Source organism: Arthrobacter ramosus (assembly GCF_039535095.1).
GTDB lineage: Bacteria > Actinomycetota > Actinomycetes > Actinomycetales > Micrococcaceae > Arthrobacter > Arthrobacter ramosus.
This window is the reverse complement of the sequence record NZ_BAAAWN010000001.1, coordinates 455,834-911,219: the sequence shown is the minus strand read 5'-3', so window position 1 is coordinate 911,219 and position 455,386 is coordinate 455,834. Positions and strand designations below refer to the sequence as shown.

The following is a 455,386-nucleotide window of genomic DNA, read 5'->3' as shown; positions in this document are numbered from 1 at the left end:
GGTAGTGGCTGGCCCTCATGCTCTCTACGTACCGGATGATTTCCCCGAAGTGATCTGGGTTTCCGGAGTGAACGCGGGCGTAGATGCTTCGGGCGAGATGGTCATAGAAATATCCACAAGCCGCGTTGAGCACGGCTTGTGGGTGCGGGATCCGAGCCATGTCCAGGAGAATGAGCACCTTGGCAGCTTCCTCGGTGCAAATGACATTCAACGCAGCCGCACCGCTGATTTCCTTGGATTGCTCCAACCTTTCAACAGACTCAGCCAAGGTAACGACGCGCTCTCCAAGGAGCGCCAGGCCTTCGCCTATGACGTTCAACCGGTCAGGGCCATTCATGTTCACGATTGCGCTGAGCCTGCGAGGCCTGACGTCGGACATTTGGGGTCGTTTTGCACACATGGCCACACTCTAATTCGGAAGGGGACGGTTTTGCTCTGGTCAGCAGTGGATCTGGCTCTTGCCCTCAATGCCAGACCAACAGGCTTCTTTCAAGTTCCGATGTGTTGCTCGTGGAAGCGCTGGTTTCGGCGTGCGCAGCGTCGTTCCGCTCCCCCACAACTGGGGACCATCCTCAGGGGTATCCACAGCTACTGCGGCTTTAACTGTCGCTACCCCACCATCGCCGAGATGCGCACTCGGTTAAGCGCCGCGGCCAGCAGATCCACGTCCGCCTCCGGGAACAAGCTCTCCGGCCCCGCGGGGGCAGCGTCACTGTAGGGAGATTCGTACAACGCACCGACGTCCACGACGCCGTTCTCTGTGAGTTGCTGGACGATCATGTCAACGAAATGCAGCTGGTTGGCGTTTAGGGTCTTGTCCCCCACGAACTCGGACAAGGAATCCAAGGCAGCCTGACGGTCCATACCCACCAGGGACCTGACAAACAGCCCCAACCCCTCGGCTTGTGTAGTGGCGGCTTCAAGTTCCTCGGGTGAGCCCGCTCCGCTCTCGATCAGCATGCGCTGAAGTTCAGCGAGGTCCGTCTCGGTCAGGGGCAAGCCTCGGCGTAGGCGATGGATTGCCATGTGATCCAGGAAGCCCTGCAGGTACATCCGAGCCTTCTCGCGGTACCGGGCCAGATCAACCGAACCGGTCACGGTCCCCTTCAGCTCACCTTCCACGATCTCACCGAGAGTGTCTTCGAAGTTCATGTAGACCACCCTGCGACGCTTCTTCTCGATCAGGTGCACCAGCCCCCGCAGCCGCACCCGGATCAGCTCAAGCCACTGCGGCGAGACCTGGCCCCACTCCTCGCCTTCCAGAATCGACTGGATCAGGACCATCTGGGCCGCAATGGCGGGGATGTTCGGCTGATCCTGGAGGGCGGACGCAATCTCGACAATCTTCTTGCGGTAAGGCTCCACGGCCGCCGCAGAGTTCAGCGAAGCCAGCTGCGCCTGGTACATCAGCAGGTCGAAGCGCTTGGCTTCCTCCGTGTCAGTGGCGGCAGCCAGCGTTGCCAAGGGGGCCAGCTTGGTCTGCAGGTTTGTCAGGTCCTGCGTGCCAAGGGCGGTCCACGAGTCGTTTTTGCCAAACTTCTCCACCCATTCCAGTTGCGGTCGCACGAGGAAGTTCGCGCGGGGCAACCCCTCTACCTGGCCGACAAGGCCGGATTGGAGTGCCGGCACGAAGTCGCCGTCGAGCCCGGCAGCGCGGGCTTCGACCAGCAGCTGTGCACGGACGGCGAAGCTGCGGTGCGCCAAGGACTGTCCCAAGGACCCTTCAGACCCCGGCAGCTCGGCGTTGAAGTACTCAACGTTCTGGCAGACGTCGAAGATGAAGAAGTCCTGCTTATCCTCGCCCGGCCCGTACAGCTCCGGCCGAAGCCTTGTCCCGCGGCCGACCATCTGCCAGAACTTTGATTTAGAGCGCACCACCTTGAAGAAGAGCAGGTTGACCACTTCGGGCACGTCAATCCCGGTGTCCAGCATGTCCACAGACACGGCAATGTGTGGACTGTCCTCGGTGCGGGCAAAGGCGTCGATCAGGGTGGAGACGTAGTTGACGCTATGCGTGATGATCTTCGCGAAGGTGCCCCCGTACTGCGGGTAGTTGATGTTGAACCGCTCCGCGATGAATTCCGCGTGCTTCTGGTTCTTGGCGAAAACGATCGTCTTCCCCAACCGGTCTCCCCCGGCGACTTTATGCCCCCGGACCATCAGCGCCTCGAGCGCCTTGTCCACAGTGTTGGCATTGAACAGCCAAGTGTTCACGATGGCCGGGTCCACGGCGTCGGGTATCTCTCCGTCCTCATCCCATTCAGCGGAGTCCCACTCCTCCTTTTCCTCCTCCGAGAGTTCTTCGTAGCGGATGCCTTCGACCGGGAACTTCAGCGGAATGGACACGGTCCGGGGCGGTACGAGGTAGCCGTCGGAGATGGCCTGCGTCAGCTCGTAAGCAAACGTCGGGACGTGGTCCTCGATGTCGAACAGGGAGTAGGTGTTGCGGTCCACATCGGACTGCGGGGTGGCGGTCAGACCCACCAGATACGCATCAAAATACTCAAAGATGGCGCGGTACTTCTGGTACACGGAGCGGTGGGCCTCATCGATGATGATCAGGTCGTAGTGGCCGATCCCGAACCGTTGCTTCAGGACCTTGCCGTCGTCCGTCCGTTCGTTGATCAGGTTCATCATCGTCGGATAGGTAGCGATGTGGATGCGACTGTCCGCCTCCACATCGCGGCCCAGCACCACCGGGGACGATCCGGAGAGATTGGTTTTGAAGGCGCGGGCGGCCTGGTCCACCAGTGCGACGCGGTCGGCCAGGAACAGTACGCGTTTGGTCCAGTTCGCCTGCATCAGCAAGCTGGAGAGCGCGACGACGGTCCGCGTCTTGCCCGAGCCGGTCGCCATAACGAGCAACGCCTTGCGTTCCTTGTCCGTTTCCAGGGCGTCCGTTACGGCCCGGATGGCCGCCTGCTGGTAGCTGCGGCCTGCAATCTCGGTATTGATGGCCGCCGTGGCCAGGGGTTTCCGGGTCGTTCGGCGGTCCACCATCAGCTGGAGCTGGTCCCGGGTGTGGAAGCCCTGGACAGGCCGGGGCGGATAGCCGGAGGCCTCGTCCCAGAGCCAGTGCTCGTAGCCGTTGCTGTAGTAAATAACCGGCCTCTGCCCCTTCTCCGCCTCCAACGCGTCGGCGTAGAGTTTGGCCTGCTGCTGGCCCTCGTAGGGTGACTTGGCTGCCCGCTTGGCTTCGACGACGGCGAGTGGCTTGCCGTCGAATCCCCACAGGACGTAATCCACGAACCCGGTTCCGTCGGTGGGCCCCGCGTGGGTGGGCATGTGGTGGACTTCGAACTCTCGATCCTCGGCGTTGTCCAGTGCCCATCCGGCTTCACCCAAGTACAGATCGATGTAGACCCGGGTTTCGGCTTCAGAGTAGTCGTGACCGTCCGGGAGCTTCTTGTTCACTTCCTTCGCCCGGGCGATCTCCGCACGCAACGCCGCGAGCTGGGACTGCAGCTGCTCGTTGTCCTGCCTCTGGGCGGTCAGCGCCGCATCCTTGGTAGCCAGTTCTTCGGCGAGTTTCGCAGTCTGGTCAGCAGTGCGGGGCTTCATCGAGACGGCCGGAACGCCTGCTCTTGGCTGCGGGCTGAGGAATTCACCATTAAAGGGGGCTGCGGGGTCCGGGCGGTTCGCGGGATCACGGGTGTAGCGAAGCGCCAGCCAGATGCAGACGTGGAAGAGTTCCCGGATGGTCTGCTCAGAATGCTGGACGGTGATGGAGGCGTTGGTGTGGATGGCGCTGTTCGCGACCTTGCGGATGATGTGGAACTTGCTCACGATCGTCTCGCCCGCGAGCCGCTTGAACGTTGGCTCCGACATCAGGCCGTTGAGATCGCTCTTGTAAGGCAAAGTCAGCGAGTCGTCAGCGTCATAAAGCCAGGCCAGCAGCGCTTCGACGGACCGACGCGCGTAGAGCAATGAAGAACGGGGGTCCTTCCGCGCATACAGCTCGGCAAGCCGCGCTTCCTTCGCAATACCCGGCCACTCCGCCTGCAGGACAGCAAAGTTGCTGTTTACATCCCCCAATGCCACTCCTCTGTTGATCCTCTCCCTGGAGCCTAAACGATGTTGCCCTGCACGCGGCCGGGCAACACGTGTCTCAGCCCAAACCCTCGAGCGGCCAAATCGGCACCTAGGAGTCAGTCGTGGCTGCGGCAACCTCGCTCATCAGAGTCCCCCATTAAAAGCGCTGTGCTGGAGAGACGCGAAAAGGGCGTTCAATTCGGCGAGCTGGGCTTTATAGTGAGCCCTGATCTCCGCGACGGCCGCAACACGCCGGGCGAATTCAGCCTGCGCCTCCAACCCGGGCACAAGAATCGGAATGTTGGAAAGGGCCCTTGCATCCAGTTTCTTAGTTCCGTGTGCAGCAGTATCGACGAGCGTCAGGACACGGTTTGCTTGTACTCGCAAACATGTTGCCAAAAAGTCCGCATCGATTGATTCGCTCGGTATCACAGCCTTCATATCCTGATTCACGGTGGATTCGACTCGGATGACGGAGACCGGGAACGTATGTGCCAAAATCATTCCTCGAACGACAAAGACCACCGTGTCTTTGGGGAGTCGTTTCAACGACGACCTAGCCGGTAAGTCGTCGTCTATGTGATCCGCAGAATCAAATAAATCATCCCGCTTAATGTCTTTGGGGCTGAACCAAGGCAGGTTCCCAGCCCAGTTTTCAGGATCAGCTTTAGAGGGGGTTCCCCCACTGTAAAGATGGCCGATCGCTGGCAGAGGCTTACACGGAAGCCCTCGTGGATTGCTGACCGGATCGCCAAACATCTCAAGGAAGATAGCAGACGCCAGGTCGTCGAGACGGGAGAGGCCCTGGCGGCGCACTGTGCGTATCTCGTCGACCCTGTCCAGGATAGCCGCGATGCGCCGTTGCTCGTCAATGGACGGTAGCGGAATTAGAACTTCTTTCAGGCGTCCCAGATATATACCAGCCTGGGTAGAGGTATTAGTAGCTTTCCTGAGTTGATCCTTCACGCAAAGTGAACTAAAAGCCCAATACAAGTATCGGCTATCCGTGCGGCCGGCCTTCGGTCGCAAGAAAGCCACACTTCGTTGAAAAACTGCAGGTACCACGCCCGTCACTACGGCAGCGCGCCCAATCGAACCCACAATGGTTAGAGCGACATCGCCATTTCTCAGGTCGAGTCTCTTGCGAAAAGCGTCAAGTTCAGCCAGGGACGTGAACCTGGTTGATGAAAAGCTAAGGGTTCCACCGTTCACATTTTGAGCACTCAGAACGGGAACGCCGCCATCTGTGCGCTCCGGTGATCCGTGCGTTCCATCCAAAATGAAATCCGTTGCGTCGCTAAGCGCTACAAGCGGCGGCGGTTCAACTGCTTCTTTCAGGATTTCAACCAGTGTTGGCGTGGTCACTTGAGGAGACCCTTTAGCGCTGACAGCCCGCGGGCAATTTCAATCTCAAGAACGTCAAGATCGGCCAGGATGTCGGTCGGGGTCTTGAATTCGACCTCTTCGTGCTCGACTTCTTTGTACCTATTGAGGGAAAGATCGTAACCGTTTTCGGCGATCTCAGCTTTGGGCACGAGAAAGGATCGGTCGGTGCGTGCCCGGTCGCCCTCCGTCGTTGTCCGCAGCTGCCATCGGGACAAAACGTCGTCGAGGTCTGAGACCGCGAGAGGGGTGCGTTTGTCGTCGAGGCTGAACCCGTCCGAGCTCACGTCGTAGAACCAAACGTTATCGGTGCCGCCGGAATTCGTCTTAGTGAAGAACAGGATCGCGGTGGAAACCCCGGCATAGGGCTTAAAGACGCCGGAGGGGAGTTTGACCACGCCGTCGAGCTTGTGATCCTCGACGAGAATTTTCCGAAGTGCCTTGTGAGCCGTGGACGAGCCGAACATCACGCCGTCGGGCACGATCACCGCCGCACGTCCGCCGGGCTTAAGCAGCCTTATGAACAGAGCAAGGAAGAGCAACTCGGTCTTTTTGGTCTTGACCAGGGACAGCAGGTCCTTGGCCACGTTCTCGTAGTCCAAGCTGCCGGCGAATGGCGGGTTGGCGAGGATGACGTCGTATTGTTCCTCCTCCGTCCCGTGCAGGTCGGCCAGGGAGTCCCGGTAGGTGATGTCCGGGTTTTCCACTCCGTGGAGGAGCATGTTCATGGACCCGATGCGGAGCATGGTGCTGTCGAAGTCGTAGCCGTGGAACTGGCTGTGGTGAAAGAACCGGCTCTGTTCGGCGTTGGTGAGCAGGTTTGGGTTGTTCTGCCGGAGGTATTCGCCGGCCTGGACGAGGAACCCGGCGGTGCCGGCGGCGGGGTCGCAGATGGCCTCGACCGGCTGGGGTGCTGTCATTTTCACCATGAGATCGATGATGTGGCGGGGCGTCCGGAACTGTCCGTTCGTTCCAGCCGAGGCGATCTTGCCGAGCATGTATTCGTAAAGGTCACCCTTGGTATCGCGCTCGTCCATAGGGATCTCATCGATGATGTCGACAACTTTTTCCAGCAGACCGGCGTTGGGGATGGTGAATCGGGCGTCCTTCATGTGCTGGGCGTAGGAGGACTCATCTCCGTTGGCCAGCTGGACCAGCCCGGTGCGCAGGAACGGAAAGATGTGCTCGGCGAAGACAATGTACATCTCGTCGCGGGAGAAGTTCTTGAACTTGCTCCAGCGGAAGTCCTGGTACGAGCGCCCCTTTTCGTCCATGCCCGCGGGGAAGACCGGGTTCTCGACCGGTCTTCCTGTGCGGTTGGCCTTGTTCTCCGCCCGCGTCTGGTTCTCATCCAACCGCTTCAGGAAGAGCAGATACGTGATCTGTTCGATCACTTCCAACGGATTGGAGATGCCGCCGGTCCAGAACGCGTTCCAGACCTTATCTACCTGAGATTTGATTTCGCCTGTTATCACTGGTTCATCTTATGGGAGGGTCTGCGAGGGCCTCGACCGCAGTCGGCGCCATCCGGAACCTTCCGGTCAACGAATGGTGCGTCCTGTCGGTTCAGCGCCGTACTCCGTATTCCGAGGACCAGGGCCACCGGCCATCAGACTTCCGGGACGCCCACCCGGCAAAGTCGCCGCTGGAGATTTTCTCCGCGGTCCGCCGGCATGCCTCTTCAATGTAGGCATCCAGATCCGATAACCCGATACGCCAAACCCCGGCCACCGACCTGGATGCAGCGCAGTCCCCGGCCGGCCATGGGCACAATGTTGTTTCCACGTCGCTTCATCCATCGCCAAAGAACTCCCGCTGATGCTGGTCGCTGCTGACCTCGCCGGACGCGGCACCGGGAACGAGCAGCAGGCCTCGACCTCCTCCTGGGAGCTTGGCGGCTCTACCGCCGCTAATTCCTGCGCTGGACGTGGAGAGTCTTCATATTCTCCCCGCGCCTCGGATGACCCGTTGCTTGGGCGTTCGCAGCGTAAAACATCAAGCGGGCATGCCGCTTCTCCGATCACGACATGAGGAGGACTTCCTGTCACCCCTATGGTGCTCGGGATATGTGGTGACTTCCTATTTCACGCCGGGATCGGTGGACAGTCTGCTCCTCGTACTACTATTTGACCCGCCCCCGGCGGTGAGGCTCAGTAGAAGGGGTGCTGGAAGGGTCGGAGAAGAAATCCGTTACATCCACCCCGAGGACGTCAGCGATGTCCCAGATTCGTTCGTAGGCGATGCTCTTCTTTCCCCGCTCGATGCCGATAATCATGACCCGGCTCAGCCCCGCTTCGAGTCCAAATGCCTCCTGGGTGAGTTCTTGCCCTATACGAAGCTCGCGGATCCTCGATCCGACCTGCTCGCGACGCTTTTTCCAACGCGGCGGAGTTTGTGAAATTCGAGTAAGCACACCCAATGCTCCGATTCAACCCCGCAATTCCCACGTCGGGACTCAGCAATGCTGAGACCGGACACATTCCTCGGCCCTCAAAAACAGCAAAGTTGTTCCCGTGCCCGGTCCCATCACCCATCCAGACGAGTTGCCTGTGCTAGTAGCTCATCTCATTCCCCGCCGCTGCCCCGAAAGGGGGCACCACAACCGGGCTCTTCGTCGCAATGTTGTACACCGGAGAGGCGGCCTCCGCGTCAGCCGAGACCTCAGGGCCAACCTGAATGCCAGCCTCCGGCCCAGAAACCGCCGTGTGTGCCGAGCGCTGGTAGGCGGCGGTACCGAAGCGCAGATCCGGTCCGATCGTGTCGGCAACGATCCGGCGGGCCTCTCGCTTTTCGCCGTCTTTCTCGTATGAACGGAATTCAAGCTCGCCGGCAACGGTAACGGGGTCGCCCTTCTTCAACGAGTTTGCTGCGTTCTCTGCGAGCGCACGGAATGCCGAGACGTTGTGGAAGACAGGTTCACCGTCCTGCCAGGTTCCGTCAGCTCCCTGGATTCGCTGGTTGACGGCGACGCGCAGCTTGGCATGGGCCACTCCGGACTCGCCGTAGGTGAGCTCAGGGTTAGCGACGAGGTTGCCGGCGATGCTGATCGGGATTCTTGTGCTCATTGTTCTTGCCCTTTCCGGTGCCAACGGGACTCTCCCGCCGGACAGATAATTGGAGTCAAACTCCAGGACCTGCGATTGTGGGCCCATCGACAGACGGCGCGGGCAGCGCCACGCCCACGTAGGATCGATTGAGCAGTGGATCGGCTTCGATGGCGAGAACCTTCCCACCGAACCCAGGTGGATGAGTGACTTCGAGGATCCCCTTCGATGCGGCTGTGACTCGTCCGAGCACCGACTTCGCAATATCCACGCGGGAGATAGGAAGTTTGCGGGCCCCGTTCTCGGTCTCGATGACGGCGTCTGCCCATCCGGCAAGGTAGGAAGCCGATTGTGGTCCGCGGTCGATCCCATGAGCCCGTAGAACCGTGTAGGCGACAGATTCGGCCTCGACTTCGGCTAGCCCGCGGTGATCTGCACTGCTGCCGTAAAGCTGCCCGACGGCGTCGTCCGGGCCGTGCAGCAGTACGTGCCCGAGCTCGTGGGCGAGTACCGCGGTGCGCTCCTCAGCGCTCAGCCACGCGCCCACTTGGACGCGGTTCTTGGCGAAATCCGTATAACCGCTGGTGAGACCGTACTGGGCCGAGTCGACGTGGACTTCGAAGCCATGCCGGTGAGCGACCTCTGCCAACGATCCGAAGAGCTCTGAGGCGTCGATGCCGGACCCGGTTCCGTCCCGCGGCACCAGCAGCGGAGTCCCTTGGGTTTGCGAGACATCAAAGACTGCCTGTCCTCGCCAACCAGTGATGACCGTTTTCTTTCCGTCGTCGACGGCGCCACGGGGAACCTTCTCTCCGACGCGTATCCGCTGCCGAGTCCCATCGGGCAGTGTGAACTCCTGCATACGTGCAGTGCGCGGCGCAATCACCCAAAGGGCATGCTCCCCTTTCAGAACTGTGCGGCCGTGGCGTTCCCATTCCCTGTATCCCGCCACGAGAGTGGGTTCGTCGGTACCGCGCTGTGCCATCTGCATCATGAGGAGGGCCACGTTCCCGCCGGAGTATCGCCACAGTGTGGCCGAAGCGTCCAGCAGTACCTGCCAGTGGGAAGGGGATTCAACGGCTTGTTCCAGGATCGTGTGGAGGCCATCGGTCAGGACAGTGATGCGTTCCTCAGGTGTCATTCGCGCCTTGCCCAGCTCGCCAAACGCGGGCGCAGCATCCTGCGTCCCGGAAGGCGATACGCCCTCACCTCTTGGAGCCACGACAGCCACCTCCATGCCTCTTGGAATCCGCAAACGCGGATGTCTGTTCATGTCCCGTGGCGCCCGGACGGCATGACTTCAGAACTCGGACCCGAGTTGGTGGTGAGCTGTCTGCCACCCGATGAAATCCGGACCATCAACTGTGAGGACTCTTGGGGCGGGTTCTTTGTGCGTCTGCAGGCCGACGCAGCCGGCCGTCCGGGTGTGGGTTCTGAGGCGTTCGACGGCGTGTGGGAGCCGCTCGTGAAAGGCCAGGGGTCCGAAGCCAGCATCGTCCGTGGCGTACGACGCCTGCTCTGCCCGCTGCAGGGCGTAGAGCTCCGCAACGATCTCGGGGTGCTTCCACCAGCAATCGGGCACCACGGACGTCGTCAGCTGATAGGTCGCAACCAGCCATCTCACCCAGTCTGCGAGCGCAGCCCAGACGCTTTCGGCCTGCTGAGGGCTCATGTCCCGCCATCGATAGGTCGTGCCCTGCGAACCGCTTGGAGCGCGGAAGGCCGAGCGGAACAGCTCGGCTGTCAGTTCGTCGTCGTCCGCTCCCGCTGAGGGAATGTCAAAGTGTTCGACGTCGTCATAGTTCCCCATCGCTGGTTCCTTCGGCTATTTGCTGTCTCAGCTTGTGCCCTTCGGTGAGCGCGCGTTCGGTCTCTGCCTTGGAGCGTCCAAGTTCGGCTGCGTCCTTGCGTTTGTGCCATTCGCGCAGGTCCAAAAGGATTGGTCTGGTGCGTCGGCCTAGCATGAGGGCCGTGCCGGCCGGCAGGCGGCGGATCTCATCGAGTGCGATGACCGGGCTCTCGCGGATCTGCTCTCCGTCCTGACGGCCTTGCGACGACCACGAGCGGGTGTTCAGGGTCAAGCTCCGCTCCCCTAGTAGTCCCGCGAGCGAGCGGAGGTCACGTTCGTCGGAGCCCCCGCCGAAAATCACCTTGATGATGGCCGAATCCCAAATAGTGGCGGCCTCGTCGATGGACCACCCTGTTCGGGCCTGGGAGAGCGACTGCAGCACGACGAGTGTTGAGATGCCGATTCCACCACCGTCCGACAAGGCAATCGGCAAACCCGGCCAGGGGGCAAGGTTGGCGATTTCGTCCAGGATCAAGGACAAGGGCGGATCAAGCCGACCGCCCGGCGAGACGAATGCCATTTCCCGGGCGGCATAGTCGATGTCGTCTATCAGCGCAGACAGATACGGGCCTGCCGCGGCGGCACCTGCTCGTGTGCCGATCAGATAGAGCGTTCCGCGATCACGGATGAAGCTCTTCGGATCAAATTCCTCCGACTCGTCCTGAGGGTCCAGCGCAGCCAACACCTTGGGCGAGGACAATGGAGCCACGGCCGCCGAGACACCAATCCAGGAATTAGACGTGTTCCTCGGATCGTCTTCGAGGATTCCCATCAGGTCGGCCTGCCACCCCAGTGCAGCCCCCGGACGGCTGAGAACCTCCAGTGCCTCACGGGCAAGCACCGGACTCGAGGACCAACGGCGGAAGGCGCGCACGCCCTCTCCGGACAATGCCGCCGCGTGGAGCAGGCACTGCAGGACGATCAGTGAGCGCTTCTGCCACGCTGCGTTTTCACCTTTCATCTCCGTATCGGCGGTGATCACCAGGGCCCGGCGTGTGGCCATGTCCGGGTCCTGGCAGCCCCGGACCGGTGACCAGCGCAGAGTGGATGGTAGCCCGGACATTCCCTGCGGATCGAACACGGTCACAGGCCTGTCACCCGTGGAGCGGGCTTTCATCGTGACAACGAGATTGTCGGCCCGGGTGGACGTCGTCACCACGGCGCCGGGGGCGTCCAGAATGGCATTGATCACCACGTAGAGTCCCTTACCCGAACGAGGTGCCCCCTGGATCACCATCGATTCTTCTGTTGAGACGTGAATCGTGATGCCGCGGGAGCGGCCAAGTGTCCATGAAAGGTCCTGAATACTCGGGTTGATCAGCGCGGGACGGGTGAACTTCCCGCGCCGCCGAACGGCCCTGGCCCCGAAGTCATGCAGAATCTCGGAGCGGCGCGCGATGCCATCCCGGTTCAAGATCTCTTGCCGCAGCCAAGCACCGGATTGCTTCCATCTTCGCCAAGCCCAGATCCCACTCACCGCGAGCGCGGCGACCGCGACCATTACCGGGGCGACCAACCACCAGACATCGCTGGCGCCGACGTCGCAGTCGGGAGTTCGGCGCACGATCCAATCGATCCGGCCAGTGAGGAGTCCGACGGCGGCCGCCGGGTTTGGGGGCGACTGCGGCGCGGTGCCGCACCGCCAAGTGACGACGAGGCGGGCTGCTCCCTGGACCATGAAGGAAAGGCTCACGAAGCCGGAGAGTGTGACGAGTCCGGCGTTGATGAGGGGGCTGGTGTTTCCTGCGCGCGGGTGCGTGAACATCAGATCATCCGGTCGTCGGTGCCGAAGACTTCGAGCTCATCGGTGGTGACCCTGTTGGCAACGATGAAGGAGCGGTTTCCGACTTTCCAGAGCCCTACACCCTTGGGAAGGTTTTCCACGTGTTCGCATTCGGCTTCGGTCAGGCCGAGGGCTTCCTTGGTCAGGCGCATGGCGTCGTGCTTTTGCCGGTAAATGATCCGAGTGTCGGCCTCGGTGAGGAGCCCGAGGGCCTTTTGACGATGTCCGCTGGTGCTATCGCCGATCTCGTTGAGGTCAGCAACCTTGTGCATGATGAGCAGGTTCGCGATCCCGTAGGTGCGGGCCAGTCGCCACTGCTCGCTCATTTTGGCCAGCATGTAGGGATCGGCAAGCATCCGCCAACCCTCGTCGTACACCACCAGCCGCTTACCGCCGTCGGGATTGGTGACTGCTGCCTCAAGCCAGGTCGCCCCACACGCTGCGGCGAGGGACAAAGCCTGCTCAGAAGCGCCGATCAAGGCGGAGGTATCCATCACCATCATGGGTGCATCGGCGTCGAAGGCCACGGTGGAAGGAGCATCAAACATGCCCTCCAAGTCGCCTGACACTGTGCGTCGCAGCGAGTGGCTGACAGCCGATCCGCCGTCCCTGCCCACGAGCCCGATCGTTTCCCTCGACGGATTCAGCAGATGATCCAGCACCATGGGCAGCGTCGGGTTCGAGTTCTGCGCCACAGTCTCCACCAGCGCCATATCCAGCGCCGTATGCTCCACAGGCCGGAGCGGCATCCCCTGCCGCATGAGGGACACCAACGCCACCAGTAGGTAGCGACGGCGTTGACGGACGACGGCTTGCCATTGTGCGTCGGTCAGGGCGCTGGAACGCGGACCCGCGTCGAGTGGGTTCACGCGGGCTGAGCGGCCGGGGCCGACAGAAATGACTTTGCCGCCAACAGCTTTGGCCACGGCAACCCATTCGCCCTTGGGATCAGACGCTACAGCCGCCTTCCGCCCCAGTGTGATCGACCGTGCCACTAACGATTTACCGCACATGGACTTGCCAGTGCCCACGGTGCCGATGACAACGATCGACGGGCCACTGATGACACCCTTGTCATAGAGAATCCACGGATCGTAGGAAAATGCTCCAGACCCGAAGACGTCCGTTCCGATGTACGTCCCCTCATGGCCCAGCCCCGATTCAGTGATGAACGGATAGGCCGCAGCAAACGTCAGCGTGGAAGCGCGGTGGGGTACTGGACGCAGCCGATGCGGGCCACGCAAAGAGTTCGGTTCCCGGCTCCCCCAGTCCCCACTGCGTTCGTTACCGTCCAGCCTGTCGTCGACGCTCTCTCCGAAGCTCCGCAGGGCCGACGACCACGGTCCGCTCTCCCCCGCTATTTCGTGCCTGCGTCGTTCCTTCCTTTGCCGCCGATTCCCACCCGACGGCAGGTATTGAACATTTTGGATGGTCCGCTTCATCGCAGCCCCCTCCCGAACGGAAGAGCACCGGCCACGAAGGCCGCCCATTGCTGCCCGGCCAGCAACCGCAATTCAACGAAGGCCCCTGCAGCCGCCGATTCAAGTTCCTGCCTGTGTCTCGCCAGATCCTCGAGCGTGGCTGCCGTGATCGTGACGTACGCCGCGGGCCGCACATCACCGTGGCCAGCGACGATCTCTTCCTCCCGCTGGGCCACCTCCTCTTCTTCTGCCTTTTGCTCACGCGTGAGGGGCCTGTCGAACCTTGTGTTTATTCGACGCCGGGTTTCATGGGCTTCCTGGGCAGAACGGATATCCCGCAGCGCCTCAGTTGTGGGCACTGCCCGGATCACTTCAGTCACCGTATGGCGGAAATCTCCCACGTAGATCAGCGGATGCAGAAAGCCCGGAAAGACCTTCTGCCGCGGCCACTCAGCGATCCAGAACGTTTGATGAAAACCGGAGTCCGTGCGCACATAAGTCCAGTGCTCCTCGACGGCCATCGGGCCTGAAGACAGTTTCGACTCAGAATCGCTTTCGGAGTCAGGGTGCGCGCCAACTTTCGCCGACGTCCGAGCGGGAACGGCGACGGCGGCCGGGTCGAAGGCGCCGCGTAGAACGTCAAGGATTCCGTCCTCGGGGAGCCAACCCTCGACCTTGACGCTGTGTGTTCCCAGTGCGGTGGTCATGGCCTCCACCTCCAAACGGAGCACACGTTCGACGCCGACCAATCCCCCTCCAGACTCCTTGATCCGGCGCCGGGCCTTGGCCGTGTCCACGACAAGAGTCAGAAGCAGATCGTGGCTCATGGCCGACCCAGCTGCAGAAATCAGATCCTCATACGAACACTCGCCCCAGGTCAGTTCTCCTGTGTCTCCAATCCGATGCGGCACGGCGTGTTCGTAGAAGTCACGCAGCGCCTTGGACGGATACGGAACCGTGTAGTCCTGGACGGCAATCCTCGCGACATTGCTGCGCTGCGCCATACCTGCCTGAACACGGGACCAGGCCTGCACTGCCCAGGCCTTATCTTCGGTGTCCAAGAGCGCAAAAGAGCGCGTGCTGCACCGCAGTACTGCGAGGGCCTCCTTGCCCGGGGCGTCAATGATGAAGGACTCGCCCCGCGAGGTTCGACGCAACTCGAGGTTTCCCAATCCGCCGGGCAATGATAAACGCCCGACCAGGACCGCCCGTTCAGGCCTCACGAAGAAGCGCGTCTGCTTGGCGACCGATCGATAGAAAAACAAGACGGCGTGGCTGGCCCATACCGGGTAAGGAATCCGAGAGTACTGCAGCAAACCAAGCAGCATCAGCGCGAGCCACATCGGTCCCGATGCAAATAGTCCGGCCGGTCCGTTCGCCGCTGAAGCCACACTTGCCACGAGAACGCCGCCCGCTAGCAAGAGCAACTGGTACCACTTCAAGCCCATGAACAAGCCGCGACGCTCGTAGCGAGGAAACTTGACGGCCTCGAGAGTGCGTGAATTTTCAGACACGGGAATCACCGCCTTTCGGGGGCTGGACAATCGTTTGCGAGCGGACCGATGGCGGCACCGGCGGTGCTATCGATGCAGAGGCATTAGGAACAGACGAAGGACGCGACGCCGAAGGCTGCGGTTGATCCTCAATGATGCCCAGAGTTGATCCATGGGCCTGCGTCGCTGGCGACGCACTGGCGCCCCGTGCCAGAGGCGACGCCGGACCGGGAACTGACCCGCCGACGTCGAGCATTAAGGTAGAGCCGCTTCCGACAAAAGGTCGCGACGCCGTCGTGCCAGTCGGCGTTCCCGGAAGTGGCACCTTGTGCGGCAACGTGGTCGTCGGACATTGCGGGCGACTCGAGGGGATCGGGCGAGTTATCGACGAACGGGCAGCCATGCCAGCGAGCGTGAATCGGCCACCCGTTTGTCGGCTGATCTGCCTTGCAGTGAAACTGGAGCTGCGAGAAAGGATGTGACCGCCACCGGCAGTTTGGGCAGCCGCCGCCAGCTCCCCGCCAGCGAAACTTACAAGCCGTAGAGCCATCAGAGGGGCGCCGCACGCCAGCGTCATTCCCACGACGCCGGCAGCCAGTCCAGCGAAAGACTTCGACTCGGCGAAGAGCTTGATGGCGACCGCCAGAACGGTCGCGGCCAGAGGCTTGGCGAGGAGCAGTGCGACGACGATCTCGCACCACCGTCGTGCCCAGGATTTCGTCTTCTCCCACGGCATGAGCATGAGAGCGACCGGAGCGACGGCGGCAAGCACGATGAGCGCGAAAGACCGGAAGATCATCGAGCACATGAGGATGAAGGCCAATATCCAGACAACGATGACGGCCATGGCCGTGACGATCACTGCCCCGGCTGCGCCACTGCTCGACCCTGGAGCCAACGACACAACGTTCCAATCCCGGCCCGATCCGACTGGCGCCCGCTCGAAACCGAAGAGCCGCATGAACACCACGTAGGGATCCGTCCCCATGGAGTCGAGGATGGCTTGCGACGCGAAGTCGCCGATGTGGGTGAGCTGGCGAACCAAGTAAACGGCACCGGCCACCATTGGAACCGCAGCCCCACCACCAACCAGCGCCCTCACCAAACGGCGGGGCTGTTGGCTGATCAGGCCCGATAGAAGCTGAAGGATCATGGCCACGACGAGCGGGGTCATCATGACGACTACCCACCAATTCGTCAGCCCCTGCACTGCAATCCACTGCGAATCATCAACATTCGAGACACTGAAGGCTCCCGTGATGAACGACCAGATCCATGAAGCGATGTTCTGGAGAATATTCGCAAAAAGGGCCGTAACAGCTCCGAGGAAACCATCATTCGCTTGAGAGACGAGGCCACACCCGGGCGGCCACCATCCGTTCAGGTCACACTGAACCGGCATGACGGATCGACCCTAGAATCCGAGCGGGAACGCCGACTGTGACCAAAGAATGTAGCCGTTGATTCCGCCGAGGATCGCAGCCACCGGGCCAGTCCACAGCAAGATCATGCCACCGCCGGAGGCCAGCCGAGACGACTGGCTCAATTTGCCTGCCAGGAGCATTGCCGCCCCAACGATTGCCACGATTGCGATGACAATGAAGGCCCCGACCAGTATGCCGCCGCCGATCTCCTTCAGCGAGGCAAGAAAGGGAAAGTTAGGATTCGGGGTGATCCCGGGATCCACCGCTACCAGCAACATCGAGTTCTCCGTCCGTCGACTTCCAGAGGAATGAGCTGTGTGGGCTCACGACTTCATGGAGGGGAGGTGGTGGAGCGACATGACACGGCAATCAAGCTATCGACGAGTTGGTCGTCTCGTTTCGCCCAATGACGGGTCTACACGAGCCGATGCTGACGTTTGAGCCGAAATAGATCGCGGCATGGCCTAACATTGGCTGGTGACAATCGAAAAGCGCTCAACTCCTCCATGGCTGAACAGGGCGTGGCTGTTTCTGATTCGTCACTGGCGCACCATCGTGGGATGGGACTGCTGAAGGTTTAGTTGACAGCTTGACCTGCCCCAGGGATTGGTTACCCGAAATGGTTTGAGTTTTGGGCTCTCGCTGAGAGGCTTTCAGACATGCCAAGACCCTATCCACCGGAATTCCGCGCACGGGCGGTCGCCCTGGTCCGGGCCGGCAAACCCATCAGCCGCGTGGCCGCCGAACTGGGCATCAGCGAGGGCGGCCTTCATAACTGGGTCCGTCAGGACCGGATCGACCGTGGCGAACGCCCAGGACTGACGACGCCGGAGAGCACCGAGCTGGCCAAAGCGCGGAAGCGGATCCGGCAGCTGGAAACGGAAGTGGAAATCCTCAAGCGTGCAGCGAAGCTGCTCGGTGAGGACCGGCCGGACCCAAAAGGATCCACCCGGTGATCGGCGAGCTTGCCGGTGCCGGGTTCCCCGCGAAGGTCTGTTGCCGGCTGCTGGGCGTGAGCAGTCCCGGCTACTACAAGTACCGGAACCGGCCGATGTCACCGACCCGGATGCGCCGGCAATGGCTGACCGGGCTCATCAGGGAGGTCCACACCGCCAGTCGCGGCACCTACGGGTCCCGCCGGATCCATGCCGAACTGACACGGGGCATGGACGTGCGCGTCAGCGAGCATCTGGTCGCGGAGCTGATGAGCCTGGCCGGAATTGCCGGCCTACCCGGGCCGGCCAAGGTCAAACGCCTGCGGGGCATCGCCACCAGCGATGACCTCGTGCACCGTAAATTCCATCGCCTGTCGCCGAACGAGCTCTGGGTCACGGACATCACCGAGCATACGACAACTTGGATTCCAGCAGTCGTCGCAACACCTAATGGAAGGTGTGGTGATGGCTGGAAAGAAGTACACCGAGGAGCAGAAGGAGGAGTTCTTCCGGTTGCTCGATCGGGGCGGGACGGTTCGCGCGGCAGCACGCGGCGTCAGTGTCCACGAGGACGTCGGATACAACTGGCTGCGGAATACGGGCTTGACGATGCAGCGCGCGACACCGCGGGTGTATCCGGCTGAGTTGAAGGCCGAGTTCCTCCGACTGGTGCGCGAGCGGCAGATCATCTCGACCGTTGCACGCGAACTGGGCATCCATCGGCCGACGGCCTACGCCTGGGCGCGGAAGGCGGGCGTCTCTACGAGCGAGGCTCGCAAGGTCAACCCGCGGCGTGAGGAATTCTTGCGACTGCGTGCTTCAGGGCTCACCCGCGCTGAGGCCAGAGCCCGGGTTGGCGCGGACGCTCGCTCAGCAACGGACTGGGACAAGGGCATCACGATCATCAGCCGTGGCAGGGTCTATCCCGATGGACGTGTGGTGCGTTATCCAGAGCAGAACAATGGGAGGGTGCCTGAACGAAGATCCCGCGCAATCGGCGGCAGCGTCGACCTCAATATCGTGGAGAAGGTCATCGATCCCCGATACCTCAGTCTTCTCGACCGTGAGCGAATCCAGGACCTGCGCCGCACCGGGTTGTCGATGCGGCGGATCGCGACTGAGATGGGCCGATCACCATCGACGATCAGCCGCGAACTGAGCCGCAACACGGTCTCGACGAGGGGCTACCTGCCTCACACCGCGCACCGGCTCTCGGTCAGCAGGCGAGCAAGACCGCGAGAGCCTAAGTTGCTCACTAACGATGACCTTCGCTCCTACGTTCAGTCGAAGCTGACGAAGAAATGGTCGCCGCAGCAGATCAGTCGCCGGCTGACGAAGGACTTCTCGACCAACCCGGAGATGCGCGTGAGTACTGAGACGATCTATCAGGCGATCTATGTCCACGCCCGCGGGGAGCTCAAGCGAGAGCTCGGCAAGCAACTTCGTCGCGGTCGCGTCGCCCGTAAACGACATCGGCAGCCCGATGCTCGCCGCCCCCGCTTCATCGATCCGATGAACGCGATCGGCCAGCGGCCAGATGCCGTCGAATCACGGGAGATACCCGGCCACTGGGAGGGCGACCTCATTATCGGCGCGCTGGGCGGATCCGCGATCGCAACCCTGGTCGAACGGTCCACTCGCTTCGTGATGCTCGGCCACCTCGGGCGGGAACGCACCGCAGAAGCGGTCCGCGACTCCCTCATCACCGCGGTCCAACACCTCCCCGCCTCGTTGCGGGGAACACTGACCTGGGACCAGGGCGCGGAGATGGCTGAGCACCGAGCTTTCAGCAATGCCACCAACTTCGACGTCTACTTCGCCGATCCCGGGTCTCCCTGGCAACGCGGGAGCAACGAGAACACCAACGGACTCCTGCGGCAATACTTCCCCAAAGGCACCGACCTGGCCGGGCACAGCCTAGACGATCTCACTAACGTCGCCCACGAGCTCAATGATCGCCCTAGAAAGTCGCTCGATTGGGACACGCCCGCCGAACGGATGGCTGCTTTACTGGAAACCTCGTAAGCACACGTGTTGCGACGACTGCTGGAATCCAAGCGGTGCGGTGCTCGGTGATGTCCGTGAGCCATTTCCGGTTCGGTGCCGTGGCGCTGAAGTCCCGTTCGATGAGGTCATCGTGGACCGGAGGGCCGGCCTTGAGCCCGGACCGGCGCCGGCGGTGGATCACCGAGAGGATGCCGTTCTCCGAGCACAGCCGCCAGATCCGGCGTTCACTGGCCACGGGACCGGGACCGGCGTTGATCTCATCGGCGATGAACCGGTATCCGAAGGCAGGATCGTCGCGGTGATGATCGATGGCGGCGTTGATCAGATGCGCTTCTTCCCAGTCCCGGGCCGGGACGGGGTTGGCGGCCCACTGGTAGTAGGCCTGTCTGGAGAAATTCAGTACCCGCAGGACACTGCCACGGGAACCCTGATCGGGGCGTCCCTGGCAGCCAGCTCGCGGACCAGCGGGTACATCATTTTTTTGGATTGATGTCCCGGGACAGATAGGCCACGGCACGGCGCATGACTTCGGCTTCCTGCTCCAGGAGCCGGATGCGCTTATTGGCCTCCCGCAGCTTCGCGGCGTCATCGGACACGGCGCCGGACTTCACGCCGTCTTCTCTGTCGGCGATCTTCATCCAGCGGTGCAGGGCAGCGGGCGAGACCCCGAAGTCCTTGGCGATCTGGGTGATGGGCGCTTCGCCCTTGCGGGCGACCGCGACGACATCGCGGCGGAACTCTTCGGGAAAGGCTTTGGGCATGATGAACATCCTTCCACCCGCAAGGATCAAATCCTCACAGGTCAAAGTGTCAATCAAACCTTCAGCAGTCCCGATCCACGTTCTTCGTGGTCGGTCTGGCCACCACAGCGCTGCTTGCTTTTCTTGGGCAAAGCAAGGCGCCGCCAGATCCCGCGCAAAGCGCACTTCTGACGCTCGTGGCAGCGATATTCCAAGGGTTCAGCGTGTTTACGTTCAGCAAAACAGGTCGAGCAGATCCCAGTCTTGCTCGAACTGCGTTCAGGAAGCTGCTGAAACTACGTGATCGAGCCGCAGATATGAGAACTCTCGCGGAGATTGCCTTTGAGAATCAAAGGCCGCCAGCGGAACTCAAGAAAGCAATCGGGCTGCTGAGTGTCCATGCCAGTTACGTGGAAGAAGGACTCATAGAGTCCGCAGAAATATGGGTGGAGTTCCACCCTGCCGCCCAGCAGTTAGCCAGTCAACAAAACGAGGAGACGTTCGTAGATGTCCAGAATTGAAGGCCGGGTCGCGCAGATCATGACCGAACATGAGCTGGTGATCAACCGTGGCAGCGAACACGGGGTGGAGATCGGCATGAGGTTTAAGATTCTTCGGCCGAGAGGGTCAGACATTCGCGACCCTGACACAGGGGAGGTCATCGGCTCTGTGGAGCTTATGAAAACGGTTGTCAAGGTGATCGAGGTTCAAGAAAAGCTCTGTGTGGCTCGAACATTCAGAACGATCGAAACCAAAGGCGGGTCTCTTTACCCGTCGTTGTCTATGGCGAGCATGTTGGCTGCCCCAACTCGAAGAATCGAAACTCTACGGACTGATGAGACAAGAGTTCAGCAAGATCTGGACGCAGCTGACTCATATGTAAAAATTGGCGATCCCGCCGTGCAAGCGTACGACCCAGAAGCACAAGACTGATAGAAACTCGAACGGCTGAACTGATCTTGGCTTCTTGTTAGAGACCGCCACGGAGTCTAGCCGAGAATCAGACGCGCACCGTCGACCAGACCCCCGCGCTCATCCGCCGAAGGCAGCCGCGTCCTGCCGCTGCTACCCCCGAAATCTTAGTGAGTGAGATCAAAATAAGCCGTGCCAGTGTTCCAATCGACAGGATGCAACAACGTCCCAGCAGCCGGGTTCAGCGCGCTGTACATCATCCCGTTGCCCGCGTAGATGCCGACGTGGCCCCAGTTGTTCGACCCCTGCGGATTCTGCACCACCAAATCCCCTGGCTGCGGACTGTCCGTTTTGTGCCCGATGGTCCACTGGTCCACCCGCGGCAGGTTGATCCCCACCTGCCTGTAGATCCATTGAACGTAGCCTGAGCAGTCCCACGCTTTGAACGCGGCGCCACCCCACACGTAGGCCCCACCCAACCCCTCCTGAGCGAAGTTCAGGATGTCCTTCCGGATCTGGCTCAGACTGGTAGGCCTGTCCGGCAGGGCCGAGTTGCTCGGGCGGTTGTCGCAAGAAGCTGGCGCGGTGCCACCTGCGAGCGCGCCAACGATTGCCGTAGCCTCAGGCTCCCACCGCGCGTACAGCTCAGGGAATGCCGATACCTGAACAGCTTGGGCAGCCCGACCCCTATCCATGGATTGCCAAGCGGGGACATCGAGCAGTCCTGGCGGAGTGCCATGGTTGGGACCACTGGGTCCGCCATAGAAAGCTCGCGCATCGTAGCTGGGATCCATCAGCTGCTCGACAGTCCCCCAGCCAGCGGCCGGACGTTGCTGTGCGGTGCCAAGAGAGTCGTGGTCGCTGCCGACTCCGTCATGCCGAAACAGGAGCGAAGAGGGAACGTTTGTGTTCGCCAGGACTCTTAGTCCGGATTCCTGGAGGGCCATCATTATCGCGATGATTTGGCCGTCCCTCGGCACGCCCATTTGTTTTCCGACTGCAATGTAAGTCCGGGCAACTGACACTTGTGCGGGCGTCAGGGTGGCCGGCGCCTCGCTGTGTGGCTGAATCTCGAGACCACTGGTTCCATCCGATGGCGGCTGGCCATCGGCGATCGCGCCGAGCGAGCAAGTGCCAGCAGTGGTCGCCGAGTTGGCGGCAAACACTGCCACACCAGCGCAAAACGCCAAGGCACAGATCAGGGTCAGTGCCATAACCGCGGCCGTCGATGCCCGCAGAATAGCTCGGCGCTTCGCCAACCCGGTCAGAACCGCGGGAACAGGCATCAGTAGACGATCCTGCTCGGCGTCGCGTAGAAGCCAACGACTACGCAATGATCGATCGGGGCTGTAGTGGCCGGCGGACAATTCACCATGACGCTCACGGGAGCTGCATAGGCGTTGCGGTCCGAGTTCGATTGATCCACAACGCTCAGAATGGCTGTGCACACGTGGAGGCCAACCCAGGGCGCCGGGTGGTCGCGCACCTTGGCCAAATCGCCGTCGCACACAAGGGACTGGACCGTCGCCGAACGGCGCGCTTGCTCCCCCGCCAAGGTTGTATATGTTCCCGCGTTGACGCCGGTTGCTTCGAACTCCTGCACAAATACCGTAAGGGGGTTGGACCCGTCCGGCAGAACGTCCCACCAGTCGCGGAGCCGGGAGTAGACCTCAGAATACGACGCCGTTCGCGTGTCCCAGGTGTAAATCGCCGTGGCTGCCGCGGAAGCGAGCCTCCGATAGTCCGTTGTGCGTGGTGCGCCGATCGCGGGTGGAGTTTCCACCGCGGAAGCTGCCGTCGGCGATGCGACTGTCGAGAAGGTCGACGACGCCGCCGGACCAGTGGTTGCCGGGCCCGTCGTCGAAGCCGGAATGGGCTCCGTTCGGGTCCCGCCCATGGGAAGCCCAAGAATGAACATTGCCCCCGTTACGCTCAGAATTGCCAGGACGCCGATCCACCAGGACCGCCGTTTCACTGAGCCCAGCAGGATACGCCTCGGCAACAGCCTCATGTCTGCCTCCTCATCGCTTTCATTGCGAGCAGGACGGCCTCACGACATGACTCAGCAGGCGGGCGCCATTCCATTCCGGAGAATCCTCCACGACGCCTGATACAGCCGCCGAGCGAAACCGATTTGCACAGCCAGATAGCGTTCGGTAAGTCCTAGCTCGGCGGCCAAGGATTGCAGGGCTCGGTTTCTCCCCGGCCCATGAACATCGCGACGAACAATTTCTGCTGCGACTCGGCGCAGCACCGTAGTCGGCAAGCATTCAGCAGCGTGCTGGCAGACGTCATCGATGCTTTGTAACTCAGAAGGCTCAACCTCCAGAGCCCTTTGAACAGTCCGCGCCGTCTGGCGCACCACTGTCACCGCATGCCATCTACGTCGGTCCTGTGACGAGGGCGGTCCGTACCGCCGAGGACTGTTGAGGCTGTCTAAGGCAAGTTCCCAAATCCCCTCATGCACGCTGGCGTGGGTGAGGGCGACAATTGTTCGCGCCCACTCCTGGTCGACAACACTCTCAGCTCCTCTGTCCCAATTTCGTTCGATGCCCAAAACCGCGAGCGCATCCGCAGAAGCCGGACCGTCGTCGTCGGCCGGTTCTATGAGGAGCGGCAGCGTCTGATGGGATAGCTCGTGACGAATATGCGCCGCGCAGACATTGGCAGTCACGCCCTGTACCCACGCCTCAAAGCGAACGCCGGGGAGCAGGCGGTAGTGGCCGCGGGCGACTCCGTCCCATACAGCCACCCGGATGTCTTGCATGACGTCGTCGACGTCGCACGCTCGGCCGATCCGGGACAGGTGGGAAACGACATACCGCCGTACCCCGTCAACTGCCACCATGATCTGGTCAACCGGGACTTGCACAGAGTCGGGAGGCCTGTTCAGAGACAGATCAATAGTGGTTGGTGGTGGTTGTTTCTGTTGGGCTAGATTCGCCCTGGCATCGACACTCATGGTCTTCACCGCTTCGACAAACAGATTCCAGTAACTCTGCCGCGGGCTCCCCCGGGACCTACGGGTAGCAGTCTGCAAGCGACACCACCCACAATCGCAATAAAGCTATACAAACTATTGTCAAGAATAGTTAAAGTATCGTCAAGACTGCGAGACTTACTTTTTTCCACGAGTTCGACCAGAATGGATCCATGCCACGGATTACCCAGCCTCACGACGACGCCTGGTCGGCCGACGTCGAGGCTGCCGTCGCGACATTCGGCAACAGATCCCGGAACGAAATCCTACGGTACCTTTCAGCGCACGGCCCGGCAACCCGCGGCGACATCGTGGACGCGGTGAGCGCCGGCGAACCCAGCGTGGCCAAACACCTGCTGGCCCTCGAGGAGTCTGGGGCGATCGTCGTCGATGTGGAACCAGGCCGGAGGCACGGCCGATCACCGCGCTACTCAGCCAACCCTGAGCGGATCAAGGAACTGCTGGCGGCTCACCTTCAGTATCTGCTGGAGGAGTAGCCGCAGCGCGCTCCCCTTCAGGATGGAGGCCGATGTCCTTGTTGAGGAACTCCGAGATCGCGCGCAGCGTTTCCGGTGACACATCACCCAACGTCCGGGCAGCAAAAGACTTGACCCGGGCGGCACGCAGCGACTTGACGAACTCAAGCTGCGAGTCGATGCGATCCGGCAGCGAGTCGTCACTGCCGACCAAATAAGAGGGATCGACATTGAAGATGTCGCACAGGCCGGTCAGGAGGACCGGGTCGGTCACCAGTCGGCCGGATCCTTCCTTCATGTAGAACCAGCGTGCGCGAGAGAGTTTGATGCCCCTGGCGGCAAGTTCCGCCTGAACTTCCTTGAAAGTCACCGGATTCCCGCGCTCGGCAACAACGACGTCGAGCAACAGATTCAGACGGCGGGCAAGTTGCGCCTGGGGAGACAACGAGTCGCCACGCCGTGCCCCATCTTCCCGCATTACCCGCTCCTCATCGTCAGCTGCCTGCACTGGCCGGCTCCGCTCGAACCGGAATCTTGCTGTGTCCCAGTATTCCGTGGGTGGCATGCCCGGGCAATCAAAAGTGGCTCTTACTGCGGGTCTCTTCCATCAAGACTTCGGACGGCGTACCCTGCTGCTGTAGACCCGTCTACAGCACAACCTTCATCAACACTCTGGCAGTTGGTCTCAATGTCGAACATCCTGATGAATAAAACGCGAAGCCAGATCGTCCGGTTCCTGGTCAGAAACGGACCGACCACGTGCACGGAAATATCCAATGGACTGCGGACTTCGTCGTCCACCATCCGCCGCCATCTCAACTTGCTTCATCGGGTTGGTCTCGTGCAACGATCCTCCGGGGAGTTTGATGTCTCCCCCGAACGAGTCCAGGGTCAAATCAATGACCTGGGTGCGAGCTTCCACAACACCGTCATGCCGCCTAGCTCGTCCGTTCCCATGAACGAGGAACATGGCTGGCCCTTCTGCCAGCGATCAACCCGCGGACGCGACGGAGACACAGATGACAACGACGCCAGAACGCAGCATCACGACAGAAGCTGCCGAAGAACAATGGCTGACCCCGAAGGACATCTGCACCCAGTTGCAGATTCCTGAGCAGACCTTTTACCAGTGGCGCGTGAAGCACCTCGGCCCTCGCGCCTACCGAATCGGCAGACATCTCCGAATCAGCCGTAGCGACTTCAACTCGTGGTTGTCCTCACGCTTGGAAGCCTAGATGTCCCCAAGACCACCGCTCCCACTGGGAACCTGGGGCAAAATCAACCGAAAGAAATTCCCCAATGGCCGCTGGCGGGCCACGACGAGGTACCGTGACACCGACGGAGTCACTCGCACCGCCGAGGCCTGGGGAACTACCGGAGCCGCCGCAGAGCGAAACCTGACCACTTCTTTCCATGACCGGCAAGCCCCTAACACCAGTGAAATCTCCAGAACCACCCGACTATCCGAACTCAGCGCACTGTGGTTCGCCGAAATCGAAAGCAACGGCCGCGCCGGCCGCCGGACCATCGACGGCTACAAAGACACCTACAACCGTGTCATCGCGCCCGCCCTATCCGGGCTGCGACTGAATGAACTCACTACCGGCCGCCTCGACCGATTCTTGAAAAACGTGGCCATTGACCACCCGGCCACCGCACGCCACTCAAAGATCGTTCTCACAGGAATCATCGGACTAGCCGTAAGGCACGACGCCCTCCACAGCAATCCAATCCGCGACGTCGCACCCATCAAACTCGCCACGAAGAACGTCAAAGCACTCACCGTCAAAGACGTTCAAAAGCTCCGCACAATCATCCGCGACTGGCAGAACGACCCCGCCCAAAAGGGACGGCCGCGGACATCAGACCTGCTTGATGTATTGGACATCTTCCTCGCAACCGGTGCCCGCATTGGCGAAGTCCTTGCTATCCGGTGGCAAGACATCGATCTGGACGCAAAGCCGCCAACCATCACAATCTCGGGGACGGTTGTCATGGAAAGGGGTCGAAGTGCCTATCGGCAGGACCATCCCAAGACAAAAGCCGGTTTCAGGACCATGAAGCTTCCCCCGTTCGCCGCGCATACGCTCGAACGCAAGCACGCGACGGAACAGCCCCATCCCGAGGACATGTTGTTCCCCTCATCAACGGGAACAGTGCGCAGCCCACACAACTTTCGCAGGCAGTGGCGAGACGCGCGCGCCGGATCCCCCTATGAATGGGTGACCCCACACGTATTCCGAAAGTCCGTGGCAACCCTCATCGACAAGGAATACAGCTCCAAACATGCCGCTGCGCAACTCGGCCATTCAGGAACGGCCGTTACCGAAAAGCACTACATCGCCAAGGCCACGGAATCCCCAGACCTTACTGTTGCGCTTGAACGGTTTGGCAGCTGGGAACCTCCCGCGGGTCCCACTCCTTAAGATCTGAAGCCGATATCCGCGTCGATTCCCAGTGGATCGGTGGATTTTTGATCCTAATACGTCGGTTGTCGCCCCCATAGCGAGTCTTTCCCTGTTACTCCGTCCTGAATAAGAGCTGTTCCACCTACCAGTGCTGCTCAGCCTCCCGCTCAAGGGCCTGCACACGCCATGCCTCCAAGGAAGCAATCAAACCATGGATCCATTGTCTGGCCTTCTGGGAAACGGCGTGATCAGTGATCCAACCCTCAACCTGCGCGATTTGCCGGCTGATTCGATCCGACTCGTTGCCCGACCACGACCCAGTGACGAACTGTCCGACCAGCGCCGATTTCACTCGATCGTCTTGAGAAAAGCTTTCAAGCAGGAAACGGGCGACTGGCGGCAGGGTGTTGCCCTCCATGGGAGCCACCGACGCCACGATGCGTGCACGCCCAACGCTGGAGCCCACCCAGGCCTCGACTACATGGAGATCGACAGCGCTAGCCAGCCAGATGTCCATGCCAAATGAAAATCGCCAAGATCCACCCTCGATACGGTTCATGACATCCAGCCAAGCCGGTTCGCCCGCGGTCTTCAGGGCTTGGTGCCACAGCTGCGCCTCTTCCGAACCGCTGTAAGGGTTCATTGCACCACCGTCGATGAGGTCCGTGAGGAGGCTGGCCAGGCCTATTGGGTCATCGTTGAGCCACCGCTCGGCAAGTTGTGTCCAGCCCCAGTATTGGTGCCCCACGTCTGGAAACTCCGACCTCTTGGCGACAAGTATGCGATTCAATGGCTCGAACTGTGCGATACGCCTCTCCTTGTTAAGGAGTTGGTGCCATGCGAAATCAACAGCCGCGTTGTAATCCTCCTGCGAATCGATGCGATCGAGCCACAGTGCCAGGTATCGAGCAACGTGGTCATCTGGGGCTTCATGCATCCATGCGAAGAGGAGCCTGGCCGCGGCGCTAACGGAAATCGCGCGAACAAGCTGATCCACTCGTTCAACTGCCCTTTCGGTGCGTGGGCCGCGGACCGAAAGCCGCAGCTTCTCCAAGGGTGGGAGGCCCTGCCCATCGACATACCGGTCGTAGGCGTCGGTATCCCCGTGGTCGGCCAGCCGATGAAGGTAGCCGAAAACGGCCTCCGAGTTCGGGCCTTCGAAGAGGGCTGCCAGCTTCTTCTGGTTGCGCTGAAGGTCCATTCCGAGATCAGATAGAGCAGCGCCAGCGGCGAACGCCGCCTGAACTGTCCCAGAGGACAGGAGCTTCAACAGCACTTCCCCGGGTCCATCGTCAGCCACCGCTCTGGCGGAAACGATGAGATCTCTGGTTACTTCATCGACCGGACTGTCCCACGAATTCGTGTTGGCCGTAATGATCAGCCTTTCCATTGCGTCCTCAGGTGGCAATTTCGATGCGAGCACCTCAACACTCTCGCGACGCACGTCCGTCTCTTCGTCCTCTTCAACCTCTTTCGCCGCTTCGACGCGGGCGAACATCGAACGCAACTGCTCTATCTCGATTCGTACTTGCGAAATTGGGTCTCTGGGTAAGGTGGCCAGCACCTGTCCGAGATGGTCTCGAACTGCGGGCATCTCCAGGGATCCATGGATGGCTTCAATCAGCGCCTTGATTGCGGTTGAGGCGACTTCGCCGTCATCGTCCGTGGCAAGCATTCCGAGTATGTCGATCGCGGCATTGCGATAGCTCCACGCATCGCCCCAGGTCTCGGGGCGGCCACGGCGTTCAACGACCACACCGCCTTGGACCTCGCCTGACACCATGATCGATTCGTGGATGGCCAGCGCACGGGCCGCACCTTTTAGGGCAAGTAGACGCATTCGTGCGTCGTCCGAAGCCGCAACGCTTCGCAAATAGGCGATCCTGGCCTCGGGCGGCGCTGCGGTTCCGGGAAGCATGGTCCCGAAAAGTTCGATCCACGTTCCGTTCGCATTGTTGCTGAACTGCTCCGTCTCGGCAAGAGCGAGACGGAGCAGTGAGTCTGCAGCGGTTTCGAATGTTCGGGAGTGCCAAGCGAGTTTCTCCAAGGTCCATACAAGATCGCGCCGGACGCTCTGATGCTCGCGCAATTCATCTTCGCCACTCGCCTCGATGAGTGAGGAGAGCCGATCAGCGACAGGGCGAGGAGCAAGCACGGCAAAATGAACAAGCAACCTTGAATTGTTGTTCCTGCCCAAGGCGCCGAAGGACGAGAGCACCCCGGTCTCCGACATCATCGCGGCAAGGGCGCTGCTCGCACTGTCGAGCTCGCCGATCTCGGCCGCACGGCGGAACAAGCGTTCCGCCAAGTCCGAGTCAAGCATCGGAAGGAGATTGCTGATGATGCGCTGCCCGTATTGGTCCCATCCCCGCGATGCCAGGTATACGGCGAGTGGATGAGGCGCGACGCTCCGGAATCGCCCTTGACGAGAGAGAAGCCCATGCCGCTGAAGGGAAGTCAACGCAGCGTGAAGCTCGGCGTCCTGGAAACCGAGACCAGACGCGATCGTGGAGAGCTCGACCGCAGCGTCTGCGTCACAGCCAAACCGGCTGAATAGAGCGAGGGCGCAGCACGCTAAAAAAAGCGTGCCGTCCGGGAGCTGCTCAGTCATGAATGCACGAACATCCTCTTCAGTAATGAGCGAACCGGCCGACCCAGCCCCCCTGCTGACCAATGCCTTGGCCGCCTTTAGGGCGTAATCGATGTTCCCTGCGACGACATCAACCACGACGCGCTCTGCCTCAGGCCAGAGCTGTGGCTCGTTCTTCCGAAGAAGCTCCCTCATCGCTTCGTCGTCGAAGCCGCCGAGACATATCATCGGGCTACGGGTCGAATTGCCGCCTGGCTCGCCGATCGTCAGGAGACGGATCGCCGAACCCGCGTGGAGCACTGAAGAATAGACCTCATGCTGCTTGCGGTCACACTCATCAACAACGACGACCGCCGACCGTTCCTGGGCCTGCAAATGACCCAGGACCGCGACGGGAAACTCGTCCGCCGCAGGCGCATATATGACTATCGCTTCGTACGGTTGGCCACGAAGAGCTTCGAGCACGAGCCTGGTCTTGCCCAAACCGCTCTCGCCATCGACGTGCAGATCCAGCTGCTCATTACCAGAAATGACCTGACGAATTGCATCGATCTGTGTCTCCCGCGACGTCGAAGTCACCCAAGATGTGGCGTGAAGCTTTGACCGGCTCCATTCGTCCACGGTGTGTCCGATATGTCCGATGCCTCGCAGCACGGGACTAACCGCCAGGGCAGGGTACTGCTCGGCCCATCGGGCCAGACCGTCTGCAGTGACGACGTCAATAACCTTGTCGGCTCCCGCGATTCCAAGCTCGACGGCGGTTTCAATCAAAGCATTTCGTCGCTTGTCGATCTTGGTCGAGGTGAGACTCGCCCCTAAGACCAGACGGTATTGGCCGCCACCTTGAAGGATCTCGAGTGCCCTCGCGGCTCCGCGTAGCTCAGTCTTACAACGGCCGGGCGCCAAATCGCCAGCTTTGAACTGCCATGCGCTGTCTCCAGCGGGAATCCAAGAAGTCCCGGCGGCATGCCTCAGGCCCGCGTCAACTCCGCCATCGCCTATGTTTTCCAGATACGTAGTCTCTAGCACTGTGCCCCGCATCCCATGGGCAGCGGCCTCGGTCGCGATCAGTCGACTCACGAACTGGCCGAAGTTGGCACCACCAAGCCCGCTGATCTGCTCGGGAGCAACGGAAAACGGGCCGAACTCTGGCACTAGACCCATCCTTCAGCAGGCATGAAAATCGGCACAGTCGCCCTTAATATGAAGCAAATCATTCAAAGCCCCACCTCCGAATTTCGGAATCGCACGGACCCATCTTCACTAACAGTCACAAAGGGTTTCGGCGGCCCGCTGGAAGCCGCCATGCCCTGGCCATTTCAGAGACTGGTCCTTCGTTTGATTAGTCATCTTGTCTGACCAGATTATGACAGGGCTCTAAAGCTCACCGGGTACAGCCACGCCGCATACCCGGCCCACTCCCCTGGGATCGCTCAGACAGACCCAGCGCAAACGGTCTGCCCTTCGTGCGTGCCGCGCGTTTACCCGATTCGTCCACCTCTGCCCTATGCGCGAGGAACACTCCAACAGCCTTTGACCCCCGCGTCGCCAGCGCCGAACACCTCAAGCCCGGGCGACAGCAGCAGCAGCCGGGCCTCTCGGGAAGGTCAGATCGAGTGCGCGAGCCGTCTCAGACACGAGGGACGATCCTCGACGTTCGACATCGTCTGCCATACGTTTTCATCCCAAAGCGTGTGGTTTCCGTGTGGTTGGCCCCATTTTCGGCGCAAGAAAGACCCTCCCACCCTACGTTTCCGCAGGTCAAAGGGCCTTCACTGTGGAGCTAAGGAGACTCGAACTCCTGACCTCTTCGATGCGAACGAAGCGCTCTACCAACTGAGCTATAGCCCCTGGTCAACCGTGCGTTCCCAGTGTCCCTAGGCTACAAACTATCTTCGCGCTTTGCCAACCAAGACTCGAACGTGTCTGTTCCCGTCCGCCGGCTTGGCACCAAATTCAGTCCGTTCCGAAGATATTTGCCCATCGCTCCCGGCAACGGCAGCTCCACGATCCGCCCGGCGTATCCCGTAGCTCCTCGCCAGATCTCAGCGAGTTCACGCGTGGTCCGGATGTCCGGTCCGCCGATGGTTCGTGTACGGTGTCGCTCTGCTGAAGGCTCCCCCACGGCTTCGGTCAGCAACTCGGACGCCACATCCGACGGTGAAATCGTCTGAAAGCGTGTGCCCTTGAAGACCGGGATGAGGCGGACTTTCGCCCCGGCCTGGAAAACCGCCGTCACGAGGCTGTGGAACTGTGTGGCCCGCACAACGACTGTCTCAAGCGCCGAATGCGCGTAGACCCGTTCTTTGTCTGCTTTTGAGACGTAAAACGCCGCGTTGCTCTGGTCGCAGTTGATGATCGAGAGGAGAACCGCCTTGCGGACACCGGAACCGGCGGCCGCGGCGAGCAGGCGCGCGCCGCCGTCGGCGAAATTCTTGCGGGCCTTCCCGAACCGCCCTTCCAAGCAATCGATCACGACGTCGGCCCCCTGCAGGGCCTCTGCCAGCCCGGCGCCTGTGGTGACGTCAGCCTGAAAGTAGCAGGCGCCGTCGTGATGGACTGGTGACGTGCCCGACGGCGGGCGGCGGCTCAGCACCCTCACGTCAAGTCCGGCGTCGAGCGCCAAACGGACGACTTCACGGCCCACCTGTCCCGTGCCCCCTGCGACGCAGACAATAGTCAAGGGAGACTATGCCCGACGGCGCTGCAAAACGTCGTCGAGGTTGCTGAGGGCGCTCTGAGGCTTGCCTTGCTGCGCCTTGACCGACGGGCCGGCGGACGGCGCGCTGGCCGGCTTCAATGTCGGCTTTCCGAGGGGCTTGGGAGCCTCAGGCAAGTCGAGGGGTTCCGGTGCCGGCCGGGGTGCCTTGGCGGCGTCGACGTATGTTGGTTTGGGAACGTCCACCGGCTGCCATTCAGATTCCTTGGATTCCGCCGTAAACCGGACTGTGTTGTCGCCGGCGGCGACAGCAACGTTGAGGGCAGCCTGACGAAGTTCGACGGCGGTCAGGCGCGTCGCTTCACGGGCGTGGGCTTCCGCGTCGAAGATCTTGGTAGCCGGTCGGTCCGAGGCCGGAGGACTTACGCGAGAACTCTCAACTGTGGGACCCATTGCGTTGCGGAAGGCCCTGTTCATCTTCGCCCTGCGGTCCCTGATGGCCAGCCGTCGAAGCAGGAAGACGATCCCGACCACGCCGACGATGGATACCAGTGGCAGCCAACCCGAAACGAGGCCGAGAATGCGCAGCACGCCGGAAACGGCTGCCGTGAGCAGGAGGAGGGCGCCGGCGAGAGCGAGAGCGCAACGCCCGTATCTGACTTTGAAGACCGCTGCATCCGATGCAGCATCACGCCGTTCGCCGGCGTCGGCCGATACCTCGGGCAATGCGGTTGCGGTGCTCTGCATGGTTTCCATTGCTTTCTCCTGCCGAGGGGTGATTGACAGAACCACCCCGGCTTGCAGTTCATGAGCGTCTTCGTCGATAACATCCGCTGGGACGTCACCGGCCACTTGGACGTGGTTGCGACGATTCCGCAGTATGTATGGCGCAACCCAAACAATCCACAGCGCGACAGCAATGACCAATATCACTGAGCTGCTGAGAGGGAAGTCCACAATCAAAACCGTAGAAGCAAATACGCAGAGGCCACCGCATTGCCCACGGTGTGTCGTCGGAGAGTCGGCAAATCAATGGATTTACCGACTCTCATTCACCCAAACGGACTAGTTGGCTCCGCGTCTCAGCCAAGCAGCCAGCAAGCCCCCGGGGACCTCCTCCGAGGTCAACGCAAAGCTTCGATGATCAGCCCATTCTCCGTTGATGTGAAGGAAACGCTCGCGGCGGCCTTCGTCGCGGAATCCCAGCTTCTCAACGACCCGTAGGCTCGGCCCGTTCTCGGGCCTGATGTTGATTTCCATCCGGTGCAGTCCAAGGGCTTCAAAGCAATGGTCGGTGGCCATGGCAACCGCAGTGGGGGCTATTCCGCGACCGGCCCGAGCCTGGTCGACCCAGTAGCCAAGCGTGGCCGTCATCGCCGACCCCCACATAATCGCGGAGACCGTGAGCTGCCCGACGATCCTGGGCTCCGGGAACCCGGGAATACGCTCCGTGATCACAAACGGAAGGGCACTCGCTTGCCGGGCCTGCGCGTTAAGGGAAGCCACCATCTGCCGGTAGTTCGGTAGGCGGCCACCAGGGGCCGGGTTGGAGGCTTCCCAAGGCGCCAGCCAGTCACTGTTACGCGAGCGGACCTCGGTCCATTCCTTCTTGTCCCGGTAATGAATGGGACGCAAGATGAGGTCCCCACTCTCCAGCGTCACCGGCCAAATGGCCGCCCCCCACAAAATGGGCTACTTGCTGAGGCCGGCGGCGAAGCCGGGCAACCACTCACGCAGACCGGGACCGAGGTCTTCGCTGTCACACGCCAGCTGGACGCAGGCTTTGAGGTAGCTGAGCTTGTCCCCGGTATCGTACCGACGGCCGCGGAAGACCACTCCATAGACGCCGCGGCCTTCGCCCTGCTCGGCGGCCAGGACCTGGAGGGCATCCGTCAGTTGGATTTCCCCGCCCCGTCCCGGTTCGGTGTGCTCAAGGACGTCAAATACGGCGGGGTGAAGCACATAGCGGCCAATCACGGCCAGGTTGGATGGAGCCTCATCTGCAGCCGGCTTTTCCACAAGCTGCTTGATCCTGACGTAGCCGTCCTCGCCGATATCCTCGATGTCCGCACAGCCATAGGCACTGATCTGGGAGGGCTCCACCTCAATGAGGGCTACAACGGATCCGCCGGTCTTCTGCTGGACCTCAATCATGTCGCTGAGGAGAGTGTCCCGGGCGTCGATCAGATCGTCCCCGAGAAGAACCGCGAACGGCTCATAGCCGACGTGCTGCTTGGCACGCAGCACTGCATGGCCCAAGCCCTTGGGGTCGCCCTGGCGAACGTAGTGGATGTCGCCCAGGCCGCTCGTGGCCTGTACAGCATCCAATTTGGCGAGGTCTCCCTTGGCCTCAAGGGTCGCTTCAAGCGCGGGGACACGGTCAAAATGGTCTTCCAGTGCGCGCTTGTTTCGTCCCGTGATCATCAGGATGTCGTTGAGGCCGACGCCCACGGCTTCCTCAACCACATATTGGATGGCCGGCTTGTCAACTACCGGCAGCATTTCCTTGGGCATGGCCTTTGTAGCCGGCAGGAATCTGGTACCGAGCCCCGCAACGGGGATCACGGCCTTGCGGACGGCGCAGCTATTGGAAGTCACCGGACTAATCTAACGGAAGGAGCTGGACATTGGGCAACAAGGAACCTGGGGTGGACAGAAGGGAACCCATCGTTCCTTCCCCGGCCTCGAGCCGCATAGCAGCGAGAACTGGAGCAAAGATGACTTTGAAAGACGATATCCGCCGGGACAACCGCAAGCGCCGGCTCGCCTTGACCGGACAACAGCGAGCTGACGCTGGAACGGGGATTGCCCGCCATGGCCTCTCGTGGGCGGATGCAGTTGCACAGGGGAAACCGTCGACTTTCGCGGCCTATGTCGGAGTGGCTGCCGAGCCGCCGACAATGCCCTTGCTTACGGCCCTACATGCCGCCGGGCACAGGATCCTCCTTCCCGTCTGTGAACCCGAACGGCGTCTGAGCTGGGTCTATTGGACACCGGAGACGGCCTTTGTCCGCTCGAAGTACGCCCCGATTGACGAGCCGTTGGGCGAACGATTCGACAGTGACGTCATCAAGGATGCGACGGGAATCTTCCTCCCGGCCACCGCCGTCGATGAAGGCGGAAACCGGATCGGCCAAGGGGGCGGTTACTACGACCGGCTCCTCGACAAGCTCGACGCCGACGGGCAGCGTCCGCCGACTGTCGCCGTTGTCTATGACCACGAAGTCCTGCCCGCGGGGACGATCCCGGCCGAACCGTTCGATAAGGCCGTCGCGGAGGCACTTACCCCATACAGGATCGTCCGACTGGTTCCGGCCGATTGACCGGGGCTTCCGGCTGTCTACTCCGCCACATTCTGTGGTATCGGCCCCGGCTCCGGATGATAGAATTGGCACTCAGGCCCTGGGACTGCTAACGGACGGAACAATCCGCCTTGGCACCACAGGACCTGTAGTTCGTCCCGGAGGAGGATCACCAGTGCCCACATATGCCTATGCCTGCAAAGACTGCGGACATGCCTTTGACATCGTCCAGGCTTTCACGGACAGCTCCCTGTCCGACTGCCCTGAATGCCAAGGGTCGTTGCGCAAGAAGTTCAACAGCGTGGGCGTCGTCTTCAAGGGATCGGGCTTCTACCGCACCGACTCCCGGGACTCCAAGGGAAGCACCGTTTCGGCCGCTGCCGCGGCACCAGCTGCGTCTCCGGCCCCAGCGTCGGTTCCGGCGGCTGCTGCGAGCTGATTCCGGCTTCCAGCTGCCTTCGGTTTTCCACATAGCTCAACGTTTCCACATAGCTCAACAAGGCCCTGCCACGGGGCCTGCGTGCCCGGTTAGCGTGGCACCATGCCAGCAACCCCGAACGTATCCCCGGACCCCATGTCAGCCGGACCCTTATCGCTTCCGCGCGATAGACTCCTCGCGCCGGTTAACAGGGCCCGCACCCGCCGTCTTCAGGCTCTCCCCTTCAGGGCTGGCGGGCACCCTGGCGCTCCCGCGGGACAGTCCAAGCACCGCAGCTTCGGCAGCTGGCTAAACCGCAACCGGCGCCTCGTGGTGGCACTCCTTCTATGCGTGGCCGCCGGGATTGCCGTCCATCAACTGACTCCAGCTTCGGAGCAGCGAGCCACGGTCCTGGCCGCCGCACGGGATCTTCCTGCCGGGTCCACTTTGACGGATTCCGACCTCAAACCAATCGAAGTCCTTCCTGATGGAGTTCCAGCCGGGGCACTCACCTCCAGGGCTGGATATGGCGGGAAGCAGCTTGCTTCGCCCCTGCAGAAGGGGCAGATCCCCACAGACGCCCAACTCCTGGGACCTGGCCTGCTGACTGGCACCGCACCCGCGACGGCGGCCGTTCCACTTCGCATGGCCGATCCCGCTTCAATCCAGCTCATCTCGCCGGGCCAGTTGGTCAACGTTGTGCTCACGGCAGCAGATGGACTTGAAGGGCCCGGCAAGAAATCCGAGCTCCTGGCAGCTGCGGTCCCGGTTTTGTGGACGTCCGCGCAAGGAGGCAAGGCCAGCCAATGGTTGGGCACGAACGAGGCGGACGGCCTTGTGGTTGTCGCTGCCAATCCGCAACAGGCCGAAATCCTCGCCGGCGCTTCGACACGCGGGAAACTCTTCTTTGTACTCGTCAATCCCTCTGACAAGCGGCAGATCCAGACCCCGGCCGGATAGTCACGAGCAAATGGAAGGTTCAGCCCCAGTGCGGGGGCCTTTGCTCCTTCAGCCAGGCGTCGTGGTCGTAGCCAGGCTCATCACCCCAACGGCGTGGATCATCTTCGGAGGCTTTCTTGGGCAGAATGCTTTCTCCTGCCGGCTTCCGCTCCGGTGCGGGCTTCACTTTTGTTTTCTCCTGCTCGTCCAACTCGGTGTCAGAGCCTACCGCATCGGCACCGGTGTCCGCAGGGTTCTTGGATTGAGTGCTTTCGCTTTCCGCCATTGCGCTTCCTTAGGGGATCGCCGGTCCCGAGCCAGGGCCTTGCGTACCGCCAGGCCCTGCCTCGGCGGACTCCGCCTGACTGTTCAGTTCCAATTGTTCAACATCGATGTCCAGGAATCCATCGTGGACGGCACCATACGAGGGTGCTACCGGCTTCTCCAGTCCCAGATAGGACCCGATGCGGTCAGCGCACGACGAGGGATCCGTGAATACTTCGATGGTCCACAAGGACATATAACGCCAGCCAAGGTGTTCCAGGAGCTGGGGCCGGAGCCTGCTGCGCTCCCTGACGCTCATGCGGCGGTATCGTTCCGTGCCATCCGACTCAATGGCCACCGGGGTGGGCATTTCGGAGTCATCACGGCCTATGGTGTGCACGGGATCGGCTGCCGCGGCGATGTCCAAGGCTCCGTCGTAGTGGTGCCACACCCGGGCTCCACGGGCACGGAGTCGCTCGCCCAGATCCGCCACCAACGGATCCTCACCGAGCGCTTGCTCACTGGCCGCAGCCCGGGTGGCCGGCGTCCCGAGATCCGAATTCCCGGACAGTTCACGGTCAAGGAGTTCGTGGAAATCAACGGCGCCGTGAGCCAACCTGTCCAGATCGAGGTCCTCCGGACGGAAGCAGCTCAGGACGTGCAGCGATCTCCGGGAGCGGGTCATTGCCAAGGCAAATTTGTTTCGCCCGCCTTCGACGGACAGGGGCCCGAAACTGTGCAGCGCCCGGCCATGCGGAGTGCGCCCGAAGCCCAGGGAGAAGATGATGTGGTCGCGGACCAGTCCTTGCGCGCGCTCCAAATCCACAACGCGGAAGGACTCCGCACCGGCGTTGAAGAAACCCGACAACAGCGGGTAGTTAGGAAGCTGGAGCCTGATGGCTTCGCCGATCCTCGCGGCATGGCGCAGGCTTGCGGTGACAACGGCGAGCGAGGTCCGAGGCCTAAGACTGGCGTGTTGAAACACCAGGTCAACCACGCGGTTCACTTCGGCGGCGACGGATTCAACACCTTCGTGATCCGCCCCCGGCAGGCCGGTGCCATCCGGGATGTACTCAACTACTACCGAGCGGTCCAGCCCCGTTACGGATTGGCCGTCCGGCAGCCGACGCAGGCCGCCGTTGTAGTAGTTCTTGCTCAGCTGAAGCACGAGATCTTCGTCTACCGCTCGATACACCCAGTTCAACTGCCATGTGGGCAGGACCCGGGCCAAAGCACTGAATGCACTGTCCACTGTGTCTTGGCTCGCGGCACCGGCCATGGGAGGCTCCACGGCAACGCTGAAGGTGCGGGCATTGGCGATCTTGGCGTCGCCGAAGGCAACCACTTGCTGGGCTCGGGCGATGGCCGGCAGCACGGCCTGCAAGGATGTGCTCTCGGCATCGAGAATCACCACCGCATCGAATTTCTGCTCTGCAGGCAAAAGGCTGGTCAGCAGGTACGGACTGATGGACCACACGGGAACCAAGCGGGAGACAAGGGCAGGCGCCTGGGCGCTGAGCGCCGAGAGGGTAACGCGGCCATCCTTGATCAGGTTCCGCAGGAGCTCCGATTGGCGGGGATGTTCAGCGATTCCGGCCCGCCACATTTCGGCGAGTTTCCACCGCAGCCGCGCGGCGCCGCTGGCGATGTGCGCCTGGTCCGCCAGGCGGTACTCCGCTTCGAGCCGGCGAAGGGAGTCGCCGTCGGACATCGCGAGGTAGTCGTCACCGCTGATCATCGCTTCCAGGGCGGACTGCCACCAGGCCAGGTCCAGTTCCGCGGCGACGGATTCGGCAGGCACTTCGCGTTCAGCCAAGTCAGCAAGAAGCTCGGCGAGTCCATGCTCGCGCATATTCTCGACCAGAAGCGTGCGCTCCGGGAGCGTTTCCAGGGTTCCCGTGTCGGCCACGAGGCGCTCAAGACGCGCCATGAGATCTTCGTAACGGGTCGCGTGGAGGTCGCCGCCGCCGGCAGTGTGTTTGAGGCAATCGCCCAGACGGCGGAGATCCCGGTCCAGTTCGCGGTAGCTGGCGCCGAGGTCCGCGAGCCCGGAGGGCACTGCCGGATGGCGCTGTGTGGTCGCGTACTGGGCCCACAATGCCCGCTGTTCCTGAACGAGCGCCAAGGAACTGTGCAGATCCGCAATGTGGACGCCGGGCCGGACATATTCCTTTGCCACGCGACGCAGGCGGGAGCGCTGCATCGAGGGCATCTCGACTCCCCGCTCACGGCGCCAGGTGGACGTAGCGGTAGCGGAAATCAGATCGTGTACCGGCCGGTCAAAAATATCCGGGGTGAATTTGTCCAGGCTTTCCCGTACAGCTATCAAGAGCTCAAGCTGGGCGCCCCATTCGGCGAAGTTCGCCCCAAGCCGGATTTCGGAGTGCTCCGCCACTTGGTTCATCCGTTCCCGCAGCTGGGGAAGTTGTTCGGCGGCACTACTGGCCAGTTGCTGGGCTTCCTCGGTTTCCTTGCGGGTGACCAGGCGCGCCCCGTACCAGGGGCTCGACGTCGATGCGCGGCTGAAGCTGCCAAGCTCGGCAGCGCGTCGGAGTCTTTCAGCCAGCTCAGCCCGGTCTTTGATGTTGTCCAGCACGCTGCGCTTCAAGCGCACCGTCGTCGCGGGGGCAGGCTGGATCGAGGTCAGCTCCGCGAGCGACTGCATAGCCTGATAGGGCGAGCATCCCCAGCGCTGGCGTACATTGTGCAAAGACGCGACATGGTCCATGAGGGCATGGCGATGCTCGGTCAGGGTCTTGTGGAGATTCGCGAGTTGCGGCTCGAGCGACTTTTCGTTGCGGATGATCGCGCTGACCAGCTGGCCTTTGAGCTGCTGGGGCGTGGCACCATTGCCCGGCCTGAACAGCATCGATTCAAGGCCCAGGGCTTCAAAGTGGCTTGCGAGACCGTTGAGGCTCGCCCGCCGGTCACCCACCACAAGCACCGACTTGCCCTCGTTGACGAGGGCACCGATGGCGTTGATGGCCGTTTGGGTCTGGCCGCTGCCTGGCGGGGTGCTCACCACCAGCGAATCGCCCGCCCGCACGGCATCCACGACGTACTGCTGATCCGCGTCCGCATCCAGGAGGAGCGATTCTTCGGCGGGGTCGCGCTCGTCGAGGTTCGGGAACCGGCCGGACTTGATGGGTTCGGGCTCCACGTCGCCGCCGTTGGCCGCCTCAAACAGGGAGGCCACGACGCTGCTGTTCTCGTTGATCCAGGGGTCTTCCAAATTCCCCGAGAGATCCGCCAAGGTCGTTATGAGGAGATTGGGGGTTACCTCGGCACCGTGGATCGGTTGGACCAGCGTCGCCAGACGGTCAAGGACCGGTTGGGGATCAATGCGGGCGGTGTTGTAGGCCATGCGGCTCACGGCGTTGACGTCAAAGACAATTCCATGGACGGTCTTCAAATGCCGGACCAACGCGGGGTTGATGCCCGCCTGCTCGGTGAGTTGCAGCTCGTAGTCATCTTCGCCCGGACGCGCCGTGAGTGAGATGGAAGCCAACATCACGGGCGCGGAGACTCTTTGGGGTTTTCCTCCGACCGCCGACGTCCACACGACCGTGCCGCAGGACAGATACCCGGCATCGATCCCCCGGTCGTTTCCCAGTTCGAAAATCTTGGAGCGAAGGTTCCTGGCGGCACGCGCGGCAACAAGATACTGCTGGCGATCCCGGATCAGGGTGGAAAGCCGGGTGCGACGCCCGGCCAGGAGCTGTGCCAGGCCTGAGGGGTGGCCGTTGCTCAGGTCTATCGACCCTTCCGGCGTCTTGACGAAGCGCAGCATGGTGTCTGCGCCAGTCACGGGCTTGAGCCCCGACAGCCATTTCCGGAGCTCTACGGAGCTCTCTTCGTGGCTTTGACCTACTGACACCGCTGCCTTCTTTTCTGTTGTAGCTCGAGACGACTTGGACCAAATCGGCATACTTTCGAGGGTAGCGGGAATCGACCGGCAGTCCGCACCGCAACACTGGTGCAAAGGCAAATTAGCCCTGATTTCAGGGGAAAGACAAAGTGACCGGCCCCTGGAACAGGGGCCGGTCACTCAGAATGCTATTCCCACTCGATGGTTCCCGGCGGCTTGCTGGTGACATCAAGTACCACGCGGTTGACCCCGTCAACCTCGTTGGTGATCCTGTTGGAGATCCTGGCGAGGAGGTCATACGGGAGCCTCGACCAGTCGGCAGTCATGGCGTCCTCTGAGGAAACGGGACGCAGCACGATCGGGTGTCCGTAGGTGCGGCCGTCGCCCTGCACGCCAACACTGCGGACGTCGGCCAGCAGTACGACAGGCATCTGCCAGACGTCATTGTCGAGTCCGGCCGCCGTCAGTTCGGCCCGCGCGATGGCGTCCGCTTTGCGAAGGAGATCGAGCCGTTCCTTATTCACGTCGCCGACGATGCGGATACCCAGGCCGGGCCCGGGGAACGGCTGGCGTCCGACGATTTCCTGCGGCAAGCCGAGCTGCGCGCCCACGGCACGAACCTCGTCCTTGAACAGGGCGCGGAGCGGTTCAACGAGTTCGAACTGCAGGTCCTCGGGCAGGCCACCCACGTTGTGGTGGCTCTTGATGTTCGCGGCACCTTCGCCGCCGCCGGATTCGACGACGTCCGGGTACAGGGTGCCCTGCACGAGGAACTTGATGCTCTCGCCTTCGGACGCAGCCTCGGCGATGATGGCCCGCTCTGCTTCCTCAAACGCACGAATGAACTCGCGGCCGATGATCTTACGCTTGGTCTCGGGATCGCTGACCCCTGCCAGGGCGGACAGGAATCGCTCCTGCTCGTTGGCGACATAGAGTTTGACGCCGGTTGCGGCAACGAAGTCACGCTCGACCTGTTCGGCTTCGCCTTCGCGCAGCAGGCCGTGGTCCACGAAGACACAGGTCAGTTGATCGCCCACGGCGCGCTGGACGAGGGCTGCGGCAACGGCCGAGTCGACGCCGCCGGAGAGGCCGCAGATGACCTTGGAGTCGCCGATCTGACGGCGGATCCGGTCCACCTGCTCTTCAAGGATGTTGCCGGTGGTCCAGTTCGGCTTCAGGCCGGCTCCGTTGAACAGGAAGTTCTCCAGAACCTGCTGGCCGTGGACTGAGTGCTTTACTTCCGGATGCCACTGCACGCCGTAGAGATGCTTCTCTTCGTTCGCGAAAGCAGCCACAGGTGCGCCTGCGGTGGTCGCCAGGACCTCGAAGCCTTCAGGAGCCTCATGAACGGAGTCTCCGTGGCTCATCCAGGTGTTCTGGGAGTCCGGAAGACCCGCAAGGATGGAGCGCGCCTCGCCAACGGTGGTGGCCTCGGTTGCGCCGTACTCCCGCAAACCGGTCTGCGCGACCTTGCCGCCGAGCGCGTTCGCCATGGCCTGGAAACCGTAACAAATACCGAAGACCGGGACGCCGGCCTCGAAAAGGTCCGCGCCAACCTTCGGGGCACCCTCGGCATAAACGCTTGAAGGTCCGCCGGAGAGGATGATCGCTGCCGGGTTCTTGGCCAGAAGCTGCTCGGTGGTGAACGTGTGCGGAACAATTTCCGAGTACACATTCGCTTCACGGACGCGGCGGGCAATCAGCTGCGCGTACTGGGCACCGTAGTCAACAACCAGCACCGGCTTCTGGGAAGTCTGAGCTTCAGAACTGAAGGGTGCGGTGGGAGTAGTCACCGTAACAGCCTACTTTGCCGGGATGCCCCGGTGCACCTTGAAACCAGTCGTGAAGCCCGGAATCACCCGCGAAAACAGTCCGACGTTAGCGATCTCACAATGCCCGCCGGGCCAGGTCCGTCAGTAGCGCTTGGACGCCTGCGGATTCGCGGCGAGTTCCATCTCTACCTCCGAGTGGAACTTCTTCTCCACAATGAAGGACATGAGGGGGACGACGCCGCCCAAGGCGAGCAGGATGAGCTTCGTGAACGGCCAGCGCATGAGAGACCACAAGCGGAAGTCCGAGATGAGGTACAGCACGTACATCCAGCCATGGACGATCAGGACGCCCACGGAGACGTTGACCCCGCCCAGGACGGCCTTGGACTCAGCGTCGGCGAATCCGAAACCGAACGGCTGACCGGTGATTGCGTTGGTACCGCCGGCAAAGAGATACACGCCGAACACATAGCGCGCAACGAGCTCAGCGCACAGGAGCAGCAGCATGGTGCCGGTGAGGTAGGCCATGACTTTGTAGAACTTCAGGGCCGAGCGGATCTGGGCCGTCGTTCCACCGAAGCGGCGTTTCTTGGCCGCGCTTGTCTTTGCGGCAGACTCTCCGGACTGTTCGGGCTGGATGGCCGGTTTGGGCTCAATCATGGCTTTACCTGTTCTGGCTTGGTAATTGCTGGCAAATCGTCTGACGGGAATTCGTCGTCGGGCTCTTCCTCGTCTTCTTCGAGGGTGCGCCGGTAGTCATCGGCCACCATGCGCCACCAGACGTAGAGGGCGAATCCTGCGAAGACGACCCATTCCACGGAGTAGAAAAGGTTGAGCCAGTTGATCTGTTGGTTGGGGGGCTGGGCCGGGATATTCAAAGGCTTCAGCTGCGCGGGAAGCGCGAGCGTCTTGCCCGCCGATACTTCCGACGTCGCGGCGACGAAGCCGGGATAGCTTGAGACTTCCCACGTGTTGATGAGTTCCGCGACCGAAACCGCAGACGCGCGGCCCGCTCCGGCGTCGACGTTTGGCACCGGCGCCTCGGACGGCAGGAGCCGTCCGGTCAGTTCAATAGTGCCCGACGGCGGCGGCCCGGCTTGGGCGGGATCGGCGACCCAGCCGCGGGCTACGGGGATCCAGGTCTTCGCGGAGGCGCCGACGCCGTGGAGGATGGGGGCCCCGTCGACAGCAAACGCGGTCACTACCCAGTACCCTTTTTGCCCGGCGAGCAACCGGCCCTCCACAAGGACCTGTTTGGCGGGGTCGTAACTACCCTTGGCGCTGACCATTTGATCTGACGCGGAACCCGGGAAGAACGTTCCAGGCTGCAATTCCCCCGTAAGCGGCTTGACTTGCTCCACCGCGGGGTCGTCAACCGGGACGTCGCTCTGGGTGGATCTGCCGAACTGCCACTGGCTGAGCAGCACAAACACCCCGGAGAGCAGGAGCGCGAAGACAAGTCCTGCGATCCATCGGGGCTTCAGAGCGGTTTTCAACACCCCTTAACCGTACTTCGTCAAGCTGTAGAACAGCTAAACGAAAGGACCCGCCCCTAGAGTGAGGCAGCAGGGTCTGCCCCCTATGGGGCGGAATTCAGTGGTCGAAGAACACCAGGCTGGAGTTGATCAGTTCGGCGATCACTTCCGGATCGTGGGCGCGCCGGAGGGATTCCCTGAAGGATTCCTTGGACAGCGAGCGGGCCAAGGTCGCGAGGACTTCCAAGTGGTCCGAGAATGAACTGGCGGGCGTAGCGATGAGCAGGACCAGGGTTGCCGGTCCGTCGCTGGCGCCGAAGTCCAATGAGTGTCCGAACTTCGTGACGCCGACAGCGATCGAGACCCGGGAGACAAACTCGCTGCGGGCATGCGGAAGGCCAATGCCGCCCGGCAGCCCGGTAGCAAGTTGGTGTTCGCGCGAGTTGACATGTTCGAGGAAGCCCTCAAGGTCCGTGATGCGCCCGGCGGCGTAGAGCCTTTCCGCGAGCTGCCCCGCGGCATCTGTTTTGTCGACCGCTTCCATCTCCAGGATGACGGTCTCCGGCGTCGTCAGTTCGGCATCATATCGGTCCAGTGGTTCCGCCAAGTCGTTTTCCCTCCAGTGTGCCCAGCCAACCCGGGCCGCTTAGCGGAGGGGGACGATGTCATCGACACCCATGCGCGCAGCATCGGCCGATTCGTCGTCGGGCTGCTGTTGGCTGAGCCGTTCAGCTTCCACCCGGGCCAGGTAGTGCTTGATTTCGCTTTCCCGCTGCGCGTCGCTCCAGCCAAGAATTTCTCCCATCAGCTTAGCGACAACGGGGACCGCGGAAACACCTCTGTCCCACGACTCGATCGAGATGCGGGTGCGTCGGGTCAGGACATCATGGACATGCCGGGCACCCTCATGAGTCGCGGCATAGACGACCTCTGCTGCCAAATAGTCGTCTGCCCCCGGCAGCGGATCGGCCATGGCCGGGTTGTCCTTGATGATCGCCAGGACTTCCGGGGTCATGGAGCCATAGCGGTTGAGCAAATGTTCCACCCTTGCGACGTGGACCCCGGCCTCATCTGCGGTTCTTGCCCGCCGGTTCCATGCAGCTTTGAACCCCTCAGCGCCCAGGAGCGGGATGGTGTCGGTGCAGCTCGCTGGTACGCGCTCGTCCATGGCCCGGGTCGCTTCGTCCACCGCGTCCTTCGCCATGACCCGGTACGTGGTGAACTTTCCGCCGGCAACCACCACCAGGCCTGGAACGGGGTGCGCCACCACGTGTTCGCGTGAAAGTTTGGCCGTGGAGTCGCTCTCCCCCGCCAGCAGCGGACGCAGGCCCGCGTACACGCCCTCAACATCCTCACGGGTCAGGGGACGCTTCAAGACACGATTGACGTGTTCAAGAACATAGTCGATGTCCTTCGTGGACGCGGCAGGGTGCGCCTTGTCGAGTTTCCAGTCGGTGTCCGTTGTGCCGATGATCCAGTGCCGCCCCCAGGGGATGACGAACAGCACGGATTTTTCGGTCCTCAGGATCAATCCCACCGTGGACTGGAAGCGGTCGCGCGGGACCACAAGGTGTATGCCTTTGGAGGCCCGGACCTTGAGCTGGCCACGATCCGTCACCATGGCCTGGGTCTCGTCCGTCCAGACTCCCGTGGCATTGACCACTTGCTTGGCGCGGACTTCGATGATGCTGCCGTCTTCCTGGTTTTCCACCTTGGCGCCCACCACGCGTTCGCCTTCGCGCACGAACGACACCACGCGCATCCTGTTCACGGCATGCGCACCGTAACGCGCGGCAGTGCGGACGACATTGACCACCAGCCTGGCGTCGTCGACCTGTGCATCGTAATAGCGGATGGAGCCGACGAAGGCATCGCTCTTGAGGCTGGGTGCGGCCCTCAGTGTTCCGCGCCGGAAGAGGTGTTTGTGCATGGGCACGCCGCGGCTGTGGCCGGAGGTGAGGCCAAGAGTGTCGTAGAGGAAGATCCCGGCACCAACGTAGGGCCGCTCCCAAAAACGCCGGGTCAGCGGGTACAGGAACGGAACCGGCCGGACAAGGTGAGGTGCGATCACTTGGATCAGCAATCCGCGTTCCTGGAGAGCTTCCTGGACCAGCGCGAAGTCCAGCATTTCCAAGTAACGCAACCCGCCGTGAATCAGCTTCGAGGACCTTGACGACGTGCCCGAAGCCCAGTCCCGGGCCTCGACAATGCCGACGGACAAACCGCGGGTCACCGCGTCCAAAGCCGCACCGGCCCCGACTACGCCTCCCCCGACAATCAGGATGTCGAGTTCCTTGCCAGGCTCGGTGGTGCCCTTGAGAACTTCGATGGATCTGGCCCGCGCCTGGGGACTCAATGCACCCGTTGGTGCATCATCCCTTTGCGAACCATCTGCAACACTGCTCATTGGACGCCTCCCATCGCACAAAGCCCGTAGTTCCCCACACTACTTCTTGTCCAGCGGCTTGGGCAGGGTTTTCGCGTGAGCTCCAGAGCGGCCCGAGCGGAAGCTACCCGCCAGAGTAAGGCGAGACGACGACGTCGACCCGCTGGAACTCTTTCAGGTCCGAATAGCCGGTGGTCGCCATGGAACGGCGAAGCGCGCCGATCAGGTTGGACGTGCCGTTGGTGTGGTGGCCCGGCCCGAAGAGTACTTCTTCGAGGGGACCGACAGTGCCAACGTTGACCCTGTCGCCGCGGGGCAGCTCTAGGTGGTGGGCTTCCTGGCCCCAGTGCCAGCCCTTGCCCGGGGCTTCTTCCGCACGGGCCAAGGCGCTGCCGAGCATGACGGCGTCGGCGCCCATGGCGATGGCTTTGACGATGTCACCCGAAGAACCCATGCCGCCGTCGGCGATCACGTGCACGTACCGTCCACCGGATTCATCCATGTAGTCGCGGCGCGCAGCAGCGACGTCGGAAATGGCGGAAGCCATGGGCGAATGGATGCCGAGTGCACGGCGCGTGGTGGTCGTTGCGCCACCGCCGAAGCCCACCAGGACGCCGGCCGCCCCGGTACGCATGAGGTGCAATGCCGGGGTGTAGCCGGCGGCCCCGCCGACGATCACGGGGACGTCGAGTTCGTAAATGAACTGCTTGAGGTTCAGCGGCTCATGGTTCTTGGAGACGTGTTCGGCCGAGACTGTGGTGCCACGAATGACAAAAATGTCGACGCCGGCGGCCACCACGGTCTTGTAGTGTTCCTGGGTACGCTGTGGCGTCAGCGAGCCTGCCACGGTCACGCCGGAAGCACGGATTTCCGCGAGCCTGGTGGTGATCAGTTCGGGCTGAATGGGGGCCTTGTAGAGTTCCTGCATGCGTCGGGTGACGGTCGGGCTGGCCGTTTCATCCGCAAGGGCAGAGATCTCGTCCAGCACGGACTGGGGGTCCTCATACCGCGTCCACAAGCCCTCGAGGTCCAAAACGCCCAGGCCGCCCAGCTGGCCAAGGGCGATGGCCGTTTCAGGCGACATCGCGGAATCCATGGGTGCGGCGATCACTGGCATCTCGAACTTATAGGCATCAATCTGCCATGAGACGGAAACGTCCTTGGGGTCGCGCGTCCGGCGGTTGGGGACGATCGCGATGTCATCCAGGGAGTAGGCACGACGCCCACGCTTGCCACGGCCAATCTCAATCTCGTAAGTCACTGCTCTAGGTTATCCCAGTGCGGCGCGATGTACCGGCAGAGTGACGTACAGCATGACAACGGGCGATACCTCGTAAATAGGCGAGCCCGCCACCTCCATCTGGGAGGTGGCGGGCTCACTTGAAACTGCCTGTGACAGGAATTACGCCTAGCGGGAACCGTAGTTCGGGGCCTCGACGGTCATCTGGATATCGTGCGGGTGGGACTCCTTCAGCCCGGCCGCGGTGATGCGCACAAACTTGCCGCGTGCTTTGAGCTCGGCGATGGTCGGTGCACCCGTGTAGAACATGGTCTGGCGCAGGCCGCCGACCAGCTGGTATGCCACTGAGGACAGCGGGCCGCGGTAGGCGACGCGGCCTTCGATGCCTTCCGGGATGAGCTTGTCATCGCCGGAAACGTCCGCCTGGAAATAGCGGTCCTTCGAGTAGGACGTGTTCTTGCCACGGGACTGCATGGCACCCAGGGAACCCATGCCGCGGTAGCTCTTGAACTGCTTGCCGTTCACGAAGATCAGCTCACCCGGCGACTCGTCGCAGCCAGCCAGCAAAGAGCCGAGCATGACCGTGTCGGCACCGGCCACGAGGGCCTTGCCGATATCGCCCGAGTACTGCAGACCGCCGTCGGCGATCAGCGGAACACCGGCAGGGATAGCGGCCTTCGAGGACTCGTAGATGGCCGTGATCTGGGGAACGCCTACACCGGCAACAACGCGCGTGGTGCAAATGGAGCCCGGGCCCACGCCCACCTTGATGCCGTCGGCGCCAGCGTCGATCAGTGCCTGGGCGCCTTCACGAGTGGCAGCCTGGCCACCGATGATGTCAACGTGCGCGGCAACTGGGTCGGACTTCAGGCGCGTGATCAGGTCCAGGACACCCTGCGAGTGGCCGTTGGCGGTGTCCACGAAGAGCGCGTCGACACCGGCGTCGATCAGGGTCATGGCCCGTTCCCAGCCATCGCCGAAGAACCCGATGGCGGCGCCGACGCGGAGACGGCCTTCCTCGTCCTTCGTCGCGAGCGGGTACTGCTCCGCTTTGGTGAAGTCCTTCGTGGTGATAAGGCCTTTGAGGCGTCCCTGCTCGTCAACGAGGGGCAGCTTCTCGATCTTGTTGGTGGCCAGCTTGTGCGAGGCTTCTTCGCGGCTGATGCCGACGTGGCCCGTGATGAGCGGCATCTTGGTCATGACGTCGCTGACCAGCCGCAGCGCGAAGTCGGACTCCGGTACGAAGCGGGTGTCGCGGTTGGTGACAATACCCAGCAGACGGCCGTCCGGGTCGATGACAGGGAGGCCGGAAACCCGGTAACGGGAACACAGTTCGTCCAGTTCCTGAAGGGTGGCTTCCGGGTGGATGGTCAGCGGGTTGGTGATCATCCCGGACTCGGAGCGCTTGACGCGGTCGACGTGGTCGGCCTGGTCTTCGATCGACAAGTTGCGGTGGATCACGCCAAGGCCGCCCTGACGGGCCATGGCGATGGCCATGCGGGACTCGGTGACGGTGTCCATGGCGGCTGACAGCAACGGCGTCTGGACCGAAATCCGCTTGGAGATCCGGGAGGAAGTATCAGCTTCTGACGGAATGACGTTGGTGTGGCCCGGCAGCAGCAGCACGTCGTCGTAGGTCAGGCCGACAAAGCCAAAGGGATCGTGTTCGGGCTGGGTCATGAGTGCGCCTCTTACCTTGGTTCTTGGGGGTTGCTCTGGTAGGGGTTGCAGCTGATGACCAGCCCGTCATTACGGGACTGGCCTGTGCAGAAAGGTTCTGAATAAATAGTAGAACCTCGCCGCCGATCCCCATATTCCGCGAGGGCAATGTGAGCAACAGCACCCGGCACCCGCCTACGAGCAACCCGGCTGCTCAGCTCCGGCGGCCTAGCTCCACCCGGTCGCGGCCATGAACGCCTTCTCAAAGTATGGGGTCAAGGTCTTCATGTATGTGGCGGTCACGTGGTTGTCGTCCTTGTAGACCATCACGTTGCCGATCACTGCCGGACAATTCGCATCGGGGCAGAAATACTTCGAAAGGTCCAGGAATTTCGTGTCGGGCATTCCCGCGGCCACCGCCCCCGTCGGGGAATCTTCGGAGTAGATTTCGGCACGCTGGGAACCGCAGGCAACATATGCTCCCGGGTTCTTCTCCAGGCAGGCCGGAACTGGCTGGGCTGCGCGTGGAGTGTCGCGGAAGGCAACCACTTGGATTCCGGCGTCGTTAAGCGTCTTTACCTCCGTGACCCAAGAGGGATCGAGCCGCTCGGGGACGTTGCTCTGCGCATTGGTTCGCGTACTCGTTGTCACCACAACATCCGGCTTCATCTTCAGGACCTCTGCGAGCGTGGCCTTGTTGAAGTCAACGCAAGCCTGCGTAATGTCCGCCGCAGTGTCCTCGCCAAGCGGGCAATATCCCTTCGTGATGGACGTCAGGCTCCAATTGTTCTTTGCGGCCATCGTAAGCAGCGGCGTGTTCAGCACGTGTGCGTGCGAACTACCTATGACCACCACGCTTTTCGTCCCGTTCTTGATCCCGTTGGTGCATCGGTTGACGAATTCCTGCGGGTCCGCCGTCCCCGTGCAGGGAGTCGGGAAAACCGGCCAGTCACCATCAACTGCGGTCATGCTTGGAACCAAGGGCACCCCCGGATCGGGGGTGTACACGAAGTCCCCGCCGACGGCGGCCGCTCCGGGGTTGCGGGCATCCATGTTTGCGACCAGCGCGCGGTTTGTCTGCTCGATCTGCAGGGGCCAACCCGCCAGCGGCAGAATAGCCACGGTCCCTACCGCAACCAGCGAAATCACGCTTCTGCGCCGGTTGGCCTCGGGCCACTTCCACTCCCGCAACGGCTTCTCGATGAACCTCGTGGTCAGAACAGCCAAAAGGAAGGCACCAATAATAATCACCGTGCCGGACAACCAGCCAGCGTGGGTCTTGCCGGACCAAGCCAAATAGATGACCAACATGGGCCAGTGCCAAAGGTAGAGGGCGTACGAATTGTTCCCCATCCGCACGAGCGGCTTGGAACTGAGGATCCGGTCGATTCCGAATCGACTCTGGGTCTGGCCCGCTGCGAGCACACAGGCGGCGGCCAGGGTGGGCCACAAAGCCAACCACCCGGGGAAGACGCCCTCGACGTCGAGAATGAGCCCGCAGCTAAGCATCGCCAGGACGCCGATCCAGCCAAGGACGATCCTGGCCGACCTGGGTATTTTGAGCGAAGGCAGGAAGAGGGCCAGAAGAGTTCCAAGGGCAAATTCCCAAAGCCTGGCCGCCGTCGAGAAGTACTCCGCCGATTGGTCCGTAGCGGTATAAACGACCGAGTACACCAGGGAAACCAGGAAGATTATTCCGAAGATGTAACGCAGGAGGGGAACGTACGCGAGCCTGAACCTTCTCGCCGCCCAGCCTGCTCCCACAAAGATGATCGGCCAGACAATGAAGACTTGTCCTTGAATGGACAGCGACCAGAATTGCTGTAACGGGCTGGCCAGGCTGTGGTCCGCAGCGTAGTAGTTGACGGCCTGCGACTGCAGCAGGAAGTTCTCAACGTAGAAAAGTGAAGCCCAGCCCTGCTTGATGGTATCGACCCAGCGGGTGGCCGGCATGAAGAGGTAGGTGGCGGCCAGCGTTCCAACAATCACCGTGACGGCTCCGGGCAAGAGCCTCCGGAAGTGATGAAGATAGTGCTTGATCAGTTCTGTTTGCCGCCCGCCGGCATACCGTCTCGTGAACTGCGCCGTCATGAGGAATGCCGAGACCAGGAGGAAGACATCCACCCCGCCGGAGACCCGGCCAAACCAGATGTGGTACGTGACAACCATGAGGACGGCAACAGATCGAAGTCCCTGGATTTCAGGACGGAACGTCGATTTAGGTGCCGAATTCTGCGTCTCGCCGCTAGTTCGCCGAAGCGCAATCGGGCGCGTGGTTGTCAAAGTCTTGCCTCCAGGGTGCTACTCAAACCGTCTACCCTACTGATTCGAAATGTTCGTCGTCAATTGAGACCGCGTTCAACCAACTTCCTACGATCCATTAGGACACAAGCGGCTGGGAGGTTCCGGAACGTTGTCTGGGTCAATCCTCCATGCCGTCTTACCGGCCTCTGGTCGTCATCCCGCACCCCCACATGCAGGAGGCCCGGCCCCCAAAGGGGACCGGGCCTCGCGCATCGAGCAACCAATATTAGTGGCTGTGGCCTGCGTGCTCGTCTTCCTCGGCCGGCTTCTCGACAACCAGGGTCTCGGTGGTGAGAACCAAGGCTGCGATGGACGCGGCATTCTGGAGCGCGGAGCGGGTGACCTTGACGGGGTCGATCACGCCAGCGGCGATCAGGTCCTCGTACACACCGGACTTCGCGTTGAAGCCGTGGTTGTCTTCCAGCTCGGCAACCTTGGCTACGACGACGTAGCCGTCGAAGCCGGCGTTCTGGGCGATCCAGCGAAGGGGCTGGGTCAGGGCGCGGCGGACGATGCCGACGGCGGCAGCCGCGTCGCCTTCCAGTGCCTTGACGGCGGCGTCCTCGTCCAGTGCCTTGAGGGCGTGGATGAGGGCGGATCCACCGCCGGAGACGATGCCTTCTTCAAGGGCAGCACGCGTCGAGGAAACTGCGTCCTCGATACGGTGCTTCTTTTCCTTGAGCTCGACCTCGGTGGCTGCGCCGACCTTGATGACGCCGATGCCGCCTGCCAGCTTTGCGAGCCGTTCCTGCAGTTTTTCCCGGTCCCAGTCGGAGTCGGTGCGGGTCAGCTCGGCACGGATCTGGGCGACGCGTGCTGCGACGTCCTCAGCCGTACCAGCGCCGTCAACGATGGTGGTGTTGTCCTTGGTGACGGTGATCCGGCGGGCACTGCCGAGGACCTCGAGGCCAACCTGGTCCAGGGACAGGCCGAGCTCCGGGGAGACAACCTGTGCGCCGGTCAGTGTGGCAATGTCCTGCAGCATGGCCTTGCGGCGGTCGCCGAAGCCCGGAGCCTTGACGGCAACGACGTTCAGGGTGCCACGGATACGGTTCACGATCAGCGTGGACAGTGCCTCGCCGTCGATGTCCTCAGCAATGATGAAGAGCGGCTTGGCTGCCTGCAGGGCCTTCTCGAGGAGCGGCAGGAATTCCTGCAGCGAGGAGATCTTGCCCTGGTTGATCAGGATGAGCGCGTCTTCCAGAACAGCTTCCTGGCGTTCCGCGTCAGTGACGAAGTACGGGGACAGGTAGCCCTTGTCGAACTGCATGCCCTCGGTGAGGACCAGTTCGGTCTGTGTGGTGGAAGACTCTTCGATGGTGATGACACCATCCTTGCCGACCTTGCCGAAGGCCTCGGCGAGGAGCTCGCCAACCTCATCGCTCTGGGCGGAGATCGCGGCAACGCTGGCAACCTGGGTGCCTTCTACTTCGCGGGCGTTTTCCAGGAGGCGGGCAGCCACGGCCTGGACCGAAACTTCGATGCCGCGCTTGATTTCGCCAGGGGCGGCTCCGGCGGCAACGTTGCGCAGGCCCTCCTTGACGAGTGCCTGTGCCAGCACGGTGGCCGTGGTGGTGCCGTCGCCTGCGACGTCATTGGTCTTGGTGGCGACTTCCTTGGCCAGCTGCGCGCCAAGGTTCTCATACGGGTCGTCGAGTTCGACTTCGCGGGCGATCGTCACGCCGTCGTTGGTGATGGTGGGAGCTCCCCACTTCTTGTCCAGAACGACGTTGCGCCCGCGCGGGCCAAGGGTGACCTTGACGGTGTTGGCGAGCTTGTCAATGCCTGCTTCGAGCGAGCGACGGGCAGCGTCGTTAAACGCAAGCTGCTTTGCCATGGTTGTGTCCTTTCAAGACGGAAAACCCGCACCGCTGATTCGACCGGAAGACGTCCGACTCGATCTGCGATGCGGGATCCAGGGAATTACTTAACGACGATTGCCAGAACGTCGCGGGCGGACAGAACGAGGTATTCGCTGCCGCCGGTCTTGACTTCAGTTCCGCCGTACTTGGAGTAGATGACGACGTCGCCAACGGTTACGTCGACGGGTACGCGGTTGCCGTTGTCATCGAAGCGGCCGGGGCCAACTGCGACAACTTCGCCTTCCTGCGGCTTTTCCTGTGCAGTGTCCGGGATGACCAGGCCGGAAGCCGTGGTCTGCTCTGCTTCGAGCGGGCGGACAACAATGCGATCCTCGAGAGGCTTAATGGAGACCGACACTCGGATCTCTCCTTTACGTGAGGTAGTACATGGACTATCAAACCAGGGGTGCCGTGGCGGGCTTACCGTCGTCGCGGTGCCGGTAAGTGCCTGGCGGCATGATTAGCACCCGCCTAGGGAGAGTGCTAATCAAGACTCTATGTAAGCATTAGCACTCGGTCAAGGCGAGTGCCAGAATTCCGTCACGGGTGAACGTCCAAAGGGCGCTTCCGGCTCACACGCTCATTGCCCGGCGAGGTCGTCGAAGTCAACGTCCTCGCCGTCGTCGTACTCTTCCTTCGGTGCGGTTCCGCGGTTCAGGTAGAGCACGACGCCGCTTGCGAGCGCGACGACGCCGAACACCGCCAGCCCGACGATCGCTCCGATGCGGGCGCCGGTGTAGGTGTCACGGATGTCCCGGGCCTCATCCGTGGCGTCCTGGACGCTATTACCGGTCATCGAGTAGGTGGCCGCGTTGAAAGAGTCTAGGAAGAAAATAATGATCAACAGCGCGATGCAGACAACGGCAATCAAAGCACCCACGATGAGCGCAGGACGGGCATACTTGGAGAGATTTCCGGCGAATTGACGTTTATCCGGGGCAGAGGGAGAACCATTGGCGTCGTCGGGCTGGCGTACTGGGTTGTCTTCCATGGCATCAACCCTATCGGCCCGAGGGGTCCCGGATCCCTCCCGACCCCGTATGACGGGCGAGCACTAGGCTAGTTCCCATGGCTGACACATCCCCGGACCAGATTGCCCCCTTGCTGACAACGGAAGGTTGGGAACTGCTGGCGTCCTTGGGACCGTACCGCGATGGCGAAGCCTTCGCCCTGAATGCGCGCCTGCGCAAAGACGGCCACTCCCCCGCACTCGTTGCCGCCGTCCTCACCCAGTCCAGGCTCCGCACCCGGGCCGAGGCCAAGTTCGGCGAATTCGCCCGGCAGATGCTCTTCACCCAGGCCGGCCTGGAACAGGCCACCCGGCTCAATGTTGCAGCCAGGCATGCCGAACGCTTCGCCAAGGCGGGCACGCAGCACGTCGCGGACCTGGGCTGCGGGCTTGGAGCCGACTCCATGGCCATGGCGTCCATGGACATCAAGGTCACCGCCGTGGAACTCGACGAGACCACCGCCGCCTGCGCCACCATCAACCTCATGTCTTTCCCGCGCGCAACGGTGGTGCACTCCGACGCCACGGCGATGCCCCTCGACGGCGTCGACGGCGTGTGGCTCGATCCGGCGCGCCGCACGACGTCGTCGTCGGGAACCAAAAGGATCTGGGACCCCGAGGCGTTCTCGCCGCCGTTGTCCTTCGTTGAATCGCTGGCCGCTACCGGCAAGTCCGTCGGGGTCAAGATGGGCCCGGGGATGCCACACGAATCGGTTCCGGCCGGCTGCGAGGCACAGTGGGTTTCGGTGGGAGGGGACGTTACGGAAGTAACGCTGTGGTTCAACGACGTCGCCCGCCCCGGCATCCGCCGCGCCGCCCTGGTGCTCGGGCCGCAGGGGGCAGCAGAGATCACCAGCGGCGAAGATTTCGACGGCGGCCCGGTGCCCGACGTCGGGCCCGTGGAGGGATACCTGTACGAACCGGACGGCGCGGTGATCCGTGCGGGCCTGGTGGCCGACATCGCGCTCCGGCTGGGCGGCCACCTTGTAGACCAACACATTGCCTATATTTGCGCTCCGGAACTGGTGGAGACCCCCTTCGCCCGTGCCTACAAAGTCCTGGAAGTCATGCCGCTGAACGTCAAAGCCCTCAAGGCCTGGGTGAATGCCAACGGCGTCGGTGTCCTGGACATCAAGAAGCGCGGCACCTCCGTCACCCCCGAAGAGCTGCGGAAACAATTGCTGCCGGCCGGAAAGAACTCGGCAAAATCCCGCGGCAACAAAACAGCCACCCTGGTCCTCACCAGGATCGGCGAGGAAAAGGTCGCTGTTGTGGTGGAGCCCGTAGCGGCTGCCTGAGCTGGTCTCTGACCCGCGGCGCCCTATTGGGAGCGCGTGAACTCCTCAGCCGCGGCCACTTGTTCCGGTGTCGGCGTGATGCCCGTGTAGAGCACGAACTGTTCGAGTGCCTGGATCGTGGCCACTTCAGCGCCGCTGATCACGGTCTTTCCTGCCGCACGGCCGGCCTTGATGAGCGGCGTCTCTGCAGGGAGGGCGACGACGTCGAACACTACCTGCGCGGCCGCCACCGCCGCTTCGGGGAAGGACAGTGAGCCGGAGTCAGGTCCGCCGGCCATGCCGATCGGGGTCACGTTGACGAGCACGTCCGCCGTCGACTCCCCTACTTCGGCTTGCCAGCCGAAGCCATAGAGCCCCGCGAGGGCTTGCCCGAGCTTTTCATTCCGGGCAACCACGGTGACGCGGGAGAATCCGGCGTCCCGGAACGCAGCCGCGGTGGCCTTGGCCATGCCGCCGGAACCGCGGAGCAACACGGACGACGCCGGGTCGATCGCGTTGCGCTCGATCAACTGGGCGATCGCGGTGTAGTCCGTGTTGTAGGCCGTCAGTACGCCGGCGTCGTTCACGATCGTGTTGACCGAGTCGATAGCGGCGGCCGAAGCGTCCATGCGGTCGACGAGGGCGATGACGTCTTCCTTGTAGGGCATCGAGACGGCGCAGCCGCGGATGCCGAGGCCGCGCACGCCGGCGATCGCGTTCGGGAGGTCGGTGGGAGCGAAGGCCTTGTAGATCCAGTTCAGGCCAAGCGCCTCGTAGAGGAAGTTGTGGAAACGCGTTCCGTTGTTGCTCGGCCGGGCAGAGAGAGAAATACAGAGCGTCATGTCTTTATTGAGGATCGGCATAACGGGGCTTCCTTCGCGTAGCGGGTTCTCTGCCCAGCCTAGACGGGGAGCTAGCCTTGGCGCGCCTTGAAGCGCGGATTCAGCTTGTTGATGACAAAGGTGCGTCCGCGCCGGCGGACAACTTGCGCGCCGGGGATCTTCTTGAGGGCACGCAGCGAATTCCTGACTTTCATGGGGTTCTCCTTCTGGGGTTTTGACTTGTTTGATTGCGGTTTTGTTCCACCGAGGCTGAAGCTCGGCTAAAGGGTGGATTCGAGTTCAAAAGGGTCGTCGAGTCCGGCGAAGCCGAGCCGCATCTCCGCTTCGCTCAGCGCGCATCCGTCCAGGAGTGCCCGGATTTCGGCGGCGTCGAGGTCTTCCCCTCGTCCGGTCACGGCCAGCACGGTGCCCCGGTCGCCGAAGCGGGGATGCCAGTCAAGGGCGGCGTCGACGTCGGGGAATCCCTTTCCGTGCTGCAGGCCTTTGCCGTCGGGGACAGGGCCGGTGCCGGCGTCCGCGAGCCACTCGCCGGTGCTCTCGAGCCAGACGCGCGGCCCGATTCCCTGCACCGCGATCCGGACCTTGGCCGCGGAGGCAATCCACAAGCGGCCCCGCATCCAGTGGCATCCCTCGGCCAACTTGGGTAGCGCCTCCTGGAAGCGTCCTGGATGAAGCGGACGCTCCACCTTGTGGAGCACGGTCCGGAAACTCCCCGACTCCTCCTCGAGCGGAACCCTCACGGAACCACGGCGAACCCTGGCGAGAGCCTCGGCGCCGTCGTAGCAGCCGGGGCGGAAGTCGTCGTCGCTCGCGGAAATGGCGGCGTGCGGCGCAAGCTGCCCGAGTAGTTCCAACCCTTGGGCCCAGGCCTCGCTCGAGTCCGGGCGCAAGCCTGCCAGCTCCGCCCCAAGACCGGCGTGCACCATGACGGTATCCGCGTGGCCCAATTCCCCGATGAAAAATTCTCCGCTGGTGCGCTCATCGTCGGGCATGGCCGTGAAGCCGGATTCATACAGCGTGTGCTTGTCCCAGATGTGGTCTTCCAGTCCGGAGGGATCGATCGCCAACACGGCGTTGTCGATGACGGCGGGCCGTTCCAGGCCGCGCTTGAGTTCCGCCACCGCCATGTCCACGGAGACACCGGGCGGCAGGCCCAGGACGATGTGGTCATGGCCGGAGGACGCGAGGCGTTCCGCCGTCGGGACAACATCGAGGCGGACCGTGCAGCTGAGGCAACCGTGTTCCAAAGTGGTTTGCCCCTGTTCTACCAGTTCGCCATTGCGGAAGATCCTTCGCAGGACGATGGAGCCGTCCAGGAGGTCGTGCAGGACCACGACCGAATCGCGGTGGGTCCGCCCAAGCCTGGTGGTGGCTGCTTCGCGGCATTGGCTGTCCAGTGAGCTGACAACAGAAAGATGCATGCTTCATCTTAGATGCAAATCATTCTCATTAGCAAGCCGATTCGTTTTCCTGTTTTACCTCGCGGTACCCATCATGCGGTACCGTACCGCCCCTGCATTAGACTTGAGCCAACCGCTGACGGCCCCACGGCGGGCATTGCTCAGGGCGTTTTTGGCAAATACCGAGGGGACCCACGTGCAGATTGATTTCGCTTCATCCAGGCAGTCGACCCTGGGGGTGGAATGGGAGCTCGCGCTCGTCAACGCACGCACCGGCGAATTGGTCTCGGTGGCGAATGAGGTCCTGCGGGGCGTGGCATCGCGGCATCCGGACTTGAACGAAGACGACGAGCATCCGCACATCAAGCGGGAATTGCTCCTGAACACCGTGGAACTTGTCACAGGCGTGTGCAACACCGTCAAGGAAGCCAAGGAAGACCTCGCCCGCTCCCTTCAGGCGGTCAGGGAAGTCACCGACCCCATGGGTGTCGAGCTTTTCTGCGCCGGAAGCCATCCTTTCAGCCCGCCGCAGCTTCAGCCCGTCTCGGACAAAGCACGCTATGCCAAGCTGATCGACCGCACCCAATGGTGGGGACGGCAAATGGTCATCTACGGAGTCCACGTCCACGTCGGCCTGGACCGAAGGGACAAGGCGCTCCCCATCCTCGATGGCCTGGTCAACTACTTCCCCCATTTCCAGGCATTGTCCGCTTCGAGCCCGTTCTGGGGCGGCGAAGACACTGGCTATGCGTCACAACGCGCCCTCATGTTCCAGCAACTGCCCACGGCCGGACTGCCTTTCCAGTTCCCCAGCTGGGCCGAATACGAGTCCTATGTCCAGGACATGTTCACTACTGGAGTGATCGACACCCTGTCTGAAATTCGCTGGGACATCCGTCCCGTGCCGAACTTGGGCACCATCGAGATGCGCATTTGCGACGGCCTGGCCACCCTCGAAGAAGTCGGCGCTGTTGCAGCCCTGACCCAGTGCCTGGTGGACGAGTTCTCCACGATCCTGGACAACGGCGGCAGCATTCCGACCATGCCGCCGTGGCATATCCAGGAAAACAAGTGGCGCGCCGCCCGTTACGGCATGGAAGCGATCATCATCCTCGACGCCGAGGGCAACGAGCAGCTCGTCACTGAGCACTTGAAGGAAACGCTGCTGCGCCTGGCGCCTGTCGCCGAGAAGCTGGGTTGCTCGGCGGAACTGGCCGACGTCGAAAAGATCATCGCCCGCGGAGCAGGCTACCAGCGCCAGCGCCGCGTCGCGGCCCAGCACGACGGCGATCTTCACGCGGTCGTCCAGGATCTCGTGCAGCAGATGCGGTCCGTCCCGACCGCATAGCCTCCGGCCGGGTTCCCGCGCCTACACCGAAACCGTGGTCACCGGCAGGGACGAATCCGGAGCGAACGCGACGCCGCTGGGACCGATACCCGCCATGATGAGCTGCGAGCCCAAGGCAGCGACCATGGCACCATTGTCGGTGCACAGCGCCAGCGGCGGCACATGCAGGGTGATACCCGCCGCATCGCAGCGCTGCCCGGTCAGCTCACGGAGCCGGGAGTTGGCTGCAACGCCGCCGCCCAGCAGGAGGTCCGTGATGCCGTTCTCCTTGCAGGCCAGCACAGCCTTGGACGTTATGACGTCCACCACCGCTTCCTGGAATGCAGCGGCGATATCGGCAACGGGAACGTCCTCACCGCGCGCTTCGAACTGTTCAACGCAGCGCGCGACGGCGGTCTTGAGGCCGCTGAAGGACCAATCGTAGCGATGCGGTCCCGGCTCCTCCGCGGTTCCCATGTACTTGGGTTGCGTCAGGCCGCGCGGGAAGCGGATGGCCTTGGCGTTGCCTTGCTTGGCGAGTTTGTCGATGGCCGGTCCGCCCGGGTAGCCAAGGCCCAGAAGCCTCGCAACTTTGTCGTAGGCCTCCCCTGCGGCGTCGTCGATCGTGGAACCGAGCATCTCGACGTCGTCGGTGATGCTGCGGATGCGCAGGATTTCCGTATGCCCGCCGGAAACCAGCAACGCACCGAGATTTTCCGGCAGCCGACCGCCCGGAACGGCTCCCCCGGTGGCGCCGTCAAGGAGCCCGACGCCGACATGCGCCACCAAGTGGTTGATCGCGTAGAGCGGCTTGCCCGTGGCAACAGAGAGGGCTTTGGCCGCACAGACACCCACCATGAGCGCCCCCGCCAAGCCGGGCCCGGAGGTCACGGCAATGGCGTCGATATCGTCCAAAGCCACCCCGGCCTCGTGCAGGGCCTCCTGCAGCGTGGGAACAAAAGCGTCCAGGTGCGCACGCGAAGCGATCTCCGGAATGACGCCGCCAAAACGGACATGCTCATCCATCGAAGAGGACACCGTGTTGGTCAGCAGGGTGGTGCCCCGGACAATCCCGACGCCGGTTTCGTCGCAGGAGGACTCGATCCCCAGCACGAGCGGCCGGATGGTGGCGGGGTGGTTCATGCCGGTGTTCCTTCAGTCAATGTGAGCCTCATGATGAGGGCGTCCGTGCCGTCACGGTAGTAGCGCCGACGGACGTGGATCTGCTCGAAGCCGAAGCGCACGTACAGTGCCTGAGCTCGTGGATTGTCGGCACGGACCTCCAGGAGCACTTCCACCGCGCCGCGCCGTCGGGATTCTTCGATCAGTTCCGTGAGGATGGCGGAGCCAATTCCCTTGCCTTCGAATTCGGGCACGACGGCGATCGTCTGCACGTCCGCGATCGGCTCGATGCACATGAGCCCGGCGTAGGCCACAATCTGGCCGTCGGCTTCGGCCACTACGTAGCGGCGGGTATCAACCTGGGCAAGTTCGTCGAAGAACATCTGCATCGGCCAGGCGTCCACCGGGAAGAGCCGGCGCTCCAAGACCTCGACCGCGGTGACGTCGTCGGCGGTCATGTCGCGCAAGGTCACGCCGTCGAGCTTGAACTGGTACGAGGGGTTCACAGGGCACGCTTTCTAGGGCCCGGCACTTGCGCGTCGGATTCCCGCAAATACAAGGGTGTGGAATCCGGCAGTTCCGCGCCGGCCGTCAGGAGGGCCATGGCGAACTGGCCCAACGAGGCGGCGTCGGGCTGGGTGGTGCTGAATTCCTCGTTCGCGTTGACGACGTCCGCGTAGATGCCGCCGCCGGCACCGAAGACGGGGAGATCGGGCAACTCCGAGGCGAACCCGACGTGCGGACCGTCCACGAGTTGCGGTAGCTGGCCATCATTGAGCGTGTAGCGCGCCCAGTAGACCTCCTTGCGACGGGCATCCGTGGCCACCAGGAACTCGGCCTGCGCCTCCGTTGACTCGGCCACTTCCAAAGCGATCGCGTCCAGGCTCATGAGACCGAAAAGAGGTTTGTTCCAGGCAAATGCCAACGTGCGGGCGGTTGCAATCCCTGAACGAAGGCCCGTAAACGGCCCAGGGCCAACACCGGTGACGATGAGGTCGATGTCCGCGCCGCTTACGCCGGCGTCGGCCAGAAGCTTCTCAATGCCGGGCGCCAGGACCTCGGCATGGCTGCGGGTGTCCTCCGTGGCGAAGGACTCCACCACACCCTCCATGGCATCGTCCGAGATGAGTGCCGCACTCGCCACGGCCGAAGTATCAATGGCCAAGATCAGCATCAGGCGTTCTCCTCCAGTATTTCGGGCACGGCGCTCCAGCGAGGGCCAAAGCCGCGGAAAACGATGGCGCGGGGTTCGTCGTCGTCCTCCGGGTCGAAGTCCAGCACGGCGTCCTGGCCTGCTTCCGGGCGGGTTACTGCCCTCTCCGCGCCGCCCATTGTCCGGTGCATTTCGATGTCCAGGCGACTATCCGAAAGGTGTTCCACGCGTTCGCGCCCCCACTCGACCACTGTCACGGAGTTGTCCATCGTGTTTTCGAGGTCGATGTCGTCGATTTCCGCGGCGGACGCCAGCCGGTAAGCATCAACGTGGACCAGATCGGGGCCGCCCGGGCGCGGTCCGTCCGGCAGGTTGGGGTGGATGCGCACCAGGACAAACGTGGGCGAGATGACGCCGGCACGGACGCCCAGTCCTTCGCCGAGTCCCTGGGTGAAAGTGGTCTTGCCGGCACCGAGTTCGCCTGTCAGGACCAGCAGGTCACCGGGCTCAAGGACCCCGGCGAGCGCCGAGCCCAAAGCGTGCGTCTGCTCCGCCGTCGCGACCTTGACGGTCCGTTCCCACAAGGCCTCGCTCACCGGGGTCTTATCAATCGGGGCCCCGCTCACCGGGCATCCGCCCCCGAGGTTTCGTTGATGTAGATGCGCGGGACGCGCGGACTGATGCGGGTGACAATCTCATAGTTGTTGGTTCCCGCGGCGGCGGCCCAGTCGTCCGCCGTCGGGCCGCCGTCGGCGCCGTCACCAAACATGACGGCTTCGGCGCCCAGCCAGGCGGCTTCGTCGGTCACCGCGTTCCCAAGGTCGATGACCATCTGGTCCATGGCGATCCGGCCCACAACGGGGTAGTTGACTCCGTTGACCCGGACCGGTCCGCCGGTGGCGACCCGCGGCACGCCGTCGGCGTATCCGAGCGGGATCAGGCCCAAGGCGCTCTCACCGGACGTCCGGTAGTTGAGTCCGTAGGACACGCCCTGGCCTTCGGGCACCCGCTTGCAATTGGAAACGAGGGTGCGCACTGTCATGGCGGGGCGGAGACCAAGTTCCGCGGAGTTTTGTCCTTCGAAAGGGGACAGTCCGTAGAGCCCGAGCCCCACGCGGACGAGGTCGAAATGGGCATCCGGACGCGAAAGCGTGGCGGGCGTGTTGGCCAGATGCCGGACCTCGGTGTCCACTCCGGCGTCCTCGGCCACGGCAATTGCTTCCCGGAAAGCTGCCAACTGCTCATCAGTCTCGGGACGGTGCGGTTCATCGGCCACGGCCAAGTGCGAGAAGATGCCCACCACGCGCAGGAGGCCCTCGTCCTGGTACTCCATGGCCTGGCCCACCAATTTGTCCCATTGGGCGATGGTGGAGCCGTTGCGGCCCAGGCCGGTATCAACCTTGAGGTGGATGCGGGCCGGTCGTTCCTGTTCGCGTGCCGCCGCGACGACCGCGTCCAGCTCCCAGCCGGATATCCCGACGTCGACGCCGGCGGCGACTGCCGCCTGGAAGTTGCTTTGGGTGGTGTGCAACCAGGCGAGCATGGGGGCGTCGATTCCAGCAGCGCGCAGCGCCAAAGCCTCCGAAATATGGGCAACGCCAAGCCATCGGGCGCCGGCTTCAAGGGCTGCCCGCGCCACCTGCACCGCACCGTGCCCATAGGCGTCGGCCTTCACGACGGCCATGACGGTTGCGGGCGAGGCGATAGCCACGAATTGGCGTACGTTGTGCCGGATGGCGTCCAAGTCGATGACGGCTGATCGTTCGAGGACCGTTGCCGAACCCGTTTTCGTCGAGGGCTCGAAACTGGCAGCTGCTTCGTAAGTCACCCTCACGATTCTAGTGCCGCGACGGCGTGCGGGTTGACTGGGGTGAGCGGGTCGATTGGAGGTAAGCGCCGCTCAAGCGTCCGAGTTGTGGGCGATCGTGGCTGTTGCACGACGTTGGGCCCCGGGCGGGACATCCGCCACAATGTCCTCGAGGAAAGCGAACCGTTTGAGCCACTGGCTGGACTGCCGCTCCCTCCGGGCGTTCGCTCGCTGCCACCAATCGGCGATGTCTCCCCAACCAGGCGCAGCAAGCGAGCCACCTACTTCCTGCACCGCCAGCGAGGCGCAAAGGTTGGCAAAACGGAGCCGGTCTCCCAAAGGCCATCCGGCCAGGCAACCCACAACAAACGCCGCACCGAAGCAGTCGCCCGCTCCTGTGGGGTCGTACGCCGTCACGGGAAGGGACGGCACCCATTCCTCCTCGCCGGTTTCGGAATCCACGGCCATGGCTCCCTGCGCTCCCAACGTCACTACAGCCACCGGAACCCGGTCGGCGAGCGTGTAGAGCGCAGACCATGGGTTGTCCTTGCCGGTGAAGGCCATTGCTTCCCGTTGGTTCGGCATGAAGGCGTGGAAATTGCTGAGCTGGTCCAGCCGCTTCGACGACCACTCTCCCGTCGGATCCCATCCGGCGTCGCCAAAGAGTTTGACCCCGGCTTTCCTCGCCGCCAGCATCCAGGGTTCTGGCTCCTCGCCGAGATCCGCGACGGCGGCGAGGGCCTTGGGCGGATCGCCAATCAGTTGAGAAGCGCTCATGGGCGAGGGATGTCCGTGAGTGACCATCGAACGATCCTGATCCACGCACAAGGAGACGGTGACCGGGGAATGCCAGCCCTCGAACCGCCTGGACAGGGAGAGATCCACGTGCTCCTGGCTTTCCAGGATCCGCCAGTTGAAGTCCCCGTATCCGTCATCCCCGAAGGCCGCCGCGAGGCTGGTCCGCAGCCCAAGCCGGGCAGCCGCGATAGCCTGGTTGGCCACGCCGCCGGGGCAGGTCCCCATGCCTTGGCTCCACACTTCGGTCCCCGGTTCAGGGCTGCGGTCCAGTCCGGTAAAGATAATGTCCTGGAACACGGTGCCTGTCAGCAGGAGATCGCAGCCTGACTCGGCCCCGTCCTCCCCCGCATCCCCCCGGATAGCGGCGAGGGGGTCGAATCCAGTCCTGGGCGTTGCGTCCATGCACGGCACACTACGCCGCGGCCACGATTGTGCAAAGGACCGCGGGAGTCCCGGGGCCGGCTAGAGCTCCTGGTACATGACGTGCAGCCCCACGTAGCCAAGGGTCGGATGCTGGAAGGCCTCGGGGATAGTCGCCAGGATGCGGAAGCCCATGGACTGCCACAGGCCCACTGCGCGGACGTTGCTTTCGACGACCGCGTTGAACTGCATCGCCTTGAACCCGGCATCCCGGGCGGCAACCAAGGAATAGGCACAAAGTGCTCGGGCGATTCCCTGCCCGCCGTGATCGGCATGGACCATGTAGCCGGCGTTGGCTACGTGGCTTCCGCCGCCGCCCTGGTTGGCGTGCAGTTCACCGGTACCCAGCACGTCGCCGTCGCGCACTGCCACAAAGGTCAGGCCGGGCGCTTCCTTGAACCATTTGATCCGGGCAGCTTCTTCGGAAGTGTCGCGGTCCCACGTGAAGGTCTCCCCTGCCTGGATCACGGGTTCCAGGACGGCCCAGATCCCGGGCCAGTCGCTTGCCCGGGCGGGCCGGATCTCGTAGCTAACGGCCGCCGACATTCCTGCTTCGCTGTTTGAGTGGCTCACCTCCGTTACGGTATCAGCTCGCCGTGCACTGCCTGCCCTGTCGGGCCGGCTGCAATGCCAGGGAGGTCAGGAGTAGTGTTTTCGCTGGGACGCAGGGGATTTATCGCTTTGCGGGCTTGTTGAATTGCGTTGGATATAGGAGGTAGCGGTGTCGTTGATCCGTCGCGTTGCCTTCCTGTCACTCCACACTTCGCCCATGGAGCAGCCGGGTTCGGGCGATGCGGGCGGCATGAATGTCTACGTCCGGGCGCTGGCCATCGCGTTGGCGGATCTCGGCGTGGAGGTAGAGATCTTCACGCGTTCGACGTCCGCCGGGCAGCCCGCCGTCGAGCATCCCGGTCCGGGTGTCTGCGTCCACAACGTCTTGGCAGGCCCGCCCCGGAAACTGCCCAAGGAGGAACTTCCCGAGCTCCTCCACGCCATGGTTGCCGAAGTCGAGAGGATCCGGCAGCGGCAACCGCACGGCCGTTACGACGCCATCCATTCGCACTACTGGGTGTCCGGTGTGGCCGGCCTTGAACTCTCCGCATTGTGGAACGTGCCGCTGATCCACACGATGCACACGATGGCGAAGGTCAAGAACCTGGTGCTCGAATCCGGCGAGCGGCCCGAACCGCGAGTGCGTGAAGACGGCGAACAGAGGATCGTGGATGGAGCCACGCGCCTCGTGGCCAACACTCCCGCCGAAGCCCAGGAGCTTGTATCGCACTACGACGCCGATTTCGACCATATCGACATCGCTCCCCCCGGCGTTGACCTGACCGTGTTCACTCCCGCGTTCCGGGCCCGGTCCCGCGCCGAGCTTGGCGTGCGGCCCGGCAGTTTCCACCTGCTCTTCGCCGGACGCATCCAGCGGCTCAAAGGCCCGCAGGTTTTCATCGAAGCTGTTGGCATCCTCCGCAAGAGGCGGCCAGACATCGACCTCGAACTCACCATCCTGGGCGCCTTGAGCGGCGCCAAGGACTTCAATCTGCAGTCCTTCATTACGGCCGCGGGGCTCGACGACGTCGTAACGCACCGCGCGCCGGTCAAGGCGCCGAAGCTGGCGGGCTGGTTCCGTTCGGCCGACGTCGTCGTGATGCCTTCCTTCAGCGAATCGTTCGGGCTGGTTGCCCTTGAGGCGCAGGCCTGCGGCACCCCGGTGGTGGCTACCAACGTGGGCGGCCTGTCCCGTGCCGTTGCCGACGGGCGGACGGGTATTTTGGTTGACGGCCACGATCCCTCCCGCTGGGCCGACGTCATCGAAGCCTTGTACGACGATCCCCGCACCCGCGAAGACATGGGCCGTGCCGCTGCCGTTCATGCGGAGGCCTTCGGCTGGCACAGGACAGCAGCCATCACGCTCGAGAGCTACCACGCAGCCATCGGTGCGGTCCTCGTCCGCCCAAGCTAAACCCTCGCTCACTTATAAGCCCCCTCCCGGCGACGCCCGCTCACCTATAAGGGCAATTCCCCAAACGCTCGCTCACCTATGAAGTCAATTCCCCAAACCCTCGCTCACCTCGGGGACCCGACTGATAGATTGTCGCGGACAGTGTTCCGCACGGAGTTGAGGACAAGGATGTCTGAAAACAAGATCTTGAGCGACCTTGAAATTGCCCAGAACGCAGCGATACGTCCCATCGAGGAGATCGCGGGGCGTGCCGGGATCAACGTCGATGCATTGGAACTGTACGGCCGGTTCAAGGCGAAAATCGATCCCGCCAAGCTCCGTCTCCCGGATGCCAAACGCGCGGGCAAGATAGTCCTCGTCTCGGCTATGTCTCCGACGCCGGCGGGTGAGGGAAAATCGACAACCACGGTAGGCCTCGCCGATTCCTTGGCGCGGGCCGGTCACCGGGTGATGATCGCGCTGCGCGAACCGTCCCTTGGACCGATCCTGGGCATGAAGGGAGGTGCGACCGGTGGCGGCTACTCCCAAGTTCTCCCCATGGACGAGATCAACCTGCATTTCACCGGCGACTTCCACGCGATCACCTCGGCCAATAACGCCCTCATGGCCCTCGTGGACAACCACATCTTCCAAGGCAACGAGCTCAGCATTGATCCCCGCCGCATGACCTTCAAACGGGTCCTTGATATGAACGACCGCTCGCTGCGCGAGGTCATCATTGGCCTGGGCGGACCCGCTCAAGGAGTGCCGCGACAGGACGGTTTCGACATAACCGTCGCCTCCGAAATCATGGCTGTCTTCTGCCTCGCGACGGACTTGGATGATCTTCGCGAGCGCCTCGGCCGCATCACCTTCGGGTACAGCTATGACCGGCGGCCGGTCACCGTGGCCGATCTCGGTGTCCAGGGTGCGCTGACCATGCTGCTGAAGGACGCCATCAAGCCGAATCTCGTGCAGACCATCGCAGGAACCCCGGCCCTGGTGCATGGCGGCCCGTTCGCCAATATCGCGCACGGCTGCAACTCGCTCATCGCCACACGAACGGCCCAACAGCTCGCGGACATCGTGGTCACCGAAGCGGGATTCGGCGCCGACCTTGGGGCCGAAAAGTACATGGACATCAAGTCGCGCATCGCAGACGTGGCGCCATCCGCCGTCGTCGTCGTCGCGACTATCAGGGCTCTGAAGATGCAGGGCGGCGTCCCGAAGGAGCTTCTCAAGGAGCCGAACGTCGAAGCGCTCGCTGCCGGCGTCGAGAACTTGAAACGGCATGTGCACAATGTCGAGAAGTTTGGCGTCACACCGGTTGTTGCAATCAATAAATTCGCGACGGACACAACAGAAGAGCTCGAATGGCTACTGGCTTGGTGCGCCCAGGAGGGAGTGCAGGCGGCTGTGGCGGATGTCTGGGGCCGCGGTGGAGGGGGCGACGGCGGTGATGAGCTCGCAGCGAAGGTCGCCGCGGCGGTGGCGGCAGCAGCGCCGTCGGACTTCCGCCATTTGTATCCTCTGAGCCTGTCTGTGGAGGACAAGATCCGCACGATCGTACAGGAAGTCTACGGCGCCGACGGAGTGGAGTTTTCCGTCCCCGCGCTCAGGCGCCTGGCGGACATCCGGAAAAATGGCTGGAGCGGAATGCCGGTTTGCATGGCCAAGACACAGTATTCATTCACCGACGACGCCTCCCAGTTGGGTGCCCCCAAGGGGTTCACGGTGCACGTGCGCGAGCTGATTCCCAAGACCGGGGCGGGCTTCATTGTCGCGCTGACCGGTGCCGTCATGACCATGCCCGGTTTGCCCAAGGAGCCCGCCGCGATGCGGATGGACGTCGATGAGCACGGCAATCCGGTCGGCCTCTTCTGACGCTCGCTCACGAATGGGGCACTTTCGAGGGACGCTCGCTCACGAATGGGGCACTTTCGAGGAACGCTCGCTCACGAATGGGGCACTTTCGAGGAACGCTCGCTCACCTCTAGGGCACTTTCGGGAAACGCTCGCTCACCCATGGCCCCCGAGGACGACAAAATCTACAGCCGAATCCCGAGCCTGTGGATAACTTCTGCAGGCACCCGCCCATTTGCGCAACAATGCGGGTATGCGAAACGAGTTTGCCCTTCCCGCTGAACTGCTTTCAGGACCTTTCACGCTCGCCCAGGCCCAAGCCCGAGGTGTCCCGCGCGATCGCCTGCTTCGCGCCGACGTCGAACGCGTCAGCCGAAGCCTCTACCGTCCGATCGGCTGGGACTTCGATCTTGAGTCCGCGGCCCGTGCGCTCTCGGCCGCTACCCCCGGGGCCTGGATCTCCCATGTGACGGCAGCGCGCCTTCGCTGTTCCTGCCTTCCGCCTTGGCTTGCCGATTCAACGGAGCTGCACCTCAGCAAGCCGCGATCGGTGCCTGGAGCGCGCCGCAAAGGGGTGATCGGGCATAGGGTGATCGCGGCCGAGAACGAGGTCGAATCGGTTGATGGAATACGGATCAGCACGCGCCCCCGCACTTGGCTGGACATGGCCCGGCTGCTGCCTTTGAACGACCTCGTCTGTATGGGCGACGAGCTGATTCGCGTACCCCGCCAAGCGCTGGAAGGACGAGACACACCGTTCGCGACCCTTGAAGAACTGCGTGCCCTGGTGGAGCGGCATCCAAATTTACAAGGCGTCGTGCGGGCCCGGCAGGCGCTCGAACTGATGCGCGTGGGCGCGGATTCCGCGCCTGAGTCCCTGCTTCGCTTGGCTATGCTGGACGCTGGAATCCCCGAACCCGAACTTCAACTCAAGTTGCGAAGTGACGATCCGTTCTCGCCGTCGGCCGACTTGGGGTTCCGCCAAAGGCGGGTCGCCATTCAGTACGACGGCGGCCATCACCTCGCGGAGGCCCAGACACTCAGTGATCGACGCCGGAACAAAGCCTTCGAAACAGCGGGATGGACCGTCCTCGTGTTCCGCAAGGACGATTTGGCGGATGGTTTCGAGCTGGCGACCAAGAAGATCAAGAAGGCACTGCGATCGGCGTGGGTCGATCCCGCCGTCGCATCCGGCTTTGCAAGCGCCGTGTAGTGAGCGAGCGTTAAACGACAGACGCCCGCTCACGTATGTAGGTGAGCGAGCGTCAGTCAAGAACCCCACATAGGTGAGCGAGCGTCAGTCAAAAACCCGATATAAGTGAGCGAGCGTCCGGGAGGGCGGGAGGAAGAAGCGGGGTTAGCGCTCGACGTCGCCTCGGATGAAGGCCTCGACCTTGTCGCGGGCGAGGTCGTCGTTGAACTGCTCCGGCGGGGACTTCATGAAGTAGCTGGAAGCGGAGAGCAGCGGGCCGCCGATGCCACGGTCCAGGCCGATCTTGGCGGCGCGGATGGCGTCGATGATCACGCCGGCCGAGTTCGGGGAGTCCCAGACCTCAAGCTTGTACTCGAGCGATACCGGGGCATCGCCGAAGTTGCGGCCTTCGAGGCGGACGAACGCCCACTTGCGGTCATCGAGCCAGGCGACGTAATCGGACGGGCCGATGTGGACGTCGTCGGCGTGCAGGACGGCCTCGACGTTGGAGGTCACGGCCTGGGTCTTGGAGATCTTCTTCGATTCCAGGCGGTCGCGCTCGAGCATGTTCTTGAAGTCCATGTTGCCGCCGACGTTGAGCTGGTACGTGCGGTCCAGCGTGACGCCGCGGTCTTCGAAGAGCTTGGCCATGACGCGGTGCGTGATGGTGGCACCGATCTGGCTCTTGATGTCATCGCCGACGATCGGCACGCCAGCTGCGGTGAACTTGTCGGCCCATTCCTTGGTACCCGCAATGAAGACCGGCAGGGCGTTGACGAAGGCAACACCGGCGTCGATGGCGCACTGCGCGTAGAAGTGCGCGGCGTCCTCGGAACCGACAGGCAGGTAGCAGACCATGACGTCGGCCTTGGATTCGCGCAGTGCGGCGACGATGTCCACTGCCTCTTCCGGGGCCTCGACGATGGTCTCGCGGTAGTACTTGCCCAGGCCGTCCAGGGTGTGGCCGCGCTGCACGGTCACGCCAGTGGAGGGGACATCGGCGATCTTGATGGTGTTGTTCTCGCTGGCGCCGATGGCGTCAGCGAGGTCGAGGCCGACCTTCTTGCTGTCGACGTCGAAGGCAGCGACGAACTGGACGTCGTTGACGTGGTATTTGCCGAACTCAACATGCATCAGACCCGGAATTGTGGCCTGGGGGTCGGCATCGCGATAGTAGTGGACACCTTGGACCAGCGAAGCGGCGCAGTTACCTACGCCGACAATGGCGACACGAATCGGATGTGAAGACACGGAACTCCTTTGAGAACTAACCTCAGGTGCCTAGCGCGTCCGTACCTGAATGTACGACGGCGTCTTAAAGGCACAGCGCCATTCGGCGCTCTTTGCATTGTAGCCAACCCGAACGGAGCCGGCTTTGTTCCCAGCCGGCCCCGTTCGTGTATTAAGTTTCCGAATCTACTTCTGCGCCCACAGGTTGATGTCGGATTCGACGGCGAACTCGTCGATCGCCGTCAGTTCCTCTGACGTGAAGTCGAGGTTGTTGATCGCGGACACGGTGTCCTCGAGCTGGGCCACGCTCGACGCCCCGACAAGCGCGGAGGTCACTGGCGAACCCTTGGGCTGCTCGCGCAGGATCCAGGCGATGGCCATCTGGGCGAGGGTCTGGCCGCGTCCTTCGGCAATGGCGTTCAAACCACGCACCCGGCTCAGCTTTTCCTCGGTCAGCGCTGATTCGGACAGGAACCGTTCCTTGGCGGCGCGTGAATCCGCGGGGATTCCGTTCAGGTACCGGTTGGTGAGCATCCCCTGTGCCAGCGGGGAGAAGGCGATGGATCCTGCGCCAACCTGGTCAAGTGTTTCGTAGAGGTTGGGCGAACCGTTCTCGGTCCAGCGGTTCAGCATGGAATAGCTGGGCTGGTGGATGAGCAGCGGCGTGCCCATCTCCTTGAGAATCCGGGCGGCCTCGAGGGTCTGCTCCGGGGTGTAGGAAGAGATTCCGGCATAGAGCGCCTTGCCGGAACGGACTGCGTGGTCCAGGGCGCCCATGGTTTCTTCCAGCGGGGTTTCGGGATCGGGACGGTGGCTGTAGAAGATGTCCACGTAGTCCAGTCCCATGCGCTGAAGCGACTGGTCAAGGCTGGAGAGCAGGTACTTGCGGGAGCCCCATTCTCCGTAGGGGCCGGGCCACATGTAGTAACCGGCCTTGGTCGAAATGACGAGTTCGTCGCGGTACGGCGTGAAGTCGTCCTTCAGGTGGCGGCCGAAGTTCGCTTCAGCCGATCCGTCCGGCGGACCATAGTTGTTGGCGAGGTCGAAGTGGTTGACTCCCAGATCGAACGCCCGCCGCAGGATGGCGCGCTGCTCTTCGAAACGCTTGTCGTCGCCGAAATTGTGCCATAGTCCCAACGAGATCGCGGGAAGTTTGAGGCCGCTGCGTCCGACGCGACGGTAGGGCATGGTTTCATAGCGGTTTTCCGCAGCCGAATAAGTCATACCTACCATCCTGCCACCGCCTTCGAGCCTCGAAGCGCGATGTCCGTCATGTGGGCGCTGTCACTTAAGGCGCACGATCACTTAAGGCGCACGACGGCGGCGCTCTCCCCCGGGAGTGTCAGCTTTCCGTTCCCGACGGCGGCCGCGGAGTCCGTGGCGAGCAAGACTTCGCCATCCATCGCCTTCGTCAGCGTCCGGTCCCCGAAGTTGCAGGCAACCCTCACGGCGCCCCGGCTAAGAACCAGCCATTTGTCCTCTTCGCTGAAGTCGACGTGCGTGTCAGTGAATCCGCCGCCCGCGAGCTCCGGCGTCGAGCGCCTGAGGTTCGCCAACGCCCGGTAAAGGTCCAGCAATCGGGCGTGATCGCCGTCGTGCGCTTCCTCCCACTTGAGCTTGGAGCGTTCAAACGTCTCCGGGTCTTGGGGGTTGGGCACCAATGCGGGGTCCCAGCCCATCCGTTCGAATTCCTTGAGCCGGCCGTCCGCTGTGGCCTTAGCGAGCCATTCCTCGGGATGCGATGTGAAAAACTGCCAAGGCGTCGACGCGCCGAATTCTTCGCCCATGAAGAGCATCGGGGTGAACGGCGACGTCATGGTGAGTACGGCGGCAAGGGCCAGCCCGCCGTAAGACAGGCTCGAACTCAGTCGGTCGCCGGCGGCGCGGTTGCCGATTTGATCGTGGTTTTGGTTGCAGACCACCAACGCGGCAGGATGAACCAGCCCCGGGCGGATGGGGCGGCCATGATGCCTGCCGCGAAAGCTTGAGTAGCTCCCGTCGTGGAAGAAACCGTGTTCAAGCACCTTTGCCAGTGCGCCCAAGGAATCGAAATCCGCATAGTAGCCTGCTGTTTCCCCGGTGAGGTTCACGTGCACGGCGTGGTGGAAGTCGTCGCTCCACTGCCCTTCCAGGCCGTAGCCATTGGTGTCCCGGCGGTAGATCAGGCGCGGATTGTTCAGGTCCGATTCCGCAATCAAGGTCTTGGGGACGCCTGTTTCGGCTTCGATGCCATCCGCGAGGCTGGCCAGGTCTTCCAGGATATGGACGGCGCGCTCATCGCGGAGGGCGTGCACGGCGTCGAGGCGCAGCCCGTCCACGTGGAAGTCGCCCAACCACATAGCGGCGTTGTCCAGGATGTACTGACGGACGTCATCGGAGCCGGGACCGTCCAGATTCACTGAGTCGCCCCACGTGTTGCCTTCGCCAGACTTCACGTAGGGGCCGAATTTCGACAGGTAGTTCCCGCTAGGCCCCAGATGGTTGTAGACCACATCCTGGATCACACCCAGTCCGGCAGCATGCGCTGCATCCACGAATCGCTGATACGCCTCGGGTCCCCCATAGGCCTCGTGGACGGCGAACCACAGCACGCCGTCGTACCCCCAGTTGTGGGGGCCGTTGAAGGCATTGACCGGCAGAAGCTCCACGAAGTCGATTCCCAGTTCAACGAGGTAGTCCAGTTTTTCCACGGCCGCGTCCAGCGTGCCTTCCGGAGTGAAGGTACCGAGGTGAAGCTCGTAGATGACCGCGCCGCCGAGCCCGCGCCCCGCCCAATCCGCGTCGTTCCACGCATAGGACGAGGCGTCGAAGGTGCGGGAAAGAGCATGGACCCCGTCCGGCTGCCGCTGCGACCTCGGATCGGGAAAGGGCCCCTCCCCGTTCACCAGATAACCGTAGTCAGTCCCGGGCCGCCGGGGTACGTCCGCCGTCCACCAGCCCGCCGCGCCGCCGTCGAGCGACCGCATTTCATGGTGCTGACCCTCCGCGAGCAGAGTGACGGATTCTGCAAACGGGGCCCACACATCGAATCGTTTCCCCGTGCTGGTCTTCTCAGCCATCGCTCCCCCTCAATCGTCTTGTCCGGGCTTCGTTTGCCCGCCGTTGTTGGTGCTCTGGCTAGCTAATGGGTACGAGCAAGGCCACAGGGTATCTCTGCAAAAGCCTTGCGACGTCAACCTCGCCTGGAGGGTAACTGTTGCCTGTGAGCTCATCCTGGACCGCCCTCCCAAGACGAACGAAGGAATCTTGCCACCCGCCGTTTCGCTCAAGCTTCCGCGGGAGCCTCGTGGCCAAAGTGATGGCACCGCCACCGGCGGCAAGGGCGCCGCGGTCGAAGGCGATCAGATGTTCGGCCGCCGGACCCTCGGCATTGATGGGACTGTAGCCACCGAAAAGCTCCGGCCGGTCCCGGCGCAAGCGCAAAGCCCGGGAAGTCAGCAGCAGCTTGGCCAACTCGTCCCGCGCTTCAGTCTGGACACCGGCGTCGAGGGCTGCGAGAGCGGCCCTCCGCCGTTCGAAGTCGACCGCGCGCCGGTTGTCGGGATCAGTGAGTGAACGGTCCCAAAACTCGGTGCCCTGGTAGACGTCCGGTACGCCCGGCATGGTCAGCTGGACAATCTTCGCCGACAGTGAGTTGGACGTCCCGTACGGGTCCACAAGGGCAACGAACTCTTCCAGGGCGGCCGTCACCTCCGGCACGTCGAAGACGGCGTCGACGGCGGAGGCGAGTTTCGCTTCGAAGGCCTCGTTCGGCTGGGTCCAGCTGGTGGAGTTGCCGGCTTCTCGTGCCGCCTTGACGACGTAACCCTGGAGTCGTTCCCGGCTGGCCGGCCAGGCACCCGCGATGGCCTGCCATACGAGGACAGCGAGTGGCCCGTCGGGAATCGGAGCCAGTTCCTGCATACGATCCACGAAAGCTTCCCATTCGGGGACTGCCTCGGAGATAACGGAGATCCTGGCCCGGGTGTCTTCACTGCGCTTGGTGTCGTGCGTGGTCAGAGTGGTCATGGACAGCGGCAGCAGTGCCTGGCGACGTACCATGCGCTCGTGGAATCCAGCCGTGGACAAGGCAAATTCCGTGGGATCTGCTCCTACTTCAGTCAGCGTGCCAAGGCGCGTGTAGCGGAAAAACGCTGTGTCTTCCACGCCCTTGGCCATAACCATGCCGGAGGTCTGCTGGAAGCGGCGGCCCAGTTCACCGCCGGCGTCGAGCAGCAGCGGAAGCAGCGCTTTGAGGACTGAGGCCAGTTCCGGCCTGCTCCGGGCCGCCCGTTCGACGGCCGCTACCAAGGCGTCTTTGCCATACGGGAGGTAGCTCCGGTAGACGTGAAACGAAGCGATGGTTTCAGCCAGAGCGTCGGCCACTTCTTGATTGGCTACCCCTGAACTCGGCAGTTCCGGAGACTCCGGGACGAGCCGCGCGAGCCGCAGGATTTCCGAATGCAGGATGCCGTCCGTAACACGCCGCTTGGTGCCGTGGATCATGGCTTGGTAATCGGCGGGCGAGCCGGTGCCCCGGAGCTTCGCATCCAAGGCGTCAAGCTGCACCTCGGCGTCGGGATCCACGAAAAGGCGGTCGACGTCGGCGAGGGCGTCGTAGCCTGTGGTCCCCTCACAGTCGAAGTTCTCCGGAAGCTCCTCCCCGGGCTCGAGGATCTTCTCGACGAGCAGATAGGAGCCGGCCGTGGTTTCCTTCAGGCGCTCCAGGTAGCCGGCCGGATCCGCGAGCCCGTCCGGGTGATCGATCCTCAGCCCGTCCACAAGCCCGTCACGGAACCATCGGGCGACCTCCGCGTGCGCTTCCTGGAAAACCCAAGGGATTTCGACTCGGATCCCGGCCAGCGTGCTGACCGCGAAGAACCGGCGGTAATTCAGTTCGTCGTCAGCCCGGCGCCAGCCGACCAGCTCGTAGTGCTGGCGCGCATGGACGTCCCCGGCATTGTCGCCCGCGGCGTAGCTTCCTTCGACCAGAGGGAATCGGTGGTCGAAGTAGCGCAATTCGCCGTCGACCACTTCCAGCTTGTCGACGTCGGCATCACTGCCGAGGACCGGGAGCCGGAGCTTTCCGCCGCCGAAGTCCCAGTCGACGTCGAACGCTTCCGCATAGCGGGAGGCCTTGCCCTCTTTGAGGAGGGACCACCACCAGGCATTTTGCGGGGGCGACGCAACGCCCATGTGATTCGGGACAATGTCCACCAGGACCCCGAGGCCGGCCTCCCGTGCTGCCTTGGAGAGCGCGGCGAGCCCTTCGGCGCCTCCCCGCGAAGCATCAACGGTGGAGGGGTCGGTGACGTCGTAACCGTGGTCCGAGCCCTCCTCCGCCGTCAGGATAGGCGACAGGTACACCCAATCCACCCCGAGCTCGCGCAGATAACCCGTGAGGGAAGCCGCGTCCTGGAGCGTGAACGAAGGCCTGATTTGGAGCCGGTAGGTTGAGGCGGGCGTCCTCATGATCCCCCGTTCTTGTGGGCGCGTGACTTTCTGGGCTTCTTCGGCGCAGGGGCGGGTTTGGTTTCGGGGGCAGCCTTCGTCTCCGGGGAATGGTGCTTTTTCAGTTCAGGGGCTGCCTCCGGTACAGCCCGGAGCGTCCGGGTGGAGGGTGCCGGTGTGGCGGGCGCAGTCAAGGAAGCCGTCTCGGTTGTGGTTGTCTGCGACAACGCGGCGAGGGACGCTGCTACGGAATGGTCCGGGTCGGTGTCCGGGACGCTGTGTGCCCTCAACACCACGAGTGATTTGGCCCCGACACCCAGGACTGCTTCAGCCTGCACGGGTTCGGTGTCAGCTCCGCCGCCGGCGGTGTCGATGATGATGTCCCAGGCAGGTGCGTATTCGTCCGAGGGCACCTTGAAACCGACTTCGTCGTCGTGGGCGTTGAAGTAGAGCAGGAAGTTGACGTCCGTGATGCGCCGGCCTTGGTTGTCCCGGCCGCGGATCCCGTCACCGTTGAGGAACACGCCTACCGAGCGGCCGAAACCGCTGTCCCAGTCCGACGGCGTCATGGTGGTTCCGTCGACGTCAAGCCATACGATGTCCGGAAGCCTCTCGCCTTCGCCTCGCAGTACCGGGCGTCCGTCGAAGAAGCGGCTGCGCCGGAAGGTGGGATGCTTGGCGCGCAAGGCACTGACCGCGGCCGTGAACTCGACCAGCGGCTGGTCCACGCTGTCCCAGTTGATCCACGTCAGCTCGGAGTCCTGGCAATAACCGTTGTTGTTGCCCCGCTGCGTCCGCCCGAGCTCGTCACCGTGCAGCAGCATCGGGACACCCTGGGACAAGAGCATGGAGGCGATGAAGTTCCGCTGCTGTCGGGCACGAAGACCCAGCACCTTCGGATCCTCCGTGGGCCCCTCGACACCGCAGTTCCAGGAACGGTTGTGGGATTCGCCGTCGTTGTTGCCCTCGCCGTTCGCCTCATTGTGCTTCTCGTTGTAGGACACCAGATCGGCCAGGGTGAAGCCGTCGTGGGCCGTGACGAAGTTGATGGACGCCACCGGGCGGCGCCCGGAATGCTCGTAAAGGTCCGCCGATCCGGTCAACCGGGAGGCGAACTCGCCCAGGGTGGAGGGCTCGCCGCGCCAGAAATCGCGGACCGTGTCCCGGTACTGGCCGTTCCATTCCGTCCACTGCGGCGGGAAGTTGCCCACCTGGTAGCCGCCCGGGCCGACGTCCCACGGCTCGGCGATCAGCTTGACCTGGGAGACCACCGGATCCTGCTGGATGAGTTCGAAGAAGGTGGACAGCTTGTCCACGTCATAGAACTCGCGGGCCAGGGTGGACGCGAGGTCGAAGCGGAAACCGTCCACGTGCATTTCGGTGACCCAGTAGCGCAGCGAATCCATCAGCAGCTGCAACGAGTGCGGGCTGCGCACGTTCAGCGAGTTGCCGGTACCCGTGTAGTCCATGTAGTGCTTCTCGTCACCATCCATCAGACGGTAATAAGCGGCGTTGTCAATGCCCTTGAAAGACAGCGTCGGGCCAAGGTGGTTGCCTTCGGCCGTGTGGTTGTACACGACGTCGAGAATGACCTCGATGCCTGCCGTGTGCAACGCCCTGACCATGGCCTTGAAGTCCTGGACCTGCTGGCCGGTATCGCCCTTGGAGCTGTAGCTGTTGTGCGGGGCAAAGAACCCGATCGTGTTGTAGCCCCAGTAGTTGTTCAGCCCCTTGTCCTGCAGGATGCCGTCGTTCGTGAACTGGTGCACCGGCATGAGCTCGATGGCCGTGATGCCGAGCTTCTGTAAGTGGGAAATCACGGCCGGGTGGGCCACGCCGGCATACGTGCCGCGCTGTTCCTCAGGAACCTCAGGGTGGAGCTGGGTCAGGCCCTTGACGTGCGCCTCGTAGATCACGGACCGGTGGTACGGGATGCGCAGCTGCTGGTCACCGGCCCAGTCGAAGAACGGGTTGATGACCACGCCCATCATCATGTGGGGCGCGGAGTCCTTGTCATTGCGGGAGTCCGGATCTCCCATGTTGTACGAGAAGAGCGCCGGGTCCCAGTCGATCTGCCGGTGGATGGCCTTCGCGTAAGGGTCAAGGAGGAGCTTGTTGGGATTGAAGCGGTTGCCGGAGGCGGGCTCGTAGGGGCCGTGCACGCGGTAGCCATACTTCTGTCCGGGCTGGACGTGCGGCAGGTAGCAATGCCACACGTAACCGTCCACCTCGTTGAGGGTGTAGGAAATTTCGTCCCCGTCGTCGTCAAAGAGACACAATTCCACCTTTTCGGCCTTCTCGCTGAACAGCGCGAAGTTGGTTCCCGTGCCATCGAAAGTGGCCCCCAACGGGTATGCGGTTCCTGGCCAAACGTCCATGTGTTCTCCTTCACTTGCCGGATAACTTTCTGCCAGCCTAGCGAGACTATGTGACTTTCAAGGAACATCAGGGATCATCCGGCGCGATGTTCCCCGAGAAATCGGAAGACGTCGGGGACCGCCCGGGCGATACCGGAAGCGGTCAATGGCCCGCCCGCGGAGGCTGCGCTGCCTGCCATTCCGTGGATGCTTGCGCCGACGGCGGCCACCGCAGCCCAGCGCTCATCGGGGGCGATTCCCAGCGCGGCGAAGGGCCCGTCGTCGTCCAGCCCGGATTCCGCGTACGCTGCAGCCAGCGCGCCGACTATCCCGCCAAGAACGTCCCCGCTGCCTGCCGTTGACATCCACGGGCATCCGTCCGACTGGCTGAAGACCGCCCCGGAAGGCGAAGCAAGCACCGTTGTGGCACCTTTGAGCAGGACGACCGCACCGGTGTGTTCGGCCGCGAGGCGGGCGAAGTGCACGGTCCGCGATTCCACGTCCTCGCGCGTGACACGCACTTCGCCTCGGCCAAGAAGGGCCGCGAGCTCCCCGGCGTGCGGGGTGAGAATCCAGTTCGGCGGGCAGCGTTCCGGCAGGAGCTCCAGGGCGCCGGCGTCGACGACGGCGGGCTGGCCGGCGCCGGCCGCGGCGGCCAATACGTCACGGGCACGATCGAGTTGCTCGGCTCCGTCCAGGCCAGGACCGAGCAGCCACGCCTGGACCCGGCCGGGCTCGGCCGGCTCCCAGATGGCTTCGGGGGTTCGTACCAGGACCTGCCGCGCGACGACTTCCGGGCCGAGGTACCGCACCATACCCGTGCCCGCCGCGGAGGCGGCCTCGACACAGAGCGCCGCGGCCCCGGTGTAGCGCTCGGAACCTGCCACGACGCCGAGGACTCCCCTGGTGTACTTTTGGGCCCGGCGCCCCGGGTCGGGGACCACGGCAGCCAGGTCAACGGCAGAGAAGCGGCGCATGGCAGGCGCCGGAAGATATTCCTCGATGCCGATAGGTACGAGGATCACGCGGCCGGCACAGCCCTCACCCGGATCGGCCATCAGCCCGGCTTTGACTCCCCCGAATGCCACGGTCAGCCGCGCCGTCAATACGGGCCAGTGGACCTCGCCTGTGTCGGCGTCCACTCCGCTGGGAGTATCGCAGGCCACCACCAAATCGGGCCTCAGCTCCTCCAAGGCGGCAATCAATTCCGCGGCCGAACCGCCGAGACCGCCCCGGGCACCCGTGCCCAGGATGGCGTCAATGACCACATCGTCGCCGGCAATCAGCACGGCTAGTTCTTCGGCATTGTCCTCGTCCAAAACATGGACGCGTCCGCCGGCGGCGCGGAATGCCGCAAGGGCGTCAGGATGGGCGGAACCGGCGGTGAGTACCGCCGTCGTGCGCGTGCCACGCCTCGCGAGCATTGCCGCAGCGTAGAGACCGTCCCCTCCGTTGTTGCCTTTGCCGGCCAGCACAGTAACGCTCGAGCCGTAAAGGCGGCGGCCTTCCGAGCGGAGTTCACGCACGACGGCGTTTGCCAGTCCGTATGCTGCGCGCTGCATGAGAACAGCGCCTTCGCCGGCATCAAGGAGCGGTTGTTCCGCTGCCCTGATCTGTGTTCCGGTGAAGGCGCTGATCATGGTTGCGTGTGCTGCTAGGCTTCTGCGATGACCATGGCAGTGGCGATTCCGCCATCGTGGCTCATGGACACGTGCCAGCGCTTCACGCCTATGGACTCGGCAACTGCCAGTACAGTGCCCTTCACCTTGATGGTGGGGCCGTTCTGGTCCAGGCCGATCCAGCAGTCCTGCCAGTTCATGCCCGCCGGAGCTCCCAAGACCTTGGCCACAGCTTCCTTGGCCGCGAAACGCGCGGCCAAGGACCGCGTGTTGAGTTCGCGTTCCGCGGGAACGAACAAACGGTCACGGAGCCCCGGGGTCCGCTCAAGTTGGCGCCCGAAGCGCTCTATGTCTACGACGTCTACGCCTATGCCAACAATCATGCGGCTATTCTACGGTGACACTCTTGGCGAGGTTGCGCGGCTGGTCCACGTCGTAGCCCTTGGCCTTGGCCAGCTCTGCGGCAAAAATCTGCAGCGGAACCGTAGTGAGAAGCGGCATCAGGAGCGTGGGCGTCTGAGGGACGTAGAAAACGTGCTCGGCGTAAGCCCGCACGGCTTCGTCACCTTCCTCGGCGATCACCAGGGTGCGCGCACCGCGGGCGCGGATTTCCTGGATGTTGCTGACGACCTTCGCGTGGAGGGAATCGCGGCCCCGCGGCGACGGAACCACCACAAAGACGGGCTGCCCTTCCTCGATCAAGGCAATCGGACCGTGCTTGAGCTCACCGGCCGCGAACCCTTCAGCGTGGATGTACGCGATTTCCTTGAGCTTCAACGCGCCCTCGAGTGCCACCGGGTAGCCCACGTGGCGGCCCAGGAAGAGCACCGACTTCTCGTCCTTCATGCTGCGGGCGAGCTCGCGGAGGGGACCCGCGTTGTCGAGGATCTTCTGGATGTGGGCGGGTATCTTGCCAAGGTCCGCCAGGACGTCCTTGATCTGGCCGGAGAAGATGTTTCCGCGCAGCTGGGCGAGGTAGAGACCAAGGAGATAAGCGGCTGTGATCTGGGCCAGGAACGCCTTGGTGGAGGCGACGGCGATCTCCGGACCGGCGTGGGTGTAAAGAACAGCGTCGGATTCGCGCGGGATGGTCGATCCGTTGGTGTTGCAGATGGAGATCGTCTTGGCGCCCTGTTCACGGGCGTAACGGACGGCCATCAGGGTGTCCATGGTCTCGCCGGACTGGCTGATGGACACCACCAGGGTGTTGGCGTCAACGATCGGGTCGCGGTAGCGGAATTCATGCGCGAGCTCCACCTCGGTGGGGATGCGGCACCAGTTCTCGATGGCGTACTTGGCGACCATCCCGGCGTATGCGGCCGTGCCACAAGCCAGGACGATGATCTTGTTGACCTGCTTCAGCAGCTCGGGGTCGATCCGGAGCTCGCTCAAGGTCAGCTTGCCGTTGATGTCCGAACGGCCAAGGAGGGTCTGGGTGACTGCGTCGGGCTGGTCGTGGATTTCCTTCTCCATGAAGGAGCTGAAGCCGCCCTTTTCCGCAGAAGCCGGGTCCCAGTCAACGTGGTATTCCTTGCCCTGGGCGGGGGCGCCGAAGAAGTCTGTAATCTCCACGGTGTCGGCGGTGATGGTGACGATCTGGTCCTGGCCCAGCTCGACGGCGCGGCGCGTGTGATCGATGAAACCGGAAACGTCGGAGCCAAGGAAGTTCTCGCCTTCCCCCAGTCCTACAACAAGGGGGGAGTTGCGACGGGCGGCCACGACGACGTCCGGCCGCTCGGCGTGCACGGCGAGGAGCGTGAACGCGCCTTCGAGCCGCTGGCAAGCAAGCTGCATCGCCTTGGTGAGCTTGCCGTTGGACGAGTCACCGTTGAGCTGGTTGCGGAAAATATCGCCGAGAAGTGCTGCTGCAACCTCGGTGTCCGTCTCCGACTCGAAAGTGACACCCTTGGCGATGAGCTCCTGCTTGAGCTCGGCGAAGTTTTCGATGATTCCGTTGTGGATCATGGCCAGGCGTCCGCCATCGGCCAGATGCGGATGGGCGTTCTGGTCAGTGGGTCCACCGTGGGTAGCCCAGCGGGTGTGGCCGATGCCGGTCAGCGAGTCCGGGAGCGGATTGTCCTCGAGCTCGTTCAGCAGGTTGCTGAGCTTTCCCGACTTCTTCCGGCTGGCGATGGTTCCATGAGCCACCACTGCAACACCGGCTGAATCGTAACCCCGGTATTCCAGACGCCGCAGCCCTTCAAGAACGACGTCAAGAGCCGAGTGCCCGGCATCTGCCCGGCGGGATGAATTGCCAACGTAACCTACGATTCCACACATGCCTACAAGAGTAGCGGGTGCCCCGCAAAATGGACGTAGGATATCCGGCCCCGCAACCAAGCCAATCCCCAGAAAATTGCCGGATCGCGCGCCTTTTCCGCAGAGCATGCTCACACAAAATCTTCCAGCCGTTCATGCGGTATTTCCGGATCAGCCAACAGAGGGGCAGAATCTCTATAGTGACTTTGCAACGCAATGAAGCGAACGGCGACAGCTCCTCTCCGTTCGTGGAGCTGGACAGGCAGACGTGGTCCCGGCTGGGTGCACAGATGGAGCAGCCGCTTAACGAAGAGGACATCATCCGGCTTCGCGGCCTCGGTGATCCCCTGGACATGAAGGAAATCCGCGAGGTCTACCTTCCGCTCTCCCGCCTGTTGCACCTCTATGTCCAGGCATCACAACAGCTTCATGCAGCCACAACCACCTTCCTTGGCGAGCAGACACAGCGCACGCCCTTCGTGATCGGCGTCGCAGGTTCGGTGGCGGTCGGCAAGTCCACTATTGCCCGCGTGCTGCGCGAGATGCTCCGCCGTTGGCCTGGCACTCCGAACGTCGAACTCATCACCACCGACGGGTTCCTGTACCCGCTCGCTGAGTTGAAGCGCCGGCATTTGCTTGAACGCAAGGGCTTTCCGGAATCCTACGACCGCCGGGCCTTGCTTCGATTCGTGAGTGCGATCAAGGGTGGCGCCGAAGAGGTCCGCGCTCCTTGGTATTCGCACGTCACGTACGACATCGTCCCGGACAAGGAAGTGGTGGTCCGACGGCCTGACGTCCTCATCGTGGAGGGGCTCAACGTGTTGGCACCCGCCCGTCCCCGGCAGGACGGCCGGCAAGGCCTGGCCCTCAGCGACTTCTTTGATTTCTCCATTTACGTTGACGCCAAGACGTCGTATATCGAAGACTGGTACGTGGACCGTTTCCGCAAGCTTCGAACCACGGCGTTCGCCCAGCCCGAGTCCTACTTCCACCGCTACGCGACGCTCTCCGACGCCGAGGCGGAAGCCACTGCACGCGGCATTTGGAAGCGCATCAACGAGCCCAACCTTGAGGAAAACGTGCTGCCTACCCGCGGCCGGGCGCAACTTGTCCTCACCAAGGATGCCGACCATTCCATCCGCCGCATGCTGCTCCGAAAGGTCTAGCACGGATGTGCTACAACTGCGGCCCCAGCCGAAGGTCCTTCACGACGCTACTTGCGGCAGGGGTGGGAATGGCAGCCTTGGCGGCATGCAGCCCGGATACCCGGGTCGCCTCGCCCACATCCGCACCGTCAGCCTCAAGTCCCCAAACCGCAACGCCGGCAGAAGCGACCACGACGGCGGTTCCCACCGCAACGGCGAGCGCATCGCCGTCGTCGAGCGCACCGCCGTCGAAGGCTCCGCCGTCGGGGGTTCTGTCCCAGCAGTTTTCCCTGAGCGACCCGGCGAGCCAGTGGGTCATCGTCAACAAGCACCGGCCGCTGACTCCCTTGCAGTTTGTCCCTGCCGACTTGGCACAGCCCCGCGTGCAACTCGCAGTCAGCGGAGAGGCGTCCCTGCTCAACAGCACCACCGCCGGAGCAGCTGAAAAGCTCTTTGCGGCAGCCGCCTCGGCCGGCGTGACCATGACCTTGGCGTCCGGCTACCGTTCTTTTCAGACCCAAACCGCCACGTACAACGGCTACGTGAGCACGCGCGGCCAGGCCTCGGCGGACACGGCCTCCGCCCGTCCCGGCTTCTCGGAACACCAGACCGGCTGGGCGTTCGACATCGGCGACGGTGGCGGGGCGTGCAGTTTCGAGCCGTGCTTCGCTGATCAGCCGGCCGCCGTTTGGGCAAAGGCAAATGCGTACAAGTACGGTTTTGTTGTCAGGTACCCGTGGATGCTCAATGAAATCACCGGCTATTACTACGAGCCGTGGCATTTGCGATTCATCGGGGTTGAGGCTGCAACGGATATGGCCAACCGAGGCATCGGCACCCTCGAGGAGTACTTTGGACTCGAAGCGGCGCCGGGCTACCCCTAGAGGTCGACTACTATCAACAGACACTTGAACAACTGTGGCCCGCCTCCTCATGGAGACGGGCCACAGTTGTTTGGTCTTTGCTGCGTTCGGGCCTAGAGGGCCAGTTCGCGTGGAATAGCGAGGCGGTCTTCGACGACGCCGGCCAGTTCAGTGCATATGCGGGTGGCAGTTTCCATGTCCGCGGCCTCCACCATCACGCGCACCAGCGCTTCGGTGCCCGATGGCCGCAGGAGCACGCGGCCGGTGTCGCCAAGTTCGACTTCGGCGGCAGCCACCGCAGCGGCGACGCCCTCGTCCGTGGCGGCACGTGACTTGTCCACGCCCTTCACGTTGATCATGAGCTGCGGCAGCTTGGTCATGGCACGGGCTAGGTCTTGGAGGGTCCGGCCGGTTCCGGCCACCTGGGCGGCAATCTGCAGACCGGTCAGGACACCGTCGCCAGTGGTGGCGTAATCGGAGAAGATCACGTGGCCCGACTGTTCTCCCCCAAGGCTGAAGCCGCCGTCGCGCATTGCCTCCAGGACGTATCGGTCCCCCACCGCGGTCTCGCGGAGGGTGATTCCGGCGTCGCGCAAAGCGATTTTGAGTCCGAGGTTGCTCATCACGGTGGCTACCAGGACGTCATCCTTCAGCTTTCCGGACTTCTTCAGCGCGAGGGCCAGGATCGCCATGATCTGGTCGCCGTCAACCTCGTTGCCTTCGTGGTCCACGGCCAGGCAGCGGTCGGCGTCGCCGTCGTGGGCTATGCCGAAGTCCGCACCGTGCTTGACGACAGCTTCCTTGAGCGGGCCAAGGTGCGTGGAACCTACTCCGTCGTTGATATTGAGGCCGTCGGGTTCCGCACCGATCACCACAACTTCGGCGCCGGCGCTGGCGAAGACCTGCGGGGAACAGCCGCTGGCCGCACCGTGGGCACAATCCAGCACAACTTTGAGACCTTCGAGGCGGTGCGGCAGGGTGCCGAGCAGGTGGACGATGTAACGGTCCTCGGCGTCCGAGAAGCGCTGGATGCGGCCGACGTCGCCGGCCACAGGGCGTGAAGGTTCCTTGCCGAGTTGGGCCTCGATCGCGTCCTCAACCTCGTCGGGGAGCTTCTGCCCGCCGCGGGCAAAGAACTTGATGCCGTTGTCCGGCGCAGGGTTGTGCGAGGCCGAGATCATGACCCCGAAATCTGCATCGAGATCGGCGATGAGGTAGGCCGCTGCGGGCGTGGGCAGCACACCGGCGTCGTACACGTCGATGCCGGAGCTCGAAAGTCCGGCTTCCACGGCTGCAGCGATAAACTCCCCGCTGGCGCGCGGATCCCGGGCGACCACGGCGCGGGGCCGCGTTCCGTTGGCCGCACGCTCGTGGCCGAGGACCACTGCGGCAGCTTGGGCCAACTGAAGAGCAAGCTCCGCGGTAAGCAATCCATTGGCGAGACCACGCACGCCATCTGTTCCAAATAATCTAGCCATCGCGTCCCAGTCTAGACGACGGTTGTGGGGGTCGAGGGAACGAGCGCCGGAGGGCCCGTTCGTACCCCTTCAGCGGCGCGAGCGCAAGAGTGGAACTACTTGACTTGCGTTTTCCGCTCCACTCTAGTAATGCCCCTTAACAAGTATCTACGATTACCGCATGATACCTAGCTCTGGGGGCTTGGCGCTCGAAATAATTGTCCCCGTTTTCAACGAGTCCGCCATACTCGAAAGAAGCATTTACCGGCTTGCCGACTATCTTTCTCGGGAATTGTTGTACAGCTGGAAAATCACGATTGCCGATAACGCGAGCACGGACGCGACCGGCGCCATTTCGCGAAAACTCGCTGATGAGGTCCCAAATGTCAGTTATCGGCGCCTCGAGACTAAAGGGCGGGGATTCGCGCTCCGCGACGCTTGGACATCATCAGAAGCCAAAGTTCTGGCATATGTCGACGTAGACCTCTCGACCGATTTGGCGGCTTTACCGCCACTGATCGCTCCCCTGCTTTCCGGACACTCGGATGTCAGCATCGGCACCCGGCTTGGCCGCACTTCCAGGGTGGTCAGGGGTCCCAAACGGGAATTCATCTCCCGGAGCTACAACCTGATTCTTAAACGGACCATGCAGGTTCGGTTTTCCGATGCCCAGTGTGGCTTTAAAGCTGTCAGGGCAGAAGTCGCGCATCGGCTGCTTCCTTATGTGGAGGACAACTGCTGGTTCTTCGACACCGAGCTGTTGATCTTGGCGGAGCGGGCAGGACTTCGAATCCACGAGATTCCGGTCGACTGGATCGACGATCCTGACAGCACGGTTGATATCCGCCAAACGGCCGTCGACGATATCAGGGGCCTCGTGCGCGTCGCCGGTTCCATGATGAAGGGAAATATCCCTTTGCAAGCGATATACGCGGAGCTGGGGCGCGGACCTATCGCCGCGCCAACGCGTCCAAGTTTCTTCGGCCAAGTGATACGTTTCGGAATCGTCGGCGCGTTCTCCACTCTCGCTTTTGCCTTGCTATATCTGCTGTTCCAGGGCCCGTTTGGCCCACAGCAGGGAAACTTCCTGGCCCTGTTGCTCACGGCCATCGCGAACACGGCCGCCAACCGCCGCTTCACCTTCAGGATCCACGGTCCCGAGCGGCAGTTCACACAACAGTTTCAAGGCCTTGTGGTTTTCTTGGTCGCTTGGGGGATCACTTCTTCTTCCCTTCTGCTATTACATGCCATTCACCCTGACGCATCGCCCAGTACTGAGCTGTTTGTCCTGACCTGTGCAAACATCTTCGCCACTCTAGTCCGCTTCGTTCTGCTCCGGATCTGGGTCTTCCGGGTTCGTCGCTCGGAGGAACGGCGCAGCGGAATCGTCATTAAACAGCCGAGAGCATCCGCCCTTTGATCCTGTTGTCCCACCCTTGAACAACATCTGGGGAATATTTCAAGGAGGAATCTCTTGACGGTGTCCGAAACTAACGCCTCCCGTACTAGGCGTCAGGCGGCTGGCTTCGCAGTGCGGAGCCCTGCCCCAGTTGCGCGCTGGGAGAAGGTCACCATCGCTGTCCTCTTGCTCTCCACGGCATTTCTTTACCTGTGGAAACTGGATCAAAATGGTTGGGCCAACGCGTTCTACTCAGCTGCAATCCAGTCGGGTGAACATAACTTCACGGCATTCTTCTTTGGTTCCTCGGACTGGGGCAACTCCATCACCGTGGATAAACCCCCGCTCAGCCTGTGGGTCATGGGGCTTTCGGTCCGCATACTCGGCCTCAATTCCTGGGGCCTCCTAGTTCCCCAGGTCATCGTCACGTTGACCAGCACTTTGTTGATCTTCGTCCTAATCCGCAGATACTTCCCGGCCGCCGCGGCCCTTATCGCCGCAGCGGTGTTCGCATACACCCCAATCACGGTTCTGCTAGCTCGCTACAACAACCCGGATCCGCTCATGGTCCTGTTGATGATTGCGGCGCTCTACACCGGGATCCGAGCTGCTGAGACCGGCAGGTTAAAGCCGATGCTCCTCGCGGGCGCATTTTTGGCTCTTGGATTCCTGACGAAACAGCTGCAGGCATTTCTGGTTCTCCCGGCAATCGCGATCGTATTTCTTCTCTTCGCCCAGCTGTCGTGGCGAAAGAAGTTCCTAGGGCTTGCACTGGCCGGATGCTTGATGGCCGTCTGTTCCTTGGCTTGGCCGCTCGCTGTGGACCTCACACCTGCCCAATCCCGCCCTTTTGTCGGAGGCTCAACGGGCAACAGCATGATTGAGCTGACGCTCGGGTACAACGGGATCGACCGCGTAGTCCAGCATGCAGATGACCCGTCCCTGTCCCTCATACCCCAAGAGTTCAGGAGTATGGGCTCAGATGCAGGATTCTTCAGGCTGATCAATCTGAACTACGGACAGGAAATCGGCTGGCTGCTCATGCCTGGTTTGCTCAGTTGTGTGGTCATCACTTGGGCGATTGCGACACGCCGATTCGAAAGGAATGAGGCGATCCTATCGTCGGCAGCAGTCCTCTGGTTCGTAACAACGTACCTCGTGCTGAGTTTCATGAGCCAAGGCTTTCATTCCTACTATTCGTCGTCCCTTGCGCCTCCGCTTGCTCTTTGCGTCGGTATTGGTGCCCGTTTGCTCTTGTCAGGCGCCAAGACAGTGCTAGGGCGAATATGGACTACGGCTGCTTTGGTTGCAAGCTTCATCTTCGCCAACGCAATATGGCGGATTAGCGATGTGTTTCCCGAATGGCTCGGAACCGCCATACTGTCTGCCGGCTTGCTCTTGGCGGCAGCCTCAGCTGTCCGCCCACCTTGGCCTTGGCTTGAGCGTTCAACAGTTGCCGTGACAATCGGAGCGCTGCTGGTCGGACCGGTATTTTGCTCACTCCTGACTGTGGGTTCTCCTCAATCCGGGTCCAATCCCCTCTCGGGTGGAATTTCCCGGAACCCGAACACACTTAGCCGTTTCCTTGACGGAGTCAAGAAACAGGAACCAGCCTGGGCCCACGGAATTGCGATTGGCAATAATCCCGGCCAAGCCATCTTGGAGAAGCTGCAAAACGCCCCACCGAGATGTACGTGGGCCGCCGCCACCTACCCTGCCCAAACGGCCGCACGTTTTCAGCTGGCTTCCAATCGTCCGATCATGCCGTTGGGTGGTTTCGCTGCTGTGGATCCCAGCCCTACCCTGAAACAGTTCCAGAACTGGGTAGCCGCGGGACAAATCTGCTACCTAGTCGAGCAGACTGAACAACTGAAGGTCCCGGGAAACAGTCAGGAACTCACGGCGATTCAGAATTGGGTAGCGGCCACATTCCACTCGGATGCCGCCGACGGCACCACCGTGTACGACCTAGGAAAAACATTGGAAAGTGGCCATTAAACGCGGCAAGGCCCGCCCCGCCAAGCGGCGGAGCGGGCCTTGAAAGCGTTTTAGCGCTTGTGGATCCGAGCGCGTCAAACACGCTGCGGGCCCCGGACTGTGGTCGCGCCAGCGGCCACAGTCCGGGAAAGCGTGTTTAGCGCTTGGAGTACTGCTGAGCCTTGCGTGCCTTCTTGAGACCAGCCTTCTTACGCTCGATGACGCGGGCGTCACGACGCAGGAAACCGGCCTTCTTCAGGGTGGCGCGGTTGTTCTCGGTGTCGATCTCGTTCAGTGAACGGGCGATGCCGAGACGCAGTGCACCGGCCTGGCCGGAAATGCCGCCACCGTGGATGCGGGCGAAGACGTCGTAAGCGCCGTCAAGATCAAGGATCTTGAAGGGCTCGTTGACGTCCTGCTGGTGCAGCTTGTTCGGGAAGTAGTTGGCCAGCTCGCGGCCGTTGATGATCCACTTGCCGGTGCCGGGCACGATGCGAACACGTGCAACAGCTTCTTTACGACGGCCAACTGCGGCGCCGGCAACGGTCAGGGCCGGGCGCTCCTTCTTCGGCGCTTCTGCTTCCGCAGGACCGCTCTCCGAGGTGTAGCTGGTCAGGTTTTCCTCAGCCACAACGGCCTCGGTGGTCAGTTCTTCGTTCTGAGCCACGATTCTCCTTGATTAAAAGTTGGTTGGTGGCCAGGACTACTGGGCGACCTGGGTGATTTCGAAAGTCTTGGGCTGCTGGGCGGCGTGCGGGTGCTCTGCACCGCGGTAGACCTTGAGCTTGCCCAGCTGCTGCGCAGCGAGGGAGTTCTTCGGGAGCATGCCCTTGATGGCCTTCTCCACGGCGCGGACCGGGTTGGATTCCAGCAGCTCCGCGTAGTTGACGGAGGTCAGGCCGCCCGGGTAGCCGGAGTGGCGGTATGCGCGCTTCTGCTCCAGCTTGGCGCCGGTCAGGGCGACCTTTTCAGCGTTGATGATGATGACGAAGTCGCCCATGTCCATGTGGGACGCAAAGGTCGGCTTGTGCTTTCCGCGCAGCAGTGTTGCGGTCTGGCTGGCAAGACGACCAAGGACAACGTCGGTGGCATCGATGACGTGCCACTGGCGGTTGATATCGCCGGGCTTCGGGGTGTACGTACGCACGGTTTTGCCTCGTTCTTGTTCTGGCGTTCATGTTTTAGGCGGCACGCTTGAAGCGTGTGCCTACTAGGTATGCGTTACCGGAGCAGAGGTGAGGGCTCTATGTACCAGTCATCCCGAAGTCCCGATATGCCTGTCGAGTTAACGATCCTGCAACTGGATCCCCAAGCGGGCATGTGTCATCGAGAAAGGACACGCACAACGACTATCAACAATAGCGGCAACGGGCTTCAGGGTCAAAATAGGCTGGCAACCAGCGTGAACAACTGAGACCCATTCCGAGCTCCTAGGAGATGCCATGACAGCAACTGCCGCCCAGCCCTTGCTTGTGGCCGCCTTCGGGCTCCTGGGGCTCCTCACAAGCCCTCTGGCGGAGGCTCTGATCACTCGGTCCCTGCCGCGGCTTGGCGGGCTCCCCTCCCCCGTTATAAGGCTCACGACGGCGGTGGCTACCGCCGTGTTGTTTGCCCTCCTGACGATCCGGTTCGGTTTCTCACCGGGTCTCCCCGCCTACCTGCTCTTAGGGGTAATCGCGGTGCAGCTGTCACGCGTGGACGTGGTGCACCATTTGCTTCCAAACCCGCTGGTCCTGTTGCTGCTTACTGCCGGCCTCGGTCTGTTAACTATGTCAGCTGCGCTCGTTCCGGACTGGTCTGGACTGCTGCGCGCGGCTGCCGGCGCCGTCATTTTGTTCCTCGGGTACCTAATTCTCGGATTAATTTCTCCCGGAGGCCTCGGAATGGGCGACGTGAAGCTCGCGGCACCACTCGGAATGTACTTGGGCTACTTGGGCTGGACCCAGGTGTTCTACGGGGGACTGCTGGGCTTCGTGGTGGGCGGGGTGATGACGATACTGCTGTTGCGTCTGAAGCGCGGAATCAAGCCATCTGAAGTCCCCCACGGGCCGGCCATGTTCGCCGCGGCAATTGGAGTGGTCCTGCTCGTCGCGTGAGCACGGCAAGCTTCCCGGGCTCCCCTCAGTCCCCACGAGTCCCATCCGTGGCAGTAACTAGGTGGTACTTAGGCAGAAAAACCGAGTACCGCGCGCGAGCACTTCGAGTAGTCGATAGCACTCGCACTTGAAAAGACGAGTACCACTACGCATTGTTTGTTAACCCTCCCAAGGGCAATTCTTGTCCTATCGAAATCCGAACGCCAAACGGGATATGTGGCAACTGGAATTCGTAGACAAATTCACTTATCTGGGAAGGTTTTTCCAATGTCAACTCTCATGATCTCCACCCTCGCATTTATCGCCGGCATCAAAGACAAGCTCAACTCCGAAAAGGGTGCAACGGCAACTGAGTATTCACTCTTGGTCGGCCTGATCGCCCTCGTCATCGTCGTCGGCGTCGGGCTGTTCGGTACTAACCTGAACGCCTTCTTCAATGGTCTGGCCGGAAAGGTCGCAGCCTGGTAGCGAGAGCTGCCGGTCTCGATTGGTCTCAACATGTTCAATTTCAAGAAGCAATTTCGCACACTCCAACTCCTTTTCAGCGAACTTCCGGCTGAAAGGGGAGCGACTGCCACAGAATATTCATTGCTAGTCGGGTTGATCGCCCTCGTCATAGTTGTCGGCGTCGGGCTCTTCGGCACCAACCTGAATGCGTGGTTCAACAGCCTCGCTACGACGGTGGGCACCTGGTAATTGGGCAAACGCGTTGTGCCGCGCCGCTGGCGCGGCACAACGCACCGTTTTTGCTGCGGACTTCAGCAGCACGTACCCAGGGGGATCCAGTGAAACACAGGATCAAGACTTCCAGGAACAATGAGCGGGGCGCTGTCGCCGTTGAATTCGCACTTGTCGCGCCCATCCTCATTTCCCTGATCATTGCAATTGTCGAATTTTCGAATGCTTACAACATCCAGGTTTCCGTGACTCAAGCCTCGCGTGAAGCTGCTCGGACCATGGCAATCACCAACGACTCTAGCAAGGCAACCGCGGCCGGCAAGGCCGGAGCGCCCTCGCTAGACACCTCCAAGCTGAGTTTCAGCTACTCGGGCGCCTGCGCAGCAGGCAGTCCCCCGCCAACCATCACTGTGACCACTACCTACAGTGGCAAATCCCTCACGGGATTCTTTGGCTCCAATCTCACTGTCACTGGCAAAGGGGCAATGCAATGCAACGGCTGAGTCGACGTCTAAAGTCTGCCGACGAAGAACGCGGCGCGGCGGGTGTGCTTGTTGCACTCATGATGCTGGTGCTCATCGGGGTGGGCGCGGTCGCGGTTGACGTCGGCCAAATCTACGCAGAACGCGCCCAACTTCAGAACGGGGCCGACGCCGGAGCACTCGCCGTTGCGAGCAGCTGCGCCAAAGGTTCCTGCAACATTTCGTTGGCCGGCCCCCTCGCAAACTCCAACGCCAACGATGGCGCGAGCACTGTGAAGTCAGTGGATCTAAGCGTGCCAGGCAAGGTAACAGTCACAACATCTACCAAGGACGGCACAACCGGAGCGGGCTACCTAAGCAAGATGTTCGCCAACGCTCTCAACACCGGCCCAGTGACGGTCGGCGCCCAAGCCACTGCGACATGGGGCGGCCCTGGATCAGGCCCGGCGATCCTGCCTCTGGCCTTCGCTCCGTGTCAGTTCGACATAAATGGCGCCACACAGACGATTCTCACCCACGGATCAACCACCTGCGTAAGTGACAGCCCGTCCGGCCAGGTAATCCCAGGTGGTTATGAATGGCTAATTCCCGACACGGGCCAGTGCGCAGCAAAGGTTTATCCCGACGACCCTACAACGCCGGGAGTTGTCGATCCCTACGCGCTGAGCAAGACCGGTCTGAGCATGCCAAAAGAGTGCAAGACCCTCATCAGCGGTTATCTGAATACGGTGGTTGCCTTCCCCGTTTTCACAGAAGCTTCGGCAAGCGGAGCTGGAGGCAAGTACTACATCAAAGGCTACGCAGCCTTCTATCTCAGCGGATACAACTTCCCCGGCATGTCCGGCGGCGATCAAACAGGCCTTGGAGGAAGCAACAACGGTATCCGCGGGCACTTTGTCAGCTGGATTGCCGATCCCTCTGTGTACCAAGGAGGGGGATACACGCAAGGCGGGGCCAATCTTCCGCCGCAACTCATGCAATAAATCGCGCGCTCTTGGACGAGCGCATCTGGGAAGGAAGAACAGTGAAAACACGCCTACTGGGAGGCATCGCTGCGCTTGTCGTAGCCATCATTGGAACAGTGATGCTCGTGTTCTACGTCCAGGGCGCCGACAAGCGCGCTCTGGCAAATACGGAAACGGAAGACGTCTACGTCATCCAAAAGGAAATTCCCGCTGGCACTCCGACGGCCGGTTTCGGGGATTCCGTCGTCAAAAAGTCTGTGCCAAAGTCAGCCATTGCGGCCGACAGCGTCACCAATCTTGGGGACCTCGGCTCCAAGGTTTCTTCGATCGACTTCATGCCCGGTGAGCAATTGCTTGCGACCCGGATGGTCGATCCAACCAGCTTGGCCGGTCCGGGCCGGGTTGAAGTTCCTGCCGGACTTCAGGAGGTCACCCTCAAGCTGCCGATCGAACGCGCTGTCGGTGGAACAGTGAAGGCCGGCGACACAGTCGGCGTGATGCTGTCCTTCAAAGCCGATGACAAATCCAGCTCCCCTGACCAGACAAACTTTACATTCCACAAAGTCCTGGTCACCGCTGTGCAGGACGCCAATGGAACGATTGCAGACAACTCAAGTTCCACCTCTCAGGCAAGCAGCGGTTCCCTGAACGCTAACAAGACCGCGGGCTCAGGGAGTGGGTACCTCGTCACGGTGGCACGCTCCGCCGTCGACGTCCAAAAGATCGTGTACGCCGTTGAGTTCGGCACCATTTATCTGAGCAAAGAGCCTTCGGGTGCCGCTGCAGGCGCAACAGGAGTCATCGACCGGGGAAGTGTATTCAAATGAGCCGCTTCGTTCTCATCACCCCGGAACCTGACTTCGAACGGCGGGTCCGCTCGGCAACTGCTGGAATGAGCGGAAGCCTCCAGTGGTTCCAGGCCGACTACTTGCCGGGAGGGCCACGGGAGATCCTTGACCAGCTCCTCGGAGAACCGCCTGAAGTGCTGATCCTAGGCCCGGGGCTGGAAATCAATGACTCTCTCAAACACGCTTCCTTGCTGGATCTCCAGTTTCCGGAAATCAGTGTGGTGCTGGCCGCGGAACAGAACGAGTCATTGGTCCTGGCAGCAATGCGCTCCGGGGTGCGAGACCTGCTTTCCCCCGCAGCGGACTCGGACACCATCCGCGTGATGGTGGAGCGGGCAAGCCTTGCAGCCGCCGGTCGGAGAAGAGGTCTTGCCCCCAACGCCATAGAGACTCCCTCCCAGGATTCGGGTGGGCGAATCATTGCGGTCATGTCACCGAAGGGCGGCGTGGGCAAGACAACAGTAGCCACCAATCTGGCAGTGGGCCTCGGGACCTTGGCGCCGATGGGCGTGGTGATCGTAGACCTTGACCTACAGTTCGGCGATGTGGCGAGCGGATTGCTGTTGAATCCCGAGCACACCATCACGGACGCCGTGCTCGGTCCAGCGAGCCAGGATTCTATGGTGCTCAAGACATACTTGAGCGTCCATCCGGCCAGCATTTACGCCCTATGCGCCCCGCGCAATCCCGTCGAAATGGATCGCATCACGGCCCAGCACGTCTCCAGATTGATTGAACAGCTCCGCCATGAATTCCAATATGTCGTCATAGACACCGCCCCTGGGCTTGGTGAACATGTGCTCGCCGCACTTGAAAGTGCCACCGACGCCGTATGGGTGTGCGGAATGGACATTCCGAGTATCCGGGGTCTGCGGACAGGCCTTAACATTCTCGATGAACTGCAACTGCTACCCCAGTACCGGCATGTAGTGCTGAACATGGCCGACCCCAAGAGCGGGCTGGTCCTCAAGGACGTGGAAGCGACCATTGGAGTTCCGGTGGATGTTGCCATTCCCCGGTCCCGGACCCTTCCTTTCTCCACCAACAAGGGTGTCCCGCTCCTCCAGGACGGGACTCGAGATGCCGCGACCAAGGGCCTGCGCCTGCTGGTGAATCGGTTTAGGCCCAATTGGGACGAGCGAACACACAAGCAGTTGCACAGAAGGGCGGTTGTCCGGTGAACCTCTCACGCAGACTCGAAAGTCGTCGGTTCAGCGCTGATTCAGGCGCAGCCACGGAAACGGGGGCAGTTGCTGATGGAATGGCTGCGCAATCGGCAGCCACGCTCGGCCGTATCCAAGAAGCAAAAGCAGCCGAGTCCTCGAACACCATGGCTCACGCCGATGAAAACATGCCGTCGACGATCCTGGCGAGTGAAGCACTCGGCGACCTTAAGGAGCGGGCAAGCAAGGCCCTGTTTGAGCGACTCGGCTCCAGACTCTCTGACTCCTCCTTGGACGAGACAGAACTTCACCAGTACGTACGCGATGAGCTGAAGATTGTTGTCGACGAAGAGCAGGTGCCCCTGACGTCAGCAGAACGGCAGCGCCTCACGGCAGAGATCATCGACGACGTCCTCGGCCATGGCGCTATCCAGCGGTTCCTGGACGATCCGGAAATTACGGAAGTCATGGTGAACCGATATGACAGCATCTACGTCGAGCGGTACGGCCGTCTGTACAAGACCGAGGCCAAATTCTCTTCGGACGAGGCCTTGCGGCGGATCATTGAACGCATTGTGTCCAGGGTCGGGCGGCGAATTGACGAGTCGTCTCCGCTCGTCGACGCACGGCTCCCCGACGGCTCCCGCGTGAATGCCATCATTCCGCCACTCGCCGTCAATGGGCCTTCGTTGACCATACGAAAGTTTGGCCGCGAAGCACTCACGGTGAACAAACTCATCGAGTTTGGCAGCCTGTCCCCGGAAATGGCGGAGCTGCTGAGGGCTTGTGTCCTGGCTCGGATGAATATCATCGTGTCCGGCGGTACCGGCACTGGGAAGACGACCCTGTTGAACGTCCTCTCGTCGTTCATTCCCGTAGAGGACCGGATCGTCACCATTGAGGACGCCGTCGAATTGCAACTCCAACAGGAGCACGTGGTACGCCTCGAGAGCAGGCCGGCCAACATTGAGGGACGCGGTGAGGTCACCATTCGGGATCTCGTGCGCAACTCACTCCGCATGCGTCCGGACCGCATTGTTGTGGGCGAGGTCCGCGGGGGAGAGTCCTTAGACATGCTCCAGGCCATGAACACGGGCCACGACGGTTCCATTTCCACGGTCCACGCCAACTCCCCGCGGGATGCGGTCGCGCGCCTCGAGACCCTGGTTCTGATGGCCGGCATGGATCTTCCCCTCAGGGCCATCCGGGAACAAGTGGCTTCCGCCGTGAATCTGATCGTGCACATCAGCCGCTTGCGGGATGGAACACGCCGAGTCACGCACATTACGGAAGTCCAAGGCATGGAAGGCGACATCGTAACCCTCCAGGATGCCTTCGTCTTCGACTACTCAGCCGGTGTCGATGCCAACGGCCGCTTCCTCGGTAAACCCATCCCCACGGGAGTCCGGCCCCGCTTCACCGATCGTTTTGCGGAACTGGGGATTCCGATCTCTCCTGCAGTGTTCGGAGCCCCGATGGTGGGAGGCTTGCGATGAGCGACTCGGGACTCCAATCCGTTTTTCTGGCGGCGGGCTTGGGCTTGATGTACTTCGCTTTGCTTCTGCTGGTGTTGGTGGTGCTCAAGTCAACGAGGACCCTTGATGCTGAAAGGCGCCGTCCCGATTTGCCGATCCACACGTCTGCCCTGACGCGGCTCACTGACGGCGCCAAGAGTGCCATCCAAACACGCATTCATTCGCGCTCTGGTGGATATCTTTCGCAGGCGAGACTGGATGCCGCGGGATTGAAGAAACAACCAGCCGACTACGTACTGATTGCTGGAATCGTGGTGGTTCTCGCCAGTACCGTCGGTTTCCTGCTAGGTGGCCTCGTCTTCACGGTCCTGATGTGCCTCATCGCTGTGTTTGCCCTAGTGGCGCTTTTGGGTGTGCTCACGGCCCGGCGTGCGGCGAAATTCGACGAACAGGTACCCGATGCGGTCCAGATGTTGAGCGGAGGGATGCGGGCAGGGCACAGTCTCTTGAGGGCAGTGGACGCTCTCGCCCAGGAGAGCGAGGCACCGATGGCCGAGGAGATGAGCAGGATCGTCAACGAAACTCGGATCGGACGCGATCTCGGAGAGTCCCTGAGCGATGTCGCCATAAGGACGAACAGCGACGACTTCGGGTGGATAGCCCAAGCGATCGAAATCCACCGAGAAGTCGGCGGGGACTTGGCCGAGGTCTTGGACCACGTTGGTGAAACCATCCGCGACCGCAACCAAATCCGCCGACAGGTCAGGGCGCTGAGTGCCGAAGGACGAATGTCCGCGCTGGTCCTCCTCGCGCTACCCGTAGTCATGTTCATCGCACTGCTGTTCATCAACCCGAGCTATGCCCACACCTTCACATCCACTGTGCCTGGTTATCTCATGCTTGCCGCCGCCGCGGTCATGCTCAGCGTGGGCGCATGGTGGTTGAGCCGGCTCATCAAGCCGAAGTACTAGGAGGGATCCACCATGCAATTCTTCCCATATGCAGCCATGTTGGCCATCGTGGCCCCTGTGTCTTGGATGGTCTGGCTCGCCTTCACCGGGGACAGAGTAGGGACACGCAACATTCGGACGAATCTCGGCGTCCGCACGGATACTGCGCCACAATCCAGCAACCTTAGCGATCGTTTGACGGCCATTTCACGGCAACTTGTACCAGGCGGCTATATCGCCTGGCTCGACAAGCAACTGGCGGGGGCTGGTCGTCCCAAGGACTGGCCATTGGGCCGGATCTTGATGGTCAAACCATTGCTGGCACTCGGTGGTGGCGTCCTCGGAGTGCTGTTGTTCCTCGGCGATCCATCGGCTGGGAGGTTTCTCCTTGGTATTGCCGTTATCGCGTTGGCCTATTTCGTCCCGGATCTCCTCATTCGTTCGAATGCGCAGAAACGGCGCGAGGCCATTCGCCTGGAGCTGCCAAACTCACTCGATCAGATGCTGATCTCCGTCCAGGCAGGTCTGGGTTTTGAAGCTGCCATGGCCCGTGCTGCGGAAAGCGGCAAGGGACCGTTGGCAGACGAGTTCATCAGGACCCTGCAGGACATTCAGGTGGGGCGGAGCCGCAAGGACGCATATCTCGACATGTCCCAGCGCGTAGATGTTCCAGACGTTCGGAGCTTCATCAGGGCCGTTGTCCAAGCGGATGCCTACGGTATTGCCATCGCCAAAGTCCTCAAAGCCCAGGCTCAGGAAATGCGAACCAAGCGCCGTCAGCGGGCCGAGGAGTATGCCATGAAGATTCCGGTGAAGATCCTCTTCCCACTGATCTTCTGCATTTTTCCAACGCTGTTCATCATCCTGCTGGGGCCAGCCGTCATGAACATCATCGCTGCGTTCTCCTAACGTCACACTAACGAACAGACGGTGATCGATATGAAAAGAAGGTTCAAGCAACTAATCAGGATCTTGGCTGGAGAGCAGGGAGCAACGGCCACAGAATACTCAGTTTTGGTGGGCTTCATCGCGATGGTCATCGTTGGCGGAGTAGGACTGTTCGGTACCGCCCTGAACGGTTACTTCGGCACACTGGCCAACGGAGTGAAGACTGCTCTGGGACTGCCCTAAGAACAGACCCATGACCGGCGCATCTGGGGCGCTACTGACCGGCCACCCGCGATACCCAGAACCCGCGGGTGGTCTTCGCAGGCCCCCTCCACGGTACCCAGAGCCGGGAGGGGGCCGTCCAACGGCGGAGCCTCGTCTGGGACAGGAAGCCCGGCCACCCCAAACCTACTCCCGCCGCGCCCGTGTCAACTCGGCCCGCGCAAACAGTTCGTCGTCGGAGGGATAGGCCACTTCCTCAAGCACCAAGGGGTGGGGTGCGGCAAGCACCGACTTGGCATCCCTGATTCCAGCGAGCAGGCGCTCGTGCAGCCACTCCGGACTTTCCAGGCCCTCCCCCACACGCAATGCGGATCCGACCAAGGCACGCACCATGTTGTGGCAAAATGCATCGGCCTGGACGTTGGCGACCAGTACGCCGTCGCTGCCGCGGACGAACTCAAGCCGCTGCAGTTCGCGGATGGTGGTGGCTCCCTCACGGGGCTTGCAGTACGCGCGGAAATCCTGGAGCCCCAGCAGCGCCGCGGCTCCCTCGTTCATCGCCCCCTCGTCCAAGTCGGCCTTATGCCACAGGGTGAGCCTTCGCAGGACGGGGTCCCACCGTTCCGGGCCATCGGCGATCCGGTAGCTGTAGCGGCGCCACAACGCTGAGAAGCGAGCGTCAAAACCGTCAGGCGACAGTCCGACGTCGTGCACTTCAATGGCGCCGGTTTCGTCCCGCAGGACCCGGCTCAAGGCTCCGCGAAGCCTCCGCAGCAACGCGGCCGCGGGGTCGATCTCGTGGCCCCTCGGCAGCCCGCCCCACTCCGCCTCGGACAGGTCGATGTGCGCCACTTGGCCTCGGGCGTGGACACCGGCGTCGGTCCGCCCTGCCACGGTGACCCGTACGGGGCGCCGCACGATCAGCGCCAACGCCTCTTCCAACGAGCCCTGCACGGTCCGGAGACCGGGCTGAAGCGCCCACCCGTTGAAAGGGCCGCCGTCGTACGAAAGATCCATCCGGACACGCAAAAACCCGCCGCCCCCCAAAACGGGGGCAGCGGGTTTTCGTTCGTTCATAGACTTAAGTCTACTGTGAAGAATTCAGTGAATTACTTCTTTTCCTCAGCGGCCGGAGCCTCTTCGGTTTCAGCAGCTTCAGCTTCGGGAGCCTCGGCTTCGGTCTCCGGGGCTTCAGCCTCAACGACCTCTTCCTCGACAACCGGAGCGGCCTCTTCGGCAGCCGGAGCAGCCTTCTCGGCGTCGCGCTTGGCAGCAGCGGTTGCCTCGGCAACCACAGCCTGCTTCGGGGAAACCGGCTCAAGAACCAGCTCGATGACAGCCATGGGAGCGTTGTCGCCCTTGCGGTTGCCGATCTTGGTGATACGGGTGTAGCCACCATCGCGGTTGGCAACGGCGCCGGCGATGTCGGTGAACAGCTCGTGGACGATGCCCTTGTCGCTGATCAGGCCGAGCACGCGACGGCGGGAGGACAGGTCGCCGCGCTTGGCGAAGGTCACGAGGCGCTCTGCGTACGGCTTCAGGCGCTTGGCCTTGGTGACCGTCGTGGTGATGCGCTTGTGCTCGAACAAGGCTGCTGCCAGGTTCGCGAGCATCAGGCGCTCGTGAGCCGGACCGCCTCCGAGGCGCGGACCCTTAGTGGGGGTAGGCATAGTAATTTCTCCTGTAATGAAGGCCGTCCGGGTCCGAACGTGGACTCGGTGGCCAAGATCTGCTTGTTAGAGCTCGTCGTCGCTGAACGCGGCGTCGTCCTCTTCGATGGCTGCGGCGCGGGCTGCAAGATCGAAACCGGGAGGCGAGTCCTTGAGGGACAGACCCAGTTCAACCAGCTTTGCCTTGACCTCATCGATGGACTTCGCACCGAAGTTACGGATGTCCATCAGGTCAGCCTCGGAGCGGGCAACGAGTTCACCCACGGTGTGGATGCCCTCACGCTTGAGGCAGTTGTAGGAACGGACTGTGAGGTCCAGATCCTCGATCGGCAGTGCCATGTCAGCTGCCAAGGCAGCGTCCGTCGGCGACGGGCCGATCTCGATACCTTCAGCTGCGGTGTTCAGCTCACGTGCAAGACCGAACAGTTCCACCAGGGTGGTGCCTGCCGAGGCAACAGCGTCGCGCGGGGCGATAGCCTGCTTGGTCTCGACGTCGACAATCAGCTTGTCGAAGTCAGTGCGCTGCTCAACACGGGTAGCTTCCACGCGGAAGGTAACCTTCAAGACCGGCGAGTAGATCGAGTCGACCGGAATACGGCCGATCTCGGAGTCGCCGGACTTGTTCTGAGCTGCCGAAACGTAGCCGCGGCCGCGTTCGATGGTCAGTTCGAGTTCGAACTTGCCCTTCGAGTTCAGCGTGGCAATGTGCAGATCCGGGTTGTGGAATTCGACGCCGGCCGGCGGAGCGATGTCCGCGGCCGTGACGACTCCGGGGCCCTGCTTGCGCAGGTATGCAACAACCGGCTCGTCGTGCTCGGAGGACACGGAGAGGCTCTTGATGTTCAGGATGATCTCAGTGACATCTTCCTTGACACCCGGAACCGTGGTGAACTCGTGCAGCACGCCATCGATCCGGATGCTGGTTACAGCAGCACCGGGGATGGAAGAGAGCAGGGTACGGCGGAGGGAGTTTCCGAGGGTGTAACCGAAGCCCGGTTCCAGCGGTTCAATGATGAAACGCGAGCGGTTCTCGGAGACTACTTCTTCAGACAGAGTGGGGCGCTGTGCAATAAGCACTTAGGTTTCCTTTCGGCGAGCATCCGCTATATGACGCAACACAGGTGGTGGAAATCGGCTTGGTTCCGGCTTTGCCGGCCGGGCGCCGCGGAGCAGTCAAGCTGTTCCGTGGCGGACCCGGCCGGCAAGGCCAAGAATCCAATTAGACGCGGCGGCGCTTCGGCGGGCGGCAACCGTTGTGGGCGGCGGGGGTGACGTCCTGAATGGAGCCAACCTCGAGGCCAGCGGCCTGCAGCGAACGGATTGCTGTTTCGCGTCCGGATCCCGGTCCCTTGACGAACACGTCAACCTTGCGCAGACCGTGCTCCTGGGCGCGCTTTGCAGCAGCCTCGGCAGCCATCTGGGCGGCGAACGGGGTGGACTTGCGGGAGCCCTTGAATCCAACCTCACCGGCGGAAGCCCAGGAGATTACAGCACCGTTCGGGTCCGTGATGGACACGATGGTGTTGTTAAAGGTGCTCTTGATGTGCGCCTGGCCAAGCGCGATATTCTTCTTGTCCTTCTTACGCGGCTTGCGAACCGCGCCACGAGTCTTCGGGGGCATTATTTCTCCTACAGAAAGTTGTTTGGGGGAAAGCCAGCGGCTTGGGCCCACATTTGCCGGGTTCCCTGAAATCGCGAAGCGATTTTAGGGGGCAAATGGGGACTAGCGGCCGGCTTTCTTCTTGCCGGCGACGGTACGCTTCGGGCCCTTGCGGGTACGAGCGTTGGTCTTCGTACGCTGACCGCGTACGGGCAGGCCCTTGCGGTGACGCAGGCCTTCGTAGCTGCCGATTTCAACCTTGCGGCGGATATCTGCTGCTACTTCGCGGCGAAGGTCACCCTCAACCTTGTAGTTGCCTTCAATGTAGTCACGCAGCTGAACCAGCTCGGCGTCAGTCAGGTCCTTGACGCGAACGTCAGCGCTGATGCCGGTGGCAGCCAGGGTTTCGTGTGCACGGGTCTTGCCCACGCCGTAGATGTAAGTAAGCGCAATTTCCAACCGCTTTTCGCGGGGAATGTCTACGCCAGCGAGACGAGCCATAGTGGCAGTGCTCCTTGAATAAACCGGAGGTCGTAGGCAGTACACCCGCACTTTCAGTGCGGCCCCAGCCTCCGACCGGGGGTTAGCTGTCCGGGCCCATACGTCCCAATTCAGCTTGTGCTGCCTTTATTTACTTGCGTGGGTTAGCAACCCAGGTTGCCCTCGCGGGCGCTAGTTCCCTTGCGGGGAATTAGCCCTGGCGCTGCTTGTGGCGCGGGTTCTCGCAGATCACCATGACCCGGCCATTACGGCGGATCACTTTGCACTTGTCGCAGATCTGCTTAACGCTCGGCTTGACCTTCATGGCGTTCCTTTGCGTGTTGCAGTTGGTCAGCTGAAGCGGCTTTACCTAGGTTTTCGTTTTCCCGAGGTTGCCGCACAGCAATTACTTGTAGCGGTAGACGATGCGACCACGTGTGAGGTCGTAAGGGCTTAGCTCCACCACTACGCGGTCCTCAGGGAGAATCCTGATGTAGTGCTGTCGCATCTTCCCCGAGATATGTGCAAGAACGATGTGCTTGTTGGTGAGCTCAACGCGAAACATCGCGTTGGGCAGTGCCTCAGTCACAACGCCCTCGATCTCAATGACCCCGTCCTTCTTGGCCATATCCTCCGCTAACTGTTGTTTGCCGCAGCCCTCCGGTTAGGCACCGGAAAATCTGCGGACGTTTTTTGTTTGTTTGGCCGTCCGGCTCTTGCCACTCCACGAAGCAGGACTCGCGACCTGTTAAATGGGCGTGGCTGTGGAGACAACCAACAAACAACTCTACGCCAAGATGGCGCGAAAGTTAAATCCGCCCATGCTAGCGCAGATACCGGCACGGTGTCACCCTTCCGCGGACCGCGGAACCCCTTGTATCCCGCTAAACCGCGCCGTAGGCAGCGAACGTGCCTGCCGCCGTCGTGATGGATTCCGCAGCCGCGACACCGTCGAGGACAGCCAGGCGGACGGCGTCTGCCGCCGCGCTTTGCAGGGTAATGAGCGAAACCTGCCTTGCTTGTTCCGAACTGCGGTCAAGCCCGACGGCGCCTGTCGCCAGCGCGAACACGGTGTCGCCGTCGGCGAGGGTATGGGAAGGATTCAGCGCCCGGGCGAGGCCGGCGTGTGCGGCACTCGCGGTGCGCTTGCATTCGGCGGGGTCGAGGAGCGCGTTGGTGGCGACGACGACAAGCGTGGTGTTCAGCGCCGGCGGCCCCACCGGTTCGGGGCCGCCCGATTCCGTCCGCCGGGACGATGTGCCGAAAGGCATCCCAAGCGCATTGACCACTGCGAGCGCGCCCACCACCACGCCGCTGTCCAAGGTGATGGACGAGGTGCCCACTCCCCCTTTGAACGCGCCGCGCCCAATCACTGCACCGGTACCGGCACCGATGTTTCCACGCCCGACGTCGGCGTGCTCGCTGGAGGCCCCAGCCGCAACAGCCGCTTCGTATCCCATGGCTTCGTCGGGGCGGGCGGCGAAGTCACCGCCGCGACCCAAATCGAAGATCGCCGCGGCCGGAACGATCGGCACCACTCCCCCAGGCACGGCGAAACCGCGCCCTTGCTCTTCGCACCACCGCTGGGCACCGTGGGCCGTGACCAAACCGAAGGCACTCCCGCCGGTGAGCACTACCGCGTCGACCGTGGGCACCAGGGTGGTGGGGTCGAGCGCGTCCGTCTCGTGCGTGCCCGGTCCGCCGCCCCGGACGTCCACCGATCCCACCGTCCCCGGCGGCGGAAGGACAACGGTCACCCCGCTCAGCCAGCCATCGCCGATCCGCTGGACATGTCCCACCCGGATTCCTGACACATCAGTGATCTTGGAAGTCATGTGCCTATTCTGCTCCTCGCCCACAAACGGTAGTCGTGCCTCGAATGTGAACACGGGCCCATGCGCCACGAAACATCGAGTAAACGAGCGCAAAAGGCTTGTCCAACAATCCCGCGAACGCCCCCTTTTTTGACTTGACAGGTGTTCCCGTGTGGTGAGGTAAAACTAGCCGCCCCCTTGACCCAACAGTTCGAGTCCGGCGCGCCCCGATATCTGCGAACCGTTAGAGACCTCCCATGACAAGACAACTGACAGGCAGCCCCGCGGCCACCGCGCAGGCTGTCCCGGCCCCTCAGCGCCGGGGACGCTGGTCCGGCCGAACCCGACGCGACTTCTTCGTGTTTCTGGCACTGGCCTTGCCGAACTTGGCGCTGATCGCGGTGTTCACGTATCTGCCGTTGATCAACAACATGTATTACTCGACCCTTGACTGGACCTTGGGCTCCACCTCGGCCACCGTTGTGGGCTTCGACAACTACGTCAACTTCTTCACCAGCTCCGACGCCCCGCAAGTGCTTGGCACCACGCTCATCTTCACCGTGGTCACCGTCGGCGGTTCCATGGTGCTGGGCCTCTTGGTGGCCCTGGCCTTGAACGCGAAGGTCCGCGGCACCACATTTGCGCGCTCAGCCGTCTTCGCCCCCTACGTCCTCAGCGGCGTAGGCGTTGGCCTCGTATGGCTGTTCATCTTCGACCCCGGATACGGCGTGCTGTCATGGCTGCTCCGGGGCATCGGCCAGCAAAGCCCCCAGTGGATCAACGATCCGCAGCTCTCCCTCGTGATGGTCATCATCGTCTACGTCTGGAAGAACCTGGGCTACTGCGCCGTCGTGTACCTCGCCGGGCTCCAGTCGCTCCCGAAGGACGTCATGGAGGCCGCTTCCCTGGACGGAGCCAACGGCTTCCGCCGCTTCATGAGCATTTCCGTTCCCCTGCTCTCGCCCACCACGTTCTTTCTCCTGATCACCACGATGATCAGCTCGCTGCAGGCCTTCGACCTGATCCGCATCATGACTCCGCTGGGCAACGGCACCAGCACGCTGATCTACGAGGCCTATCTGCAGGCCTTCGGCGCCTACAACCGAGCCGGCTACTCGGCCGCCATCTCAGTGGTGCTCTTCGCCATCCTGCTCATCATCACCGTGCTCCAGTTGCGGTTCGTCGAACGGAAGGTGCACTACTCATGAGCACGCTCTCTCCCGTCAGCCCCAACCCCGCAAGCGGCGTCGGGACCCTGAAAGCTCCCGACGCCGGTCCGGAGCTCCCGGCTCGGCGTGACAAGCCGTTCTCCCGCGCAAACCTCGTCCAGACACTGGCCGGAGGCTACATCCCGCTGATCGTGGCCACGCTCGTGGTGGTCCTGCCGCTGTTGTGGATGTTGTTGAGTTCCTTCAAGCAGCCCGGCGAGATCGTCACGACGGATCTCAAGATCCTGCCGCAGGGCCTGAACCTGGAGAACTACCACACGGCCATGACCACAGTGCCGTTCGCACGGTTCTTCCTGAACAGCCTGATCGTCACCGTGGTCGGTTCCACGGTGAAGGTGATCCTGGCCATCCTGACGGCATACGCCCTGGTTTTTGTCCGTTTCCCGTTCAAGAGCGTCATCTTCGTCGTGATCCTCGTGGCCCTGATGGTGCCGCCGCAAGTGTCGATCCTCCCCAACTACATCCTGATCGCGGGAATCGGCGGGAAGAACACCCTGTGGGGAATTATTCTTCCGGGACTTGGCACCGCCTTTGGAACTTTCCTCCTCCGCCAGCATTTCAAGACGCTTCCGGGGTCCATCCTCGAAGCCGCGGAAATCGACGGCGCGGGCCATTGGCGCAGGCTGTGGCAAGTAGTCGTCCCCGTGTCGCTCCCCTCCATCGCCACCGTCGCCCTCGTCACCGTGGTCAGCGAATGGAACGACTACATCTGGCCCCTGATCATTACGGACCGGCCGGAAACCATGACCCTCCCCGTTGGCCTGACCCTGCTTCAGAACTCTGAAGGGAACGGCGCCGGCTGGGGGATCCTGATGGCCGGGGCCGTGCTGGTGATCATCCCCATCCTCCTGGTCTTCGCAGCGTTGCAACGCTACATCGTTGCCGGGCTCACCCAGGGCAGCGTCACCGGCTAGCAAGACCGCACCTTCCACAACCCCATCACCACCTTTTGCATCCTTGAGAGGACCAACCATGGCAATGAATCTTGATCGTAGAAACTTCCTGGGGCTCGCCGGACTTGGAGTCGGCGCCGCCGCCCTGGCAGCGTGCGGCGGTCCGTCCACCAGCGGCAGCGCAGCGAGCAGCAGCCCTTCAGACATCGACTTCACGGGCGTCAAGCCGGCCGGCTCGTTCGACTTTTGGACCAGCCACCCCGGGCAGTCCCAGGCCGTCGAGCAATCCATCATCGACAAGTTCCAGGCGAAGTTCCCGGACATCAAGGTTAACCTCGTGACGGCGGGCGCCAACTACGAGGAAATCGCCCAGAAGTTCCAGACCTCGCAGGCCGCGAAGTCGGCCCTCCCCGGCCTCGTCGTGCTCTCCGACGTCTGGTGGTTCCGCTACTACACCAACGGCAACATCATTCCGTTGGACGGACTCATCAAGCAGCTGGACGTCAAAATCGACGACTTCCAGAAGTCCCTCGTAGCGGACTACCAATACGCCAACAAGCAGTGGGCGCTCCCCTACGGCCGCTCCACCCCGCTCTTCTACTACAACAAGGACCACTTCAAGGCAGCCGGCCTTCCGGACCGGGCACCCAAGACCTGGCAGGAGTTCGCCGAGTGGGCCCCCAAGCTCCAGGCCAGCTCGGGCGCGAAGTACGCCTACATCTACCCGGCCCTTGCCGGATACGCCGGCTGGACCCTGCAGAACAACCTGTGGGGCTGGGGCGGCAGCTGGTCCAACGGCTGGACCTTCAACTGCGATTCCACCGAGTCCGTCACGGCCCTGCAGTGGGCCCAGGACTCCATCTACAAAGACAAGTGGGCCGGTGTCTCCTCCAAGAACGCCGCGGACGACTTCTCCGCAGGCATCACGTCCACGACGATCTCCTCCACCGGGGACCTGCTGGGCGTGCTGAAGTCCGCCAAGTTCAACGTCGGCGTCGGCTTCCTGCCGGGCGGCCCCAAGGCCGAGACCAACGTCTGCCCCACCGGCGGCGCCGGACTCGGGATTCCCAGCGGTGTGAGCAAGGAAGTCCAGCTCGCGGCTGCCACCTTCCTGAAATTCATGACCGAGCCGGAGAACACCGCGGCATTCTCGGCTGCGACCGGGTACATGCCCACGCGCGTCTCGGCGGACATGACGGCAGTCCTCGCCAAGACTCCCCAAATCAAGACGGCCATGGACCAGCTCGCCGTGACCAAGGTGCAGGACAACGCCCGCGTGTTCCTGCCCGGTGCAGATCAGGAGATGGCCAAGGCTGCCGCGAAGATCCTCACCCAGCAGGGCGACGTGAAGGCCACCATGACGGACCTCAAGACAACCCTCGATGGCATTTACACCAAGGACGTGAAGCCCAAGCTCAAGAGCTAGCCAAACTCCCCTGATACGCAGAATCCCTGGCGACACCCGAATTCCGGTGTCGCCAGGGATTTTCTGTATCGGTTGCCTGCGTGGGCGTCAGGGAATCGGAACGGGAACGACGCCGAGCGGCACCAGCTGCTCTGCACCGCCGTCGGGCGCGGAAAGCACCCAGATGCCCTTTTCGTGGACGGCCACCGAGTGCTCCCACTGGCACGAACGCTTGCCGTCGGTGGTCACCACGGTCCAGTCGTCGTCGAGGGTTGCTGTTTCGATGCCGCCGCGGACGAGCATGGGTTCGATCGCAAGGCACAGTCCCGGCCTGATCTTCGGGCCGCGGTGCGTGGTGCGATAGTTCAACACATCAGGAGCCATGTGCATCTCGGAACCGATCCCGTGGCCTACGTAGTCTTCCAGGATGCCCAGAGGCTTTCCCGGGACGGAGGAGACGTAGTCATCCACGGCGTTGCCGATGTCGCCCACGAACTTGCCCTTGGCCAAGGCTGCAATTCCACGCCACATTGCGGCCTGGGTGACATCCGAGAGCCGCTGGTCTTCAGGATCGGCCGCCCCGACTATCACGGTGCGCGCGGAGTCGGAGTGCCAACCATCGACGATCGCTCCGCCATCAATCGAAATGATGTCCCCGTCCTGGAGGGCCCGGTCACCGGGGATGCCGTGGACCACTTCCTCGTTGACGGACGTGCAGATGGTGGCCGGGAAGCCGTGGTATCCGAGGAAATTCGACTTCGCTCCAGCGTCGATGAGGACCGCGGCGAACACGGCGTCGATCTCACGCGTGGTCACGCCCGGTTTCGCAGCCGCAACGGCCGCGTCGAGCGCTCTGCTGAGGACCAATCCGGCCTCGTGCATCTTGCGCATTTGCTCATTGGTCTTGTATTCGATGCGGGGCTGGCCGAACGCCATGGTCTCCTCTTGTCGTGTGCTGCTTGTGGTGGGCTGCGGAACCAGATCACCCTTTGGTCTCTTATTTTCCCGCATCGGCGGTCCTGCCCGAAACCGGAGCTGCGAACGCCCCGGAACGGTCCCTGGAACGGTCTGGGGTCCCGGGCCCCGGGCCCCGGGCCCACAGAAAGGGAACAGAAAAGGGCGTGTCCCGCGCGCGGAGCAGTTCACTCCGGCGCGGGACACACCCTTTTCAACAGTCGTGCGGCGACTAGACCGCCTTGGCCGCCTCGATGGCCAACAGGACGCGATCCGTGACCTCGTCGATGCCGCCAATGCCATCGACCTGGGTCAGGATGCCGCGTTCGGCATACTTGGCCACGACGGCCTCGGTCTGCTCGTGGTAGAGGTCCAGGCGGTGGCGGATGACACCTTCGTTGTCATCCGAGCGCCCGGTCTCCTTCGCACGGCCCAGCAAGCGTTTAACAAGTTCCTCGTCGTCGGCCGTCAGCTGAAGCACGACGTCGAGCTTCTCTTCCGTGTCGGCGAGGATCCGGTCCAGGTATTCCACCTGGGCGGTGGTGCGCGGGTATCCGTCGAGCAGGAAGCCGTTCTCGACGTCGCTCTCGCTCAGGCGGTCACGGACCATCTTGTTGGTGACGCTGTCCGGAACGAAATCGCCGGCGTCCATGTACTTCTTGGCTTCGATACCCAGCGGGGTTTCGCCCTTGACGTTTGCACGGAAGATGTCGCCCGTGGAAATGGGGACTACGCCCAAGCGCCCGGAAATCCGCTCAGCCTGGGTTCCCTTGCCCGAACCCGGGGGTCCAATGATCAGCATTCTCGTCATCGCAAAAGCCCTTCGTAGTGACGTTGTTGTAGCTGCGCATCAATCTGCTTGACGGTTTCCAGGCCCACACCCACCATGATCAGAATTGACGTACCACCGAACGGGAAGTTCTGGTTGGCGCCGATCAGGACGAGTGCGACCAGCGGAATCAACGCCACGAAGCCCAGGTAAAAGGCGCCGGGGAGGGTGATCCTGGAAAGCACGTACTGCAGGTAGTCCGCGGTCGGTTTACCCGCCCGGATGCCCGGAATGAACCCGCCGTACTTCTTCATGTTGTCCGAGACCTCTTCAGGGTTGAAGGTGATCGCGACGTAGAAGTAGGTGAAGAACACAATCATGACGAAGTACAACGCCATGTAGATGGGGTGGTCGCCCTTGGTGAGGTTGTTGTTGATCCACTCAACCCACGGGGCGATGGACTCTCCGGCCTTCGGCTGGTTGAACTGCGCAATCAGCCCGGGCAGGTAGAGCATGGAGGAAGCAAAGATGACGGGCACGACGCCGGCCATGTTCACCTTGATGGGGATGTAGGTGCTGGTGCCGCCCACGGTGCGCCGGCCGATCATACGCTTGGCATACTGGACCGGAATGCGCCGCTGGGACTGCTCCACGAAGACTACGAGTGCGACCGTCACGAGGCCGATCGCCAATACCGTGAAGAAGGTGCCCGGTCCCTTGGAGTTCCAGATGGCCCCAAGCGAGGTCGGGAAGCCGGCAGCGATGGAGGTGAAGATGAGCAACGACATGCCGTTGCCCACGCCCTTCTCGGTAACCAGTTCGCCCATCCACATGATGAGGCCTGTACCGGCCGTCAAGGTGATGACCACAAGAATCGTGGCGATGATGCTCTTGTCGGGGATGATCGGCAGCTGGCAGTTGGGCAGCAGCTGGCCGGAGCGTGCCAGGGACACCAAAGTGGTGGCATTCAGCAGGCCCAGCGCAATGGTCAGATAACGCGTGTACTGCGTCAGCTTCGACTGGCCCGAGGCACCTTCGTCATACAGCTCCTGGAACCGCGGAATGACCACGCGGAGCAGCTGCACGATGATGCTGGCCGTGATGTACGGCATGATCCCCAGGGCAAAGATCGAAACCTGCAGCAGTGCACCACCGCTGAACAGGTTGACGAGCTGGTAGAGGCCGCCCTGGTCCTGATTGCTTGACAAACATTGCTGAACATTTTGGTAGCTCACACCAGGCGAGGGGATAAAAGCTCCCAAGCGGAAGATTGTGATGATTCCCAGCGTGAACAACAACTTGCGTCGCAGATCAGGCGTACGAAATGCCCGGCCGAATGCGCTTAGCAAGCGTCCTCCTGAGTTAAAAGTCCAAGGGTGTCGAAAGGGGTCATTGAAACCCAACACCCGAGTCTAACGGTTTGATGCGCCATGCGAACAATCGAGGGGTGCGCGCCATAGGAAAAAACTCCCGGCGCGGTGGGCCGAAGCCCTCCGCACCGGGAGTCTTTTCACAGCGGGCGATAGCCCCAGAGCCCTTTAGAGGGCAGTGGTGGTTCCGCCTGCTGCTGCGATCTTCTCAGCTGCGCTGGAGGAGAAAGCGTGGGCGGTAACGTCAACCTTGACGGTGATGTCGCCGGTGCCCAGCACCTTGACGGGCTGGTTCTTGCGAACGGCACCCTTCTCAACCAGGGACTCGACGGTGACAGCGCCACCTTCCGGGAACAGCTCGTTGAGCTTGTCCAGGTTTACAACCTGGAACTCAACCCGGAACGGGTTCTTGAAGCCGCGAAGCTTCGGCAGGCGCATGTGCAGCGGCAGCTGGCCGCCGGCAAAGCCAGCCTTGACCTGGTAGCGGGCCTTCGTACCCTTGGTACCGCGACCGGCGGTCTTACCCTTGGAGCCTTCACCACGACCAACACGGGTCTTGGCAGTCTTGGCACCGGGGGCGGGACGCAGGTGGTGGACCTTCAGAGTGTTCTGCTTGTCGGCAGCCTCTGCGGCGGTTTTGTTCTCAGCCATTACTTCGCCTCCTCTACATTCACGAGGTGCGGAACCGTGTTGAGCATTCCAACGGTTACGGCATCAGCGCTACGGACAACAGTGTGTCCGATGCGCTTGAGGCCGAGGGACCGCAGGGTCTCACGCTGGTTCTGCTTGGCGCCGATGACGCCCTTGATCTGGGTGATCTCCAACTGAGCGTCGGAGGGAGTCAGGTTCTTAGCCATGACTAGACACCTGCCTTCTGGTTCTGGAGTGCGCGCACCAGAGCAGCAGGAGCAACCTCGTCCAGCGGCAGGCCACGGCGGGCTGCCACGGAAGCGGGCTCTTCCAGTCGCTTCAGGGCGTCAACAGTCGCGTGAACGATGTTGATGGCGTTCGAGGAACCGAGCGACTTGGAGAGAACGTCGTGGATACCGACGCATTCCAGTACCGCGCGGACCGGACCACCGGCGATAACACCGGTACCCGGGGAAGCCGGACGCAGCATGACAACGCCTGCTGCGGCCTCACCCTGCACGCGGTGCGGGATGGTGCTGCCAACGCGGGGAACGCGGAAGAAGGACTTCTTAGCCTCTTCAACGCCCTTTGCGATAGCTGCCGGAACTTCCTTGGCCTTGCCATAGCCAACGCCGACCAGGCCGTTGCCGTCACCGACGACGACGAGCGCGGTGAAGCTGAAGCGACGACCACCCTTGACGACCTTGGCAACACGGTTGATGGTTACAACGCGCTCTACGAACTGGCTCTTCTCGGCCTCGCGACCGCCGTCGCGGCCACCACGGCCACCACGGTCGCCGCGGCCCTGGCCACGGTCACCACGCTCGCCACGACGGCCGCCGCGGCGGTCGTCGGTGGCAGCAGCAGTCTCAGTTGCCTCAGCAGCTGCAGCTTCAGTCACCTGAATGTCCTTTTCGTTATTCTCAACGGTCACAGTGCCAGCCCACCTTCACGTGCGCCGTCAGCGACGGCGGCGATCCGGCCGTGGTACTTGTTACCACCGCGGTCAAAGACAACAGCTTCGATGCCTGCAGCCTTGGCACGGCCGGCAACGAGCTCGCCGACGCGCTTGGCCTTGGCAGTCTTGTCGCCGTCGAATGCACGAAGGTCAGCTTCCAAAGTGGAAGCGTAAGCCACGGTTACACCCTTGCTGTCATCGACAACCTGGACGAAGATGTGGCGTGCGGAGCGGTTGACGACCAGACGAGGACGAGCAGCCGTGCCGGTGATGCGCTTGCGGATACGAAGCTGGCGACGGCTGCGTGCAGCAGACTTGCTCTTGTTCGACCGCTTCTTGTTAATTGCGATGGCCATGGTTTACTTACCAGCCTTTCCGACCTTGCGGCGGATAACTTCGCCGGCGTAACGGACACCCTTGCCCTTATAGGGGTCGGGCTTGCGCAGCTTGCGAATGTTGGCAGCAACCTCGCCGACCTGCTGCTTGGAGATACCAGCGACGGAGAGCTTGGTCGGCCCCTCCACCGTGAAGGTGATGCCTTCGGGAGCGGAGACATTGACCGGGTGGCTGTAGCCGAGAGCGAACTCAAGGTCAGAACCCTTGGCCTGAACGCGGTAACCGGTACCAACGATTTCAAGCTTCTTTTCGTAGCCCTTGGTGACGCCCTCGATCATGTTGGCGATCAGGGTGCGGGTCAGGCCGTGCAGGGAACGCGAAGCGCGCTCGTCGTTCGGGCGGGTGACAGTCAAGGTGCTTTCGTCCAGGGTGACCTCGATCGGGCTGGCTACAGTGTGGCTCAGCTCGCCTTTGGTGCCCTTGACGTTGATGACAGAGCCATCAACCTTAACTTCAACGCCGGCAGGAACGGTGATGGGGAGACGTCCAATACGTGACATTATTCTCTTCCTTTCCCGTTACCAGACGTACGCGAGGACTTCGCCGCCCACGCCCTTCTTGCCGGCCTGCTTGTCAGTCAGGAGGCCGGAAGAGGTGGACAGGATTGCGATACCCAGGCCACCCAGCACGTGAGGCAGGTTGGTGGACTTCGCGTAAACGCGGAGACCAGGCTTGGAAATGCGGCGGACACCAGCAATCGAACGCTCGCGGTTCGGACCGAACTTGAGGTCGATGGTCAGCTTCTTGCCGACTTCGGCTTCCTCTTCCTTCCAGGCAGCAATGTAGCCTTCTGCCTTCAGGATGTCGGCAACGCGTGCCTTGAGCTTGCTGTACGGCATGCTCACGGTGTCGTGGTATGCCGAGTTGGCGTTGCGCAGACGCGTAAGCATGTCTGCGACAGGATCTGTCATAGTCATTTTGGGCTCTTGCCCTTCCTCGTAATGGTTTCCGCGTTGGCTACAAAGCAGCCGCGGCCGGACCTACTACGTAGTTATTAGTCTTCGGATTTGAACGGGAAGCCAAGTGCCTTGAGCAGCGCACGGCCTTCGTCATCGGTCTTTGCAGTGGTGACAACCGTGATGTCCATGCCGCGAACGCGGTCGATGGAGTCCTGGTCGATTTCGTGGAACATAACCTGCTCGGTCAAACCGAAGGTGTAGTTGCCGTTGCCGTCGAACTGCTTGCCGTTGAGGCCGCGGAAGTCGCGGATACGGGGCAGGGCGAGGGACACGAGGCGGTCCACGAATTCCCACATACGGTCCCCACGCAGAGTTGCGTGTGCACCGATGGGCATGCCTTCGCGCAGCTTGAACTGGGCGATGGACTTGCGGGCCTTGGTTACCTGCGGCTTCTGGCCGGTGATCAGGGTGAGGTCGCGGACAGCGCCGTCGATCAGCTTGGAGTCCTTGGCGGCATCTCCAACACCCATGTTCACAACAACCTTCACCAGGCGGGGAACCTGGTTCACGTTCTCGTACTTGAATTCCTCAACCAGGGTCTGCTTGATGGAATCGGCGTACTTCGTCTTCAGACGCGGAACGATCTTCGCTGGAGTCTCGAGAGTCTCAGTCATTAGATGTCCTTCCCGGATGCCTTGGACACGCGGACACGGACGGTCTTGGAGACGCCGTCCTTATCAACGGTCTCGAGACGGAAACCGACGCGGGTCGGCTTCTTGGTCGAGGGGTCAACAAGAGCAACGTTGGAGACGTGGATCGGGGCCTCAACGACCTCGATGCCACCGGTCTTGGTGCCGCGCTGCGACTGACCGACCTTGGTGTGCTTGGTGACTCGGTTGATGCCTTCTACCAGAACGCGGTTGGCATCCGGGTAAACGCGCAAAACCTTACCCTGCTTGCCGCGGTCGCCGCCGCGCTCCTGCTTGGCTCCGGTGATGACCTGAACGAGGTCACCCTTCTTGATTTTAGCCATGGACTAAAGCACCTCCGGGGCCAGGGAGACGATCTTCATGAACTTCTTGTCACGGAGTTCACGACCAACCGGGCCGAAGATACGGGTACCGCGGGGGTCGCCGTCGTTCTTCAGAATCACAGCTGCGTTCTCGTCAAACTTGATGTAGGAACCATCCGCACGGCGGCGTTCCTTCTTGGTACGAACGATGACAGCCTTGACGACGTCACCCTTCTTTACGTTGCCGCCCGGGATAGCGTCCTTGACGGTTGCGACAATGACGTCGCCAATGCCTGCGTAGCGACGGCCGGATCCACCGAGAACGCGAATGGTAAGGATTTCCTTAGCACCCGTGTTGTCGGCGACCTTCAGTCGCGACTCCTGCTGAATCAATTTTTACTCCTTGCGTCGCGCCGGTTCTCAGACCGAAATGGAGCATACGGAATGAGCCTTGCGGAACGGTTGATCGGGGTGTCTCTTGACCTGCCTGGATTTTGCCAGAGCAGGCCTAAACTCCCGTGCCGCCAGCATCAGCTTCCCTTGCGGAAATAACTGCGCGGGGCAGTATGCCGCGGCACGATTGTTTACGAGGTGGTTGTTGACGCACAACTGGCGCCATACAAACTCAATATCCTAGCACGTTTTGCGCCTAGGACCGAAACGCGGAAAGGCCCGCATTCCTTCCGGAATGCGGGCCCTCCCACCAATCCATATCGCTGCCGGACAAAGCCCGGCGCGGGATTACTTAGCCTTTTCGAGGATCTCGACCAGGCGCCACCGCTTTGTAGCGGACAGCGGGCGGGTCTCCGAGATCAGAACGAGGTCGCCGATGCCGGCGGTGTTCTGTTCGTCGTGAGCCTTGATCTTCGAGGTGCGGCGAATGACCTTGCCGTACAGAGCGTGCTTCACGCGGTCTTCAACCTGAACAACGATGGTCTTTTCCATCTTGTCAGAGACAACGTAGCCGCGACGCGTCTTACGGTAACCGCGCTGTTCAGCGCTGGCTGCTGCTTCCGTCACAGTTTCCTTCTGTTCGCTCACTTGGCGTCCTCTCCAGCCTCGGCTTCGGGCTTTTCAGCCTTGGCTTCTGCCTTCTTGGACTTCTTTTCTTCCTTGGCTTCCACAACCGGTGCGGCAACCTCGGCACGAATGCCCAGCTCGCGCTCACGGAGAACGGTGTAGATGCGTGCGATGTCCTTCTTTACCGCGCGCAGACGACCGTGGTTCTCCAGCTGACCGGTGGCGGACTGGAAACGCAGGTTGAACAGCTCTTCCTTGGCCTTGCGGAGTTCTTCAACGAGTCGCTCGTTGTCGAAACCGTCCAGCTGTGCGGATGCAAGTTCCTTGGATCCTACTGCCATTTCTATTCACCACCTTCGCGACGCAGAATGCGTGCCTTCAACGGGAGCTTGTGGATTGCCAGGCGCAGTGCCTCGCGAGCAACCGATTCTTCGACACCGGCGATCTCAAAGAGAACCCGGCCCGGCTTGACGTTTGCGACCCACCATTCCGGAGAACCCTTACCGGAACCCATGCGGGTTTCGGCCGGCTTCTTCGTCAGCGGACGGTCCGGATAAATGTTGATCCAGACCTTGCCGCCACGCTTGATGTGGCGGGTCATCGCGATACGGGCAGACTCGATCTGACGGTTCGTGACGTAGGCCGGGCTCAGCGCCTGGATGCCGTACTCACCGAAAGTGACCTTGGTGCCGCCCGTTGCAGCGCCGGAACGACCCGGGTGGTGCTGCTTACGGTGCTTGACTCGACGTGGGATAAGCATTTAAGCCTGTCCTCCTTCTGCCGCGGGAGCAGCAGCTTCAGCTGCCGGAGCCTCTGCAGCAACAGGTGCTGCGTCGGCTGCCGGACGGTCGGTACGACGACGGCGGTCACCACGGTCGGCGCCACCCGGGCGGCCCGGGCGGTCGCTGGGACCGCGGCCGCGGGACGGAGCAGCAGCTGCCTGCTGAGCCAGTTCCTTGGCGGTGACGTCGCCCTTGTAGATCCAGACCTTCACGCCGATGCGGCCGAAGGTGGTCTTGGCCTCGTAGAAGCCGTAGTCGATGTTCGCACGCAGGGTGTGCAGGGGCACACGGCCTTCGCGGTAGAACTCCGAGCGGGACATTTCTGCGCCACCCAGTCGACCGGAGCAAGCAATACGGATACCCTTGGCACCCGCACGCTGTGCGGACTGCATGGCCTTCTTCATCGCACGGCGGAAAGCCACGCGGGAAGTCAGCTGCTCAGCAACGCCCTGGGCAACAAGCTGGGCTTCCATCTCGGGGTTCTTGACCTCGAGGATGTTCAGCTGGACCTGCTTGCCGGTGAGCTTTTCGAGCTCGCCGCGAATGCGGTCCGCTTCTGCGCCGCGGCGGCCGATGACGATACCCGGGCGAGCCGTGTGGATGTCCACGCGGACACGGTCACGGGTGCGCTCGATTTCGACCTTGGCGATACCAGCGCGCTCCATGCCCGTGGACATGAGCTGGCGGATGCGGATGTCTTCGCGAACGAAGTCCTTGTACCGCTGGCCAGCCTTGGTACTGTCAGCAAACCAGTGCGATACGTGATCGGTGGTGATGCCGAGTCGGAACCCGTGCGGGTTTACTTTCTGTCCCACTTAGCGAGCCTCCTCTTTCTCCGGGGTAGCGACTACCACGGTGATGTGGCTCGTGCGCTTCTTGATCTGAAATGCGCGACCCTGAGCACGCGGCTGGAACCGCTTCATGGTCGGGCCTTCATCAACAAACGCTTCGCTGATGTAGAGGTCTCCCTCGTCAAAGGCAACACCGTCGCGGTCCGCGAGGACCCGTGCGTTTGCCATTGCCGACTGAACTACCTTGAATACCGGCTCCGAAGCTGCCTGTTCGGCGAACTTCAGAATTGCCAGAGCCTCATTCGCTTGCTTACCACGAACAAGGTTGACGACGCGCCGGGCCTTCATAGGCGTTACGCGGATGTGACGCGCAATAGCCTTGGCTTCCATTGCTTTCCTTCTCTCGTCTAAGCCGTAGAGCCAGCGCCTTAGCGGCGCTTGCCCTTACGGTCGTCCTTGACATGGCCGCGGAATGTCCGCGTGGGAGCGAATTCGCCGAGCTTGTGCCCGACCATCGACTCAGTGACAAACACCGGAATGTGCTTGCGTCCGTCGTGAACGGCAATCGTGTGACCCAGCATGTCCGGGACGATCATCGAACGGCGGGACCAGGTCTTGATGACGTTCTTGGTGCCCTTTTCGTTTTCCCTGGCGACCTTCACAAAGAGGTGCTGGTCTACGAAAGGACCTTTTTTCAGGCTGCGTGGCATGTGTCCAGGCTCCTATCGCTTGTTCTTGCCAGTACGGCGGCGACGAACAATAAGCTTGTCGCTCTCTTTGTTGGGGCGGCGGGTGCGGCCTTCACGCTTACCGTTCGGGTTGACCGGGTGACGTCCACCGGAAGTCTTACCTTCACCACCACCGTGCGGGTGATCGACCGGGTTCATGGCGACACCACGGACGGTCGGGCGAACGCCCTTCCAGCGCATACGGCCCGCCTTGCCCCAGTTGATGTTCGACTGCTCGGCGTTGCCGACCTCGCCGACGGTTGCGCGGCAGCGCACGTCAACGTTGCGGATTTCACCGGAGGGCAGACGCAGCTGGGCGAAACGGCCTTCCTTGGCGACGAGCTGAACCGAAGCACCTGCGGAACGGGCCATCTTGGCGCCGCCACCCGGACGCAGTTCAACTGCGTGGATGGTGGTACCAACCGGGATGTTGCGCAGCGGCAAGTTGTTGCCCGGCTTGATGTCAGCGTCGGGGCCAGCCTCGACGAAGTCACCCTGGGACAGCTTGTTCGGGGCGATGATGTAACGCTTGGTGCCATCAACGTAGTGCAGGAGGGCGATGCGAGCCGTACGGTTCGGATCGTACTCGATTTCGGCAACGCGGGCGTTGACGCCGTCTTTGTCGTGGCGACGGAAGTCGATCAGACGGTACTGGCGCTTGTGGCCACCACCCTTGTGACGGGTAGTGATCTTACCGGTGTTGTTACGGCCGCCAGTCTTGTGCAGCGGACGCAGCAACGACTTTTCCGGAGTCGATCGCGTGATTTCGGAGAAGTCGGCTACGCTCGAGCCGCGACGGCCCGGGGTAGTCGGCTTGTATTTACGGATTCCCATAATTCATTTCCTCGTTAAAGTGGTCTCCGCTACGCGAGCGGACCGCCGAAGATGTCGATTGTGCCTTCTTTGAGGGTGACAATTGCACGCTTGGTGCTCTTGCGCTGTCCCCAGCCGAATTTGGTGCGCTTGCGCTTACCGGCACGGTTGATGGTGTTGATCGATTCGACCTTGACGGAGAAAATCTTCTCCACGGCCAGCTTGATCTCGGTCTTGTTCGAGCGGGGGTCCACCAGGAAGGTGTACTTGCCCTCATCGATCAGGCCGTAGCTCTTTTCCGAAACGACGGGTGCAATGACGACGTCGCGCGGGTCTTTGATGGTGGCTGCACTCACTTGGCATCCTCCTCGTTCTTTGCCTTGTCAGCGATGAAAGCCTCGAACGCAGCCTTGGTGAAGACAACGTCGTCGGAAACCAGCACGTCGTAGGTGTTCAACTGGTCTGCGTACAGAACGTGAACATCCGTGAGGTTGCGCACGGAAAGTGCAGCAACATCGTTGGCGCGCTCGATAACAACGAGCAGGTTCCTGCGCTCGGAAACTGCGCGCAACGCGGCCAGTGCTTCCTTGGAGGACGGCTTGGGGCCGGCGACCAGTTCAGCAACGACGTGGATGCGGCCGTTACGGGCGCGGTCGGACAGGGCGCCACGCAGTGCGGCAGCCTTCATCTTCTTGGGGGTCCGCTGGCTGTAGTCACGCGGTGTCGGGCCGTGGACAACGCCACCACCGGTCATGTGAGGAGCACGGATCGAACCCTGACGGGCGCGGCCGGTGCCCTTCTGCTTGAACGGCTTGCGGCCTGCACCGGAAACTTCGGCGCGGGTCTTGGTCTTGTGGGTACCCTGGCGAGCAGCAGCGAGCTGTGCGACGACGACCTGGTGCAGCAGCGGCACGTTGGTCTGGACGTCGAAGATCTCTGCAGGCAGGTCTACCTTGACAGTGCTAGTCATCTAACTAGGCTCCCTTCACGGCGGTGCGTACGAGGACGACCTGGCCGCGGGCGCCGGGGACGGCACCCTTGATAAGGAGCAGCGACTTCTCGGCGTCAACAGCGTGAACCGTGAGGTTCAGCGTGGTGTGACGTTCTGCGCCCATGCGACCGGCCATTTTCAGACCCTTGAAGACGCGGCTCGGGGTGGATGCGCCACCGATGGAACCGGGCTTGCGGTGGTTCTTGTGCGCACCGTGGGAGGCTCCAACACCGTGGAAGCCGTGACGCTTCATAACACCGGCGAAGCCCTTACCCTTGCTGGTGCCGACGACGTCGATCTTCTGACCGGCTTCGAAGAGCTCAACAGAAAGCTCCTGGCCCAGTTCGTAAGACGCGGCGTCTGCAGTGCGCAGTTCGACGACGTGGCGGCGAGGAGTTACGCCAGCCTTTTCAAAGTGACCAGCCAGCGGCTTGGTGACCTTGCGGGGATCGATCTGGCCGTAGCCGATCTGAACGGCGACATAGCCATCAGTTTCTGCATTGCGCAGCTGGGTGATGACGTTGGAGTCAGCCTGGACGACAGTTACCGGGATGAGCTTGTTGTTCTCGTCCCAGACCTGGGTCATGCCGAGCTTCGTGCCCAGCAGGCCCTTTACATTACGGGTTGCGGTCATAGTTTTCTCAGCACCTCCCTACAGCTTGATTTCGATGTTCACGTCGGCCGGCAGGTCGAGACGCATAAGCGAGTCAACAGCCTTCGGCGTGGGGTCGATGATGTCGATCAGGCGCTTGTGAGTACGCATTTCAAAGTGCTCACGGCTGTCCTTGTACTTGTGGGGAGAGCGGATCACGCAGTAGATGTTCTTCTCCGTCGGCAGCGGCACGGGGCCTACTACCGTTGCGCCTGCGCGCGTGACCGTCTCAACGATCTTCCGCGCTGAAACATCAATGACCTCGTGGTCATATGACTTCAGCCGGATGCGGATTTTTTGTCCCGCCATGTCGCCTGACTCTCTTTCAGTCTGTGCGGCCCTCGAATAAAGGCTGCCCTGTTCACTTACGTGTTGTATGTGGCTGCCGAAGCATTTGAAGTAGTACTACCACCCGCCGCACAAGCTGAATCCGGAGGGATCCGGGTTCCTCAACTTGCCGGTGTAACCGACCCCCGCGGTCGGGCGTGTCGCGATTTCCACGCAAACGCGTCCGACTTCCTTTGGGGATCTGGGTTATGTTTGGGCTTCAGCTTGGACCCTGACACCCGGCATTATCCGGATCGGGACGCGAAGAAGCGCTTGAACAACTCACCTAGTATGCCGGAATTCCCCGGCATAAGCCAATCGGGCCTCGCAGACCATTGCCATCGGCTCCTGCGCTCGGGATGATGGGGTCATGACTGTCCAAGATTCTGCCACGGTGGGGGATCTTGCAGGCCGCATACGGCCGGACTTCACCTTGGGCGTCGCTGCGGCTGCCTTTCAGATCGAGGGCTCGCTCTCAGCGGACGGACGCGGACCATCAAGCTGGGATGCATTTGCCGAGAAACCAGGCGCGATCGTCGACGGGCACTCCCCCGCAGTCGCCTGCGACCACTACAACCGGACGGACGAGGACATTGCCCTCATGCAGGATCTGGGCGTGGATTCCTACCGGTTTTCCCTCTCCTGGCCGCGGATCCAACCGGCGGCAAGGGACCCATCAACCAACAGGGCCTGGACTTCTACGACCGTTTGATAGACAAGCTCCTGAACGCCGGGGTCTCCCCCATGGTGACCCTGTTCCATTGGGACACTCCCCTGCCGTTGGAGCACGACGGCGGCTGGCTGAACCGGGCGACGGCGGAACGGTTCGCCGAATACTCCGCTGCGGCCGCCCACCGCTTCGGTGACCGCGTGGCGCAATGGGTCACCCTGAACGAACCCGTTTCGGTCGCGTTGCAGGGATATGCGCTCGGCGTCCACGCTCCCGGCAGGCGGCTGCTTTTCGATGCCTTGCCGGCTGCCCACCACCAATTGTTGGGGCACGGCCTGGCCGTCCAGGCCCTGCGCGCTGCCGGCGTGGCGGGAACTGTCGGCGTAGCCAACGTGCATTCGCCAGTCCGGCCCGCAACTAAGCGCTTGGCCGACGTTCTGATGGCCAAGGCCTTCGACCTCATCTTCAACCGGGTCTATGCCGATCCGATCCTCCTGGGGCGGTACCCGAAGCCGCCACTACAAGTGAAGCCTTGGTTCCGGGCCTTGGGCAAGGTCCGGGACGAGGATCTCAAGACCATTCACCAGCCGTTGGATTTCTACGGCTTGAACTACTACTACCCCATCAAGGTGGCTTCGGGCCGCGGCGACGGAAGCGCACACTGGAACACCCCGGACATGATGGCCAAGCTGCCGTTCCATCTGGCGGCCTTCCCCGAATACGAAACGACCGGATTTGGTTGGCCGGTGGCCCCCGAACACCTCGGAATCCTGCTGCGGGAGCTGAAAGACCGGTACGGAGCAGCGCTGCCTCCCCTCTTCATCACAGAGAGCGGCGCGAGCTTCCCGGAACCGGACCACACCCGGGGTCCGGTGCACGACGCCGACCGCATCAGCTACCTTGCTTCGCACCTTGGTCAGGCCTTGAGGGCCACGGCCCCTGGCGGGATCGCCCACGACGTCGAACTCCTGGGTTACTACGTCTGGACGCTGCTGGACAACTTCGAATGGGCCGCCGGATATTCACAGCGATTCGGGCTGGTGCACGTTGATTTTGACACGCTCGAAAGAACCCCCAAGGACTCGTACTACTGGTACCGGTCCTTGAGTAAGGCGCGCCGGAGCTGATTCGAAGTCCCTTTGGTGGACCGATCGTGCTAAATCAATCTTTCCTGTTCGACCGATTGATGCGCTTGGCGCGCTCGATCTCCCGGCGGAAGTATTTCCTTCCCCACATCACGCCAGCTACCACCACAACCACCACGACCAGAAAAATGAGCCATCCCATTCCGCATTCCTCCTTTGAGGCAACGCTATCAGGGCGCGGTCCTGTTGCGGGGGCCAGACGGCAAGGTCGATCAATGCCGGCTTATAGGCCAAAACGTGTGTAAATCCGGGGCGCGTCATGTCCGTCCCGGGATCGTCTTCGCTCGGATGTCGGATTTTGCTCAATCATTCGAATGGACAAATTCCAGGCCCGCGGAATCACGGGACCGGCAACTTCGGCGAAGAGAATGATCCAGCAGAATCCGACGGTGTCCATAGATCCTCGAACGAGGTGAGCGAAGACTGATTGGAGGTGCCCATCAGCCAGCCAAGGAACGCCTCGAGCTCTGAGCGTCGGCTGACGTCCTGGCGTTCACCGGAGCGGCTGGCCCCGCAGCCCAGGCACCGGTCGCGCTGCTTACCCGCGGCCGTCTTTCCGTTCCTTCCCAGCGCCTGACCGCAGACCTATAACCCAGGATGCCAAGGCGATCACCGCGAGCATGCAAAAAAGAACCCCGCCACGATAGTGACGGGGTTCTTCTTGGTTTGCTACCGGTCGCGAGGCGGCCGGCCCTTCACCGATCTACAAGTAGAAACTACTTGATGATCTTGGTGACACGTCCCGAACCAACGGTGCGGCCACCTTCACGGATTGCGAAGCCGAGGCCCTCTTCCATAGCGATCGGCTGGATGAGCTCAACGGTCATCTCAGTGTTGTCGCCAGGCATAACCATTTCCGTGCCTTCCGGCAGGGTGATAACGCCGGTTACGTCCGTGGTGCGGAAGTAGAACTGGGGGCGGTAGTTCGAGTAGAACGGGTTGTGACGTCCGCCTTCGTCCTTGGAAAGGATGTAGACGTTGGCCTCGAAGTCGGTGTGCGGGGTGATGGAACCCGGCTTGACGACAACCTGGCCACGCTCGACGTCGTCGCGCTTCAGACCGCGGAGCAGGAGGCCACAGTTCTCGCCGGCCCATGCTTCGTCGAGCTGCTTGTGGAACATCTCGATACCGGTAACGGTGGTCTTCTGGATCGGACGGATACCAACGATTTCAACTTCAGAGTTGATCGCGAGGGTACCGCGCTCGGCGCGACCCGTTACAACGGTGCCACGACCGGTGATCGTGAAGACGTCTTCGATCGGCATCAGGAACGGCTTGTCGCGGTCACGAACGGGGTCCGGAACCGAGTTGTCGACAGCTTCCATGAGGTCCTCGACGGACTTGACCCAAACCGGGTCGCCTTCGAGTGCCTTGAGGCCGGAAACACGCACAACCGGAGCGTCGTCGCCATCGAAGCCCTGAGCGCTGAGCAGCTCGCGAACTTCCATTTCAACGAGGTCGAGAAGCTCTTCGTCGTCGACCATGTCGGACTTGTTCAGCGCGACCAGCAGGTAGGGAACGCCAACCTGGCGGGCGAGCAGAACGTGCTCGCGGGTCTGAGCCATCGGGCCGTCAGTGGCGGCAACCACGAGGATCGCACCGTCCATCTGGGCAGCACCGGTGATCATGTTCTTGATGTAGTCAGCGTGACCCGGAGCGTCTACGTGTGCGTAGTGGCGCTTCTCGGTCTGGTACTCAACGTGGGAGATGTTGATGGTAATACCACGCTGGCGCTCTTCCGGAGCAGAGTCAATCGACGCGAAGTCGCGCTGCTCGTTGAGAGTGGGGTACTTGTCGTACAGCACCTTGGAAATGGCGGCAGTCAGCGTCGTCTTACCGTGGTCAACGTGACCAATGGTGCCGATGTTGACGTGCGGCTTAGTCCGCTCGAACTTTGCCTTTGCCACAGGTTCCTCCTAGAACGATTTCAAGTGAGTTGCTCCTCGGCCGCGCTTTTCGCGGCAGAAACTCCAGCAAGTCTACTTGGGGGCTTTGGATTTGGTGAAATTGCAGATTCAGGGACCAATGCCGGTACCTGGAGTCTGTTCGCGCAGGGACCGGACTGCGGCCTGGGCTACAGCCCGGCGCCTGCGCTGAATGCTTTCCCGAACGGGCCAGCATCCTGGTTTATCCGTCGGTGATTACTCGCCGCGGTTCTTCTGGATGATCTCGTCGGCAACTGCCTTCGGGACCTCGGCGTAGCTGTTGAACGTCATGGAGTACACAGCACGGCCCTGGGTCTTCGAACGCAGGTCACCGATGTAGCCGAACATGCCGGACAGCGGAACGTGCGCACGGATCACCTTGACGCCAGCGGCATCTTCCATGGACTGCATCTGGCCACGGCGGGAGTTCAGGTCACCGATTACTTCACCCATGTATTCCTCAGGGGTGCGGACCTCAACATCCATCAGCGGTTCGAGCAGAACCGGGTTCGCCTTGCGTGCGGCTTCCTTGAAAGCCATACGGCCGGCGATCTTGAACGCCATTTCCGAAGAGTCAACATCGTGGTACGCGCCGTCAATCAGCGTGGCCTTGATGCCGACAACCGGGTAGCCGGCCAGAACGCCGTCGTTAAGTGCATCCTGGATGCCCGCGTCAACGGACGGGATGTACTCGCGGGGCACGCGGCCACCGGTAACCTTGTTCTCGAACGCGTAGAGCTCGCCGTCAGCGGTGTCCATCGGCTCGATGGCGATCTGGATCTTTGCGAACTGACCCGAACCACCGGTCTGCTTCTTGTGCGTGTAGTCGTGACGCTCTACAGCGCGCTTGATGGTTTCGCGGTAAGCAACCTGCGGCTTGCCGACGTTTGCCTCGACCTTGAATTCGCGGCGCATGCGGTCCACCAGGATGTCCAGGTGGAGCTCGCCCATGCCGGCGATGATGGTCTGACCGGTGTCCTCGTTGAGGGAGACCTGGAAGGTCGGGTCCTCAGCGGAGAGCTTCTGGATAGCCGTGGAGAGCTTCTCCTGGTCACCCTTGGTGTTCGGTTCGATGGCAACCGAGATCACGGGCTCCGGGAAGCTCATGGACTCGAGGACGATCTGGTTGTTCGCGTCGCACAGGGTGTCGCCCGTGGTGGTGTCCTTCAGACCGATTGCTGCGTAGATGTGGCCCGCGGTAGCGCCTTCAACAGGCATTTCCTTGTTGGCGTGCATCTGGAACAGCTTGCCGATGCGCTCCTTCTTGCCCTTGGTGGAGTTGACCACCTGGGCGCCTGCTTCTACGTGACCGGAGTACACGCGGATGAAGGTGAGCTGGCCGAAGAACGGGTGCGCGGCAATCTTGAACGCCAGGGCCGAGAACGGCTCTTCGGAAGAAGGCTTGCGGGTGAGCTCCTTCTCTTCGTCGCGCGGGTCGTGACCGACCATAGGCGGGACGTCGAGGGGATTCGGCAGGAAGTCAACAACAGCATCCAGCATCGGCTGTACGCCGCGGTTCTTGAAGGCAGAACCACAGAGAACCGGGTAGAGCTCGGAGTTGATGGTCATCTTGCGGATGCCGGCCTTGAGCTCCTCGACAGTGAGTTCTTCACCTTCGAGGTACTTCTCCATGAGTTCTTCGGAAGCCTCGGCAACAGTCTCAACGAGCTGTGCGCGGTACTCCTCAGCCTTGGCCTGGAGATCAGCGGGGATCCCCTGGACCTCGTACTTGGCACCCATGGTGACGTCACCCTTGGCATCGCCCGGCCACACCAGGGCGCGCATCTCAAGGAGATCCACGACGCCGATGAAGTCGTTCTCTGCGCCGATCGGCAGCTGGAGAACCAGCGGCTTGGCACCAAGGCGGCTGATGATGGTGTCTACGGTGAAGTAGAAGTCAGCGCCGAGCTTGTCCATCTTGTTGACGAAACAGATACGCGGCACGTTGTACTTGTCGGCCTGGCGCCAAACAGTCTCGGACTGCGGCTCAACGCCTTCCTTGCCATCGAAGACAGCAACGGCGCCGTCGAGGACGCGCAGGGAGCGCTCGACCTCAACCGTGAAGTCCACGTGGCCCGGGGTGTCAATGATGTTGATCTGGTTCTTGTCCCAGAAGCAGGTCACGGCGGCAGACGTGATGGTGATGCCGCGTTCCTTTTCCTGTTCCATCCAGTCGGTCGTCGAAGCGCCGTCGTGCGTTTCGCCGATCTTGTGGTTCACACCCGTGTAGAACAGGATGCGCTCGGTGGTGGTGGTCTTGCCGGCATCGATGTGGGCCATGATGCCGATGTTGCGGACCTTGCTAAGGTCGGTAAGCACGTCCTGTGCCACGGTGTCTCCCTTTCGGATGGACTACACGTTCGCCGCCAGCTCAGGGAGCCGGCGGCGTACGGGAAGTTTTACCAGCGGTAGTGTGCGAAGGCCTTGTTCGACTCGGCCATCTTGTGGGTGTCTTCGCGACGCTTCACAGCGGCACCGAGACCGTTGGACGCATCCAGGATTTCGTTCTGGAGGCGCTCGGTCATCGTCTTCTCGCGGCGGGCCTTGGAGTAGCCAACCAACCAGCGGAGGGCGAGAGCGGTGGAGCGGCCCGGCTTGACCTCAACGGGAACCTGGTAGGTTGCGCCACCGACACGGCGGGAGCGGACCTCGAGGGAAGGCTTGACGTTGTCCATGGCCTTCTTGAGGGCGGCGACGGGGTCGCCACCGGACTTGGCGCGTGCACCTTCGAGTGCGCCGTAAACGATGCGCTCTGCGGTGGACTTCTTGCCGTCGATCAGAACCTTATTGATCAACTGGGTGACCAACGGGGAACCGTAAACGGGATCGGAAACTAGCGGCCGCTTCGGGGCCGGACCCTTGCGAGGCATATTACTTCTTCTCCATCTTTGCGCCGTAGCGGCTGCGGGCCTGCTTGCGGTTCTTGACACCCTGGGTATCGAGGGCACCACGGACGATCTTGTAACGGACACCCGGAAGGTCCTTCACACGACCACCACGGACCAGCACGATGGAGTGCTCCTGGAGGTTGTGGCCAACACCGGGGATGTAGGCGGTAACTTCAACGCCACCGTTGAGGCGCACACGTGCAACCTTACGGAGAGCCGAGTTCGGCTTCTTCGGGGTGGTCGTGTAAACGCGGGTGCAAACACCGCGGCGCATCGGGCTGCCCTTAAGCGCGGGAGCCTTGGTCTTGGAGACCTTCGGCGTGCGGCCCTTGCGGACCAGCTGGTTAATCGTAGGCACTTTCGTGTTCTCCGTTGGTTGATCTCTGCTCCGCGCCCAGGCGTTGGCCTGTGTTTGCGTGAGAGCTTTGGCGTTGTCCATGCGGCCCTGGTCCGAAGACCCGATGGGCGTGCAAAAGTGCGGCATTCGTTGCGCACGTAGCCCGCAACCCGGAAACAGGCACCACCGAAGCATCATGAGAACAAAACCGAAATGATGCTGCGGCGGCCTTCATCCACTGCCACACAGAACAATTACCAAAATTCTAGCATGGCTTGATCTGAGGCCTTAATCGGGTGTAAAGGGGAGAACCACGACGGCGGATGCCGCCCGCCGTCGTCGGGCGCCTTAACGGGAAGGACCCCGCACTCACTGAGTACGGGGTCCTTACCTTGACTTGAAGACTAAGGGCAGGGCGGCAGGGTCCCTACGTGGCGCGGAACGCGACACGAAAGGGCCCGCCCTAAGGGCAGGGCGGCAGGGTCCCTACGTGGCGCGGAACGCGACACGAAAGGGCCCGCCCTGACCGCCGTTAGCGGAAGTCGTTGCCGAGATCGTAGTCGTCCAGCGGGATGGCGTGGAACTCGGGAGCTCCGTCGCCGCCCAGGGCGTCATACGAGAAGTCGGTGAAGGCGCTGGGGCCCGTGAACAGGCTTGCCTTTGCTTCTTCAGTCGGCTCCACGGTGACCTCGGTGTAACGGGGCAAGCCCGTACCGGCCGGGATGAGCTTACCGATGATGACGTTCTCCTTGAGGCCAAGCAGCGGGTCGCTCTTGCCTTCCATGGCCGCCTGCGTCAGAACGCGGGTGGTCTCCTGGAAGGAAGCGGCCGACAGCCAGGACTCGGTTGCCAGAGATGCCTTGGTGATACCCATCAGTTCCGGACGACCGGAAGCCGGGGTACGGCCTTCGGACACCACGCGACGGTTCTCGTCTTCGAAGCGGCTGCGCTCAGCGAGCTCGCCCGGAAGCAGATCGGAGTCGCCGGATTCGATGACGGTCACGCGGCGCAGCATCTGACGGACGATGACTTCCACGTGCTTGTCGTGGATGCCAATGCCCTGGCTGCGGTAAACGCCCTGGACCTCGTCCACCAGGAACTTCTGGGCGGCACGCGGACCCATGATGCGCAGAACCTGCTTCGGGTCCACAGGACCGTTGATCAGCTTCTGGCCGACGCTGACGTGCTCGCCATCCTCGATGAGGAGACGGGAACGGCGCAGCACCGGGTAGGCGATCTCCTCGGAACCATCGTCCGGGGTGATGATGAGGCGCATCTGGCGCTCGGACTCTTCGATGGCGATGCGGCCGGCTGCTTCAGCAATCGGTGCAACACCCTTGGGAGTACGGGCTTCGAAAAGCTCCTGGATACGGGGCAGACCCTGGGTGATGTCGTCCCCACCGCTGGCGGAAACAGCACCACCGGTGTGGAACGTACGCATGGTCAGCTGGGTACCGGGTTCACCGATGGACTGAGCGGCGATGATGCCGACGGCCTCTCCGATGTCCACGGTCTTGCCGGTTGCCAGCGAACGGCCGTAGCAGAGCGCACAGGTGCCGACCTTGGACTCACACGTGAGCACGGAACGGACCTTGACCTCAGTGATGCCGGCTGCGAGCAGCTCGGCAATGACGACGTCGCCGCAGTCGGTGCCGGCAGCTGCCAGCACCGCACCCTTGGAGTCGACGACGTCAACGGCGAGGGTACGTGCGTAGGCGCTGTTCTCGACGTTCTCGTCAAGGACCAGCTCACCGTTGGCGTCCGGCACGGCGATCGCGGTCATGAGACCACGCTCGGTGCCACAGTCCTCCTCACGGACGATGACGTCCTGCGAAACGTCCACCAGACGACGGGTCAGGTAACCCGAGTTGGCGGTACGCAGCGCGGTGTCGGCCAGACCCTTACGGGCACCGTGCGTGGCGATGAAGTATTCCAGCACCGACAGGCCCTCGCGGTACGAGGACTTGATCGGACGCGGGATGATCTCACCCTTCGGGTTGGCCACAAGACCACGGATACCCGCGATCTGGCGGACCTGCATCCAGTTACCACGTGCACCGGAGGACACCATGCGGTTGATGGTGTTCATCGGGGACAGGCTGTCACGCATTGCCTGGGCGATTTCGTTGGTGGCCTTGTTCCAGATCTCGATCAGTTCCTGGCGACGCTCGTCGTCATCGATCAGGCCCTTGTCGTACTGGCCCTGGATCTTGGCAGCCATGGTCTCGTAACGGGCCAGGATGGCCGGCTTGGAGGTAGGCACCTCGATGTCGGAGATTGCCACGGTGACGCCCGAGCGGGTTGCCCAGTAGAAACCGGAGTCCTTCAGGTTGTCCAGCGTTGCAGCCGTGACAACCTTCGGGTAGCGCTCTGCGAGGTCGTTGACGATCCGGGAAAGCTCGCCCTTGTCGGCAACAGCCTCAACCCACGGGTAGTCCTCCGGCAGGGTCTCGTTGAAGAGAACCTGGCCGAGGGAGGTCTGGACCAGTGCGGTCTGACCCGGCTCCCAACCTTCCGGAGCTTCCCAGCCGGCGTAAGGGACAAAGCCCTCAAGGCGGATCTTGACCTGGGAGTTCAGGTGCAGCTCGCGGGCATCGTAGGCCATGATGGCTTCCGCAACCGAGGAGAAGATCCGGCCTTCGCCAGCGGAACCAACGCGCTTGGTGGTCAGGTGGTACAGACCGATGATCATGTCCTGCGAAGGCAGGGTCACCGGACGGCCATCAGACGGCTTCAAGATGTTGTTGGAGGAGAGCATCAGGATGCGGGCTTCAGCCTGCGCTTCGGGGCTCAGCGGCAGGTGGACTGCCATCTGGTCGCCGTCGAAGTCGGCGTTGAAGGCGCCACAAACCAGCGGGTGAAGCTGGATGGCCTTGCCTTCAACAAGCTGCGGCTCGAATGCCTGGATGCCGAGGCGGTGCAGGGTAGGTGCGCGGTTGAGCAGCACCGGGTGTTCGGTGATGATCTCTTCCAGCACGTCCCAGACCTGCGGGCGGTAACGCTCGACCATGCGCTTTGCCGACTTGATGTTCTGCGCGTGGTTGAGGTCAACCAGCCGCTTCATCACGAACGGCTTGAAGAGCTCCAGGGCCATCTGCTTGGGCAGACCACACTGGTGCAGCTTCAGCTGCGGGCCGACGACGATGACCGAACGGCCGGAGTAGTCGACGCGCTTGCCGAGCAGGTTCTGGCGGAAACGGCCCTGCTTGCCCTTGAGCATGTCGCTCAGGGACTTCAGCGGACGGTTGCCCGGACCCGTGACCGGACGGCCTCGACGGCCGTTGTCGAAGAGGCTGTCAACAGCTTCCTGAAGCATGCGCTTCTCGTTGTTGACGATGATCTCCGGAGCACCGAGGTCAAGCAGTCGCTTGAGTCGGTTGTTGCGGTTGATCACACGGCGGTAGAGGTCGTTGAGGTCGGAGGTCGCGAAGCGGCCACCGTCCAGCTGGACCATCGGGCGCAGTTCCGGCGGGATCACCGGGACGGCGTCCAGCACCATGCCAAGCGGGCTGTTGTTGGTCGTCAGGAATGCGTTGACAACCTTCAGGCGCTTGAGGGCACGGGTCTTGCGCTGGCCCTTGCCGTTCTGGATGGTGTCGCGCAGGGACTCCGACTCTGCCTGCATGTCGAAGTTCTCAAGACGCTTCTTGATGGCTTCGGCACCCATGGAGCCTTCGAAGTACATGCCGTAGCGGTCGCGCAGTTCGCGGTACAGGCCTTCGTCACCTTCGAGGTCGGCGACCTTGAGGTTCTTGAAGCGGTCCCAGACCTGCTCGAGGCGCTCGATCTCAGCATCCGCGCGCTTGCGGACGTTGGCCATCTGACGGTCCGCGGAGTCGCGGGCCTTCTTCTTGTCTGCAGCCTTGGCGCCTTCACCTTCGAGGCGGGCAAGCTCGTCCTCAAGGTCGCGGGCAATCGTGGCGATGTCGCTGTCGCGGTTGTCGACGAGCTGCTTCTTCTCGAGGTCGTGCTCCACCTGAAGGTTCGGCAGTTCCGCGTGACGGCTCTCGGTGTCGACGCTGGTGATCATGTAGGCAGCGAAGTAGATGACCTTCTCAAGGTCCTTCGGTGCCAGGTCAAGGAGGTAGCCCAAGCGGGAGGGAACACCCTTGAAGTACCAGATGTGCGTGACGGGAGCAGCCAGCTCGATGTGGCCCATGCGCTCGCGGCGCACCTTGGCGCGGGTGACTTCAACACCACAACGCTCGCAGATGATGCCCTTGAAGCGCACGCGCTTGTACTTGCCGCAGTAGCATTCCCAGTCCCGGGACGGGCCGAAGATCTTCTCGCAGAAGAGGCCGTCCTTCTCGGGCTTGAGCGTGCGGTAGTTGATGGTTTCCGGCTTCTTGACCTCACCGTAAGACCAGCCGCGGATGTCTTCCGCGGTGGCGAGGCCGATCTGCATGAGGCCGAAGGAGGATTCGCTGGACATATGGTCCCTGTTCTCTCTTGTTCTCTAAATTCTGAAGTCTTGGGTTTACGGAAAGAGGCAGCTGCCTTGGCTGGCGGTCTGCACCGCCAGCCAGAGCGGCTGTTTAGACCTCTTCTACGGAGCTGGGCTCTGCGCGAGACAGATCAATGCCCAGTTCTTCCGCAGCCGTAAAGACTGCGTCATCAGAGTCACGCATTTCGATCGTCGTACCGTCCGTGGAAAGAACTTCCACGTTCAGGCACAGCGACTGCATTTCCTTGATCAAGACCTTGAAGGATTCCGGAACGCCAGGCTCGGGGATGTTCTCGCCCTTGACGATGGCTTCGTAGACCTTCACGCGGCCGTGGATGTCATCCGACTTGATCGTCAGCAGTTCCTGGAGGGTGTAGGCAGCGCCGTATGCTTCGAGCGCCCACACTTCCATTTCACCGAAGCGCTGGCCACCGAACTGTGCCTTACCACCCAGCGGCTGCTGCGTGATCATGGAGTACGGGCCGGTGGAGCGTGCGTGGATCTTGTCGTCCACCAGGTGGTGGAGCTTCAGGATGTACATGTAGCCCACGGAGATCGGGTCCGGGAACGGCTCGCCGGAGCGGCCGTCGAACAGACGGGTCTTGCCGGAGGAGTCGATCAGGCGGTCGCCGTCGCGGGTCACGTTGGTGGAATCCAGCAGACCTGTGATTTCCTCTTCGCGTGCACCGTCGAACACCGGGGTGGCGACAGTGGTCTGGCCGGATTCACGAGGCAGGTTCGGGAGGTTCTTGACCCACTCCGGCTCGCCTTCGATCTTCCAACCGGTCTTCGCAACCCAACCGAGGTGCGTTTCGAGCACCTGGCCGACGTTCATGCGGCCCGGAACACCCAGCGGGTTCAGGACGATGTCCACCGGCGTACCGTCGGCAAGGAACGGCATGTCTTCGATCGGGAGGATCTTGGAGATGACGCCCTTGTTACCGTGGCGGCCGGCGAGCTTGTCGCCGTCGGTGATCTTGCGCTTGGCAGCAACGTAGACGCGGACCAGCTGGTTGACGCCCGGGGGCAGCTCGTCGTCGTTGTCGCGGTCGAAGACGCGCACGCCGATAACCGTGCCGGACTCACCGTGGGGAACCTTCAGGGAGGTGTCACGCACTTCGCGGGACTTCTCGCCGAAGATCGCACGGAGGAGGCGCTCTTCCGGAGTCAGTTCGGTTTCACCCTTCGGGGTGACCTTCCCGACCAGGATGTCGCCGGCTTCAACCTCGGCACCGATGTGGATGATGCCGCGCTCGTCAAGTCCTGCGAGGACTTCCTCGGACACGTTGGGGATGTCACGGGTGATTTCCTCGGCACCAAGCTTGGTGTCGCGGGCATCGATCTCGTGCTCCTCGATGTGGATGGAGGAAAGAACGTCCTCAGCGACGATGCGCTGCGACAGGATGATGGCGTCCTCGAAGTTGTGGCCTTCCCAGGACATGAATGCCACGAGGAGGTTCTTACCGAGGGCGAGTTCACCCTGGTCCGTTGCCGGGCCGTCAGCGATGATGCCGCCGACTTCGAGGCGCTGGCCTTCGTTGACCAGGACACGGTGGTTGTAGCAGTTGCCCTGGTTTGAACGGGCGAACTTGTTGATGCGGTAGCTGGTTTCCGTGCCGTCGTCGTTAAGCATGGTGACGAGGTCAGCGGAAACTTCGTTGACGACACCGGCCTTCTTCGCGATGACAACGTCACCGGCGTCGACGGCGGCAGCGCGCTCCATGCCGGTACCCACGAACGGGGCCTCGGAACGGACCAGCGGCACAGCCTGGCGCTGCATGTTGGCACCCATGAGTGCGCGGTTTGCATCGTCATGCTCAAGGAACGGAATCAGAGCGGTAGCTACGGACACCATCTGGCGCGGGGAAACGTCCATGAACTGAACTTCGCCGGCCGGAACCAGGACGGGCTCGCCTCCACCACCACGGGCACGGACAAGCACGGTTTCTTCCGCGAACTTCTTGTCGGCGTCCAGCGGTGCGTTGGCCTGTGCAATCAGGACTTCGGCTTCGTCGTCGGCGGTGAGGTACTGGACCTCATCGGAAACGACACCCTCGGACACCAGGCGGTACGGAGTCTCGATGAAACCGAACGGGTTGATGCGGCCGTAGGAAGCCAACGAACCGATCAGACCAATGTTCGGGCCTTCAGGAGTTTCGATGGGGCACATGCGTCCGTAGTGGGACGGGTGGACGTCTCGAACTTCCATGCCTGCACGGTCACGGGACAGACCACCCGGGCCAAGAGCCGACAGGCGGCGCTTGTGGGTCAGACCCGACAACGGGTTGTTCTGGTCCATGAACTGCGACAGCTGGGACGTTCCGAAGAACTCCTTGATAGCTGCCACAACAGGGCGGATGTTGATCAGGGTCTGCGGCGTGATCGCTTCGACGTCCTGCGTGGTCATGCGTTCGCGGACGACGCGCTCCATGCGGGACAGGCCGGTGCGGACCTGGTTTTCGATCAGTTCGCCGACTGCGCGGATGCGACGGTTGCCGAAGTGGTCGATGTCATCGATCTCGACGCGGAGCTCGTGGTCTTCGCCATCGCGCTTGCCCATGAGGGTCTTCTCGCCTGCGTGAAGTGCGACGAGGAACTTGATCATGGCCACGATGTCTTCAACGTGCAGGACCGAAGCTTCCTTGTCGCCAAGGGAGCGGTCGATGCCGAGCTTGCGGTTGATCTTGTAACGGCCAACCTTGGCCAGATCGTAGCGCTTGGCGTTGAAGTACAGGTTGTCCAGCAGGGACTGGGCAGCCTCGACGGTGGGCGGCTCGCCCGGACGCAGCTTGCGGTAGATGTCCAGCAGGGCGTCTTCGCGGGTTTCGGTGGCGTCCTTCTCCAGCGTTGCGCGCATGGAGTCGTACTGGCCGAACTCTTCGAGGATCTGGCCTTCGGTCCAACCAAGGGCCTTCAGCAGAACGGTGACCGACTGCTTGCGCTTACGGTCGAGGCGTACGCCGACCTGGTCGCGCTTGTCGATTTCGAGCTCGAACCATGCACCGCGGGACGGGATGATCTTTGCAGTGAAGATGTCCTTGTCACTGGTCTTGTCTGCGGTGCGCTCAAAGTAGGCGCCCGGCGAACGGACCAGCTGGGAGACGACGACACGCTCGGTGCCGTTGACAACGAACGTTCCCTTCTCGGTCATGAGAGGGAAATCGCCCATGAACACGGTCTGCTGCTTGATTTCACCCGTGTTGTTGTTCATGAACTCGGCCTTGACATACAGCGGTGCCGAGTAAGTGGCGTCACGGTCTTTGCATTCGGCCATGGTGTACTTCGGATCAGCGAACTCCGGCTCGGAGAAGCTCAGGGACATAGTGCCCTGGAAGTCCTCGATGGGGGAGATCTCTTCGAAGATGTCAGCAAGTCCAGAGGTGGTGGCGACGCTCAGGTCGCCTTCCTCGACGGCCTTCGCTACGCGCGACTGCCAGCGTTCGTTTCCGACCAGCCAGTCAAAGCTGTCTGTCTGCAGTGCGAGCAGATTCGGAACGTCCAGCGGTTCGTGAATCTTTGCGAATGAGAGCCGGCGAGTTGCACCATCGGTGCTTGCCGTATTAGCGGTTTCGTTATTAGAGGTGCTCGAGGCGACCAAGAGGGATCCTTCCACAGACCTTCAGGCGTTTTCAGATCTCCCCCGCTTGCACCCTGCAGATTGAATCCGCAGTGTACCTTTCCGGTTCCGCTATATGACCCGGGACCCCCGCTGGCCAAGACCATGCTCGTTCTTAACGGCACGTCGATGGCGCAGCTGAGAGGTAAAGCCCACCGCTATATGAAGGCTGAAGGTTAACAGGGAAGACGCAAATATCTACAATACGGCAAATCAACCCACCTGTCTACCCCAGATCCCGCCCGAATGCAAGCACAGTTGCTGCAGGCACCCATGCGGCCCGGCCCCTTACTGCCGTGGGCGGAATGTTGATCCAGGCTCCATTGTTGAATGGAGAGGTGATCTACGCCACGGTAACCTAGGCTCACCACCCTTGATCGGAAGAGAGAAAATGAGCACCCCCTCAGACACAACGGACAACAACAACGACGTTGTCATCCTTTCCGCCAGCCGTACCCCACAGGGACGGTTGAACGGGCAACTGGCCGGGCTCACCGCCGTCGAGCTCGGTGCTCACGCCATTTCAGGCGCCATTGCGGCGAGCGGACTCACCGCGGACAAAGTGGACGCAGTGATCATGGGACAGGTCCTGCAGGCGGGCGCCGGCCAGAATCCGGCCCGGCAAAGCGCCATCGCCGCCGGAATCGGCTGGAACATCCCGGCCGTCACCATCAACAAGGTCTGCCTCTCCGGACTGACGGCCGTGATCGACGCCGCGCGAATGATCCGCAGCGGGGACGCCGCCGTCGTGGTTGCCGGCGGCCAGGAATCGATGAGCCGCGCTCCCCACTTGCTGCCCGGTTCGAGGCAAGGGTGGAGTTACGGAGCGATCCAGGCCCTCGACGTCGCTGCCCACGACGGCCTCACCGACGCGTTTGATGGCCAGTCCATGGGCCTGTCCACTGAAATCAAGAACCTCTCGCTTGGCATCGACCGCCGGTCCCAGGATGAAGTGGCCGCCGCTTCGCACCAGCGTGCAGCCGCGGCCGCCGCGCAAGGCGTGTTCGACGGCGAGATCACACCGATCAGCATCAAACAGCGCAAGGGAGAACCCTTGGTGCTGACGAGCGATGAAGGCGTCCGGCCCCAAACAACGCTTGAGACCTTGGCCCCCCTGAAGGGCGCCTTTGCCACCGACGGAACCATCACCGCCGGCAACTCCTCTCCCTTGTCCGACGGCGCCTCCGCACTCGTGCTCACGAGCCGCCGTTTTGCCGAGGAGAACGGCCTTGACTACCTTGCCGTCGTCGGCAAGCCCGGCCAGGTAGCGGGACCCGACAACAGCCTGCATTCGCAGCCTTCGAACGCGATACGGCACGCTCTGGACCGCGCGGGGTGGACAACGGCCGATCTGGACTTCATCGAGATCAATGAAGCCTTCGGTTCGGTTGCGGTGCAGTCCTTGAAGGACCTGGACTATCCCTTGGAGAAGTGCAATGTCCACGGCGGAGCAATTGCGATTGGACACCCGATCGGCGCCTCGGGAGCGCGGCTTGCCCTCCACGCGGCCCACGAGCTGAAGCGCCGCGGTAAGGGGAAAGCGGCGGTCGCCCTGTGTGGTGGCGGCGGCCAAGGCGAAGCACTGCTTCTCTACCGCGACTAGATATTCGGCGCATTCGGCAGCGGGAGCGGCCATGACTGGAAATGGGGCATGAATGCGGGGCACTGAGCGATTCCTCGCCGACGCGGCCGCCCGCGGACTCGACGTCCAACTCGTGGAGCGGGCGGCGGCAAGCAGCCTTGACGAAGCGGCCCGCATCATGGGGATCACACCGGCCGACATCGTGAAGTCCCTTGTGGTCAAGCACCGGGATGGCACGTTCCTGTTTGCGTTGGTTCCGGGTGACCGGCAGATCTCCTGGCCCAAGCTGCGCGCCCTCCTGGGAGTCAACAAGCTGTCCATGCCCTCCGCGGACATCGCCTTCGAGGCAACCGGCTATGAGCGCGGCACCATCACGCCGCTGGGAAGTTCGAAGCCCTGGCCGGTCTATGCTGATGCGAGCATCGCCGGACGCAGGATCTCCATGGGAGCAGGCGAACACGGATTCAGCGCTTTCGTGAAGGCCGATGAACTGGCCGCCGCGCTGCAGGCCGTAGTAGCCGACATCAGCGACCCCATCTAACACTTTCAAAAGCAACGCGGGGTCACTTACGGCCCATCCAGCAGCACCCAATGGGCCGTAAGTGACCCCGCGTTGCTCTTAAATGCAGGAAACCCCGCCCGGACGAATCCGGACGGGGCTTCCTGGGTAAAGCGAATACCCGAAAAGGCGAGTTACTTGACAGTAACCGTGGCGCCTGCAGCTTCGAGCTGGTCCTTGGCCTTCTCAGCGGCTTCCTTGGTGGCGCCTTCGAGAACAGCCTTCGGTGCACCGTCAACCAGGTCCTTGGCTTCCTTGAGGCCGAGGGAGGTGATGGCGCGAACTTCCTTGATCACTGCGATCTTCTTTTCACCGGCAGCTTCGAGGATGACATCAAATTCGGTCTTCTCTTCAACTTCTTCGCCAGCGCCGGCGCCAGCCGGGCCTGCAACTGCAACAGCAGCAGCAGTAACTTCGAAGGTCTCTTCGAAGAGCTTGACGAACTCGGAGAGCTCGATGATGGTCAGTTCCTTGAAAGCTTCAATGAGCTCTTCGTTGCTGAGCTTCGCCATGTTTGGCGTCCTTCCTTTAGGTGGTGCTGCCACGGACGTCGTCCGTTACTGCACCGCAATTTGAATGGGGGAGAACTTAGTTCTCTTCGGTTGCTGCTTCAGCGGCTTCAGCCGGAGCGGCAGCCTCTTCTGCAGCAGCCTCGGCGGGAGCCTCTTCGGCAGCCGGTGCTTCTTCAGCGGCCGGTGCTACAGCGCCGCCCTCTTCTTCAAGCTTGAGGCGCAGAGCGTCAATGATGCGTGCAGCAGCGGCAGCAGGTGCCTTGAGGATGCCTGCAACCTTGGCGAGCTGCAGCTCACGGGACTCGAGGGCTGCCAGCGCGGCAACCTCTGCTGCGTTCAGTGCCTTGCCTTCGAAGTAGCCGGTCTTGATGACCAGCTGCTTGTTGACCTTGGCAAAGTCCGTCAGGCTCTTGGCGGCAGCAACCGCGTCACCCTTGATGAATGCAATTGCAGTGGGGCCGGCGAGCTGACCGTCGAATGCTTCGACACCAGCTTCCTTGGCTGCAATGGCGGTCAGGGTGTTCTTGACGACCGAGAACTTGGTGTCCAGGCCGAGAGAAACACGCAGCTGCTTGAGCTGTGCAACAGAGAGCCCGCGGTATTCGGTCAGGACAGCGGCGTTCGATTCCTTGAAATCGTTGGTGATCTCAGCTACTGCAGAGATCTTGCTAGGCGTTGCCATAACCCTCCTTCCGGGGAATAAAGCCGGTTTTCCGGGTCCCCGCTCAAAAGAGCTGCAACTAAAAAACGCCCCGCGCAGATGCACGGGGCTTGGCTCAACACGATCCAGTGATCGCGGAGATTTGCTTCGTTCACCTGCGCCGGCCGCCCTTTGTCAGGGTCCTTCGTCAAGGAACCCACTTGGTTCTTCCGCGCGTAGCTGCAGAGTTGAGCAACGCCCGGAGGAGTGGATTCCCATCAACCGACGGTCTTTGGTAATTCAAGCTTACGGGACGGGCAAGTGCATCGCCAAATCGCGCCGCCTCACTCGGAGGAGGTGACCCTCGGGCCCATGTTCGGCAGTTCCTTCTGCCACAACCCCGTGACCCCGGCCGTCGTGAATCCCAATTGCTTGTTCACGGTCAGCAGGTACCGGTTTTCGGGGGCATTCCAGGTGTAGATCACCCGCGCGTCGGGGAACTGTTCGCTGAGGCGCTGCATATTGGCGACCTTGATGAGGAGCCCGAGTTTGTTTCCCCGGTGCTCCTGCAGGACGATCGTGTCGTCCTGGAAGACGACGTCCTGGCGTTGCGCCAGGACGCCGATCGTGGTGAGCCCGACGATCCGCCCGCTGGCGACGTGCTCGACGGCGGTGACCACCGTTCGGCGCCCCTGCGCGACGGCGGCGTCCTCCGCCTGGCGCAACACACCGGCGTCGAACACTAACTGCTGCTGTTCGGCTTCCGCGGTCTCACTGCGCTCGGACACTACTTCCCCGGCCGCGTTCTCGAGTGCGGCCACTGCTTCGAGCCACTGTTGCGGGCAACGGTCGGTCCAGTGGTGGACCTGATAGCGGCCGGCGTTCGCGACTTCCGCTTCGGCCTCAAGCTCGGCGACAAGCTTTGAATCCAGCGGGAGCGCACAGGAACTGAACTGTTCGATGTGCTGGAGGGTGTAGCCGGTGCGACGGGCAAAATCGACCTCGCGGCTGGCCAAGGGAACAAAGCCCAGGCCGCTGCCAGGTACGAGCTGGCCCTCGGCACCACCGCGCAAGGACTCTGCAGGGTGGTTGGTGTCCACCATGATCATCGTCCGGCCCTCGCTTTTGGCGAAATGTTCGGCAGCTTCCAGAAGCTGCCGGCCGACGCCCCTGCGCTGGAATTCAGGAAGGATGTCGAGGGTGAACTCGGCCAGGTCCATGTTGTCGGCAAGGGGCAGCGCGATGTCGACAGTACCGACAATGCGGCCGTCAACGCGGGCCACGAGAATGACCTGGCGTTCGTAAGGGTCGCCGAGTTCGAGCAGTTTCTCCAACGGGGTGTAGGCGAGATCGTCCGTGCCCCAGATCTGCATCCGGACCCTGCGGCTGACTTCGACGGCGGCCAGAAAGTCCTTTGCGTCATCGGCGTCAAGGGAATCCGGGATCCAGAGTTGGCCGATCTCCACCGTGCTCGTCATTTGATCCTCTTTTGCCATTCGCCGTCGTATCCCGCCGGTTTGAAGCCGAGCTGTACGTTGATGGACAGCATATGTTCGTTTTCCTCGGCATTAAAAGTCATGACGCGCCGGACTGCTGGATATTCCGCTTGCAGCCTGCGCAGATTGGCCAGTTTCACGAGCATTCCCAGTCCATGGCCCCGATGCGGCTTTGCCACCAAAGTATCGTCCTGTTCGGCCACCCGAGGCTTCGCGGGATCAAGGTAGATCACGGTGTACGCGACGAGCTCCCCCGTCCGCCGATGTTGTGCAGCGGCGACAAGGGCAGCCTGGCCTTCGGCAAGCGTGGTGTCCTCCAGTTGCCTGACGCGGGCAGCATCCCAGGCCTCTGCCTCGATCTCAAGGCCTCCCGCGGGTGTATCCGTGCTCATCCGGCCCATCAGCCCGGCCATGTGGTCCACGTATTCGGCGGGGCAACGGTTCGTCCACACAAGGACCTCATAGGCGGCGTCGGCTTTGGAATGCGCCGCAAGCTCGAGCCTTGCCCACTCCGCGTCATGGTCCATGTCCAGGCTGCAGAATCTGCTGGCCTGTTCCAAGCTGTATCCGTTCTTGAGGCAGAAGGCCACTCCCGGACCGTCTTCGGGCACTCCCCCGGGTGCCGCGGCTGGATCGAAGGGTGTTGCTGCTGCTCCTGCTCCTGCTCCTGCTCCTGCTCCTGCGGAGCCGATCGGGTGTTCGGTGTGCGCCTGCAGGACGCGCCTCCCCTCTGCCTTCGCAATCCCCTCGACTGTGCGGAGCAATGCGGTCCCGATTCCATGCCGGCGGTGCCCCTCCAGAACATCTACATGGAGCCAAGCGGTATGGACGTTGTCCTTGAGCGGAACCTGGCAGGAAGAATAGCCTACGATGCTTCCGTCAACCCGGGCGAAGAAGTTCCTTGAGGCCTCATATGGGGTATCCCGCCATCCCGCGAGCCGGGCCTGCGCCGAAGATGCCCGGTCCAGGCTTCCCCAGGTTTCCAACACCATGGCGTCCATCATGGAAGAGAGCTCCCGGAAATCCTCGCCGTCCGGCCCGTCCAGGGACTCCGGCAGGTGGAGCTCGTGGATGCTGAAATCCGGAAGCCGGCCTGTCATGCCCTCAGCCTAATCAGCGGTCGCAACCCGCGATAGGTGCCGGTTGCATACAACGAAAGGACCGCCCGGCGAATGCCGGACGGTCCTTTCAGAGTCGATGCTCCCGGTGGCTTACGCCTCGGTGAGAACCTTGGTGACGTTCGGGTCAACCGAGATGCCCGGGCCGAACGTGGTGGCGACCGTGGCCTTCTGGATGTAGCGGCCCTTGGAAGCGGACGGCTTCAGGCGAAGTACCTCTTCGAGAGCAGCTGCGTAGTTCTCGGCCAGCTTCAGTTCATCGAAGGAAACCTTGCCGATGATGAAGTGAAGGTTCGAGTGCTTGTCAACGCGGAAGTCGATCTTGCCGCCCTTGATGTCGTTGACGGCCTTGGTGACGTCTGCGGTCACGGTGCCGGTCTTCGGGTTCGGCATGAGGTTACGCGGACCGAGGACCTTACCGAGACGGCCAACCTTGCCCATGAGGTCAGGGGTTGCCACTGCGGCGTCGAAGTCGGTCCAGCCGGCTGCGATCTTTTCGATCAGGTCATCGGAACCAACGAAGTCGGCGCCTGCAGCGATTGCTGCTTCGGCCTTGTCGCCGGTTGCGAAAACCAGGACGCGGGCAGTCTTACCCGTGCCGTGCGGCAGGTTGACGGTGCCGCGGACCATCTGGTCGGCCTTGCGCGGGTCAACGCCCAAACGGAAAGCGACCTCAACGGTGGCGTCGAACTTGGACGGGTTGGTGTCCTTGGCGAGCTTGATGGCCTCGAACGGGGCGTAGAACTTGTCTGCCTCGATCTTGGCTACGGCTGCCTCATATGCTTTGCTGCGCTTTGCCATGCTGCTTATTCTCCTTGTGCAGTTGTGGTCTGCGGACCGCGCTGGGCCCTGCCACAGTTGGAAATCCGGCGTGGATGTCCAACATTTTCAATATTTCAATGGTGCCGGTTTCCCGGCGGTTGAAGGCTGGTATTAGCCTTCGACGGTGATGCCCATGGAGCGTGCGGTGCCGGCGATGATCTTGGCAGCACCCTCAAGGCTGGTGGCGTTGAGGTCTTCCATCTTGGTGGTGGCGATCTCGTTAACCTGTGCCTGGGTCAGCTTGGCAACCTTGACGGTGTGCGGCGTGGCCGAACCCTTCGCAACGCCTGCAGCCTTCTTGATGAGCTCTGCAGCCGGCGGGGTCTTGGTAATGAAGGTGAAGGAGCGGTCTTCGTAGACCGTGATTTCAACCGGGATAACGTTTCCGCGCTGGGCTTCCGTTGCAGCGTTGTACGCCTTGCAGAATTCCATGATGTTGACACCGTGCTGGCCAAGCGCAGGACCGATCGGCGGGGCCGGGTTGGCGGCACCTGCCTGGATCTGCAGCTTGATGAGGCCGGTGACCTTCTTCTTGGGAGCCAATGTAGGTCCTTCTCTCAATAACTTCCTAGGACACAGGAGCGTGCCTCAGGTTTGTGGCCGCCATGGCAAGGCGACCGACCGCTCCGTGGCTGCTAAGCGGGCAACCGCGGGGCGAAATTCTTGGATCAACTAGATCTTGGTGACCTGGTTGAATGCGAGCGTAACCGGGGTTTCGCGTTCGAAGATTGACACCAGGACCACAAGCGTCTGGGAATCCATCTTGATCTCGGAGATCGTGGCGGGGAGGGTCTCGAACGGACCTTCCTTGACGATGACGGACTCTCCGACCTCGAAGTCGATGTCGACGGGCGTCTGGTGCTGCTTGTTGACCGGCTTGCCCTTTTCGGCCTGCTGCTCTTCGAAGACCGGAGCCAGCATGGAGAAGACCTCGTCGAGGCGAAGCGGAACCGGGTTGTGTGCGTTGCCCACGAAGCCGGTGACACCCGGGGTGTGGCGGACGGCGCCCCAGGATGCGTCAGTCAGGTCCATACGGACGAGGACGTAACCCGGAATGCGTACGCGGTTGATGATCTTGCGCTGGGCGTTCTTGATCTCAACGACTTCCTCCATGGGCACCTGGATCTCGAAGATGTAATCTTCCATGTCCAGGGTCTGGATGCGGGTCTCAAGGTTGGCCTTGACGCGGTTTTCGTAGCCGGCGTAGGAGTGAATGACGTACCAGTCACCTTCCTGGCGGCGAAGCTTGGCCTTGAACTCCTCAGCGGGGTCGGCGGGCGCTACAGCTGCAGCGGCGGCCAGGGCGTCGGCGTCGTCGGACGCGTCTGCAGACTCGTCGTCGGCGTCGGACACCTCGGCGTCGGACTCATCGGCGTCGTCGACGTCGGCAGTTTCGGGCGCAGCAGAATCGACCTCGGATCCTTCCACGGCGTCAGCCGTGGCGTGGGCCGTGCTTTCAGCGGGCCCATCCAGCTCAGTCTCAGTTACCTCGAGCTCCTGCTCAGACACTTGGTCTCCTGCTTCCTCATTGCCTAACATGCCTATTTAAATGGCTCAATTCCGCAAACCCTGCGAAATCCCTTGATTTTCCGGGGATTCCACGCGGTTTGCGGAGCGATCCGCTTAGTGGTTCGTGGTGCCAGTAGCGCCGAAAACCCATTTGATTCCCGTACCGAAAGCCAGGTCCAGGATGGTGACGACCAGCATCATGATGGCCACGAACACCAGCACCACGACTGTGTAGTTGACCAGTTCCTTGCGGGTGGGGGCAACTACCTTCTTGAGCTCACCAATTACCTGGCGGACAAAAAGTGCAATTCGAGCGAAGAGGCCGGAATCGGACTTCTTGGCAGGGCGGCCCTTCGAGCTGCTCGCAGCTGTTTCGGTCACCTGATCCTCACTCATCTATGCAAACGTCGTTGACCCGACTCTGATCAGAGTCATGGTTGCTGCGCTTGTTCCGAGGAAACCCTCGGAACAGCTTGCGCAGGGCAGACAGGACTCGAACCTGCAACCTGCGGTTTTGGAGACCGCTGCGCTACCAATTGCGCCACTACCCTATGGAACGAATCCATATTTTGGCCACACTCCATCAAAGCCAAGGAATCCAGAAGAGCACGGGATTCCGGAGCCGATCTGGGGCGCGGACCATTGTGATGTTTTTCAACACCGGTGAACCAGTCTACGCAACAACGTCGCGATAGTCGAACCGGGCCATTTCCGGAGCGTTCAGGCCTTCTCGCTCATGTGCTCAGCGCTCGTGTGATCAGCCTCAACTGTCACTTTCCCGACGTTAGCCCGATAGCTCCGCAGAACAGCATAAAGTAGATTTCGTCGAATCCCACCATCCAGCTCATGAGCTGCCCGCGAAGAACGGTGCTTTAATGTCTGCCGGAATACCAGCCGCCCGCATTTCACAGCGAATTTCCGCCATCGCCGAATCCGCCACCCTTGCCGTTGACGCCAAGGCCAAGGCGCTCAAGGCAGCGGGTCGCCCCGTGATCGGCTTCGGCGCCGGGGAGCCCGACTTCCCGACACCCGACTACATCGTCAAGGCCGCCGTCGAGGCCGCCGCCCAGCCGAAGTACCACCGCTACTCCCCTGCCGCCGGCCTGCCGGAGCTGAAGCAGGCTATCGCGGACAAGACGTTCCGCGATTCGGGCTACAAGGTAGATGCGTCGCAGGTGATGGTCACCAATGGCGGCAAGCAGGCTGTCTACAACACCTTCGCCACACTTGTTGATCCGGGCGACGAAGTAATCATCCCCACGCCTTTCTGGACCACCTACCCGGAGGCAATCCGCCTGGCCGGAGGCGTTCCCGTCGAGGTTTTCGCCGGCCCGGAACAGGGTTACCTGGTCACCGTGGAACAGCTCGAGGCCGCGGTCACCGACAAGACGAAGATCCTGCTTTTCGTTTCCCCGTCCAACCCGACCGGCGCCGTCTACAGCGCCGAACAGGTGGCAGAGATCGGAAAATGGGCGGCGGCCAAGGGCCTCTGGGTTGTCACTGACGAGATCTATGAGCATCTGACGTACGACGGCGTCCCCTTCACCTCGATCGCCACGGCAGCCCCCGAGCTCGGCGACAAGGTGGTCATCCTCAACGGTGTCGCCAAGACCTACGCCATGACCGGATGGCGAGTCGGATGGATGATCGGCCCGTCCGACGTCATCAAGGCCGCCACCAACCTCCAGTCGCACGCGACGTCGAACGTTTCCAACATCATGCAGATCGCAGCCCTGGCTGCCGTGTCCGGTCCGCTGACCGCCGTCGACGAAATGAAGGTCGCCTTCGACCGCCGCCGCAAGGCGATCGTCGCCGGACTGAACGCGATCGAGGGTGTGGAATGCCCGACGCCGACCGGCGCCTTCTACGTGTACGCCGACGTCCGCGGACTGCTAGGCAAGGAATTCCCGACGTCGAACGGTCCCGTCCGTCCCTCAACGTCCGCTGAGCTTGCCTCGCTGATCCTCGACGAGGTTGAGGTCGCGGTTGTTCCGGGCGAGGCCTTCGGCCCCTCCGGTTTCGTGCGCCTCTCTTACGCCCTGGGCGACGACGACCTCGCCGAAGGCGTCCGACGCCTCCAGGAATTCCTCGGCCAGGCCAAGTAGCCGTCCGCCTGCACAAACGCTCGCTCACCTTGGGTTTAGGTGAGCGGGCGTTTGGGTTTAAGCCGCTATAGGTGAGCGGGCGTCTGGGTTTAAGCCGCCAAAGGTGAGCGGGCGTCAGAGGAGGCGGCGCTCGGCGGCCCACTTGGTCAGTTCGTGGCGGCTGGAGAGCTGGAGTTTGCGGAGCACCGCGGAGACGTGGGTTTCCACGGTCTTGATGGAAATGAACAGTTCCTTGGCCACCTCCTTGTAGCTGTAGCCCCGGGCGATGAGGCGCATGACTTCCAGTTCCCTCGCGGAGAGCCGGTCCAATTCGTCGTCGGCGATCTCGGCCGGGGAGGTTCCGAACGCGTCCAGGACAAATCCCGCAAGCCTCGGCGAGAAGACGGCGTCACCGTCGGCCACACGGATCACGGCATCGGAGATCTCGGGACCGGAAATGGTCTTGGTGACATAGCCTCGGGCACCGGCCCGAATGACAGCGACGACGTCCTCGGCGGCGTCCGAGACGCTCAAGGCCAGGAAGCTCGTGTTCCCGCGCATCGGAGAGGATGCGCTGATGACCTCCCGCCCGCCACCGCCAAGGCCGCCGGGCAAATGGACGTCAAGCAACACCACTTCCGGGTGAACCTCGGCAATCACGGCGATGGCTTGTTCCACTGTTCCGGCTTCGCCCACGACGTCGATCCTGGAATCGAGGTCGGCCTTCAGCCCGGACCGGAAGATGGCATGATCGTCCACGATCACCACGCGAACCTTCCGCGGCACTTGCCCGGCTACGACCTGCTCCGGCTTGATCTCATCTGGGGTGCCGTTCATGCTTTGGCTTCTCCGTTTCGGTTCTCTGCTTTGTCGGCGCCCTCGACGGGCAGTTTCAGGCGGACTTCCGTGCCCTCGGAGCCACTGCTGATGACCGCAGTGCCGCCGTGGCGTTTCATTCGTCCGATGATTGATTCCTTGACTCCGAGCCGGTCTTCCGGGACGGCATCCGGGTCAAAGCCGGGTCCGCGGTCCCTGACAAAAACTTCGCTGCCCGTGTCCGAGCTCTCGAGATAGACGGACACGGCTCCGCCGCCGTGCCGGGCAGCATTGTGCATGGCCTCCCGGGCCGCCAGGACGAGGGCTTCGTGCCTGTCCGTCATGGCGGCGTCTCCCACGCTGACGACGTCGACGGCGTGTCCGTGGGCGTCCTCCACTTCGGCTGCGGCCGCGGCAATCCGCTCCGCCAGGAGTCCTGCATCCTTGGCGGCGTCCCGGTACAGCCAGGTGCGCAGTTCACGCTCCTGGGCGCGGGCGAGGCGGACCACGTCCTGCTCGGAACCTGCCCGGCGCTGGATCAAGGCGAGTGTCTGGAGTACCGAGTCGTGCAAGTGGGCGGCAATCTCCGCCCGCTCCGTCTCGCGGACCCGCGCCGCCCGCTCAGTCTCAAGGTCCTTCCAGAACTTCAGGCCCCACGGCAGCAGCACCAGCGCGACGCCGCCCAGCACTGCGATGGAAGCCAGCAGCGCGAGCCATGTCTGCTCCCATGAACCGGAACCGGACACCATGACCAACACACCGGCAACCACCAGGGCCAGGCCCGCAGCAAGGCGGATCCAGCCGCCGGCTTGGTCCGCCTTGGTCTTGTCCACCAGTCCGGCCCGGCGCGTCTCGTCCAGCTGCATCCACGCGATCGCCGCTCCGCCGAGTATGGCTGCCGCCGGGATCAGCGTGCCGAGAGGGACCTCGACGCCGAACTGCCGGGCGATGAGGATGGCGGCCACCAGGAGCAGGCCGGCTCCCAGGAGGATCTCTTTCCCGTACTGGATGCGCCGAATCCTGAACCAGGAGGCGAAGACGGGAGCCGGGGTGGACAGCGGCAGTGGCCGCGCGCCGCCGTCGGGCGCTGGTACTTCAGGAGGCATACTGACCGAGGGAGGCATGCTCACCGCGGGAGCAATGGGCGACACCGGCCGGCGGCTATTGCGGCGGGCGCTTTCGTCGGCGGTGGGCACCATGACCCACAGCCAGGCGTAGAAGGCCAGGCCCGCGCCGCCGGCGAACGAGGCAAGGACCATACCGAGCCGGATGTACTTCACAGGCCAGCCAAGGTGGTCCGCCAGGCCGCTGCACACGCCGGCAATTACCCGGTCGCTGCTCCGGACCAGCGGCGGGCGTTGGATGGCGGTTGTCATGAATCCATCCAAACACGTATCAGGGCCTTCTGCGCTCGAAGCCAGGGCATCTCAGGGGGCCACTCAGGGAACGTTCAGGGTATCCCCCAATAGAGGGCGACGTCGCCAGGCGGCAAGATCGAAGTATGAACGCGAACAGCATGAATCCCGAGGACTCCGGACAAGCAGCGGAGCCCGGACAACCTGCAGAATCCAGCCAGCCGGCCGGAACGGGCTCACCGGAAGAACCGGCCCAGCCAAAAGCCGGCCCCACCGGCGGCGCGGCACCGAACTACGCCGTTCCCGCTCCCCCGCAGAACTTCTTCAACTGGATCCGCAGCCAAGGCATCAGGCGAGGCCGGGACCGGTGGATGGGCGGCGTGGCCAGCGGCATCGCCCACCGCTTCGGCATCGATCCTTTGATCGTCCGCGGCATCTTCATCGTCCTCACCCTCTTCGCCGGCATCGGCATCCTGCTCTACGGCGTCGCCTGGGCCCTCCTGCCCGAACCCGATGGCCGCATCCACGCCCAGGAGGCCGGTGCAGGGCGTTGGTCCGCAGGCATGACCGGCGCCCTCATCACAACCATCATCGGATTGCCCAGCCTCGGCCACGGCTTCTGGGGATGGGGCTGGAACGGCGTTCCTGGAGTCCTGTGGACGCTGTTCTGGGTAGGCGGCATCATCTACCTGGTCTACTTCCTGGTCCAGCGCAGCAAATCCCGCAACGGAAGGCAGACCATGGGCACACACAACTACACGGCCGCTCCAGGTTCCCCTGGCGGGGCGGGCACCCAGGGCTCGGCAGGCTATCCAGCCGCCCCTTACAGCGCAGGTCCATATAGTGCCGGTACTTACGGCTCAGGTGCTTACGCGGCCGGTAGTTACGGGACCGGCGGAGCAGGTAGTTACGGGACCGGAGGGGCCGCAACCCCCTCGGGACCCGTCAATCCCGCGGGGCCCTACCCGCCGGCTGGCGTACCCAACCGCCCCGAGCGGCCGAGGCGGCAGGGACCGGGCGCGGCTATCGTTGCGGTCTCAGCGGGGGCAGCCCTGCTGGCCGGCGGAACGCTCAAACTGCTCGACGCCGGCAACGTCATCCACTTGGGCGACGCCGCCAACGCGGTGGTCTGGGCCACGGGCGCCGCAGTCCTCGGCCTTGGCATCCTCGTCGCGGGACTTCGTGGCCGCACATCGGGGCTGCTCGGCTTCCTGGCCGTTGCGACGCTGGTGATCGGGGGCATATTCAATATCGCCCCCAGCGCAGACCACTTCCGTCTCCAGAATGCCCAATGGAATCCGGTGAGCATCGACGATGCCCGCAAAGGCTTCGACATTACCGGGGCCAACGGGACCGTTGACTTGACCAAGCTGAACCTGAGCGCACCGCTGGGTTCCGACGTCGTGGTTCCGATGGACGTGACCGCAAGCAACATCAAGCTCCTCATCCCCGCGACCGTGCCGGTGGAGGTCCAAGCAGACATGACCTTCGCGAACCTCAAGCAGGACGGTAACGCCGTCACCCAAAGCAATGGTGGTACCCGGGACAGCTTCAACACGGACAAACCCGGCGCCAAGCTGGTCGTCAAACTTAACGGCACCTTCAGCAACGTTACCGTCCAGGAAGGAAACTGACATGAGCACGCACGAACCCACGCGGCCATTTGAAGCGACGCCGGCACCCGAACCCACGGCGCAAGCCGCACGGGCCAGGGTGAGTACGGTGGTCTGGGGGCTGATTGTCGTGGCACTCGCAGCTTTGATCATCATTTCCAAGCTCGGCCTCGTGGCGCTCAACGGCAACTATGTGCTGATCGGGCTCATGATCGGGGCCGGCGCGGCACTCGTGATCGGAGGCCTGGTGTCGGCCCGCTCCCGAAAGGGCAGCGGATCCGGCCCGGACTCCGGAGCCGGCGCCGCCGATTCCGACCACCGGTAGCAGCAGCACGTGACAAAGCAGCCACAACAGGGAAGGCTCTAGCCATGAACAAGTTCTTCAGCATCGTACGGGGCCTCGGCCTTAAGCGCGGTCCGCAGCGTTTGATCGGAGGGGTTTGCGGTGGCATTGCCGCCAAACTCAGTGTGGACGTGGCCTACGTCCGGATTGGCTACCTGATCTTCTGCCTGCTACCCGGACCCGCCGTCGTGATCTACGTGGTGGCATGGCTGCTGCTTCCCAACCAAAGCGGCACCATTGCGCTGGAATCTTTCCTCACCCAGCGTTCGCAAGGCAAGAACTAGCACAGCCCGGCCCCGGGTTTACGGGCCTGCAAGTTCACCAACGCTCCGTCAACGCGGCGGGGCGCTGGGCTTGTTAAGCCAAGTTCAATAAGCCCGTCATTTAGTCCAGGCTTGCCCGTCCAATTTCCAAGTTGTTTCAAAAGTCTCATCCCCAGCGACGGTCATGTTTGTGTCCCACCCCACATTGCCCCCTACAATCGTTGTGAGCTCAGCGTGGCGCTCTGCACGTATACCTCCTAGCCAGGATTTGAGCCCTCATGAAAATTGGAATCCTTACCAGCGGTGGCGACTGCCCCGGACTTAACGCCGTCATCCGCGGCGCCGTCCTCAAGGGAATTGCCATTCACGGCCAGGAATTCGTCGGTTTCCGGGACGGTTGGCGAGGCGTCGTGGAGGGCGATGTCATCGACATTCCCCGCACCATGGTCCGCGGTATCGCCAAGCAGGGTGGAACCATCCTCGGCACGTCCCGCACCAACCCGTTCGAGAACGGCGGCGGGCCGGATGTCATCAAGGCCCACATGGACCGCCTCGGTATCGATGCCATCATTGCCATCGGCGGCGAAGGCACCCTGGCCGCCGCGAAGCGCCTTACCGACGCCGGCTTGAAGATCGTGGGCGTCCCCAAGACTGTGGACAACGACCTCGACGCCACCGACTACACCTTCGGTTTCGACACCGCCGTCCAGATCGCCACTGAGGCCATCGACCGGCTGCGCACCACCGGAGAGTCCCACCACCGCTGCATGATCGCCGAGGTCATGGGCCGCCACGTGGGCTGGATCGCCCTGCACGCGGGCATGGCCGCCGGCGCGCACGCCATCCTGATCCCCGAGCAGAAAGTCAGCATCGAGCAGATCACCGAGTGGGTCCAGGAGGCCCACGATCGTGGCCGTGCACCGTTGATCGTTGTTGCCGAGGGTTTTGTTCCCGACCACATGGAAGCCCCGCACTCCGAACGCGGCCTGGATACCTTCGGCCGGCCCCGCCTGGGTGGCATCGCGGACCAACTCGCTCCGGAAATCGAAGCCCGCACCGGCATCGAGACCCGCGCCACGATCCTCGGCCACATCCAGCGCGGCGGCGTCCCCTCGGCTTTCGACCGCGTCCTGGCCACCCGTTTGGGCATGGCAGCCATCGATTCCGTCGTGGAAGGCCGCTGGGGAACCATGGTGGCCCTCAAGGGCACGGACATCGAGCACGTGGGCTTCGAAGCTGCCCTCGGCAAGCTCAAGACCGTCCCCCAAAACCGCTACGACGAAGCCGCGGTGCTGTTCGGCTGAGCAGGTTCTTCAAGGAGCAGTCGGGTACCACCAGGTGCCTGCCTGCTCCTTCCTTCCAGGGACTGCATAGACTCGATGTCATGGAACTTGATGCGGGCTCGGCGGAAATTGTGCTGCTGGCCTGGGCCCGACATTTAGGGTTCGACGACGACGCCTTCAGTTTCGTCTCCGGCTCACCTGCTGCCCGCAACGGGGAGCGGTTGGTCCGGGAAGACGAAGACGCCGAATCCATTACGTTCGTGAGGCTCTTCGGCCGCTCCGCATTAGTAGCTCCGGCATGGGCGGCGGCCGCCGCCGTCGAGCTCTCGGACGATCAACTGAGCGAGCATTCCGCACTGTTGCGGATCAGTCGCGAACACGGTGGCCACGGGCTCGGGACGTCGGCGCTGCTGTTCGCCGACGACCTTCCCCTTTTCCAGCCGGGCGGCGAAGTCACCGTCTCCCACGGTCATCCCGAGGCGATCGAGTTGGAGGGCAGATGCCCTCCGGACGACGTCAACGAAGTCCACCTCTCAAGGATGGACCACCATTTCACCGTGATGGATGGCAACGAACCGGACCGCAAACCGGTGGCCTGCGGCGCCTATGCGGAGTGGCAGGGGATCCTCGCGGACATGGGCGTCCTGGTGCCGCCGGAATTGCGTCGGCAAGGGCTCGGAACCCTGGCTGCCTCGATCGCCGCCCACGAGGCACTAGCCTCCGGCCTGACGCTGCAATGGCGGACCGCGCTGGACAACCGGGGATCCATGGCCTTGGCCCGAAGGCTGGGATTCGTCGACGGCGGCATCCAGACTTCCGTGCTGCTCCGCTAACGCCCTCTCTCTGCCGCGAGTTGGCAGACGATGCCCTCAAAATCGCATTTTGAGGGCATCGTCTGCCAGTTCGCGCGGGACTAACGCCTTCCCTGGCTGCTGTCCGCCGGGGAACCTGCCTCGGACGTGGCTGCGGCAGCCGGGGAACCCCAACCCTGGACGGCTTTGGGTTTGCCGAACAACAACGCCGCTACTGCGCCCAGCAGAATCGCAAAGGCCGGCAGCAGGACCGACTGGCTCATCGCCGTCGAGAAGCCGTCATGCAGGAATTCAGGCAACTTCCCCGTGAATCCGCCTTCGCCTGCCGGGGCGGCACCTGGCGGGGCCGCGGGCAACTCGGCCGCGAGCCGGGACTGGATCAAGGCAGCAATCGCGGCCGATCCCAGCACCGCACCGATCTGGCGCGTCGTGTTGAAGACACCGGAACCGGCGCCGGCCGAACGCGGCGGGAGGTTGCGGGTAGTCGCGTTGGAGACCGGGCCCCAAATGAAGCCGTTGGCCACACCCTGGAGCGCGCTGGGCAGCAGGAACATCCAAATGGGGGTGTCCGGCTTCAGGAGGGTCGAGGTCCAGAAGAGTGCGCAGGACAGGCAGACGAGGCCGAAGGCGGCGAACCAGCGAGGGTTGATGCGGTCGATCAGCTTGCCAACGAAAGGCGCGAGCGCACCGGAGATCACAGCCATAGGGATCATGAGCAACGCGGACTGCGTCGGGGACAACCCGCGGACTACCTGGTAGTAGAAAATAGTGGGCAACGGGAACGCTGTGATGGTGAAGCCCATCGCCATGATGGTGGTATTGCCCAAGGAGAAGTTGCGGTCCTTGAACAGGCCCAACGGCAGCAGGGGTTCGCCGCCGCGGCGCTCCAGGAGCCACTGCCACAACACGAACACGGCAAGGACGACGAGCCCGGTGATGATCAGTCCCCACACGGTAATGGGCCCGGTGACGGTGCCCCACTTGTAGCTTTGGCCTTCCTGGATGCCGAACACCAGCAGGAACATGCCTGCTGCGGACAGCAGCACACCCAGGACGTCGAACTTGTGGCTGTGCGTGGTCAGCTTCGGTACCAGCCGGGTCACGAGGACGAAGGCAACGACGCCGATGGGAACGTTGACGAAGAAGATCCACTGCCAGCCGAGGCCGTCAACCAATACGCCGCCGAGGATCGGGCCGACAAGGATGGCCATGCCGGCCGTGGCTCCCCAGAGGCCCATGGCCGCGCCGCGGTGGTCCGGCGGGAAGATCCGGGTGATGACGGCCATGGTTTGAGGCGTCATCATGGCCGCGCCGATGCCCTGAACCACCCGGGCCGCGATCAGCATGCCGATATCGCCCGAGAGGCCGCACCACAGCGAAGCCAGGGTGAAGACCACGAGGCCGATCAGGTAGAGGTTCTTGGGCCCGAAGCGGTCACCGAGCCTTCCGGTGATCAGCAACGGCACGGCGTAGGCGAGGAGGTAGGCGCTCGTCACCCAGATGACGGCGTTGATATCGGTATGCAGGCCCTCCATGATCCGTGGGTTCGCCACGGAAACAATGGTGGTGTCGATCAGGATCATGAAGAACCCGACCACGAGGGACCACAGTGCGGGCCACGGTTTAGCTACGTGTTCCATGGGTTTCCTTTGACTGTGCTGAATTTCTTGCAAGGTGGTGCGTGGGATGGGCGGTCACCATGGCAACTGCCCGCTGCGGAGATCATTTTGGAAGCTGCGTATCCAGTCGATTTCCGTCCGCAGCATGGTTTGTTGGTACTTGACGTCGATCCAGAACTTGGGCTCGACGCCTTTTGCAGCGACAGCTTCTTCACCGCGGACCAGGAAGTCGAGCTGGTTTTCCAGGTTCGCCACGCGGTGGTCGAGGAGTTCGAGTACGACGCCGGACGGCAGGTTGTGTGCCTCGGCGATCGCGTGGGGGAAGACCGGGTATTCGTCCACGGGTTCCGCCAGCATGTTCTGGAGGCGCTCGGTCAGCGCTTCCCTGCCGGTTGCCGTGATTCGGTAAGTGGTGCGCTCGGGTCGGTTGCCGGCACGGTCAATACCTGTGGACTCGACCAAACCTGCCTCTTCGAGGCGACCGACTGCGTGGTAGAGCGTACCTGGCCGGACTTTGACCAAGCGGTCCTCGTGGCGGGCCATCAGGAGCTGGTACATCTCGTATGGATGCATCGGCGCCTCGACAAGGAGGGCCAATGCAGCGACGCCAAGTGGAGTCAGTGCGGCTCGTGCCATGTCCCCATCCTCCGTACGAACTATTCCACAACAACTATTCCACATGGAATATATGATCGCAACACAGCCGCCTCGGCGAGGCCGTCAATGCTATCCGAGCAGTCCGAGTATCTCCGTGCGCGCAAACATCCGGGCGGCCTCGCGCGCTGTCGGCGCACCGGCGTCGGGATCGGCCCCGGCGTCGATCAACACCCGGGCCACCTCCGTGCAACCCTTGAAAACTGCGCCGGCCAGCGGAGTCTGGCCACGGTCATTCGCTCCGTTTGCGTCGGCACCGTGGTACAGCAGAAGCTGAACGGTTTCAGCGTGGCCATGGTATGCGGCCAGCATCAGGAGCGAGTCGCCCGCGGCTGTCCGCATTCCAGCCGGCGCGCCGGCGTTGAGGTAGCTGCGCAGGACTTCCGAGTTGCCTTCCCTGGCAGCGTCGAACAAAGTGTGCGCCAAAGCAATGGCCTCGTCATCGGCACCCGTCGCTTGGGCTTCGGCGCCCGTCGTTTCGCTCATCGATGGGGTCCCTTCAGGAATCCAGTCTGGCGCCCCACGACCTGTCCGGCGTCGGGCGCAACGATTACTTCCTGGGCGGCCGGATAAGGCTCCTCACCGTCCAGCACGGTCAGCACTTCCTGCGGGTCCACAGACCGTTTGATAAGCGCCAGTCCCACGGCCCCCATTTCGAAATGCTGGGCCACGGATGTCAGCGTACCCACCTTGCGCTCTCCGGCAAATACGACGCTGCCGGGCGCCGGGAGGGTGTGCTGCGAGCCGTCCAATTGCAGGAAAACGAGCCGCCGGGGCGGGTGTCCCAGGTTGTGGACGCGGGCGATCGTCTCCTGGCCTTTGTAGCAGCCTTTGGACAAGTGGACCGAGGTCCGCAGGAGATCGAGCTCGTGCGGAATGGTCTTCTCGTCCGTCTCCGCGCCGAGCCGGGGACGCCAGGCGGCAATGCGGAGCGCCTCCGCGGCCAACGAGCCGGCGAGGGCCATGCCCTCAACGGCCGCTTCAAGCTCGTCCGCGGGAATGAGGTACTCGAACCAGGGACGCTCAAGGCCGGGATGGGAGCTTTCCTCCACCACGCTGTAGGAATAGCCGCCGACGCCGATGTGCGGCCACGGGTCCTCCCAGACGAGCCGTCCGGACCAGGCGTCAACGGGCTTGGTGGAGCCGACGACGGCCCAATCGGCCGACACGTCGGCCACCTCGACGCGCAACATGAACCGCATTTTGTCGAGCCACTCCGCCAGCGGGGCAGCCTCGGCGCCCTCGACCAGCAGCCAAGTGGTCTCGCCGTCGTCCACCACGCGGGCGTCGAATTCGATGCGGCCCTGGATGGTGAGGAGCAGCAGTTCGCTTGAGACGCGCGGCTGGAGGTTGGTCAGTTGCTGCGAGGAAAGAGTGTTGAGCCAGCTCAGGCGGTCAGGGCCGGTGACGGTGACAACGCCCCGGTAAGAAAGATCGACGACGGCGGTGCCGGCGGCGAGTGCGCGCTGCTCCCGCAGGGGTTCGCCGTAGTGGGCCGCGACGCCGGAGTCCTCGCCGCCGCCTTCTACAGCTCCGGGGCGCGACAATAGGGGGCTCTTGTAAGTCATATGTAGTAGAAGTCCTTGGTGCTCAGCGGTATTCCGGATTTTCAAAATCGAAGCGCGTGCCGGCTTTCCATTCATCCGGGAGATTGCCGTAGGCAGGAATGCCGCCCACATCCTTGAGCATCCGCGCGTAGTGGAGCAGGTTCCAGGTCATGAAGGTGGTGTTCCGGTTGGTGAAGTCGCTCTCAGGGCCACCGGATCCTTCGTCGAGGTAGCTGGGTCCGGGGCCGACCGCACCGATCCAGCCGGCATCGGCCTGGGGCGGAATGGTGAAGCCGACGTGCTGGAGGCTGTACAGGACGTTCATGGCGCAATGTTTGATGCCGTCCTCGTTGCCAGTGATGAGGCAGCCGCCGACTTTTGGATAGTAGGCCCACTGCCCTTTGCTGTTGAGCTGGCCCGAATGGGCGTAGAGCCGTTCGATCAGCTTCTTGGTCTGGGAGGAGTTATCGCCAAGCCATATTGGACCGGCCACCACCACGATGTCGGCCTCCAGGACAGCCGGATACAACTCAGGCCATTCATCCGTGGCCCAGCCATGTTCGCGCATGTCCGGATACACGCCGGCGGCAATATCGTGGTCAACCGTGCGGATCACCCGCGTGCTGACGCCCTGCTTCTCCATGATGCGCCGGCTGATGGCTATCAGTCCGTCGGTATTGCTCACTTGCGGGGATGGCTTGAGCGTCCCGTTGAAAAACACGGCCTTGAGATCGTCATAGCTGGCGGGTTTTGTTGCTTCGTTCACTTGCTACTCCCCTTTGGTTCGGACTGCGAAACGGGACGTTCAGTGAGATCTCTTCGGTGAGACCTTGAAGCCAGGGAACAAGCCCTTCTACTAGAGCTTGTTCAGGAAAGCCGAAGCATGGGCCTCGAGCGACTTACCCGGAGTGGACACATCCCAGCGCCACAACAGATTGCCATCCACGAGGCCGAAGATGCGCGTGGCCGCAGTGTATTCCTTCGAGTGGCCGCCGCGCATCACCATATCTGTGCTCAGCTGGATCTGCGGCCCCTTGATCTGGCCGTAGTACAGCTCGCTGATGCCACCGGGATGGGCGATCGTCACAGCGATGTCGAACCCGCCGTCCGCGTTCCGGTGGGCCTCGACGTCGTCGGCCGTCTTCAAAACGGGCACCATCTCCGCGGGAATCAAGCCGGGGCCGCCGTCGGCGTCGAGCATTTTCCGCTCCAGTGCCCAGAAGCCCGTTTCGACGGTGAGGGGCCGCAATTTGGTGCCGTCCTCGTCGCTGAGCCAGCTTTCGGCCCGGTACTCCAGATAGGGCAGACCGTGGTGGGTAAAGGAGACGTGCTGGATGAAGTGATCCGAGTCTTCTTCACCGCTTCCAAGCCGTCCCCGGCCTTCCCACTCACCAATGAGCCAGGAAAGGGGTACCAATTCAGGTGTCAGGTCGGAAGGGATTTCAATGGGCACAGCAATTACCTCAGTGGACCAGAAGGTACAGAAGCTCTACTTCTGGCCCTTGAAGAGACGGTAAACGACAAAACCAGCGAACCACGCCATCGAGAGGCTGGCCAGGCCGAGGAGGACAAGGAAGAAGATTTCAAATGCAAGTACGGACATGATGCCATCCTAACTGTTAGTAGATGAGTAGTTTGTCGATGAAGTAGCACAAGGCACCAACCGCCCAGACGGGCGCGACGCCCATTCCAAGGACAGCCGGGAAATTCAGGCGGCCGAGCCGAAGCGTCACCATCCGACGGAAACTGACCAAGACGGAGCCGATGACGACGCCCACCACGATGGCGGCCACGATCGCGATATTGGAGAACACCAGGCCTGCCAGTGGAGCCACCAACCCGGCCGCCACGATGCCCAAAGGCGCCACGACCCGGTCCGGCCAGCGCAACAAGCCGGCGAGGAGGGCGACCGCGGCGCTGAGAGCGGCGACCAACACCATTTCCTTGATCCCGTTGAACCTCGCCCCCGCAATCCAGCCCGCGCCAAGGCAGCTCAGCAGGACACCGGCGCAGCTACCAAGGGTGGATTCGAGCCGTTGGGCCTGACCGGTTCCGCGAATCAGCTGCACGACGAAGACCGCGATCACGCCTGCGGCGATGAAGGCGGGAGTTGCGTCGAGAAATCCGGGGGCTGGCACGAAACCGGCTGCCAGGGCTGAACCAGCACCGCTCAGCCCGATCACCGCTGCGAGGGTCTTCTTGGCGGGGACCGCTAGAAAATGGGGCCAACCGATGCCAACCGCGGCCGACGCCAGAATTCCGACGGCGACCAGCCCTTCCGTGGGGCCGTAAGTGCTGGCGACGAAAACCGCGAGCGCCACGAGGCCGACCACCCCGATGCTCCAAGACTTCACTGCGCCCCTGACCTCACTGTGTCCGTAACCTCGCTGCGCCCTCGACCTCACGGGGGCCCAGGGGGCCCCGTTTTGTTCCAGGTTGCGAGCAACCTCCTGCCAATCCTGCCTTATACGGCACAAATATGTCGCAAACAGGGGTTGAAGGTGACACGAATCCCTGACGTTGCAGAGGCCTTTGGGTATACTCGGTTGTCAACAGCGCTTCTTGTTGCAACGCTTCCGTTACAACGGAACCACGCCCCATAAGCAGCTACCGGCCGGTGGAAACCCGGTTCAGACGCCCGATGATGCGCGGACCGCCCATTGGAGGAACTATGTCGCACATCCTGCTCCTGACGAACAGCACCGGCTCGTCGGTAGACATCCTGCCCGCCTTGGAGCTATTGAACCACCGGGTCCACATCCTTCCGGCAGAGCCGACGGCCTTGCTCGAAACCGACCCCACCGACGTCGTTTTCCTCGATGCCCGCAAGGACCTCGTGGGAGCCCGCTCCTTGACCCAGCTGCTCAAAGCCACGGGCCTGAGCGCCCCCCTGATCCTGATCCTCACTGAAGGCGGCATGGCTGCCGTCTCTTCCGCTTGGTCCGTGGATGACATCGTCCTCGACTCCGCGGGGCCGGCCGAAGTCGAAGCCCGGATCCGCCTGGCCGTGGCCCGTGCCATCCCCGGCGAAGAGGAGGCCAACACCGAAATCCGGGCGGCCGGCGTCGTGATCGACGAGGCAAGCTATACGGCGCGGGTGAACGGGCAGCCGCTCAACCTGACCTTCAAGGAGTTCGAACTCCTGAAGTACCTGGCCCAGCACCCGGGCAGGGTGTTCACGCGCCAGCAGCTTCTCACCGAGGTTTGGGGCTACGACTACTACGGCGGCACGCGCACCGTGGACGTTCACGTCCGGCGCCTGCGTGCCAAGCTGGGCGTGGACCACGAGAACCTCATCAGCACGGTCCGAAACGTTGGCTACCGGTTGACGTTGGTCCGCTTGCCGGAAGACGAGCTCACGGAGGCCTAGGCTTCCGAACCTTCGAAACCCCAAGCTTCTGAAACACAGGGAAGGCCCGGACTCACTGAGTCCGGGCCTTCCCTGTGTTTGAGTGGAGGACATACGGGTCGAACGTATCGAGGCCACCCCACTGGTGGATCCCCCTCGTATCCTGCTTCGCGAAGCCGGACGAGATATAGACCTTACACGGCCAAGACAGTGCCCGCAAAATCCATCCCGCCAAACCGGCCGGAGACGTATAGCCTTGCAGCATGAGCCCTGCGCACCCGGAGAACTGGCCCGTCCTCGTCGTCAAAGGCGCGTCGGACAACGAGTTGTTGAAAGACATCAAGACGCTCGCCGCTGCTGCCGAGGAGTCGGACGGCAATCCCCCGCTGTCCGAACAGACCCTGGTCATGCTGCGCGGAGCCGATGCCGGCGACCACTCGGTGCTCGCACTGGCCCTCTATGCCCCGGACGAGGAGTCCGATCCCGCAAGCGGCCAGGATCTGGCGGGAATCGCCGTCGTGGTTGAAGCGGACGACGGGACCGGAGTCCTGGAAATGGCAGTGCACCCCAGCTACCGGAACCAGGGTGTCGCAGGCAGGCTGTTGGACTCGCTCCGGGACAGCCGCGGTCTTGAGGGGTTGAACGCCTGGTCCCATGGGAATCATGAGGCCGCCGCGGAACTTGCGGCGCGCTACGGCTACGGCCCGGCGCGCGAATTGTGGAAGATGCGGCTCATGTCCTCCACTGCGGAACTGCCCGACGCCGGCCTGCCTGAGGGAGTCTCACTGCGCGCCTTCGTGCCGGGTCAGGATGAGTCCGCCTGGCTGGCCGCCAACAGGGCGGCATTTGCCCACCATCCCGAGCAAGGGTCCCTGACCAGGGCCGACCTGGAAGCCCGGATGGCCGAGGACTGGTTCGATCCCGCAGGTTTCCTGCTGGCCGTGAACCCGGCGGGGGAACTGCTCGGCTTCCATTGGACCAAAGTGCACCCCCGGCAAGGACCCCATCCGGCCATCGGAGAGGTCTACGTCGTAGGTGTGACGCCTGAGGCCCAGGGTCTGGGGCTTGGCAAAGCGCTCACCGTTGCCGGAATCAGGTATCTCCAGAGCCACGAGTTGCACTCCGTGATGTTGTACGTGGACGCCGACAACACCGCGGCAGTCGCCCTTTACCAGAAGCTAGGCTTCGTACGCTGGGACGTCGATGTCATGTATGCGCCGTTAAGCCGGAAGTAACCCGGAACCAAGGCGTATCTGAAAGGCTAGGAAATCTAGGATTCCGGCACGTGGAATCCTTGTAGGGTTGAATCAAACCCCCGCGCTGAACGAAGGAGAGCCCGATGAACCCGGACCCGGTAGGAACCACCAAAACCGAGGTCAAGGGCGCAACCTTGCCTCCCCGCTTCGGATCTTCCGAAGTCCCGGCTGCGCGGGCAACTCAGGACCGCATCGACATTCCCGAATTTGCACCCTCCCTCGAGCCAGAAGGCGACATCACTCCGGACCGCTTCCTGGACCGCGAGCTGAGCTGGCTCGCCTTCAACTCCCGGGTTCTTGAGCTCGCGGAGGATCCGGACCTCTTCCTGCTGGAGCGGGTCAATTTCCTCTCCATCTTCGCCTCGAACCTAGATGAATTCTTCATGGTGCGGGTTGCCGGCTTGAAGCGCCGCATCGCCACCGGACTCGCGGTACCGTCCCCCGCCGGGCTGAGCCCCATCGAAGTCCTGGAGCAGATCGGCGATGCCGCCCGAAAGCTGCAGGAACGCCACGCGCGCGTGTTTGCCGAGCAGATCCGCCCCGCTCTGGCCTATGAGCACATCCACCTCATGCGCTGGGACGAACTCGACGACGAGGCCCAGCACCGCTTGAGCATTATGTTCGGCGAGAAGGTCTTCCCGATCCTCACCCCCCTCGCCGTCGATCCTGCCCACCCCTTCCCCTATATCTCCGGTCTTTCCCTCAACTTGGCCGTGATTGTCCGCAACCCCGTGAGCGACAAGGAACTCTTCGCCCGCGTCAAAGTTCCGGACCAGCTGCCGCGGCTCGTCTCGATCGACGGACCGCGTGCCGGCGCGGTCCCGGGCCGCGTTGCACGATTCATCGCGCTCGAAGAGGTCATCGCGGTGCATCTGGACAAGCTGTTCCCCGGAATGGAAGTCATGGAGCACCACTCCTTCCGCGTCACCCGCAACGAGGACGTGGAGGTTGAAGAGGACGACGCCGAGAACCTCCTGCAGGCACTTGAAAAAGAACTGCTGCGCCGCCGCTTCGGGCCGCCCGTCCGGCTTGAGGTCACCACCGACATCAACCCGAACATCCGTGCGCTCCTGGTGCGGGAACTCGGCGTCGAGGAATCCGAGGTCTACTCCGTTCCGGCTCCCCTGGACCTCCGGGGCCTGTCGGTCATCGGCGGAATTGACCGCGCCGACCTCCACTACCCGAAGCACGTGCCCCACACCTCGCGGTACCTGAACGAATCCGAGACGTCCAAAGCCGCCAACGTCTTCGCGGCGATGCGTCGCCGCGACATCCTGCTGCACCACCCGTACGATTCGTTCTCGACGTCGGTCCAGGCCTTCCTGGAGCAGGCGGCCGCGGACCCCAAGGTCCAGGCCATCAAGCAGACCCTGTACCGCACGTCCGGCGATTCCCCCATCGTGGACGCACTGATCGACGCCGCCGAGGCCGGCAAGCAGGTCCTGGCCCTCGTGGAGATCAAGGCCCGCTTTGACGAGCAGGCCAACATCTCCTGGGCCCGCAAACTGGAGCAGGCCGGCGTGCACGTGGTGTACGGCATCGTGGGACTCAAGACGCACTGCAAGTTGTCGCTGGTTGTCCGTCAGGAAGTGGATGGACTCCGCAGGTACTGCCATATCGGCACAGGCAACTACCACCCGCGGACGGCCCGCTACTACGAGGACCTTGGCTTGTTGACCTCCAACGAGCAGGTGGGCGAGGACCTGTCCAAGCTCTTCAACCAGCTCTCCGGATACGCCCCCAAGTCGACCTTCAAGCGGCTCCTCGTGGCGCCGCGCTCGGTGCGGTCCGGGCTGATCGACAGGATCGAGACCGAGATCCGCAACGCCCGCGCGGGGATCGCCGCCAAGGTCCAGATCAAGGTCAACTCCATGGTTGACGAGGCCACCATCGATGCCCTCTACCGGGCGTCGCAGGCCGGGGTAAAGGTTGACGTCATCGTCCGTGGCATCTGCTCGCTGCGCCCGGGGGTGCCTGGACTGAGCGAGAACATCACGGTCCGCTCCGTCCTGGGCCGCTTCCTGGAGCACTCGCGCGTGTTTGCCTTCGCCAATGCCAACGATCCCGTGGTCTACATCGGCTCCGCGGACATGATGCACCGCAACCTCGACCGCCGGGTTGAGGCCTTGGTGCAGCTCTCCAACCGCGAAGACACAGCCGAGGTCATGGACCTGCTGCGCCGTTACATGGACCCGGGCACTGCCAGCTGGCACCTCGACAACCAAGGCCACTGGACCAGGTTCCACCAGACCGAAGACGGCACGCCGCTGTTGGACATCCAGTCCTGGCTGCTTGCCTCCCGGTCCCGCCAACGTGCAGTTGCCCGGCGGTAGGCAGCGAAAAGTTGAAGAGCGATACACCTGTTGCAGACCAGACGGACCATCCCGGGGAGCCGATCGCCGTCACGGCGGCCGGCGCCATTCCTTGGCGCGTCACCAAGGGCGCTCTTGAGGTCCTGCTGATACACCGGCCTAAGTATGACGACTGGTCCTGGCCCAAGGGCAAGCTCGACGCCGGGGAAACCATCCCGGAGTGCGCGGTCCGCGAGGTCAGGGAAGAGATCGGCCTCAACGCTGCCCTCGGGATCCCGCTTCCTCCGACGCACTACCATGTGGCTGCCGGGCTGAAGGTGGTGCACTACTGGGCGACGCAGGTCAACGGGTCCATCATCAAGCCGGACGGCGAAGAAGTGGACGCCTACATGTGGGCCGCGCCGGACAAAGCGGCACGTTTCCTGAGCAACCCCACCGACGTGGGCCCCCTCCAGGCGCTGGCGAAGGCACACCTGAACGGTGAGTTGGAAACCTGGCCCCTGATTCTGGTCCGTCATGCCAAGGCAAAGCCACGATCCTCCTGGTCCAAGGCCGAAGGCAGCCGGCCGCTGGCCGTGACGGGCCTGCGGCAGGCGCTCGCTGTCGAGCGGCTTCTGGGCGTGTGGAAGCCCCTAAGGATCGTGAGCAGTCCCTGGGCAAGGTGCGTATCCACCATCGCACCCTATGCCAAGTCAGCCGGAGCCAAGGTGAAACTTGTGGAGGCCCTGACGGAGCACAATCACCAGCGGAGTCCGAAGAAGACGTCCGCCGTCGTCGAGGGCTTGTTCGACAAGCAGCGCGCGGTTGCGCTGTGCACTCACAGGCCGGCACTCCCCACCATCTTGAAGAAGCTCGGCGATCGCATGGGCCCGGAGCTTTACGAGATGCTGCCCGCGCAGGATCCGTACCTGGCGCCTGGCGAGATGATCGTGTGCCACGTGGCCCGGGGAAACGGCCAACGCGTAGTGGCCGTGGAACAGATCAAGCCCTTCGACGACTGACTCCAGTAAGCTGGGTGCGTGAGCATCCCAACCCCATATGAAGACCTCCTGCGTGACGTCATGGCCAACGGCACGCACAAGTCGGACCGCACGGGCACCGGCACGCGGAGCGTTTTCGGCCGCCAGCTGCGCTTCGATTTGAGCCGGGGTTTCCCGCTCATAACCACCAAGCGGGTCCACTTCAAATCGCTCGCGCTGGAGCTTTTGTGGTTCCTCCGCGGCGAATCCAATGTGAAATGGCTCCAGGAGCAGGGCGTCACCATCTGGGATGAATGGGCGGACGCCGACGGCGAGCTCGGCCCGGTGTACGGCGTGCAGTGGCGCAGCTGGCCGACCCCCGATGGCGGGCACATTGACCAGATCGCCGAAGTCATGAAGGGCCTGGCAGCCAACCCGGATTCGCGCCGGCACATCGTCTCGGCATGGAACGTGTCCGAGATCAAGGACATGGCCCTGCCGCCGTGCCACGCGTTCTTCCAGTTCTACGTTGCCGACGGCAAGTTGTCCTGCCAGTTGTACCAGCGTTCGGCCGACATGTTCCTGGGCGTTCCTTTCAACATCGCTTCCTACGCGTTGCTGACCTGCATGGTGGCCCAGCAACTGGGTCTTGAGCCCGGCGACTTCGTCTGGACCGGCGGAGACGTCCACGTTTACGACAACCACGTGGAGCAGGTCACCGAGCAGCTCTCCCGGGAGCCTTACGAGTTTCCGCAGCTGCGCTTCGCCCGCAAGCCGGACTCGATCTTCGACTACACCTTCGAGGACTTCGAGGTGGTCGGCTACCGCCATCACCCCTCCATCAAGGCGCCCGTGGCGGTATGAACACCCACGAAACTCCTGCCGCGGAGTCGCCTTCCTCCGGGAAGGCCGCGGAAACGCTCAACGGGATCGGCCTGGTTTGGGCACAGACCGGTAGCGGAGTGATCGGCAAGGGCGGGACCATGCCTTGGCACGTTCCCGAAGATTTGCGGCACTTCAGCCGGCTGACAACAGGACATCCGGTCATCATGGGCCGGAAAACCTGGGAGTCTTTTCCCGCAAAGTACCGGCCCTTGCCCGGCCGCACCAATATCGTGGTGACCCGGCAACACGGCTGGGCGGACTCGCCCGAAGCACGTGGCGCCGTCGTGGTCTCCTCCCTTGACGCCGCCCTGCTCGAGTCCCAGTTCGCACCGGGCGGCCAGAATGTCTGGATTATTGGCGGGGGCGAGATTTACCGGCAGTCCGTGGATATCGCGAATGTCGCCGTCATCACGGTCATCGATTCCGACACCGACGGCGACACGTTCGCGCCGGAGTTCGGCGAGGCCTGGAATCTTGAGGCGACGGAGCCGGCTGAAGGCTGGCTGACGTCCAAGAACGGCACCAACTACCGGATCGCCACGTGGCGCCGGACGGAAGACTGAGAATGCTGAAGAAACCTGAGACCCTGTTCGTGCTCGGCTACATGTTGTTGCCGCTCTTCGCGCTCTTGTCCGCAATCGTTGGGCTCACCATGATCCTGGGCGGCAACAAGATCCTCGGGATCATCGTCCTGATAGTGGTGACCCAGGTCTTCGCCTTTGGCGCCTTTTACGCCCTGCGCGCCCGCAAGGCAGCCCTGCTGGAAGAACCCGACAACTCGCCCAAGTAACTCGCAGTAAGTGTCGTTTTGTGCCCCCAAAACGGCATCTACTGCCAGCCAATTGGGTGGGTCGCGGATTTCCTCGTGACGTAACCGACAGCGGCCGGGAGCCGCGAAAGTCTAGACTGGTCCAATGACTACAGCAGCTAATCCGTCCGTTGGACTGGTCGGTTGGCGTGGCATGGTCGGCTCCGTCCTGATGCAGCGCATGCAGGAAGAGGGCGACTTCGCCAACATCAACCCGGTATTTTTCTCCACCTCGAACGCGGGAGGTGCCGCGCCGTCATTCGCTGGTACAGCAGAAGGCAGCTCAGGCAAGCTCGAGAACGCGTTCGATATTGAGACTCTTGCCAAGCTGCCGATTATTGTCACTGCCCAGGGCGGCGACTACACGAAGCAAGTCCACGGTGAGCTGCGCGGCCGTGGCTGGGATGGGCTGTGGATCGATGCCGCGTCCACGCTGCGCATGAACGACGACTCCATCATCGTGCTGGACCCCATCAACCGCGACGTCATCGACGCAGGCCTGTCCGGCGGCGTCAAGGACTACATCGGCGGCAACTGCACGGTTTCCTGCATGCTCATGGGGCTCGGCGGCCTGTTCAAGAACAACCTGGTCGAGTGGGGTACCTCCATGACCTACCAGGCGGCCTCGGGCGGCGGTGCCCGCCACATGCGCGAACTGCTCAACCAGTTCGGCACCCTCAACAACGAAGTCAGCAGTGAACTGGACGATCCCGCCTCCGCGATCCTCGAGATCGACCGCAAGGTCCTGGCGACCCAGCGCTCCGGCGTCGATGCCACCCAGTTCGGCGTGCCGCTGGCCGGCTCCCTGATCCCGTGGATCGACGCCGACCTCGGCAACGGCCAGTCCAAGGAAGAGTGGAAGGCCGGGGTGGAAACCAACAAGATCCTCGGCACGGGCAACGGAAAACCGGGCAAGGACCACGTGGTCATGGACGGCCTCTGCGTCCGTATCGGCGCCATGCGCTCGCACTCCCAGGCACTGACGCTCAAGCTGCGCGAGGACTTGTCCGTCGCAGAAATCGAGAAGCTGCTGGACGCTGACAACGAGTGGGCCAAGGTTGTGCCCAACACCAAGGAAGCCTCGATGGCGGACCTCACTCCCGTGGCTGCCTCCGGCACCTTGGAGATCCCCGTGGGCCGTATCCGCAAGCTCGAGATGGGCCCTGAATACATCAGCGCCTTCACCGTGGGCGACCAGCTCCTCTGGGGTGCTGCCGAGCCGCTGCGCCGCATGCTGAAGATCGCTACCGGCACCCTCTAGGAGTCCTGCTTTCATCAACTGACTCGCAGTTGTTGTCGTTTTGAGCGCTCATAACGACAACAACTGCGGGGGCCCACGCCGCCAGGGTTCCCTGGCCGAGCTTGCGAGGCGAGGGTGGCGGGGGGATTAGTTGGGTGCCCTCAACTCTCCATGAACCGCAGGTACTTCGCGGCCTGGATTTCGAAGGAGCGCCTGGCCGCCGGAGTCAGGCCTTCCGGGGCGAACGGTTCGGGCTCGACGACGGCGGTCCGGCCGGTGCCGCTGCGGGACCAGGTGCCTACCACCTCGCCGCCGGACACGATCATCCGTTTGAAGACCCCGTTGCCGCCCGGAACGACCTTCTGGAAATGCTCCGGGGGCAGGACAAGGCTGCGGTCCGTATACCCCAGCAGGAATTCATCGAATCCAGGCAAGGCGAGGACCGTCCGCGAGCCGGGAACGCCGTCGTCGAGCAGTGCTGCCGTCTCCGGCGACAGCCAATAGGACGTTTCCCGGAAGACGAGCTCAACGAGTTGGCTGCGAATAGCCTCGTGGGCTGCCCGGACTTCGGCTTTGGGGATCTGGGTCCACCACGCGAAGTCCAAGAGCGTGGCCGGTCCGTGGCTGCGTATATACCTGAGCAGGAATTCGGCAATCCCTTCTTCTCGGCCCAGCCTCTTGGATTCCGGAATCCACTCCTCGAAGGCCACGAATAGTTGCTGCCCAAGGGCTTTGCCTGCCGTGCCGGCCGGAGGTCCTTGGACCAGCCAAGCGTTCTGGCACAGAATCCACAGCAAATGGATCCCGCGTTGGGCCGTGGTCACTTGGCCTGCGGATTCGAAGATCTTGAAAAGTTCCTCGCGCGTGGCGCCTGGGCTTCCGGCGACGCGTTCAAGTGCAAGGTCCCGGCACGTCGCGACATCTGCGTCGTCGATGCCGAGCTCCCGGTGCCGTGCGGCAACCGAACGCATGGATCGCCCGGTGGTGATGGCCAGGATCCAGCGCAAATCCTGCGGTGGAACCAGGTGCAGCGTGCCTCGCATGGGCCAGGACCGGACCACTGTGCCGTTCTCCAGCGATTCCAACACCTTCGAGAGGCCCGAACCGGGAACCCGCTGCCCCACCGCCCAGAACGCCGAGGCGAGGTCTTGGGCCTGCATGGCGCCCATCCTGGAGACGCATTCCTCCGGGCTGCTGAATCCCCCAAGCAATCCTTGGCTCGCAAGGCGCAGCCTGCCCATGACTTTGGGAGTGACCCTGATCTTCGCCGAAGCTGCCATGGCCCCATCATAGGACGCACGGCGGACAGCTTCGGTCCTCATTAGCATGCTGGAGGAACTCCCATCCCGCTCACAGGGGCCTTCCAGCGGGCCCTCCTACGCTAGGGGAATGCTGTTCGGTGAGTTAGGTCCGCTGCTGCGGCCGCTCAGCCGGCGGTTAGCGGCCGCTGGTTGGTGCGCCGCCGCCGTCGGGCTTGTCTGCGGCTTGGCAATAGCTGTTGGCGCTGGGGTGCGATTGTCCCCGTCGATGCAGACTGTCCAAGAGGTGGGGCTCGCCGCTACTGGCGCCGCAGCCCTCCTCCTGGGCCTTGCCGCCGCGTGCCAGCCATCGTCCGACCGGCACGTTGACGATCCCGAACCAGGGTTCCAGACAGGCGCGAGCGATCAAGTGCGCAGCTTCCTGCTTGCCGCCGTCGTCATGCTCCTGGGCGTCGCAGGCTTCGCGGCAGCCGGCTGGATTTCGCCCGGCGGTCCGTCGCCGCAGAGCATAGCTTTCAGCCAGATCTTCCTCTTGGGGGCCGCCAGCTGCGGGCTGACATTCCTGCTCCTCAACAAGGTTCTCCCGAGCGGAAAGCGCTGAAGCGCGTTCCTCGCGGGTTCCTACAGGGCCAACCCGATTAGTAGCGGCTCCGGGTGCAGTTCAATGCCAAAGCGCTCGACGACGCCGCGGCGCACCTCGCGCGCGATCGCCACCATGTCCTCCGCGCTGGCTCCTCCCCGGTTGGTGATGGCCAGGGTGTGCTTGGTGGACAGCGAGGCCCGGCCGCCGGAGACGCTTGCGGGTTCCAGTCCGAAGCCCTTTCCGAAGCCGGCTTGGTCGATCAGCCAGGCTGCCGACAGCTTGACGAGGCCATCGTTTCCGGCCGGGTACTGCGGCGCTCCCTCAGGCAGTGACGCGGCCGCTGCCGCCGGGACTATCGGGTTGGTGAAGAAGGAACCCGTGGAATACGTGTCCCTGTCCGAAGCGTCCAGGACCATGCCCTTGGAGGCACGCAGCCGAAGGACTTCGCGCCGGACGTCGTTGGAATACGCACGCTTTCCGGCCTCGACCCCGAGGGACCGGGCCAGCTCCGCGTACCGGATGGGCGCGCTCATGCGTCCGAGCGGCAGCTGGAATTCAACTGTCAGCACCACATAACGCGGTGAGCCCTCGGTGGTGGTCTGTTTGAGGATGGAGTCCCGGTAGCCGAACTTGAGCTCGGAGTTGGCGAAGGTTTGCACGGCGTTGCGTTCGCGGTCCCAGGTGCGGACGGCGGCGATGGTCTGGGAGACGTCGGCACCGTAGGCGCCCACATTCTGTACAGGAGTGGCGCCCGTTGCTCCGGGGATGCCGGAGAGCGCCTCCAGTCCGGACCACGCGTGCAGTACCGAGTGCTCTACGAAGGCATCCCAGTTGTGCCCGGACTGGACCACCACAGAGACTCCGCCGCAGCTATCCTCCGAGTTGACGGTGAAGCCCTGCGAAGCGATCTTGAGCACGGTGCCCGGGTATCCGGCGTCGGAGACCAGCAGGTTGGATCCCCCGCCGATGATGAGCAGTTTCTCGCCCGCAGAATCCGCCGAGCGGACGGCGTCGATGATTTCCGCTTCGGTGCGGGCCTCCACAAAGGCGCCGGCAGGGCCACCAACGGCGGCCGTGGTCAGTTCGGAAAGCATCGTCTGGGTCACCAAACAAGCCTAGCGGGGATTGCCTGCCCTGGCCGACTGAGGAACGCGCCGGTTCAGGAACGCGCCGGTTCAGGAATGCGCCGGTTCAGGCGCGCGCTTCCGCGAGACGGGCGCCAGGAAGAAGCTGGCGACGAGCAGGACCAGGACGGCGAGCAAGGAATGCAGGATGCCGAAGTGCTCCGCCAGCAACCCCAACAGCGGCGGACCGCAAAGGAAAGCCCCATAGCCGATCGTGGAGACGACCGAAACCCGGGCCGCTGCGTACGCCGGATCGTCCGCGGTAGCGGACATACCCACCGGGAACCCCAAAGAGGCACCCAGACCCCAGATGGCCAGGGCCGCGAAGGCGAGCCACGGCACCGGGGCGAAGACAAAGAGTGCCAGCCCGACCACAGCCGTGGCCGAGCACCAACGCATCACAGGCACACGTCCGAAGCGGTCCAGGACCACGGTCCCGGCAAAGCGGCCCACAGTCATGAACGTCACGAAAATTCCATAGCCGATGGCTCCGGCGGCGTCGGATTGACCGTGGCCATCGGCCAACGCCAAGGCCACCCAGTCCCCCGCCGCGCCCTCAGCCAAGGCGAGCCCCAAGACGAGCAATCCAAGCAGGAGGGTCCGCCGTTCGCGCCACGCCCGCGCCACCATGCGCTTGCTGTCCAACGGTTCAGCCGGTCCCTGCTGGCCCGGCTGGATGATGGGCAGGGGGCCGGTTGAAGGATCTTCAAAGGTGTCCGGTTTTCCGGGCTTGAACGCCTTCGCGGGACCTCGTGCAGTGGAATGGCGGGTGATATCCGCACGGAACCATGCAGCGGCTGTCACCACCGAGACGGCGACCACCAGGCCGGCCGCGGCCAGATGCCAAAAGACCGGCAGTCCCGCGGCTGCAGCCCAAGCGCCGAGCCCTGCGCCCGCAACGGTGCCGAGGCTGAAGGATCCGTGGAGCCGGGGCATGATATGCCGTTCAAGGGCGCGTTCCAGCGACGCTCCCTCTACATTGGATGCCGTATTCCAGCTGGCCGTGCCGAGGCCGATCACCATGAGCCCAAGCGCCACGACCACCGGGTTGACCAGCACAGACGTGCCAAAACCGGCAACCGCAAGTCCCAGGCCAACCATGGCGCCGCCGATCCGCGTGGTCAGTCGTGATCCGAGCCGGATCACGATCACCCCGGATGCGGACACGGAGAGGAACGATGCCACAGTCATGCACATCAGCAGGAGCCCTACCGTGCCGGGCGTCAGGTTCAGCCCATCGCGGATCGCGGGCAAGCGGGAGACCCAGGACGAGAAGGCCAGGCCGCTGGCGCCGTATGCGGCCACCACAGCATTGCGCCACCGCGACAATTCTGCCGCGGTGGCGCGAGGTGCTGATTGTTGCAGCTGGCTCAAGCGAGCTTCACAACGGCCTGGGACTTCATCAGGACCTTCTGGCCGGCAAAGGTGACGGTCAGGTCGATGCGCGCGGTGCGGGCTTCGACGTCGAGCGCTCCCACCACTCCGGCAACCTCGATCACGGCGCCGGGCTCGCTGGTCCCGGTGGTGTCGGCGACCAGCACCGGTTTGGTGAAGCGCGTCTGGTAGTCGACGACGGCGGCGGGGTCGCCGGCCCAGTCGCTCACCAATTGCACGGCGGAGCCCATGGTGAACATACCGTGGGCGATGACTCCGGGAAGTTCGACGCCGGTGGCGAATGATTCGTTCCAGTGGATCGGGTTGAAGTCGCCGGATGCGCCGGCGTACTTGACCAGGTCCTGGCGCGTGACCTCGATGCTGCGGGTGCCGATTTCCTGCCCGACGGTGAGTTCTTCAAGTTTCAAGCTCATGGTTACTGTCCCTCTCCGCGGACCAGGATGGACGAGGTGGTGGTGGCGACCCTCTCGCGCTGGTTGTCCTCGCGGACAGCGAAGATTTCCGAACGCGTCGTGATCATGGCCCCGCCGCCCATGGCACGGACGCCGTCGACGTGCAGTTCGGCCCGCAACCGGTCCCCCGCAACGATCGCGCGGTGGTGCGTGAAGCGCTGGTCGGCGTGCACCACGCGGCTGAAGTCAATGCCGGAATCCGGGTCCTCGATCAGCTGGGCATCGGCCCGCTGGGCGACGATGATCGCGAAGGTCGGCGGGGCGACGAGGTCGCTGTGGCCAAGGGCCTTGGCGGCTTCGACGTCGAAGTGCGCGGGATGGGTGGCCTTCACGGCCCGGGCGAACTCCCGGATCTTTTCGCGGCCGACGTCGTACACCTCTGCGGCAGGGTAACTGCGGCCCTGCAAATCCGGGTTAATAGTCATAGTCCAACCCTATCGGCCCGGGACGTGTCTCCGGATTAGCATCGAAGGCAGGCCGCTACTCCGCGGCAGGCGGTCCGAACCATGTGGTGAGCGCGTCAGCGAGGCCCAGCCGGGTTCGGTCTCCCACCCAGGCCACATATCCGTCCGGCCGGATCAACACCGCGACGGGAGGGGCGACCGCCCCGAGTGCCGGAAGCTCCCAAGGACCAGGGTATGTGGCGTCGACCAGCTGAACGCGGTCTGCCCACGGCGCTATGTCGATGCCGCCGGGCTCGCCAAGATTGAGGAGCACCGGTCGTGCATCGTGCAGCAGGCTGAAGACCCGCAACGGGCCGCTCGGGGTGACGAGGTCGAGATCGGGCATGCGGCGTCCCAGCAGCGGGTGCCCCTCGCCGACGTCGTAATGTACATCGAGGCCAGACTGCATCGCGGCGAAGCGCTTGCGCGGTTCCTCCATGCCGAGGAGCTCGGTAACGACCTCGCCCACGGCCTTCGTGCGTTCGTCCGGTCGGCGAAGCGCGACACTCGCCATTGTGTTGCGCAGCACGCGGGCGGCCACCGGGTGGCGCTCCGCGTGGTAGGTGTCGAGGAGGCTTTCCGGCGATGTCCGCTTGACCACCTGGGCCAGCTTCCATCCCAGGTTCACGGCATCCTGCACACCCGTGTTGAGGCCCTGTCCGCCGTCCGGGGCATGCACGTGTGCGGCGTCGCCGGCGAGCAGGACCCGTCTGTCGCGGTAGCTCGCGGCCTGCCGGGTCATATCGGTGAATCTGGAAATCCAGATGGGACTGTGGACCCCGTAATCCGTCCCGCATACGGCGACGAGCGCCTCGCTCAAGTCACGAAGAGTGGGTTCGGTGGTGGGTCCGACATGCTGTTCGGTCACCATGACCCCCACGGGCCCGCCATCCGCGTAGACCACCTTGCCGTCGAGAATCTTGTAGTCCAGCTTGCCGAAGGAGTGAATGCCGAAGGCGTTGGGGTGGACGCCCAATGGCGGCTGCTCGGCCATCTCGACCTGGGCAATCAGGGCGCTGGTGGTCGGATCCCACCCGGGGAACTCGATTCCGGCTGCTTTACGGACCAGGCTGCGGCCGCCGTCGCACCCGACGAGGTATTCCGCGCGCAACGGCTGGCCGGCGGACAGCTCGACGTCGACGCCGGTCTCGTCCTGCGCGAACCCGGTCACCTCGCGGCCGTAATAGATCGGCACCGCCAGCTCGGCGACCCAGCCGGCCAGGATGCGCTCGATGTGGTTCTGCCACAGCCCGAGCCCGTAGTTGTGCCGCGTGGGAAAGTCGCTGATGTCAAAACGGACGCCGCCGAACCCCGCGACCTGGGCGACCTGCCCCTCGGACAGGAACCGATCAGCGATTCCGCGCTGATCGAGGACCTCGATGGTGCGTGAGTGCAAACCGCCCGCACGTGAGCCGGCGAGATCCTGGTTTGCACGCCGCTCGACAATCGCGACGTCGACGCCGGCCAACGCCAGTTCGCCCGCGAGCATCAGCCCTGTAGGGCCTCCTCCGGCGATCACCACCGCATGCTTGGTCATCGCCATGCTCCGGCAGGCTACTTCTTCAAGCCCTTGCGGACCTGCTGTCCGCGGACCACCATGCCCACAACATGCAGGACCAGGCCGAGCCCGATCACGAACAATGACGTCAGCGCAAGGCCTTGGTTATGGGAGGCGTTGCCGATGATCGTAAGGATGATCCCGACGGCAATAAGCCCCATCGCGCCGAAAACCAGCGTCTTGTAGGCGATAGAGGCCGTGGCCCAGAATTCGTTCAGCACCACCCAAGTTTAGGGCACTTGCCAGAGCAGCGGGTCCTGCAGAGCCGGAAACCCGTCAAACCTACCAACGCTTGCTCACCTTTGACCGCCTTTCCTCAAACCCTCCCTCACCTTTGACCGCCTAGAGCGAAACCCTCGCTCACCCTTGACCGCCTAGAGCGAAACCCTCCTGCACAAGTTGTGCAGAAGGGTTTCGGGAATTGCCGTCATAAGTGAGCGAGCGTCGCGGCATTTGGCCATATAAGTGAGCGAGCCCCTGAAAAAGCCGGACATAAGTGAGCGAGCGTCGGTGGGCGCCCTTACAGGGAGGGTTGGACCCCGAAGGCCACGGCGAGTTTCATGATCTTTTCGGCGCGGCCGAGGCGCGGGAGGTCGGAACCGTCGCGGATGACCCTGCCGTTGGCTTCGAAGTCGTTCATGAAATCGGTGGCCCAGGCAACGTCCGACGGCGTGGGGCTAATGACCTCGTTGATGACCGTGGTCTGGTCGATGGCCAGGCAGAGCTTGCCGGTCATGCCCATGGTCACAGTAATGCCGGTCTGCTCTCGCAGGATCGGGTGGTTGGTGCCGACGGTCGGGCCGTCGATGGGGCCAGGCAGGTTGCCGACGCGGCTGGCGACGACGAGCTTGGCACGCGGGTAGGCCATCGCTTCAGGCGTGGCGGCCATGCCGGTGTCCCGGCGGAAGTCACCCGAACCGAAGGCTAGGCGGAAAGCACCCTGGGCGCGGGCGATGTGGTTGGCTTCCTCGATGCCGAGGGCCGATTCCACGAGGGCGACCACCGGGGTCTTGCCGTCCATGCGGTGGAAGGACTCGGTGACCTGATCCGCGGACTCAGTCTTGGCAAGCATGACGCCCAACAGACCGGGGGTGCCACGCAGACCGGCGAGGTCATCGGCCCAGAACGCGCTTGTGGCGTCGTTGATGCGGACCCAGGCCTGGCCACCGTCGGTCAGCCAGTTGATGACGTTGTCGCGGGCAATGTCCTTCTGGGAGGGGTCCACAGCGTCTTCGATGTCAAGGATGATGGCGTCCGCGCGCGACAACGCCGACTGGTCGAAAAGCTCCGTCTTCATGGCGTTCACGAGGAGCCAGGAACGGGCAATGTCTGCGGGAATTTTGCGGGTTGACCGAATGGACTCGGCGGCGGTGCTTGACGTCATGTATCTACCGTATCCGGCCAGCCGCCAGGAACGCTAAGAATCTGGCACCGGTGTGAGCATCAATACGAACAAAACGATTGTGACAGGCAACCCCGCCCCAACTGGCTCGCAGTTGTTGTCGTTATGCGCCGTCAAAACGACAACAACTGCGAGTCAGTTGGGTTTGGCGCGCTTTGGGGAGCCCGCAGCTCAACGCAGCTCAACCCCGCGACGCGAAGCGAAATGTGTCCTTGCATTGCCCGGAGTTGCGCGCGCATTTCGCCGGATTTCCCCCGGTTTCCCGGCGTTTCCGGGCGTTACTGCCGGGCTTCCCCTGAGCAGTGGACATGCGCTTACATCGTTCCCACCGGCAGTTCGGTCTACTCGAGACCACGTCCGGACCAACGAAATCCACTCCCCAGAAAGTAGCTCCCATGAAACTGCACCAGCCCCTGCTAAGCGTCGCGGCCGCCGTCGTACTTGCGCTGACGGTGACCGGCTGCGGCGGCAATGCCCAAGCGGGAGACCAGGCCCGAGGCCAGACAGCCGGTCAGCCGGAAGTCAGAGAGCTCCGCTACCAAGGCTCGGCCAACAACGTCGGGCTCCCCGAACTGGCGGCGGACCTCGGTTACCTGGGTGACATCAGACTCAACTGGGTAGGCAACACCATCAGCGGTCCCCAGGACATCCAGTCGGCGGCCACCAACCAGACCGACTTCGGCGGTGCGTTCGCCGGGGCAGTGGTGAAGCTGATTGAGGCGGGGGCTCCGGTGACCGCCGTCGTGAACTACTACGGCGAAGACGCCAAGACCTTCAACGGCTTCTACGTCAAGGCGGACAGCCCCATCAAGACCGCCAGGGACCTCATCGGCAAGAAAATTGCAGTCAATACCCTGGGTGCCCATTCCGAAGCCGTCATCAACACCTATCTCAGCAAGAACGGCCTCAGCCAGGACGAAATCAAGCAAGTACAACTGGTAGTGCTCGCGCCCAACGACACCGAGGAAGCCGTCCGCCGCGGCCAAGTGGACGTCGGAAGCCTGGGCGGGGTCCTGCAGGACCATGCGGTTGCCGCCGGTGGACTGCGCTCGCTCTTCAGCGACTATGGACTCTTCGGCACCTTCGCCGGCGGACAGTACGTGCTCCGCAACGACTTCATCGAGAAGAACCCCAACACGGCGCGGACCTTTGCAACGGCCGTGGCCAAGGCGATCAAGTGGGAGACCGAGACGCCGCGCGACCAAGTGATCGCGCGCTTCAAGAAGATCATCGACGCCCGCGGACGCAATGAGAGCACCGCGAACCTGCAGTACTGGAAGAGCCCCGGCGTACCCGACAACGGCGTGATCAAGGATGAGGACTTCACCCGCTGGTCTGCCTGGCTGAAGAGCTCGGGAATCGTCAAGAACGATCTCACACCGTCGAAGTACTACACCAACAAGTTCAACAACCTCGAATCAAGCACCCCAACAAGCACGGCGAAGGGATAGCGATGACCGCCAAAATCAGCCTCCGCGATGTCACCAAGCAATTCACCATCCGCCCCGGCAAGGGCTCCACGGGCGCGAAGACCTCCCCGCCCGGCGCGAAAGAGCCCACTACGCTGACCGCCCTCGACTCCTTGAGCCTCGACGTGCGCGACGGCGAATTCCTCACTTTGGTGGGGCCGAGTGGTTCCGGCAAAACCACCTTGCTGGACCTCCTGGCTGGCCTGTCCGCGCCCACCTCCGGCGAGGTATTGGTGGACGGCCAGCCTGTGACGGGACCCGGGAAGGATCGTGCCGTTGTTTTCCAGCAGTATGCGCTCTTTCCCTGGCGCACGGCGTCGGCCAATGTGTCGATCGGGCTTGAAGGCAAGGGCACGGACGGGCGCAAGCTCAATCGCCGCGAACGTGCCGCCAAGGCAAGCGAATACCTCAAATTGGTTGGCCTGGCCGGCTTCGAGGACCGTTTCCCGCATGAGCTCTCGGGCGGCATGAAGCAGCGAGTGGCCATTGCCCGGAGCCTCGCGTATGAGCCCGATGTGCTCCTCATGGACGAACCCTTCGCCGCGTTGGACGCCCAGACCCGCGAACAGCTCCAGGACGAGCTCCTGCGGATCTGGCGGGCCACGGGAAAGACGATCGTGTTCATCACGCACGGCATCGACGAGGCCGTGTACCTCGGGCAGCGTGTCGCCGTCCTCAGCGCCCGGCCCGGACGGCTCAAGGAAATCGTGGACGTGGACATCCCGGACCGAGACGGCGAGGACGACATCCGCTCGCACCCCGCCTTCGTCGAACAACGGCACAAGGTCTGGACCTTGTTGCACGACGAAGTCCGCCTGGCCCAGGACGCCGGGCATCGCAAGATCCTGCCGGACGGCACGGCCCCGGATGAAGGTCCGGGAACAACTCTCGAAAGGAGCGCAGCCTGATGACGACAACACTCGCGCAACAGCCTGCGGCGAGCGCCGCGCCCAAGCAAGCGCCCGCCGTCGGGCACTCCGGTCCTGTTGAGGCGGAGCGTTGGAGCACGACGGCGATACTCGCCTTCGTGCGGACGGCCGCCGCCCGCACCGGTTCCGGCCTGTGGAAGGCTGCGGGGATCATCGCGTTCCTGGCTCTCTGGGAACTAGGGCCGACATATCTGGCCAGCCCGTCAACTCGGGTATTCCTGCCGCCCTTGCACGAGGTCCTGGCCGCGTGGGGCAAGCTGTTCGAATCCGGCAGCATCCAGGGGCATTTGGCCGCGAGCCTCACCCGTTCGGTGTCGGGTTTCGGCGCGGCCCTTGTGGCTGGCGTATCCCTCGGTCTGCTGATCGCCTGGTACGGACGGCTCAATTCGGTGTTGAACCCGCTCTTGGAACTGTTCCGCAACACTGCCGCGCTTGCCCTGCTGCCTGTTTTCACACTGCTGCTGGGGATCGGCGAGGAGTCAAAGATCAGCATCGTGGCGTACGCGGCGTTCTTTCCGGTTCTGCTGAACACGATCGCGGGCGTCAAGACCGTGGATCCGCTGCTCATCCGGGCCGCGAAATCGCTCGGCCTCTCGAGCCTCGCATTGTTCCGCAAGGTGATCCTGCCTTCCGCGGTGCCCACCATTTTCACGGGAATCCGCATGGCCGGCACGGCCTCCATTTTGGTGTTGATCGCCGCGGAAATGGTGGGGGCGAAGGCGGGGCTCGGCTACCTCATCGTGAATGCCCAGAGCAGTTTCCTTATACCGGACATGTACGCCGGCATTCTCACGGTGTCCCTTCTGGGCTTGGCCGTGAATTTCCTCCTCGTGGCCCTGGAACGCCATTTCTCCCGCTGGCGGACCGCCGTCGGGTCCGGGTCCTGACCGTCAATCCATCTATCCCGTAAGTCACAACAGAAAAGGAACAAAAATGCCCGTCATCACCGAAACAAAGTTGGAATTCGCCAAGCTCGGATCCCGCATCGGCGCCGAAATCCGCGGCTTCGACCTCAGCGGCGATCTCTCCCCGGAAACCGCGGGGCAGATCCGGGCCGCGCTCAACGAACACAAGGCCCTCGTTTTCCGCGAGGCCAACATTCTCAGCGACGAGGCCCAGGTGAAATTCGCAAGCCATTTCGGCCCGCTCACCACGGCGCATCCGACCGTGGCCTCCGTGGAGGGCGAAGAGAACGTACTGCCCGTGGACAGCGAAAACGGTTCGGCCAACAACTGGCACACCGACGTCACATTCGTGGTCAACCCGCCACAGGCTTCCACCCTGCGCAGCATCGACCTTCCGTCGTATGGAGGCGAAACCCTGATTGCTTCTTCGGCAGGAGCGTACGCGGACTTGCCGGACGAGCTCCGGAACTTCGCGGACACGCTGTGGGCGATCCACACCAACGACTACGACTACTCGGTGCCGAAGAACCTCGAGCATGGGAATGCCGATGAACGCCGCAAGGAATTCACCCGGATCAAGTTCGAAACCGCCCACCCCGTGGTGCGTGTCCATCCCCTCACCGGCGAGCGCGGATTGTTCATTGGGGGCTTCGCGCAGCGCCTGCGGATCGTGGGGCTTTCCAACACGGAGTCGAAGGACATCATCCGCTTGCTGCAGGCCTACGTCACCCGACCGGAGAACGTGGTGCGCGTGAACTGGGAACCGAACCAGTTGGTGCTCTTCGACAACCGCATCACCCAGCACTACGCCCCCGACAACTACGACGGCCAGCCGCGCAAGCTCAACCGCGTGACTGTCGCCGGCGACATCCCGGTCGGTGTGGACGGCAAGCAGAGCCAATCGATCCAGGGTGACTCAAGCACCTATTCCGTTGTCGCACCGCTGTAGTAGCACGCATGTGTTGTTGTAGCTGCCTTGGCCCAACTGACTCGCAGTTGTTGTCGTTATGAGCCCTCATAACGACAACAACTGCGAGTCAGTTGGGCTTAACGCGCTTAGGGGAGCTTGCTGCCCCGCGCAGCCACCCACAGGCCGTACCACTCGGTCCGCGTCATGGCTGCGGCAACTGCGGCAGCATCCGCGCAGGCAGCGATCCGCGCCGGGTTGGAACTGCCCAGCACCGGGGAAATGCGTGCCGGATGCTTCATGAGCCACCCCAACAACACAGCCTCAGGAGTGACACCCTTTGCGTCCGAGAGCTGGGCGACAAGAGCGGAAGTCGCAGTGTCCGCGGCAGTCGGGAAAACCGGCGTCGAGCCCGTATACCGGCCCTGGGCGAGGGAACCGTACGCCTGCAGCTCAATCCCCTGGCCGACGCAGTGTTCCAAAGTGCCGTGCGGGAAGCTGTAGCCGAGGGCATCGTCGTGGTTGACCAGCACGGTGCTCTCAAGCCAGGCACGCCGGTGCAGGCTCATTTCCAGCTGGTTGGCCACGATCGGCACCTCAAGCTGGTCCTGCAGGAAGGCGATCTGCGCGCCGAACATGTTGGACACGCCCAATTGCCGCACCTTGCCTTCCGCGATGAGCTGCCCGACGGCGGACGCCACCTCCGCGGGTTCCATCAGCGGGTCGGGACGGTGGAGCAGCAGCACGTCGACGTAGTCGGTCCGCAACCGTTCCAGGCTTCCATTGACCCGTTCCAGGATGGAGTCCTTGCTCAGGTCGTAATGCCCTTCGACTCCGGGCTGGCCGAGCCGGATTCCGCACTTGGTCTGGAGCTGGATTTTCTCCCGCAGCCCTGGCGTCCTGGCCAGGACTTCACCGAAGACTGCCTCGGACTTGCCGCTGCGGTAGATGTCGGCGTGGTCGAACAGGTCGATCCCGATGCCCATGGCGGCTTCGATCGCGGCCGCGGCCTGATCGACTTCGGCAGCGCCGTATTCGCTGCCCTCCCAAGGACCTCCGAGGCCCATGCAGCCATAGATGAGCCGGCCGGATGCGATTTTGCTTTTTGCAGTCATTTTCAAACTCTTTCACATGCAACTAACCCGCAGTTGTTGTCGTTTGCAGCCTTCAAAACGACATTAACTGCGGGCCAGTTGGGTCAGCGGTCAGGGGTGAATGGGGCCACGGTCGCCGGGTTCCCTCGCGAGCTTGCGAGCGGAGGGAGCGACTGGGGACTAGACGATCCAGGCCGTCGTGTTTGCCGGGAGCTTGCCGGCCTCGAGCGGTGCGCTGCTCACGACGACGGTGCCTTCCGGAAGTGCCACCGGCTCGGTGCCGAAGTTGGTGACCGACTGCCAGCCGTTGGGCCGCGCGAAGTGCAGCACCGACTCGTTGCCGGAGGGGATCCATTCAAGATCCTCGGCCGCCCGTAGTTCCGAACGCAGTTCGAGGGCCTTGCGGTACAGCTCCAGCGTGGAGCCGGGAACGTTCTCCTGCGCCTCCACGGCGTAGCCCGCGAACCATTCAGGCTGCGGCAAGTGGGCATGTCCATCGCCGAAGCCGAACGACGAACCTTCACTGGTCCACGGCAGCGGGACACGGCAGCCGTCGCGGCCGACGTCCACTCCCGGGTTGCGGAAGAACGCCGGGTCCTGGCGCTGGCCGGCCACGATGTCGCCGACTTCCTGCAGGCCCAGTTCTTCGCCCTGGTACAGGTACGCGGAACCCGGCAGGGCGAACATCAGCAGCGACGCGGCGCGGGCACGGCGCAAGCCGAGCTCTGCGTCGACGTCGGCGGCCGAACCGCCGTCGAGCAGCCACTGCTTGCCGTCCTGGCCCAAGCCGTCACGGCCCCCACGCGCGGGCAAACCGTAGCGGGTCGCGTGCCGAACGACGTCGTGGTTGGAGAAGACCCAGGTCGAGGAAGCACCGGATGCAACAGCCTCGCTCAGGTTCTTGGTGATGATCGTGCGGAACTGGCCTGCATCGAAATCGGCCTGGAGGAGGTCGAAGTTGAAGGCCTGGCCCAGGCCCTCGGGGCTGGCGTAGCGGGCGCGGCGGTCTGCGTGGACCCACGCTTCGGCGACGGCTGTCCGGGGCGGGTTGTACTCGTTGAAGACCTTGCGCCACTCAGCGTAGATCTCGTGCACCTCGTCGCGGTCCCAGAACGGGTGGGCGCCCAAAGCGTTGTCGCCTTCCTTGGGCAGCTCGGTCTTGGAGGGCAGCACCTCCGGCAGGTCCTTCGTGAGGGCATGGGCGACGTCGATGCGGAAGCCGTCCACGCCACGGTCGGACCAGAAGCGCAGGGTCTTCAGGAAGTCCTTGCGGACCTCGGGGTTGTCCCAGTTGAAGTCCGGCTGCTCCTTGGTGAAGATGTGCATGTACCACTGCCCGGGAGTGCCGTCCGGCTCGGTGATGCGTTCCCAGGCCGGGCCGCCGAAAATCGAGTCCCAGTCGGCCGGGGGCAGCTCGCCGTTCTCACCCAGGCCGTCGCGGAAGATGTAGCGTTCACGGGCTGCCGAGCCCTTCGGGGACGCCAGCGCCTCCTTGAACCATTCGTGCCGGTCCGAGGAGTGGTTCGGGACGATGTCCGCGATCAACTTGATGCCCGCAGCGTGCAGGGCGGCCGCCATCTCATCGAAGTCGGCCAGGGTGCCCAACTTGGGGTCCACGTTGCGGTAGTCGTCGACGTCGTAGCCACCGTCAGCAAGGGCCGAGGGGTAGAACGGGCTCAACCAGACGGCGTCAATGCCGAGGGACTTCAGGTACGGAACCTTGGCGGTAATGCCCTTGATGTCGCCCAGGCCATCGCCGTTCGCATCCGAAAAACTGCGAGGGTAGATCTGGTAGACAGCCGCTTGGCGCCACCAGTTGGGATCGGCCATGCGCTCGGAGTCGGTGTGGGTTGCCACTGTGGCGGTGGAGGACAAAGGGAATCCTGTTCTGTGTCGACGTTTCGATGGATGGGACTTTTATTTAGAATCTAAATTTAGTACCTCAAGTATTATGTGACGCATACCTACAGGAGGTCAACAGCCATGGCTGAAATCGCGACTGCCACTCCGCAGATGCTCCGGCGGTTCAACGCAGCCACCGTGCTCGGAGCCATCCGTTCCTCCAACGCCGTGACTGTTTCGGAGCTGATGGACGCCACCGGCCTGACCCGAGCCACCACCATTTCCGTGTGCGAAGACCTCATGGCCCGGGGCTGGATCCGCGAGCTGGAAAAGGATTCCGATACCTACCAGAAGGGGCGCCCGGCGCGGCGCTTCGAGCTCGACGAAAGCGCCGGCTGCGTCTTGGGAATCGACGTCGGCGTCCTCAAGACCACCGTGGTGGTGGCCGATCTGCGCGGCAGGACCGTCGGACGGGCCAGCGAGCCATTTCGCGCCAGGGAGATCGAAGCGGAGGAACGGATCCGCGTCATCAGCCAAACCGCGCTGCTAGCCCTCGAGGCCGCCGGAGTGGCACCGGACAAGGTCCTTGCGGTGACGGTCGGGCTTGCTGCCCCGGTGGGCCGCGACGGAAACATCCTCGTCAGCCAGCCGTTTTGGAGCCTGTTCGACGTCGGCCTGAAGAAGGCCCTGCACGATCTGCACGGATGGGCGGTCATGCTGGAGAACGATGCCAACTTGGCGGCATTGGGCGAATGTTGGCGCGGAGCCGGCAGCGGCGTCCAGGACCTGGCCGTACTCCTTGCCGGTGAGCGTTTCGGTGCGGGCCTGGTGGAATCCGGCCGTTTGCTTCATGGCAGCCGCGGCGGCGCTGGCGAAATGGCCTACCTGGACATGGTGGACGGTGTGGGCTCCGCCGACGGCCTCGCCGCGCTGGCCAGATTGTGGGCAGCGGAAGCCTTGGCCGGAAAGTCGAAAACCATGCTGCGGACGGCAGCGCCCCCAGGCCACGAGGTGACGGCGCAGCACGTCTTCGCCGCCGCTGCCCAAGGTGACAAGGTGGCGCTGAGCATCCTGGACCGGCTTTCGGACCGGCTGGCCCGGGTGGTCTCCACGGTGGCCATCTTGCTCAACCCGGAGCTCGTGGTGATTGGCGGCGCGGTGGCAGATTCGGCGTCGGTCCTTCTTGAGCCGGCCGCGCGGAAGCTGGCTGCGTACACCGCCACTCCCCCGCGGTTGGCGGCATCTCCATTGGGCGATGCGATTGTGGGCATCGGCGCGGTGCGCCACGCACTCGACCACGTAGAGAAGAACTCCTTGGATCTGGTGTTGCGGCGCGCCTAGGCCCCTCAGCGGCTTGTCCGGCCGTTTCCCGTCGGCGCCGGCGGCTAGTCCGGCATCGCCATCGTCCGGAGGTCGAGCTGGCGCAGCACCCGGTCCGCCACCTCGGGATCCATCCCGGGCTCGCTCCGCGCCGCGACCACTTCCTGGCGCGCGGCGTCGAGGGCTATGGTCTGGACTGCGATCGCCAGTTCCCTGCCGCGTTGGCGCTTCTCAGCGTCCGACTCATTCTTCAATGTCCCGTCAAGCAGCTCGGCATGCAGGCGGGTCATCTTTTCCTTGACGAGGGCCACCTTGTCCGCCGGCAACTCCTTCATCAGATCGTGTTCCTTGAGCGCAGAGATGGCGGCAGTCTGGGCGCGTTTGGCCAAGAGCCTTGCGGCGTCCTTTTCGTGCGAACCGTCTTCAGATGACTTGAGCACGCGCATGAGCCACGGAAGGGTCAGCCCCGGCAGCACCAGGGTGGCGAGGAGTACCGCGCAGGCGATGACCAGGATCTCGTGCCGGGCAGGGAAGTCGCTGCCGTCGGCAATAGTCAGCGGAAGGGCCAAGGCAAGGGCGAGCGTCGCGAGGCCGCGCATGCCGCACCAGGTCAGGATGAGGACCTCCTTGGGGGAGGTGGGCTGCAGGAGGTTCTTCCGTTTGCGGGCCGAGATTGCCAAAAGCCCGAGCCAAGCAAAGCGGACAACGAACACGAGCACGCACACCGCCACGGCCGGGCCAATCATGCCGTAAATGGCGGCGCCTTCATCCCGGATCACATGCCGGATCTCCAGCCCCACAAGGCCGAACGCCAGGCCCGTAGCAAGGAGTTCCACCACGTCCCAGAATGCGGTGCGCGTGACCCGCTCGGCCGCGTCCTGGGACCGCGCGTGCCGCTGTGTCTCGAGGGCCGTGACGACGACGGCGATCACCCCCGAGGCGTGCAGCTCTTCAGCCAGGATGTATGCGGCGAAAGGAATCACCAGGGTCACGGCACTTCGGGCCACCATGGAGGTGACCAGCTTGGTGATCAGCCTCGTCAACCAGCCCATCGCGATGCCGACAATGACGGCCAGGGCAGCACCGATGACGAATTGGAGCACGACGCCGGCCCCCAGCTTGGTGCCGGAAACCGTCGCCGCCACCGCGGTCTGGAAGATCACGATGGCGGCGGCGTCGTTGAACAGCCCTTCGCTCTGCAGCACGGTGATGAGCCTGCGCGGCATGTGGACGCGGCCGGCAACGGATTCAACCGCCACGGGGTCCGGCGGAGCCACCATGGCACCCAGTGCGATCGCCGCCGGAATGCCGATCCCTGGAATCATGAGCCACGCGGCTCCGGCAACGGCCGCCGTCGAAACGACCACGAGTGCCACCGCCATGAGCAGAAGCGTCCGCCAACGGACCCGGAAGACCGCCCAGGAACTCTTCTGGGCGGTCGCGAAGAGCAACGGAGGGAGGAAGATCGGGAGGATCAGTTCAGGCGCAAGCTCAAAGTCCGGGAAGCCAGGGATGAAGGTCATCGCCGCAGCCAGCAACAGCATCAGCACCGGGTACGGGAGCCGCAAGCGGTCCCCCAAGCCCACGGCCACGACCGTTGCAAGCAGCAATCCAACAATGAGTGCCAACTGGTCCATGTTCCCGATTTCCCCAGACGTCGTAGCGGCAGCGTCCCGGGCACCTGCCGAGGGACTAGCCCTACCAACATATCCCGGCAGGTGCCGTCCCGGCCCGGCTCCCGACCGAGCAGGGTGCGGCTAGGACGCCGTGAGGGCCTCGACCACAGGTACCGAGCCGTCCCTGAACTCGATGGTGTGGCGGACAGTCTCGGGCAGTTCCAGGACGGCGGCAGCCACTAGGGCAACATTGGCCCGCGAAGTTTCGGTCCCGGTGCCCGGGTCTGCGGGGCTTACCTCAATGAGCGCAGACCCAGGATTGCTGGTCAGTGCGCCCGGGCCAAGGATCGTCCAGTCGAGGTCAGTCGCACGCAGGTACTCGTCCGCCGCGGCCTTGGCATCCGCGTAGGCGTAGAAGCTGTTGTCCTCGGGAACGCCATGGCTAGGTCCTGCGCCAAAGTAGGACACCATCACATAGCGGGCCACGCCCGTTTGCGCCGCGGCATCCATCGAGCGGATGGCGGCGTCCCTGTCCACTGCATACGTACGTTGCGGATTGCCTCCGCCTGCCCCGGCGGACCACACCACCGCGTCGTGGCCGTCAAGTGCAGCGGCGATCTCCGCCGTCGTCGAATTCTCGACGTCGAGTACTACCGGGGCGGCACCCGTCACTTCGACGTCGGGGGCGTGTTCCGGATTGCGGATGAAGGAAGTGACCGCGTGACCTTCGTTGCTCAGGATGCGGGACAGTTGCAAGGCCACCTTGCCGTGGCCGCCGATGATTGCGATTCGACTCATGGACCCATTCTGTCCCAGTGGTCAAGTGCATGGTCAAGCCCTCCCCAACACGGTGGATAAATTCCCGGAAAATAGCCGCTCCGCATTTGCGGAGCGCAATGCCGAATTCGTCAATTCTCCGGATAAATATGCCTACTAATTACTAAGCAGACTTAGTTTAGTCATCATCACAGCTCCCCGCGCGAGGGCTGGAAGTCCGGACCCTAAGGGCCGCCCCTCCCGCCGCCGACGAAGACTTACGAGTGTTTGGCGGGCTGCCGGAAATAAAAGCAAGTGGCACCCACTCGTGTGGAGGGAATTTCCCATTCCTACACTCAAATCACCTGCAGCAGGGAAAAGGAAATATCTCTTTCGTAAATCTCACTGATGGATTTATCAAAACGGGTTCGTACATCCCTTTGATGGATTTATCAAAGTAGATGGATCGAGGGATTCCTCAGTGCTGCGCATTTAAGCAAAAGGGTCTCAACAAGCGCCATCCCCTGCGCCTGCGTATCACCTTCCGGGCCAGCCAACCGACCGGCCCCAGAAACGATTAATTACGGGGATCCGACATGTATCAGCAGGAGTACAGGCACAGCGGGATCGGCGGAGGCAACGTCCTCGCCCTGATATCCGCGGGGGTAAGAACACTCGCCAGGTACAAGGCATCAATAGCCACCTGGGCAATCGTGGCAGTGGTCGCCATTGGCGCCGTGACGATGCAGAACTACTCACAGGTACTTGCGCCGGCAGGCACGAGCGCCGCAATTGCCCCGCAGCTCGGTTCGGGAGCCGGTATTGCCGCGCCTTCGCCGGCCGCAGCCAGTCCGACGCCGGCTGCCAGTCCCACGCCGGGAGCCACACAGGCGCCAGTACAGACGCAGGCACCGGCCGCCGTCGCGCCGTCAGCTCCCGCAGCGGCGGCGGCCGCAGTCGCAGCTCCACCCGCTCCTGCTCCTGCTCCTGCTCCTGCGCCTGACACGAACGCCTACACGGTGGTCAGCGGCGACACCGTTGGCTCGATTGCCGCCAGGTTCGGCGTCGACGTCAATGGGATGCTGGCGGCCAATGGGCTCAGCGCCTATTCCGTCATCGTGCCCGGCCAGGTGCTAAAGCTGACAGGGCCGCCGGTTGCCGCGGCCCCCGCCCCTGCGCCTGCACCGGCCCCCGCTCCGGCGCCAGCGCCTGCACCTGCTCCGGCGCCAGCGCCTGCACCTGCCCCCGCTCCGGCGGTGCGGACCATCTATGTTGCGGGTTCAGGTGGCCAGGCCGCCGTGGACAGTTGCATTGGCCCGATCCACTTCACCCCCACGGACGCCTACGCGCTGTTCATTACCGAACATGATTTCTGCGGCGGGTGGGCCCGATTCTCGGGCATCGGCGTCGGCGAGACCGTGAGCATCCCCGGTTACGGCACGTACACCGTGACCGCACGCGGCCAGGTGCCCCAAGGCGGGACCACCAACAACGTCGCAGCGGTATTCGGCGGATTCCCGCGAGCGATTCTACAGACGTGCATCCCGGGCACCAACCAGATGCTCGTCATCGCACTGAACTAAGGGCGGTCCCGCGGCGAGGTTTGTGCCAGCGACCATCCTGACCCTCTTTGAATCCGGGAAGGCCCCGTCAGCGGCATGTCGCCGGCGTGTTGCGTGCCATCGCTTTTCAAAGAAGGTCAGGACGGGAGGCCCTCGCCCAATACCCTCGATTTTGGGAGACTGGACCAAGACCTGAGAGCGGGGCGGACTTGGACGGACAACAATGGATCTGGGTTGCGACGGTGCTGGTCGTCGCGGCGGTAGTTGCCATTGTCATGGCCTTTGGACGCCGGTGACAATCATCCGCCCCGAGCCCGCCTGGGGATCGCGACCCGGCAGTGACTGTCTCTCAGGGCGCGACAACTTCGTGTACTTCCGCTTCTTGTGCCACAGCACGAGGAGGTGGAAAGAACACATCAGCACAACGGTGATGCCAACGAAGACCATAAGGTCAATGAGATAGCGGCCAAAATCCACGAGCAGGGATGCCTTTCGGTCCGGACAACCTCCTGATCGTAGCTGGAGATAGCCTACAGACGAAAACGGCCCATTACAGGGTGAACCTCAAGGAAACACTAAGAAAAGATCAAGATTCAACTAAGACTGCCCGCTCGAGCGTCAAATGCTTATGCAAGAATCTGTTTGTCCTCTAAGGAAGTGGCCAACTTCGAGAAGCGCCGCCACCTGAGGATTGGGGGACGCCCAAGTGGCGGCGCCTCTAAAAGCTATCGGCAGGTTGCGCGCGCTCTCAGCTATTCGGCAGGATCTTTACGAAATCTTTACGGCAAGTGCCCAGCAGACTTGCGGGCTTCGATCAGAACCAGGGGCGGACTTCGAGTCCTTCTCGCGGAGCTGACATTCGAAGAGGCCTTGGTCGGCATCCAAAGCCGTGCGCCGTCTTATCGAAGGCGCGACAAGCAGTCCGATGATTCGCATCGACGCAATGCCCAACAGGAACACAATGGCGATGGCCGCCCAGAATCCCAGAACCTGCCGAAGCGGAAAGAACCCCACAACGAAGATAACGATCGCCGGGAGGATCCCGATGTTGGACTCATAGGCTTTCTCCAACCGACCCCGCGGCGCCGGATTTAGATTTTGCTCGTTTGCGCGCATGCCAACGATCCCAATCGCTCTGGACCTCAATTAGCAGTACTCAAACACAGGCGAACCAGTAAGGACAGACTATTCGGCGCAATCAGATGCAACATGGTGGAGTCCCGGTCCTGTCGGTGGCCGACACTAGACTTGGAATCGAATATATATTCGAAGAAGAGCGTGTCCTGCGCAATCAGGTTGGGGTCACATGGTATAGCGGCGCGCCGTAAACGAGATGTTGCCTGCCGGCGCACCTCTGCCCTGATCGTGAGGAATAACGCCACAATGAATAACACCACTTTCCGACATAAACCTGGCAGTGATGCGCCGCATGCAGGAGATCGCGCACGTCGACGTCAACTGCGGGGTCGCGCTTGGCGCGCCCTGATTCAAGCTCGCGCCGCGGGCCAAGGAATGGGGGCTGATTGCGAGGTCTAGACAAATGCAACTGTCGACGATTGCAACCGAACACTAATAGACATGCTCAGTCCTCTCTACACGACAGAATGGGCCGAGCCACCCATCGTCCGGGCAGCGTGGCCAGTAGCGGCGTGGACCTTGTCACTGCGACGCGTGGCAATCCGGGACAGACACTGAAGGGCCACAGGCATGACGCCGGCGGCCCTTCAGAGTGTCCTCTGATGTGGACTTAGGCGGGGACGTCGAATCGCTGGCCCTCGGGCTTGGGCGGAAGGAACATGAAGATCAACAGCGCCAGGCTGCCGAGGAACGGAACGAGCCCGATGAGGATCATCCAGCCGCTGAAGTTTGCATCGTGCAGGCGACGGACGACGAGGGCGAGGGACGGGACGATGACTGCCAGGCCCCAGATGACCAGGAGAATGACGCCGACGATCATGCCAGGACCCGGAACCATGGCCCCGGAGTCACTGACGGTCGCGCCAGCGGAGCCTGCCACGGACATGATGATGTTCAGGACGATGCTCACGACGACGGAGATGAGGGTCCACCACCAGTATTCGCTGCGGCTGGCCCGGCCGGTGAAGGTGGCGTACTTCTTGAAGAACCGGCGTGCGGCCTCGCCGATGGGCGCGCCGTAATAGGGGGCCCAAAGCGGGACGGCGCTGCCAAACTGGGTGGTCTGTTGCTGCTGGTACGACAAATGGATCTCCTAAATAGACGAGTGATGACGCTTCATCGTAGGGGTCCAAGCCATCCGTCAAGTTGTACTGCAGATGAAATTTCGGTACGGCGTGTCGGAACTAGCGAGAACTCTCGAACGTTGAGGGTTCTTTGCGCGCGTGCCAAGGAGGAAAATCCGATACCTGAGACAATGAGCACAGGCAGCGGGTTCAGGCGGCCGGCTGGATAAGCGCGGGTCCTTTGTTCCGCGCGTAGTTGACCTTGGCGCTCACCACTCGGGGCACGAGATGAGGTTCGGGCATGGAATCGAGCAGGGCGCGAACGCCAGCCTCGGACGTCATTTCAGGGTCGAGCCAGTCCGAGAACATGTTGGGCGGCACGATCAGCGGTGTGCGGTCGTGGATGTGGCCCAGTGCGTCTGAGGCCGCCGTCGTGATGATCGTGGCCGTCCGCAACCACTTGTCAGGGTGACCCTCAGGCAGTGCGGGATCCGGCCGGTTCTCGAATAATGCCCTTGCAGCTCGAATCGCAACTTCTCAAGTCCGGTTGAGATGCGATTGCAGAAAGAAAGGCGCCGTGGTTTGCTTTCTCCGTTCGCGTTCATGAGCTCCTGGATGGAAGCGATCAGCTCAGCGCGGACCGCTAGTTCGTGCTCCTTGGACGTGAGCGCCGCCTGTCGCGCTGACTGCTCCCAAAGGCCATCTGCTTGGCAGCCAGCTGCCGAAGGCTTCCGCTTGGGCCTTAAGCTGCGCGTCGAGTCCTTCAGACTGAGCAGTGAGGTGAGCGCGAAATTGGTTTCGCTGCGTCTTCAGTGTGCGCCTCAGAACCCAGACAGCGATCAGTCCACTGGAAATAGCCCCCAAGATCCCGGCCAAAAGGTCGCCCCATTGGTGATGTGACATCCATAGGAAGGGGTCGGAAATTAGTTCTGTCAGCATGCCCCTGACACTACTTGAACCATGGTTTGAGCCGAGCGCCTGGCGCTTTGCGTCTCTGGCTGCCGTTCGGTGACCGCATGTGGCGTGTAGTTACAGGAGTAGCTACACCCGGCATCCAGAAGACTGCTCCGGAAACGAAAAAGTCCCCGCCGTAACGGGGACTTTCGGAGTAGCGGTGGGGAGGCTCGATCTCCCGACCTCACGATTATGAGTCGTGCGCTCTAACCAACTGAGCTACACCGCCACGAATGAGAAAAACCTGTGCCAAGCCGGTCAAAAACCGCCTTGACACAGGCCCTCATTCAGAGCCCCCCACCGGAATCGATCCGGTGACCTCGTTCTTACCAAGAACGCGCTCTACCACTGAGCTAGGGGGGCAACGAGTAAATACTCTACCGGACGATTTCTCAGGCCACAAATCGGCTGCGGGACAGGGAAAAACGGCGCCGACACAATTTGCAAAGGCCCTCTCCCTGATGCTCTTCCCAGCCAACACCGTCGCGCGTACATTGGAACGGGGGTGGCCTCAGGAAGGTTCTACCATGTATGCAAGGGTAAGCAACTACTCCTTCGACGGCGATGGGGAAGCACTTCGCAAGGGGTTCGATGACGCCATCGAAGGCGTAAAGCAACTCGCAGGACTGACAGGGGCGTATTTCTTGTTGGACGCGGACTCCGGGACAGGCATGAGCATCACGCTTTGGGACACTAAGGAAGCGATAGAAAGCAGCGTCGAGGCAGCCAACCGGCTCCGTGCCGACGCCACACAGCCTTCGAACACCACAATCGTATCCGTCAAGCACTACGAGGTAACTAGCACCATCTAGCGGCGGACCCAATCGTCCTGCGAAGCAGGTCCCTAGGGCAGGCGGAGCACTTGGCCCGGGTAGATGTGGTCCGGGTTGGGCACGGTATCCGCGTTCGCTGCGATCAGGGCATCCAAGTCAACGCCGAACTGCAAGGCGATGCCGCTCAGGGTATCGTCTGCCTCCACTACGACTTCGGCGACCTGCGCTGCGCTGGCGGCGGGAGCATCGCCGTCGGACACCCCAGCGCCCGGGACCGCGAGAGCTTCCGCTGACGGGTCCGGCCCGGCACTTTGGACCGTCTCCCCCGTTGAGGCTTCAGCGGCCCCCTGCGGGGCCTCCGAGGCCCGTCCAGCCGCCTTCCGCTCGGACCTGTCGAAACCGAGGTTCTTCTTCAATCCATCGAGGAATCCCATGAACCTACCTTCCACACCCGTGGTCAACCAACGCCCGAAGCCCCGGCGTCCGTAGCAAGACCGATCCTACGCATCCAGCCCCACCTCTCAAAGGCCGCGCTGTTCCTGGAGCAGAAATTCACGTTCCCGCCGGCTTGGGTTCAGGGTGGGCCCGCACCGTCTTCCCCTTCTTTGGTTTGGGAAAGCGTTTCCGACGCGGCGAGTCCGTCATTCATGGGCCTTTGGGCCAGCAAACATGGGGAAAACGGTACAGCCTAGGCGCGGTGCCTGTGGCCACCGATAAACCTAGGCCGCCGTTTAACAGCCAGAGGCCGGCTCGAAAGCCGGCCTCTGACCAAAAACCCAGGAACTAGTCCTGTTTACCACTTACCCTTGCGGTTGAAATCGCGGTTGCCTGCGTCGCCGCCAGTGCGCGGCTTGCGTGCGCCGTTGCCGCCGAAGCTGCCCGTCCCCGTACCGGCGCTGCTGCGCTCGCTGTAGGAACGGCCGCCGCGGTCAGCGGAGGTACGCTCGCCACCGGAGTAGCCGCCGCGGTCAGCGGAAGAACGCTCGCCACCGGAGTAACCACCGCGGTCGCCTTCAGTCTTACGGAACTCCTTCTTGAAGCCACCGTTACCCTTGAAGTTTCCGCCACGGTCTCCACCGGAGTATCCGCCACGGTCGCCGCCGCGGCTGCCACCGGAGTAACCGCCGCGCTCGCCGCCCCGGTCAGAGGCCGGCTTGCGACCGTTGTCCAGCTCGAGGTGGATCAGCTCGCCGCCGATCCGGGTGCGGGACAGTGCACGCAGTTGCTCGGGGCTCAGGTCCGCCGGAAGCTCCACCAGGGAGTGGTCCGAGCGAATGTCGATGCCGCCGATCTGTGCCGAGGAGATGCCGCCTTCGTTGGCAATGGCGCCAACGATCGAACCCGGCATGACGCGCTGGCGGCGTCCGACGGCGATCCGGTAGGTGGCGTTGCCCTCGGTCAGGGTGCGGGTCGGGCCACGTGAACCGAAGCCGTCCTTGGAGCGCTCGCGCTTCTGGAATTCCGGTGCAGCCGGCAGTTCCTTGACCAGGAGCGGCTGGCCGCCCTGTGCCATGACGGCCAGTGCAGCGGCGATCTCCGAAGCCGGAACGTTGTGCTCTTCTTCGTAGGAGGAGATCAAGTCACGGAACGCGGCAACGTCCTCAGACTCGAGGGTCTCCGTGATCTTGTCCGCGAACTTACCCAGACGCAACGTGTTGACCGTCTCGGCGGTGGGCAGGTGCATCTGCTCAACCGGCTGGCGGGTGGCCTTCTCGATCGAACGCAGCAGGTACTTCTCCCGCGGCGTCATGAACAGGATGGCGTCGCCGCTACGGCCTGCACGCCCGGTACGGCCGATGCGGTGGACGTAGGACTCGGTGTCGTGCGGGATGTCGTAGTTGACCACGTGGCTGATGCGCTCAACGTCAAGGCCACGGGCCGCGACGTCGGTGGCCACCAGGATGTCGATGCGCCCTTCCTTCAGTGCGTCGACAGTCCGTTCGCGCTGCTGCTGCGGAATGTCACCGTTGATCGCGGCGGCCTGGAAGCCGCGGGACTTCAGCTTGTCAGCGAGGTCCTCGGTGGCCATCTTGGTGCGCACGAAGGCGATAACGCCGTCGAACTCTTCCACCTCGAGGATGCGGGTCAGCGCATCGAGCTTGTGCGGGCCCATGACCTGCAGGTACCGCTGGCGGGTGTTGGCGCCGGTGGTGGTCTTGGACTTGACCGAGATCTCGGCCGGGTTGTTCAGGTACTGCTTGGACATGCGGCGGATCTGGCTCGGCATGGTGGCAGAGAACAGCGCGACCTGGCGGTCTTCCGGGGTCTGCTGGAAGATCTGCTCAACGTCCTCGGCGAAGCCCATGCGGAGCATCTCGTCGGCTTCGTCCAGTACGAGGTACTGCAGCTCGGACAGGTCCAGTGAACCCTTGGAGATGTGGTCGATGACGCGGCCCGGGGTACCGACAACAACCTGTGCACCGCGGCGCAGGCCAGCGAGCTGCGGACCATAGGCGGAGCCACCGTAGACAGGGAGAACCGTGAAGTCATCGATGTGCTTGGCATACGAGGTGAAGGCCTCGGCAACCTGGAGCGCAAGCTCGCGGGTCGGAGCGAGAACCAGGGCCTGGGTCTTGCGGGACGGGCCGTTGAGGTCGTGGAGTTCGGCCAGGCGGGACAGAGCCGGTACTGCGAATGCTGCAGTCTTACCGGTGCCGGTCTGGGCGAGGCCAACGACGTCGCGGCCTTCGAGCAGCAGCGGAATGGTTGCTGCCTGGATCGGAGACGGCTTCTCGTAGCCCACGTCCTGCAGTGCGGCCAGGACGCGGGGGTCGATTCCCAGGTCGACGAAGCGGATGCCCTCTTCCTCTTCCTCGGCGGGTGATTCGGCCTGAGCCGCAGCCGGGGCCTCAGCCTCAGCAGGTGCCTCAGCAAAGGCAGGTGCCTCAGCAAAGACAGGAGCCTCAACCGGGGCCGGAGCCTCAGCGGGCGCTGCAGCCTCGATGAACTCAGCGGCGGGGGCAGTTTCGGCGATCTCGACGGCGGTCTCTGCTGCTTCGGCAGACTCGGCGACGAACGGGTCGTTCAGGTTTTCGGGCATAGGGGAAAGTTTCCTCATCCATAGGGGGCCAGTCGGCGCGGCCCGGTTGGGCTTGGCCGCAGTACACGTTGCGGGCAGAAGAACCAGGTGGTTCTGGTGCTCGCAAGAAGTCCGGCGCTGTCGCAATCCCATGGCAGGACTTCCCGCTGCATCTCTTGGCTGCTATCTCAGCAGTCTGTACAGCGTTTTCTTCGCCCGGCTCTCCCTATGAAACTGCCCACACACATTTTGCGGGCCCCAACACTGACCAGTCCTGCCTCAAGAATTGGGCAGGAAAAAGGGATTTCCGGAGTGGGGGATATTCCAAGTGTAGGGCACAGATTGCTCCCGTGGCGACTTAACTGCCGACGGCGACGGTGAGCTTGCGCACAAACCCGCTCCGAGCGACCTCAGGACCGCCCTTCAGGACGGCCGTCCGAGGGTAGTTTTCAGGCGTCCACCCCGTTGCGGCGCATGAGCTTTTCGAAGGTGTCGTGGTAGTCGGACTGCAGCAGGACCTCTCCGTCCGCCTCGGCGTCGAGAAGCAATTGCATGTCATCGAGGTTGGGGTTGCTGAACCATTGCCCCACCGTGATGCCATGTTTCGGCACAAACAGTTTGTGGATGTAGTCGCCGGCCGAAATGGTGCCGGTCTTCACGACGCGCAGGTAGGTACCGACCCGCCCTGCTTCCGTGAAGCGCTTGACCCACTGTGGTTCATTCATGCGGCGCTGGAACGTTGCGCACGGCACCCGCGGGGATGTGACCTCAACTTCGACGTCCAGGCCGATCTTCCACCGTTCGCCGATCACGGCACCGCTGGTCTCGATTCCGGCAACGCGGAGGTTCTCCCCGAAGATCCCGGGAGGCATGTCCCGCTGCAGTTCATTCGCCCAGTAATCGGCATCCGCCTGGGAGTACGCATAGAGCGCTTGGTCCTCGCCGCCGTGGTGGATCCGGCTCGCCTGGATGTCTCCGTGGATTCCCAGCTTGTGGACCTTCACCGGTCCGTCGACGGGGCGCTTGTCAATGGCCGTCACTCCTACCGACCCTTCAGGATCGGGCAGGAGCTCGTATACCCGGCAAACAGCAAGCAACGATGCGGTATCCATGACTACAGTCTACGTACGCAGCTACGGATCGAAGCGATATCCCATGCCGGCCTCGGTGTGGAGGTGGCGGGGCTGTGCAGGGTCGCGTTCGAGCTTGCGCCGGAGCTGGGCAATGTAGACACGCAGGTACTGGGTCTCCTTGGCGTAGGCCTGTCCCCAGACCTGGGTGAGGATCTGCTGCTGGCTGACCAGCCGGCCGGCGTTACGCACCAGCAATTCCAGGATGTTCCACTCCGTGGGCGTCAGCCGCACTTCTACGCCGTCTTTGGTGATCTTCTTTCCGGCCAGGTCAACCAGGAAGTCGGCGGTCTGGAGCGTCGGGACCTCGTGCCGGGGCGCCGCGCGCCGGGAGGCGGCACGGAGCCTGGCCAGGAGTTCGTCCAGGCCGAAAGGCTTGGTCACGTAGTCGTCGGCTCCGGCGTCGAGAGCCTCAACTTTGTCTTCCGAACCGTGCCGGGCGGACAAAACGATAATGGGCATACTGCTCCAGCCGCGGATTCCTTTGATCACATCCACGCCGTCCATGTCCGGCAGCCCAAGGTCGAGCACCACGATGTCCACGGGCTGCTGGGCCGCCGCCTTGAGTGCGTCTGCGCCGTTGCCGACCGTGATGGCACGGTAGCCGTGGGCATGGAGATTGATTTGCATCGCCCGGGCGATCTGCGCCTCATCTTCCACGATCAGCACGAGGTTCAAGGCCGACCTCCCGTCCACAGAGGGAGTGTGACCACCATGGTCAGCCCGCCTCCCGGCGTCGCCTCAGCCATGAGCGTACCGCCCATGGCCTCGGTGAATCCCTTGGCGACAGCGAGTCCCAAGCCGATTCCGCTGCGACCGTCCCGGCTGGATGGAGAATCATCGAGTCGTTGGAATGGCTGGAAGAGCTCCAGGACTGCCGCGGGTGCGATCCCCCAACCGTGGTCCATCACCCGCAGTTCGCTGGCAGGCCGGCCGTCCACCGTGATACCCGCACCGGTCCGAGCCACCAGCACAACATCGGAGTCAGGCGCGTATTTCACCGCGTTTTCCACGAGGTTCGCCACGACGCGTTCCAATATCCCGGCGTCGGCCTCTATATACGGAAGGTTGGCCGGAAGCTCGTTGCGGATGCGCTCCCCCGGCACGCCCCGCAAAGCCTCCGGCATGATCTGGTGCCAGCCGAGTCCGCGCAGCAGCGGGTTCACGGCATCTGCGGTGATTCGGGACATGTCCAGCAAGTTGTCCACCAGGTGATCCAATCGGTCCGCGTAGTCCTCGATCGTGGCCAATAGTTCGCGCTCGTCTTCGGGGGCAAAGGTCACGTCTTCCTGTCGCAGGCTGCTGACAGCAAGCTTGATTCCCGCCAGAGGAGTGCGGAGATCATGGGAGACGGCGCGCAGGATGGAGGTCCGCATTTTGTTGCCTTCCGCCAGGCGCACGTTGTCCTGCCTGCTCTTGACGAGCTGCTGGCGCTCCCGCAACGCCACCACGAAGGCGCCGAACGCGGCGAGCATGCGGCGATGCTGTTCGGATAGCGGCCCGCCCCGGAGCAGGAGCGTGTAATTTGGATCGACGACGGCGGCATGGTCGGCGGCCGCATGGGTCACCGGCGGTTGAAGCCCGGAGCTTGCAAGGACCTGCCAGTTGGGCCCGGGGCGTCCGGCGAATCGAAGGTGGAGAGCAGCGTCACCGCCTCCATGCCGAGGTTGACGCGGATCTTGTCCAGGAAAGACTCGAGGCTGCCGTCCGAGCTCAGTATACGAAGAGCCAATTCGCTGAGGGCTCTTGCCTCGGCGCCGGAATGCGCGGCTTCCTGGGCCCGTCGGGTGGCCAAACCGACGGCGAGCGCCACGCCGCACGCCACAGCAAGGAAGATGACCAGAGTGAAAAGCGTGGCGGGATCCGCGATGGATAAGGAGCCCACCGGTTCGGCCGAAAAATAGTTCAAGAGCATACTGCCGAGGACGGCGGACACCACGGCCGGCCACAATCCCCCGATAGCGGCAACCGCGGCGGAGACGGCCAGCTGGAAGAGCATGATCATGGCGAAGTTCCGGTATTGCAGCGCGGATACCACGATCTCGATGGCCGAGGGTAGCAGCAGGGCCAGGACGAGGCCCGCCAGAATGCGGCGTCGCCCAATCCCCTTGGCTGCCCGTAGCGGCAGTCCCATTGCGTTCACGTCCGCCGCGGCCATGGCTCAATTCTGGCACGGCGCAGGTGGCGAGCCGGCGTCGGCGGTTCCTGCAGGACGCTGCGGGGAACATGTCCGGCCTTAGGATGCTGGCATGAGCCATTCAACGACGAATACCTCCGATGTCCTTGCCCTCGATTCCCTCTTGAGTTCCGAGGAACTGGAGCTTCGCGAGAAGGTGCGCGATTTTACGGACCAGCGGATCCGGCCGAACATCGCCCGCTGGTACGAGGACGCGGTGTTCCCGCGGGAACTGCCGGCGGAACTCGGCGAACTCGGCGTCCTTGGCATGCATCTGGAGGGCTACGGCTGCCCGGGCCGCACCGCCGTCGAATACGGCCTCGCCGCCATGGAACTCGAGGCCGGCGATTCCGGCATCCGCACCTTCGTATCCGTCCAGGGCTCCCTGGCCATGACGGCGATCCACAAGTGGGGCAGCGAAGAGCAGAAGGAGCAATGGCTACCGCGCATGGCTGCCGGAGAACTGATCGGCTGTTTTGCCTTGACGGAGCCGACGGCGGGTTCGGACCCCTCGTCCATGGCCAGCTTTGCGCGCCGCGACGGGACCAACGACGACGCCGGCTGGGTGCTGAATGGTTCGAAGCGCTGGATCGGGATGGCATCGATCGCGGATGTCATGGTGGTGTGGGCACACACCGACGACACTATCCGGGGCTTCCTGGTTCCGGCCGGCACTCCGGGAGTCACCGTGACTCCCATCGGGGCGAAGCTCTCCATGCGTGCCTCGATCCAATGCGATGTGGTGTTCGACGCCGTCCGGCTGGGTGCGGAAGCCCTCCTCCCGGGTGCCCAAGGCCTCCGCGGCCCGTTCTCCTGCCTCAACGAGGCGCGATACGGCATTGTTTGGGGTGCCATGGGCGCGGCCCGTGACTCCTTCGAGGCTGCGCTCGAATATGCCGGAACCCGCATGCAATTCGGCAAACCCTTGGCCGGCTGCCAATTGACCCAGGAGAAGCTTGTGAACATGCTCCTGGAGATCCAGAAGGGCACCATGCTCGCGTTGCATCTTGGACGGCTCAAGGATGCAGGCAAACTGCGCCCGGAGCAGATCTCGGTGGGCAAGCTCAACAATGTGCGGGAGGCAATCAAGATCGCCCGCGAAGCCCGCACCATTCTGGGTGGCAACGGCATCACACTGGACTACCCGCCCTTGCGCCATGCCAACAACCTGGAATCCGTGCGCACCTATGAAGGGACGGACGAGGTACACATGCTGATCCTGGGCCAGCACATCACGGGCGTTCCGGCTTTCCGCTAGCTTCCAGCGACTGCCGCCCTAGGCTCCGACCGGGACGGGTTCCTTCTTCCCCGCATCCTTGCGGATTGTCGCGCTGATGACCGCGGCCACCGTGCACATCGCGGCAGCGCCGATCCATGCGTAGGTGTAGTGGCCCGTGGCGTCGCGGATGTAACCCGCGAGCAACGCGGCTGCCGCGGCCCCGAGCTGGTGCGCCGCGAAGACCCAGCCGAACACCACCGAACCGTCCGCCCCGAACACTTTCCGGCAGATGGCCGCCGTCGGGGGCACAGTGGCAACCCAGTCCAGGCCATACACCACCACGAACAGGATCATGCTCGGTTGCACCGTGGAGCCCAAAAGCACGGGCAGCACCAGCAGCCCGACGCCGCGGAACTGGTAATACACAGCCAAGAGCACCTTGGGATTGAAGCGGTCCGTCAACCAACCGGACGCGATGGTGCCCACGATGTCGAAGATCCCGACGACGGCCAGCAAGCCTGCCGCTGTGGTTTCCGGCATACCGTGGTCGTGCGCCGAGGGAATGAAGTGCGTGCCGATCAGGCCGTTGGTGGTAGCACCGCAGATGGCAAAACCGGCAACCAGGGCCCAGAAAGTACGCACTTTGCTGGCGCGTTTGAGGACCTGCAGTGCCCGCACGGCGGCGTTGGGCGTCTTGGCGCCTTCAGCATTGGTGGCGTCCGCAACCGGGGCGACCTCCGCCGTCGTCGGCTGTTCTTCTTCGGCACCGTAAGGTTGGACCCCGACGTCGGCGGGTGAGTTCTTGAGCCAGCGCAGCGCGAGCGGCACTACGGCAAGCGCCCCGGCTGCGATGAGCAGCGAGGCGCCGCGCCAGCCCGGGCTCTGCGCAAGCACCGCGATGAAGGGCAGGAACACAAGCTGCCCGGCGGCGCTGCCCGCCGTCAGGATGCCGATCACGAGTCCACGGTTCTTGGAGAACCACGTGTTGGCGATGGTGGCCGCGAAAACCAGGGCCATGGATCCGGTGCCGAGCCCGATCAGCACACCCCAGGTCAGCAGGATCTGCCAGGACTGGTTGACGAACACCGTCAGCGCGGAACCGAGGCCGATCAGGCAGAGGGCAATCGAGGTGACCGTTCGGATTCCGAAGCGTTCCATGAGCGCGGCAGCGAAGGGCGCCGTGAGGCCGAACAACACCAGGTTGATGCTCACTGCGAGCGACAAGACGGTTGTTGACCAGCCGAATTCCTGTTGCAGCGGCACCATAAGCACGCCGGGCGCTGCCCGGAATCCGGCTGCGCCCACAAGTGCCAGGAACGCGACGGCGGCCACCATCCAGGCGGGGTGGAGGCGCCCCTTCCGCGGGGTCTTGCCGGCGGAAAGTTTGGTGGGATTGGGTGCGGTCATGCGGAGGGCTCCGATTCGTTCGGGAGGTCGCGTCTGGCGGGGGCAGTGGCCAAAGCCAACGGGTGTTCAGACCGCGTGAGGCTATGCCAGCTGGTGTTGGCGGCGGTCAGCCGGGACCCGCAGTGGGAGCAGGTATCAGCCGACGCCGTCGGCAGTCCGCAACCGTTGTGGATCACGCGCATGTGGGCGTTGTCCGCCGGGGCATCGAGATGCTTCTCGGACCACAGGATGATGGCGTTCAAGACAGGCAGGGCATCTTCGCCCTTGGGGGTGAGGACGTACTCCTGGCGCGTCCGAGCGCCGTCCAGGTAAGGCCGCTGGGCAAGGAGGCCGGCTTCAACCAACCAACCCAGTCTTTTGCTCAGGACGTTGTCCGCGACGTGGAGACGGGACTTGATGGCGTCGAAGCGGCCGTTGCCGAAGAAGACCTCCCGTAGCACCAGGCTTCCCCAGGGGTCTCCGAGGATATCGAGCCCGCGCGCCAGGCTGCACGTCCGTTCGGACCAGTCGGATCGTAAAGGCATGGATTGAGATTAGCTGGCTTTTCTAAAGAAAGCTAGGGTTTTTGCGAAGGGCACGCCAATCCTGACCATGTTTGAGCGATGATCGTCCGGGACACGCCGCTGTGATGGCGTGTCCCGGCCGATCCGCTAATCAAAGAAGGTCAGAAATGGAGGGGCTTTCAGTCCGTGATGTTGCCGATCGCCTGCTCAAGGTCAGCAATCAGGTCCTCGACGTCCTCGATGCCGCAGGAAAGCCGGATCAGGTTGACCGGCACGGCCAGCTCCGTGCCCTTGACCGAAGCGTGCGTCATCTCGGAGGGGTAGTTCATGAGGGACTCGATGCCGCCCAGGGACTCGGCCAGCGTGAAGACCTGGGTGGACTCCGCCACCTTGCGGGCCGCAGCTTCGCCGCCCTTGAACTGCACGGAAATCATGCCGCCGAATTTCTTCATTTGCTTCGCCGCGAGCTCGTGGCCCGGGTGGGAAGGCAGGCCTGGATACAGCACGGCTTCAACTTCGGGGCGCTCGAGCAACCACTCGGCGACGGCCTGGGCGTTCTCGCTGTGGCGGTCCATGCGCACGCCGAGCGTCTTGAGGCCGCGGGTCGTCAAGAAAGCATCCATGGGTCCGGACACGGCGCCGACAGCGAACTGCACAAAGCCGATCTTCTCTGCCAGCTCGGCATCCTTGACCACGATCGCGCCGCCGACGACGTCCGAGTGGCCCCCGATGTACTTGGTGGTCGAGTGGACCACGACGTCGGCACCCAGGGCGAGCGGGGTCTGCAGGTAGGGCGAAGCAAAGGTGTTGTCGACCACCAGGAGGGCACCGGCGTCGTGCGCTACTTTGGCGAGCGCCTCGATATCGGTGATCTTCATCATCGGGTTGGAAGGAGTTTCCACCCAGACGATGCGGGTTTTGTTGGCCGCGACGGCCGCGGCAACAGCGTCAAGGTTGGACATGTCCACTGGTGTGTTGCCGATGCCCCACTCGCCCAGCACCCGGTTGATGAGCCGGTACGTTCCGCCGTACGCGTCGTTGCCAAGGACGATGTGGTCGCCGGGCCGGGCAACTGCACGGATCAGGGAGTCCTCCGCGGCAAGGCCCGAGCTGAAGCTGTATGCGTGGGTTCCGCCCTCGAGCGCGGCGAGCTGTTCCTGCAGCGCATCGCGGGTGGGGTTGGTGCCCCGGCCGTATTCGTAGCCGTCGCGCAAACCGCCTATGCCGTCCTGGGCATACGTCGAGCTGAAGTGCAGCGGCGGAACCACGGCGCCGGTGCGGGGTTCGAAGGCCTGGCCGGCGTGGACGGCACGCGTGTTGAATCCTGCTTCGTTTGCAGACATATGAACTCCTAGTGTCAGTTGCTCAGGTAGGCGAGAAGATCGTGGCGGGTCAGGATGCCCACGGGAGCTCCGACAAACGTCACCATGACGGTGTCGACGTCGGACAGCAGCTCGCGAGCGGCGGAGATGGTTTCCAGCGAGCCGATCACGGGCAGGCGCTCCCCCATATGCTCGGAGATCTTGTCGGTCAATTTCGCCTCGCCGCGGAACAGCTTGGTGGTCAGCGTGCGCTCATCGACGGCCCCGAGGACCTCGCCCATGACCACAGGCGGTTCCTGCGAGAGGACCGGGATGTGCGAGACCCCGAATTCGTTCATGATGTTGATCACGTCGCGGACGGTCTCATTGGGGTGGATGTGGACGAGGTCCGGCATCTCGCCGGTCTTGGACTTCAAAACCTCGCCAACCGAGGCTTCCTCTCCGCCGGAGAGGAAACCGTAGGAGCGCATCCACTTGTCGTTGAAGATCTTCGCCAGGTAGCCGCGGCCGGAGTCCGGCAAGATCACGACGACGACGGCCTCCTCGCCAAGGTCTTTGGCCACCTGCAACGCGGCAACCACTGCCATGCCCGAGGACCCGCCCACCAGGAGGCCTTCCTCGCGGGCCAGGCGCCGGGTCATCTCGAAGGAATCGGCGTCGCTCACGGCAATGACATCGTCCGGCACAGTCTTGTCGTAGTTGGCCGGCCACATGTCCTCGCCGACGCCTTCCACGAAGTAGGGCCGCCCGGTTCCGCCCGAGTAGACCGAGCCTGCCGGGTCCGCGCCGATAACCTTGACCCGGCCGCCGTCGGACTCCAGCCGGTTGGCGGACACATCCTTGAGGTACCTGCCCGTGCCGGTGATAGTGCCGCCCGTGCCGGCGCCAATCACAACGTGGGTGATCTTCCCATCGGTATCACGCCAGATCTCCGGCCCGGTGGTTTCGTAGTGGCTGCCGGGGGCGGCGGGGTTGGAGAACTGGTCCGGCTTGTACGCTCCGGGGATCTCGGACACGAGCCGGTCGGAGACGCTGTAGTAGCTTTGCGGGCTGTCCGGGGCCACGGACGTGGGAGTGACCACAACTTCGGCGCCGTACGCCTGAAGCACGGCGCGCTTGTCCTCTCCCACTTTGTCCGGGACAACGAAGATGCACTTGTAACCCTTTTGCTGGGCCACCAGGGCAAGTCCGACGCCCGTGTTGCCCGAGGTGGGTTCCACGATGGTTCCGCCCGGCTTGAGCTTTCCGTCCCGCTCTGCTTCCTCGATCATCTTCACCGCGATGCGGTCCTTGATGGAGCCGCCGGGGTTCACATATTCGAGCTTCACCAGAACGGTGGCTTTGATGTCCCCGGTCACGTGGTTGAGCTTGATGAGCGGTGTATTGCCAATGAGGTCCAGGACGGACTGGGCGTACTTCATAGGTACCAAGTTACCGCTTGGTCGGGAGTGCTTCGGTGCAGCGGAGGGTCGGGGCGGTGGCGGGTCTTAGCCTGGCCGTCCATGCCTGGCCAAGGGATGGCCTCGCGGGGCAAGCTAGCGGGGACACCCTCCAAGGAAAGGACATGCACCATGGATTGGACCCTCGAAGTGGTTGTGCTCCCTGTGAGTGACATTGACCGTGCCATCGAGTTCTACCGCGACAAGGTGGGCTTCAACCTTGACCACAACACCACGAACGAGCACATGCATGTGGCGCAGCTGACTCCGCCGGGCTCCGGATGTTCAATCGTCGTCGGAGACCTGCCGGCGCAGAATGAGATGGCGCCGGGTTCAATGCGAGGCCTTCAACTTGTGGTCGCGGATGCGCGCGCTGCACGCGAGGAATTGCTCGGCCGCGGGGTCGAGGCCAGTGAAATCACCGTCTTTGACCAGCGCGACGGCGGCACGTTCTTCGGCTTCAGCGATCCGGACGGCAACACCTGGGCGGTGCAGGAACTCAAGGTCCGCGCCGACAAGCCGTTGATTCCAGTAGAGGCCCGCGGGCGCTTCGGGGATTAGTTTCGGGGAATAGGGACGATCCCGGGGCTTGTTTGCGAGACCGCGGGCACAAGCCCCGGAATCACAAACAAGCCCCGGGATCAGCGTGAAACTAGCCCCCGAGCAATCGGCTCACTCAGCTGGCGCAGGGCTTCCTGCCGAAGAGTCGGTCTGCCAGAGGCCCAGGATGTTGCCTTCGGTGTCCTTGAAATAGGCGTAGTAGCCCATGCCCGGAACAGCATCTTTGCCTTTGACCACCGAACCACCCGCACCCTCGATTTGGCCAAGCGAAGCTTCGATGTCTTCGACGTCAACCGTGATGATGGGTGTCTTCAGCTCTTCCGAGCGCGGGAACAATGCACCATTGATGGCCCCGGGTGCGCTCGGCATACCCGTCTGCGGGTCTGAAGGCGTGGTGATCGCGATCGTGTAGTCCATCTCCTGCATGGGGTTGAGCATCCAGCCGAAGGCACCCTGGTAGAAAGTGTTGGCCCGCTCCTTGTCGTCCGCGGGGATTTCAAAATGCACAACACCAGCCATTGCGTTCTCCTGAGATTGTCATTGAAGGCGCAGACGCCCCGCGCCACACGTGGAGTCTAGTCGTGTGGGTTTCGCGGCGTAAGGGGCTCGACAGCCGCTCTTTCGAGTGTTTTCAGATGAGCATGCGACCATGAATGAATGACCATCGTCGATGCCCCACCCGCCGCGGCGGCTGCGGCCGACGCGTCCGTGCGATGGCAACCCGGCGGCCCCTTCGACCTTCTGCAGACCTTGGGAATCCTCATGCGCGGCAACGGCGATCCCTCGTTCGCGGCGCGGCAGGACGGGGTGTGGATGGCCTTCACGACGCCGGACGGTCCGGCTACCTTGCGCCTCGCCTCCGCGGGAACCGGCCAAGACACGCATATCGATGCCCAGGCCTGGGGCTCCGGTGCCGATTCCGCCATCGCCTCTGTGCCTGCGCTGCTGGGGAGCGGGGACGACTGGTCCGGCTTCGACGACGCCGCGTTCCATGGCACCCTTCCGCGGATGGTCAGGGAAGCCCGTCGCCGGAACCTCGCCGTCCGTTTACCTACCACCGGGCGTGTGGTGGACTCCCTCGTGCCCACGATTCTTGAGCAAAAGGTCACAACTATCGAAGCCCGGCGGGGCTACCGCTACCTGATGTACCGGTACGGAACCGCAGCCCCTAGCGCCGGCCGCCTTTCGACGTCGAGCCTGCCGTCGGGCCTGCTCGTCGCGCCGACCGCCGCCCAGTGGTTGGCCATTCCTTCATGGGAGTGGCACAAGGCCGGCGTGGGTCCCCAACGTTCGGCAACAGTCATGCGGGCGCTGCGATCCGCCGTCGCGCTTGAACGGCTCGCCTCACTCAGCGCGGCGGAAGCCGGGGCCAAGATGCAGACCATTCCGGGCATCGGTATCTGGACGGCTGCCGAGGTTGTCCAGCGGACCCATGGCTGCCCGGATTCAATCGCGGTGGGCGACTACCATTTGGCCTCATACGTCGGTTACGCGCTCACGGGCAGGAAAACGGACGACGCCGGAATGATCGCCCTGCTGAAACCGTGGCGCGGGCACCGGCAGCGGGTAGTCCGGATGCTCGGGCTCAGCGGCTTCCGCAAACCGACGTTCGGACCGCGGATGACCATCCAGGACCACCGAGGGCACTAGCGTCACTAGCAACGCGGGGTCACTTACGGCCCATGTTGCTGCCCGGCATGGGCCGTAAGTGACCCCGCGTTGGGAGTTTCGCCCGCTTGATCCGGACAATGAGGCCGGCGAACCCTTCGGCCAGGTCATCCGAGTTGACCTTGAAGTAGGACCAGCCGGCGCCGGTGAAAGCCTCGTCCCTCCGGTTGTCCCTTGTCTGCTGTTCCCTCGTGAGATGCGGGGCACCGTCATACTGCACGGCGATCCGGAACCGCCGGTACCCCAGATCCGAGGAAGGCGACCACGGATCGTCCGGATCAAGGCGGAGCTGCAATTCCGGTTCAGGCAATCGCGCATCCACCATGGCCAGCCGCACGAATGTCTCCGGAAACGAGTCTGCTCCGACCCGCATGTCTTCGAGGGCAAGCCGGGCCTTCTCGACGCCTTTCATGTTCGGATGCTGCCGGATCAAAAGGCGCAGCCCTTCCTTGTTTGCGTAGGGCTCCGTCCTTCCTTCAAGGCGCGGCCGGGGCATGCGGATCAACTGGTCGCCCATGGCAATCACGTACGGCAGCGGCAACTGATGCGCCAGGTCAAGCCACGTCCGGGACGGGGAGGACACCGGAATTCCGTCTAATTCCGTGACTTCGCCCGGGAGGACACGGACTCGGTGCCCCGTCACTCCGGTCCGGCGGACCCGGGGAAGCTCATGGGGCTTGCTGAGGTGGACCGTCTCGCCGTTGCCAAGCCACGGAGGAAGGCCGAGCCGGCTCAGTACCGCGGCGCTCTCATGGGACAACCAGGCACCCGGTGTTGCCGCGGCAAGGACCCGTGCCCGTTCGGCAAACGCAAACTCACGACCCGCAGGCAAATAGATCAGGCGGCCGCCGTCGGACACGTCCCTGGCCCGGAGCCGCTTCGGTGCGACGCCAAGTATGCGGGATTCATAGACCGTGAAAGGACGGTTACTGAGTTCCTTCGGCAGCGGATTGATGCGGACCATGGGATCCAGTTTGTCCGCAATTTGACCCCGGCAAGGAGTTATCCACAGGCAAACTTTCAGCCACTTCAGAAATCAGAGTCCGAGGCGGGCGATCGCTTCTTCCCGCATGTCGATCTTGCGCACTTTGCCGGACACCGTCATGGGGAAGCTCTCCCGGATGTCCACGTAACGCGGGATCTTGTAGTGGGCCAGTTTGCCGCGGCAGAACTCCTGCACTCCGTCCAAGTCCAGAGCTGCTCCCGGTTTGAGGATGATGCAGGCCATCAGCTCTTCGCCGTACCTGGCATCAGGAACCCCGATGACCTGGACATCCTGGATGGCAGGATGCCGGTACAGGAACTCCTCGATTTCGCGGGGATAGACGTTCTCTCCTCCGCGGATGACCATGTCCTTTATGCGGCCTTCGATCACGATGAAACCGTCCAGGTCCATCCGGGCAAGGTCGCCGGTGTGCATCCAGCCGTCGTCGTCGATTGCCTCGGCTGTCTTCTCCGGCTGGCCCCAATACCCGGCCATTACGGCGTAGCCCCGCGTGCACAGTTCGCCGATCTCCCCGCGTTCCAGGGTTTCGCCAGTGCCTGGATCCACGATCTTGGACTCGAGCCGGGGCATCGTGCGCCCTACTGTCGTGGTCCTCTGCTCCAGGGTGTCAGCCGCGAGGGTCATGGTGGACACGGGCGAAGTCTCGGTCATTCCGTAGCAAATGGCCACGTCCCGCATGTTCATCTCCGCGATGACGCGCTCCATGACCTCGATAGGGCACAGTGAGCCGGCCATGACGCCGGTCCGCAGCGTGGAGAGGTCGTAAGATGCGAAATCCGCCAAAGACAGCTCGGCGATGAACATCGTGGGCACGCCATACAGCGAGGTCCCGCCAAAATCCTGCACCGCTTCCAGGGCGGCGGCCGGGGTGAATCCGCGGCCGGGAATGATCGTGGCCGCGCCGAAGCTCAGGGCGTTCAGGTTCCCGATGACCATGCCGAAACAGTGGTAGAACGGCACCGGTAGAACCACGCGGTCGCGCTCCGTGTATCCCAGCAGCCTGCCGATCTGGTTGCCGTTGTTGAGGATGTTGTGATGGGTCAGCGTGGCGCCCTTGGGAAAACCTGTGGTCCCTGAGGTGTATTGCAGATTGATGGGATCGTGCGGGTCCAGATCGGCCATGCGAACCTTGAGCGCTGAGGGCACGACGTCGTCCGCCCGCTTGAGTAGCTCGGCGTACGTCAGCTCGGCGTCAGTTTGCGGTTCGCCTGCGTTGAGCATGTCCAGTCCCAGATCGGGAAGGAACACCAGCTCCCGAAGCTCAGGACAGCTGGCCAAGGCCTCCCGGGCCATGCCCACATAGTCGCTGTTCTTGTCCGATGGCGCGGCCACCAGCATGCGCATGCCGTTCTGCCGGACCACGAATTCGAGTTCGTGGCTGCGGTATGCAGGATTGACGTTGACCAGGATCGCACCGGCCTTCGCCGTGGCGTATTGCAGGATGGTCCATTCGGCGCAGTTCGGGCTCCAGATGCCTACCCTGTCACCCTTCGCGACGCCCAAGGCGAGCAGCGCACGTGCGAGCCGGTCGACGTCGTCGTTCAGTTTTTCGTAGCTCCAGCGCCTGGCCTCATCGCCGGGCACCACCGCGGCTTCGATGAGAGCGTCCCGCAGCGGAAACCGCGCTGCGACCCGTTCAAAGTTGTCGCCAATGGTCTCTTCAAGCAGCGGGACGTCAGTGTCCCCGGCTGTGTAGGAAAGCATGAACGCACGCTACCAACTCCGCGGGGCCAAGAGAAGACTTTTGCTTGGAAGTCCTACAAAATATTTCGGGGCCTTACCGGGCAAGCCGGTAATGTGAATCCCATGAGTGCACCCATTGACCTGCAGGCCACGTTCATTCCCAACGACGGCGAATTCTTCCGCGTCAAGCTCGCGCTGGAAATCGCGATCGACGAAGTGGTGAACGAACCCGGCTGCATCCGCTACGAACTCACGGAAGCCAACGACGACAAGCTGGTCCTGACCGAGCAGTGGGCCTCCGAGGAACACCTCGACATCCACTCCAAGGGCATCGCCGTCCAGGACCTCAACGAATCCCTCAGCGCGCTGCTGGCCGAGCCGGTGAAGCTCGAGCGCCTCTAGGAGTTTTCTGCGCGCTGCTTTGCGATGTGCGCGTGGACCTCATCCATGTCGAGCCCCTTGACGGCCTCGATGACCTGCTCCAGCTGGGGTCCATTAAGTGCGCCCGGCTGCGAGAACACGAGGACCTTTTCGCGGAACGCCATGAGCGTGGGGATGGAGGAGATACCGGCTTCGGCAGCGAGCTGCTGCTCGGCCTCCGTGTCCACCTTGGCGAAGAAGACATCGTCATGCTTCTCGGAAGCGGCCTGGTATGTGGGGGCAAACTGCCTGCAAGGGCCGCACCACGCAGCCCAGAAATCCACCAGGACGATGTCATTGCCCTCGATGGTCGACGCGAACTGCTCCCCGGTGATGTCAACTGTAGCCATGCTTCCACGGTACGCGACGGGGCGTTCGAAGTCGCCCTTGTTCGCTACCCGGCAAACCGGGAATAAAGCACGACGTCGGGTGGTCGGCTTGGCGCCGCCCGGCACCTTCGCCTAGTGCCAGAGATGCGGGGCGGCCTTCCGGGCGCCGGGGAGCGCATTGTTCTCGCGCCACTCGTGGATCCATTCCGGAAGCTCGAGGTCTGCGGGAGGCTCGCCGAACTCGGCCAGGATTTCCTCTTGGCTCACGGGCCGGCCCTTGGCTACAAGCCGGGTGGCAATGTGCGCGCGGGCGTAGATCTCGCCGTCCACGACCATGCGTTGCTCGAAGTAGATTGCCTTGGAGTCTAGCCCGATGATCTTGGACTCGATGGTGTATTGCTGCCAAAGCTGCAACGACTTCCGGAACGCGATGGTCTCCCCCGCAGCCACGGGACTCCAGCCCCGGCGGCGCATCTTTTGCCAAATCCCTGCGCGCACCATGAGATCGAAGCGTCCAAGATCCATCAGCGAGAAATACATGCCGTTGTTGACATGCATTGCAATGTCGATGTCCGTGGGCAGCACACGCATGGGCAACGAGGACGTACCCCAAACGCTGAGCCGGCTCCGCCTGGACGATGTGAACAAGAGCAAAAGGGTTCGGAGAAGCAAATGCATAACCGCCATGTTACTCCGCAGTAACATTTCGGGACAGCCTCGTTTTGTGTGTCGCTACATGGCATGTCGTTTACCGCTGGTTCACATGCCGCGGGAAGAATGTCTGAAAACAAATTGCAGAAGGCACCAAGGAGATCCCGTGAGCACCACCCAAACCATCAAGGCACACGCAGATGTGTGGCCGGAACTGCCGCTCCACCAGGAGTTGGTGTTGCAGGACACCCGCGGCAACAGGATCGTTGGCACCTTGGACGGCATGACTGAGGATCGCAGCACGCTCTGGATCCAGTTGTCCGGAGGCCTGGGCCGGCAACTCGTGCACCACCAGGACGGATACTGGCTGGAGCCGGGCAGCGCGAGCTAAAACTGGGCTTCCGCCGTCGACACCCCTAATCACTGACGACACCCGAATACGGGCGTCGAGGGTCCATTTGCGCCTCACAGGCGATTTTCCGCGTCGAACCGCCCGCCCAAACAACGGAGGCACAAAAAAATCCCCGGAACCACTGGTTCCGGGGATTTAATTTTGTGGCAGATGAGGGATTCGAACCCCCGTAGGCGTTGCCAGCTGATTTACAGTCAGCCCCCTTTGGCCGCTCGGGTAATCTGCCGAACTTCATAAGAAGTCACTCCCGATCATCGTTTCGTTTCCGATCCGGTAAGCGCGAGCAAGACAACCTTACAGAACTTCTGCCGAAGAATCGAATCGAGGCAGCGAGGCCAGAGGATCGGCGGAAATCTCAGGCTAACCAAGTATCCGGCCAGCCAGTTTGGCCTCGAAACTGGCCGCCTGTTCCGGCGTGATCTGGTTGAGCTGCACGGCCCGCAACAAGTCCGCGTGGACGCCATCCATCCGCGATGCCGCATCAGGAACCGGACTCAAGACCACGGAGGCTGCGAGCGCCGCGGCTGCAACCGCGGTTGCGGCCGTGGCGGCGGCGACTCCGATTGAACCGGCGGCGGCAGCGGCTGACTTGGTGACGTAGCGGACGGCTTGGTTGCTCATAGTGCTCCCTTTCAGGATGGGCTCTTCAAACTGATACAACTCTGTCGGGGCAGTCTCAGTTCCGGCCCTGTGTGTGCTGTGAGTGAACTGTGAACGCTCAGCACACGCCGGGCGCTTCCGTATTAGGCTGGTTGGCAGACAAAGCCGCCCGCTTCGGGGCCGCAACGCACCAATTAAAGGAGAGTCATGGCAGGCGAATCCACATTCGACGTCGTCAGCAAGGTAGACAAGCAGGAAGTCGCCAACGCGCTCCACCAGTCCCAGAAGGAAATCTCGCAGCGATACGACTTCAAGGGCGTCGGCGCCGAGATCGACTTCAGCGGCGAAAAGATCCTCATGAAGGCCAACTCCGAGGACCGCATTCTCGCTGTCCTGGACGTATTCCAGTCCAAGCTCATCAAGCGTGGCATCTCCCTGAAGTCCCTCGACCAGGGCGAGCCTTACCCCTCCGGCAAGGAATTCCGTCTGGAATGCTCCATCAAGGAGGGCATTGCCCAGGACATCGCGAAGAAGATCAACAAGATTATCCGCGACGAAGCCCCGAAGTCCGTCAAGTCCCAGATCCAGGGCGACGAACTCCGCGTCACCTCGAAGTCCCGCGATGACCTGCAGGAAACCATGAACATCCTGAAGAAGTTCGAAGAGGTCGATCTCCAGTTCGTGAACTTCCGCAGCTAAGACTTTGCTGCGGCCCAGGCCGCCATCCAGAAGTACGACGACGGCGCGTTGCCCCCTGAGCGGGCAACGCGCCGTCGTCGTTAATGGGACTGTCGTTAATCTGACCAGGCGCGTCACGCCGCGCAACTTTTTGGGGTCGAGGCCCGGCGGGGACCCCGGGATTCCGCGACTGCGCCGATCCGCGGAGGTCAAAAGACTGCGTCGCGTGACAACCACCCAAAATAATTACGACATGTTTTATTTGCCTAATCGCGCCTAACGGGTACTGTACTTCCTTAGGCGAGCCTAAGTGTGGCTCCCCTAACGAAAGATTCCACATGACCGCGAACTTCTTGATCGGCCTGCGCGAAGGCCTTGAAGCCACCCTCGTGGTGGTCCTGCTCATGGCCTACCTGGTCAAGACCGGACGCCGCTCCCTGCTCCCCCGGCTTTGGGCGGGCGTCGGCATCGCCGTGGCCGTATCCATCGCCTTCGGTGCCCTGCTCACCTTCGGTCCGCAGGGACTGACTTTCGCTGCGCAAGAGGCGATCGGGGGCGGATTGTCCATTGTCGCCGTCGCGCTCGTCACCTGGATGGTCTTCTGGATGGCGCGCACTGCCCGCAGCCTCGGCGGCGAGCTGAAGTCGCAAGTGGACAAATTGGCCGACGGCGCCGCGTGGGGCCTCGTGGTCGTGGCGGCACTCGCTGTGGGCCGTGAAGGACTCGAGACGGCACTGTTCCTTTGGGCTGCTGCCCAGGCCGCCGGCGAATCGTCACAGCCGCTGCTCGGCGCCCTGCTGGGCCTGGCCGTCGCCGCAGGACTCGGATACCTGCTGCACCGCGGGGTCCTCAAGGTCAATCTCTCGCGGTTCTTCACGTGGACGGGAGTCGGCCTCATCGTGATCGCGGGCGGCGTGCTGGCTTATGGCATCCATGACCTCCAGGAAGCCGGAATCCTGCCCGGGCTCCACAACCTCGCGTTCGATGTCTCCGCGGCCATCCCGCCGTCGTCCTGGTACGGCACCCTGCTGAAGGGCACCCTCAACCTTTCCCCCGCCACCACCTGGCTCGAAGCCGGAGCCTGGTTGCTGTACGTGATTCCGGTGCTCTACTTCTACATTCGGGCCAACCGTTCCGCTCCCGCGAAATCTTCCGGCAACGCAGTCGCAGGAAACGCGGCCACGTCCAAAGCCGCCTAAACGCTTCTCGCACTCCACAACAGAAGGAAAACCCCATGCCTGGCACTCCCCTGCCCAAAATGACGCTGCCCAAAATGACCTCCCGCCGCCGGAAGTCCCTCGCCCTCGTCGCCGCGGCCGCCGCTGTTCCGCTGGTGCTCACCGGATGCACGGACAACACAAAGACTCCCGGCTCCAGCGCCTCTGCCGGACCGATCCAGGTCACCAGCAACAAAACCGAGTGCAAGGTCTCCATCGGCAGCGTCCCCAGCGGCAACCTAAGCTTCGCAGTCAAGAACGAAGGCACGGAAATCACCGAGTTCTACCTCCTCGCCGAGGACGGCTTGCGGATCGTCGGCGAAGTGGAGAACATCGGTCCCGGCCTGACCCGCAACCTGGTAGTCACGGCTCCCGCGGGAAAGTACACCACCGCGTGCAAACCTGGTATGCAGGGCGACGGTATCCGTGCCGCCCTTGAGGTCACGGATTCCGGAAACAAAACCGGCGTCGATGCCGATTTCCAGAAGCTTGTGGACACCGGCGTCCAGCAGTACACCGCGTACGTCAGAGACCAGACCGAGCAACTCGTGACCGGCACCAAGGCCTTCGCTGATGCCTACGCCGCAGGCGACGCAACCAAGGCCCGCGAACTCTACGCCGCGACCCGCATGCACTGGGAGCGGATCGAGCCCGTAGCGGAATCCTTCGGCGACCTCGACCCCAAGCTCGATGCACGCGAAGCGGACCTTGAGCCCGGTCAGGAATGGACCGGCTGGCATCGCGCGGAGAAGGACCTGTTCCCGCCGGCAGGTTACACGGCGCTCACGGCAACCGAGCGAGCCAAAATCGCCACGCAGCTCGTCTCCGATACCGAGGAGCTCGGCAAGCGCACCCGCACGGTGGTGCTCCCCGCCGACAAGCTCGGCAACGGTGCCAAGGAACTCCTGGACGAAGTCGCGCGCGGCAAGGTCACCGGCGAGGAGGAAATCTGGTCCCACACCGACCTTTGGGACTTCCAGGCAAACGTTGACGGCGCCCGGATCGCGTTCGAAAACCTCAAGCCCGCGCTCGCGCAGAAGGACCCGGCCCTGGCCACGAGCCTCGACGAGAAGTTCGCTGCCCTGCAGGCCGAGCTCAAGAAGTACGCCAAGGGTGACGGCTTCGCGTACTACAACGAACTCGGCCCGGCTGAGGTCCAACAGCTCGCCGCGCTGGTCGACGCCCTGGGAGAGCCGTTGTCCAAGCTCACCTCAGCCGTGGTCCTGTGAGCGGCTGCCCTTTCAACCACCACCCTGCTGAGGCGCCCGACGGCGGAACCGCCAAGGCCGGCGCGCCCGCCGTCGGGCCGGCAACCGCCCCTGGCACCCCGGCGCCCGTCGCGCCCGACGCCGGGTCCGCCAACGGCGGAAAGCGCGGCCTGTCCCGTCGCGGACTGTTCTCCCTTGCCGGCGTGGGCGGCGCCGGTGCCGTGGCGGGCCTTGCCGCCGGATACCTCAGCCATGATGCCGTTGCCGCAGTGGCCGCCCGCGCCGGTACCGGAAGCAGCGTGGTTCCTTTCTACGGCGAACGCCAAGCCGGCATCATCACTCCCGCCCAGGACCGCCTCCACATGGCTGCCTTCGACGTGACCGTTGAGGACCGCGCCGCACTCATCCAGCTCCTGAAGGACTGGACTGCCGCGGCCGAAGCCATGACAGCCGGGCGCACAACGGGCGCGACTGGCGCCGTCGACGGCCCCTACGACGCGCCGCCGGACGACACCGGAGAAGCTCTCGATCTGGCGGCAGGCAAGCTGACGTTGACGTTCGGCTTTGGCCCGGGCCTCTTCGAAAAGGACGGCAAGCCCCGCTTCAGCCTGGAGGGCCGCAGACCCGACGCCCTGATCGACCTGCCGCATTTCCCGGGCGATGCCCTTGAGGCTGCGCGTACCGGCGGGGACATCGTGGTCCAGGCGTGCGCCGACGATCCCCAGGTCGCCGTGCATGCGATCCGGAACCTCTCACGCATCGGTTTTGGCAAGGTGCGCGTCCGCTGGTCCCAGCTGGGCTTCGGCCGCACCTCGTCCACCTCCCGCGCCCAGACCACCGCGCGCAACCTTTTCGGCTTCAAGGACGGCACGGCCAACCTGAAGGCGGAAGACCCTGCACTCCTAAACGAGCACGTCTGGGCCACCGCCGGAACCCGCCCGGGTGAAGCGTGGATGGCGGGAGGCAGCTACCTTGTCTCCCGGCGGATTCGGATGCATATCGAGATCTGGGACCGGACCTCCCTCCGCGAACAGCAAGGGCTGATCGGCCGCACGAAGGGTGCGGGAGCGCCATTGTCCGGAGGGGAAGAAAACACGGCGCCGGACTTCGGGATCAAGGGCCGCACCGGCGAGCCGCTGATTCCCATCGATTCCCACGTCCGCCTCGCCCACGCGGACCAGAACAACGGCGTGAAGATGCTCCGCCGCGGATACAACTACACCGACGGCTCGGACGGGCTCGGCCACCTCGACGCGGGCCTGTTCTTCATCGCCTTCGTCAAGGATCCGCGGACGCATTATGTGCCCATGCAGATGGCCATGGCAAAGAGAGACAAGCTGGCCCTGGAGTACCTCAAGCACACGGGCTCGGGCCTGTTCGCGGTACCCCCGGGCATTAAGGCGGGCGGCTTCATTGGTGAGGGCTTGTTCGCATGAAGCCGCCCGTCGTCGGACGCGGCACCGATACGGTTACGGGACCGCTGGCTAGGAAAGCGGCCGGCCGGCCATCCGCTCAAGCCGCTCGATGCGCTCACGCATGGGCGGGTGGGTGGCGAACAGCTTGGTCATGGCACCGCCGCGGAACGGGTTGGCAATCATGAGGTGCGAAGTATTAACGAGGCGCTGATCCTGTGGCAGCGGCACCTGCTTCACGCCCGCTTCGATCCTGCGGAGGGCTGAGGCGAGCGCCAGCGGATCGCCGGTGAGCTCCGCGCCGTCGTGGTCGGCGTCGTACTCCCTGGTGCGGGAAATGGCGAGCTGGATCAGCGAGGCGGCAAACGGCGTCAGGAGCGCCATGGCGATCATGGCAATCGGATTGGCGTTCCGCCGGTCCCCGCCGCCGAAGAACAGCAGCATCTGGCCCACCGAGGTAATGACGCCGGCGACGGCGGCCGCGATGGACGAGGTGAGGATGTCGCGGTTGTAGACATGCATGAGCTCATGCCCGAGGACGCCGCGGAGCTCGCGCGCGTCGAGCAAGTTCAGGATGCCCGCGGTGCAGCACACGGCGGCGTTCTTCGGATTGCGTCCCGTGGCGAAGGCATTGGGGGTCATGGTCGGAGAAACGTAGATCCGCGGCATGGGTTGGTTCGCCCGCACGGAGAGTTCCCGGACGATCTGGTACAGCTGCGGAGCCTGCGCTTCCGAAACCGGGTACGCGGCCATCGAGCGGATGGCGATCTTGTCGCTGTTCCAATATCCATAAGCCGTTGTCGCGATGCCGATCAGTGCCATGATCCAGATGGGCGACGCACTGCGCGTGCCCACACCGATCACGGCTCCGAGTCCCAGCAGCACCGCCCAGAGCACACCGAATAGCGCTGCGGTCTTCAGGCCATTGTGATGATTATGCACTTCACTACTTTCTTGCAGTCGTCTCGCTGTTCGTTCTGATCCGATTAACGCCGACGGCGGCCCGGACGTTCCGCCCAACTGGCTCGCAGTTGTTGTCGTTATGAGCCGCCTTAACGACAACAACTGTCAGCTACTTGGGCGTGGGGCTGAGCGGCGGGCTAGGGCACCGGGTGGAGCGAATCGTACTGGAGGAATCCGCGCTGCCCGCGCGCCACGAGCCACGCCAGTACTGCGCACAGCACGCCGCCGAGGAGCAGGACCCAACCTTCGCTGAGGACCTTGGTGACGCCACCGGCGAGCATGTCCCCCACTCGCGGACCACCGGAAACCACCACGATGAACACGCCTTGCAACCGTCCCCGCATGTGGTCCGGGGTGGCCGATTGCAGGATGGTGGTGCGGAAGACGGCGCTGACCGAGTCAGAGATCCCGGCAAGGGCGCAACACAGGGCCGCCGGGATGATCCACAGCGTCACCCCGTCGCGCCCGGCATCCCCGGCAAGGACCACCACCAGGCCGAAAGCTGCGATCGAGAAGCCCCATCCGGCCACGGACCACACCACCGCACTGCCCTGGCGCCGCACCCTTCCCAAGGGCCCGGCGAATAGTCCCGCCAGGAAGGCGCCGACAGCCACGGAGGCGAGCAGGACACCCACGGTAGTGTCGCCGCCCCCGATCATCGTGGCTCCGATCGCGGGCATGAGGGCGCGCGGCTGGGCGCAGATCATCGCTACGAGGTCGATGATGAAGGTCATCCGGAGGTTGGGCCGGGTGCCCAGGAAACGGAAGCCCTCGACGACGGAGCGCAGGCCGGGTGCCGACGCGTTCGCTGCCGCGGGAAGGGCCGGGAGCTTGAAAAGGCTCCACAGCGCGAAGGCGAAGCTCAGGGCATCGATCGTGTAGGTCCAGCCAAAACCGCTCGAAGCAACCAGCACACCGGCCAGCAGGGGGCCAGCCGTCATGGAAATGCCCATGTTGAGCATGCTCAACGCATTGGCGGCGGGTAGCAGTTCCTTCCGGACCAGCAAGGGAATGATGGCGCTGCGCGCTGGCGCGTTGATACCTTGCGCGCCGCTCTGGATCGCGACGAGGAGGAACAGGATCCAGACATTGTTCAGCTGGAACCACGCTTGGAGTGCCAAGGCCACGCTGCAGGCCCACAAAACCAGGGATGCAACAATGGCGACGTTCCGCCGGTCATAGGCATCCGAAAGGGCGCCGCCAAACAAACCCGCAATCACCAGTGGAACCAGGGCAAAGATGCTGAGCAGGCCCACGTAGAGGCTCTGTTGGGTGATGCTGTAGACCTCGAGGCTTACGGCAACCAGGGTCAACTGGGACCCGACCATCGACACGGAAGACCCCAGCCACAGGCGGCGGAATGCGGGGCTTTCGCGAAGCGGGGACATGTCAGCCAGGAGTTTTGCCACCGTCCAACCCTACCCACCAACGCGTCCGCCCTCCCGGAGCGCGGCGTGCCGCCGTCGCGCGCCCGAGTCCGGTCCGCCGTCGGTGGATTCATCCGAAGTTAGCCTCACCTTATTGTGAAGGACTCATAATAAGTGCTTCAATGGGCGTATGGCAGATCACACGGCAGACCAGGAAGCGTGGGCTTCCGCCCTGCATTCCCACGGACGCCGCGTGACCAAGCAGCGTCTTGCTGTCCTTGCTGCCGTTCAGCACAATCCACATTCCCCGGCCGAAGGCATCCTGGCTGCCGCGCGCAAGGATCTTCCCGAACTGACAGCGCAGTCTGTTTATGTGGTGCTGAGCGACCTCACGGACCTTCAGATGCTGCGACGCTTCGAACCGCCCCACTCTCCCGCGCTGTACGAGACGCGGGTGGGCGACAACCACCACCACGCCGTCTGCATCAGTTGCGGCCGGGTGGAGGATGTCGACTGCGCCGTAGGCCATGCCCCCTGTCTCACCCCGCACTGGGATGAGCACTCCAAACCCATGACCATCCAGATCGCAGACGTCCTGTACCAAGGCATCTGCCAGGACTGCCAGGCCAAACAACAGCTTCCTACTCAAACGCAAGCAACCACGAAATAGGAGAACGATGACCGCGAACATCTCGACCACCCAGTCGGGCGCCCCCGTCACCTCGGACGCGCATTCCCAGTCCGTTGGTGCCGATGGTGCCATCATTTTGACCGACCACTACCTGGTGGAAAAGCTCGCCCAGTTCAACCGCGAGCGCGTCCCGGAGCGCGTCGTCCACGCCAAGGGTGGCGGCGCTTTCGGTACCTTCAAGACGTCCTCGGACGTTTCCAAGTACACCAAGGCAGCTTTCCTGCAGCCCGGTGTCGAGACGGACATGCTCATCCGTTTCTCCTCCGTCGCAGGCGAGAGCGGCTCCCCAGACACGTGGCGCGACCCCCGCGGCTTCGCCGTCAAGTTCTACACTTCCGAGGGCAACTACGACCTCGTGGGCAACAACACCCCGGTGTTCTTCATCCGCGACGGCATCAAGTTCCCGGACTTCATCCACTCCCAGAAGCGCCTCCCGGGCACCCACCTGCGCGACGCCGACATGCAGTGGGATTTCTGGACCCTCTCCCCCGAGTCCGCACACCAGGTCACCTGGCTCATGGGCGACCGTGGCCTGCCGGCTTCCTGGCGTGAAATGCAGGGCTACGGCTCGCACACCTACCAGTGGATCAACGCCGAGGGCGAGCGCTTCTGGGTCAAGTACCACTTCAAGTCCAACCAGGGCGTCAAGACCATCACCGGCGATCAGGCTGAAGAGCTGGCCGGCTCGGATGCGGACTTCTACATCCGCGACCTCCAGGAAAACATTGCCGCCGGCAACTTCCCGTCTTGGGAACTGCACGTCCAGGTCATGCCTTACGAGGACGCCAAGACGTACCGCTTCAACCCGTTCGACCTCACCAAGGTGTGGCCGCACTCGGACTACCCGCTGATCCACGTGGGCACCATGGAGCTCAACAAGAACCCGGAGAACTACTTCGCGCAGATCGAGCAGGCCACCTTCGCGCCGTCGAACTTCGTTCCGGGTATCGCTGCCTCCCCGGACAAGATGCTGCAGGCCCGCATCTTCTCCTACGCTGACGCACACCGCTACCGCGTGGGCACCAACCACGCCCAGATCCCGGTGAACCAGCCGAAGAACCAGGTCAACAACTACAGCCAGGACGGCGCGGGACGCTACCTGTTCAACGCTCCTTCGGTTCCGGTCTACGCACCGAACTCCGTGGGTGGCCCGGCTGCTGTTGAGCCGCAGAACCCGGCCGGTGGCTGGGAGAACGACGGCGAGCTGACGCTCTCCGCACACTCCCTGCACGCCGAGGACGGCGACTTCGTCCAGGCCGGCGCGCTGTACCGCGAGGTTTACGACGACGGCGCCAAGGCCCGTCTGCTGGAGACCATCACGGGCGCTGTGGGCGGCGTCAAGAGCCCCGGCATCAAGGAACGCGCCATCCAGTACTGGACCAACGTCGATGCTGAACTCGGCGCCAAGCTGCGCGCCAACCTCGGTGCAGGCGAGGGCGAGTCGGCTGCAGAGGCAGCCAACAAGCTGTAACAGCATCCACAAACGAAGCAACCCCGCTGCGGATTCTCCGCGGCGGGGTTGCTTTTTTTAATGCGCATCGAAACCGGGGCTTGTTTGCGATTCCTGAGCTTGTAGCTCCTGGAATGGGAAACAAGGTACCGATCCAGGGGTGTGCCTCTCAGCGACGAGGTTCCGCGGCGGGTTTTCCACATAGCCGACAATGTCTCTGGCTAGCTCGGCATTGTGATCCATAGGATCCTTACATGAGCACATTTACCGGGATCCCCGCAGAGGCCATCGCCTTCTATGCCGAACTTGAAGAGAACAACAACCGCGAATGGTGGTTGGCGCATAAAGACATCTACGACTCCGCCGTGAAGGAGCCATTGACGCTGTTGCTGGAAGAGCTTGAACCACGATTCGGGCCGGGCAAGGTTTTCCGTCCGAACCGGGATGTCCGCTTCTCCCAGGACAAGTCCCCCTACAAGACGGCACAGGGAGCGTTTGCAGCGGACAAGGAGGGCGTGGGCTTCTACCTCCAGCTCAGCGCAGATGGCCTCTTGGTCGGCGGTGGATGCCACTCGCGCACCCCGGAGCAGATTGCCCGGTTCCGCGCCGCTACGGATTCGCCGGCCAGCGGAGAGGAACTCCAGAAAATCGTCGATTCCATCGCCGCGGGAGGTTTCACGGTGGAGGGCGAGAAACTCAAGACTGTGCCGCGTGGTTTCGACAAAGACCATCCACGGGCCGAGCTCCTGAAGCACAAGTCGCTCTCTGCTGGGATGACCCTGGGCGAACCGGAATGGATGTCCCGTCCCTCAGCCAAGGAAGAAATCGCCAAACGCTGGGAGGTACTGCGCCCGCTCGTGGAGTGGGTCAACGAGCACGCGGCGCCGTAATCGTTGGGGCCAAAAGCGACGGAGCAGCCCATGCCCTGGAGCCGTAGCTCCTGGATCCAACGGAAAGACCCCTCGGGCCCTGGACCGTGCGTCCAAAGCTCGAGGGGACCGTCAACGGGGTCGGGTGGGTCGATCCGGTCGCTTAGACTCTGCTGAGGCTGTCTTCGTCGTCGCTGGATTCGCTTGAATCACTGTTCCTGCTGGAAACAGTTGCCGTCCCGGAGACGGCGGCCTTCGCCGAAGCGAACTTCTCGTTCAGTCGGGAGTGGCGCTGCCCGTAGGCAAAGTAGATGGCAAGTCCGATTACCAGCCAGATGGCGAAGAAGATCCAGGTCTCCACGGCCAGGTTTGTCATCAGGTAGACGCACAGCACAGCCGAAACCACCGGAAGCACCTTGCCGAACGGAACGCGGAAAGCGGGCTTCAGATCCGGACGCTTCTTACGCAAGACCAGGATGCCCAGGCTCACCATGACGAAGGCCGAGAGGGTACCGATGTTGATCATTTCTTCGAGAAGATCAACGTTGGTCAGACCGGCAACGATTGCCACGGCAGCGCCACAGATGATCTGGAGGCGGACCGGCGTCGAACGCTTCTCGCTCGTCTTGGACAGTGCCCGCGGAAGCAGACCGTCGCGGCTCATGGCCAGGACCACGCGGGCCAGGCCCATGAGCAGCACCATGATGACTGTGGTCAAACCGATCAGGGAGCCAAAGGCAATGACCTTGGCCGCGTCGGTGTTTCCAACCGCTTCGAAGGCCGTGGTCAGGGTGGGGTTCTTGGCTTGGGCCAGTTGTGTGTAGGACACCATGCCGGTCAGGGCGAGGGAGACCAGGATGTACAGCAGCGTGACGAGCGCCAGTCCGCCGAAGATTCCCCGGGGCAAGGTCTTCTGGGGGTTCTTGACCTCTTCCGCGGAGGTGGCAACTACGTCGAAGCCAATGAAGGCAAAGAACACCAAGGCTGCGCCGGCAAAGATGCCCAGCGTTCCGTACTGCGCAGGGACCGCACCAGTGAGGAAGCCGAAGAGGGACTGTTTCATGACATCCGCACCGTCGGTGCCTCCGGTAGGCTGCGATGCCGGGACAAAGGGCGCGTAGTTGGAGAATTTCACGTAGGTGAAGCCGACAACAATCACGAACAGCACCACGGCGATCTTGATCAGCGTGAAGACGTTGCCTACGCGGGCGGACAGCTTGGTGCCGAGCACCAGGAGCACCGTGAAGATCGCGACAATCAGGAAAGCACCCCAATAGAGATCCACTCCGGCGATGTTCAAGGCCGGGGGCATATCCACACCCATGAGCGCAAACACTTTGCTCAAGTAGATGCCCCAGTACTTCGCGATGACGGCAGCAGCGGTAAACAGTTCAAGGATGAGGTTCCAACCAATGATCCAGGCGAGTACTTCACCCATGGTGGCGTAAGTGAAGACGTAGGCGGACCCAGCGACCGGGATCGCGGTAGCGAATTCTGCGTAGCACATGATGGCCAAGGCGCAGGTGACGGCCGCGACGGCGAAGGAGATCGTCACGGCGGGGCCGGCAAAGTTCGCAGCGGCCTTGGCGCCGACCGAGAAGATCCCAGCGCCGACTGCAACGGCAACGCCCATGATCATCAGATCCCAGGTGCTGAGGGAACGCTTGAGCTTGCGTCCGGGTTCATCGGCGTCCGCGATGGACTGCTCGATCGATTTGGTCCGGAGGAGGTTCATAGAAGAGTCCACAATCTTGATGAGGTGGTAGAAACAGACTCATCAAGAGTAGTGTCCAGCCAATGGACCCCCACATTTGTCCCAAATCGTGAGACACAAGGGCGGCTTGCCTTCAGAGCTTGGGGACGTTCCAATCCATCAAGGTGGAACGGATAAGGAAGCGTTTCCCCTCAGGCGATTCCACGGAGAAGCCGCTCCCACGGCCGTCCACTACATCCACCGTCAGATGGGTGTGGGACCAGTAATTGAACTGCTCCCGGGACATCCAGAACTCCAAAGGCTGCGGCCGTTCGGGCTCGCCGATGTCGAAAAGCCCAAGCAAAACGTCCGAATCACCGGTAATGAATTCGCCAGCGGGGTAACACATGGGTGAGGAGCCGTCGCAACAACCACCTGACTGATGGAACATGAGCGGACCGTGTTGCTCCCACAACTTCCGGAGCAGTTCGATGGAAACGGCGGTGAGCGCCACCCGGGAAAAGTCTTCCCCGGGCAGCGTCACAGCGGCGTCAAGCCTGTCGTGGTGCATTAGAACTTCAGCACCACGCGGCCGTCGATCTTGGCGTGCTTCATTTCGTCAAGGACCGCGTTGACCTCGGAGAGCTCCCGCGTGGACACGGTCGGGTGGATCTTGCCCTGCGCGTAGAAATCCAGCGCTTCCTCCAGGTCCTGCCGCGTTCCCACGATCGAGCCGCGGACCGTCAGGCCCTTGAGCACAATCTCGAAAATCGGCGCAGGAAAGTCACCCGGCGGAAGTCCGTTGAACACGATCGTCCCGCCGCGCCTGGCCATGCCGATCGCCTGCCCGAACGCCGAAGGGTGCACCGCCGTGACCAAGACACCGTGGCAGCCTCCGGTTTCCCGCTGGATGACTTCCGCGGGATCCTCGTGCAACGCGTTGACCGTGAGCTCGGCACCGTGTTTCTTGGCGAGGGCGAGCTTGTCGTCGGCGATGTCCACCGCGGCAACCCGCAATCCCATGGCCACCGCGTACTGGACCGCGATGTGACCCAGGCCGCCGATCCCGGAAATGGTGACCCACTGGCCCGGCCTGGCCTCGGTCATCTTCAACCCCTTGTACACGGTGACCCCGGCGCACAGCACCGGGGCGACCTCCACCGGGTCCGACCCTGCCGGAATCCTCGCGGCGAACCGGCTGTCCACCAGCATGTACTCCCCGAAGGAGCCGTCCACGCTGTAACCGGCGTTCCTCTGGGCCTCGCACAGCGTTTCCCAACCCGTCCGGCAGAACTGGCAATCGCCACAGGCGGACCAGAGCCAGGCGTTGCCCACCAGGTCCCCGACGGCCAGGTCCGTGACGCCCTCACCGAGGGCCACCACCTCGCCCACGCCTTCATGGCCGGGCACGAACGGCGGCGAGGGCTTGACCGGCCAGTCCCCCTCCGCGGCGTGCAGGTCCGTGTGGCACACCCCGGTGGTCATGACCCTGACCAGCGCTTCCCCCCGGCCGGGAACAGGAATGGGAAGGGACTGGATCTGAAGGTCTTTACCGAATTCAGTTACTACGGCTGCTTGCATTGTCGTCGTCATTGGCGAAATCCTTGCGTCGTTAAAGCGTTTCTCGGGGGGTGCTGCTTCCTGAGGGTGGCCAGGGAGTGCCGGCGGGGAGGGATCTGTGCTGATCCCTCCCCGCCGGATCAAGTGCGGCTTAGAAGAAGCCGAGCTTGTTTTCGTTGTAGCTGACCAGAAGGTTCTTGGTCTGCTGGTAGTGGTCCAGCATCATGGCGTGGTTCTCACGTCCTATGCCGGAGGACTTGTAGCCGCCGAACGCGGCGCCGGCCGGGTAGGCGTGGTAGTTGTTGACCCAGACGCGGCCGGCCTGGATTTCCCGTCCTGCCCGGTAGGCGACGTTGCCGTTGCGGGACCAGACACCGGCGCCGAGTCCGTAGAGGGTGTCGTTGGCGATGCCGATGGCGTCGTTGTAGTCGCTGAACTTCGTCACGGACACCACGGGGCCGAAGATCTCCTCCTGGAAGATCCGCATCCGGTTGTGGCCTTCGAAGATGGTCGGCTGGACGTAGTAGCCGCCGGCGAGGTCGCCGTCGAGCTGTGCGCGGGCGCCGCCGGTGAGGACCTTGGCGCCTTCCTGCTTTCCGATGTCGATGTAGGAGAGGATCTTCTCCAGCTGGTCGTTGGAGGCCTGGGCGCCGATCTGGGTGTCGGTATCCAGAGGGTTGCCCTGGATGATCTTGTTGGTCCGGGCCACGGCGTCGGCCATAAAGGAGTCGTAGATGCTTTCCTGGACCAGGGCGCGGGAGGGGCAGGTGCAGACTTCGCCCTGGTTGAAGGCGAAGAGCGTGAAGCCTTCCTGGGCCTTGTCGTAGAAGGCGTCGTCCTGCGCGGCGACGTCGTCGAAGAAGATGTTCGGGCTCTTGCCGCCCAGCTCCAGCGTCACCGGGATCAGGTTCTGGGACGCGTACTGGCTGATCAGCCGGCCCGTGGTGGTTTCGCCGGTGAAGGCGATCTTGCGGATCCGGGGGCTGGACGCGAGCGGCTTGCCGGCCTCGACGCCGAAGCCGTTGACCACGTTGAGTACGCCGGCCGGCAGCAGGTCACCGATGAGCTCCATGAGGACCAGGATGGAGGACGGCGTCTGCTCGGCGGGCTTGAGGACCACGGCGTTACCGGCAGCCAGGGCCGGAGCGAGCTTCCAGACGGCCATCAGGATGGGGAAGTTCCACGGGATGATCTGACCCACCACACCGAGCGGTTCGTGGTAGTGGTAGGCGGTGGTGTCCTCGTCCAGCTGGGACAGCCGGCCTTCCTGGGCGCGCACGGCGGAGGCGAAGTAGCGGAAGTGGTCCGCCGCGAGTGGGATGTCCGCATTAAGGGTTTCGCGGATCGGCTTGCCGTTGTCCCAGGACTCGGCGACGGCCAACATTTCGAGGTTCTCGTCGATCCGGTCGGCGATTTTGTTCAGGATGGCGGCGCGCTCGGCAACGGAGGTCTTACCCCAGGACGGTGCGATCTTGTGGGCGGCGTCTAGTGCCAGCTCAATGTCCTCGGCCGTGCCCCGGGCAACCTCGCAGAAGGCCTTCCCGGTGACCGGAGTGATGTTCTCGAAGTACTGCCCCTTGACCGGGGCAACCCACTCGCCGCCGATCCAGTTCTCGTAACGGTCCTTGAACGTGACCTTCGAACCCTCGGCACCCGGCTGTGCATAAACAGTCATTGCTAGCTCCTTTGCTCCGCATGATGGTGGCTTTGCTATGGCTTCAGCGTAGGAGCGGGGAGGTTGCAAGCAGGTTGCAACCCTGTGGTTCAGATCACTTCTGGGCAGTTCAGGTCACTTCGGGACGGTATTCCCCGGGCCCCGGAGGCTAGAGGCCCGCGGGGAAAGCGTAGGAGCTCGGAACCGGCGAAGGTGCGGCACCGTAGGAGAGCACTACCTCGTCGTGCGCCTGGAGGACAACGCCGGATATTGGCGCATTCTGCTTTGCGCCGTTCACGTATGCGGTCCAGCCTCCGGTTCCACTGTGCGGTGCTCCGGTGGCATCTTTACCGTCCAGGACTCCCCATTCGCTGAGGACCTGGCCCAGCGTGTACTTCAGGCCGGCCGCTGGCGCTTCGATGTGGATGACGCCGGACGTGTCGTGGGTGTGAAGCGCGGAGATTCCGTTGGGCTGCCCGTCGGCCCCGAAGCTGAAGCCGATCTCGGCCGGGACCGTGACGGCTTTGCCATCAACAAGGACGTCCAGATGGGCGTGATAGTGCTCGGCTGTGCCTTCGGCGGTCAGGATATCCAGGCCTGCGGCCTTGATTCTCTGGGCGCCTGCGGCTGGATCGAGTTCCCAAGCTGCGGCGGCAGCCGTAGTGGCCGAAGGCGTTGCCGATGCGGGCGCTGTCTGGGCGGGTGCCCCGCAGGCTGTGGCTCCGGCAAGGAGTCCGGACACGGTCAGGGCAACGGCGAGGCGTTTGTTCAACACGGAGAAAGCTTCTTTCGTTCGGCTCGGTTCTACGATACGGGCCGAAACTTCGTATTTCCCGAGTGCCACACGAGGGGCCCGCGTCAGGCCGACAGTTCGCTTTCCAGGCGTTCAACCTCGGCGACGACGGCGGCCCGCTTTGGCGAGCGCGGCGGCAGGAGCTTGAGGGCGGCAAGCCGGACGTCGACGTCGTTCTTCGCCTCAGGTAGGCCCGCGTACTTGAGCAGCGCCTCGGCACTGCCGTCGTTGAGGACCGCCTCGCGCAAGAGCGCCGAGACCTTCTCGCGAAGCTCCACAATGCCGGGCGCTTCCGAATGCGGAAGGACGGCGCCCTTGTAGATCTCCAAGGCAATGCGGTGGGCGCCCCGCTGCAGGCAGGACAGAACCTGGGCGGCATCCTGGCCGAGGTCGATCGGGAGCCGGTAGGGGCGGGATTCCGGGACTGCCGCGGGATCGAGTTCGTGGAGTACCTTCCGGAGGCGCACCATTTCCGCCCGGAGGGTGACGGTGAATCCATCTCCCGGATACAGGGCCAGGGCGAGCTCCTCGGCACTGAGCCCCTCGGGACGGGTTCCCAGCAACGCCAGGATCTCGCTGTGCCTGGCGGAAAGCGGAATGCTGCGTCCTCCTATGCTCAACAAGGCCTGGTCGCGGCCCAGCAGCTGGAGGCTGTTCCGGTATAGCCCCGAGCCCTGGCGCGAGCCGACGGCGGAAGGCGAGTTCCGGCGTCGGGCAGGCGCAGAGTGCTTGGTGGCCGCGAGCTGGAGCCTTTCCACGCGTAATTGCGCCTGCGCTGCCGCCACGGTTGCTTCGACTAGGGAAAGCGTATGGGGTGCGACGGCGGCTTCCGTGCCGGTGATGTCGACGACGCCCAGGAGCGCTCCGGAGTCAGGGTCATGGAAGGGCACCGCGGTGCAGCTCCACGGATGGACAGAGCGTTTGTAGTGCTCGGCGCCGGAAATCTGGATACCGCGGCCCAAGGCGAGCGCCGTGCCGGGCGCACTCGTACCGACCGCCGCTTCGGACCAGTCCGCGCCTGCCACGAACATCATGCCTTCGGCGCGGCGCCGCATCGCGGGATTTCCGTCCACCCACAGCAGGCGCCCAAGCTCGTCCCCGACGGCGACCAGCAGCCCGCTGTCGTAGCTGGGCTGGATAAGGAGCTTCTGGATGACGGGCATGATGATGGCCAGCGGGTGTTGGCGTCGGTATTCCTCGAGCTCGTCGAGGTCCATGGCCACGGGAGCCTCGGGCTGGTCCGGGTTCGCCTTGAGCTGCGCGGATCGCTGCCACGATTCCTTGATCAGGCTGCGCAAACCGGGAAGCTCCGTGGCACCTGGAAGCCCATAGCGCCACGTATCAATTTGCTCGTGTCCGGCGCGGGCATGCCGCTGCAACAGCTCGGCGACATCATTGACCGAAGCTGCCGGATGGATCGGATTCTTCATCGAACTCCCAAAACCGGACGCAGCACAGTACAGGCCAGTCTAGTTGGGTCCCGGGGCTTTGCCTATGGGGCGACAGCGAGTAAGGGTCGTCCGGTCGAATTCGCGGCTGCGGGCCGAAGGCTAGGTTCCGGAACGCAGCCCCCGGCCCGCACCCACGATCTCGGCACAGCGAGGCACCCCCGGGATCCGCTAGCCGCGCGAGATCTCGATCATGTCCACGCGCGGGACCACCTTGATGCGTTCACGCACGACGCCGGCGTCCGGGTTTTCGACGGTCCATTCGGCGCCAAGGGCTAGTTCGTGCGCATCGAGCTTGTTCCAGCCTTCCCACGTGGTGTACTCGATGCCCCGCTCTTCCAGGAGGTTGATGATGGCCTGCGGGTCCGGGTTTTCGGCCGGGGGCAGCGTGAGGCGGTCCTCCAGGAGGCAACCGATGGTCTCCAGGGCGTCGCCCTTCGTGTGCCCGATCAGGCCGACGGGTCCGCGCTTGATCCAGCCGGTGGCGTAGATGCCGGGTACCGGTTTGCCGTCGGAGTCCAGCACCCGTCCGCCGTCGTTGGGGATGACACCGCGACGGGCGTCGTACTCAAGCTCGTCCAGCGGGGAACCGTGGTAGCCGATGGCGCGGTAGACGGCCTGGATCGGATAGTCCACGAACTCGCCGGTGCCTTTGACGTTGCCCGTGCCGTCCAGCTGCATGCGCTCGAACTTGATGCTGGAGACTTTCCCCGAACCGTCCTCGGATACGATCTCCACCGGGCTGTGCAGGAAATGCAAGTGCAAGCGGCGGGACGAGGGCTGCTCGGCTTCGGCATGTTCCTCGACGAGCCAGTTGGTCAGTGTGTTGACCATGGTCTTGATCTGGTTGTTGCTGCGGATGGCCTCGTCTGAAGCTTCGTCAAACTCGAAATCTTCCGGGTACAGCACAATGTCGACGTCGTTGGAGTGCGAGAGCTCGCGCAGTTCCAGCGGAGTGAACTTGATCTGGGCGGGGCCGCGGCGGCCAAAGACGTGCACGTCGGTGACCGGGGAGGCCTTGAGTGCGGCATAGACGTTGTCCGGGATTTCGGTCACCAGCAGGTCGTCGGCGTGCTTGGAGAGCATGCGGGCCACGTCCAGTGCCACGTTGCCGTTGCCGATGACTGCTACTTCCTTGGCATCCAGCGGCCATTCCCGGGGCACATCCGGGTGTCCGTCATACCAGGAGACGAAGTCGGCTCCGCCGAAGGAGCCTTCCAACTCGATTCCCGGGATGTTCAGGTCCGCGTCCTTGATGGCACCCGTGGAGAAGATCACCGCGTCATAGAAGGAGCGGAAGTCGTGCAGCGTGAGGTCGCGGCCGTACGTCACGTTGCCGAGGAAGCGGATGTCTCCGCGGTCCAGGACCTTGTGAAGCGCGTTGACGATGCCCTTGATGCGGGGGTGGTCCGGTGCCACGCCATAGCGGATGAGGCCGTACGGCGCGGGGTATGCCTCGAAAAGGTCGATGCTGACCTCGACGTCGCCGTCCTTGACCTCGTTCGATTTGGTCAGGATGTCCGCGGCATACACGCCGGCCGGTCCTGCGCCGACAATAGCGACGCGCAATGGACGTTTTGAGGTGGTTTCGGCCGAGTTGGACACCGTGAACCCTTCTGAGACGGGAATCCGCCCCGCGTGGTGGGGCGCGCAGTTTCCAATTCTAGTTCTCAGTTGTGGCCGGAGTGTCAGTACGTGGCGAGAGGTGACACAACCGGGCGAGGAAAATCACAATAACTTTCCGGCCGTACGGTCAGGAATACCTCCGCAAAATGTGATGTTGTTGACTTTGTGCCTACGCCCGAGCAAACCGTGCCTGCCCAGTCCGCCACCAGTGCTTCCAGCGCTTCGAATGCTTCGGCTGCAGCAGCCGCCGCCGCTGCCACGGCCAAGAAGGAGACGACGGCGGGTGTGGTGTTCGGTATCGGGGCGTACGGTCTGTGGGGGCTGCTCCCGCTCTACTTCCTGGTGCTGCAACCCGCCGGAGCGGTGGAAATCGTCGCCAACCGGGTGGTGTGGTCGCTCATTTTCTGCGCCCTGCTCATCACCATCACCCGGACATGGCGCCTCCTCGGCAATGCCTTCCGGGACCGGGCCGTCCTGGGGCCACTCGCCATCGCTGCCGGGCTGATCGCCATCAACTGGCTGACCTACACCTTCGGGGTCACCACCGGACATGCGGTCGAAGCCTCGCTCGGCTACTTCATCAACCCGCTCGTGTCGGTGCTCCTTGGCGTGTTCGTCCTGAAGGAAAAGCTCCGCCCGCTCCAGTGGGCCGCCGTCGGGATCGGTTTCATCGCCGTCGGGGTCCTGACGGTTTCCTATGGCAAGCTGCCGTGGATCGCTCTGGTCCTGGCGTTCAGCTTTGGACTTTACGGTTTCGTGAAGAAGCGCGTGGGGCCTAAGGTCAATGCCATCACGAGCCTCACTGTGGAGACCGTGGTTCTCGCGCCGATCGCCGGCGCCACCATGATTGTCCTCGGCCTCACTGGGGCAGGGACTTTGGGCAGCAACGGCCCGGGCCACTTCTGGCTATTGGCGGCTTCAGGCATCATCACGGCCGTGCCGCTCCTGTTCTTCGGTGCCTCCGCGCGCCGCTTGCCCATGACCACCATCGGCCTGCTGCAATACTTCGCGCCGGTACTCCAGTTCATCGTGGCCCTGGCCGTCTTCCACGAGGCCATGACCCCTGACCGCTGGGTGGGCTTCGGCATCGTGTGGCTGGCGCTGCTGCTCCTGACACTCGACATGCTGCGCACGGCACGCAAAAACTCGGTCATCAGGAAAAGCGCACGGCTTAGCACGGCTTAAACAGCTTCTCAACCCCCGCGCCCACGGGGGACATGCCCCTCGTTAAACACCAAGGATGGACATAGTCACACTATGTCCATCCTTGGTGCGTAGAGGTGGGCATGTCCACCTGAAGGTTGTGGCTAAGCGTTGGCCTTGATGGCCGCTGCCAGGACCTCGAGGCCGTCCAGGAGCAGTTCGTCGCTGATGACCAGCGGCGGCAGCAGACGGATCACATTGCCGTAGGTGCCGCAGGTCAGGATGATGACGCCTTCCTGGAGGCACGCGGCGGCAACGGCCTTGGTCAGTTCCGCGTTCGGTTCCTTGGAACCGGCCTGGACCAACTCGATCGCCAGCATCGCACCGCGTCCGCGGACGTCGCCGATGGCGGGAACTTCCGCGGCGAGCTCACGCAACCGGCCGAGTGCGATTTCCTCGATGTGGCGTGCGCGGGCGTTGAGGTCGTGCTGCTCCATGGTGCCGATGGCAGCAATAGCCGCAGCACAGGCGACCGGGTTGCCACCGTAGGTGCCGCCGAGGCCGCCCGGGTGGACGGCGTCGAGCAGGTCTGCACGGCCGGTGATGGCGGACAGCGGGAGGCCGCCGGCAATGCCCTTGGCCATGGTGATGATGTCCGGGACAACACCCTCGTGGTTGACGGCGAACCATTCACCCGTGCGGCAGAAACCGGACTGGACCTCGTCGGCAATGAAGACGATGCCCTTGTCCTTGGCCCATGCGGACAGCGCAGGCAGGAAGCCTTCGGCGGGGACAATGAAGCCGCCCTCGCCCTGGATCGGTTCGATGATGATCGCGGCAACCTGGTCGCCGCCGATCTGCTTCTCGATCATGGTGATGGCGCGCTTGGCGGCCTCGGCACCGGTGATCTCAGGGTTTTCTTCGCGGAACGGGTAGCTCATCGGCATGCGGTAGACCTCGGGCGCGAACGGGCCGAAGTTGGTCTTGTACGGCATGGCCTTGGCGGTGAGTGCCATAGTCAGGTTCGTGCGGCCGTGGTAGGCGTGGTCGAAAGCGACGACGGCGTCACGGCCGGTTGCCAGGCGTGCCACCTTGACAGCGTTCTCCACTGCTTCGGCGCCGGAGTTGAAAAGCACGGTGCGCTTCTCGTGGTCGCCCGGGGTGAGGCGGTTCAGCTGCTCGGCGACGGCGACGTAGCCCTCGTACGGCGTGACCATGAAACAGGTGTGGGTGAAGTGCGCTGCAGCGTCCTGGACAGCGGCGACGACGGCGGGATCCGAGGCACCCACGCTGGTGACAGCGATGCCGGAGCCGAGGTCGATGAAGGAGTTGCCGTCGACGTCGCGGATGATGCCGCCGTCGGCTTCCTCAACGTAGACCGGCACGCCCGAGGACACGCCGGCAGCGACGACGGCCGCGCGGCGCTCGTTCAGGGCCTGCGACTTGGGGCCGGGGAAGGCGCCGTTGATGCTGCGCTTCTGGTCCAGGCGGTAGGTGATTTCATGTGCTGTTGCGGTCATGATGGTTCTTTCTTTCTTACTTACGCGTCCAGTGCAGACATCACGTGCTTGATGCGCGTGTAGTCCTCGACGCCGTACATGGACAGGTCCTTGCCGTAGCCGGACTGCTTGAAGCCGCCGTGCGGCATCTCAGCGGTCAGCAGGATGTGGGTGTTGATCCAGACCGCGCCGAAGTCCAGGTCGCGGCTCATCCGCATGGCCGTGCCGTGGTCCGTGGTCCAGACGCTGGAGGCCAGGGCGTATTCGACGTCGTTGGCCAGCTCGAGAGCCTCGGCCTCGGTGGTGAACTTCTGGACGGTGATGACGGGACCGAAGGTTTCCTTCTGGACGACGTCGTCAGTCTGCTTGGCGCCGGTGATGATGGTGGGCTCGAAGAAGAAGCCCTTGTCACCTGCGCGGTGGCCGCCGGTTTCGATCTTGCAGTTGGCCGGCAGGTGCTCCACTACCGAGTTCACGGCATTGAAGTGGTTCACGTTGTTGAGCGGGCCGAAGTAGTTTTCGTCGTCGTTCTGCGAACCGGTGTGCAGCGTCTTGGTGTGTTCCACCATGGCGGCAACCACGTCGTCGTGGATCGAATCTTCAATCAGCACGCGGGTGATGGCCGTGCAGTCCTGGCCGGCATTGAAGAAGGCGAATTCGGCGATGGCCGCTGCGCTCTTCTTGATGTCGGCATCCTTGAAGACGATGGCCGGGGCCTTGCCACCGAGTTCCAGGTGGGCACGCTTAAGGCCCTTGGCCGCTCCACTGGCCACGGCAATACCGGCACGTACGGAACCCGTGATCGAGACGAGGCCCGGGACTTTGTGCTCCACCATCATGGAGCCGGTGGCCGCGTTGCCGAGGACTACGTTCAGGACGCCGGCCGGGAAGATCTCCCCCGCCAGACGGGCCAGGACCAAGGTGGATTCCGGAGTGGTGTCGGAGGGCTTGAGAACAACAGTGTTGCCTGCGGCGAGGGCGGGGCCGATCTTCCAGATGCCCATGAGGAACGGGTAGTTCCACGGTGCAACCTGGGCCACGACGCCGATCGGTTCGCGGCGTACGTACGAGGTGTGGCCCTCGAAATACTCGCCGGCGGACTTGCCTTCCATGATGCGCGCGGCGCCGGCGAAGAAGCGGAGCTGGTCTGCACCAGCGGCAACTTCCTCGGATGCGATGAGGGCGCGGACCTGGCCGGTGTTGCGGTGCTGCGCCTCAACGAGCTCGTCGCTGTTGGCTTCGATGGCGTCAGCGAGCTTGAGGAGCATGAGCTGGCGCTGGCCAGGCGTGACATGCTTCCAGGACTTGAAGGCTTCCTTCGCCGCGTTCATGGCCGCATCGACGTCGGCCGCCGTGGAGACAGGCGCATGAGCGACAATCTCCCCGTTGGTGGGGTTCACGATGTCGAGCAGTTCGGTGCCTGCCGGCGTGACGAACTCGCCGTTGATGAAGTTCTGCAAGGTTTGGACCACGGTGTACAACCTCTTTCGGTGTCTAGGCATTGGTTGCAGCTGCTCCGAGCCTATGCCAGCACCCCGCGGCGCGGAATAGTCAGGTGCACACCCCGACCACCCCGACTTAGTGCGAATGACCAGTGCCGGGATATCCTTTTTGACATGGCAATGTCACTCGCCGCGCTCGTCGCCGTCCCCTCTCTTAGGCTCCGTAAAGCCGGCCTCGCGGAAACCACCTGGAACGAAGATATCCGTTGGGTGGCCGTGACTGAGCAGGAGGATCCCCAACGCTTCCTCAATGGCGGTGAGCTGATCCTGACCACTGGACTCAGGCTCAATGGGGCCGCGGAACAGCGCCGCTTCGTGCGCCAGGTCCAGCGCGCGGGAGCCGTCGGCATCGGCTTCGGCACCGGACTGACCCACGAGTCCGTGCCTCCCGGCCTCATTGCTGAGGCGAACCGCTGGGGCCTGCCCCTCGTGGAAGTCCCGTACGAGACCCCCTTCATCGCCATCGGCAAACTCGTCGCCGATTCCCAATCCGCTGACCACTACTCCAAGCTGGAGCGCCTCATCGCCGGCCACCAGATCCTGGCCCGAGCCCTGCTGACCGGTGGCGGGCTCGGCGAATTGCTCAAGCAGTTGGGCAGCATGCTCCGGTCCGACATCGCGCTCACGCAGTTCAGCGCCCAGCTCTACAACAGCGTGGCCGGCAACCCCGCGCCGACGGCAGACGACTGGGCGTCCTTCCCCATCCCGACAGGCCGTCGCGACGCCTGCACCCTATGGATCAAGCAGCCCTTCGGTGACACCGGGATTGTCAGTTATGCGCAGAACCTGATCAGCGTCGAACTCAACAACATGGTCAAGCAGCGCCAGAGCCAGCGGGCCTTGGCGGGCCAGGTGCTGGACGATGTCATCCACGGAACGCTGGACACCGTGGAAGGCGCCCGCCGCCTGGCCGGCGTCGGGATCAACAGCACCCGAAAGAACGTCGTGCTGCTGGTGGTCTCCGCCGCCCACTACAAACAGCTCGGCAGCACTTCGCTTCCGCAATCGCTCGACGGCGGGGTGACCGCCGTCGTCGGGAAGGACTTGGTGACGGTAGTGCCCGACGACGGCAGTTCCGCGAGCGCGCTCGCCAAGGATCTCAGTGATCACCTTTTGGAAGCCGGGATCCACGCGGTGATCGGGATCGGCGGCGCCTACACCAAGCCGAACGGCGTGCGCTGGAGTTACTTCGAAGCGCGCGACGCCGTGGCGCACGGCCTGCCGGTCAACGAACCTGAGCGGCTCAGCCTGACCTCGTTGTTGCTGGCGAGCGAGGATGTGCCGTTGGCCGATATGGCCAGCGAGGCCCTCACTCCCCTGCGCAAGTTCGACGCCGCCCACGGCTCGGAACTCGTTCCGACCCTGGAAAGCTACCTCAACCACAACGGTTCGGTGGCCGCCGTCGCCGAAGCCCTGACCCTGCACCGCAACACAGTGCGCTACCGGCTGGCGCAAATCACGGACCTCACCGGCTACGACCCCGCCCAGACGCCGGACCGGGTGCAGCTGTGGCTTGCCCTTGCCGTGCAACGGCTGGGAGCGCGCAACCCGCGCTAGCCGAGCTTCACGGAGAGATTCACCACAAAACTTCCCGCGGCAAACGTCAAACGTCTAACCTTTAAGCATGGCTTCAACTCACCCGACTCCCCATGCAACGGAAGCAAAAACTCTGCCGGCCACCGGCGGTACGGTGGCGCCGAAATCCCGGGTGATCGCCGTCGTCGGGATCATCGCCGTCATCCTGATCGGCCTGAACCTGCGCGCCGGCATCACGAGCGCGGCGGCGCTGTTCCACGATTTGCAGGCATTCCTCGGCTACGGGGCGCTAGTCGCGTCGATTCTTCCGTCCATCCCCCTGCTGTGCTTCGCCGTGGCAGGATTGGCCACCTCATGGCTGTCGCGCCGGATCGGCGTCGAGAAGTCGATCTTCGTGGCGCTGGCAATGTTGGCTGCCGGGCTCCTGGTCCGCAGCATCCCCGCGACCGGCGCCCTCCTCGCCGGAACAGTGCTGGCGATGTCCGGCCTGGCGGTGTGCAACGTGGCCATGCCGTCGTACATCCGCGAGCACTATGCGAGCAAGACTTCCATGATGACCGGCCTCTACACCTTCACGATGTCCGGCGGTGCCACCTTCGCGGCGGCGGTCAGCGTGCCCTTGGCCCAGCAACTGGGCTCGCCGTCGATGGGCCTGGCCGCGTGGGGCCTCCTTGGCGTCGCCGCGCTTCTTGGCTTCCTCCCGATGGTCCTGCACACCCATCGCACTTCACGGAAGGCCAACCAGGAGCACGTTTCCATGTGGCCGCTCCTGCGCACCCGGCTGGGATTCCTCATCACTTCCATCTTCACGTTGCAGGCCCTCCTGGCGTATGCCGTGATGAGTTGGTTTGCCTACATCCTGACAACCCAAGGACTCAGTGCCTCCGAGAGCGGCCTCCAGTTCGGACTCATGCAGCTGGTTTCGGTGGCCGCGGGCATGATCCTGCTGGCCATCGGCTCGCGGCCCGGCATGATGCGGCCTGCCCTGTACCTGGGCAGCGGGACCACCCTTCTGGCAATCCCGGCAATGCTGTTGCTCCCGACGTCGTTCGCCTCGGTTCCCGCCGTAATGTTCGGTTTCGGCCTGGGCATCTTCCCCCTGGTCCTGGTGATCATCAGCCGGAGCGGGCGTACGACGGCGGAGACCACCGCCATGTCCACCGTCGCCCAGTCCGTGGGGTACTTGATTGCGGCTTTGGGACCGTTCGGCATGGGCCTGCTCCACAGTGCCACGGTTGCTTGGACGCTCCCCCTGGCACTCCTCGCCGCTGCGGCCCTGGCCCTCATGGTGACCTCCCACCTGCTGACCAGCAAACGCACGCCAATCAAGGCCGGACCAAGGCCCGTGGCATGAGCCTGACACCTTCGCGCCGGCCCGCTTTGGCCGAGGAAGTCACCAAGCAACTTCGCGGCATGATCCAGTCCGGAGAGTGGCCGCTGCAGGAAAAGATTCCGGCCGAGCCGGAACTCATGGCCTCGCTCGGAGTCTCCCGCGGGACACTCCGCGAAGCCATCAAAGCCTTGGCGCACAGCGGCATGTTGGAGGTCCGCCGGGGTGACGGAACCTATGTCCGGGCCACCAGCGAGATCTCCGGCGCAGCCCAACGAATGTACAAGGAACACACACAGGAGCATGTGGTCGAGGTCCGGGTGGGCCTCGACACCCAGGCCGCCCGACTGGCCACGAAGCATGCCACGGCCGAGGACATCGCCGCCATGCGGGCCCTCCTCCAAGCACGCCACGACGCGTGGCTCGCAGCCGACTACCCCGCCTGGGCACGAGCCGATTGGGATTTCCACGAACGAGTGGCCCTGGCGTCGGGCAACCCGTTGCTGCACCAGTTGTATGTGTCCTTCGGCGGGGTCTTCCACGACGATCTCCTGCGCCAACAACGCAAAGCCGGCTTCAACGGCATCCCTCACGAAGGCCACGACGAACTCGCCGACGCCATCGAGGCACGCGACGAGGCCGCCGCCGTCGCGAGCGTCTACCGCAACCTGGACTTCGCCGCGGAATGGATCAACAGCTGACACCCGCTCACATATGTCGGGCTTTCCCCCGACGCTCGTCACATCCAGTGAGCGAGCGTCCGCCCGAAATGGCCTAAAAGTGAGCGAGCGTCCGCGGTGGCCCGAATACCTAGGCGGGAGCGGCGCTCGTCAGCTCGACACCTGCATCAGCTGCCTCGCGGAAGAGTGCGTCGATGAGCACAACGTCGCGGCCGGCTCGGTGAAGGAGGCTTGCGGCGACGCTGGCCCGGTAGCCGGAGGTGCAATGCACCCAGATCCTCGCCTCCGGCAATTCGTCCAGCCGGAGCAAAAGCTCATGCAACGGAACATTCGCTGCCCCTGACACATGGGAGGCGGCAAATTCCTCGGCACGGCGCACGTCCAGCACTGTTTCACCCGCGGCCCGGTCCCGCACGAGTCCCGCCCACCCGGTGATCGGATACTGCACCAACGACGCGCCTGGCGCCAAAGCCCCGGGATCCTCGCCGACGGAGGCGTCCGGGGAGTCGAATCCGATCCTTGCGAGATCGCGGATGGCCTTTTCGACGTCGTCGTGGGCACCCAGCAACGTCAGCGGCTGTTTCCATGGCAGGACCCAACCGAGGTAGCTCGTGAAGCTCGATCCCGTCCCGTATTCAAAGGCCACGCTGCCGCGCAGGTGGTTCGCGGCGAATGCGACCCTGTTGCGCAGGTCCACCACCCATTCCCCGTTCTCGAGTCTGCGCTCCAGTTCCGCGGATTCCACCGATTCCGGCACGTCGAGCATCGCGGTCCCCGGTCCCACGGCGTTGAGCGGGCTCATGTGTGCGTAGTAGCTCGGGTAGGCCGTGATATTCGCTAACAGGTGCCTGACAAAGTGGTCTTCGTCGGGGTCTGTGAGCGCATGGTTGGTGGCGGTCTGCTCCCCGATCGTCGAAGAGGGGATCCTGCTCGCAGGACCGATGGAGCAGAACGAACCGAAGCCGTGGGTCGGATACAGAATCGCGTCCGGTGCTGCCTCAGCCACGAGCCGGCGAACCGAGGCGTACTGAGCATGGGCCAGCCCGGCGGTGTCCTCCTCGGCAATCAAATCAGTCCGGCCCACAGAACCGTAGAGCAGGCTGCCCCCGGAAAACACCGCTTGCCGGACGCCAGTGCCGGCGTCGGGGTCCGAAACCAGATACGCCAGGTGCGTGTGCGTATGGCCGGGGGTCGCGATGGCTTTGACGGTCAGGCTGCCCACCTTGAACGTGTTCCCCGGAACAACCGGCTCACGCTCAAACGCCACGTTGTCTGCGGCATTCACCAAGTAGCGGGCGCCGTGCTCCAGGGCAAGGATGAGGCCACCCGTGAGGTAGTCGTTGTGGAGGTGGGTCTCAGCGACATGCGTGATGGTCACACCGGCGTTTCGCGCTGCCGTTTCGACGCGGTCGGTATCACGCTGGGGGTCGATCACAAGCGCCACCGTGCCGTCATGGACGAGGTAGCTGCGATCCCCCAATTGGGTCGTTTCGACGACGACAACTTCCATGACGCGAGTCTAACCCCGCCCACTTAAAAGCAACGCGGGGTCACTTATAGCCCATTCCGATGCTCCGGATGGGCGCTAAGTGACCCCGCGTTGCTTGGGGACTTGAGGCAGTAGACCTAGACCTGTGCGGCCACGCCGTCGCGGGAGATGTCCACCATGTCCTCACGCGGCACAACCTTGATGCGTTCGCGCTTGACCTCGACGCCGTGCGATGTACCGGCTTCGGAAGCGGCGGCACCCAAAGCGAGCTCGTGGGCATCCAGGGCCAGCCAGCCTTCCCAGCTGGTGAACTTCACGCCGCGGGCGTCCAGGAGCTCGACGACGGCGTCCGCCTCGGGAACTGCGGCGAGCGGCAGGTTTTCACGGTCTTCCAGGAGGTACGTGACCGTCTCCAGTGCGTCGCCCTTGGTATGGCCGATGAGGCCGATGGGACCACGCTTGATCCAGCCCGTGGCGTACAAGCCGGGAACGTGCTCGCCGGAAGCGTCCAGCACGCGGCCGCCGTCGTTCGTCACGACCCCGCGCTGGTGGTCGAACTCGACGTCCGGCAGGGCGGAACCGAAGTAGCCGATCGCGCGGTATACGGCCTGGACCGGGTAGTCGACCACCTCGCCGGTACCGCGCGCGTTGCCCGTGCCGTCCAGCTCTGTGCGCTCGAACTTGATCGAGGCAACCTTGCCCGGGGCCTCTTCGGAATCCACGATCTCCAACGGGCTGTGCAGGAAGTGCAGGTGCAGGCGACGGGAGGCCTTGAGCTCGGAGAGGTCCTCGGGCTGCTCGGCGATCCAGTTGGTAAGGGTTCCCACCATGGTCTTGGTCTGGTTGTTCGTCTGGATCTGGCGGTCCGACTCGTCGTCGAACTCGAAGTCCTCGGCGTAGAGGATGATGTCCACGTCCTTGGAGTGGGACAGTTCGCGGAGCTCCAGCGGGGTGAACTTCACCTGCGCCGGACCGCGGCGGCCGAAGACGTGAACGTCGGTCACCGGGGAAGCCTTGAGTCCGGCGTAGACGTTGTCCGGAATTTCGGTGACCAGGAGGTCGTCCGCGTGCTTGGAGAGGACACGGGCCACGTCGAGTGCCACGTTGCCGTTGCCGAGCACAGCCACGGAGGTGGCGTCGAGCGGCCATTCGCGGGAAACGTCCGGGTGGCCGTCGTACCAGGAGACGAAGTCGGCGCCGCCGAAGGAACCTTCAAGCTCGATGCCGGGGATGTTCAGGTCCGCGTCCTTGATGGCGCCGGTGGCGAAGATCACGGCGTCGTAATGCGTGCGCAGGTCCTCGATGGAGATGTCCGTGCCGTAGTCGACGTTGCCGAAGAAGCGGATGTCGCCGCGGTCCAGGACCTTGTGCAGGGCGTTCACGATGCCCTTGATGCGGGGGTGGTCCGGGGCAACGCCGTAGCGGATCAGGCCGTAGGGGGCCGGGTAGCGGTCGAAGAGGTCGATGCTGACCGTCAGCTCGCCGCTCTTGACGGCCTCGCTCTTGGTCAGGATGTCAGCTGCGTAGACGCCGGCCGGGCCGGAGCCGACGACGGCGACGCGCAGCGGACGTGCGGCGGTTCCTACGGTGGTGCTAGATGACACGGCTGTGTTCCTTTTCAGTGTGCTTCCCAACTGGCTCGCAATTGTTGTCGTTTTGAGGGCTCATAACGACACCTAATGCGAGCTAGTTGGGTGAGGGGCTAAGGGGTAACGACGCGGGGCTTGTTGGGGCTCAGGGTGCTGTAGTCAGCGGTCTTGAAATGTTCGGGGGCAAACGGGCTGACACGCACCACGTCACCGATCACAATCACTGCAGGATTTGCGACGCCGGCGGCCTCGGCTTGGTCTGCAATGGTTGCGAGGGTGCCGATCGTGACGCGCTGTTCGGGCATGTAGCCGTTCTCTACGATACCTACTGGCGTATCCAAGGGCATTCCGGATGCCGCGAGTGCAGCGGCGGATTCGCGGAGTTTAGCGACACCCATGAGCAGGATCACGGTGTGGTCGGGACGGGCGGGGACCTCGGAGAGTTCCTCGTGGCCGGTCACCACGCTGAAGCCCTTCGCAAGTCCGCGGTGCGTCACGGGAATGCCTGCTGCCGCCGGCACGGAGATCGCCGAAGTGACACCGGGAACCACTTCAACCTCGACGCCGTTCTGCCGGCAGAATTCCGCTTCCTCGCCACCGCGGCCCAGGACGTAGGGGTCGCCGCCTTTGAGCCGGACCACACGGTGGCCGGCCAGGGCTTCCTCGACGAGGATCCGGTTGATCTCCAGTTGCGGCACGGGGTGGTGGCCGGGGGTCTTGCCGACCTCAATCACGCGGACGTCCGGAGCAAGTTCCTGCAGCAGGTCGCGGGGCCCGAGGCGGTCCGCGACGACGACGTCGGCCTGGCCCAGCAGGCGACGGCCGCGGACCGTGATGAGCCCGGAGTCTCCAGGACCGCCACCCACGAGGGCGACGCTTCCGGTCGAAGCACGACGACGGCGGAGCGGCAGGTCTCCCGTCTCAAGTGCGGTGGCAACGGCGTCGCGCAAGGCCATGGCACGGCGGGGGTCTCCCCCGGCGTTGATGGCGATCTTGACGTCGTCAACAACGGCGACGGCGGGTGTCCAGGCTGCCGAGGATTCGTGGTCCGAGGCGTTGACGCACCAGATGCGCTGCGCCTCGGCGTCGGCCGCTACCTGGGCGTCCACAGCGGCAACGCCGGTGGCCGTCTGGACGAACCAGACGCCGTCGACGTCGGAAGAAAGGTAAGTGCGCGGCTCCCAGGTGAGCAGGCCGGAAGCGGCGAGTTCGCGGAGCGCGTCAGAGGCAAGCGGCGCGACCACGGTCACCCGTGCGCCGGCGTCGAGCAGTCCCTTGGCGCGTCGCGCAGCCACGGGTCCGCCGCCCACCACCAGCACCGGGCGGCCAAGCAGCCGCAGCGCTGTGGGGTAGATGTCCTGTATTGCCATGAAAAAACTGTAGGGCCGGGCCGTAACATGCTTCAAAGGTCCGGAAACACCAGTTCACGCTAGGTAACCCGGCGTCACATTACGCCTGCGCGGCGGGCGCCTCCCAGCCAATCGCCGGAGCCACGTATTTGGCGATGTTGCCGAGCAGCTTGACGTTGTATTCCACCCCGAGTTGGTTGGGCACGGTAACCAGCACTGTGTCCGCAGCTTGGACCGCGGCGTCCTGCGCGAGTTCCTCGGCCAAGGCATCCGGTGGGCCGACGTAGCTCTTGCCGAACCGCGACAGGGCACCGTCGAGCATGCCCACTTGGTCCCGGTTATCCACCTGCGCGCGCAGCCCGAAATAGCGTTCGTCCACAGCGTCAACCACGGGAATGATGCTGCGACTGACCGAAACGCGCGGCTCAAAACCGTGTCCCGCGGCCGCCCACGCCTCCCGGAACATGCTGATCTGTTCGGCCTGGAGCTGGTCGAAGGGAACTCCTGTGTCCTCTGTGAGCAGGGTGGAACTCATGAGGTTCATGCCTTGTTCCGCGGCCCAGACGGCGGTCTTGCGGGTGCCGGCGCCCCACCAGATGCGCCGCGGCAGACCGGGCGACGTCGGCTGGATCGGCAGGAGGCCACGGCCGCCGCCCATGAAGGAGGGATCGGCTTCGGCCACTCCATGGCCCGCGATGGCATGCCGGAAAACGGCGGTGTGGCGGCGGGCCATCGCTGCGTCGTCCTCACCCTCGGCAGGCGCGTAGCCGAAGTACCGTGCGCCGTGCAGTGCCGGCTCGGGTGAACCACGGCTGATGCCCAACTGGAGCCTGCCTTGGCTGATGAGGTCCGTGGCCGCGGCTTCTTCAGCCAAGTACAGCGGGTTTTCGTAGCGCATGTCGATCACGCCCGTGCCCATTTCGATCCGGCTGGTCCGGGCCGCGATGGCCGCCAACAGGGGGAACGGCGAGGCTTGCTGGCGCGCAAAGTGGTGCACGCGGAAGAAGGCTCCGTTGATGCCGAGTTCCTCGGCCGCGACTGCGAGGTCGATCCCTTGGAGCAAGGCGTCTCGGGCCGAACGAGTCAGCGAGCCCTGGACGGGTCCCCAATGGCCGAAGGAAAGAAAACCTATTCGTTTCATGCCGGCGTCAACCACAGGGTGGGCCCGGGCATTCCTTGGGCCTTCATCGTCCAGCCATCAGCGCAGCCAGACACTAGCTGATCAAGCCAGGAGGTGGCGGACGAGTGGGATGACTTTGGTGCCGTAGAGCTCGATATTGCTCAGCATTGCGTGTTGCGCGAGACCGGGCATGCCGTACTTCAGGTCGAAACGATTCGCGCCGAGGGTGGTCATGTTTGTCGCGATCTTCTGCGCGACGGTTTTCGGGGACCCGACGTAGAGCGCTCCGTGCGGCCCGACCTCGTATGCGAACGATTCCCTGGTCGGGATAGCGAATCCTCGGATCTTGCTGTAGCGACGGATGGTCTCCAAGTAGTGTGGCCAGAACTCTTCGCGCGCCTGCTCGTCGGTGGCGGCGACGTGCCCGGGCGAGTGCACTCCGACCGGGCGGGGGTCCTGTCCGAATTGTTCCAAGGCCTGATGGAACAGCTGAGCGAAAGGTGCAAACCGCGCGGGGGATCCGCCGATGATCGCGAGCATCAGCGAGAAACCGTAGCCAGCGGCGCGGATGACCGACTGCGGGCTACCGCCGACGCCGATCCATACCGGGAAAGGTTCGGATTCGGTGTGCGGCACGACATCTTGGTCGCTGAGCGGTGCACGGGTCTTGCCGTTCCAGGTGACCGGGCCACCTTTGAGCAGCTCGGCGAAGAGGTTGGTCTTTTCCTCGAAAAGACCCTCGTAGTCGGCAAGGTCGTATCCGAACAGCGGGAACGAGTCGATGCTGGAGCCGCGTCCGAGGATGACTTCGGCACGGCCGCCGGAGATGGCGTTGAGCGTGGAGTAGCGCTGAAACACCCGGACGGGATCGTCGGAGCTCAGCACGGTGACTGCCGACCCGACGTGGATGCGAGCGGTGCGCGCTGCGATCGCGGCGAGCACCACGTCGGCCGCCGACAAGGGGAAGTCATCGGTGTGGTGTTCACCGATCCCGATGAAGTCGATACCGACTTGGTCGGCAAGCACGCCCTGTTCGACGACGTCGCGAATCGTTTGGGCGTGTGACTGTAGGCGGCCTTCATCATCGCTGGTGCGGTCGCCGAACGTGTCCATACCGAAGACAAGCGGGAATTGCGCTGCTTCGCCCGCAGTAGCGCGTACGGGGGGTGAAGGTGCTGTTGTCACGTCGGATCTCTCTTTCCTGGTGTTGGTTGGACAAACGGCTCGCGGCGGCTCTTATGCGGCTCCGACGCGGGTGGCCAGCTCGAACGCGGTTCGGCCGAGCGGTACACCAAAGACAGGCCCGCCGGGTTGGAGAAGACGGCCGGCGCGCAGGCTGTCCAGCCTGACGGCGTCGTAGCCGATACGCTCGATCACTTCAGCCACGACGGCCACGGCGCCTGGGTCGTCGCCAGCGACGCCGAGCGCGCGGCGTTCCCGGGACCCGAGGGGTCGGCGTTCGTCTTCCAATTCGTGGTAGCCGATGTGGTTGAGTGTCTTAACGATCGTCGATAGGTGAAGCCGATCCTGAACGATCTCGCTACTGCCGGCCCCGCTGTCTTCGAACATCTCACGCACGCCGTCGATGGGGGGCCAGTAATTCATCGTGTCAACGACGAGCTTGTCGGCCACCAGGGCATGGTCGAAGGCCTCAAACTTGTGCAGCGGGATGGCCAGCACCACAATGTCGGCGTCACTGACAGCGTCGGCTGCCCACCGTGGCTCAGCCCCTGGTACCAGCACACGGGTAATAAGGGCGATCTTGCCGGGGTCACCAGAGGCCGCGATCGACACGTGATAGCCGGCGTCGATCGCGACCCGGGCGATCACAGGGCCGACGTGCCCCGCTCCAAGCACTGCAATCCGCGGCGCCCCCAGGGGCGACAACATTCCGCTGATCATGAACGACCCCCCTCCCCGCCACGGGCGACAGTCGATTCAGGGTGGAGATGGGCCTGCAGCGACTGAAGGATATCGGCGAGTGACTCGAACTGCCCGGGAGTCAAGGCGTCGACGAAGTGCTTCTTGATGGCCTTCATATGGGGCGCGCTTGCACGCCGGAAGGCTTCCGCCCCGTCGTCGGTGAGCGAGACTTCAGCACCACGGCTGTCGGTGGCACACTCGTCACGGCGGATCAGGCCGCGTCGCTCCATCCGTCCCAGGTGATGCGACAGCCGGCTTCGTTCCCAGTCAATGGCGGACGCGAGCTCTGATGAGCGCATCCGGCTGCCGTCCGCCTCGCTGAGGGCCAGGAGGACCTGATAGTCCGCTGGTGAAAGATTCGACCCCTGCAACTCGGTACCCAGAATTTTCCGAAGCTCCCCGGTCGTATCGAGCAACAACCGCCAAATCGCGAGCTCTCCCGCCGTCATACGCCGCCGCACTACCGCACCGGCAGTCAGATCGCCCTGTGTCACCATCTTGCACCCCATCTCATTGACACGTCAATCATATCGCAAGTAGTTGACGTGTCAATATTGATGCGTCAATCACCTAGGAGATAGTGATGGCGGGGAACGCAAGGGCCCGACGGCGGAAGTCGCCGTCGGGCCCTGCGTTTCGGTTGTGTTGAGCGTTCGGGTGCCGTTAGCGCGTGCTCCCCGCCAGCAGGCCGCGGCGCAGGAGGAGGCGGCGCTCAATCGGGGCGAACACGACGAGCTCGATCAGGATGCCGACAAACAAGATCGCCAGGATGGCGGACATGACCGTGGCCATATCGGACAAGGTGCGGCCCTGGTCCAGGAGCGAACCGAGTCCGAAGCCGATGGTGCCGCCCACCGCGATGATTTCTGCGGCCATGAGCGATCGCCAGGAGAAAGCCCACCCCTGCTTGAGGCCGCCAAGGTATCCGGGGAGGGCCGCTGGCAGGACGATCTGCAACGCCATCTGCAGTCGCGAGGCCCCGAGGACCTTGCCGACGCTCCGGTACTGCGGCGGGATCTGGTCGACGCCGGAAATCAGCCCGTTGATGATGGACGGGATGGCACCCATGAGGACGACGAAGTACACAGTGCCGTCCGAGAGCCCGAACCAGATGATCGCCGCCGGAACCCAGGCCACCGACGGCAGCACCTGGAGCCCGGAGATAAGCGGTCCGAAGGCACGGCGCAGCGGCTGCACCTGTGCCAGGAGCAGGCCCACCGGAGTAGCCACGGCCACGCTGATGAGGAAGCCGATCACGCCGCGCTGAAGTGAGGTCCAGACGGCTTCCTGGGCTTTGCCTTCGGCCCAGAGGGCACCGAACTGGCTCAGGACGTCGAGCGGGCCGGGAACCTGGTCCCGGCGCTTGAAACCGAGGGAGACGTAAAACTGCCACGCCAGGATGAGGACCAGGAGCGCCGCAATCGGGAGGATGATCCGGGTCCAGTCGATGCGCGCCTTGCGGTGGGCATCCGACTGCAACTTGTCCAGGCCGGCCTCGAGGTCGCGGAGTTCGTCCGGGTTTCCCTTCAGGGACGGCGAGGTGATGTGGCGGGACTGCGGAGCTTGCTCGACAGTCTCGCCCTCGACGAGTCGGGTTTCCTGTTCAATTGGCATGGCGGCGGATCTCCTCGCGCAGGCGGCGGGTAATGGTTCCGGTCAGTTCCCCGGCACGGCCGGCGTCGGTCCGGTGTTCCTCGGTGACGTTCCACTCGGCCACGACCCGTCCCGGACGGGAGGACAGCAGCAGGACCCGCTGGCCGAGCCTCACGGCTTCGCGCACGTTGTGCGTCACGAACACGATGGTGCGGCCGGTTTCCTTCCAAATCCGCTCGAGCTCGTCGTGCAGAAGGTCACGGGTGATGGCGTCGAGCGCAGCGAACGGCTCGTCCATCAGCAACAGCTGCCGGTCCTGGGCCAAGGCGCGGGCCAGGGCAACGCGCTGCCGCATGCCGCCGGAGAGTTCGTGCGGGCGCTTGTCCCCCGCGCCACCCAAATGGACGAGGTCCAGCAACTCGCCCGCACGGGCAGCACGCGACGCTTTGCTCAGGCTGCCGGACTTGTCGGCGAGCTTCAGTGCGAGTTCGATATTGCCGCGGGCAGTGAGCCACGGAAACAGCGCCGAATCCTGGAACATGAAGGCGGCACCGTCGCTGGGCACCTCCAGGGCGCCCGACGTCGGCTGGTCCAGCCCCGCGAGGATGTTCAGCAGGGTGGATTTGCCGCAGCCGGACGCACCGAGCAGGGCGACGAACTCGCCTTGCTGGATGGTGGCGTTGACGTCGTCCAGCACCGGGGCGCCGTCGCCGAAGCGTTTACCCAGATGTTCCAGTACGACTGGCATGGTCCCGTCCTTCGTTCGTTGCTTCGTTGTTGAATGTGCACCCAACTGGCTGGCAGTTGTTGTCGTTATGAGCCTTCAAAACGACAACAACTGCGAGTCAGTTGGGCCTTGGCGGTTCAGTCTTGGCCCAGTCCTGCGGCCGAGGTCTTCTGCCCGGTCACGCTGTTGAGGGCGCGGAGGTCGAAGACGCCGTTGATGTCGGCGGGTTTCGTGATGCCGGCGTCGACGCCGTCCTGGAGGAGCTTCTTGTAGGTTCCGGCGAGCGGGTCCACGGTGAAGGTGATGTTCTTCAGGGATCGGTCGATGACGTCGGCCGGGAGGGTGCTGCCGGCGGTCGCCTTCAGCGCGGCGTTGATGGCGGTGGCCTTGTCGGCGGCCGGGGCCGTGTTGAGCCAGTTGACGGAGGCTTCGTGGCCCTGGAGGAGGGCGGTCACGGTCTGCGGGTGGTCGGCGGCGAACTTCTTGCTCACGATCAGGATGGTGGTGGGGAATTGTCCCTTGTCCCACAGGTCCTTCTCGTCCACGAGCACCTTGCCTCCGGCCTGGAGCACCAGACGGGAGGCCCAGGGCTCGGGCAGCCACGCGCCGTCGAGCTTTCCGTCTTGGAAGAGCTTGAGGGTCTGGGCGTTGTCGCTCGGGTTGATGGCGACGTCGCCCCCGCCGTTCGGGTTGGTCTTCAGGCCCTGCTTGCCGAGCCAGGCGCGCAGTGCCACGTCCTGGGTGCCGCCGAGCTGGGGCGAGGCGAGGGTCTTGCCCTTGAGGTCCGCGGCAGAGTTGATGCCGGGCTTGACCACCAGCTGAGCGCCCCCGGAAGCTGCGCCGGCGATGATGCTGATGGAGGCGCCCTTGCTCTGGACGAAGGAGTTGATGGCCGGGTTGGGACCAAGGTAGGCGGCGTCGATCGCGCCGGCGTTCAGGGCCTCGATGGCGGCCGGTCCGGCGTTGAAGATCTGGGTGGTGAGCTTGGTGCTGCCCAGCTTGCCGGCGATGATGCCCTTGCTCACCCCGACCAGTGCGGGGGCGTGGGTGACGTTGCCGAAGTAGCCGAGCCGGAGTTCCGCCGCGGGTGTCGTTATTGCCGCGGCCTGGGTTTCGTTGTTCTTCGCGACAACCGATGCGACGGCGGCGCCGGCACCGATCAGCAGGACGAGCCCGACGGCGATGCCGATCTCGAGCGTGCGTCGGCGCTTGGGCTTGTTGCTCTCGCCGGCGACGATGCGGGTGGTTCCCGGGTTCGAGGCAGGCGGCGTGGGTTCTGGGGTGTTTGACATGGGCGAATCCTTGGGATGCGTTGCGGAAGGGGCTGGGCGTTTATCAGGCCCTGCGACATCGCCCCGAAAGGGCAGGCAAGGACCAATCCGATGAGGTCATGGATTCACCATAGGGACTGTCATATTTGCCGTTCAATAACCCGGAAACCCGGGGTCACGCACGTTCATGCGACGTCACAATTCGGGCGTCGCCAGCGCAAAAAACCGCAGCTTGTTTCCCATCCCGGACCTTGAAGGCGGGGTTTGGGAAACAAGCTGCGGTTCCAGTTACGAAGAATGTCAGATGACGTAACGTTCGTCCTCGTGGTCACCCGGGTGGTCCTTCACCAGGCCGGCGGCCAAGGTGTTGCCGTCCGCGGGGTCGATCACCAGGAACGCACCCGTGCGGCGGTGGTGCAGGTAGTTCTCCAACGGCAACGGCGCGGCCAGTCGAAGCTGGGCGTTGCCGATGTCGTTCAACTCAAGGCTGGAGGCAGCCTCCACATTGAACGTGGCCAAATCCAGCTTGCCCGTCACATTGCGGACGAGCGCCTGGACGGTACGGGTCCCGTGCTTCACGAGCACCTTGGCACCTTCGCGCAGCGGCTTGGGCGAAAGCCAGCACAGCGCCGCGTACAGATCGGCCGAGCTCTCGCGCACCGTTCCCGCCGCGGCAATGGTGTCACCGCGGGCGATGTCGATTTCATCGGCCAAGCGGATCGCCACCGACTGCGGAGCAGTAGCCTCGGCCAGCTCGCTGCCGGCGAAGTCGATACCGGTAATCGTGGTGATCTTGGGCTCGTGGCCCGGGCTCAGGACGGTGACCTTGTCTCCAAGCTTCACGGTTCCTTCCGTGATCTGGCCGGCGTAGGCACGGTAGTCGCGGTACGCCCCGACGTCGAGCCCTGCGGCGATCGCGTCGGGAGCCAGCGCGCCCTGCGGCCGGATGACCAACTGGACCGGGAAGCGGAAGCTCTCCAGGTGGCTTTCGAGTTCGTCGGCGGCCGGAAGGGTTTCGAGTACCTCGAGCAGGGCCGGGCCGCTGTACCAAGGGGTGCGGTCCGAGCGGTCCACGACGTTGTCGCCGTCGAGCGCTGACACCGGGATGACCGCGACGTCGGCAATGCCGTCGCTGCCCAAGCCAAGCTCGCGGGCAACCTTCTGCACGTCCGTCTCGATCTCGCGGAAGACAGACTCGCTGAAGTCGACGAGGTCGATCTTGTTCACAGCGACGATCACGTGCGCCACGCGGAGCAACTGCAGCACCGACAGGTGGCGGCGGGTCTGCTCCAGGACTCCCTTGCGGGCGTCAATGAGTACGACGACGGCGTCGGCAGTGGACGCGCCCGTCACCGTGTTCTTGGTGTACTGCACGTGGCCGGGGCAGTCCGCGAGGATGAAGCTGCGGCGGTCGGTGGCGAAGTAGCGGTAGGCGACATCGATGGTGATGCCCTGTTCCCGCTCGGCGCGAAGGCCGTCGGTCAGGAGGGCGAGGTCGATCGCCTGGCTGCCGGTGGCACCGGCTCCGCCGAAGCCACGGTCCGCCGAGGTGCGGGCGACGGCGTCGAGTTGGTCCGCGAGGATCGCCTTGGAATCGTGCAGCAGGCGTCCCACGAGGGTGGACTTGCCGTCGTCGACAGATCCAGCCGTGGCGAAGCGGAACAGAGTAGAATCGCGTAGGCCGGTCTCCAGGAGTGAAGTCTCAGTGCTCATTAGAAGTAGCCGTCCTTCTTGCGGTCTTCCATGGCTGCCTCGGAGATGCGGTCATCTGCACGGGTGGCGCCACGTTCGGTGAGTGTGGATGCGGCAACTTCGACGACGACGTCGGCAACCGTGCGGGCGTCGGAAAGAACGGCGCCGGTGCAGGACATGTCGCCCACAGTTCGGTAGCGCACGAGCTTCGTAATGACTTCCTCATGGGGTTTCGGCATGGAAACCTCGCCGACTGCGCGCCACATGCCATCGCGTTCGTAAACCTCGCGCTCGTGGGCGTAGTACAGTCCGGGCAGCTCAATGCCTTCGCGCTCGATGTAGCGCCAGACGTCCAGCTCGGTCCAGTTGCTGATGGGGAACGCGCGGACGTGCTGGCCCACCGTGTGGCGGCCGTTGTACAGGTTCCACAATTCGGGGCGCTGGTTGCGGGGATCCCACTGGCCGAATTCGTCGCGCAGGCTCAGGATGCGCTCCTTGGCACGGGCCTTGTCCTCGTCGCGGCGGCCGCCGCCGAAGACGGCGTCGAACTTGTTCCGCTGGATGGCATCCAGCAGCGGCACGGTCTGCAGCGGGTTGCGGGTACCGTCAGCGCGCTCGGCAAGTTCGCCACGGTCGATGAACTCCTGCACGGAGCCAACAACGAGCTTGAGGCCCAGGCGTTCCACCGTGCGGTCGCGGAAGTCGATGACCTCGGGGAAGTTGTGACCCGTGTCCACGTGCAGCACGGGGAACGGAACCTTGCCAGGCCAGAATGCCTTCGTTGCCAGGTGCAGCATGACCACGGAGTCCTTGCCGCCCGAGAACAGCAACGCAGGCTTCTCGAACTCGGCAACAACCTCGCGGATGATGTGGATGGCCTCGGACTCCAGGGTGTCGAGGCTGGAAAGGCGCCCACGGGTTGCGACGCCGACTGCCGCCCCCGCCCCTTCGCCGCGCGGCTGATCTTCGATCAGCCCAGCGCGCGGCTCCGACAGGCCCGATGCCACTCCCTGGGCGGCAGTCGGCGTCTCGGCAGCGTCGGTTTCCAGCACAGACAACTCCAGGTCCTCGTTAGTGATTTGGGTACTCATACGTGTAGTCCGCATTCTGTCTTGTCGGTTCCTGCCCAGCGGCCGGAGCGGGGGTCCGCTCCCGGGGCCACTTTCCTGGTGCAGGGCTGGCATCCGATGGACGGGTAGCCCTGGCTCAGAAGGGGGTTGACGGGAAGGATGTTGTCTTCGGAGTACTGGACCAACTGGTCAAAGCTCCAGTCGGCCATCGGGTTGACCTTGACCAGGCCGTTGGTCTCGTCCCAGGTGATTAGCGGGGTGTTGGTCCGGGTGGGGGCCTCGTCGCGGCGGACTCCGGTAAACCAGACTTCGTAGCCGGCGAGGGTCCGGCGCAGCGGCTGGACCTTGCGGAGCGCGCAGCACTGGGCGGCGTCGCGGGCAAACAGGTCCTTGCCGAGAAGGCGGTCCTGCTGCTCGACCGTGTTTTCCGGGAGCACGTCCACGATGTTCACCCGCAGGTTCGCAGCGACTTCGTCCCGTGTGGCATGGGTTTCCGGGAAGTGGTAGCCGGTCTCCAGGAAGAGGACGTCGACGCCGGGGAACTGGTCCGCGACGAGGGCCGGCAGCACGGCGTCGGCCATGGAGCAGGCCACCGCGACGGCGGGCAGTTCGAAGTTGCGGGCCACCCAGGCGATGACGTCGCGGGCGGGCGCGTTCCAGCCGAGCTCTGCGGCACCGGATTCGGCGAGGGCCTTGAGTTCGTCGTGGGATCGCTGGAAGGGCCCACGGCCACCAGGTCTCCCTGTCGAGTCTCCGAGCTTGGGGAGTGGCTGGGGATTGGTCACTGGAGATCTCCTTCATCTGCGGAGTGTGCCCATTCGGCGAAGGTCTGGCCTTCGGCGCGGTCGGCCACGAATTTCCGGACTACCCGCTCTACGTAATCGGGCAGGTCCTCGACGTAGACCTTGAGGCCGCGCACGGTGCGTCCGAGGCCTGCTTCTTCGCGGCTGGACGAAGCCAGCCCGCCGCCCAAGTGAACCTGGAAACCCGGGGTGGGGTCGCCGTCGGGCGTTGGCAGCATCATGCCCTTGAGCCCGATGTCCGCGGTCTGGATGCGGGCGCAGGAGTTGGGGCAGCCGTTGATGTGCAGGGACAGTGCCTGGGGCAATTGGCCGCTGTCGGCAAGGTCGGCCAGGCGGCGTTCCAGTTCAGCGACGGCGGTGGCAGCCGTGACCTTGGTTTCCACGATGGCGAGCTTGCAGAATTCGATGCCGGTGCAGGCGATCGTGCCGCGGCGGAAGACGGACGGGCGGGCGGAGAGGCCCAGGGTGTCCAGCTCGGCTACGAGCGGTTCCACCTGCTCCTTGGCGACGTCGAGCACAACGATCTTCTGGTGCGGAGTAGTGCGCAGGCGGAAGGAGCCACGGGCTTCGAGGGTGTCCGCGAGCTTCACGAGCTGGCTGCCAGAAAGGCGACCAGCCAAGGGTGTGGCGCCGATGAAGAACTTGCCGTCCTTCTGCTCGTGGATGCCGACGTGGTCACCCGGAGTCGAGGGCTTGGGCGCTGCGGGGCCGTCGGCAAGCTTGAAGCCGAGGTATTCGTCCTCGAGGATCTGGCGGAACTTCTCGGGACCCCAGTCGGCCAGGAGGAACTTCAGGCGTGCCTTGGTGCGCATGCGGCGGTAACCGTAGTCGCGGAAGATGCTGGTGACGCCGAGCCACACTTCAGCGGCTTCCTCGGGCTTCACGAACGCGCCGAGCCGCTTGGCGAGCATCGGGTTGGTGGAAAGCGCGCCTCCCACCCAGAGGTCATAGCCGACGCCGAGTTCGGGGTGGACCATTCCGACCAGGCCGAAGTCGTTGATTTCGTGGACAACGTCCTGCGAGGGGTGGCCTGTGATGGCGGTCTTGTATTTGCGCGGCAGGTTGGCGAGCTCCGGGTCGCCGATGAAGCGCTCCGCGAGTTCGTTGATCAGCGGCGTGGGGTCGATGATCTCGTCCTTGGCGATGCCGGCAACCGGGGAACCCAGGATGACACGCGGCACGTCGCCGCAAGCCTCGGTGGTGGACAGGTCGACGGATTCGAGGCGGCGCCAGATTTCCGGGACATCCTCCACGCGGATCCAGTGCAGCTGGATGTTCTGGCGGTCGGTCAGGTCGGCGCTGCCGCGGGCGAAGTCCACGGAGATCTGGCCGATGACGCGTAGTTGCTCGGTGGTGAGCGCACCGCCGTCGATCCTCACACGGAGCATGAAGTACTTGTCCTCGAGCTCGTGCGGCTCAAGCGTGGCGGTCTTGCCGCCGTCGATCCCGGGCTTGCGCTGGGTGTAGAGGCCCCACCAGCGGAAACGGCCGTGCAGGTCCGTGCCATCGATCGAGTCGAAGCCATGCTTGGAGTAGACAGACTCGATACGCTCACGGACGTTCAGCCCGCTGTCTTCCTGCTTCCAGGTTTCGTTGGCGTTGAGCGGCGCGGTGCCGTCAACCTTCCACTGGCCGTGGGGTTTAGCGGCAGGACGGGCGGTGCGGGCCGGGCGCTTGGGGGCAGCCTCGTCCGCAGACGCTCCGGCTAGAGCTGTATCAGTCATGCATCGACTGTAGGGCTGGCCAGAGAGGCGTAACAAAGGTCCGGGAAACGGAAAGTCACCTAGGGAAACATTTCGTCACGAACCGCCGTCGGGCCTTGTTCACCTGGCCTCGCTGTGCATTCTAAAATCCCGCTCAGGAGCTAGCGGCAACCACCGCGTCGTAGCGTTCCAGGGCGATCTCCGCGAGCACTGGAGAAGGCAGCAGCGGTGCCGTCACGACGTCGGCCCCGGCCTTGGACAGCTGGTCGTGGAAGTAGCCCGTGGCCAGCAGATACGAGGACACAACGACCCGGCCGCCGTCTTCGGTGACTTCCGCGCGCAAGGCCGCGACGCCGTCGGGCACGTTCGGTTCGGCACTGGCGCCATAGGCGACGCGCACCCGATTGGGCAGCAACTCTGCGAGCTGGCGCGCTTGCTCTTCCGAATCGACGGAACCGTCCGGCAGCGATGAGCCCGCGGCGGCCAGGAGGACGCCGTCGTCGTCGCCCAGGCCCGAATCGCGCAACCGCGCGGCGAGCAGCTCCGCGAGCCGCGGATCCGGCCCCAGCGGCGGCGCCGCGGACACCTCCGGGCGGGACTTGATCGCCTTGGGGATGTCCACCTTGACGTGGTAGCCGGTGCTGAGCAGCAAGGGAACGACGACGGCGAGCGTGCCTTCCGGGAGGCCGGCCACCACGCCGCTCAACTCGGGCTCCTGGACGTCCACGTATGCCTCAACGACGGTCAGTCCGGGCCGGAGCGCCTCAATCTCGGCCATGACCTGGCGGATAGCGGCTTGCCCCTGGATGTTCCGGGTTCCGTGGGCGCACGCGATCAAGACGGGGCTGTTCATGCGTGCAAGCGTAACGTTGGGCGAGCATGATCGCCCGTCTGTGAACGAAGAATGGAGCTGCATTTGTTCACTTTTGACCTCGCGCTGGTATGGCTGGATCTGGCCGGCGTCTTCTTTTTCGCCGTGTCCGGATCCTTGCTCGCGGCGAAGAAGCAGTTCGACATCATCGGCTCGGTTCTCTTGGCTTCGCTGGTTTCCTTGGGCGGCGGTGTCATCCGCGACATCGTGATCAACGCCGGACCGCCCGCGGCGTTCACCAACCCGGTCTATCTGCTGCCGCCCTTGTTGGCCGCGGTGCTCGTGTACTTCCTTTTTTCGAGTATCCAGCGCTTCACGTCCCTCTTGACCCTGTTCGACGCCGGCGGCCTGGCTTTGTTCTGCATCACCGGGACGCTCAAGGCACTGGCCGCCGGCATGAATCCGGTGGCTGCAATCCTCCTGGGCGTCACCACGGCCGTGGGCGGCGGCTTGCTCCGCGACATCACGGCCAACGAAATTCCCACACTCTTCAATGCCCGGGACCTCTACGCCTTGCCGGCCTTCACGGGAGCCGCCCTGACGGCCCTGCTCTGGAACATCGGAGCCTTCAACGGTGTGACAGCCGGGGTGATTGCAGCCTGGGTTTTCGCCTTCCGGGTGGTGGCTTGGCGGCGCGGTTGGCGGGTGCCCTTGGCGGTCCGGGGATGGCACCGCGCCGGGGTCTCCTCGGGCGCCGATTCACGTGGCCGCGATTAGCTAGGATGGGAGCATGACTGACATGTTCCTCGAGAAATTCCGCGCGCTTGTACCGAAGTATCTCGAGGACGAATGGCAGGAAGAAGATGGGCTGTCCGCCGCTGAGCTGGACGAGGCCCTGTCAGCCCACACCTTCACCATTCCCATGGTCCTGCGCGAGTTCTACCTCGCCCTCGGTGGCTGTGAGGACCTCATGGAGGCCTACCACTACTTCTGGGACCCCGAAGAGCTCGAAGTGGACGACGAAGGCTTCCTCATGTTCCTGGAGGACGAGGAAGAGCAGTTCACCTGGGGCTTCCGTGTAGGCGACCTCGGCGTCCCGGATCCCATCGTGTGGCGTCGCAACAACGCCCGCGGACAGTGGAAATCCGAAGAAGGCACCTTCTCCGAGTTCGTGTTCGACATGTTCGACTGGGCTTTCAGCGACGAAGAAGACTGAGGGTTTCTTCAGCGGAGGCCGGAGCTTTCTCCCCACCTTTGGGCTGAGCCTCGCTCCCGATCCCCTAGTTTCCGGGGCTGTTCCTCTCTCGGTATGGCTTGGCCTGGCAAAAACCGGGGAGTTTCAGCGGCCTCTTTGGCGTAGGACCTGGAGAACCTCGGCAAGCACTGTGTCCCGCTGATACACGATCTGCGAATAGTCGTATCTGAGAACCAGAAAGCCTTTCACCGTTCCTGCGTTGTTGCGTCGCCTGTCCTTCTTGACTTGCCGAGGCTGCAGGTGGCTCTCGCCGTCGACCTCCACGATCAGCCTTCCCTCCAGCAAGAAGTCCACAATGCCGATTCCGGGCAATTCGACCTGCGTCTCGGTATGGATCCCTGCATTCCGGAAAAGTGTCCGCGCCACGACCTCGATCGGAGAATCTGCCGAACCGTCGACCAGTGTGAGCACCTTTCGTGCCGCCCCGTTCCGGTTACCCGGAAGCCTCTCACGGAGGTAATCAAGATTCGTCCGCCCTTGAAGGAGGGCACTTTCCACCATGATGGCCGCCTCAATTTCAGGCAGGCATCGGAGGGAATGCAGCAGCGTGTCTGTCAGGCTGGCCACGGGTCCGATGTGCCGGGTCTCCACGACTGACTCACGGTGGACCACAAAATCCTGGGCCTTGCCGTGCCTGCACAGCAAATGGAGGGTCCGGGGTTCATGCAAAACCCAGATGCCATGGTGCCGGGCCCCGGATGCGCAGGTGAGCAGCCCGTTTGCGCTGAGGGCTGCGACGACGTCCTCCTGAGCGACGGGCAAGGCCAGTACACCCCAGCGTCGCCGCACGATCTCGCCTCCAGCAACCGCCGCTCGGATGACGCGTTCGGAGAAGCCGGCCTGCTTCACGGTGGAGGTTCTCGCAGCGGAGCCCGCGTATTTCAGGAAGCCAACGAGGTCCATAAAGCAACTCCAACAGCATCGCGATGGCGCTGAAAGGCCAAAGTTTCGCTATGTGGACAACTGGCAGGCGCCGAGACTCCCCGGTTTTGAGCGAACTCCGGGGATTCCGACGCCGAGAATCCAGGCATCCAGGGTCCACGGGTCCGTCAAAGGTGGGGAATTTACAACGCGAATTCCCGACAAACTCCGGAAAACCCTTTGACCGGGAAAGTTGCACCCGTGACAAAGTTGTCATAAGCTGTAACCGGATTCACTAAATGCCTCCGGTGGATCTGATGCGAACGGAGATTATGGTCCCGGTTCGTTGCAGCGCGTGACTCGTAGCGTTGCAAGGAACCGGGGCCATTGCATTTAAGCCCGTCCCCGCCCAAGTAGCTCGCAGTTGTTGTCGTTATGACGGGTCAAAACGACAACAACTGCGAGTCAGTTGGGACTGCGGCGAAGAAATTAGCTGGCGCGCTCCACAACCGCGTGGGCGAAGTTGGTGAGCGACTCCTTGACCACGCCTTCGGGCAACGGCTTCAAGGCTTCAATGGCTTCAGCGGACCACTGGCGCGCAATCACCCAGGATTCGGCGGTGACAGGGTGCTCGCGCAGCCCGGCGACAGCCAAGGCCAAGGCTTCGTCGGACGACAGGTCGCCGTCCACCAGCTTCAAGAGTTCGACGGCGGAGCGGTCACCATTGTCGGCCGCCTTGCGGAGCAGGAGGACGGGCAGCGTGGGAACGCCTTCGCGGAGGTCCGTACCCGGGGACTTGCCGGACTTGACCTTGACGCCGGTGACGTCGATGACATCGTCGGCCAATTGGAAGGCGACGCCAACCTTCTCGCCGTATTCCACCAGCACGTCCTCGAAGGCTTCGTCGGCGCCCGCGAAGATGGCACCGAGCTGGCCCGAGGCGGCGACGAGGGAACCGGTCTTGTCGGCGACGACGGAGAGGTAGTGCTCCACCGCGTCCTCGCCTTCACGCGGGCCCACGGTTTCGTGCAGCTGCCCGAGACACAAGCGTTCGAAGGTGCGGGCCTGGATTCCCAGGGCACGCGAACCGAGTTCGGACACCAGGATCGAGGCGCGGGCGAAGATCAGGTCACCCGTGAGGATAGCCACCGAGTTGCCCCAGACTTCGTGGGCCGTGGGGGCGCCGCGGCGGTAGGGCGCCGAGTCCATCACGTCGTCGTGATAGAGGGTTGCGAGGTGGGTCAGTTCAACCACGACGGCGGCCTGGACCACTTCCGGACGGGATGCGTCGCCGAGGTGGGCGCAAAGGAGGGTCAACAACGGGCGGATGCGCTTGCCGCCGGCTTCCACCAGGTGACGTGACGTTGCGTCAGCCAGGGGATCCGAGTTGGCAATTGCTTCGCGGAGCTTCTTTTCCACCCGGGCAAGGTTCGTGGTGATGGCAGGACCCAGCTCCACGTCCTTGGCGATAGCCGCAAAACCGGCAGGAAGCTGCAGGCCAGTGGCGATCGCGGTAGTGGTGGGAGCGGGTTCGACAGCGTCCGGCAGGCCGTGCCCGGCATGCGTCCAGCTGTGTTCGGCAGAGTGAGTCACGGGTTAACCCTAACTTTTCGCGGAGGAAAGCGTTGATTCGGTGCCGACGCGGGTGGAAGCGGCAGTGGATGTGGTGTTGGACGTGGCCGGGACCAGCATCTCGAGGACGCGGATGACGCGGTCCTCGAAACCCTTTGCTGACGCATCCGTGAGGTTGGCGAGCATCCGCACCACAAAGCGCATCAGCACCGGGATGGGCATGCCCGTCCGTAGCGCGAGTTTCATGACTGCGGGCTTGCCGATGAGGGCAGCAAAGACGCGGCCCAGGGTGAAGTGCGAACCCCACTGGTCCCGCACATAGTCCGCGTAGCGCGAAAGGTGCGCGTCGGCGTCGTCGGCCGTCCATCCGGCCGAACGGGAACGCGAGGACGCGTCGATGATGAACTCGGCCGCAAAGCGGGCGGACTCCATGGCGTAGGAAATGCCCTCGCCGTTGAACGGTGAAACCATGCCGCCGGCGTCGCCCAGGAGCATGAGCCCGGGCGAGTAGTGCGGGGTGCGGTTGAAGCCCATGGGCAGGGCGGCGCCGCGAATCTCCCCCACCTGGTTTTCGGGCGTGAAGCCCCATTCGGACGGCATGCCGGCGGTCCATTCGCGCAGGACATTCTTGTAGTCGAGCTTCCCGAATTCCTTGGAGGAGTTCAGGATCCCGAGGCCGACGTTGGACGTGCCGTCGCCGACGCCGAAAACCCAACCGTAGCCGGGCAGCGGCTTGCCGGACTTGCGAAGAGAGCCGGCGCGGGCCCCGCGCCGAGCTTGCGAGGCGTGGGAAGCCGGCGAATCGAGTTCGAGCCAGCCTTCCATCCAGTCGTCGTCGTGGCGGGGCGAGGTGAAGTAGGTGCGGACGGCGACGCCGAGCGGGCGGTCGTCGCGCTTGTGCATGCCGAGCGAAACGGCGGTCCGTGTCGAGTTGCCGTCTGCGGCGAGCACGACGTCGGCATGGAAGTCGCGCGTTTCGCCCGTCTTGCGTCCGGACTCGTCGAGCAAGGCGGCGCGCACGCCGATCACGCGCCCGGCGTCGTCGCGCAGGGCTTCGGTGACACTGTGGCGTTCAAGTACGACGGCGCCTGCCGACTGGGCGTGCCGGGCCAGCTCCTCGTCGAATCCGAGGCGCGTGCGGATGAGTCCGTACGTGGGAAAATCGGCGACCTCGGGCCACGGCAATTCAATGGTGCGTCCGCCGGCGATGAGCCTGAGCCCCTTGTTGAGGCGCCAACCCTCGTCCTCGGCGTGCGGGAGGCCGAGCTTCTGGATTTCGCGGACGGCGCGGGGAGTAAGGCCATCGCCACAGACTTTTTCTCGCGGGAAGGCGGTCTTTTCCAGAACCGTCACGGAAATGCCCGCCTGGGCAAGGTAGTACGCGGCGGTGGACCCGGCTGGCCCTGCGCCGACTATCAGTACGTTCACAGCGTCCTTGTTAATAGGCCGGTTAGCGGGACTGATCGCCGGCTTGGCGGCGCGGCTTGATCTGGCGGCGCAGCTTGGCCACGGGAACGCTTTCGCGGTGTTCGGCGCCGGGCTTCTGGGCGCGGTGCACCGCTACGATGCCGCCGCTCAGGTTGCGGTAGTTGACGTCGGTCCAGCCGGCTTCCTGCAGCCACGCGGCCAGGTGGTCCTGGTCCGGCCATGCGCGGATGGACTCGGCCAGGTACACGTAGGCGTCCGGGTTCGAGGAGACCTTGGTGGCGATGGCGGGCAATGCACGCATGAGGTATTCGGTGTACATGGTCCGCCAGAGGGGCACCACGGGGGCCGAGAATTCGGCGATGACGAGGCGTCCGCCGGGCTTGGTGACGCGGAACATCTCCGCGAGGGCCTTATGTGGTTCGTTGACGTTGCGCAGGCCGAAGGAAATGGTGCAGGCGTCAAAGGAGTCGTCCGCGAAGGGCAGCTTGGTGGCGTCCCCGGCAACGAAGTTGATGTCCGGACGGCGGCGTTTGCCGACCTTCAGCATCCCCAGGGAGAAGTCGCAGGCCACAACGTCCACTCCGGCGTCGGCGTACGGTTCGCTGGACGTGCCCGTACCGGCAGCCAGATCCAGGACCTTTTGGCCTACCCGAACATCCATCGCGTCCACGACGACGCGGCGCCAACGCCGGGTCTGCCCCATGGACAGGACATCGTTGACGACGTCGTATTTGGGGGCGACATCGTCAAACATCGTCGCAACTTCGTCCGGACGCTTTTCCAAGGATGCTCGGTTCACCCTGCAATTGTCTCAGACAAATATGGGAAGAACTTTCGGGGCGCTCCGGTCCGCGCAGCCCCCGTTGCCCGCGGGAGTAATGTTGTTCCATCATGACGAGTACGCTCCGCACCTTGACAGTCCCCCTCGATGTTGATTCATCCTCCGGGGGACTGCCGTCATTTCTGGTCCGGGACGATGTCCTGTGCTGGTCCCGCCGCGAGAACGGACTGGTGGGCTTTGGCGAACTCGCGCGGTTCACTGCTTCCGGTCCTGATCGCTTTCTCGAGGCCGACATGTGGTGGCGCCACCTTGTCATCGAGGCCGACGTCACGGATCCCCTTGAGATCCCCGGCACGGGCCCTGTGGCCTTTGGCTCCTTTGCCTTCTCCAAGACGTCCGACTTTGAATCCCGCTTGATCCTTCCGGAAATCGTTGTCGGGATCCGGGATGGGCAGTCGTGGCTCACCCAGTTGACGCTCGACGACGTCGAACTCACCGAGGCGGGCGCCCTCGCCGCCCTGGCGGGCTGGCTTAACCCCGCGGACGGTGAGCCTACCGCGGCTGGAGGCTCCGGCGTCGGGCACCCAACTAACTCGCAGTTGTTGTCGTTTAGAAGGCCCATAACGACAACAGATGCGAGCCAGTTGGGAGACGGGAAGGTCACGCTGGAGAGCGGTTCGCTCAGCGAATCCGCGTGGAAGCAGGCCGTGGCCGACGGCGTGGCGGAAATCCGAACCGGAAAGCTGGAGAAGCTGGTTCTCGCGCGCGACGTCGTGGCGACGCTGCCCGACGGCGTCAACGCCGCCAAAGTGCTGCAGCAGCTGGCCAGCCGTTACCGCGAATGCTGGACCTACGGCGTCGACGGCTTGGTGGGGGCGACGCCGGAAATGCTCATCCAGGTGGAGGGCCGCACTGCACAGGCGCGGGTCCTGGCCGGGACGCTGGACCGTCGCGACGCAGAGGGCGTGAACGGCTCCCCCATGGAATACGCCGAACGCGTGCTGGCCGGTTCCGAGAAACAACGGCACGAGCACGAGATCGCCATCCAATCGCTGACCACCCAGCTCGCGCCCTTTTCCGAGGCCATGAACGCCCACAGCGAACCGTTCATTCTGGAGCTGCCCAATGTGTGGCATCTGGCATCGGACGTGAAGGCCGAGCTCGCCGATATCGAGGGACATGTCCCTACGTGCCTTGCCCTGATCAACGCGCTCCACCCCACGGCCGCCGTGTGTGGCACGCCTACCTTGGTTGCCGGGGAACTGATCCGGGAGCTTGAGCATATGGATCGCGGGCCGTATGCCGGACCGGTCGGGTGGCTCGACGCCGCGGGCAACGGCGAGTGGGGCATCGCACTGCGCGGCGCGATCATCGAAAGTCCTACGACTGTGCGCCTCTACGCGGGCTGCGGGATCGTTGAAGGCTCCGTTCCCGACGCCGAACTGGCCGAGACCTGGGCCAAATTCCGGCCGATGCTCGAGTCACTGGGTATCAGCAGCTAAGAGTCCAAACCCAAGGATTCGGTTCGAAACCTACCCCCGTGGATGTCTGGGGTGCGAGACAATAGCCATGGTGGGGGGCTTGATTTTTTACTTGGTAGGTTATCCAATAGTAAAACTTAGTTTTCTGTGACGCACATCTCATGTTCGGCGCTACACTATGAACCGATTAGTTTCGCATCCACTGCAACAAAAGGTAAGAAAATGCAGAAATTCCGTTCGCTTCCGGTCAGTTCGACGCTCAAGGCTGCAACAATCATCGCAATCGGCGCCCTGGCACTGACTGCCTGCACCAACGCCTCACAGGCGGGCCCCTCGAGTGCCGCCTCGCCTTCCGGCAGTGCCAATGCAAGCTTTGACCCCAGCACCATCACCAAGGACGACACCCTGGCTGCACTGGTCCCCGCGGCCATCAAGTCCAAGGGCACGCTGACCGTTGGCTCGGACACGACCTACGCTCCTGCGGAATTCCTCGGAACCGACGGCCAGACCCCGGTCGGTTATGACGTGGACATCGCCAAGGCAATCGGCGCCACCCTCGGCCTGAAGGTCCAGGTGCAGACCGCCGAATTCACGGGCATCCTCCCCGCCCTCGGCCCCAAGTACGATCTGGGCATCTCGTCCTTCACCATCAACCCCGAGCGCCTCGGCGCCGTCAACATGGTCAGCTACTTCAACGCCGGCACGGCCTGGGCCGTGCAGAAGGGCAACCCGAAGAAGTTCTCCCTGGATGACGTCTGCGGCAAGTCCATCGGCGTGCAGACCGGTACCGTCCAGGAAGACCCGGACCTCTCCGGCCGCAACAAGAAGTGCGCAGCTGACGGCAAGCAGCCGATCAACATCGTGACGCTCAAGAACCAGACCGACGTCACCACCCGGCTCGTCAACGGCAGCATCGACGCCATGGCAGCCGACTCCCCCATCATCGGTTACGCCCTGACCCAGACCAACGGCCAGCTTGAGAGGCTCGGCGACGTTTACGACGCCGCTCCCCAGGGCATCGCCGTCGCCAAGTCGGACACCGCTCTCGCCGATGTCATCCAGAAGACGCTGACCAAGCTCATGTCTGATGGTTCATACAAGAAGATCCTCACTGGCTGGGGCAACGCCGAAGGCGCCATCACCAAGTCCGAGGTCAACCCGGCGGTCAAGTCTTGAGTATTCCCGCCACCGATAAAAAATCAGGTGCACAGATGGATCATCATCAACCAGGCCACGCAGCGCCCGTGCTGAACGATGCGGTGCCTGTCAGGCATCCTGGCCGTTGGATCAGCGCCATCATCATTGTTGGCGTACTTGCACTGATGGTGCAGAGCGTGATTACGAACCACAACTTCCGTTGGGACGTTGTGGGCACCTACATCCTGGACGTGAAGGTCGTCCAGGGCGTTGGCTGGACGTTGCTCTTGACTGTAGCTTCGATGGTCATTGCGATTGTCCTGGCCATCCTGCTGGCCGTGATGCGCCAGTCCGACAACCCGGTCCTGCGCTACACCTCCTGGGTATGGGTCTGGTTCTTCCGCGGCACCCCGGTCTACACCCAGTTGGTGTTCTGGGGCTTGATCGCCGTTCTTTACCCCAAAATCAGCGCAGGGGTGCCGTTTGGCCCGGAACTGTTCAGCGTCGACACGAGCACAGTCATTACGGCTCTTGTTGCGGCAATTCTGGGGCTTGGCCTTAACGAATCGGCCTACTTGGCCGAGATCTTCCGGGCAGGCCTGAAGTCAGTGGACAAGGGACAGACCGAAGCCGCCGAAGCCCTGGGCATGGGCAAAGGCAAGATCATGTGGCGGATCATCCTGCCCCAGGCGATGCGCATCATCGTCCCGCCCACCGGCAACGAAACGATCGGCATGCTCAAGACCACGTCCCTGGTTCTGGCCGTCCCGTTCACCCTGGACCTGACCTTCGCGACCAACGCCCTGGCCAACCGGATCTACCTTCCGGTTCCGCTGCTGATCGTGGCAGCCATCTGGTATCTGGTCATCACCAGCCTGCTCATGGTCGGCCAGCACTACATCGAGGCCTACTACGGCAAGGGCGTTGACACCAACCTCGCGCCGGCGGTCATCAATCCCGCAGCTGCCAAGGCCGCCGCAGCAGTGGCACCTAGTGCCGAAGCAGAGCCGTCCTTGAAGATGGACTTCCCGGAGGATGAGGCAAAATGACGATCACCACCCAGAAACCGCTGGTGCGGATCGAAGGCCTCCATAAGTACTTCGGGCCCCATCACGTGCTCCGCGGCATCGACCTGACGGTCAACCAGGGCGAGGTGTCCGTTGTCATCGGCCCGTCCGGTTCGGGCAAGTCCACGATGCTCCGCTGCGTGAACCTGCTGGAAACCATCAGCGCCGGCCGCATTTCCGTCGGTGACCAGCTGATCGGCTACCGCGAAGTCAACGGCCGCCTCCACGATCTGAAGGTCAAGGAAATCGCCGCTCAACGCCGGGAAATCGGCATGGTCTTCCAGCGCTTCAACCTGTTCCCGCACAAGACGGCCCTGTACAACGTCATGGAAGCGCCCGTTCAGGTCAAAGGCAAGAACAAGGGCGTCGCCAAGAAGGCCGCCCTCGAATTGTTGGATCGTGTAGGCCTGGCCGACCGAGCCAACCACTACCCGGCTCAGCTTTCCGGCGGCCAGCAGCAACGTGTCGCGATCGCCCGGGCCCTGGCCATGGAACCGGAGCTGATGCTCTTCGACGAGCCGACGTCCGCCCTTGACCCGGAGCTCGTGGGCGATGTGCTCAACGTGATGAAGGACCTGGCCAAGTCCGGCATGACCATGATCGTGGTGACCCACGAGATCGGCTTTGCCCGCGAAGTCGGCGACCGCCTGACCTTCATGGACGGAGGTGTGGTGGTGGAATCCGGTGACCCCCGCGAAATCATCGCCAACCCCCAGCACGCCCGCACGAAGGAATTCCTCAGCCGCGTGCTCTAGCAAACAGGCAATCGCTGCGCAAACGGGCCGGTGACACTCATATCCGAGTGTCACCGGCCCGTTTGCTTGTCACGGACACATTTGGGTGTCCCCCAGAGGCGCGACGACGGAGCGGCACTCCGGCGTCGAGCAGTATTCGTTCCAGTCGGCCCGGACTGTTGAGTTCGTCCCAGACCCACCGAGCCACGTTTCTGCCCGTGGCCCGGATCCGGTCTTCGCGTACCTTTTCCTCATACACCACATCCGACGGCGTCCGGCCACGCAGGTACTCCGGTTTGAGGTACTTCTCGCGACCATCGAATTCACCGACAACCCTGGTCTCCTCCCAATAGAAATCCGTGATGGCGACCCTGGAAGTATCGTTCCTGACCTCGTACTGCAGCACGGGCGGGGCAAAGCCGACAACGTGGATCAGCCCCCGGCTATAGGACTCTCCCGGCGAGCAGGACTGCGGATCGGCGAAATCGACCACCGCCTTGATACGCCGAACCGCCGCCTGCGAATACCTCCCATCTATGCCCGCCAGCAATTCCTCCTTCGTGACTGCAGGAATGCCTCGAGCCGCGTCCGGTTTCAGCATGTGATCCATGGGCACCACGGCTTCCGCAAAGGGGACCGTTGCGGCGATATCGAGAACAGTACGGATCCGGCCCGTGACGAGAAACCGTTCCAACTGTTCACTGTTGTGGGCTTGTTCAGGTACATAGTGCCGACGGACTCCTGCGCGGGACCGACCGCCGCCGGAGAATGCGGTGAGTGCGTGGATCGGCTGTTTCCGTAGGATGACCGGTATCCCGCTAATTGCCGCGGCTGAGTGGTGCGAAAACGTGGTGGGCGAAGTGAACGTCTCTGCCGCGGCCTCGACTCGGAGCCTGTACTGCTCCCACGGCTGCAAAGAGTTCCACCGCACCGCCTCCACGTATACGCCATGCCGGATGCGGACAAGGTTCCCGGAACGGGCCTGTGCAGACAAACCCCGGGTAGTCAGACCGATCCTGGACAGGTCGTTCGCCAGAATCAGCCGCGGGAGTGTGCTCATTCATCTACGATCACAGCCCAACAACGGGCTGCGCGAGCCCCTTCCTGCCGTATGTGGACAACAGCAGACGACCCTCACCCGGACGTACGACACACCTACGGGCAGGTGACACTTGTATCCGGGTATCCCCAATCCTTTTGCGCGTCTCCAACCGGTTTGCGCGTCCCGGACAACCTACGCCCCGAGCAGCACCTGGGACACTGCCGCGGCTACTGCGGCCTTGATGCGTGCGTGCAAGGGACGCAGGTCGGAGCGGTCCGTGCGTACTTCCACGATGCTGCGGCCCTTCAAAGGCGCGGCAAGCGCCGTGGCGAGCTCCGCCGTCGTACGCACCGACGTGTGCCCGACGCCGTATGCCGCGGCCAGCGCCGAAATGTCCACACTGTGCGGGGTGCCGAAGAGGCGTTCGACGGCGGTGCCGTAGCCGCCGTCGTCCTCCACCTTGCCGTGCTCGAGGAGGCCGAAAATGCCCCCGCCGGCGTCGTTGAGGACCACGATGCGCAGGTCCGGTGCTGGTTCGCCAGCTCCAAGGAACAGGCCTCCGGCGTCGTGCAGGAAGGTGACGTCGCCCAGGAGGAGGGTGGTTTCGCGGCCCGCGCCGAGGGCGATTCCCGTGGCCGTGGAGATGGTGCCGTCAATGCCAGCGAGGCCGCGGTTCGCGAAAACTGTGGCCAACGGTTCGGGGCTGGGCTGTCCGGCGAGGTCGACGTCGCGGATGCCATTGGAAGAGCCCAGGACCAACTGCCCGCGCGCGTGCTTCCAGACGATGGCTCCCACGGCGGGTCCGTTGGCTGCATGTTCTGCCTCGAGGACGCCGTCGAGCGCGTGTTGGGCGGCGGCGCCGGCCAAAAGCCAGGCGTCGAGCCACTCATCCGAGCCCCGGCCGGCGAACCCAGCCAACTCAGCCAAGGAATCGAAGCGTTCCTCGCTGCGCCGGCCGTGTTCGTACCAGGCCACCGGAACGGGCTCGTACATGGCGGCGGGGAGGTCGTTGCGGGCCAGCAGGGCGGCGACGGGCCTGGAAAGAGTCGGCCGTCCGAAGACCACCACCCTCTCGATCGGCAGCGCAGCCCCGGGCCCGAAGTTGTCCAGCATGAGGCGATACGGCCCCACCGCGTTGGGACCGAAGCGCGCGTTGGACGAGGGCTCGGCCAGCAGGGGAAGGCCGTGGGCGCGCGCGAAAGCTTCGGCGACCGGACCGGCGTCGTGCCCTGCCAAAACCACCGTCCGACGTTCCGTTAGTTCGGCCGGAGCGAGGGGCATGCTCAGCGGCTGCGGGCCGGAGTCGTAGTGGAAAACTCCGTGGCCCTTAGTGGCGGGCAGCGCCTCGCCCGGTTCCGGAACCAGCGGCTCGCGGAACGCCAGATTGAGCTGCACCGGCCCGGGAGGCGTGTCTTCGAGGGCGCCGGTTGCCGCGTAGATGGCAGTCTCGACGGCCCTCTGCGGGTTGCTGCCCGCGGCGATGTCGACGGCGAAGCGAACGTGTTCGCCGAAGAGGTCCAGTTGAATGGTGGTTTGGTTGGCGCCGGTACCGTGCAGCTCGGCGGGGCGATCGGCCGAAAGGACCACGAGGGGCACGGCGGCGTGGTTGGCCTCCATGACCGCGGGCAAGAGATTCCCGACGGCGGTGCCCGAGGTGGTCAGGACGGCCGCCGGAGCGCCTGTCGACAGGGCCAAGCCCAGGGCCGTGAAACCGGCCGAGCGTTCGTCGATCCTGACCAGGAGCCTGACGTTCCCGGCCGCTTCGGCCTCGGCCAGCGCGTACGCCATGGGTGCCGAGCGCGAACCGGGAGAGACCACCACGTGCCGCACACCGCCGTCGAGCAACGCCTTAACGGCGATCCGGGCAGCGGCGAGGGAGCTCAGGGAGCCTTGCGAAGTCACCGCACCAGTCTATTAGCGGCGCCTCCCTCCCGACGCTCGCTCACCTATGGGCCCAAAATCCCAAACGCTCGCTCACCTGTGCAGACATAGGTGAGCGAGCGTTTCCCGGAAGGGCCCACATAGGTGAGCGAGCGTTTCCCGGAAGGGCCCACATAGGTGAGCGAGCGTCGGGAGGCGGGGAAGAGCCTTAGCCGTCCTTGCGGAACACCTGCACGATCGACGGGCGCGGGGCGCGGACCTGGCCGGCGGCCGGGGCGGCTCCGGCGCCCACGTAGTCCGGGAAGTACGAGTGCGGAGCGTCGAAGGAACCTTCCTCGCCCGGGTGCTGCACGGCGACGAAAACTGTCCGCTCGTCGTCGTGCACGATCGGTCCACACGTCTCGGCGTCGCGCGGTACGGCGAGGAACTGCTCCACCTTGCCGCGTTCGCTGCCATCCAGGGTGACCTTGAAGAGGCCGTCCGCATACCCGATGGACGACGGCGCGCCGTCAGTTGCGATCCACATGTTGCCTGCCGAGTCGAAGGCCACATTGTCCGGGCAGGAGATGGGCGAGACCTTGTCGGCCGGGAAGCCGGAGAAGTAGGTGGAGGAGTTCTTGGCCGGATCTCCACAAACCATCAGGAGGGTCCAGTTGAAGCGCGTCGAGGTCTGGTCGCCGGTTTCGGTGATTTCGACGATGTGGCCGTCCCGGTTGAGCGTGCGCGGGTTGACCTCGGTGGCGCCTTCCTTGCCGGGCTTGCCACGGTCCGAGTTGTTGGTACAGACGACGTAGACCTTGCCGGTCGCCAGGTTCGGCTCGACGTCTTCGCAGCGGTCCATCTTCGTGGGGCCAACCTTGTCCGCGGCGAGGCGGGTGTAGACCAGGACTTCGGGGACGGACATGCCCGGAACTGCGGAGACGCCGTCGACTACCAAGGGAAGCCACTCGCCGGAACCGTCGAACGCGCCGTCGGACGGGAGTTTTCCGGTGCCGTCGATTTCGGCCGCGGGAGAGTCTCCGGAGAACTTGGCAACGTAGAGGTCGCCCTCGGAGAGAAGGTTCATGTTGTTCCGGCGGGCCGCGGCCGAGTCTCCGGCCATGTACTTGCCCTTGGAGACGAACTTGTAGAGGTAGTCGAAGCGCTCGTCGTCGCCCATGTAGGCGACTACACGGCCGGAGGCGGCAAGAATCACGTTGGCGCCTTCGTGCTTGAAACGGCCCATGGCGGAGTGCTTTTTGGGTGTGGACGAGGGGTCGAACGGGTCGACTTCCACGATCCAGCCAAAGCGGTTGGTCTCGTTGGCGTATCCGGCGTTGTTGGTGTTGAAACGCGGCTCATCCAGTTCCCACTGACGGGCCGTTGGCTTGTTGGTGAGGCCGTAGCGCTTGTCGCCCGCAGAGGTGCCGGGAGCCACGAAGTAGCCGTTGAAGTTCTCCTCGCCGGAGAGGATGGTGCCCCAGGGAGTCGTGCCTCCGGAGCAGTTGCCCAAGGTGCCCTTGATGGCACGGCCGGAGGGGTCGTCGATGGTTTTGACGAGGTCCGTGCCCGCGGCGGGGCCGGTGAGCTCATAGGTGGTGTCGGTCAGGAACCGACGATTGAGCGGCGCACCCTTGACGTAGTTCCACGGCTTGTTCTTGTTCTTGCGCTCGAGCTCAACAACCGTGAGTCCATGTGCGGCACGCCCGATCGCGCGCGCCTCCGCAGCCACCAAAGTGGCCGGGAACATGATGTTCTCGTTGGTGTACTCGTGGTTGGTGAAGAGTACGGCACGGCGGTCCTTGGAATCCGGGATGGGCAGGATGTCCGTGTAGTCGTTGTTGTAGCCGAACTGGCGGGCCTGCGCCGCTGCGGTCTGGCCGTTCAGCTCGAAGACCGGCGAGTCGGCAAAGAGCGGATCGCCCCAACGGATGATCGGCTGCCACGCGAAACCCTCCGGCACGGTGAACGCGTCAACGGTGTAGTCGACAGGCTTGATCGGCGCGAACTTGAGCTTGGCCTTGTCGAAGCCCGTCTTTGCCGCCTCGGACAGGCCAGCGCCGCCGCCGGCAACGGCCTTTTCCGCGGAGCCAGGCCCGCCCAGCACGACGGCGAGCGCACCGACGGCGCCAAAGCCCAGTGCGGCGCGGCGGGACACAGCTGCCGAAGCGATATCGCGGAAGTAGGCGTTGGAGCTCGTGTTGCAAGCCTCGCCCGAGCAAGCGTTGTCGCACTTCAGGGCGCACGTCACGGGGCTGCGCTTGCCCTTCGTATGGCCGAGCATGGGGAGCAAGCCGAACTTGCGCGCGGTTGATTCAGACATGGGAATTACCTCCGGGGATTGAGTGATTTCCCCACCCTTACAGCGCTAGCGGAATCCGAGAGAACACTCAGGTTAAGTTCCAGTGAATTCCCAGCATTTTCACAGCTAACTATGCATTCAGGAGTGCGTGCACGCGGCGAAGCCGGTCCAACCACCAGTCGCGACGTTCAGCGGAAGCCGCATACCGCTCCAGCAGCCCCTCGTCGGCGACGGCTTCGCGGACGCGGATGGCGCCGTCGTCGGGCACTAACGGATCCCGCGTAATGTCCGAGGCGAACAGCCGCACGGTCCCCAGCCCGCACGCGAACGGCAGTTCCGGCAGCGCGGCGGCGAGCGCGAGACCCGCGCGGATCCCCACCGAGGTGTCCAGCGCCGAGCTTACGACGGCGGGAAGCCCGGCTTGCGCCACAATGTCCAGCGCGCGCCGCACTCCCCCGAGCGGCGCAACCTTGACCACGATCAGGTCAGCCGCGCCCGCGCGCGCCACCTTGAGGGGATCGTCTTCCTTGCGCACGGATTCGTCGGCGGCGATGAGCACGGGCGTGCCCTGCTGCGCGAGCCGTCGTCGGACTTCTGCGAGGCCCTCGATGTGCGGCACTGGCTGCTCGGCGTATTCGAGCCCGACGGCGGACAGTCGCCCGAGTGCCTCAACCGCCTGCGGCACGTCCCAGCCTGCGTTGGCGTCCACACGGATCGCGGCGTCCGGCAGGGCGTCCCGGACTGCGGTGACGCGCGCGACGTCGTCGGCCAGTTCCTGCCCCCGCTCGGCAACCTTGACCTTGACGGCGTCCACCCGGCCGAAGCGCTCCAGGACCTCGGGCACCCGGGCGGCAGGCACGGCGGGGACGGTCGCGTTGACGGGAATGGTATCCCTCAGCTGGGGCGGAAAACCCTGCCAAGCGGCTTCGACGGCGGCGGTGAGCCAGCGGGAAGCCTCGGCGTCGCCGTACTCGGGGAACGGACAAAACTCGCCCCACCCGGCCGGGCCTCGGAACACGAGGGTCTCGCGCTCGGTGATGCCCCGGAACTTGACCCGCATCGGCAGGCTGACCACTTTGGCGGTGGCAAGGAGCTCGTCGAGGGTGGGGAATGGAGGCATGGTTTCACTGTAGCCTGGGGCGCCGTCAGGCCGAGTTGCCTGTTTGTGGCGGGGTGGGCTGCTTCGTGGCAGGAGTAGTGGGCACCGGATCGCCGGCATGGTCAACGATCGCATTGACGTAGCTGCTGAGCTCCCGAATGACAGCATCCGTGGGCCGCGCATCCGGCAGCGGGTGGACCCCCGTGACGAACAGGTTTCCGCTCATGGTGACCATACGAAGCACATGGATCGGCGACCCGGAACCGGTGATAGTGGTGACGTAGGTGAACGACTTCGAGCCGTGAAGATCCAAATTCAACCGCGTCAGGGACGAGTGCACGTATTGATTCCCCGAGCTAATAGTCACCTCGGTGCAATATCCGAGGACTTTATCGATGCTGTACATGCCCTGCCAGAAATAGCCGGAATCGTCGGATGACGCCATGATGACGGACATATTCGCCTGGGGCCCCAGCACCGCGGCCGCCGTCGGGATTCTGTAGTCGACCAGCTCTCCTGCCTTCAGGAGGTCCCGGCATTTGGCGGGATCGGTGGTCATGTCGGCGGGCCCGACTGCCATCGAATCCTGCATGTCCTGAATCGCTGCCTCATCAATGAGCCGCGACATCACGCCGTCGGGAGCACGGAGGTTGCCGAGCATCGCCTGCAGCTCTTGCGACGATTGGACCCGCATTTGGGTGCTACTGCTTGTAGTGGGTGCCGCGGATGGCTTGGAGGTCGGAGGGGCGGAGGACGTCCCGGCATGGGCCGGCGGTCTGGCAGCAGTTACATCGAACACGCAGGCGTTGAGACTCAACGCCACTGCCGCTGTCAGCACGATCGTGGCCATTTGGCGCAAGGAAAAAATCGGACCCACCCCCATAGATCTGAAACACCGGTTCTGCCCGGCACGCCCAACGATACCGCGTTGGTGGGGACGTCAGCCTGGCGGGGCGCATATGTGAGCGAGCGTTCGGCTGGAAGGCCATATATGTGAGCGAGCGTTCGGCTGGGGAACAGCGTGCGGGCCATCCCTCACACGCGTTAGGTAGAATGCAGCAAGAAACGGAACCACAGCCGGAGGAGCCCGCATGCAGCGCAAGGCCACAGCACTCGACGTCGCCAAACGGGCGGGCGTCTCGCGGAGTGCGGTGTCGCTGGTGCTCAACGGTCGGGGAGACGGCAACGTGGCCAAGGAAAGCCAGGACCGTATCCGGCAGGCCGCTGCGGACCTCAAATACTCCCCCAACGCCATCGCGCTGAGCCTGCGGAACCAACGCACACGCGTGATCGGCATCGTGTCGGACGAGGTGGTCGTGAGCCCGTTCGACGGCAACATCATCGGTGGCGCCGACGACGTCGCCCGGGCACACGGCTTTGTCACCGTCGTGATGGACACCGAGCGCGACGCCTCCCGTGACGAGAGCGCCGTCGAGACCCTTTTGGATCGGCAAGTGGACGGGCTGATGTATGTCACGGTCGGTTTGAAGCCGCTTGACGTGCCCCAGGGCATGCTGCGCGTCCCCTCGGTGCTCGCTAACTGCTTCGACAACAGCCCTACCCCGCAGCTGCGCCACGTGATCCCGGACGAAGTTTCCGGCGGCCGGGAAGCCACCGAGCACCTCCTCCAGCTGGGCCATCGCGATATCGCGTTCCTCGCCGGCGCCGCAACCTCCCCGGCTGTGCCCCTGCGCATCGCGGGGCATCGCGAAGCAATGGCCAAAGCCGCCATCCCCGTTCGCGAAGACCGCGTGTTCATGGCCGGTTGGGACATCAACGACGGTTTCCATGGCGCGATGGGACTGCTCTCCGCCACCGAACGGCCGACGGCGATTGTGTGCGCCAACGATCGCCTCGCCGTCGGCGTCGCGCTGGCTGCGGCGCGGCTGGGCCTGGCCGTACCGCGCGACCTCTCGATCATTGGCTACGACGACGAATTCCGCATCGCGGCCACCATGGTCCCCGCGCTGACCACCATGGCACTTCCGTTGCGGGAAATGGGGGCGGCCGCGATGAACATGTTGCTGGAACAGATTGAGGACCGGGCCCAGCGTCCCGCTGCGGGACGCATCGGCCATCTGGAAACCATGGTTCCCTGCCGTTTGGTGGTCCGTGAGTCCACAGGCCCCGTTCCCGCCCTCTAGATCCGACCACTTTTGGTCGGGCCGTCGCCCGGGAATCCGCGGAAATACGGGGATCCCGGACTGCAGCACCGGCCAAAAGTGGTCAAAGTTGAGTGCCCGACGACGGCCTGCCGCCTATTCCGGCAGCTTCAGTTCCCAGACGTCCGCCGCCGCACCTTCGGGAAGCTCAAGGATCCACGTTTCCCCAGCCGCAGGATAGGCACGGAGTGTCGTGGCGACGGAACCTGTCCGATACACCTCCACCAGGGAAGCATCCACGAAGATGCGGAGTTCCTGGCCGGCGGACAGCGGCCCCGCAAAAACCACTTGCCGTTCAGCGCCGGAGGCCAGGACCAGCCGAACCTCACCGGCTTCACCAACAGTCCCAGTCTTCACAAAAGCCTCGGCAAACGGCGGCAAGGCAACGGACCCGGACGCCCCGCGCGCGAGCACGGAACCCCGGTACGCCTCAACCTCCGGCGCAGGAGCAACCACCAATGCACCGTCCTCAACCGAGAGGAAGCGCGGGTGTGTTAACACGCCCGCCCAGCCTGCGGCGTCGATCTCGTCTTGCGAACGGCCACGCCGGCCGTCACGGCCCGGGCCTTCGTTGGCCCATCCCCACAGCAGGGCGCGCGGCTCAGGCCCCGCCTCAAACGAGGACGCAGAATCCAGCTGAACAATCTGGGGGGCGTAGAAATCCCGGCCAAGGTCGGACCTGCCGCCGGAACGCGGGACGAACACGGGCAGCCCAGTTGACGGGTCCTCGGCCAGCGAGCCGATGAGGTGGCCCACCCCGTTGGCGTGCTCGTGGTCATCGCCGGAGAGCCACAGGGAGAACATCATGACCCAGGTTTCGGCACTGTTGGAGGGCGCACCATCCGCAGGCACCCCATCGGAAGGCACCCGAACCAGTTGCGGGCACTCCCAGATCTCGGCCGGGGTATGCGTGGCCGCTACGGGGTTTTCGGTGGTCAGCCAAATGCCTTGGTACTTCCAGTCGGACATGTCCTCCACCGTGTACAGCAGCAAAGCAGCATGTCCATTGGCCAGCCCGGCGCCCTGCATGGCGTAGCGCTTGCCGTTGAAGTGGAAGATGAAGGGGTCGCGCACGGCCGTGACCAGGCCATCGTCCGGCATGGAAGCGGCAATGTGGCCGTCCTGTTCCCAGCTCACCAGGTCCGCGGAGCCTCGGGAAATCACCACTTGCGAATGCCCGCCATCGCCCCGCACGCCCGAGTACGCAGCGGTGGGGACACCGCCGTCGTCGGTCACCACGCCGGTCCAGCAGCCGAACTCGTCCGGCCCGCCGTCCTGGGGGCGCAGCGCGACCGGGTGCTCATCCCAGTGGACCAGGTCCGGGGAGCTGACGTGCCCCCATTGGATCCTGTGGTGCCGTGCCGATTCCGGGTTGAACTGGAAGAACACGTGGTATCGGCCGTTGATGTAGCTGATGCCGTTGGGGTCGTTGATCCAGCCTTGCGCCGGGCGGGGGTGGAAGCGCGGGAATGCCGGGTCCGGGTGGGTGGCAGCCGCCGCAAGTGCAGGGGCGGAAGATACGAGGTCCGTCATCGGAGTCCTTTCGGGGAAGTAGAGGCTATTTGCCGGTACCGGCGGTGAGTCCGTCACGCAACGCGCGCTGGCCGAACATGAACACCACCAGGGCGGGAATCATGGAGAGAATGACGCCGGCCAGCACCACGGAGATGCTGCCGGTGCCGAGGTTGCCCTGCAGCGACACCAAGCCCAGCGGGAGCGTGAAGTTCTGCTCGGAGATGGTCAGGATGAGCGGGCGGAAGAACTCGTTCCAGTGGTAGTTGAAGGCCAGGATGCCTACGATCGCCATGCCCGGCATCGCCAGCGGCGCGTACACGGAACGGAACGTGCGCCACGGCGAGGCGCCGTCGATCGCAGCGGCCTCGCCCAAATCACTTGGCAGCCCCAGGAAGTACTGGCGCATCAGGAAGGTGCCGAACGCCGTCGGGATCGCTGGAAGGATCAGTGCGAGGAGAGTATCGGACAGACCGATGCCGCGGATCAGCATGAAGACCGGAACGATCGTCACCTGCGCCGGGACCATCATGGTGGCCAGCACAATCGAGAATAGCGCCCCGCGGCCGCGGAACTTGAGGTTCGCGAAGGCGTAGCCGGCGAGCGCCGCCGTGAACATCTGCCCGACGGCGATCAGTCCCGTCACGAGGGCGCTGTTGAGGACCAGCAGCATGATGTTGAGCTGCTTGAAGACCTGGTCGTAGGACGAGAAATCGGGGTTGAGCGGAAGGAACGACGGCGGCAGCTGGAACGATTCCGCCGGTGGCCGCAGCGAAGTGGACAGGGTCCACAGCACCGGACCGAGGATGAGGACGGACGCGATCAGGAGCAGCACGATTCGTCCCGCCATGCTCCAGTTCCGCTTCTTGCGGGCCGCGGGCCGTTGGGGAGCCAAGCGATCGACGGCGGCGCGCTGGGTTGAGGTTGTAGTCATGGCGGGCCTTACTGGTAGAAGACGAATCGTTTGCTGAGCCGGAACTGGGCGGCTGTGATGGCCATGATGATCAGCGTGAGGATGACGCCGATCGCCGAGGCCTGGCCGAATTCGAGGCGCTGGAACGCGGACTCGAAGATCACCATCACCGCGGTGCGCGTGGAGTCGCCGGGGCCGCCGCGGGTGAGGACGTAGGGCTGGTCGAACACCTGCAGGGCGTTGATGATCGCCATGACCGACGCCACCAGGGTGGTCGGACTCAGGAGCGGCAGCGTCACGTGGAGGTGTTTGCGCCAGCCCGTGGCACCGTCGATCGACGCGGCCTCATACGTTTCGGTGGGGATGGACGCCAGCCCGCCAATGAACAGCAGGAACGAGAACCCGAAGTTCTGCCACACGTACACGAGGATGACGACGGCGGCAGAACCGGCCGGCGTCGTCAGCCACGGGACGGCGGGGATGCCGACGAAGGACAAGAGCCAGTTGACCACGCCGAATTGTTCGTTGAACAGGTAGCGCATGAAGATGGACACTGACGCCGCGGACAGGATCAGCGGGAAGAAGAAGGCGCTGCGGAAGAAGACGCGAAGCCAGGCCGGAAGCTTCTCCTGCACCATGATCGCCAGCGCCAAGGCGAGGCCGAGCTGCAACGCCACGGCGACCACCACGAACATGATCGTGTTCAGGAACGACACCCGGACCGTCGGGTCCTGGACCACTTCGGCGAAGTTGTCGAACCCGACGAAGCTTGGCGCAGAAATGATGTCCCAGCGGAAGAACGCGAGGACCAGTGAAGCGACGATCGGCACGAGCGTGAACAGCCCCATGCCCAGGATGGTGGGTGCCAGGAACGCCCAGGGCAGCCAGCGCTGACGCTGTTTCCTGGTTGTCTCGATCTTCGCTGCGGCGCCGTTTCGGCGTTTGGTGGACATGCCCGTTGTTGCCGTGCTCATGCCTGCCTCCTCAAGGCGATCTCAAGGTCGCGTTGCATGGAGTCGAGGGCCTGCTTGAGCTGGCGCTCGTCACCGCTGACGGCCAGGGATACGTTCTTCATCAATGCGGTCTCGACGGCGGCCTGCTGGGGCGGTGCCGGAATGGGACCTGTGGTGGGGAATTTGTCCAGGGTGTCGTAGAAGACTTTCCAGTGCGTGGGGCCGCGTCCCGCGTACAACTGCTCGTTGACCATGGAGCGGCGCGCGGGGGTGGTGTTCGGCGTCGGGAAGACCAAGCGCATGGCTTCCAGGCTGGAAGCGAACTTGAGCCACTCCCAGGCGGCGTCCTTATCTTTGGCGGTCTTCATGATGGCGTATCCGGCGGTGCCGAACTGGTGCCGCTGGGTGCGCCAGCGCGGGAAGAACTGGACGTCGAAGCCGTCTTCCTTCATTCCGGCTTCGTGGAGGCCTTCCACCCAGTAACCGCCGGCCGGGGTCATGCCGATCCTGTTGGAGGCGAACAGCCCGACGAGTGAATTTCCGCCGCCTTCTTCGGGTCGGACGCCCAGGCCATCTTTGACCAGGCCACGGAGGTAGTCGAACGACTCGTACACCCGCGGGTCGTCGGCATTGGGTTCAAGCCACTGGTAGCCGCCGGAGCGCAGTCCGCGGGAAGGATCCTGGGCGTAGAAGCTGTCCCAGAGCCATTCGCCGCCGGTGGACTTGGATTCCTTGAGGAAGCTGGTGTCGTTGGCGTAGAGCCAGGGCACCACGCCGCCGAAGAGCCTGTTGGTCCAGTAGTACGGAGTGAAGTCCTGCGGCCTTGCTTTCCGCATGGCAGCCAGGGTGTTGCGGAAATCGACCTGGGTCCAGCCATCCGCGGGACGTTCGAGTCCGGCTTGCTGCAAGGCCGAGGTGTTGTAGTACATGTTGGCGGCGTTCCAGTCGATGGGAAGCTGGAACAGGCTGCCTTTGTACATGAACGCCTCCACGAGGCTCGGGTGGACGTCGGCGAAGTACTCCTTCATGTCCGCGGCATCGCGGCGAAGGTACTCGTCCAAAGGGTGCGCCAGTTTCTCGGCGAAGAGCTGGGCACCTTCGGTCGCCACATAGACCACATCCGGTGGCGTACCTGCTGCCACCATGGTGAGGATCTTGGTGAAGAAGTCCTTCCAGTCCGCGGCCTGGATGGCCTGGACCTTCACCTTGATTTCCGGGTGCACCTTCGCGAACGCATCAATGACCCGCTGGCGGGCGGCTGCGTCCGCTGCGGTTCCCAAGATGGCGATACTGAGGCTGTTGTCGCCGCGGCCCGGGATGTCCATGCCGGTCAACCGCGGCCACGACGCCACCGTTGCTCCGACAATTCCCGCACCCAAGGCACCAAGGGCTGTCCTGCGTGAGATCTCACGCAGCTTCCCATTGCTTCCTGGCATGTCTCATTCCTTCCTAACACGTGTTAGGTAGCGTAAATCCATCACCTAACACGTGTCAAGCGTCACATCCGTGTTACGCGCCCCTCACCCCTTCCCGACCCTCGCTCAGATATGTGCCCTTTCCGGCAGACCCTCGCTCAGATATATGCCCCAACCGGCAAACCCTCGCTCAGATGTGCGCCCCACCCGGCAAACCCTCGCTCAGATATGCGCCTCAAATTCCGCCCGAAACCCGCCACATCCGAGCGAGCGTCCGCCCAAAAACCCCCATATCCGAGCGAGCGTCCGCCCAAAAACCCCGATATCCGAGCGAGCGTCCGCCCAGAAGCCCCCATATCTGCAGGAGGGTTCACTTCCGCTGACGCGGCGAATACGCTGAAACAAGCTGCCCCATTCCCCCGTCCCTAGCTTTGGAGCCCATTGATGACAGGTTGGAATGCCGAGAACCTTGCAGGTTCGGCCGGCGCTGGCGCCGTGACGCTGCTGGCAGGAACATCGTTTTGCGTCTCTGCGGCCAACGGCGATATGGACCAACTGCGCCCGCACGGGATGTTCTTCCGTGACACGCGGTTCGTTTCGAACTGGGCGTTGGAGGTGAACGGCCACCCCATTGAGGCCTTGGGTTCTCCTGTCCCGGAGCCCTATCGCGCCGATTTCGTCGGCCGAGCATCTCGCACCGACGGCTTGGCAGACAGCCATCTGCTCATTGAACGCCGGCGGAGCCTGTTCGGCGGAGTGCACGAAGAGATCACGGTCAGGAATTTTTCCAGCAAGCCCACCCACGCCACGGTTTCGCTCACGGTCAACGCGGACTTTGCCGACATCTTCGAAGTGAAGGAGGGCCGGGCACGCCACGAGAGCGTGCATTTGACGCGGGGTAGCGACGGTTCGTTTGTCCTTGAGTCCCAGCGTCAGGGGCGGCACGTCCTGGTCACCGTTGACGCTCCGCATGGCGTGGTTGACGGAGATGTCATCAGCTATGACATCACTCTTGAGCCCCAAGGCCATTGGTCCACGGGTGTGACGGCCACGCCACGCATCGAGGGGGTCGGACCCGAAGCGGACGCCCAGGTTTGGGGCAACCAGCGCCCCTACGATGTCCCCGAAGAAAGGCTGCAGGAGTGGCATGGCAAGGTTCCCACAACGGAACTTGCCAACAAGGCCTTCGAGAAAGCGCTGGCCCAGAGCAGGGCCGACCTCGGCTCGCTCAGGATCTTCGACCCCGACCATCCCGGGCGGACGGTGGTGGCCGCAGGATCGCCTTGGTTTATGGCCCTTTTCGGCCGGGACTCGCTCCTGACCTCCTTCATGACGCTTCCACTGGATCCCTCGCTCGCACTGGGAACCCTCAAAACCTTGGCCGACCATCAGGGCCGGACCGTCAATCCGCTCAGCGAAGAGGAGCCGGGCCGGATTCTGCACGAGGTGCGTCTCGGCGCCACCACGGGCCTTGCGCTTGGCGGCGGGAGTGCCTACTACGGTTCAGTGGACGCCACCCCGTTGTTCGTCACGCTCGCCGGGGAGCTCACCCGTTGGGGATTCCATTCCGACGTCTCGGAATCCCTTCTGCCAGCGGTGGACCGGGCCCTGGACTGGATCCGCGACTACGGAGACGCCGACGGCGACGGGTTTGTTGAGTACTCGCGGGCCACGGACCATGGCCTCCTCAATCAAGGCTGGAAGGATTCGGGGGACGGAATCAACTTCGCCGACGGCACACTGGCGGAGCCGCCGATCGCCCTATGTGAAGTCCAAGGCTACGTCTACACCGCCTATCTCAGCAGGGCCTTGATGGCCCAAGAAGACGGAGACCTGAAGCTGGCCGCGGTGTGGGGCGCGCGGGCAGCCGAGCTCAAGCGAGTATTCAACGAGCAATTCTGGCTCCCTGAACGCGGCTATTTCGCGATCGCCCTCGATCGCGACAAGCGGCCGGTAGACGCATGCGCGTCCAATATGGGCCATTGCCTTTGGAGCGGAATCGTCGACGACGACAAGGCTCCGTTAGTCGCGGAGCGGCTGATGTCGGACACCATGTTCACGGGTTGGGGCGTCCGGACGCTTGCTTCCGACATGGCGGCCTACAATCCGGCGAGCTACCACAACGGCTCGGTGTGGCCGCATGACAATGCACTCATTGCCGGCGGGTTGATGCGCTACGGCTTCGTTGAGGAGTCCCAGCGCCTCATCACGGGCCTCCTGGATGCGGCAGAGGCGTTCGGTGGGCGGCTCCCGGAGTTGTTCTGCGGCCTGGACAGGAAAACCTACGGGACGCCCGTCCCATACCCTTCGTCATGTTCGCCGCAGGCTTGGGCCGCTGCCACACCGGTTCACTTGCTGAGGGTATTGCTCCGCTTCGATCCTTGCCTCACCCACGGCGGCCTCTGGCTGGCACCGGTGGTTCCCGAAGGCTTCGGCGAGATCAAAATGCGGAACATCCCGCTCGCCGGCTCCCGGATCTCCGTAGAGGTGGTCAACGGAGAAACACAGGTCACGGACCTGCCCGAGAATATCGCTCTGCACCGCGAAGCCCGCAAGCCGTTGTCAGACCTCTTGGATGTCCACCACGTCACCGCCGGACCGCGGCGGGGGCACTAGGTGCGCATCGGACTGGTTGCCCCGCCCTGGATTCCAGTGCCGCCGCCCGCATACGGCGGCACGGAGTCGATCATCGATATCCTGGCTCGCGGGCTGGTTGCCGCGGGCCATGATGTGCTTCTGGCGGCGGCGTCCGGAAGCACATGTCCAGTGGCCAAGGTGCCCGGCCCACCGCTTGCCGACGGCTCGAGGATAGGGAACGGCACGGACGAACTCCGCCACAGCGTGTACGCATTCGCGGCCATGGACGACGTCGACCTCATCCACGACAACACCCTGGCGGGTCCGCTGTACAGGCATCGGCCGCAGGGAACGCCCATCGTCGCAACGGCCCACCTCCCCTTTTCGGCCGAGAACCATGACATCTACCAGGCCATGGCCACGGACACCGCGATCATCGCTATCTCGCACCATCAAGCAGACACTGCCCCCGGCATCAAGATACGGAAGGTCATTCACCACGGGATAGACACGCAGTCCGTCCCGCTCGGAGCCGGCGACGGCGGCTACGCCTGCTTCCTCGGCCGGATGCATCCCGGCAAGGGTCTGCCGGAAGCAATCGAGACCGCCCGACTGGCCCAGGTGCCGCTGCGAATTGCAGCCAAGATGTACAGCGCGGAAGAACACGAGTACTACGCCGCGGTCATCGCACCGCTGCTGGGGCCCGACGTCGAATACCTCGGCGAGCTGAACGCTGCGGACAAGTTCGTCCTCCTGGGCGGGTCCGTGGCCCTGTTGAATCCGCTTCAGTGGGATGAACCCTTCGGCATGGCCATGATCGAGTCCCTCGCCTCCGGGACTCCGGTGGTGGCAACATTCCGAGGATCCGCCCCGGAGATCGTTGCCGATGGCGTCACGGGGTATCTCCGTTCCAGCGCCCCGGAACTGGCCGAGGCAGTCATTGCCGCCGCCACGCTGGATCGCGGCGAGTGCCGCCGCGCCGCGGAAAACTACTTCAGCGCCGAGAGGATGGTTGCCGAACACTTGGCACTCTACGAGGAACTCCTCGCCGAGCAAAAGTGATCCTCCCAGCCAAATATGACACCCTGAAAGTAATGACTTTTCCTAAGACGAGCCGGCTGCCGGCCACACATGGTACCGCCACCAGGCGCTGGGCGGGCGCTGGGATGGGCATACTTTTTGTGCTCGCAACCCTGGCATGCATGGCCGCATTCATTGCCACATACTATTTTTTCGTGCGCACCACGACGGGACAGTACATCGACGAATCCGCCCTGGTGGAAGCCGCGACGATCAACGGTCCCACCGAACGGGCGACCACCCAGTTCCTCGATTGGCTGCCGGTCATCTCGGTGGCGATCGCCGCCGTCGTCGTTCTTTTCGTCACGATAATGCGCCGCCGCTGGAAGTCAGCCGGGATCGCGGTGGTCGCTTGTGTCGCGGCAAACCTGGCCACTCAGCTGCTCAAGGACTGGTTTCCGAACAGGCCGTTCCGCGGCGTCCAGACCATTGAACTGAACTCGCTGCCCTCCGGTCACACCACGTTGGCGGCCTCAGCGGCGGCCGCGGTGTTCCTGGTGGTGTCGCCGCGCTGGCGGCCCCTGGCGGGGTTCCTCGGTGGCACTTTCGCGGTGGCGGCCGGGGTTTCCACGCTGATCAACCAGTGGCACCGGCCCGCCGACGTCGTCGCCGCGTTCCTCGTGGTGGGAGCGGTCATGCTGCCGGCTGGCTGGTTGGTACTGCGCACTGGGAAGCGCTGGAACGTCCAGGACGGCCGCGGTGACCACTGGGCGTCGTCGCGTTTGTGGCTTTCGCTGTCGACTCTGGCAGGCGTCGCCGCCGCGGCCGTTGCGGTGTACTCGCTGATTGGAATTGCGAGCGGTTTCGGGCAGGAAAGCACCACCAACTACTTCTGGGCCGGAGTCTCCTTGATTGTCATCACCGGTTATCTGGCAACGGTCGCTGCCACCTGGCTATTCGGCGTGAGTGCCCGACGGCGGCAGTCGCCTTAGTGCCCCGGCGCAGCTTCCTGGACGGCCGGGTCTGCTGGCCTGGGCTCAACATTCGACCACTTTTGAACAACCCTCCAGTCCGGAATCCCTGTATTTCGCGGACTCCCGACTGCTATACCGACCAAAGGTGGTCGGATCTAGAGGCTCGGTCCGCTTAGCGCTTCTGCCCGATAGAGGTTTTCGATGATGATGTCGGCCGGCGTGAATCAAGAAAGTACGTCGCGGTAAAGAAACCCGAAACCCACAGCGAGCCGGCACCGAAATTCTGCCATCTGAGCCAATCAAGGAAGTGTCCCGGGCGTAGTGGCGGGATATCCAAGAGCGCCGCCTTCTCCGCAGGCACTACTGAAATGGCGACCGATGCGAGCAGCAGGCCACCCATCCACAAGGACGGGTTGGCGGGATCGGAGAATCCGGGCGCCGACAGCAAGGGCGACGAAACCACGGCCAGGGGCCAGATCACGGGAATGGCATCTGCCGCCTGCGCCCGCACCAGGACCATCGGCTTGGACCAGAAGCGCCATGACAGGATGACGACTCCCCAGATCAGGGCAACGACGGCGAAGAAGAAGGAAAGCAGAACAATCCTGCCATTTTCCGGCCCAGCCGGCGCTGTGGCGGCCAGCCACATCCCGACACAGCCCTCAAGTACCAGGGTGCTGCCCGCCACGATGGATACAGGTTTCGCATTCCGGATTACCCGCATGAACTGTTCACTCCCCGCCGAGACAGCTCCCCCTGCGATCATCGAACGCCAGTGCCTCCCAGGTGTCAACGATTCCGTCTCGGGATCGCCGGGTGGCTCAACATTCGACCTCGTTTGAACAACTTTCCAGTCCCGAATCCCCTTACGTCCGCGGAATCCTAGGAGGCGGCCCGGCCAAAGGTGGTCGGATCTGGAGGCCCGGCCCACTTTCGGCGTGAATGCCCGACGGCGGCGCTCACCTTAGTGCCGCGCGGCGAGGCGTACCCTGATGCTATGGGCGCCGAAGTCCTGGATCTCAGGCTCACCACGGGCATACGGGTTCCGTGCCTCGTCCACGGCGATGCCGACGCGAAGCCGTTGTTGCTTTTGCACGCCTGGGGTGAATCCCGGCGCAGCTTTGACCGCCTTGTACCTCTGCTGACGGACTTCAGGGTCTACGCGCCCGACCTCCGCGGGCAGGGCGACGCGGAGAAACCGGAGCTCGGCTATTCGCTGGTAGAACAGGCCGGGGACGCCGCAGCCATCCTGGATGCGCTCGGCGTGCCAAGGCCGTACGTCCTTGGTTCCTCCAGCGGCGGCTATGTGGCCCAGCAGTTAGCCATCGGGCACCCTGATCGTGTCGCGGCGCTTGTGCTGGTGGGTTCTCCCCTGAGCCTTCGGGCCCGGCCCGCTTTCGCCAACGAAGTCGACCGCCTCCAGGATCCCATCGACGAGAACTGGGTACGGAATTCCCTGTCCTGGTTCCCACTACTGCATGCGATTCCTGCTTGGTTTATCGAGGACCGGGTACGCGACGGAGTCAGGATGCCCGCGCACGCGTGGAAGCGCATCCTCGATGGTTTGCGTACGGCAACTCCGCCCACCGAGTCCGGAACCATTCTCGCGCCCACCCTGATCCTGTGGGGCGCACATGACTCCGTGCTGCCTCGAAGGCACCAGGAAGCCTTGGCGGCTCGAATTCCAGGCGCCGTGTTGAAGGTTTATCCCGGAGTAGGGCACCTGGTCTTGTGGGAGTGTCCGGACCAGGTGGCAGCGGACACGACCGCGTTCCTCAGTTCCCTCGGCTGACGTTCACTGACGGGCGCTGCCCCGGCTTGAGTGCCCGACGGCGGTACCCACCCTCGCGGCACCCGCCTTCGGCACCAATGCGCGCAGCCGGAGCCGGGCCGGTTCCTCGACGTACTTGAACAGCAGATGGGTGGCCAACGCAATCCCGAGCAGGCACGCCGCGGCGAGCAGGTTCTCCGCCAGCGGTCCGGCGCCGTGCGGCCAGTCCCTGATCAGCCAGTAGAAGAGGTAAATGAAGAACATGTGCACCAAGTACAGACTGTAGGAACTGTGCCCGCCATACTGCAGCCACCGCGCCGACAACGCCGAGCGGAGCCAGCCGCGGGTCAGGCTAAGAAGGGCAATGAGCAGCGGGAAGGCAAGCACAGCCAGCCGTCCGGGGCCAGGTTTTCCGGCTGTGGCCAGGAAGATGACGACGGCGGTTCCGGTCAGCAGGGCGCCGGGACCGGCCAGGGCAGGGTTGAACTTCATACGGTCTGCGTTCCGTGCGGCGATGCAAGCGAAAGCGCCGGAAATGAAGCAGCATGCGATCCGCAGCAACCATTCGTAGGGCTGATGCTCATCCGTGGCGATTGGCAGGTCCGGGCCCCAGATGGCCGTCGGCAGGAGAACGAGCACCGAGACCGCCAGTGCCGCCAGCGGATGCAGCCGGCGCAGCCGGAACAGGAGCAGCGCCAGCAGGGGAAATGCCAAGTAGGCCAGCCACTCGGCGCTGACCGTCCAGCCAGGGCCGAACCAGCTGGCGCCGTCGGTACCCGGTTGGAACCAGAGATGCATCATCAGCAGCTGCTTGGCCAGACCCCACGGCGACAGGTCCGGAGCCTGGGTCTGGAGGGACCACTCCCGCACGGATTCCTGCGCGGTCCCATATACGAACCAGAGTCCAACCACGCCCACGACCAGCGCGAACGCGGGCCACATCCGGGCGAACCTGGCCCAGACAAAGTCCCCGGCAGTCCGCCACCGGAACCGTGGGCCCAGCCGGTCCAGGTACGTGTAGGTGATGATGAATCCGCTGAGCACAAAGAACACGTCCACGCCCAGGTCGCCATTGGCAATGAAGGGACGGAACAGCTCATAGACGGGCGCGAGGAAGGTGTGCTGCATGGCTTGAAGATGGAAGAACACCACCCACAGCGCGGCAACGAAACGCAGTGCGGTCAGCGTCGCGAGATCAGGCCGGGATTGCTTTGCATCGCTCTTCGGCGGGCGATTCTCCGCCCCGGAACCAAGCGGCGGGGCGCTGTCCGTGACGGGTTTCCCAGTGCTCGGATTCGCAGTGGGGGCACGATGCGGAGGCGCGATGACTGAGAACATCCAATTCACCATACCGGAGGCACCTGACCGGAGTCTGGGAGCGAATGACGGGCGCCCCGGCTGTCAGTGAGGCCTCGTCAGAGGCTCAGTAGTTCCTGCGGTGCTTGAGTTTCGGGAGTGCGACGGCGAACACCGCCGCGGCGGCCAGGCCCAGGAAGCCCGTGGCCCAGACGCCCGCCGCGAGCGATACGGCGGCAGTGAGGGCCGAGAGCAGCACGGGTCCGCCTGTGGCACCGGCGTCCGAGATGAACCTCCACAAACCGAGGAATTGCCCGCGGCCTTTGTCCGGGGAAAAGTCGGCTCCGAGCGTCATGATGAGTCCCGAGCCGATGCCGTTGCCGAAGCCGATCAGGAGCGATGCCAGCAGCAGCCCCACAAAATCCGCGGACGACGGCATGAGGAACAACGCCGCGCCCATGATGAGGGTGGACGGCACGGCGACCCACATGCGCCCCTTGCGGTCCATGAGCTTGCCGGCCGGATAGAACACCAGCATGTCGATCGCGCCGGACAAGCCGTAGATGAGTGATGCGTGTGTGGCGTCCAATCCCAAGTGGTCTGCCCACAAAGGGATGACCACTTGGCGTGAGGCCCGCAGCGCGCTGAGGAGCAGGATCCCGGTCCCGACAGTCAGGAACACGCCCGCGTGGGAAACCGCGACGCCACGGAGGGTGGGCTCGGGACCCTTGCGTCCGCCGTCGACGTCGTCCGGCAACACAAGGTCCGGGATGGTGAGGGACAGCACCGCGGCGGCCGCCATACCCGCCACGCCAACCCAATACGCGCCGCTGATGCCGGCGAACTGCATCACGGCCGCGCCGACGAACGGACCAATGAACACGCCGATCCGGGTGACGCCGCCCAACGTCGAGAGTGCGCGCGCCCGGTAGATGACCGGGACGGCTTCCGTGAGGTACTTCTGGCGCGCGAGGTTGAAGACGCTGGTGGACATCCCGACCACGGTCATCGCCGCGGCGAGCAGCCAGATGCCGTTGTGCGCAAGGAGCGGCGCGAATCCGGCAGCCAACAGGGCCAATGCTCCGGCTGCGCCCGCGGCCACGATGGCCCATCGTTCGCCGAACTTGATGGTGATGAGCGAAGCGGGCAGGTTGAAGAACCACGACCCCAGCCCGATCAGGGTGACCACGAGCGCGGAAACCGCCACGGAAGCACCAAGGTCGCGGGCGGACAATGCCACCACCGGAAGGACCGCACCTTCGCCGATACAGAACAGCAGGGCGGGCCCAAAGGCGGGCAACGCAATGCTGCGGAGATTGAAGGGCTGAAGGGTGCTGGTGGTGGTCATCCCTTTTATCCTAGGACGCCGCATCCTTTGCGACGCGCCAAATACCTGTCGCACAGGGAATTCCGGCTGCGTCAGGCATTCAGCGCAGCGTCAGGAATCCAGCGCGTCATAGGGCTCCGCGCGGACGACGCCGGGGCACCCCTGCCGCTGCCAGCTTCCGTTCGAGCACGCCGGGAGCCATGAGTTCCGCCCACACCCAACGGACGACGCCGGACCCGGTGGCACGGAGACGGTCCTCACGCAGCTTCTCCTCGACGACGGCTTGAGCGGCAGTCCGTCCCTTGAGGAATTCCGGTTTCAGGTACTTATCGATGCCGTCGAACTCCCCGGCCACCCGCACACCCTTCCAATAGAAATCCGAATAGCCCACGAGGCCCGCTTCGTCGCGGAATTCACGTTGAAGAACCGGGGCATCGAATCCGGCGACATGCATCAAAGCCCGGCTGTAGGATTCCCCCGCAGATCCGGACAGGGGATCTGCGAAATCGACTGCCGCTTGGATTCTCCGGATGGCCGCCGCCGTGTAAATTCCATCCGCTCCTGCCAGAAGCGTCTCTTTCGTAATGGCGGGCAATCCCCGTTTCCGGTCGGCTTTGAGCACGTGATCCAAGGGAGCGATGGATTCGACGAACGGGGTGAAAGCGGCCAGGTCCAGCACCGTGCGCACCCTGTCCGTCACCAGCAGTCCCTCGCAGCGATACACCTTGAGGCTGGCGGGGTCCGCGTAGTGGCGGGATATCCCGGCCCGCGAGCGGCCGCCGTCGTTCTGGAGAGTCAGGGCCTGGACCGGATGATGCACGCCTATGGTGGGGATCCCCCACACAGACGCTGCCGAGTGCCTGGCGAATATGGTCCGTGCGCTAGAGGTTTCGGCCGCAGCGCTGACCCGGACACGGTATTTCTCCCACGGTTTCAGTGCGGCCCACGCGGCGCCGTCAACGTACACTCCTTGGCGGACGCGATGCAAGGCACCCGTTTTGGCGCTCCGGGCGAGTTCCTTGAGGGTCGTTCCGTGAAAAAGGTGATCTCGGCTGAGGATGAGACGGGGCAAGTGGGTCATGGATAAGAAGCTGCCATGTGGACTGCGGCACGTGGCAGCACCGAATTCCTCCATGTGGACAACTCGGGGGAAATAGTCCCGATGCGTCCCGTGCCGTCCGACACTGCATCATCCCTGCGCCCCCGGAATTCCCTCTGCGTCAGGAATTAAACGCCGCGCCTACTTCAGGAAGCTCGCATCGAATGAGTTCAAGTCCACGTTGACGCCGTTCAGGGTGTGTTCGAACTTCTGCTGGATCCCCACGCGCATGGTGCCGGCCGAGTTCCAGCCGCCGTACTGCATAGGGGCCGGCGCCAGGTAGTTCGCGGTCCAGCTGGCGTAGTTGAGGGTGCTCGTGTCCGTATCCCAGAGGGGCACATCCGAGAATGCGGTGCTGTTGCCCATCAAGCCTGGCCACATGCCGCTGCCGCTGTAGATCACGGGCCGCACGCCCAGGCTCCGCACGCCATCCACCATGGCCCGGGTCACCAGGGATCCACCGGGCTCGATGTCCAGGGCGAAGAACTGCAGTTGGGACATGTACGGGCCTGCGGCTTTGATCCCGTTCTCCCAGCATGAAGCGTCACGGGTGTAGACCGCGATCTTGAGGCCGGCGTCGAGCGCCATCTTCAATTGGGCTTGGGTCTGTTGCCATGGGGTGCACGTGCCCCAGACGGTGGAGTGCATGACGTAGAGACGGAAGCCCTCTGCGTAGGCCTGGCGGAACCAGTTGGGGTCGGTGATGGCAGCGGTGGTGTCGAGCACCTTCACGGAGCCGCCCGGGGCGGTTTGGGGTACGGCGGCAGCCTGGGGCACGACGACGGCGGGCGCGGGTACGGCGGCAGGCTGCGGAACGGCGGGCGGTGCGGGAGTCGGGGTAGCGGACGCTGCTGGCGTTGCGAGCGGGGCCACCTCAGCGACAGGTGCGGCGTTCGCGATTGGCGCGGGGCCGGCGTCGGGCGCTGCGTTGGCGGAGGGGCGAGCGCCAGTGCCACCCGTCAGTCCGAGGAGAAGCACGGCAGCGAACATCAAGGCAAGTTTTTTGGGAATCAAAAGGAGGCTCCTGGGTGCTGGCCGCGGGTTCAGAAACGGGCGCAGCAGGGTGTCATGAAGGCACGGAATTGGGTGCACCATGCCCGGGCCCAGTTCCCGGTCATGGCGAGGGCGCCCCGCAAAGCGAATGACGTCCAGGTGCAACTCTAGGGAAATCCCGGCGGAAGCGACAATTTGCAATCCGCGTAGTAGTCGAGTAACAACCCGCTCATGCCCGGGTAAAACCAAGTAGTAAATAGAGTGTCGCCAGCGTCTCCCTAAGCAATAACTAAGTAGCCCCACCCAACTAGCTGGCACTTAATGTCGTTTTGAGCCCTCTAAACGACATCTACTGCGAGTCAGTTGGGCGGGGCGCCGAAAAGAAGAGGCGCTACACGTACCCGTCCACGATCGCGGCCGCGATCTCTTTGTACGCACGGCGGGTGTCGGGGCGCAGGACGTCCAGGGTGACCAGGTCGCCGTCGGCCACTCCCCTGTCGTGCGGCACGGCAATCAACTGGCGGCAGATCCCGGAGAGGTGATCCTCAATGGCATCCTTGTCCACGCGGGACGATACCTCGTCCTTGTCCGTGATGACCACGATCGCGTTGCGGGCGAGCTCCTCGTAGCCGTGGCTCGCAAGCCACTGAAGGGTGCTGCGGGCACGCTTGGCACCGCTCACGGCATAGCCGGCAGCGATGATGAGGTTGTCGGCCGATTGCAGGATGCCGCTCATCGCATTGTGCGTGACTCCGGTCCCGCAGTCGGTCAGCGCGATGGAGTAGTAGCCCGAGATCAACTGGCGGATCCGCAGGTATTCCTGGGCGGTCAGTGAATCGGAAACTTCCGGGTCTTGTTCGCCGGCGATCAGGTGCAGTCGGCCGGCATGGTGCATGTAGCGTGCCAGCGCCGTGAGCGAATCGACGTTGTCGACGTTCTTGAGCAGGTCCGTGATGGTGCGCGGCGTGGCCTTCTGGTAGATGCCCTCGCCCAGGGCGCGCTCCACGAGGTCGCCGGAATCGGGGTTGGCGTCAATCGCGCAGGGCGGGTCGCCCCGGAATTCCGCCAAGGTGAGGCCCACGCCGACCGTGGTGGAAGTCTTGCCGATTCCACCCTTGAGGCTCAGGACGGCCGTGTTGTAGCTGCCTTGAAGCTGGCGGGAAATGCGTCGAGCCAGCTCGTCCTCTTCGCGCTGCTTGGCGCTGGGTCCGAGGTTCCAGGCACCGCCGGTCAGCCTGTAGAGCATGCCGCGGAAGCCACCGATGGGACGCGGCTTCTGTTCCCGCACGAAGGAACCCGGGGAGGAGATGAAGTCGGAGATCGGAGCGCTGGCGGCTGCGGCGCGTCCGGCTCGTGCGGCAGCCGGGGGAACAGCGCCCGACGCCGGTGCTGCCGCCGTCGGAATCTCAAGGCGTGGTTCCTCACGGCTCGCGTCACCGATGGTCGAGTCTTCGCGGCCTGTTTCCGTGCGGTCCGCTACCGCCCCGGCGGACGCGTCGGCGGCGGCTGCCGCTTCAGCCCAGGATCTGCTTTGGAGCGGGGCAGGAGTGGATGCGGGCGCGTCGGAATCGTTCGGCGTAATGATCGGCATGGTTCCTGTCCAGGCGTCACCCTCTTCGCGGCGGCGATCGCGGCGTCGACGAAGCTCGGGCTGCCCTTCGTTAGATGCAGCGGCGCTGGCTTCGTTGTCCACAGAATCCGGCATGGTCTTGTCCCCTAGGACTCGCAGCGTTGTGCGCTGCGGCTCTCGTTTAGATTGCTTCAACCAGCAATTCTAGGTGGCGACGGCCTTAAACCTGACATGTGGGCCGTGCCGGGCAGTTGGCCAGCGGTTTTGGGCCTTCGTTTGGGCCTGGATTTGTGGCTGAAGGCGACGGGAACATCACGATCACCCGGGTGAGGAATCCGGTGGCCGGAGGCTCAACTGCTTGGCGTGGAAGTCGAAATGCAGAGTGGCGTAGGCGTAGACGTCCGCGAGCGTCATATCGGCCTTGAAGAAAGGGTCCCATCGGGTGGGAAAGGGCATGGATCTGGCCAAGGAAACCGTGGTTTCGCGTTCGAGTCGGCGGCCCAGGGCTGTGATTGTCTTTTCGAGTTTCCTGCCCATCCGATGCCGGCCATAGACCGTGGCGGCCGCCCGGGAACCCCAATAGTTCACGACGTCGAACGGGCCTGTGGCCGCGTTCAATCCGGCGGCGAAGCCCCGGCTCCAGGACCGGGGGAGGCGGCTCATGATGCGGACCAAAGGCAAGAGGGACCGGACAATCATGTATCCGAAGACCATGTGGAAAAGCAGTTCCTCGTTGGTCCAGCGGGTTCCGTTGCTCTTGCGCTGCAGTTCCGAGGTCGTCGCGTTCTCCAGCCAGCTGTTCAGCTCCTGAAGGGCCCGTCGGTATCCAACGAGGCATGCTTCCCGGCCCAGATCCATCGGGTTTCTAGTTCTCGAGGAGTTCGGCGTAGAGCTTCTGGACGCGGGCCTTGATGTCGTCGCGGACCAGGCGCATGCGTTCCATGCCTTCGATGCCGCGGGTGGAGGGTTCGTCGGTTTCCCAGATCTCGAAGCGGGCCGTGCCGTGGGGTTCGAGTTTGGCTTCGGTGCCCAGGATAACGACGACGTCGACGGCATCGAGCACCGCGTCAGTGACGGGTTTGGGGTGCTCAGCCGTGATGTCAATGCCAAGCTCGGCCAGGGACTCTACGGATTCCGGGTTCAAAGAGAGTCCGTATTCCTGGGTCCCGCGTTACCCGGCGGGCGTGAGGGACTCGATCAGGCCTTCGATGCGGCTCTTGATCTCGTCGCGGATGGGGCGGACGGCGTCCAGGCCCTGGCCGGCCGGGTCTTCGAGGACCCAATCCTCGTAGCGCTTGCCCGGGAAGTACGGGCATTCGTCGCCGCAGCCCATGGTGATGACGACGTCGGATTCCTTCACGGCCTCGGTGGTGAGGATCTTGGGGATTTCGGCGGACATGTCGATTCCAAGTTCGGCCATGGCTTCGACGGCGGCCGGGTTGACCTTGTATGCGGGCTCGGAACCCGCGGAGCGGACCTCGATCCGGCCCTCGCCGAGGGTTGTGAGGAAGGCGGCAGCCATCTGGGAACGGCCGGCGTTGTGGACACACACGAAGAGAACGGAGGGTTTCTTGACGGTTTCAGTGCTCATGAGAGGACCTTTCGATCGGGTGCGGGAGCTGGCAAAGGCGCAGGCAGCGCGGGAACGCTCGGGTAGAGGGCTCGGATCAGGAAGAACCCGACGGCACCGCCCAGCAACTGGGCGAGGATGAAGGCCGGGGCCGACGCCGGGGCGATGCCGGCGAAGGTGTCGGTGACGGTCCGGGCCACGGTCACCGCGGGGTTCGCGAAGCTGGTGGAGCTGGTGAACCAGTAGGCTGCCGCGATGTACCCGCCGACGGCAAAGGCAACCCTGTCAGGCCGCCCTGAGCGGATGGTGCCGAAGATGACCAGGAGCAGCCCGATGGTAGCGATGACTTCGCCGAGCCACAGCCCTCCCCCGGCACGTTCATGCGTGGAGAGCGTCACGGCGTCGAGGCCGAACATCAGGTTGGCGAGCACGGTCCCCGCCAGGCCGCCGGCGAACTGGGCGGCGATCAGTACCAAGGCCGTGGACGTATCCAGGATCCCCAAGGCGCGCTCGACCAAAGTGACCACAGGGTTGAAGGATGCCGAGACCGGCTGCAGGGCGAGGATCAACGCCACGAGCGCGGCGCCGGTGGCGATGCTGTTCTGCAGGAGCTGCAGCCCGACGTCGTTCGGGGACAGTCGCGAGGCCATGACGCCGGACCCCACCACGGCCATGACCAGGAAGGCGGTGCCGGCGAACTCCGCCACGGCCCGCCGTGTCAGAACGCTCACTGGCCCTGTCCCCCGATCAAGGCCGCCAGGCCAGCCAGGGCATCGGTGCGGGCACGGTAGTAGACCCAGACGCCGCGCTTTTCGCGTTCCAGGAGACCCGCTTCGTGCAGGACCTTCAGGTGGTGGCTGATGGTCGGCTGGGACAGTTCAAAGGCGTCGTTCAGGTCGCATACGCAGGCTTCGCCGCCCTCGTGGGACGCCACCAGGGACATCAGCCGCAACCGTACCGGATCGCCCAGCGCTTTCAGTAGCGGAACGATTCCTTCGGCTTCGGATTCCGACAAGGGCTCCCTGGACAGCGGCGAACAACACGCCACCGTTTGGACAGGCGTTAACTCCAATGACATAGACACAGGTAAATATTTACACCTGTCGATGTATAACGCAAGGCCGGATCGCCGTCCGCCATCGGCCCGCATTTCCAGCCATGCGCGGGCACTTTCATTTCCGCCCGGACGCGCAGCAAGGAACCGCGGCCGATCTGTTCTACGCGCCAGCCCTACACCGATCCGGCCCGTTTCCGGCGGTCGTCCTTGCCGCGGAGATCGCGGTTCAGGCGCCGGTCCCCGTGGTAGAGCAGCGACTCCCAGTCGACCTGTTCCGGGGTTTTGGGAATGATGGCCGGCGGTAGCGCTTTCGGCTTCTTAGGCGCGACGTACAGCCAGTTCAACACGCCCAGGTACATGTCCACTCCGGAGTTGGCCAGTCCGATGTAAGCCCGGATCGCGCCGGCGGCCATGACGGCGTTGAAGGCAGCGAATGCGGCGTTGCCCCAGTTTCCAAGTTCCCAGTTGCGCCAGACCGTCAACAAGGAGAACGCGACGATCAGGTACGGAGCGAGGACGAAGAGGGCCGGGGCCGCGGTACGGTCCTTGACCTTCGGGGTGCGGACGAACGGGATCTTGTCACCCGTGAGCGCTTGCTGGAGAGACTTCAGGACGCCTGCCAGATTGACCGGCAGGAGAACGAGGTTGAAGCCGTAGATCCGGAAGATGTCGCTGAACCGGTGGCCGCAGTCCCGCAGGTCGCTGCCCATGGCCAGGAAGTAGGGCAGGGCGGCAAGGAAGACCAAGGGGCTGAGGAGACGGCTGTCGTAGGGGTATGCGAGGAGGAACAGCAGCCCGAAGCTGGCCCAGGTGATGGAGGCCATGTAGTTGACCCGAAGCAGGATCTCGCGGAAGAGGACTGGCCTGGCTTGGCCCCGGCGGTTGCGGATCTGTTCCCAGAGTTTGGGCAGGATCAGCAGGCCGCCGTTGGCCCACCGCCGTCTCTGCACCACGAGCGATCCAAAGTCCGGCGGGGTGGCGCTGTAGCTGAGCCTCTCGGGATAGTTGGCCAGGGTCCAGCCGTGCTTGCCGAGGTCCACGCTGGACTCGGTGTCTTCGATGACGGTGCGGTCCTGGATGTAGGTTCTGACCTCGAAGCCGCCCATAGTTGAGATCTCGACGATGTCTTCCAAGGCGCGTTTGCGGATCACGGCGTTCGCCCCTACCCAGAACGTGGCGCCGTATTGGGTCATCCCTTGGTGCTGGATGTGCTGGATGTCCGTGGTGGCACCGGCGATGCGTTCGATCCGGGTCGGGGCGCCTCGGAAGGAGGAATACGGGGTCTGGGTGACGGCCACCTGCTCATTGCCCGGGGATTCGAGGAGTTGAACCAGGCGGAGGCAGTAATCGCGCAGCAGCAGCGAATCCGCGTCCAGGGTCAGGACATAGGTGGTGTCGGGGATCGACAGCGTGTCGCCGTCGACCACCCCTGCGGGCCGCAAGACAGTCCCGTCCGCTGTTTGTTCCGGGTGCCAGGTACCGCCCATGAGCGAGAGGTAGGCGTTCAGGTTCATGGCCTTGTTGGCCTCGTGGGAGAGGCTGGCGAACCGCTTTCGCTCGAACGTGGACACCCGGGCGTTGAAGATCCAGGTAAGCCGTGCATACAGCTCAGCGATGCGTTCCGGACCGGGCGAGGTCCGCTGCGCGTTGGCGGCCGTAAGGGCCAGAATCACGAGGCGTAGTTCCCGGGCCAGGCCCATGAGGACCAGATCGACGAAGAACTCATCCACGTGGTCCTCGACGCTCTCGGTCTCGGCCATTGCTTCGAGCCACTCCGCAGCGTACTCGTATTCGGCGATGAGCAGCTCCACTTCGGTGCCCGCGTTAGGCCCCGGATCCAGGCCGGGTTCTTGATCACGACGACGGCGGTACTTCGCGTAGGCGGCGTTGACCCTCGCCGCTGGTTCCTTGAGGGTTTCCGTGATCTGACCGGCGAGCGCGCGGGTGGCTTCCAGGCGCCGGAGCACGTTAGGGTCTTCCGGGAAAGGTGGGTCATCGAGAAGCAGCACTACGCTCAGGTCCGGGAATTCCTGCAGGACCGCGGACCACATGGTGCCGCGGACTACTTCCGGTTCTTCTGCGTAGGAAGGAACCAGCACCGTGATGCCCTCGGAGTAGTCGAAGAAGTGCCGGTCCAGCTCCCCTCGGGGAACCCGTCGGTGGGCCCGAAAACGGGTCAGGGCGCCCTGCCGGGCGGTGAGGTACATCAACGCCGAGAACGTCAGGAAGGACACCACCACCAAGTAGGAGAGGGTTTCTGCGCCGAAGCGGAATCCAGCGCCAGGGTTGTCCACCAGCTGCTTGAGTACCGTCGTGATCACATAGCCGACCCAGGCGAGCACGGTGGTGAGGACGCCGATGCGGCCGAGGACTATTTTCCGCCGCGATGGTGCCGGATGGACGATCGAGAGCGGTTCAGAGCGTTTCTCCGCTCCCCACTGACGCTTTCGGGCTTTTGAAGACTGCCCGTCCGCCGTTCCCTCTTCATCGGGGCGAAGCAGCACGATCTGATCCGACATGAATCCCCATTCGCTGTCCGCGCACCCCCAGCGGGCGCACGGCACATTGCGGGCGTAATGTGACGGCCCGCACTACAGTGCGCCCCTATGATAGGCGAACAACGCGGAGTTGGGACAAGACTCGTGGAAATGCTACGCCAAGCTGCGCAGCTACCACCGGAGTGAGATCTTTGCCAGGCATTCGTGAAGTCCTATTCAGAAGCTCTGGGGGTATTTCTGTGTCTAAGCGCTTTCCCGGCCGCCGGCTGTCCGTCCTGCGTTTGGGCATCCTTTGCGTCATCGTGGTCGCGGCGGTCACCGCGGGCTACCTCGGCCTCCGGAACGTCCAGGATGTCAGTGCCGCGGCATCCATGCCTTCGGTGTTTTCCGGATATGTGGACGTGACGGCGACGCCGCGGTTCGCGTTCGAAGATCCAGCCGTGCCCAGCGCAAAAGCCGTGGTGCTGTCCTTCGTCGTCGCCGATCCGAAGAAGGACTGCGCCCCGTCCTGGGGTGCCGCTTACAGCCCTGACCAGGCAGCTACCGACCTCGATTTGGACCGGAGGATCGCCCGGCTCCGCCAGCTTGGAGGGGCAACAGCGGTTTCCTTCGGCGGGCTGAACAACAACGAACTCGCAGTTTCCTGCAAAGACACGAAGGCCCTGACTGACGCCTACCGGCAGATTGTGGATCGCTACGACGTCGCGACGGTAGATCTCGACGTCGAAGGCGTCGCCTTGGGCGACACGGCCGCTGCCGACCGAAGGGCGGAAGCCATTGCCGCCCTTCAAAAGGAACGCAAAGCCAGCGGCAAGTCCCTCGCCGTCTGGCTGACCCTTGCGGCCGACCCGAACGGCCTCACGAGCCAAGGCCAAGGCATCGTGGCGCATACCCTGGCCGGCGGGGTCGAACTGGAGGGCGTGAACATCATGACGATGGATTTCGGCGCCAGCAAGCCTGCAGCTTGGAGCATGTCCCGGGCCGCAGAGTCAGCTGCGGATGCCGCGCACGGTCAGCTCGCCGCCCTCTACCGCAACGCCGGAACTGACTTTGGCAGCGAAACCCTCTGGCGCAAGCTTGGCCTGACCGTCATGGTCGGCCAGAACGATATCTCCGGCGAAATATTCACCCTCAACGACGCCGCCACCATGAACAGCTTCGTCAAGGACAAGGGCCTCGGCAGATTGTCGATGTGGTCCATGAACAGGGACAGGACGTGCAGCCCTAACTACCCCGATTTGAGCAAGGTCTCGGACAGCTGCAGTGGGGTCGTCCAGGGTTCCCAGCTGTTCTCCGCCACCCTTGCCAATGATGTGGCGCTGCCTACCTCGACGGTCGTTCCATCGCCTACAGCCACTGCCGCAAGCAGTGCAACCGCCACCACCACCGATGACCCGGCAACGAGCCCCTATCCGGTCTGGAATACCAACGCGGCCTACACCGCGGCGGACAGGGTGGTCTGGCACGGCAGTGTCTACGAGGCAAAATGGTGGACCCGCGCTGACGTCCCGGATAACCCGGTCCTGCAGGGCGGTGCCACCCCGTGGAAACTCGTGGGTCCGGTGCTGCCCGGAGATAGGCCAAGCCCCAAAGCAACGGTTCGCGCGGGAACCTTCCCGGCGTGGATGCCGGAGACCAGCTATCACAAGGGCGACCGCATTCTCTTTGAAGGGTCGGCGTTCGAGGCCAAGTGGTGGACCCAGGGAGACAGCCCGGAAGCCGCAGTCCAAGGTGCCCCGGACTCCCCTTGGGCAAGATTGACCCCGGCCCAGATCCTGAGCGCACCGGCTTCCTGAACTTAGGCGCGAACTGGCAGCAGATGCCCGCAAAATCGTTTCCAGAGGGCATCCGGTGACTGTTCGCGCTTCGTCGAGGAACGAGCGTGAGTGTTCGTGATGGAGTTACCCGCGGTCCGGAGAATGGGGCGGCGTCCGATGCGCGCTGATCACCGCCAAGACGATTCCTCCCGTTAAGGCAAAAAGCGAGCCGACGACGGCGAGGGAAACGACCGCGAATGGCCAGGATGGGCCCTTTTCGGGGTCGAGCCGCGAGGTGTTGAGGCCAAATACCGCCGAACCGATCCAGATGTAGTTAACGACCAGAACGGCGGTAACTCCAAGCACTACGGCGACTATGAAGAGTAGTTTCCGCGTTTTGGACATGTTCGTGCCCCCAATTCTTGTGTTTGCTCCGAAGGAGTGCACACAAAAATATCAGTCCCAATGGCCTCCGAGTACCTGCAGCAGCCCAAACCCCCTAGCGTCGTAGCGCGATGACGACGACGACCACGGTCGCCACGGCGAGGATGGCCAGCCCCACGTACGCAAGCATCTGAAGGCGCTGCTTCCGAATTTCCCGCTTCGATTCACGGGCCGACAGCCCAATCATCTTGTTCCGCATACGGGGAAGCGTACGCCGCGACTGTTTCGCTCAGGCAACAAAAGGGATAACTGTTCCGAAGTTCCCAGCTAGCAGCGTCTGGCTGAGGACCGCGTCCCTTATACTGACGTCTGAATACTTGTTCAGATGTTGGAGGTACCGTGGCTGCTCGAGAAGCCGTCGATGAATGCGGCATGAAACTTGTCGACCCCGACAAGGTCGAACTCGTCCGCGCGGCCCTGCCCTCGGATCATGACATTGCCGAGTTGGCGGATGTGTTCTCGCTGCTGGGCGATCCGGGGCGACTGCGGCTGTTGACGTCCCTGCTGGAGGGCGGGGAACTGTGCGTGTGCGACCTCGCCGCGACGACGGCGATGAGCGAGAGCGCGGTCAGCCATGCGTTGCGGCTGCTGCGCGCCCACCGGGTGGTTTCCGTTTCGAGGCGCGGCCGGATGGCTTACTACCGGCTGGATGATGCGCACGTGCGGATGCTGCTGGACCTGGGCTTGACCCACACCGGACACACTGTCGCCGTCCATCCCGAGCGCACGAGTCCCGCCAGCGCGAGTCCGGCAAGCACGAGTCCGGCCAGTACCGCCCCCGCCAAGAAGGACAACGGCCAATGAACACCCACGATCACGACGCGCCACGAAACCCCGCCAAACACCATGGCCACAGTCACGCGATAGCAGTGAACGCGGACCGGCGCTATCTGCTTGTGGCGTTGGCGCTGATCGTCGGGTTCATGATCGTCGAGGTGATTGTCGCCGTCGTTTCCGGCTCGCTGGCCCTGCTTTCGGACGCCGGGCACATGCTGACCGACGCCAGTGCAATCGCCGCGTCGCTGTGGGCGATCAGTCTCGCGGCCCGTCCGGCGCGGGGAATCTGGACGTTCGGATTCAAACGCGCGGAAATCCTCTCCGCGGCTGCCAACGGAATCACGTTGCTGGTCATCAGCGCCCTCGTGGCTGTGGAGGCCGTCCACCGCCTCCTTGATCCGCCACCGGTCGACGGCGGCCCTATCCTGGTCGTCGCGATCCTCGGGGTCATCGTGAACCTCGTTGCGGTGTGGGTGCTGGCCAAAGCCAACCGGTCCAGCCTGAACGTCGAGGGATCCTTCCAGCACATCCTGACCGACCTCTACGGATTCATTGCGACGGCGGTCGCCGGGTTCATCGTCCTGACCACCGGTTTTACCCGTGCGGACGCGATTGCCTCCCTCATCGTGGTGGCCCTGATGCTGCACGCCGCGTGGGGGCTGCTGCGGGACTCCGGGAGGATCCTCCTGGAAGGCGCACCGGAAGGCGTTGACCTGGACCAGGTCAGGGAACACCTCCTCGAGACCGGGCACGTGCATGACGTCCACGACCTGCACGTCTGGACCGTCACCTCGGACCTTCCGGCCCTCTCCGCGCACGTCGTCCTGGACGAGAGCTGCTTCCACGACGGACACGCCCCGCTCATCCTTGACCAACTGCAAAACTGCCTGACCGGACATTTCGACGTCGAACACTCCACCTTCCAGCTCGAACCCGCCGGCCACGCCGTTCACGAAACCGGAACCCACTGATGACCACTGCCCCGCCCCGGTCCTGGATCAAGGACGCCCGTACCGTCCGGCTGCTCTCCTGGTTCAGCCTGATCTGGATGGTCCTCGAGGGAGCCCTCGGCCTGGTTGCGGGCGGGACGGCAGGCTCCGTTTCCCTGATCGGCTGGGCGCTCAGCTCCGCCGTCGAGGGCCTGGCGAGCATCATTGTCATCTGGCGGTTCACCGGATCCCGCACACTGTCGGAAACCGCCGAAGGGCGCGCGCAAAAGGCCGTCGCCGTCAGTTTCTGGCTCCTGGCCCCCTACATCGGAATCCAGTCGCTCATCGACCTGGCCACGGGACACCGGGCCGAGAACAGCGTCCTGGGCATCGTGCTCACGGCGGCGAGCCTGGTCATCATGCCTGTCCTCGGTGTCGCCAAGCAGCGCCTCGGTGCCAGGCTGAACTCCGGAGCCACCGCCGGGGAAGGAACCCAGAACCTGCTCTGTGCCGCGACGGCTGCCGCCGTCCTGATCGGCCTGGCCGGAAATGCGCTCTTCGGCGCGTGGTGGCTTGACCCCGTCATCGGCCTCATCATCGCCGCGGTCGCCGTCAAGGAAGGCCGCGAAGCGTGGAAGGGTGAAGACTGCTGCTAGCGCACTCAAAGAAACGGATAACCCATGGCCAGCATTAGCAACAAAACCAAAGACCACAGGCTCTTGTTGCGTCGCGGGCTGCGGCTGGAATACGCGACCCTGGGCTGGAACGTCGTGGGCCTCGGCGTCCTGGCAGCCGCCGCCATTCAGGCCGGCTCCCCGGCCCTGGCCGGTTTCGGCCTGGATTCCCTGATCGAGATCTTCGCTTCGATCGTGGTGGTGTGGCAGCTCAAAGGTGCCCACAAGGAGCGCGAAGCCCCCGCGATGCGCCTGATAGGGACGGCCTTCGCCGTTCTCGGCGCCTACCTGATCATCCAGGTGGCCGTTGTATTTGCCACCGGCGTCCGCCCTGCCACCTCAGGTCCGGGCATCGTCTGGACGGCCCTGACCTTCGTAGTCATGCTCGCCCTCGCGTGGGGCAAAATCCGCACTGGGCACCGCTTGGGCAATCCCGTGCTCCGCGCCGAAGGAAAAGTGACCCTCGTGGACGCCTACCTGGCCGGCGCGGTCCTGGCAGGCCTGGTCCTTAATGCCCTTTTCGGCTGGTGGTGGGCCGATCCCCTGGCCGGAGTCGTGATCATCTACTATGCAGTCCGCGAGGCCCGCCAGGCCTTCAAACACACTCCTTAGTGGTGCGCTTGCGTCTCCTGGAGCCGCTTGATGAACCAGCGTGATTGCTCGGGTCCGTAGGGAAGCACCGGGATCGCTTTGGTAGCGTCCGACGGCGTGTCCCGGATCGACTGCCTGGCCTGACGTACCGCTGTGGACATGGTGTTGGCCATGGTCTTCACGAATTGGTCGCTGCAGGGCTTGCCGTGGCCGGGGATGAGGAACTCGTAGCGGTGCCGCAGGGCCGAGATGTGCCGCAGGACGTCTGCCCAATCTTCCGGGTAGGAGTCCTCGAACGAGGGGTGCGCGCCTTGTTCCACGAGGTCACCGGCGAAAAGGGTGCTGGGCGTGCCTACCAGGAGGTCGCCGTCGGTGTGGCCGCGGCCCAGGTAGAACAGGGTGGCGGTGAGGCCGCCGAGATCGACCAGGACGGGCTGGTCCTTGACGATCGCGTTGGGAATGACGAGTTCGACGTCGTCGCCCTTGCCCGCGGCCATCTCCGGTTCGGTGGCGGAGACGAAGCGGCGCTGGTGGTCGCCGTCGTCGTCGATTGTCGCCGCACAGTTGACGTGCCCCCAAAACTCGGTAACGCCGTCGTCGGCAAAAACGGCGTTGCCGAAGTAGTGGTCGTAGTGGGCGTGGGTGTTCACGACGACGAGCGGCAGCTGGGTTTTTTCGCGGACTGCGGCGAGGATTTGCCGGCCTTGCCGGGGGCCGCAACCGGTGTCGATCACCATGGCTCGTTCCGTGCCTACAACGAGGCCCGTGTTGAGCAGGCACCCTTCGGTCTCCAACACGTAGTTGTTAGGGCCGACTTCGAGCCATGCTGACATTGTTTCTCCGTCTGATGCGTTCCGGCAGTGTTCAGGCCTCGATTCTACCCACGTGGAGCCGGGAGGATCGGGAGGAAAGGCCCAGTTGAGGCCCGGGCCGTTCGAAATGCGTAGGAGAGGGCTTGAGGAGCAATCCTCGGGAAGCTACGCTATCGGGGTTGGCGATTGCTACTTGTTAACTAGGGACAGCTTTAGGACGTGATCGTGGTACCGGATACTGCGGACGGTGGAAAGGCCAGTGTCGATTTAGGCGTCGATGGGCTTCTCCATCTGCGCTGGCTGCCCGGGGTCGACATTCAGGTTGAGGATGCCCGGGCGGCGATGGCGAAAGTCAACGAGCTATGCCAGCAGGAGCAGCATCCAATGCTTGTAGACATGGCCGCAGTCAATTCCGTTAGCCGAGAGGCCAGGGGTGTGTGGTCTATTCCCTGCGGCGCTTCGCGCATCGCCTTGTTAGGTACGTCGCCTGTAGACCGGGTCCTGGCGAACTTCTTCCTCGGAGTGCACGTCCCGCCTTGCCCGACTCGTTTTTTTACATCGCGCAGCGAGGCCTTGGACTGGCTTAATGCGGGTGCGTGAGCCCCGGATGTACTTGCTGCTGCCCGCAGGGATTAAGTGACCTCGAGGGAGAGCGTTGAGGACCCGCGCCTGCAGCTTTTGGTTGACGGCGTTGTCCGATTGGCTGCCGGCGATCTGGACGCACGCATTGAACCTTCGGAGCATCGGGATGACATTGATGCTGTCATCACGGGAGTCAACCTGCTCGCAGAGGAACTGGGCCACATTCATGCGGATCTGGAACAGCGGGTGGCCGCCCGCACGGCTATGTTGCGGCGAACACAGGTTGAGCTGGAACAGATGGCCAAGACGGATGCCCTAACGGGCCTTGCAAACAGGACGCTGCTTACCGAGCGGATCCAGGAAGCGATCCTGTCCAGCACGGACGGCGGAAAAGCCCCGGCTGTGTTGCTCCTGGACCTGGACTCATTCAAGGCCATCAATGACATCCTGGGCCATAGCGCCGGTGACGCCGTGCTGGTGGAAGTTGCCAAACGTCTCCGCTCCGCCGTCAGGGAACAGGATACTGTGGCCCGCCTGGGCGGGGATGAGTTTGCCATCCTCATAACCGCGGCGACGGAAGAGGAAATCCTTCGAATTGCGCACCGTGCATCGGAGTATCTGCAGGACAGCATGTGTATCGGAATAGAAACGGTTTGGGCGATGGCGAGCATCGGCGTTTGCATCGGCAAGCCGGGGTACCGGGCAGAGGCGCTGATGCGCGATGCCGACATTGCCATGTACCGGGCAAAGGCGCGGGGCCGCAACAATGTCCAGCTCTTCCACCCGGATATGCTTGACGCCGTCCAGGAACGGTCCCGAATAACCGCCGAACTACGGACCGCCGTTGCCGGAAGGGAACTGGCGCTGCTGTATCAGCCGGTGGTCGAATTGGCTTCCGGCCGCGTCATCGGCATCGAAGCCCTCCTCCGATGGCATCACCCTGTCCGCGGAACCATCATGCCGGGCAGCTTCATTGGCATCGCAGAAGAAACCGGCCTGATCTTTGAGCTGGGAAGGTGGGTGCTGCATGAAGGTCTCGCCCAGATGAGGCGCTGGAGCCAAACCGACCCGGACCTGACAGACTTTTGTCTGCACATCAATCTTTCTGCCGCCGAACTCCTTCGAACCGACTTGCTGGAGGACATCAGGGACACCCTGGCCAGGTATGGCGTGGATCCGCGGCGTTTGATCTTGGAGATCACCGAGACCGTATTGATGTCCCGGGAAACCGGACAGGAACAGGTCCTTAGCAGGCTCCGGGAGCTCGGCGTGGGGTTGCAAATTGACGACTTCGGTACCGGCTATTCGTCCATCAGCTACCTTAGGTCGCTTCCGGCCGACACAGTGAAGGTCGATCAGTCCCTCATTAAGGACATTGAGTCGGACCCCCGGCAGCAAAAGTTCGTTTCAGCCATTCTGCAGCTGATTTTCGCTGCGGGGCTCAACGCGACCGTCGAAGGCATCGAAACCGCCGAGCAGGCGGCCCAGCTGGAAGCCATGGGTTGCCTCTACGGGCAAGGCCACTTTTACGGATATCCGGGACCAGCCGCGGAAGTACCGGATCAACTCCGCCGGCCCGCACGGCGTCTGTAGAGTTAGCCCATGTCGAAGCTTTGGGACCAGATGCTGCTTGTCCCCACAGTAGTACGCCTCGCTTCCCGTGCACCGAGAAATCCGGACACCGCGTGGGAAGGATATTGGCGCGGAATCCGCACTACTGGCCGTTCCGGAGACGTGCTTTGGGACTCCGACTCCCCGGCCGAGCGTGCGCAGTACTCCGACGCGATTGCGGCTCACTTTGATCCAGCTCTTCCGGTAGTTGACGTCGGGTGTGGCAACGGTACCCACACCCGCTGGCTTGCCGGCCTATTTCCACGAGTTCTCGGAATCGACGTGTCCAAGGGGGCGATCGAGATGGCGAGCAGGGAAGCAGCAGGCGTCCAAAATGCCGACTTCATGGTTCTGGATGCTGCGGGGGCAGGTGCTGGAGAGCTCCTGCTGGAGCGGCTCGGGCCCGCCAATGTCTTTGTCCGCGGAGTCTTCCACGTCCTGAAACCCGGCAAGCAGGCTGCCATGGCTGCCAACCTGCGAACCGTCGTCGGGAACAGAGGCCGGGTATTACTGGCCGAAACCAACTTCCGCGGAAACAGCCTCGGTTACCTGACCGAGCTCGGCGCCACCCGGCAAAGCATGCCCCTGCAGCTGCGGCGCGCCTTGGAGAACCTTCCCCGGCCCGGGCATTTCGGTGCCAGGGAACGGCACGGCGTATTTTCGGATTCGGACTGGCAGTTGATTGCGGACGGCCCGGTTAGCATCGAAGTGGTCCCGATGAACGCCAGCGGGCTTCCGCAGTGGGTTCCGGGATATTACGCACTTCTGTCGGGCGCGGAAGATTCCGGAGCGGAAAGCGGACGTGTGTAACGGCACCCGGTGCGCACCGCGCGTTACATCCCAATGAAGATTTCATTTCAATCCGGGCCGACCGGTTTGTTCGGCTGTAGTATTCCTTTTGTTTGCAGGTCCCGGGCTCAGCCGGAGCTAAAGGCAAAGGAATAACTTCATGTCAACGCGGAAACCGTCTTTGACCAACGCCGAGATGCGGGCCAGTCCCGAGACTGTGGAGCCGCCGCTCGAGCAGCTCCGTGGGCTACGCCTGCAGGTCCTGGAAATCATCGATGAAGTCTTGTCGGACTCTTCGCAGGCAACGGATGCCGTGCGCGAACAACTTCGCCAGCACATTGCCGCCCACCCTGGGCGTCCGGAAGAGGCGTTGCTGGAACATTTGTCTTCGCTCAGGTCGGAACAGCCAGCCCCGCATGGCGAGCCGGACGATCCGGCCCCGCAGGGCGACCCGGACGTGCAGCACCCAGCCAGCCAGCACCCCAGCAGCCCGCGGCTCGAGGCGGTCCTCAGGGACCGGATGCTGATGACCGCCTTCCAGCCCGTTTTCGACCTAGCCAGGGCCACCGTCGTCGGCGCCGAGGCTTTGACCCGCTTCGTTAGCGATAGCGGGGACCCTGCCGATTATTGGTTCGCGGAAGCCGAGGACTCGGGGCTCCGAACGGACCTTGAATTCGCGGCGTTGGAGTCGGGGCTCGAGGCCGCGCTAAAGCTGCCGCCCCACCTTTTCGTGGCGTTGAAGCTTTCCCCCGAGGTCTGCCTGGATCCGCGCCTTCCTGTGCTTTTCGAGCAAACTCCGGTGGCGCCCGACCGGGTGATCCTTGAAATCTCCGGGACATTCCCCCAGGAGCAGGCCACCTCGCTCGACGCCGCGGTGGCTCCGCTGCGCAGTGCCGGCGTGCGCTTGTCCATCGAAAACACGGGTTCCTTCTTCGCCGGGGCCAGCCATATTCTTCGGCTCAAGCCGGAGATGATCAAGCTGGATCGGAATCTGACTGCCGCTCTCAACATGGACCCCCTCCGGCAGGAACTCGTCGAGGCGGAGGTCGTGTTCGCACGGGAGATCGGGGCGGCCTTGACCGCCCAACGCATCGAAACCAAGGACGAGCTCGCCACTCTTGCTGGCCTGGGAGTATCCCTCGGACAGGGGTATCACCTCGGGCGGCCCTCGGTCCAGCCCCGCGAATGGGCCAAGTGGCGCGGACGTGCCCGGCACCTCGCCTCCTCGGGCGGTCGCTTCAGGACCACGCGGACCTGACAGACCCTGCGCTTCAGAAAACTCAGGCAGTTACTGGGCGTTCCGAGCCTCGATGGTGTTCTATCAGCCAAACGGCCATCTGCTGGGCGCGTTTGGACGCCAGGACGTCTCCTTCTGTGGCCGAGATGATGGAGCCCTTCATCAGGATGTGCCAGGAGCGTGCGAACTCGTCGGTGTGCTCCAGCCCGGCTTCTTCTGCCAACTCCTGGATGTGTCCCCTGATCCTGGCGAGGTAGCCGATGCTCGCTTTCCCCAGCGGATGTTCACGCCCCATTTCAAGCAGGACGTTGATGAACGAGCACGCCTCAAAATCCTCCCGCTCGAACCAGTCGCTGAATACGTCAAAAATAGCGAGCAACTGCTCCTCTGCGGTGTCTGCCCGGCTCCGGGCGTCGGAGATGATCAAGTCCACGGTCCAGATCTGGTCGCGAAGCGCGAGGAAGGCAAGAACCAGGTCGTCTTTGGACGGAAAGTGGCGGTAGAAGGTGGCCTTCGCTACTCCTGAACGCTCGATGAGCTGATCGACCCCGACGGCGCGGATCCCGCGCCGGGAGAACAGTTCGTAGGCGGCGTCCAGGATTCGATCCACCGCGTCGTCACGGGTGGTCGTTTGTCCGGCTGGCATGGAGGACGAACCGGGTGCATCCGAGGCATCTGGGGTACTCATCGCGATAGCAATCCTACTCCCACACCCACAAGACAGACCTGTCTGTCAGGGCCCTTTTTGCGTGAACTCGGCGCTGGCAACCCGCGACGTCGGCGCTCCCCTATTGCTTCTCTTGCGGCCTTCTGCTTCTCTGGCACTACCGGGCCGCCGCCGCGCTAATTCCGGTGTGGACCGCGCCCGGCTGAAGGGACGTGGGACCGCTATGACTTCTTTGTGGCTAGACGCGCGCGAGGCTTCGGCAGCCGCGAGCCCCGATGAATTCACGCCCGGGAACAGTTACGACGTCGTCGTGGTCGGCGCCGGAATCACGGGCCTGGCTACGGCCCTCATGCTGGCCCGGACCGGGAGCAACGTGTTGGTCCTCGAGGCCCGACATATCGGGGCGGTCAACACCGGAAACACCACGGCCAAGTTGAGCCTTTTGCAGGGCACCACGTTGTCCAGGCTACGGAACCAGTATTCGGTGAACGTAGTCCGCGCCTATGTTGACGCGAACCGGGCAGGACAGAGATGGCTGCTCGAATACCTCGAGGGCCGGGGCGTGCCTTTCCAGTACCGGGATGCTTACACCTTCGCCACCACGCCCACCGGCGCGGAACACCTCGTCACCGAAGCCAATGTTTGTCGGGCTGCCGGGCTCAACGTCAAGTCCACCCGGGAGACGGGGCTGCCGTTCGACGTCGACGCCGCCTTGCGGCTTCCGAAGCAGGCCCAATTCAACCCCATGGACGTCTTGGATGCGCTGGCTGCGGATGTTCGGGCCGCGGGCGGCAGCATCGTTGAGGGTATCCGCGTCATGAATGTCCGCAACGGCGATCCCCTGACGGTGGTCACCAGGAAGGGCGAGGTCCGCGCCCGCTACGTGGTGCTCGCCACCGGGACACCCATCCTTAACCGCGGGCTCTACTTCGCGAAGCTGCGGCCGAATCGTTCGTACGCCGCCGCGCTGCGGCTGCCGGACGGCATGAGCCCGCCGCCGGGAATGTACCTTTCCGCGGAGCCGCCCACCCGCTCGATAAGGGACTATCCACTGCCCGACGGCGGGGCGTTGCTTTTGGTGGGCGGGTTCGGGCATGCGGGCGGCCGGGCGCCGTCGACCCAGGTCCACGTGAATGAGCTGCTCGGCTGGGCCCAACAGCACTATCCGGGTGCCGAGGTCACGCACACGTGGTCCGCCCAGGACTACCAGGCCGGTAACCTCATGCCGTTCTTTGGCAAGTTCCCCCGGGGCCACGGGAAGATCTTCTTCGGCACCGGCTACAACAAGTGGGGCATGACAAATGGTGTTGCGGCGGCCCTGGATGTCACCGCCGATATCCGTGGCGAAAAGCTGGAGTGGGCCCACACCATCCACCGCCGGGTCACCGGTCCCCGCGGTGCAGCGTCGACGATTTCGTTGAATGTAGAGACACAGCAGCAGAATTTCCGGGACAAGGCAGCCCTGAAGGAGAAGCCGGCCATCACGGAAGAAACCGACCCCGCCGAGGGCACAGGTGTCACGGGACTTTTCCACGGGAAGCCTGCGGCCATCTGCACGGTGGATGGCGTGGTGTGCAGGGTGTCCGCGGAATGCGCGCACTTGGGCGGAATTCTGCACTGGAACGACGCCGAGAAGTCCTGGGACTGCCCGCTCCACGGCTCGCGTTACTCGGCCGCAGGCAAGCTGCTGGAGGGTCCGGCGACGCACAATTTGTTCAAGCTGCAGTAGGGGTTGCGTCGGAAAAGCGATGCCTCCTGGGGCCGTTGCTCAGAGATGAATGGATTTAGCAAATATACTGAGAGGGCACCTTCTCCTGCCCGGGGGCGCGTGCGGTCCCAGAAGGAGTATGAATGGCGCCCAAGCGCGTTACCTTGGCAGATGTTGCAAAGCTCGCCGGACTTTCGACCACTGCCGCCTCGATGATCCTCAATGGACGTCCGGATACCCGGCTGTCCAAGGATGCGCACGAGCGTGTGCTCGCGGCCGCGGCCGAGCTGAACTATCGCCCCAATGTTGCGGCAAGAGGGTTGAGGACGCAGAAGACACGGACCATCGGTTTCATCTCGGACCGCGTCGCCACAACCAGATTCGCAAGCGGCCTGATTGAGGGTGCTCTCGCGGCAGCGGGAGCGGCCGACCATGTCATGCTTGTGCTCGAGACCGGTGGCGACGCGAAACTGGAAGCCTCGGCCCTCGAAGCCGTACTCGATAGGCAGGTAGACGGAATAGTCTTTGCCTCCATGCGTGCTCGGGAGCTGTACATTCCGGAACTACCGGCCGGGACGCGTTCAGTTCTCTTGAACGCCACCAGTCAGGGGCACGCTGTCAGCGTGTTGTCCGACGAGTACACCGGAGGCAGAACCGCCGTTGAAGTACTCGCCCGCCACGGCTTCACCGACGGGGTGGCCGTACTCGGGTACTCCGAAGAGGCCGAGCAAGGCCTGTTCCGTTCGGCCGCCGTCAATCGCCGCGTGGCAGGCATCAAGGATGCCGTCGCCGAACACGGCATCGACGTCACTGCCTGGGAATCAGTCTGGCTCTGGGACGCGGATACCGGATACGTGGCGGCGAAGAAGATCCTGCGCCGGCATCCGGGCATCCGCGCTCTGCTGTGCATGAACGACCGGCTCGCCTTCGGCGCTTATCAGGCGCTTCAGGAGAAGGGGCTTCGGATTCCGGACGATATTTCGATTGTGTCGTTCGATAACGACGAACTGGCCTCATATCTGCGTCCGGGCCTCACCACGGTTGCCCTTCCGCACGAACAGATGGGCAGGCAAGCGGTCGGCTTGCTGCTATCCGACGATGCGGCTCCGGGCGAGCGTCTGGTTCCGATGCCGTTGATTGATCGTTCATCTGTCGTTGGCTAAGGTTCCACGATTCTTCGCAGGGCCCGCACGATGGATGTCGCCCGGGGATCGTCTTGGTTTTCGAGGGTGTTCGTGACGTAGCCGAAGCCGACGTTATGCACGGGATCCGCGAAAGCGACCTGACCGCCCGCGCCGTCGTGTCCGAACGATGAGGACGTGAGGAACTCCCGTCGTGGAGACGAGAGCATGAACCCAGTTCCCCACCGGGGGTACGGGCCAGGAAGCCACCAAACAGGCTCCCCCTCGCTCTGGACCTGGGTCATGTCGTTGACGACATCACTCTCCACAAGGGTCACGCCCTCCGTCGGAGCCACTGTCGCTGACCAGATCGTGGCGAGTGCCGCGGCCGTGGCGATTCCGCCTGCGCCCGGAACCTCGGCCTGATGAACCTCGGGCGAGTCGAATCCTGCGCCTGCAACCACCAGCTCGGGCGGGAAGGCCGTTCCCAGCGTCATCGTCCGGCCGGCCCAGTAGAGGTCGTCCTCGCTTGGTTGCCGGGTGCCGCTCGCTGACGGATTCCGGATGCTGTCCCCCGCATTGAGTCTGGCCACCCGCGGCTCCACCGACGGCGGGATCCCGATCCACGCGTCGGCGCCCAACGGACCACTGATGGACTGTTGCAAGAACGAGCCCACGCTGGTGCCAGTGATGCGACGGATGACCTCGCCTACGTACCAGCCGTAAGTCAACGCGTGGTAGCCATAAGCCGTTCCAGGTTTCCACAGCGGCTCCTGCGAGGCCAGGACGGATACAATCGAAGGCCAGTCGAGCGCGGTCTCGAGGCTGATGTCTTCCCGGGGCGCGGCAAGCCCGGCGCGGTGGCTCAGGAGCTGACGGACTGTGACCGCTTCCTTGCCGGCAGCCCCGAACTCCGGCCAGTAATCGGCAACTGGCCTGTCCAGCCCGAGCCGGCCCTGGCCAACCAGCATGGCGACAAGGACTGCGATGAGGCCTTTGGTGCAAGAGAAGATCACCGTCGGCGTATCACGTGCCCAAGCTCTTCCGTCGTGCCGGTCGGCGAGGCCGGCCCACAGGTCGACGACCGTCTTACCGCCGACCCTGATGTTCAGCGCAGACCCGCCTTCGCCGTCACCGACGCTTTTGCAGTAGGCATCGGCCACCGGGCCGAAGCCATCAGCCGCGAATCCATTTACTTCATTCATGTGCATTTTCTCCTCGGGACTTGGTGGGATCGGGGTGCGACGCTCAACCCTTCACGCCGGAACTTGCCACGCTGGCGACAAAGGATCTCTGGAAGATCAGGAAGACAACAAGCACCGGCAAGACAAAGAGGACTCCGAACGCTAGCACCGGTCCCCATTCCGGCGGCTGCGCGTTTTGGAAAACGCTCAGCTCAAGCGGAAGGGGCCGAAGTTTGGTGTCGGTAATCATGAGTACTGGCCAAAGGTATTGGCCCCACTGGCCCAGGAAGGTCAGAATGGCTACCGTCGCGTAAGCTGGCAGGCTCATGGGGGCCACCACTTGGAAGAGTGTCCGCACCGGTCCGGCCCCATCGATCGTTGCCGCTTCTTCCACCTCCACGGGGATGCTGAGGAAGTACGTGTAGAAGAGGAAAATCGAGAACGCATTGGCCAGGAACGGCAGGGCCTGGACGTACAGTGTGTTCCGTTGGCCGGAGAGCATGTAGTAAAGAGGCAGTGCCACCGCCTCGAACGGGATGATTGTCATGATGGTCACCAGGAGAAGCACGATGTTGCGTCCCCGCCACTTCATGCGTGCCAGCGCGTAGCCGGCGAGTGAGTTCACCAGCAGACCTCCGAGTACAACCATGGCGGTCACCGCCAGGGAGACCCCAGCGAACTGCCACACATATCCCGTGGTGTCGTTGGAGAACCGGTTAAACACGCCGGCATAGTTGTCGAGCGACAGGTCCGAGGGAACCAAGGCGCTCAGGCCGCCCAGGACCTTGTCACCAGGCCTGAGGCTTCCGACCAGCAAGTAGTACACCGGAACAAAGAAGATCAGGCCGAAGAAGACGAGCAGGGCATAGCGTCCGGTCCCCGAGAGCAGCCGGGACCGTTTGATGCTTCGGACGCGGGTCATCGGATGCTTCCTTCCTGACGGACCAGCCGGCGTTGGATGACGGCGACGATGGTGACAATGACGAGGAAGACCACGGCCATGGCTGCGCCTTGGCCGATGTTGTTCTGGTCATAGCCAGTAGTGATGACCTGGTACATCATTGTCTGGGTCGATTCGATATCAACGGATCCGCTTTGGCCGAGAAGGTACACCTGGTCAAAGAGGCGGAAAGAGAAGACCGTGGTCAGCAGGGCCACGAAGATGAGGGTGTTTCGAATCCCGGGCACGGTAACGTGCAGGAATTGACTCCATCGTCCAGCGCGGTCCAGGGAGGCAGCCTCATACAGGTCATGGGGAACAGCCTGCAGTCCCCCGAGGAGGATGATCATCTGGAAGCTCACGCTCTGCCAAATCGACATCACGATGATCGCCCCCATGGCAGTTGCGCTGCTTCCAAGCCAATCGTGCGGACCGACGGAACCGCCCGTGAACAGGGAGATTGCGGAATTCAGCAGACCGTGGTCATCCCGTGCGAAAATGAGCCGCCACACGACGGCAACCAGGGCCAGCGGGAAGACGAGTGGCATGAAGAACATTGTGCGGAACACGGCCATGCCACGGAGCTTGCCGTTCACCAGAAGCGCAAGTCCCAGGGCGAGCGCCGTCTGGACGGGCACCACCACAGCCGCGAAGGTGAAGTTGTTACCCAGCGAATGGAGGAAGGCTGCGCTGATGTCAGGGTCGGCGAAGAGCCTTGAATATTGCTCCAGCCCAATGAATCGTGGGGCCCGGGTGCTATTGAGCTGAAGCCGGTAGAACGACATCGCGATCGCACCAAGGAACGGGATGGCGAGGAAAACGGCGAGAAGGATGAGCGCGGGGGCTGCCATCACGGGGCCCATGAGCGAATGGGACGAGAGCCGCCTTCGCCGCCGGGCGGGCGGGGCCGTCCGCTCGGCCTGGGATCGAATAAGAAGAGTCATAACCTTGCCTTCGACGGTCACCGTGCGGGGTAGGCGAGCCTACCCCGCACGGTAGCGATCATTTGTAGTTGTTGTTGTCCACGAAATCGCGGTCGATCGCCCGTGCGGCTGCCTGGAGACTTGCAGCCACGTCGGCCCCGCCCCAGATGGCGGTAAGAGCCTTGCCGAACGATGACGTCACCACCGGGTAACCCGCCGTCACGGGCCGCGATACGGCAACGCACTGCTTGGTCAGCCGATCCTCGGTGGGGCAAGCTGCGTCGAGTTGGTCCCGCAGGAAAGCCAGGGGCTTGCCTGCTCCGTAAAGCGGAGAGGAGGCTGCGGTGGTTTTCGTCGCCGGCGGAGCCCCGTTAGCTGCGGTGTAAGTGGAAACGACGGGGTCGCTCATGAGGAAGTCAAGCAATTTGCCTGCTGCCGCCCCGTTCTTCGTGTGCCCTCCAAGGCTCCATGCGATCGTTCCGGAACCGGTCTTTGCCCCCTTGCCGAAGTTGGGCAGCGGGCCCACGACGAGGTCGTTCCCGAGTGCCTTGTCATAGGCCGGGTACATCCAGTTGCCCATCCAGTTCAGCGCCACCTGACCGGACTGAAAGGCCGTGCCGTCGCCGTCGGGGTTGGTGAACTGCTTCCACGAGGCGAACTTCTTCAGGGCGTTCACCGCAGTGTCCGAATCAAGCGCACCGGAGGCTTTGCCGTTGGCTATCATCGGCGTGCCGGCAGACCACAGGACCGGAGAGAAGCCGTAAATGCCGTATTCGGAGCTCAGTCCGTTGTTCTCCGCGATGCCGAGCGGCTTGCCGTTGGGCACCACGGCGGAGAGCTTCCTGAGGACCTCCGTGAATTCGTCCGCTGTCCAGGCCTCTGACGCGCTCTTCGGCATCGTCACCCCGGCCTTGTCGAGCAGCTTCTTGTTTCCCCACATTGCCAGACCGGAGTTCATCATGCTCACGGCGTAGAGTTTTCCGTCCACGGTGTTCTGGCCTTTGACGGCGTCGGTCTGGTTCTGCACTGTGGCCTCTGACACGTAGTCCGACAGTGGAGCGATCTTCTGTCCGTAGGCCAGGTTGGCGATCTGCGGCCCGTCGACTTCCAGGACGTCGGGAAGGTCAGCGGGGCTGGAAGTCTGCAGGGCCTTCGCGAAAGAGTCGGCCGGCAGGAACTGCATCTTGACCTTGATGTCCGGGTGGCTGGATTCGAAGTCGGAGACGATCTTTTGGATCGCGGTGTTCTCCGCCGACTGGCCGTCCAGCGCCCAGACCTTCAGCGTCCCCGTGCCGGATCCTGCCGAAATGTTCGATGCTGCCGAGGGCGAATCGGACGCCGATGGTCCGCCGCAAGCTGCTAAGGCAACCGAGACGAGCGCAGCGAGTCCGCCCACTGCAATGCTTCGCCGCCGCGGACGCGGGGTTGAGCGGAGGGTACTAAATGTCATAGCGGTGACTCCTTCGTCGTGTATTCCAGGCCAGAGGATTATGCCCGGGGGCGCATCCTCTGCCTTGTCTTTGAACAGATGGCTAATCTTGTGCTAAATGGATTTAGCTATGGTCTCGGACCTCTCCCCCGTTGTCAAGAGCGGTCTTTTTTGTTTCAGCGCGTGGCCCGGGCAGGAAGCTTTGGGAGTCCACTCAGTCCCGATGGACGGTGCGGAGTGCGTCGATAATCTGCGTCGCGCGATCGTCGCCGGCTTCCATCCAGTTGGTGAGGAAGGCAAACCCGGTGCCCGAATCAGGGTCCGCGAACGCTACCTGTCCGCCCGCGCCATCGTGGCCGAAGCTTCGGGGGCTGAGGTAGCTGCGGGCCGCGGAGTCGAGCTGGAATCCCGCGCCCCAGCGCGGCCACGGACCGGTCGCATGGTAGACCGGCGCGCCTTCGCTCATGGGCATGAGAGCACGCTCAAGCGTCGCATCGTCAAGGATGCGGGCACCTTCAGTTTCAATGACGGTTGCAGACCAAATAGACGCGAGGGCAAGTGCGGTGGCCACGCCTCCGGCTCCGGGAATCTGGGCTGCCCGCACTCGCGGGTCGTTGAAACCGCTGGCGTCCCCGACGAGCTCAGGTGGCAGCGCGTCCCCAAGGGTCATCGCCTGCAGCGTCCACTTGTCCGGCATGTCCGCAAGCGCGCGCCCGGCTTGCACTTGGCTCTCGCCCACTTGGACGTGCGCGACTCGATGCGATTCGGAGGTCGGCAGCCCGATCCACGCGTCCCCGGTCCACCGAGCTGTTGCGCGTCCGAAGTAGTCGCCGATTGGCTCGGATGCGACACGGCGGATGACTTCCCCGGCGAGCCACCCGTGCGTGATCGCGTGATAGGCATAGCCGGTGCCCGGTTCCCAGAGCGGGTCCTGCAAGGCAAGCCGGGAGGTCACGTAGTCCCAGTCGAGGATCTGCTCGGTAGTGAATGGAATACGGGGAGCCGAAAGGCCGGCCCTGTGGGCAAGGAGCTCTCCAACCGTGACATTCTCCTTCCCCGCCGTGGCGAACTCGGGCCAGTAGCGGTGGACGGGAGCGTCGTAGTGAAGCCGGCCTTCCTGGACCAGCCGCGCGGCAAGGATGGAGACAAGTCCTTTGGTGCAGGAAAAGATCACGGTAGCGGTGTCTTGCTCCCACAAAGATCCAGTTCTTTCATCGGCGACTCCGCCCCAGAGGTTCACCACGGTTTCTCCGCCGACGAGAACGGCCAGGGCCGCGCCCATGGTTGGACGGCCGTCGAATGCTCGGGTGAAAGCTTCGGCCACCGGCTCGTACCCAGGTGCGACGGTTCCTTGTGTCTGCATCACCTAACGGCCGGCCTCTCTTGAGGTTCTGAGGCGAGTACAAAAGCCCGACCATCCCATTCCACCTCGCGCGGATCGGAAATGCGCCCGACAAAGTCACCCGTACCGGAAAGGTTCTCGAAGGCAAGAAGAAACGGACGCCCTGAACGGTTATGCACGATCCGACCACTGTAGAGGCGCTCGTCTGCCAGAAGGCTGGCCTGGTCGAGGTCGAAGGGACCGAGCGGGGAGGCTGCCGGAGCGAGCCATATTCCGCCTGGTAGCCCGGCCCGCGGCCCGGCGAGATGACTCCCGTCGCACGAAAAAAGCAGCCAGTCGCTCCCGGACAGCTCGACGATCTGGGGAACTTCGAGGTGAGCGAACCCGGCACTTCCTGTCAGTGCTGTGCCCGCACTCCAGTTTTCAAGGTCGTCGGAACGCGCATATCCGATAACGCCCCGGTTTCGTTTGTCTGGTCCATTCCGGCCGCGGGCAGTGATGAGCATATGCCAGGATCCCGACGGGCTCTGAAATACCCAAGGGTCGCGCCAAGCCTCTTCGTGCCAGACGCCGTCGTCCAAGGTTTCATAGCAGCGCGGATCAGCATTCAGGGCGAAGTCAGCGGACTTGTGCCAGGCGTGCAGGTCGGGAGAAACCGCTACGCAAATGGTCTCGATATTAGTGATGGCGTCCGGACGTAGGAATCTCGAACCGGTGTAGAACATCCGCCAGAGCCCATCATCGCCACGCACGACACTTCCCGTCCAGGTTGCCGAGGCATCCGGTTCCGACGGTCCTCCGTGGACGAGGACCGTGCCGTGGTCCCGCCAAGTACGCAGATCCGCGGAGGTGGCATGGCCGATGGATGCGTTGCGGTGTCGAAGGTCGGGGTGGCCGAGCGATTTCGGGGCCTGTAGGTAGTAGAGATGGTATGCCTCGCCATCGTCGGCGATCCAGAAATCCCACACCCAGTGGTCGTCTTTTGCGAATGTCATCGGGCGAACACCTGCTTGCGCGTCGCATCGAAATCTCGGCGCCGGGGAGCGATCGAAAGCATGAAGAACTCCTTGTCTATATCCGAAGAGTTGCCCGAAGAGGCGGGCTAAAGCCTTGGCTAAAACCATTTAGCACAATATTCATGTCCAACCAGCAAGATGTCAAGCTCCACGGAACACCTAGGTCGCGTTGGTTCCATGGCGCCGCGCAGTCAAGTTGAATGGCTGGTGCGATACGAGGAACCTGCAACCCGGCAAAAACTACCGGGACAAGGCAGCCCTGAAGGAGAAACCGGCCATCACGGAGGAAACCGACCCCGCCGAGGGCACGGGCGTCACAGGACTTTTCCACGGGAAGCCTGCGGCCATCTGCAAAGTGGATGGCGTGGTGTGCAGGGTGTCCGCGGAATGCGCGCACCTGGGCGGAATTCTGCACTGGAATGACGCCGAGAAGTCCTGGGACTGCCCGCTGCACGGCTCGCGTTACTCGGCCGCGGGCAAGCTGCTGGAGGGTCCGGCGACGCACAATTTGTTCAAGCTGCAGTAGGGGTGTTCAATATTCCCCCTCGTTCAATGTGATTGAACGAGGAGGACTACTGAGTGTCCAGGTGGAGAACTCACAGAAATTGCCGTTCGAACACTCAATTTTCCAAAACAACCACTCATTTCTTGTCCACCGGATAGTCAGTGGCAGATGCCGGCACTTATTCTGAACCTAAGGACCGGCGCCGATCCTGTTAGAGATCCAAATTCATAGAGAACAGGACGCAATACGGTCGCATCCCTTTGAGGCTCCGTGCCGAGTGGGATCTGAGCACTTCTGGGCCGTCCTGTCCTGTTTCGGAATCCAACAGGTTGGGGACATTGTGAAGAATCGGAACCTGCTACGAATGGCAATTGCTTGCCTTGTCTCGGTGGCGATTTTCGCACCAAATGCTGCCATGGCCGCCACGGTTCAGAGTAATCGAGCGACTTCCATCGAAAAAAAGTCTGACGACCGTGCTATCGGTCTGAGCAGGATAGTATACGCTCCGGATACGACAGCGAAGCTTGCTGCGACGAGGGCAACCGAGAACGTAAGAAGCGCTGACCCTTCCGGTTTCGAGGCACGAAAGAAGTTAGTCTTACACTCCCCCAAGACGATGGCGTATCTGACGTCTTTTACGGGGTTGCGACTGAACGAGCAGGTTGACGGGCTGGCTTCCTTGATGCCGGCGGATGCCCTGACAGGGTTTACTCAGATGATGGACGAGGGCCTTCTCGAGTTTAGAGTTCAGGTCCTTGAACGTGATGCATTCAACATAGAGATGATTGCGCAACAGCAGAACACAATGCAGACGAAAGGTCTGGGAGCTCTTCCCCGGTGCCCGTCAGCGTGGGCTGCCTTCTGGGCTTGGTTTGCTGTAAACGTGACGACTTGCGGCGCATTTGCGCCCTTTCCAGTAGCGGCCTTCTTTTGCGCCGCAGGGTTCGCGGTTGGCGGCGCTATCATCGACTTCAATATGAGCTGTTGAAATGGCGGGCAAGAGACTAATGACCATGCGATCTAGATACTGGTTGACTTTGAGTGCGTTGCTCGGCGCGACGGTAATCGTGGTCGGGTTCGCTCCTGTTCCGCTCCTTCTCGTTCTGGGTGGTTGCCTCATGGCGGGGTTTCTTGCGACCGCGGCCCTGTACGGTCAATGGCGGCGCGACGTGATTCGGTCTGGGGCAATGGCCGCACCGTTCCCTGTGTTCAGCGCCATCATCACATTCAATGCTGCACTTTTGCTCCGGGGGAGCGAACTCGGCTGGTACCTCGTTCCGGTCCTTGCAGCGGCCCTTTTTATCGGCTGTTTCGGATGGGCGCGCAAGCACGGACCTTACGTAAAACCGGAGAATGTCAGCGGGGGTCAATCGTGAAATGGTACAGCTACGCGCATCCGCCGATCTTTATGATGTCCCTGGCGATCCTTTTTATGAGCAATTGGGACCTGTGGCTTCGAATCCTCTTGCCATCGGTGGTTCTGGTTTCGTACGTGATCAATGAAGTAGTTCTTTACCGGAGGGAGAAGGCTGCGCGTGCACGCGCAGCCGAGCTCGATCGTAAGGATCCCATGGCGCACGCTTACCGGGAGCAGCATTCCTAGAGTGCATCACCGCGCCCCTCAGCTTTACTTGAGCCCTAGGCGTGCCGCCAGTTCGCCTGGGCGGTGGAAGCGATAGAAGAACGGACCGAGTTCTCCCCTGTCCAGCGTCGACGTCAGGGTGATGAGACTTTCCAGCAGCGGAGCCTTGCCCAGGTCGCCAAGATGTATCGGCTCGAATCCCGCGTCCCGGATGAGTCGCTCGGTCGCCTCGCGGGCATCGGCGTCCGACGCGAAGAGGGTTCCGGGTGGCATTGGCTCAGCATCGACGGCGTCATAGATTGAAGCGAAGTTGGTGTTGAAGGCCTTTGCGGTGGGCCCGCCGACAATCGCTTTGACTTGTTGGGCGATCGAGTCGTAGCCCGCCGGCCGCTCGCCGAAGGTATTGCTGGCATCGATCGTCACCTGACCGCTAAGGCCGGCAATCTTGGCCAAGCCGACGCCGATCGAGTCTCCCGGAATGGCGACCACCACAACATCGGCGCCGTTGGCATCACCACCGTCCCGGCCTAGCGCAGTCACGTCGTGACCTGCAGCCGTCCAGCGTCGCGCCAGCGCGCCGCCGACGCGCCCCCGTCCAATCACGGTAATCCGCATGGATTCCCCCTACCCATTTCGAAGCAAGTACCGGACGAAGAACACCCCTCGGAGGCTGCACGGCCGACTATTCGCTGGGGCCCGCGGGCTCATGGCCACCCGATTCACCACTCGAATTTCGGTCAGCATCCTGGCAATCATTGCAGCGACCGACGAATTGATGCGGGCAATCGGGCCAGCCATCGCCCTCCCCACGGAGCAACGTAACTTTCATTCCGGCATACTAGTCCCCCACGCGGGCCGCCGGAAGGCTTCAGCCCGTGTCCTTCCGGGGAACGGCGAGTGATCAGCCAAGCGTAGATCGAGAAACCTAACCACAGCCGACTACGCTAATCCTCCTTTTTAAATGCAAATTTAAGAACTCACGTAAGACGAGTTTTTGCTCGAAATTCCCTTCCAACAAAGGCAAAAAGATCGTATGATTTCTTGCAAGCTGTGGGTCGCGGGGGCACCTATATGAATAGGAGTTTCCCTTGCGACGTCTACGTATCTTTGCCCCAGCTTCTGCATGCCTTTCTTTCGGGATTGCGGCTTCTGAGAGAAGGCAATCGTGAAATGGTACCGCTGGGTGCACCAGCTGATCTTTGCTGCATCCCTGGCGCCGCTTTGGATGGGTGTTTGGGACCTGTCGCTTCGAATCCTTCTTCCGTTGCTTGCCTTGATTCCCTATGGCTTCAATGAAGTAGTTCTTTATCGGAAGGAGAAGGCTGCACGTGTACTCGCAGCCGAGCTCGATCGCACGGATCCGATGGTGCACGCCTACCGCGAGCCGGCTTCCTGAACTCTAGTGAGATCTATTAGGACAGGGAGTTTCAAAATGACCGCGTACCTAAACGGTACCGAAAGGGGTCTCCTGTTTTCCCGACTGTGCATAATTGTCGGGGTTATTGGGGGCGTCCTGGCAGTCCTGCTCCCGCTTCTGGGGGCTGCGCTGTCCGTGCTTGCGTTGGTGTGGGCTAATGCCGGTCAGCGCTGCACCGGTCAGCACGCGTACCGCATAGCACTCTTAGTCAGTCTGGCCGCTCTGGTGATGAACATTGTAATTCTGTTCTCGTCACTGTCTGTTGGAACGTCCGTTCCTGATCCCCTCCCGGCCGTGAAAATTAGCTAAGGGGCGAATGGAGGAGACCGTTTAATAGGAGCTTCAATTGCAAACACCACATATTTTTACCCAGGTGAGAAACCGGCTGCTCATTATTGGCGTCATTGTCTGCGCGGGCGGAGTCATCTTCGAAACGTTGGCCACAAACTTACTTTCGCTGCTTTTCTCCCTCCAAGGCGGGGCCGGCGCGGGCGTCGGTCTATGGCTGACAGGCTTCATCGGTTCAGTCGTGCGCTTCGGGCTTGCCCCACTGGGCGCATCACTCGTAGCTCTGGGCATCGCAGCACATTTACTTCGAAACCAGATCCCGGACCTTCTCAACAACGATGGGAAGGACGGGTAGGGGGTTTCGAATCCGGTCGCAATAACCGAACCCGGAAGGCAACCGGAAACTCAGCGGCGATATCCTCCCGGCATGGGGAACTTCAGAACGGGATATCTTGCCAGGGATGAACGACGCGAGCGTCGGAAAAGGTTTCAGCGGCAGCTGTCCTACGTTGGCTTAGCGATTTTGGCTGCCGCCACAATTTTCGTTGTCACGATTGCCCTCCGCCACTGAGGCAGACGCCTCCGGCAGACGGCGTCGCGAAACGTAACGCGAGCGCACCGCCGTCGTAATCCATCCTGAGGCGTAAACAACCGGCACTGCTGGTGAATCAATGGGCGTGCTCGGATAGCCTTCAACCATGGGGGCTATGGGGTGGGTTCGGCGGGTGCTGGTTGTCGAAGATCAGCCATTCATGCGGGGGCTGGTCGCTGATGCCTTGAGGGGCGCGGACTTCGAAGTGCATGACTGCGCGTCGGCGTCCGAGGCGCTGTCGATGTTCGCCACCGTCGATCCCGATGTTCTTGTGACTGACATCGATCTGGGAACCCGGCCCAACGGCGTCGAACTGGCGCACGTCGCGAAATCGCTCTCCCCCGGGTGCGCCATCGTTTTCCTTACCAACTATCCGTCGGAAGCTCCCTTTTCCGAGTTGCCGGCGGGGTCAACCTTCGTCAACAAGACGTCCCTTGACTCTGTGGACGGCCTCATCAGTGCAGTGAACTCGACCCTCGCGGAGCTTCCCGTCAGCGTGACTCCCCCTGTGGCGTCGGACGCCGCGAAGATCGGCGCGCTGACCCGCGTCCAGCTGGATATCCTGCGAATGATCGCGGAGGGCTGGTCGAACGCTGAAATCGCCAAACAACGGGGAAGCAGCATGCGCTCCGTGGAGAAGGCCGTTTCACGCACGTTCGAGGCCCTTGGCCTGAACCGAAGTCCGGGCGTCAATCCGCGGGTCGCCGCGGCAACGCTGTACGCGCGCACGTTTGGGTTGCCGGCCCCTGCCGACAGCGAAAAATGAGCGGCCGCTCCCCTGCGCTCTGGGCCCGGGGTATCGGCGGTCGCAATGCCCTGAGCCTCTGGTCGTGGCTTCTGACACTTCCGTTGGCGCTTACGGTCATGAACATGTTCGCCGGATCGATCACGCTGGCTGGGACGGGATCGGTCACGCTGGCTGCGGAAGGTTCCGGCACGGCGATCGTGTTTTTCGTGCACGTCGTGCTTGGTCTTTTGGGGATACTTCTTCGCCCCTTGATCACGGCACGGCCGAGCCTCAAAGGCAGAATCACGACGGCGTTCGGCACCTTCGCGTTCCTGGGGGCCTGCCGCCCTCTCCTGGTGGCTTGGTCCTCGCGGACCCTGAATATCGCGGACCTCAGCGAAGATCTCTGGGCCCGCGTCCTCATCAACATCGGGGCTGCACTGGTCTTCCTCTCCGCGATCGCGATGCTGACAGACTCCATCCGCGGGCACGCCGTGCTTGAACGCCGGCTCCGCGCTGCTCAGGCTGCGCTCGAGGCGCAGCTCGGATTCGATGAGCATCGCTTGCGCTCGATCCACTCCGACTATGTCACCGAACTCTCCAAGCGTCTTGACACGGTCCTCACTGCCCGGATGGTGACAACCCTCGACAGATCCGAGGCCTCAGGCCTGCTGCGGACGATCTCGGATGACGTCGTCCGCCCGATGAGCCACCAACTCTTCCACGACCACACCCCTTGACCGCATGAGACAGCCCCTCCGCGGCCGCCTTCCCATGCAGAAAGTACCCCGGGACTCGCGCATTTGATCCAGGCTGCGCCGGTCGCATTGCCTGTCCTGCTCTTCGAATCACTCATCGCAGTGCGCCTACTAACGGAATACAACTTCTTCTTCCTGCTGGTTCAATGGGTTCTCGGCGGGGCCATCCTGCTCGTCGGGAACGCCGCGACGGCCCGGACGGTACGGAGGATCACCAGTCCCCTGCGGCGAATTTCCGCCATGACCCTCTGCTACGCGGGCACGGCTGCGGTTTCCGCGTCGGTGACCTGCCTACTGCAGAACGCGTTCGGCTATGCCCCCTTCTTCTACTGGTCCGCCATCTGGGCCTATCCCCTGACTGCGCTCACTGTGGCGGTTCTTCGAGCTGCCGAACGCCAACGACGGCGGCATGAGGTCAGGCTGGCACGCTCGCTGAACGAGCAACTCAAGCTTGCCGACCGCGCTCACCAAAAGCTGCTCCACACCCGCCGGAGGGTCGCCAGGATTCTGCACACCAAGCTCCAGGGAAACCTGGTTTCGGGCGCCCTAGCCTTGACTGCCTCCGGATGGAACGAACCAGAAGAGGATCTTGCCCCACAGGACGTGAGGGACATCCTGTCGCGTGCTGTGGCTACGGCGCAGAGTGAGATCCTGGACGAGTCGCCCGGGCAGGGAGGGAGCGCAGCATCGAGTATCCAGGACCTGCTGAGTACATGGGGGCGCGTGCTGAAACTGGCATGCGACATCGACCCTGGGGTGTGGGCCTCGTGCGACGAGAACCCCGCCCGGGCTGAGGCAGTCATCGAAGTACTCTCAGAGGGTTTCACCAACGCCATCCGCCACGGCGAGCGAAACAATGTCCGGGTCACAATGTCGGCCCACGCGCCGCACCCGGCACGAGCGGCAACGGACACCGGAGCTATTCACATCTCCATCAGTTCCCCGGGCCGGCTCCGAGGCCCGGTCCGCCCCAGTCTCGGGATGACGACGCTTCAGGCTCTGTCCAAGGAAGTAACACTCGGCGCGGATGGCGACAACGTCGTCCTCCGGGTGAGCCTTCCATGAGGTCGCCGATGGGTCTCTGTGTCGGCAGATAGTAGTCTTGGATCCAGTGCAGCGCTGCCGCCCACATCCCCGCATTGCTTAGAGGACGGTATGACCCTTCTCCGCGATCACGAAACTCAGGCCAAACCACCTACCCGAAAGAAGCGTCTGTTCTTTCGGTCGTTTGCTGTCATTGCAGCCTTGGCGATCGTTTGGGCCGTTGCCGGAATCTTTCTATACGTAGCCCCGCCCGCTGACGAACCGCAGCACGCTGATGTGCTGTTCGTGCTGGGGCCGCCCGATCAACGCATCAGTTATGCCGAACAGCTGATGCAGCAGGGATATGCGCCCACACTTGCGGTTTCAAGTCCAATAGATCAATACGGCAGATTCGAAGCGAGCATTTGTGGGGATCACCGGTCTTACCGGGTCATCTGCTTCAAGCCCTATCCTTTCACTACACAGGGCGAAGCAAGGGCGCTAAAAGACGTCTCGGACCAGTATGGCTGGAAGAGCGCGAACGTCCTGACGGCTCAGTTCCATGTGACCAGGGCCCGAGTGATCGTAGGTCGCTGCTACTCAGGGGATCTGCACATGGTCGCCGACCGGATGGACTTGCCGCTCTTCTCTTTGACCGACCCAACCTATTCGTGGGCATACCAGTACCTCTATCAGACGGCTGCCTTCGTCAAGGTCGCGATCCACCCTGACTGCTGAACGTCAACATCGATAAGTAGGGCCGCCAAAGTGGCCCTACTTATGTGGGCCCCCTTACAAATCCACCAGCACCGTCCCTGGGTTCTCGATCGCGTCTGCAACGTACCGCAGGAACCCCGCAGCCGTTTCGCCATCACAAACCCGGTGATCAAAGGCGAGCGTCAGCTCGGTGACTTTGCGGACGGCGAGCTGCCCGTCCACTACCCAAGGCTTGTCGATGATGCGGCCCACGCCGAGCATTGCCACCTCGGGGTAGTTGATGATCGCGGCGGAACCGTCGACGCCGAACACGCCGTAGTTGTTCAGGGTGAAGGTGCCGCTGGCCAGCTCGGTCGGGGTTGCTTTGCCGTCGCGTGCAACGGCGGTGAGCCGGCGGATTTCGGTATCGAGTTCGCGTGCGTTCAACAGGTGGGCGTTGCGGACTGAAGGAACCACGAGTCCGCGGTCCGTCTGTGCGGCGAAGCCAAGGTTGATGCCGTCGAAAGCGATGATCTCTTGCATTTCACCGCCGGCCGCATCCTCAGCCGTGACGAACCGGGTGTTCAGCTCGGGGAATTTTTTTAACCCAGCTGTGACAAAACGTGCGATGAACGCGAGCAGCCCCGGAGCGCCATGCGGATCGCGCTTCTTGAGTTCTGCACGCATCTCCAGGAGGGCGGTGGCGTCAACGTCTACCCAGACAGTTGCTTCCGGGATCTCGGAACGGCTGCGGGTCATATTCGCCGCAACAGCCTTCCGTATCCCGCGGACCGGAGTGCGCGAAGCCACCGTCAAGCCGGTACGGGCATCCTGGACTCCCGTGGAAGACTGGACAACGGCCGGTGCCTCAACCGGCGCGGCCTCGCGCGTGGTCCCGCCGATGGCGGCCTCAATGTCGCGACGCAGGATGAGCCCGCTCTCCCCCGACCCGGGCACGGCGTCCAGCGAGACCCCATGGTCGCGGGCCATTTTCCGCACCAAGGGGGAAATCACGGCAGAGAGCTTCCCTGGAATCCGCGTGCGGGACAACGAGAGTTCGGCAAAGTCGGGCTCCGAGGTCACCGCAACGGCAGAACCAGCAGACGTCTTCCGCGGCCGAGTGCGGCGAGCCTCGCCACCTCCGGATGTGCCGTAGCCAATGAGGACGTTCCCGGATCCGGCTTTCTCTTCGGTCCGGTAGCTCTCGGCAGCTGAGGAAGCAGCGGGCGCCTCGGGGACCTTTTCTTCCACAGCCTCGGGTTTAGCCGCAAGCGAAGCACCAACCGGAGCCACTGAGATCAGCGGCTTCCCGACGTCGAGCGTCTGACCGGCCTCGCCGTGGAGCACGGCGACGATGCCCGCGTACGGCGAAGGCACCTCCACCATGGACTTGGCTGTTTCAACCTCGGCGATAGGCTGGTCGACGCGGATCTCGTCGCCGACGGCCACAAGCCAGTTGACGAGTTCAGCCTCAGTGAGGCCCTCGCCCAGATCCGGAAGCAGGAACACCTGCATTTCTGCGCTCATGGTCAGTTCTCCCATTGAAGGTCGTCAACGGCGTCGAGGATGCGGTCGACGCTTGGCAAGTAGTAGTGCTCCAGCTTCGGAGCCGGGTACGGGACGTCGAATCCGGTCACGCGGCGGATGGGTGCGGCCAAGTAGTGGAAGCAACGTTCCTGTACCCGGGCCACAATCTCGGAGGATACGGAGGCGAATCCGTGAGCCTCAGCGATAACAACCGCTCGGCCGGTCTTGCGCACGGAGGCGCAGACGGTTTCGTCGTCGAAGGGCACGATCGAACGGACATCGATCACTTCAAGGGAGCGGCCCTCTTCAGCGGCCGCAGCCGCGGCGGCAAGTGCGGTCGGGACCGAGGGTCCGTAGGCGATGAGCGTTGCATCAGTGCCGGGACGCGCGACGGCGGCGCGCCCCTCGCTGCTGGATCCTGTCGCAGCGTTCGTGGCGTGTTCGGCCCGCAGTGCGCCCAGGTCCACCTGGTCCTTGGACCAGTAGAGCTTCTTGGGTTCCATGAACATGACGGGATCGTCGGAATCGATGGCCTCGCGGAGCATGCGGTAGCCGTCCGCTACGGTCGCTGGCGTGAAGACCTTCAGACCTGCAGTGTGGGCGTAGTAGGACTCGGACGAGTCGCAGTGGTGCTCTACACCGCCGATCCCGCCGGCATATGGGACGCGGATTACCATGGGCAGCTTCACGGCACCCTTGGTCCGGTTGTGCATCTTGGCGACGTGGCTGACGATCTGTTCGAAGGCAGGGTACGCGAATGCGTCGAACTGCATCTCAATCACGGGACGCATTCCATTCATGGCCATGCCGACGGCCATGCCCACGATGCCGGACTCGGCCAACGGGGTGTCGAAGCATCGCTGTTCTCCGAACCTGGCCATGAGGCCGTCGGTGATCCGGAAGACGCCACCCAGGCGGCCAACGTCTTCACCGAATACCAGAACGGAAGAATCGGCCTCCATGGCGTCCGCCATCGCGGTGTTGAGCGCCTTGGCCATGGTGACCGTCTGCGGACCGGAAGCTTCAGCGACTGCTGCTGCGCTGGCTGCCGCACTGGCGGTGGCGGAGCTGACGTCACCGGTTGCGGCGTGCTCGGTGGCCTCAGAGGATGTGGTGACGGCGGGGCTCATTTGCCTGCCTCCTTCCGGCTGGATGCCTCACGGGCGAGTTCGTCGGCGAGCAGGGCGGACTGCTCCTTCAGTTGCGGAGTGGGTGTGGAGAAGACGTAACGGAAGAGGTTCTGCGGATCTACCGGGACGTCCTCACCCAGGCCTTCGCGAAGCTGCGACGCAATGGCTTCGGCCTTTGCTGCGATCCGGGTGGAACCGTCGTCGTCGAGCAGTCCACGATCGGTGAGGTACGCCGTCATGCGGCTGATGGGGTCCTTGCCGGTCCACTCGGCCACTTCGCTGTCCTCGCGGTAGCGGGTGGCGTCGTCGGCGTTGGTGTGGGCCTGCATGCGGTACGTGTGGGCCTCGATCAGGAGCGGCCCCGAGCCTTCGCGGGCCAATTTGACGGCGCGGTCCAGCACTGCGAGCAACGCGACCAGGTCATTGCCGTCAACGCGCTCACCGGCCATGCCGTAGCCAACCGCCTTGTGCGCCAGCGACGGTGCCACGGACTGTTGGCTCAGAGGCACCGAAATCGCGTACTTGTTGTTCTGTACGAAGAAGATGACAGGCAGGTGGAAGACCGCTGCGAAGTTCAGGGCTTCGTGGAAGTCCCCTTCGCTGGTGGCACCGTCGCCGCACATTGCCAACACCACGGTGTCCTCGCCGCGCAGTTTGGCGGCATGGGCAACTCCGACGGCGTGCAGCAGCTGGGTGGTCAGCGGCGTGCACTGGATACCCACCTTGTGCTTGGTGGGGTCGTAGCCGCTGTGCCAGTCACCGCGGAAGATGGTCATGGTCTCCACCGGGTCGACTCCCCTGGACATAACCGCTACGGCGTCACGGTAGGTGGGGAACAGCCAGTCGCCTTCGCTGAGGCACAGAGCCGCGGCCACCTGGCACGCCTCCTGGCCGTGGCTGGACGGGTAAACAGCCATGCGGCCCTGCCGGACCAGGGCGGAGTTCTGGTCATTGACACGGCGCCCGACGACGAGTTGTTCGTAAGCCGCCATGAGTTCGGCATCGCCGGGGATCGGATATTCGTGGCCGGGCTCCGTGCCCTGCTCGGCTTCAGGCTTGAGCACGCCAGAGGGATCCACCATCTGAATCTGGTGGCGGGCGGGCAGCATGTAGTCTTCGACGCTGATGCCGAACTTGCGCCGCACTTCGGAAGCTTGGTCGTTTGCCTCTGTGTCGTCCGGCCGAGCGTCAGCCAGACCCTGGGCCTCATGGTCCGCGGAGATCGTCATTGGTCCGTCCTTCTGTATCCACTATTTGTCACCAGTATGTTCCCTCGAGAAGTTTCGTATCCAGCCCTGGCCAGAATCATGGAAAAGCTTGCTAGAAACCTTTAGTCTGGAAGACAGATTGCAAATGTGAGCTGGATAACGGACCCACACTGTGGACGAATTGGAGGTGCAATGGCCGAGGTCGAAGCGGATCAGGCAGAGGTTCCTCTTGACCAAGTGGACAGGGACATCATTGCCGAACTGACGCGGGACGGCCGGATGTCGGTGACGCAGGTGGCGGAGAATGTCCACATCAGCCGGGCGCACGCGTACTCGAGAATTTCACGGCTGACAGGCGAAGGCGTGCTCACTAAGTTCACCGCGCTGGTGGACCCCATCAAGGCCGGCCTGAAGTCATCAGCCTACGTCACGCTCAAGGTGCAACAGCATTCCTGGCGCGAGCTCCGTGAAGAGCTTCGGCTCATCCCAGAAGTACAGCACATTGCTTTGGTGGGAGGCGATTTCGACGTCATCCTACTGGTCCGCGCCACCGACAACATTCACTTGCGCAGGGTCATTTTCGACCAGCTGCAGTCGATGCCAGGGGTGCAGGACACGCAGACGTTTTTGGTGTTCGAGGATCTGGATACGCGGTAGGACGTCAGTGTCCTCTGGGGGCTACGGAGTCCCTAGAGCCTCCGAATAACCCATCGGATTAGACTTTTGCCACCGCCAATGGTCATGGCACATCTGGGCAAGGTCGCGGTCGGCGGACCACCCTAAATCCGCCAACGCCGCAGAGGGATCAGCGTAACTGACAGCCGCGTCGCCCGGCCGCCTATCCACGAATTCATGGGGTATAGCGCATCCCGCAGCCTCACTGAACTTCTGAATTACTTCAAGCACAGACGAGCCGCGGCCAGTACCTAAGTTCCAGCGGAAAATGCCGGTAGCAGAATTCAGGAATTGCAGGGCAGCAAGATGGCCCTCAGCAAGATCCATGACGTGGATGTAGTCACGAACACCCGTACCGTCCGGTGTCGGGTAGTCCTTACCGAACACCCTCACTTTTTCGTGACGGCCGACGGCCACCTGAGCCACGAATGGCACGAGATTGTTGGGAACCCCTTGTGGATCCTCGCCGATACGCCCCGACTCGTGGGCGCCAGCCGGATTGAAGTAGCGAAGGAGCGCCACGCTCCATCTTCGGTCGGAAGCCGTCAGATCGGTCAAAATATCCTCGATCTGCTGTTTCGTACGCCCATATGGATTCGTTGCATTTATCGGCGCCTCTTCCAACAACGGCATGTCACTCGAAGCCCCGTATACGGTGGCCGAAGAGCTAAACACCAAAGTCCGAACAGCAGCGTTTTCCATCGCGTCCAATAGGTTGAGCGTTCCCACGACGTTATTCCGGTAGTACATCAATGGATTCTGGACCGACTCGCCGACTGCCTTGAGTCCAGCGAAATGCACGACGGCGTCGAATGCAGCCTCGCCGAGAACCCTTTCGATGGCATCAGGGTCGAGGAGATCCCCGCGACGGAAGTCAATCGATCGACCCGCCAGATCTTGCACACGATCCAATGATGCGGCACTAGAGTTCACCAGGTTGTCAAAGACCACCACCTCGTGCCCCGCCCGAAGCAGGCAATATGTTGTGTGTGAACCGATGTAGCCAGCGCCCCCAGTAACCAAAACCTTCATGGCATGATGATACGCCTAATCGAAAACAAACCTGGTTCAGGCCGGTGAACAAGTCGCGACAGCATTATGAACGCAAACGGCACGGACATTAGCTCACCACACTATCTGCTGATCCGGCCTCCTCGCCGAGGAGTATTGAAGTAATCTGTCCACCCCTTTTCCCGGCCGCCAAGAACATCAGGTGGAGAGCTAAAAGCACACCATTTGCAAGCACCAACGCAAACGCAATCCCGGCAACGCCCATCGCGGGAACCGAAAAGACAGCAATTCCTACCAAAAAGAAGACCCTCACGACCGAAGAAAAAAGAAGTACACCAGTCCTCTTTTGAACCAAAACTATCGTGCCCGTGACCTGCAGCAAAGCTCCAATTGCAAACGACAACGCGAGGAGGATGCCGCCTTCGAAGGAAAGCTGGTATCCGGCTGGAGTAATCCAACTGACAATCACCAACCCGATCACTCCGAAGGTCGGCCAGATTACCATCACAGGCGAGATAAACCACAGCGAACGCTTCCAACCAGCAGTTCCTTGGAGCGAATATCTGTTCATTGAATATTGGCCCAATGCTATGTTCAGGCTACCCAGCGCCAGCATTGGCCTCTTAATAAGCTGATAGTCTGCGGCCGTCTGAAGGCCACCCAACCCAGTTAGAAGTGTGTCCACCGCAGTCCCGCACGCATTAACGGCTTGATAAGCACACAGCGCGCCAAGATGAGTCCATTTGTCCGATATGTAAATCAATCTGAATTCATCGCTAACCGCCAGCGATATCGATGACCGATCAATAATGTCACGAACAATAAAAGGAATCGCCGAAAAAAGAGATGCGCAACCACTAATGAGCAGCAACTCATCAGAAGTAAAGTCGACGGGGATCACCCAGACCGCGGCTGCCGCTAAACAATAGACAATACAATTTACTACTTGCAACCGCAACAGCGACCCGGGAGTCGGATCGAAGATCCTGGCGCTCAGACAGAAGGAGTATGCTCCCTGACCAACCAAAATTGTGAACAAACCCAACCCAAGGCTGGGGGAAAAATTGAACGCGATTGCGCCTATGGGTACGGCAACAATAAGCAGTATCAGCAAACGCCCGCGGTTCGTGTAATTAACACCCCGACTGACGTCTTCAGCATAACTCGCCAATTCCGATCGAACTTGAGCGATCCGCTGCGCAGAAACACCATCGATAAATTGCAAAATGACCGCCACGCAACTCGCCCAGAGTGCAAACCCGCCAACAGCCGCTGGGGGAGAGTTGAAAGAAAAGCAGACAAATAACAGATATGTTGATCCGGTCGATAGAAGTATGCCGGTAACGTAGGATGCTGCACCCGACACCCCAGATCGCTTAGGTGCATTGGTGGACAAATGCCTCATTCTGTTTACCGCCGACCTGTAGTGGACAACGATTGGGTTCGCAATCCAGTTTGAGACTTGGAAAGGTTTACTTCGAGCCCAAGTATGAGCAAGATGATAATTGAGGTTGAAAGCAGGGTTCCATTTGGATAGCCAAGCCAGAGCGGCACTTCCGTAAAACACTGCAGAATCAGCACGAACCACATGACAAACGGGCGTCTATCCCGTGTCGAGGCCGCCCAGAACCCTAGAACAGCCAATATGCCCAGAGTCAGGCCGGCAAGGGGCAGGCCGCCGGTCGAAAAATCCATGATGAATTGATTATGCGCATGGAACCACTGCACAAACTTACCCGCACCTAGGGAATCAAACAAACCTATACCTAGTCCAGAAACCACAGGAATCTGAAGCCCGAGTACCCACTCCCACGCCGCCGCCCGCCCAGTCAGCAGAGCCGGGTCTAAGCGCGGGCCCAGCATGACAACCGCCAACGCTGGAACAAATAAGGAGGCAAGACCAACAACCCAAGCAATTCTGCGCGCGAGCAGAGACCGCAAGGACCAGGCTGCGAGTCCGAGCGCGGCAGCGACCAGTGACGTTAGTGAAACCGCCGACGCAATCACCGCGACCGAAAGCACCACATCAACTTTCTTCCATCGAGAGTTCCCAATTGCAAGCAACAGGGCAATCACTGCAACCATACCTGTAATATTTGGGTGTCCGTAGACGCCTCTCAGCCTTCCATCAAGAAGGAACAAACTTCGCTCATCAACGGAGAGCGCATTTGCCCCACCCAAAAGAGTGAGAAGGCTACCCATGAGCCCGGCACGCAATATTCCACCTATAAATTGAGGAGAGAAGAACTGGGCGCAAAAAATCATTGCAATTAGAGCTACGTGCGCGAGTACCCACTGAGCGTTCTGGCCCGGATAGCTCACGTCGGGGCTTACAAAAGGCAAAAGGGACTCTGTCGCCAGGGCCAGTACTACGAACCACGGCCGCCTATGAGGGACGAGGCCTTCGCTCCAGGCTGTAACAAAAGCAGCCATGAGAAGCACGATACCCGCGACGAATACGGCTATGGTGACTGTCGACAGAGAAGCCACCTGGGGGAATGACACCATGAACCCTGGGACGCAAATTGAGGTACTAACCAGCACCATGCCGGCTCTCGCAAGCTTCTCTGGAACGGAACGTCTGGGTGCCGAATTTACGGAATCATGCTCAAGAATCATTTGCCGACAGCACTCCGACCTCAGTAAGTCCTACCAGCCCTCGCTGCCGCACCCTATCCAGAATGGACAGGTCCGCCGACACTGGTGCGCCAAGATTCGTTGGCTCGCGTGTGAGCCCCATACTAGGAATACCCAGTTCCGCCGTAACACCGAACTTATGATGATAAGCGAGAGCTAGCGTCGGATTACCAATGACCGCCCCCAAAATTGCCGCGTGTAGGCGGCCAGCATAAACCGCCTTAGCGTTGCTAAAGAGAGCGGTCGCTTCATCCATTGATTTGAGACGAACGACCTTTGCCGGCAAATGAGACCAATATGAACTATCGCTGATCGAACCACGAACCTCGTCAAATTCTGCAAACACGATCCGATTTTCCCGACGGACATCTTCAGCAAGGTTCCGGACATAGTCCAAGTACCAACGCTCTGTCATCCATGGCCTCGAGGCAACCCAGTGGGAAGAATATGATGGGAACGAAAAGATTACATAATCACTCTGGCTCCCTGAGTAGGAGGGGTCTCCATAGAATCGTTTGTCTAAGAGTGCAACATCGCAGCCGAGAATCGCTGAATGGCCGTTAGGGATATGCTCGAGATCCGTGGATGTTCTGACACTGATTCTTCCGGAAAGTTTCCCGAAGAAGTGATCGATGTCGCTCTGATGACGTTTCGTCGAGTTCAAGAACGGCCCAATTCCAAGTCCTACACCCAAGACCTCCTTAATCGGCCCATTCAGGTGGCGCACCCAGTTTCGTATGGTCTTGGACTCCGGTCGGTCGCCAGCAATCCATCCGCCACCCCAAAAAACCAACTTCCCTTTAGCCATATGCTGGTCCTCCCGAACAAGCCGGTGTCTTCCGAGCCAAAGTGGATTCATGCTACGTACTTCTCTAACCCCAACAGGATTGTCAAAGTACTGCCTGCTAACTTCACCTATCCAATCGTCCCCAAGGTTGCCATAATTATTCCAGGAATAACACTGAGTCAACGGGCGTCCTTTGAGCGAAATTTTCGTGATGTTCTCAGGGTGCCCGAGTATATAGATTCCCACTGACTTGCAATATTTTCTGGATCCCGATCCGCCAATATTTGATGAGTCTTCCGCGATGCCAACTTGTATTTCGTAGCTAGCCCAGGTTCGGAAATGATCTGCGCCAATATTTCGACCAGCTCAGGTTCATTTCGGAAAATACCAGCATGATCTCCCAAAACTCGCACGTGCCCAGGAATATCGCTGGCTAAAACTGGCAGTTCGCGCTGTATTGCCTCAATAAGGGTCAATGGCTCGCCCTCAAATGCGCTCGCTGTCACAAAAATATCCGTGCTCCGGACCGAAGCCCATGGATCACTTTGATGTCCCGTGAACGTAGCATCTATCCCTAGGCGCACGGAAGCCTCCTGAAGTGGTTCGAGGGCATAGCCCGCCCCTACAATGACTATTCCGTGACGCCAGCCAGCCTGCTTAGCCGCAGTCAGTACGGCATCAATCCTCTTACTCTCGATGAGACGACCGATAAGGACTAGCCTCGGACCATCGCCTTGAGTGACTCTAAGAGCTTCGGATGTGCCGATGGGGTTGAAGATCACGGGGTCTCTGCCATCTGGAGGATCGGATTGAAAGCAATCGACGAACACGGCTCCGAACGCCTTTAGCAGAGGAGAAACAAGGTGACCCAAAAGCGCCCTCCTACCCGACCAAGACCCCATCGAGTGATTAGTAACTACCAAGCCGAAGCGCTGTCCAGGCGTGAGAATCCGGGTGAGTAAGCCCACTATCTCAGGCGCCTCACAATGAAGATGAAGCACGTCCGGCCGGTGTTGCCGCACAAGTCGGGCCAAATTGAGTGAGGCCACTACCAAGCGCCGGACCCCGGAAAGTCGGGTACTGGTGAGAGTCCTATCAGGATCATCTTCTTCGCCCGGCCAGGCAGGATCAATCGCGTACCGGGTGAGTGCGATGCCGCGACTCGCCAGTGGATCCACCATGCGGCCGACGCTCCGCTCAGCACCGCCACCTTCCAACCGAATTAGCACTCCGAATATTTTGACGACGCTCACCCCTCTGTCACGCTATCCATCGAATTGAGGACAAGAGCTACCTTCTTAGCCCAAGTCTGTGTGTACGCAAATGAGATGGCACTGTTCACTGCGGCTTTGTATGCATCAGAATCGGTGGTGAAGGCGACGGCTAGGTCGGCAAGCTTCTCCTGAAGTTCCGAAGAAGACCCAAACCTCCGAGGCCCGAAAGCAACCGATTCCGGGACCTGACTCGCGACTCCTTGATGGCGAAGACAGAGAGTCGGGACACCACGCGCGGCCGCCTCTAGCACAGCAGGACAAGACGAATCACGCATGCTTGTAAATAGTAAAAAATGACTACTGTCATAGAAGTCAAAGGTCTGATTCCACGGAATTCGTCCAACAAAATGGACTGAGCTCAAGATCCCCAGCTCACGAGCCTTCGCCAGGAGGTACTCGCGTTCCGGACCATCTCCGATCATTGTCAAGATAGCGGGAACTCCGCGGGAAATTAGTTCAGCTACCACTCCGAGGGCTATGTCCGGGCGTTTTGAAGCAACCATCCGTCCAAGCCAGACAAGACGAAGAGGACCCTCAGGCACCCTGTCAGACGACTCCACAATGAAGTTCGAATCGATGCCGTCCGCAAGCATCGGTCGAACCACATCAATTCCAAGCGACCGCACGAACTTCTCAGTTGCAGTGTTTGTGGCCAGTGATAAGGACGGTTTCCGGCCGACTGAAAAATCAACCCTCCTCATCCACCACCCCAACGGGAAGGTCAAAGTCCGAAAGAATTCATGAACGAAACTCCGCCGCAGGAGACCGGAAAACCTAGGCAACTGCCCTCCGCCAAGCGGCCCCCAGATGGTCGGGATTTGCTCCCTTACCCTCGTTAAGGGCGGCCGCAGTCGCACTGAACCCCAGCTGACATGGTGAACAGATGTGATCGCGTCTGCGTTAACAGTCAGCCAATTCGCGCAGGCAGTAGTCCATCGTCTAAAATCTCGCGAACGCAAAATGAAATCGACTGGAGACTGAGGGATTCTTGCGTGGACCGATTCGCCCAAGTACTCGACTCGGATCCCGGCCTCTCGCCAGGTCTCTCCTGGAGTGTCAGCATCAGCCGGGCGGCTTGCTAGGACCGTTACATCATGGCCCGCAGCAACATAAGCGCGTGCCCAATTCCATGCCAATCCCGCCTCAGTTCCTGCGCCTGGCACCGCCTCGAAAGCAGTCAGAACGATCATTTGTGCCTCTCGAGATGGGATAACAGTGGCCCTAGGTTTTGCTGCCAAGAGGGTGCGATGAAGGCGCGAGCTCCATACTTGGAAACTCCAGCGAGCCACGCATCCACTTCGGACACTGCAAGATTCTCTCGATATTCAAGAACCATCGAATCGTCGCAATCAATCCCATTCATTGCCTCATTGGTAGCAATGACCGGAATGCCGAATGACAACGGCTCAAGCACTTTGTTCTTGACACCTGCCCCGGAAGATACAAAAGCAAGCGCTGCACTCACTCCTGAATAGGCAGTCGTAATGTCGTCAACCCATCCAATAACGTTTATCGATTCGTGGACCTGAATATCATCAACAAGATTCGGACCAACTATGTTCAGCCCAGACATATCCTTTTGCGTGAGGCATTGCATGTACCAACGAATGGTCTCTTGGAGCATTTGACGATTGGGGGGATAGGCCCAATCCCCAACGACGACCAGCGGTCCGATTGGATTCCATTTCCCTTTGCCGGTAAATTCAAAAATGGGGGCTCCGTTGGGAATCACAAATCTCGCTACCGCAGGTGAAATATAGTCCTCATCCGCCGACAAGTCCCGTTTAGAAATGTAAGAAACCGAATCGGCGAGATTGCTTACAAATTTTAGCGCCGCCTTAGCGGCCAGTAGCTTAAGGCGCCTAACGACGACGGCGCGGACCGTAGATCCAGAACCCAAACCCACGCTGCTCAGTTGGATCCAACTATCACAAACGTCAACATGAATCGGGCCACTAAAGGTGGTCCTAACTCTCCTTATACAGGCGACCGCAGTCGCCAAGCCCTCAATTACTATCGCGTCACAGGATCGAATCTCATCACCTAATACGGATCCGTCAGCGGTCCTTCTACCCTGCACGCTCAACAGCTCAAGTAGGGCGAAGGACCTCCGTCGAAGTATGACTGAAATGAAATTTACGCCGTCCGATCTAAATGCTGACTCAAATCCCCGACGACGGACTAATGCGCCCAGGGCAAACGTTTCCTCAAAGCCCTGGCAAATCCAAAGTAAGTTCATCATTCTCCCAAAAGAAGATCCGCACATCGAGCAATACCTCGGTCTCGAAGTATCGATCGCGCCGCCGACCAATAGCCACCAGCAGCAGCCTGAATCGAAGAAATGGAACGGGCTACCGCCTCTGAAATCTGGTTCTCATCCGTATCAGGAATCCAGCCAGCGCGGAGCTCGCCCAGCATGAAGTCGGAGGGGCCGTGACTCGCAGTTGAGATAACGGGGACCCCATTTATAAGAGCTTCAAGGTGCGCTAGCCCAAGTGATTCCGCGGCTGAGGTACTCAGAAAGATATCAATATCCCCCCAAATGGCATCCGCACTGGCATTCTTTCGGATCTCAATATTCTCGAAACTCGCGAGCAAATCAATGATTCCATGCTCCTCCACCGAAGTCGGCTCCGGAACAATCATGATTCCGTGGACGCCAAGTTCTTGCGTCGCTCTGGCAAACAGGTCGAGTCTCTTGATCGGATCAAGTCGCGAAACGGTCCCAAAAACCAAGCCACCAGGTCGGTTCAACGACAAGCTGTCCAAATCAACATGGGTAGTCCGGCACGCCTTCTTGGGCCCTAGCGGAAGAACCGTTGGCCTTTTTTTCAAACCACTTTCGATCGCATACTGAGCAACCGGCTGGCTTACAACGAAGGTCGGAATATTCATTAGGTCAAGCAACGAAACTCGACTTTTACTGAATTGCCATTGACCATGCCCGACGAAAAGCCTCTTACGAGGACCATCGAATAATAGAGATTGCCAGACTGATCGAAAATCATTAGCAATCAGAAGATCGCAAACTACGCTGCTTCGACGTTTGACAATCTTCTCTGGTGCGATGTGCTGTGCCAACGCACTATTAGGCTCGACTCGCCACACTACTTCAATTCCGCGCGATTCGAATTCGTCGCCAAGATCACGAAGGAAAGTCTCGCCACCGCCCCAAATCAGTTCCCGTGTGGATAAACAGATTCTCAATCGTCCCCCGTAGTCTCAAAGAATTGCGCTGCCTAAGCCCTGAAGTCGGATATACAAAATTGGAACACTGCTGACTACTGCGCGTCACTCATTGAGGGCGCGTCGAACGCGTTCCTTAGGAAATCTCTTTCTCGTACTATCCATTGAGTCCGCATCGACGACGAGGTTTTCAATGGTCCCATTCACGCCAAATCGTAACTCCTCCGGATCCGGGTTTGTACTGCCTTCATACTCCAGCATTTCGAAATTCTCATCAAACAACTGCTTCTTCGAAGCTTTTTTTGCGCCGTTAGTTGTATATGAATACGTGTATGAGTCGGGTCCTTTTGACGGGAGCTTGTTCATCACGATGCCGAGGATATTCGCTTCAACCAGCTTGAGCGCCGTCAAAGACCTCTCGAGCTCATTGCGCCTGGTTGTTCCCGTGCCTACGACCACGATCGTGCCCCCCACATGCTGGGCCAGGACTGTCGCATCGGTGACTGGGAGAATAGGTGGTGTATCAATGACGACGACGTCAAACGTGTCTTCCAATCGGCTAACAAGCGATTTCATGTCGATAGAACCCAAAAGTTCGCTTGGATTCGGGGGCATTTGGCCCGAAGTTAGTACGAACAGATTGTCTTCACCCCAGGGCTGCAGGAGGTCATTCACGTCTGCCAGCCCGATCAGAGCTGTTGTGAGGCCGGCGTTACGATCCAGCCCCATGTATTCATTGATCCTAGGGCGTCGAAGATCGGCGTCAATAAGACAAACGCTTTGCCCGCCCTGAGCGAGAGAGATAGCAAGGTTTGCCGCCGTGTGGCTTTTTCCCTCGCCAGGAATTGACGACGTCACCATAATTGTTTTGGAATGACCGGAAACATTCGCGAATCGAAGGTTAGTTCGGAGCTGCCGGAATGACTCTGCCCGCGGACTCTGTGGCCCATCTCGAGTCACCAGCGGTGATTTTGCAGCTCCTGGATCCTGTGCTATTCCGCCTAACAGCGGGCTCTCCGTTACTTGTCGCAGGTCGACTTCGCCCCGAATCCGACTGTCGAATGTCGAACGGAGTACCGCCGCCGCCAAACCAATTGCTAGCCCCACGGCTAGACCTATTAGTAGGTTTAGCCGAGTATTGGGAGTCGTTGGACTGCCAGGTACGGTCGCTGGGGTAATGATCGAAAGACTTACAGGAGAGGCCCCCCCGGTCTTAGGCTTTTCCAACGTGTCAACGGCCCGAACCAAGCTCTTTGCGATCGCTTCAGCTATCGCTGCGGCCTGCGCTGGCGACTCATCGGCAACTGAAATGTCAATTAGGACTGTATTGACATCGTTTTTTGCCGTAACACGCTTAGCGAGTTGCTCGGATGTTGTAGTAAGTCCAAGCGAATCAATCGCTGGCTGCAGGACTACTGGCGACTGGACTGTCTTCACATAGGACTGCACTCGAGCTTGGCTAAAAGAGTTGCCCTGCTGAAGTTCTTGAACTGAACCCGAATTTTGAATGGCGACAAACAGTTCGGTATTGGCGTAGTAGGTCGGAACGATCAGAACGGAAGCGCCACCCCCAACTAACACCCCCAACAGGGTTGTAGCCACGATGAGGACCCAGTTGCGGCGTACGATCCGAAGATAGTCGTGAAGATCCAAGACTTGCGTCCCCCTGTGTTGGCGGTCGACCGAGTTGGCACGCCGCAAGAACAAACTGCTAGATTCGAGTTGATTGTACCGGCTTCAAGGGTGATCCTTGGTTCCTTTGACCAGGGGCAGCGCGGTCGAAATCGGCGGAACTTGGCTGCCTGTAGGTGACGCGGGGTGATCGTGGTGACAAGCACTGTTCCGCTGATTGGTTCAAATGGAAGCTTGTACTGGCTGCCCGGAGCGTTCTTCTGCACCAGCGACAACCGCTGACTGTCGGGGTAAGGAGCGGGCAATCGTCGTTCATCATGATGTCGCCCGCGAAAAATTCTGTCTCGCCTTGGGGAAACTCCCGGCCAACTGGGTTGAGTGTGGTTGGTCCTCTGCGTCATTCACGAACCCAGAATTGAGGGGTATCGCGTCCATCGTCGCTACTGGTTCGGCCACTTCACGGATTAATTGGATCCGAAATATTCCTGTTAGCCGTGGCCCAAATGTATTGTTGGTCGGGGTTTCCTCTGGCGACTCGAACAACAACTTTATTTGGGGATGAACTTAGTGGAAACTAGGTCTGATTGGCGCGTGCGGACCTCCCGCACGCTTAGGATCGTTGACGGTTTTGTGATTGTTTGGGCCGTGGCTGGTGCCTACTGCATCAGGTTCGGACTGGACTCAAGCTTTACGATTTCCGGACAGGATTCAAGCTACGTTTGGCTGTCGATGCTCTTGGCCATGACCTGGTGGCTCATGCTTGGCGCATGGAGTACTAGACAGAGCCGGATCCTCGGCTCAGGCCCCGACGAGTATAAGCGCGTAGCGGCTGCGTCCCTTTGGCTGTTCGGATTTGTTGCCATCTTTTCCTACCTGTTTCGCGTCGAAACCGCCCGGGGATACGTCGGGATCGCCCTACCGGCAGGACTTGGGGGCCTGCTGCTGGCACGCTGGCTCCTTCGCCAGCATCTGAGCGTCCATCGGCAAAAGGGACGACGCATGTCCCGGCTCATGCTGCTTGGTGGTCCCAGTGCAATAGTCCATCTGGCCGCAACGCTGGTCCGCGAGAAGCACGCGGGCTACATGCCCGTTGCGGCGTACACACCCGGTGACTCGTCTCTCTCGCACGAGTTGACCAGCATCGGGTTGCCGGTGCTCGGCCATGAATCGGAAACGCATGCAATTCTTGACGCCATTGAGCGATGCGAAGCCGATGCCGTCGCGGTGACAGCCGGGGTACAACTGCACCCGACAACCATACGCCAGCTCGGATGGGAATTGGCAGACCGCAACATCGGGCTCATAATGGCCCCGGCCCTGACTGACATCGCGGGACCCCGCATTCACACACAACAAGTTGCTGGGCTGCCGCTTATCCACGTCACCACTCCGACGCTCGAGGCCGGGCAGCGCGTTGCCAAACGGCTGTTCGACCTCGTCGTTGCCGCGGGGCTGATAGGGCTGCTTTCCCCCCTATTGGCGGTCATCGCCCTGCTCGTCAAACTGGACAGTCCTGGGCCCGTCCTATTCCGGCAGGAACGGGTCGGGTTTGAAGGCTCTCATTTCAAGATGATCAAATTCCGTTCCATGGTGGTCGATGCAGAGGCAAGGCTCTCTGAGCTCACTCACCGGAATGAAGGCCACGGGCTTCTCTTCAAGATCAGGAACGATCCGCGCATTACTCGAATAGGTGGCTTCCTCCGCAGGTACAGTCTGGATGAGCTTCCTCAACTGTTCAACGTCCTAGTCGGCTCCATGAGCCTTGTAGGCCCCCGACCTCCTTTGCCGAAGGAAGTGGAGGTTTACGAACAGGATGTTCGCCGGCGACTTCTAGTCAAGCCAGGGGTGACAGGACTCTGGCAGGTTAGCGGCAGATCCAATCTTTCCTGGCAGGACTCTGTACGTCTGGATCTCTACTACGTGGAAAACTGGTCTTTGGCCGGGGACCTCATCATTTTGCTCCGCACGGCCCGTGCCGTCCTCGGCAGCCATGGCGCTTACTAACCAGCGCGGACTCGGAAGGCCATAACTATGACCGACAATAAACAATCAAAGGCCATCCCGGACGAACCCGAGTTGTCCCCGCCGGCACGCGACCGCCCTCCCCGCAGCGGCCGTCGGCGGGTACTCACTGTGAGCATTTGCACAGCGGCCCTTCTGCTGTTCGGTGGAGCGGCTGTCCTTTGGCTCGGAGCGAAGGCCTCCACGATCAAGACAGAGCTCGAGGCAGCCACCCAGTTGGTTCCCAAACTCAAGGAGAGCTTGCTGCAGAACCGTCCTGATGAGGCGTCTTCGGCCGTAGACCAGCTACGTAGCCATACCGCGGCCGCGCGCGAAGCCGCGTCCGATCCTCTCTGGTCTCTGGCCTCTGCGACCCCATGGCTGGGCGCAAACTTCTCCGCCACCGCAGAGATTGCACGCTCAGCAGACGACGTCGCGACGCTAGGTGTGTCTCCTTTAGTCAAGGTGTACGACTCTGTGGACTGGAACAAGCTGATGCCCAGCGTCAGCGGCACTGACCTGGAACCGATCCGGAACGCGGCTCCAGCCGTTGCATCCGCCGCACACGCCGTCCGCGTCTCGGCCGACCGCCTCAACGGTATCGACGAAAGCAGCCTCCTCCCACAGATTTCCGGGCCCCTAACGCAGGCGCGCCAACAACTCAACTCCGTCGTTGACGAGCTGAACACTGCGTCCGACGCGGCCAGCGTTGCCCCGGCGATGTTGGGGTCCGACAAGCCTCGGCACTACCTGCTACTCGTCCAGAACAACGCCGAAGCCCGCGCTACCGGCGGGATTCCCGGGGCCCTGGCGGTGCTGACCGCGGACAAAGGCAAAATCAGCCTTTCAACCGAGAGCAGCGCCAACGAACTTGGAGTGTTCGATCCTCCCGTGTCCGTTGACCCCGAACAGCAACGCATCTACACCGACCGGCTCGGTACTTTCATGCAGGACGTCAACTTCACCCCGGATTTCCCTACTTCCGCGACCACAGCACTGAAAATGTGGGAACAGAAAAAGGGTGAACAGCTGGACGGAGCCATTTCGATAGACCCGGTAGCGCTTGGCTACATACTTGACGCCACAGGACCCGTTAGCCTCCAAGATCCGCAAATGCTTGTGCTTGCTCAAGGGAAACTGCCTGCCCAACTCTCCGGCAATAACGTAGTAAAAACGCTGCTCTCCGACGTCTACGCCCAAATTAAGGATCCGAAGGCGCAAGACGCCTACTTTGCGATGGTGGCCAAGGAAATCTTCGGGGCTCTGTCTTCCGGTAAAGGCGAGGCGAAGAGCCTGCTTGCCGGAGTCGGGAAAGGCGTAGACGAGCACAGGGTTCTGCTCTGGTCCGCGGACACGGCAGAACAGTCGGTTCTCGCGAAGTACACGCTCAGCGGCTCCATTTCTGGCCCCAGCGTGCCGGCGGCTCAATTCGGCGCCTACTTCAATGACGGCACGGGCGCAAAAATGGACTACTACGTGAAACGCAGCGTTCAGCTCATCCAACAATGCACGGCTGTGGATGGTTACGGGACCATCAAGGTGCGCATCACGAGCACCAATACTGCACCCGCTGACGCGGCGACCTCATTACCGGCCTATGTTACGGGGGCCGGAGCCTTTGGCGTGCCGCCCGGCACGGCCCAAAGCAATGTGATTGCCTACGGTCCCGCCCAGGCCAATGTTGAAACCGCAACACAGGATGGGAAGAACGTTGCTTTTGGTGCTCAGCGCCACGACGACCGGCCAGTTGGCACACTCTCCGTCCGCCTGGCACCGGGACAAAGCAGCACCGTGGAATTCACCTTCGGAAAAATCGTGCAGCATAGCCAGCCCGAAGTGGTTGTCACGCCAACCGTCGAATCCGTCGACAAGGTGGTTCTCCCCACCAAATCGGAAACCTGTGGCGCCGCAGGCTAAACGGCAGGTTAACCCTTTGTAACGAGTTTGGATTTACTTTGCAGTAAGCACCCTTAGGATGATACCTTCTCTCTTGGGTAGGTCTCAGATTTCAGTTCACGTGTTCGTGGTGGATGAAATCACATCATCACAATGAATTACGTATCAGGTCTCAAGCACGTACCAAAGGTCTCAGGGGGACAAAAATTGAAGAAATCACTTGCAGTGCTCGCGCTTGCGGGCACCATCGCTCTTGGCGCTTCGGCACCAGCCATGGCCGTAAATTACCCGGCACCGTCCCCGGGAACCGTCTCTAGCGGAACCGTGACTGTGGGCGGATTCGTTACGTTCTCCGGAACCGGCTTCACGCCCGGCGAAACTATCACCATCACCATTACCTTCACCGCTGCTCCTCAGGGCGCGGCAGCACCCGGCACGAGCAATGGCATCGCCATGGCAGTACCAGGCGCTCTTCACCTGGCACCCACCACGGTGACCGCTGTTGCCAACAGCTCCGGCGCTTTCTCCACCAACGTCTCACTGAGCGCGGCAGGAACGTACCAACTGACCGCCGTCGGCGCAACGTCCGGCCACTCTGTAACCGCAACTGTGGTTGCTGCAGGAGTCAGCGGCGCGGGTCTTGCAAACACCGGCGGCACAGGACTGGCCAACACCGGTGGTACCGGTTTGGCTAACACCGGTGTTGACTCCAGCCTGATTCTGTGGGGCCTGGTTGGCGCTGGCGCGCTCGTGGCTGGCACGGCCTCTGTAGTGGTGGCTCGCCGCCGCGCAAAGAACGAAACCGCAGCAACAGCCTAAACGCTAACAAAAGGAGGGGTTGTTTCCGGTGATCCGGAAACAACCCCTCCTTGTTTGCGCGTACGGTAATTTATGAACATGGGGAGACATTGGCGACGCCGCAAGAGGCTGAGCTTCAGAGTGGGGTTGCGTGCGATTCCACGAATTCCAGCCATTCCGAGTCAGGCGTGGCCCGTCATTTTTCTGATCCTGCTGGCCGTGGTTTCCTTCGGCGTGGCTGCCTTCGCCCTGCTGCGGCACACGTGATTATGACTCTCGTGTTAACTTGAAAAACACAGGTGTCACGCGCGCCTGCCAGCTAGTGAAAGAGCTATACCTTTGGAATCGCCCCAACCCATTCGGATACTGACCGTTTGCACCGGCAACATCTGCCGCTCCCCCGTAGCCGAACGTTTGCTCCAGGCCGGCCTGGACCAGGTTCTCCACGGCGGCTTCGAAGTCCGCAGTGCGGGCACCCGCGCCATGGTGGGTAGCCCCATCCAGCCGCTGTCAGCGGACATCATCCGCACATACGGCGGCACCCCCGAAGGCTTTGCCGCCCGCCAGCTAACCCAGAAAATCCTCAGGGAATCGGACCTGGTACTCACTATGGCGTCCCACCATCGCGGAGAGGTCCTGCAGTTGGATGCCTCCCTGCTCAAACGGACGTTCACCATCCGCGAGTTCGCACGGATGGTGACAGCCCTTGAAGAACGAGGCGACGCATCGCCGTCGGGCTCTGACTACGCCCAACTATGGCGAGAATTGCCGGCGCGGGCGTCCTCCGTGCGCCACCTCGTCCTGGCGGCAAAATCTTCGGACAACGACGTCGCTGACCCCTACAAACAGGGCGCCGAGGCATACCTGCGGATGGAAGACGAGTTGGCTCCGGCCATCCTCAGGATTCTGCGCTACGCGCGGCTAAGCATGCAGCATTCCTAGCCCAGGAATTCCTTCATCCAAGTTTTGAGGTCTTCGCCGAACTCTGCCCGCTCGTAAGCCAGCGTGATGACGGCCTTCAAGTAGCTGAGCTTGTCCCCGGTATCGTAGCGACGTCCACGGAAGACCACCCCGTAAACGCCTGTGCCTTCGCCTTCGCCCTTGGCGAGGGTCTGGAGGGCGTCGGTCAGTTGGATCTCGCCACCGCGCCCGGGCCCGGTCTCCTCGAGGACATCGAACACAGCCGGGTGCAGGACATAGCGTCCAATGACAGCCAAATTCGATGGCGCTTCCTCAACAGAAGGCTTCTCCACGAGGCTGTTGACCCGGACGTAGTCCTCCCCCGCGATTGGTGTAATGTCGGCGCAGCCATACGCGCTGATCTGCGACGGCTCCACCTCGATGAGGGCAATCACCGAGCCGCCGGTCTTCGCTTGGACGTCGATCATGGTTGACAGGAGCTCCTCGCTCTCGTCAATCAGGTCGTCGCCCAACAGCACCGCGAACGGTTCGTCACCCACGTGCTGCTTGGCGCACAGTACGGCATGGCCCAAGCCCTTCGGTTCGCCCTGCCGTACATAGTGGATAGGCCCAAGTCCGGAGGCATGCTGCACTGCGTCCAAGCGGGCTTCGTCGCCTTTCAGCCCCAAAGTGCGTTCGAGATCAGGTGCGCGGTCGAAATGGTCTTCAAGGGCGCGCTTGTTGCGGCCGGTGATCATCAGCACGTCGCTAAGGCCGGCCTTTACGGCTTCCTCAACCACATATTGGATAGCCGGTTGATCCACCACCGGTAACATTTCCTTCGGCATCGCCTTGGTGGCCGGCAAGAAGCGCGTGCCCAATCCGGCGGCCGGAATAACTGCTTTACGAACTGATCTCCCCATAGACATAGGGCAAATCCTACGAATGGATTTTCAAAAACGCTAATCCCTGATGCAAGATTTCTGGCTTTCCGGCCAGGAAGTCCTTCGCAGCGGGCCTAGCGGGCCGGGTGCTCGCTCAGGATGGACAGGCGGTTGAGGCGTTGATGCCGATGCACGCCATGCACAGAGAGCAGTCTGCGAACCACTCAATTTGCCCAGCATTGGCACTCAATTCTTCAGATTTGGCACTCAATTCTGCGGAATCCACGCCCAAAGGTGGAAACGGCTGGTTAGGATCAGCACAGGACCGGCGCCGATCCTAATTCAAAGAGGAACAGTGCAACTCATCGCGTCGTCGCAGATATTCCAGAATATTTGGAGGCTACGGCAGGCAGAGCGTCGATGGCCCACGGAGGGTCGTGTTCGCGCGCCTTGGTCAATCCCCGAGTGAAAGTAGGGGTCAATTCATGGCAGCAAACAGAATCTTCATGTTACCGATGTTGGCGGCTCCTGCGTGCTTCGCATTCGCAGCCGTCGGACGGAGCTTCGCGGTAGTCGGCTGGACAGGCGGACTACTGATGATTGGGGCAGCCCTGTTCCTACGTACCCGTGAGTGGAAATCGGAAAGACAGGATAACTCAGATGAAGATCGTGCGTAGCTCTCAAGTTTTTAGTGATCGCCCCGACCGAGTAGCGTGGCAAGCCCTCCGCGCCCTGAAAAACATCAAAAAGATTGCCCTAACCCTGGCAGTCAGCGCAGGTTTGGTGTTCGCCGGGCTAGCCCCTGCCAGCGCCGCGGAACCCCCGGTCACATCACCATCTATCTCAGAGTCACCAGCAGGAGTCGCCAGACCGGAGCTGCGAGAACCGGCAGGAAAGTACTACTCCTTCTGCATCAGTATGGGGGTATCCCACAATTGGACCAACAACCGCCCGAGCACTTGTCCCGGGTACCTTCATGTCTACATCGGAGGCAAGCAGGTCGCAAACCTGAACATCGGCGCAAGCACTGCGAGCTTCACCTGGACCTGCGCTGCGGGTGTGGGCCTGAACATGGTCCTTGTATTTGCCCCAGGTGGGGCGGTGGTTGGCTGGGCCTTGTCCGGTACGCTGTCGAGCATCGGGCTCACCCTCGCCGGTTGTGCCGGCTGGTAGTGTGCTTCCTTCCAAGAACTCACATCCGAAAGGTGGCCCGATGGCCAACAAGATTCCGAATCCTTGGATAAGCGCTTCGTTCTTTGCCTATGCAATCCTGTTCGCCTCATGGCAGCCCTTTGTCTGGTGGCGGCCTGTCGCATCAGTTCTGTTCTTGGGCCTCGGATGCTGGGGACTTTACCTGTGGTGGCGGAGTAGGCGGAAGAATTCAGGCACCGAGCCTCCACGAGGCTGAGAGTAATCGGGCGACTTCGAACGCTTCACGACGACGAGCGGGCCTTGCGCACCGGGTGTTCGCTCAGGATGGACAAGCGGTTGAACGCGTTGATACCGATGCACGCCATGCACAGCACGCTGATCTGCTCCTCGGTGTAGACCTCCCGCGCACGGGAAAACAACTCCGCCGTGGGGCGGGCGCTGCTCAGGGCGCGTGATCTGTTCGGCCAGCTCAAGCGCCACCTGTTCGGCCTCGTCGAAGAGCCCCACCTCGCCATGCACCGACACCAGGGAAAGCCGCTGCTCGGTCTCTCCGTAGCCGATGGCGCGGCGGTGATGCAGGTCCAGGCAGAACGCGCAGCCGTTGATCTGCGAAGCCCGGTAGTTCAACAACTCGAGGGTGCGACGCGGGATCCCGGTCCTGTCTGCCTCGGCAGTGACCTGCTCCGCATAGCCGGACAGTGCCTGATAAAGTCCGGGCTGTTGCTTGTCCAGATAACCTGCGAGCTTCGGGGTATTTTCACTCATCCGCAGAGCCTATCGGAGAGGGCTACCTAGTCTCTGGAGTACCCTCGCTATTTCACGCAGGGAATGGCACCGCCTTGGAGGGCCCCGGTGGAATCCGCGTAGACGTTGCTTGCAGGTGCTGACGGGGTGGCTGGTGCTTGGGTTGCGGCTTCCGAAGCGGGTGGCGCTTCGGGTGCGGGTGCCGCAGGCGAGGCAGCCGCCGTCGTCGGGGTCGCCGTCGTCGTAGCTGGAGGAGCCGGCGGGACCGGGGTGAGGAGTTCCTTCACGGTGGCCTGCACCTGGTTGACGTTCACGGTGTTGATGGAGGCGCCATCCGGGGAGGTGCCGAAGCCTGTGATCGGCAGGGTGCTGAAGGAGATGTTGCCCCCGGTCAGGGACGTGGCTTGCTGGGCGAGCTGGATCAGGTTCAACTCCGAATCAACCACGATGTTCTTGCTCACGGCGTCCAGGACACCCTGCATTTTCCCGATATCGGTGAAGGTCCCGGCGTCTTTGAGCTGGTGGGAGACCGAGGCGATGAAGGCCTGTTGGCGGCGTTCGCGGTCCAGGTCCGAGAAGAGGTACGTCGGGTCGGACGTGTCCCGGCGCTGCCGGACGAAGGCCATGGCCTGTTTGGCATCGATCTGCTGCATGCCCGCTTTGAAGTCGGCCCCGGAGAAGGTGTCCTGGGTTGCCCGGTTGACGCACACGGTGATGGGTGCGATCGCTTGGGCCGTCTGGTAGAACGCGGCCATGGTGACTTCGATGAAGTGGTCGATGTGCACGCTGCCCAGGAACTTGGTCACGGTGGCTATTTCGGCTTTGCGTCCGGCGTCGCGGGCCGCCTGGTAGGTCGCGTCGTCGTCGGGCTTTCCCGCGTTGATCAAGGAGGTCTTCTCTGCCGCGAAACCGTAGCCGTACGCCTCCTTGATTTTGGCTTTGAACGGGCCGCTTCCCGGTATACCGTCAACCTGGACGTAGTCATCCCGGGGAATCGAGATTCCCGTGGCTTTGGAACCGTCCGCGGGGATGTGGATGAGCATCAGGACGTTGGAGTTGTAGCCGCCGATATTCTCATCGCCCGCGTGCAATGCGTCATACATCTCCGGAGGAAGAGGCTTGCCTTTCTCATCAACCCTTGTATCGAGGCCCATGACCAGGATGTTCGTGTCCTGGCTCAGCTTCGGCACCGCTTGGGGCAGCGTTTTCAGATCCTTGAGGACATCAGAGCGGTGAACGTTGTTGTTGGCCGCAACCGCCGTCGCGCCCACATAGGTGACCGCGACGGCGGCGGCCAGGGCCACGGTTGCAGCGACCGCCGTGGCCGATATCAGGATGACGGACTTGCGCCGGGACTTGCGACGCATATGGCGGGGACCCGCGGAGGTTGCGGTCCCGCCGGGTGAAGCCTCCGCCTTCCGTCGTTTGCCGAGCTGGCGGTGGTGCCCATCATTCATGAAATTCTCCTGTCCCCGCCGCGGTTGGCGTGGTGGCTGGGTCCGCGGCGCGACCAGCGGGTAAGCAGATTGTAATCGGCCATCCGCGTAATGGCCTGGATGACGCGGACAACCGTCAGCCGCCAAGGGCGAGCTGGACCACCCGGACGATGACCAGGATCATCGCGATCAGCAAGTAGGTGCGCAGGACCGTCAGACCGATCCGGTAACCGGTGGAGAGTTTGGGGGTGGTGAGCAGGGCAATCGGGGGCATGCGCCAGGTCGCCCGCTGAGAGCGGTCGATCGCGTCGGGGCTCGGCGCTGTGGGGTGGATCCTGCGGTAAACCAGGAACACGACCCCCGCGACGGCGGAGACGGCGGCGCCTCCGATGAGGATGCCGAGGATGGCGTCCGAGCCCATGTCCGGAAACAACACCCCGGCGGTCAGGACCAAGGAAAGGATCACTAGGACCGCGATCACCGCTGAGGTGAAGACGTTCATGAAGCGCCCGTTCACCCAAGGTCCCAACACCTGATTGTCATTGCACAGCAGCAGCAGGAACACCGTGGCCGAGGGAAGCAGGACTCCGGCCAGCACCTGGACCCCGACCGTGAGCAAACCCAAAGGGCTGCCCGGGATCAGGACCACAATGGCCGAGAGGAGCAGGACTCCGGCGAACACGGCGTAGAAGCCTTTAGCATCGGAGACTTTCCGATGGAGGGAGTGCTTGAGCCCCAATACGTCACCGAGGGCATAGGAGGTGGAGAGCCCGACGGCGGCGGCCCCGATGATCGAGGCATCGATCAGTGCCAGGGCAAACAAGACGCCAGCAACCTTTCCGACGTGCTGTTCCAGGCCGACGGCGACACCGCCGGCGTCGGTGAAGTTGCCGAACTCCGGGGTACCGGCAAACGTCGCCGCCGTGAAGGAAATGATTGCAGCTGCGCCCACGATGACGATGGTGATTCCCAGCCAGAGATCTGCCTTCTCGTACTTCAGGAACCGAGGGGTGATGCGTTTGTCGATGATGTACGACTGCTGGAAGAACAGCTGCCACGGCGCCACGGTGGTTCCGACGATCCCGATGATCAGCAAAGTCACCGTGGACAGGCCAGCGCCTTTGGGCATGCCGGGCACGACGAAGTCGTGGGCGACTTGTCCGACGTCGGGATGGACCATGAAGATGATCGGCACCAGCAGCAGGGACCCGGCCACCAGTGTCAGGCAGACACGCTCGAACCGCTTGAAGGAACCGGTGCTCGCGGCGCCCACAATCACGGCGGTGGCCAGGAGAATCCCCGGGATCTTGGGGATCCCCAGGTAGTCCAGGCCCAGGCTGATGCCGATGAATTCGGTGACAATGGTCAGGGCGTTGAGGATGAACAGGTCGATAACGCTGAACGCGCCCCAGAATTTGCCGAACCGCTCCAGGATCAGGCGGGCATGTCCGACGCCGGAGACGACCCCCAGGCGCAGCACCATTTCCTGGTTCACATACAGCACCGGGACCAGCAGGAGCAGAGTCCAGAGCAGCGACGTTCCGTAGTTCTGTCCGGCTTCGGTGTAGGTGCCGAACGCGCCCGCATCGTTGTCGCCGACCATGACGATCAGCCCGGGTCCCATGATCGCGAGCAGGGTCTTCAGACGTGCTTTGATGCCCGAGCGCGGCTTTTCGTCATTGACGCGGATGGTGCCGAAGGCACCCTTGATGTCGCCGATGTGGGCTGTGTCCAGGGCTGCGGAGGGCGCTAGCAGGGTCTTGGTTTCGGTCATGATGTACCGGCCTTCTGCCCGGAAACGGGCACAAAAAAGTCATGGATTAGCCTCACCGGGCCACATGGCATGGGTGGGCGTTATTGCGTAAGTGTGGGCACGTTCGTGCCGCTTGGATCAGGCTCCGGCGTGCCGGAGGGAATCAGCGCAGAGTGTCAGGAGGCTGAAGCTGAATCCGGAAAACGGGACGGGAGACTGGGTTTATGACCATCGTTCATGATGGAACCGTCACCTCCTGCGGCCGTTGGACGCGCCGCGGGGTGGGCGGGCATGGAGGCCCGCACATGCCCCTCCTCGTAAGACCTTTGGCACTTCGCGGCGTGAACCCGGACTGTGTCCAGGAGCCAATCGGGACCACCCCTTAATGCCGGGGCGGCCTGTCCTGACCCGGGGCGTCTCTCGACGTTGGGGGTCGCTGGCATGTTTCCGCGAAGGAGCCTCAGCTAACGAACGGCACCTTGCTCTATATATATACCTCATTTTATCCGTATGAAACAATATAAGCATGGATGCAGATAACGCTGTGTGTGGCCGGGAGCCGGATAGCCAGTACGTCGAACTCGCGGTCGAGGTCTTTGCGCTGCTCGCCGACGCCACCCGGGTCCGCATCATTCTTGCGCTGCGCGACGGCGAATTGCCAGTCAGCCAGCTGGCGGAACTGGTCCACAAATCCCAGGCATCGGTGTCCCAGCATCTGGCCAAGCTCCGCCTCGGGCGCGTGGTCACCACAAGGCAGGCCGGAACCCGCGTGTACTACCGCCTCGCCAACGAGCACGTCCGCCAACTCGTCACCGATGCGATCTTCCAGGCCGAACATTCCCTTGACGGAACCCCGCGCCACCACCACGCTGACGTCATGGACGAGGTGTGAGCCGGCCGCCTGCAATGGCGAGCCTCACCGGCGTCGTGGTTTCCCTCTAGCGGCGCTTGACCGCGACCGCGATCGCGGTCCCGATGCACACTGCGACGGCGAGGACCCCAGGTCCAGTCACGGCCTGACCACGCCACCCCTCCCATGGTGCGGCAGTCGGCAAAAGCAGCACCGCAGCGATCGCGGCCAGTACGAGCACCGCAATGTTGACCGCCAGCCGCATCCGGCGTCCCGACGGCTCCGGTGCGGCCCCGTCCTCGCGCCTCCGCCGGAGGGGGCGGCGCCAGTCCTCGGCTATTAGCCTGGGTACCCGCCTCACATAAGCGAAGACGTGCACTGCGAGGCTGCCGAGCCAGACCAAGAAGCTGACAACGTGTACCCGGACCAAGATCTCGGGGGCAGGCCCGGTGATGGCCAAGGCGATCCCGCTACCGAGCAGCGTGAACGTCGATGCGACGAGCAGCGGAGCGATCACGCGCAGAAGCGGCCGGGGCGGACCCTTACGGCGGTAGGCGGGATCCCGCGAGTAGTAGCGAATGAATCGCCAGCCGGTGCTGGCCGTCTTGGCCACGACTGGGCCCGCCAGGAACACGCCAACGAAGAAGTGCGCCACGATCAGGCTGCCCAGAGTCGGAACAGTGGCGATCTCGGCCACCGACAGCACCAGCACCACAGCACCGATCAGGGCAGTCAGGCGCTCGTTGCCGACGACGCCGGAGGGGACATTGCGTGCTCTTTCTGTCACGCTTTGACGTCCTGGCGTGGGAAGACGACGGCGGTCACCACGACGAAGCAGACAATCCACAGGAGCGCTGCTCCCAGGGCCGCCGGATAACCTTGGAGAGGCGTCGGACCTACGAGGGGCACGGTGGTCCCCACGATGGTGTTGAACACCCGGCCCGGGAACCACTGGCTGACCTGCGGCAAAACCACCGCGATGATGCCTTCGACCACCAGGATGTAGGCCAGTGCGATCCCGACGGCGGCCGCGACCGAACGGGTGAGCATGGCGATGACCATGCCCAGGGCGCTCACCCCGATGAGGCAAAGCACCTCATTGCCCAAGAACGCCAGGAAGACCTGCAGCCCCTCCGAAGACGTCCAGGCATCCGTCCGAATCCCCTGTCCTTCGGCAACAACAAGGATGAATGTGCCGCTGATGAGCAGGGTGAGCAGCATCGCGAGCAGCACAAAAAGTATCAGCGCAAGCATTTTGCCCGCCAACCACCGCAGGCGGCGCGGCTCACAGACCAACAGGTTGCGCAGCGTCCCTTGCGACCATTCCGCGGCGAGATTGGCCGTCACCATCACCAGCGCGATGGCAATGATCACGGAGCGGGCTTGGCCAATGATCGAGACCAATCCCTGAGGTGTGGGGAACGCGGCAATCAGGCCGGTCATCTCACGGCCGGTGGCTCCGGATGCGATCTGGTGGAACGTCAAATAAGCGATAAAGGTGCTCACCACCAGCATCGCCCCCGCGACCGCCAAAACACTCCAGCGCCGGAACTTGAGCAATTCGCTGCGAAACGCACGGATCACGGAAATCATGAGCGGTCTCCTTTCAGCAAAGCCAGGAACAGCTGCTCGAGGCTGGCTTCCCTTACTCGGATGGTCAGGTCCGGCGCGCCGGCTTCCCTGGCCTGCCGGTTCAAGGTCTCGGCAAAACCGGCAGAACAGGCGATGCGCAAGACGTGGTCCTCCCGTGTGGCCGCGTAGCCGGCCTCGCCCGCGATCCGGGCCACCAGATCCAGCTGGACCGCGTCCTGGGCTTCGACCACTACCTCGACGCGTTGGGCCAGCAGGTCCCGGGCCGGCCCGCAGAACAGGGCTTTCCCCTGATTGAGCATGATCAGCCAGTCGGTGAGCTGTTCCAACTCACCGAGTAAGTGGCTGCTGAGCAAGATGGTTTTCCCTTGGCCGGCCAAACGGCGCAGCATCTCGCGTATCTCGATGATGCCGAGGGGATCAAGGCCATTGGCTGGCTCGTCGAGAATGAGCAGCTCCGGATCGGGGAGCAGGGCCATCGCCACCCCAAGGCGCTGCTTCATACCTAGAGAATACGTTCCGACCCGATCACGCGCCCGATCGGAGAGTCCCACCACCTCCAGCAGTTCGTTCACGCGGGAACCGGGATGGCCTCCAAGGCGGGCGAGCACCTCCAGATTGGTCCGCCCGGAAAGGCCCGGATAGAACGCCGGCGCTTCGACCAGTGCCCCGACGCGCGGCAGGTAGCGCTCGAATTGGGTGAGAGAGTGGCCCAGAACCGTGGCGCTGCCCGCATCCGGTCGCACCAGCCCCAGGAGCAGGCGAATGGTGGTCGTCTTGCCTGCCCCATTGGGACCGATAAAACCTGCGATGGCTCCCGCAGGCACGCGCATGGTCAGGTCATCGACGGCGGTATGCCTGCCAAAGTGCTTGCTCAGGCCATGTGTTTCAATGGCGAAGACTCCTGCGGGATCAGAGGAGAGGGGCATGGTCTGCTTCCGTGCGATTCATGGAAATAGTTCCTTTCGGGGAATGGACGGTCCCGCGCAATGAGGTCCCGCAGTGTCCACATAAGAAAGAATGTATCTTGAGGTACCGAAGGGAAGTGCCATGAGAACGAAACCGGCTGGAACAACCCTGCTCGACCGGACATTTCGAGTGAGCCTCGTCCTGAAAGGCCTCGACGGTGTTCTAGAACTGATCGGCGGCGTGCTCCTTTTGGTGGTGACGCCCCAACAAATCGGAGATCTGGTCCGGTTCCTCACCCAGCACGAGCTCGCCCAGGATCCGCACGACTTCCTGGCGAACAGCTTGGTGCATCTGAGCTCCAACCTCTCAGGTTCGGCGACGCTGTTCGGCGCGATCTACCTACTCCTGCACGGCTTGGTGAAAATCGTCCTGGTCTGGGCCGTCCTGAAGGACAAGCTCTGGGCCTACCCGTGGATGATCGCGTTCCTGCTTGTCTTCATCCTTTACCAGGGCTACCGGATCGCCGTCGCCTTCTCCTGGGGCCTTGTCCTCCTGACAGCCTTCGACATCTTCATCGTCTGGATCACCGCCCGCGAATACCGGCTCCACCGGGCACGAAATCAACAGCCCTCCGCCACATCCCGGCCGGCCGACTAAGGGACCTGCCCGGCAGTGGGACTTTTTGTCACCGTCGGTTCGTGGGTGCGGGCCCAGCGCTAGGTTCCAGAACGCAGCAGTGGAACCTCACCCACGATTTCAGCAGACGAGGGCTTCCGGCAGGGAGCCTGCTACCCCTTGAGGACCGGCGCCCGCTTCTCCTGGAACGCCCGGAAACCTTCGGCGTAGTCCTCGGTCTCGCGGAGCCGGACCCTGGGACGCTCACGGCCGCGAGGTGCTGCGTCGATGTACCCGCAGGGTCTGGAAGATCTCGATGAGCAAGCGGACCGCGTGATATCCCACCACAACGGCAATGATGGCCGCGACGACTGGATCGAGCCAGTAAAGGCCCTGCGTCACGTAGATAGCGGCACCGGCCACTGCGACCCCGGCCGCAGCCGCGGCATCGCCGGCGGTATCAAGCAGGACGGCGCGCATGTTCAGGTCGCCGCCGGCTTTGTTGTCGTCGTCATCGCCGAGGATAAGGGCGCCCACGAACATCACCACGGCCGCAATCCCGCTGACGATGAGGACCGGCAGCCCGTGAACCTCACTAGTCCCTGTGAGGAGTCGTCCGGCCGCGCCCACCAGAATTGCGACGCTCAAGACGAGCAGCCAGCCGGCGTTGACCCCTGCGGCCCACGTGGTGGCCATGGGATATCCCTGCGGACGCTGAGGGGTCGGCGCCAGCTTGGACACCCGGACAGCCAACAAGGACACCCCGATGGCGGCAGCATCGGCCAGGTAGTCAGCGCCTTCTGCGAGCACGCCAAGCGAGTTCGCCGAGATTCCCACAACAAGCAACCCGGCCACCAGTGCCAGGTTCAGAATCAGGACGACGCTCAGCCGACGAGTACGAGTCACCCCTTCAGGGTATCGATGAGGGACTGCCGGCACGCTCGGAGTGCCAGGCTGTGGCCCATCGAGGCGCGCAGTATCGCCCCCGGATCCCCCTCTGAGGGGGTTCCATTCACAACGCCGTACATCAGCTGTCCCGAAGAGTTCTACCAATTTTCTTGCTTTTCGGCGGAAGGTTGTTCTTCGACCCATTATTGTCGTACCCCTCTGAAATGCTTTGGTTATGGACGGCATTCAGAGAACCCCGGCAGTGCAGGATCTGATCGCTGCCGTGAACTCGATTCGGCCAGCGTCCGGCACTTCCCGGCTAACCGACGGCGGGGTACCGGCCGAGGGCAGACTGCCCGACTGTGCTTTGCTGATCGACCAGTTGCGTGGGCTGGAGGATCTGAAGTCCGCGGCCGCGGCCGCGCAAGCCCGGATCGCCGTCGCGTTCGATGCCGCCCAGCGCAGCGCCGACGCGGCGGCCGGTGTACCGGCCGAGGAGCAGGGACGCGGCGTCGCCGCACAGGTGGCTTTGGCCCGGCGGGAGTCCCCGGCCCGCGGGTCCCGGCTCCACGGACTCGCGAAGGCCCTCGTGACCGAAATGCCGCACACCCTCGCCGCCCTCGACACAGGACGGCTGAACGAATGGCGCGCGACCCTGCTGGTGAAGGAAACAGCCTGCCTGAGCGCCGAGGACCGCTGCGCCGTGGACGAGGAACTCGCCGCTGACACGGGAGTCTTCGACGGCGCCGGAGACAAAGCGATCATCGCCGCGGCCCGGACCGCGGCCTACCCGCGGGACCCCCGCTCCGTCACCCAGCGCGCCAGCCACGCCGCCACCGAACGGCACGTCAGCCTCCGCCCGGCACCGGACACCATGACCTACCTGACCGCCCTGCTTCCGGTCGCCCAGGGCGTGGCCGTGCACGCGGCCCTGTCCCGGCACGCCGACGCCCTCCGCTCCTCCGGAGAGACCCGCAGCCGGGGCCAGATCATGGCCGACACCCTCGTCGAACGCACCACCGGCACCCCCGCAGGCATCAGCGGCGTGGAAGTCCAGCTCGTCATGACCGACCGCACCCTGTTCCAGGGCGATGCCGAACCGGCACGCCTCCCCGGCTACGGCATCGTGCCCGCCGCCTGGGCAAGGGCAATGCTCGCCGGGAACCAAGACCAAACCGAAGCCGGCCAGGTCGGGAACGAGCACGGCGCGCCCGGCCAGCCCGGGCAGTGCGGAGATTTGAAGCTCTGGCTCCGTCGTCTCTTCACCGCTCCCGGGACCGGGGAGCTGGTCGGCGCCGATTCGAGGGCGCGGCTTTTCCCGGCAGGTTTGCGGCGCTTCATCCAGGCCCGCGACGACACCTGCCGAACACCCTACTGTGACGCACCGATCAGGCATTTCGACCATGTCGTTCCCTGGCATGACGGCGGCACCACGAGCCTGGCCAACGGGGCAGGGTTGTGCGAGGCCTGCAACCACACCAAAGAACTCCCCGGCTGGACAGCACGAACCAGCACGGCGAGAACAAGCCCCGGGAAGCGGCACGTCCTCGACATCCGCACCCCCACCGGCCATACCTACCGATCAACAGCCCCACCGCTACCAGGAGCCGGGATACAAGGCACGGACCCGCCCGATACCGCGCCGCCACTTTCCAGACACCACAGGCGGCGACTACGCCATCAAGCCAAGGCGTTGAAATACGCCCATCTCACCGAACTCCAGGCCGCTTGAATCGCTCGGCTGCGTCCTCAAAGGGTGGCGGCTACCAGATAGGTGCGGAGATTGGCCTGCTGACCGGCGCCCTTGGCTTCCGGGGTCCCCGTTAACCGGCCGAAGTTTGCTGCGGGTTGCCCGGGCCGGACCACTACTGCGTTCCTCCACCCGCCGGCCCGGAAGAGTGCCTCGGGGAAACCGTACAGAAAGGTAGCGCACTCGATCCCTACCCCCGGCTCGATGGTATCCACCGCCGCCGTGCGGACTTATGAACCCGTGGGCTTCATCCGCATCCTGCGCAGGGCGGCTACCGCGAACACGACGGCGAGCGGCAAGGCTACGACGACGGCGCTCAGCCATGCCCCCGTGCCCTGCCAGCCTTGGACGGCGGCGTTGAGCGCCTGGACGCCGGTCGCCGCGGCGGCGAGCAGGAAAGCCGCGGCTGCGAGCGACGGCGCGAGCCCCACCGGAAGCCGGGCTTCACGAGGCAGGAGCCGCCACACGAGCAGAAGGACAAGGCCCAGCACACCAAAGACCACACGGTATTCGACGACCTCGCCCCAGTGGTGCTCGGCGGCGGCCTGGGCACAGTCGAGGCCAGCATAAGGTGCCTGAAGGACCGCGCACCTGGCGGCCGTGTAGGCGACGCCAGGGAGATCGCCGGCCACGAAGCCCGCGCCCCAGATCCGGCCGAACAGCTCCGATATGGCGCCGCTCACGCCGACGGCGATCGCGCCAACAGCCGCAAGACCGACCAAGGGGCGCAAGAACGCGCGCAACGGCAGCCGGGCGACGTCTCGAAGGGCCGGGCGCAGGACCGGCGTCACGGTGCCGACCGGTCCGAAGCGACGGACGGCCTCGCGCTCGGCGTCCTCCGGGTCCAGGCCCTGCCCGCGAAGCCGGGCGGCGCATTCGCGCAGATGCGCCTCGGTCTCAGCGAGGAGCCTGCGCGCGGCAGCGGGATCGCCGTCACGGGCGGCCACGAAGAGTTCGTCGAGGTATGCATCGATGGGCCCCTCTTCGGCCCCGGCGCCGCTCCCCGCGTTCACGACGCCGCCCCAAGAACGCCCTGCACCGCCGCCGAGAAGCCTTTCCATTCCTCCACCATGCGGGCAAGCTCGGCGTGCCCGGCGCCGGTGATCGCATAGACTCTTCGGCGGCCGCCGGCGTCGTCCGCCCAACGACTCGAGACACACCCCGCCGCCTCGAGCTTGTGCAACGCGGGGTAGACCGAGCCCTCCTGAAGCTCGAGCCGCGCTCCGCTGCGCTCGTGAATGCGCGCGATGAGCGCGTAGCCGTGTGCCTCGCCCGCACCGAGCGAGCCAAGCAGCAAAAGGTCAAGCTGTCCGTTCACTGAACTTCGTCCCATACCTAGAGAGTCTAGGTATGGGACGTTGCCCTGACAAGATCAACCGACCAGGTTATCCGCGGCTGGAATTTGGGCGAGTACCCCCGGGACGCACTACCCCTTGAAGACCGGTGCCCGCTTCTCCTGGAACGCCCGGAAACCTTCGGCGTAGTCGTCGGTCTTGCACAGCCGGGCCTGCTCGTCGTTCTCTTCGGACATGGCGGCCCACAAACCAAGGCGCCGATCGCGGATATGGGCCACGAGCTCCTTGCTTGCCGTGAACGCACCGGTCGCACCAGCCGCCACTCGCTCAACGATGATCCGGGTGGCCTCCAGCAGGGCGTCGTCCGGCATGACCCGGCTGAACATTCCCTGCGCCACAGCCTCGGCGCCGCTGATCAGGTCCGCGGTGTAGATGAGGTCCAAGGTCCGGTGCATGCCCAGTCGCTCCGTGAAGTACCAGTGCCCGCCCGAGTCCAAGGTGGCGCCCAGCTTGGCGAACGGTGACCCGAACTTGGCGTTCTCCGCCACGTACACCACGTCCGTGGCGAGCAAGAGGCCGAGCCCGACGCCGAGGCACGCGCCGTGCGCTGCCGCGAACGTCGGGGCGGGGAATGCTGCCATCTTCTTGAGCAGTGGCTCAACGAGCCCGTTCAAATACGCCTTCGCGTCGTCGCTCTCCGGCGTCACACCGGCAATGTCGCGTCCCGCGCAAAAGGCGCGGCCCTCTCCGCGCAGGAGCAGCGCCCGCACCATCCCGCGGGAGGCGGCGGCAGCGGCGTCGTCGTACGCTTTATCCAGTTCCGCAAGCGCTGCCTCATCAAGCGAGTTCAGCTTTTCCGGGGCATTGAGGACAATTTCGGCGATGCCGTTGGCGATGGAGAGCTCGATCATTCGTATATTCCTTAGACGTCGAAATCGACCGTGACGGATTCACTTGTGGGGTGGGACTGGCACGTCAGCACGTAGCCCTTGTCCAACTCATCCTGCTCCAAGGCGTAGTTCTCGTCCATGCTGACCGTCCCCGAGACCAGTTTGGCGCGGCACGTGCCGCACACGCCACCGGCGCACGCGAACGGAACATCCGGGCGGACACGCAAAGCCGCGTTGAGGATTGATTCCCGCGCGTGGGTGGGGCTGGCGACATCGCCAGTCAAACCATCCAGCTTGAAGGTGATCTTGAACGTGTCCTTCGACTCGTCCTCCACAACGGGCCGGCCGGCGTTGCCCTCGGGGCGGTCCGGGCGGCCGGTGGTGAAGAGCTCAAAGCGGACGTGCTCGGGCTCAACGCCACGGGCAGCGAGGGTATCCCGGCACAGCTGGACCAGCTCGAACGGACCGCACAGGAACCATTCGTCCACGTCCTGCGCGTGGATGGCGGTGCCCAGCAGCTGTTGCAGCTTCTCGGCGTCGATGCGTCCCGTCATCAGCGGCGCGATGCGCTGCTCGCGCGACAACACATGGTGCAGCGCCAGGCGCGAGGGGTACTTGTCCTTCAGGTCGGCCAATTCCTCGAGGAACATGACGTCCATGGCGGCCTTGTTGGCGTAGATCAGGTCGAAGCGCGTTTCCGGGTTCGCGGCCAGCAGGGTGCGGGCGATCGCGATCACCGGGGTGATGCCCGAGCCGGCGGCAATGGCCACGAAGGAACCGGCGTCCGAGAGTTCGCTGGCCATCTCCTGCGGATTGTTCATGGAGTTCATGACGTTCTGCTGGACGGTCTTGCCGTCCTTGCCATGCTTGGAAATGAACGCGCCCATGGGGCTCATGACGTCCAGCGTGTCGCCGGCCTTGAGTTCCGCATTCGCCCACGTGGAGAAGATGCCGCCCAGGTCCTTCTTGATGGCCACGCGGATCTCGCTGCTGCCGTCGGCGAAGCTGCGCGGCTCTGCGCAGATGGAGTAGCTGCGGCGGACCTCGTGCGGCTCCCCGCTCTCATCCGGAAGTGTGGTTCGCAGGGCTACGTACTGGCCGGGAAGGTAGTCATACTGGCCGGCGAGCTCCGCCGGAACAATGAACGTCACCTCGATGGCGTCCTCAGTCAGGCGGCGGACTTCCGAAACACTGAGGGAATGAAAAGACGCACGACGGCGGCCGGTGGCCTGCGCTTGTTCGGCTGCGGTCTGGCGGACAACGGGCATGTCGGATTCCTTACAGGACTTTGAAGTAGTCGAACGGTTCCTTGCAGTCCTGGCAGACGAAGAGCGCCTTGCACGACGTGGAACCAAAGCGGGTGAGTTCCTTGGTGTTCAGCGAAGAACACTGGGGGCATTTCACGGCGAGGTTGAGGCGGACTTTGCCGGCGTGGCCGCCGGCGGCTGCCCTGCCGTTTGGAGGTGCGATGCCGTATTCCTGCAGCTTGGCCTTGCCGTGCTCGGTCATCCAGTCCGTGGTCCAGGCCGGAGCCAGGACGAGCTCGACATAGACGCTCGGGTAGCCCTCTTTGTGGAACGCGGTCTTGAGGTCGTCGCGGATGGCGTCCATCGCGGGGCAGCCCGAGTAGGTCGGCGTAATGGTGACCTGGACCGCGGGGACCAGCCCGTCGTCGTCGAACAGTTGGACGTTACGGAGGATCCCCAGATCCTCAATGGTGAGAACGGGAATCTCCGGATCGCAGACCGTGGCCGCAATCCCCCAAGCCTTTTGCTCGGCGGTTTGCTTGGTCTGGGTTGGTGTCTCTTGAAGGAACATGTCCACCACGGTCACCAGCTTGCACCGGGATGTTCGCGGGCAAGCACCTGCATCTCTGCGAGCAGGTAACCCAAGTGCTCGGAATGCTTGCCCTGGCGGCCGCCACCCAAGGATTGCGGGATACGTTCGAGATTGAGTTCCTCATCGAGGCCGGCCTCGCTCAGGATCTCGCCCGTGAGCTGGTCGAAGTCCGCGCGGAGGCTGGAGGGCTGCACGCCTGCTCCGCTTTCCGCGAGGCGGGCCGTGAGCTCGTCGTCTTCGAAGAGCTCTTCGACGTACGGCCAGACGAGCCTGAAAGCCTGGACGATACGACGGCGGGACTCTTCCGTGCCGCCGGCAAGCCTGAGGACCCATTGGGCGCTGTGATCGCGGTGGTAGTCGACCTCTTTGAGGGCCTTCGCCGCGATGGCCGCGATGGTGGCATCCGTGGATCCGGTCAGCCGCTTGTAGAGCTCGAACTGGTAGTAGCTCACGATGAACTGCCGGGCGATGGTGACGGCGAAGTCACCGTTCGGCTGCTCGAAAAGGTGGGCGGAACGGAACTCGTGCTCCCGGCGGAAGTACGCCAGATCGTCCTCGGACTTGTCCCATGCCGCACCGGCGTAGGTGAGGAAGGAACGGGCGTGGCCGAGCTGGTCGAGCGCGATGTTGCCCAGGGCGACGTCTTCCTCAAGCTCGGGGGCGCGGGAAATCCAGTGACCCAGGCGCTGGGCCAGGATCAGGCCGTCGTCGCCGATGCGCAAAGCGTATTCCGCGACGTCTTTTGTGGGTTTGACTTGTCCCTTGCGGATCTCGAGGGCGATGTCTTCCGGACGCAGGGCGTTCCCGGGGGTGATGCGGGTGGCGCTTGCGGAACCGTCTCCAGAGGCACCCGCTCCCCTGACGCCGACGGAGATGTCGCCGTGGCCCTCGATGGCGAAGTCCGGGTTGCTTGTTTCTGGCGTGCTCACAGGTGCTTCACGCCTTCGCTCTTGGTGTAATACGTCGCGTGGCGGTAGTCCTTGCCCTGCGGAGACTCGAAGAAGGAACCCTTGGAATCCGGGTCGCTCGAGGAAATTGCATCGGCCGGAACCACCCAGATGGACACGCCTTCGTTGCGGCGCGTGTACAGGTCTCGGGCGTTGCGCAGCGCCATTGCCGCGTCAGGAGCGTGCAAGGACCCTGCGTGGACGTGGGACAAGCCGCGGCTGGAGCGGACGAAGACTTCCCAGAGGCTCCAGGGAGTTTCGTGGGATTCGTTGGCTGGGGTGGTCATGCTGCGTATTCCTTCTCTGCTTGCTTGCGGGCGTACTCGGCGGCCGCTTCGCGGACCCAGGCGCCGTCGTCGTGCGCTTCACGGCGGCGCTCAAGCCGCTGCGCGTTGCAGGGACCCTTTCCGGCGAGAACGTCTTTGAACTCGTTCCAGTCCAGGGGCCCGTGCTCCCATTTCTTGGTTTCTTCGTTGAAACGGACGTCCTTGTCCGGGAGCGTGAGGCCCAGGACCTTGACCTGCTCCACCATCATGCCGACGAAGCGGCTGCGGAGCTCATCGTTGCTGAACCGCTTGATGTTCCAGGCCATGGACTGCTTGGAGTTGGGTGAATCGTCGTCCGGCGGGCCGAACATCATCAGCGCCGGCGCGTACCAGCGGTTGACGGCGTCCTGGGCCATCTGCTTCTGGGCAGGCGTGCCGTTCGACAGTTCAAGGAGGATCTCGAAACCCTGGCGCTGGTGGAACGACTCTTCCTTGCAGATGCGCACCATTGCGCGTCCATAGGGGCCATAGGAAGCACGGCAGAGGGGAACCTGGTTGCAGATCGCGGCACCGTCCACCAGCCAGCCGATCGCGCCCATGTCCGCCCAGGAAATCGCGGGGTAGTTGAAGATGGACGAGTAGCGGGCCTTGCCGGCGATCAAGTCGCTGGTCATCTTGTCCCTGCTTTGGCCGAGGGTTTCCGCGGCCGAGTAGAGGTAAAGACCATGACCCGCCTCGTCCTGCACCTTCGCCATGAGGATGGCCTTGCGCTTGAGGCTCGGAGCCCTGGAGATCCAGTTGGCTTCCGGCTGCATGCCAATGATCTCCGAGTGCGCATGCTGTGAGATCTGGCGGAGCAGGGTCTTGCGATAGGCCTCCGGCATCCAGTCGCGGGGTTCGATGCGCGAGTCCTCGGAGATGATGCGGTCAAAGTACGCCTGACCGGCCTGTTCCCGCTCAAGCTCTTCGGGGGACAGCTCAGCGGGCACAGACTGCAGATTCTGCGATGCCATGGTTGCTCCTAAATATTTACCGACCGTTCGTTCAGAATATGCGGAAGGCGCGAGATGCGTCAAGCGTTCAGGCTGGCGGGGGTGGGGTCGACGGGACGCTCGCTCACATATATGGCCAAAGGCCGGGACGCTCGCTCACATATATGGCCAAAAGCCGGAACGCTCGCTCAGATCATCTGAGCGAGCGTTGGGCCGGGAGGGCTTTTTTGTGAGCGAGCGTCGGGCCGGGAGGGCTTTTTTGTGAGCGAGCGTCGGGCCGGGAGGGCTTGTTTGTGAGCGTGCGTCTGACGGGGGAACGGCACAAAGGCGAGACAACAGTTCGACGGGACTACCGCCGTCGGGCGCCAGGAGACCGTTCCGCGGCACATCTACCGGGACGCTCGCTCAGATATGAGGCCAAAAGCCGGAACGCTCGCTCAGATCATCTGAGCGAGCGTCGGCCGAAAACACCCCAAAGGTGAGCGAGCGTCGGGGGGATTGGCGCTCAGGCCGACGCCGACGCCGGGGTCAAGACGGGCGGTGGGGCCAGTTGCTTCCGCGCCCAGCGGGCCAGCTTCTTGCCTTTGCCCTTCCACCAGTTGTCCTCGTCCTTGTCGTGGTGCCAGCGGAAGATGATCATCACCATCACGAGGACGCCCATGGCCACGTCCATCCAAGACCATTGGATTGCCTTAGCCAGCACGCTGACGCCCATGACGAGAATCGACGGCACGGCCAGGGTCCTGAAGATGGTGCTGGCCACAAAGCGCCGATGCGAACGCGGCACGGACAGGGCACGAACCATGTCGAAACACAGGCATACCACCACCATTGCCTGGCCCAGGTCCATCAGGATCAGCCCGGGCAGCGACCCGGCGAACATGGAAGCGGATTCCATCCCCGCGCTCAACGGACTGCCTCCGTCGCTGTGGGACGCGGAAGGGACACGACAGGATTGCAGAAAACACACATACGGATAACCCCCAGAGACCAGGAACTGCGCTTGAGACCAACTGGGTTCCATTCAATCTGTTGGTTCCAGGGCCGGTCACGAGTAGTGGGTACTCTACTTTGCCCGCCCGGCTACTTGCACAGCGAGCGGTTACCCGGCTTAATACGGACCCGGCCTAGTACAGTGCCGGCGCGTCTGTCCGTGAAGGTTCCGAAGGCGTCCCGTCGGGCAGCGCCACGGTAAATGTGCTTCCGCTGCCCGGCTTGCTGCTGCAAGTGATGCTGCCTCCATGGCGTTCCACGATGGTCTTGGTAATGGACAGCCCAAGGCCGACACCTGGAATCGCGGCCTGACGGGCAGCATTTGTCCGGAAGAACCGGGTGAAAATCCTGGCCGATTCATCCGTGGTCATGCCCATTCCCGTGTCCTTCACTTCAAGCTGGACCCAGCCGTCGTTCCGCTCCGCCCTTATCGTCACTAATCCGCCGCCAGGCGAATACTTGATGGCGTTGGATACTAGATTGTCCAAGGCCTGCCCCAGCCTCAAGGGGTCGGCATTCGCCCACAGGGGTGCCGGAACGTCGGCGACAAGGCCCACGTGGGCAGCGTCGGCCTGCGCCCGCGCAGAAACCAAGCTGTTTTCGACTAGCCCTGCCAAATCCGTGCGCCGCAGATGCACGCTCTCCACGGCCGCGGCTGACAAGAGCAGGTCCTCAACCAAGGCCCGGAGCCGCTCGGCATTCCGCTCCGCAACCTCCAAGCCAAGCCTTGTTACTGGCTCGAGCTCCTGGGCGCCCCGGAGCACAAGATCGATGTTGCCCAAGATCGATGTCAGCGGCGAACCGAATTCGTGCGAAACGTTGGCAACCAACTCGTCCTTGGCCGCAAGGGCATCGACAACATCCGTGACGTCCCTGAAAACGATGACCGCACCGCCAAACCCATCGTCGGAGTCGTTTTTCATACCCCGCGCGGCTGTAGAGATGGCCCGTTGTTCGGTACCGGCGCCGAACCAAAGGAGATAGTCGGAAAATGTTTCCCCTTGAACGGCCCTTCGAATAGGGCTCTTTTCAAGTGGAAGCGGAGTCCGCCTGTCCTGGCCGAAAACCGGCCGGTCTTGTTCCGCGGGCCTCGGTGAGCCTTCCGCCGGCAGTCCCATCCGTAGGAATGCCCTTTGTTGGTTGTTGATCAGGAGAGTTTCGCCATTCGAATCGACGGCGACAATTCCGACGTCGATCGTGTCCAGGATTGTCTTGAGCAGCGTCTCCCGCTCCCGGCTGGCGGCCAACAATTGCCGCAGAACCTGATCCCGCTGTTTTACCCGCCGTTGCTGGAGACGGGCACTTGAGCCAGCCAAACGAATGGAGACTGCCATTGCGAACATCATGAGGGGCAAAAGCAGCACAGAAGAAATGTCTGATGAGGTGGGACGGGGCAAGTGCGAAACGACTGGCGGAACCGCGATCAGGAAAGGACCCACGAAGCTGAGGATCAGGCTTGTCTTGGAAAGCATGCCTGAGGCAGACAGCCAGATCACGGGAAAGATAGCCAATGTGATAAGGCCTGGTACCGCGCTGAAAGCGCCGTTTCGCGTGAACCAGAGGGCAACGAAATCCAAAATAGGGATTGCCAGGCCTGCGCCCGGCGCCAATCGTTCCCAAGGAACCAACAAGCAGCTCAGGAACAGGATGCCATGGAGGAAGACTCCAGTGACGAACAACCAATTTTGGATTAAGCCTGGCCAAAGAGTAGGGGCCGCGATCGCCAGGCCCGCGATGATGAGCGTCAGTGGTAATTCACAGACAGCCAACCGGGCGCGAGGTGTGAGTTTTCTGAAGAAACGGGCGGCCGCGCGGAAAAATGGCTGCTCACTCAAGTCAAGACCCTTCGTTGGAGATTCGCGAACCAATTACTACTCCACGCGATTCCCGAAGGAAGCGCCCGGAGTCCACTATTCCCCCAAGGAACAACAATACGACGGCCCGAACGATCCAACTGGAAGTTTGGGGCAGCGCTTAATTCACATATTAGATGCCAGATGGCTTCAATGCTTGTATCGTGAGTATTTGGGTGGCATTTACCGCATTGCGCTGGGCTGTGCGGCGATGTGCACCCTCAAGGATGTCCAATGAGCGAGCCTGGGGTAGCTGTAGTCATTGAGGATGACGAAGATGTGCGAAATCTGGTTGACGCCATCCTCAGAGAAGCCGGATTTGTGGTGCACTCTGCCGCCACCGGGCGTGAAGGCGTAGAAGTCGTACGGGATCACCATGCCTCCGTGGTGACGCTCGACGTCGGGCTTCCAGACATGGACGGCCACGAGGTCCTGCGCCGAATTCGGCAGTTCAGCGATGCATATGTCGTGATGCTGACGGCCAGGCGCGACGAGCCCGACACATTGACGGCCTTCCTCACCGGCGCGGACGACTACGTCAAGAAGCCGTTCTTGCCGCGTGAATTGAGGGCCCGGGTCACCGCCATGATGCGGCGGCCTCGCGGGGAAGGCAGGCTTGCCTTGCCGGAGGAAGATCGCGGGGGCGGTTCAGGCGCTTTAGACCGGCCCGACGGCGGCGCGGCCGACGGCGGTGCTCACGGGGCCGGTACGGCCGGGGCCGAGCGAGCGGTGATTAGGCACAATGGCTTGGCCCTGAACTTCAAATCACGCACGGTGACGCTTCAAGGTTCAGCCCTGACGTTGACGAGAAGCGAATTCGATCTGCTCTTCGACTTGCTTCGGGCGAAAGGCGAGGTGCGGACGCGCGCCGACCTCGTGAGGGCAGCGCGCGGTGACTACTACGACGACGATGCGTACATTAGCGACGCTGACGAACGGGCTGTTGAGACCCACATCGGGAACCTCCGCCGAAAACTCCGTGAAGATCCACAATCGCCGCGCTTTCTACAGACTGTCCGAGGAGTCGGGTATCGGCTCACGCCGAAAACGTCGGACTAAGCGTTTCGAGCGCGGTCTTGACCGTCAATCGTTCCGGAGGACGTAGCTGTCCTTTAGTTCCTGGACCGTTAGGTGCCCGCATTCTGCAACTTCCTTGAGGAGGGGCCGGGCCTCACGCAATTCACTTTTTCGAATGCGTTCCTCCAGTTGTGCTGCAAGTACCGCGAGACGAACACCGCCAACCATAATGGAAGAAGTTCTGAGGCTCAGGACCGCGTTCAGGGCGGCGGCCACGTCACCGCCCTCGACGGCGGTCGCCAGGATTTCGTATCGCCTCCCCCAGAGTTTCGCGAAGTCGCCGGCAAACGTGCGTGCGATCAGCGGATTGTCCACTTGATCTTCCAGGAGTTGGAATTCCGCCAGATCCAGTATGGGAAGTTCGGTCAGCGGGACAGTGGGCAGCCCACTGGAGTCGCCTGCAGAGCCCGTATGGCTGGGGTCTGCATCCTCGTTGACCTCGCTGGAATCTGAACTAAACATAGCCTAATGCTACTTTCTGAATTCCGGAAAAACCGAACTTATGCTTATCTTAAGGAAATCTTAGGCCTTTCTTGATTCAACCGCTTTCTTCGCTCGCACGCCCAATTCAGAGAATGCGATATTGCGCTTAGCCTCCACTGAAGGTGGCTATAGCGTTGATCACAGCCGGCCCCAGGATAGCGATGAACAGCACGGGGAAGATAAAGAGTAGAAGCGGGAAGAGTACCATCACTGGAAGCTTCATCGCCTTCTCCTCAGCCCGTTGGCGACGTTTCACTCGCATCACCTTTGCCTGTACCCTCAAGACCCGGCTGATGGCAATGCCGTAGGTATCTGCTTGAATTACGGCCTGCACGAAGCTCCGGAGCTCAGGGACGTTAGTGCGTTCGGCTAGGGCCAGATAGGACTCGCGGCGGCTCCGTCCAACCTGCATGTCCTGCAGCGTCCGCACCAACTCCTCAGCCAGCGGCCCCTTCCCATTTTCTCCGGCGCGGGCCATGGCACCTTCAAAACCGAGACCCGCCTCGACCGAGATCAGCATTTGGTCCATGGTATTTGCGAGCTCCAATTGCATGGCCTTTTGACGCTCCTGTCCTTTGCTGTACAGCATTAGGTCCGGAATAAAGTAACCAAGCAACGCAACAAATATCCCCACGAGCTTAAGTATTCCGCTCGAGCTGTTGGCATTGATGAAAAAACCAAAAAGTGCGCCGCACAATCCGAGGAAAGGCTTGGCTGCGAGGACGCGTCCCAAAGGGAGCGACGGCGGACGGCCAGCCAGTGAGAGCAGCCGATCCAGCTTCTGGACGTAGCTTCCAGGGGTCAGGCGGTAGCCAATGAACTCGAGCGCGCCGCCACGACTTTGTGGACCGGCCTCGGCAATGTTTTCACCCCTCGTCAAAAGCACCCGGACGGCACGTTGGGCTTTGCGGTCAACCGACAGGAATGACCAAGCGAGGTAGGCGATAGGCAGGGGAACCAGCAGCAGGGAGAGAAGGAGAGAGGGATTCACGCGTCACCTCAAAACTTCAAGTCGATGATCTTGCGCATCCAGAGACCACCGATGGTCATGAGAATGACTGACAACCCAATCATTCCCCAACCAAGCGGCTGGGTGAACATCACGTTCATGTAGCCGGGGTTGACAACCAAGAGCATGGTCACGATGCCGAAGGGAAGCCCCATCAGGATGTATCCCGAGAACTTTCCCTCCGCCGCCAAGGACTTGATCTGTCCCTTGATCTCGCTGCGTTCGCGTATGGTCTCGTTGACCTGGTCCAAGACCTCCGCAAGATTTCCACCCACCTCGCGGTTGATTTGGATGGCTTGCGCTATCCACACAAAGTCCTCGCTCCGCATTCGATCCGCCGTATCGCTAAGCGATTCTTCAAGATCGCGGCCAAGACTCGTCTCTGTAATGACCCGGCGCATTTCCTCGGCCGTGGGGCTGGCCGATTCAGTGGCCGCAGCGTCGATGGCACGAAGTATGCTGTGCCCGGCCCGCAAGCCACCGGACAGTAGTTGGAGGGTGTCAACGAGCTGAGCATCGAATTTCCCGCGCCTTTTGCCGGCCAGGGAACCGAGGAAGAGTCGTGCGACGAAGGGCGCCGGGACAAAAAATAGAAAGGCCACCAACGGACCGCCCACAATAAGCCCGATCAAGGCACCCACGAAGGCGCCGGCAATCACGAGAATGAAGAATTCCGCCTGGCTCATTCTCAGTCCGGCATTCTCTAGTTCTTCACGGTTGAAAAGCCGGACGTTGCGCCTAGTCAGGACCCCATGAAGAACCTCGGCGGTAGAACCAGCAAAGCGCGTCAGCTGGGAGCCTGAGCCTACTTGGTAGGGCCGTCTCCGATCCAGCGGAACTTCCGGAGTTTTCGGCAAGATCACGGCCACCCCGAAGAGCAGGATGGCTGAAAGCATCATGGCCGTTCCGATCAAGAGGATCATGTTTCGTTCACGTCCTTGCTGCTGTTACTAAAGGAGCGGCAAATACCCCAGGAGAAACGCGAATGCCCAGGTCATCGAAGCGGTCGATGAACCGCGGACGGATACCGGTGGGCACAGGCCTTCCAAGAAACATCCCGTGGGCGTCGACACCCGCCGAGTAGTCGAAAACAAAAGCATCCTGGAGGGTGACGATGTCGCCTTCCATGCCTTGAACCTCAGTTACGTGAGTGATGCGGCGCGTTCCGTCCCGCAACCGGGAGATTTGAATGATGAGATTCACGGCGGACGCTATTTGCTCACGGATTGCTCGCAATGGCAGGTCCATGCCTGCCATGAGCACCAGGGTTTCGAGGCGCGCCACTGCGTCGCGAGGGGAATTTGAGTGCACCGTGGAGAGGGAACCGTCGTGACCGGTGTTCATCGCCTGCAGCATATCGAGGGACTCTCCGCCGCGGACCTCGCCGACGACGATCCTGTCGGGGCGCATACGAAGGGAGTTCCGGAGCAACTCCCTGATGGTCACTTCACCCTTACCCTCGGTGTTCGGCGGCCTGCTCTCAAGCCTGACCACATGTTGCTGTTGGATCTGCAGTTCTACGGCGTCCTCAATGGTGACGATGCGGTTGTCCTCCGGAATGAAGGACGAAAGAACATTCAACAACGTTGTCTTACCGGTTCCGGTACCTCCGGAAACAATGATGTTCAGCTTCGCTTTGACGCAAGCATTGAGGAGTTCGGCCATCTCGGGCGTAAGCGTGCCGAAATCGATCAGATTCCTGATGGTCAACGGTATTTTGCTGAATTTTCGGATGGTCAGCGACGAGCCGCCCACAGCGAGCGGAGGGATCACAGCATTGACGCGCGAGCCGTCTTCAAGTCGGGCGTCGACGAGGGGAGACGACTCGTCGATCCTGCGCCCCACCTTCGAAACGATGCGTTCAATGACCCTCCTGAGATGGTCCTCGGAGCTGAATCCGGAATCTGTCAGGGTCAGCTTGCCTTTTCGTTCGACGTAAATCTGGTCCATCCTGTTGACCATGATTTCGGTAACTTCCGGATCGTCCAGCAACCGTTGGAGCGGCCCATAGCCGAGGACGTCGTCCGCCACGTCCGCCACGAGCCTGCTGCGCTCATCCGCAGACAGTGGGACCTGCTCGGCGTCGATGATCCGGGTGAGCTCTTCCCGGGCAGTTGACCGCAACTCCTGTTCGCTGACACTCGAGTCATTGAACCTCGCCCCGAGCCGCTCGAATAATGCGGTGGCGGCGCGCCTCTTGAGAGCAGCGAAGGCGTCCACCGGTTGCTGGGCTCGAGGTTTCGGCGAGTCCGGGAGGTCGGACAGCTTCACTGAAGTGTGGGGTTTTGAGACGCTGCTAGGCCTCCCGGCCGGATTTGGCCTGACTTGCTGAGTGGACTCAGCGAATGTCGGTTTAGGCGTAGACAGCGTCCCGGGGCCAAGTTCTGCCCCCCGGCCGAGGGATCCTTCGAGGCTGTCCTCGGCGGCATGCAGGCGTTCAGACAGCTTCATCTAGACCACTACCCTTCTGTGCAGTTTGCGCTGCGCCTTGGCACGCCACGTTGGATTGAAACGCTCGACAAGTTGCTTGAGTCCTTTGACGGCCGGATCCTTCACCGCGTCCTGGAGCACGGGAATGCCGCGGTTGGTGGAAAACGCCACGGCCTTCGATCGAGGGATACTCACGTCAACCGGAGCACCGACGGTCGATTCGACGTCCTGCACCGACAACCCCGACTTGGAATCAGCCATGTTGAGCACCACGTGCCGGGTTTCCGGCAAGAGGTTCAGCCTGCGGAGAATGTCCAGGCCGGAACGGAGGCCTCGGACGCTTGGAACGTCCATGCCAGTCACCCAGACAGCGTCCGAGCATTGCTCAAGGGCAGCGAGCCCGATCTCGGGTAGCCCGGGTGCGGTGTCCACCACCACGTACTGGAACTCTTGGGCAAGCTGTTCGAGGAGCCGACCCACCTGTTGCGGCGAGATCTCGTCCGCTTCGACGGGGTCCTTCGGCGCGCACAAGGCATAGATGCTTGCCGGGTGGACAGTCAGAAATGCCTTGAGTACCAGGGAATCCTGGCTGGCCGAAGGAGTAACGGCGTCGGTGACCGTGTGCTCCGGATTGAGGTAGAGCCCGGAGGCAACGTCACCGAACTGCAAGTCCAGATCCACGATCACCACGCTCATTGGCGCGATCTTTCCCAGCCCCACGGCGATGTTCGTCGCGATGGTCGTCTTGCCCACGCCCCCCTTAGGCGAGAAGACGCCGATGACCAAGCCTTTCGGGGAGCCCGATTGCTTGGGTTCCATGGTGCGCTGACGGCTGGCGAAAGACTGACACGCGCGCTCAAGCATGACCCGTATCTGGGCCACGTCCGCTGCCGGGCTCATGATGTCGCGAATGCCGGACCGCATGGCCTGGAGGACGAATGCGGGATCCAGTTCGCTGACAAGGATCACGCTCAGCTCCGGCAACTGCACATCGAAAACCGTGGCCAGGCGAAGAGCGTCCTCCACGGGCACGTCAGGTCCCAGAATCAGCACTTCGAGTTGCTCCTGATTGAGCGCGCCGAACAGTTCGGCTGGGTCAGCCGGCAAAATGCTCGTGAAGAAGGTCTGCACGCTTCCGGGCAGGCCGCCCGCAACAGCTTGGCGCAACCGTTGGTCAAAGTCGGTACTGGGAGTTATCAGGACAAAGCGGCTCATTTGTATACCCCGCTCTGCTGCATGACGGTGGGGCCACTGTCTTTGGCATCCAACGGCTCTTTGCTGAGCCAGATCTTTTCGAACTCGGCGGCGAAGACAATCTTGGATGCATCCACATCGCTCACGGCAACGGTCAGCAGGAGGGAGCCGGTGGGAAGTGCGCTGTCCTTGGATCCTGCCGCACCAGAGCTGGGATTCGGCGTCGCTTGTGCGCTCGCTGCCGATTGGGGAGCTCGTTGGACCATGGTCACAAGAACCTTGTGAATCGCCAGTTCGGTAGTTTGCTTGTCCGGCTTCGCCTCGATTCCGCCGCTGGACATGGAGATGAATATTCCAATGTGGTCACCTGGAACCAGCAGTCCCCCGACTACCCGCTGGGGTTCCAGTTGAAATGAGACCTCCTGAAGCCCTGTCGGTACCTTGACGTCCCCAGGAGTCTTGAGCGCATCCGGGGCCACCAAACGTTCGGCCACCAACGTCTCGCCAGGGACGAGGTCGACGGCGGCAACCTTGCCTGCTGAATCCCCCAAGGTGTGCAGCGCTGTCTTCGGGACGGCCGATTCCGGCAGTTGCTGGGTATCGAGGGAATCCTTCATGGCGTCAACAGGAGTGCCGGCCGGGATGGCCGTCCTGACCACCAACACGTCAACAGGCGCCAGGTTCTGGACTGCCCGTTGATCCGCTCCTTGCGCATAGGAGAATACGAGAATCACCCCGACGACGGCCAGCAGTGCCGCTGCCGATCCGGCCAACAAGCGTGACTTCACTTACTACTCCTGTGCTCAAAGAATGGATGAAAACTAGTTGGTGAGGCGGACAATGGTGGCCCCATAGGCGTCTACGGGCCCCAGCGTGTAGCCGTCCGCCAGCGAGACATATTTGATGAAGCTCCCGATGATTCCGCGGCAATTTCCGGTACAGGCAAGAGCGTTGGAGACATCGGAATTCGTGTTACGGAAGCTGTCCGGAAGACTGTTGTTGCCGCTGAACTTCCACCCCGTCACTTTGAATGCGGCGAAGGACACCAGATGGTAAACAGCGCCACTTCCCGTACCTGTGACGGCGTCGAAGACCGGAAGCAGGACGACGACGTCGCGCCCAGCGGTGATAGTGTCGGCCCACTTTTGAAGCGTGGCCGAACAGTTAGTTGGGATGCTGTTCCCTGGAGCGCTGCCGCTTTCGCTAACCGCAAGGTTAACCGTGCCTCCGCACGCTCCCGCATCCTGAGTGATCCAACCGTAGCCTCCTGCTACAAACGCGCCCGAGGGGCCGTACAAGCAGCCGGGGTTTACGTTGGAACCGTGATCCTGAAGGAGCTGGAGGGCTCCGCCAAGGAACCCCTTCACCTGGCAGACCGAATAGGCGATGGGAAATGGGGTCCGTCCAGCGACGGCACTCCCCCATTGAACGCTAGAGGTGGTCACAACATCGCTTGTGCCAAATCCAAGGACGCGGGCGAAGAAGAGCGAGACGGCGTTCGGCGCGCCGCCCGCCTGCTGGGCTCCGGCAGTCACACTTACTTTCCGGTTCAGCAGGTCCAGGCTGATCGACTTGATATTGCCCAGGCCGTCGTTTGCGTTCTTGTTTGCCATGTCAATTGCCACCGGCGACGTGATCGAGCAACTCAGATCACTCGTGTTCGCGGCGCACTTCTGCGCAACGGCGAGAGCAGCGGCGTCGGATCCGTTCTGTACCTGCGCCTTTTCCGAGTACAGCATTCCCGCGTCCACGGCGAGGGCGGCGAACCCGAGCAGCACCACCAGCAAGAGAGCGATGAGGACGGCGACCGCACCGCGCTCGTCGTCGTCGTCACGGGTCATCAGCCGCCGCATACCATGACTCCTACTCCTTGCATGGGGAAAGGCCCCGCGATTCCCGTGAGCGTGTTGAGGGTGTACTTGATGGTCACGGACATCTGGGCCCCGGAGGTACAGCTGGCCGGACTGAAAGTGAAGTTAGTGTCTGCCAGCTGTGGATTCAACGACACGGCAGCGTTCTTTGCCGCAGTTTTGGCGGCCGTCTGATCATTCGAGATTGCCATGACGCGGACTCCTTCGCGTGCTGCGTTTGAGAGCGACACCTGCACGTTGTAAGCCCTGCCGAATTCCATGATGCCCAGGAGCAGCATGATCAGGAGCGGTGCGAGGATGGCGAATTCAACCGCCACGGCACCGCGCTCTGAAGCCCTCGGCATACTCTTGCCCTCCCAGAGAACGGATAGTTCGAATCAAGCAGAGTGGCGGCCGCCTGAATGCCGCCGCCACTCGGGAATTGCTTGGTGTGCCGGCATTGCCCTCCCGGGCACTCGCAGCACGACTTCTAGGCGCAGGTGCCGGTACCACCTGAAGTTGTGGCAGCCGTCCAGGCCTTGCCGCTGACCGAGCACTGGACCTGGGAAAACGTCTCCCTGACCGTGCTGCCCAGCAGCGTGACAGCGGCGATGATAACCACCGCGATGAGGGCGACCATGATGCCGTATTCGACGGCGGTCGCGCCGGTTTCGTCACGCCGCGCGTGAGAAACGGACTTTTGGAAAGCGGAAAGCATCGAAGCTCCTTGTTGTCTGGTACGAACGGTCGGGGAGCAGACAAACATCCTAGGCGCAGGTGGCCTTGCCGGCGCCTGCTCCGGCGGAGTAGGTCTTACCGGCCACAGAGCACTGGACCTTGGTGAACGTGTCTTGGACCGTCCCGCCGAGCAGGGTGACGGCGGCGATGATGACAACCGCGATGAGGGCAACCATGATGCCGTATTCGACGGCGGTGGCGCCCTTTTCGTCACGACGGATACGCGATGCGGCATTGGAGAAGAAAGCAAACATGTGAAACTCCTGAGCGAGTTGGGGGATGTGAGCTGGTCCAGCACCAGCTCACAAGCAACTTAGCAAGGCCAAATACCCCGTGGAGCAGTCCTTGGGACAACCTGTGGCAAGACTCGCGATCCTGCGCATTTCTTGGGTTAAACCTAGGGAAACCTGCGATCCTGGCGCGCGACCAAAGGTGGGAAAACAGCGCAAGGCGACTGCCGCCGTCGGGCCCTAACAGGCTTGTCCGCGGCACACCACCCCGGACGCCCGCTCACATATATGGCCAAAAACCGAAACGCTCGCTCAGATATATGGCCCTTTGGCGGAACGCTCGCTCAGATATATGGCCGCATACGGAAACGCTCGCTCAGATCAAGTGAGCGAGCGTCCGCCGAAAACACCACATAAGTGAGCGAGCGTCTGGGGGGAGCACCCCCCAAAAGGTCAGAAAGCGGCGCAACGGGACTGCCGCCGTCGGGCCCTGACAGACCCGCCCACGGCACATCACCCCGGACGCCCGCTCACGTATAAGGCCAAAAACAGAAACGCTCGCTCAGATATATGGCCCTTTGGCGGAACGCTCGCTCAGATCAAGTGAGCGAGCGTCCGCCGGAAACACCACATAAGTGAGCGAGCGTCGGAGGGGGCTAGGCGGGTGGGTGCTCGACGGTCACGGTGCCGGCGTCGCCGTCGACGGTGATCTGTTGGCCGCTCGTGAGCCGCTGGGTCGCGACCCCGGTGCCGAGCACGGCGGGTATGCCGTATTCCCGGGCCACGATGGAGCTGTGGCTCAGCGGGCCGCCGACGTCGGTGACCACGGCGGAGGCCATGGCGAACAGCGAGGTCCACGCGGGAGTGGTGATACGGGCAACCAGAACGTCTCCGGGCGCCATCTGGCCGAAATCCTGGGGCCCGCCCAGGACGCGCGCAGCAGCACTGACCCGGCCCGCACTGGCCCCGACCCCTTTGATGACGTCGCCCGGCTGGTCCTGGGAGCGTGCCGGCATCATTGATTCGAAAGTGCGCTTCATCCAACGGGTCTCCGGCAGCAGTTGCGGGGCGGCCGCCTTGGCCTGGCCCCGCCAAAGCATCTTGCGCTCCTCGACGACGTCGGCGCGGACGGGGCGCGCCGCCCCCGTAATTGCCACCGCCACCGGTGCAAGCGGTTCCGTCGTGCCCGGCGGTTGCGGCGCGGCGAGGCCGAACTCGACGGCGCTTTGCAGCTCCTGCTGGCGCAGCCAGCACACGTCGGCGGGACCGGTGATGACGCCGGAGTACACCAGCCGTTGTCCGACTTCGAGCAGCATCCGCCGGATCAGCGGCCAGGCGAGCCCGACGTCGGCCAGGGCATCTTCGCGGATCGGTGCGGACTTCTGCGCCCACCGGAGCAGACGGATGAATGGGGCTCTGCGACTCCGCCCGAGCCGGGTCTGTCCGAGCCGGGCGAGCATCCGCTCGGTTTGGTCCTCCCGCCGGGCGGCCGAGAGCCGCTGGCGCTCATGCGGGTCGTTGCCTTGTCCCCGCAGGTAGAACTTCACCGTATCCAGCAGCGCCGAAGGATCATCCGCCGGCACCGGGCTGGCAAAGTCCAGGTTGTAGACCGCATGGCCGAAGCGATCGAGGTGGGCCTGGAAGCGTGGATGCCACTGCTGCCAAAGTGCCGGGTCCATGCCGGCAGGAGGGAGCCAGCTGCGCTGCGACTCGGCCAGTGCCGCCGTCGGTTGATTGAGGATCGCCGGGACCAGCCCCTCAACTTCCCGTGCCCAGGCCGCGAGGTCGTACAACGATTTCTCCGCACGGATGGGTTCACTGTCGTAGCCAAGAAGGAACGTCTCGGCAGAGGGATCTCCCGCTCGCCGAATGAGTTTGTCGTAATACGCCCGGAAGGAGATTTCGCTCGTGGCAGCGATCGGAATGACCGACTCCACGGCCGTGTAGTACACGGTTCCAGCGTCCAACAACGTCCGGACACCCTCAAGCAGCTCCTCCCCCGAAAGCTCCCCCAGGGACTTTGCCGACCAGTCCTTGAGCACCTGCTTGTAGCGGGGATGCGAGAATTCCCGCCAACCATCCATGCCCATGTGCGCCTTGCCGCGAGCCAGGGCGACCATGGCCGCCGGCGCCTTGCCCATCACCCGCCACATGGCCGCGGTGCGGTAGTAATAGTAGGCGTAACCGTTGATGGTGGGCAGTCCGACGTCGCCATCCCTGACGACGTCACTCCCGACGGCCTCGTTCATCAGGGTCTTGAGCGAACGGGTGACCGAGCCGTCAATGAGGTCGGCGAACAGCGGGGAGAGCGGGTCCGGCAGTTGTTCCACGATGCTCGCCCGGAAATAGAGCCCCTTCGGATAGGGCAGCGGCCAGGTGTCCGGGGTGTCAGCTACGGGTTCAGGCAGTGCCGTGATGGGCCGGGATTGCAGCATGAAGAAATTGCCGTCGGCCAGTGCCCATTCGATGTCCTGCGGAGTTCCGAAGTAGTCGGAAATCCGAGATCCGTAGCGGGCCAGAGCGGCGGCCGCTCCGTCGTCGAGCACGGCCCGATTCCGAAGCGCCGCCGGGACCGGCTGCTCCGTCGTTCCTCCGCGGTCGGCTGCTCCGTGGTCCGCCGCGTGATCCGCGGCCTGGTCCGTGTACACAGTCATGACTTCCTTGTCGGCCGTCCGGCGCGAGAGCACGCGGCCGGTTCCCGCTTCGACAACGACGTCATCCGTGGTGACTGTTCCACTGACCACGGACTCCCCCAGTCCCCACGCGGCACTGATGACGATCTGGTCGCGGCGACCGTTGGCCGGATTGGCGGTAAACATGACCCCGGCCGCCTCGGCCTCGACCATCCGCTGGACCACTACCGCGAGGCGAACATCGCCCGGTGCGATGCCTTCCCGGTCCCGGTAGGCCATGGCGCGCGCCGTCCATAAGGAAGACCAGCAATCAATGACTGCCGCATCCAATGCTTCCGCCCCGCGGACGTTGAGGTAGGTTTCCTGTTGCCCCGCGAAGCTGGCCGAGGCGAGGTCCTCGGCCGTAGCGGACGAGCGCACCGCCACGGGCACGCCGGCGTCGCGGTCGACGTCGTCCCGCGCGTCGACGTCAGCGGCGCGGTCGTCGACGTCGTCGGCGCGGAGCCCTTCATAAGCGGCGGCGAGCTCGTATGCGATGGCCGCAGGCATGGTGCCGCCGGTGAAAAGGTCCCGGATTGCGGCCGAGGCGTCCTCGTAGTCCTGCGGCGTCGCCTCCGAGTGCAAGGCCGCCAGTTCCTGGATGCGCGCCTGAATCCCATTGGCGTCCACGAAGGCCTCATACGCCCCCGTGCTCAGCACGAACCCCGGAGGGACCGGCAGCCCGGCCCGGACGAGGTTGCCCAGCCCGATGCCCTTGCCGCCGGCCACGGCGACATCGCCTGTTTGCACATCGGCGAAGTTGTAGATGTAGGTCATGACCGTCGCTCCTTGTCGCGGAGACGCCCTCATCGAGCCTGACTCACAACATACTGCCACGCCGTCGGTTGGGAGGCGATGGCTGTGCCGGACGGCTTCTTACTGCGGGTCCAACGCGCGTTTCACCGCCGCCTGGTCGCAAGCCTGAAGAACACGGATGAACTCGTCCATTGCTTCCGGCCCCTCATCGGTGTCAGCGACGCGAACAAGGTGTGAGGCAAGGACGGCGACCTTGACATTCGTCATGCTGCTACAACTCACGAGCAGTTTGAAGGCGGCGTCGGAGTTAAGGAGCAACCGCCCCATCAGGATGCCGCGAGCCTGATTGATGACGCCCCGCGTCGCATTGGCGCCCGCGACGGCGTCGCGCGCCGCCTGCTCGGTTTCCCGCCGCAGCGTGGACGTCAGGTCGATCGTGGTCCCCTCGAGCGCGACGGTCCCCGATGGGCCCAGTTTCGCATTCCCCGCAGTCAGCACGCGACGGACATGTCCCTGCGCGTCAATGATCCGGTGGTAGATACAGAAGTGTCCGCCGTCGCGGAATACGTGAGCCAGGATCTCCATCGCGCGCGGCCTGTCATCGTGGTGCTTGTGCGACATCAGCAACTCGAGCGTGGGCACTACTTCACCTCGCTGGTAACCGTGGAGATTAAAGAGCCCGTCGGACCATTCCGCTTTCCCTGTGAGCGGGTCAAAGAGGAAAGTTCCGGCCAGAAAGCCGGGGGCGCCCAGTGCACTCGAGTACGTATGGGGGCTGTCCAACATGGCGCAAAGACTCATTTCCTAAGCGTGCTTATTAATTCAGGGTAAGCGTACAGAATACAGCGCGCCCGACGCCGGACCGCACCGTCGGCGCTCGGGCTCGCCCGCGCGCCGGGGCGCCCGCGCGCCGGGGCTTATTTCCCAGCCGGGCGTTTGTAGCGCCGGTTTGGGAAACAAGCCCCGGTATGCGTTCACTGTAGCGCCGGTACGGGAAACAAACCTCGGCATGTGTTCAAATCAGCAGCTTAGTCCTTCACCACCACCTTGCCGGCCATTCCAAAGTAGTCGTGGAGTGCGCAGATGTAGTCGTAGACACCGGCCTTGTTGAAGGTCACCGTGAATATCACGCCCGGCGGCAAAATGCCCGAATTGAGCTGCCCGCCCGTGTAATTCGTCGGATCGCCCAGCGGCGGGAACGGGTTGGCGGGCTCGGCACCGAAGGTCACGGTGTGCGGCTCGCCCATGCCGTTGTTCACGAAGCTCACTTTCTCACCAACGTGGATGACCACTTTGGGTTCGATGAACCGCATGACCATGGCCACGCCGTCGTCGGCTCCGGCAATCACGGTGTGGTTGTCCGCCTGATCGCGGGCGTCGCTCCATAGCTGGTTGCCGTCACGGATGATGGCCTTTTCCGCCCGCTCTACCCGGTTGTTGTACTGCTCCTGGCTGTACGGGTAATCCGTACCCTTGGCCCGCACGTGGACTGTGCCCTTCTGGGCCGCGCCATGCACCAGGCAGTAGTACGTGAAATCGCCGGTATCCGGGAACTTCAGGGTGTAGGAACCGACTTCGGCGAACCCACTGTTCGAGACGTTCGACATCACGCCGGAGTTGTAATAGGAGTGCCCGTCGTAGGACGTGCCGCCCTGCGCGGATATATAGAGGGGGCTGAAAGGATCAAAGGGTTGCGTGGACTCGATGGTTTGCCCCGTGGCCAGGAACGTAACCGTATGGATTTCGGCCGCGTTGGCCTCCCAGGTGACCTTGTCACCGGCATTGATGAAAATGTCCTTCGGCAGGAAGGACATCCCCTGGATGGCCTGGTCCGACGATTCGGAGCCGACCTGGACAGTCCACGTCCTTGCGGATTTGCCACTGTCCGCTGCCGCTGTGCCGCTGAGCGCCACCGGCAACACCAGGGCAAGGAGCAAAATCATGAGCGCTCGAAGGCGCGGCAATAGAAGGGGTTTTGGATGAGCAGTCATAAGACTCATTCCTTAGGAAAATCTTTGCTGACCGGCTGCTATTAGCCTGGAAATCTGGAGGCGCCGGAGACCATGGCGTCGTTTGACGGTGACTCGGTTTCCTTGAACTTCCCTATGAACTTCAGCTCGCAGCTGCTGCCCGTCCCCCGCATACGGTGCGGCGCCACGACGTTGGGGCCATGCAGACCTCCCTTGCTCGCAGGGATAACGTCCGGCTCCGTGGGCTTAGAGCCCCCCATTACGGAACCGAAAGGACACGGCAAAGCCGGCCCATGTGAAGGCGAGAGATTTATCTCTCATCGTGCTACCAAGACGTTATTTTGTCGAGACACCGGAACTACACGCGGGCGATTTTTGTGGCCGAAATGAGGCCTTCCCTGATGCGTTTTTAACCCACCTGGGTGATACGTTCCGGACATGGACGGACGACGGCGACTGTGGCTTGCGGCGGGGCTGGCAATTCTGCTGGCCCTCGTGGTGGTTCTGGCCGCGGTCATTGCCGGATCCAATAGGACCTCGTCCGGACCGTCGCCCTCAAGTGCCTCCTCGCGCTCTTCGGCAAGCGGCACGCCGTCGGCGACTCAAACCCATGCGCCCTCTGCAGCGGCGCCGGCCCCTTTGCCGGCCCCGCCGACAATCCCGGAGCTTCCGGCGGCGCCCATGAATATCCTGGTGATTGGCAGCGACAGCCGTGCGAATGCCAAGGACCAAAACAACCAGACCGTCACAACAGGCCAGCCCTCGGATCAACGCTCCGATTGCCTGATGCTGATCCACGTTCCAGCGGACCGGCAAAAGGTCTATGGTATTTCGATCATGCGCGACAACTGGGTGGACATCCCGGGCTATGGCGCATCAAAAATCAACGCCAGCCTCGAGGTGGGAGGCATCCCCCTGGTGGTCCGGACCGTCGAGACACTATTGGGCACGCACATAGACCACACCGTGATGCTGGACTTCAACGGCTTCAAGACCCTGACAGATGGCCTCGGCGGGATCGACGTCAATGTCACGCTGCCGTTCACCGCCACATTTGAGACCCATCATCAATTCGTGGCCGGCATCAACCACTTGGACGGACAGGCTGCTCTGGAGTTTGTCCGCGAGCGCTACGCCTTCCCCGACGGCGACTACCAGCGCGTCCGCGACCAGCAGACATTCCTCCGCGCTCTCTTGGTCAAGCTTTCGGGGGGCGTCCAGAATCCCGCCAGCGTGTTGGGACTCGTCCAATTCGCGACCAACTACCTCACTGTGGACGACGGCTATGACCCGATGTCCGTGGCCATCCTGGCCTACGGACTCCGCACCGTGGATCCCAAAGCTTCCGTCTTCTTCACCCTTCCCACGGCGGGCACGGGTACTTCCCCAGACGGACAATCCATCGTGCTGCCGGACTACGCGGGAATCGGAGAAGTGGCCGCGGCACTGCGGGACGACACGCTCCCGCAGTATGTGGCAGCCCACGGTTACTGAGCCGGCTGCTCAACACTCGCAAAAATCTTGATTGAATATTTAACTAATCTTCGAGAAAAGCTTGCGGGATCCTTGCGGCTTCCTAAAACTCCTGCCGGAAAGTAGAGGTCATCGGACAGCAAAGTCCTGGTCTCGCGGGCTTCAAGAAACGGAAATCATCATGGGTCTCAACCTGAAAACCACCACCGGCAAAGTCATTGCTTCCCTGGCCCTGGTCGGCACAGCTGCGGGCGTGGCGGGACTGGGAACCTACGGTGCCTTCACCTCCAGCACTTCCGCAAGCAACACCGTCGCCTCCGGCATCGTCAACATCGCCCTGGGCGCATCCGGCACCGCGAACCGGCTCAGCGTCGCCGCTTCCGGTTTGGTCCCCGGCGACACCGTGCAGCGCGTGGCCACGCTGAGCAACGCAACTGGAAACCAGTCGCTGTCAGCGATCACCCTGACCACCTCGGCCCTGCCGACCTCCTTGCTGGACACCAACACCACCATGGGCCTGCAGGTAGCCGTCGATGACTGCTCCGTGGCATGGAGCGAAGCCGGCACCGCCCCCGCGTACACCTACACCTGCGGCGGCACCACCACTTCGGTGCTGGCTTCCCGCCCCGTCATCGGGGCCAACGTGGCCCTGGCGAACCTGACCTCGGTTACGGCCGGACACACCGATAACCTGCGGGTCACGCTGACCCTGCCGTCCACAGCCGACAACACCCTCCAGAACCAGAGCAGCACCATCGCGTTCAACTTCACGGGCACCCAGCGCACCGCCACCAACCAGTAACCCTGCCCCCACCCCCAGCCAGCCCTCCGCCGTCGAGCCCCCCTGAAAAACGACGGCGGAGGGCCTCCCCCAGAACGGAGACCCAGCCATGACCGCATCACCGGTCCGCCAACGGCGGGTCTCCCCGACAGCCGTAACGACGGCGACGCCCGGCTCCGAAAAGCCCGGAACCGATAAGACTCAAGGTGCTGGGTCAAGGATTGCCCCGGCCGTGGTCAGCGTCATCACGACGACGGTCATGGTCGCCGCGGTCGCTGCGTTCCTGTTCCTCGCCGTCGGACCCCGCGTCCTGGGCTACCAGACCAGCACCATGCTCACCGGCTCGATGTCGCCGCTGATCAACCCGGGAGACGTGGTTGTCACCGTTCCCGTGGCGGTCCGGGACCTGAAGGTCGGGGACATCATCACCTACCACATTCCGGTGGAGGACCAGCGGGTTGAGACCCACCGGATCATCGACTTGGCAGTGAACAGCCAAGGCACTGCCACCGTCCGCACCAAGGGCGATGCCAACAACGGCGCCGACCCCTGGACAGCAGCCCTGGCAGCAGGCCAGGTTGACCGCCAGGTGTTCACCGTTCCCTACCTCGGCAACGCGATCCGCGCTCTTCGTGATCCCGTTGTCCTGAAGGTCCTGATGTATGGCGCTCCGGCCGCCCTGGTGGTCATGGTGCTCGTCTCCATCTGGCGGAAAAAGCCCGAAGTCGACGACGCCGCGGAGGCCGGCACCGGGCGGCCCCTCCCGGCCTTTGACCGTCGCCCCCTCAAGCGCCTGGCCAGGGAGATGAAAAGCAAGGAAGCCGCCGAGAAGTTCGCCGCCGCCTACGCCAAGCTGCTGCCCCATCGGGTGGACAAGATCAGCCAAGCCCTGAGCACCGGCAACAGTGACCTCGCGATGGATGCTGTGCTCAGCCTGAAAACCAGCTCCTCGATGGTGGGGGCGCTCCGGATGGAACAGCACTGCGTCCGCCTCGAGCACGCCCTGGTCATGACCGATCACACCGCGGCGATTGAAGCCGGGGAACTCGTCCGCCAGCACCAACCGCAGTTGGAAAAAGCCCTGGGCGGTCACACCACCCGGCGCGCCGCATGAAATCCTCTTCACAGAACCGAACCGGTCGCCCTGCCCTTACCGCACGAAAGCGCTAAGAATGGAATGGACCACCGGGCCTGACAGAAAGCCGCTGACCTTGCGTAGAAGCCGGAGCACCGCCGACGTCGCGAAGACGCCTGCGTTGGGTCGGGTCGCGGCGGTCCTGGCGGCGGCTGCGGTACTGGTCTTCGCTCCCGGTATCGCGCAGGCTGCGTTCACTGGAATGGACTCCGCTTCAACCAGCGTAGGGACGATGTCGCTCCCTGCCCCGACCGGAGCAAGTGTGGCGGCCACCTGCGTGGCACGCAGCCTCAGCATCGTTGTGACTAGCTACGGAACGGTGCCCCGCGCCACGTCCTACGATTTCACGGTGACGAACCCCGGCGGCGGCAACATGCAAACGTCCAATGGAACCTACACCAAAGCCGTTGCGGCAAAGGGCACCTGGACCTACCAGATCCACGGGCTATACCAGGCATCTCCCGGCAATGTGTGGACGGGCCAACCCTTCCAAGGGACAGTCGTGTGCTGACGGAGCGGCCGCCCTGAGCGAAATCGGTGGTCGCGTGGCAGTGGCCGTCTATAGAGTTAGCCCATGAGCCAGACTGTCATCCCTCCAGTTCCCCCCGTCGCCAAGAAGGTGCCCACCACCCGCGAGCACCACGGCGATGTTTTTGTGGACAACTACGAATGGCTGCGGGACAAGGAATCCTCCGAGGTCGTCGAGCACTTGAAGGCTGAAAACGCCTACCAGGAAGCCGTCACAGCACACCAGGAACCGCTGCGCGAGGCCATCTTCCAGGAAATCAAGGGACGCACCCAGGAGACGGACCTCTCGGTTCCCAACCGCAAGGACGATTGGTGGTACTACACCCGCTCCGTCGAGGGCAAGGAGTACGGCATTCATTGCCGCGTCCGGGCCGCAAACTCCGGCGATCCCGTGGCTGACTGGACCCCGCCGGCGGTGGAACCCGGCGTCGAACTCCAGGGTGAAGAAGTCCTGCTGGACGGCAATGCCGAGGCTGAAGGCAAGCCGTTCTTCTCCGTTGGCGGCAGTGCCGTGACAGTGGACGGCGACCTTTACGCCTACGCTGTGGACAACTCGGGCGAGGAACGCTTCACGCTCCGCATCAAGGACCTGCGCACGGGTGAACTGCTGCCCGACGTCATCGAGAACATCTTCTACGGCGTGGCCTTCTCCCCCGACGGCACCCGGATCTTCTACACCGTGGTGGACGATTCGTGGCGCCCGTACCAGGTGAAGTCGCACGTCCTGGGAACCCCAGTCAGCGAGGACGGGGTCATCTACCAAGAGGACGACGTCTCCATGTGGCTCGGGTTCGAGCTCTCCTCCGACCGGAGGTACCTGGTGCTGAGCATCGGCTGCTCGGAGTTCAGCGAGACGCGCTTGCTGCGCTTTGACGACTACGACGCCGGCCTGTCCACCGTGATTTCCCGCGACGAACGCATCCTCTACGAGGCCGAGCCGTTCCTGCTTGATGGTGTTGAGACCATCCTCCTGACCCATAACAAGGATGCCATCAACTCGATGGTGTCCATCGCGGACCCGGCCGAGTTCGCCAAGCCGCTGGCTGAGCAGCAGTGGCGCACCGTCGTCGAGCATTCCGACGCCGTTCGCGTCAACGGGGCCGGCGTCACCTCGACGCATCTGGTGGTGGCGGTACGGCAGGACACGATCGAACGCGTGCAGGTGCTGCCCCTCGCCGGCCTGGGAACCTCGGCGCAGGGCGCCGCCGTTGAGCCTGCCTTCGACGAGGAGCTGTACACGGCAGGGGTGGCAGGTTCTGACTACGAAGCCCCGGTGATCCGCATTGGCTACACGTCTTTCTTCACGCCGTCGCGGGTGTACGACTTCGTGCTGCCCACCGCCGCGCTGCCGAACGGCGAACTGCTGCTGCGGAAGGAAAGCCCTGTGCTGGGCGGCTACACCGCGTCCGACTACGTGGCCACCCGGGAATGGGCGACGGCGGCGGACGGCACGCGCGTGCCCCTCTCCGTGCTGCGGCACGCGTCCGTTTCGCAGGACTCGAGCGCCGCGGGCCTGGTCTACGGCTATGGCTCGTACGAGGTCAGCATGGATCCCGGCTTCGGGGTGGCCAGGCTGTCCCTCCTCGACCGCGGAATCGTCATGGTAATCGCCCACATCCGCGGCGGTGGCGAGCTCGGCCGGCGCTGGTACGACGACGGCAAGAAGCTCAACAAGAAGAACACCTTCACGGACTTCATCGCCGCAACGGACTGGCTTTCACAGTCCGGCTGGGTGGCGCCGGAGCGGATCGCCGCCATGGGTGGCTCTGCAGGCGGCCTGCTCATGGGCGCTGTGGCCAACCTTGCACCGGAAAAGTACGCGGCGATCGTGGCAGCCGTGCCGTTCGTGGACGCGCTCAACACCATCCTGGACCCGGAACTGCCGCTCTCCGCGCTCGAATGGGAAGAATGGGGCAACCCCATCACCGATCCCGAGGTGTACGAGTACATGAAGTCGTACACTCCGTACGAGAACATCCGCGCCGTTTCGTACCCGCGGATCGCCGCAGTGACCTCTTTCAACGACACCCGCGTGTTCTACGTGGAGCCAGCCAAGTGGGTCCAGGTGCTGCGTTCCGAGACCACCGGTACGGCGCCCATCGTAATGAAGATCGAGATGGACGGCGGACACGGCGGAGCCTCGGGACGATACGTGCAATGGCGCGAGCGGGCTTGGGACTATGCCTTCGTCGCGGACTCGCTCGGCGCCGTCGATCTGCTGCCCGGGGCGGGGCTCAAGTAGCGTTCTCGATAGTAGGCTCTCTGTGGGGGGCCGAACCGAAACAGTAGGAGCGCAGTGGAGAGTTCTGTGGCGAACGCGTCGTCGCCAAACCGCGCCTTGGTGGCAGACCCTGACACGGTCCGTCACGAAGAGACGGTTGCGGCGCTCGCCGCGGCGGGGTTCGTGGTTCGTTCAGCGCACGACGCCGGTTCGCTCGCGGCCGCGCTGGAAAGCGAACCGAGCGACGTGCTGGTGGTCGACAACGACCTCCGCGAGTTCCTTCCCCGGAATGACGCCCCGGTTTTGCTCTTGCTGGATCCCGAGGACGAGCTGGATATTGCCGCCCTTGAAGCGTGGACCATTGCGGATTTTGCCTACAGGGCCCAGCCGCCCGCATTTCGGGCACACAGGGCACTGGTACTGATAGCCCGTGCCGCCGAACGGACGCGCCGCCGTTCGGAAGCCGAATCGCTGAGGGAGAGCCTGAGGAAGGTGTCCGCGGCGATCCGGTCAACCATTGATCCAGGCCGGATTGCCCGGCATCTGGTGGACGGAATCGGCGAGGCCCTGGGCGCGGAATACGTCTGGTTCACCACGTTCCCGGACTCACGCGTGCCCCAGGTGAGCGCCGAATGGAACGCTCCTGGACTGGTACCGGGAGTCCTGCCAAGCGAACTCACGGACGACATCGCCACGTTCGAACTGGCGGAGCGATTGTGGGCAGAAGCCGAGGTGCAACCGCTGCCGAAACGGGCTCCCGCGGGTGGTACGGGTTCGGCTCTCGCGGGGCGTCCCGGTGGTGCGGGTGCGCTGGGTGGTGCGGGTGCGCCGTCGGCGTCTGTTGTGGTGCCGGTGGGCGAGGGAGATCTCGTTCTCGGGGTCATCTGGATCGCCCGCCCGGACACGGCGCAGGAATGGACCCGGGCCGAAATAGGCCTGATTCAGCACGTCTCGGGGAACTTGGCGTACGGCCTGATGCAGAGCCACTTGATCGGCGCGCAACAGCAGGTCATGTACAAGCTCCAGGAACTCGACCAGGCCAAGACCGACTTCCTCACAACCGTGAACCACGAACTTCGAACCCCCCTGACGTCCATCACGGCCTATCTGGACATGATCCGCTCTGGCGCCGGCGGACCCCTTCCCGCGGGTGTCGGGCGGATGGTCGACGTCATTTCACGAAATGCCGAAAGGCTCCGACGGCTGATCGAAGACATGCTCACCGTCTCGCACCAGGACACTTCCGGCGACCTCCAATTGAGCCACGTGAATGTGGGCACCCTGCTCAGGCTTGTTGTCTCGACGTTGCAGCCGCTCGCGGACTCCCGTTCGCTGTCCCTTACCGTGATGCATGCGCCGGGAACCATGACTGTCCACGCCGACGAGGCCAAGCTTGAGCAAGTCTTCGCCAACATCATCAGTAACGCGATCAAGTTCACGCCTGACGGCGGCCATGTTGCCGTTAGCAGCGGGATCACCTCGGACCCCGGCACGGTTCCCAGCGTGGTGGTGCGCGTGGAAGACACCGGCGTCGGGATCCCGGAAACGGAAATCGACCAGGTATTTACACGGTTCTTCCGCGCCTCAAACGCCTCCACTGCGGCCATCCCCGGAAGCGGGCTGGGCCTGGCTATAGCCCACGACATTGTGGAACGTCATTCCGGCCGTCTCGATGTCGAGTCCGCCCTCGGCGTGGGAACCACGGTTTCAGTCCGGCTCCCGCTGGACACCGAAAGCTAAAGGGGCCGGCCGTCGCCGGGGGCTTGTACCGTCTTCCCCTTCTTTGAATTCGGAAAGCGCTTACGACACGGCGAGTCGCATCATCCCAGGGCTCAGCAGCGGCAAACAAGGTCAGGAAGGGCAGGTCCCGGCGTCGCACACCCCAACTGCTCCGGATCCCGACGGCGGCCCTTGCGTTGCACGCCGGCCGTCGCCGGGGGCTTGTACCGTCTTCCCCTTCTTTGAATCGGGAAAGCGCTTACGACACGGCGAGTCGCCCAATTCCGGGGCTCAGCAGCGGCAAACATGGGGAAAACGGTACCGGGAGCCAAGGGGTGGGCGGCCAAAAAGAACACCGCCCCTTGGCGGTAGCCCGGGGCGGTGTTTGGAATTGCTGTCGTCTACCCAAGTACCTGGCAGTAAATGCCGTTATGAGGCGTCTAAACGGCATCTAGTGCGAGTCAGTTGGGCCACCAACCGACCTGCGCGTAGTTGACCGGGTCAGTCACAACAGGGACGGTTGTAACCGTCGTTACTGTGGTGCTGGTGGTGTCGTGCGTGGTCTTCGGGGCGGCATTGGCAGGAGTAACAAATCCGCCAATAGCGAGCAGGCCCGTCATGAGCAGTGTTGCGGCGAATTTTTTCATGCAGTGCTCCTTTGAGCCGTGAAAATCCGAAGTTGACATTCCCAGCGTAAAGAACCTCGTTAAAGGTTCCCTTAAGATTGCCTTCAGTTTTCCGAAGTCTTTGCGGCTAGGCGGTAACCCACGCCACGCACAGTTTCCACCCAACGCGGCGACTGCGCCGAATCGCCGAGCTTCCTACGAAGATTGGCTATGTGTACCTGGATGGCGCGCTCTTCGGATTCGCTGACGTAGCCTCCGGTTTCGTACTCCTTGGCATGGAGCCACCGGGCAAGCCCAGTGGTGCTTCGGACAACGCGTCCGGCCTCCATGAGGGCCTGAAGAAGGTCGAACTCGGTGCGGGTCAATTGCACCTCTTCGGTACCCACCCGGGTTGTCCGCGTGGCCACGTCCAGGAAAAGGCCGTTGTGTTCCAGCCCTGACGGTTCGCCCGCCGGAAGCACGGGTGTGGGTGCGGTTGATGCGTTCAGCGCCGGGGCCGGCGGCAGCTCCGCCGTCGTGCTCCCTCCCGAACCGCTCAAAAGCTTGCTGCCGCGTGGCCGGCGAAGGAGTGTCTCAACCCGGGCCAGGAGCTCGCGGGGGCGGAAGGGCTTGGTGACGAAGTCGTCGGCGCCGACGGCCAGCCCTTGTAATGTGTCCACTTCACGCGCGCGGGCGGTGAGCATGATGATGTAGGCGTCACTGAACTCGCGGACGCGGCGGGTGACCTCGATCCCATCAATGTCGGGCAGGCCAAGGTCCAAGGTGATCACGTCCGGGTTGTGAAGGCGGACCGCATCCACGCCATCGACGCCGTTCCCGGCCGCGTAAACCTCCAGGCCCGACGCCTCGAGAACGGCATGGACCACCTCACGGATGTCATCGTCATCCTCGATTACTACCGCCACGCCCGATGCGCCCACGTCAAGATCCCCATCTCTCTTATGCTCAGCCCACCTTAACACCAGCGGTACCCGCTATTCTCGCGCATGTCAGCGTAAGTCCCGCTTCACTCCTGCGTGCGCGGCCCTGCAGAGGTCGCGGCGGGCGTCGCCGCGGGGCTATTTCCGGGCGACATTCACCTGATCTGGAGCTCGCGCCTCACGAACGCTATAAGTAGGCTCCGCGAAGTTTCCACGGGCAGGGATGAACCCCGCGCATAGCATTGGACGGCCAGCCCATCCACCATAGCGGCCGTTTCGATGGCGAAGCTTTGGGGATCGTCGCAGACGAAGGACCCCTCGCTGACGCCACGCTCGGTAATCTCGCGCAGGGCGCTGCGCCAGCCGTCGTAGTGTTCGCTCATCCAGCGTCCGTAAGCTTCGTCCCTGGCCGCAGCGGACCAGAAGTCGAACCAGATCAGCCAGTGCCGGCGGGAATTCGCGTCGGAGCCGAACATTCCCTCCAGGAAATACAGCAGTTGCCTTGTGGGGTCGCCGGACCCTCTGGCGCTCTCCTGGAGCGGAACGTAGAAGTCCGCGGTTTCTGCCTTGACTACTTCCATCAGGACTTCGTCGAGACTCTTGAAATGGTAGGTGATGGTCCCGGGTGAGACTCCGCAGGCTTTTGAAATGTCTCGGATGAGGACATTGAACAACCCCTTGTCCGCGATCAGGTCCCGTGCGGCGTCGACCACCAGCTGACGCCGCACTTCAGTGGGATGCCGCTGCCGTTCGCCGACAGTCTTGGCGCGGGGCCGCTCTTCGTGGTCCTTAGCTGTAGTTGTCATGTGGCTCGTCCTCGTTTCCCCTGGTCAGGCCGATGTCCGACTGATGCGCTTCTCAAAAGTCTTTTCAAAGAATAGTTGCTCGTCCTTGAACGTCTTGACTTCGTTGTGCAGTACATAATGGTCCTTGCTGGCAGTGACCGTAGCGTGGGTCTCGATCCTAACTCCCCAGTCCTCGCGCTGCAGTGAGACGTTCCACATGGACTCAGCCCGCGCCGTCAGGGGATCGTTTCCCGATATCGAATACCGTTCTAGGGCTTCTTCACCAAAGCTCAGGCCGTCTGGGTAGATCCGGTTGCCGCCGTAGTTCGGGTCCACAGTCAAGGTCCAGGACTCCGATTGCGGCTCGTACCTGACCTCACGTTCGGGGCGGGCGGCCAGCACAGCTCCAGGCCGGATGTCCAAGCCCGGGGCTTGCTCCGCCTCCTCGAAGGCGACATCGCGCTTACCGATGGCGGCAGGATCGAGGTCATCGAGCGTCAGTACGCTCTGCCCGGCGTCAACGGTCACGAACCCTTGTTCGCCATGCGGCCAGATCCAGGGCCAGTACGTCGTGGCCAGGGCGAGCCGGAGCCTGTGCCCGGCCGGAACCTGCCACGACATGGAAGTGAACTCGATCTCGGCCTCAACGAATTGACCCGGAATTAGCTCTTCTGCCTTGTCCATCCCATTGCGCCTTGCCAGGTTGATGGCCCCGCGGGTGATCAGGGTGGACGACCCGTCCGGCCCAACGTCGCAGAGCCGGGCAATCACGTTGGCCCGGGGCGTGCTGCTGTTGACCCGCAGCCTCAGCCGGGCATAGCCGAACAGGTTGATGTCATCCTCGAGGACCGGCGTCTCGAATGCCACCGAGCGCCCATCCTCGGCGCGCTGGTCCGGCGGCAGATCGGACAGATTCCCGAAGGGGAACCACCGGGCGGCGTCCACGCCGTTGTGTTGCGGAGTGTCGACGACGGCCATCCCGGCGGCGTCGGTTGCCAAGCTGCGCAAATCTGAGGCTAGGTTGAAGCGCCGCTGCCCGACGTCGGCGGACGGCCATCCGTCCAGTCCCACCCAGGTGCCCGCTCGCTCGGGATAGTGGGTGGCCGGCCGTACGGAGTCCTGGTGATAGGCGCGCAGCGAGGGTTCAGCCATGACATCCGTTTCGATGCCTTTGAGCCAGTAGTCCCACCAACGCAGGGTCTCCTGCAAGAAGCCAATGGTAGGACCGGGCGTCCGCTCGATGTCCGGATACTGATGTGACCATGGGCCGATCAGCCCTTGCACGGGGGCGTCAAGATGCTCCAACAACCGAAAAACAGTGTTGCGGTAGGGATCAGCCCAGCCCCCGACGGCCAAGACGGCCGCGGTGATCTTAGAGTAATCCTCGCAGACCGAACCGTGGCGCCAGTAGTCGTCGCGTTCCTGGTGGTCCATCCAGATTTCGGAGAAAGGCTGGAGGGCTTCCAAGCGTTCCTTCCACATGGTCTCCCAGGCGTCGCCAACCCGCCAGGGCGCGGGCGGACGGCATTGGAACGCAAGCATGGTTCCAGCCCAGGAAGTCATGTCGATGCCGAGCATCGCGCCACCAAAGTAGTGCACGTCATCGGCATAGCGATCATCCGTGGAGCAGACAGTGACGATAGCCTTAAGCGCCTCCGGCTGCTCCGCGGCGATCTGCAAGGCATTGAACCCGCCCCAGGAAATTCCGAACATTCCCACTTTGCCGGTACACCAGGGCTGGGCGGCCAGCCACTCGATGACCTCAACTCCGTCTGCTTGTTCCTGCGGGTGGTACTCGTCAAGCATGACGCCCTCGGAATCTCCGCAGCCGCGGATGTCCACACGGACCGAGGCGTAGCCATGGCCCGCATACCAGGGGTGGCGCTGCGCGTCACGCGGCGCAGTCCAGTCCCCGCGCCGGTAGGGCAGATACTCCAACAGTGCGGGCACCGGCCGTGAAGCCGAGTCTTCGGGAAGCCAGATTGTGGCTGCAAGCTTGACGCCGTCGCTCATCGGAATGAGCACGTGCTCCATGACGGTGACGGAATGGGGGAAGTCCGTGCGGATCTTCACGGGTATTTCCTTTCTGGGGAGCGGGTTTCGAGTGCAGCGTTAGAGGGCAGGGATGCTCGGACGGGGTTCCGCCACGTCCGCGTGGCACTTGATGCGGTGCGTTTCCGAAACCTGGATGGTGGGCGGGACCACCGTGCGGCACACGTCGCGGACAATCGGACACCGGCTGGCAAAGGGGCACCCCAGTTCAGGCGGGGCGTCAGGGATTTCGTCCCGCACTGCTTGCGCTTTGGCCTTATGGTCATCGCCGAGTTCGATCACCGAGTCCAGCAGGAGCCGGGTGTATGGATGGGACGTGTCAGAGAAGATCTCCTCCACTGTGCCGTCCTCGACGATGCGTCCGAGGTACAGGACCACCACACGGTCCGCTACTGACCGGACGACGGCGAGGTCATGGGTGATGAAAAGGAAGCCGATGTCCTTGTCCCGGCTCAGGGTGTCCATCAGGCGCAGGATGGAAGATTGCACCGAGACGTCAAGCGCTGATACAACTTCGTCCGCTAGCACAAGGGACGGGCCGGCCGCGATGGCCCGGGCGATGCCAACTCGCTGGCGTTGACCACCCGAGAGCTGGCCGGGCAATCGCTGCGCGAAGCTGGCCGGGAGTTCCACCTCTTCCAGTGCTCTCTCCACGGTGGCTCCTTTGACGCCGAAGAGCTTCAATGGCCGCGCGATTGCCGTCCGGACCGAGTGCCTCGGATTCAGCGAAGTATCGGCGTTTTGGAAGATCAACTGCACGGCTTGGCGGAGACTCTTGGGGCGGCTGGACACGGTCCGGGCCAGATTGCCGCTACCCCTCAGGTGGTTTGCAGACTCGTCACCGGACCCGCTGAGGGACATCTGTCCCCCTTCGCTCTTCTGCAAGCCCGCAATAGCGTTGGCGATGGTGGACTTTCCGGAACCGGATTCGCCCACGAGCGCCACAATCTCGCCGGCGTTAACCTCAAAGCTGACATCCTGCACCGTGGGACCCGTGCCGGGAACTGGCTTCTTGCGGTAGTCGATTGTCAGTTCCCGGACGCTCAGCACGGGCTTGGGCTCCCGGGGCGGAGTCCGGATATACAACTCCACGGCGCCTTCCCGCACGGTCCCGGCGTCGATGACTGACTGGTCCATTCCAGGAGGGATACCGGGGGTGTCGATGCGCGGCACGCTGTCGATGAGGCCGCGCGTGTATGCATGTTGCGGCTGTGCAAGGACGCTTCGAGTCAAGCCGGATTCCACAACCGCACCTTTGCGAAGCAGGGCGATGTCCGTGCACATCTTGTCAATGACGCCCAAGTCATGGCTGACCATCACCATGGACATGCCCAGCGTCTGCTGCAGCTCCGTGAGAAGGTCAAGGATGGCGGCCTGCGTGACCACGTCCAGCCCGGTAGTCGGTTCGTCAAGGACCAGAAGGGACGGATTGGCGGCGAGCGCCATGGCAATCCCGATGCGCTGTTGTTGCCCGCCGGAAAACTGGTGCGGGTACCTGTCCAGCGCTGGCCCCGGGTTGGGAAGCCTGACCAATCGGAGCAATTCCTCGGCCCGGGCGCGCTGGGCGGCCTTGTTTCCCTTGAGGTGGTGAAGGACTTCGGCGATCTGCTCTCCGATCTTCATGGTAGGAGTCAGCGCGTTTCCGGCATTCTGCGGGACCATCGCAACCTCAGCCATGCGAAGGCGGCGCAACTCCCGCGGGGCGAGTGCGAAGACGTCCTGGCCCGCCACGTGCACGGACCCGTTGGACACGAAAGACGTGCTCCGCAGGGAACCCAGCAGGGCACTGGCCAGCGTGGATTTCCCGGAACCCGACTCCCCCACCAGGCCTAGGACGTGGCCGCGCCGCAACTGCAGCGTCACGTCCTTGAGGACGTCCACCTGGCGGTTTCCCGAGAGGTAGGAAACGCTGAGGTTCTGGATCCGGACAATGTCCGTTCTGTTCAGCACGGTTGCTTCATATGTGGTGTCGGCTGCATCTATTGTCACTAGCCCAGCACCTCCTTCATTCGGTCAATGCCGAAGCTCTTCGCAAGCCCATCGGCCGCAAGGTTGAGTCCGACAATCAAGGTCGCCAGCGCCGCGATGGGCGACAACGTGGCCATTGGCACAACAGCCATGAGGTTCCGGTTCTCGGCCACCATGAGGCCCCAGTCCGGCGTCGGTGGGCTGGCTCCGAAGCCCAGGAAGGACAGCGAACTGATAAGCAGCACCACCCAGGAGGCCCGCATGGCGAATTCCACCAGGATGATGTCCAGGACATTGGGGAAGACTTCCCGGAAGAGGATGGAGAACATCCCCTCGCCCCTAGCCTTCGCTGCGGTGATGAAGTCCTTGGGCATCACGTCCATTGCTGCGGCCCGGACAATACGGGTCACCCCGCCCGTGTAAACCACCACAACGGCCAAAATGATGACCCAAGGACCGGTACCGAAGATGGTCACAACCACCAACATGGACAGGATTGCCGGTACCGCCAGAACCGAATCCAACACCCTGGTGATGATGTCGTCCACAATGCCGCCACGGTACGCTGCGATGCCCGCGATGACGGATCCCAGCAAAACCGTGAGCCCAGTGGCTGTGAAACTGATAGCCAATGCGTACTGGCCGCCAAATAGGGTTCGCGTCAAGGTATCCCGGCCTAGAGCATCGGTGCCTAATAAGTGAGCCGCCGAGCTCTCTTGCAGTGCGCTCATGGCATCCGTGGCGATCGGATCATAGGAAGTCAGCACCGGGGCGAGGACCGCCACCACGATATTCACTATCACCAGGGCGAACCCGAAAGTGGCCGCCCGGGACTTCAGGATGGACCGGACCGCGCGTCCAAGGCTGCTCGAGCCCTTGGGGGCCGGGACCTTGGGTGCCCGGGCCGTCGTCGTCATTGCGCTCATTTGCTGCTCCGTGTCATTTGCTACACCGTGTCATTTGCTGCTCCTCGGGTATCGCAGCCGTGGATTCAGCAGGAAAGCTGCAAAGTCCGCCAGCAGGTTGCACACCACATATGTCAACGCGCTCATCACCGTGATCAGCAAGATGGTGGGAAGGTCACGCGTCTGGACAGATCTGATCATCAGGGTGCCGATTCCCGGATAGTTGAAAATGCTTTCCACAACCACCACACCGCCGATCAGCCAAGCTATGTTCATGGCGATCACGTTCAAGGTGGGCAACATGGCGCTGGGCAGCAGGTGTTTGAAGACCACCCGGGAAGTCGAGTTGCCCTTCAGGATGGCCGTGCGGACAAACTCGCTGTCCATCACATCGATCACCGAGGTGCGCATCATCCGGATGATGTAGGCCGCAAGAACACAGATCAGCGCCCCGGCAGGTAGCCAGACAGAGGGTAGAAGATCCGCGAAGGAGGCATTCTGCCCCGCGATCACCACTGCCGGGAAAATCGGGATGTAGATGGAGAAAAGGAGCACCAGCACGGTGGCGACCACAAACTCCGGAACGCTCATTCCCACGAGCGCCAGCGTGGAAATCGAGATGTCCGGCCACCGGTCGCGGGTCAGGCCGGCAACGAGGCCGAGCACGAGGGATAGCAGGATGCCGATCACGATGGTAATGCCGGCCAGAAGGGAGGTGTTCACCAAGGCGGAGCCCACTTCCCCCGCGACGCTACCGCCGCCGACGAGGGAGTTGCCGAAGTCGCCGTGCAAGGCCTTGCCAAGCCAAGTGAAGAAACGCGAGACGGGCGACTCATCCAGCCCGAGTTGTTGCCGCAGGGTGGCCACGGCCGACGGCGTGGCGTTCTGGCCCAGCAGCTGGGTGGCCGCGTCTCCAGGCAGCGACTGGATGGCGCTGAAAACCAGTACTGTGGCCAGCAGCACCGTGAAGACTGACCAGCCCAACCGCTTGGCGAAAAACGTGACCATTATGCACGGAGCCCGATGTTGATGTAGTCGAATTCGAAGCCGTGCTCGCTGTAGTTGACTACCTTCTTGCTCAGGCCAGTAATCCGGTCGGAGAAGAACGGAGTCAGGGAGCCGCCGTCGTCGATCAGGATCTTCTGCGCGTCCTGGTAGAGCGTCTTCCGCTTGGCCGCGTCCACGGTGGCGCGGGCGGCGTCCAGTGTCTGGTCGAACGTGGCATTCGAGTATGCCGTCTCGTTGTAGGAGGACCCGGTACGGAAGATCTGGTTCAGCAACTGGTCGATGGGGCGGCCCGTGTACCAGTAGGTGGTCATCAAAGGCTTCTTCATCCAGACGTCGGTGAAGTAGGAATCTGCAGGAGAGTTGGTCACCGCCAGGTTGATATTGGCGGCCTTCATTGAACTCTGCAGGGCCAACGCGAGCGGCGACAGCACCGGATCATAGCTGGAGGTGTAGATGGGCACATCGAAGTGGTCAAAGCCCTTTGCCTTCAGCAGGGCCTTCGACTTATCCGGGTCGTAGCCCAGGCCATAGTCGAGATAGTAGGCCTCGGAGGGCGGCACGGGGTTGTTGTGCGCGACGGTTCCGTTGCCCTGCACCGCCAGTTTGAACACGTCGTCAGGGTTGTAGGCATGGGCGAAAGCGCGGCGGATATCCGGGTCTTTGAATTCCGGGCTGGTGTTGAGCATGGGTACCGGATACCACTGGGCGTTCTTCACGCTGGAGACCGTTGCTACCGAAGAGGCCGAAACCGTCTTGGCAGTGGCGAAGTCGAGGTTGGTCTGGGCCACGAGGTCCACCTGCCCCGCCAGCAAGGCGTTCACCCGAGCCTGGGTGTCGGCGATGGAGGAGAACTCAATCCCGTCCAATGCGGGTTTGTCCCCGAAGTAGTTGGGATTACGCACTATGGAACCGGGCCCTGCTGCCGTGAAACTCTTGAGCTTGAACGGACCAGTGCCGATGCCGCTGGCGCCGATGGTAGCCGCGGAACCGGCCGGGATGATGTAGCAGTTGTACCCGGTCAGCAAGCTGGCGAATTCGGCGTTCGGAGACTTCAGGGCAAACACCACGGTTGTGGCATCCGGGGACTTGATGGAGTTGCCATCGACAAAGGGGGAAAGCACCCCGGCTTGCGGAGACTTGGTGGCCGGATCCAGGATGTGCTGGATCGAGAAAATGACGTCCTGGGCAGTGAACGGCTTCCCGTCGTGCCAAGTCACACCCTTGCGCAGTACAAAAGTCCAGCTCATCGCATCTGCGGACAGTGTCCAAGACTCGGCCAGGTCCGGAAGGATCTCACCCTTGGCCGAAAGCTTGACCAAGCGGTTGTAAAGGGCACCCAGATATTCATAAGCGGACAAAGAACTGGCAGGGTCCAACGTTTCGGCCTTCGACGCCGGCGGCCGGGCGATGCGCAACGTCCCGCCCTGGCGGGCAGCGCCGGTCGCGGCACCCGTGGTCGACGACGACGGGCTGACCCCGCATGCTGCGAGGACCGCGGGGGCCAGCAACAGGGCTGAACCGGCGAGAAGGGTGCGCCGGGACAGCCACCCTGTTGGTGCTTCGATCCGTGAATCCATGGTGCCGAATCCTTATCTTTATTTCTTCCGCGAACGATCTAATTCATGTACTGTACGAATAAATCGTCTGAGAGAGCAATAGTTCTCCGAATAATTTAACCGCCCTGAAACAAAGGGCCATTTCACCGGGAAGGCCCCAATTGTGACCGGATGGTACCGAAGACCAGATGTGCTGATGGTGCTGTCTTCCGCGCCCACATACGTGGCTACCCGCGAGGCGCTGAAAGTGGTGGACCCGCAGGACCTGACGCCCCTGCGCTACTTGGGTGCCGCCGTCGTGCTCGGCTTGGTCTTGCTGGTCCGGCGGCAGAGACTTACGCTGCGGGGTCGTGACATTCCGAGGATGCTGGTTGCGGGAGTACTGGGGTATGCAGGCTTCGGCCTACTCTTGAACCTGGGGCAGACGACCGTTCCGGCCGGAACAACAAGTCTCCTGCTTAACATCTCGCCCGTTTTCGCGTTCGTCCTCGGCCATCTCATGCTGCGGGAGAGAACGTCCAGCCTGGGCTACTGGGGGATGCTGCTTGCGGTGGCAGGGGTCGTAGTCATTACGCTTGGCGATTCCGTGGCCGTCGGCTTCAACGGCGACGCGCTGTACATCGTGGCAGCTGCCCTTCTCCTATCGGCATTCCTCATCGTCCAACAACCCTTGCTGGCACGCGTCCCCCCGCTCGAAGTGGTCTTCTGGGGGTCCCTCATCGGCGGAGTCGCCACGCTGCCGACCGCCCGATTCGCAGTGGCACCGGCGGAGTTCACGTGGACCGTTTGGCTGGCGTTGGCCGTGCTCGTGGTGGTCTGCACGGTGGTGGCCTACGGGTTCTGGAACGTCTCGCTGTCGCGGACAAGCGTCGCCGAGGGCGGTTCGCTCCTATACGTCGTGCCAGTGCTGTCCCTGCTGCTCGGGTGGATTTTGCTGGGCGAAGTCCCGAGTATCGCATCCCTCCTCGGAGGCGCGGCCGCGTTGGCCGGCGTCATCTTGCTCTCCCGGGCAACAGCATCCATCGCACCCGAAAAAGAACTGGAGCCCGCGCCATGACCGTCCCCCACTTCGAGGAGGAATACGTCGAGATTCCCCTCACTGCAGCCGCGTCCGCCAAGCTCGCCGGCATCGCCGCCTCCGTCACAGCGGACGTGGGGGCATTGTTGACAACCATCTCCCTCTGGCGTCCTGGAACCGGGGACCTGGTCCGGGTGTGTTCCACCATGCCGGAGCTCTACCGGGTGGGTGGGATCTCAAGCGAACTGGGCGAGGACTGGCTCGAACACTGCGTCGTGCACCAGGAATCATTCCTCGCTTCGGACCAAGGAACCATCGATTCGGATGCATTCGAACACCAGAATGTCCTTGGCGCGCTCAATCTCGGCGCAGCTATCAACGCGGTGATCGTCGACAACGGCCGATTCCTCGGCTGCCTCAATCTGCTGGACGTCGCAGGGGCGTACTCGGAGCCGTCGGTGCGGCGCGCCGAGGCCTACGCCGCCCAGCTCGTGGAGACTCTACGCACCCTCTGAAGTTCAAGTAACATCGATTGCTCCCCGCCGGCCCAGTGCCCTTTTTGGGAACTGGGCCGGCGGGGAGACACCGACGATTGTGGGGACGCGCCTAGCTTGGACGGGCGTGCCCAGCGCGGCGCAGGACCATGTCTTCCAGGAGCGAAACGAGCGAGTAGAGAATGAGGGATGCCAGAGTGATGACCACGACGGCGGCCCACACCTCGTTGTTCTTGGCCCGGGAGACGGCGGAGATGATGGCGTAGCCGATCCCCTTGCCGGTCGCGAGCCATTCGGCCAGGAGCGCGCCCGTGATGGCTCCCGGAATCGAGACGCGAAGGGCCGTGAAGAATGCGGGCAACGAGGACGGAAGAGCCACTTTCAGCAGGGAGGTCCAGCGCGAGCCACCGTATACCTCAATCACCTCGAGCATGGCCGGCGAAGCTGATCGCAGCCCGAACACCACGGTCACGAGCGCCGGAAACAGCACCACGATGCCGCCGATTGCCGCCACCGCGGGTTCCTGCCGCCCGAAAATCAGGATGATGATGGGCGCGAGGGCCACGAGTGGAACGGAACGCAGCAGCATGGCGATGGGCATGAGTGCATGCTCTACGCCGCGAAAGACCACGAACAGGGCCGCGATCGCCACGGCGCCCACGATGCCCGAAGCGAAGCCCATGGAGGCGTCGATGAGCGTCTGTCCGAGGTTCAGGAAGATGGAGGTCCTGTTGGCCTCCGAGGCCGGAACGGTGAACAGGAAATTGAACACATCGACTGGACCCTTGCCGACGAACGGCGAGATATGGAAAAGCTCCAGGAGCCCCATCCACAGCAGCAGGACGACTCCCAGCGACACCACCAGGCCAATCAGTCCCCGTCCCAGGCCTCTAAGCAGTGATCCAGTCATTGAGAGCCGCCCTTCCGTCCGGCGATGCTTGAGGCTGCCCAAGGGACCAACAACCTCATCAGTACACCGAAAGCCGCGTAGCCGAGACCGGCGAGCAACCCGGCCATCAACGCAACTCCCCAGGCGCGGGCAATTTGCAGGTTCTGCTGCGCATTGACCATCGCGGGGCCGATGCCCTGGTCCACGCCACCTACATATTCGCCCAGCACAGCACCCAGCACGGCGGCTGGAACGGCGATCTTGAGGGCGGTCAGGATCCCCGGGAGTGCAGACATGAGCTGGACCTTGAACAGTTGTTTGATCCGTCCACCACCGTAGACGGCGATGAGGTCGAGGCTGGACTCGTCCGCGCTCTTTAGCGCCGCTACTGCTCCCACCACGGTGGTGAAGAAGACCGAGATACCGGCCAGTAGCACCGCGGTCCCCGATGATTCGCCGTGCCCGGGCGAGCCGATAACGATGAAGGCTAGCGGGCCGATGGCGACGATCGGCAGGCAGTAGCTGATCACCGCCAGCTGGGTGACCAGCCGTTCCAGCGCCGGGACCACCAAGACGGTGGCGGCGAGCAATAACGCGGCGAGATTTCCCCAGAAGTATCCGATGGCGGCTTCTGTTACGGTGACGCTCACATTGGGCCAATAGAAGCTGACACCATCGGTGACGAGCTGGCGGACGACGTCGAACGGCGTCGGAATGGCTCCACCCCCGCCGTCGGCGGAGGCCCCGACGCCCGCCAGTACCGTTACTGCGGCGATCCACCACAAGGCGATCGCGCCAAAGACTCCGGCAAGGCCGATGCCCCACGGCGGGAGGCCGCCAAGGCGGGCTCGGAGACCCGCGCCCGTTGTCATCCCGGTCATGTCAGTGCCTCGTTTCCGCGGCTAGCCCGACGTCGCCGAAGAGCAATTCGGAAGCGCGGTCGCAACAGGCGTGGAACTCCGGCGTACGCATCATCTCGGGCGTGCGGGGGCGCGGCAGGTCCACCGTGATGATCTCCTTGATCCGGCCGGGTCGGGCGCTCATCACGGCAACCACGTCCGAAAGGAAGATCGCCTCGGAAATTCCATGGGTCACCATGAGCGTCGTGGCCGGCTTCTCGGTCCAGATCCGCAACAGCTCCAGGTTGAGCCGCTGCCTTGTCATGTCATCGAGTGCACCGAACGGTTCGTCAAGGAGCAGCACCGAGGGCTTGAGGACAAGTGAACGGGCGATCGACACGCGTTGCCGCATGCCTCCGGAGAGTTCTGCCGGTTTCGCCTTTTCGAAGCCATTCAGCCCGATCAGATCGATCAGCTCGTCCACCAGCTCCCGGTCCACGGGCCTTCCTGCCACTTCAAAGGGCAGACGGATGTTGGCTTCCACGCTGCGCCACGGCAAAAGGGCCGAGTCCTGGAAAGCGATGCCGAGTTCGTGGCCGGCCCGGAGCTCGGCCGGGGTGTGCCCATCCACCACCACCTCACCGCTGCTTGGATCCTCCAGCCCGGCCAGAATCCTCAGGATGGTGGATTTTCCGCAACCGGAAGGCCCCAGGAGGGAGAGGAAGGATCCCCGGGATGTCCGAAGATTGGCGTCTTCCAAGGCCACGACTTTTCGCCGGCCCACGGTGAACGTTTTGTTTAGGTCCCTGAGCGAGATGCCGGTGCCGGAGAGGAACCCGGATCCCGATGTCGAAGTAGTCTGAGCGCTGGTTTCCATGTGACTGCAGTCCTTGCCCCGGGTCTTACTTGAGGCCCGGGTTTTCCTTGTAGACCTCGCCAAGGAGGCTCATGTCGAAGATCTTGTCCGCCGTGGTGTCGTAGCCGGCCAGCTTGAGGATCTCGATGTTCTTGGCCATCAGCGCATCTGAAACCGTGAAAAGACCATTCGCCTTGGTTTCATCGCTGACGATCAGCTTGGTGTTCTGGGCTTCGGCCTGGCCCTTTTCCTTGGCTGCGCTCAGGCCAAGCTCCTTACCGTAGACCTCCACTGCGAGACGCGCCGATTCCGCTGAATCGGCTACGGCGTCCTTCCAACCCTTGATGGAAGCCGCCAGGAAGGCCTTTAGCTCCGCGCGCTTGTTCTTGATGGCGTCCTCTGTGGCCACGAAGCTTTCGGCAATGAACGGCAGGCCGTTGTCGGCGAAGGGCAACACGGCCGTCTTGTGTCCGCCGAGCTCCAGCGTGAGGACTTCGTTGGTCAGGTAGGCGAAAAAACCGTCGACATCCCCGTTGGTCAGGGGCTGGGGATCGTATTGGACCGGCACCTTGGTGACCTTGCCGGCGTCGATCTTGTTGACCTTCAGGAGGGCATCAAACAGTGTCTCGTTCACGCCGGCCTGCACCCCGATCTTCTTGCCGATCAGGTCCTCGGGCTTGGTGATCGGCTTCGCGGCGAGCGAGACGATGGTGAAAGGGTTCTTTTGGTAGGTAGAGCCGATGATCTTCAGCGGAGCGCCCTCATTGAGGATGACCGGCGCAACGCCCACTGGCGACGACGTACCTACCAGCGCCTTGCCTGAGAGCACCATGGTCTCCGCAGAAGCACCACCGGGGCCACCGGCAATCAGGTTGACCTTCTCGAAGCCAGCTGCCTTGTAGTAGCCCTTGGAGTCGGCAAAGTACTCGCCGGCGAACTCCGAGTTCTTCAACCAGGACAGCTGGACTTCGAGAGTTCCGAACGAGGCAGCAGTCGGAGTGCCCGACGAGGTGGCTGCCGAGCCGGTACCGCAGCCGGCCAAAGCCAGCAGGCCGAGCGAGGAAATGCCCGCAATTACTGCTCTGCGCGAGGGGCGGGCGGTGGCCTGTTCCTGAATGCTGCTGCTCATTGTGATCTCCATATCGGGATGCCTCCGGTTCAATCGGGACACAATCGTCCCGTGACGTTCACGCTATGGAACAAATGTTTCAGCGAATGGGTGTGGCTTGTTTCTGGCGGGTAACAAGTTCCATCGGCGCCGGGCCGGGAGGGCTACTTCCGGGCGCGCCACTCCGAGTCGAGCATGGCGTAGATGACTTCGGTGGACCATTGGCCCTTGTAGTGCCAGTTGTCCACCAGCTCGGCTTCGCGTCGCATCCCAAGCCGCTCGCACAATCCCGACGACGAGGTGTTCAGTGCATCCAGCTTGGCATCGATCCGGTGGAACATGAGGGTCTCAAAACCCAGGCGGAGCACGGCCTCGGCCGCCTCGGCGGCGTAGCCCTGGCCACGGCTTTCCGGCGCCAGGATCCAGCCGATTTCCGCTTGCCCCGTGCCCGGCAGCCACTTGAGCACCACTTCGCCGAGCAACCCCGGCGAGTCCGCGCGCTCGATGGCGAGGCATACCCAGTCGCCCTCTTGCTCGAAGGTGAAGTTGGCGTAGCGGCCCAGCGCTTCCATGGACTGGGTGAGGGTCAATTCCTGCCGGAGCAGGAATCGTGCAGTCTCGGGCAATGACTGGTAGGCGTGGAACCGCTCCAGGTCCGTGGCCTCGAACCTGCGAAGGACGAGCCTCGGAGTCCGGATGGGAAGTTCGATAAGCGGCATTCCTCGAGGCTACTACGTCGGGGTTTTGGGGGTCCGGAACCGTCCCGCCGAGCGATCACCTCTTGACAGTTCAAGCAAACTGGGATTACCTAATGAACATTCGGTAAATAAAGCTGGAGGCAATGACGCATGGTTGAGACCACCCTTTCTGGCGCAGCGCAGCACCAGATCCTCAAGAACGACTACGCCTCCGAGTGGATGGGCCTGGAGGTGCTTAAGGTCGACGACGGCCACGCCACCGTCCGCATGAAGCTTCGGCAGGAAATGCTCAACGGCTTCGGAATGGCCCACGGCGGAATGATCTTCGCCTTCGCGGATTCAGCGTTCGCCCTCGCGTGCAACCCGGCCAACCCCTCGCCGTCGGAAGCTGACACCATAACTGTCGCCGCCGGCGTCGACATCAACTTCCTCAAGCCGGCCTATCAAGGCCAGGTGATCACCGCCGTCGCGAACCGTCGCGCCAACAACGGGCGCAGCGGCCTGTACGACATCCAAATCTTCGCGGCCGACGCAAGCGAAGCTGCCGCCGTCGGGTCGCCCGATGATCCGGGCAGCTACGGCGAGCTCATCGCCGAGTTCCGTGGCCGCAGCCGCACCATCTCCAAGAAGTAGGAAAACCATGACACAGAACACCGTCGCCGCTCCCGACGCACCCGTGCTGGACCGCGAAGAAACCATCTCCCGCGACGAGCTCGAGGCCCTGCAGCTCAGCCGCCTCCAGCACACCGTGGCCTACGCCTACGATCGGGTGCCGCTGTACAAGCGCAAGTTCGACGACGCCGGCGTCCATCCCTCCGATCTCCGCGAACTGTCCGATCTCGGCAAGTTCCCGTACACCACCAAGGAAGACCTCCGCCAGGAATACCCCTTCGGCATGTTCGCCGTGCCGCAGGACGAAGTAGCCCGCATCCACGCGAGCTCCGGCACCACAGGCCGGCCGACGGTCGTCGGGTACACCAAGAACGACCTCGCCAACTGGGCCACCCTGGTGGCCCGCTCGCTCCGTGCGTCCGGAGTCCGCCCCGGCATGAAGGTCCACAACGCCTACGGCTACGGCCTGTTCACCGGCGGCCTGGGCGCCCACGCGGGTGCCGAAGCGTTGGGGTGCACTGTCATCCCGATGTCCGGCGGCCAGACCGAACGCCAGATCCAGCTGATCCAGGACTTCAAGCCTGACGCGATCCTGGCAACCCCCACCTACCTGCTCACCATCGCCGACGCCATGGCCCACATGGGTGTCGATCCGGCGTCGACCTCGCTCAAGTACGCGGTGCTCGGCGCCGAACCGTGGACCGAGGAAATGCGGCACGAGCTCGAGACCACCATGAACATCAAGGCCTGCGACATCTACGGGCTCTCCGAGGTCATGGGCCCGGGTGTTGCGGGCGAGGCCGTGGAGACCCAGGACGGCTGCCACATCTGGGAAGACCACTTCCGCCCTGAGATCATCGATCCGTTCGACCCCTCCCGCGGGGAAAGCGCCGTGCTGGCCGACGGAGAGCCGGGCGAACTGGTGTTCACCTCGCTCACCAAGGAAGCGCTGCCGATCATCCGGTACCGCACGAAGGACCTCACGCGCCTGCTGCCCGGCACCGCCCGCCCAGCGCACCGCCGCATGGGTCGCATCACCGGACGCAGCGACGACATGATCATCCTGCGCGGCGTGAACCTCTTCCCCTCCCAGATCGAGGAAATCGCCCTGCGCATCCCCGAGCTCAGCCCGCACTTCCAGCTCGAACTCACCCGCCCCGAGGGCAAGCGCATGGATTCGCTGACGGTCAGGATTGAGCGTCGCGAAAACGTTTCCATCGAGGCGGGCACGACGGCGGCACACGCCTTGCGCGAGCAGATCAAGATCCACGTGGGTTCTTCGTGCGTCGTCGACGTCGTGGAGCCGGGTTCGCTCGAGCGTTCCAACGGCAAACTGCGCCGTGTGTATGACCTGCGGCCCAAGAGGTAACCTGGCCGGGCGCGTGCACGAATCAACCGACCGTTCATGAGAAAATGGCCAGCATGCCTAGTGAAACAGTAACCAAGCGGGGACGCCCCGGATACGACCAGCAATCAGTGCTGCTCATCGCCGTCGACGTCTTCAACCGCCACGGTTACGACGCCACGTCCATGGGCATTCTGGCCGAAAACCTCGGGATCTCAAAGTCGGCCATCTACCACCATGTGCCGTCCAAGGGCGATCTCCTGAAGCTCGCCCTGGAGCACGCACTGGGTGGGCTCGAGGCCATCCTCGAACAACCCGAGGCGTTGTCCGGTCCTGCTGATTCCCGGCTTGAGTTTGTCCTGCGCCAGACCATCGCCGTCCTGGTGGACCGGCTGCCGTTCGTCACGCTGCTCCTGCGGCTCCGAGGCAACACCGACATCGAGCGCGATGCCCTGGAACGCCGTCGTGCCTTCGACCACAAGGTGGCCGCGCTGATTTCAGCCGCGCGTGAAGAAGGCACGCTGCGCCAGGACATCGATCCACGCACCGTGACCCGGCTCCTGTTCGGCACCATCAACTCGATCGTGGAATGGTACAAACCGGGAGGCTCCCTCTCCCCGCAGCGCCTGGCCGACGACGTCATCACCATGGCGTTCGACGGCCTCCACGCCTCGGCGTAGGGCTCGTTCTTCCCTCCCCTGCGACGCCCGCTCACATATATGGCCCTTTCGACCGACGCCCGCTCACATATTTGGCACTTCCCACCAACGCCCGCTCACATATATCGCCAATTGACAGAACGCTCTCTCACTAAAAAGTGAGAGAGCGTTCTGCGCGGTGTTCGTGAGTGCTTTTCAGCCGGTCAGAGCTGGTATTCGGCCTGGATACCCAAGCTTTCATGGACGCAGAGGATGTTGTTTTCCGTGTCCATGAACCAGGCACAACGGTCGGCGTCGGTGGTACAAATGTGGTGTTCGGTCTTGAGATCCGGGAGGTCGTAGTCCCGGAATTCGACGCCGCTCGCCTCCATTTCGTCGACTGTCCGCTCGATGTCGCTGACTTCAAAGGAAAGGGCCGTGTGCGATGAGTGCATGCCGTCCTTGATGGGCATCAACTGCAGCATGGGACCGCCGTCGATGCCGAACAAATCATTTCCATCCCAGGTCATGCCGCGATGAGGGAGGCCGAGTTTCTCTGCGTAAAAGCTGCGGGCTCGGGCTACGTCGTCGACGGGCAAGACGGTTGTGGCTGTTCTGAGTGCTAGGTTCATTTCGCCACCTCCTACGAAAAAAATCTTACGCCGGGCGGGATCGGAAAGACCTTGTGAGCGAGCGTTGGCCTAGACCGTTGTCAGGGCGACGACCTCGGCCTAATATGTGCACAGCCCCCTCGCAGGGGAACAACTCCGGGACCTTCCCTCAACGGGTGATGGGAGCACCTTAGGAGGCCCGAGTCCTGGACATCACGGGACGGGAAGACAATGACCAAATATCTATTCGAAGCAAACTACGTAGGCGACGGAATCAAGGGGCTGTTGCGCGAGGGCGGCACCAAGCGCCGCGATGCTGTGGTCGATGCACTCAAATCCGTAGACGGATCGCTCGATTGTTTCTACTACGCTTTCGGCGAGACCGACGTCGTCGGGGTCTTCGAAATCCCGGACGCGGCCAGCGCTGCCGCTCTCTCGCTCATGATCAATGCGACAGGCGCTGTGCGCCTACATTTGAAGCCGCTCATGACGGTTGAGGATCTCGACGAAGCTGCCAAGAAGTCCCCGACATACCGCGCACCCGGGCAATAGAACCAGCCAGCCGGCCAGAGGGATTCCCTCCAGCTCAGACACGGAACGCTCCCCATTGATGGGGAGCGTTCCACGTATGCAGTACACAAGTGAGCGGGCGTTGGTCGAAAGGGCCATATATGTGAGCGGGCGTCCGGCCAAACACCGACATAAGTGAGCGAGCGTTACTTCTCCACGAGGGTCAGGACGTCGTAGGTGGCTACGATTTCATCGTTCTGGTTGGTCAGCACGGCGTCCCAGGCTACTTCGCCGTATTCGTCGGTCTCGCGCGGCGTGATCTTCTTGGCCGTGAGCGTGACGCGGATCGAATCCCCGGCGGCCACGGGAGTGACGAAGCGCAGGTTCTCCAGGCCGTAGTTGGCCAGGACGGGGCCCGGAGCGGGTTCCACGAACAGCCCCGCGGCCCAGCTGAGCAGCAGGTACCCGTGCGCCACGATTCCCGGGAAGAACGGATTGGCCTCCGCCGCTTCCTGGTTGGTGTGTGCGTAGAAGGTGTCGCCGGTGGAGTTGGCGAAGGCGGTGATGTCGTCCAGGGTGACCTGCCGCAGTTCGGACCGCACGGCGTCGCCGATCCGCAGAGTAGCAAGCGCCTTCCGGAACGGGTGCGTTCCTTCCGTCTCCACCGTGAAGTTGCGGTCCGCGCCAGTGTGCCAGACGCCGGTCACAGCAGTGAGCATGTTCGGCGAGCCCTGGATGGCGGTGCGCTGCATGTGGTGCATGACGGAGCGGATGCCACCGAGCTCCTCGCCGCCACCGGCGCGGCCCGGTCCGCCGTGGACCAGGTGCGGAACGGGCGAACCATGCCCGGTTGACGACCGGGCATCCTCGCGGTTGAGCATCAGGACACGGCCGTGGTGGGCAGCGATTCCGGTCACCAATTCGCGGGCAACGGCAGGGTCATTCGTGCATACGGAGGCCACGAGGGAGCCGCCACCGCGGGCGGCGAGGCGGACGGCGTCGTCGAGGTCCGAGTACCCGATCACGGACGATACCGGACCGAAGGCCTCGAGCGAGTGGACAGCTTCCGAGTCCACGTCAGCCCAGCTCAGGACGACGGGCGACATGAACGCGCCGTCCTCCACGACGCCAATGGTGCCGTCGAGTGAGGTGACCGACGGCGAATCGAGCGTCCCGTACGCAAGCTCGCCACCGGCGTCGAGCATTGACTGCACGGCGGCGCGGACGTCGGCGAGCTGCTCGAGCGACGCGAGGGCACCCATCGTGACGCCCTCTGCGCGGGGGTCGCCGACCACGACGCGCTCGTCGACGCGCGCGCCGATGGCGGAGACGACGTCGGACACCAGGGCCTGGGGCACGATAGTGCGGCGGATCGAGGTGCACTTCTGGCCGGCCTTGACCGTCATTTCGGTGACGACCGACTTGATGAAAGCGTCGAACTCGGGGGTGCCGGGCACGGCGTCGGGTCCCAGGATGGCGGCGTTGAGCGAGTCGGTTTCGGAGGTGAAGCGGACGCCGCCCTGGACAACGTTGACGTGGGACTTCAGCGAGTTGGCGGTGGAGGCGGAGCCGGTGAAGGCGAGAAGGTCGCGGTAGTCAAGGTGGTCCAGCAGGGTGCGGGCCGATCCCGAGATGAGCTGCAGCGAACCTTCCGGCAGAATGCCCGACTCGACAATTGCCTTGACCACGACGGCGGCAACGTAACCGGTGGGGGTGGCCGGCTTGACGATGGTGGGGACGCCGGCGATGAATGCAGGCGCAAACTTCTCGAGCATGCCCCACACGGGGAAGTTGAAGGCGTTGATCTGCGCCGCGACGCCCGGGATGCGGGTGTAGATGTGCTCGCCGGCGAATGAACCGTCCCTGGACAGGACTTCCATGGGACCGTCCACCACAACCTGCGAGTTCGGCAGTTCGCGGCGGCCCTTGGAACCGAAGGTGAAGAGCACGCCGATGCCGCCGTCGATGTCCACCATCGAGTCGATCTTGGTGGCGCCGGTCTTGAAGGACGAAGTGTAGAACTCCTCGCGGCGGCCGTTGAGGTACTGGGCCAGTTCCTTGAGCTTGAGGGCGCGCTGGTGGAAAGTGAGCTTGCCGAGTTCGCGCTGGCCCACCGTGCGGCCGTAGTTCACGACGCCGGCAAGGTCCAGTCCGTCGGTGCTGACCGTTGCGAGGATCTCTCCTGTGCTGGCGTCGCGGACGGGAACGCCCGCGGAGGCGTCGGCGCGGGGGGTCCACCACTCGCCCTGGACGAAACTGGGCACGGTTTCAACGGTTGTGGCTTCCGGAGCGACTGCGGTACTGGTCATCGTCGACGGGTCCTTCCAAGGCACGGGCACGAAATGGACTGAACGGCCGCAAATTACTGACCGGCCGTTCGGTAATATCCCCAGAATACATGAGAGCCCCGATCTGCACACTAGATGCTTCTTGGGACTGCATCCTTCCTGACCTCTTTGACGCGTTTTGACGCCCGGAAGTTGCGACTCGCCGGGTCGCGAGCGCTTTCCGAAATCAAAGAAGGTCACGACGGCGCGTGGCCGGCATTGCTTCTACCGCGCCGGGGCGTTGAGCTTGGCACGAATGGCGGCGATTTTGGCTTCCGAGACGCCGTTGGTTCTCAGAAAGGCAGCTGTGTCCAAGGAATGCGCGAATTCCAAGAGGCTCACGCTGCGTATTGCCAGCATGGCCTCAAGTGCGTCGTCCTCGAGAAATGCATCATGGGCGTGGGGGGCGCGATGGTGGCGGTGGCGCTCGTTGATTCCTCGCATTCCCTGCTGGTAACCCCGTACGATTTCCTCGTCGCCGGCTCCGGCCAGGTTCTGCAGCATCACGGCTATGATCCCGGCGCGGTCGCGCCCGGCCGCGCAGTGCACTACTACCCCACCGCGCGCTGCGGCTATGGCCTTGAAGACCGCGGCAAGCCTGTCCGGGAAGAGCCTCAGATAGTCGGCATAGTGTGCTGGGTCTTTCAGGTACGGGCCAAAGAGCTCGGTGAACTCTTTGTTTGCCGGGTCCTCGGTGGGGCAATGGACGATGTCGAAGCGTGCAGTCGCCTCCGCTGAAACCTCGGGATCGACTTCCCTGGGCTGCTGCTCGCGCGGAGTCCGCAGATCGATCACGGTGCGGACGCCGGCGTCGTACATTTGCTGCCACCCGGCGTCGGTGAGCCATTCCCGCCGACCCATCCGATACATGCCTCCGGCGATATGCCAGGCGTTCACCGCGCCGTCCCAATGGATGCCCTGTTGCTTGGCGGCGGTTGAGATCCCATCCATACCGGATAGCTAACCACACGACGAGATAGGTGAGCGAGGGTCTGGAGAAAAGGCGGGATAGGTGAGCGAGGGTCTGGGGAAAAGGCGGGATAGGTGAGCGAGGGTTGGGTCTTGCGCGCTTTACGTGACTTATGTCATACTTTTCTCGATACGCATCGACGATGCGTATCGACAACTCGGAACCACACATCACACCAAGACCACCGGACCCGGCGAGGAGGCCTGGAAGTGCCCACCAGCAAGGATGTCGCCCAGGCAGCCGGCGTAGCCCAAAGCACCGTTTCGTATGTGCTCAGCGGGAAGAGGCCCATTTCCGAGAAGACCCGGAAGAAGGTCGAGGCCGCGATTGACCAGCTGACATACCAGCCCAATGCGGGCGCCAGAGCCTTGGCAAGCCGCAAAACCAGGGTCATCGGCCTGGTCATTCCGTTCATCCCGGAGTTGGAAATGGGATCGATCATGGAGTTCGTCTCGGTCATTGCCAGCACGGCCCGGCAATACGACCACGACATTCTCTTGGTCACCGACGACGAAGGCGCCGCCGGGCTGCGCCGCGTGGTCGGGCAGCAGATCTGCGACGGCCTGATCCTCATGCAGGTTGAGGACGAGGACGAGCGCCTCCCCGTGGTGCGCAGCCTGAACGTCCCGGTGGTGCTGATCGGCATCCCTCGCGATCCGTCGGGCCTGGTCTGCATCGACGCCGACTTCGAAATGGCCGGTGAGCACTGCGTCCGCGATCTCGCCGCCGCCGGCCACTCCGTGATTTCCGTCATTGATTGGCAGCCCGCAGTGATGGACCGGCATGTGAACTACGTCGACCGGTTCTTGCACGGCACGGATGTCGCGGCCAAAGCTCTCGGCGTGACCGTGCTCCACCTTCCAGGCGGGACCGACCGCGCCACCATCTCCGAATCGGTCGACAAAGCACTCGCCAGCACCACGGGCAAGCCCGCATTCATCGCCCCCGATCGCACCATCCAGGACATTCTGCGCCGCATCTTGAGCAGCCGCGGCCTGACCCTGGGGCTGGATGTTTCGGTTATCGGAAGCGCCTCCCCCACCCTTGCCGAGCTCCAACCGATACCGCTTTCCACCATCGATCTGCGGCCGGCAGAAGTATCCCGGCGCGCGGTCAAAATCATGTGCCAACTCCTCGAAGCCGACTCCCACGGACCACACGAATCCTTGGAGTTGGTGCCCACGGTCATCACGCACCGTTCCAGCACCCTCCGTCCGCAGTGAATCGCCACCCCTGATTCGCGGCGGGAACCTTTTGTTCCAGCTCCATATCCTTTCGTTTCAGCATCGTCGATACGCATCGATGATTCGCTTCCATCAACAAACGCACCATTCCCTTCCTCCACCAACAAAGGAACAGACAATGAAGTCAGCTATCAGTACACGCCGCCCGCTCGCCCTGGCCGTGGCAGCTCTCGTCGGCCTCCCGCTCGCCATCTCGGGCTGCGGTACCACTGCCTCCGCCTCCTCGACGGATGCAGTGAAGGAAATCTCCGTGACGGACTACTACAACAATGAGCCGGACAAGTCCTTCATCGGCGATGCCCTGACCGCCTGCGGCACCAAGGCCGGTGTGACGATCAAACGCGAGACCGTGCCGGGCAAGTCGTTGATCTCCAAGGTGCTCCAGCAGTCCTCTTCCAAGACGCTGCCGGATGTACTCATGCTCGACAATCCGGACCTGCAGCAGATTGCCGCTACTGGGGCGCTGGCTCCGTTGTCCGATTTCAACATCAGCACCGCCGATTTCGCGCCCGGCGTCCTGAGCGCAGGCACCTACAAGGACAAGGTGTACGGGCTCGCCCCCACGGTGAACACGATCGCACTCTTCTACAACAAGGACATTCTGGCCAAGGCCGGCGTCACCCCGCCCACCACCTGGGACGAGCTGAAGGCGGCGGCCACCAAGCTCACGTCCGGCGAGCAGTACGGCTTGGCTTTCAACGCCAACCCCACCTACGAGGGCACGTGGCAGTTCCTTCCTGTCATGTGGTCCAACGGTGGCGACGAGAAGAACATCGACACCCCCGAGACCGCACAGGCCCTCCAGCTCTGGACCGACCTCGTCAAGGACGGATCCGTGTCTTCGTCGGCGCTGAACTGGACGCAAGCAGACGTCAAGGACCAGTTCATGGCGGGCAAGGCAGCCATGATGGTCAACGGCCCCTGGCAGATTCCCGCGCTCGACAAGAAGACCACGCTGCAGTACGGCGTCGTCAAGATCCCGGTCCGTGATGCTAGCCAGACAGCCGTTGCCCCGCTTGGCGGCGAAGTGTGGACCGTTCCGCAGACGGGCAACAAAGCCCACCAGGCCAAGGCCGCAGAAGTGGTGGCCTGCATGAACAGCGACGAAAACCAGCTGGCCATGGCCAAGGTCCGCAACACCATCCCGTCCAAGACCTCGCTGGCCGCGAAGTTCGCCACCGACAACCCCAAGCTCGCCACCTTCACCGATCTCATCAAGACCGCCCGGGCCCGCACCGGCGAACTCGGAGAAGGATGGCCGGCACAGGCGACCAAGATCTACACCGCCATCCAGACCGCGCTGACGGGCAAGGCCTCTCCGGCCGATGCCCTCAAGCAAGCCCAAGGCCAGTAAGCAGCTGGACATGTCCCTCACAACTGATTTGTCGCAGGCCAAGTCACGCGCCAACGAGCGCGCCAAGTCACGCGCCAAGTCCGGGTTGGGCAACACCCGGGCCCGGGAAGCAAGCCCATCACCCCGCAGGCGCAACCGCAAACGCCGCGAGCGCCTCTTCCAATGGCTGTTCCTGGTTCCTGCCGTGACTTACATGGCGCTGTTCTTCGGCTACCCCGTGGTCAAGAACATCGTGATGAGCTTCCAGGACTACACCACGGCCACGTTCTTCACGGGCGAGGCCCCCTGGGTAGGGTTAGCGAACTACGCGAAGGTGCTGTCGTCGTCGTTGTTTTCAACGTCTTTGGTGAACACCGCGCTGTTCACGCTGGGATCCATACTGGGCCAGTTCGTGATCGGCCTGGCGTTGGCGATCTTCTTCCAGCGCAAGTTCCCGCTCAACGGAATACTGCGTTCGCTGCTCCTCCTCCCCTGGTTGCTGCCGCTCATCGTGTCCAGCGCCGTGTGGAGATGGATCCTGGACAAGGACAGCGGAGCCTTGAACCGCTTCCTCGGCGAATTGCACATCGTGAACACGGGTGTTCCGTGGCTCACCAGCACCTCGCTGGCGCTAATCGCGGTGGTGGGAGTGAACATCTGGATCGGCATCCCGTTCAATCTGACCATTCTCTATGGCGGCCTCCAGGAAATTCCGGATGAGCTCTATGAAGCCGGTTCCCTGGACGGCGCCACCGGTTGGAAGGCGTTCCGGCACATCACCTGGCCGATGCTGCGTCCGGTAGTGAGCGTGGTCCTGGTGCTCGGCGTCGTCTACACCCTGAAGGTGCTGGACATCATCCTGGGCCTGACCAACGGCGGCCCGGCGAATTCGACCCAGACCATCGCCACCCAGTCCTACGATCTGTCCTTCCATGAGTTCAAATTCGGCGAGGGCGCCGCGCTGGGCAACGTCCTGGTGGTCATTTCCCTGGTCTTCGCGGTCCTGTACTTGCGTGCCAGCCGGCGGTCCGTCGATGAGTGAGGAAACCATGACGACGACGAAAATCACCATCCGCCGTTCGGCGCCGGCGAGCCCCCGCAAAAGTAGCGCCCGCAAGGGCCACGGACCCGAGCGCGCCGAGAACGGACCCGGGCGCAAGAAGTGGGGCTATACCGTCATGGCCATCTTCTTCCTGGCCATCATGCTGTTCCCCGTCTACTGGATGATCAACGCTTCGTTGCAGCCCAACGGCACCACGTTGGAAACCTCGTGGCTGCCGCTCAAGCCGGACTTCTCGGGATACGCCACGGCCATCAGCGAGCAGGGCGGGAACCTGGCCACCAGCCTGGTGATCTCGCTGGGCAGCGTGGTGCTCAGCCTGGCCATCGCCGCGCCGGCCGCTTATGCCTTGGCTTATTTCAAGGTCAAGGGCGCTGGTGTGGTCCTCTTCGCGATCCTGATCAGCCAGATGATCCCCGGGATCGTGGTGGCCAACGCGCTGTACGCGGCCTACAACGATCTTGGCTTGCTGAACTCCATCCCGGGCCTGATCCTGGCAGATTCCGCCCATGGCATCCCGTTCGCGATCCTCATCATCAGGGCCTTCATGAACGGCATGCCGGCGTCGGTCATCGAGGCGGCACGGGTGGACGGTGCCGGGCATTTGAGGGCGTTTTGGTCCATCGTGGTGCCGCTGAGCAGGAACTCGCTTATCACCGCGGGGCTCTTCACTTTCCTGTTCACCTGGAGCGACTTCCTGTTCGCCCTGACCCTGACCACCACCGAGGCGGTGCGGCCCGTGACCCTGGGAATTTTCCAGTACATCGGCGCCTATGTGAACGACTGGAGCTCCGTCATGGCGACGGCGGTCCTCGCCTCCATACCGGCCATCATCCTGCTGGTCGCGGCGCAGAAGTACATCGCAGCCGGCACAACCGGCGGCGCGGTCAAGTAGACCGCCCTTCAACATCAACAAGGAGAAACCATGTCTGAACCAATCCGCGTCACCGTGTGGAGCGAAAACCGGCACGAAAAGCGCGACGAACTGGTGGCTCGCCTCTACCCCGACGGCATGCACGGAGCCGTTAAGGCCGGCATCGAGGAGAACCTCGGCGCCAAGGTGAGCGTCCGCACCGCCACCCTGGACGAGCCCGAGCACGGCCTCACCGAGGAAGGCCTCGCGAACACGGACGTCCTCACGTGGTGGGGGCACATGTCCCACGGTGATGTCGACGACGAGATCGTCGATCGCGTGCACCGCCACGTCCTGTCCGGCATGGGCCTGATCGTGCTGCACTCCGGGCACTGGTCGAAGATCTTCACCAAGCTCATGGGCACTTCTTGCACGTTGCGCTGGCGCAGTGAGCAGGACCGTGAACTGGTCTGGACCGTGGACCCTACCCATCCCATTGCGAAGGGCGTGCCTCACCCCATCGTGATCGATCAGCAGGAAATGTACGGCGAATTCTTCGACATCCCCACGCCCGAGGAGCTCGTGTTCATCAGTTCCTTCAGCGGCGGGGAAGTCTTCCGCTCGGGATGCACCTTCCGCCGCGGCCACGGCAAGATCTTCTTCTTCAGCCCCGGCGACCAGGACTACCCGGTCTACCACCACAAGGATGTCCGCCGGGTCATCTCCAACGCCGTCGAATGGGCAGTGACCGATCGGCCGGAGCGGGCCTACCCCGAACTGCTGCGATATGAGACCAACGACTTCTTCAACGGCAAGAGCTACCAGGGAGCCGACGCATGAGTACCCCTTTCGCCACCATTCCCGACGACGGCACTCCCGTTCGCGTCGTCGTCGTCGGCGCCGGGGGCATGGGCCGCGCGTGGCTTCGGACGGTGCAGGAGTCGCCGCTCGTGGAGCTCGCGGGCATCGTTGACCTGGACCTGGACGCCGCCCGCGCAGGCGCGGCGGCTATCGGGCGTCCCGATCTGCCGGTGGGCACCGGGACGGCGCAGTTGGCGTCCGACGTCGGCGCCCAAGCGGTCATCAACGTCACCGTTCCGGTAGCCCATCATCCGGTGACCACCGAGGCGCTGGCGGCAGGGCTCCCGGTGCTTGGCGAAAAGCCCGTGGCCTCCACGGTGGCCCAGGGGCTGTCGCTAGCCGCGGCGTCGGAGCTTACTGGCCAGTTGTTCATGGTCAGCCAATCGCGCAGGTACAACAGGCATCTTTTCGAGGCCAAACGGCTCGCCTCGGCGCTCGGCACTGTGGGCATCGTGTCGGCGGAATTCTTCAAGGGCCCGCATTTCGGGGGTTTCCGGGATGCCATGGACCACCCGTTGCTTCTGGACATGGCCATCCATCAGTTCGACATGGCCCGGTTCCTGCTCGACGCGGATCCCGTCTCGGTGTTCTGCGAGGAATACAACCCGTCCTGGAGCTGGTACCGCGGCGATGCAGGGGCCACCGCCATCTTCGAAATGACAGGCGGGGAGCGCTTCGTGTTCACCGGGAGCTGGTGCAGCCCGGGTCAGGAGACCTCCTGGAACGCGGCATGGCGGATCAGCGGCGAACGCGGCACGGTCCTGTGGGACGGCGACAGCGAACCTGTGTCCTCGTTGCTCTTTCCGTCCGGAACCGGTTCGGAGGACCCAGGCCAGGAGATCGCCGGCTCATTGCGTGACTTCGTGGCGGCCCTGCGCACCGGGAGCACTCCCATGGGCCAAGTCCACCAGAACATCATGAGCCTGGCCATGGTGGAGGCGGCCATGCTCAGCGCCTCCACCGGAGCGCGCGTTTCCGTTGATGCGCTCCTTGAGGAATCCTACGCACAGGCCGTCCTGACTGAACGCGACCCGGACGTGCTGGAGGTCCTCAAGTCCTGGACCTCGGTCCGCAGCGCCCTTACTCTTCATGCCCACCAACCCAACTAGCGGGCGGTTAGCTGGAGGCGAGGGATTTCGTCAGGATTGTCCCGCCGACGCCGATCAGTACAGTCCCCGATCCGCCGGTGATGATCCGCTTCACTCGGGGACGGGCCAGTGCCGAGGAGATTCTCTTGAGCGCATGCACCAGCAGCACGTACCAAACCAGCGCGGTGAGCAGAAAGATGCCCGCCATCAACGAGTGCTGGCCCAAAGGGGGAAGCGGTGCGAGGTTGAATTGAGGGAAAAGGGAAAGATAGAAGACGGCGACCTTGGGGTTGAGCAGATTGCTGACCATTCCCTGCAGGAAGGGTGAGTTCCCGCGGAATCCTAGCCTGGGTTCCGGCGCCGTAGCTTGGCCGGCTTGACTGCGAGGGCGGCCGAAGGCCTCCAGCAGGGCGCGGGCCCCAAGATAGAGCAAGTACACAGCACCGGCGATCCTGATGGCGTTGCCAAGGACTTCGGAGGCACCTAGGAGCGCCGTGACGCCAAGCACGGCGAGAAGGGCAAGGACCGTGTTGCCGACCATGATTCCGATCGCGGTGGTTGCCGCTGATCCGGGTCCGCGGGGTGCGTTTTTCAGCACAAGCGCAAAATCAGGGCCGGGAACGAGGACCACGACGACGCAGGTCAGCGCAAACGCCATCAGTTGTTCGACCATTGGGGACTGCTTCCGGAGGAATGGATCTTCGGCACGTGTTGCCTTCAAGAGTGTAGCCGGACGTGGGGGCGCCCCCGTTTCCCTCCCGCTAACCCAACTGGCTCGCACTTAATGTCGTTATCAGGGCTCAAAACGGCATCAACTGCGAGCTACTTGGGGAGGCGTGACGCGAGCCTGAACTCGAGACCGGTGCGGACCGCGGGCCACTCGTGTTCGAGGATCGAGAACACCACGGTGTCGCGGAGCACTCCGTCCGAAGTCCGAGAGTGGTTCCGCAGGACGCCGTCCTGCTTAGCGCCCAACCGGGCGATGGCCTCGCGGGACTGGTGGTTGAGCCAGTGTGTACGGAATTCGACGGCAGGGCAGCCAAGGGTTTCGAAAGCGTGGCGCAGGAGCAGCAGTTTGGAGTCCGGGTTGCTCCCGCGACCCTGCGCCGAGGCGGCGTTCCACGTGGAGCCGATCTCGACGCGCGGGGTGGCGGCGTCGATGTTCATGTAGGTGGTCATGCCGATCAACTTGCCGGTCGCCTTCAACCGGGTGGCGAACGGCAGCATGGATCCTTGCTCCTGCAGCCCGAGCCGGCGGTCGATCTCCGCGGCCATGCCCCCCGGCGTCGGAACCGAGGTGTACCAGAGTTTCCACAACTCGCCGTCTTTGGCGGCATCCACAAGGCCGTCGTGGTGCTCGGAGCTAAGGGGCTCCAGGGTTACGAAGCGGCCGTCCAGGGTCACGGGTGCAATGAGAGTCACCCAGCCAGCCTAACCGACCCAACTAGCTCGCATTTGTTGTCGTTTTGGCGGCTGAAAACGACAACAACTGCGAGTCAGTTGGGGTTCCGGGGCGGTTGCCTGTGGATAACTCAAAATGGCGTTCCAGGATTTGCAACGATAGGGCCATGAGGACTCCGCAACCCTTGCCCGCGCTGCTGGCGTGCGCCCCGTTCACCTTTCAAGAAGCGGTCGACGCCGGCGTGAGCCTCCGGCGGTTGCGGCACCGAGCGCTGCCCGCGCCGAGCCGGGGCATCAGGATTCCGGACCAGGCCTTTGCCCAAGGTCAACCAAAGGAGGTCGGTTTCGTCCGGCCTTTCACCGCGGTGACCGAGTTCTCGGCAGCGTCTCACGCCACGGCCTTCGGTCTGTGGTCGTTCCCGGGGTTCCTGCCAGGCAGCGATGATCCGCGCATCCACATTTCGCGTCCGGACACCATGGCCATTCCCCGGCGAACCGGGGTGGTTGGGCATGTGGGGCAGTTCTTCGACGACGAAATCACGAGTCTTGACGGCCTTCTGGTCACCACGCGCACCCGGACCTGGCTTGATGTGTCCAGGAAGATGAGCGTGGACGAACTGACCGTTGTGGCCGACCATCTGGTGCGGATCCCCCGGGCGGAGTTTGAAGGCCGGACAGAGCCGTACGCAACATTGGAACGGCTGGCCGACATGCTGGACCGGCACAAAGGCACTCCCGGGATCCGCAAGGCGCGCCTGGCCCTCGAACAGGCGCGGATCGGCTCAGACTCGGCCCCCGAAACGCGGCTCCGGCTGGCCCTTGAAAACGGCGGGCTGCCGGAACCCCAACTGAACGTAGCCACTGAGCTAAGTGCCGGCGTCGTACGTCAACCGGATCTCGCCTATCCGGAACACCGTGTGGCGGTCGAATACGACGGCGAGCCGCATTCCGAGCCGGCCCAGATAGTCCGGGACATCGCCCGAGAAGAGGATTTCGCCCGTGCGGGCTGGCACTTGGTGAGGATCTCCAAACGCCACATGGCGAACGAAGCACGGTCCGCCGTCGCGAAAGTCCGTGCCGTGCTTTTGGACCGAGGCTGGACGCCCAAGTGACTCGCATTTGTTGTCGTTATAGGGCCTGAAAACGACAACAAATGCGAGCTAGTTGGGGGTACGAGGCGCTAGTCAGTCCAGTCGAAGAAACCCTTGCCGGTCTTGCGTCCCAGCTCGCCGCGGGCAACCTTGTCGCGCAGGATCTGCGGCGGGGCGAAGCGCTCCCCGAGCGTCGAATGCAGGTACTCGGCGATGCCGAGGCGCACGTCCAGGCCCACGATGTCCGTGGTCTTGAGCGGTCCCGTGGGGTGCTTGTAGCCGAGCACCATGGCGGCGTCGATGTCCTCCGCGGAGGCCACGCCTTCTTCCACCATGCGCATCGCCTCGAGTGCGATCGCGACGCCCAGCCGCGACGAGGCAAAGCCGGGCGCATCGTTGACGACGACGGCGGTCTTGCCGAGTGCCTCGGTCCAGCTTTTCGCCGTGGCGGCGAGCTCCGGCGAAGTCTCCTTGGCCAGGACCACCTCGATGAGCGTGGAAGCCGGGACCGGGTTGAAGAAGTGCAGGCCCACGAAATTGGCGGGCCGCCGGAGCTGCGAAGCGAGCCCGGTCACGGAGAGCGACGAGGTGTTGGAGGCCAGGAAGGCGTCGGCGGAGAGGTGCTCCTCCACAGCTTTGAGGGCCGCAACCTTGAGCTCGTAGTCCTCGGGCACGGCTTCGACCACGAGCCCGCAATGGACGAAGGAGTCATAGTCGGTTGAGGTGCTGAACCGGGACAAGGCCTCTCCGGCGGTTTCCGTCAGGGTGCCTCGGGCGGCGGACTTGGCCACGGCCTCAGCAACGCGACCCTGCGCACCGGCGGCGGATTCGTGGTCTCGCTCGACGACGATCACCGTAGCGCCCTTGATCAGGAAGGCATGGGCGATGCCGGCACCCATGCGGCCACCGCCGAGGACACCGACAACATGCGGGATGGCGGGCGTTGCTGTCATTTTCGGGTCCTGTCTGGATTGTCGCTGGACTGTTTGTCGCTGGATTGCTTGGCGCTCTTTTTGTCCAGGAACGCCTGCATGCGGTCGAACTTGGCTTGCGATTCGAAAAGCATGCCCTGGGCCAGGGTGTCGATCACGGGGTGCGCCTCGGCCGGAGCGTGGAACACGGACTTGGTGATCCGCACGGCCAAGGGATCCTGCCGGCCGATCCGGTCCGCAAGGTTATGGGCCGCTTCCATCAGCACGGGAGCTTCGTGGATCTGGGTGATGAGATTGATGCGGAGGGCTTCCTCCGCTCGGAGGACCGCCCCGGCCAAGAGGATCTCCTTGGCGATCGGCTCCCCCACGAGTTCCTTGAGGCGCCACGTAGCACCGGCCGCGGCCATGATGCCCAGTCCGGTTTCCGGGTTGCCGATGCGCAGGCTCGGCGTGCCGATGCGGAAGTCCGCGGCGTAGGCGAGTTCGGCCCCGCCGCCCAGGCAATAGCCGTCCAGGGCCGCGATGACGGGCATGGGCAGCTTCGCGATCCGCACGAAGATGGTGGAGTTGATGCCGCGCAAGGCGTCGTCGCGGCGGCGTTCCCTCAGCTGGCCGATATCGGCACCTGATGCAAAGACGCCTTCGACGCCGGCAATGATCAGGATTTTGGGCTCGCGTTCAAGGTAATCGCACACCTGATGGAGTTCGTCCACCATTTGCTGGTCGATCGCGTTGCGGACCTCGGGCCGGTTCAGCAGCACGGTGACGCGGTCCTCGCGTTCCTCGATGAGCAACGTTCCGAATTCCTCTGGCTTCAACGCCATTACATGCCTTCCAGGAGAATGGCAGCGCCCTGCCCGACGCCGATGCACATCGTCGCGAGGCCGATCTTACGGTCGGCGGTGCCCAGCTCGCGTTCCATGCGGCCCAGCAAAGTGATCGCGATACGTGAGCCGCTGGAACCGAGCGGGTGCCCCAGGGAGATGGCACCGCCGTCGAGGTTCACAATGTCCGGATCCAGGCCCAAACGCCGCATGCTAGCGAGCGATTGCGTCGCGAAGGCTTCATTGAGTTCGACGGCGCCAAGGTCGCCGACCGTGAGTCCGGAACGGGTCAGGATTTTCTGGGTGGCCGGAACAGGGCCGATGCCCATGATTTCCGGTTCGCAACCGGCCGAGCCGCCGTCGATGATGCGGGCCCGCGGAGTGAGGCCGAACTTTTCGATGGCAGCCTCGGACGCGACGATGATGGCCGAGGCGCCGTCGTTGAGCGAGGAGGAGTTGCCCGCCGTGACAACAGATCCGCCGGCAACCACTGGACGGAGCCCGGCGAGGACCTCCATGGTGGTTCCCTCGCGCGGGCCTTCGTCGGTGTCCACCATGGTTTCGCCCTTGCGCGTCTTCACGGTGACCGGCACGATCTCTTCCTTGAAGCGACCGCCGGCGATGGCAGCAAGTGCGCGTTCGTGCGAGCGGACGGCGAAGGCATCGGCGTCTTCGCGGGAGATACCGTCCACGCGGGCGACTTCCTCGGCGGTTTCCGGCATGGAATACGTCATCTTGCCGCCGCGGGACAACTCGCCCTTGCTGAAGAGCGGGTTGGCGAAGCGCCAGCCGATGGAGGTGTCGAAGATCTGGCCGGGCTTGGCGAAGGCCGTGGTGGGCTTCTCCTGCACCCACGGGGCCCGGCTCATCGACTCGACGCCGCCAGCCACCACGATGTCCGCCGCGCCGGCCTTGATCATGTGGCTGGCCATGATGATGGCGCTCATGCCGGAGGCGCAAAGGCGGTTGATCGTGATGCCCGGGATGTGGAGGGGCAGTCCCGCGAGAAGGGTGGCCATCCGGGCGACATTGCGGTTTTCCTCGCCGGCGCCGTTGGCGTTGCCCAGGATGACTTCGTCGATCGCGTCGGGGTCGATGCCGGCACGGGCCACGGCTTCGCGGACCACGAGGGCCGCCAGGTCATCGGGCCGGACCGCGGAAAGGGCGCCGCCATAACGGCCTACAGGGGTGCGGGCACCGCCAACAAGAAAAGCCTCGACCATGAGAACATCCTTCGCGAAGGGAGCGGGGCCGGTGAATAATTTACCGACCGTTCGTTCTATAAAGATTACACGGCGCCGCCCCGCGGTCAACCGTCACGTGGTGAACCGCCACCTCGCGACCCCGTTGCTCCACTCAGATCACCCGGATACCCAGATGTCCGGCCAAAAGGGGCGCCAACAGGCTGAGCTGGTAATCGTCAATGACCACGCCGGACAGTCCACCAAGTCCATTGATCATCCGGAAGTCCGAGCCACGCAGGTCCACATCCTTGAGCTTGGCCCCTGTGACATCCAGGGTCCCGATGGTGCAGTCCTTGAGCACCATCCGCGTCGCGGTACATGCCCCGAGGTCGAGCTCATTGATGATGCAGCCCGTGATCACCACATCCGTGAGTTTGGATCCACGCAGGTTCAGGAAGTCCAGCTTGCCGCCGTCGATCTTCACCGAATGCCAGGCGCCCTCGTACATCTCCGCAGAACCCCAACGCGGGTTGCTGATCTCCACTTCACGCCACGAGGTGCGTGCAGCGGTAAACACCGGCGCGTAGGGCTCATTCAGGATGCAGTCCCGGAAGTTCGCGCCACGCAGCTGTGCCTCGTTGAAAGAGACTCCGTTGAATTCACACTCGATGAAGTCCGCCCCGCTCAGCTCCGCTCCGTCAGCCACGGCCCGGGTGAGGCGGACGCCGTCGTACCGCTCCCCGCGCTGGAAGTCCGGCGCGGGATCGTCGCGGAGCTCGTCAAGCCTGATCGGGGAAATCCGGGGTGCCGTCACCTTGGCGACCGCCGCCATCAGAGCGCCTCCGCTTTCGCCGCGATCTCGGCGAGATCCTTCGCAAGCGCCTTGCGCGTGACGCTCATCCCGAGCTTTCCGAACGCGGCCATCATGACCTTGCTGAAGAAAGTCGGCTTGAGGACCTCGGCGCCGAAGAACAGCGCGAGTTCGGTCCCGCCGTCGCGCTCTTCCAAGGTGAATCGGGTGGTGTAATCCGCGCCGCCCTGCCGCGCCTTGACCGTGGTGCCGCGCGGAGGATCGCACTGGGAAACGTGCATTTCCACGGTTTCCTCCCTGCCCATCATGGCGCGGGTTTCCTTCCACCGCGTGCCCTCACCATAGGGTCCCTCGCTGAGCATCTGAATGGCTTTGACGCCCGAGAGGGTCTTGGCCGAGCCCGGAATGTCGGTGATGACGGCCCAGACTTTCTCCCGGGAGGCGTTGACGTGCTGGCTGAGAGTGGTGCTGTGGTCCATGCATCGAGCCTAGCTGCGACTGCTGACAATGACACTTGCGCGGACCGTCGGGATGGCAAACACTGGGCCTACGCCGCAATCGGATCGGCCAACGAAAGGCTTCCTCACCATGGTGCACATTGACTTGAGCGCGGACAGTGCGGCGGCCGGAGGCTCGCGGACCCTGCAGGGGTACTTGGCCGAGCCCGACGGCGAAGGTCCGTTTCCCGGCGTCGTGCTTATCCATGAAGCCTTTGGGCTCGACGACATGATGCGGCGGCACACAGACAGGCTCGCCTCGGCCGGTTACTTGACGCTCGCCGTCGATCTCTATAGCGACGGCGGCGCGAGGCGCTGCCTCGTGGCGACCATGCGCTCCCTGATGTCGGGCACGGGCCGGGCATTTACGGATGTGTCCACGGCACGTTCCTGGCTCCGCAGCGATGTCCGGTGCACTGGAAAAGTGGGGGTCATCGGTTTCTGCATGGGAGGCGCCTTCGCCCTGCTCGCGGCCCACGACGACTTCGACGCGGCCTCCGTGAACTACGGCCAATTGCCACGGCACCTGGAGCAGGCTTTGGCGGGCGCTTGCCCGGTGGTGGCCAACTATGGAGGCAAGGACCGGACGTTGCGGGGAGCGGCCGCGAAGTTGGAGGCTGCGTTGACGAACCTTGGGATCGAGCACGACGTCAAGGAGTTCCCGACGGCGGGCCACGCCTTCATGAACGACGTTCCGGTCGGGCCCCGGCCACTGCGGCCGTTGATGCGGGTGATGGGCATCAAACCCGATCCGGCTGCGGCTCCGGAAGGCTGGCAGCGGATCGAGGACCACTTCGCGAAGCACCTGAGGGACTAGCGGCTGAACAGAGTACGACGGCGGGCGCCCCCGGAGCGGGAGGCGCCCGCCGTCGTGTGGGCCCACGCCGCCAGGGTTCCCTGGCCGAGCTTGCGAGGCGAGGGTGGCGGTGGGGACTAGCTAAACAGCTCGCTCTTCGGCTCGTTGTTCTTGACCTTCTGCCAGCCGAGCCACAGCACCAAGGCGAAGAACGGAATCGTGGCCAGGGTCCAGAGGCCCAGGAGGAACACCTCGCCCGTGGCCTTGTCCGTCATAGTGTCCATGCCGATCAGCACGGTGATGGCCAAGAGGGCGATCAGGCCAACCCAGCTGGTCCACGGCGAACCCGGCATCGGCAGGCTGGAAACGTTGCCCTTCTTCTTGCGCAGCGCGATCTGGCTGGCGAAAATCGAGCCCCATGTGAAGATGACGCCGATCGAGGCCGTGTTCAGAGCGAGGTCGAAGGCGTGCGAACCGCCCAACCAGATGTTGAGCAGGATGCCCACGAGGTACACGGCGCCGATTGCCAGGATGGCCGCGTACGGCACGTGGCGGGTGGACATCTTGGTGAGCCATTTGGGGGCATGTCCGTTGTTGGCCATGGTGCGGAAGATGCGGCCGATCGAGTACAGGCCGGAGTTGCACGAGGACAGCGCGGCGGTGATGACGACCATGTTCATGACGTCGCCCATCCAGGGCAAGCCCATCTGGCCGAAGACCGTGACGAACGGGGAGGTTCCCGCGTGGTACTGGTCCGAAGGCAGGAGCATCGCCAGCAGCATGACGGAACCGACGTAGAAAACCACAATGCGGACCACGACGGCGCGGATCGCCTTGGGCACTTCGCGTTCCGGGTTCTGCATCTCGCCAGCGGTAATGCCGACCAGTTCGATGGCGTTGTAAGCGAAGATCACGGCGTTGAGGACCAGGATCATCACCAGGCCGCCCTTGGGGAACATTCCGCCGTCGGCAGCGAAGAGGTTCCCCACGGAAGCGTGGCCGGTGCCGACCTGCGCGTTCGTGACCACCATGAAGGTGCCCACGGCCAGGAAGATCAGGATCGCGGCCACCTTGAGGCAGGAAGCCCAGAATTCGAACTCGCCGAAGGCCTTGACGCTGAACAGGTTCACGGCCACAAGCAGCACCAGCGCGGCGATGGCGGACAGTTCAACGGGAACGTTCGGGAAGAAGAACTGGAAGTACAGGCCGATGGCAATGAGTTCGGCGATGCCCGTCATGGCCCAGTTGATGAAGTACATCCAACCGGAGAGGAAGGCACCCTTTTTGCCGAACATCTCACCGGCGTAGCTGACAAAAGAGCCGGAGGTCTGGCGGTACATGATCAGTTCGCCGAGGGCCCGCATCAGCAGGTAGGCGATGACGCCGGCAATGGCGTACGAGAAGATCAGGGCCGGGCCGGTGGAGGCAAGGCGTCCACCGGCACCCATGAAGAGGCCGACGCCGATCGCACCGCCCATCGCGATCATGGTGACGTGGCGGCGGCTCAGGGTCTTCTGGTAGCCCTCGGCGCTGAGGTTTTCGGAAGTTGTAGAGGTACTGGGCGCAGCCAGGGTTCCCGGCTCACGCTGAAGGTCGGTTGTGGTGTTTTGAGGCACAGCTGTTCCTTGTGGGTTGAGGAGATGCCGGCCCTGGCTTCACGCGCATCGGCACAAGCAATTCGAGCTTTCACCCTGTTGGCGAGTCGAATCAGTAGCGAAAACACGGAAGCGTCGAAGGTAAATCCGGCAAAACCATCCTACCCGGTGATTTCGGCGGAGCGTGACGCGGGCAACAAACAGGGGCGTTACGCTGGACATATGGGCACCATTCCGTCAGCCGGCAGGCTATACCGTTTCACGGGCTTGGACGCTGCGGCTTTCGGACTCTATGTGTCATTGGCGGCCGTTCTGAGCCTCGCCACCGCCCCGGTGACGACTTTCGTGCAGCGGATCTTTCCCGATCCGGCAATCGCCGTCTTCGCCATCAACCTCGCTTTCTACGCTTCGGTCGGCCTGTTCGCGGTTGCGGCTGCGTGGCGCGTCATAGCCCGCGACCTCCTGATCCTGGCCACCCGTCCGTGGTTCACGCTTGCCATGATTCCGCTGTCCATCGTGGCGATGCTGGTGATCACCGCCATCCTGGTGACGGTTACCGGCTCGGCCAAGTCGTCGCAAAACCAACTGGGCTTGCAGTCCCTCGTGCTGCAACTGCCGGCTTGGTTCGTGGTGCCTTTGCTGGTGGTGCTGGGTCCCTTCGTGGAGGAATACCTGTTCCGGCACCTGCTCATCGGCAAGCTGTCCCGTCGTGTCAACATTTGGCTCTGTTGCGCCCTGTCCGTGCTTTGCTTCGCCGCCATCCACGTCGTGGGACGTGAAGGCCTGGTACTTCCCGCCCTGGCCCCGTACCTCGGAATGGGCGTTGTCCTGGTGGCCGTCTACGTCTGGACAGGCAAGAACGTGATGTTCTCCTACTTCGTTCACGCCGCCAAGAACCTGTTGGCGGTCGTGCTGATCTACGCGATCCCGCCGCAACTCCTGGGCGGCTGACCCAACCCACCTAGCCCACCCAACCTGCCTAGCCCACCCAACTAACTCGCAGTAGATGTCGTTTTCAGGCCGCTAAGCGACAACAAATGCGAGTCAGTTGGGAAACCCGGACCGGAACTGTCCGCTAGGCTCTTCCCCGGCCACGCGCCGTCGTCGTAGGTTCAGTCCATGGCACTGAACTTTCAGGTAGTGATCGACTGCAAGAATCCGCACGTCCTCGCCGATTGGTGGGCCGAGACGCTCGAGTGGATCGTGGAGCCCCAGGACGAAGCGTTCATCCGGTCCATGGTCGATCAAGGCTTTGCCACGGAGGCTGAAACGACCACCCACAACGGCAACCTGGTGTGGAAGGACGGCGCGGCCATCGGCCCCGAAGAAGACCAGGACAAGGACGCCCGCCGCCGCTTCCTGTTCCAGACCGTTCCGGAGGACAAGACCGTCAAGAACCGGGTTCACTGGGACGTGCGCCTCAACGGACAGGACAAGGACGAAGTCCGCGCCACATTGGAAGCGCGCGGCGCGAAATACCTCTGGACGGCCAAGCAAGGGCCGCACGAATGGCACACCATGGCGGATCCCGAAGGCAACGAGTTCTGCATCAGCTGAGCGGATTACTAGACTCTGAGGGTGAGCAACGACTTCCCCGCCAAGGTATCCGACGTCTTTGACCCGTCGCGCTGGCGCACCGTGTCCGGTTTCGACGATTTCCAGGACATGACGTACCACCGGCAGGTCGAGCGGGACGCCGACGGAAAAGTGACGAGGGACGTTCCGACGGTCCGGATTGCCTTCAACCGCCCGGAGGTCCGCAACGCCTTCCGTCCCGGCACCGTTGACGAGCTCTACCGCGCCATGGACCACGCCCGGATGACTCCGGATGTCGCCACAGTGCTCCTCACCGGAAACGGTCCCTCCCCCAAGGACGGCGGCCATTCCTTCTGTTCCGGCGGTGACCAGCGGATCCGCGGACGAGACGGGTACCGGTACGCCGACGGCGAGACGCAGGAGAGCATCGACCCCGCCCGGGCCGGCCGCTTGCACATCCTGGAAGTCCAGCGGCTCATGCGGACCATGCCTAAGGTGGTCATCGCGGTCGTGAACGGCTGGGCCGCAGGTGGCGGGCACTCGCTGCACGTTGTCTCTGACCTCACCATCGCCTCCCGCGAGCACGGCAAGTTCAAGCAGACCGACGCCACCGTGGGAAGTTTCGACGCCGGCTACGGCTCGGCGCTGCTCGCCCGCCAGATCGGGCAGAAAGCCGCCCGCGAGATCTTCTTCCTGGCCCGTGAATATTCCGCGGAGGACATGGTGCGCATGGGTGCAGTCAACGAAGCCGTGGACCACGAGCGCCTCGAGGAGGTTGCCTTGGAGTACGCGGCGGACATCGCGCGCCAATCCCCGCAAGCCATCCGCATGCTCAAGTTCGCCTTCAACCTCGCCGACGACGGCCTGGCCGGCCAGCAGGTGTTCGCCGGGGAGGCCACGCGCCTGGCATACATGACGGACGAAGCCGTCGAGGGCAAGGAAGCCTTCCTCGAGAAGCGCGATCCGGACTGGTCCAACTTCCCTTACTACTTCTAGGACTCGCCCGTGAACATCGATCCCGTTCTCAAAGCCCTCGCCGCCGCCCTCCACGACGAGGGACCCGCCGTCGAAATCTTCGTCCCGGAGGACGGCACCCCGGTGGCGGTCCCCGTTGAGACGCCCGGTTTCGATGACGCCGCGGTAGTGGTCCGCACCTCCGGTTCCACCGGTACGCCCAAGGCCACGGTGCTCACGGTCGACGAGCTCGCTGCTTCTTCCATGGCCACGGCCATCGCGCTCCGGGGCGAGGGCCAATGGCTTCTGGCCCTGCCGCTGCAATACGTCGCCGGGGTCCAGGTGTTGGTCCGCTCCCTCTTCGCGGGCACGCGTCCGTGGGCCATGGACCTCTCGAACGGCTTCACTCCCGAGGCCTTCACCTCCGGCGCCGAAGAGCTGACCGACACGATCCGCTTCACCTCCTTGGTGCCGACGCAGCTGCAGCGGCTCCTGGACTCGCCCTCGCCGCAGACCCTCGCGATGCTTCGCCGCTTCAATGCCATCCTTCTGGGCGGCGCGCCCGCGCCCGCGCCGCTGCTGGACGCCGCCAGGGAGGCCGGGCTGAAGGTCGTGACCACCTATGGCTCGGCTGAGACGTGCGGCGGTTGCGTGTACGACGGAAGGCCGCTTGAGGGCGTCCAGGTCATGCTCGACGACGACGGCCGGGTCCTCCTGGGCGGCGACACCGTGGCTTCCGGTTACCTGGACGCGCCCGAGGCGACTGCCGAAGCGTTCTTCGAGGAGGACGGCACCCGCTGGTACCGCACCAACGATCTTGGCGAGCTCGCCGCCGACGGTACGCTCACTGTGCTGGGACGCGCCGACGACGTCATCATCACCGGCGGCGTCAAAGCCTCCGCCGCGTTCATCCAGGCTGAGCTTGAAAAGTTCGACGGCGTCACGGCGGCTTTCGTGGCCGGGGTGCCTTCCCGGGAGTGGGGCCAGGCGGTGGCAGCGTATGTTGCCGTCGAGGACAGCTCCCCGGAAAGCATCGCAGACTACAAGGCCCACTGCCAGGAATCGCTAGGGACCCTCGCTCCGAAAACAGTGCTGACCACGGATGGACTCATCATGCTCCCTAATGGAAAGCCGGACCGGCTGGCGATGATCGAGCTTCTCACCGAGGTGCATCAGGGAGAATAGACACGTTCTCCCCGACCGTCATTTGCCTTCCCCCAACGCGAAACAACACGAGGTACTGAACGTGGCAACAGCTGCACAATGGATTCAAGGCGCCCGCCTGCGCACCCTGCCGGCAGCGATCGCGCCGGTGCTGATCGGCACAGCGTCCGCCTACGAGCTTCAATCTTTCCGGCTCTTGAATGCCATCCTCGCCGCCCTCGTGGCGCTGCTCCTGCAGATCGGGGTCAACTACGCCAACGACTACTCGGACGGCATCCGCGGCACCGATGAGGACCGCGTGGGTCCGCTCCGGCTGGTCGGTTCCGGCGCGGCACGCCCCGACCACGTCAAGTGGGCCGCCTTCGGAGCCTTCGGCCTGGCCATGATTTTCGGCCTGGTCCTGGTGATCATCACGCAGAGCTGGTGGCTGATCCTGGTGGGAATCGGCTGCGTCCTTGCTGCCTGGGGGTACACCGGCGGCAAGAACCCGTACGGCTACATGGGCTTTGGCGACCTGTTCGTGTTTGTCTTCTTCGGCCTGGTGGCAACGCTGGGCACCACCTACACGCAGGCCGGGCAAGTGAGCCTTCCGGCCATCATCGGCGCCATTGGCACAGGATTGATCGCCTGCGCCCTGCTGATGGCCAACAATGTGCGCGACATCCCCACGGACATGGTGGCGGGCAAGCGGACACTGGCCGTGCGGCTGGGCGACCGCCATGCCCGCGAGAGCTACGTCCTGATGCTGGCAGTCGCGATCCTATTGGTGGTGGTGTTGGCGCCTACCAAGCCCTGGATGCTTATAGTGCTGCTGCTGATCCCCGCCTGCCTCATGCCGGCCTGGCTCATGGTCAACGGCAGGAAGCGCAAGAGCCTCATTCCGGTGCTCAAGCAGACCGGACTGATCAATCTCGGCTACAGCGTGCTGTTCTCGCTGGGCCTCGTCCTGAGCCACGGCTTCTAACCCTCGCTCACATATAGCCCGGTTTTCCCGAACCCTCGCTCAGTCATGTGAGCGAGCGTCCTCCCCCCTAACCCTCGCTCACATATAGGCCGGTTTTCCCGAACCCTCGCTCAGCTTTGAGTTTCTAGGATTCCTTGGGGCGTCGGTCGTTCTCGACCGTTACCGCAGGGTTTTCATCGACCAGCCGGTCCTCGATCGAGGCATCTTCAATCTCCAACGCAGAGCGGATGGGCTTGGCCCGCCCGGAGAAACGTTCGCGCATAGCAGCAGTGGCGGCGTCGCGCTGCTTCTGGAAGAACAGGTAGCTGACGGCGAACGCGATGAGGCCCGCGAAAATCGCTGCCAGGAACAAACCCGTCTGAAGGAGGGCGAAGAGGACGAAGAGCGGTACGAAGATCGCCAGGCGGATCAGGGAGTATTTGAGGAAAGCCACGGATCAAGTTTAGCCTCACAGCCTGATTGCACCCTGATCGCACAGCTATCGTTGGACCCGGCGGCGACTAGACTTGACGGTATGCTCCGCGTTGTTGCAGTTGTCGCCGTCCTGCTCGTGTTCGTCTATGGGCTGGTGGACGTCATCCGCACCGACCGCCGCTCTACCCGGGGAATTTCCAAAACCGCATGGATTGTCGTGATGATCCTGCTGCCGGTTCTCGGCGCGGTCCTCTGGTTCCTTATCGGCCGTCCCTACAACATCCGGCCCACCCCGCAGCCCACGAGCCACCCCACCGCCCCCGACGACGACCCCGACTTTCTCCGCAACCTGGAGGTCCGCCGTCGCAACCAGGCCGAAGCCGAACGGCTGAAGAAGCTCAAGGCCGAACTCGAAGCCAAGGAACGCAAGCTCAAGGGCGAGACCAAGGCTGACGACAGCGGCGACGTCAACAGCTGAGACCCGAGGAGACTCCCTTCCTGACCTCTTTTGAAACGCGAACGACGGCGACACGCCCGCAAGTGCGGAGTGTCGCCGTCGGCGTTAATCCAAAAAGGGTCAGAACGGCAAGGCGCTGATGCCCGCGGACCCGGCCCGCGGGCATCAGCGCCTTGAACTTACTGCGAGAGCCCCGAGTACGAGTGCAGTCCGTTGAAGAACACGTTGACCACGGTGAAGTTGAAGATCACGCACAGGTAGCCCGCAATCGACAACCAGGCCGCGCGGGTTCCCGTCCAGCCGCGGGTGGCGCGTGCGTGCAGGTAGCCGGCGTAGACCACCCAGATTACGAAGGTCCAGACTTCCTTGGTGTCCCAGCCCCAGAAGCGGCCCCAGGCTTTCTCGGCCCAGATCGCGCCGAACATGAGGGTGAAGGTCCAGCCCACGAATCCCACGGTGTTGATGCGGTAGGACAGGTTCTCCAGGCTCAACGCGTTCGGCACGAGGCGCATGAAGCCCAGCTTGTCCACGCCGCCCGCCGCCAGGGTTTTCTGCCGGTGCGATTGCAGCAACTGCAGGGCTGACATGGCGAACGTCAAGGTGAACAGGGAAGCCGACATCACGGCGATGGAGACGTGGATGACCAGCCAGTAGCTTTGGAGTGCCGGAACCAAGTGGCCTACCGGGGTCCAATAGGTCACCGACGCTGCCACCATCATGATCACGGCGAGGCCCAGCACGAAGGTGCCCAGGAAGCGCAGGTCGCGGCGGATCAGCGAGAGCAGGAAGACTGCCACCACCAGGAAAGCACCGGTGGTCAGGAACTCGTACATGTTGCCCCACGGCACGCGGCCTGCGCCGACCGCACGGGTGATGACTCCGGCACCATGGACTGCCACGCCGATGATCGCGACTGCCACCGCCGCGCGGGCGGGAATGCGGCGCTCGGCGGCGTACTTCATGTCACCGCCGGCGGTCTGGTTGACGGAGGTGATCGCCGACGTCGGGCGCTCGGTACGGCCGGCAGGTCCCCCGACGTCGTTTCCACCGGCACGCCCGGCGGCGACCGGAACCTTGACTTCGGCTGCCACCGAAGAGGCCGCTTTGAGGTCCACTGCCTTCAGCATTTTGCTGCTCTTGGCGAGGTCCCACGCGAAAGCGACGAACGCCACCGTGTAGGTGCCGGCCGCGAGCAGCATGAAAAGCTCGCTGTATTGGCCCATGGTTTCGTTGATGGGGAACATTACTGGTCCTTCGAGGTTGAGGAAGAAACGGTGTCGGTGGACTGCTCTGTGGTGAGCAGCCATTCTCGTTGCAGCAGTTCGCGGATCGCGGCAGCTTCGCCGGCCAGCCTGTGGTCCTCGCCGCGGGCAAGGAGACCATACTCCACCATTGTGCGCCCGTCGTCATGGGTTCCGGTCCGGACCCAGACGCGGCGTCGGTTCAGGTAGAGGGAGAGAATCAGTCCGGCGACCGCCAACAGGGCGAACACGAGCGCGGTGGCCTGGCCCGGATTGTGGTGGATGTCGACGCCAACGTACTTCTTGACGCCGTCAAAGGTGATGCTGCCCTTGCCGTTCGGAAGCGTGTAGGTGCCTCCCGGGGCAATTGCGATGGCCTTGTCCGCCATGCCGCGGCCATTGAGCGGGGTCAGCTTGGCTACGTCGAGTTCGAAGACGTTCTGCGGGGTGCCCTTGTTCAGGCCGAGGTCGCCATAGTACGAGTTCAGGTTCAACTGGGGGTTGATGAGTGAGGGATCGCCGCTGTAGGCGAGACCCTTGTCCGTCACCATGGCGGTGGGAAGGAAAAACCCCGCGAAACCGAGCTGATCGGGCTTGGCATCGGGAACCTTGATGACCACCGAGGAGTAATAGTTGTCACCTTGCAACTTGGCCACTACAGGTCCCTGCATCGCGACGTTGCCGGCGCCGTCCCGGACGGTGACGACGGGAGCGTAGCCGTTGCCCGTCAGGTAGATGCTGGTATCGCCAAGTGACACGGGATCGTTGACCTTGAGGACCTGCTTCTTGGCAGGCGCGTCCGGGGTGTCCTTGGTGGTGACGTCGGCCGTGAAGTCGATGGGCTGGCCGAAGTGCGCCGGCGATTCCCGGTCGAACTGGACGTCGAACTTGTTCAGCTGGATGGAATACGGCTGCAGCCAGCTGCTCTGGAAGTTGGTGCCGGGGCTGAATTGGTCATAGCCCACCAAGGTGTTCACGAAGGTATCGCCTTCCACCAGGATCCGCTGGCCGCTGTAGCCGAACAGCCCGCCGACCGCCACCGAAACCAGCACTCCGATCAGCGAAGCGTGGAACACGAGGTTGCCCACTTCCTTGAGGAAGCCGCGCTCGGCACCCAAGGAAGGCATGGCGGCGTCGACGTCGCGTACCTCCACACGGTAGCCGCGCTTCTTCAGCACCGCGGCGGCGTCCGAGATAGCCTTCGACGCCGGGATCCCGGCGTCGGCGGGCAGCACAAGCGTGCCGTACTCCGGGAGGCGGGACAGGCGCTTCGGGGTCCGCGGCGGCTGGGAGCGCATCGCCTTGTAGTGGGCGATGGCCCGTGGCGTGACACAACCGATCAGGGAGATAAACAGAAGAATGTATATCGCCGAGAACCAGGCAGAGGAGTACACGTCGTAGAGCTGCACGGAGTCCAGGAGCTTGCCGTAGTCCGGGTGGTCGCTGATGTACTGCGTCACGATCGAAGGGTTCGCCGGGCGCTGCGGGAACAGCGATCCGGGAACTGCCGCGACGGCCAGGAGAAGCAGCAGGAACAGCGCTGTGCGCATGCTGGTCAGCTGGGTCCAGGCCCAGCGCAGCATGCCTACGATGCCCAGGACCGGCAGTGCCGCTTCGGCCTTGGCCTTGTCGATCGCCTTGTCGATCGCCTTGTCATTCGCCTTGTCAGCTGCGTTGTCAGCTTCCGCGGATTCGCTGGCGGACTTGTTTGACTTCTTTTTACCTTGCACGGGCTCGCTCATCAGATCGGCAACTTCACATCGGTTTGGAACCAGTACTGGAGCCCGGTTACCCAGGCGCCCCACACTCCCGTGGCCATCAGGATTCCCAGGAGGATCAGGATGCCCCCGCCCATCCGCTGGATCGCGAGGCGATGCTTGCGGAAGAAGGACATCACACCCATCCCCCGGCGGACTGCCAGGGCTATCAACAGGAAGGGAATGCCAAGGCCAAGACTATAGACAAACGCCAGGAGAGCCCCCTTTGCCGCGGACGATCCCCCGGAAAGGCTCAGCAACTGGACGGCGGAATAGGTGGGACCAATACAGGGCGCCCAGCCGAGTCCGAACGTGATGCCCAGCAACGGCGCACCCCACAGTCCGGCAGGCGGCTTGGCATGGATTTTGGCGTCGCGCTGCAACCACCCGAAGCCACCCAGGAAGACGACGCCCATGATGATCACCAGTACGCCCAGCAATTGCGTGATCCACGCGTTCTGCGGACCGGTGATGAGGGTCCCCAGTTGACCGAAGGCACCACCGAGCAGGACAAAAATTACGGAGAATCCGAGGACGAACAGGCCGATTCCCGCGAGCATGCGCCCGCGCCTTTGCTTCTGGAGGTCGACGCCGGTCAGCCCGGTCACGTAGCCAAGGTAGCCAGGTACCAGGGGCAGGACGCAAGGCGACAGGAAGGACACGAGTCCGGCCAGCAAAGCCACGGGGATGGCCAGCAGCAAGGAACCGCTCAGGATGGTCTCGGCGAAAGGGCTGTTCACGCTGTCGGGGCCACCTACTCGGCAACCGCGGTGGTGATGAGCGCCTTGAGCGTGCTCTTATCGATCTCGCCCAGGACGCGGGCGGCAACCTTGCCTTCTTTGTCCAGCACCAGCGTGGTCGGCACCGCACCCGGAGGCACAATGCCGGAGACAGACAGCAGCACGGCGCCGTCTTTGTCGTTGAAGCTGGGGTACGTGAGGTTGAACGTCTTGTCGAACGCGTCCGCCGTCGCCTTCTCGTCCCGGAGGTTCACACCGTAGAACTGGACACCTTTGGGCTTGAACTCCTGGTGCAGTTCCTCAAGAATCGGCGCTTCAACCCGGCACGGCGCACACGCGGCGAACCAGAAGTTGAGGACGGTCACCTTGCCGAGCAGGTCCTGCGGGGTCACGGCAGTTCCGTCGAACAAAGTGCCTTTGATCCCGACGGCGGCCTTGCGGTCCGCTTTGGCGAATTCGGTCACCGAGCCGTCCCCGGCGACGTAGTTCTTGTTGTCGCCGGCTTTGGCCTGCTGGGCCAGGGCATCTTCCTGGGCACAGGCGGACAGGCCCATGGTCAATGCAGAAAGTGCCACGCCCCCGACGGCGAGGAAACTGCGGCGCGAGGTCAAGGTTGCATTGGCCTTCTGGCCGCTGGTCTTGCGGCTGGTGATATTGCGGTCCATTGTCATGCTCCAGGGGTCCTCGCGGCACCGGGCAGCAGTACGGCGGCGGGTTCGCTGTACTCCACCCGCGCAACCTTGCCGTCGTCGAACACGATGGAAGTCAGGGACGTCAGAGTGCACTCGCGTTTGCGCGGATCGTGCCACAAAGGGCGGCCCTCCGCGCTGAGGCGCGTGGCGTAGATGGGGAGCTGGTGGCTGACGAGGATGGCTTCGGCGCCATCGCCGCCGAGTTCGATCGCCTTCAGCCGGGCGTCCTCGACGGCGGCACGCATGCGGGTGACCTGGTCCTGGTAAGACTCGCCCCAGGACGGACGCAGCGGGTTGCGGTACTCGCGCCAGTGCTTGGGCTTGATGAATTCGGAGATGTTGGCCCTGAGCCCTTCGAAGTGGTTCTCCGCCTCGATGATCCGCGGTTCCGTGTGGATCTGGAGGTCCAGCGCCTGCGAAGCGGGAAGCGCGGTTTCCTGCGCGCGGGTCAACGGCGAGGAGACAAGGTAAACGATGTTGGCCCCCTGCGCGACACGGGCAGCGAAGTGGTCCGCGAGCATCTTGGCCATCTCGCGGCCGCGTTCGGAGAGGTGGAATTCAGGCAGTCTGCCGTACAGAATGCCGTCGGGATTGTAGACCTCGCCATGGCGGAGCAGATGGACAGTTGCTTGGGGCATGTTTACCAGTTTCTCAAAGAAGGCGGGCGATCTGAAATCTTCTACGTTTCGTAGAACTGAAAGTTTCTTCAGAATGTTCCCTGAAGGTGGAATAAAAGATGCATTTGCATGTTTATACTTGACACAAGGTTCGGTTGACACTTCAACTAAGTGCGGCCGAACGCCCGATGAAGCTACGATCACACCTTCCCAAGGAGAACCCCATGACTCTTCCCGCAAACGTCACCACCGGCGTCTGGACCCTCGACAACTCCCACAGCGAGATCGGCTTTACGGTCCGCCACGCAGGCATCAGCAAGGTCCGCGGCCAGTTCACCGAGGCCGAGGCCACCCTTGACCTTGGCAGCAGCCTGACCGACTCCAAGGTCGCCGCAACGATCCAGACCGCCAGCTTCGACTCGGGCGACGCCAACCGCGACGGCCACGTCAAGGGCGAGGACTTCTTCGATGTGGAGAAGTTCCCGGAAATCACTTTTGTCTCCCGCCACGTCAAGGCCAACGGCGACAGCTTCGACCTCGTGGGCGAGCTGACGATCAAGGGCGTCTCCCAAGAGGTCACCATCGAGACCGAGTTCAACGGCGTGGCCGTTGACCCGTTCGGCAACACCCGCGCAGGCGTCTCCGGTGAGACCACCATCAGCCGCAAGGACTTCGGCCTGACCTGGAACGCAGTGCTCGAGGCCGGCGGCGTGCTGGTCAGCGACAAGGTTGTCATCAACCTCGAACTGGCTTTCATCGCGCCTGCCGCCTGATCCACCGGTTTCCCGGACTGAATGGCGCCTCCGGGGCTGCACATAATCACGTGTGCAGCCCCGGAGGCGCCATTTTTTGCTTGCGGTGTCACCCGCCTATTGTTCGGGGAAAAGCCGATGCTTAGCGGCGAATTAGCCAAGAATTTCCTATGAATCCTTAAACCTCAGGTCTAAAGTGATGCCATGAGTAACCCAAACGAAGCTCCTCAGCCTCAACAGCCCGGGGCCCAGCCACCGCAGCCCGGCAACGTCCCTCCTGCGGGTTACCAGCCTCCGCAGGGATACCAAGCACCTCCTTCTTACCAAGCGCCCCCCTCCTACCAGCAGCCCGCCCCTGGAAACCAGCAGCCGGGCCAACCCGCCTATGGCATGCCAGCGGGTCCGAATAGCGCCCCGCCGGCAGGGCTGGGCTACGCGGCGCCGGCGCGGAACACTTTTGGACTCGACTTCAACAACGTCGCCCAGCGCTTTCGAGACACCACGGGAGTGCCGCAGCAGCTGACCATTTCCTACTGGTTGTGGGTCGCGGCTGCCGCTTTGGGTGTTCTTGCCAGCTTCATTAACATTTTCACGATGCGCAGCGTCTTCGGAGAGATGATGGTTGGCGCGGGCATTGTGGGCCTGATTTTCAGCCTGGTGTTCGCAGCCCTCTACATCTTCATTGCCATTCGGCTTAAAGAGGGCTCCCGCTGGGCGCGGCTTGTCCTGACCATCCTGGGAGCATTTGCCGTAATTTCCCTCTTGGTCCAGGTGGTTACCCTCAACCTCAACTTCATCGGATCGGCGGTAGCTGTCGCGGCCGCGGTGTTGATGTGGCTTCCGGAGTCCAGGAAGCACTTCGTCTAGCAACAACGCAGCACCCATGGCCGAAGGCCGCGGCAGGTCCCGGGAGGGCCCCGCGGCCTTCCGTTTGTCCTCGCACCATTCAGGGGAGATCCGCCGAAGCTTGTTTAGCGAGAATTCTTCCCGTGAATCATCACCAGCACTGTGCCGTCGGGGTACGGTGGAATTAAGCCGAGCTGGGGGCAGGGCACGTTGCACCCGGCAGCCGTATCTGCAGTCGACACGCAAAGGAATGCCATGAGCACCCCTCCGTACCCGCCGTCCACTCCCGGCGAGAATCCCACCCCTGAGGAGCCGAAATACGGGCAGCAGGCACCCCAGCAGGGTCAGCAGCCGCAATACGGCCAGCAAGCTCCGCAGTACGGCCAGCAGACGCCTCAGTACGGGCAGCAGGCACCGCAGCAGGGTCAGCAGCCCCCTTACGGCCAGCCTTCCGCGCCGCAATACGGACAGCTTTCCGCGCCCCAGTACGGGCAGCAGGCTCCGCAGTACGGCCAGCAGGCACCTCAGCAGCCGCAGTACGGCCAGCCTTCCGTCCCGCAGTACGGCCAGGGCGGACCGGTCATCTGGCCGAGCCAGCAGCCCGCCGCGACGTCGGGAGTCCCACAGCTGGTCACCATCTCCTTCTGGCTCATGCTTGCCGCCGGTTTGCTGACCTTGATCGGCATCCCCATCACCATCGCCGGGCTGAACTCGCCCGCGGGCAAGAGCATGATCGACCAGGCGTTGGCGGGGCAGGGGACCAACGCTTCAGGCCTGGACACAAACAGCGTCATCGGCATTGCTGTCACCTTCGTGGTTGTTTTCTCGGTGATCTTTGCCGGGCTCTACGCACTGGTTGCGTTCAATGTCCGCAAGGGGAAGAACTGGGCCCGAATCCTGGGCACGGTCTTTGCCGGAATTTCCCTGCTGGGCCTGACCCAGGTCGGGATGGGCACCATCACCATCCTCTTGGGCATCGCCGCGATCGTGCTGCTGTACTTGCCGGCCTCGGCGCCGTATTTCCGGAAAGCCCAGCCGTTCGCGAACCCCTATGGCCAGGCGCCTTACGGCCGCTAGGCCAGACGGCGAACGGCCACAGGGCCTATAGCCAAGAACAAAACCAACAACGGGCGCAGACCCGGCTTGGCCTAGAGGGCCTGGCGCGGAGTCTGCGCCCGTTGTGCGTGATACGCCAGGATTTGAAGCTCAGTTGCCATGTCCACCTTGCGCAGATTCACGTACGGCGGAACCTGCAACAGCACAGGAGCAAAGCTGAGGATGCTGCGGATACCCGCGCTGATCACGCGGTCGCAGACGTCCTGTGCCACCGCGGCCGGGAGGGCCAGGACAACCATGTTGGTGCCGGTCCGCTGAAGGACCGTTTCAAGATTGGCGGCGTCGCTGACCCGCAGCCAGCCGACTTCGTTCCCGATGATCATCGGATCGGCGTCGAGGATCGCCACCACGTCGAAACCGCGCGACTCGAATCCGCCGTACCGTGCCAAGGCTTTGCCAAGGTTGCCGGCGCCCACAATGGCCACTTTCCAGTCGTGGGTCAGGCCGAGCGCCGCCGCGATGTGCCGGCTCAAGTACTGGACCTCGTATCCCACGCCACGCGTTCCATAGGAGCCGACGTAGGAGAGGTCCTTGCGCAACGTGGACGAGCTGACTCCCGACGCCTCGGCCAGCGCCTCGGAGGAAACGCGTTCCACGCCTTCGCCCAGCAGGGAGTTCAGAGCGCGCAGATAAAGCGTCATCCGGGCCACAGCCGCGGGTGGTATCTGCTTCGCGGCAGAGTCCTTGTCCCCGGGTACAGCTTCGGCAGACGGTTCCAGCGCAGTCACGTTCTTCTCCATTGCGTCGCTTTGTTTTCCCACTCTATTGCCAACAAAGCTCTGCACGCATGTTCAGGCGGCGATGGCCTTCTTCAGGACCCGCACCAATCGTGCCTCATCGATTTTCCAGAAATCCCGCTGGATTCCGTCCACGAACACCACCGGGATCTCCTCGGCGTAGCGCTCGCGCAGTACCGGGTCAGTGTCGATCGACTGTTCCGTCCACGTGAGGCCAAGGCTTGAGGTCACGCGTTCGACGGCGTCACGCGCCGCGGCGCAAAGGTGGCAGTCAGCTTTGGTGAGGAGTACGACGTCGGGATTTGGCATGGTTCAACGGTATCGCTTCAGCGTCGGCACAACCGTCGCGAACGGCAGGGGGCCGGGCGATTGACTAGACTCAAGGCATGCCCGTCGAGAAGAACGCCGTTGTGGCCACCGCGCCGGCTGCAACGCAGCAACACGGCGAAGCCGCATTCTTCGACGTCGACAACACCCTCATGAAGGGTGCCAGCCTCTTCCACGTCGCCCGGAAGATGTATGAACGCAAGGCCTTCACGCTCTCCCAAGCCGCGGGCTTTGCCTGGAAGCAGTTCAAGTTCGTCCTGCGGGGCGAAAAAATGGAGGACGTCCATTCCGTCCGGGATTCCGCGCTGATCCTCGCGGCCGGTATCAAGGTGTCAGATATCAAGGAGCTGGGCGAAGAGGTCTACGACGAGATGATCGAGTCGCGGATCTGGCCTGGTACGAAGGCCCTGGCAGAACAGCATCTGCGTGTTGGCCGGAAGGTCTGGCTCGTGACCGCCACGCCCATCGAAGTTGCCACCGTCATTTCCACGCGCCTCGGCCTGACCGGCGCCCTGGGTACCGTGGGCGAAGTTGAAGATGGCGCCTACACGGGCCGGCTGGTGGGCGAGATCCTCCACGGGCCGGCCAAGGCCGTGGCTGTGCAGCGCGTAGCGGACGAAGAAGGCCTGGACCTGAAACGCTGCTGGGCGTACAGCGATTCACATAACGACATCCCGCTGCTCACTTTGGTGGGCCACCCGGTGTGCATCAATCCCGATGCCGGGCTGCGCCGCCATGCGCGGGAGAACAACTGGCCTGTTTACGACTTCCGTTCCGGCCGCCGGGCAGCGACGCTCGGCCTCAAAGCCGCGACCGTCGGTGGCGCCGTCTACGGTCTGTGGCGGGGTTTCTCCAAGTTCCGCAGCCCGAGGGCCTAACCCGCGCTCTTCCTGCGACACGCAAAGAGCTGCGCGACACAGAAAATCCCTGGCGACGCCTGTATTCAGGTGTCACCAGGGATTTTGCGCGTCGCCAGCCAATTTGCGCGTCGCGCGACGTCACCAACCCATCCCCGCACGCAAAAATGCCCGCCGCCTCGGGAGGCAACGGGCATTCACGCTGTAGGAAGTATCTCTACTTCTTATTGCGACGCTGGTGGCGGGTCTTACGAAGCAGTTTGCGGTGCTTCTTCTTGGCCATACGCTTGCGGCGCTTCTTAATAACTGAACCCACGTAAGTTCCTTACCAAACTAGATTGAGATTCTGTCTGCTGGGTGAGGTCCTTGAACTGAGCAACAGACTTTACAACTGACAGATTCTTACAATGACGTAAAACGTTCCTTAACAGGGTACCGCTTATCGGGGGCACCCAATGACCGCCGGCCCCTTCGGGAACCAGGCATGGCTCAAGCCGTCTCCGAGTGTCCGTCGACGACCGCGCCCTTGAGGTACTGGCTCACGGCTTCTTCGGGGACCCGGAATGATCGTCCAAATCGGACGGCCGGCAATTCTCCCGAGTGGACCAGACGGTACACGGTCATTTTGGAAACCCGGAGGACTTCGGCAACTTCAGCCACTGTCATGAAACGCGCGTTCGAGAAGTTAGTCTCTGCGGACATTTCTCCATATTCCTTTGCTCTCAGCGGTTAGCGGCGAACCCCAGCATTCATTACCTGGTGTGCCGATGCTGAGCCATCAAACAACCATGTGCTAGATACTCTAGAGGCTGCTGGTACCAAAGTGAAAGTCTTTCGGCCAACTGGAGACTAGGTTTCACTTAGTTGGAAGCAGCCATCCGACGCTTGCGGGCCGAGGCCGCCAACTGGTCCAGGACGGACACCGTGACGTCCCATTCCATGCAGGCGTCCGTGACGCTCTGGCCGTACACCAGCTCTTGTTCGCCAGCAGACTGCCGCTCCACATCCAGGTTCTGCGCCCCACCGACAAGGAAGCTCTCCAGCATGACGCCGGCGATCGGCGAAGCCACGTCATCCTCCAATTGCGCACCGATCTCCAAGGCGACTTCGGCCTGCCGATGGTGGCTCTTGCCGCTGTTGGCGTGGCTCGCGTCAACGATCAGCCGCGGATTCAGCCCCTTCGCCGAGAGTTTCTCCGACGCAGCGGCAACCTGGTCGGCCGCGTAGTTCGGACCCTTGCGGCCCCCGCGCAGGATCACATGCGTGTCCGGGTTGCCCGAGGTCGCCACCAGGGCGGCGCGGCCATCGCCGTCGATCCCCAGGAACGCCTGGGGTGCGGCAGAAGCACCGCAGGCATCGATCGCTACCTGGAGGTCGCCGTCGGTCCCGTTCTTGAAGCCGATCGGCATGGACAGTCCCGAGGCGAGCTGACGGTGGATCTGGCTCTCGGTGGTCCGCGCACCGATGGCGCCCCACGCCACGAGGTCGGCCATGTATTGCGGGCTGATGGGTTCCAGGAACTCTGTGGCGGTCGGCAATCCCAGGGCCGTGACCTGCTGAAGGAATCCGCGCGCCGCACGGAGTCCGGCCGCAATGTCGTGGCTGCCGTCCAGGTGGGGATCGTTGATGAGGCCCTTCCAGCCAACCGTGGTCCGCGGCTTCTCGAAGTACGCCCGCATGACGATCAAAAGGTCTTCCTTATGCTTCTCCGCCTGGCTGACCAGCCTGCGTGCGTATTCCAGGCCGGCCTTCGGATCGTGGATGGAGCAAGGGCCCACTATCACCAGGAGGCGATCGTCCACGCCGTCCATGATCGCGCGGACTCCATCGCGTCCGCGCTCGACGACGGCGGAAGACCTCGCGTCAAGCGGCAGTTCCGCGCTGATTTCCTGCGGCGTGGGGAGCGGCTCGAAGCGGCTGACGCGCAGGTTCGACGTCGACTGGGCGCGGGAATTCCCGACGTCGACGTTATGTGTGGTGGGCTCTGCGGCGATGCTGGTCATGAAAGGGGTCCTGTTCCGAAAGAGGTGCGGACCCTACTCAGAGCCCGCCTGGAAATGGCGAAGGGCAGAGAATGATCTCTGCCCTGTTGGCTCTGAAGGAAAGTTGGATGCGTGTCAGTTAGACGCGGGCCCCTCCAGAGCCAACGAAAAATACGCATACCAACGCTTAGTCATAGCCAAACCATAGCGTCAGGCTCCGGATGCCCGCAAATCGAAATCCAACGACATCAAGGGAAACCGTTTCCCCACGCACTATAAACTTCACCTCAGAACACATGTCGCCGCCGCGTTGGAACAGGGCGGCCCCAGCTCCAGGAAGGAAACCATGCCAGGCAGAAGGAACACCCGGCGGGTGGGCATCGCAGATGTGGCATCCATGGCCGGTGTTTCGCATGCCACGGTTTCCCGCGTCATGAACGGAAACACCACCGTGGACGCGGACATTGCCGCTCGCGTGCGCGCGGCCGCCTTGGAGCTGAAGTACAAGCCAAACCCGGTAGGTCGGAGCCTGGCCCTGGGAAAGACGGACACCATCGGAATCGTGGTGCCGGACCTGTCCAACCCCACGTTCCAGGCCATTCTCCGCGGGCTGAGTATTGCCGCCGCCCGCGACGGCTACCGCGTGTTGATCGCCGACTCGTCCGAAGTCTCCAGCGAAGAAGCGATCCTCGCCGGGGAGGCGCGTAGGCGATGCGACGGCGTCGTTCTTTGTGCCCCCCGCATGAGCGACGCCGACCTGGAAGAACTCGCCCCCTCGCTCTATCCGCTCGTCCTCATCAACCGGACCACCGAGTCGGTGCCGACTCCCAGCCTCGTGGTGGACTACGGCCAAGGCATCCAGGAACTTGCCGCCCATCTGGTGGAGCTGGGTCATCGCAAACTGGCCTACCTGACGGGACCGGACCGCAGCGCGTCCAACGTGCAGCGCCTCCGCGGGCTCGAGAAGTTCACCGCCGAATTCCCGGACGTCGAATTGCAGTTCCTTCCCGGAGGCAACACGTTCGACGCCGGATTCGAGTCAAGCGATGCGGTCGCCTCGTGCGGTGCCACCGGCATCCTCGTCTTCAACGACGTCGCGGCGATGGGCCTCTTGAGCGGACTAAGCCAGCGCGGGATCCGCGTACCGGAAGACTTGTCGCTCACTGGTTTCGACGACATGCCCTTCGCCCGGTACACCATGCCTCCGCTGACCACCGCCGCCGTGCCGATCACCGACCTCGGGGACCTTGCGTGGCGCCGCATGCGGGAGCAGATCCAGACCAACGACGCAGCCTCCCCCACGAACTACTTCCCGCCGCGGATTGAGCTCAGGGGCAGCACCGGACCCGTCAAGGCCTAGGTTCAGCAGGGGCCAGCCCCAGCCCGGCTTCCCGGTAGTACCCCTCGATGTGTGCGGCAACGAGGGTCGCTGCCCGGCCGCCGTCGCCGTCGTTCACGGCCTCCAAGATGGCGCGGTGCTCCGACCTCAGGCGCTGGGCGGTGCTATCCCAATCCGGCAGGTTCGCAGTGAGCGCCGCGGCGTAACCCTCAATCGCTTCACGCAGCGATCCCATGATGGTGCTCACCACGGCATTTCCGGCGGCTTCCGCCAGCGCGAGGTGGAAGGCGACGTCGAGCGCGAGGAAGTCGTCGACGGCGGCACTTACGTCCATTTCGTCCAGCAGCCTCGCTGCCTCCTTGAGTTCGGGGGCATCGGCCTTGGCGCGGGATACCGCCCATGATTCGAGCAGGACCCGTGTTTCCACGATGTCAGCGACGGGCAAATGCTGCGTGGCCACGTGGAGGCGGAGCGCGGAGCCGAGTGCCGTGGCCGGTTCCGCGATGACCACGGTCCCGGCGTCCTTGCCGGAGCCGACACCTGCCCGCACCAAACCCATGGCTTCCAGGATCCTGATGGCTTCGCGGACCGAGGTCCTTGAGACTTCCAGCTGTTCTGCCAGCGCCCGCTCGGCAGGAAGCCGCCCACCAAGCACCAAGTGCCCGTCGGACAATTGCTTTTCGATCCAACTCAGGACGAGCTCGTGCGTTCGCATGGATAAATAGTAGTTGATGTGGTTGGACCACATGGCATAGAGTGTGGTCTAACCACACAAGCACACTGGAGACAGCACCATGACGCAGACCGTCCAGCCGAGCAACGCCCCTTCCCTTGAGGTGCCAGCGAAGGTCCCCACCGCCGTCGGGCGCCCCGCAGCACTCAAGCGCCGGGTTCCCAAATACTCGGACCTCGCTCCCCTCATGAAGTTCAAGAAGCCCGAGTTCAGCAACGCGGCGAAGCTGCGCCGCGCATCCACCATTTGGGAACTGCGGGACATGGCCAAGCGACGCACTCCCCAGGCGCCGTTCGACTACACGGACGGTGCAGCGGAGGCGGAGATCACCCTCCGCCGGGCCCGCCAGGCGTTCCAGGACATCGAGTTCCGGCCGGGAATCCTGCGCGACGTCTCCAGTATCGACCTCAGGACCGGGATCCTGGGCAAGGAATCACGGCTTCCGTTCGGCATCGCGCCTACGGGATTCACGCGCATGATGCAGTCGGAGGGTGAGTACGCGGGTTCGCAGGCGGCCGAAGCGGCCGGTATTCCGTACACTCTCTCCACGATGGGCACGGCTTCCATCGAGGACGTGGCCGCGGCGGCTCCGAACGGCCGCAACTGGTTCCAGCTTTACCTCTGGACGGACCGGGACCGTTCCCTGGAGCTGATCGAGCGCGCCGCCAAGGCCGGAAACGACACCCTCATGGTCACGGTGGACACCGCCGTCGCGGGCGCCCGGCTGCGGGACGTCCGCAACGGCATGACCATTCCGCCGGCGCTCACGGTGAGGACCGTCCTGGATGCCTCGTACCGGCCTGCATGGTGGTTCAACTTCCTCACGCACGAGCCGTTGACTTTCGCTTCGCTCTCCCGCTACACGGGAACCGTGGCCGACCTCATCAATTCAATGTTCGATCCCACCCTGACCTTCGACGACCTCGACTGGCTGCGCGAAACCTGGAAGGGCAAGCTGGTAGTCAAGGGCATCCAGACGGTGGAAGATGCCCGCAAGGTGGTGGACCACGGCGCGGACGGCGTCGTGATCTCCAACCACGGCGGGCGCCAACTGGACCGGGCACCGATTCCGCTGCACCTCGTTCCGGAGGTCGCCGCCGCACTGAAGGCGGACAACAGCGATGCGGCCATCATCCTGGACACCGGCATCATGAGCGGCGCCGATATCGTCGCAGCCCTGGCCCTCGGCGCCGACTTCACGCTGATCGGCCGCGCCTACCTCTACGGGCTCATGGCCGGCGGGAGGGCCGGCGTGGACCGCACCATACAGATCCTGGAGAAGGATATGGCCCGCACCATGGCCCTGCTCGGAGTCACGAAGATTTCGGAACTGAACCCGGACCACGTGCGCCTGCTGCAGCACTAGGTCCGGCTGCCCAACTAGCTCGCAGTAGGTGTCGTTTTGAGCCCTCAAAACGACAACAAATGCGAGTTAGTTGGGGTGGGGTGGGCAGGATGGCGCGGGTGCGCGCGTGTGTGCATTGGGACTAGATGAGGCCCTGCGCCAACATGGCGTCGGCGACCTTCACGAAGCCGCCGATGTTGGCACCCAGGACATAGTTGCCGGGCGCGCCATATTCCTCGGCGGTTTCGGCACAACGATCGTGGATGACCACCATGATTTCCGTAAGGCGTGCTTCGGTGTATTCGAAGGACCAGGAATCGCGGCTGGCGTTCTGCTGCATCTCCAACGCAGACGTCGCCACACCACCGGCGTTGGCTGCCTTGCCCGGGGCAAACAGGATGCCCGCGTCTTGGAAAACGGCAACGGCTTCACGGGTGGAGGGCATGTTGGCGCCTTCGGCGACTGCCAGCAGACCGTTGCTGACGAGCTTGGCCGCGGCGTCGCCGTCGAGCTCGTTCTGCGTTGCGCACGGCAGGGCAACGGCGCCGTTGACGTCCCAGACCGAGCCGCCGGCCACATAATTGGCTCCTCGGCGGCGCTCCGCGTATTCGGTGAGGCGGCCCCGTTCGACTTCCTTGATCCGGCGGAGCAGCGCGACATCGATGCCGGCCTCGTCCACGACGTACCCGCCGGAATCGGAGCAGGCCACCACGGTGGCGCCGAGGGCCTGGGCTTTGGCGATGGCGTAGATGGCCACATTGCCCGAACCGGAGACCACCACACGTTGGCCATCGAAGGACCGGCCCCGGGTCTTGAGCATCTCCTGGGCAAAGATGACCGTGCCGAAACCAGTGGCTTCCGGACGGACGAGGGAGCCGCCCCACGAGATTCCCTTACCCGTCAGCACGCCCGACTCGTAGCGGTTAGTGATGCGCTTGTATTGGCCGAACAGGTAGCCGATCTCGCGGCCTCCCACGCCGATGTCGCCGGCAGGAACGTCCGTGTATTCGCCGATGTGGCGGTACAGCTCGGTCATGAAGGAGTGGCAAAAGCGCATGATTTCGGCGTCGGAGCGGCCACGGGGGTCGAAGTCCGAGCCGCCCTTGCCGCCACCGATCGGCATGCCTGTCAGGGCATTCTTGAAGATCTGCTCGAAGCCGAGGAACTTGACGATGCCCAGGTAGACCGAGGGGTGGAAGCGCAGTCCACCCTTGTAGGGGCCCAAGGCTGAATTGAACTCGACCCGGAAACCGCGGTTGACGTGAACCCGTCCGGCGTCGTCGGTCCACGGCACGCGGAAGATGATTTGGCGCTCCGGTTCGCACAAGCGCTCAAGGACGGCGCCCTCCAGGAATTCCGGGTGCCGGTCGTGCACCGGGCCGAGGCTTTCAAAGACCTCGGTGACGGCCTGGTGAAATTCCAGCTCGCCCGGGTTCCGCGCCAAGACGGTGTCCCGGACTGCTTCCAGCCTCGAATCCATGTGACTCCCTACAACTTCTGCGCCGAGCGGCGGGTCTGCATACAATCCCGTCATGCTCGCATTAGTCGCGCGGCAGTCTCCATCCGAACCGATTACGACCGGGCAGCTCGCGAGGCAGCGGCAGTCGAAAAGCGAAGGGTTTCTCTTCAGGAACGCGACACTAGATCCAAGGGACCCAATATGCGGGCCTCTGACCGGGGCCTATTCACATTATTGCTTCCGGGATGTCGAACCGCCTCCCAATGAGTATGCGAATGGCCCAGACTAAAGGCTGATCCTCTAGCTCAACGCCCTTGTCCCCGTAAACTACGCCCGTTTCGCTGCCCACTGCATCGATGTCAAAAAGCCTGAGGATCTCGCTCACACGAAACTGATACTCGATGGAGGTCATTTGGCGAGACGCGCGGACTGGAATTGTGCTGAGTGTGCGGGCGATCTCAGTCTGGATGGATTCATTCACTTGGACGCGTCACGTTACTTCCGCAATAGTCGGTCGCCGTCTGGATGTCACTGCTTACCACCTTCCAGTTCACCGTCCTGGTTCCGTAGTTGAAGACATGGTCATAGCCGCCGCGGTCCGTGGTGCGCAGGGCGGTGCCGGAATAGAAGGTGACCGGCGCACTGTACGTAGTCACGACGTGTACCCATACGACCTGACCCGCGGGGCAGCTGAGCGAGCCGCTGACGCTCGTCACTGCTGCCTGCGCGGGAATCGCGGATGCAGTTACCAATGCCATTGCCGCGCAGATTCCGATCGCGCCGACTTTTCGAGTTTTCAATGCTTCCCCCTGAGCGTCCGGACGGGATTACGGTGCAGGCCCGCCACTTGGTTTTTACAGTCCCGGAACTTCGAAAATGCCAAAAAAGTCATACCTGCCCCCGATAGTAAAGACGAATTGGACTACCGAGAATAGATGATGGCCTGAGTGCTGACAAGATCTTTAAACAAACAGGTCAGAGGATTTTTTTGGCGAAGCATGTGATGTATTTGTCAGCACTCAATTCATGCTCAACACCACTCAAAACGTAGCTTCTATGTACTCAATTTCGGCTTTTCACCACTCAGCTGGTGCGGGAAATACCTCAGCAGGAGCGAATCATGGCCTGACCGGGATCACCCCGGTTTACTGCTACTTCTTCCGCCCGAACTTCGGCAGGTTGGGTAGGTTCGCCAAGAGGTCCGCAGCCTTGGTGGCTGCCCGGCCAACCGTACGGCCGATCTGCTGCGGCATGGTGTCGTCGATACCCGCGACGGAGGCAACAGCTCCGGAGGTAGGAACGGTTTCAGGCGAGCGTTCGACGTCGGTGCTCGCCGGAGACGTGCCGAGCGGCTCGCCGTCGGGCTGTGTCCGCGCGGTGCCCGGCTGGCCCGCGGCAACCTGGCCAGCGGCACGTGCGCGGGGGCTGCGGGCCAGTGTGGCGGGCTCGGCCGCGGGCTTCGCGGGACCGACGTCGAACGTCTCCAGCCAGCTGGCAATCCCGGCGAGCGGCTTCGGGTTCAACGCGTAATAGCGTTTCTGTCCCTGCGCGCGCATGCTGACGAGATCGGCCTCGCGGAGTACCTTCAAATGCTTCGAAATGGTGGGCTGGCTCGCGGCGAGCTCCTCCACCAGTTCCCCCACAGCCTTATCCCCAGAGCGGAGGGAAACCAGAATGTCACGCCGGGTTGCCTCAGCAATGACGGCAAATACGTCGTCAGTCACCATGCCTCCCACCCTAGCGACATATACGCCAAAAGGCATCAACTATTTCGCATGTGCACGCGGTGTTGACCCGAGCCTTACACCGACTGGACGAACACGCATCAGTCGAACCAGGGATCCAGCCCGCAGAGGGGGAAGATCTCCTTGCGGGTGGCAATGATGGTACGGTCCACGGCATCCGCGGGGTCGTACCCGACCTCCCACGAACGCCACCACGTGTCGACGCCGTCGCCCATGAGTTCGGGCACCGTTTCCCCGTACTTCTCCCTGACATAGCTCCGGAAAGCCTCCGGGACCGGAGCCGTCAACTGGACGGGATGTTGGGCCACGATGCCGATCAAATGGCTCCACGTCCGCGGTACCACTCCCGTAATGTTGTAGCCCCCTCCACCGGTGGCGATCCAACGGTTTTCGCAGAACCTCGCGGCGAGGCCCGCGACGGCGGTCGCCGCCTCGCGTTGGCCGTCCACGCTGAGGTTGAGGTGCGTGAGGGGATCGAGTTTGTGGGAGTCGCAGCCATGCTGGCTCACGATGACTTCCGGTTCGAAGGCCTGCACGAGTTGAGGTACCACGGCGTGGAAGGCGCGCAGCCACCCGGCGTCGCCCGTCCACGCAGGCAACGCCACGTTGACGGCCGTGCCCAGCGCGTCCTGGCCGCCGATCTCATTGGCGAATCCCGTTCCGGGGAACAACGAGAGGCCGCTTTCGTGCAGGGAAATCGTCAGGACCCTCGGGTCGTTCCAGAAGATGCTCTGAGTGCCGTCGCCGTGGTGGGCATCGACGTCGATGTACGCGACCCGCCGGACACCGCCGTCGAGCAGCCTCTGCACGGCGAGTGCGGCGTCGTTATAGATGCAGAAGCCGCTGGCACGCTCGCGGGAGGCGTGATGCATGCCGCCGCCGAAGTTGACGGCCCGGACCGCGGTCTCGGACAGGACCGCCTCGGCCGCGAGTAACGACCCACCGGCAATCCGGGCGCTGGCTTCGTGCATCCCGGCAAAAGCGGGATCATCTTCGGTGCCGAGCCCGCGTTCCGGGTCCGGCGTCGTCGGGTCTTCGCTTGCACGCCGCACCGCGGCGACATATTCGGCACTGTGCACTGCCAGGAGTTCGACGTCGGACGCGACCTCGGGCGCCTGGACGGACACATGCTCCAGGTCGAAGAGTCCGAGCGCCGTGGCGAGCCTGGCCGTCAGTTCCAGCCGGGCGGGGGCCATCGGATGCGAGGGACCGAAATTGTATGCGGTCATGGCGGGATCCCACGCCACCGTCGTTGGTAGCGGGGACGGACGGAGGCCTGCCCAGGAAGTCATCAATGACAGGCTACCCGAGCGGCGGGAACCCACCTGCCCCGTTACACCGGGTGATTAGTGGTTTACTACTCAGGAAAGCAGAATCAATCGACCAGAAGCGAACAGCACTGCCATGACTCAGAGCCAGTCGAGGTCCCGAGACCCGGCCAGCTGGCAAACCGTCCAGCCGGAGCGGGGAGGCCTGTGGATTTTCACGGGTATCCGCGACTTCATCGACAACATCGCCAACTCCTCTCCGGCGCGATTGGCGCTCACGGCGTACGTCTTCGCGATTCTCTTGTTCACCGGTCTGCTTTCCCTGCCGGCGGCATCGGCGGACGGTTCGGTCACTCCTATCCACCAAGCCTTGTTCACCGCTGTTTCCAGCGTTTGCGTGACTGGCTTGACGGTTGTGTCGACGGCGACGCACTGGACGTTCTTCGGCCAGCTCGTGATTCTCGTGGGCATCTTCGTCGGTGGATTGGGAACCCTGACACTCGCTTCCCTCCTGGCACTCATGGTCAGCAAACGGCTGGGCGTGAGGGGCAAGCTCATTGCCCAGGAGGCCATGAATAACGCCGGACGCTTGGGCGAAGTGGGTACTTTGTTGCGGATCGTCATCTCGACTTCCGTGACTATCGAGGCCGTCCTGGCCGTCGCGATGATTCCCCGGTTCCTGACACTCGGCGAGGACTTCGGGCACGCCGTCTGGCACGGGGTTTTCTACTCGATTTCTTCCTTCAACAATGCCGGTTTCACACCCCATTCCGACGGAATCGTGCCGTACGAGACCGATCTGTGGATTCTTGTGCCGCTCATGCTTGGCGTGTTCCTCGGCAGCCTCGGCTTCCCGGTCATGTTGGTGCTTCGACGGCACGGCCTCAATTGGAAGAAGTGGAGCCTCCACACAAAGCTGACCATCCAGGTATCCCTGATCCTCCTCGTTGCCGGCGCAGTCCTCTGGGCCCTGATGGAATGGGACAACACCAACACCATCGCCAACATGAGCTTTGGGGACAAGATCACGCATTCCATTTTCGCCTCGGTCATGACGCGCTCCGGTGGCTTCAACCTGGTCGACCAGGGCCATATGGATTCAACCACCAGGCTGCTGTCGGACGCGCTCATGTTCGCCGGCGGCGGTTCGGCATCGACGGCGGGCGGCATCAAGGTTACGACCATCGCGGTCATGTTCCTCGCCATCGTCGCTGAGGCCCGGGGCGACGACGACGTCAAGGTCTACGGCCGCACTATCCCCGAAGGCACCATGCGGGTAGCCATCTCGGTGATCGTTGCCGGCGCCACCTTGGTATGCGCATCCGCATTCTTGCTGCTGGCCATCAGCGGCGCCAGCCTGGACCGGGTACTCTTCGAAACCATTTCGGCCTTTGCAACCGTAGGACTCAGCACGAACCTCAGCGCCGAACTGCCGCCGTCGGGGGTCTACGTTCTCGCCGCCCTCATGTTCGCCGGCCGCATCGGCACCATAACCCTTGCCTCCGCCCTGGCCCTCCGCCAGCGCAGGCAGCTATTCCATTATCCGGAAGAGAGGCCGATCATTGGCTAATTCAACAGGCGCCCCCAACCGGCCGGCGCACAACGCGCCCGTGCTGGTGATCGGCTTGGGCCGATTCGGTGCAGCCACCGCCGAGCAGCTCGTCAAGCAGGGACGCGAAGTCCTGGCCATCGAGCGGGACCGCACGCTCGTCCAGAACTGGGCTTCCGTGCTGACCCACGTAGTCGAGGCGGACGCCACCAACATCGATGCCCTCCGCCAACTCGGCGCGCAGGAATTCAGCTCCGCCGTGGTGGGCGTGGGAACGTCGATCGAGTCCTCAGTGCTCATCACGGTTAACCTCGTGGATCTTGGCATCGAACACCTTTGGGTGAAAGCCATCACGGCCTCGCACGGCAAGATCCTCACCCGCATAGGCGCAAACCACGTCATCTACCCCGAGGCCGACGCCGGCGTCCGTGCAGCACACCTGGTCTCCGGGCGCATGCTGGACTTCATCGAGTTCGACGACGATTTCGCCATCGTGAAAATGTACCCGCCCAAGGAAACTGTGGGCTTCACCTTGGATGAGTCCAAGGTCCGTTCCAAGTACGGCGTGACCATTGTCGGCGTGAAATCCCCGGGCGAAGACTTCACCTACGCCCGGCCGGACACGAAAGTTTCCGGCCGCGACATGCTGATTGTGTCCGGACATGTGGACCTGTTGGAACGGTTCGCGGCGCGGCCGTAGCTGACTCTTGGGGCAAGCCTAGGCGAGCTGCTGCGTGATTTCCGCAGCCCGGGCCGCTGCAGCGCGGGCTCCGTCGGCGATGATCGCAGGTATCCCGCCGTCGTTGAACGCCGCGATGGCGCGTTCCGTGGTGCCGTTGGGACTCGTCACGGCGATGCGGAGCGCAGTGGGGTCTGCTCCGGGCTCGGCGAGCATAAAACCCGCGCCTGCTACGGTCTCGCGGGAAATCATGAGGGAGAGCTCGGGATCCAGGCCAAGCTCGACCCCGGCGGCAGCCATGGCCTCCGCAAGGTA

General features: G+C 62.9%; 438 protein-coding genes, 5 tRNA genes, 3 pseudogenes and 1 riboswitch (2 of these 447 cut by a window edge). Of the genes and pseudogenes, 151 read left to right on the top strand and 295 right to left on the bottom strand.

The window, feature by feature from the left end; genetic code table 11:
• From ABD742_RS04355 to ABD742_RS04295, 13 genes are all read right to left on the bottom strand, one after another.
• Positions 1–400, bottom strand: the beginning of a protein-coding gene (locus ABD742_RS04355) for a hypothetical protein (RefSeq protein WP_234754810.1). 515 nt of this gene lie to the left of the window's left edge; 400 of the gene's 915 nt are visible here — the first part of the coding sequence; its start codon is at positions 398–400; its stop codon lies beyond the left edge, outside the window.
• Between the two features lie 209 nt (positions 401–609).
• On the bottom strand, positions 610–4,035 hold the full coding sequence (locus ABD742_RS04350) for a DEAD/DEAH box helicase family protein (protein ID WP_234754812.1): 3,426 nt from the start codon (positions 4,033–4,035) through the stop codon (positions 610–612).
• 141 nt (positions 4,036–4,176) lie between these two features.
• Positions 4,177–5,397 (bottom strand): restriction endonuclease subunit S, encoded by a 1,221-nt coding sequence (locus ABD742_RS04345; protein WP_234754814.1) that lies wholly within the window; start codon positions 5,395–5,397, stop codon positions 4,177–4,179.
• Positions 5,394–6,890, bottom strand: a complete 1,497-nt coding sequence (locus ABD742_RS04340; RefSeq protein ID WP_234754816.1) for a type I restriction-modification system subunit M — start codon at positions 6,888–6,890, stop codon at positions 5,394–5,396. The genes ABD742_RS04345 and ABD742_RS04340 overlap by 4 nt, the downstream gene beginning before the upstream one ends.
• A 647-nt stretch (positions 6,891–7,537) precedes the next feature.
• The gene (locus tag ABD742_RS04335; RefSeq protein ID WP_234754818.1) at positions 7,538–7,828 is read right to left on the bottom strand and encodes a helix-turn-helix domain-containing protein; all 291 of its coding nucleotides are present in this window, start codon (positions 7,826–7,828) and stop codon (positions 7,538–7,540) included.
• Between the two features lie 139 nt (positions 7,829–7,967).
• Complete coding sequence (locus ABD742_RS04330) at positions 7,968–8,480, bottom strand: single-stranded DNA-binding protein (RefSeq protein WP_234754820.1); 513 nt, start codon at positions 8,478–8,480, stop codon at positions 7,968–7,970.
• 55 nt (positions 8,481–8,535) lie between these two features.
• Complete coding sequence (locus tag ABD742_RS04325; RefSeq protein WP_234754822.1) at positions 8,536–9,600, bottom strand: ArdC-like ssDNA-binding domain-containing protein; 1,065 nt, start codon at positions 9,598–9,600, stop codon at positions 8,536–8,538.
• A 159-nt stretch (positions 9,601–9,759) separates the two neighbouring features.
• Positions 9,760–10,269 (bottom strand): hypothetical protein, encoded by a 510-nt coding sequence (locus ABD742_RS04320; RefSeq protein WP_234754823.1) that lies wholly within the window; start codon positions 10,267–10,269, stop codon positions 9,760–9,762.
• Positions 10,256–12,073, bottom strand: coding sequence for a type IV secretory system conjugative DNA transfer family protein (locus tag ABD742_RS04315; RefSeq protein ID WP_234754824.1), 1,818 nt, complete (start codon positions 12,071–12,073; stop codon positions 10,256–10,258). The genes ABD742_RS04320 and ABD742_RS04315 overlap by 14 nt, the downstream gene beginning before the upstream one ends.
• Positions 12,073–13,533: an ATP-binding protein gene (locus tag ABD742_RS04310; RefSeq protein ID WP_234754825.1), complete on the bottom strand. Its 1,461-nt coding sequence runs from the start codon at positions 13,531–13,533 to the stop codon at positions 12,073–12,075. The genes ABD742_RS04315 and ABD742_RS04310 overlap by 1 nt, the downstream gene beginning before the upstream one ends.
• A complete protein-coding gene (locus ABD742_RS04305) occupies positions 13,530–15,026 on the bottom strand; it encodes an SCO6880 family protein (protein ID WP_234754826.1) in 1,497 nt (498 codons plus the stop codon). The genes ABD742_RS04310 and ABD742_RS04305 overlap by 4 nt, the downstream gene beginning before the upstream one ends.
• Entirely contained in the window at positions 15,019–16,407 is a 1,389-nt protein-coding gene (locus ABD742_RS04300; RefSeq protein ID WP_344787261.1) for a type IV secretion system protein, read from the bottom strand. The genes ABD742_RS04305 and ABD742_RS04300 overlap by 8 nt, the downstream gene beginning before the upstream one ends.
• A 12-nt stretch (positions 16,408–16,419) precedes the next feature.
• Positions 16,420–16,707, bottom strand: a complete 288-nt coding sequence (locus ABD742_RS04295; RefSeq protein WP_234754828.1) for a hypothetical protein — start codon at positions 16,705–16,707, stop codon at positions 16,420–16,422.
• 381 nt (positions 16,708–17,088) lie between these two features.
• On the opposite strand from ABD742_RS04295, the pseudogene ABD742_RS04290 reads away from it, so the two are divergent.
• Both ABD742_RS04290 and ABD742_RS04280 read left to right on the top strand, forming a co-directional pair.
• A pseudogene (locus ABD742_RS04290) lies at positions 17,089–17,783 on the top strand (transposase); the annotation flags it as partial.
• 190 nt (positions 17,784–17,973) lie between these two features.
• The gene (locus tag ABD742_RS04280) at positions 17,974–19,389 is read left to right on the top strand and encodes an IS30 family transposase (protein ID WP_376940441.1); all 1,416 of its coding nucleotides are present in this window, start codon (positions 17,974–17,976) and stop codon (positions 19,387–19,389) included.
• Positions 19,390–19,423: 34 nt separating this feature from the next.
• Here the strand turns inward: ABD742_RS04280 and ABD742_RS04275 are convergent.
• Positions 19,424–20,132, bottom strand: a pseudogene (locus tag ABD742_RS04275) (IS3 family transposase); the annotation flags it as partial.
• Positions 20,133–20,218: 86 nt separating this feature from the next.
• Between ABD742_RS04275 and ABD742_RS04270 the strand changes: the two are divergent.
• Together ABD742_RS04270 and ABD742_RS04265 are read left to right on the top strand one after the other, a co-directional pair.
• Complete coding sequence (locus ABD742_RS04270; RefSeq protein ID WP_234749187.1) at positions 20,219–20,632, top strand: hypothetical protein; 414 nt, start codon at positions 20,219–20,221, stop codon at positions 20,630–20,632.
• Complete coding sequence (locus tag ABD742_RS04265) at positions 20,619–21,044, top strand: hypothetical protein (protein WP_234749186.1); 426 nt, start codon at positions 20,619–20,621, stop codon at positions 21,042–21,044. The genes ABD742_RS04270 and ABD742_RS04265 overlap by 14 nt, the downstream gene beginning before the upstream one ends.
• Before the next feature lie 146 nt (positions 21,045–21,190).
• On the opposite strand, the gene ABD742_RS04260 is transcribed toward ABD742_RS04265, so the two are convergent.
• Both ABD742_RS04260 and ABD742_RS04255 read right to left on the bottom strand, forming a co-directional pair.
• Entirely contained in the window at positions 21,191–22,309 is a 1,119-nt protein-coding gene (locus ABD742_RS04260; protein ID WP_234749185.1) for a C40 family peptidase, read from the bottom strand.
• Positions 22,309–23,034, bottom strand: a complete 726-nt coding sequence (locus tag ABD742_RS04255) for a hypothetical protein (RefSeq protein ID WP_234749184.1) — start codon at positions 23,032–23,034, stop codon at positions 22,309–22,311. The genes ABD742_RS04260 and ABD742_RS04255 overlap by 1 nt, the downstream gene beginning before the upstream one ends.
• 627 nt (positions 23,035–23,661) lie before the next feature.
• Between ABD742_RS04255 and ABD742_RS04250 the strand changes: the two genes are divergently transcribed.
• Both ABD742_RS04250 and ABD742_RS04245 read left to right on the top strand, forming a co-directional pair.
• Complete coding sequence (locus ABD742_RS04250; protein ID WP_344787257.1) at positions 23,662–23,961, top strand: hypothetical protein; 300 nt, start codon at positions 23,662–23,664, stop codon at positions 23,959–23,961.
• 215 nt (positions 23,962–24,176) lie between these two features.
• Entirely contained in the window at positions 24,177–24,500 is a 324-nt protein-coding gene (locus ABD742_RS04245; RefSeq protein WP_234749182.1) for an ArsR/SmtB family transcription factor, read from the top strand.
• On the opposite strand, the gene ABD742_RS04240 is transcribed toward ABD742_RS04245, so the two are convergent.
• Positions 24,454–24,987: a hypothetical protein gene (locus tag ABD742_RS04240; RefSeq protein ID WP_234749181.1), complete on the bottom strand. Its 534-nt coding sequence runs from the start codon at positions 24,985–24,987 to the stop codon at positions 24,454–24,456. The two genes, ABD742_RS04245 and ABD742_RS04240, sit on opposite strands and share 47 nt — an antisense overlap.
• A 180-nt stretch (positions 24,988–25,167) precedes the next feature.
• On the opposite strand from ABD742_RS04240, the gene ABD742_RS24285 reads away from it, so the two are divergent.
• Genes ABD742_RS24285 through ABD742_RS04230 form a run of 3 tightly spaced genes read left to right on the top strand, consistent with a single transcriptional unit; the run spans position 25,168 to position 26,905 of the window.
• Positions 25,168–25,593: a winged helix-turn-helix domain-containing protein gene (locus ABD742_RS24285; RefSeq protein ID WP_372460894.1), complete on the top strand. Its 426-nt coding sequence runs from the start codon at positions 25,168–25,170 to the stop codon at positions 25,591–25,593.
• Positions 25,499–25,714 carry a helix-turn-helix domain-containing protein gene (locus ABD742_RS04235; protein WP_234749180.1) on the top strand — a complete coding sequence of 72 codons (216 nt, stop codon included), beginning with the start codon at positions 25,499–25,501 and terminating at the stop codon, positions 25,712–25,714. The genes ABD742_RS24285 and ABD742_RS04235 overlap by 95 nt, the downstream gene beginning before the upstream one ends.
• Complete coding sequence (locus ABD742_RS04230) at positions 25,715–26,905, top strand: tyrosine-type recombinase/integrase (protein WP_234749179.1); 1,191 nt, start codon at positions 25,715–25,717, stop codon at positions 26,903–26,905.
• Positions 26,906–27,029: 124 nt separating this feature from the next.
• Here ABD742_RS04230 and ABD742_RS04225 read toward each other — a convergent pair whose 3' ends face one another.
• From ABD742_RS04225 to galU (ABD742_RS04200), 6 genes are all read right to left on the bottom strand, one after another.
• Positions 27,030–30,632, bottom strand: coding sequence for a hypothetical protein (locus tag ABD742_RS04225; protein ID WP_234749177.1), 3,603 nt, complete (start codon positions 30,630–30,632; stop codon positions 27,030–27,032).
• Positions 30,633–31,255: 623 nt separating this feature from the next.
• Positions 31,256–31,328: transfer RNA gene (locus ABD742_RS04220), tRNA-Ala, on the bottom strand.
• Between the two features lie 31 nt (positions 31,329–31,359).
• Positions 31,360–32,160, bottom strand: a complete 801-nt coding sequence (locus ABD742_RS04215; protein WP_234749175.1) for an SDR family oxidoreductase — start codon at positions 32,158–32,160, stop codon at positions 31,360–31,362.
• Between the two features lie 6 nt (positions 32,161–32,166).
• Positions 32,167–32,892 carry a hypothetical protein gene (locus ABD742_RS04210; RefSeq protein ID WP_308193814.1) on the bottom strand — a complete coding sequence of 242 codons (726 nt, stop codon included), beginning with the start codon at positions 32,890–32,892 and terminating at the stop codon, positions 32,167–32,169.
• 309 nt (positions 32,893–33,201) lie between these two features.
• Positions 33,202–33,822: a GNAT family N-acetyltransferase gene (locus ABD742_RS04205; RefSeq protein ID WP_234749173.1), complete on the bottom strand. Its 621-nt coding sequence runs from the start codon at positions 33,820–33,822 to the stop codon at positions 33,202–33,204.
• A gap of 6 nt (positions 33,823–33,828) precedes the next feature.
• Positions 33,829–34,734, bottom strand: coding sequence for a UTP--glucose-1-phosphate uridylyltransferase GalU (gene galU / locus ABD742_RS04200; protein WP_234749171.1), 906 nt, complete (start codon positions 34,732–34,734; stop codon positions 33,829–33,831).
• 119 nt (positions 34,735–34,853) lie between these two features.
• On the opposite strand from galU (ABD742_RS04200), the gene ABD742_RS04195 reads away from it, so the two are divergent.
• From ABD742_RS04195 to cpaB (ABD742_RS04185), 3 genes are all read left to right on the top strand, one after another.
• The gene (locus ABD742_RS04195; RefSeq protein WP_234749169.1) at positions 34,854–35,459 is read left to right on the top strand and encodes a 5-formyltetrahydrofolate cyclo-ligase; all 606 of its coding nucleotides are present in this window, start codon (positions 34,854–34,856) and stop codon (positions 35,457–35,459) included.
• A gap of 154 nt (positions 35,460–35,613) precedes the next feature.
• Positions 35,614–35,877: an FmdB family zinc ribbon protein gene (locus ABD742_RS04190; protein ID WP_234749168.1), complete on the top strand. Its 264-nt coding sequence runs from the start codon at positions 35,614–35,616 to the stop codon at positions 35,875–35,877.
• Between the two features lie 102 nt (positions 35,878–35,979).
• Positions 35,980–36,816, top strand: a complete 837-nt coding sequence (gene cpaB / locus ABD742_RS04185; RefSeq protein WP_268818820.1) for a Flp pilus assembly protein CpaB — start codon at positions 35,980–35,982, stop codon at positions 36,814–36,816.
• A gap of 19 nt (positions 36,817–36,835) precedes the next feature.
• Here the strand turns inward: cpaB (ABD742_RS04185) and ABD742_RS24280 are convergent, their stop codons facing one another.
• The 13 genes from ABD742_RS24280 to ABD742_RS04125 form a co-directional block, all read right to left on the bottom strand.
• Entirely contained in the window at positions 36,836–37,081 is a 246-nt protein-coding gene (locus ABD742_RS24280) for a hypothetical protein (RefSeq protein WP_372460893.1), read from the bottom strand.
• Positions 37,082–37,090: 9 nt separating this feature from the next.
• Positions 37,091–40,987 carry an AAA family ATPase gene (locus tag ABD742_RS04180; protein WP_372460892.1) on the bottom strand — a complete coding sequence of 1,299 codons (3,897 nt, stop codon included), beginning with the start codon at positions 40,985–40,987 and terminating at the stop codon, positions 37,091–37,093.
• Between the two features lie 128 nt (positions 40,988–41,115).
• A complete protein-coding gene (gene guaA / locus ABD742_RS04175; protein WP_234749167.1) occupies positions 41,116–42,720 on the bottom strand; it encodes a glutamine-hydrolyzing GMP synthase in 1,605 nt (534 codons plus the stop codon).
• 120 nt (positions 42,721–42,840) lie between these two features.
• A complete protein-coding gene (locus tag ABD742_RS04170; RefSeq protein ID WP_234749165.1) occupies positions 42,841–43,359 on the bottom strand; it encodes a DUF3817 domain-containing protein in 519 nt (172 codons plus the stop codon).
• Positions 43,356–44,198, bottom strand: a complete 843-nt coding sequence (locus tag ABD742_RS04165) for an SURF1 family protein (protein WP_234749164.1) — start codon at positions 44,196–44,198, stop codon at positions 43,356–43,358. The genes ABD742_RS04170 and ABD742_RS04165 overlap by 4 nt, the downstream gene beginning before the upstream one ends.
• Before the next feature lie 94 nt (positions 44,199–44,292).
• A complete protein-coding gene (locus tag ABD742_RS04160) occupies positions 44,293–44,781 on the bottom strand; it encodes a PTS sugar transporter subunit IIA (RefSeq protein ID WP_234749162.1) in 489 nt (162 codons plus the stop codon).
• Positions 44,782–44,820: 39 nt separating this feature from the next.
• Complete coding sequence (locus ABD742_RS04155; protein WP_234749161.1) at positions 44,821–46,581, bottom strand: glycerol-3-phosphate dehydrogenase/oxidase; 1,761 nt, start codon at positions 46,579–46,581, stop codon at positions 44,821–44,823.
• A 103-nt stretch (positions 46,582–46,684) separates the two neighbouring features.
• Complete coding sequence (locus ABD742_RS04150) at positions 46,685–47,821, bottom strand: GuaB3 family IMP dehydrogenase-related protein (protein ID WP_234749159.1); 1,137 nt, start codon at positions 47,819–47,821, stop codon at positions 46,685–46,687.
• 147 nt (positions 47,822–47,968) lie between these two features.
• Entirely contained in the window at positions 47,969–49,480 is a 1,512-nt protein-coding gene (gene guaB / locus ABD742_RS04145) for an IMP dehydrogenase (RefSeq protein ID WP_234749157.1), read from the bottom strand.
• A gap of 207 nt (positions 49,481–49,687) precedes the next feature.
• A complete protein-coding gene (locus ABD742_RS04140) occupies positions 49,688–51,742 on the bottom strand; it encodes an acyltransferase family protein (protein ID WP_234749155.1) in 2,055 nt (684 codons plus the stop codon).
• A 247-nt stretch (positions 51,743–51,989) separates the two neighbouring features.
• A complete protein-coding gene (gene groL / locus ABD742_RS04135; RefSeq protein WP_234749153.1) occupies positions 51,990–53,600 on the bottom strand; it encodes a chaperonin GroEL in 1,611 nt (536 codons plus the stop codon).
• Between the two features lie 86 nt (positions 53,601–53,686).
• On the bottom strand, positions 53,687–53,983 hold the full coding sequence (groES, locus tag ABD742_RS04130) for a co-chaperone GroES (protein ID WP_133202308.1): 297 nt from the start codon (positions 53,981–53,983) through the stop codon (positions 53,687–53,689).
• A gap of 222 nt (positions 53,984–54,205) precedes the next feature.
• Positions 54,206–54,616: a hypothetical protein gene (locus tag ABD742_RS04125; RefSeq protein WP_234749151.1), complete on the bottom strand. Its 411-nt coding sequence runs from the start codon at positions 54,614–54,616 to the stop codon at positions 54,206–54,208.
• 77 nt (positions 54,617–54,693) lie between these two features.
• Between ABD742_RS04125 and ABD742_RS04120 the strand changes: the two genes are divergently transcribed.
• On the top strand, positions 54,694–55,932 hold the full coding sequence (locus ABD742_RS04120) for a THUMP-like domain-containing protein (protein ID WP_234749148.1): 1,239 nt from the start codon (positions 54,694–54,696) through the stop codon (positions 55,930–55,932).
• A 23-nt stretch (positions 55,933–55,955) separates the two neighbouring features.
• Here ABD742_RS04120 and ABD742_RS04115 read toward each other — a convergent pair whose 3' ends face one another.
• The 3 genes from ABD742_RS04115 to ABD742_RS04105 form a co-directional block, all read right to left on the bottom strand.
• Complete coding sequence (locus ABD742_RS04115) at positions 55,956–56,774, bottom strand: shikimate 5-dehydrogenase (RefSeq protein WP_234749146.1); 819 nt, start codon at positions 56,772–56,774, stop codon at positions 55,956–55,958.
• A 50-nt stretch (positions 56,775–56,824) separates the two neighbouring features.
• Positions 56,825–56,947: a type B 50S ribosomal protein L36 gene (ykgO, locus tag ABD742_RS04110; protein ID WP_184740519.1), complete on the bottom strand. Its 123-nt coding sequence runs from the start codon at positions 56,945–56,947 to the stop codon at positions 56,825–56,827.
• Positions 56,948–57,013: 66 nt separating this feature from the next.
• A complete protein-coding gene (locus ABD742_RS04105; protein WP_234749144.1) occupies positions 57,014–58,174 on the bottom strand; it encodes a GTP-binding protein in 1,161 nt (386 codons plus the stop codon).
• Positions 58,175–58,349: 175 nt separating this feature from the next.
• Here ABD742_RS04105 and ABD742_RS04100 point away from each other — a divergent pair, with 175 nt between their 5' ends.
• Positions 58,350–59,501 carry a glutamate--cysteine ligase gene (locus tag ABD742_RS04100; RefSeq protein WP_234749142.1) on the top strand — a complete coding sequence of 384 codons (1,152 nt, stop codon included), beginning with the start codon at positions 58,350–58,352 and terminating at the stop codon, positions 59,499–59,501.
• A 21-nt stretch (positions 59,502–59,522) separates the two neighbouring features.
• Here the strand turns inward: ABD742_RS04100 and tsaD are convergent, their stop codons facing one another.
• From tsaD to ABD742_RS04065, 7 genes are all read right to left on the bottom strand, one after another.
• Positions 59,523–60,623: a tRNA (adenosine(37)-N6)-threonylcarbamoyltransferase complex transferase subunit TsaD gene (gene tsaD / locus ABD742_RS04095; protein ID WP_234749140.1), complete on the bottom strand. Its 1,101-nt coding sequence runs from the start codon at positions 60,621–60,623 to the stop codon at positions 59,523–59,525.
• Positions 60,620–61,060, bottom strand: coding sequence for a ribosomal protein S18-alanine N-acetyltransferase (gene rimI, locus ABD742_RS04090; RefSeq protein WP_268818876.1), 441 nt, complete (start codon positions 61,058–61,060; stop codon positions 60,620–60,622). The genes tsaD and rimI overlap by 4 nt, the downstream gene beginning before the upstream one ends.
• A gap of 44 nt (positions 61,061–61,104) precedes the next feature.
• A complete protein-coding gene (tsaB, locus tag ABD742_RS04085; protein WP_234749137.1) occupies positions 61,105–61,776 on the bottom strand; it encodes a tRNA (adenosine(37)-N6)-threonylcarbamoyltransferase complex dimerization subunit type 1 TsaB in 672 nt (223 codons plus the stop codon).
• Complete coding sequence (tsaE, locus tag ABD742_RS04080) at positions 61,776–62,351, bottom strand: tRNA (adenosine(37)-N6)-threonylcarbamoyltransferase complex ATPase subunit type 1 TsaE (RefSeq protein ID WP_234749210.1); 576 nt, start codon at positions 62,349–62,351, stop codon at positions 61,776–61,778. Before tsaE ends, tsaB begins: the two co-directional genes overlap by 1 nt.
• Positions 62,352–62,377: 26 nt before the next feature.
• Positions 62,378–63,583 carry an alanine racemase gene (gene alr / locus ABD742_RS04075; RefSeq protein ID WP_234749135.1) on the bottom strand — a complete coding sequence of 402 codons (1,206 nt, stop codon included), beginning with the start codon at positions 63,581–63,583 and terminating at the stop codon, positions 62,378–62,380.
• A gap of 72 nt (positions 63,584–63,655) precedes the next feature.
• The gene (locus ABD742_RS04070; RefSeq protein WP_234749134.1) at positions 63,656–64,762 is read right to left on the bottom strand and encodes a carbohydrate kinase family protein; all 1,107 of its coding nucleotides are present in this window, start codon (positions 64,760–64,762) and stop codon (positions 63,656–63,658) included.
• 60 nt (positions 64,763–64,822) lie between these two features.
• Positions 64,823–65,326, bottom strand: coding sequence for a GNAT family N-acetyltransferase (locus tag ABD742_RS04065; protein ID WP_234749209.1), 504 nt, complete (start codon positions 65,324–65,326; stop codon positions 64,823–64,825).
• A gap of 175 nt (positions 65,327–65,501) precedes the next feature.
• Here ABD742_RS04065 and mshA point away from each other — a divergent pair, with 175 nt between their 5' ends.
• The 3 genes from mshA to ABD742_RS04050 all read left to right on the top strand — a co-directional run bounded on the left by mshA (position 65,502) and on the right by ABD742_RS04050 (position 69,801).
• Entirely contained in the window at positions 65,502–66,746 is a 1,245-nt protein-coding gene (gene mshA / locus ABD742_RS04060) for a D-inositol-3-phosphate glycosyltransferase (RefSeq protein WP_234749132.1), read from the top strand.
• 168 nt (positions 66,747–66,914) lie between these two features.
• Positions 66,915–68,609 (top strand): formate--tetrahydrofolate ligase, encoded by a 1,695-nt coding sequence (locus ABD742_RS04055; protein ID WP_234749130.1) that lies wholly within the window; start codon positions 66,915–66,917, stop codon positions 68,607–68,609.
• A gap of 232 nt (positions 68,610–68,841) precedes the next feature.
• On the top strand, positions 68,842–69,801 hold the full coding sequence (locus ABD742_RS04050) for a DUF559 domain-containing protein (RefSeq protein WP_234749128.1): 960 nt from the start codon (positions 68,842–68,844) through the stop codon (positions 69,799–69,801).
• A 144-nt stretch (positions 69,802–69,945) separates the two neighbouring features.
• On the opposite strand, the gene ABD742_RS04045 is transcribed toward ABD742_RS04050, so the two are convergent.
• The 8 genes from ABD742_RS04045 to glmS all read right to left on the bottom strand — a co-directional run bounded on the left by ABD742_RS04045 (position 69,946) and on the right by glmS (position 82,696).
• A complete protein-coding gene (locus tag ABD742_RS04045) occupies positions 69,946–71,031 on the bottom strand; it encodes an inositol-3-phosphate synthase (protein WP_234749126.1) in 1,086 nt (361 codons plus the stop codon).
• A 165-nt stretch (positions 71,032–71,196) separates the two neighbouring features.
• Positions 71,197–72,234, bottom strand: coding sequence for an L-glyceraldehyde 3-phosphate reductase (gene mgrA / locus ABD742_RS04040; RefSeq protein ID WP_234749124.1), 1,038 nt, complete (start codon positions 72,232–72,234; stop codon positions 71,197–71,199).
• Between the two features lie 77 nt (positions 72,235–72,311).
• Positions 72,312–74,069: a malto-oligosyltrehalose trehalohydrolase gene (treZ, locus tag ABD742_RS04035; protein WP_234749122.1), complete on the bottom strand. Its 1,758-nt coding sequence runs from the start codon at positions 74,067–74,069 to the stop codon at positions 72,312–72,314.
• A gap of 58 nt (positions 74,070–74,127) precedes the next feature.
• Positions 74,128–76,461 (bottom strand): malto-oligosyltrehalose synthase, encoded by a 2,334-nt coding sequence (gene treY, locus ABD742_RS04030; RefSeq protein WP_234749120.1) that lies wholly within the window; start codon positions 76,459–76,461, stop codon positions 74,128–74,130.
• Positions 76,458–78,818: a glycogen debranching protein GlgX gene (glgX, locus tag ABD742_RS04025; protein WP_344787238.1), complete on the bottom strand. Its 2,361-nt coding sequence runs from the start codon at positions 78,816–78,818 to the stop codon at positions 76,458–76,460. Before glgX ends, treY begins: the two co-directional genes overlap by 4 nt.
• Before the next feature lie 74 nt (positions 78,819–78,892).
• Positions 78,893–80,437 carry an NAD(P)H-hydrate epimerase gene (locus ABD742_RS04020; RefSeq protein ID WP_234749118.1) on the bottom strand — a complete coding sequence of 515 codons (1,545 nt, stop codon included), beginning with the start codon at positions 80,435–80,437 and terminating at the stop codon, positions 78,893–78,895.
• A 14-nt stretch (positions 80,438–80,451) separates the two neighbouring features.
• On the bottom strand, positions 80,452–80,799 hold the full coding sequence (locus tag ABD742_RS04015; RefSeq protein WP_234749116.1) for a holo-ACP synthase: 348 nt from the start codon (positions 80,797–80,799) through the stop codon (positions 80,452–80,454).
• Between the two features lie 4 nt (positions 80,800–80,803).
• Positions 80,804–82,696 carry a glutamine--fructose-6-phosphate transaminase (isomerizing) gene (gene glmS / locus ABD742_RS04010; protein ID WP_234749114.1) on the bottom strand — a complete coding sequence of 631 codons (1,893 nt, stop codon included), beginning with the start codon at positions 82,694–82,696 and terminating at the stop codon, positions 80,804–80,806.
• A gap of 134 nt (positions 82,697–82,830) precedes the next feature.
• Between glmS and coaA the strand changes: the two genes are divergently transcribed.
• A complete protein-coding gene (gene coaA, locus ABD742_RS04005) occupies positions 82,831–83,841 on the top strand; it encodes a type I pantothenate kinase (RefSeq protein ID WP_234749112.1) in 1,011 nt (336 codons plus the stop codon).
• A gap of 10 nt (positions 83,842–83,851) precedes the next feature.
• Here the strand turns inward: coaA and ABD742_RS24275 are convergent, their stop codons facing one another.
• Positions 83,852–84,139, bottom strand: coding sequence for a hypothetical protein (locus ABD742_RS24275; RefSeq protein WP_425547581.1), 288 nt, complete (start codon positions 84,137–84,139; stop codon positions 83,852–83,854).
• A gap of 64 nt (positions 84,140–84,203) precedes the next feature.
• Here ABD742_RS24275 and ABD742_RS24270 point away from each other — a divergent pair, with 64 nt between their 5' ends.
• A complete protein-coding gene (locus ABD742_RS24270) occupies positions 84,204–84,704 on the top strand; it encodes a M15 family metallopeptidase (RefSeq protein ID WP_425547580.1) in 501 nt (166 codons plus the stop codon).
• A 92-nt stretch (positions 84,705–84,796) separates the two neighbouring features.
• Here ABD742_RS24270 and glmM read toward each other — a convergent pair whose 3' ends face one another.
• Positions 84,797–86,161: a phosphoglucosamine mutase gene (gene glmM, locus ABD742_RS03995; protein WP_234749108.1), complete on the bottom strand. Its 1,365-nt coding sequence runs from the start codon at positions 86,159–86,161 to the stop codon at positions 84,797–84,799.
• 160 nt (positions 86,162–86,321) lie between these two features.
• Between glmM and ABD742_RS03990 the strand changes: the two genes are divergently transcribed.
• Together ABD742_RS03990 and ABD742_RS03985 are read left to right on the top strand one after the other, a co-directional pair.
• Positions 86,322–87,560, top strand: a complete 1,239-nt coding sequence (locus tag ABD742_RS03990) for a bifunctional glycosyltransferase family 2/GtrA family protein (protein WP_234749106.1) — start codon at positions 86,322–86,324, stop codon at positions 87,558–87,560.
• Between the two features lie 60 nt (positions 87,561–87,620).
• Positions 87,621–89,537, top strand: a complete 1,917-nt coding sequence (locus ABD742_RS03985; RefSeq protein ID WP_234749104.1) for an ArnT family glycosyltransferase — start codon at positions 87,621–87,623, stop codon at positions 89,535–89,537.
• 136 nt (positions 89,538–89,673) lie between these two features.
• On the opposite strand, the gene rpsI is transcribed toward ABD742_RS03985, so the two are convergent.
• A complete protein-coding gene (gene rpsI / locus ABD742_RS03980; protein WP_234749102.1) occupies positions 89,674–90,183 on the bottom strand; it encodes a 30S ribosomal protein S9 in 510 nt (169 codons plus the stop codon).
• Between the two features lie 36 nt (positions 90,184–90,219).
• Entirely contained in the window at positions 90,220–90,663 is a 444-nt protein-coding gene (gene rplM, locus ABD742_RS03975; RefSeq protein ID WP_024817563.1) for a 50S ribosomal protein L13, read from the bottom strand.
• Between the two features lie 295 nt (positions 90,664–90,958).
• Between rplM and ABD742_RS03970 the strand changes: the two genes are divergently transcribed.
• The 11 genes from ABD742_RS03970 (at position 90,959) to ABD742_RS03920 (ending at position 99,304) form a co-directional block, all read left to right on the top strand.
• The gene (locus ABD742_RS03970) at positions 90,959–91,612 is read left to right on the top strand and encodes a prepilin peptidase (protein ID WP_234749101.1); all 654 of its coding nucleotides are present in this window, start codon (positions 90,959–90,961) and stop codon (positions 91,610–91,612) included.
• 267 nt (positions 91,613–91,879) lie between these two features.
• Positions 91,880–92,080 (top strand): Flp family type IVb pilin, encoded by a 201-nt coding sequence (locus tag ABD742_RS03965; protein WP_234749100.1) that lies wholly within the window; start codon positions 91,880–91,882, stop codon positions 92,078–92,080.
• Between the two features lie 30 nt (positions 92,081–92,110).
• On the top strand, positions 92,111–92,308 hold the full coding sequence (locus ABD742_RS03960; RefSeq protein WP_234749099.1) for a Flp family type IVb pilin: 198 nt from the start codon (positions 92,111–92,113) through the stop codon (positions 92,306–92,308).
• Between the two features lie 89 nt (positions 92,309–92,397).
• Complete coding sequence (locus ABD742_RS03955) at positions 92,398–92,793, top strand: TadE/TadG family type IV pilus assembly protein (protein WP_234749097.1); 396 nt, start codon at positions 92,398–92,400, stop codon at positions 92,791–92,793.
• Positions 92,781–93,755, top strand: a complete 975-nt coding sequence (locus tag ABD742_RS03950; RefSeq protein WP_234749095.1) for a pilus assembly protein TadG-related protein — start codon at positions 92,781–92,783, stop codon at positions 93,753–93,755. Before ABD742_RS03955 ends, ABD742_RS03950 begins: the two co-directional genes overlap by 13 nt.
• 41 nt (positions 93,756–93,796) lie before the next feature.
• Complete coding sequence (cpaB, locus tag ABD742_RS03945) at positions 93,797–94,564, top strand: Flp pilus assembly protein CpaB (RefSeq protein ID WP_234749093.1); 768 nt, start codon at positions 93,797–93,799, stop codon at positions 94,562–94,564.
• Complete coding sequence (locus ABD742_RS03940; protein ID WP_234749091.1) at positions 94,561–95,766, top strand: CpaE/TadZ family protein; 1,206 nt, start codon at positions 94,561–94,563, stop codon at positions 95,764–95,766. Before cpaB (ABD742_RS03945) ends, ABD742_RS03940 begins: the two co-directional genes overlap by 4 nt.
• Positions 95,767–95,915: 149 nt before the next feature.
• Positions 95,916–97,244 (top strand): TadA family conjugal transfer-associated ATPase, encoded by a 1,329-nt coding sequence (locus ABD742_RS03935; RefSeq protein WP_234749208.1) that lies wholly within the window; start codon positions 95,916–95,918, stop codon positions 97,242–97,244.
• Positions 97,241–98,194 (top strand): type II secretion system F family protein, encoded by a 954-nt coding sequence (locus tag ABD742_RS03930; protein WP_234749090.1) that lies wholly within the window; start codon positions 97,241–97,243, stop codon positions 98,192–98,194. Before ABD742_RS03935 ends, ABD742_RS03930 begins: the two co-directional genes overlap by 4 nt.
• A 12-nt stretch (positions 98,195–98,206) precedes the next feature.
• Positions 98,207–99,082: a type II secretion system F family protein gene (locus ABD742_RS03925; RefSeq protein WP_234749088.1), complete on the top strand. Its 876-nt coding sequence runs from the start codon at positions 98,207–98,209 to the stop codon at positions 99,080–99,082.
• Positions 99,083–99,112: 30 nt separating this feature from the next.
• Positions 99,113–99,304, top strand: coding sequence for a Flp family type IVb pilin (locus ABD742_RS03920; RefSeq protein WP_234749085.1), 192 nt, complete (start codon positions 99,113–99,115; stop codon positions 99,302–99,304).
• Positions 99,305–99,469: 165 nt separating this feature from the next.
• Here ABD742_RS03920 and ABD742_RS03915 read toward each other — a convergent pair whose 3' ends face one another.
• The 8 genes from ABD742_RS03915 to ABD742_RS03880 form a co-directional block, all read right to left on the bottom strand.
• The gene (locus ABD742_RS03915; RefSeq protein ID WP_234749083.1) at positions 99,470–100,360 is read right to left on the bottom strand and encodes a tRNA pseudouridine synthase A; all 891 of its coding nucleotides are present in this window, start codon (positions 100,358–100,360) and stop codon (positions 99,470–99,472) included.
• A 32-nt stretch (positions 100,361–100,392) separates the two neighbouring features.
• Positions 100,393–100,953 carry a 50S ribosomal protein L17 gene (gene rplQ, locus ABD742_RS03910; RefSeq protein WP_234749082.1) on the bottom strand — a complete coding sequence of 187 codons (561 nt, stop codon included), beginning with the start codon at positions 100,951–100,953 and terminating at the stop codon, positions 100,393–100,395.
• Positions 100,954–101,019: 66 nt separating this feature from the next.
• Complete coding sequence (locus ABD742_RS03905; protein ID WP_136321891.1) at positions 101,020–102,030, bottom strand: DNA-directed RNA polymerase subunit alpha; 1,011 nt, start codon at positions 102,028–102,030, stop codon at positions 101,020–101,022.
• Positions 102,031–102,172: 142 nt separating this feature from the next.
• The gene (gene rpsK, locus ABD742_RS03900) at positions 102,173–102,574 is read right to left on the bottom strand and encodes a 30S ribosomal protein S11 (protein ID WP_234749080.1); all 402 of its coding nucleotides are present in this window, start codon (positions 102,572–102,574) and stop codon (positions 102,173–102,175) included.
• Between the two features lie 102 nt (positions 102,575–102,676).
• Entirely contained in the window at positions 102,677–103,054 is a 378-nt protein-coding gene (gene rpsM / locus ABD742_RS03895; RefSeq protein ID WP_011775569.1) for a 30S ribosomal protein S13, read from the bottom strand.
• 190 nt (positions 103,055–103,244) lie between these two features.
• A complete protein-coding gene (gene rpmJ, locus ABD742_RS03890) occupies positions 103,245–103,358 on the bottom strand; it encodes a 50S ribosomal protein L36 (RefSeq protein WP_011775570.1) in 114 nt (37 codons plus the stop codon).
• An 81-nt stretch (positions 103,359–103,439) separates the two neighbouring features.
• Positions 103,440–103,661 (bottom strand): translation initiation factor IF-1, encoded by a 222-nt coding sequence (infA, locus tag ABD742_RS03885; RefSeq protein WP_009358723.1) that lies wholly within the window; start codon positions 103,659–103,661, stop codon positions 103,440–103,442.
• 256 nt (positions 103,662–103,917) lie between these two features.
• Positions 103,918–104,868, bottom strand: a complete 951-nt coding sequence (locus ABD742_RS03880; RefSeq protein WP_234749078.1) for a P1 family peptidase — start codon at positions 104,866–104,868, stop codon at positions 103,918–103,920.
• A 236-nt stretch (positions 104,869–105,104) separates the two neighbouring features.
• Between ABD742_RS03880 and ABD742_RS03875 the strand changes: the two genes are divergently transcribed.
• From ABD742_RS03875 to ABD742_RS03865, 3 genes are read left to right on the top strand one after another with little or no spacing between them, the layout of a single operon-like run.
• On the top strand, positions 105,105–106,055 hold the full coding sequence (locus ABD742_RS03875; protein WP_234749076.1) for a carbohydrate ABC transporter permease: 951 nt from the start codon (positions 105,105–105,107) through the stop codon (positions 106,053–106,055).
• On the top strand, positions 106,052–106,990 hold the full coding sequence (locus ABD742_RS03870) for a carbohydrate ABC transporter permease (RefSeq protein ID WP_234749074.1): 939 nt from the start codon (positions 106,052–106,054) through the stop codon (positions 106,988–106,990). Before ABD742_RS03875 ends, ABD742_RS03870 begins: the two co-directional genes overlap by 4 nt.
• Positions 106,991–107,048: 58 nt before the next feature.
• A complete protein-coding gene (locus ABD742_RS03865) occupies positions 107,049–108,395 on the top strand; it encodes an ABC transporter substrate-binding protein (protein ID WP_234749072.1) in 1,347 nt (448 codons plus the stop codon).
• An 87-nt stretch (positions 108,396–108,482) separates the two neighbouring features.
• On the opposite strand, the gene map is transcribed toward ABD742_RS03865, so the two are convergent.
• The 23 genes from map to rpsJ form a co-directional block, all read right to left on the bottom strand.
• Positions 108,483–109,310 (bottom strand): type I methionyl aminopeptidase, encoded by an 828-nt coding sequence (gene map, locus ABD742_RS03860; protein ID WP_234749070.1) that lies wholly within the window; start codon positions 109,308–109,310, stop codon positions 108,483–108,485.
• 250 nt (positions 109,311–109,560) lie between these two features.
• Positions 109,561–110,130 carry an adenylate kinase gene (locus tag ABD742_RS03855; RefSeq protein ID WP_234749207.1) on the bottom strand — a complete coding sequence of 190 codons (570 nt, stop codon included), beginning with the start codon at positions 110,128–110,130 and terminating at the stop codon, positions 109,561–109,563.
• Positions 110,131–110,135: 5 nt separating this feature from the next.
• Positions 110,136–111,446, bottom strand: a complete 1,311-nt coding sequence (gene secY / locus ABD742_RS03850; RefSeq protein ID WP_234749068.1) for a preprotein translocase subunit SecY — start codon at positions 111,444–111,446, stop codon at positions 110,136–110,138.
• Positions 111,447–111,635: 189 nt separating this feature from the next.
• Positions 111,636–112,118 carry a 50S ribosomal protein L15 gene (rplO, locus tag ABD742_RS03845; protein WP_059387372.1) on the bottom strand — a complete coding sequence of 161 codons (483 nt, stop codon included), beginning with the start codon at positions 112,116–112,118 and terminating at the stop codon, positions 111,636–111,638.
• Complete coding sequence (gene rpmD, locus ABD742_RS03840) at positions 112,118–112,324, bottom strand: 50S ribosomal protein L30 (protein ID WP_078108095.1); 207 nt, start codon at positions 112,322–112,324, stop codon at positions 112,118–112,120. The genes rplO and rpmD overlap by 1 nt, the downstream gene beginning before the upstream one ends.
• 2 nt (positions 112,325–112,326) lie before the next feature.
• Positions 112,327–112,998: a 30S ribosomal protein S5 gene (rpsE, locus tag ABD742_RS03835; RefSeq protein WP_028265093.1), complete on the bottom strand. Its 672-nt coding sequence runs from the start codon at positions 112,996–112,998 to the stop codon at positions 112,327–112,329.
• Between the two features lie 29 nt (positions 112,999–113,027).
• Positions 113,028–113,411: a 50S ribosomal protein L18 gene (gene rplR, locus ABD742_RS03830; RefSeq protein ID WP_234749066.1), complete on the bottom strand. Its 384-nt coding sequence runs from the start codon at positions 113,409–113,411 to the stop codon at positions 113,028–113,030.
• A gap of 3 nt (positions 113,412–113,414) precedes the next feature.
• The gene (rplF, locus tag ABD742_RS03825; RefSeq protein ID WP_234749064.1) at positions 113,415–113,951 is read right to left on the bottom strand and encodes a 50S ribosomal protein L6; all 537 of its coding nucleotides are present in this window, start codon (positions 113,949–113,951) and stop codon (positions 113,415–113,417) included.
• A gap of 18 nt (positions 113,952–113,969) precedes the next feature.
• Positions 113,970–114,368 (bottom strand): 30S ribosomal protein S8, encoded by a 399-nt coding sequence (gene rpsH, locus ABD742_RS03820; protein WP_028265096.1) that lies wholly within the window; start codon positions 114,366–114,368, stop codon positions 113,970–113,972.
• 77 nt (positions 114,369–114,445) lie between these two features.
• Positions 114,446–115,024 (bottom strand): 50S ribosomal protein L5, encoded by a 579-nt coding sequence (gene rplE / locus ABD742_RS03815; RefSeq protein ID WP_234749062.1) that lies wholly within the window; start codon positions 115,022–115,024, stop codon positions 114,446–114,448.
• Complete coding sequence (gene rplX, locus ABD742_RS03810) at positions 115,024–115,383, bottom strand: 50S ribosomal protein L24 (protein WP_234749060.1); 360 nt, start codon at positions 115,381–115,383, stop codon at positions 115,024–115,026. The genes rplE and rplX overlap by 1 nt, the downstream gene beginning before the upstream one ends.
• 3 nt (positions 115,384–115,386) lie before the next feature.
• Entirely contained in the window at positions 115,387–115,755 is a 369-nt protein-coding gene (rplN, locus tag ABD742_RS03805) for a 50S ribosomal protein L14 (RefSeq protein ID WP_003803789.1), read from the bottom strand.
• A 348-nt stretch (positions 115,756–116,103) separates the two neighbouring features.
• Positions 116,104–116,403: a 30S ribosomal protein S17 gene (gene rpsQ / locus ABD742_RS03800; protein WP_059387365.1), complete on the bottom strand. Its 300-nt coding sequence runs from the start codon at positions 116,401–116,403 to the stop codon at positions 116,104–116,106.
• Positions 116,400–116,723: a 50S ribosomal protein L29 gene (gene rpmC, locus ABD742_RS03795; RefSeq protein ID WP_308193810.1), complete on the bottom strand. Its 324-nt coding sequence runs from the start codon at positions 116,721–116,723 to the stop codon at positions 116,400–116,402. The genes rpsQ and rpmC overlap by 4 nt, the downstream gene beginning before the upstream one ends.
• A gap of 2 nt (positions 116,724–116,725) precedes the next feature.
• Positions 116,726–117,142: a 50S ribosomal protein L16 gene (gene rplP, locus ABD742_RS03790; protein WP_234749058.1), complete on the bottom strand. Its 417-nt coding sequence runs from the start codon at positions 117,140–117,142 to the stop codon at positions 116,726–116,728.
• Positions 117,143–117,979, bottom strand: a complete 837-nt coding sequence (gene rpsC, locus ABD742_RS03785) for a 30S ribosomal protein S3 (RefSeq protein ID WP_028265102.1) — start codon at positions 117,977–117,979, stop codon at positions 117,143–117,145.
• Positions 117,980–118,345, bottom strand: coding sequence for a 50S ribosomal protein L22 (rplV, locus tag ABD742_RS03780; protein ID WP_028265103.1), 366 nt, complete (start codon positions 118,343–118,345; stop codon positions 117,980–117,982).
• A 38-nt stretch (positions 118,346–118,383) separates the two neighbouring features.
• Positions 118,384–118,665, bottom strand: coding sequence for a 30S ribosomal protein S19 (rpsS, locus tag ABD742_RS03775; protein ID WP_018773666.1), 282 nt, complete (start codon positions 118,663–118,665; stop codon positions 118,384–118,386).
• 12 nt (positions 118,666–118,677) lie between these two features.
• The gene (gene rplB, locus ABD742_RS03770; RefSeq protein WP_028265104.1) at positions 118,678–119,517 is read right to left on the bottom strand and encodes a 50S ribosomal protein L2; all 840 of its coding nucleotides are present in this window, start codon (positions 119,515–119,517) and stop codon (positions 118,678–118,680) included.
• A gap of 29 nt (positions 119,518–119,546) precedes the next feature.
• Complete coding sequence (rplW, locus tag ABD742_RS03765; RefSeq protein WP_059387362.1) at positions 119,547–119,852, bottom strand: 50S ribosomal protein L23; 306 nt, start codon at positions 119,850–119,852, stop codon at positions 119,547–119,549.
• Positions 119,849–120,466, bottom strand: coding sequence for a 50S ribosomal protein L4 (rplD, locus tag ABD742_RS03760; RefSeq protein WP_234749056.1), 618 nt, complete (start codon positions 120,464–120,466; stop codon positions 119,849–119,851). The genes rplW and rplD overlap by 4 nt, the downstream gene beginning before the upstream one ends.
• A gap of 4 nt (positions 120,467–120,470) precedes the next feature.
• On the bottom strand, positions 120,471–121,121 hold the full coding sequence (gene rplC / locus ABD742_RS03755; RefSeq protein ID WP_059387360.1) for a 50S ribosomal protein L3: 651 nt from the start codon (positions 121,119–121,121) through the stop codon (positions 120,471–120,473).
• Positions 121,122–121,139: 18 nt separating this feature from the next.
• Positions 121,140–121,448, bottom strand: coding sequence for a 30S ribosomal protein S10 (gene rpsJ, locus ABD742_RS03750; protein ID WP_038464699.1), 309 nt, complete (start codon positions 121,446–121,448; stop codon positions 121,140–121,142).
• A 388-nt stretch (positions 121,449–121,836) separates the two neighbouring features.
• Here rpsJ and ABD742_RS03745 point away from each other — a divergent pair.
• Positions 121,837–123,263 (top strand): annotated as a pseudogene (locus tag ABD742_RS03745) (GH1 family beta-glucosidase).
• A 34-nt stretch (positions 123,264–123,297) separates the two neighbouring features.
• Here the strand turns inward: ABD742_RS03745 and ABD742_RS03740 are convergent.
• The 7 genes from ABD742_RS03740 to rpoB form a co-directional block, all read right to left on the bottom strand.
• Positions 123,298–123,423 (bottom strand): hypothetical protein, encoded by a 126-nt coding sequence (locus ABD742_RS03740; protein ID WP_268818815.1) that lies wholly within the window; start codon positions 123,421–123,423, stop codon positions 123,298–123,300.
• Positions 123,424–123,997: 574 nt separating this feature from the next.
• Positions 123,998–125,188 (bottom strand): elongation factor Tu, encoded by a 1,191-nt coding sequence (tuf, locus tag ABD742_RS03735; RefSeq protein ID WP_234749052.1) that lies wholly within the window; start codon positions 125,186–125,188, stop codon positions 123,998–124,000.
• Positions 125,189–125,422: 234 nt separating this feature from the next.
• Positions 125,423–127,537 carry an elongation factor G gene (gene fusA / locus ABD742_RS03730; protein WP_234749050.1) on the bottom strand — a complete coding sequence of 705 codons (2,115 nt, stop codon included), beginning with the start codon at positions 127,535–127,537 and terminating at the stop codon, positions 125,423–125,425.
• Positions 127,538–127,605: 68 nt separating this feature from the next.
• Positions 127,606–128,076 carry a 30S ribosomal protein S7 gene (gene rpsG / locus ABD742_RS03725; RefSeq protein ID WP_059387355.1) on the bottom strand — a complete coding sequence of 157 codons (471 nt, stop codon included), beginning with the start codon at positions 128,074–128,076 and terminating at the stop codon, positions 127,606–127,608.
• A gap of 1 nt (position 128,077) precedes the next feature.
• On the bottom strand, positions 128,078–128,452 hold the full coding sequence (rpsL, locus tag ABD742_RS03720; protein WP_009358312.1) for a 30S ribosomal protein S12: 375 nt from the start codon (positions 128,450–128,452) through the stop codon (positions 128,078–128,080).
• 511 nt (positions 128,453–128,963) lie between these two features.
• Positions 128,964–132,863 carry a DNA-directed RNA polymerase subunit beta' gene (locus ABD742_RS03715; protein ID WP_234749048.1) on the bottom strand — a complete coding sequence of 1,300 codons (3,900 nt, stop codon included), beginning with the start codon at positions 132,861–132,863 and terminating at the stop codon, positions 128,964–128,966.
• Between the two features lie 103 nt (positions 132,864–132,966).
• Positions 132,967–136,473 (bottom strand): DNA-directed RNA polymerase subunit beta, encoded by a 3,507-nt coding sequence (gene rpoB, locus ABD742_RS03710; protein ID WP_078108119.1) that lies wholly within the window; start codon positions 136,471–136,473, stop codon positions 132,967–132,969.
• A gap of 409 nt (positions 136,474–136,882) precedes the next feature.
• Between rpoB and ABD742_RS03705 the strand changes: the two genes are divergently transcribed.
• Positions 136,883–138,094 carry an acetyl-CoA C-acetyltransferase gene (locus ABD742_RS03705; protein WP_234749046.1) on the top strand — a complete coding sequence of 404 codons (1,212 nt, stop codon included), beginning with the start codon at positions 136,883–136,885 and terminating at the stop codon, positions 138,092–138,094.
• 52 nt (positions 138,095–138,146) lie between these two features.
• Positions 138,147–138,614, top strand: a complete 468-nt coding sequence (locus tag ABD742_RS03700) for an aminoacyl-tRNA deacylase (protein ID WP_234749045.1) — start codon at positions 138,147–138,149, stop codon at positions 138,612–138,614.
• Between the two features lie 152 nt (positions 138,615–138,766).
• On the opposite strand, the gene rplL is transcribed toward ABD742_RS03700, so the two are convergent.
• The 9 genes from rplL to ABD742_RS03655 form a co-directional block, all read right to left on the bottom strand.
• Complete coding sequence (rplL, locus tag ABD742_RS03695; protein WP_234749044.1) at positions 138,767–139,144, bottom strand: 50S ribosomal protein L7/L12; 378 nt, start codon at positions 139,142–139,144, stop codon at positions 138,767–138,769.
• A gap of 76 nt (positions 139,145–139,220) precedes the next feature.
• Positions 139,221–139,826, bottom strand: a complete 606-nt coding sequence (rplJ, locus tag ABD742_RS03690) for a 50S ribosomal protein L10 (RefSeq protein WP_234749043.1) — start codon at positions 139,824–139,826, stop codon at positions 139,221–139,223.
• A gap of 302 nt (positions 139,827–140,128) precedes the next feature.
• The gene (locus ABD742_RS03685) at positions 140,129–141,280 is read right to left on the bottom strand and encodes a GNAT family N-acetyltransferase (protein WP_372460889.1); all 1,152 of its coding nucleotides are present in this window, start codon (positions 141,278–141,280) and stop codon (positions 140,129–140,131) included.
• Positions 141,259–142,380: a GNAT family N-acetyltransferase gene (locus ABD742_RS03680; RefSeq protein WP_234749041.1), complete on the bottom strand. Its 1,122-nt coding sequence runs from the start codon at positions 142,378–142,380 to the stop codon at positions 141,259–141,261. The genes ABD742_RS03685 and ABD742_RS03680 overlap by 22 nt, the downstream gene beginning before the upstream one ends.
• A 111-nt stretch (positions 142,381–142,491) precedes the next feature.
• Positions 142,492–143,199 carry a 50S ribosomal protein L1 gene (gene rplA / locus ABD742_RS03675; RefSeq protein ID WP_234749040.1) on the bottom strand — a complete coding sequence of 236 codons (708 nt, stop codon included), beginning with the start codon at positions 143,197–143,199 and terminating at the stop codon, positions 142,492–142,494.
• A gap of 132 nt (positions 143,200–143,331) precedes the next feature.
• Entirely contained in the window at positions 143,332–143,763 is a 432-nt protein-coding gene (rplK, locus tag ABD742_RS03670) for a 50S ribosomal protein L11 (protein WP_018773647.1), read from the bottom strand.
• A 129-nt stretch (positions 143,764–143,892) separates the two neighbouring features.
• A complete protein-coding gene (gene nusG, locus ABD742_RS03665; protein WP_234749039.1) occupies positions 143,893–144,729 on the bottom strand; it encodes a transcription termination/antitermination protein NusG in 837 nt (278 codons plus the stop codon).
• Between the two features lie 114 nt (positions 144,730–144,843).
• Positions 144,844–145,125: a preprotein translocase subunit SecE gene (secE, locus tag ABD742_RS03660; RefSeq protein ID WP_059387348.1), complete on the bottom strand. Its 282-nt coding sequence runs from the start codon at positions 145,123–145,125 to the stop codon at positions 144,844–144,846.
• Between the two features lie 82 nt (positions 145,126–145,207).
• A tRNA-Trp gene (locus tag ABD742_RS03655) sits at positions 145,208–145,280 on the bottom strand.
• Positions 145,281–145,604: 324 nt separating this feature from the next.
• Here ABD742_RS03655 and ABD742_RS03650 point away from each other — a divergent pair.
• Positions 145,605–146,834: a pyridoxal phosphate-dependent aminotransferase gene (locus tag ABD742_RS03650; RefSeq protein ID WP_234749038.1), complete on the top strand. Its 1,230-nt coding sequence runs from the start codon at positions 145,605–145,607 to the stop codon at positions 146,832–146,834.
• A gap of 114 nt (positions 146,835–146,948) precedes the next feature.
• Here the strand turns inward: ABD742_RS03650 and ABD742_RS03645 are convergent, their stop codons facing one another.
• A complete protein-coding gene (locus ABD742_RS03645) occupies positions 146,949–147,650 on the bottom strand; it encodes a LuxR C-terminal-related transcriptional regulator (RefSeq protein WP_234749037.1) in 702 nt (233 codons plus the stop codon).
• Positions 147,647–149,005 (bottom strand): ATP-binding protein, encoded by a 1,359-nt coding sequence (locus ABD742_RS03640; RefSeq protein WP_234749036.1) that lies wholly within the window; start codon positions 149,003–149,005, stop codon positions 147,647–147,649. The genes ABD742_RS03645 and ABD742_RS03640 overlap by 4 nt, the downstream gene beginning before the upstream one ends.
• Before the next feature lie 125 nt (positions 149,006–149,130).
• On the opposite strand from ABD742_RS03640, the gene ABD742_RS03635 reads away from it, so the two are divergent.
• From ABD742_RS03635 to ABD742_RS03615, 5 genes are all read left to right on the top strand, one after another.
• On the top strand, positions 149,131–150,618 hold the full coding sequence (locus ABD742_RS03635; protein WP_234749035.1) for a PspC domain-containing protein: 1,488 nt from the start codon (positions 149,131–149,133) through the stop codon (positions 150,616–150,618).
• Between the two features lies 1 nt (position 150,619).
• Positions 150,620–150,922 carry a hypothetical protein gene (locus tag ABD742_RS03630; protein ID WP_234749034.1) on the top strand — a complete coding sequence of 101 codons (303 nt, stop codon included), beginning with the start codon at positions 150,620–150,622 and terminating at the stop codon, positions 150,920–150,922.
• A 44-nt stretch (positions 150,923–150,966) separates the two neighbouring features.
• Entirely contained in the window at positions 150,967–151,224 is a 258-nt protein-coding gene (locus ABD742_RS03625) for a PspC domain-containing protein (protein ID WP_234749033.1), read from the top strand.
• 257 nt (positions 151,225–151,481) lie between these two features.
• Positions 151,482–152,507, top strand: coding sequence for an ATP-dependent 6-phosphofructokinase (locus tag ABD742_RS03620; RefSeq protein WP_234749032.1), 1,026 nt, complete (start codon positions 151,482–151,484; stop codon positions 152,505–152,507).
• A gap of 80 nt (positions 152,508–152,587) precedes the next feature.
• Positions 152,588–153,319, top strand: coding sequence for a GNAT family N-acetyltransferase (locus ABD742_RS03615; RefSeq protein ID WP_234749031.1), 732 nt, complete (start codon positions 152,588–152,590; stop codon positions 153,317–153,319).
• An 80-nt stretch (positions 153,320–153,399) separates the two neighbouring features.
• Here the strand turns inward: ABD742_RS03615 and ABD742_RS03610 are convergent, their stop codons facing one another.
• From ABD742_RS03610 to ABD742_RS03580, 7 genes are all read right to left on the bottom strand, one after another.
• Positions 153,400–154,938, bottom strand: a complete 1,539-nt coding sequence (locus ABD742_RS03610; protein WP_234749030.1) for a DHA2 family efflux MFS transporter permease subunit — start codon at positions 154,936–154,938, stop codon at positions 153,400–153,402.
• A gap of 54 nt (positions 154,939–154,992) precedes the next feature.
• A complete protein-coding gene (locus ABD742_RS03605; protein WP_234749029.1) occupies positions 154,993–155,553 on the bottom strand; it encodes a PadR family transcriptional regulator in 561 nt (186 codons plus the stop codon).
• A gap of 90 nt (positions 155,554–155,643) precedes the next feature.
• Positions 155,644–156,057 carry an ankyrin repeat domain-containing protein gene (locus ABD742_RS03600; RefSeq protein WP_234749028.1) on the bottom strand — a complete coding sequence of 138 codons (414 nt, stop codon included), beginning with the start codon at positions 156,055–156,057 and terminating at the stop codon, positions 155,644–155,646.
• Positions 156,054–157,139 carry a CAF17-like 4Fe-4S cluster assembly/insertion protein YgfZ gene (ygfZ, locus tag ABD742_RS03595; protein ID WP_234749027.1) on the bottom strand — a complete coding sequence of 362 codons (1,086 nt, stop codon included), beginning with the start codon at positions 157,137–157,139 and terminating at the stop codon, positions 156,054–156,056. The genes ABD742_RS03600 and ygfZ overlap by 4 nt, the downstream gene beginning before the upstream one ends.
• 22 nt (positions 157,140–157,161) lie before the next feature.
• A complete protein-coding gene (locus ABD742_RS03590; protein WP_234749026.1) occupies positions 157,162–157,884 on the bottom strand; it encodes a flavodoxin family protein in 723 nt (240 codons plus the stop codon).
• Between the two features lie 90 nt (positions 157,885–157,974).
• On the bottom strand, positions 157,975–158,571 hold the full coding sequence (locus ABD742_RS03585; protein ID WP_234749025.1) for a nitrobindin family protein: 597 nt from the start codon (positions 158,569–158,571) through the stop codon (positions 157,975–157,977).
• 166 nt (positions 158,572–158,737) lie between these two features.
• On the bottom strand, positions 158,738–159,472 hold the full coding sequence (locus ABD742_RS03580; protein ID WP_234749024.1) for a permease: 735 nt from the start codon (positions 159,470–159,472) through the stop codon (positions 158,738–158,740).
• Between the two features lie 317 nt (positions 159,473–159,789).
• Here ABD742_RS03580 and ABD742_RS03575 point away from each other — a divergent pair, with 317 nt between their 5' ends.
• The 8 genes from ABD742_RS03575 to asd all read left to right on the top strand — a co-directional run bounded on the left by ABD742_RS03575 (position 159,790) and on the right by asd (position 167,948).
• Positions 159,790–160,488: a winged helix-turn-helix transcriptional regulator gene (locus ABD742_RS03575; RefSeq protein WP_234749023.1), complete on the top strand. Its 699-nt coding sequence runs from the start codon at positions 159,790–159,792 to the stop codon at positions 160,486–160,488.
• A 242-nt stretch (positions 160,489–160,730) separates the two neighbouring features.
• A complete protein-coding gene (gene mshD / locus ABD742_RS03570; RefSeq protein WP_234749022.1) occupies positions 160,731–161,702 on the top strand; it encodes a mycothiol synthase in 972 nt (323 codons plus the stop codon).
• A gap of 104 nt (positions 161,703–161,806) precedes the next feature.
• Positions 161,807–164,056 (top strand): RNA degradosome polyphosphate kinase, encoded by a 2,250-nt coding sequence (locus tag ABD742_RS03565; RefSeq protein ID WP_234749021.1) that lies wholly within the window; start codon positions 161,807–161,809, stop codon positions 164,054–164,056.
• An 11-nt stretch (positions 164,057–164,067) separates the two neighbouring features.
• Entirely contained in the window at positions 164,068–165,036 is a 969-nt protein-coding gene (locus tag ABD742_RS03560; RefSeq protein WP_234749020.1) for an NUDIX hydrolase, read from the top strand.
• An 18-nt stretch (positions 165,037–165,054) separates the two neighbouring features.
• A complete protein-coding gene (locus ABD742_RS03555; RefSeq protein ID WP_308193809.1) occupies positions 165,055–165,858 on the top strand; it encodes a thymidylate synthase in 804 nt (267 codons plus the stop codon).
• Positions 165,855–166,442, top strand: coding sequence for a dihydrofolate reductase (locus ABD742_RS03550; RefSeq protein ID WP_234749019.1), 588 nt, complete (start codon positions 165,855–165,857; stop codon positions 166,440–166,442). Before ABD742_RS03555 ends, ABD742_RS03550 begins: the two co-directional genes overlap by 4 nt.
• 2 nt (positions 166,443–166,444) lie before the next feature.
• Positions 166,445–166,669: an NF038396 family protein gene (locus ABD742_RS03545; protein ID WP_234749018.1), complete on the top strand. Its 225-nt coding sequence runs from the start codon at positions 166,445–166,447 to the stop codon at positions 166,667–166,669.
• A gap of 124 nt (positions 166,670–166,793) precedes the next feature.
• The gene (gene asd / locus ABD742_RS03540; RefSeq protein WP_234749017.1) at positions 166,794–167,948 is read left to right on the top strand and encodes an aspartate-semialdehyde dehydrogenase; all 1,155 of its coding nucleotides are present in this window, start codon (positions 166,794–166,796) and stop codon (positions 167,946–167,948) included.
• Positions 167,949–168,088: 140 nt separating this feature from the next.
• On the opposite strand, the gene ABD742_RS03535 is transcribed toward asd, so the two are convergent.
• Positions 168,089–169,207, bottom strand: a complete 1,119-nt coding sequence (locus ABD742_RS03535) for a winged helix DNA-binding domain-containing protein (protein WP_234749016.1) — start codon at positions 169,205–169,207, stop codon at positions 168,089–168,091.
• Between the two features lie 109 nt (positions 169,208–169,316).
• Between ABD742_RS03535 and ABD742_RS03530 the strand changes: the two genes are divergently transcribed.
• The gene (locus ABD742_RS03530) at positions 169,317–169,787 is read left to right on the top strand and encodes a hypothetical protein (RefSeq protein ID WP_234749015.1); all 471 of its coding nucleotides are present in this window, start codon (positions 169,317–169,319) and stop codon (positions 169,785–169,787) included.
• A 20-nt stretch (positions 169,788–169,807) separates the two neighbouring features.
• Here the strand turns inward: ABD742_RS03530 and ABD742_RS03525 are convergent, their stop codons facing one another.
• The 7 genes from ABD742_RS03525 to ABD742_RS03495 all read right to left on the bottom strand — a co-directional run bounded on the left by ABD742_RS03525 (position 169,808) and on the right by ABD742_RS03495 (position 176,125).
• Complete coding sequence (locus ABD742_RS03525; protein WP_234749014.1) at positions 169,808–170,875, bottom strand: UDP-N-acetylmuramate dehydrogenase; 1,068 nt, start codon at positions 170,873–170,875, stop codon at positions 169,808–169,810.
• A 69-nt stretch (positions 170,876–170,944) separates the two neighbouring features.
• Entirely contained in the window at positions 170,945–172,267 is a 1,323-nt protein-coding gene (locus tag ABD742_RS03520; RefSeq protein ID WP_234749013.1) for an MFS transporter, read from the bottom strand.
• On the bottom strand, positions 172,264–172,701 hold the full coding sequence (locus ABD742_RS03515) for a MaoC family dehydratase (protein ID WP_234749012.1): 438 nt from the start codon (positions 172,699–172,701) through the stop codon (positions 172,264–172,266). Before ABD742_RS03515 ends, ABD742_RS03520 begins: the two co-directional genes overlap by 4 nt.
• Before the next feature lie 2 nt (positions 172,702–172,703).
• Complete coding sequence (locus ABD742_RS03510) at positions 172,704–173,165, bottom strand: FAS1-like dehydratase domain-containing protein (protein WP_234749011.1); 462 nt, start codon at positions 173,163–173,165, stop codon at positions 172,704–172,706.
• 55 nt (positions 173,166–173,220) lie between these two features.
• Positions 173,221–174,720, bottom strand: a complete 1,500-nt coding sequence (locus tag ABD742_RS03505) for an FAD-dependent monooxygenase (RefSeq protein ID WP_234749010.1) — start codon at positions 174,718–174,720, stop codon at positions 173,221–173,223.
• A 17-nt stretch (positions 174,721–174,737) separates the two neighbouring features.
• Positions 174,738–174,962, bottom strand: a complete 225-nt coding sequence (locus ABD742_RS03500; protein WP_078108083.1) for a DUF3188 domain-containing protein — start codon at positions 174,960–174,962, stop codon at positions 174,738–174,740.
• A gap of 299 nt (positions 174,963–175,261) precedes the next feature.
• On the bottom strand, positions 175,262–176,125 hold the full coding sequence (locus ABD742_RS03495) for an HpcH/HpaI aldolase/citrate lyase family protein (protein WP_234749009.1): 864 nt from the start codon (positions 176,123–176,125) through the stop codon (positions 175,262–175,264).
• A gap of 413 nt (positions 176,126–176,538) precedes the next feature.
• On the opposite strand from ABD742_RS03495, the gene ABD742_RS03490 reads away from it, so the two are divergent.
• Genes ABD742_RS03490 through ABD742_RS03475 form a run of 4 tightly spaced genes read left to right on the top strand, consistent with a single transcriptional unit; the run spans position 176,539 to position 180,395 of the window.
• On the top strand, positions 176,539–177,594 hold the full coding sequence (locus ABD742_RS03490) for an ABC transporter substrate-binding protein (protein WP_234749008.1): 1,056 nt from the start codon (positions 176,539–176,541) through the stop codon (positions 177,592–177,594).
• A gap of 2 nt (positions 177,595–177,596) precedes the next feature.
• A complete protein-coding gene (locus ABD742_RS03485; RefSeq protein WP_234749007.1) occupies positions 177,597–178,520 on the top strand; it encodes an ABC transporter ATP-binding protein in 924 nt (307 codons plus the stop codon).
• Positions 178,520–179,428: an ABC transporter permease gene (locus tag ABD742_RS03480; RefSeq protein WP_234749006.1), complete on the top strand. Its 909-nt coding sequence runs from the start codon at positions 178,520–178,522 to the stop codon at positions 179,426–179,428. Before ABD742_RS03485 ends, ABD742_RS03480 begins: the two co-directional genes overlap by 1 nt.
• Positions 179,429–179,474: 46 nt before the next feature.
• Positions 179,475–180,395 carry a TauD/TfdA dioxygenase family protein gene (locus ABD742_RS03475; protein ID WP_234749005.1) on the top strand — a complete coding sequence of 307 codons (921 nt, stop codon included), beginning with the start codon at positions 179,475–179,477 and terminating at the stop codon, positions 180,393–180,395.
• Between the two features lie 107 nt (positions 180,396–180,502).
• On the opposite strand, the gene ABD742_RS03470 is transcribed toward ABD742_RS03475, so the two are convergent.
• Together ABD742_RS03470 and ABD742_RS03465 are read right to left on the bottom strand one after the other, a co-directional pair.
• Entirely contained in the window at positions 180,503–181,468 is a 966-nt protein-coding gene (locus ABD742_RS03470) for an aldo/keto reductase (protein ID WP_234749004.1), read from the bottom strand.
• A gap of 159 nt (positions 181,469–181,627) precedes the next feature.
• Entirely contained in the window at positions 181,628–183,322 is a 1,695-nt protein-coding gene (locus ABD742_RS03465; protein ID WP_234749003.1) for a glycoside hydrolase family 13 protein, read from the bottom strand.
• Positions 183,323–183,430: 108 nt separating this feature from the next.
• On the opposite strand from ABD742_RS03465, the gene ABD742_RS03460 reads away from it, so the two are divergent.
• Entirely contained in the window at positions 183,431–184,630 is a 1,200-nt protein-coding gene (locus ABD742_RS03460) for an ROK family transcriptional regulator (protein ID WP_234749002.1), read from the top strand.
• A gap of 44 nt (positions 184,631–184,674) precedes the next feature.
• On the opposite strand, the gene ABD742_RS03455 is transcribed toward ABD742_RS03460, so the two are convergent.
• Complete coding sequence (locus ABD742_RS03455; protein ID WP_234749001.1) at positions 184,675–186,246, bottom strand: Na+/H+ antiporter; 1,572 nt, start codon at positions 186,244–186,246, stop codon at positions 184,675–184,677.
• Positions 186,247–186,366: 120 nt separating this feature from the next.
• A complete protein-coding gene (locus ABD742_RS03450) occupies positions 186,367–187,023 on the bottom strand; it encodes an NAD(P)H-binding protein (RefSeq protein WP_234749000.1) in 657 nt (218 codons plus the stop codon).
• Between the two features lie 554 nt (positions 187,024–187,577).
• Here ABD742_RS03450 and ABD742_RS03445 point away from each other — a divergent pair.
• Complete coding sequence (locus ABD742_RS03445) at positions 187,578–188,564, top strand: LysM peptidoglycan-binding domain-containing protein (RefSeq protein WP_234748999.1); 987 nt, start codon at positions 187,578–187,580, stop codon at positions 188,562–188,564.
• A gap of 747 nt (positions 188,565–189,311) precedes the next feature.
• On the opposite strand, the gene ABD742_RS03440 is transcribed toward ABD742_RS03445, so the two are convergent.
• The 5 genes from ABD742_RS03440 to ABD742_RS03420 form a co-directional block, all read right to left on the bottom strand.
• Positions 189,312–189,659, bottom strand: a complete 348-nt coding sequence (locus ABD742_RS03440; protein WP_234748998.1) for a hypothetical protein — start codon at positions 189,657–189,659, stop codon at positions 189,312–189,314.
• A gap of 631 nt (positions 189,660–190,290) precedes the next feature.
• Positions 190,291–190,764 (bottom strand): DUF805 domain-containing protein, encoded by a 474-nt coding sequence (locus ABD742_RS03435; RefSeq protein ID WP_234748997.1) that lies wholly within the window; start codon positions 190,762–190,764, stop codon positions 190,291–190,293.
• Between the two features lie 190 nt (positions 190,765–190,954).
• Positions 190,955–191,200, bottom strand: a complete 246-nt coding sequence (locus tag ABD742_RS03430) for an SOS response-associated peptidase family protein (RefSeq protein WP_234748996.1) — start codon at positions 191,198–191,200, stop codon at positions 190,955–190,957.
• A gap of 653 nt (positions 191,201–191,853) precedes the next feature.
• Positions 191,854–191,927, bottom strand: a tRNA-Met gene (locus tag ABD742_RS03425).
• Between the two features lie 62 nt (positions 191,928–191,989).
• Positions 191,990–192,061, bottom strand: a tRNA-Thr gene (locus ABD742_RS03420).
• A 164-nt stretch (positions 192,062–192,225) separates the two neighbouring features.
• Here ABD742_RS03420 and ABD742_RS03415 point away from each other — a divergent pair.
• Positions 192,226–192,510: a hypothetical protein gene (locus ABD742_RS03415; RefSeq protein ID WP_234748995.1), complete on the top strand. Its 285-nt coding sequence runs from the start codon at positions 192,226–192,228 to the stop codon at positions 192,508–192,510.
• A 32-nt stretch (positions 192,511–192,542) separates the two neighbouring features.
• On the opposite strand, the gene ABD742_RS03410 is transcribed toward ABD742_RS03415, so the two are convergent.
• The 6 genes from ABD742_RS03410 to ABD742_RS03385 form a co-directional block, all read right to left on the bottom strand.
• Complete coding sequence (locus ABD742_RS03410; protein ID WP_234748994.1) at positions 192,543–192,905, bottom strand: LysM peptidoglycan-binding domain-containing protein; 363 nt, start codon at positions 192,903–192,905, stop codon at positions 192,543–192,545.
• Positions 192,906–193,264: 359 nt separating this feature from the next.
• Positions 193,265–195,511 carry a DEAD/DEAH box helicase gene (locus ABD742_RS03405; protein ID WP_234748993.1) on the bottom strand — a complete coding sequence of 749 codons (2,247 nt, stop codon included), beginning with the start codon at positions 195,509–195,511 and terminating at the stop codon, positions 193,265–193,267.
• Between the two features lie 428 nt (positions 195,512–195,939).
• Entirely contained in the window at positions 195,940–196,602 is a 663-nt protein-coding gene (locus ABD742_RS03400) for an MOSC domain-containing protein (RefSeq protein ID WP_234748992.1), read from the bottom strand.
• A gap of 21 nt (positions 196,603–196,623) precedes the next feature.
• Positions 196,624–197,298: a response regulator gene (locus tag ABD742_RS03395; protein WP_234749205.1), complete on the bottom strand. Its 675-nt coding sequence runs from the start codon at positions 197,296–197,298 to the stop codon at positions 196,624–196,626.
• Positions 197,295–198,188: a sensor histidine kinase gene (locus ABD742_RS03390; protein ID WP_344787186.1), complete on the bottom strand. Its 894-nt coding sequence runs from the start codon at positions 198,186–198,188 to the stop codon at positions 197,295–197,297. Before ABD742_RS03390 ends, ABD742_RS03395 begins: the two co-directional genes overlap by 4 nt.
• Positions 198,185–198,778: a DUF4118 domain-containing protein gene (locus ABD742_RS03385; RefSeq protein ID WP_344787184.1), complete on the bottom strand. Its 594-nt coding sequence runs from the start codon at positions 198,776–198,778 to the stop codon at positions 198,185–198,187. Before ABD742_RS03385 ends, ABD742_RS03390 begins: the two co-directional genes overlap by 4 nt.
• A 91-nt stretch (positions 198,779–198,869) precedes the next feature.
• Here ABD742_RS03385 and ABD742_RS03380 point away from each other — a divergent pair, with 91 nt between their 5' ends.
• On the top strand, positions 198,870–200,054 hold the full coding sequence (locus ABD742_RS03380; RefSeq protein ID WP_234748990.1) for an acyl-CoA dehydrogenase family protein: 1,185 nt from the start codon (positions 198,870–198,872) through the stop codon (positions 200,052–200,054).
• 18 nt (positions 200,055–200,072) lie between these two features.
• Here ABD742_RS03380 and ABD742_RS03375 read toward each other — a convergent pair whose 3' ends face one another.
• From ABD742_RS03375 to ABD742_RS03360, 4 genes are all read right to left on the bottom strand, one after another.
• Entirely contained in the window at positions 200,073–201,422 is a 1,350-nt protein-coding gene (locus tag ABD742_RS03375) for an MFS transporter (RefSeq protein WP_234748989.1), read from the bottom strand.
• A complete protein-coding gene (locus ABD742_RS03370) occupies positions 201,419–201,946 on the bottom strand; it encodes a winged helix-turn-helix transcriptional regulator (RefSeq protein ID WP_234748988.1) in 528 nt (175 codons plus the stop codon). Before ABD742_RS03370 ends, ABD742_RS03375 begins: the two co-directional genes overlap by 4 nt.
• 158 nt (positions 201,947–202,104) lie before the next feature.
• A complete protein-coding gene (locus ABD742_RS03365; RefSeq protein WP_234748987.1) occupies positions 202,105–203,268 on the bottom strand; it encodes a cystathionine gamma-synthase in 1,164 nt (387 codons plus the stop codon).
• Between the two features lie 14 nt (positions 203,269–203,282).
• Complete coding sequence (locus ABD742_RS03360) at positions 203,283–204,668, bottom strand: cystathionine beta-synthase (RefSeq protein ID WP_234748986.1); 1,386 nt, start codon at positions 204,666–204,668, stop codon at positions 203,283–203,285.
• A gap of 150 nt (positions 204,669–204,818) precedes the next feature.
• Between ABD742_RS03360 and ABD742_RS03355 the strand changes: the two genes are divergently transcribed.
• Complete coding sequence (locus ABD742_RS03355) at positions 204,819–205,247, top strand: VOC family protein (protein WP_234748985.1); 429 nt, start codon at positions 204,819–204,821, stop codon at positions 205,245–205,247.
• A gap of 111 nt (positions 205,248–205,358) precedes the next feature.
• Here the strand turns inward: ABD742_RS03355 and ABD742_RS03350 are convergent, their stop codons facing one another.
• A complete protein-coding gene (locus ABD742_RS03350; RefSeq protein WP_234748984.1) occupies positions 205,359–205,766 on the bottom strand; it encodes a VOC family protein in 408 nt (135 codons plus the stop codon).
• Positions 205,767–205,904: 138 nt separating this feature from the next.
• Here ABD742_RS03350 and ABD742_RS03345 point away from each other — a divergent pair, with 138 nt between their 5' ends.
• Positions 205,905–206,897, top strand: coding sequence for a DNA-3-methyladenine glycosylase family protein (locus tag ABD742_RS03345; protein WP_234748983.1), 993 nt, complete (start codon positions 205,905–205,907; stop codon positions 206,895–206,897).
• Between the two features lie 19 nt (positions 206,898–206,916).
• On the opposite strand, the gene ABD742_RS03340 is transcribed toward ABD742_RS03345, so the two are convergent.
• Both ABD742_RS03340 and ABD742_RS03335 read right to left on the bottom strand, forming a co-directional pair.
• Positions 206,917–207,879 (bottom strand): hypothetical protein, encoded by a 963-nt coding sequence (locus ABD742_RS03340; protein ID WP_234748982.1) that lies wholly within the window; start codon positions 207,877–207,879, stop codon positions 206,917–206,919.
• A gap of 72 nt (positions 207,880–207,951) precedes the next feature.
• Complete coding sequence (locus tag ABD742_RS03335) at positions 207,952–209,625, bottom strand: AMP-binding protein (protein ID WP_234748981.1); 1,674 nt, start codon at positions 209,623–209,625, stop codon at positions 207,952–207,954.
• A gap of 102 nt (positions 209,626–209,727) precedes the next feature.
• On the opposite strand from ABD742_RS03335, the gene ABD742_RS03330 reads away from it, so the two are divergent.
• Positions 209,728–210,006: a putative quinol monooxygenase gene (locus ABD742_RS03330; RefSeq protein ID WP_234748980.1), complete on the top strand. Its 279-nt coding sequence runs from the start codon at positions 209,728–209,730 to the stop codon at positions 210,004–210,006.
• On the opposite strand, the gene ABD742_RS03325 is transcribed toward ABD742_RS03330, so the two are convergent.
• On the bottom strand, positions 210,003–210,374 hold the full coding sequence (locus ABD742_RS03325) for a thioredoxin family protein (RefSeq protein ID WP_059387274.1): 372 nt from the start codon (positions 210,372–210,374) through the stop codon (positions 210,003–210,005). The genes ABD742_RS03330 and ABD742_RS03325 overlap by 4 nt on opposite strands.
• A 111-nt stretch (positions 210,375–210,485) precedes the next feature.
• A complete protein-coding gene (locus ABD742_RS03320; protein WP_234748979.1) occupies positions 210,486–211,031 on the bottom strand; it encodes an acyl-CoA thioesterase in 546 nt (181 codons plus the stop codon).
• A 139-nt stretch (positions 211,032–211,170) separates the two neighbouring features.
• On the opposite strand from ABD742_RS03320, the gene ABD742_RS03315 reads away from it, so the two are divergent.
• Entirely contained in the window at positions 211,171–211,395 is a 225-nt protein-coding gene (locus tag ABD742_RS03315; protein WP_234748978.1) for a hypothetical protein, read from the top strand.
• A gap of 165 nt (positions 211,396–211,560) precedes the next feature.
• On the opposite strand, the gene ABD742_RS03310 is transcribed toward ABD742_RS03315, so the two are convergent.
• Together ABD742_RS03310 and ABD742_RS03305 are read right to left on the bottom strand one after the other, a co-directional pair.
• Positions 211,561–211,642, bottom strand: a tRNA-Tyr gene (locus ABD742_RS03310).
• A 134-nt stretch (positions 211,643–211,776) separates the two neighbouring features.
• Positions 211,777–212,037, bottom strand: a complete 261-nt coding sequence (locus ABD742_RS03305) for a hypothetical protein (RefSeq protein WP_234748977.1) — start codon at positions 212,035–212,037, stop codon at positions 211,777–211,779.
• Between the two features lie 186 nt (positions 212,038–212,223).
• Here ABD742_RS03305 and ABD742_RS03300 point away from each other — a divergent pair, with 186 nt between their 5' ends.
• The 4 genes from ABD742_RS03300 (at position 212,224) to efeB (ending at position 216,555) form a co-directional block, all read left to right on the top strand.
• Complete coding sequence (locus tag ABD742_RS03300) at positions 212,224–212,715, top strand: YajQ family cyclic di-GMP-binding protein (RefSeq protein ID WP_234748976.1); 492 nt, start codon at positions 212,224–212,226, stop codon at positions 212,713–212,715.
• A 317-nt stretch (positions 212,716–213,032) separates the two neighbouring features.
• Positions 213,033–213,893, top strand: coding sequence for an iron uptake transporter permease EfeU (gene efeU / locus ABD742_RS03295; RefSeq protein ID WP_234748975.1), 861 nt, complete (start codon positions 213,033–213,035; stop codon positions 213,891–213,893).
• A 35-nt stretch (positions 213,894–213,928) separates the two neighbouring features.
• Positions 213,929–215,140 (top strand): iron uptake system protein EfeO, encoded by a 1,212-nt coding sequence (gene efeO, locus ABD742_RS03290; RefSeq protein ID WP_234748974.1) that lies wholly within the window; start codon positions 213,929–213,931, stop codon positions 215,138–215,140.
• Positions 215,137–216,555 carry an iron uptake transporter deferrochelatase/peroxidase subunit gene (gene efeB, locus ABD742_RS03285; RefSeq protein WP_234748973.1) on the top strand — a complete coding sequence of 473 codons (1,419 nt, stop codon included), beginning with the start codon at positions 215,137–215,139 and terminating at the stop codon, positions 216,553–216,555. Before efeO ends, efeB begins: the two co-directional genes overlap by 4 nt.
• Positions 216,556–216,603: 48 nt before the next feature.
• Here the strand turns inward: efeB and htpX are convergent, their stop codons facing one another.
• The gene (gene htpX / locus ABD742_RS03280; protein WP_234748972.1) at positions 216,604–217,473 is read right to left on the bottom strand and encodes a zinc metalloprotease HtpX; all 870 of its coding nucleotides are present in this window, start codon (positions 217,471–217,473) and stop codon (positions 216,604–216,606) included.
• A gap of 158 nt (positions 217,474–217,631) precedes the next feature.
• The gene (locus tag ABD742_RS03275; RefSeq protein WP_234748971.1) at positions 217,632–218,903 is read right to left on the bottom strand and encodes an MFS transporter; all 1,272 of its coding nucleotides are present in this window, start codon (positions 218,901–218,903) and stop codon (positions 217,632–217,634) included.
• Between the two features lie 148 nt (positions 218,904–219,051).
• Here ABD742_RS03275 and ABD742_RS03270 point away from each other — a divergent pair, with 148 nt between their 5' ends.
• The 3 genes from ABD742_RS03270 (at position 219,052) to ABD742_RS03260 (ending at position 221,892) form a co-directional block, all read left to right on the top strand.
• Positions 219,052–219,531, top strand: coding sequence for a Fur family transcriptional regulator (locus ABD742_RS03270; protein ID WP_234748970.1), 480 nt, complete (start codon positions 219,052–219,054; stop codon positions 219,529–219,531).
• Positions 219,532–219,538: 7 nt separating this feature from the next.
• Positions 219,539–221,023 (top strand): catalase, encoded by a 1,485-nt coding sequence (locus ABD742_RS03265; protein WP_234748969.1) that lies wholly within the window; start codon positions 219,539–219,541, stop codon positions 221,021–221,023.
• 233 nt (positions 221,024–221,256) lie between these two features.
• Positions 221,257–221,892 carry a DUF2461 domain-containing protein gene (locus ABD742_RS03260; protein WP_234748968.1) on the top strand — a complete coding sequence of 212 codons (636 nt, stop codon included), beginning with the start codon at positions 221,257–221,259 and terminating at the stop codon, positions 221,890–221,892.
• Positions 221,893–222,034: 142 nt separating this feature from the next.
• Here ABD742_RS03260 and ABD742_RS03255 read toward each other — a convergent pair whose 3' ends face one another.
• The 7 genes from ABD742_RS03255 to ABD742_RS03225 form a co-directional block, all read right to left on the bottom strand.
• On the bottom strand, positions 222,035–223,606 hold the full coding sequence (locus tag ABD742_RS03255; RefSeq protein ID WP_234748967.1) for an amino acid permease: 1,572 nt from the start codon (positions 223,604–223,606) through the stop codon (positions 222,035–222,037).
• Positions 223,607–223,718: 112 nt separating this feature from the next.
• Positions 223,719–224,135, bottom strand: coding sequence for a DUF779 domain-containing protein (locus ABD742_RS03250; protein ID WP_234748966.1), 417 nt, complete (start codon positions 224,133–224,135; stop codon positions 223,719–223,721).
• Complete coding sequence (gene adhP, locus ABD742_RS03245) at positions 224,135–225,157, bottom strand: alcohol dehydrogenase AdhP (RefSeq protein ID WP_234748965.1); 1,023 nt, start codon at positions 225,155–225,157, stop codon at positions 224,135–224,137. Before adhP ends, ABD742_RS03250 begins: the two co-directional genes overlap by 1 nt.
• A 118-nt stretch (positions 225,158–225,275) precedes the next feature.
• Positions 225,276–226,799: an acetaldehyde dehydrogenase ExaC gene (exaC, locus tag ABD742_RS03240; protein ID WP_234748964.1), complete on the bottom strand. Its 1,524-nt coding sequence runs from the start codon at positions 226,797–226,799 to the stop codon at positions 225,276–225,278.
• Positions 226,800–226,947: 148 nt separating this feature from the next.
• On the bottom strand, positions 226,948–227,553 hold the full coding sequence (locus ABD742_RS03235) for a hypothetical protein (RefSeq protein WP_234748963.1): 606 nt from the start codon (positions 227,551–227,553) through the stop codon (positions 226,948–226,950).
• Between the two features lie 83 nt (positions 227,554–227,636).
• Positions 227,637–229,001: a GAF domain-containing protein gene (locus ABD742_RS03230; RefSeq protein WP_234748962.1), complete on the bottom strand. Its 1,365-nt coding sequence runs from the start codon at positions 228,999–229,001 to the stop codon at positions 227,637–227,639.
• A gap of 189 nt (positions 229,002–229,190) precedes the next feature.
• Entirely contained in the window at positions 229,191–230,624 is a 1,434-nt protein-coding gene (locus ABD742_RS03225; RefSeq protein WP_234748961.1) for an FAD-dependent oxidoreductase, read from the bottom strand.
• 306 nt (positions 230,625–230,930) lie between these two features.
• Between ABD742_RS03225 and rarD the strand changes: the two genes are divergently transcribed.
• Entirely contained in the window at positions 230,931–231,830 is a 900-nt protein-coding gene (gene rarD / locus ABD742_RS03220; protein ID WP_234749204.1) for an EamA family transporter RarD, read from the top strand.
• A 122-nt stretch (positions 231,831–231,952) separates the two neighbouring features.
• Here rarD and gabT read toward each other — a convergent pair whose 3' ends face one another.
• A complete protein-coding gene (gabT, locus tag ABD742_RS03215; RefSeq protein ID WP_234748960.1) occupies positions 231,953–233,308 on the bottom strand; it encodes a 4-aminobutyrate--2-oxoglutarate transaminase in 1,356 nt (451 codons plus the stop codon).
• A 20-nt stretch (positions 233,309–233,328) separates the two neighbouring features.
• On the bottom strand, positions 233,329–234,759 hold the full coding sequence (locus ABD742_RS03210) for a gamma-aminobutyraldehyde dehydrogenase (protein ID WP_234748959.1): 1,431 nt from the start codon (positions 234,757–234,759) through the stop codon (positions 233,329–233,331).
• A gap of 144 nt (positions 234,760–234,903) precedes the next feature.
• Here ABD742_RS03210 and ABD742_RS03205 point away from each other — a divergent pair, with 144 nt between their 5' ends.
• From ABD742_RS03205 to ABD742_RS03195, 3 genes are all read left to right on the top strand, one after another.
• Complete coding sequence (locus tag ABD742_RS03205) at positions 234,904–236,346, top strand: PucR family transcriptional regulator (RefSeq protein WP_234748958.1); 1,443 nt, start codon at positions 234,904–234,906, stop codon at positions 236,344–236,346.
• Positions 236,347–236,413: 67 nt separating this feature from the next.
• Complete coding sequence (locus ABD742_RS03200; protein ID WP_234748957.1) at positions 236,414–237,679, top strand: MFS transporter; 1,266 nt, start codon at positions 236,414–236,416, stop codon at positions 237,677–237,679.
• Positions 237,676–238,356, top strand: coding sequence for a FadR/GntR family transcriptional regulator (locus ABD742_RS03195; RefSeq protein WP_234748956.1), 681 nt, complete (start codon positions 237,676–237,678; stop codon positions 238,354–238,356). The genes ABD742_RS03200 and ABD742_RS03195 overlap by 4 nt, the downstream gene beginning before the upstream one ends.
• Positions 238,357–238,465: 109 nt before the next feature.
• Here the strand turns inward: ABD742_RS03195 and ABD742_RS03190 are convergent, their stop codons facing one another.
• From ABD742_RS03190 to ABD742_RS03120, 15 genes are all read right to left on the bottom strand, one after another.
• Positions 238,466–239,845 (bottom strand): MBL fold metallo-hydrolase, encoded by a 1,380-nt coding sequence (locus tag ABD742_RS03190; protein ID WP_234748955.1) that lies wholly within the window; start codon positions 239,843–239,845, stop codon positions 238,466–238,468.
• Between the two features lie 116 nt (positions 239,846–239,961).
• Positions 239,962–241,428, bottom strand: a complete 1,467-nt coding sequence (locus ABD742_RS03185) for an FAD-dependent oxidoreductase (RefSeq protein ID WP_234748954.1) — start codon at positions 241,426–241,428, stop codon at positions 239,962–239,964.
• Between the two features lie 98 nt (positions 241,429–241,526).
• Positions 241,527–242,783 (bottom strand): uroporphyrinogen-III C-methyltransferase, encoded by a 1,257-nt coding sequence (gene cobA / locus ABD742_RS03180; protein WP_234748953.1) that lies wholly within the window; start codon positions 242,781–242,783, stop codon positions 241,527–241,529.
• Positions 242,784–242,862: 79 nt separating this feature from the next.
• Positions 242,863–243,903: an LLM class flavin-dependent oxidoreductase gene (locus ABD742_RS03175; RefSeq protein ID WP_234748952.1), complete on the bottom strand. Its 1,041-nt coding sequence runs from the start codon at positions 243,901–243,903 to the stop codon at positions 242,863–242,865.
• An 81-nt stretch (positions 243,904–243,984) separates the two neighbouring features.
• The gene (locus ABD742_RS03170) at positions 243,985–244,995 is read right to left on the bottom strand and encodes an LLM class flavin-dependent oxidoreductase (protein ID WP_234749203.1); all 1,011 of its coding nucleotides are present in this window, start codon (positions 244,993–244,995) and stop codon (positions 243,985–243,987) included.
• A 123-nt stretch (positions 244,996–245,118) separates the two neighbouring features.
• A complete protein-coding gene (locus ABD742_RS03165; RefSeq protein ID WP_234748951.1) occupies positions 245,119–245,784 on the bottom strand; it encodes an NADPH-dependent F420 reductase in 666 nt (221 codons plus the stop codon).
• A complete protein-coding gene (locus ABD742_RS03160; protein ID WP_234748950.1) occupies positions 245,781–246,302 on the bottom strand; it encodes a MarR family winged helix-turn-helix transcriptional regulator in 522 nt (173 codons plus the stop codon). The genes ABD742_RS03165 and ABD742_RS03160 overlap by 4 nt, the downstream gene beginning before the upstream one ends.
• Positions 246,303–246,468: 166 nt before the next feature.
• Complete coding sequence (locus ABD742_RS03155) at positions 246,469–247,419, bottom strand: ABC transporter permease (protein WP_234748949.1); 951 nt, start codon at positions 247,417–247,419, stop codon at positions 246,469–246,471.
• Positions 247,409–248,146, bottom strand: a complete 738-nt coding sequence (locus ABD742_RS03150; RefSeq protein WP_234748948.1) for an ABC transporter ATP-binding protein — start codon at positions 248,144–248,146, stop codon at positions 247,409–247,411. Before ABD742_RS03150 ends, ABD742_RS03155 begins: the two co-directional genes overlap by 11 nt.
• A gap of 116 nt (positions 248,147–248,262) precedes the next feature.
• Positions 248,263–249,417 (bottom strand): ABC transporter substrate-binding protein, encoded by a 1,155-nt coding sequence (locus ABD742_RS03145; RefSeq protein WP_234748947.1) that lies wholly within the window; start codon positions 249,415–249,417, stop codon positions 248,263–248,265.
• Positions 249,418–249,696: 279 nt separating this feature from the next.
• The gene (locus tag ABD742_RS03140) at positions 249,697–251,109 is read right to left on the bottom strand and encodes a sulfate adenylyltransferase subunit 1 (protein WP_234748946.1); all 1,413 of its coding nucleotides are present in this window, start codon (positions 251,107–251,109) and stop codon (positions 249,697–249,699) included.
• On the bottom strand, positions 251,109–252,179 hold the full coding sequence (gene cysD, locus ABD742_RS03135) for a sulfate adenylyltransferase subunit CysD (protein ID WP_234748945.1): 1,071 nt from the start codon (positions 252,177–252,179) through the stop codon (positions 251,109–251,111). Before cysD ends, ABD742_RS03140 begins: the two co-directional genes overlap by 1 nt.
• Positions 252,176–252,943, bottom strand: coding sequence for a phosphoadenylyl-sulfate reductase (locus ABD742_RS03130; protein WP_234748944.1), 768 nt, complete (start codon positions 252,941–252,943; stop codon positions 252,176–252,178). The genes cysD and ABD742_RS03130 overlap by 4 nt, the downstream gene beginning before the upstream one ends.
• Positions 252,940–254,685: a nitrite/sulfite reductase gene (locus ABD742_RS03125; protein WP_234748943.1), complete on the bottom strand. Its 1,746-nt coding sequence runs from the start codon at positions 254,683–254,685 to the stop codon at positions 252,940–252,942. Before ABD742_RS03125 ends, ABD742_RS03130 begins: the two co-directional genes overlap by 4 nt.
• Positions 254,686–254,818: 133 nt before the next feature.
• The gene (locus ABD742_RS03120; protein ID WP_234748942.1) at positions 254,819–255,517 is read right to left on the bottom strand and encodes a sirohydrochlorin chelatase; all 699 of its coding nucleotides are present in this window, start codon (positions 255,515–255,517) and stop codon (positions 254,819–254,821) included.
• 63 nt (positions 255,518–255,580) lie between these two features.
• Here ABD742_RS03120 and ABD742_RS03115 point away from each other — a divergent pair, with 63 nt between their 5' ends.
• Positions 255,581–256,252 carry a trimeric intracellular cation channel family protein gene (locus tag ABD742_RS03115; RefSeq protein WP_234748941.1) on the top strand — a complete coding sequence of 224 codons (672 nt, stop codon included), beginning with the start codon at positions 255,581–255,583 and terminating at the stop codon, positions 256,250–256,252.
• Between the two features lie 13 nt (positions 256,253–256,265).
• On the top strand, positions 256,266–256,691 hold the full coding sequence (locus ABD742_RS03110) for a hypothetical protein (protein ID WP_234748940.1): 426 nt from the start codon (positions 256,266–256,268) through the stop codon (positions 256,689–256,691).
• A 123-nt stretch (positions 256,692–256,814) separates the two neighbouring features.
• Here ABD742_RS03110 and ABD742_RS03105 read toward each other — a convergent pair whose 3' ends face one another.
• The 4 genes from ABD742_RS03105 to ABD742_RS03090 all read right to left on the bottom strand — a co-directional run bounded on the left by ABD742_RS03105 (position 256,815) and on the right by ABD742_RS03090 (position 261,390).
• Complete coding sequence (locus tag ABD742_RS03105; RefSeq protein WP_234748939.1) at positions 256,815–257,633, bottom strand: endonuclease domain-containing protein; 819 nt, start codon at positions 257,631–257,633, stop codon at positions 256,815–256,817.
• 447 nt (positions 257,634–258,080) lie between these two features.
• Positions 258,081–259,184, bottom strand: a complete 1,104-nt coding sequence (locus ABD742_RS03100) for a polyprenyl synthetase family protein (RefSeq protein ID WP_234748938.1) — start codon at positions 259,182–259,184, stop codon at positions 258,081–258,083.
• 9 nt (positions 259,185–259,193) lie between these two features.
• Positions 259,194–260,591 carry a geranylgeranyl reductase family protein gene (locus ABD742_RS03095; protein ID WP_234748937.1) on the bottom strand — a complete coding sequence of 466 codons (1,398 nt, stop codon included), beginning with the start codon at positions 260,589–260,591 and terminating at the stop codon, positions 259,194–259,196.
• Between the two features lie 22 nt (positions 260,592–260,613).
• Positions 260,614–261,390 carry a demethylmenaquinone methyltransferase gene (locus tag ABD742_RS03090; RefSeq protein ID WP_234748936.1) on the bottom strand — a complete coding sequence of 259 codons (777 nt, stop codon included), beginning with the start codon at positions 261,388–261,390 and terminating at the stop codon, positions 260,614–260,616.
• A gap of 92 nt (positions 261,391–261,482) precedes the next feature.
• Here ABD742_RS03090 and ABD742_RS03085 point away from each other — a divergent pair, with 92 nt between their 5' ends.
• The 4 genes from ABD742_RS03085 (at position 261,483) to ABD742_RS03070 (ending at position 265,812) form a co-directional block, all read left to right on the top strand.
• Complete coding sequence (locus ABD742_RS03085) at positions 261,483–262,874, top strand: isochorismate synthase (protein WP_234748935.1); 1,392 nt, start codon at positions 261,483–261,485, stop codon at positions 262,872–262,874.
• 201 nt (positions 262,875–263,075) lie between these two features.
• The gene (locus ABD742_RS03080; RefSeq protein WP_234748934.1) at positions 263,076–264,029 is read left to right on the top strand and encodes an ABC transporter substrate-binding protein; all 954 of its coding nucleotides are present in this window, start codon (positions 263,076–263,078) and stop codon (positions 264,027–264,029) included.
• Between the two features lie 35 nt (positions 264,030–264,064).
• Positions 264,065–265,039, top strand: coding sequence for an amino acid ABC transporter permease (locus tag ABD742_RS03075; RefSeq protein WP_234748933.1), 975 nt, complete (start codon positions 264,065–264,067; stop codon positions 265,037–265,039).
• Positions 265,036–265,812, top strand: a complete 777-nt coding sequence (locus ABD742_RS03070; protein ID WP_308193807.1) for an amino acid ABC transporter ATP-binding protein — start codon at positions 265,036–265,038, stop codon at positions 265,810–265,812. The genes ABD742_RS03075 and ABD742_RS03070 overlap by 4 nt, the downstream gene beginning before the upstream one ends.
• 37 nt (positions 265,813–265,849) lie before the next feature.
• Here ABD742_RS03070 and ABD742_RS03065 read toward each other — a convergent pair whose 3' ends face one another.
• From ABD742_RS03065 to ABD742_RS03045, 5 genes are all read right to left on the bottom strand, one after another.
• On the bottom strand, positions 265,850–266,851 hold the full coding sequence (locus ABD742_RS03065; RefSeq protein ID WP_234748932.1) for a hypothetical protein: 1,002 nt from the start codon (positions 266,849–266,851) through the stop codon (positions 265,850–265,852).
• Between the two features lie 174 nt (positions 266,852–267,025).
• Complete coding sequence (gene menD, locus ABD742_RS03060) at positions 267,026–268,735, bottom strand: 2-succinyl-5-enolpyruvyl-6-hydroxy-3-cyclohexene-1-carboxylic-acid synthase (protein ID WP_234748931.1); 1,710 nt, start codon at positions 268,733–268,735, stop codon at positions 267,026–267,028.
• 187 nt (positions 268,736–268,922) lie between these two features.
• On the bottom strand, positions 268,923–271,016 hold the full coding sequence (locus tag ABD742_RS03055; RefSeq protein ID WP_234748930.1) for a PhoX family protein: 2,094 nt from the start codon (positions 271,014–271,016) through the stop codon (positions 268,923–268,925).
• A 109-nt stretch (positions 271,017–271,125) separates the two neighbouring features.
• Positions 271,126–272,115: an o-succinylbenzoate synthase gene (locus tag ABD742_RS03050; RefSeq protein WP_234748929.1), complete on the bottom strand. Its 990-nt coding sequence runs from the start codon at positions 272,113–272,115 to the stop codon at positions 271,126–271,128.
• A 25-nt stretch (positions 272,116–272,140) separates the two neighbouring features.
• Positions 272,141–272,788, bottom strand: a complete 648-nt coding sequence (locus ABD742_RS03045; RefSeq protein ID WP_234748928.1) for a hypothetical protein — start codon at positions 272,786–272,788, stop codon at positions 272,141–272,143.
• 397 nt (positions 272,789–273,185) lie between these two features.
• On the opposite strand from ABD742_RS03045, the gene ABD742_RS03040 reads away from it, so the two are divergent.
• Entirely contained in the window at positions 273,186–274,238 is a 1,053-nt protein-coding gene (locus tag ABD742_RS03040) for a LacI family DNA-binding transcriptional regulator (RefSeq protein ID WP_234748927.1), read from the top strand.
• Between the two features lie 114 nt (positions 274,239–274,352).
• Here the strand turns inward: ABD742_RS03040 and ABD742_RS03035 are convergent, their stop codons facing one another.
• Genes ABD742_RS03035 through ABD742_RS03020 form a run of 4 tightly spaced genes read right to left on the bottom strand, consistent with a single transcriptional unit; the run spans position 274,353 to position 279,070 of the window.
• Positions 274,353–275,789, bottom strand: a complete 1,437-nt coding sequence (locus ABD742_RS03035; protein ID WP_234748926.1) for a glycoside hydrolase family 32 protein — start codon at positions 275,787–275,789, stop codon at positions 274,353–274,355.
• Positions 275,790–275,814: 25 nt separating this feature from the next.
• Positions 275,815–276,702 (bottom strand): carbohydrate ABC transporter permease, encoded by an 888-nt coding sequence (locus tag ABD742_RS03030; RefSeq protein ID WP_372460888.1) that lies wholly within the window; start codon positions 276,700–276,702, stop codon positions 275,815–275,817.
• An 8-nt stretch (positions 276,703–276,710) separates the two neighbouring features.
• Positions 276,711–277,655, bottom strand: coding sequence for a carbohydrate ABC transporter permease (locus ABD742_RS03025; protein WP_372460887.1), 945 nt, complete (start codon positions 277,653–277,655; stop codon positions 276,711–276,713).
• Complete coding sequence (locus ABD742_RS03020; RefSeq protein WP_234748925.1) at positions 277,652–279,070, bottom strand: ABC transporter substrate-binding protein; 1,419 nt, start codon at positions 279,068–279,070, stop codon at positions 277,652–277,654. The genes ABD742_RS03025 and ABD742_RS03020 overlap by 4 nt, the downstream gene beginning before the upstream one ends.
• Before the next feature lie 423 nt (positions 279,071–279,493).
• Here ABD742_RS03020 and ABD742_RS03015 point away from each other — a divergent pair, with 423 nt between their 5' ends.
• The 3 genes from ABD742_RS03015 to ABD742_RS03005 are packed head-to-tail and all read left to right on the top strand — an operon-like array spanning position 279,494 to position 283,638.
• The gene (locus ABD742_RS03015; protein WP_234748924.1) at positions 279,494–281,665 is read left to right on the top strand and encodes an amylo-alpha-1,6-glucosidase; all 2,172 of its coding nucleotides are present in this window, start codon (positions 279,494–279,496) and stop codon (positions 281,663–281,665) included.
• A complete protein-coding gene (locus tag ABD742_RS03010) occupies positions 281,666–282,688 on the top strand; it encodes a glycosyltransferase family 4 protein (protein WP_234748923.1) in 1,023 nt (340 codons plus the stop codon). It begins immediately after the preceding gene.
• 32 nt (positions 282,689–282,720) lie between these two features.
• Entirely contained in the window at positions 282,721–283,638 is a 918-nt protein-coding gene (locus ABD742_RS03005) for a phosphatase PAP2 family protein (protein WP_372460886.1), read from the top strand.
• A 154-nt stretch (positions 283,639–283,792) separates the two neighbouring features.
• On the opposite strand, the gene ABD742_RS03000 is transcribed toward ABD742_RS03005, so the two are convergent.
• Positions 283,793–284,344, bottom strand: coding sequence for a hypothetical protein (locus ABD742_RS03000; RefSeq protein WP_234748922.1), 552 nt, complete (start codon positions 284,342–284,344; stop codon positions 283,793–283,795).
• Positions 284,345–284,617: 273 nt separating this feature from the next.
• Here ABD742_RS03000 and ABD742_RS02995 point away from each other — a divergent pair, with 273 nt between their 5' ends.
• Complete coding sequence (locus ABD742_RS02995; RefSeq protein ID WP_234748921.1) at positions 284,618–285,412, top strand: alpha/beta fold hydrolase; 795 nt, start codon at positions 284,618–284,620, stop codon at positions 285,410–285,412.
• A gap of 3 nt (positions 285,413–285,415) precedes the next feature.
• On the opposite strand, the gene ABD742_RS02990 is transcribed toward ABD742_RS02995, so the two are convergent.
• The 11 genes from ABD742_RS02990 to ABD742_RS02940 all read right to left on the bottom strand — a co-directional run bounded on the left by ABD742_RS02990 (position 285,416) and on the right by ABD742_RS02940 (position 296,822).
• The gene (locus tag ABD742_RS02990) at positions 285,416–286,729 is read right to left on the bottom strand and encodes an acyltransferase family protein (protein ID WP_234748920.1); all 1,314 of its coding nucleotides are present in this window, start codon (positions 286,727–286,729) and stop codon (positions 285,416–285,418) included.
• A gap of 85 nt (positions 286,730–286,814) precedes the next feature.
• Positions 286,815–288,035 carry an MFS transporter gene (locus tag ABD742_RS02985; protein ID WP_234748919.1) on the bottom strand — a complete coding sequence of 407 codons (1,221 nt, stop codon included), beginning with the start codon at positions 288,033–288,035 and terminating at the stop codon, positions 286,815–286,817.
• 106 nt (positions 288,036–288,141) lie between these two features.
• The gene (locus tag ABD742_RS02980; RefSeq protein ID WP_234748918.1) at positions 288,142–289,095 is read right to left on the bottom strand and encodes a hypothetical protein; all 954 of its coding nucleotides are present in this window, start codon (positions 289,093–289,095) and stop codon (positions 288,142–288,144) included.
• A gap of 159 nt (positions 289,096–289,254) precedes the next feature.
• Positions 289,255–290,127: a glycoside hydrolase family 25 domain-containing protein gene (locus ABD742_RS02975; RefSeq protein ID WP_234748917.1), complete on the bottom strand. Its 873-nt coding sequence runs from the start codon at positions 290,125–290,127 to the stop codon at positions 289,255–289,257.
• Positions 290,128–290,497: 370 nt separating this feature from the next.
• Positions 290,498–291,811, bottom strand: a complete 1,314-nt coding sequence (locus ABD742_RS02970) for a MinD/ParA family ATP-binding protein (RefSeq protein WP_234749198.1) — start codon at positions 291,809–291,811, stop codon at positions 290,498–290,500.
• Between the two features lie 183 nt (positions 291,812–291,994).
• Positions 291,995–292,534, bottom strand: coding sequence for a DinB family protein (locus ABD742_RS02965; protein WP_234748916.1), 540 nt, complete (start codon positions 292,532–292,534; stop codon positions 291,995–291,997).
• Positions 292,535–292,541: 7 nt separating this feature from the next.
• Positions 292,542–292,820: a low molecular weight phosphatase family protein gene (locus ABD742_RS02960; protein ID WP_234748915.1), complete on the bottom strand. Its 279-nt coding sequence runs from the start codon at positions 292,818–292,820 to the stop codon at positions 292,542–292,544.
• Between the two features lie 27 nt (positions 292,821–292,847).
• On the bottom strand, positions 292,848–293,267 hold the full coding sequence (locus ABD742_RS02955; protein WP_234748914.1) for an arsenate reductase ArsC: 420 nt from the start codon (positions 293,265–293,267) through the stop codon (positions 292,848–292,850).
• A complete protein-coding gene (locus tag ABD742_RS02950; RefSeq protein ID WP_234748913.1) occupies positions 293,264–293,977 on the bottom strand; it encodes an aquaporin in 714 nt (237 codons plus the stop codon). The genes ABD742_RS02955 and ABD742_RS02950 overlap by 4 nt, the downstream gene beginning before the upstream one ends.
• Complete coding sequence (locus ABD742_RS02945) at positions 293,974–294,324, bottom strand: ArsR/SmtB family transcription factor (protein ID WP_234749197.1); 351 nt, start codon at positions 294,322–294,324, stop codon at positions 293,974–293,976. Before ABD742_RS02945 ends, ABD742_RS02950 begins: the two co-directional genes overlap by 4 nt.
• A 152-nt stretch (positions 294,325–294,476) precedes the next feature.
• Entirely contained in the window at positions 294,477–296,822 is a 2,346-nt protein-coding gene (locus ABD742_RS02940; RefSeq protein ID WP_234748912.1) for a glycosyltransferase family 2 protein, read from the bottom strand.
• 218 nt (positions 296,823–297,040) lie between these two features.
• Between ABD742_RS02940 and ABD742_RS02935 the strand changes: the two genes are divergently transcribed.
• Entirely contained in the window at positions 297,041–298,597 is a 1,557-nt protein-coding gene (locus ABD742_RS02935) for a chitinase (RefSeq protein WP_234748911.1), read from the top strand.
• A gap of 105 nt (positions 298,598–298,702) precedes the next feature.
• On the opposite strand, the gene ABD742_RS02930 is transcribed toward ABD742_RS02935, so the two are convergent.
• On the bottom strand, positions 298,703–298,963 hold the full coding sequence (locus ABD742_RS02930) for a hypothetical protein (RefSeq protein ID WP_234748910.1): 261 nt from the start codon (positions 298,961–298,963) through the stop codon (positions 298,703–298,705).
• Positions 298,964–299,057: 94 nt separating this feature from the next.
• Positions 299,058–299,201 (bottom strand): hypothetical protein, encoded by a 144-nt coding sequence (locus tag ABD742_RS02925; RefSeq protein ID WP_234748909.1) that lies wholly within the window; start codon positions 299,199–299,201, stop codon positions 299,058–299,060.
• A 140-nt stretch (positions 299,202–299,341) separates the two neighbouring features.
• Between ABD742_RS02925 and ABD742_RS02920 the strand changes: the two genes are divergently transcribed.
• From ABD742_RS02920 to ABD742_RS02905, 4 genes are read left to right on the top strand one after another with little or no spacing between them, the layout of a single operon-like run.
• Positions 299,342–299,806: an ArsR/SmtB family transcription factor gene (locus tag ABD742_RS02920; protein WP_308193805.1), complete on the top strand. Its 465-nt coding sequence runs from the start codon at positions 299,342–299,344 to the stop codon at positions 299,804–299,806.
• A complete protein-coding gene (locus ABD742_RS02915; protein ID WP_234748908.1) occupies positions 299,803–300,750 on the top strand; it encodes a cation diffusion facilitator family transporter in 948 nt (315 codons plus the stop codon). The genes ABD742_RS02920 and ABD742_RS02915 overlap by 4 nt, the downstream gene beginning before the upstream one ends.
• Positions 300,750–301,364: a cation diffusion facilitator family transporter gene (locus ABD742_RS02910; RefSeq protein WP_234748907.1), complete on the top strand. Its 615-nt coding sequence runs from the start codon at positions 300,750–300,752 to the stop codon at positions 301,362–301,364. The genes ABD742_RS02915 and ABD742_RS02910 overlap by 1 nt, the downstream gene beginning before the upstream one ends.
• Before the next feature lie 24 nt (positions 301,365–301,388).
• Positions 301,389–301,994 (top strand): cation efflux transmembrane domain-containing protein, encoded by a 606-nt coding sequence (locus tag ABD742_RS02905; RefSeq protein ID WP_234748906.1) that lies wholly within the window; start codon positions 301,389–301,391, stop codon positions 301,992–301,994.
• Here the strand turns inward: ABD742_RS02905 and ABD742_RS02900 are convergent.
• Positions 301,991–302,806 (bottom strand): MBL fold metallo-hydrolase, encoded by an 816-nt coding sequence (locus ABD742_RS02900; protein WP_234748905.1) that lies wholly within the window; start codon positions 302,804–302,806, stop codon positions 301,991–301,993. The two genes, ABD742_RS02905 and ABD742_RS02900, sit on opposite strands and share 4 nt — an antisense overlap.
• Positions 302,807–303,004: 198 nt before the next feature.
• Between ABD742_RS02900 and ABD742_RS24440 the strand changes: the two genes are divergently transcribed.
• The 4 genes from ABD742_RS24440 to ABD742_RS02885 all read left to right on the top strand — a co-directional run bounded on the left by ABD742_RS24440 (position 303,005) and on the right by ABD742_RS02885 (position 307,025).
• A complete protein-coding gene (locus tag ABD742_RS24440) occupies positions 303,005–303,385 on the top strand; it encodes a DUF7793 family protein (RefSeq protein WP_443627162.1) in 381 nt (126 codons plus the stop codon).
• A 36-nt stretch (positions 303,386–303,421) separates the two neighbouring features.
• Positions 303,422–304,960 (top strand): putative bifunctional diguanylate cyclase/phosphodiesterase, encoded by a 1,539-nt coding sequence (locus tag ABD742_RS02895; RefSeq protein WP_234748904.1) that lies wholly within the window; start codon positions 303,422–303,424, stop codon positions 304,958–304,960.
• A 9-nt stretch (positions 304,961–304,969) separates the two neighbouring features.
• The gene (locus ABD742_RS02890) at positions 304,970–305,788 is read left to right on the top strand and encodes a class I SAM-dependent methyltransferase (RefSeq protein ID WP_234748903.1); all 819 of its coding nucleotides are present in this window, start codon (positions 304,970–304,972) and stop codon (positions 305,786–305,788) included.
• Positions 305,789–305,927: 139 nt separating this feature from the next.
• Positions 305,928–307,025, top strand: coding sequence for an EAL domain-containing protein (locus ABD742_RS02885; protein ID WP_234748902.1), 1,098 nt, complete (start codon positions 305,928–305,930; stop codon positions 307,023–307,025).
• Positions 307,026–307,047: 22 nt separating this feature from the next.
• On the opposite strand, the gene ABD742_RS02880 is transcribed toward ABD742_RS02885, so the two are convergent.
• A complete protein-coding gene (locus ABD742_RS02880; protein ID WP_234749194.1) occupies positions 307,048–307,650 on the bottom strand; it encodes a TetR/AcrR family transcriptional regulator in 603 nt (200 codons plus the stop codon).
• A 244-nt stretch (positions 307,651–307,894) separates the two neighbouring features.
• Here ABD742_RS02880 and ABD742_RS02875 point away from each other — a divergent pair, with 244 nt between their 5' ends.
• Positions 307,895–309,400: an FAD-dependent oxidoreductase gene (locus ABD742_RS02875; protein ID WP_234748901.1), complete on the top strand. Its 1,506-nt coding sequence runs from the start codon at positions 307,895–307,897 to the stop codon at positions 309,398–309,400.
• A gap of 122 nt (positions 309,401–309,522) precedes the next feature.
• Positions 309,523–310,542 carry a LacI family DNA-binding transcriptional regulator gene (locus ABD742_RS02870; protein ID WP_234748900.1) on the top strand — a complete coding sequence of 340 codons (1,020 nt, stop codon included), beginning with the start codon at positions 309,523–309,525 and terminating at the stop codon, positions 310,540–310,542.
• On the opposite strand, the gene ABD742_RS02865 is transcribed toward ABD742_RS02870, so the two are convergent.
• The 6 genes from ABD742_RS02865 to ABD742_RS02840 form a co-directional block, all read right to left on the bottom strand.
• Positions 310,539–311,705: a serine hydrolase domain-containing protein gene (locus ABD742_RS02865; RefSeq protein WP_234748899.1), complete on the bottom strand. Its 1,167-nt coding sequence runs from the start codon at positions 311,703–311,705 to the stop codon at positions 310,539–310,541. The two genes, ABD742_RS02870 and ABD742_RS02865, sit on opposite strands and share 4 nt — an antisense overlap.
• Before the next feature lie 43 nt (positions 311,706–311,748).
• On the bottom strand, positions 311,749–312,606 hold the full coding sequence (locus ABD742_RS02860) for a carbohydrate ABC transporter permease (RefSeq protein WP_234748898.1): 858 nt from the start codon (positions 312,604–312,606) through the stop codon (positions 311,749–311,751).
• Positions 312,603–313,568 (bottom strand): carbohydrate ABC transporter permease, encoded by a 966-nt coding sequence (locus tag ABD742_RS02855; RefSeq protein WP_234748897.1) that lies wholly within the window; start codon positions 313,566–313,568, stop codon positions 312,603–312,605. Before ABD742_RS02855 ends, ABD742_RS02860 begins: the two co-directional genes overlap by 4 nt.
• Before the next feature lie 58 nt (positions 313,569–313,626).
• The gene (locus ABD742_RS02850) at positions 313,627–314,997 is read right to left on the bottom strand and encodes an ABC transporter substrate-binding protein (protein ID WP_234748896.1); all 1,371 of its coding nucleotides are present in this window, start codon (positions 314,995–314,997) and stop codon (positions 313,627–313,629) included.
• Positions 314,998–315,190: 193 nt separating this feature from the next.
• Positions 315,191–316,339, bottom strand: a complete 1,149-nt coding sequence (locus ABD742_RS02845; protein WP_234749193.1) for a serine hydrolase domain-containing protein — start codon at positions 316,337–316,339, stop codon at positions 315,191–315,193.
• The gene (locus ABD742_RS02840; RefSeq protein WP_234748895.1) at positions 316,339–317,313 is read right to left on the bottom strand and encodes a glycoside hydrolase family protein; all 975 of its coding nucleotides are present in this window, start codon (positions 317,311–317,313) and stop codon (positions 316,339–316,341) included. The genes ABD742_RS02845 and ABD742_RS02840 overlap by 1 nt, the downstream gene beginning before the upstream one ends.
• 217 nt (positions 317,314–317,530) lie before the next feature.
• Between ABD742_RS02840 and ABD742_RS02835 the strand changes: the two genes are divergently transcribed.
• The 3 genes from ABD742_RS02835 to ABD742_RS02825 all read left to right on the top strand — a co-directional run bounded on the left by ABD742_RS02835 (position 317,531) and on the right by ABD742_RS02825 (position 319,442).
• Positions 317,531–317,860 carry a Rieske 2Fe-2S domain-containing protein gene (locus ABD742_RS02835; protein ID WP_372460884.1) on the top strand — a complete coding sequence of 110 codons (330 nt, stop codon included), beginning with the start codon at positions 317,531–317,533 and terminating at the stop codon, positions 317,858–317,860.
• A 256-nt stretch (positions 317,861–318,116) separates the two neighbouring features.
• Positions 318,117–318,827 carry a hypothetical protein gene (locus tag ABD742_RS02830; protein WP_344787142.1) on the top strand — a complete coding sequence of 237 codons (711 nt, stop codon included), beginning with the start codon at positions 318,117–318,119 and terminating at the stop codon, positions 318,825–318,827.
• 444 nt (positions 318,828–319,271) lie between these two features.
• A complete protein-coding gene (locus tag ABD742_RS02825; protein ID WP_344787140.1) occupies positions 319,272–319,442 on the top strand; it encodes a hypothetical protein in 171 nt (56 codons plus the stop codon).
• Positions 319,443–319,466: 24 nt separating this feature from the next.
• Here ABD742_RS02825 and ABD742_RS02820 read toward each other — a convergent pair whose 3' ends face one another.
• On the bottom strand, positions 319,467–320,036 hold the full coding sequence (locus ABD742_RS02820) for an NADPH-dependent F420 reductase (protein ID WP_234748892.1): 570 nt from the start codon (positions 320,034–320,036) through the stop codon (positions 319,467–319,469).
• A 550-nt stretch (positions 320,037–320,586) separates the two neighbouring features.
• On the opposite strand from ABD742_RS02820, the gene ABD742_RS02815 reads away from it, so the two are divergent.
• The 6 genes from ABD742_RS02815 (at position 320,587) to ABD742_RS02790 (ending at position 324,964) form a co-directional block, all read left to right on the top strand.
• Positions 320,587–320,817 (top strand): hypothetical protein, encoded by a 231-nt coding sequence (locus ABD742_RS02815; protein WP_234748891.1) that lies wholly within the window; start codon positions 320,587–320,589, stop codon positions 320,815–320,817.
• Positions 320,818–321,184: 367 nt separating this feature from the next.
• Positions 321,185–321,481, top strand: coding sequence for a hypothetical protein (locus ABD742_RS02810; RefSeq protein ID WP_234748890.1), 297 nt, complete (start codon positions 321,185–321,187; stop codon positions 321,479–321,481).
• A 343-nt stretch (positions 321,482–321,824) separates the two neighbouring features.
• On the top strand, positions 321,825–322,484 hold the full coding sequence (locus ABD742_RS02805) for a response regulator transcription factor (RefSeq protein WP_234748889.1): 660 nt from the start codon (positions 321,825–321,827) through the stop codon (positions 322,482–322,484).
• Positions 322,481–323,185 carry a hypothetical protein gene (locus ABD742_RS02800; RefSeq protein WP_234748888.1) on the top strand — a complete coding sequence of 235 codons (705 nt, stop codon included), beginning with the start codon at positions 322,481–322,483 and terminating at the stop codon, positions 323,183–323,185. Before ABD742_RS02805 ends, ABD742_RS02800 begins: the two co-directional genes overlap by 4 nt.
• A gap of 63 nt (positions 323,186–323,248) precedes the next feature.
• Positions 323,249–324,268, top strand: a complete 1,020-nt coding sequence (locus ABD742_RS02795) for a sensor histidine kinase (RefSeq protein ID WP_234748887.1) — start codon at positions 323,249–323,251, stop codon at positions 324,266–324,268.
• Between the two features lie 90 nt (positions 324,269–324,358).
• Positions 324,359–324,964, top strand: a complete 606-nt coding sequence (locus ABD742_RS02790) for a YdcF family protein (RefSeq protein WP_234748886.1) — start codon at positions 324,359–324,361, stop codon at positions 324,962–324,964.
• A gap of 54 nt (positions 324,965–325,018) precedes the next feature.
• Here ABD742_RS02790 and ABD742_RS02785 read toward each other — a convergent pair whose 3' ends face one another.
• From ABD742_RS02785 to ABD742_RS02775, 3 genes are read right to left on the bottom strand one after another with little or no spacing between them, the layout of a single operon-like run.
• A complete protein-coding gene (locus ABD742_RS02785; protein WP_234748885.1) occupies positions 325,019–326,449 on the bottom strand; it encodes a dihydrolipoamide acetyltransferase family protein in 1,431 nt (476 codons plus the stop codon).
• A 2-nt stretch (positions 326,450–326,451) separates the two neighbouring features.
• A complete protein-coding gene (locus tag ABD742_RS02780) occupies positions 326,452–327,579 on the bottom strand; it encodes an alpha-ketoacid dehydrogenase subunit beta (RefSeq protein WP_234748884.1) in 1,128 nt (375 codons plus the stop codon).
• Positions 327,576–328,808 carry a thiamine pyrophosphate-dependent dehydrogenase E1 component subunit alpha gene (locus ABD742_RS02775; protein ID WP_234748883.1) on the bottom strand — a complete coding sequence of 411 codons (1,233 nt, stop codon included), beginning with the start codon at positions 328,806–328,808 and terminating at the stop codon, positions 327,576–327,578. The genes ABD742_RS02780 and ABD742_RS02775 overlap by 4 nt, the downstream gene beginning before the upstream one ends.
• 171 nt (positions 328,809–328,979) lie before the next feature.
• Here ABD742_RS02775 and ABD742_RS02770 point away from each other — a divergent pair, with 171 nt between their 5' ends.
• Positions 328,980–329,444, top strand: a complete 465-nt coding sequence (locus tag ABD742_RS02770; RefSeq protein ID WP_234748882.1) for an Lrp/AsnC family transcriptional regulator — start codon at positions 328,980–328,982, stop codon at positions 329,442–329,444.
• Between the two features lie 21 nt (positions 329,445–329,465).
• On the opposite strand, the gene galE is transcribed toward ABD742_RS02770, so the two are convergent.
• From galE to ABD742_RS02725, 9 genes are all read right to left on the bottom strand, one after another.
• Positions 329,466–330,494 (bottom strand): UDP-glucose 4-epimerase GalE, encoded by a 1,029-nt coding sequence (galE, locus tag ABD742_RS02765; RefSeq protein WP_234748881.1) that lies wholly within the window; start codon positions 330,492–330,494, stop codon positions 329,466–329,468.
• 88 nt (positions 330,495–330,582) lie between these two features.
• Positions 330,583–331,869 (bottom strand): hypothetical protein, encoded by a 1,287-nt coding sequence (locus ABD742_RS02760; RefSeq protein ID WP_234748880.1) that lies wholly within the window; start codon positions 331,867–331,869, stop codon positions 330,583–330,585.
• Positions 331,870–331,883: 14 nt separating this feature from the next.
• Positions 331,884–332,906 (bottom strand): hypothetical protein, encoded by a 1,023-nt coding sequence (locus tag ABD742_RS02755; protein ID WP_234748879.1) that lies wholly within the window; start codon positions 332,904–332,906, stop codon positions 331,884–331,886.
• Positions 332,907–333,081: 175 nt separating this feature from the next.
• On the bottom strand, positions 333,082–334,143 hold the full coding sequence (locus ABD742_RS02750) for a polysaccharide pyruvyl transferase family protein (protein WP_234748878.1): 1,062 nt from the start codon (positions 334,141–334,143) through the stop codon (positions 333,082–333,084).
• On the bottom strand, positions 334,077–335,126 hold the full coding sequence (locus tag ABD742_RS02745) for a glycosyltransferase (RefSeq protein WP_308193815.1): 1,050 nt from the start codon (positions 335,124–335,126) through the stop codon (positions 334,077–334,079). Before ABD742_RS02745 ends, ABD742_RS02750 begins: the two co-directional genes overlap by 67 nt.
• A 20-nt stretch (positions 335,127–335,146) precedes the next feature.
• The gene (locus tag ABD742_RS02740) at positions 335,147–335,872 is read right to left on the bottom strand and encodes a glycosyltransferase (protein WP_234748876.1); all 726 of its coding nucleotides are present in this window, start codon (positions 335,870–335,872) and stop codon (positions 335,147–335,149) included.
• A gap of 485 nt (positions 335,873–336,357) precedes the next feature.
• Positions 336,358–337,071, bottom strand: a complete 714-nt coding sequence (locus ABD742_RS02735; RefSeq protein ID WP_344787128.1) for a glycosyltransferase family 4 protein — start codon at positions 337,069–337,071, stop codon at positions 336,358–336,360.
• 338 nt (positions 337,072–337,409) lie between these two features.
• The gene (locus ABD742_RS02730) at positions 337,410–338,252 is read right to left on the bottom strand and encodes a glycosyltransferase (RefSeq protein WP_234748874.1); all 843 of its coding nucleotides are present in this window, start codon (positions 338,250–338,252) and stop codon (positions 337,410–337,412) included.
• 210 nt (positions 338,253–338,462) lie between these two features.
• Positions 338,463–339,959 (bottom strand): tyrosine-protein kinase domain-containing protein, encoded by a 1,497-nt coding sequence (locus ABD742_RS02725; RefSeq protein ID WP_425547579.1) that lies wholly within the window; start codon positions 339,957–339,959, stop codon positions 338,463–338,465.
• A gap of 588 nt (positions 339,960–340,547) precedes the next feature.
• On the opposite strand from ABD742_RS02725, the gene ABD742_RS02720 reads away from it, so the two are divergent.
• The 4 genes from ABD742_RS02720 to ABD742_RS02705 all read left to right on the top strand — a co-directional run bounded on the left by ABD742_RS02720 (position 340,548) and on the right by ABD742_RS02705 (position 345,626).
• Positions 340,548–341,993 (top strand): sugar transferase, encoded by a 1,446-nt coding sequence (locus tag ABD742_RS02720; RefSeq protein WP_234748872.1) that lies wholly within the window; start codon positions 340,548–340,550, stop codon positions 341,991–341,993.
• 27 nt (positions 341,994–342,020) lie between these two features.
• Positions 342,021–343,907, top strand: a complete 1,887-nt coding sequence (locus tag ABD742_RS02715) for a DUF4012 domain-containing protein (protein WP_234748871.1) — start codon at positions 342,021–342,023, stop codon at positions 343,905–343,907.
• A 186-nt stretch (positions 343,908–344,093) separates the two neighbouring features.
• Positions 344,094–344,705 carry an LPXTG cell wall anchor domain-containing protein gene (locus ABD742_RS02710; protein ID WP_234748870.1) on the top strand — a complete coding sequence of 204 codons (612 nt, stop codon included), beginning with the start codon at positions 344,094–344,096 and terminating at the stop codon, positions 344,703–344,705.
• Between the two features lie 318 nt (positions 344,706–345,023).
• Positions 345,024–345,626, top strand: a complete 603-nt coding sequence (locus ABD742_RS02705) for an arsenate reductase/protein-tyrosine-phosphatase family protein (RefSeq protein ID WP_234748869.1) — start codon at positions 345,024–345,026, stop codon at positions 345,624–345,626.
• Here ABD742_RS02705 and galU (ABD742_RS02700) read toward each other — a convergent pair.
• Positions 345,623–346,513 (bottom strand): UTP--glucose-1-phosphate uridylyltransferase GalU, encoded by an 891-nt coding sequence (gene galU / locus ABD742_RS02700; protein WP_234748868.1) that lies wholly within the window; start codon positions 346,511–346,513, stop codon positions 345,623–345,625. The genes ABD742_RS02705 and galU (ABD742_RS02700) overlap by 4 nt on opposite strands.
• 873 nt (positions 346,514–347,386) lie before the next feature.
• Here galU (ABD742_RS02700) and ABD742_RS02695 point away from each other — a divergent pair.
• Positions 347,387–347,641, top strand: a complete 255-nt coding sequence (locus tag ABD742_RS02695; RefSeq protein WP_234748867.1) for a hypothetical protein — start codon at positions 347,387–347,389, stop codon at positions 347,639–347,641.
• A gap of 177 nt (positions 347,642–347,818) precedes the next feature.
• On the opposite strand, the gene ABD742_RS02690 is transcribed toward ABD742_RS02695, so the two are convergent.
• The 3 genes from ABD742_RS02690 to ABD742_RS02680 form a co-directional block, all read right to left on the bottom strand.
• Positions 347,819–348,385 (bottom strand): carboxymuconolactone decarboxylase family protein, encoded by a 567-nt coding sequence (locus ABD742_RS02690; RefSeq protein WP_234748866.1) that lies wholly within the window; start codon positions 348,383–348,385, stop codon positions 347,819–347,821.
• A 47-nt stretch (positions 348,386–348,432) separates the two neighbouring features.
• Positions 348,433–349,821: an LCP family protein gene (locus tag ABD742_RS02685; protein ID WP_234748865.1), complete on the bottom strand. Its 1,389-nt coding sequence runs from the start codon at positions 349,819–349,821 to the stop codon at positions 348,433–348,435.
• A gap of 115 nt (positions 349,822–349,936) precedes the next feature.
• Positions 349,937–351,574: an NRAMP family divalent metal transporter gene (locus tag ABD742_RS02680; RefSeq protein ID WP_234748864.1), complete on the bottom strand. Its 1,638-nt coding sequence runs from the start codon at positions 351,572–351,574 to the stop codon at positions 349,937–349,939.
• Positions 351,575–351,857: 283 nt separating this feature from the next.
• Positions 351,858–352,032: riboswitch (M-box (ykoK) riboswitch) on the bottom strand.
• 47 nt (positions 352,033–352,079) lie between these two features.
• Between ABD742_RS02680 and ABD742_RS02675 the strand changes: the two genes are divergently transcribed.
• Complete coding sequence (locus tag ABD742_RS02675) at positions 352,080–352,445, top strand: ArsR/SmtB family transcription factor (protein WP_234748863.1); 366 nt, start codon at positions 352,080–352,082, stop codon at positions 352,443–352,445.
• A gap of 46 nt (positions 352,446–352,491) precedes the next feature.
• On the opposite strand, the gene ABD742_RS02670 is transcribed toward ABD742_RS02675, so the two are convergent.
• The 3 genes from ABD742_RS02670 to ABD742_RS02660 are packed head-to-tail and all read right to left on the bottom strand — an operon-like array spanning position 352,492 to position 354,922.
• Positions 352,492–353,190, bottom strand: coding sequence for a hypothetical protein (locus tag ABD742_RS02670; RefSeq protein WP_234748862.1), 699 nt, complete (start codon positions 353,188–353,190; stop codon positions 352,492–352,494).
• Positions 353,187–353,996, bottom strand: a complete 810-nt coding sequence (locus tag ABD742_RS02665; RefSeq protein WP_234748861.1) for an ABC transporter permease — start codon at positions 353,994–353,996, stop codon at positions 353,187–353,189. Before ABD742_RS02665 ends, ABD742_RS02670 begins: the two co-directional genes overlap by 4 nt.
• Positions 353,993–354,922, bottom strand: a complete 930-nt coding sequence (locus ABD742_RS02660) for an ABC transporter ATP-binding protein (RefSeq protein ID WP_234748860.1) — start codon at positions 354,920–354,922, stop codon at positions 353,993–353,995. The genes ABD742_RS02665 and ABD742_RS02660 overlap by 4 nt, the downstream gene beginning before the upstream one ends.
• A 121-nt stretch (positions 354,923–355,043) precedes the next feature.
• On the opposite strand from ABD742_RS02660, the gene ABD742_RS02655 reads away from it, so the two are divergent.
• Complete coding sequence (locus ABD742_RS02655; RefSeq protein ID WP_234748859.1) at positions 355,044–355,559, top strand: DUF2127 domain-containing protein; 516 nt, start codon at positions 355,044–355,046, stop codon at positions 355,557–355,559.
• Between the two features lie 222 nt (positions 355,560–355,781).
• Here ABD742_RS02655 and ABD742_RS02650 read toward each other — a convergent pair whose 3' ends face one another.
• Entirely contained in the window at positions 355,782–356,423 is a 642-nt protein-coding gene (locus tag ABD742_RS02650; RefSeq protein ID WP_234748858.1) for a cation diffusion facilitator family transporter, read from the bottom strand.
• Between the two features lie 217 nt (positions 356,424–356,640).
• Between ABD742_RS02650 and ABD742_RS02645 the strand changes: the two genes are divergently transcribed.
• A complete protein-coding gene (locus ABD742_RS02645; protein ID WP_234748857.1) occupies positions 356,641–358,137 on the top strand; it encodes an HNH endonuclease in 1,497 nt (498 codons plus the stop codon).
• 248 nt (positions 358,138–358,385) lie between these two features.
• Here ABD742_RS02645 and ABD742_RS02640 read toward each other — a convergent pair whose 3' ends face one another.
• The 10 genes from ABD742_RS02640 to ABD742_RS02595 form a co-directional block, all read right to left on the bottom strand.
• The gene (locus tag ABD742_RS02640) at positions 358,386–359,216 is read right to left on the bottom strand and encodes a permease prefix domain 1-containing protein (protein WP_234748855.1); all 831 of its coding nucleotides are present in this window, start codon (positions 359,214–359,216) and stop codon (positions 358,386–358,388) included.
• The gene (locus ABD742_RS02635) at positions 359,165–359,473 is read right to left on the bottom strand and encodes a PadR family transcriptional regulator (protein ID WP_344787117.1); all 309 of its coding nucleotides are present in this window, start codon (positions 359,471–359,473) and stop codon (positions 359,165–359,167) included. The genes ABD742_RS02640 and ABD742_RS02635 overlap by 52 nt, the downstream gene beginning before the upstream one ends.
• A gap of 108 nt (positions 359,474–359,581) precedes the next feature.
• Positions 359,582–360,361, bottom strand: a complete 780-nt coding sequence (locus tag ABD742_RS02630) for an enoyl-CoA hydratase/isomerase family protein (protein ID WP_234748853.1) — start codon at positions 360,359–360,361, stop codon at positions 359,582–359,584.
• An 11-nt stretch (positions 360,362–360,372) separates the two neighbouring features.
• A complete protein-coding gene (gene paaE, locus ABD742_RS02625) occupies positions 360,373–361,608 on the bottom strand; it encodes a 1,2-phenylacetyl-CoA epoxidase subunit PaaE (RefSeq protein WP_234748852.1) in 1,236 nt (411 codons plus the stop codon).
• Between the two features lie 10 nt (positions 361,609–361,618).
• On the bottom strand, positions 361,619–362,158 hold the full coding sequence (gene paaD, locus ABD742_RS02620) for a 1,2-phenylacetyl-CoA epoxidase subunit PaaD (RefSeq protein WP_234748851.1): 540 nt from the start codon (positions 362,156–362,158) through the stop codon (positions 361,619–361,621).
• An 11-nt stretch (positions 362,159–362,169) separates the two neighbouring features.
• Complete coding sequence (gene paaC / locus ABD742_RS02615; RefSeq protein WP_234748850.1) at positions 362,170–363,108, bottom strand: 1,2-phenylacetyl-CoA epoxidase subunit PaaC; 939 nt, start codon at positions 363,106–363,108, stop codon at positions 362,170–362,172.
• The gene (gene paaB, locus ABD742_RS02610; RefSeq protein WP_234748849.1) at positions 363,105–363,413 is read right to left on the bottom strand and encodes a 1,2-phenylacetyl-CoA epoxidase subunit PaaB; all 309 of its coding nucleotides are present in this window, start codon (positions 363,411–363,413) and stop codon (positions 363,105–363,107) included. Before paaB ends, paaC begins: the two co-directional genes overlap by 4 nt.
• Positions 363,410–364,405 carry a 1,2-phenylacetyl-CoA epoxidase subunit PaaA gene (paaA, locus tag ABD742_RS02605; RefSeq protein WP_234748848.1) on the bottom strand — a complete coding sequence of 332 codons (996 nt, stop codon included), beginning with the start codon at positions 364,403–364,405 and terminating at the stop codon, positions 363,410–363,412. The genes paaB and paaA overlap by 4 nt, the downstream gene beginning before the upstream one ends.
• Positions 364,406–364,889: 484 nt before the next feature.
• Positions 364,890–365,282 (bottom strand): hypothetical protein, encoded by a 393-nt coding sequence (locus ABD742_RS02600; protein ID WP_234748847.1) that lies wholly within the window; start codon positions 365,280–365,282, stop codon positions 364,890–364,892.
• Positions 365,283–365,511: 229 nt separating this feature from the next.
• Positions 365,512–366,711 (bottom strand): sensor histidine kinase, encoded by a 1,200-nt coding sequence (locus ABD742_RS02595; protein WP_308193802.1) that lies wholly within the window; start codon positions 366,709–366,711, stop codon positions 365,512–365,514.
• 753 nt (positions 366,712–367,464) lie between these two features.
• Between ABD742_RS02595 and ABD742_RS02590 the strand changes: the two genes are divergently transcribed.
• Positions 367,465–368,289, top strand: coding sequence for a response regulator transcription factor (locus tag ABD742_RS02590; protein WP_234748845.1), 825 nt, complete (start codon positions 367,465–367,467; stop codon positions 368,287–368,289).
• A gap of 24 nt (positions 368,290–368,313) precedes the next feature.
• On the opposite strand, the gene ABD742_RS02585 is transcribed toward ABD742_RS02590, so the two are convergent.
• From ABD742_RS02585 to ABD742_RS02525, 13 genes are all read right to left on the bottom strand, one after another.
• On the bottom strand, positions 368,314–368,769 hold the full coding sequence (locus tag ABD742_RS02585) for an Hpt domain-containing protein (protein ID WP_234748844.1): 456 nt from the start codon (positions 368,767–368,769) through the stop codon (positions 368,314–368,316).
• A gap of 127 nt (positions 368,770–368,896) precedes the next feature.
• Entirely contained in the window at positions 368,897–369,781 is an 885-nt protein-coding gene (locus ABD742_RS02580) for a type II secretion system F family protein (protein WP_234748843.1), read from the bottom strand.
• An 8-nt stretch (positions 369,782–369,789) separates the two neighbouring features.
• The gene (locus tag ABD742_RS02575) at positions 369,790–370,722 is read right to left on the bottom strand and encodes a type II secretion system F family protein (RefSeq protein WP_234748842.1); all 933 of its coding nucleotides are present in this window, start codon (positions 370,720–370,722) and stop codon (positions 369,790–369,792) included.
• A 7-nt stretch (positions 370,723–370,729) separates the two neighbouring features.
• Positions 370,730–372,250 carry a TadA family conjugal transfer-associated ATPase gene (locus ABD742_RS02570; RefSeq protein ID WP_234748841.1) on the bottom strand — a complete coding sequence of 507 codons (1,521 nt, stop codon included), beginning with the start codon at positions 372,248–372,250 and terminating at the stop codon, positions 370,730–370,732.
• Complete coding sequence (locus ABD742_RS02565; protein ID WP_234748840.1) at positions 372,251–373,444, bottom strand: CpaE/TadZ family protein; 1,194 nt, start codon at positions 373,442–373,444, stop codon at positions 372,251–372,253.
• On the bottom strand, positions 373,441–374,211 hold the full coding sequence (gene cpaB / locus ABD742_RS02560; protein WP_234748839.1) for a Flp pilus assembly protein CpaB: 771 nt from the start codon (positions 374,209–374,211) through the stop codon (positions 373,441–373,443). Before cpaB (ABD742_RS02560) ends, ABD742_RS02565 begins: the two co-directional genes overlap by 4 nt.
• 33 nt (positions 374,212–374,244) lie before the next feature.
• Positions 374,245–375,276, bottom strand: coding sequence for a Tad domain-containing protein (locus ABD742_RS02555; protein WP_234748838.1), 1,032 nt, complete (start codon positions 375,274–375,276; stop codon positions 374,245–374,247).
• Positions 375,264–375,638 carry a TadE/TadG family type IV pilus assembly protein gene (locus tag ABD742_RS02550; RefSeq protein WP_234748837.1) on the bottom strand — a complete coding sequence of 125 codons (375 nt, stop codon included), beginning with the start codon at positions 375,636–375,638 and terminating at the stop codon, positions 375,264–375,266. The genes ABD742_RS02555 and ABD742_RS02550 overlap by 13 nt, the downstream gene beginning before the upstream one ends.
• Positions 375,639–375,763: 125 nt before the next feature.
• Complete coding sequence (locus ABD742_RS02545) at positions 375,764–375,991, bottom strand: Flp family type IVb pilin (RefSeq protein ID WP_234748836.1); 228 nt, start codon at positions 375,989–375,991, stop codon at positions 375,764–375,766.
• Positions 375,992–376,040: 49 nt separating this feature from the next.
• Complete coding sequence (locus ABD742_RS02540; protein ID WP_234748835.1) at positions 376,041–376,265, bottom strand: Flp family type IVb pilin; 225 nt, start codon at positions 376,263–376,265, stop codon at positions 376,041–376,043.
• 632 nt (positions 376,266–376,897) lie between these two features.
• Positions 376,898–379,690: a PEP/pyruvate-binding domain-containing protein gene (locus tag ABD742_RS02535; protein WP_234748834.1), complete on the bottom strand. Its 2,793-nt coding sequence runs from the start codon at positions 379,688–379,690 to the stop codon at positions 376,898–376,900.
• A gap of 99 nt (positions 379,691–379,789) precedes the next feature.
• Entirely contained in the window at positions 379,790–380,470 is a 681-nt protein-coding gene (locus ABD742_RS02530; RefSeq protein ID WP_234748833.1) for a PAS and ANTAR domain-containing protein, read from the bottom strand.
• Between the two features lie 227 nt (positions 380,471–380,697).
• On the bottom strand, positions 380,698–381,660 hold the full coding sequence (locus tag ABD742_RS02525) for a plastocyanin/azurin family copper-binding protein (protein ID WP_234748832.1): 963 nt from the start codon (positions 381,658–381,660) through the stop codon (positions 380,698–380,700).
• A 417-nt stretch (positions 381,661–382,077) separates the two neighbouring features.
• Here ABD742_RS02525 and ABD742_RS02520 point away from each other — a divergent pair, with 417 nt between their 5' ends.
• From ABD742_RS02520 to ABD742_RS02495, 6 genes are all read left to right on the top strand, one after another.
• The gene (locus tag ABD742_RS02520) at positions 382,078–383,133 is read left to right on the top strand and encodes an LCP family protein (protein ID WP_234748831.1); all 1,056 of its coding nucleotides are present in this window, start codon (positions 382,078–382,080) and stop codon (positions 383,131–383,133) included.
• Between the two features lie 160 nt (positions 383,134–383,293).
• The gene (locus ABD742_RS02515; RefSeq protein ID WP_234748830.1) at positions 383,294–383,914 is read left to right on the top strand and encodes a CalY family protein; all 621 of its coding nucleotides are present in this window, start codon (positions 383,294–383,296) and stop codon (positions 383,912–383,914) included.
• An 88-nt stretch (positions 383,915–384,002) separates the two neighbouring features.
• Positions 384,003–385,007: a signal peptidase I gene (locus ABD742_RS02510; RefSeq protein ID WP_234748829.1), complete on the top strand. Its 1,005-nt coding sequence runs from the start codon at positions 384,003–384,005 to the stop codon at positions 385,005–385,007.
• Between the two features lie 58 nt (positions 385,008–385,065).
• Positions 385,066–385,539, top strand: a complete 474-nt coding sequence (locus tag ABD742_RS02505) for a hypothetical protein (RefSeq protein ID WP_234748828.1) — start codon at positions 385,066–385,068, stop codon at positions 385,537–385,539.
• Positions 385,540–385,602: 63 nt separating this feature from the next.
• Complete coding sequence (locus tag ABD742_RS02500) at positions 385,603–387,798, top strand: S9 family peptidase (protein WP_234748827.1); 2,196 nt, start codon at positions 385,603–385,605, stop codon at positions 387,796–387,798.
• A 54-nt stretch (positions 387,799–387,852) separates the two neighbouring features.
• Positions 387,853–389,517: a sensor histidine kinase gene (locus tag ABD742_RS02495; RefSeq protein WP_234748826.1), complete on the top strand. Its 1,665-nt coding sequence runs from the start codon at positions 387,853–387,855 to the stop codon at positions 389,515–389,517.
• A gap of 440 nt (positions 389,518–389,957) precedes the next feature.
• Here ABD742_RS02495 and ABD742_RS02490 read toward each other — a convergent pair whose 3' ends face one another.
• The 8 genes from ABD742_RS02490 to ABD742_RS02455 form a co-directional block, all read right to left on the bottom strand.
• Positions 389,958–390,143 carry a hypothetical protein gene (locus ABD742_RS02490; protein WP_234748825.1) on the bottom strand — a complete coding sequence of 62 codons (186 nt, stop codon included), beginning with the start codon at positions 390,141–390,143 and terminating at the stop codon, positions 389,958–389,960.
• Between the two features lie 83 nt (positions 390,144–390,226).
• Positions 390,227–391,042, bottom strand: a complete 816-nt coding sequence (locus ABD742_RS02485) for a response regulator transcription factor (protein WP_234748824.1) — start codon at positions 391,040–391,042, stop codon at positions 390,227–390,229.
• A gap of 155 nt (positions 391,043–391,197) precedes the next feature.
• Entirely contained in the window at positions 391,198–391,848 is a 651-nt protein-coding gene (locus ABD742_RS02480) for a TetR/AcrR family transcriptional regulator (protein ID WP_234748823.1), read from the bottom strand.
• 24 nt (positions 391,849–391,872) lie between these two features.
• Positions 391,873–393,900: a CocE/NonD family hydrolase gene (locus ABD742_RS02475; protein WP_234748822.1), complete on the bottom strand. Its 2,028-nt coding sequence runs from the start codon at positions 393,898–393,900 to the stop codon at positions 391,873–391,875.
• Positions 393,901–393,939: 39 nt separating this feature from the next.
• Positions 393,940–395,868 carry an ABC transporter ATP-binding protein gene (locus ABD742_RS02470; protein WP_234748821.1) on the bottom strand — a complete coding sequence of 643 codons (1,929 nt, stop codon included), beginning with the start codon at positions 395,866–395,868 and terminating at the stop codon, positions 393,940–393,942.
• The gene (locus ABD742_RS02465; protein WP_234748820.1) at positions 395,868–396,773 is read right to left on the bottom strand and encodes an ABC transporter permease; all 906 of its coding nucleotides are present in this window, start codon (positions 396,771–396,773) and stop codon (positions 395,868–395,870) included. Before ABD742_RS02465 ends, ABD742_RS02470 begins: the two co-directional genes overlap by 1 nt.
• Positions 396,774–396,803: 30 nt before the next feature.
• A complete protein-coding gene (locus tag ABD742_RS02460) occupies positions 396,804–397,760 on the bottom strand; it encodes an ABC transporter permease (RefSeq protein ID WP_234748819.1) in 957 nt (318 codons plus the stop codon).
• A complete protein-coding gene (locus ABD742_RS02455; protein WP_234748818.1) occupies positions 397,760–399,337 on the bottom strand; it encodes an ABC transporter substrate-binding protein in 1,578 nt (525 codons plus the stop codon). Before ABD742_RS02455 ends, ABD742_RS02460 begins: the two co-directional genes overlap by 1 nt.
• 175 nt (positions 399,338–399,512) lie before the next feature.
• Between ABD742_RS02455 and ABD742_RS02450 the strand changes: the two genes are divergently transcribed.
• Entirely contained in the window at positions 399,513–400,373 is an 861-nt protein-coding gene (locus ABD742_RS02450; protein WP_234748817.1) for a DMT family transporter, read from the top strand.
• On the top strand, positions 400,370–400,849 hold the full coding sequence (locus tag ABD742_RS02445; protein ID WP_234748816.1) for a hypothetical protein: 480 nt from the start codon (positions 400,370–400,372) through the stop codon (positions 400,847–400,849). The genes ABD742_RS02450 and ABD742_RS02445 overlap by 4 nt, the downstream gene beginning before the upstream one ends.
• Before the next feature lie 91 nt (positions 400,850–400,940).
• Here the strand turns inward: ABD742_RS02445 and ABD742_RS02440 are convergent, their stop codons facing one another.
• From ABD742_RS02440 to ABD742_RS02420, 5 genes are all read right to left on the bottom strand, one after another.
• Complete coding sequence (locus tag ABD742_RS02440; protein ID WP_234748815.1) at positions 400,941–401,738, bottom strand: ABC transporter permease; 798 nt, start codon at positions 401,736–401,738, stop codon at positions 400,941–400,943.
• The gene (locus ABD742_RS02435) at positions 401,735–402,598 is read right to left on the bottom strand and encodes an ABC transporter permease (RefSeq protein ID WP_234748814.1); all 864 of its coding nucleotides are present in this window, start codon (positions 402,596–402,598) and stop codon (positions 401,735–401,737) included. The genes ABD742_RS02440 and ABD742_RS02435 overlap by 4 nt, the downstream gene beginning before the upstream one ends.
• Position 402,599: 1 nt before the next feature.
• A complete protein-coding gene (locus ABD742_RS02430) occupies positions 402,600–403,433 on the bottom strand; it encodes an ABC transporter ATP-binding protein (protein WP_234748813.1) in 834 nt (277 codons plus the stop codon).
• Between the two features lie 25 nt (positions 403,434–403,458).
• The gene (locus ABD742_RS02425; protein ID WP_234748812.1) at positions 403,459–404,541 is read right to left on the bottom strand and encodes an ABC transporter substrate-binding protein; all 1,083 of its coding nucleotides are present in this window, start codon (positions 404,539–404,541) and stop codon (positions 403,459–403,461) included.
• 143 nt (positions 404,542–404,684) lie between these two features.
• Complete coding sequence (locus ABD742_RS02420) at positions 404,685–405,239, bottom strand: GNAT family N-acetyltransferase (RefSeq protein WP_234748811.1); 555 nt, start codon at positions 405,237–405,239, stop codon at positions 404,685–404,687.
• Positions 405,240–405,368: 129 nt separating this feature from the next.
• Between ABD742_RS02420 and ABD742_RS02415 the strand changes: the two genes are divergently transcribed.
• The 3 genes from ABD742_RS02415 to ABD742_RS02405 are packed head-to-tail and all read left to right on the top strand — an operon-like array spanning position 405,369 to position 407,855.
• On the top strand, positions 405,369–405,851 hold the full coding sequence (locus tag ABD742_RS02415) for a hotdog fold thioesterase (protein WP_234748810.1): 483 nt from the start codon (positions 405,369–405,371) through the stop codon (positions 405,849–405,851).
• A 7-nt stretch (positions 405,852–405,858) separates the two neighbouring features.
• Entirely contained in the window at positions 405,859–407,199 is a 1,341-nt protein-coding gene (gene paaK / locus ABD742_RS02410) for a phenylacetate--CoA ligase PaaK (protein WP_234748809.1), read from the top strand.
• 53 nt (positions 407,200–407,252) lie between these two features.
• Positions 407,253–407,855, top strand: coding sequence for a TetR/AcrR family transcriptional regulator (locus ABD742_RS02405; protein WP_234748808.1), 603 nt, complete (start codon positions 407,253–407,255; stop codon positions 407,853–407,855).
• A 182-nt stretch (positions 407,856–408,037) separates the two neighbouring features.
• Here the strand turns inward: ABD742_RS02405 and ABD742_RS02400 are convergent, their stop codons facing one another.
• Positions 408,038–408,445, bottom strand: a complete 408-nt coding sequence (locus ABD742_RS02400) for a VOC family protein (protein ID WP_234748807.1) — start codon at positions 408,443–408,445, stop codon at positions 408,038–408,040.
• Positions 408,446–408,655: 210 nt separating this feature from the next.
• Here ABD742_RS02400 and ABD742_RS02395 point away from each other — a divergent pair, with 210 nt between their 5' ends.
• A complete protein-coding gene (locus ABD742_RS02395; protein WP_234748806.1) occupies positions 408,656–408,976 on the top strand; it encodes a GYD domain-containing protein in 321 nt (106 codons plus the stop codon).
• Positions 408,977–409,140: 164 nt separating this feature from the next.
• On the opposite strand, the gene paaZ is transcribed toward ABD742_RS02395, so the two are convergent.
• Together paaZ and ABD742_RS02385 are read right to left on the bottom strand one after the other, a co-directional pair.
• Positions 409,141–411,243, bottom strand: coding sequence for a phenylacetic acid degradation bifunctional protein PaaZ (paaZ, locus tag ABD742_RS02390; RefSeq protein ID WP_234748805.1), 2,103 nt, complete (start codon positions 411,241–411,243; stop codon positions 409,141–409,143).
• 243 nt (positions 411,244–411,486) lie between these two features.
• Complete coding sequence (locus ABD742_RS02385) at positions 411,487–412,212, bottom strand: tyrosine-protein phosphatase (protein WP_234748804.1); 726 nt, start codon at positions 412,210–412,212, stop codon at positions 411,487–411,489.
• Positions 412,213–412,440: 228 nt separating this feature from the next.
• Here ABD742_RS02385 and ABD742_RS02380 point away from each other — a divergent pair, with 228 nt between their 5' ends.
• The 6 genes from ABD742_RS02380 to ABD742_RS02355 all read left to right on the top strand — a co-directional run bounded on the left by ABD742_RS02380 (position 412,441) and on the right by ABD742_RS02355 (position 418,691).
• Positions 412,441–413,454 carry a LacI family DNA-binding transcriptional regulator gene (locus ABD742_RS02380; RefSeq protein ID WP_234748803.1) on the top strand — a complete coding sequence of 338 codons (1,014 nt, stop codon included), beginning with the start codon at positions 412,441–412,443 and terminating at the stop codon, positions 413,452–413,454.
• A 139-nt stretch (positions 413,455–413,593) separates the two neighbouring features.
• The gene (locus ABD742_RS02375; RefSeq protein WP_234748802.1) at positions 413,594–414,829 is read left to right on the top strand and encodes a sugar ABC transporter substrate-binding protein; all 1,236 of its coding nucleotides are present in this window, start codon (positions 413,594–413,596) and stop codon (positions 414,827–414,829) included.
• Between the two features lie 10 nt (positions 414,830–414,839).
• On the top strand, positions 414,840–415,850 hold the full coding sequence (locus ABD742_RS02370; protein ID WP_234748801.1) for a carbohydrate ABC transporter permease: 1,011 nt from the start codon (positions 414,840–414,842) through the stop codon (positions 415,848–415,850).
• A gap of 136 nt (positions 415,851–415,986) precedes the next feature.
• On the top strand, positions 415,987–416,763 hold the full coding sequence (locus ABD742_RS02365; protein ID WP_372460895.1) for a carbohydrate ABC transporter permease: 777 nt from the start codon (positions 415,987–415,989) through the stop codon (positions 416,761–416,763).
• Between the two features lie 30 nt (positions 416,764–416,793).
• A complete protein-coding gene (locus ABD742_RS02360; protein ID WP_234748799.1) occupies positions 416,794–417,561 on the top strand; it encodes a ThuA domain-containing protein in 768 nt (255 codons plus the stop codon).
• The gene (locus ABD742_RS02355; RefSeq protein WP_234748798.1) at positions 417,558–418,691 is read left to right on the top strand and encodes a Gfo/Idh/MocA family protein; all 1,134 of its coding nucleotides are present in this window, start codon (positions 417,558–417,560) and stop codon (positions 418,689–418,691) included. The genes ABD742_RS02360 and ABD742_RS02355 overlap by 4 nt, the downstream gene beginning before the upstream one ends.
• 7 nt (positions 418,692–418,698) lie before the next feature.
• Here the strand turns inward: ABD742_RS02355 and ABD742_RS02350 are convergent, their stop codons facing one another.
• Positions 418,699–419,343, bottom strand: a complete 645-nt coding sequence (locus tag ABD742_RS02350; protein ID WP_234748797.1) for a LysE family translocator — start codon at positions 419,341–419,343, stop codon at positions 418,699–418,701.
• A 149-nt stretch (positions 419,344–419,492) separates the two neighbouring features.
• Positions 419,493–420,092 (bottom strand): GNAT family N-acetyltransferase, encoded by a 600-nt coding sequence (locus tag ABD742_RS02345; RefSeq protein WP_234748796.1) that lies wholly within the window; start codon positions 420,090–420,092, stop codon positions 419,493–419,495.
• A 146-nt stretch (positions 420,093–420,238) separates the two neighbouring features.
• Between ABD742_RS02345 and ABD742_RS02340 the strand changes: the two genes are divergently transcribed.
• Positions 420,239–421,183, top strand: coding sequence for an endonuclease domain-containing protein (locus ABD742_RS02340; RefSeq protein ID WP_234748795.1), 945 nt, complete (start codon positions 420,239–420,241; stop codon positions 421,181–421,183).
• Positions 421,184–421,251: 68 nt separating this feature from the next.
• On the opposite strand, the gene ABD742_RS02335 is transcribed toward ABD742_RS02340, so the two are convergent.
• The 5 genes from ABD742_RS02335 to ABD742_RS02315 all read right to left on the bottom strand — a co-directional run bounded on the left by ABD742_RS02335 (position 421,252) and on the right by ABD742_RS02315 (position 425,392).
• On the bottom strand, positions 421,252–422,115 hold the full coding sequence (locus tag ABD742_RS02335) for a 3-hydroxyacyl-CoA dehydrogenase family protein (protein WP_234748794.1): 864 nt from the start codon (positions 422,113–422,115) through the stop codon (positions 421,252–421,254).
• A complete protein-coding gene (locus ABD742_RS02330) occupies positions 422,112–422,918 on the bottom strand; it encodes an enoyl-CoA hydratase/isomerase family protein (protein WP_234748793.1) in 807 nt (268 codons plus the stop codon). Before ABD742_RS02330 ends, ABD742_RS02335 begins: the two co-directional genes overlap by 4 nt.
• Positions 422,918–424,141, bottom strand: a complete 1,224-nt coding sequence (locus ABD742_RS02325; protein WP_234748792.1) for a thiolase family protein — start codon at positions 424,139–424,141, stop codon at positions 422,918–422,920. Before ABD742_RS02325 ends, ABD742_RS02330 begins: the two co-directional genes overlap by 1 nt.
• Before the next feature lie 133 nt (positions 424,142–424,274).
• Complete coding sequence (locus ABD742_RS02320; RefSeq protein WP_234748791.1) at positions 424,275–424,934, bottom strand: pentapeptide repeat-containing protein; 660 nt, start codon at positions 424,932–424,934, stop codon at positions 424,275–424,277.
• Complete coding sequence (locus ABD742_RS02315; protein WP_234748790.1) at positions 424,934–425,392, bottom strand: SRPBCC family protein; 459 nt, start codon at positions 425,390–425,392, stop codon at positions 424,934–424,936. Before ABD742_RS02315 ends, ABD742_RS02320 begins: the two co-directional genes overlap by 1 nt.
• Before the next feature lie 109 nt (positions 425,393–425,501).
• Between ABD742_RS02315 and ABD742_RS02310 the strand changes: the two genes are divergently transcribed.
• Positions 425,502–426,227, top strand: coding sequence for a dienelactone hydrolase family protein (locus ABD742_RS02310; protein ID WP_234748789.1), 726 nt, complete (start codon positions 425,502–425,504; stop codon positions 426,225–426,227).
• 116 nt (positions 426,228–426,343) lie between these two features.
• Here the strand turns inward: ABD742_RS02310 and ABD742_RS02305 are convergent, their stop codons facing one another.
• Positions 426,344–427,822 carry an amino acid permease gene (locus ABD742_RS02305; protein WP_234748788.1) on the bottom strand — a complete coding sequence of 493 codons (1,479 nt, stop codon included), beginning with the start codon at positions 427,820–427,822 and terminating at the stop codon, positions 426,344–426,346.
• A gap of 201 nt (positions 427,823–428,023) precedes the next feature.
• Between ABD742_RS02305 and ABD742_RS02300 the strand changes: the two genes are divergently transcribed.
• The 5 genes from ABD742_RS02300 (at position 428,024) to ABD742_RS02280 (ending at position 432,419) form a co-directional block, all read left to right on the top strand.
• Positions 428,024–428,752, top strand: a complete 729-nt coding sequence (locus tag ABD742_RS02300) for a CPBP family intramembrane glutamic endopeptidase (RefSeq protein WP_234748787.1) — start codon at positions 428,024–428,026, stop codon at positions 428,750–428,752.
• A gap of 168 nt (positions 428,753–428,920) precedes the next feature.
• Positions 428,921–429,358 carry a VOC family protein gene (locus tag ABD742_RS02295; RefSeq protein ID WP_234748786.1) on the top strand — a complete coding sequence of 146 codons (438 nt, stop codon included), beginning with the start codon at positions 428,921–428,923 and terminating at the stop codon, positions 429,356–429,358.
• Positions 429,359–429,379: 21 nt separating this feature from the next.
• Positions 429,380–430,333, top strand: coding sequence for a 1,4-dihydroxy-2-naphthoyl-CoA synthase (locus ABD742_RS02290; RefSeq protein ID WP_234748785.1), 954 nt, complete (start codon positions 429,380–429,382; stop codon positions 430,331–430,333).
• 9 nt (positions 430,334–430,342) lie between these two features.
• Positions 430,343–431,476 carry an AMP-binding protein gene (locus ABD742_RS02285; RefSeq protein WP_234748784.1) on the top strand — a complete coding sequence of 378 codons (1,134 nt, stop codon included), beginning with the start codon at positions 430,343–430,345 and terminating at the stop codon, positions 431,474–431,476.
• 61 nt (positions 431,477–431,537) lie between these two features.
• On the top strand, positions 431,538–432,419 hold the full coding sequence (locus ABD742_RS02280; RefSeq protein WP_234748783.1) for a 1,4-dihydroxy-2-naphthoate polyprenyltransferase: 882 nt from the start codon (positions 431,538–431,540) through the stop codon (positions 432,417–432,419).
• 124 nt (positions 432,420–432,543) lie between these two features.
• Here the strand turns inward: ABD742_RS02280 and ABD742_RS02275 are convergent, their stop codons facing one another.
• Positions 432,544–432,852 carry a DUF4229 domain-containing protein gene (locus ABD742_RS02275; RefSeq protein WP_234748782.1) on the bottom strand — a complete coding sequence of 103 codons (309 nt, stop codon included), beginning with the start codon at positions 432,850–432,852 and terminating at the stop codon, positions 432,544–432,546.
• 81 nt (positions 432,853–432,933) lie between these two features.
• On the opposite strand from ABD742_RS02275, the gene ABD742_RS02270 reads away from it, so the two are divergent.
• Positions 432,934–433,311 (top strand): PLD nuclease N-terminal domain-containing protein, encoded by a 378-nt coding sequence (locus ABD742_RS02270; RefSeq protein WP_234748781.1) that lies wholly within the window; start codon positions 432,934–432,936, stop codon positions 433,309–433,311.
• A gap of 158 nt (positions 433,312–433,469) precedes the next feature.
• Here ABD742_RS02270 and ccsB read toward each other — a convergent pair whose 3' ends face one another.
• The 5 genes from ccsB to ABD742_RS02245 are packed head-to-tail and all read right to left on the bottom strand — an operon-like array spanning position 433,470 to position 438,358.
• Complete coding sequence (gene ccsB, locus ABD742_RS02265) at positions 433,470–434,534, bottom strand: c-type cytochrome biogenesis protein CcsB (RefSeq protein ID WP_234748780.1); 1,065 nt, start codon at positions 434,532–434,534, stop codon at positions 433,470–433,472.
• A complete protein-coding gene (gene resB, locus ABD742_RS02260; protein WP_234748779.1) occupies positions 434,534–436,273 on the bottom strand; it encodes a cytochrome c biogenesis protein ResB in 1,740 nt (579 codons plus the stop codon). Before resB ends, ccsB begins: the two co-directional genes overlap by 1 nt.
• Complete coding sequence (locus ABD742_RS02255; RefSeq protein ID WP_234748778.1) at positions 436,273–437,028, bottom strand: cytochrome c biogenesis CcdA family protein; 756 nt, start codon at positions 437,026–437,028, stop codon at positions 436,273–436,275. Before ABD742_RS02255 ends, resB begins: the two co-directional genes overlap by 1 nt.
• A 14-nt stretch (positions 437,029–437,042) precedes the next feature.
• Positions 437,043–437,693 carry a TlpA family protein disulfide reductase gene (locus tag ABD742_RS02250; protein WP_372460883.1) on the bottom strand — a complete coding sequence of 217 codons (651 nt, stop codon included), beginning with the start codon at positions 437,691–437,693 and terminating at the stop codon, positions 437,043–437,045.
• Positions 437,694–437,695: 2 nt separating this feature from the next.
• Positions 437,696–438,358: a histidine phosphatase family protein gene (locus ABD742_RS02245; protein ID WP_234748777.1), complete on the bottom strand. Its 663-nt coding sequence runs from the start codon at positions 438,356–438,358 to the stop codon at positions 437,696–437,698.
• A 203-nt stretch (positions 438,359–438,561) separates the two neighbouring features.
• On the opposite strand from ABD742_RS02245, the gene ABD742_RS02240 reads away from it, so the two are divergent.
• The 3 genes from ABD742_RS02240 (at position 438,562) to ABD742_RS02230 (ending at position 441,012) form a co-directional block, all read left to right on the top strand.
• Positions 438,562–439,110 carry a YceI family protein gene (locus ABD742_RS02240; RefSeq protein WP_234748776.1) on the top strand — a complete coding sequence of 183 codons (549 nt, stop codon included), beginning with the start codon at positions 438,562–438,564 and terminating at the stop codon, positions 439,108–439,110.
• 183 nt (positions 439,111–439,293) lie between these two features.
• Complete coding sequence (locus ABD742_RS02235) at positions 439,294–439,956, top strand: hypothetical protein (RefSeq protein ID WP_234748775.1); 663 nt, start codon at positions 439,294–439,296, stop codon at positions 439,954–439,956.
• Between the two features lie 234 nt (positions 439,957–440,190).
• Positions 440,191–441,012 (top strand): hypothetical protein, encoded by an 822-nt coding sequence (locus tag ABD742_RS02230; protein ID WP_234748774.1) that lies wholly within the window; start codon positions 440,191–440,193, stop codon positions 441,010–441,012.
• Between the two features lie 71 nt (positions 441,013–441,083).
• Here the strand turns inward: ABD742_RS02230 and ABD742_RS02225 are convergent, their stop codons facing one another.
• The gene (locus ABD742_RS02225; RefSeq protein ID WP_268818795.1) at positions 441,084–441,791 is read right to left on the bottom strand and encodes a redox-sensing transcriptional repressor Rex; all 708 of its coding nucleotides are present in this window, start codon (positions 441,789–441,791) and stop codon (positions 441,084–441,086) included.
• Between the two features lie 51 nt (positions 441,792–441,842).
• Positions 441,843–442,097 carry a glutaredoxin family protein gene (locus ABD742_RS02220; protein ID WP_234748772.1) on the bottom strand — a complete coding sequence of 85 codons (255 nt, stop codon included), beginning with the start codon at positions 442,095–442,097 and terminating at the stop codon, positions 441,843–441,845.
• A 77-nt stretch (positions 442,098–442,174) separates the two neighbouring features.
• Between ABD742_RS02220 and ABD742_RS02215 the strand changes: the two genes are divergently transcribed.
• Entirely contained in the window at positions 442,175–442,993 is an 819-nt protein-coding gene (locus ABD742_RS02215; protein ID WP_234748771.1) for an HAD family hydrolase, read from the top strand.
• Positions 442,994–443,189: 196 nt separating this feature from the next.
• Here the strand turns inward: ABD742_RS02215 and ABD742_RS02210 are convergent, their stop codons facing one another.
• The 3 genes from ABD742_RS02210 to ABD742_RS02200 form a co-directional block, all read right to left on the bottom strand.
• Entirely contained in the window at positions 443,190–443,288 is a 99-nt protein-coding gene (locus ABD742_RS02210) for a 30S ribosomal protein bS22 (protein WP_003792170.1), read from the bottom strand.
• Positions 443,289–443,461: 173 nt separating this feature from the next.
• Entirely contained in the window at positions 443,462–443,674 is a 213-nt protein-coding gene (locus tag ABD742_RS02205; RefSeq protein ID WP_078107672.1) for a helix-turn-helix domain-containing protein, read from the bottom strand.
• Positions 443,675–443,832: 158 nt separating this feature from the next.
• Positions 443,833–444,975, bottom strand: a complete 1,143-nt coding sequence (locus tag ABD742_RS02200) for a 3-deoxy-7-phosphoheptulonate synthase (protein ID WP_234748770.1) — start codon at positions 444,973–444,975, stop codon at positions 443,833–443,835.
• Positions 444,976–445,300: 325 nt separating this feature from the next.
• Here ABD742_RS02200 and ABD742_RS02195 point away from each other — a divergent pair, with 325 nt between their 5' ends.
• A complete protein-coding gene (locus tag ABD742_RS02195) occupies positions 445,301–446,314 on the top strand; it encodes a LacI family DNA-binding transcriptional regulator (protein WP_234748769.1) in 1,014 nt (337 codons plus the stop codon).
• On the opposite strand, the gene ABD742_RS02190 is transcribed toward ABD742_RS02195, so the two are convergent.
• Complete coding sequence (locus tag ABD742_RS02190; protein ID WP_234748768.1) at positions 446,304–447,008, bottom strand: FadR/GntR family transcriptional regulator; 705 nt, start codon at positions 447,006–447,008, stop codon at positions 446,304–446,306. The two genes, ABD742_RS02195 and ABD742_RS02190, sit on opposite strands and share 11 nt — an antisense overlap.
• Positions 447,009–447,087: 79 nt before the next feature.
• Here ABD742_RS02190 and ABD742_RS02185 point away from each other — a divergent pair, with 79 nt between their 5' ends.
• A complete protein-coding gene (locus ABD742_RS02185) occupies positions 447,088–448,392 on the top strand; it encodes an alpha-hydroxy acid oxidase (protein WP_308193800.1) in 1,305 nt (434 codons plus the stop codon).
• 121 nt (positions 448,393–448,513) lie between these two features.
• Here ABD742_RS02185 and gdhA read toward each other — a convergent pair whose 3' ends face one another.
• The 5 genes from gdhA to ABD742_RS02160 all read right to left on the bottom strand — a co-directional run bounded on the left by gdhA (position 448,514) and on the right by ABD742_RS02160 (position 452,867).
• On the bottom strand, positions 448,514–449,851 hold the full coding sequence (gene gdhA, locus ABD742_RS02180; protein WP_234748767.1) for an NADP-specific glutamate dehydrogenase: 1,338 nt from the start codon (positions 449,849–449,851) through the stop codon (positions 448,514–448,516).
• A gap of 205 nt (positions 449,852–450,056) precedes the next feature.
• Positions 450,057–450,215, bottom strand: a complete 159-nt coding sequence (locus ABD742_RS02175) for a hypothetical protein (protein WP_344787072.1) — start codon at positions 450,213–450,215, stop codon at positions 450,057–450,059.
• 88 nt (positions 450,216–450,303) lie between these two features.
• On the bottom strand, positions 450,304–450,630 hold the full coding sequence (locus ABD742_RS02170; protein WP_234748765.1) for a hypothetical protein: 327 nt from the start codon (positions 450,628–450,630) through the stop codon (positions 450,304–450,306).
• 351 nt (positions 450,631–450,981) lie between these two features.
• A complete protein-coding gene (locus ABD742_RS02165) occupies positions 450,982–451,557 on the bottom strand; it encodes an ArsR/SmtB family transcription factor (RefSeq protein ID WP_234748764.1) in 576 nt (191 codons plus the stop codon).
• A gap of 98 nt (positions 451,558–451,655) precedes the next feature.
• Complete coding sequence (locus tag ABD742_RS02160) at positions 451,656–452,867, bottom strand: acetoin utilization protein AcuC (RefSeq protein ID WP_234748763.1); 1,212 nt, start codon at positions 452,865–452,867, stop codon at positions 451,656–451,658.
• A gap of 112 nt (positions 452,868–452,979) precedes the next feature.
• Here ABD742_RS02160 and ABD742_RS02155 point away from each other — a divergent pair, with 112 nt between their 5' ends.
• A complete protein-coding gene (locus ABD742_RS02155) occupies positions 452,980–454,413 on the top strand; it encodes a TrkH family potassium uptake protein (protein ID WP_234748762.1) in 1,434 nt (477 codons plus the stop codon).
• Positions 454,414–454,453: 40 nt separating this feature from the next.
• Positions 454,454–455,092: a potassium channel family protein gene (locus tag ABD742_RS02150; RefSeq protein WP_171983496.1), complete on the top strand. Its 639-nt coding sequence runs from the start codon at positions 454,454–454,456 to the stop codon at positions 455,090–455,092.
• 18 nt (positions 455,093–455,110) lie between these two features.
• Here ABD742_RS02150 and proC read toward each other — a convergent pair whose 3' ends face one another.
• Positions 455,111–455,386: the final stretch of a pyrroline-5-carboxylate reductase gene (gene proC, locus ABD742_RS02145; protein WP_234748760.1), read on the bottom strand. Its footprint extends 555 nt past the window's final position; the window shows 276 of its 831 coding nt (coding positions 556–831); the start codon falls outside the window, past its right edge; it ends in the stop codon at positions 455,111–455,113.

What these genes read in the sequence shown, in the direction of transcription:
- ABD742_RS04330 (WP_234754820.1), bottom strand. Translation starts at nt 8,480, where the DNA reads ATGAGCACAAGAATCCCGATCAGCATCGCCGGCAACCTCGTCGCTAAC.
- ABD742_RS04325 (WP_234754822.1), bottom strand. Translation starts at nt 9,600, where the DNA reads ATGACACCTGAGGAACGCATCACTGTCCTGACCGATGGCCTCCACACG.
- ABD742_RS04320 (WP_234754823.1), bottom strand. Translation starts at nt 10,269, where the DNA reads ATGGGGAACTATGACGACGTCGAACACTTTGACATTCCCTCAGCGGGA.
- ABD742_RS04315 (WP_234754824.1), bottom strand. Translation starts at nt 12,073, where the DNA reads ATGTTCACGCACCCGCGCGCAGGAAACACCAGCCCCCTCATCAACGCC.
- ABD742_RS04310 (WP_234754825.1), bottom strand. Translation starts at nt 13,533, where the DNA reads ATGAAGCGGACCATCCAAAATGTTCAATACCTGCCGTCGGGTGGGAAT.
- ABD742_RS04300 (WP_344787261.1), bottom strand. Translation starts at nt 16,407, where the DNA reads ATGCCGGTTCAGTGTGACCTGAACGGATGGTGGCCGCCCGGGTGTGGC.
- ABD742_RS04295 (WP_234754828.1), bottom strand. Translation starts at nt 16,707, where the DNA reads ATGTTGCTGGTAGCGGTGGATCCCGGGATCACCCCGAATCCTAACTTT.
- ABD742_RS04280 (WP_376940441.1), top strand. Translation starts at nt 17,974, where the DNA reads ATGCAGCGCGCGACACCGCGGGTGTATCCGGCTGAGTTGAAGGCCGAG.
- ABD742_RS04265 (WP_234749186.1), top strand. Translation starts at nt 20,619, where the DNA reads ATGTCCAGAATTGAAGGCCGGGTCGCGCAGATCATGACCGAACATGAG.
- ABD742_RS04260 (WP_234749185.1), bottom strand. Translation starts at nt 22,309, where the DNA reads ATGCCTGTTCCCGCGGTTCTGACCGGGTTGGCGAAGCGCCGAGCTATT.
- ABD742_RS04255 (WP_234749184.1), bottom strand. Translation starts at nt 23,034, where the DNA reads ATGAGGCTGTTGCCGAGGCGTATCCTGCTGGGCTCAGTGAAACGGCGG.
- ABD742_RS04245 (WP_234749182.1), top strand. Translation starts at nt 24,177, where the DNA reads ATGCCACGGATTACCCAGCCTCACGACGACGCCTGGTCGGCCGACGTC.
- ABD742_RS24285 (WP_372460894.1), top strand. Translation starts at nt 25,168, where the DNA reads ATGTCGAACATCCTGATGAATAAAACGCGAAGCCAGATCGTCCGGTTC.
- ABD742_RS04235 (WP_234749180.1), top strand. Translation starts at nt 25,499, where the DNA reads ATGACAACGACGCCAGAACGCAGCATCACGACAGAAGCTGCCGAAGAA.
- ABD742_RS04230 (WP_234749179.1), top strand. Translation starts at nt 25,715, where the DNA reads ATGTCCCCAAGACCACCGCTCCCACTGGGAACCTGGGGCAAAATCAAC.
- ABD742_RS04210 (WP_308193814.1), bottom strand. Translation starts at nt 32,892, where the DNA reads ATGGAAACCATGCAGAGCACCGCAACCGCATTGCCCGAGGTATCGGCC.
- ABD742_RS04195 (WP_234749169.1), top strand. Translation starts at nt 34,854, where the DNA reads ATGACTTTGAAAGACGATATCCGCCGGGACAACCGCAAGCGCCGGCTC.
- cpaB (WP_268818820.1), top strand. Translation starts at nt 35,980, where the DNA reads ATGCCAGCAACCCCGAACGTATCCCCGGACCCCATGTCAGCCGGACCC.
- ABD742_RS24280 (WP_372460893.1), bottom strand. Translation starts at nt 37,081, where the DNA reads ATGGCGGAAAGCGAAAGCACTCAATCCAAGAACCCTGCGGACACCGGT.
- ABD742_RS04180 (WP_372460892.1), bottom strand. Translation starts at nt 40,987, where the DNA reads ATGCCGATTTGGTCCAAGTCGTCTCGAGCTACAACAGAAAAGAAGGCA.
- ABD742_RS04170 (WP_234749165.1), bottom strand. Translation starts at nt 43,359, where the DNA reads ATGATTGAGCCCAAACCGGCCATCCAGCCCGAACAGTCCGGAGAGTCT.
- ABD742_RS04155 (WP_234749161.1), bottom strand. Translation starts at nt 46,581, where the DNA reads ATGAGCAGTGTTGCAGATGGTTCGCAAAGGGATGATGCACCAACGGGT.
- guaB (WP_234749157.1), bottom strand. Translation starts at nt 49,480, where the DNA reads ATGACCCAGCCCGAACACGATCCCTTTGGCTTTGTCGGCCTGACCTAC.
- groL (WP_234749153.1), bottom strand. Translation starts at nt 53,600, where the DNA reads ATGGCAAAGCAGCTTGCGTTTAACGACGCTGCCCGTCGCTCGCTCGAA.
- ABD742_RS04125 (WP_234749151.1), bottom strand. Translation starts at nt 54,616, where the DNA reads ATGGAAGACAACCCAGTACGCCAGCCCGACGACGCCAATGGTTCTCCC.
- ABD742_RS04120 (WP_234749148.1), top strand. Translation starts at nt 54,694, where the DNA reads ATGGCTGACACATCCCCGGACCAGATTGCCCCCTTGCTGACAACGGAA.
- ABD742_RS04115 (WP_234749146.1), bottom strand. Translation starts at nt 56,774, where the DNA reads ATGCCGATCCTCAATAAAGACATGACGCTCTGTATTTCTCTCTCTGCC.
- ykgO (WP_184740519.1), bottom strand. Translation starts at nt 56,947, where the DNA reads ATGAAAGTCAGGAATTCGCTGCGTGCCCTCAAGAAGATCCCCGGCGCG.
- ABD742_RS04105 (WP_234749144.1), bottom strand. Translation starts at nt 58,174, where the DNA reads ATGCATCTTTCTGTTGTCAGCTCACTGGACAGCCAATGCCGCGAAGCA.
- tsaD (WP_234749140.1), bottom strand. Translation starts at nt 60,623, where the DNA reads ATGAACCACCCCGCCACCATCCGGCCGCTCGTGCTGGGGATCGAGTCC.
- rimI (WP_268818876.1), bottom strand. Translation starts at nt 61,060, where the DNA reads ATGACCGCCGACGACGTCACCGCGGTCGAGGTCTTGGAGCGCCGGCTC.
- tsaB (WP_234749137.1), bottom strand. Translation starts at nt 61,776, where the DNA reads ATGCTGATCTTGGCCATTGATACTTCGGCCGTGGCGAGTGCGGCACTC.
- ABD742_RS04070 (WP_234749134.1), bottom strand. Translation starts at nt 64,762, where the DNA reads ATGGACGCAACGCCCAGGACTGGATTCGACCCCCTCGCCGCTATCCGG.
- ABD742_RS04065 (WP_234749209.1), bottom strand. Translation starts at nt 65,326, where the DNA reads ATGTCGGCGGCCGTTAGCTACGAGATCCGGCCCGCCCGGGCAAGCGAC.
- ABD742_RS04055 (WP_234749130.1), top strand. Translation starts at nt 66,915, where the DNA reads ATGTCTGAAAACAAGATCTTGAGCGACCTTGAAATTGCCCAGAACGCA.
- ABD742_RS04050 (WP_234749128.1), top strand. Translation starts at nt 68,842, where the DNA reads ATGCGAAACGAGTTTGCCCTTCCCGCTGAACTGCTTTCAGGACCTTTC.
- mgrA (WP_234749124.1), bottom strand. Translation starts at nt 72,234, where the DNA reads ATGACTTATTCGGCTGCGGAAAACCGCTATGAAACCATGCCCTACCGT.
- treZ (WP_234749122.1), bottom strand. Translation starts at nt 74,069, where the DNA reads ATGGCTGAGAAGACCAGCACGGGGAAACGATTCGATGTGTGGGCCCCG.
- treY (WP_234749120.1), bottom strand. Translation starts at nt 76,461, where the DNA reads ATGAGGACGCCCGCCTCAACCTACCGGCTCCAAATCAGGCCTTCGTTC.
- glgX (WP_344787238.1), bottom strand. Translation starts at nt 78,818, where the DNA reads ATGGACGTTTGGCCAGGAACCGCATACCCGTTGGGGGCCACTTTCGAT.
- ABD742_RS04020 (WP_234749118.1), bottom strand. Translation starts at nt 80,437, where the DNA reads ATGATCAGCGCCTTCACCGGAACACAGATCAGGGCAGCGGAACAACCG.
- ABD742_RS04015 (WP_234749116.1), bottom strand. Translation starts at nt 80,799, where the DNA reads ATGATTGTTGGCATAGGCGTAGACGTCGTAGACATAGAGCGCTTCGGG.
- glmS (WP_234749114.1), bottom strand. Translation starts at nt 82,696, where the DNA reads ATGTGTGGAATCGTAGGTTACGTTGGCAATTCATCCCGCCGGGCAGAT.
- coaA (WP_234749112.1), top strand. Translation starts at nt 82,831, where the DNA reads ATGCGGTATTTCCGGATCAGCCAACAGAGGGGCAGAATCTCTATAGTG.
- ABD742_RS24275 (WP_425547581.1), bottom strand. Translation starts at nt 84,139, where the DNA reads ATGACCCACTGGCTCGCCGGGTCGCTCAGGGAAAACTGCTGGGACAGA.
- glmM (WP_234749108.1), bottom strand. Translation starts at nt 86,161, where the DNA reads ATGGCTAGATTATTTGGAACAGATGGCGTGCGTGGTCTCGCCAATGGA.
- ABD742_RS03990 (WP_234749106.1), top strand. Translation starts at nt 86,322, where the DNA reads ATGATACCTAGCTCTGGGGGCTTGGCGCTCGAAATAATTGTCCCCGTT.
- ABD742_RS03970 (WP_234749101.1), top strand. Translation starts at nt 90,959, where the DNA reads ATGACAGCAACTGCCGCCCAGCCCTTGCTTGTGGCCGCCTTCGGGCTC.
- ABD742_RS03965 (WP_234749100.1), top strand. Translation starts at nt 91,880, where the DNA reads ATGTCAACTCTCATGATCTCCACCCTCGCATTTATCGCCGGCATCAAA.
- ABD742_RS03960 (WP_234749099.1), top strand. Translation starts at nt 92,111, where the DNA reads ATGTTCAATTTCAAGAAGCAATTTCGCACACTCCAACTCCTTTTCAGC.
- ABD742_RS03950 (WP_234749095.1), top strand. Translation starts at nt 92,781, where the DNA reads ATGCAACGGCTGAGTCGACGTCTAAAGTCTGCCGACGAAGAACGCGGC.
- ABD742_RS03940 (WP_234749091.1), top strand. Translation starts at nt 94,561, where the DNA reads ATGAGCCGCTTCGTTCTCATCACCCCGGAACCTGACTTCGAACGGCGG.
- ABD742_RS03935 (WP_234749208.1), top strand. Translation starts at nt 95,916, where the DNA reads ATGGCTCACGCCGATGAAAACATGCCGTCGACGATCCTGGCGAGTGAA.
- ABD742_RS03930 (WP_234749090.1), top strand. Translation starts at nt 97,241, where the DNA reads ATGAGCGACTCGGGACTCCAATCCGTTTTTCTGGCGGCGGGCTTGGGC.
- ABD742_RS03925 (WP_234749088.1), top strand. Translation starts at nt 98,207, where the DNA reads ATGCAATTCTTCCCATATGCAGCCATGTTGGCCATCGTGGCCCCTGTG.
- ABD742_RS03920 (WP_234749085.1), top strand. Translation starts at nt 99,113, where the DNA reads ATGAAAAGAAGGTTCAAGCAACTAATCAGGATCTTGGCTGGAGAGCAG.
- ABD742_RS03915 (WP_234749083.1), bottom strand. Translation starts at nt 100,360, where the DNA reads ATGAACGAACGAAAACCCGCTGCCCCCGTTTTGGGGGGCGGCGGGTTT.
- rplQ (WP_234749082.1), bottom strand. Translation starts at nt 100,953, where the DNA reads ATGCCTACCCCCACTAAGGGTCCGCGCCTCGGAGGCGGTCCGGCTCAC.
- rpsK (WP_234749080.1), bottom strand. Translation starts at nt 102,574, where the DNA reads ATGCCCCCGAAGACTCGTGGCGCGGTTCGCAAGCCGCGTAAGAAGGAC.
- rpsM (WP_011775569.1), bottom strand. Translation starts at nt 103,054, where the DNA reads ATGGCTCGTCTCGCTGGCGTAGACATTCCCCGCGAAAAGCGGTTGGAA.
- rpmJ (WP_011775570.1), bottom strand. Translation starts at nt 103,358, where the DNA reads ATGAAGGTCAAGCCGAGCGTTAAGCAGATCTGCGACAAGTGCAAAGTG.
- infA (WP_009358723.1), bottom strand. Translation starts at nt 103,661, where the DNA reads ATGGCCAAGAAGGACGGGGTCATTGAGATCGAGGGCGTTGTGACTGAG.
- ABD742_RS03880 (WP_234749078.1), bottom strand. Translation starts at nt 104,868, where the DNA reads ATGACTTCCAAGATCACTGATGTGTCAGGAATCCGGGTGGGACATGTC.
- ABD742_RS03875 (WP_234749076.1), top strand. Translation starts at nt 105,105, where the DNA reads ATGACAAGACAACTGACAGGCAGCCCCGCGGCCACCGCGCAGGCTGTC.
- ABD742_RS03870 (WP_234749074.1), top strand. Translation starts at nt 106,052, where the DNA reads ATGAGCACGCTCTCTCCCGTCAGCCCCAACCCCGCAAGCGGCGTCGGG.
- ABD742_RS03865 (WP_234749072.1), top strand. Translation starts at nt 107,049, where the DNA reads ATGGCAATGAATCTTGATCGTAGAAACTTCCTGGGGCTCGCCGGACTT.
- map (WP_234749070.1), bottom strand. Translation starts at nt 109,310, where the DNA reads ATGGCGTTCGGCCAGCCCCGCATCGAATACAAGACCAATGAGCAAATG.
- ABD742_RS03855 (WP_234749207.1), bottom strand. Translation starts at nt 110,130, where the DNA reads ATGCTGATCATTGGACCCCCGGGTTCGGGCAAGGGAACCCAGGCTGAG.
- rplO (WP_059387372.1), bottom strand. Translation starts at nt 112,118, where the DNA reads ATGGCTGAGAACAAAACCGCCGCAGAGGCTGCCGACAAGCAGAACACT.
- rpmD (WP_078108095.1), bottom strand. Translation starts at nt 112,324, where the DNA reads ATGGCTAAGAACCTGACTCCCTCCGACGCTCAGTTGGAGATCACCCAG.
- rplR (WP_234749066.1), bottom strand. Translation starts at nt 113,411, where the DNA reads ATGGCCATCGCAATTAACAAGAAGCGGTCGAACAAGAGCAAGTCTGCT.
- rplF (WP_234749064.1), bottom strand. Translation starts at nt 113,951, where the DNA reads ATGTCACGTATTGGACGTCTCCCCATCACCGTTCCTGCCGGCGTTGAA.
- rpsH (WP_028265096.1), bottom strand. Translation starts at nt 114,368, where the DNA reads ATGACTATGACAGATCCTGTCGCAGACATGCTTACGCGTCTGCGCAAC.
- rplE (WP_234749062.1), bottom strand. Translation starts at nt 115,024, where the DNA reads ATGACTGAGACTCTCGAGACTCCAGCGAAGATCGTTCCGCGTCTGAAG.
- rplX (WP_234749060.1), bottom strand. Translation starts at nt 115,383, where the DNA reads ATGGCTAAAATCAAGAAGGGTGACCTCGTTCAGGTCATCACCGGAGCC.
- rpmC (WP_308193810.1), bottom strand. Translation starts at nt 116,723, where the DNA reads ATGGCAGTAGGATCCAAGGAACTTGCATCCGCACAGCTGGACGGTTTC.
- rplP (WP_234749058.1), bottom strand. Translation starts at nt 117,142, where the DNA reads ATGCTTATCCCACGTCGAGTCAAGCACCGTAAGCAGCACCACCCGGGT.
- rplV (WP_028265103.1), bottom strand. Translation starts at nt 118,345, where the DNA reads ATGGAAGCCAAGGCTATTGCGCGTCACATCCGCGTAACGCCTATGAAG.
- rpsS (WP_018773666.1), bottom strand. Translation starts at nt 118,665, where the DNA reads ATGCCACGCAGCCTGAAAAAAGGTCCTTTCGTAGACCAGCACCTCTTT.
- rplB (WP_028265104.1), bottom strand. Translation starts at nt 119,517, where the DNA reads ATGGGAATCCGTAAATACAAGCCGACTACCCCGGGCCGTCGCGGCTCG.
- rplD (WP_234749056.1), bottom strand. Translation starts at nt 120,466, where the DNA reads ATGACTAGCACTGTCAAGGTAGACCTGCCTGCAGAGATCTTCGACGTC.
- rplC (WP_059387360.1), bottom strand. Translation starts at nt 121,121, where the DNA reads ATGACCGCAACCCGTAATGTAAAGGGCCTGCTGGGCACGAAGCTCGGC.
- rpsJ (WP_038464699.1), bottom strand. Translation starts at nt 121,448, where the DNA reads ATGGCGGGACAAAAAATCCGCATCCGGCTGAAGTCATATGACCACGAG.
- ABD742_RS03740 (WP_268818815.1), bottom strand. Translation starts at nt 123,423, where the DNA reads ATGGGATGGCTCATTTTTCTGGTCGTGGTGGTTGTGGTGGTAGCTGGC.
- rpsG (WP_059387355.1), bottom strand. Translation starts at nt 128,076, where the DNA reads ATGCCTCGCAAGGGTCCGGCCCCGAAGCGGCCGCTAGTTTCCGATCCC.
- ABD742_RS03715 (WP_234749048.1), bottom strand. Translation starts at nt 132,863, where the DNA reads ATGTCCAGCGAATCCTCCTTCGGCCTCATGCAGATCGGCCTCGCCACC.
- ABD742_RS03705 (WP_234749046.1), top strand. Translation starts at nt 136,883, where the DNA reads ATGAGCACCCCCTCAGACACAACGGACAACAACAACGACGTTGTCATC.
- ABD742_RS03700 (WP_234749045.1), top strand. Translation starts at nt 138,147, where the DNA reads ATGCGGGGCACTGAGCGATTCCTCGCCGACGCGGCCGCCCGCGGACTC.
- rplL (WP_234749044.1), bottom strand. Translation starts at nt 139,144, where the DNA reads ATGGCGAAGCTCAGCAACGAAGAGCTCATTGAAGCTTTCAAGGAACTG.
- rplJ (WP_234749043.1), bottom strand. Translation starts at nt 139,826, where the DNA reads ATGGCAACGCCTAGCAAGATCTCTGCAGTAGCTGAGATCACCAACGAT.
- ABD742_RS03685 (WP_372460889.1), bottom strand. Translation starts at nt 141,280, where the DNA reads ATGGCAAAAGAGGATCAAATGACGAGCACGGTGGAGATCGGCCAACTC.
- ABD742_RS03680 (WP_234749041.1), bottom strand. Translation starts at nt 142,380, where the DNA reads ATGACAGGCCGGCTTCCGGATTTCAGCATCCACGAGCTCCACCTGCCG.
- rplA (WP_234749040.1), bottom strand. Translation starts at nt 143,199, where the DNA reads ATGGCAAAGCGCAGCAAAGCATATGAGGCAGCCGTAGCCAAGATCGAG.
- secE (WP_059387348.1), bottom strand. Translation starts at nt 145,125, where the DNA reads ATGAGTGAGGATCAGGTGACCGAAACAGCTGCGAGCAGCTCGAAGGGC.
- ABD742_RS03650 (WP_234749038.1), top strand. Translation starts at nt 145,605, where the DNA reads ATGTCTGCCGGAATACCAGCCGCCCGCATTTCACAGCGAATTTCCGCC.
- ABD742_RS03645 (WP_234749037.1), bottom strand. Translation starts at nt 147,650, where the DNA reads ATGAACGGCACCCCAGATGAGATCAAGCCGGAGCAGGTCGTAGCCGGG.
- ABD742_RS03640 (WP_234749036.1), bottom strand. Translation starts at nt 149,005, where the DNA reads ATGACAACCGCCATCCAACGCCCGCCGCTGGTCCGGAGCAGCGACCGG.
- ABD742_RS03635 (WP_234749035.1), top strand. Translation starts at nt 149,131, where the DNA reads ATGAACGCGAACAGCATGAATCCCGAGGACTCCGGACAAGCAGCGGAG.
- ABD742_RS03630 (WP_234749034.1), top strand. Translation starts at nt 150,620, where the DNA reads ATGAGCACGCACGAACCCACGCGGCCATTTGAAGCGACGCCGGCACCC.
- ABD742_RS03625 (WP_234749033.1), top strand. Translation starts at nt 150,967, where the DNA reads ATGAACAAGTTCTTCAGCATCGTACGGGGCCTCGGCCTTAAGCGCGGT.
- ABD742_RS03620 (WP_234749032.1), top strand. Translation starts at nt 151,482, where the DNA reads ATGAAAATTGGAATCCTTACCAGCGGTGGCGACTGCCCCGGACTTAAC.
- ABD742_RS03615 (WP_234749031.1), top strand. Translation starts at nt 152,588, where the DNA reads ATGGAACTTGATGCGGGCTCGGCGGAAATTGTGCTGCTGGCCTGGGCC.
- ABD742_RS03610 (WP_234749030.1), bottom strand. Translation starts at nt 154,938, where the DNA reads ATGGAACACGTAGCTAAACCGTGGCCCGCACTGTGGTCCCTCGTGGTC.
- ABD742_RS03605 (WP_234749029.1), bottom strand. Translation starts at nt 155,553, where the DNA reads ATGGCACGAGCCGCACTGACTCCACTTGGCGTCGCTGCATTGGCCCTC.
- ABD742_RS03600 (WP_234749028.1), bottom strand. Translation starts at nt 156,057, where the DNA reads ATGAGCGAAACGACGGGCGCCGAAGCCCAAGCGACGGGTGCCGATGAC.
- ygfZ (WP_234749027.1), bottom strand. Translation starts at nt 157,139, where the DNA reads ATGACTTACAAGAGCCCCCTATTGTCGCGCCCCGGAGCTGTAGAAGGC.
- ABD742_RS03575 (WP_234749023.1), top strand. Translation starts at nt 159,790, where the DNA reads ATGTCGCACATCCTGCTCCTGACGAACAGCACCGGCTCGTCGGTAGAC.
- mshD (WP_234749022.1), top strand. Translation starts at nt 160,731, where the DNA reads ATGAGCCCTGCGCACCCGGAGAACTGGCCCGTCCTCGTCGTCAAAGGC.
- ABD742_RS03565 (WP_234749021.1), top strand. Translation starts at nt 161,807, where the DNA reads ATGAACCCGGACCCGGTAGGAACCACCAAAACCGAGGTCAAGGGCGCA.
- ABD742_RS03550 (WP_234749019.1), top strand. Translation starts at nt 165,855, where the DNA reads ATGAACACCCACGAAACTCCTGCCGCGGAGTCGCCTTCCTCCGGGAAG.
- ABD742_RS03545 (WP_234749018.1), top strand. Translation starts at nt 166,445, where the DNA reads ATGCTGAAGAAACCTGAGACCCTGTTCGTGCTCGGCTACATGTTGTTG.
- asd (WP_234749017.1), top strand. Translation starts at nt 166,794, where the DNA reads ATGACTACAGCAGCTAATCCGTCCGTTGGACTGGTCGGTTGGCGTGGC.
- ABD742_RS03535 (WP_234749016.1), bottom strand. Translation starts at nt 169,207, where the DNA reads ATGGCAGCTTCGGCGAAGATCAGGGTCACTCCCAAAGTCATGGGCAGG.
- ABD742_RS03530 (WP_234749015.1), top strand. Translation starts at nt 169,317, where the DNA reads ATGCTGTTCGGTGAGTTAGGTCCGCTGCTGCGGCCGCTCAGCCGGCGG.
- ABD742_RS03515 (WP_234749012.1), bottom strand. Translation starts at nt 172,701, where the DNA reads ATGAGCTTGAAACTTGAAGAACTCACCGTCGGGCAGGAAATCGGCACC.
- ABD742_RS03510 (WP_234749011.1), bottom strand. Translation starts at nt 173,165, where the DNA reads ATGACTATTAACCCGGATTTGCAGGGCCGCAGTTACCCTGCCGCAGAG.
- ABD742_RS03505 (WP_234749010.1), bottom strand. Translation starts at nt 174,720, where the DNA reads ATGACCAAGCATGCGGTGGTGATCGCCGGAGGAGGCCCTACAGGGCTG.
- ABD742_RS03495 (WP_234749009.1), bottom strand. Translation starts at nt 176,125, where the DNA reads ATGACGTCAAGCACCGCCGCCGAGTCCATTCGGTCAACCCGCAAAATT.
- ABD742_RS03490 (WP_234749008.1), top strand. Translation starts at nt 176,539, where the DNA reads ATGAAACTGCACCAGCCCCTGCTAAGCGTCGCGGCCGCCGTCGTACTT.
- ABD742_RS03485 (WP_234749007.1), top strand. Translation starts at nt 177,597, where the DNA reads ATGACCGCCAAAATCAGCCTCCGCGATGTCACCAAGCAATTCACCATC.
- ABD742_RS03480 (WP_234749006.1), top strand. Translation starts at nt 178,520, where the DNA reads ATGACGACAACACTCGCGCAACAGCCTGCGGCGAGCGCCGCGCCCAAG.
- ABD742_RS03475 (WP_234749005.1), top strand. Translation starts at nt 179,475, where the DNA reads ATGCCCGTCATCACCGAAACAAAGTTGGAATTCGCCAAGCTCGGATCC.
- ABD742_RS03470 (WP_234749004.1), bottom strand. Translation starts at nt 181,468, where the DNA reads ATGACTGCAAAAAGCAAAATCGCATCCGGCCGGCTCATCTATGGCTGC.
- ABD742_RS03460 (WP_234749002.1), top strand. Translation starts at nt 183,431, where the DNA reads ATGGCTGAAATCGCGACTGCCACTCCGCAGATGCTCCGGCGGTTCAAC.
- ABD742_RS03455 (WP_234749001.1), bottom strand. Translation starts at nt 186,246, where the DNA reads ATGGACCAGTTGGCACTCATTGTTGGATTGCTGCTTGCAACGGTCGTG.
- ABD742_RS03450 (WP_234749000.1), bottom strand. Translation starts at nt 187,023, where the DNA reads ATGAGTCGAATCGCAATCATCGGCGGCCACGGCAAGGTGGCCTTGCAA.
- ABD742_RS03445 (WP_234748999.1), top strand. Translation starts at nt 187,578, where the DNA reads ATGTATCAGCAGGAGTACAGGCACAGCGGGATCGGCGGAGGCAACGTC.
- ABD742_RS03440 (WP_234748998.1), bottom strand. Translation starts at nt 189,659, where the DNA reads ATGCGCGCAAACGAGCAAAATCTAAATCCGGCGCCGCGGGGTCGGTTG.
- ABD742_RS03415 (WP_234748995.1), top strand. Translation starts at nt 192,226, where the DNA reads ATGTATGCAAGGGTAAGCAACTACTCCTTCGACGGCGATGGGGAAGCA.
- ABD742_RS03410 (WP_234748994.1), bottom strand. Translation starts at nt 192,905, where the DNA reads ATGGGATTCCTCGATGGATTGAAGAAGAACCTCGGTTTCGACAGGTCC.
- ABD742_RS03405 (WP_234748993.1), bottom strand. Translation starts at nt 195,511, where the DNA reads ATGCCCGAAAACCTGAACGACCCGTTCGTCGCCGAGTCTGCCGAAGCA.
- ABD742_RS03400 (WP_234748992.1), bottom strand. Translation starts at nt 196,602, where the DNA reads ATGGATACCGCATCGTTGCTTGCTGTTTGCCGGGTATACGAGCTCCTG.
- ABD742_RS03385 (WP_344787184.1), bottom strand. Translation starts at nt 198,778, where the DNA reads ATGGCCGCGGCGGACGTGAACGCAATGGGACTGCCGCTACGGGCAGCC.
- ABD742_RS03380 (WP_234748990.1), top strand. Translation starts at nt 198,870, where the DNA reads ATGAGCCATTCAACGACGAATACCTCCGATGTCCTTGCCCTCGATTCC.
- ABD742_RS03375 (WP_234748989.1), bottom strand. Translation starts at nt 201,422, where the DNA reads ATGACCGCACCCAATCCCACCAAACTTTCCGCCGGCAAGACCCCGCGG.
- ABD742_RS03370 (WP_234748988.1), bottom strand. Translation starts at nt 201,946, where the DNA reads ATGCCTTTACGATCCGACTGGTCCGAACGGACGTGCAGCCTGGCGCGC.
- ABD742_RS03365 (WP_234748987.1), bottom strand. Translation starts at nt 203,268, where the DNA reads ATGTCTGCAAACGAAGCAGGATTCAACACGCGTGCCGTCCACGCCGGC.
- ABD742_RS03360 (WP_234748986.1), bottom strand. Translation starts at nt 204,668, where the DNA reads ATGAAGTACGCCCAGTCCGTCCTGGACCTCATTGGCAATACACCGCTC.
- ABD742_RS03355 (WP_234748985.1), top strand. Translation starts at nt 204,819, where the DNA reads ATGGATTGGACCCTCGAAGTGGTTGTGCTCCCTGTGAGTGACATTGAC.
- ABD742_RS03350 (WP_234748984.1), bottom strand. Translation starts at nt 205,766, where the DNA reads ATGGCTGGTGTTGTGCATTTTGAAATCCCCGCGGACGACAAGGAGCGG.
- ABD742_RS03345 (WP_234748983.1), top strand. Translation starts at nt 205,905, where the DNA reads ATGACCATCGTCGATGCCCCACCCGCCGCGGCGGCTGCGGCCGACGCG.
- ABD742_RS03340 (WP_234748982.1), bottom strand. Translation starts at nt 207,879, where the DNA reads ATGGTCCGCATCAATCCGCTGCCGAAGGAACTCAGTAACCGTCCTTTC.
- ABD742_RS03335 (WP_234748981.1), bottom strand. Translation starts at nt 209,625, where the DNA reads ATGCTTTCCTACACAGCCGGGGACACTGACGTCCCGCTGCTTGAAGAG.
- ABD742_RS03330 (WP_234748980.1), top strand. Translation starts at nt 209,728, where the DNA reads ATGAGTGCACCCATTGACCTGCAGGCCACGTTCATTCCCAACGACGGC.
- ABD742_RS03325 (WP_059387274.1), bottom strand. Translation starts at nt 210,374, where the DNA reads ATGGCTACAGTTGACATCACCGGGGAGCAGTTCGCGTCGACCATCGAG.
- ABD742_RS03320 (WP_234748979.1), bottom strand. Translation starts at nt 211,031, where the DNA reads ATGCATTTGCTTCTCCGAACCCTTTTGCTCTTGTTCACATCGTCCAGG.
- ABD742_RS03305 (WP_234748977.1), bottom strand. Translation starts at nt 212,037, where the DNA reads ATGAGCAACCAAGCCGTCCGCTACGTCACCAAGTCAGCCGCTGCCGCC.
- ABD742_RS03300 (WP_234748976.1), top strand. Translation starts at nt 212,224, where the DNA reads ATGGCAGGCGAATCCACATTCGACGTCGTCAGCAAGGTAGACAAGCAG.
- efeU (WP_234748975.1), top strand. Translation starts at nt 213,033, where the DNA reads ATGACCGCGAACTTCTTGATCGGCCTGCGCGAAGGCCTTGAAGCCACC.
- efeO (WP_234748974.1), top strand. Translation starts at nt 213,929, where the DNA reads ATGCCTGGCACTCCCCTGCCCAAAATGACGCTGCCCAAAATGACCTCC.
- ABD742_RS03270 (WP_234748970.1), top strand. Translation starts at nt 219,052, where the DNA reads ATGGCAGATCACACGGCAGACCAGGAAGCGTGGGCTTCCGCCCTGCAT.
- ABD742_RS03265 (WP_234748969.1), top strand. Translation starts at nt 219,539, where the DNA reads ATGACCGCGAACATCTCGACCACCCAGTCGGGCGCCCCCGTCACCTCG.
- ABD742_RS03260 (WP_234748968.1), top strand. Translation starts at nt 221,257, where the DNA reads ATGAGCACATTTACCGGGATCCCCGCAGAGGCCATCGCCTTCTATGCC.
- ABD742_RS03255 (WP_234748967.1), bottom strand. Translation starts at nt 223,606, where the DNA reads ATGAACCTCCTCCGGACCAAATCGATCGAGCAGTCCATCGCGGACGCC.
- ABD742_RS03250 (WP_234748966.1), bottom strand. Translation starts at nt 224,135, where the DNA reads ATGCACCACGACAGGCTTGACGCCGCTGTGACGCTGCCCGGGGAAGAC.
- adhP (WP_234748965.1), bottom strand. Translation starts at nt 225,157, where the DNA reads ATGACGACGACAATGCAAGCAGCCGTAGTAACTGAATTCGGTAAAGAC.
- exaC (WP_234748964.1), bottom strand. Translation starts at nt 226,799, where the DNA reads ATGACTGTTTATGCACAGCCGGGTGCCGAGGGTTCGAAGGTCACGTTC.
- ABD742_RS03230 (WP_234748962.1), bottom strand. Translation starts at nt 229,001, where the DNA reads ATGAAGAATCCGATCCATCCGGCAGCTTCGGTCAATGATGTCGCCGAG.
- gabT (WP_234748960.1), bottom strand. Translation starts at nt 233,308, where the DNA reads ATGACCGCAACAGCACATGAAATCACCTACCGCCTGGACCAGAAGCGC.
- ABD742_RS03205 (WP_234748958.1), top strand. Translation starts at nt 234,904, where the DNA reads ATGGCAATGTCACTCGCCGCGCTCGTCGCCGTCCCCTCTCTTAGGCTC.
- ABD742_RS03200 (WP_234748957.1), top strand. Translation starts at nt 236,414, where the DNA reads ATGGCTTCAACTCACCCGACTCCCCATGCAACGGAAGCAAAAACTCTG.
- ABD742_RS03195 (WP_234748956.1), top strand. Translation starts at nt 237,676, where the DNA reads ATGAGCCTGACACCTTCGCGCCGGCCCGCTTTGGCCGAGGAAGTCACC.
- ABD742_RS03190 (WP_234748955.1), bottom strand. Translation starts at nt 239,845, where the DNA reads ATGGAAGTTGTCGTCGTCGAAACGACCCAATTGGGGGATCGCAGCTAC.
- cobA (WP_234748953.1), bottom strand. Translation starts at nt 242,783, where the DNA reads ATGGCAATACAGGACATCTACCCCACAGCGCTGCGGCTGCTTGGCCGC.
- ABD742_RS03175 (WP_234748952.1), bottom strand. Translation starts at nt 243,903, where the DNA reads ATGAAACGAATAGGTTTTCTTTCCTTCGGCCATTGGGGACCCGTCCAG.
- ABD742_RS03170 (WP_234749203.1), bottom strand. Translation starts at nt 244,995, where the DNA reads ATGGACACGTTCGGCGACCGCACCAGCGATGATGAAGGCCGCCTACAG.
- ABD742_RS03165 (WP_234748951.1), bottom strand. Translation starts at nt 245,784, where the DNA reads ATGATCAGCGGAATGTTGTCGCCCCTGGGGGCGCCGCGGATTGCAGTG.
- ABD742_RS03160 (WP_234748950.1), bottom strand. Translation starts at nt 246,302, where the DNA reads ATGGTGACACAGGGCGATCTGACTGCCGGTGCGGTAGTGCGGCGGCGT.
- ABD742_RS03155 (WP_234748949.1), bottom strand. Translation starts at nt 247,419, where the DNA reads ATGCCAATTGAACAGGAAACCCGACTCGTCGAGGGCGAGACTGTCGAG.
- ABD742_RS03150 (WP_234748948.1), bottom strand. Translation starts at nt 248,146, where the DNA reads ATGCCAGTCGTACTGGAACATCTGGGTAAACGCTTCGGCGACGGCGCC.
- ABD742_RS03145 (WP_234748947.1), bottom strand. Translation starts at nt 249,417, where the DNA reads ATGTCAAACACCCCAGAACCCACGCCGCCTGCCTCGAACCCGGGAACC.
- ABD742_RS03140 (WP_234748946.1), bottom strand. Translation starts at nt 251,109, where the DNA reads ATGAGCACTGAGACTTCACTCCTGGAGACCGGCCTACGCGATTCTACT.
- cysD (WP_234748945.1), bottom strand. Translation starts at nt 252,179, where the DNA reads ATGAGTACCCAAATCACTAACGAGGACCTGGAGTTGTCTGTGCTGGAA.
- ABD742_RS03125 (WP_234748943.1), bottom strand. Translation starts at nt 254,685, where the DNA reads ATGACTGATACAGCTCTAGCCGGAGCGTCTGCGGACGAGGCTGCCCCC.
- ABD742_RS03120 (WP_234748942.1), bottom strand. Translation starts at nt 255,517, where the DNA reads ATGAACAGCCCCGTCTTGATCGCGTGCGCCCACGGAACCCGGAACATC.
- ABD742_RS03110 (WP_234748940.1), top strand. Translation starts at nt 256,266, where the DNA reads ATGACTGACATGTTCCTCGAGAAATTCCGCGCGCTTGTACCGAAGTAT.
- ABD742_RS03105 (WP_234748939.1), bottom strand. Translation starts at nt 257,633, where the DNA reads ATGGACCTCGTTGGCTTCCTGAAATACGCGGGCTCCGCTGCGAGAACC.
- ABD742_RS03085 (WP_234748935.1), top strand. Translation starts at nt 261,483, where the DNA reads ATGACGAGTACGCTCCGCACCTTGACAGTCCCCCTCGATGTTGATTCA.
- ABD742_RS03080 (WP_234748934.1), top strand. Translation starts at nt 263,076, where the DNA reads ATGCAGAAATTCCGTTCGCTTCCGGTCAGTTCGACGCTCAAGGCTGCA.
- ABD742_RS03075 (WP_234748933.1), top strand. Translation starts at nt 264,065, where the DNA reads ATGGATCATCATCAACCAGGCCACGCAGCGCCCGTGCTGAACGATGCG.
- ABD742_RS03070 (WP_308193807.1), top strand. Translation starts at nt 265,036, where the DNA reads ATGACGATCACCACCCAGAAACCGCTGGTGCGGATCGAAGGCCTCCAT.
- ABD742_RS03065 (WP_234748932.1), bottom strand. Translation starts at nt 266,851, where the DNA reads ATGAGCACACTCCCGCGGCTGATTCTGGCGAACGACCTGTCCAGGATC.
- ABD742_RS03055 (WP_234748930.1), bottom strand. Translation starts at nt 271,016, where the DNA reads ATGTCTGAATCAACCGCGCGCAAGTTCGGCTTGCTCCCCATGCTCGGC.
- ABD742_RS03050 (WP_234748929.1), bottom strand. Translation starts at nt 272,115, where the DNA reads ATGCCTCCATTCCCCACCCTCGACGAGCTCCTTGCCACCGCCAAAGTG.
- ABD742_RS03045 (WP_234748928.1), bottom strand. Translation starts at nt 272,788, where the DNA reads ATGCGGGTCCAATCGTCGCAAGAGCTGCAGGCGATGCTCGGCAACCTC.
- ABD742_RS03040 (WP_234748927.1), top strand. Translation starts at nt 273,186, where the DNA reads ATGCAGCGCAAGGCCACAGCACTCGACGTCGCCAAACGGGCGGGCGTC.
- ABD742_RS03035 (WP_234748926.1), bottom strand. Translation starts at nt 275,789, where the DNA reads ATGACGGACCTCGTATCTTCCGCCCCTGCACTTGCGGCGGCTGCCACC.
- ABD742_RS03030 (WP_372460888.1), bottom strand. Translation starts at nt 276,702, where the DNA reads ATGACTACAACCTCAACCCAGCGCGCCGCCGTCGATCGCTTGGCTCCC.
- ABD742_RS03025 (WP_372460887.1), bottom strand. Translation starts at nt 277,655, where the DNA reads ATGAGCACGGCAACAACGGGCATGTCCACCAAACGCCGAAACGGCGCC.
- ABD742_RS03020 (WP_234748925.1), bottom strand. Translation starts at nt 279,070, where the DNA reads ATGCCAGGAAGCAATGGGAAGCTGCGTGAGATCTCACGCAGGACAGCC.
- ABD742_RS03015 (WP_234748924.1), top strand. Translation starts at nt 279,494, where the DNA reads ATGACAGGTTGGAATGCCGAGAACCTTGCAGGTTCGGCCGGCGCTGGC.
- ABD742_RS03005 (WP_372460886.1), top strand. Translation starts at nt 282,721, where the DNA reads ATGACTTTTCCTAAGACGAGCCGGCTGCCGGCCACACATGGTACCGCC.
- ABD742_RS03000 (WP_234748922.1), bottom strand. Translation starts at nt 284,344, where the DNA reads ATGCGGGTAATCCGGAATGCGAAACCTGTATCCATCGTGGCGGGCAGC.
- ABD742_RS02995 (WP_234748921.1), top strand. Translation starts at nt 284,618, where the DNA reads ATGGGCGCCGAAGTCCTGGATCTCAGGCTCACCACGGGCATACGGGTT.
- ABD742_RS02990 (WP_234748920.1), bottom strand. Translation starts at nt 286,729, where the DNA reads ATGTTCTCAGTCATCGCGCCTCCGCATCGTGCCCCCACTGCGAATCCG.
- ABD742_RS02985 (WP_234748919.1), bottom strand. Translation starts at nt 288,035, where the DNA reads ATGACCACCACCAGCACCCTTCAGCCCTTCAATCTCCGCAGCATTGCG.
- ABD742_RS02980 (WP_234748918.1), bottom strand. Translation starts at nt 289,095, where the DNA reads ATGACCCACTTGCCCCGTCTCATCCTCAGCCGAGATCACCTTTTTCAC.
- ABD742_RS02970 (WP_234749198.1), bottom strand. Translation starts at nt 291,811, where the DNA reads ATGCCGGATTCTGTGGACAACGAAGCCAGCGCCGCTGCATCTAACGAA.
- ABD742_RS02965 (WP_234748916.1), bottom strand. Translation starts at nt 292,534, where the DNA reads ATGGATCTGGGCCGGGAAGCATGCCTCGTTGGATACCGACGGGCCCTT.
- ABD742_RS02955 (WP_234748914.1), bottom strand. Translation starts at nt 293,267, where the DNA reads ATGAGCACTGAAACCGTCAAGAAACCCTCCGTTCTCTTCGTGTGTGTC.
- ABD742_RS02945 (WP_234749197.1), bottom strand. Translation starts at nt 294,324, where the DNA reads ATGTCATTGGAGTTAACGCCTGTCCAAACGGTGGCGTGTTGTTCGCCG.
- ABD742_RS02940 (WP_234748912.1), bottom strand. Translation starts at nt 296,822, where the DNA reads ATGTCGGATCAGATCGTGCTGCTTCGCCCCGATGAAGAGGGAACGGCG.
- ABD742_RS02930 (WP_234748910.1), bottom strand. Translation starts at nt 298,963, where the DNA reads ATGTCCAAAACGCGGAAACTACTCTTCATAGTCGCCGTAGTGCTTGGA.
- ABD742_RS02925 (WP_234748909.1), bottom strand. Translation starts at nt 299,201, where the DNA reads ATGCGGAACAAGATGATTGGGCTGTCGGCCCGTGAATCGAAGCGGGAA.
- ABD742_RS02915 (WP_234748908.1), top strand. Translation starts at nt 299,803, where the DNA reads ATGAACACCCACGATCACGACGCGCCACGAAACCCCGCCAAACACCAT.
- ABD742_RS02910 (WP_234748907.1), top strand. Translation starts at nt 300,750, where the DNA reads ATGACCACTGCCCCGCCCCGGTCCTGGATCAAGGACGCCCGTACCGTC.
- ABD742_RS02905 (WP_234748906.1), top strand. Translation starts at nt 301,389, where the DNA reads ATGGCCAGCATTAGCAACAAAACCAAAGACCACAGGCTCTTGTTGCGT.
- ABD742_RS02900 (WP_234748905.1), bottom strand. Translation starts at nt 302,806, where the DNA reads ATGTCAGCATGGCTCGAAGTCGGCCCTAACAACTACGTGTTGGAGACC.
- ABD742_RS02890 (WP_234748903.1), top strand. Translation starts at nt 304,970, where the DNA reads ATGTCGAAGCTTTGGGACCAGATGCTGCTTGTCCCCACAGTAGTACGC.
- ABD742_RS02885 (WP_234748902.1), top strand. Translation starts at nt 305,928, where the DNA reads ATGTCAACGCGGAAACCGTCTTTGACCAACGCCGAGATGCGGGCCAGT.
- ABD742_RS02880 (WP_234749194.1), bottom strand. Translation starts at nt 307,650, where the DNA reads ATGCCAGCCGGACAAACGACCACCCGTGACGACGCGGTGGATCGAATC.
- ABD742_RS02875 (WP_234748901.1), top strand. Translation starts at nt 307,895, where the DNA reads ATGACTTCTTTGTGGCTAGACGCGCGCGAGGCTTCGGCAGCCGCGAGC.
- ABD742_RS02870 (WP_234748900.1), top strand. Translation starts at nt 309,523, where the DNA reads ATGGCGCCCAAGCGCGTTACCTTGGCAGATGTTGCAAAGCTCGCCGGA.
- ABD742_RS02865 (WP_234748899.1), bottom strand. Translation starts at nt 311,705, where the DNA reads ATGAATGAAGTAAATGGATTCGCGGCTGATGGCTTCGGCCCGGTGGCC.
- ABD742_RS02860 (WP_234748898.1), bottom strand. Translation starts at nt 312,606, where the DNA reads ATGACCCGCGTCCGAAGCATCAAACGGTCCCGGCTGCTCTCGGGGACC.
- ABD742_RS02855 (WP_234748897.1), bottom strand. Translation starts at nt 313,568, where the DNA reads ATGACTCTTCTTATTCGATCCCAGGCCGAGCGGACGGCCCCGCCCGCC.
- ABD742_RS02850 (WP_234748896.1), bottom strand. Translation starts at nt 314,997, where the DNA reads ATGACATTTAGTACCCTCCGCTCAACCCCGCGTCCGCGGCGGCGAAGC.
- ABD742_RS02845 (WP_234749193.1), bottom strand. Translation starts at nt 316,339, where the DNA reads ATGCAGACACAAGGAACCGTCGCACCTGGGTACGAGCCGGTGGCCGAA.
- ABD742_RS02840 (WP_234748895.1), bottom strand. Translation starts at nt 317,313, where the DNA reads ATGACATTCGCAAAAGACGACCACTGGGTGTGGGATTTCTGGATCGCC.
- ABD742_RS02825 (WP_344787140.1), top strand. Translation starts at nt 319,272, where the DNA reads ATGAGCAATTGGGACCTGTGGCTTCGAATCCTCTTGCCATCGGTGGTT.
- ABD742_RS02820 (WP_234748892.1), bottom strand. Translation starts at nt 320,036, where the DNA reads ATGCGGATTACCGTGATTGGACGGGGGCGCGTCGGCGGCGCGCTGGCG.
- ABD742_RS02805 (WP_234748889.1), top strand. Translation starts at nt 321,825, where the DNA reads ATGGGGGCTATGGGGTGGGTTCGGCGGGTGCTGGTTGTCGAAGATCAG.
- ABD742_RS02800 (WP_234748888.1), top strand. Translation starts at nt 322,481, where the DNA reads ATGAGCGGCCGCTCCCCTGCGCTCTGGGCCCGGGGTATCGGCGGTCGC.
- ABD742_RS02790 (WP_234748886.1), top strand. Translation starts at nt 324,359, where the DNA reads ATGACCCTTCTCCGCGATCACGAAACTCAGGCCAAACCACCTACCCGA.
- ABD742_RS02785 (WP_234748885.1), bottom strand. Translation starts at nt 326,449, where the DNA reads ATGAGCGCAGAAATGCAGGTGTTCCTGCTTCCGGATCTGGGCGAGGGC.
- ABD742_RS02780 (WP_234748884.1), bottom strand. Translation starts at nt 327,579, where the DNA reads ATGAGCCCCGCCGTCACCACATCCTCTGAGGCCACCGAGCACGCCGCA.
- ABD742_RS02775 (WP_234748883.1), bottom strand. Translation starts at nt 328,808, where the DNA reads ATGACGATCTCCGCGGACCATGAGGCCCAGGGTCTGGCTGACGCTCGG.
- ABD742_RS02770 (WP_234748882.1), top strand. Translation starts at nt 328,980, where the DNA reads ATGGCCGAGGTCGAAGCGGATCAGGCAGAGGTTCCTCTTGACCAAGTG.
- galE (WP_234748881.1), bottom strand. Translation starts at nt 330,494, where the DNA reads ATGAAGGTTTTGGTTACTGGGGGCGCTGGCTACATCGGTTCACACACA.
- ABD742_RS02755 (WP_234748879.1), bottom strand. Translation starts at nt 332,906, where the DNA reads ATGGCTGCTTTTGTTACAGCCTGGAGCGAAGGCCTCGTCCCTCATAGG.
- ABD742_RS02740 (WP_234748876.1), bottom strand. Translation starts at nt 335,872, where the DNA reads ATGAGGAGGGTTGATTTTTCAGTCGGCCGGAAACCGTCCTTATCACTG.
- ABD742_RS02720 (WP_234748872.1), top strand. Translation starts at nt 340,548, where the DNA reads ATGAACTTAGTGGAAACTAGGTCTGATTGGCGCGTGCGGACCTCCCGC.
- ABD742_RS02715 (WP_234748871.1), top strand. Translation starts at nt 342,021, where the DNA reads ATGACCGACAATAAACAATCAAAGGCCATCCCGGACGAACCCGAGTTG.
- galU (WP_234748868.1), bottom strand. Translation starts at nt 346,513, where the DNA reads ATGTCTATGGGGAGATCAGTTCGTAAAGCAGTTATTCCGGCCGCCGGA.
- ABD742_RS02695 (WP_234748867.1), top strand. Translation starts at nt 347,387, where the DNA reads ATGGGGGTATCCCACAATTGGACCAACAACCGCCCGAGCACTTGTCCC.
- ABD742_RS02690 (WP_234748866.1), bottom strand. Translation starts at nt 348,385, where the DNA reads ATGAGTGAAAATACCCCGAAGCTCGCAGGTTATCTGGACAAGCAACAG.
- ABD742_RS02685 (WP_234748865.1), bottom strand. Translation starts at nt 349,821, where the DNA reads ATGAATGATGGGCACCACCGCCAGCTCGGCAAACGACGGAAGGCGGAG.
- ABD742_RS02680 (WP_234748864.1), bottom strand. Translation starts at nt 351,574, where the DNA reads ATGACCGAAACCAAGACCCTGCTAGCGCCCTCCGCAGCCCTGGACACA.
- ABD742_RS02675 (WP_234748863.1), top strand. Translation starts at nt 352,080, where the DNA reads ATGGATGCAGATAACGCTGTGTGTGGCCGGGAGCCGGATAGCCAGTAC.
- ABD742_RS02665 (WP_234748861.1), bottom strand. Translation starts at nt 353,996, where the DNA reads ATGATTTCCGTGATCCGTGCGTTTCGCAGCGAATTGCTCAAGTTCCGG.
- ABD742_RS02660 (WP_234748860.1), bottom strand. Translation starts at nt 354,922, where the DNA reads ATGCCCCTCTCCTCTGATCCCGCAGGAGTCTTCGCCATTGAAACACAT.
- ABD742_RS02655 (WP_234748859.1), top strand. Translation starts at nt 355,044, where the DNA reads ATGAGAACGAAACCGGCTGGAACAACCCTGCTCGACCGGACATTTCGA.
- ABD742_RS02645 (WP_234748857.1), top strand. Translation starts at nt 356,641, where the DNA reads ATGGACGGCATTCAGAGAACCCCGGCAGTGCAGGATCTGATCGCTGCC.
- ABD742_RS02640 (WP_234748855.1), bottom strand. Translation starts at nt 359,216, where the DNA reads ATGGAAAGGCTTCTCGGCGGCGGTGCAGGGCGTTCTTGGGGCGGCGTC.
- ABD742_RS02630 (WP_234748853.1), bottom strand. Translation starts at nt 360,361, where the DNA reads ATGATCGAGCTCTCCATCGCCAACGGCATCGCCGAAATTGTCCTCAAT.
- paaE (WP_234748852.1), bottom strand. Translation starts at nt 361,608, where the DNA reads ATGCCCGTTGTCCGCCAGACCGCAGCCGAACAAGCGCAGGCCACCGGC.
- paaD (WP_234748851.1), bottom strand. Translation starts at nt 362,158, where the DNA reads ATGTTCCTTCAAGAGACACCAACCCAGACCAAGCAAACCGCCGAGCAA.
- paaB (WP_234748849.1), bottom strand. Translation starts at nt 363,413, where the DNA reads ATGACCACCCCAGCCAACGAATCCCACGAAACTCCCTGGAGCCTCTGG.
- paaA (WP_234748848.1), bottom strand. Translation starts at nt 364,405, where the DNA reads ATGGCATCGCAGAATCTGCAGTCTGTGCCCGCTGAGCTGTCCCCCGAA.
- ABD742_RS02600 (WP_234748847.1), bottom strand. Translation starts at nt 365,282, where the DNA reads ATGGAATCCGCTTCCATGTTCGCCGGGTCGCTGCCCGGGCTGATCCTG.
- ABD742_RS02595 (WP_308193802.1), bottom strand. Translation starts at nt 366,711, where the DNA reads ATGGCAGTCTCCATTCGTTTGGCTGGCTCAAGTGCCCGTCTCCAGCAA.
- ABD742_RS02590 (WP_234748845.1), top strand. Translation starts at nt 367,465, where the DNA reads ATGAGCGAGCCTGGGGTAGCTGTAGTCATTGAGGATGACGAAGATGTG.
- ABD742_RS02585 (WP_234748844.1), bottom strand. Translation starts at nt 368,769, where the DNA reads ATGTTTAGTTCAGATTCCAGCGAGGTCAACGAGGATGCAGACCCCAGC.
- ABD742_RS02575 (WP_234748842.1), bottom strand. Translation starts at nt 370,722, where the DNA reads ATGATCCTCTTGATCGGAACGGCCATGATGCTTTCAGCCATCCTGCTC.
- ABD742_RS02570 (WP_234748841.1), bottom strand. Translation starts at nt 372,250, where the DNA reads ATGAAGCTGTCTGAACGCCTGCATGCCGCCGAGGACAGCCTCGAAGGA.
- ABD742_RS02565 (WP_234748840.1), bottom strand. Translation starts at nt 373,444, where the DNA reads ATGAGCCGCTTTGTCCTGATAACTCCCAGTACCGACTTTGACCAACGG.
- ABD742_RS02555 (WP_234748838.1), bottom strand. Translation starts at nt 375,276, where the DNA reads ATGCGGCGGCTGATGACCCGTGACGACGACGACGAGCGCGGTGCGGTC.
- ABD742_RS02550 (WP_234748837.1), bottom strand. Translation starts at nt 375,638, where the DNA reads ATGCCGAGGGCTTCAGAGCGCGGTGCCGTGGCGGTTGAATTCGCCATC.
- ABD742_RS02545 (WP_234748836.1), bottom strand. Translation starts at nt 375,991, where the DNA reads ATGCTTTCCGCTTTCCAAAAGTCCGTTTCTCACGCGCGGCGTGACGAA.
- ABD742_RS02540 (WP_234748835.1), bottom strand. Translation starts at nt 376,265, where the DNA reads ATGTTTGCTTTCTTCTCCAATGCCGCATCGCGTATCCGTCGTGACGAA.
- ABD742_RS02535 (WP_234748834.1), bottom strand. Translation starts at nt 379,690, where the DNA reads ATGACCTACATCTACAACTTCGCCGATGTGCAAACAGGCGATGTCGCC.
- ABD742_RS02530 (WP_234748833.1), bottom strand. Translation starts at nt 380,470, where the DNA reads ATGAGTCTTTGCGCCATGTTGGACAGCCCCCATACGTACTCGAGTGCA.
- ABD742_RS02525 (WP_234748832.1), bottom strand. Translation starts at nt 381,660, where the DNA reads ATGACTGCTCATCCAAAACCCCTTCTATTGCCGCGCCTTCGAGCGCTC.
- ABD742_RS02520 (WP_234748831.1), top strand. Translation starts at nt 382,078, where the DNA reads ATGGACGGACGACGGCGACTGTGGCTTGCGGCGGGGCTGGCAATTCTG.
- ABD742_RS02515 (WP_234748830.1), top strand. Translation starts at nt 383,294, where the DNA reads ATGGGTCTCAACCTGAAAACCACCACCGGCAAAGTCATTGCTTCCCTG.
- ABD742_RS02510 (WP_234748829.1), top strand. Translation starts at nt 384,003, where the DNA reads ATGACCGCATCACCGGTCCGCCAACGGCGGGTCTCCCCGACAGCCGTA.
- ABD742_RS02505 (WP_234748828.1), top strand. Translation starts at nt 385,066, where the DNA reads ATGGAATGGACCACCGGGCCTGACAGAAAGCCGCTGACCTTGCGTAGA.
- ABD742_RS02500 (WP_234748827.1), top strand. Translation starts at nt 385,603, where the DNA reads ATGAGCCAGACTGTCATCCCTCCAGTTCCCCCCGTCGCCAAGAAGGTG.
- ABD742_RS02490 (WP_234748825.1), bottom strand. Translation starts at nt 390,143, where the DNA reads ATGAAAAAATTCGCCGCAACACTGCTCATGACGGGCCTGCTCGCTATT.
- ABD742_RS02480 (WP_234748823.1), bottom strand. Translation starts at nt 391,848, where the DNA reads ATGACAACTACAGCTAAGGACCACGAAGAGCGGCCCCGCGCCAAGACT.
- ABD742_RS02465 (WP_234748820.1), bottom strand. Translation starts at nt 396,773, where the DNA reads ATGAGCGCAATGACGACGACGGCCCGGGCACCCAAGGTCCCGGCCCCC.
- ABD742_RS02460 (WP_234748819.1), bottom strand. Translation starts at nt 397,760, where the DNA reads ATGGTCACGTTTTTCGCCAAGCGGTTGGGCTGGTCAGTCTTCACGGTG.
- ABD742_RS02455 (WP_234748818.1), bottom strand. Translation starts at nt 399,337, where the DNA reads ATGGATTCACGGATCGAAGCACCAACAGGGTGGCTGTCCCGGCGCACC.
- ABD742_RS02450 (WP_234748817.1), top strand. Translation starts at nt 399,513, where the DNA reads ATGGTGCTGTCTTCCGCGCCCACATACGTGGCTACCCGCGAGGCGCTG.
- ABD742_RS02445 (WP_234748816.1), top strand. Translation starts at nt 400,370, where the DNA reads ATGACCGTCCCCCACTTCGAGGAGGAATACGTCGAGATTCCCCTCACT.
- ABD742_RS02440 (WP_234748815.1), bottom strand. Translation starts at nt 401,738, where the DNA reads ATGACTGGATCACTGCTTAGAGGCCTGGGACGGGGACTGATTGGCCTG.
- ABD742_RS02435 (WP_234748814.1), bottom strand. Translation starts at nt 402,598, where the DNA reads ATGACCGGGATGACAACGGGCGCGGGTCTCCGAGCCCGCCTTGGCGGC.
- ABD742_RS02430 (WP_234748813.1), bottom strand. Translation starts at nt 403,433, where the DNA reads ATGGAAACCAGCGCTCAGACTACTTCGACATCGGGATCCGGGTTCCTC.
- ABD742_RS02425 (WP_234748812.1), bottom strand. Translation starts at nt 404,541, where the DNA reads ATGAGCAGCAGCATTCAGGAACAGGCCACCGCCCGCCCCTCGCGCAGA.
- ABD742_RS02420 (WP_234748811.1), bottom strand. Translation starts at nt 405,239, where the DNA reads ATGCCGCTTATCGAACTTCCCATCCGGACTCCGAGGCTCGTCCTTCGC.
- ABD742_RS02415 (WP_234748810.1), top strand. Translation starts at nt 405,369, where the DNA reads ATGGTTGAGACCACCCTTTCTGGCGCAGCGCAGCACCAGATCCTCAAG.
- paaK (WP_234748809.1), top strand. Translation starts at nt 405,859, where the DNA reads ATGACACAGAACACCGTCGCCGCTCCCGACGCACCCGTGCTGGACCGC.
- ABD742_RS02405 (WP_234748808.1), top strand. Translation starts at nt 407,253, where the DNA reads ATGCCTAGTGAAACAGTAACCAAGCGGGGACGCCCCGGATACGACCAG.
- ABD742_RS02400 (WP_234748807.1), bottom strand. Translation starts at nt 408,445, where the DNA reads ATGAACCTAGCACTCAGAACAGCCACAACCGTCTTGCCCGTCGACGAC.
- ABD742_RS02395 (WP_234748806.1), top strand. Translation starts at nt 408,656, where the DNA reads ATGACCAAATATCTATTCGAAGCAAACTACGTAGGCGACGGAATCAAG.
- paaZ (WP_234748805.1), bottom strand. Translation starts at nt 411,243, where the DNA reads ATGACCAGTACCGCAGTCGCTCCGGAAGCCACAACCGTTGAAACCGTG.
- ABD742_RS02385 (WP_234748804.1), bottom strand. Translation starts at nt 412,212, where the DNA reads ATGGATGGGATCTCAACCGCCGCCAAGCAACAGGGCATCCATTGGGAC.
- ABD742_RS02375 (WP_234748802.1), top strand. Translation starts at nt 413,594, where the DNA reads ATGAAGTCAGCTATCAGTACACGCCGCCCGCTCGCCCTGGCCGTGGCA.
- ABD742_RS02370 (WP_234748801.1), top strand. Translation starts at nt 414,840, where the DNA reads ATGTCCCTCACAACTGATTTGTCGCAGGCCAAGTCACGCGCCAACGAG.
- ABD742_RS02365 (WP_372460895.1), top strand. Translation starts at nt 415,987, where the DNA reads ATGGCCATCTTCTTCCTGGCCATCATGCTGTTCCCCGTCTACTGGATG.
- ABD742_RS02360 (WP_234748799.1), top strand. Translation starts at nt 416,794, where the DNA reads ATGTCTGAACCAATCCGCGTCACCGTGTGGAGCGAAAACCGGCACGAA.
- ABD742_RS02355 (WP_234748798.1), top strand. Translation starts at nt 417,558, where the DNA reads ATGAGTACCCCTTTCGCCACCATTCCCGACGACGGCACTCCCGTTCGC.
- ABD742_RS02350 (WP_234748797.1), bottom strand. Translation starts at nt 419,343, where the DNA reads ATGGTCGAACAACTGATGGCGTTTGCGCTGACCTGCGTCGTCGTGGTC.
- ABD742_RS02340 (WP_234748795.1), top strand. Translation starts at nt 420,239, where the DNA reads ATGAGGACTCCGCAACCCTTGCCCGCGCTGCTGGCGTGCGCCCCGTTC.
- ABD742_RS02335 (WP_234748794.1), bottom strand. Translation starts at nt 422,115, where the DNA reads ATGACAGCAACGCCCGCCATCCCGCATGTTGTCGGTGTCCTCGGCGGT.
- ABD742_RS02330 (WP_234748793.1), bottom strand. Translation starts at nt 422,918, where the DNA reads ATGGCGTTGAAGCCAGAGGAATTCGGAACGTTGCTCATCGAGGAACGC.
- ABD742_RS02325 (WP_234748792.1), bottom strand. Translation starts at nt 424,141, where the DNA reads ATGGTCGAGGCTTTTCTTGTTGGCGGTGCCCGCACCCCTGTAGGCCGT.
- ABD742_RS02320 (WP_234748791.1), bottom strand. Translation starts at nt 424,934, where the DNA reads ATGGCGGCGGTCGCCAAGGTGACGGCACCCCGGATTTCCCCGATCAGG.
- ABD742_RS02315 (WP_234748790.1), bottom strand. Translation starts at nt 425,392, where the DNA reads ATGGACCACAGCACCACTCTCAGCCAGCACGTCAACGCCTCCCGGGAG.
- ABD742_RS02310 (WP_234748789.1), top strand. Translation starts at nt 425,502, where the DNA reads ATGGTGCACATTGACTTGAGCGCGGACAGTGCGGCGGCCGGAGGCTCG.
- ABD742_RS02300 (WP_234748787.1), top strand. Translation starts at nt 428,024, where the DNA reads ATGGGCACCATTCCGTCAGCCGGCAGGCTATACCGTTTCACGGGCTTG.
- ABD742_RS02295 (WP_234748786.1), top strand. Translation starts at nt 428,921, where the DNA reads ATGGCACTGAACTTTCAGGTAGTGATCGACTGCAAGAATCCGCACGTC.
- ABD742_RS02270 (WP_234748781.1), top strand. Translation starts at nt 432,934, where the DNA reads ATGCTCCGCGTTGTTGCAGTTGTCGCCGTCCTGCTCGTGTTCGTCTAT.
- ccsB (WP_234748780.1), bottom strand. Translation starts at nt 434,534, where the DNA reads ATGTTCCCCATCAACGAAACCATGGGCCAATACAGCGAGCTTTTCATG.
- resB (WP_234748779.1), bottom strand. Translation starts at nt 436,273, where the DNA reads ATGAGCGAGCCCGTGCAAGGTAAAAAGAAGTCAAACAAGTCCGCCAGC.
- ABD742_RS02250 (WP_372460883.1), bottom strand. Translation starts at nt 437,693, where the DNA reads ATGGACCGCAATATCACCAGCCGCAAGACCAGCGGCCAGAAGGCCAAT.
- ABD742_RS02245 (WP_234748777.1), bottom strand. Translation starts at nt 438,358, where the DNA reads ATGCCCCAAGCAACTGTCCATCTGCTCCGCCATGGCGAGGTCTACAAT.
- ABD742_RS02240 (WP_234748776.1), top strand. Translation starts at nt 438,562, where the DNA reads ATGACTCTTCCCGCAAACGTCACCACCGGCGTCTGGACCCTCGACAAC.
- ABD742_RS02235 (WP_234748775.1), top strand. Translation starts at nt 439,294, where the DNA reads ATGAGTAACCCAAACGAAGCTCCTCAGCCTCAACAGCCCGGGGCCCAG.
- ABD742_RS02230 (WP_234748774.1), top strand. Translation starts at nt 440,191, where the DNA reads ATGAGCACCCCTCCGTACCCGCCGTCCACTCCCGGCGAGAATCCCACC.
- ABD742_RS02225 (WP_268818795.1), bottom strand. Translation starts at nt 441,791, where the DNA reads ATGGAGAAGAACGTGACTGCGCTGGAACCGTCTGCCGAAGCTGTACCC.
- ABD742_RS02220 (WP_234748772.1), bottom strand. Translation starts at nt 442,097, where the DNA reads ATGCCAAATCCCGACGTCGTACTCCTCACCAAAGCTGACTGCCACCTT.
- ABD742_RS02215 (WP_234748771.1), top strand. Translation starts at nt 442,175, where the DNA reads ATGCCCGTCGAGAAGAACGCCGTTGTGGCCACCGCGCCGGCTGCAACG.
- ABD742_RS02205 (WP_078107672.1), bottom strand. Translation starts at nt 443,674, where the DNA reads ATGTCCGCAGAGACTAACTTCTCGAACGCGCGTTTCATGACAGTGGCT.
- ABD742_RS02200 (WP_234748770.1), bottom strand. Translation starts at nt 444,975, where the DNA reads ATGACCAGCATCGCCGCAGAGCCCACCACACATAACGTCGACGTCGGG.
- ABD742_RS02195 (WP_234748769.1), top strand. Translation starts at nt 445,301, where the DNA reads ATGCCAGGCAGAAGGAACACCCGGCGGGTGGGCATCGCAGATGTGGCA.
- ABD742_RS02190 (WP_234748768.1), bottom strand. Translation starts at nt 447,008, where the DNA reads ATGCGAACGCACGAGCTCGTCCTGAGTTGGATCGAAAAGCAATTGTCC.
- ABD742_RS02185 (WP_308193800.1), top strand. Translation starts at nt 447,088, where the DNA reads ATGACGCAGACCGTCCAGCCGAGCAACGCCCCTTCCCTTGAGGTGCCA.
- gdhA (WP_234748767.1), bottom strand. Translation starts at nt 449,851, where the DNA reads ATGGATTCGAGGCTGGAAGCAGTCCGGGACACCGTCTTGGCGCGGAAC.
- ABD742_RS02165 (WP_234748764.1), bottom strand. Translation starts at nt 451,557, where the DNA reads ATGGTGACTGACGACGTATTTGCCGTCATTGCTGAGGCAACCCGGCGT.
- ABD742_RS02160 (WP_234748763.1), bottom strand. Translation starts at nt 452,867, where the DNA reads ATGACTTCCTGGGCAGGCCTCCGTCCGTCCCCGCTACCAACGACGGTG.
- ABD742_RS02155 (WP_234748762.1), top strand. Translation starts at nt 452,980, where the DNA reads ATGACTCAGAGCCAGTCGAGGTCCCGAGACCCGGCCAGCTGGCAAACC.